The organism is Ornithinicoccus hortensis, assembly GCF_006716185.1.
In the GTDB taxonomy this organism is placed as follows: domain Bacteria; phylum Actinomycetota; class Actinomycetes; order Actinomycetales; family Dermatophilaceae; genus Ornithinicoccus; species Ornithinicoccus hortensis.
In genome coordinates, this window is record NZ_VFOP01000001.1 from 2,962,781 (window position 1) to 3,418,318 (window position 455,538).

Genomic DNA, 455,538 nt, shown 5'->3' on the forward strand with positions numbered 1-455,538 from the left:
ATCTTCCTGGGCGTGCCGTTCAACATCGCCTCCTACGCGCTCCTGACGCACATGGTCGCCCAGGTCACCGACCTGGCCGTGGGCGACTTCGTGCACACGATGGGTGACGCCCACCTCTACCTGAACCACCTGGACCAGGCCGCCGAGCAGCTGACCCGGGTCCCCGGCGCCCTCCCCACGCTCTGGCTGAACCCGGACGTCCGCGCGATCGACGCCTTCGAGCTGGAGGACATCGAGGTCCGTGACTACGTCGCCGCCCCCAGCATCAAGGCCCCGATCGCGGTATGAGGACCCGGTCGTGAGCCCGGACCGTTTCCGGGTGGTGCCGGCCGCCTACCTGGCGCTCACCCGGCCCGGCGACTCCGGCCCCGAGGTGCTGCTGCAGCTGCGGCGCGGCACGGGCTACATGGACGGGTGGTGGGCCTGCGGCGCCGCCGGCCACGTCGAGCGGGGCGAGTCCCTCGCCGAGGGCGCGGTCCGGGAGGCGGCGGAGGAGCTCGGCATCGGGCTCGCGCCGCAGGACCTGCGGTTGTTCGCCGTGCTGCACCGCACGGTCGCCCTCGAGGACCCGGTCGAGGACCGGATCGACGTCTTCCTGGAAGCCACCCGCTGGTCCGGTGACCCGCAGATTGCGGAGCCGGACAAGTCCGCCGAGCTGCGCTGGTGGCCGCTGTCCGAGCTGCCCGCACGGGTCGTGCCGCACGAGCAGCAGGCGTTGGACGCGCTGCGCGAGGGCGCCGCCCCGGCCGTCCTCACCCGCGGCTTCCGGCAGTCCCTGACCCTGGTGGCCGCGGTCGGCCGCAACCGGGTGATCGGCGACGGCGCCGGCATGCCGTGGCACCTGCCGGAGGACCTGGCGTTCTTCAAGCGGACCACCCACGGCGGCACCCTCCTGATGGGCCGCGGTACCTGGGACTCGATCGGGCGGGCGCTGCCCGGGCGCCGCACCATCGTGCTCACCCGCGACCACGGGTGGTCGGCCGAGGGTGCCGAGACGGCAGCCTCCCTGGCGGAGGCCCTGCTGATGGCCGGTGACGGGGAGATCTTCGTCGCCGGTGGTGGGCAGGTCTACGAGCAGACGATCCGGTATGCCGACCGCCTGGTGATCACCGAGGTCGCCCAGGAGCCGGAGGGCTCGGTGACCTTCCCCGAGATCGACCCCACGTCATGGCGGGAGACGAGCAGGGAGCGTCGCGACGGCTTCGACTGGGTGGAGTACCGGCGCGTCGACCGGGGGTGAGCCCCTCAGCGCGAACTATCCCGAGGCATTCGCCTCACGCGTCGTAGTCGAGGGTCACCTCGTCGGTGACCGGGTGCGACTGGCAGGCGAGAACGATGCCGGCATCCACCTCTTCGGGCTCCAGGGCGTAGTTGCGGTCCATCGTGACCTCGCCGTCGACGACCCGGGCGCGGCAGGTGCCACACACGCCGCCGGTGCAACTGAACGGGGCGTCGGGCCGCTCCCGCAGCGTGGCGTTGAGGATGGTCTCGGCCTTGGAGGGCATCGGCACCTTGGTGGTGCGGCCGTCCAGGGTGATCGTGACGACCGCCTCGGGGTCCGCCTCGAGGTCGACCTCGACCGCCTGCGGCGGGGCCCCCGCCCCGGCCTCGTCCACGTGAAAGATCTCGTGGTGCACGTGGTGGTCGTCCACGCCCAGCTCGTCCAGCAGCTCGCGGGCCGACTCGACCATGCCGAACGGGCCGCAGAGGTACCACTCGTCGACGTCGTCGACCGGCACGAAGGTGGCGACGAACCGTTCCAGCTTCTCCCGGTCGATCCGGCCGGTGAACAGCTCGACGTCCTGCACCTCGCGGGACAGCACGTTGATCAGGACGAACCGGCCGGGGAACCGGTTCTTCAGGTCCATCAGCTCCTCCAGGAACATGATGGAGTCGGTCCGGCGGTTGCCGAAGATCAGGGTGGCCCTCGACCCGGGCTCCTCCTCCAGTGCGGTGCGCAGCAACGAGATCACCGGGGTGATGCCAGAGCCGGCGGCGACCGCCACGTGGTGCCGGGCCGTGTCCGGCCGGGTCGGGCAGGTGAACCCACCCAGCGGGCTCATCACCGAGATGGTGTCCCCCGGCGCCACCTCGTCGTTGAGCCAGTTGGACATGACGCCCCCGGCGACCCGGGCACTGGCCACCCGCAGCTCGCCCGCGCCCGCCTGGGCCCGGGACAGGCAGATCGAGTAGGACCGGCGGACGTCCTCGCCGTCGATCGTCGCCCGCAGGGTCAGGTGCTGGCCGGGTTGGAACTCAAACTCCTCGGCCAGGTCCTCGGGCACGGCGAAGGTCACCGCGACGGCCTGGTCGGTGAGCCGCTCGACACGGCGGACGGTCAGGTCGTGGAAGGTCGCCCGACGCCGGGCCGGGCGGGACAGGGTCACGCTCACGGGAGGCCTTTCTGGACGCTCAGAGGGACTTGAACTCTTCGAACGGCTCGCGGCAGGACCGGCAGCGCCGCAGCGCCTTGCAGGCCGTGGAACCGAAGCGGGAGAGCTCCTCGGTGTCGGAGGAGCCACAGGTCGGGCAGTCCACCCGTCTGACCGACAGCCCGACCGTGACCGGACCGACAGCGCGCTCACCAGTCGGCGGGGCGATGCCGAAGCGGCGCAACCCCTCCCGCCCGGACTCGCTCATCCAGTCGGTGGTCCACGCCGGTGAGAGCACGGTCTCGATCTCGGCGCGCATCCCGTGCCGCCGGGCCACCCGGTCGATCGCGTCGGTGATCGCCTGCATCGCCGGGCACCCGCTGTAGGTCGGGGTGATGGTGACCCGGACCAGGGCCTCGGCTGCGCCTTCCGGGTCCTCCCGGACCTCGACCCCGCGCACGATGCCCAGGTCGTCGATGGTGATCACCGGGATCTCGGGGTCCAGCACGGCGCGCACGGCCCGCTCGACCTCGGCAGCCCGGGCCGGGGCGTTCACGGTCATCACGGTCACCAGCTCGCCCCGGGGTGGCTGCGGTGGATGTGCTGCATCTCGGCCAGCAGGTAGCCCATGGGCCGGGAGTGGATGCCCTCGCGGCCGCCACGGGACCGCCAGCGCGACTCCTCGGGCAGGTCCAGGGTGGCCTCCTGCACGACCGCGCGCACGTGGGCCACGGCGCCGTCGTGCAGCGTCGAGGGCAGCACCCCGATGCCGGCCTCCGCGGCCCAGCGGCTGGCCTCGTCGTCGTCGAACAGCTCGGCCAGGTAGGGCAGCACGGCCTCCAGCCCGGCCTGCATCCGGGCGTGGCTCTCCTCCGTGCCGTCGCCCAGGCGCAGCACCCACTGGCCGGCGTGGTCGCGGTGGTAGGCGACCTCCTTGAGCGCCTTCTCGGCGACCCCCCGCAACGTCTCGTCCGAGGTGGGCAGCTCCAGCAGCGCGGTGTAGAGCTCGCACTGGTAGCTGGCGAACCACAGCATCCGGGCCATCTCCTGGCCGAAGTCACCGCGCGGCTGCTCCACCAGGTGGACGTTGCGGAACTCCCGCTCGTCGCGCAGGTAGGCCAGGTCGTCCTCGTCGCGGCCGGCGCCCTCCACCTCCCCGGCGTGGGTGAGCAGCGTCCGGGCCTGCCCCAGCAGGTCCAGCCCCACGTTGCCCAGGGCCATGTCCTCCTCGATCTGGGGGGCGTTGGTCAGCCACTCCCCCAGCCGCTGGGCGTAGACCAGCGCGTCGTCGCCCAGACCCAGGAGGTAGGCGACGCGGGCGGGCACCGGGGTCCCGGTCGCCGAGGCGACCGAGCCGGCGGCGGCAGCGGTCTCGCTCACAGGTACTCCACGTCCTCGGGGACGTCGTAGAACGTCGGGTGCCGGTAGACCTTGTCGGCCGCGGGGTCGAAGAAGCTGTCCCGCTCGTCGGGGCTGGAGGCGGTGATGTCCTCGGAGGCCACGACCCACAGCGAGACCCCCTCCTGCCGGCGGGTGTAGAGGTCGCGCGCGTTGCGCAGCGCCATCTCGGCGTCCGGGGCGTGCAGCGACCCGGCGTGCACGTGCGACAGGCCCCGCTTGGCGCGGACGAACACCTCGTACAGGGGCCAGTTGCCCGATCCCGCGGGCGTCTGCTCGCTCACGCGACCGCCCCCGCCGCGGCACCGGCACGGGCGGCCTGCTTGTCGGCATACGCCACCGCGGCCTCCCGCACCCAGGCGCCCTCGTCGTGCGCCGCCTTGCGGTGGCTGATCCGCTCGGCGTTGCACGGTCCGTCGCCGCCGAGGACCCGCCAGAACTCGTCCCAGTCGATCGGGCCGAAGTCCCAGTGACCGGTCTCCTCGTTGTAGGTCAGGTCGGGGTCGGGCAGGGTCAGGCCGAGCTTCTGCGCCTGCGGCACGGTCATGTCGACGAACTTCTGGCGCAGGTCGTCGTTGGTGAACCGCTTGATGCCCCAGGCCATGTTCTGCGCGGTGTGGCCACCCTTGGCCTGCTCCCCAGAGTCCGGCGGGCCGAACATCATCAGCGCCGGCCACCACCAGCGGTTGGCCGCGTCCTGGGCCATCGCCTTCTGCTCCTCGGTGCCACGGGCCAGCACCCAGAGGATCTCGAAGCCCTGGCGCTGGTGGAAGCTCTCCTCCTTGCAGACCCGGATCATCGCGCGCGCGTAGGGGCCGTAGGAGCAGCGGCACAGCGGCACCTGGTTCATGATCGCGGCGCCGTCGACCAGCCAGCCGATCGCGCCCGCGTCGGCCCAGGTCAGCGTCGGGTAGTTGAAGATCGAGGAGTACTTCTGCTTGCCGGCGTGCAGCAGGTCGAGCATCTCCTCGCGGTCCATCCCGAGCGTCTCGGCCGCGGAGTAGAGGTAGAGCCCGTGCCCGGCCTCGTCCTGCACCTTGGCCATCAGGATCGCCTTGCGGCGCAGGCTCGGCGCGCGGGAGATCCAGTTGCCCTCCGGCTGCATGCCGATGATCTCGGAGTGGGCGTGCTGGGCGATCTGCCGGATCAGCGTCTTGCGGTAGCCCTCGGGCATCGCGTCCCGGGGCTCGATCCGCTTGTCGGCCGAGACCAGCCCGTCGAAGTACGCCATGTGTTCTTCGACCGCGGACGCGTAGTCCTCGGTCTCCGCCGCGTTGAGGGGACCGTCACCAGGGTCACCGAAGTCGTTGCCGTACATGTCCCCCAGTATGCCCCATCCGGCGCCACTTTGTTACATCATCGACGTCGACCGACGTCGGGAGTGTCACAAGCCGCACGGGTGCGAGACTGGACGGGTGAGCCATCCCCATACGCATTCCCCCGGGCCGTCCGCGGACGCGAGCGTGCGCACCGGCCGGACCACGGACGCACCCGCCGTGGGGTTGGTCCAGGCGACCGTCTGGACGGAGGCGTATGCCGACCTGTTGCCCCGGGAGGCGGTCGACCAGTTCGAGGGTCCCGCCTTCGCCTCCGTGTGGCGCCACTCGCTGGAGGCGCCCCCGACGCCGGTCCACCGGCTGCTCGTGGCCTGCGCCGGCGACCAGGTGGTGGGCTTCGCCGCCATCGCGCCCGCCGACGAGGCGGAGCCCGGGGTGCCCGCCGGCGCCGGGGAGCTGACCGTGATCGCGGTCCACCCGGACGCGCGCCGGCACGGCCACGGGTCCCGCCTGCTCAACGCGGTCGGGGACACGCTGCGAGCAAACGACCGGACCACCCTGGTGAGCTGGCTCCCGGCGACCGACGAGGCGACCCGGGCGTTCCTGGACACCGCCGGCCTGCACCCCGACGGCGCGTGGCGCGAGCGGGTGGTCGGCCCCGAGGGGCAGACCCTCCGGGAGATCCGGGTGCAGGCGGGCCTGTGACCGGGACGCAACGGTCCCTGCGCTCCCGGCCGGTGGTGCGCAAGGGCCTGGCAGTGGGGGTGGCCTCCGGCCTCTACGGGATCTCCTGCGGCGCCCTCGGCGTGGCGGCCGGGCTCACCGTCTGGCAGACCATGCTCACCTCGCTCCTGCTGTTCAGCGGCGGATCCCAGTTCGCCTTCTTCGGCGTGATCGGGGCCGGCGGCAGCCCGGTCGCGGCGGTCGCGACCTCGAGCATGCTCGGCATCCGCAACGGGCTCTACGGACTGGAGCTGGTCAAGCTGCTGGACGTGCGGGGCTGGCGCCGCCCGGTCGTGGCGCACCTGACCATCGACGAGTCGTCCGCCGTGGCGATCACCGAAACCGACCCGCGGGACCAGCGCCTCGGGTTCTGGGTGACGGGGCTGGCGATCTTCGTGCTGTGGAACCTCACCACGCTCGCCGGGGCCCTGCTGGGGTCGGTGATGGGTGACCCGAAGGCCTGGGGCCTGGACGCCGCTGCCGCCGCGGCCTTCGTCGGGCTGCTCTGGCCCCGGCTGCGCGGCCGGGACCCGCTGGCGGTCGCGGCCCTGGCGGTCGTCCTCACCGTCGTGGTCGCCCCGTTCACCCCGCCCGGCGTGCCGATCCTGATCGCGACCGTCGCGGCCCTCGTCGTGGGGCTGGCGGGTCGCCGTGGCCGTGAGGAGGTCCCGGCGTGACGCTCTGGATCGCGGTGCTGTCCGCCTGCCTGATCGCCTACCTGCTCAAGCTGGCCGGCTACCTGGTGCCGCACCACCTGCTCGAGACCCCGGCGGTCGCCCGGGTCACCCCGCTGCTGCCGGTCGCGCTGCTGTCCTCGCTCGTGGTGACCCAGGCCTTCCTCGACTCCGGGGGCACCCTGGTGCTGGACGCGCGGGCAGCCGGAGTGGGCGTGGCGGTCGTGGCGCTGGTCCTCCGGGCCAACTTCCTCGTCGTGGTGGTGCTGGCCGCCGCCACCGCGGCCCTGGTCCGTGCCCTCGGGGGCTGAGCTGATGGCGCCCGGACCGGCCCGGATCATCGGTGTCGACCTGGCGCGCATGCTGGCGCTGCTGGGGATGATCACCGCCCACCTGGTGGACACCTACCGCCCCGACGGCAGCGTCACCGTCTGGCACCAGATCGTCTCGGGTCGGTCCGCGGCGCTGTTCGCGGTGCTGGCCGGCCTGTCGATCGCCCTGGTGACCCGGCGCGCCGTGGACCCCCAGCGGGTATGGGGCCTGCGCGCGCAGGTCGCGGTCCGGGCCCTGGTCATCGCCTGCCTGGGCCTGGCGCTGGGGATGTTCGACTCCGGCCTGGCCGTGATCCTGACCTACTACGGGGTGCTCTTCCTGGGGGCGCTGCCGGTGCTCCGGTGGGGCGCCCGTCGGTTGGCCCTCCTGGCCATCGGCTGGGGCCTGGCCTCGCCGGTGGCGAGCATGCTGCTGCGGCCGCACCTGCCGCCCAACAGCTACGACGTGCCGGACCCGCTGTCCGTCTTCTCCCCCTGGCAGCTGGTCACCGAGCTCACGGTGACCGGCTACTACCCCGTGCTGACCTGGGCGACCTACCTGTTCGCCGGGATGGCGATCGGCCGCCTCGACCTGCGGTCCGCCGCGTGGGGGCGGCGGCTCCTGGTCTGGGGTGCCTGGGGCTCCGTCCTCGCCCTGGCGGTGGCCCGCCTGGTCACCCGCCCCGACGGCGTGCGCACCGCCCTGGTCGACAGCTACGACCGCTGGGAGCGGGTGACCGACTGGGCCGACCTGCAGGAGGTGCTGCGCAACGGGCTCTACGGCACCACCCCGACCGGCTCCTGGTGGTGGCTGGGCGTCTGGTCCCCGCACAGCGGGTCGATCGTGGACCTGGCCCACACGGTCGGCACCAGCATGCTGGTCCTCGGGCTCGCCCTGGTGCTCGCCCACGAGACCGGCCCGCGGGCGGCGGGCACCTGGCGGATCCTGTCCGGGGCGGGGACGATGACGCTCACCCTGTATGCCGTCCACGTCATGGTGGTCTCGGCGCCGGACTCCTGGCCGGGCGCGCACAACCTCCTCGTCCACCTGGTCGGAGCCGTCCTGATCGGCGCCACGTTCGCCGCCCTGCGACGGCGCGGACCGTTGGAGCAGGTCGTCGGCCAGCTGTCGACCTCCGTCGGACACCGGTGAGTCCTCCGCACCACGGGTAACACCACGGGGTATGCTAGGTGAACACCAGGTGAACAGGAGGTGTACACCATGGACCGCATTCCCGCGATCTCCCCGAGCGTCCTCGCTCCGACGCGACCGACCCTGTCCTGGGTCCCGGTGACCGGACCCGACGGGCGCATCCGCATGGAGATGCGCTGGCACGTCGGGTCGCGGCACCTCGTCGCCAAGGCCGGCGCAGCCGCCTGATCCGACCGCCGGCTCCTCCGGCATACGAGCAGTGGCCGGGCCCCCGATCGGGGGCCCGGCCACATCTCATCCGGTCAGCGGTGCCGCGCGTGGCGGCACGCTGGTCTCAGCGTTCCGGCTCAGGCGTTGTCGCCCTCGCCGGAGGGGGCGCCACCCTCGTCCGCGGACTCGCCGCCGGTGGACTCGCCACCGCCGTTGCCACGGCCGCGGCCACCACGCCGGCGCCGGTTGCGGCGGGGACGGCTGCTGCCACCCTCGCCACCGTTGTCGCCGTCGGCACCGTTGTCGCCGTCGGCACCGTTGTCGCCGGTCTCCTCGGCGCCGTCCGCGCCGGTGTCACCGGCCGCCTCGGGGGCCTCGACCGGAGCCACCGGAGCCTCGGCCTGGGGCTGCGCCGGGGCCTCGCCCTGCGGTGCAGCGGCCTGCTCGGCGCCGTCACCGGCGACCACGGCCGCCAGCGAGAGCTTGCCCCGCGGGTCGATCTCCTTCAGCTCGACCTGGACCTTCTGGCCCACGCCAAGCACGTCCTCGACGGCGTCGATGCGCTTGCCGCCGACGAGCTTGCGGATCTCGGAGATGTGCAGCAGGCCGTCCTTGCCCGGCAGCAGCGAGATGAACGCCCCGAAGGTCGTCGTCTTCACCACGGTCCCGAGGAAGCGCTCGCCGATCTCCGGCATCTGCGGGTTGGCGATCGCGTTCACGGCGGCCCGGGCGGCCTCGGCGGAGGGGCCGTCGGTCGCGCCGATGTAGACGGTGCCGTCGTCCTCGATCGAGATGTCGGCGCCGGTGTCCTCCTGGATCTGGTTGATCATCTTGCCCTTCGGGCCGATGACCTCACCGATCTTGTCGACCGGGACCTTGACGCTGATGACGCGGGGAGCGTAGGGGCTCATCTCGTCAGGGGCGTCGATAGCCTCGTTCATCACGTCCAGGATGTGCAGACGGGCCTCGCGGGCCTGGGTCAGCGCACCACCGAGCACCGAGGCGGGGATGCCGTCGAGCTTGGTGTCCAGCTGGATCGCGGTGACGAACTCGCGGGTGCCGGCGACCTTGAAGTCCATGTCACCGAACGCGTCCTCCGCGCCCAGGATGTCGGTCAGCGCCGCATACGCGGTCTCGGTCGTGCCGTCCGCGTTCTCGACGGTGTCGGAGACCAGACCCATGGCGATGCCGGCGACGGGGGCGCGCAGCGGCACGCCCGCGTTGAGCAGCGACATGGTGGAGGCGCACACCGAGCCCATCGAGGTCGACCCGTTGGAGCCGAGCGCCTCGGAGACCTGGCGGATCGCGTAGGGGAACTCCTCGCGGGTCGGCAGGACCGGCATCAGGGCACGCTCGGCGAGCGCACCGTGGCCGATCTCCCGGCGCTTGGGCGACCCGACGCGTCCGGTCTCACCGGTGCTGTAGGGCGGGAAGTTGTAGTTGTGCATGTAGCGCTTGCGGGTCACCGGCGACAGGGTGTCCAGCTGCTGCTCCATGCGCAGCATGTTGAGCGTGGTGACGCCCATGATCTGGGTCTCGCCGCGCTCGAAGATCGCCGAGCCGTGCGCCCGCGGGATGACCTCGACCTCGGCGGACAGGGCCCGGATGTCGGCCAGCCCGCGGCCGTCGATGCGCACCTTGTCCTTGAGGATGCGCTGCCGGATGAGCCGCTTCTGGACGGCCCGGTAGGCGGCGTCCAGCTCCTTGTCGCGACCGGCGAACGGTGCGTCCGGGCTCACGTCGGAGTCCCCGGCGGCGTCCCAGTGCAGCCCCAGGAGCTTGCCCTTCATGGCCGTCTTGATCTCGGAGATGCGGTCCTCGCGCTCGGCCTTGCCGGCGATCTGCAGCGCCGACTCCAGGTCGCTGGTGACCTCGGCCTCGACGGCGGCGAGGGCGTCGTCCTGGTAGTCCAGGAAGCGCGGGAACTCCTGCACCTCCTTGGCCGCGGCGGCGGCCAGCTCGGACTGCGCCTTGCACAGGGTGGCGATGAAGCCCTTGGCGGCCTCCAGGCCCTGGGCGACGATCTCCTCGGTCGGTGCCTGCTTGCTCTCCAGGTTCACCAGGTCCCAGGTGGCCTCGGTCGACTCGGCCTCGACCATCATGATGGCCACGTCGTCCTGGCCGTCCTCGGTCTGCCCGACGATCCGGCCGGCAACCACCATGTCGAAGGTGGAGCGGGCGGCGTCGCTGAAGTTCGGGAAGGCGACCCACTGGCCGTCGACCAGGGAGACGCGGACGCCACCGATCGGGCCGCTGAACGGCAGGCCGGAGATCTGGGTGGACAGCGACGCGGCGTTGATCGCCAGCACGTCGTACTGGTGGTCCGGGTTCAGGGACAGCACGGTGATGACGACCTGGACCTCGTTGCGCAGGCCGGAGACGAAGCTCGGGCGCAGCGGCCGGTCGATCAACCGGCAGGTCAGGATGGCGTCGGTCGAGGGGCGACCCTCGCGGCGGAAGAAGCTGCCCGGGATCTTGCCCGCGGCATACATCCGCTCCTCCACGTCGACGGTCAACGGGAAGAAGTCGAAGTGGTCCTTCGGGTGCTTGCCGGCCGTGGTGGTCGACAGGAGCATGGTTTCGTCATCGAGGTAGGCGGTGACGGAGCCGCCGGCCTGCTTGGCCAGGCGCCCGGTCTCGAACCGGACGGTGCGGGTGCCGTACTGGCCGTTGTCGATAACGGCCTCGGCGGAAGTGATCTCTGGACCCTCCATCGGGGCCCTCCTTTTCTCTCTTCGCTCAGCTCGGGGCATCGTCGTTGTGCCCGGCTGTTTCCAACGTGCCGGATGGGGCGGCAGGCGCCCCCCGGCATACGTAGAGGAGCGGTCCCCGGATCATCCGGGAACCGCTCCCCTACGAAACTTCAGCGGCGCAGACCAAGTCGCTTGATCAGTGCGCGGTACCGCTCGACGTCGGTCTCCTCCAGGTAGCGGAGCAGACGCTTGCGCCGGCCGACCAGCAGCAGCAGGCCGCGCCGGCTGTGGTGGTCGTGCTTGTGCTGCCGCGAGTGCTCGGTCAGGTCCTTGATGCGCTGGGTCAGCATCGCGACCTGGACCTCCGGCGAACCGGTGTCACCCTCGACGGTGGCGTACTCCTCCATGATCTGCTTCTTCACAGCAGTGTCCAGCCCCATGGGCGACTCCTTCGTGTTCGTTGCGCGGCGCGCCTGGGCAGGTCCACCAGGGCACTATGACTCCGCGGCCGGTCGTACGGCGAGTTCCAAATCTAGCAGCGGCCGGGCAGTCCGCCCTAATCGGCGCGGCCGGCGCCGCTACAGGCCCGGGGTGTTGGCCTCCTTCAGGAGCAGTGTGGCGTCCTCGGTGCCCAGGTCCACACCGTAGAAGGTCTGGTAGAAGGAGACCACCTCGGCGGGCAGGTCGATGTCGTAGGCGTCCGGGTAGAGGGACTCGGCGACCCACAGGGCGCCGAGCAGCTGGTTGACCGACGGCGGCTGGTCGACCCAGGTGTATGGAGCCTGCGGGGCGATCAGGTAACGCCCCTCCTGCTGGGCGGACAGCGTCCCGATCGTGGGGCTGCTCACCGGGTCGGTGGCCAGCGGCGAGCTGGGCATCCCCCTGACTCCGCAGTTCCGTCCGGTCTGGCCGAATCTAGCAGTAGGCGCGGCGACACTGTTGCGGGACTATTCCGCATACGCGGAGTTCCTGACAGTACCGTGCGGTGAGCGACAGAATGGGGTCATGACCGACCACGCCGAGGCCCACCCCGTCCCGTCCACCATGCGTGTCTCCCTGCTCCGGGCGCCCGGGCAGGTCGAGGTCGCCGAGCGCCCCGTCCCCGAGGCCGGGCCTGGGGAGGTGCTGGTCCGCGTCGCGTCGGTCGGCATCTGCGGCTCGGACGTCCACTACTACCGGCACGGCCGGATCGGTCCGTATATCGTGCGCGACCCCCTAGTCCTGGGTCACGAGGCCAGCGGGACCGTCGTGGCGGTCGGCCCGGACGTGCCGGCGGAGCGGGTTGGTCAGCGGGTGGCGCTCGAGCCCGGCGTGCCGTGCGGGCACTGCAGCCAGTGCCGTGCGGGCCGGTACAACCTGTGCCCGGACGTCCGCTTCTTCGCCACCCCGCCGATCGACGGCGCGTTCGCCGAGTTCGTGACGATCGCCGCGGACTTCGCGCACCCGGTCCCGGACCACGTGTCGGAGGACGCGGCGGCCCTGGTGGAGCCGCTCTCGGTCGGGGTGTGGGCCTGCCACAAGGCGGCGGTCGGCATCGGCGACAGCGTGCTGGTCACCGGCGCCGGGCCGGTGGGACTGGTCACCGTCCAAGTCGCCGCTGCCGCCGGTGCCGGCCGGATCGTGGTCACCGACCTGTCCCCCGAGCGGCTGGCGGCGGCAGAGCGCTTCGGGGCGACCGAGGTGGTCGACACCCGGGAGACGGACCTGGCGCACCTCGAGGGCCGGATCGACTCCTTCATCGACTGTTCCGGCGCCCCCGCGGCGATCTCGCAGGGCCTGCAGACCGTGCGGGGTGGCGGGCGGGTCGTGCTAGTGGGGATGGGCGCCGACGAGATCAGCCTGCCGGTCGCCCTGGTCCAGGGGCGGGAGCTGACCGTCACCGGCACCTTCCGGTATGCCAACACCTACCCGACGGCCATCGACCTGGTGGCGACGGGGCGGGTCGAGCTGGACTCCCTAGTCACCGACCGGTTCCCGCTGGCCGAGGCCGAGGCGGCGCTGCGGTCGGCCGGTGACCCGGGCACCGTGAAGGCCGTGGTGCGCCCCGGCGAGTGACCGGGCCGGACACGGCGGCCGGGGGTCAGCTGCGGCGCTGGCAGTTGCCGCACCAGAACAGGTTGCGGCCCGCCACGACCTTCGTCCGGATCCTCGCGCCACAGCGCAGGCACGGCTCGCCGGTGCGCTGGTAGACCGCGAACTCCCGCGGCACGTCGAGACCCCGGGCTTCCTGGCCTCCGTCCACCGCCGCCACGACGTCGTCCAGCACCTCGTCGAGGGTGATGATCCGGCCGGTGCGTACGCCCCAGGGCATGAGGTGGACCAGGTCCTCCCACATCGCCTGCCAGGTCGCACGCTTGATCCGGGACCCCGGGAAGGCCGGGTTCACCCGGTGCCGGAAGAGGACCTCGCAGCGGTAGATGTTGCCGACCCCGGCCAGCACCGTCTGGTCCATCAGCAGCTCGCCGATGGTGCGTCGCGCAGCGTGGATACTGGCCCAGGCCCGGTCGGGGTCGGACTCCGGGCGCAGCGGGTCGGGCCCCTGCCGGGCCACCAGTGCCTCGACCTCCGGTGGGGTGAGCACCTCGCAGGCCATCGGGCCCCGCAGGTCGGCCAGGGTGTCGCCGTCCAGCAGCCGCAGCCGCACCTGTCCCACGACCGGCGGGTCCGCCTCCCCGGTCACCCTGCTCAGCACGAACGTCCCGATCAGGCCGAGGTGGACATACAGCGTCCGTTCCCCCGCGAAGTGCAGGAACAGCAGCTTGCCCCAGGCCGCGCCCCGCTCGACCTCGCGCCCGTCCAGGAGGGCGGCCCCGTCCGCGAAGCGGCCCTGCGGGCTGGTCACCGACGGCGACCGTCCGGCATACGCATCCTGGAGCTCCCCGGCGATCCGGTGCAGCGTGTGTCCCTCTGGCATGGCCTCATCGTCACAGACCCGTGTCCGTCCCCGCGGGCGCCCCCGACCCGCGTAGAGTCCTGCCGAACACCGCACCTTCGGAAGAGGTCAGCGAGCAGATGTCGACCACGCAGGTCACCGGCAGCGACCGGCCGGTGGCCGCCGACCCCGGCGACACGCACTGGCTGCTGCGCAACCCGATCCGCACCGGCTTCCTACTCATCCTCGGGATCTCGCTGGCGGTGCGCTACAACGTCCTGCGCGACAGTTACTTCCTCACCGACGACTTCATGCTGCAGAGCCGGGCGATGGAGAGCCCGCTCGGCTGGGAGTACCTGACGCGGGTGCACACCGGGCACTTCGAGCCGATCGGGTTCGGCTTCATGTGGCTGCTCGGGCACCTGGCGCCGTGGAACTGGACCGTGGCGATGGTGTCCATGCTCGCGGCGCAGGCCTTGGTGGCGGTCCTCGTCTGGCGGATGCTGGTCGAGCTGTTCCGCCGGCGGGCGCTGATCCTGGTGCCGTTCGCGTTCTACTGCCTCACCCCGCTGACGATGCCGGCGTTCAGCTGGCTGTCGGCCGCGATCATCTGGCTCCCGCTGACCGCCGCGCTGGCCGGGGGCGTCCGCTCGCACGCCCGCTACCTGCGCACCGGACGGCGGGCCGACGCGGCATGGGCCGTCGGGTGGTACGTCGTCGGGCTCGCCAGCTTCGAGAAGATCGCGATCTACCTGCCGTTCATCGCGGTCCTCACCTTCGCGCTCTCCCCCACCTCCCGGGCGACGCTGCGTGACCTGTGGGCGCTGTTCCGGCGCACCTGGCTGGTGTGGGCGGGCTACCTGGTGGCCAGCCTCGCCTACCTGGTCGTCTACCTGGACGGGGCGGCGCGGGCGGACTCCTCGGCCGACATGATCGCGCCGACGCAGCAACAACTGGGCGACTTCGTCTACCTGAGCCTGTTCCGGACGATGATCCCCGGCGCGCTGGGCGGTCCCTGGTCCTGGTACTCCGAGGGGGCGGCGGGCGCGATCGTGAACTCGCCGCGCGCCTTCGACTGGGCCTGCTGGATCGTGGCGCTGGCCGTCGTCGCCGTCTCCCTGTCGCTGCGCCGCCGGATCGGGCGGACCTGGCTGGCGCTGCTGGTCTACGTCGCCGGCTCGCTGGCCACGCTCACCGTCGGCCGCCTGGCGCTGCTCGGACCGGCCGCGGCCCTGGAGACGCGCTACCTCGCCGATGCGGTAGTCCCGCTGGTGATCACGGTCGGCATGTGCCTGATGCCGCTCCGGTTCGAGGCTGACCCGTGGCTCCCGCAGGCCCGGCTCCTGGTCGACGCGGTCACCCCGACGGTGCTCGCCCGTGCCGGGGTCGTCGCGGGGACCGTCTGGGTGGTCCTGGCGCTGCACAGCGCGAACGGGTACGCGGTCTACAGCGCGGTGAAACCCCACCAGCAGTTCGTCGAGACGACCAGGACCTCCCTGGCCGAACTGCCCGAGGACGCCCAGATCTTCGACATGCACGTCCCGGTGAACGTGTTGCACCCGCTGTTCGGCGACTACGACTACGTCAGCCGCTTCCTCGCGCCGATCAGCACGCCCGAGCAGCGGGAGGAGATGTACACCCGCGAGTCCTACACCAACCCCTACCTGCTGACGCCCGAGGGGACCTTCGTGCCGATGGCGGTGCAGGGCTTCCCGTCCCGGGAGCCCCTGGAGGGGCTGTGCGGGTGGCAGCCCGAGGACGGCCGCGCGGCCGTGCCGCTGACCGAGGAGGCCTATGCGTGGCACTGGGCGGTGCGCGTGGGCTTCCTGTCCGGCGGCGAGACGACCGGCACCATCGTGCTGGGCGACGCGCGGCAGGAGGTGACCTTCCCCGAGGGCCTCGGTGGCGTCACGGTCTCCATGGTGGGCGGCGGGACCGAGGTCGTCATCGAGGACCTCGACCCCGACGTCAACATCTGCTTCGGCGACGCCCAGGTCGGCAACCCGGTCCCCGACCCGAACGCACCGCCCCCGGGCGACGACGGGTAGCGACGCAAGCCGCACGCCCCGGGTCGGGCGGTGCGCGCCCAGTTCAGGCAGCCTGTGACCGGTAGCCCGGGCAGGTGGGGAAACTCTTGGGGGCTATAGGCCCCAAAAGTTTCCCCACCCGGGCACGGCGACACCGAAAGCAGCGACCTCGGCCCTCACCGACGCGCACCACGGGCACGCGAGCGACAGAGGCGACAGGGCCGGCATACGACCCGTCCGCGCACATCGAGGCCGCCAGGACAACGGGGAGCACACCTGCCGTGGAAACTTTTAGGGGCTATAGGCCCCAAAAGTTTCCACACGACAGCAACCGCGCGCGCCGGAGCGACGGGCGCGCCGTCGACGCTGCTCAGCCGGTGTTGCGCAAGCCGGCAGCCACGCCGTTCACCGTGATCAGCAGGGCACGCTGCAACTCCGCCTGCTCGGCGGGGTCGGCGTCGCCGGACCCGTCGGCCTCCCGGAGCCGGCGCAGCAGCTCCACCTGCAGGTAGGAGATCGGGTCCAGGTACTGGTCACGGACCGCCAGCGAGCGCTGCAGCACCGGCTGGTCGTCCAGGAGGTCGTCCTCGCCGGTGAGTCGCCGCAGTTCGGCCACGGTCAGCTCGAACTCGACCTTGATGTCCTCGAACAGGGGACGCAGCTCCTCCGGAACCAGCGTCTGGACGTAGTGCCCCGCGATGTCCAGGTCGGTCTTGGCGACGGTCATCTCGACGTTGGAGATGACCGCGGCGAAGAACCACCACTGCTCCAGCATCTCGGTCAGGCTCTCCCCGTGCCCGGCCTCGCGGGCGGCGCGCAGGCCCGACCCCACGCCGTACCAGCCGGGCACGATCTGCCGGGTCTGCGTCCACCCGAACACCCAGGGGATCGCGCGCAGGCCGTCCAACCCCTTGCCGGTGTCGGGGCGCTTGCTCGGGCGCGAGCCGATGTTCAGGGCGCCGAGCTGGTCGACCGGGGTCGCCGCCACGAAGTAGTCCGGCAGGTCCGGGTGGTCGATCAGCGTCCGATAGCGCTCGTATGCCGCATCGCTGGCCAGGTCCATCACCTCACCCCAGCGACGGATCTGTTCGGCGGAGGACCGCGGGTCCCGGTGCAGCGTCGAGCCGCGGAGCACCGCGGCGAGGGACAGTTCCAGGTTCTCCCGGGCCAGGGCGGGCAGGGAGTACTTGTCGGAGATGACCTCGCCCTGCTCGGTGAACTTGATGACGCCCTCCAGGACGCCCGGGGGCTGGGCCAGGATCGCCTCGTACGTCGGGCCGCCGCCCCGGCCGACCGAGCCGCCGCGGCCGTGGAAGAGCCGGAGCCGGACGCCGTGCCGGGCGGCGACGTCGCGCAGGGCTCGTTGGGCCTGGTGGATCCCCCACTGGCTGGTGAGCACGCCGGCCTGCTTGTTGGAGTCGGAGTAGCCGAGCATCACTTCCTGCACGTCGCCGCGCAGCCGGACCAGTTCCCGGTAGCTCGGCTCGGAGAGCAGGGTGTCCACCAGGGTCGCCGCGCCGCGGAGCTCCTCGATGGTCTCCAGGAGCGGGGCGAAGCCGATCTGCGCGAAGGCGTCCCCCTCCCCGACGCCCCGCAGGTCGACCAGGCCGGCCTCGCGGGCGAGGACCGCCGCGGCCAGGATGTCGTCGGCGCCCTGGGTCATCGAGACGATGTAGGTCTCGATGACCTCCTGCCCGTAGGTCTCCTGGGCCCGCCGGACCTCGTCGAACACCTCCAGCGTGCGGGGGCGGGCGGCGGCCCAGTTCAGCAGCGGGCGCGGGGACGCCAGCTCGGCACCGAGGACGGCGAGCCGGTCGGCCCGCTCCAGCTCGGCATACGGGGCATCCGACCCTCCGACGGCGTCGAGCATCTGACCGACCGCGGCGTGGTGGTGCTCGGCGTGTTCCCGGACGTCGAGGGTGGCCAGGTGCAGGCCGGTCCCGGCCAGGGTCTGGATCGCCACGGCCACGCGACCGTCGGCGATGAGCTCGCCCCCGTGCCGGCGCAGCGAGTCGGCGACCACCTGCAGGTCGGCCACGATCTCGTGGGCGTCGGCGTAGTCCCGTCCCGGCTCGTGCGGCGCGCCCTGCTCTACGCGGCGGGAGGTGTTGAGCAGTTTGGCGCGCACGCAGGTCAGCTTGAGCCGGTAGGGCTCGGCGGCGTTCAGCTCCTTGACCCGGGGGTCCAGGCCGGGCAGGTGGGCCAGGTCCTGGCGCAGCGACTCCTCCAGGGCGGGCTCGACGTCCACGATGACCGTGGAGCTGGAGACCTGGGAGATGAGCACGTCGATCAGGCTCAGCGCGACCTTCACCGCGTGCTGGTGGTGCAGCTGCAGGACCTCGGCGGTCACCGCGGGCGTGACGAACGGGTTGCCGTCGCGGTCACCCCCGATCCAGGAGCCGAAGCGCACCGGCGGCCGCGTCGGGTCCGCCTCGACCCCGTGCACCCGGAGCAGGTCGCCGAGGTCGCCGAGCAGGTCGGGCACCGTCTCGGTGAGCACCTCGTCGAGGTAGTACATGGCGTTGCGCGCCTCGTCCATCGGGGTCGGCGCGACCTGGCGCAGCTCGTCGGTCTGCCAGATCAGGTCGACCAGCTCGGCCAGCCGGCGGTCCTGGCGGCGCCGGGCGATGGTGTCCGGCTCGGTGGGCACGGCCAGCTCGTCGGAGAGCCTGCGGATCTTGGTGAGCACCGACCGGCGGCTCGCCTCCGTCGGGTGCGCGGTGAAGACCGGCCGGACGTCCAGCTCGTCCACGGCCTCCGCCAGCGCCTCCGGACCGCTCCGCGCGACGATGTCCGCCACGGCGCTGACCAGCCACCCCTGGTCCTCCACCCGGTCCTGCAGGGTGCGCACCCGGTGCACCTGCTCGGCGGCGTTGGCCAGGTGGAAGTAGCCGGCGAACGCCCGCACCAGGTCGGTGGCCTGGGCCAGCGGCAGCCCGGCGAGCAGGCTGCGCACGGTCGTGCCGTCGACGTCGACCGTCTCGGTCTTGCTGTCCTTGGTCAGCAGCCGGACCTGCTCGACCAGGTCCAGCATCTCCTGGCCGTGGTGGCGCACCAGCGACTGGCCGAGGAGCGTGGACACGCGGCGCACGTCGGCGCGCAGTTCGGGGCTGATCGGGTCGTGACTCACCTGCGGGAGCCTACCGAGACCAGGTGGCCGGCACGTGTCCCACCCGTCACAGGGTCACCGCGTGGATGCCGAACTTGTCGTCGCGTCAAGAACCGTCCTCTATGACGCTGTCCGCCCTCACTCCGGGCCCGGCCCCAGCCGGAGCGATCGGTCGGGACAGATGTACCGCCGGACGGCGGACATCGCCGTCTACCCGTCGCCGCGCGCGCTTCCTAGCGTGAAACGCATGAGAAACCAGCACCAGACGCAGACCCCGACCACCCCCCTCACCCCGGTGCCGGGGACCGACCTGTCCACCGCCGGCACGGCACGACGCGGCTCGCCGACCCGGCGGGCACTCACCGTGGTGGGCGCGGCGGTGGCCGCGCTGGCCGTGTGGCTGCTCGCCGGACCCGTCCTCGGCATCGACCTCGACGTGCAGCAGACGCCGGACTCGAGCACGCTCGTGCCGGTCACCGCGAGCGCCGTGGTGATCTCCTCGGTGCTCGCCGGGCTGCTCGGCTGGGCGCTGTTGGCCTTGCTGGAGCGCTGGGGCACCCGGGGCGTCATCGTATGGCGATCGGTCGCCGGCGCGATCACGCTGCTGTCCCTCGGTGGCCCCCTCTCGTTGGCCCAGAGCACCGGCGGCGCCGTCGTGCTCGCCCTGCTGCACCTGGTCGTGGCCGGGGTGCTCCTCGTGGCGCTGCCCCGCGGCCGCAGCACCGCCCGATGAGCTCCCGGACCGGGCCGCAGAAAATGGATCCCGCAGGTCAGCGGCTCGGCGTACCGTGGACGGGAGTGGATCCGATGGACGAAGGGCCGTCAGACGCCAGCGCGTGCGCGGGCGCCTCGACACACCTCACCCGCAGCCCGCTGGCCCGGTACGGCCAGTGGCTCATCCTGGTCTGGGCGCCGCTGCTGCTGGGCGCCTACGTCCTCGCGGCCGCCTCCGACCACCAGTGGCGCGACCTGACCCTGCTGCTCGCGGCCTGCGCGGCCTTCGTGCTGTCCATCGTCAACTTCTACCGGCCGCGCAGCATCCGGCGGTTCACCGTCCCGGCCTGGCTCCCGCTGCTCGTCCTGGCAGCCGTGGTCGTCATGATCCTGTCGACGACCCGGACCGTCGCGAGCTCGGAGCTGGCCTTCGTCAGCGTGGCGCTCCTGGTCATCACGGCCGCGGTCGTCCTGCCACCGCGGATCGTGCCGGCCGTCATCGTCGCGGTGGCCGTGTGCGGTGCCGTCGCAGGGCTGCTCGCCGGATGGGGCTGGGGGCTGGTCAGCTGGCTGACGGTGACGACCGTGCTCAGCGGCATGGGTACCTTCCTGGTCCACCAGTTGGCCGCCACGATCCGCGAGCTGGACCGGACCCGCCGTCAGCTGGCCGAGGCGGCGGTCAGTGCCGAACGGGTGCGCTTCTCCCGTGACCTGCACGACCTGCTCGGCCACACCCTGTCGGTGATCGTGGTCAAGGCCGAGGCGGTGCGCCGCCTGGCCGAGGCCGACCCCGCTGCCGCGGCGGCCCACGGAGCCGAGATCGAGGCCCTGGGCCGGTCGGCCCTCACCGAGGTCCGTCAGGCGGTGGCCGGCTACCGGGAGGGTGGCCTCGAGGACGAGGTGTCCCGCGCCGCGGCCGCCCTCCGGGCCGGCGGCATCCGGCCCGTGATCGGGCACGTGCCGCCGGGCCTGGACCCCGGCGCCGAGCGCCAGCTGGCCTGGGTGGTCCGCGAGGCGACCACCAACGTGCTCCGTCACTCGGGCGCGAGCACCTGCCGGGTCCTGGTGGACCGACCCGCCGGTGGGGCCCGGGTGACCGTCGCCGACGACGGACACGGCACACCCGGCGGCCTGGCCAACGGCACCGGCCTGGTCGGTCTCCGGGAGCGTCTGGCCGGCCGCGGCGGCACAGTGACCGTCGAGCACGGGCCGGACGGGTTCACCCTGGTGGCCGAGGTCCCGCTGACGACCGGGGATACCCACGAGAGCGTGAGCGACGGGCGCGGCTCGTGGTGACCACCCGGATCCTGCTCGCCGAGGACCAGGGGATGCTCCGGTCCGCCCTGGCCTCGCTGCTCGACGTCGAGCCGGACATGGAGGTCGTGGCCCAGGTGGGCCGCGGCGACGAGATCGTCCCGGCCGCCGTGGAGCACCGGCCGGACGTCGCCCTGGTCGACATCGACCTTCCCGGCGGCAGCGGGCTCGATGCGCTCCCGGACCTGGCCCGGCAGGCCCCGGACTGCACGGCGATCATCGTCACCACCTTCGCCCGGGCCGGCTACCTCCGCCGGGCGATGTCGGCCGGCGCCCGCGGGTTCCTGGTCAAGGACGACCCGGTCGAGCAGCTGGCCGCCTCGATCCGTCGGGTCCTGGCCGGACAGGTCGTCGTCCAGCCCGACCTCGCGGTGGCGGCCCTCAGCGCGCCCGCCAACCCGCTCACCGATCGTGAGCAGGAGGTGCTCCGCGCGTCCCGGGACGGGGCGGTCGTGGCCGACATCGCCGGCCGGCTCTACCTGTCGGAGCAGACGGTGCGCAACTACCTGTCCGCCGCGATCGGCAAGACCGGGGCCCGCAACCGGGCCGAGGCGCTGGCCCGGGCCGAGGACCACGGCTGGGTCTGACGCCCGCGGCCCGCTACTCCCCCTTCGCGGCGAGCACGTCCCAGATCTCGCGGGCTGCCGGGACGGCCACGTCACCGGCGATGCCGCCCTGCTCGAAGACCACCACCACGGCATACCGCGGGTCGTCGGTCGGGCCGTAGGAGGCATACCACCCGGTCGACTTGCGGCCGAACGACTCGGCCGACCCGGTCTTGCCGGCCACCGGGTAGGCCGCCAGGTCGAAGCCGGCGAAACCCTCCGCACCGGTCCCCCGGACGTTGACCCCCTCCAGGCCCTCCCGCAGGATGTCCAGCGCCTCCGGGTCGACGTCCAGCGTGCCCGCCTCCTCGGTGGGCACGTGCTCGACGACCTCGCCGTCCCGGGTGCGGAACTCGGCGGCCGCGCGGGGCTGCACCAGGGTCCCGCCGTTGGCGACCGCGGCATACATCACAGCGATCTGCAGCGGGGTGGTCGCGATGTCGCCCTGCCCGATCGAGAAGTTCACGGCGTCGCCCGGCCGGTACTGCCAGCCATCGACGCAGTTCTCCTCGGCGAGCTGCTCGAGGAACTCCCGACGGTCCTTGTCCTTCTCCTCCGGGTAGCCGGTCTCGGCCCGCTCGCAGGTCGCCTCGCGGGTGGCCTCCCAGTAGGCCCGCTTCCACTCCCGCGACGGCAGCGTCCCGGCGCTCTCCCCCGCGAGGTCGACCCCCGTCGGCTGGCCGATCCGGAAGTCCTCCGCGGTGAGCACGTAGGGGTCCCGCAGGTCCGACTGCTGGGCCAGCCCGCCGAGGTCCTGCCAGGTGTCGTAGGCCCAGGTGTAGAACGCCGTGTCGCAGGACACCTCGATGATCCCGGGCAGGTCGAGCGCACCGTGCGCGGCGGACTCGAAGTTGGTGAAGGTGCGCCCGCCGATCTCCACGCTGCCGGGGCAGTCGTAGCTGGCCTCCGGGTCGATCCCCTGCCGCAGCGCCGCCGGGAGGGTGACCGCCTTGAACGTGGACGCGGGCGGGTAGGTCCCCGCGATCACCCGGTTGACCAGCGGCTGCCCGCCGGAGTCGTCGGTGAGCTCGTCGTACTGCGCCTGGGTGACGCCGCTGGTCCAGATGCCGGGGTCGTATGCTGGCCAGCTGGCCGCGGCGACGACCCCGCCGGTCTCGACGTCGAGCACCACGCCCGCCGCCGAGTCGGCCGGCCAGCCGTCCTCGCGGGCGGTGGCGACCCCCTCGGCGAGCACCCGCTCGACGGTCGCCTGCACCTCCGGGTCCAGGTAGGTGACCAGGTCCAGCCCCGACACGGGGTCGGTGTGCCCGACCTCCCCGGTGACCACGCCCCGCGGGTCGACCGCGACCGTGGTCCGGCCCGAGGTGCCCCGCAGCTGGGCGTCGTAGGCCTGCTCCAGGCCGGTGCGCCCCACGCGGTCCTGCGCAGCGACCGAGGCCTCGTCGTCGACCTCCTCGGCGGTCGGTCGGCCGAGGTAGCCGAGCAGGTGGGCGGCGTTGACCTCCGCCAGCGGGTAGTCCCGCACCGCGACGGCGGTGACCTCGATCCCGGGGAATGCCTCGGGGCGTTCCAGCACCCCCAGCGCGGAGACGGGGTCGACGTCGTAGGCGATCGGCACTGGCTGGTAGGGCGACCCGGAGAAGCAGGCGGGGACGGGTGGGGCGTCCGGGGTGCCGCACAGCAGGGTGCGACCCCACAGGCTCTCCACCGGCAGGTCCAGCTCGTCGGCCACCGATTCGACCAGCGCCCGCCCGGCGTCCTCGGACTCCAGCAGGACCTCGGGGTCGACGGTCACCACGGTGGACGCCGCGTTGGTGACCAGCGGGGTGCCGTCCGCGGCCAGGATGCGACCCCGCAGGGCCGGCTCGGTGACCACCCGGGTGTTGACGGCGGCGGCCTCCTCGGCCAGCACCTCGTGCTCCACGAGCTGCAGCTGGACCAGGCGACCGACCAGGATGCCGATCAGGCAGAGCACCACGACCACCAACCCCCAGAGGGCCCCGACGCCGGGCCGGCGGCGCGGCAGGACGGGGCCGGCCAGGGGCCGCGGCACCCGGATCGGGGTGCGTCCCCCGGCCCGGCTGCGGGGCACCCGGTCGCCGGTCATGTCCAGCCCCTGGCCAGCAGGGCCCGCTCGACGGCGAGCAGCACCGGGAGCAGCACGACCGCGCCGATCAGGGTCATCGCGACCGACCAGGCCAGGTCCACGGGGTGGGCCACCCCGATCCCGGCGGCGGCCGCGACCCCACGGATGCCCTGCACCAGCACGGCGGCCGCGAGCACCGCCACCAGCGGCAGCAGCCCCGACCAGGTGGCGAACCGGCGCAACCACCCGGCGAGGAGCCCGACGCCCAGGTAGGACAGGGCGCTGGCGCCCAACGGCTCGGACCCGGGTGGCACGAGGTCCAGCAACCACCCGCCGGCCAGGCCGGTCAGGGCCGCGGCCGCCGGTCCCCGCACCAGGCCGACGGCGACCACGACGAGGAGCACCAGGTCCGGCCGGGCGGGCCAGCCGCCGGGAAAGGCCGACGGCAGCAGCACCGCCCCCACCAGCGCCACCGCCCGCCACACCGGACCGGGCAGGTGCCTCACGAGGACCTCACGAAGACGACGCCGACCAGGTCGAGGGTGTCTACGTCCACGAACGGACGGACCGCGGCCGTCGCCCCCAGCTGACCGCTGTCGGGGTCCACCGAGGTGACGGTCCCGAGCGGGATGCGGGCCGCATACGGGATGTTGTCGGCGCTGCCGAGGGTGACGACCCGGTCCCCCTCCCGGATCTCGCCGGCGCCGAGCGCGGTGAGGGTCAACTCCCCGGGCGCGCGCGACGGCAGCCCGGGGGCGGCCTCGGCGCGGACCGTGCCGAGGTTGCCGCCGTGCCCGAACCGGACGCCCACGACCACCCCGGGGTCCCCGAGGATGACGACGTCGCTGCTGGTCGGCGCGACCCGGACGACCCGTCCGACGAGGCCGTCCACATTCACGACCGACTGGTCGACCTGCACCCCGTCGGTGGACCCGACGTCGAGGGTGACGGTCCGGCCCGCGACCGGCGAGCTGGCCGAGGAGAAGCCCACCACCCGGGCGGGCAGCAGGTCGTGCACCCCCCAGGAGGCCGAGGCGTGCAGCTCACCGAGCTCGGTGGACTGCTCCTGCAGGGCCTCGAGCTCGTCGACCCGGGCGGCGAGGGCGTTGCGCTCCCGGGTGAGCTCGACCAGGTCCCCGTCGGTCCAGCCGGCCAGCGCCGACTGCGCGGGCGCGGCCACGGTGGCGACGGCACGCCGGACCGGCGCGGTGAGCGAGGGGCGGGCCAGGTCCACCACGACGGCCACCAGGGTGAGCGCCACCAGCAGTCCGACCAACCACCAGGTGCGCCGCGGGGAGGAGGGCCCGGCCGGGGTCACCGGTTCACCGCCGCTGCCCGGTGCTGGTCACCAGGAGTTGTTCGAGGGCGGCGAAGTCGTCGACGCAGGCGCCGGCGCCCCGGGCCACCGCCTGCCGCGGCTCCTCGGCCACCTGGACAGGGACGCCGAGCTCCGCGCGCAACCGCTCCGGCAGGCCGCGCAGCTGGGCGCCCCCACCCGTCAGCGTCAGGCCGCTGTCGAGCACGTCACCGGACAGCTCGGGGGGACAGACGTCCAGGACCGCCCGGACGACGTCCACCACCTGGAGCACGACCGGCTCGATCATGGCGCGCACCTCGGTGGAGGTCAGGGTCACGGTGCGCGGCAGCCCGCTCGTCAGGTCCCGCCCCCGCACCCGCATGTCGAGTTCCTCAGCCAGGGGGTATGCCGAGCCGACCGTGAGCTTGATGTCCTCGGCCGTCCGCTCCCCCAGCACCAGCCCGTGACGGCTCCGCACCGCGGCGGCGATCGTCTCGTCCAGCTCGGTCCCGCCGACCCGGAGCCCGCGGGCGTTGACCACCCCGCCGAGGCTGATCACGGCGACCTCCGTCGTGCCGCCCCCGATGTCGACGACCAGGGAGGCCCGCGCCTCGTGGACCGGCAGTCCCGCGCCGATCGCCGCCGCCATGGACTCCTCCAGGACGTAGACCCGCCGGGCGCCGGCGTGCAGGGCCGCGTCCTCGAGCGCCCGGCGCTCGACCGCCGTCACCCCGCTCGGCACGCAGACGACCATCCGGGGCCGCACCAGCCGGGACGGCCGGGTCCGCTCCACGAAGTGGCGCAGCAACTGCTCGGCGACCTCCCCGTCGGTGACCACCCCGCCGACCACCGGGCGCAGCGTCAGGATGGAGGCCGGGGTCCGCCCGTGCATCTCCAGGGCCTCGGTGCCGGCGGCGACGAGCCGGCCCGAGCCGACCTCGAGGGCGACGAGCGACGGCTCGTCGAGCACGATCCCGCGGCCCTGGGCGTGCAGGAGCGTGCTGGAACTGCCGAGGTCGACGGCCACGTCCCGCCCCAGCAGCCCACGACCCCGTCCAGTGCTCACCCGCAGATGGTACGCAGCCCCGGGCCGGGGGCGGGCGTCCGCCTCGGCCGGGCACCGGGCTCAGTCGCCCGCGTCCGCCCTTCCGCCGTCATCGTCCCCGTCACCTTGAGTTGACGAGCCGGGCTTGTCAACATCGGCTGACGTATCCTCCCCGTTGGCAGGGGCCGTGCCCGGCGAGTGCACGTGCTCGAAGGCGTCGTGCAACCGGTCGGGCGTCCGGCCCAGCTCGGAATCACGGAACGGATCACCGTCGTGGTGGTGCCCGGCGTGCCGCCCCCGCTCGTGGTGCGGCAGGTCCTCGGGGACCTTCTGGCCGGGGTTGGTTTCGGGGCTCATCTCCCGTTCCTATCGGTGCCGGGGCCCGGCCGCAAGAGGGAGCGTGGCCGGCGGGGCTAACCGGTTAGCTGCTCGAGGAGGCAGACCGCGTAGCCGAGGGTGAGCGACCGCAGGACGGTGTCGGCGCCGGCGTCGAAGTCGAGGTGGTAGGCGACCGTGTCCGTGCGGTCCAGCGCGACCTGCCCCACCTCCGACCCCTCCGCGCTGACGACCGCGTACTGCGGGATCGGCCGGGCCCGGCGCTGGCCGAGACGATGGTCAGTCCCCCGAGCGGCCGGTCGTCCTGTCCGTGGAAGGCGATGTCGGCACGGGCCCGGGAGCCCGACCGTGGCACCGCCCGACCCAGCCCCCCGCGTCGGCCAGCGAGACCTCCACCGACGGGCCGCCGCGCCACGGCCGGGGCTGCTCGAGCGCGAGCACCCGGCCGTCCTCGTCGTCCAGCAGGTCCCACGACCGGGCGGCACGCTTGCGCGGGAGCAGCAGGGCGATGGCGGCCCGCCGGCCGACCCCGGCGCGATCCCGTGCCGTGCCCAGCAGTGCGCCCGACGGGTCGAGGACCCGGCAGTGCGCCGCCTGGTCGGCGGACCGTCGTCCGGTCGTGACGACGAGTCGGTCGGCGGTGAAGAGGGAGGACACGACCCCGCATCCTGCCACGCTCCGGGCCGGCCGTCAGTACAGGAACATCGGCTTGCCCCGGACGTGCCGCACCTTCGGGCGGTAGGAGGCCACGTCGTACAGCTCGTCGACGTCGACCCGCTTGACCCCCTCGCCGGTGACGGCGATCGGCACGCTGGTGTAGCTCCCGTTGCGCAGCGCCACCATCCGGCCGGTCGAGCCGTCCAGCGCCAGGTCGGCGGCCATCACCGCGTAGTTGGTGGCCACCATCAGGTCCAGGGAGTCCGGGCTGCCCGACCGCATCAGGTAGCCGACCTGCTGGTAGACGATGCCCTCGCCGGTCCGTTCCTTGATCAGCTCACCGGTCACCTGGCCGATCCCGCCGAGCTTGCGGTGGCCGTAGGCGTCGGCCTCCCCGCTCAGCATCATGTCGCCGCCCTCGATGGTGGCGCCCTCGGAGATGGTGACCATCGCGTATGACGAGGGGTTGGCCTTCTTGTCCGCGACCAACATCTCGCACACCCGGTCGATGTCGAAGGGCACCTCCGGGATCAGCGCCCGGTCCACCCCTGCCAGGTAGGCGGTGATCAGCGAGGTCTCCCCGCTGTAGCGGCCGAACAGCTCCACCACGGCGATCCGCTCGTGCGACCCGGTGGAGGTCCGCAGGTTGTGGATGAACTGCACGCCACGGGTGATCGCGGTGGAGAAGCCGATGCAGTAGTCGGTGCCGTGCACGTCGTTGTCCATCGTCTTGGGGATGGCGATCGTGGGGACGCCCTCCTGGTGCATCCGCAGCCCGTAGGACAACGTGTCGTCGCCGCCGATCGGGATGAGCACGTCGATCCCGGCCGCCTCCACGACCTTCAGCGCGTGCGCCGTCAGGTCGTGGGGGCCATCGCCGGAGACACCGCCGGCCAGGAAGTCGGGGACCTCGTCGGTCTTGACCTTGCCGGGGTTGGTCCGGGAGCTGTGCAGGAAGGTGCCGCCGCTGCGGTCCACCGTGCGCACCACCCGGGGGTCCAGGGTCACCAGGTTCTCGGCCATCGAGTCCGGGTCCTCCGGGTCGGTCCTGAGCAAGCCGCCCCAGCCGCGGCGGATGCCGACGACCTGGTGCCCCTCCTCGTGCACCCGGTTCACGACCGCCTTGATGCACGGGTTCAGCCCGGGGACGTCGCCGCCCCCGGTGAGGATGCCGATGCGCATGGGCCACTCCGCCTTCCGGTCCGGTCCGCGGACTGCCTCGACCGCGGCTGCACGGTCAGCCTAGTGGGCGGGGTGGGACGGCATACGGAGGGAGCGGCCGTCCCCGTGGGCGTGGCGGATCGGGGGCGCTAGCCCGGCACCCGGGCGAGCTGACGCGCCTGGGCGACGAGGCGTCCGGTGCTGTCCCAGACGTCCGCGTCCTCCTCCAGGAAGCCACCGGCCAGGTTGCGGCTGGAGGTGACGATCTGCAGCCAGCCGGGCGCCGGGCGGGCCCGGACGTGGGCGGTGAGCTCGACCGTCGGTGCCCAGCCGGTGACGCCTAGGTCGAAGGCGACCGGGGGCATCGCGTCCACGGCCATCAGCAGGAGGTACGGGTCCGGCTCGCGCCCGTCCGGCATACGGAGCCAGCCGCGCAACTGTCCCCTGCCGGAGGGGCGCCCCACCGCCCACCCGGCGGTCGCGGGATCGATCCGCAGGTCCAGCTGGTGCAGGATGTTGACGCCGCGGATCGCCTCCGCTGGGGCGTCCAGGGCCTTGGTGCAGTCCTCCGGCCCCGGCATCGGTGGGGGTTCGGCCGCGGTCCGGACGTCGTCCGGGAGGGAGTCCAGCGAGCCGTAGGTGGCCAGCGCCCGGACCTTCTGGACGGGTTCCCCTTCCGGTCCGTCCTGCCACAGCGAGACCTCGCCGGTGGCGACCTGGCGGCCCGTGCGCACCGTCTCGGTGTGCACCGTGACCGGCCCGGGGCTGCTCGCGGCCAGGTAGTAGGCGCTGATCACGAACGGGTCCGGGTGGCCAGTGCCGCCCAATTCGGCGGCGAGCGCCGAACCGGCCATGGCCAGGGCGACCCCGCCGTTGACGGCGTGACCGATCAGCCAGTCATCGGTGAACTCACCGGTGCGGGTGTGCGGCCCGGACTCGTGGGTGGCGATGGCCCGGTCGAACGCGCTCTGCTCCGGCACGGGGCCTCAGACCCCGGCGGGGAACCAGATGGCGATCTCGCGGGCCGCGGACTCCGGGGAGTCCGAGCCGTGCACGATGTTCTGCTGCACCTTCAGGCCCCAGTCGCGGCCGAGGTCCCCACGGATCGTGCCGGGCAGCGCGGCCGTCGGGTCGGTGGCGCCGGCGAGGGCACGGAACCCCTCGATGCAGCGCTGGCCCTCGATCACGGCGGCCGTCACCGGCCCGGAGAGCATGAACTCCAGGAGCGGCTCGTAGAACGGCTTGCCCTCGTGCTCGGCATAGTGCTCGGCCAGCTGCTCGCGGGTCGGGGTGGTCACCGCCAGGGCGACCAGGGTGTACCCCTTGGCCTCGATCCGGCGCAGCACCTCCCCGCTCAGACCACGGCGGTAGCCGTCGGGCTTGACCAGGACCAGGGATCGTTCGATCTGCTCGCTCACGCGGGTCAGCCTAATCTGCCGGGCTACCCGTCGGTTCAGCTGGCCTGCAGCACGCCGCTGCCGAGCAGCCCGAACAAGACCAGGGCCAGGACGATCCGGTAGATCACGAACGGCGTGAAGGTGTGCGTGCTGATGTAGCGCATGAACCAGGCGATGATCGCCAGGGCCACCACGAAGGCGATCCCGGTGGCCAGCGCGATCGGGCCCCACTCCGGCGCCACCGCCTCGTCGGAGATCTTGAGGACCTGGTAGAGCCCGGACCCGAGCACCGCCGGGATCGCCAGCAGGAAGCTGTAGCGCGCCGCCGTCGCCCGGGAGTACCCCATGAACAGACCAGCCGCGATGGTGCCGCCGCTGCGGGAGACGCCTGGGATGAGCGCCAGCGACTGCGCCAGGCCGTAGAGGATGCCGTCGCGCCAGGTGAGCTGGCGCAGCTCCTTCGGCTGCTTCACCCGGGCGGCGAACCGGTCCGCGGCGTAGATCACCAGGGCGAAGACCAGGAGCATCGTGGCGGTGAGCCACAGGCTGCGCAGGTCGGTCTCGATGTAGTCCTGCAGGGTGAAGCCGAGGACCCCGATCGGGACGGACCCGATGATCACGAGCCACCCCATACGGGCATCCGGGTCGTCCCGCGGGAGCTTCCCGACCAGGGACAGCGCCCAGTGGGAGATGATCCGGACGATGTCGCGCCAGAAGAAGACCAGGACCGCGGCTTCGGTGCCCAGCTGGGTGATCGCGGTGAACGCCGCCCCCGGGTCCTCGTTGCCGATGAGCTGGCCCACGATCGACAGGTGCGCGCTCGAACTGATCGGCAGGAACTCGGTGAGGCCCTGGACCAGTCCCAGGACGATCGCCTGCAGGTAGTCCATTCAGTCCTCACTCGTGGTTTGGTCGTGCGTCGTGCCGTGCTCTTCCGCCCACCGTTGCGACAGCTCCTCCATCTTGCGCCCCTGGACCAGCGAGACCACCCACAACGCGCCGAAGATCGCGACGACGCCGAGCATCGCCGGGAGCACGAGCGCGCTGGCCAGGGTCAGCAGCTGGACAAGCCAGCCCAGGGTGATCCCGAACGGGCGCCGCAACACCCCGGCCGCGACCACGCACAGCAGCGCCAGGATGGTGCCGCCGATGAGGTAGGTCCGGCCGGCGTCGGCATCGCCGTCCGTCAACGCCAGCCCGCGGGCCACCAGGGCCCCGAAGCCGATGGCCAGGGCCTGTCCGATGAGGGTCATGCCGGCGAAGCGCCGGGTGAACGTCCCCGGCACGCCGGTCAGGGGAAGTGCACGCACGGGAGGACATTCTGTCATCCCCAGCCCTCACCCCCGACCGGACGTCCCGTCGGGCGGCCCTCTACCCCCACCGGACGTCCCGTCGGGCGGCCCTCTACCTCCACAGGACGCCTGACCTGGCGGCGGGCGCCGGGTCGCCCCGCCCGCTCACGCGTCCGGTCCCAGGCAGGAGCCGTCCGCTCACGCGTCCGGTGGGGGTGAAACACCGCCCGCTCACGCGTCCGGTCGGGGGTGGGGGCGGGTTAGGAGGTGGAGGTGACGCCGAGGAGCATCCGGACCTCCGCGGCGGTGACGACGGAGCCGGTGGCCAGGACGGCACCGCTCATGCCGCCCTCGTCGGCGAGGCCGGCGGCGGTGTCCAGGGCGTCCGGGAGGTCGGGGACGACCGTGACGCGGTCCTCGCCGAAGATCTCGGCGGCCAGCTCACCGAGACGGGCCGGCCGGATGGAGCGGGGCGAGGTGTTGCGGCTGACGACGATGTGGTCCAGCACGGGCTCCAGCAGCTGGAGCATCGCCTCGGCGTCCTTGTCCTCGAGCACGGCCACCAGGCCGACCAGGCGGTGGAAGGTGAAGGAGTCGCGGACCGCCTCCACCAGCGCCGTCACGCCGGCGGGGTTGTGGGCTGCGTCGACCACGACCGTCGGGCTCCGGCGCACCACCTCCAGCCGCCCGGGCGAGGTCATCGCCTCGAAGGCGGCGCGGACCAGGTCGATGTCCAGCGGCTGCTCCCCACCCCCGACGAAGGCCTCGACGGCCGCGACCGCGAGCGCGGCGTTGTGCGCCTGGTGCTCGCCGAACAGCGGCAGGAACAGGTCGGGATAGTCACCCGCCAGGCCGCGCAGCGACAGCTGCTGACCGCCCACGGCCAGGGTCCGCTCCAGCACGCCGAAGCCGAGCCCCTCGGGGTGCACGCTCGCGTCCACCTCGTCGGCCCGGTCGAGCAAGATCTGCATCGCCTCGGACTCCTGGCTGCCGAGCACGGCGATCGCGCCCGGCTTGATGATCCCGGCTTTCTCGGTCGCGATCGACTCCAGGGAGTCACCCAGGTAGCGGGTGTGGTCGATCGCGATCGGCGTCACCACCGCCACGGCCCCGTCGGCCACGTTGGTCGCGTCCCAGCTGCCGCCCAGGCCCACCTCCAGCACGGCAATGTCGACCGGGGCATCGGCGAACGCCGCGAAGGCCACGCAGGTGAGCACCTCGAAGAAGGTCATCCGCGGGCCGCCGGCGGCGACCGACTCCTCGTCGGCCAGCTGCACGAAGGGCAGCACATCGTCGTATGCGGCGAGGAACCGCTCCGGGCTGACCGGCTCACCCGCGATCGCGATCCGCTCCCGCAGGTCGTGCAGGTGCGGGCTGGTGAACCGCCCGGTGTTCAGGCCGAGCTCGCGCAGCAGCCGCTCGATCATCCGCGAGGTCGAGGTCTTGCCGTTGGTGCCGGTCACGTGGATGACCCCGAAGCTGCGCTGCGGCTCACCCATCAGGTCCATCACCCGGGCGACGCGGTCCAGGGTGGGCTCGATCGCGGTCTCCGGCGCCCGGGCCAGGATCTCCTCGGTCACCTCGACCATCCGCGCGGCGACCGCCGGATCCGGCCCCGCCCCGCTCACCGGTCGACCCGGGTGATGAGCAGCTCGACCTTGCGTCCGCCGTCCAGCTCGCCCACCCCGCGGTATGCCGTGTCCGTCCCCTCTCCCCGGGGCCCGGGCAGCGGCGTCCCGGCGCCGGCGGCGCCGAACTGGACAGCGAGGGTCTCGGCCATCACCAGGCTCTGGTGCTCGACGGCCGCCTGCCAGGCGTCGTCGTCCCCGACCACGGTGAGGCTGATCCGGTCGGTCACCTCCAGGCCGGCCTCACGCCGGGCCTGCTGCACCGCGCGGATCAGGTCGCGGGCCAGGCCCTCCCGGGCCAGGTCCTCGGTGACCCCGGTGTCGAGCACCACGAACCCGCCGGTGGCCAGCATGCCGGTCGCGCTGGAGCTGGCCGCCGCGTCCCCGGACACCACGGTCTCCAGGGTGAACTCACCGTCGACCAGCTCGAGGCCACCGGAGGTGACGGTGCCGTCCTCGGCCACCGACCAGTCCCCGGACTTGCTGCCCTTGATCGCCTGCTGCACGTCCCGGCCCAGCCGCGGCCCCGCGGCCCGGGCGTTCACGGTCAACTTCTGCTCGATACCGAAGTTGGCGGCCCCCGCGTCGGAGGTGGCCACCAGCCGGACCTCCCGCACGTTGACCTCGTCCTTGACGATGTCGACGAACGGTGCCAGGCCGTCCGGGTCGTCTGTCACCACGGTGACCGAGGCCAGCGGCAGCCGCACCCGCAGCCCGGCGGACTTACGCAGCGCGAGGGTGGCCGAGCAGACGGCGCGGGCGGTGTCCATGCCCGCGACCAGGGCCTCGTCCTGGGGCAGGTCGGCGGCCACCGGCCAGTCGGCCAGGTGCACCGACTCCCCGCCGGTCAGCCCGCGCCATACGTCCTCGGTGACCAGCGGCAGCAGCGGGGCGAGCACCCGGCAGGTCACCTCCAGGGTGGTGTAGAGGGTGTCGAAGGCGGCCCGCACGTCCTCGGTGGCCTCGCCGTCGGTGGCCCAGAAGCGCTCCCGGGACCGGCGGATGTACCAGTTGGTGAGCACGTCGATGAACGCCCGCGCGGAGTCGGCAGCACCGGCGATGTCGTGGTGTTCCAGCTGCGCCCCGGCGTCCTCCACCAGCCCGCGCAGCTTGGCCAGCAGGTAGCGGTCCAGCGGGTTGGTCGAGGAGGTCGACCACTGCGCCTGGTAGCCGTCGCCGACGGCGTTGGCGTAGAGCCCGAAGAAGTACCAGGCGTTCCACAGCGGGATGAGCACCTGGCGCACCCCGTCGCGGATGCCCTGCTCGGTGACGATCAGGTTGCCCCCGCGCAGGATCGGGCTGGACATCAGGAACCAGCGCATCGCGTCGGCGCCGTCCCGGTCGAAGACCTCCCGGACGTCCGGATAGTTGCGCAGCGACTTGGACATCTTCTGCCCGTCGCTGCCGAGCACGATGCCGTGGCTGACGCACGCGGAGAAGGCCGGGCGGTCGAACAGCGCGGCCGCCAGGATGTGCATCGTGTAGAACCAGCCGCGGGTCTGCCCGATGTACTCCACGATGAAGTCGGCCGGGAAGTGGTGCTCGAACCACTCGGCGTTCTCGAACGGGTAGTGCACCTGGGCGAAGGTCATCGACCCGGAGTCGAACCACACGTCCAGCACGTCCTCGACCCGGCGCATCGTGGAGTTGCCGGTGGGGTCGTCCGGGTTGGGCCGGGTCAGCCGGTCCACGAACGGCCGGTGCAGGTCGACGTTGCCGTCGTCGTCGCGCGGCAGGGTGCCGAAGTCGCGCTCCAGCTCCTCGAGCGAGCCGTAGACGTCGATCCGGGGATAGGCCGGGTCGTCCGAACGCCACACCGGGATCGGGCTGCCCCAGAAGCGGTTGCGCGAGATCGACCAGTCGCGGGCGTTCTCCAGCCACTTGCCGAACTGACCGTGCTTGACGTGCTCGGGCACCCAGGTGATGTCCTCGTTGGTGCTCAGCATCGTGTCCTTGAACTTCGTCACCTCGACGAACCAAGAAGACACCGCCATGTAGATCAGCGGCTCACGGCACCGCCAGCAGTGCGGGTAGGAGTGGTCGTAGGTCTCGCGGCGCAGCAGCACGGTCCCAGGGGTGGTGGACCCGTGGTCGCCGGTGCCCCGGGTGCGGTTGCGCAGGTGCTCGGCGATGAGCCCGTTGGCCTCGAAGACGTGCATGCCGGAGTAGTCCAGCACCGGGGCGGTGAACTTGCCGTCCAGGCCGACCGGCACGACCGGGGCGATGCCCTCCCGGTCGGTCACCATCTTGTCCTCCTCACCGAAGGCGCCGGCGCTGTGCACCAACCCGGTGCCGTCAGTGGTGGTGACGAAGTCGGCCTCGACCACGCGGTGCGCCCTCGGGTGCCCGTCGTAGTAGGAGAACGGCGGGACGTAGGACAGCCCGAGCAGCTCCGCGCCCGTCAGCTCGGCCACCACGGGCGGGTCCTCCCCGAGCTCCCGGGCGTGCGCCGCGAGGCGGGCCCGCGCCACGACATACCGCTCGGTGGTGCCGGTGTAGTCGGACTCGACGACGACGTAGTCGATCTCCGGGTGCACCATCACCGCCAGGTTGGCCGGCAGCGTCCACGGCGTGGTCGTCCACACCAGCAGCAGCGCGCCCTCCAGCGCCGCGGGGGCCTCGCCGGTCACCCGCAGGCCCACCGTGACCGACGGGTCCTGTCGCATCTGGTAGACGTCCTCGTCCATCCGCAGTTCGTGGTTGGACAGCGGCGTCTGGTCGTTCCAGCAGTACGGCAGCACCCGGAAGCCCTCGTAGACCAGCCCCTTGTCGTAAAGCTGCTTGAAGGCCCAGATCACCGACTCCATGTAGTCGGGGTTGAGCGTCTTGTAGTCGTTGTCGAAGTCGACCCACCGCGCCTGCCGGGTGACGTAGTCGCGCCACTCGTCGGTGTACTTCAGCACCGAGGCCCGGCACTTGGCGTTGAACTCCTCGATGCCCAGCTCGAGGATCTCGTCCTTGGTCTTGATGCCGAGCTGGGACATCGCCTCCAGCTCCGCCGGCAGCCCGTGGGTGTCCCAGCCGAACCGGCGCTCGACCCGCCGCCCCTGCATGGTGCGGAACCGCGGGACGACGTCCTTGACGTAGCCGGTGAGCAGGTGACCGTAGTGCGGCAGGCCGTTGGCGAAGGGCGGACCGTCGTAGAAGACGTACTCGTTGTCGCCGTCCTCACCCGCGGGGCGCTGCTCGACGCTCTTGGTGAAGGTGTCGTGCTCGGCCCAGTACGCGAGCACGGCCTGCTCCAGCGTCGGGAAGTCGGGGGCCGGGGTCAGCCCCTGACCTGCGGTGTCGACCTGGGGGTAGGTCATCGTCGGTGCTCCTGCTCGTCGTCAACTCGTCCACATCCGTGCACGAGGACGACGTTGCGCCGCGGTACCACCTCGTTTGCCGCCCGCCGCTGCCGGCCGACGACCCCTCTGGTCCAGGCTGTGACGGGCCCACCCGTCCGGTTCTAGTGAGGCGCACGGCAGGTATGCCGTGGGCCCGTTCTTCCGGAAGCTCGCCGCTGATGACGGCTCAGACGCCTGGGCCCATCGTAGCGCGCTGCGGACCCCGCGCGGACCCGATTCCCACCCGCGCGGACCGGGCCGCGCCCGATGGTGTGTAGTAGGCGCCATGCCCCTGTTGCCCGAGAGTGTCCGAGCCCACCTGGTCACCGACGCCGACGTGGCCCGCACCTACGCCGTGGACTCCAGTCCCGGCGCCGGCGCGCCCGAACACTTCGAGGTGGTCCGCGCCCGGTCCAGGGAGGACGTCGTCGAGGTCCTCCGGTATGCCGAGGCGCACCGGGTCCCGGTCGTGCCGCAGGGCGCGCGCACCTCGACCACCGGCTCCTCGGTCGCGCTCGAGGGTGGCATCGTGCTCAACGTCGAGGCGCTGGACTCCATCGAGGTCGACGAGGAGGAGCGGATCGCGGTCGTCGGCCCCGGCGTGGTCAACGGCAACCTCAAGGCGCACCTGACCGACTACGGGCTGGCCTATCCCCCGGACCCGGCGAGCTCGCCCACCTGCACCATCGGCGGCAACATCGCCACCAACGCCGGGGGCCTGTGCTGCGTCAAGTACGGCGTCACCGCCGACTACGTGCGGGGCCTGGAGGTGGTGCTGCCCGGCGGCGAGGTCATGCGGACCGGACGGCGCACCGCCAAGGGGGTCGCCGGCTACGACTTGACCGGCCTGTTCGTCGGCTCCGAGGGCACCCTGGGCGTGGTCACCGAGGCGGTCCTGCGCCTCATCCCGGCCCCCGACCCCGCGCTGACCGTGCTGGCCGTCTTCGACGACCTCGACGCGATGATGGCCGGGGTCGCCGCGCTGCACGGCGACCGGCACACGCCCAGCCTGCTCGAGCTGCTCGACGGCCCCAGCCTCGCCGCGATCCAGGAGGTGGGCGACTTCGGCTTCCCCACCGACGGCGGCGGCGTGCTGCTGGTCCAGTCCGACCGGCCGGACCACACCCACGAGGACGTGCAGCGGTATGCCGAGCTGCTCCGGTCGGCGGGCGCCACGGACCTGGCCGTGGCCGACGACGCGACCGAGGCCGACCTGCTGCTCCAGGGACGCCGGGCGTTGCACGCGGCGATGGAGGCCCGCGGTCACCGGTTGATCGAGGACATCTGCGTGCCGCTGCGGCACCTGGGCGAGCTGGTCTCCCGGGTGCACACCATCGCCGGTGGCCACGGGCTGGAGGCGCTGTGCTCCGGGCACGCCGGCGACGGCAACCTGCACCCGTGCGTCTTCTTCGACGCCGCGGACCCGCAGAGCGTGGCCGCGGCCGACGCCGCCTTCGGCGACATCGTCGAGGCCGCCTGGGACCTCGGCGGAACGCTCACCGGCGAGCACGGTGTCGGCGCGCTCAAGGCCCCCTGGCTGGCCGGCGAGCTGGGTGCGGCCGAGATGGCCCGGCAGCGCGCCGTGAAGGCGCTCTTCGACCCACACGGGATCATGAACCCGGGCCGGGTCTACCCGCTGACCTGAACCGCGCGGCCAGCGCCGACCCAGCCCGGGTGGGCGATCACCGCCGGCCCAGGGCCTCCGCGGCGTCGTGGCCCTCGCCGCCGGCGCTGCCTGGGCGGACCTCATCCATCGTCGCGATCTCACCTCGCCCGTAGGCCGCGAGCTTGCCGCTCTTGCGGTCCTCCAGGAACTCCTTCATCTCCTTCTTGATGACCGGGAGCAGCATGTACACCCCGAGGATGTTCACGAAGCCACAGACGAACAGGAAGGCATCGGCGAAGCCGAGGACCTCGGTGAAGGACAGCACACAGCCGGCCACGGTGAGGCTCAGGAAGACGATCCGGTAGACCAACGTGGAGGTCTTGCTGCGGCCGAAGAAGAAAGCCCACGCCTGGTTGCCGTAGTAGGACCAGGTGATCAACGTGGAGATCGCGAACAGGGCCACCGCGAGCGCGAGCACGTACGGGAACCACCCGATGACAGACTCCATCGCGTCGGAGGTGACCGTCACCCCGCCGCCGTACTCGTAGTTCTCGTCGGCGGCCAGCGCCTCCCGCGTCTCGTTGTAGAACGCGGTGTCGGCCATGGTGATGGTCAGCGCCGTGATGGTGCAGATGATCACGGTGTCGATGAACGGCTCGAACAGGGCGACGAAGCCCTCGGAGACCGGCCGACGGGTCTTGACCGCCGAGTGGGCGATCGGTGCCGAACCGAGGCCGGCCTCGTTGGAGAAGAACGCCCGCTGCATCCCGACGATCAGCACGCCGATGAACCCGCCGGTCAGGGCGTCGGGGTTGAATGCGCCGGTCACGATGTCCAGTAGACCGCTGGGGATGCGGGAGGCGTTGCCCAGGATCACGGTGAGGCAGGCCAGCACATACATGATGCCCATGAACGGGACCAGCCGGCTGGTCACCGCACCGATCGACTGGATGCCGCCGATGATGACCAGGCCGATCAGGGCGGCCAGGACGAGGCCGAAGATCACCCCCGCGCCGGGGTTGGCCAGGAAGCTGTCCTCACCACCGGTGACGTTGACCACCTGGGCATAGGTCTGGTTGGCCTGGAACATGTTGCCGCCGCCGACGCCGAAGAACAGGATCGCGATGGCGAACAGGCCGGTCAGACCGACGGAGACTGGTTTGGGGAACTTGCGGAAGGCCACCGGCAGGTACTTGAACGGGCCGCCGGCGACGGTGCCGTCCTCGTACACGTCCCGGTACTTCACACCCAGGGTGCACTCGGCGAACTTGGTGGCCATGCCGAACAGGCCGGCCAGGATCATCCAGAAGGTGGCCCCCGCACCACCGAGGGTGACCGCGGCCCCGACGCCGGCGATATTGCCCAGGCCGACCGTCCCGGACACGGCCGACGTCAACGCCTGGAAGTGCGGGATCTCCCCCGGGTCGTCCGGGCGGGAGAACTTGCCGCGGATCGTGTCGAAGGCGGTCGGGATACCCCGTGCCTGGATGAAGCCCAGGTAGCAGGTGATGATGATGGCGCCGGCGACCATCCAGATGACCACCCAGGGCATCGGGAACCATTCCGGCGACCAGAAGATGATCTCGTTGGCCCAGTAGTTGAGGGGCTCGAAGACGGCGTTGGCCCCGTTGTCGATCTTCTCGAGGATGCCCGGTTTGTCCGCTGCGTCCGTCGCCGGCAGGAGAAGCCCTGGAAATGTCATGGGCGCTAACCAACTCCCCCTGGCGTTGCGGGGCAACCCCCTACTGCCGTCTTGACCAAATCGTAATCTTCCCAGTGGTCACCGACGGCACACGTCGGAGCACCCCCGCGCCTCTGGGACAATGCGGCTATGACGAACTCCCCCACTCCATCCCTGCGTCCGGCCCGGCTGCCGGACAAGCCGACCGTCGACGGCCTCGAGGAGAAGTGGGCGCAGGTATGGCGCGAGCAGGACACCTACGCGTTCGACCGGGAGGCGGCGCTGCAGGCCCCCCGGGAACGCATCTTCGCGGTGGACACCCCGCCGCCCACGGCCAGCGGCAGCCTCCACCTGGGCCACGTCTTCGGCTACACGCAGGCCGACTGCCTGGCCCGCTACCACCGGATGACCGGCAAGCACGTCTTCTACCCGATCGGCTGGGACGACAACGGGCTGCCGACGGAGCGTCGGGTGCAGAACTACTACGGCGTGCGCGGTGACGCGACGCTGCCGCACGACCCGGACTTCACGCCCCCGCACCGGGGCGGGGATGCCAAGTCCGCCAAGGCCGCCAACCAGGTGCCGATCGGCCGGGCCAACTTCATCGAGCTCTGTGAGGAGCTCACCGTCCTGGATGAGCAGACCTTCGAGGACACCTTCCGCCGGCTCGGGCTGAGCCTGGACTGGAACGTGCAGTACCGGACCATCGACGACCGTTCCCGGGCCGTCGCCCAGCAGGCCTTCCTGCGCAACCTGGCCCGTGGGGAGGCCTACCAGGCCGAGGCGCCCGGGCTGTGGGACATCACCTTCCAGACGGCGGTCGCCCAGGCCGAGCTGGAGGCCCGCGACTACCCGGGCCACTACCACCGGGTCGCCTTCCACCGTCCCGACGGCGAGCGGGTCTACATCGAGACCACCCGGCCGGAGCTGGTGCCCGCGGTGGTGGCGCTGATCGCCCACCCCGACGACGAGCGGTATGCCGGGTTGTTCGGCAGCACCGTACGCTCCCCCCTGTTCGGGGTCGAGATCCCGGTGCTCGCCCACCCGTTGGCGGAGATGGACAAGGGCGCCGGCATCGCGATGTGCTGCACCTTCGGTGACCTCACCGACGTGCAGTGGTGGCGCGAACTGTCGCTGCCGACCCGCTCGGTGGTCACCCGCAACGGGCGGCTGCAGGCGGAGGTGCCGCACTGGTTGGCCGACGGTCCCGGCGCGGACCTGTATGCCGAGGAGCTGGCCGGCAAGACCACGTTCAGCGCCCGCGCCGCCGTGGTCGAGGCGCTGCGGGCCTCCGGCGATCTGGACGGGGAGCCGACCGCGACCCAGCGCAAGGCCAACTTCTTCGAGAAGGGCGACAAGCCGCTGGAGATCGTCACCAGCCGGCAGTGGTACATCCGCAACGGCGGCAAGGAGGAGGACCTGCGCACCGACCTGGTGGGCCGCGGCGACCAGATCGACTTCCACCCGGCGTTCATGCGCTCGCGCTACCGCAACTGGGTCGAGGGGCTCAACGGCGACTGGCTGATCAGCCGGCAGCGCTTCTTCGGGGTGCAGTTCCCGGTCTGGTACGCCGTGGACGCCGAGGGCGAGACCGACTACGAGACGGTGCTCACCCCGCAGGAGGGGCGGCTCCCGGTCGACCCGGTGACCGACGTCCCGGACGGCTACACCGAGGACCAGCGGGACCAGCCGGGCGGCTTCACCGCCGACACCGACGTGATGGACACCTGGGCCACCTCCTCGCTGTCCCCGCAGATCGCCGCCGGCTGGCCGGTGGCCGACCACCCGGACGGCACGCTGGGCAACGACCGCGACCTGTTCGCCAAGGTCTTCCCGTACGACATGCGGCCCCAGGGCCACGACATCATCCGCACCTGGCTGTTCGCCACCGTGGTCCGGGCGCACTACGAGCACGACTCGGTGCCGTGGAGCGACGCCTACATCAACGGCTGGATCCTGGACCCGGACCGCAAGAAGATGTCCAAGTCCAAGGGCAACGCCACCACCCCGCTGGGGATGCTGGAGGAGCACGGCACGGACGCCGTCCGCTACTGGGCGGCCGCGGCCCGGCCCGGGGTCGACACCGTCGACGACCCGGCCCAGATCAAGGTCGGGCGACGGCTGGCGATCAAGGTGCTCAACGCCAGCAAGTTCGCCCTCGGCATGGGGCTGCGCGACGGCGCCGGCGACTCCGCGGCGGTGCAGCCGGAGGAGCTGGCGACCCTGGTCGGCCGGGTCACCGAGCCGCTGGACAAGGCGATGGTCACCGCCCTGGCCGAGGTCGTCGCCGCCGCCACCACGGCATACGAGGCGTTCGACTACTCCAAGGCGCTGGACGTCACCGAGGCCTTCTTCTGGAGCTTCTGCGACAACTACCTGGAGCTGGTCAAGGACCGGGCCTATGGCACGGACCCCGCCCTCGACCCCGCGGCGGTCCAGTCCGCGCGGGCGGCCCTGCAGGTCGCGCTCGACGTGCTGCTGCGGCTGCTGGCGCCGGTGCTGTCGTTCGCGACCGAGGAGGTCTGGTCGTGGTGGCACGAGGGGTCGGTGCACACCGCGCCGTGGCCCACCGTGGAGGAGCTGGCGCCGGCCACCGACGGCGACCCGGCGATGCTGCCCGCCGTCGGCGCGGCGCTGGCCGGGATCCGCAAGGCCAAGTCGGAGGCGAAGGTCAGCATGCGCACCGAGGTCTCGGCCGCCACGGTGGCCGGACCGGGCCCCGACGTCGAGCGGGTCCGCGCCGCGCTCGGCGACCTCACCGCCGCGGGCAAGGTGACCGGCAAGGTCGCCTTCGCCACGGCCGAGGTCTTCCAGGTCGACGGGGTGGAGCTGGTCACCGCATAGGGTGAAACCCATGCAGCGGGGCATCGGTAGGGCCAAGGGTGGCGCGGCGGCTGCCGTGGTCGCCCTCGGCCTGCTGATCCTGCTGTGGGGCACCGGTGAGGGCCGCGGCTTGGTCCGCCCCCCGCAGGGCGATGCGGAGCTGCCCGGCCCCGGCGAGGTCCCGACGCTGTCGCCGCCACCGGACGTGGCGGCGGTGACCACGAGCGCCTCCGAGGGCGACGGCATGCCGGCCATCGACTGGGGCCAGGTCGCCATCGCCCTGTTCCTCATCCTCGTCCTGGGAATCGTCCTGAAGTGGCTGCTCAGCCGGGACTGGGAGCAGGACCACACCGAGCTGGACGACGAACCGGTCGGTGACCGGGAACTGCTGCTGGAGGCCACCGGCGAGGCGGCCCGCGCCCGGGTCCTGGCCGAGGGCGACCCCCGCAACGCGGTGGTCGCCTGCTGGGTGGCCCTCGAGGACGCCGCCGAACGCGGCGGCATGCTGCGCGACCCCGCGGAGACCTCCGCCGAGTTCACCCGCCGGGTGCTGACGACCTGGTCGGTGGACGAGCCGACGCTCGACGAGCTGGCCGCCCTCTACCGCGAGGCCCGGTTCTCCCGGCGCGAGATCACCCCCGACCACCGGGACCGGGCCGTGGCCGCCATGGAGTCGGTGCACGACCAGTTGCGACACGCCCGCGAGGTCGGCTGATGGTCATCCCGCACCGGCAGGGCCGGGCCGTCGCCGCGCCCCGGCCGGGACGCCGCTGGCCGGCCCGGATCGCGCTGTCGGTGATCACCTGCGCGGCGCTGGGCGCCCTGGCCTGGTACGTCGGGTCCCTCGGCCACCACCCCGCCCTCAACGTCCTGGTCATCCTGGCCTGCGGCGCGGTGGCCTTCCCGCTGACCTGGACGATCGCCGACCACGGCCAGCACGCGACCATCGCGACCTGGTACGCCACCCGGCAGGAGGAGTCCGCCCCGCCGGTGTCCCTGGACTACCGGCTGCTCTGGCTGCGCCGCGACCTGCGCGACACCGTGGAACGCGCGGACCGGCCCGACACCATCCACCCGCTGCTGGTCGAGCTCGTGCGGGAGCGGTTGCGCACCAAGCACGGCATCGACCTGGACACCCAGCCAGCGGCGGCCCGGGAACTGCTGCACCCGAACCTGGTCCGCTACCTGGACCAGCCCGCGACCGCCAACCGCCGCCAGGACCGGCGCCGGTTGGAGGACATCGTCCACCGAATCGAGGAACTGTGAGCACGACCGAGCCCAGAGAACTACCGATCGCGGAGGTCTCCGCCCTGGCCGGAGCCGTCCTGGACCGGGTCGGGGAGGCCGTGGTCGGCAAGCGGGAGCCGCTGTCGATGGTGCTGGCCGCGGTGCTGGCCGGCGGCCACGTCCTGCTGGAGGACCTGCCGGGGCTGGGCAAGACGCTGGCCGCCCGGTCCTTCGCGCAGACCCTAGGGCTGGACTTCACCCGGGCCCAGTTCACCCCGGACCTGTTGCCGGCCGACCTGACCGGGGCGTTCGTCTTCGACCAGCGCACCAGCAGCTTCGAGTTTCGCAAGGGGCCGTTGTTCACCGGGCTGCTGCTGGCGGACGAGATCAACCGGACTCCCCCCAAGACCCAGTCGGCGCTCCTGGAGGCCATGCAGGAGCACCAGGTGACGGTGGAGGGCCAGACCTTCCCGCTGCCGCAGCCGTTCCACGTGCTGGCGACCGCCAACCCGGTGGAGTACGAGGGCACCTACCCGTTGCCCGAGGCCCAGCTGGACCGCTTCCTGATGAGGGTCTCCTTCGGCTACCCCACCCAGGACGAGGAGTGGGACGTCCTGCAGCGCCGGTTGCGCCGCCGGGCCGAGGACCAGCAGCTGGCCGCGGTCACCGACGCAGCCGGGCTGCTCGGCATGCAGCGGGCCATCGAGACGCTGCCGGTCGAGGAGGACATCAGCCGCTACTGCGTCGCGCTGGCCACGGCGACGCGCTCGCACCGGGCGGTGCAGGTGGGCGCCTCCCCCCGCGGCTCGCTGGCGCTGATGCTCACCGCCCGGACGTATGCCGTGGTGCAGGGGCGCGACTACGTCACCCCCGAGGACGTCAAGGCGGTCGCCCACCCGGTGCTGGACCACCGGATCACGATCAAGCCCGAGCTGTGGATGACCGACACGGGCAGCCACGAGGTGGTGCAGGCGGCCCTGGCCGAGGTCCCGGTCCCGGCCGCCCGGGAGTCCCAGGCGGCCGGGTGAGCAGGCATCCCCGGTCCGACCGCTGGTCGGTGACGCACGCCCACGTCCGGGCCCTGTTCGTGGCCGGCCTCGGCGCGGCCGCCGCCGTGCTGGGCCAGCGGTCCGACCTGTTGATCCTGGTCACCCCGGTGCTCGGGGTGCTGGTGTGGTCCTCGCTGACCCGGCCCGGCCGGACCCCGGCCCGCCGGACCCTGCTGCTGCGGGACTCGGTGCGCGAAGGCGACCGGGACGGGCTGGCCATCCAGGTGTCCCCCGTGCCCGACCTGGACCTGATCGCCACCTCGGTCGCCGAGTCGCCCTTCCTGACCCAGCGCCCCGCGCACGGGGCCCGCGTCCACCTGGTGGACGAGGAGGACCGGGAGCGGGGCGTGGTCCAGGTGGTGACCGGGGTGGACCCCCAGCGCTGGGGACGGCGCCGGGTCGGCCCCTCCCTGGTGGGCGGACTCAGCCCGTGGGGTGCCTTCCGTTGGGGCCCGGTCACCCTCGAGGAGCGGACCGTGCTGGTGCTGCCCACGCCGGAGGTCTTCGACACCTCGGCGCCGGCGCCGCACCCGCGCGGCCTGGTCGGCCAGCACCAGTCCCGCCGACCGGGCGAGGGCAGCGAGTTCGCCTCCATCCGGCCGTTCCAGTGGGGCGACCGGCTGCGGCGGATCCACTGGCCCCGGTCGTTGCGCACCGGCCAGTTGCACGTGACCTCGACCTTCGCCGACCAGGACACCCACGTCGCCCTGATCGTGGACGCCCACTACGACCTGGGCCAGTCCGGCGGCGTGCACGGGGCGGCCAGCACCCTGGACCACTCGGTCCGCTCCGCCGCCTCGATCGCCGAGCACTTCCTCCGGCAGGGCGACCGGGTCAGCCTCCAGGTGCTCTCCGAACGCACCCCGGTGCGGTTGCCCGCGGGCACCGGCCTGCGCCACTACCGGCGGCTGCTCAGCCACCTGGCCCTGGTCCAGCCCGCCCCCCAGGACGAACAGGCGATGCAGCGGCACCGGACCCGGATGGGCGAGGGGACGCTCGTGGTGATGATCTCCGCGCTGGTCTCCCCCACCGCGCTGACCCAGGCGGCGGCGCTCTCCCGCAGCGGGGTCGACGTGCTGGTGATCGACGCGCTGGTCGAGGGGGTCGAACCTCCCGGCGAGGACGACGCGCTGGCCGAACTGGCCTGGCGGATCCGGCTGCTGGAGCGCGAGCGGGAGGTCCGCCAGATCCAGCAGGCCGGCGTGCCGGTCGTCCCGTGGCGCGGCCCCGGCAGCCTCGACCAGGTGCTGCGGGCACTCGGCTCCAGGGGGCGGCGCAGTGCGTGACCTGTTCATCGACGTCTTCACCTCCAGCCGGCAGCAGGGCTTCCTGCGGGTGTGCATCGTCGGGGCGACCCTGTGCTTCGCCCTGGCGGTGCTGATGAGCGGCCACACCAGCACCTGGGCGATCGTGGTCCTGCCGGTGCTGGGGGTGCTCTGCGCGATCAACCCGCACACCGGCTTCCCCACCGCGACCATGCTCTACCTACTGGCCGTCTGGGCCGCGGGCGTGGAGACCCCCTGGACGCCGTGGAGCCTGGTCGCGGCCGTGTGCATGCTGGTCCTGCACACCTGCTGCGCGATCGCCGCCGGCACCCCCTCCCAGGCTCCGCTACCCCCGGGGTTCTGGACCGTGTATGCCGTGCGCGTCGGGATCATCGCCGCCGCCACCACCCTGTTGTGGGCCCTCGCCGCGCTCACCGAGGTCACCCGGCTGCACGGCGGCGTCGTCGCGGGCCTGGCCGCGCTCGCCGTGATCACGCTCGGCCTGGTCGTGCACTACCGCCTGGTGACCCGCAAGGAGGACGTCGGCGGCCCCGCCGACCAGTTCACCGACCGCCGCGACCACGGCTACTACGGCCTCCCGCAGGGCCCCGCCTAACGACCGGACGTCCCACCGGGCGGCGCTACAGGGCGACCAGACGCCTCAACGGGCGGCGCTACAGGGCGACCGGACGTGCCATCGGGCGGCCCTGAGCCGGCACCGGACGCGTCACCGGGCGCGCCCGGGACGAGCGGCGAGGGTCAGGCGGATTCCTTGCGGGGGGTGCGTTTGCGGGGGGTGCGGGTGGTCTCGCGGCGCACGATGGTGGGGTTGACGTTGTCCAGGACGACCTCGCGGGTGATCACGACCCGGGCGATGTCTTCCTCGGAGGGCACGTCGAACATGACCGGGTTCAGCACTTCTTCCAGGATGGCCCGCAACCCCCGGGCCCCGGTGGCCCGCAACAACGCCTGGTCGGCGATCGCGGCGATCGCCTCGTCGGTGAACTCCAGCTCCACGTTGTCGATCGCGAACATCCGCTGGTACTGCTTGACCAACGCATTGCGCGGCTCGGTCAGGATCGAGACCAACGCGGACTGGTCCAACGGGGCCACCGTCGTGATCACCGGCAACCGGCCGATGAACTCCGGGATCAACCCGAACTTCATCAGATCCTCGGGCAACACCTCACCCAACCGTTGCGCATCATCCTTGGCCGTGTGCAACCGGGCCCCGAACCCCAACCCCTGCTTCCCCGCCCGCGCCTCGATGATCTTCTCCAACCCGGCAAACGCCCCACCCACCACGAACAACACGTTCGAGGTATCGATCTGGATGAACTCCTGATGCGGATGCTTACGCCCGCCCTGCGGCGGCACCGACGCCGTCGTCCCCTCCAAAATCTTCAACAACGCCTGCTGCACCCCCTCACCGGACACATCCCGGGTAATCGACGGGTTCTCACTCTTGCGACTGATCTTGTCGATCTCATCGATATAGATGATCCCGGTCTCGGCCTTCTTCACATCGAAATCAGCCGCCTGGATCAACTTCAACAAGATGTTCTCTACGTCCTCCCCGACATACCCCGCCTCCGTCAACGCGGTCGCATCCGCGATCGCGAACGGCACATTCAACATCCGCGCCAACGTCTGCGCCAGATACGTCTTCCCACACCCCGTCGGACCAATCAACAAAATATTGCTCTTCGCGATCTCCACCGCGTCCTCGCCCTTGCCCACCGACCCCAACCCCGCCTGGATCCGCTTGTAATGGTTATACACAGCCACCGCCAACGCCCGCTTCGCCGGCTCCTGCCCCACCACATACTCACCCAAGAACCCAAAAATCTCCCGCGGCTTGGGCAACTCCCCCAACCCCAACTCCGAAGACTCCGCCAACTCCTCCTCAATGATCTCGTTGCACAGGTCGATGCACTCGTCGCAGATGTACACGCCGGGTCCGGCGATCAGCTTCTTGACCTGCTTCTGGCTCTTCCCGCAGAAGGAGCACTTCAGCAGGTCGCTGCTCTCTCCCATGCGTGCCACGAGCGCAGTCCCTTCGGTAGTCGGCAGCGTTGCGGGGGCAACGCCTCTGCCCCGACGCTACCTGCCTGCGCGGGGCGACGACAGCCTTTTGGTCCGTGTCCGCGTGTACCGGCGGGTCGTTTCGGCTGACAGCGCAACCGCCGCCCCTCGACCCACCGGACGCCGAGGCCCGCTCAGCGGGCGTCCCGGCCGAGCCGGGCGAGCACCCGCACCTGGCGGGGCTGGTCCTCACCCACCTCCACCGGGCCCGCGCAGATCCCGGGGGCATACAGCTAGGGAGCGCTGGCGGGACGGCCACCGCTCGACGACGACGGCCGCACCCTCAACCGGGTGGTGCACCTGGTCGAGTCCTGCCCGGACATCCGGACGGTGCGCGAGCTCGCGGACCGCAGCGGGGTCGGCGAGCGCACCCTGCAGCGGCTCACCGGCCGCCGCTTCGGGCTCACCCCGAAGTGGTTGATCCAGCGGCGCCGGCTGCACGAGGCCGCCGAGCACCTGGGGCTGGGTCTGCGCGGCCCCGCGGAGGTGGCGCACGACCTCGGGTATGCCGACCAGGCGCACTTCACCCGTGACTTCCGGCGGGTCACCGGGCACACCCCGGCCGCCTTCGCCCGGACCCTCGGCCTCCGGCAGGAATGACCCGCAAGCCCTCACACGGTCAACAGCCCGATCCCCGCGGCCAGCAGCCCGACGACCAGGCAGCCGGCACCGGCCCAGACGAGCACGACGAGCCGGTTGGGCGCGGCCGGGTCCTTGCCGATGACGGAGAGGAAGAAGCCGGCCGGCATCAGGATCGCAGCCAGCAGGACCAGTCCGGACAGGCTGCCGGCCCACCCCGTGAGGCCGGCCAGGTCGGCATACAGGGTGACCACCAACCCCAGGATCACCAGGACCCCGGCGTGCGCGTGTCCGGCGCGGAAGAAGGAGCGCTGCAGGTCGTTGGTCGGGACCCCGCCCCGGGTGACCCGCAGCAGGAAGGTCCCGCCGTAGGCGATGGCGATCACGGTGAGCAGCACGACCCCACCGGTGGAGGTGGCGGCCGGGCTCAGGACTGCGTCGGTGGCCATGGTGAACCTTCCCTGGAGCGAATGAACTAACCAATGACAAGTTACTCCCCTGAGTGATTTCTTGCCACTGGTAACATCCGGCCATGGCCTATCACCACGGGGACCTCCGCGAGGCGGTGCTGGCCGCGGCGGCAGCCGCCATCGAGCGGGACGGCGTCGCGGCCCTGAGCCTGCGGGCCCTGGCCCGTGACGTCGGCGTTACCCACACCGCACCGCGGCACCACTTCGGCGACAAGCGGGGCGTCGTGACCGCGCTGGCGGCGCAGGGCTACCGGCTGCTCGCGCAGGCCATCCGGGACACCGCCGGCAGCAGCTCGCTGCTGGATTCGGGGGTGACCTACACCGAGTTCGCGCGCACGCACCCGGCGCACTTCTCGGTGATGTTCCGGCCGGACCTCGTCGCGGGCGACGACCCGGACCTGCGGAACGCCCAGGAGGACCTGTATGCCGCGCTCACCGCGGCCGTGCGGGCCTTCACCTCGCGGGGGGACGGCGTGGGCGTCGCGGAGGGATCGGCCCGGGAGACCTCGATCGCCCGGGCCGCGTGGAGCATGGCGCACGGCTTCGCGACCCTGGCCCGCAGCGGCAACTTCCCGCTCGGGCCAGGACAGTCCGAGGCCGACCTGGCCCGCGAGACGCTCGGGCACCTGGGCGGCCCCTGAGGGCCCACAACGAGCGACGGCGCCCGCACCGGGATGGTGGGGGCGCCGTCGCGCGTCAGCGGACCGGGTCGGTCAGGACTCCAGGGAGGCCTTGCGCGAGGTGAGCACCTCGTCGACCAGGCCGTACTCCTTGGCCTCGGCGGCGGTGAGGATCTTGTCGCGCTCGATGTCCTTGCGGACCTGCTCGACGGACTTGCCCGAGTGCTTGGCCCAGGTCTCCTCGAGCCAGTTGCGCATCCGGAGCACCTCGTTGGCCTGGATCTCGATGTCCGAGGCCTGGCCGTAGTCGCCGCCGGCCAGGGCCGGCTGGTGGATCAGCACGCGGGCGTTCGGCAGGGCGTAGCGCTTGCCGGGGGCGCCGGCGGCCAGGAGCACCGCCGCAGCCGAGGCCGCCTGCCCGATGACGAACGTCTGCACGTCCGGGCGGACGAACTGCATCGTGTCGTAGATCGCGGCCAGCGCGGTGAACGAGCCACCGGGGCTGTTGATGTACATCACGATGTCGCGGTCGGGGTCCTGGGACTCCAGCACGATCAGCTGGGCGATGATGTCGTCGGCCGAGGCGTCGTCGACCTGCACCCCGAGGAAGATGATGCGGTCCTCGAAGAGCTTGGTGTAGGGGTCCTGCCGCCGGGTGCCGTAGGAGGTGCGCTCCTCGAACTGGGGCAGGATGTAGCGGCTGGCGGGCGCCTGACCGGCGTGGCCGCCGACATACGGGAACTGAGTCATGGGTGTGCTCTCTCTCGTCTCGTGTCCGGCGCTCAGGCCTTGGCCCCGGCCGCCGCGGAGCTCTCGTAGACGTGGTCCACGAAGCCGTACTCCTTGGCCTCCTGCGCGGTGAACCAGCGGTCCCGGTCGGAGTCCTGCTCGATCTGCTCCACCGACTGTCCGGTGTGCTCGGCGATCAGCCGCGCCATCTCGCGCTTGGTGTGCAGCATCTGCTCGGCCTGGATCTTGATGTCGCTGGCCGTGCCGCCGATGCCGCCGGACGGCTGGTGCATCATCACCTTGGCGTGCGGGGTGGCGTAGCGCTTGCCGGGCGAACCGGCCGAGAGCAGGAACTGGCCCATCGAGGCGGCCAGGCCCATCGCCACGGTCGCAACGTCGTTGGGCACCCACTGCATGGTGTCGTAGATCGCCATCCCGGCGCTCACCGACCCGCCCGGGGAGTTGATGTAGAGCCAGATGTCCTTCTCCGGGTCCTCGGCCGCCAGGAGCAGCAGCTGCGCGCAGATCGCGTTCGCGTTGTCGTCGCGCACGTCCGAACCCAGGAAGATGATCCGTTCCTTCAGGAGGCGGTTGTAGATCTGGTCGTCGAGCCCGCCGGTCTGACGATCCCCGGCCGCGACGACGCTGCGCTCGCTGTTGCTCACCTTTGCTCCATCTCCTCGCTGGTGGCCGGGTCGTGGGACCGCGGCCTTCGTCAGTGACCCTAACGTCCGCCCGGCGCCGTCCACTCCCGCAGGGGGCGCCTGTTCGCCGTGAGCGCACAGACCGCCCGCCAGCACGGGGGCTGACGGGCGGTCGGTATGCCGTGGGGCCGGTCAGGCCCGGGCGGACTCCTCGTCGTCGGACTCGGCCACGACCTCCTCGGTCGCGTCCTCGGCGTCGGCCACAGCGTCCTCGGCGTCGGCGCCCTCGGCGTCGTCTTCCTCGTTCTCGTCACCGTCGATCAGGTCCAGGTCGACCTCCTGGCCGTCGGTGTCGGTGACGGTGGCCAGCTCCAGCACGGAGGCCAGCGCCTTGCGGCGGCCGACCTCGGAGACCATCGACTCGACCTGGCCCTGCTGCTCCAGCGCCTGGGCGAACTGCTGCGGGTTCATGCCGTACTGCTGGGCGGCCGTCATCAGGTACTCGACCAGCTCCTGCTGGGTCACCTCGACCTCGTCCCGGGCCACGATGGCGTCCAGCAGGAACTGGGTCTTCATCGCCTTCTGGGTGCTCTCGGTGACCTCGGCGCGGTGCTCGTCGTCCTCGAGGCGGTTCTCGTCCTCCAGGTGCTTGTGCACCTCGGCCTCGACCAGGTTCTCCGGCAGCGGGATCTCGGTGAGCTCCAGCATGGCGTCGAGCACCTTGTCGCGGGCCGCCAGGCCCTGCTCGAAGCGGGCGCCCTGCTCGGCCTGCTTGCGGACGTCGGCCTCCAGCTCCTCCAAGGTGTCGAACTCCGAGGCGAGCTGGGCGAAGTCGTCGTCCAGCTCCGGCAGCTGGCGCTCCTTGAGCGACTGCAGCGTGACGGTGACGTCGGCGTCCTTGCCCGCGTGCTCGCCGCCGGCCAGCGGGGCGACGAACTCGACGGTCTCGCCGGCGGTCTTGCCGGTGAGCGCCTCGTCCAGGCCCGGCAGCATGGTGCCGGAGCCGATCTCGTAGGAGACCCCGGTCACCGAGTCGACCTCCTCGTCGCCGACCTTGGCGGAGAGGTCGATGGAGGTGAAGTCACCCTCCTGCGCGGCGCGCTCGACGCCGACCAGGGTGCCGAACCGGGCGCGCAGGGCGTCCATCCGGGTGGTGACGTCCTCCTCCTTGACCTCCAGCGGGTCGACCTCGACCGAGATGGTGGAGTAGTCGGGCAGCTCGAAGGTGGGGACCACGTCGACCTCGGCCTCGAACTTGAAGTCCTTGCCGTCCTCGACCGGCAGCTCGGTCATGTTGACCTCGGGCTGGCCCAGCGGACGCAGCTCGTTCTCCTGCACAGCCCGGGTGTAGTACTCCGGCAGCGCGTCGTTCAACGCCTCCTGGACCACCGCGCCGCGGCCGAACCGCTGGTCGATGATGCGGGCGGGCACCTTGCCCTTGCGGAAGCCGGGGACGTTCACCTGCTGGGCGATCGTCTTGTACGCCGCGTCCATCCGGGGCTTCAACTCGTCGGAGGCGACCTCCACGGTCAGCTTCACCCGGGTCGGGGTCAGGGTCTCAACGGCACTCTTCACTTGCAGGCACTCCAGAATCGGGTCGGGTCGGCTGGACGTCACGGGCACCCGCCGCCCCGGCAGGTGGCCGGCACGACGGCCCGGGCGGACCGTCGTGGGTCCGGCAGGCGCCCAAAGATCAGTTCATGGTAACGGTCGGGGTAGCCGGATTCGAACCGGCGGCCTTCCGCTCCCAAAGCGGACGCGCTACCAAGCTGCGCCATACCCCGTCTGCGACGCCCTCACCCTAGGGGTGATTGGGCAGTCGGTGCGGACGGGCAGTACAGTAATCCCTCGCTGCGGCACTCCGTGCCACCAGCCCGCGGGTGTAGCTCAATGGTAGAGCCCCAGTCTTCCAAACTGGCTACGCGAGTTCGATTCTCGTCACCCGCTCCAGAACCGGCGGTTCCGGCGTCTCACGCCACCAACAGCATCGACAGCGCGGCGGTGTCCGCGTCGCTCTGCGGGTCCACGCCCGACTTCGACGCCAGCCGGGTCACCGTGCCGTCCAGGTCCGCCTCGGCCCAGGCCGCCCGATGGTCCAGTCCCAGGTCGGGCACGCCCGGCAGCAAGATGCAGCCCGAGGCGGTGTCGTACTCCGGGACCGAGCTCAGCGTGCTCCCCGGCGGGTGCAGGACGGCGAGCCCGGCAGGTGTGTGGTCGGCGAACTGGCCGGGCTGCAGCGGGTGCTCCCCCAGCAGCTGCCCCTCCGCCAGGACCAGGCCGACGGCCCCCTCCGGCCCGTCCTCCGGCACCTCCTCGACGACCCGGAAGACGGTGCTCCCGCGGGGCAGCATGCCCGGGACGGCGGCCATCTGCACCGCCAGGACCAGGAAGCGTGCCCACTCCACCGGGTCCTCCGGCCAGCGGCGCAGCAACAGGAATCCCGAGAGGCACCCGCCGCCGTGTAGCGGCGCGACCTCGACCGGTGGGAGCTGACGGTGCGTCATGCCGACCTCCTGCCCGTGCCCGGTGGGCACCCTGTCCCTGCCAGGATGCCACGGCCGGGAGCGCGGGTGGATGACATTCGGGCAACGATTTCGGCCCGGCGCCCGGCCCCGCGGGTGGCGCGTGACGGCATACGATCTCGTCATGACGGACACGATCGAGGTCACCGGATCGGGCCAGGCCACCGGAAGTCCCGACCTGGTCGTGCTCGACCTGCGGATCCAGGCCGAGCGCGAGACGGTCGCCGAGGCCCTGGCCGCCGTGGCCGAGTCGACCACGGCCGTGCTGGAGGCCACCGCCGGGCACCGCTCCGGCGCCGTCCCTCCCCCACGGACCCAGGGGCTCAACCTGTTCACCCGGCACGACCGGGACGGGCAGCAGGTCATCGGCTACGCCGCAGCCCAGCAGCTGCGACTCACCCTGGCGGGCACGGACCTGGCCGGCGAGGTGCTCACCGCGGTCTCGACGGCCGCCGGCGACGCCCTCGGCATCGACAACCTGGCGCTGACCGTGGCCGACTCCACGGAGCTGTTGGTCAGCGCGCGGGAGGCCGCCTTCGCGGACGCGCGCGGCCGGGCCGAGCAGTATGCGGCGCTGGCCGGCCGGGAGCTCGGGCGGGTGAGCGGGGTGCGGGACGTCCCGGACACCGGCAGCGGGCCCGCCCCGCGGCTGGCCCGGATGGTCGCCGACGGCGCCTCGATGCCGATCCAGGGCGGCGAGCACACCGTGTCGGTGACCGTCACCGTCCGCTGGGAGCTGGTCTGAGCCGAAAAGCGGGCCTGACCACCACTGTTCGACATCGCCGGGGCGATGTGCCTACGTTGGAGGGGTCAGGCCGACCATGTCGGCGCGAACACAGGAAGGACGACTTCATGGGGTTCATGGACAAGATCACCGGCGCTGCCGAGGACAACAAGGACAAGATCGGCGACGCCGTCGAGCAGCACGGCGACAAGGTCGACCAGGGGATCGAGAAGGGGTCCGACTTCGTCGACGACAAGACCGGCGGGAAGTACTCCGACCAGATCGACCAGGGTGGGGACAAGCTCCGCGAGGGCCTGGACGGCCTCGGGGGCGGGGACGCCGCCAAGGGCGACGCCTGAGGCGCCGTCGCACCATACGTGTTGGATGAGCCCCGGTCCGCGGACCGGGGCTCATCGCCGTCCGGGACCGCCCCGGTGGGCCGGGGTCCTCGACAAGTTACCGGTCGGTGTGCAAAGTTGAGTGGACCGGGGCCGACGACGCACGTCGGCACAGCATGGGAGGAAACCTCAATGGGGTTCTTGGACAAGATCACCGGCGCTGCCGAGCAGCACAAGGACAAGCTGAGCGACGCGGTGGACCAGCACGCCGACAAGATCGACGAGGGCATCGACAAGGCCTCGGACTTCATCGACGACAAGACGGGCGGGAAGTTCTCCGACCAGCTCGAGCAGGGTGAGGACAAACTCCGCGAGGGGCTGGACAGCCTGGACGGCAAGGCCGACGACTTCGCCGCCGACAAGCCGGCACCCGAGAAGCCGGCCGCCGAGTAGGACGGGTCCGCCAGCAGTTCCCGGTCACCACCGACCGGGTCCCGATCACCAGGAAGCCCCGGGCCGTGATGGCCCGGGGCTTCCTGCTCAGGACGTCTTGGTCCTGCCGACCGGTCCGGTCTCAGGCCCGTTCCGGCAGCGTGCCGTCGGCCTCGTAGGCGGTCATCATCTCGATCCGGCGGCGGTGCCGGTCGGCTCCGGAGAACTCCGTGGTCAGGAAGGTGAGGACCATCTCCCGGGCCTCCTCCACCGAGTTCATCCGGGCACCGATCGAGAGCACCCGGGCGTCGTTGTGCTCCCGGCAGAGCCTGGCCAGCTCGGCGTTGTAGGCCAGGGCGGCCCGGATCCCCCGGACCTTGTTGGCCGCCATCTGCTCCCCGTTGCCCGACCCGCCGAGCACGATGCCCAGGGAGTCCGGGTCGGCGGCGACCGCCTCGGCTGCGCGCAGCACGAAGACCGGGTAGTCGTCCAGCTCGTCGTACTCGGTCGGTCCGTGGTCGACCACCTCGTGGCCCTGGGCGCCCAACCAAGCCACCAGGTCCCGTTGCAACTCGAAGGCGGCGTGGTCCCCGCCGATGTGGATGCGCATGTCGGGGCGCTCCTCAGCTGAAGTCCGGGCTGGCGTTGCGGGTGCGCTTCAACTCGTAGAAGCCGGGGGTCCCGGCCACCAGCACGCAGCCGTCCCACAGCTTGCCGGCCGCCTCGCCCTTGGGCGCCGGGGTGATCACCGGGCCGAAGAAGGAGACCCCGTTGACCGACACGACCGGGGTGCCGACGTCGTCGCCGACCAGGTCGATCGCCCGCTGGTGGCTGGCCCGCAGCTGCTCGTCCACCTCGTCGCTGTCGGCATACCGCGCGAGCTCGGCCGGCAGGCCGGCCTCCTCCAGCGCCTCGGCGATGATCGTGGGCAGGTCCTCGGTGCCCCGACCCTCGTTGTGCACCCGGCGGCCGATCGCGTCGTACAACGCCTTGCGGGTGCTGTTGCCGTCGTCGTCGCCGGGGTGCTGCTCGGCGGCGGCGATCACCACGCGGACCGGCGCCCACGCGCGGTCCAGGAAGCTGCGGTAGCCCTCGTCGAGGTCGCGTCCCTCGTTGAGCACCGCCAGACTCATCACCGACCAGGTGATGTCGAGGTCGCGCACCTGCGCCGCCTCGATCAGCCACCGGGAGGTCATCCAGGCCCAGGGGCAGGTGGGGTCGAACCACATCTCGGCGGTGGTCCGTGTCTGCGTCGCATCGGTCGTCATGACACCATCGTGGCATCCGACCACAAGACCGTGAACGCCAGGAGGCGCCCGCATGCCCGGAACGAACCTGACCCGCGACGAGGCCCGTCAGCGTTCGGAGCTCATCTCGGTCGACTCGTATGCCGTGTCGCTGGACCTGACCACGGGTCCCGACACCTTCGCGAGCTCGACCACCGTCCGGTTCTCCGCCACGGAGGCCGGGGTGGGTGCCGACACCTTCATCGACCTGATCGCCCGGTCCGTGGAGTCGATCGAGTTCAACGGGCAGTCCCTGGACCCAGCTCGGGTGTGGGCCGACTCGCGGATCCGACTGCCCGAACTGCAGGCCGAGAACACCCTCACCGTGGACGCCACGTGCGTCTACATGAACACCGGTGAGGGGCTGCACCGGTTCGTCGACCCCGCCGACGGCGAGGTCTACCTGTACACCCAGTTCGAGGTGCCGGACTCCCGCCGCGTGTTCACCGTCTTCGAGCAGCCCGACCTCAAGGCGACCTTCCAGTTCACGGTGACCGCACCGGCCCACTGGCAGATGATCTCCAACCAGCCCACCCCGGAGCCCTCGGCCGCCTCGGACGCCGCGAACGCCGACCAGGGGGCCGTGGCGCGCTGGACCTTCGAGCCCACGCCGCGCATCTCCTCCTACATCACCGCGCTGGTCGCCGGCCCCTACGACGTGGTCCGCGACTCGGTGCAGACCCGGGCCGGCGAGGTGCCGCTGGGGGTGTTCTGCCGCAAGTCGCTGCGGCAGTACCTGGACGCCGAGGACATCCTGGACTGCACCAAGCGCGGCTTCGCCTTCTTCGAGGAGGAGTTCGACCAGCCCTACCCGTTCGCCAAGTACGACCAGATCTTCACGCCGGAATACAACATGGGCGCGATGGAGAACGCCGGCTGCGTGACCATCGTGGAGGCCTACGTCTTCCGCGGGAAGGTCACCGACGCCATCGTCGAGCGCCGGGCGCTGACGATCCTGCACGAGCTGGCCCACATGTGGTTCGGCGACCTGGTCACCATGCAGTGGTGGGACGACCTGTGGCTCAACGAGTCGTTCGCGGAGTGGGCCTCCACCACCTGCCAGGCCGAGGCCACCGGGTGGACCGAGTCGTGGACCACCTTCGCCACCTCGGAGAAGGCGTGGGCCTACCGGCAGGACCAGCTCTCCTCCACCCACCCGATCGCGGCGGACATGGTGGACCTGGCGGCGGTCGAGGTGAACTTCGACGGGATCACCTACGCCAAGGGTGCCTCCGTGCTCAAGCAGCTGGTCGCCTACGTGGGCCGGGAGCCGTTCCGGGACGGGCTGCGCGCCTACTTCGCCAAGCACGCCTGGGGCAACACCACGCTCGCCGACCTGCTCACCGAGCTGGAGGCCACCTCCGCCCGGGACCTGCAGGCCTGGTCCCAGCTGTGGCTGGAGACGGCCGGCGTGAACACGCTGCGCCCGGTCCTGGAGGTCACCGACGGCACGATCACCGCCGCCGCCATCGAGCAGACCGCACCCGAGGAGCACCACGTGCTGCGGCCGCACCGCCTCGCGGTGGGCTGCTACACCCTGCAGGGCGAGAAACTGGTGCGCACCGAGCGCCTCGAGCTGGACGTGGACGGCGCCTCGACGCCGGTGCCCGCGCTCGTCGGCACCCGGATGCCGGACCTCCTGCTGGTCAACGACGAGGACCTCGCCTACGCCAAGGTGCGCCTGGACGAGCAGTCGCTGGCGACCGCCCTGTCCCGGCCCCGCGCGCTGACCGAGAGCCTGCCCCGCGCCCTGGTGCTCGGTGCCGCCTGGGACATGACCCGGGACGGGGAGCTGCCGGCCTCGGCATACGTGCGGCTGATCGCCGGCGTGCTGCCGGTCGAGACCGACTCCAACCTGCTCAAGGTCCAGCTCCAGCAGGTCATCACCGCCGCGCTGACCTACACGGCCCCGGCACACCGGCAGGCGGTGCTCGCCGACCTGACCGCCGCGCTGCGCTCGGCCGCCGAGGGTGCGGCGCCGGGCAGCGACGCCCAGCTCCAGCTGGTCACCTCCTGGGCCTCCACCGCCTCCTCCCCCGAGGACGTGACGGCCATCCGGGACCTGCTCGAGGGCCGCACTACCCTGGAGGGCCTCACGATCGACCAGGACATGCGGTGGACGCTGCTCACCTCGCTGGCCACCGCCGGTGCCGCCGGCGAGGAGGAGATCGAGGCCGAGCAGGAGCGGGACTTCACCGCCACCGGGCGGGAGCACGCGGCCCGCGCCCGGGCCGCCCGCCCCACCGCGGAGGCCAAGGAGCAGGCCTACCAGGAGGCTTTCCTGTCCGACGGGCTGCCCAACTCGGTGCTCGCCGCCACGGCCGCGGGCTTCGGCCGGGCCCACGACCCGGAGCTGATCCGTCCGTACGTGGAGCGGTTCCACGCCGACATCGCCGGGGTGTGGGATGCCCGCACCCACGCGATCGCCGAGGCGCTGGCGCGCGGCTTCTACCCCGCGGCGCTGGCCGACGACCAGCTGCTCACGGCCATCCAGGCCTGGTTGGACGCCCACCCGGACGCCCCGTCCGGCCTGCGCCGCACGCTCGCCGAGAACCGGGACGGCACCGCGCGGGCGGTCGCCGCGCAGCGCGCCGATGCCTGACCAGGTGACCGACTACGTCGCCACGGTCACCGGCGGCGCCGGGCCGCCGGTGCTGCTGCTGGCCGGTGGCGCCGCGAGCAGCCACGGCTTCTTTCCGGGCGTGGCCGACGCGCTGCCGGGTCACCGCATCGTCAGCCTGGACCGGCCCGGCACCGGGCGGGCGCAGGCCGCCGGCGCCGCCACCCTGCCGACGGGGTCGGCGGCGGTCGCGCGGGTCCTCACCGAGCTCGACGCCGGTCCCGCCGTGATCCTCGGGCAGAGTCTGGGGGCGCTGCTGGCCGTGCAGGTGGCGATCGATCACCCCGAACTGGTAGCCGGCCTGCTCCTGATCGACCCGACCCCCGTCGACCTGCCCGGACAGCTGCGCTCGGTCAGCCGAGTCTCCCGGGTCATCGCCCTGCCCGGCAAGCTGCCGGTGCTGGGCCCCCGGGTCGACCGGGCGCTGTTTCGGCTGATGGGTCGCCAGCTGGAGGCCACGCCGCAGACCGAGGAGGCGATCGAGGTGCTCCTCACCTCCGCCTCCCTGGATGCGACCGCCCGGGCGACCCGGACCCTCGAGGCGGACGCAGCCGCGCTCGCTCCCCGTCTGACCCGTCTGGACGGGCCGGTCGTCCTACTGACGGCCGACCGGCCGGCGGATCACCCGGTGCGTGCCTCGCACGAGCGCCTGGTCCTCGCGTTGGGCGGCCGGCTGGTGGCCCCGGCCGGTGCCATCCACGCCGAGCAGGCCCGGGACCCGGACGGGATCAACGCGTTGCTCCGGGATGTGGTGGCGCAGGCCTTCGGCGGCACCACCCACCGCTGACCGGAGCCGGCGTCAGAACCGCCGGCGCGAGACCGTGCCCGCGAGCCGTCGCGCGGACCGCCAGGTGAGCAGCTCCTCGAGCATCACCGGGCTGCCGTCGGGTCCGGCCAGCGGCACCCGCCAGTTGGGGTACTCCTCGTCGGTGCCGGGCTGGTTGATGGTGCGCTTGTCCTGCGCCAGGTCGGACACCGAGACCCCGACCAGCAGGGCGGGGGTCCAGGTCAGGAACCGGTGCAGCGCCTCGATCTGCTCGGGCACGCCCGCGCCCTCGCGCAGCAGCCCCTTCCCGCGCAGCATCGCGAGCACCTCCTCCCGGGCGGCCTCGTCCTCGGCGGTCTCCACCTCCAGGTCCCGGGTGAGCAGCCCCAGGGACTGGCGCACCCGGATGTGCTCCCCCGTGAGGTAGCCCGCCGTCGGCGGCAGGTCGTGGGTGGTCACGGTGGCCAGGCACAGCTCCCGGTAGCGCTCCGGTCCGAGCGGCCCGTGCTCGTCCCGCTCGAACCACAGGATCGAGGTGCCCAGGATCCCCCGCTCCCGCAGGTAGTCCCGCACCCACGGCTCGACGGTGCCCAGGTCCTCCCCGATGATGACGGCGCCGGCCCGGTGCGCCTCGAGCATCAGGATGCCGACCAGCGCGTCGTGGTCGAACCGGACGTAGGTGCCCTCGTCAGCCTCCAGTCCCTCCGGGATCCACCAGAGCCGGAACAGGCCGATGATGTGGTCCACCCGCAGCCCACCCGCGTCCCGCAAAGCCGCGCGCACCATCTCCCGGTACGGCGCGTAACCGACCTCGGCGAGCCGGTCCGGCCGCCAGGGCGGCTGGCTCCAGTTCTGGCCGCGCTGGTTGTACTGGTCCGGCGGCGCACCCACGGTCACGCCGCGGGCCAGCACGTCCCCGAGGGACCAGGTGTCGGCGCCGTCGGGGTGCACGCCGACCGCGAGGTCGTGGATCACGCCCAGGGCCATCCCGGTGGAGCGCAGGTCGCGCTGCACGGTGGCCAGCTGCTCGGCGAGCACCCACTGCAGCCACTGCTGGAAGCCGACCTCGTCGGCCAGCTCCTCCCGCGCGGCCAGCACGGCCTCGGAGCGGGGGTCCTGCAGCTCCTCGGGCCATTCCCGCCACACCTGGCCGTGCGTCCTGACCAGGGCTGCCCAGGTCGCGAAGTCGACCAGCCCCTGCCCCTCCCGCTCGCAGAACGCCTGGTAGGCACGCTCCCGGCGCAGCGACCGGGGCTGGCGGTAGACCATCCGCAGCGCCGGCTCCTTGCTCCCCCAGACGGCGTCCCGGTCCAGGTGGTCCAGGTCCAGGTAGCGGCGCGCGTCGTCGGCGTGCCACTCCACCAGCTGGCGCTCGGCCGCGGACAGGTAGCCCACCTCGGGCACGTCCTCCACCCGGATGTAGATCGGGTTCACGAACCGCCGGGTGGTCGGCAGGTAGGGCGAGGGCTCCATCGGCGCCGTCGGCTCGGCGGCGTGCAGCGGGTTGACCAGGATGAAGTCGGCGCCCTGCCCCGCCGCCCAGGCGCCCGCGTCGGCCAGGTCCCCGAGGTCCCCGGTGCCCCACGAGCGGCGCGAGCGCATCGCGTACAACTGGGTCATCAGCCCCCACCGCTGGGCCTCCTCGCCGGGCTCGGCCGCGGGCGGCTCCAACCGGGCCGGGGCGAGGGCGAGCGGCATCCGGTGGGTCCCGAAGGTGCCCTCGACCACGACCTCGTGCCAGCCGAGCGGCACCGACGCGGGGATCAGTAGCATCCCCTCGGTGAGGGTCCGTCCCCCGACCTCGCGGGGCGTGACATGGTGCTCGGCCAGCCCCAGCTCCATCGTCTCGCCGGTCTCCAGGTGGAGCGTGGCGGCATACCGGGCACCGTCCGGGACGTGCACGGGGACTCTCTGCTCCTGGCCCGCCGTCCGCACCAGGACGTGCGGGAGGACCTGCTCCCACTCCGTCTCCCCCCGCGCCGCGAGTGACGCGCGGACGTCGGCGTCGGTCTCGGCCGACACCCCCAGGGCGCCCAGGACGGTCCGGATCGTGTGGTCCCCGACGTCGGTGTGGACCCCCTGCCAGTCCCAGAACTCGGTGGCGACCCCGTGGGCATGGGCCAGCTCGATCAACTCGGCAGTGGGCTCGGGCACGGACGCGGCCTTTCCGGGACGGGGTGGGTGTGTCGCGGGCACAGTCTGTCAGCCGGGGGGCCGCACTGCGACAATGGCCCGTATGCCGTTCCGCACCTGGGAAGAATTCGGCGCGTGGCTGCTGGGCGCCCCGCTCCGGGTCCTGCTCATCCTCCTGATCGCCCTCCTCGTCCGTTGGCTCCTGTTCCGGGCCATCCGACAGGTCGAGGAGAGCGCCATGGAGAAGGTGGACAGCCGCCGGCTCAGCAAGGTGGACCAGGTGTGGGCCGGGGTCACCGGCACCGACCTGGAGCGGCGCAAACAGCGCACGCTGACCCTCGGGTCGCTGCTGCGCAGCATCTCCACCCTGATCATCTTCACGATCGCGCTGCTCACCATCCTCGCCGAGTTCGGGGTCCCGCTCGGCCCGATGCTGGCCTCTGCCGGCGTCGGCGGCGTCGCCCTCGGCTTCGGCGCCCAGTCGTTGGTCAAGGACTTCCTGTCCGGCATCTTCATGATCATCGAGGACCAGTACGGCGTCGGCGACGTCGTCGACACCGGGGAGGCCGTCGGCACGGTCGAGGAGGTCGGGCTGCGGATCACCCGGCTCCGGGACGCCCAGGGCGTCGTCTGGTTCATCCGCAACGGCGAGATCGTCCGGATCGGCAACCAGAGCCAGGGCTGGGCCGTCGCCACGGTCGACCTCCCGGTCGCAGCGACCACCGAACCCGCCGACGCGCTCCCCGTGCTGCGCCGGGTGGCCGAGCAGATGTATGCCGACCAGGACTGGGCCGACAAGCTCATGGAGGCCCCGTCGGTCGCGGGGGTCGAGTCCGTCACGGCCGGCACGATGACGCTGCGGATGTTCGTCAAGACCCTGCCCGGCGAGCAATGGGCCACCTCCCGGGCGCTCCGGGCCCGGGCCCTGGCCGCGCTCAAGGCCGAGGGCATCAAGGAGCCCGGCTACGGCCTCTACGGCCCGCAGCCACCGGAGGGTTAGCCCGGGCTCGGGACGTCCCGACGCGGCAGGAGCAGCATCCCCGCCAGCACGCCGACGGCGGTGCCGACGACCAGCAGCCGGTAGTCCACGAGGGCGAGCGCCGCGGCGCCGCCCAGGGTGAACAGGGTCTGTGGGAGGTTGATGGCGACATTGGTCGCCGCGGAGGTGCGGCCCTGGAGCCGGGGTGGGGTGAGCCGCTGCCGCAGCGTCACGAAGGCCACGACCGCCCAGGTGACCGCGCCCCCGCCCACGGCGAGGCCGATGACGACGGCGGTCAGGCTGCTGCCCGCGAGCGGCACCATCCCGAGCGCGAGACCGGTCATGCCGAGCGCGATCACCCGGGTCTCTCCCCACCGGTGGATCGCCCAGGCCGCGCTGAGACCGGCCACCACCGCACCGATCCCCTGGATGCTCACCAGCGGCCCCAGGGCCGAGGCGGGCAGCCCGAGCCCCTGCTCGATGACCGGGAAGACGGCGACGTTGACCAGTCCGGTGGCGCCGAAGCCGATCGCGACCACCAGGGTGAGCCGGCCCAGCGGCGAGGTGCCGGCCAGATGCCGGAAGCCGGCCGTGAGCTCCTGCCAGTAGGTGCCGCGCAGGGTGGCGTCCTCGGTCGGCGACTCAACCACTCGCACGGCCACGAGGAGGCCGGCCGCGGCCAGGAAGGACAGGGCGGTGAGGCCGACGACGGCCTCGGGCCCGAACAGCGCGTACAACGCCGTGCCCAGCAGCGGGGACACCAGCCGCAGCGACTGGTCGATGGCCGAGAGCAGCCCGTTGCCGGAGGCCAGGTCCTCGTCGGGCAGCAGGTCGCGCAGCAGGCCGGACTGGGCCGAGGCCGTGAGGTAGCCGACCGTCGCGTAGGCCAGCACCACGGCATACACCAACCACACCCGCTCGGCGGAGTCGACGAGCAGCAGCAGGCAGACCAGCACGGCGATGGCCAGGTTGGCGGTGGCCATCAGGCGGCGCCGGGAGACCCGGTCGACCAGCTGCCCGAGGAAGGGCGCGGCCAGCGAGGGCAGGCCGAGGGTGGCGAAGACCAGCGCGGCGGCGCTGTCGGACCCGGTCAGCTCCTTGACCCACACGGCGGCCATCAGGAAGAGCGCGCTGTCCGCCAGGTTCGTGAACACCCAGGCCCCGGTGAGCATCCGGAACCCCGTGTGCTGCCATGCCCGCGGCATCCGGCGCCTCGGCGGGGGCGGGGCCAGGGTCTCAGGCACCGCCCGCCCCGTCCTCGTCGCTGCCCGCCGGGTCGACGGTGACCACCCCGAACAGGCGCCCCTGCCGGGCCCCCGGGGGACGCTGCGCGGGATCACCGGACCGGCCGCCGAACCGGGCGACCAGCTCCCGCAGGTCCCGGCTGAACTCGGCCATCTCCTCGGCGGTGGCCCAGAACGAAGTCGAGGTCACCGTGGAGGCCTGCACCCAGGCGTCGTCTTCCCGGTCCAGCCGGGCCAGGCTCGCCTTGATCCGCTCGCACTCGCGCTGCACCTGCAGGGCGGCCACCTGCCCCACCGCCGGGTAGGAGGCCGGCTTGTCCGGCGCCGGCCGCAGCTCGTAGCCCGAGGCGTGGACCAGGCGCCACGGCTTTTCCCGGCCGCGCCGCTCGGCACGCTCGACGAAGCCGTACTTCTCCAGCATCCGCAGGTGGAAGGAGCAGCTGGCCACCGACTCCCCCAGGTGCGCCGCGCACTCGGTCGCGGTCGCCCGCTCCACCTCGCCGAGCCAGTCGAGCAGGTCCAGGCGCAGCGGGTGGGCCAGGGCGCGGATGCGCTCGACGTCGGAGATCGGTTCGTCGGTGTGCGGCTCGGCCATGGCCGCCATCCTACGATCCTAAAGAACTCTTGCGCAAGATATCTTTAGTATGCCGTGCATGGTCCCCTCCGCCGTTTTGAGACACTGGCCCGGTGACTGAGCAGAGCGCCCCCGAGGAGTTGACCTACTACGAGCGGGTCGGTGGACACGAGACGTTCGTCAAGCTCGTCCACGAGTTCTATCTGGGTGTGGCCGGCGATCCCCCGCTCCGGGAGATGTACCCCGAGGAGGACCTCGGGCCCGCCGAGGTGCGGCTGCGGATGTTCCTCGAGCAGTACTGGGGCGGCCCGAAGACCTACTCGGAGACCCGTGGCCACCCGCGGCTGCGGATGCGCCACTTCCCCTACCGGATCACCCCGACCCAGCGGGATCGCTGGCTGCACCACATGAACGCCGCCATCGACACGCTCGACCTCGCGCCGATGGACGAGGAGCTGATGCGCGGCTACATGGCCCACGCGGCGCACTTCATGATCAACGCCGAGGACGAGTGAGCTGGTCTTCTACGAACTGGTGGTCGAGGACTGATCCCCCGCGTCGAACCGCGCGGCGAGGCCGCGGATCAGCAGGTCGAGGCCGAAGTCGTACTCGGACTCGATCCCGGCCGACTCCTCGTCGAGCGGCCCCCCGACATACCCGCCCGAGAGGAACAGCGGGCCCGCGAAGGGCAGCCGCTCGGCCGTGATCACCTCGCCCAGCTCGGCCATCGCCTCGGGACCGAACTCCAGCTCCTCCTGGCCGGCGAGGTCCCGCTCCAGCGTCGCGAACGCCGAGATGTAGGAGCTCACCGCGAGGATGAGGGAGATCTTGTCCTGGTCGGTCAGGGGTAGCGACCGGACGGCAGCCAGTCCCTCGTCGACGATGACCACCGAGGCCGGCAGCAGCACCGAGGTCGGCCCCCGGGTGATCTCCAGGATCCACGGGTGGGCGCGGTACATCTGCCGCAGCGTGTCGGCCCAGGCGCGCAGGCCCACCCGCCAGTCCTCGTGGGCCACCGGCCGCCGCTCCGGGAGCAGCGACTCGGAGCCGATCATCAGCAGGAACAGCTCGTCCTTGTTCGCCACGTAGCGGTAGAGGGACATCGTGGTGAAGCCGAGCGACTCGGCCAGCCGTTGCATCGTGACCGCGGACAGGCCGTGCTCGTCGGCGATCTCGATCGCGCGCGCGACGATCTTCTCGTGGGTCAGCCCCCGCCGCGGCCCGCTCTGCGGCTGCACGTGGGTGCCCCACGCGATGGCCACCGCGCGGGGCAGGCCGCTGTCCGTCTTGTCCACCATGCGTCCACTGTAGGCGGCTCGGACAATACTGTGTACGTCACACTCTGTGTATGCCATACTCTGTTTATGTCATACACAGATAACCCCGTCATCGAGCTCGAGGGCGTCACCAAGCAGTACGGCGCCACCCCGGTCCTCACCGGCATCGACCTGACCCTGGCCCCCGGCGTGCACGCCCTGCTCGGCCCGAACGGCGCGGGCAAGACCACCCTGGTCAACATCCTCACCACCCTGGTCCCGCCGGACTCGGGCACGGTGTGCATCCTCGGGATGGACACCCGCACCCGGGGCGCCGACATCCGGCGCCGGATCAGCGTCACCGGGCAGTTCGCCGCCGTCGACGACGTCCTCACCGGGCAGGAGAACCTGGTGATGATGGGTCGCCTGCTCGGCCTGCCCGCCTCTCGCGCCCGGGTCCGGGCCCGGGAGCTGCTCGACCGCTTCGACCTCGCGGCCGCCGCCGGCCGGCGGGTCGCGACCTACTCCGGCGGTATGCGTCGCCGCCTCGACCTGGCGGTGAGCCTGATCTGGCCGCCGGAGGTGCTCTTCCTGGACGAGCCCACCACGGGCCTGGACACCCGCAGCCGGTTGGTGCTGTGGCAGCAGATCCGCGAACTGGCCGGCGAGGGGACGACCGTCTTCCTCACCACGCAGTACCTGGAGGAGGCCGACCAGCTCGCCCAGCAGATCGCCGTGCTGGACCAGGGGCTGATCGTGGCCCAGGGCAGCGCCAGCCACCTCAAGGGGCTGGTCGGCCGCGAGGTCGTGCGCGTCCTCGACGCCGACGGAGCAGCGGTGCGCGAGGTCCCGACCGACGGGTCGGCCGGCGACCTGGCCCGGATCAGCGCCGAGGCCGCGGCGCAGCTGCCCGGGGCCCGCGTCGAGGTGCATCGCCCCACCCTGGACGACGCCTTCCTCAAGCTCACCGGACGCCGGACGGTGCCCGACGACGACGGTGCCGCAGACCGGGGCCACGAGCTGGCCGGGGCGGGGGTGGCCCGGTGAGCACCACGATCCTCACCGTCGCGCCGGCCCCCGGGTCGGGCCCGCTGACCGCCTCCCGCGTCTTCGTGGGTCGTGCCGTGCGGCACAGCCTGCGGGACGTCGAGGCGATGCTGATGGCCGTCATCCTGCCGGTGATGCTCATGCTGATGTTCACCTACGTCTTCGGCGGCGCCATGGCACCCTCCGGGGCGTATGCCGACTACCTGGACTACATCGTGCCCGGGATCGTGCTCACCTGCGCCGGGTTCGGCGCGGCCGCCACCGCCGTCGGGGTGAGCCAGGACCTGACGACCGGGACGATCAACCGGCTGCGCACCATGCCGCTGCCCAGCGCCACGGTGCTGGTGGGGCACACCGTCGCCAGCCTGGCCCGCAACCTGCTCGCCACCGCGGTGGTGCTGCTCGTGGCCGTCGCGATCGGCTTCCGCCCGGACGCCGGCCCCGCCCAGTGGCTGGGCGCCGTCGGCCTGCTCGCCTTCTACATCCTGGCGATCACCGCGGTCTTCGCCATGCTCGGGCTGGTCGCGCACTCCCCGGAAGCGGCCAACGGCTACGGCTTCGTCCTGCTGTTCCTGCCCTACGTCTCCAGCGCGTTCGTGCCGGTCGCCGGCATGCCGGGCTGGCTGCAGGGGTTCGCCGGCCACCAGCCGATCACCCCCGTGGTCGAGGCGACGCGGGCCCTGCTGGCCGGGGCCTCCCCCGGATCCGACGCGCTCGTGGCGGTGGCCTGGTGCACCGGGATCGTCGTCCTCGCGGTGGCGCTCACGGCATACCTGTTCCCCCGACGGGTGGCCCGCTGAGCGGGCGTCCCGCGCCGATTTCGGACATCGGCCGCGCTCGCCCACAATGGTCCCCCGTGACCTCCTCGTCTTCCCCCGTCGGCACCCTCCATCCCGCCGAGCCGCACGCCGCCGCGTGGTGGCGGCACGCCGTGATCTACCAGATCTACCCCCGTTCCTGGGCCGACGGCAACGGCGACGGGGTGGGCGACCTGCCCGGGATCACCGCCCGGCTGCCCTACCTGCGGGACCTGGGCGTCGACGCCGTGTGGCTCTCCCCGTTCTACGTCTCCCCGATGGCCGACGCCGGCTACGACGTGGCGGACTACCTCGACGTGGACCCCCTCTTCGGCACCCTGGCCGACGCGGACGCGCTCATCGGCACCGCCCACGACCTGGGCATCCGCGTCATCGTCGACCTGGTGCCGAACCACACCTCGGACGCCCACGCGTGGTTCCAGGAGGCCCTGACGGCCGCCCCGGGCTCCCCGGAACGTGCCCGCTACGTCTTCCGGGACGGCCGCGGCGCCGACGGCGGGCTGCCGCCGAACAACTGGCAGTCCGTCTTCGGCGGGCCCGCCTGGACCCGGGTCACCGAGGCCGACGGCTCCCCCGGCCAGTGGTACCTGCACCTGTTCGACAGCACCCAGCCGGACCTCGACTGGGCCAACCCCGTGGTCCGCGACATGTTCCTGGACGTCCTCCGGTTCTGGCTGGACCGCGGCGTCGACGGCTTCCGGGTCGACGTCGCCCACGGCCTGGTCAAGGCCCACGGCCTGCCGGACTGGACCGAGCGCACCGGCATGCTGGGCAGCGCCGAGGGGTCACTGAGCGAGGGCGCTGACCAGGCGCCGACCCGGGCCCCGATGTGGGACCAGGACGGGGTGCACGAGATTTACCGCGGGTGGCGCCGCCTGCTCGATTCCTACAATCCGGGTGACGACCCTGCTGCGGACCGGATCCTGTGTGCCGAGGCCTGGGTAGAGCCGGTGGAGCGCGCCGTGGCCTACACCCGCCCCGACGAGATGCACCAGGCGTTCAACTTCGGCTTCCTGGAGAGTCCGTGGACCGCTGCGTCGCTGCGCACCGTGATCACCGAGTCCCTGGAGGCTGCCGACCTCGTCGGCGCCCCCAGCACCTGGGTGCTGTCCAACCACGACGTGGTGCGGCACGCCTCCCGGCTCGGCCTGCCGGTCGGGCAGCGCCGCCCGAACGGGATCGGCGAGGGCGACCCCCAGCCGAACGCGGTCATCGGGCTGCGCCGGGCGCGCGCGGCCACCACCCTGATGCTCGGCCTGCCCGGCTCGTCCTACCTCTACCAGGGCGAGGAGCTCGGGCTGCCGGACCACACGGCCCTGCCCGACGAGGTCCGCCAGGACCCGACCTTCGCGCGGTCCGGGCACGAGGAGCGCGGCCGGGACGGCTGCCGCGTGCCGGTTCCCTGGGAGGGCGGCCGCACGGCATACGGCTTCGGCGACACCTGGGACACCTGGCTGCCGCAACCGGAGATCTACGGCGCCCTCGCCGTGGACCGGCAGGCCGGGGTGGCCGGCTCCACCCTCGAGCTGTACCGGCGGCTGCTCGGACTGCGGCGCACCCTCGACCTGGGGGTGGGCGGCCTTACCTGGCTCACCGGCTACGGGGAGGACGTCGTCGCGTTCCGCAACACCGACCAGGAAGGGCGGTCGGTCACCGTACTGGCCAACCTGGGCCCCGACCCGGTCGGACTGCCGGAGGGAGTCGAGGTGCTGGTCAGCAGCGCCCCGATGGTCGACGAGACGGTGCCGACCGACGTCACCGTCTGGCTGCGCGACTGACGCCGCCCTGACGGCTGAAGGCCAACCCGGCCCCGGCGGCGTTGAGTAGGCACCAGGCGAGGACCGTGGCCTGGTCGCCGGCGGCGTCGGCCAGCACCCCACCGAGCAGGCCTCCCGCGGGCACGATCCCCATGGTGAGGGTGCGTCGGGTAGCCGAGACCCGACCCAACAGCGAGGCCGGCGTCTGCGCGGCCACCAGGCCCGCCAGGTGGACGTTGTAGGTGACCATCAGCACCCCCCACAGGAAAGCGTGGGTGAGCAGGAGGGGCGTGGCATGGCCCGGCGCCGCCAGGGCGACCAGGACGAGGGCCGCGGTCGGCGCCAGGAGCGCCAGGGAACACCTCATCAGCGGTCCGGCCCCCAGCCGGGCCCCGAGCGGGACTGCGACCAGGGATCCGAGGAGCCCGCCCAGTGCACCCGCCGAGACGATGAGCCCGAGGACCTCGGCACCGAGGCCCAAGGTACGCAGCACGACGAGCACCTCGACCGCGGACCAGATCGCCAGGCCCAGGTTGACGAGCATGGCGGCCAGGGTGAGCCGCAGCAGGACGGCGTCCCGGACCAGGGCCCGCCAGCCCTCCCCCGCCTCGCTGAACAGCCGACGCAACGCGCCCGCCGGGGTGGCCCCGTCGTCCCCGGTATCGGCACCCCCGGGTCGGGGGCGTCGGCTCATCCCGAGGACGACGACCGAGCACACCGTGACGGCGACCGCGACACCGAGCAACGGGCCCGCACCGGCGGCCGCGGCGAGGGCGCCTGCCGCAGCGGGGGCGACCAGCCCCACCACGGTCTCGGCGGACTGCATCCGGGCCACGAGCGGGCCGACCCGCTCGGGACCGACCAGCCGCGGGGCGAGGGCGGTCTGGGTCGTCTCGGTGACCACCGAGCACACGCCGGCCAGGAGCGCCACGGCATACAGGTGGAGCAGGGTGAGCCCCCCGACCCACCAGGCCAGGACCACGGTGGACAGCAGGCCCGCCCGGGTCAGCCCCGCAGCGAGCAGGGTGCGCACCGTCGGCGAGCGGTCGACCAGGACCCCGACGGGGATCCCCAGCACGAGGAAGGCCACCGTCCCCAGTGCGTTGAGCAGACCCATCTGGGTGGCGGACGCTCCGAGGACGGTGACGGCGATGATGTCGGTGCCGAGGTCCGCCGCCTGGCGCGACCCGGCATCGAGGGTGTTGGACAGCAACAGTGGGCGGGCGCGACGCAGCGACCCACCCTCAGGGAAAGAAGGCACAGGAACTCACCAGGAGGAGAAGACAGAAAACTCGACAGCCGCCTCCGGCGGCCCATGGGGGCGCGGGGCGGGACGGGACAACCGCTGGACGGGCGGGCGGCGGCGATGCCGACGCCCCCGGTGTCAGCGGGTGTTGAGGCTGCGAGCTCTGAAGAACACGGTGAGGTCTCTCGACTGCGGGAACCGGACGCGGGCGAGCCTACCCGGCCGGTGATCCCGCCGACCCACCGCCGTCCTGCGCCGGCTGCGCGGTAATCCGGATCCGGTCGATCCGCATCCCCTGCACGGCGATCACCTCCATGGTCAGCCCCTCCACCTCGACCACGTCCCCGACCTCGGCCAGCCGGCCGAGCTGCTCCAGGACCAGCCCCCCGGCGGTGTCGTAGTTGTCGTTGTGCAGCTCGGCACCGGTGAGCTCCTCGAGCTCCTCGATGTTCAGCGAGGCATCGACGACCAGGCTCTGGCCGTGCCGCAGGGTGGCGTCCTCGGGGTCGGTGCTGGCGTCGTACTCGTCGTAGATCTCCCCGACCACCTCCTCCACCAGGTCCTCCATCGTCACGATGCCGTCGGTGCCGCCGTGCTCGTCGACCACCAGCACGATCTGTTGCTTCTCCGCACGCATCCGGGCCAGCGCCGGCAGCACGTGGATGCTGCCGGGCAGCGGCAGGATCGGCCGGGTCACCGTGCGCACCCGGGTGCCGGCCCGGTCCTCCTGCGGCACCGCCATCAGGTCCCGGATGTGCACGAAGCCGAGCACGTCGTCGACGTTGCGGCCGGTCACCGGGAAGCGCGAGTGGGTCGAGTCGATCACCTGCAGGTGCGCCTCGGCGACGGTCAGGTCCCCCTCGAGGAACTCCACGTCTGGGCGGGGACGCATCACCCGGTTCAGTGCCCGGTCGCTGGCCCGGAAGACGTCGGTGAGGATCCGCCGGTGGTAGGGACGCAGCCCCTGGTGCCCCTCGATCAGGTCGCGCACCTCCTCCGGCGTCATCTCCTCCTCGGTCGCCGCCGGGTCCCCGCCGAGCAGACGGACCACGAAGTTGGTGGAGACCGACAGCAACCAGATCACCGGCCGGACCACCTGGGCGAACAGGTTCAGCGGGGGGCCGAGCACCTTGGTGAAGGCGATATTGCGCTGCATCGCCAACCGTTTGGGGACCAGCTCCCCCAGCACCAGGGACAGGTAGGCGATCAGCAGCGTCATCGCGACCAGGGCCAGGGTGTCGGCGAGGCCCTCGGGGATCCCCCACCCGCGCAGGGTCGGCACCAGGTCGGGGGCGATGGTCGACCCGCCGTATGCCGAGGAGAAGAACCCCGCGACCGTCACCCCGATCTGCACCGCGGAGAGGAACTGGTTGGGGTTGCGGACCAGCGTGCCGATCCGCTCGCCCCGCTCGCCGCTGGCCTCGATCTGACGGACCTGGCCCTCCCGGAGCGTGACGATGGCCATCTCGGTCCCGGCGAAGATCCCGCCGATCAGGACGAACAGCAGGACGAGGAGCAGGTTGACGAGGGTCTCGGAGTCCACGGGCAGACGCTACCGGGTCAGGATGTGACCGTGCGCCGTGCTCACCCGGGTCCACGGGCCGCAGCGGAACACGGTGGCGATCTCGCGGGCCCGGCCGAAGCCCAGACCGTAGGCGGCCAGGCCCACCCCGGCCGACAGGTCGGACCGGGTGGGCAGCGGGGCGGACCACACCCGCTCCCGCAGCGCGTTCACCGCATGGCTCCCGGCGCCGTCGGGCGTGCCCTCGGCGATGTCGCGGATCCCGTCCTCGGCCACGCCCAGCAGCGAGGCGACCGCCACCTCGCCGTCCGGGACCCAGCCCGAGCGCGGCGGGGTCAGCGCCGACCACGGCTCGTGCACCGTCGTCGGCGGGACCGGGAGGCGGGTGCCGACGTCACCGGTGCTGGTGCGGCGCGCCAACCGGTCGGTGACCGCGCCCAGCGGGACCGTGACGTCCAGCGGCGGGTCCACCTCGCCGGCCAGCGGCATCACCCGCAGGCCGAGCACGACGCCCTGCCCCAGCACCCCGCGGCCGGGCAGGATGCACACCCACGCGGCGAGCACCGACCCGGACGCCTGGAGCCGCACCGAGCCCTCGGACTGCAGGGTCCGCGCGCGCCCCACGTAGGTCCCCAGGTCGTGCAGGCTCTCCACGTCGGCGAAGTCCAGCACCCCCGGCGGGACGGATCCGGTCATGCCCGGCGCTCCCGCCGGTGGCTGCGCAACCGCACCGGGTCGCGCAGCAGGGCGCGCAGGGCACGGGTCTCGTGCTCCCCCAGCCGGCGCGGCCGCTGCTCGGCCAGGTCGTAGGTGACCAGGGTCGACTCGGCGTGCGCGTAGACCACGTCCCCGCCCCGCTGGCGCACGACATACGCGATGTCGAAGGAGGCGGCCTTCAGCTCCGAGCACCACATCTCGATCGCGCACGGCTGGTAGCTGAACGGCATCTGGGCCAGGTAGTCGATCTCGGTCCGCGCGACCAGCACCCCCTCCTCCAGCAGCGAGCGGTCCTGGCCGAACCACTCCTGGAAGGCGTAGACGCGGGCCTCCTCCAGGTAGCGCAGGTACTGCACGTTGTTCACGTGGCCGTAGGCGTCCATGTCGGACCACCGGATGGGGACCTCGATGACCGTGTTCGGTTCGGACATGACGGCAATCCTCTCAGGCGTCCACCTGCCGCGCAGCACCGGGAGCGACCCCGGCCCACCGGCCGACCGTCGTCCGGCGGAAGGGGCTGTCCGGGCGTCCGGACCGCTGCTACGCTCCCTCGGATCGGGTCGGCGAAGGGCCGGTTCATGGTCCAGTCGGGTGCGGGTGCGGGTGCTGGTGCGGTCGTGGTCCGGGGGCCCGGGTCTTCGACGGGGAACGGTTCCTGGACGGGACCCCCGACGTCGTGGTCGAGGACGGGCTGATCACCGCCGTCGGGCAGGATGCCGCCACCCGGGTCACCGGGACCGACGGGTCCCCGGCCAGCGGCGTCGAGGTGGTGGATGCGCCGGGGCACACGCTGACGCCGGGCTTCGTGGACGCCCACGTCCACCTGATGGTGGAGAACCTCGGCGGTCTGGACGTCATGGTCAAGCCGTTCCCGCTGCCGTTCTACGAGTCCGTCGGCTTCATGGAGCGCACCCTCGCCGTAGGCATCACCACCGTGCGGGACGCCGGGGGCGCCGACCTCGGGCTGAAGACCGCCCAGGCCAACGGACTGATCGCCGGCCCACGGCTACGGATCTCGGTCAACCTGGTGGGTCAGACCGGAGGGCACGGGGACCACCTGCTGCCGTCCGGCATCGAGATGCCGTTGTTCCCGCACCACTCCGGCTGCCCGTCCGGGGTGGCCGACGGGCCGGAGGAGGTGCGCAAGACCACCCGGAAGATGTTCCGGGCAGGCGCCGACCAGATCAAGATCTGCACCACCGGCGGCGTCCTCAGTCCCGCGGACGACCCGCGCCACTCCCAGATGACCCTCGATGAGATCCGCGCCGTGGTGGAGGAGGCGCAGGCCCACGAGTCCTACGTCTTCGCGCACGCACAGGGGACGTCCGGGATCCGCAACGCCGTCCTGGGCGGGGTCCGCTCCATCGAGCACGGGATCTTCCTGGACGACGCCACGATCCAGCTGCTGCTCGACCACGACGTCACCCTGGTGCCGACCCTGGTCGCCCCGGTCTCCGTGCTGCGCACGGCCGAGTCGGGCCGGTCGATGAACGCGGCTGTCGTGGCCAAGGCCCGTGCGGTCCTGCAGACCCACCGGGCGGCGATCACGCGGGCGGTCGCGGCCGGGGTCCGGATCGCCTTCGGCACCGACACCGGGGTCGGCACCCACGGGACCAACCTGGAGGAGTTCGCCCTGCTGGCCGAGTGCGGGATGTCCCTGGAGTCCGTGCTGTCCTCCGCCACGTCGGTCAGCGCAGACCTGGTCGCACCGGACCTGCGGGTGGGCCGGATCGCCGAGGGACACCGGGGCGACCTGGTGCTGCTCGACCGCGAGCTGCGGACCACGGCCGACCTCGACGGCATTGACCGGGCAGTGACCGCCGTCTTCCAAGACGGGCTCCGCATGCGTTGACCCACCCCGAAAGGCCGTGCCATGGACTTCCTTCCCGCTGTCGGGATCGCCTCGCTGATGTTCCTGCTGCTGGCGATCGGGGACCTGATCTCGACCCGCACGCACGCCCGGGTCCCCGCCATCCTGGTCGCGATCGTGCTCTACCTGGTCCTGGTCTGGACGGGCGTCGTGGACGGGGAGGTCGTCTCCGGGTCGGTGGTCAACCCGTTCGGGGTGATGGTTATCTCGGTGGCCCTGGTCCACCTCGGCACGATCATCCCGATCTCGGTGCTGATCGCCCAGTGGCGGGCGGTGCTGATCGCGATCTGCGGCCTGATCGTGGCCGTCGCGCCCGTCTCCCACGAGTCTCCCCACCGCCTGCTCCTCCCCCAGCGTTACCTGACGCCCTCCCTGCTGCTCGCCATGATCGCGGTGCTGGGCACCCTGGCCTTCTTCCTCGGCGAGTGGACCGGCCTCAACTACGGGATCTGGTCGCTGCTGATCGGCATCGCCTGCCAGTACTTCGGGGTGCTGCCGGCCAAGGCGCTGGACGAGGCGAACTCCTTCGGCATCGTCACGGCCGGCATCATGGTCGTCGTGCTGGCCTCGATGGGCGGGGTCACGGTGAGCCAACTCCTGGACTCGATCGGCCCGGTGCTGATGATCCTGTTCCTGGGCACGGTGGGGCTCCTCGTGGGAGGCATGCTGGCCGCCCGGCTGATCGGGTGGGACCCCAAGAAGGCGATGCCGGTGTCGCTCACCGCCCTCATCGGCTTCCCCGCGGACTACATCATCTGCGAGGAGATCGCGCACTCCCTCGGCGAGGACACCCAGCAGCGGGACGCCATCATGGACGAGATCCTGGCCCCCATGCTGGTCGGTGGATTCACCTCCGTCTCGCTCGCCTCGGTGATGATCGCCTCCACCCTCGTGGGCACCCTGTGACCGCCCCCGGTGCACTACAGTCCTGCGGGTGAACGCATCGCTGGAGGACCCGGTCGACGACCTGCTCGACGTGCTGGACCTGTCCTATGAGGGCAGCACCACCGTGCGGGTCTCCTCGACCGCCGGGGTGGTCGAGGACCTGCGCGACTCCGAGGGGGAGGTGTATGTCGGGCGCAGCCAGCCGATGCCCACCGGCCGGGTGTTCGGTGGTCAGGTCCTGGCCCAGTGCGTGGTCGCCGCGGGCCGGACGGTGGACGTCGACGACGGTGACGGCCCCCGGCTGATCCACTCGCTGCACGGCTACTTCCTGCGTCCCGGGGACGCGAACCGGCCGATCCGCTTCCTGGTCGACCGGATGCGCGACGGCGGATCGTTCTCGGCGCGCCGGGTGCACGCGGTGCAGGAAGGTCGGATCCTGCTGTCGATGATCGCCTCCTTCCAGGAGAGCGCCGACGGGCTGGACCACCAGGTGCCGATGCCACAGGTCACCGCCCCCGAGGGGCTGCCCTCGGACGCCGAGCTGCTCGCCGACGTGGACCACCCCGCCGCGCAGCACGCGGCCCGCCGGGCGGTCGAGATGCGCCACGTCGACGCCCCGCTCTACCTGGGGCCCGACCCGGACCCGCGGGTGGACCAGTCGGTCTGGCTCCGGCTGCCGCGCACCCTGCCCGACGACCCCTTGCTGCACAGCGCCGTCCTGGCCTACGCCTCGGACTACAGCCTGCTCGAGCCGGTCCTCCGGCGGCACGGCATCTCCTGGGGCGACCCCCGGCTGCGGATCGCCAGCCTCGACCATGCGATGTGGTTCCACCGCCCCGGCCGCGCCGACGAGTGGATCCTCTACACCCAGCGCACGCCCTCCGCCGAGGGCGGACGCGGCCTCGGCCAGGGGCACATGTTCGCCCGGGACGGCACCCTGCTGGCGACCGTCGGCCAGGAGGGCATGGTCCGGCTCAAGGGGTGAGCCGGACCAGACGACCTGCCCCCGTGTAGCGGATAGGGGAGACGGGACAGCCGCCCCGCCACGCTGGGCCAGGGGATCCGCGAGTTCCTCGACTCGACCGTGCAACTCGTCAAACCATGCGGGTGAGCGTTGGCCCACGCGTGAGATCGCGCGGCACGCGGAGCGCTGCTACGGTCTAACTTGTGGGGGGACAATGGTGTTCCCCCAGAATGAGAGAAAGAGTCATGAAGGTGGCAAGACGACTTGCGGCCGCGGTTCTGTCCCTTGCTCTCGTTGGTGCGACGGGTGCCCAGTCCACGGCAGAAGGGATGAACGACGGTACTCCGAACCAGTGTTCTTTGGGGGCAACAACACCCTGGGTGTCGGGCGGCACGCTGTACTGGAGAGCCACAAGCACATGCAACACCTCGCTGACAGCTTTGCTGAGTTGGTCGAGGCCAGGGCCGGACAGCACCATGAACTCGGTTGCCGCGGCGAACGCAAAGACAGTCACCGGTTCGCGTCTATGCAACTGGGGGGTACCGACAAACCGAAATCTCTACACGACTGCTCAGGCGTCCTACGGCGAGGTCACCTCGGGCACCCGCGGAGTGCACAGCGGGTCTGCTGGCTGCGGCTACGTCTGACCTGGTTTGTTCGTGTGAACAGTGACGTGCGTGTCGACGGGGTGTCCCACCGCTTCGGTTCCAGGACGGCGCTGAACGCAGTGACATTCGACCTGCGAACAGGTGCAACTGGCCTCCTCGGCCCAAACGGCGCTGGCAAGACCACACTTCTGTCGATCCTGACGACGGTGAGGCAGCCGTCGTCGGGGTCGGTAGAGGTGTTCGGCCACCGGCTGAACACCAGGGAAGGGCGGCATGCGGCCCGGGCACTGATCGGCTTCCTACCTCAGCGTTTCAGCGTCCCGGCACTTATGCAGGCACGCGACCTGGTCGCGTATTCCGCCTACTGTCATGGCGTCGAGCGTGGTGAGGTCTATCGCTGTGCCAATGATGCGCTGGAACAGGTCGGGTTGTCAGACATCGCTGGCCGGCGGATGCGAAGCCTTTCTGGTGGACAGCGCCAACGTGTGGGGATCGCAGCGACAATTGCGCACGGCCCCCGGCTCCTCGTGCTCGATGAACCCACCGTGGGTCTTGATCCAGAGGTACGCATCGAGTTTCGGAGGCTGATCTCTGAACTTGCTCGTGAGAGGCTGGTCGTCCTATCGACGCACATGGTTGAGGACGTTCAGCGGTCCTGCACCAACACCCTCGTACTCCATGAGGGCAAGGTTCTCTTCCACGGCCTTACTGCGGCCTTAGAAGTACACGAAGGTTCCTGGAACGATGAGTACTCCTCACCCTTGGAGCAGGGCTATCTTGAACGGTTGAAAGGCGCTTGAGTTCGGTGCGCGACTCCTGGTCCATCACCTGGCCAGTTCGTTGGTGGGTCGTGGTGCCCGCTTCCGTGGCCATGGCCGCCTACACCTTCCTCAGCCTTTCGTCGGTGGCCGATTGGTCATACATCGACACGGCCTACCTATCTTCCTTGCCCCGGGAGATGACGGTCCTTCTCGGACCCGCGGTTGCCTCCATCGCGTGCCTCATAGGGCGCTCTTCGTGGGCGAAAGATGCTGTCGCCACCACGGCCGCACAGCGGATGGGTCCAGGTCTTGTTGGCCGGGTCTTCCTTGTCCTGACATTGTGGCTGGTCGGTGTTCACCTAGGTGTTGCGGCCACGATGATCCATTACTACTCGCGGCAGGCCACGGCAGGTGACCCACAGTGGGTTGCTCTCGTTCCCGTGATCTGCTCGCTGGTGTTCTTCGTCGCCATCGGGCTAGGCGTTTCCTTGCTTGTTGACCACTGGAGTGCGGGTCTCGTGGCCTTGATCGTCTCCCTCACCTTGGCGCTGGTCCCGTTCCCCTTCACGAGTGAGATCGAGATCATGCGATGGCTGGCTCCGGCCGCGCCCATCACCACCTTCTCACCAGTTCCTGGGGCGACAGTTGGATGGGTCGTAGCGTACTGGCTAGTGGGGTCCGCTGCAGTCGTGCTGGTGCTCCTGGCCGTCGCGTCATGTCGGGCGACGTCGGGTTCAACGTCGGGCACACTTCGCGCGGGGGCCGCCGTCAGTGCCTGGGCAGTAGCCCTGGTAGCGATTGCGGTGATCTCCCCCGCCGTGTCCGGTCCCGAGCCGTACTCAGCTCAATGCGCGACGCGAGGTGCGGTGACCTACTGCGTCAGTGAGGAGGAGGCCCCCGTCCTGAGCGAACTTCAGGGTCAGACTGGACCGGTTCTCGCGAAGTTGGGTGGGGGCCCCGGTGAACTCCGGTGGGTTACTTCCCAAGTCGCCGCTGACGCTCTCCTCCGTGAAGGGCAATGGGATGGGGACGCGACGACTCTCGTCGCTGTAGGAGTCGGCCCCGTCTCCGGCGCCCGGTACAGCAACGAGGACCTCGCAGGAGTCCTCGCCGGGATGACCTCCTGCTCCCAAGAATCCATCGCCGCGGGCGACGAGGGCGTGGAGTGGACCTTCGCCCTCGCGTGGTGGCTTGCGCGTCCCGATGAACTGCACGAGCAGGCACGGATCGGCCTCCCCCAGCCAGCCGCGATGGAGGCTGCCACGTCAGCGGAGGTGCAGCACTGGTACAGCCTCAATCGTGCCGAACTCCAGGCTTGCGCGTACCAGGGTTCCGGTCCCTGACCAGTCACATGCCTACCGATCCCCCGCACCCGCCTGACGTGAATTCCCCGCTGGCCCTGCGCCTCAAGTCGCACTTCTTCCCTTTCGCTTGGCCCTCTGGATCCCTGGTCCTCCTCACGTGGGCAGCCATGCTGATGCTGGTGACGCAACGGGCTGAATGGACAGTCTTCATCGAAGTATCGCGCAATCTGATACCCAGGCCGATATCGCCGTATGAGTACGCCACGATTCCCGTCAGTTTGGCGGGAGCCCTCTACTTCGCACCCAAGCTGGTTGACCTCGTCGTCCTTCACACGCGACGACGTACTGCTCTCGCCCTCGCCGGGGCCTGGCTCACTGTGGCAGCTGCATCGGCTATCACGTTTGTTGGCCTAGCGACTTATCCCAGCGACGGTCGACCTCCCGTGGAGGAGCTTTACCACCTCGCCGGAAATTCGGTCACGATCGCACTGACGGCGTGGCTTTGCGTGACGACCCTGGGCGGAGGCATCGGTTCGTTCGTCTTCCTGGGTAGCTACGCCGTAGTGGTCTGGGTGCAGGCGACAATGCCGGAATATGCGCTGCTGATGCCACTGTCATCCGGCTACCTCTCCGACGGCACTCTGGACCGCAGCTTCCATTGGCCCTGGATCTTCGGTCTGGCCCTGGCCGTACATTGGCAGATCTGGAGGAGGGCCGCCCTCCCCTTGTTCAACCTGTAGCTCAGGTCCTCGACCCAGGCTCCCAGCACACCGTGGCATGCTCGGGATCACGACGGCCGACAGCGAGCGCGCTGAGAGTTTCCGTGCGGTCATGGGCCGTAGGTAGCCAGCACTCGGAGTCTTACGCACCTACATGGTCACCGAGCACGCAGAACTCGTTGCCCGAGGTGTCCCGCATGACGATCCAGGCGTGCCCCTGGGCCCAGGCCTCCTGCGCTCGCGTGGCCCCGAGGGACAGCGCGATCTCGACCAGCTCGTCCTGGGTCTGCCCGCCGGGTCCGGGGCGGACGTCCACGTGGGTGCGGTTCTGGCGCTCCTTCGGCGCCGGCTCCGGGCAGAGCTCGAGCAGCGGGCCACGCAGGCTTGGGTGGCGCAGGGTGACCGGGCCGACGCCCTCGGTGCGCACCCAGCCGGTGATCGCCTGGTAGAGGCGGCCGTCCCGTTCCGGGTCCGCGCTGTCGAGCGGGAGCGCGGCGATCGGACCGGTGTCCTGGTAGGCGGACCGTTCCTCCATCACGCAGAAGGCGTTGCCGTCCGGGTCGGCCAACACCACCCAGGGGACGTCCCCCTGACCGATGTCGACCCGCCTCGCCCCGAGCGCGAGCAACCGCTGCACCACCTCCTCCTGGGCGGCCCCTCCGAGCAGGTCCAGGTGAAGGCGCCATCCGGGGGCGGGTGGCTCGGGAACCCGATCGATGCAGATGTCCAACCAGAGGTCCTCCGCCAGCGTCATCCGCCCCTCGAACAGGTCATCGGTCACGGTGAACGGCTCCAGCCCGAGCGCCCCCGTCCAGAACTCGCCGGCGCGTTGTGGGTCCCGTGCCTGCATGTTGATGTTCTCGAGGCCCATCCCCTCACCCTACGAGCGGGCGGCCTCGGCGAGGGTATGAATAAATGCCGTCACCCGGTCCCCCGACGCCGGCGGCTCGTCCACCCCACCGGCAAAGGCTGCCACCCGGTGCACGCCCGCCGCGGCCAACAGACCGATCTGCTCGGCCGCCTGTCCGGAGGTGACGTTCTCGGCAGTCGGCAGGAACGCCACCACCTCGGGCCTCCCCTCCCGGCCGGCATCCGCCCACGCCGCCGTGACCGCCTCGATCGCCTGGGCCGCCCGCGCGGGGTCCACGACCCCACGCGGTGCGACATCATCCAGGATCACCCCGTCGGCCAACTCTCCGGCCACGGCCAAGGTCCTAGGCCCTCGCCCGCCGACAAGGACCGGCGGGACCACGTCGGGCGGGAACCGCAACCGCACGCGGTCCAGCTCGACATACCGTCCGTCCGTGGTGACCTCCGCACCGTGCAGCAGGGCGCGGACGGCGCGGACCTGTTCCCGCAGCAGGGTGACCGGCGAGGCCACCCGGGCGCCGACCTGCCCCATCCAGTCCTGCACCCCGTGCCCCATGCCCGGCAGGAACCGTCCCGGGAACATCGCACCCAGCGTCCCGATCTCCATCGCGGTCAGCGACGGGAGGCGCAGCGGCACGGGCAGCAACCCGATGCCGACCCGGAGCCGCTCGGTCGCGGACAGGATCGCCGCTGCGGGTGCAATGCCGCTGGCTGCGAAACAGTCCTCCCAGAGCCACACCTCCTCCAGTCCTGCCTCCTCCGCGGCACGTGCCGCGGCGAGCATCCGGTCCGGTGGCTGGTCGGCAGGCTGGATCAGGGCGATGACGGGCTCGGGGTGCATGCCTCACAGTCCACCATCGGCCACCGACACGGCACCATCGTTCGCACCGGCGATCGGCAGTTCGCGCCGACTGACGATGACACGCGCCTCCCCGGAGACCGGGTCGGTGAACCGCACCGCGTGCGCGAGCAGCTGCAGCGGCGTGCCGAAGTCGCCGGGGGACACGTCGCGCACCTGCGGGTAGAGCGGGTCGCCGAGGATCGGGATGCCCAGGCCTGCGAGGTGGACACGCAGCTGGTGCGTCTGCCCGGTCGTGGGCGTCAGCCGGTAGGACCCCACGAGCAGGCCCTCGTGCTCCACCGTGTCTGAAAGCTCGATGCGGGTCACCGCATTGACCGGTCCGTCCTCGACCACCGCCTGCAGCGACCCCCGCCGCTTGACCAGCCGGTTGGCGACCGTCAGCGGCAGGTCCAGGTCCGCCCGCAGCGGTGCGAGCGCCAGGTAGGTCTTGGCCAGTCCCCCGGCCTGCACCATCTGCTGGTAGGCGCCGCGGGCCTCCCGCCGGGTGGTCAGCAGCAGCACCCCGCTGGTCAGCCGGTCCAGACGGTGCACGGGCGCGATGTCGGGCAACCCCAGCTCCCGGCGTAACCGCACGACCGCGGTCTGCGCGACGTGGGATCCGCGCGGCATGGTCGCCAGGAACGGCGGCTTGTCCACCGCCAGCAGGCCGCTCTCCTCGTCGTGCAGGAGCACCGTCAGCTCGCCCGGCACGTCAGCCTCCTCGGGCAGGTCCCGATACAGGTATGCCGAGGAGCCGGGTCGGTAGGCCGTGTCGGCGACGACCGGGGTGCCGTCGGCCAGGAACACCTCGCCGGCGCGCACCCGCCGGGCGATCCCGTCCGGGTCGCCCGTGCGCTCGGCCAGGAAGGCCACGACCGTCGGCCAGGTCCCGTCGAGCGGTAGCCGGACCCGGGCGGGCCCGAGCCCGTCCCGCGGTGGGAGCGGGGGTCCCGGCGTGGCACGCCGGCGGCGACGAGCCACGGGGCCGGGTCCGTCAGTCGCGGGTGAGCCTGCGGTAGGTGACGCGGTGCGGACGGGCCGCCTCGGCACCCAGCCGCTCGACCTTGTTCTCCTCGTAGGCCCCGAAGTTGCCCTCGAACCAGTACCAGTTGGCCGGGTTCTCCTCGGTGCCCTCGTAGGCCAGGATGTGCGTGGCCACCCGGTCCAGGAACCACCGGTCGTGGCTGATCACGACGGCGCAGCCGGGGAAGTCGAGCAGCGCGTTCTCCAGCGAGCCCAGGGTCTCCACGTCGAGGTCGTTGGTCGGCTCGTCCAGCAGCAGCAGGTTGCCGCCCTGCTTGAGGGTCAGGGCCAGGTTGAGCCGATTGCGCTCACCACCGGAGAGCACCCCGGCCTTCTTCTGCTGGTCCGGCCCCTTGAAGCCGAACTGGCTGACGTAGGCGCGGGACGGGATCTCGACCTTGCCGACCTGGATGAAGTCCAACCCGTCGGACACGACCTCCCAGAGCGACTTGTCCGGGTCGATGCCGCCGCGGGCCTGGTCGACGTAGGAGATGTTGACCGTGTCGCCGACCTTGACCGTGCCGGCGTCCGGCTCCTCCAGCCCGACGATCGTCTTGAACAACGTGGTCTTGCCGACACCGTTGGGGCCGATCACCCCGACGATGCCGTTGCGCGGCAGGGTGAAGGACAGGTCGTCGATCAGGACCCGGTCGCCGAAGCCCTTGCGCAGCGAGTCGACCTCGATCACCTGCGCCCCCAGGCGCGGGCCCGGCGGGATCTGGATCTCCTCGAAGTCGAGCTTGCGCTGCTTGTCTGCCTCGGCGGCCATCTCCTCGTAGCGGGCCAGCCGGGCCTTGTTCTTGGTCTGCTTCGCCTTGGCGTTGGAGCGGACCCACTCCAGCTCCTTTTCCAGGCGCTTGGCCAGCTTGGCGTCCTTCTTGCCCTGGACGGCCAGCCGCTCCCGCTTCTTCTCCAGGTAGGTGGAGTAGTTGCCCTCGTAGGGGTAGAGCCGACCACGGTCGACCTCGGCGATCCACTCCGCCACGTTGTCCAGGAAATACCGGTCGTGGGTGACGGCCAGGACGGCGCCGGGGTAGTTGGCCAGGTGCTGCTCCAGCCACTGCACGGACTCGGCGTCCAAGTGGTTGGTGGGCTCATCGAGCAGCAGCAGGTCCGGCTTGCTCAGCAACAACTTGCACAGCGCGACCCGGCGGCGCTCACCACCGGAGAGGACCGTGACGTCGGCGTCGGGCGGCGGGCAGCGCAGGGCGTCCATCGCCTGCTCGAGCTGGGAGTCCAGGTCCCAGGCGTCGGCGTGGTCGATCGCCTCCTGCAGCTGGCCCATCTCGGCCATCAGCGCGTCGAAGTCGGCGTCCGGATCGGCCATCTCCTCGGAGATCGCGTTGTACCGGTCCACCTTGGCCTTGATCTCACCGACCCCTTCCTCGACGTTGCCGAGGACGGTCTTCTCCTCATTCAGTGGCGGCTCCTGGAGCAGGATGCCGACCGTGTAGCCCTCGCTCAGCCACGCCTCGCCGTTGGACGGCTGGTCCATCCCGGCCATGATCTTCAGGATCGTGGACTTGCCGGCACCGTTGGGCCCGACCACGCCGATCTTGGCGCCGGGGTAGAAGGACATCGTGACGTCGTCGAGGATGAGCTTGTCACCGACCGCCTTGCGGGCACGCGTCATGGTGTAGATGTATTCGGCCATGGTGGCCAGGGTAGTCGGCCAACTCGGCCGGTCCGAATCGCCCGGGCCCGGTGCCGCCGCCGGCCCGCGGCGGGGTGCGCCGGTCAGCTGGCCGCCTGCTCGGCATACCCCTGGTCGTCGGCCGGATCGTCACCGGCCGGATCCTCGCCGACCGGATAGTCACCGCCCGGATCGTGGCCGACCGCCGCGGGGTAGTCCTCCTCCGGCGGCTCCGGCACGACGTCCTGGTCCATCTCCTGCATCGCAGCCCGGACCGACTGGTCGTCCGCCGGGTCCACGCCCGGGACGGTCGGGCGCCGGACCCGGCTGAAGCTGCCCTGACCACAGTTCAGGTCCCAGCCGACGGTGGAGGCGGAGATCTCGGTGTCGATCCCGGACTTCTCCCCCTGGGTCCACTCCCGCAGGGTGAGCCGGCCGTGCACCACCACCGGGTCGCCCTTCTGCATCGACTCGCGCACGTTGAGACCGAGGTTGCCGAACGCGATGACCTTCAGGAAGTCCGTCCCCGTCTGCACCCACTGCCCGGTGTCCTTGCTGTAGTGACCCCGGTTGTGGGCCAACCGGAACGTCGTGAACGGGCGCCCCGACGCGTGGCCGAAGTGTTGTTGCGGATTGGCCGTCAGGTTGCCCGCGACCGTCACCATCATGTCCTTCATGGATCCCACCCCTTGTCTGGTGTCTGCCCGCCGGGAGCGGCGGGTCGAGCCCACCGTGGCCGAACGCCCCGGCCGGGGGAAGCGCCCGGTCGGGGCCTGTGGACGGTGGACCCCGACCGCCGTGGCTGTGGACAGGATCCGCGGATGGGACGGAACGGGCCCCGCGGCGGTCAGGACAGGACGGCGTCGAGGTGCTGGCGGGTGCGTCGGTGCCGCTCCAGGACGGCCTCGACCGGCCTGCGCACGTGCTCGGTCGCGACGCCGCGCACGGCCTCGGTGAGCCGCCCGTCGACCACGGCGCGGCGGTGCCGGGCACCGGACCGGGCCAGCACCTTGGCCAGGGCGGCCAGCACCAGCCCGAGGACCAGACCTCCGCCCAGGAGCAGCAGCGGGATCGGGACGGGTCCCCAGGTCGGGGCCTCCATCGGCACCTGCAGCCAGCCCAACACGGCCAGCAGCGCGAGCCACAGCAGACCGACGACCGCGCAGGCGGCCAGCAGCAGCTGCAGGAATCCCAGGACGGACCACCAGGCGGGGTTGCGGGCCCGCAGCGGGGTGCCCATCACCGCCTGGTCGAGGGCGTCGGCGAGGGCACCGTCGCCCGGCGTCGCCGCCTGGGCGACGGCCTCGGCCCAACGCGGGGGCAACGACGCGCCCGCGGCCTCGCCGACGCGTCGGGTCGCCAGCGCCACCCCGGAGCGCGCGGCCGGGCTCGGGGCGGGCAGCGAGGACCGGCCCAACACGGTGCGCACGTCCGAGGGGCTGATCCCGGCCCCGCCCGCCCGGTCATCACCCAACCGCAACCGGCGCAGCGGGTCCGGCCGCAGCGCGCCGATCCACCGGGTGAACGGCCACCCGGCCCGGCTGCCCGCCTGGCGCAGGTAGTCCTTGCGCACCGCCTCGAGCACGACCGGCACGCCCGCCGACCGTTTCAGCGCGTCGACCAGCGCGGCGTCCTCGTCCTTGCCCCGGGCCGGTTCCGTGTCGGCCACCCCGGCGCGCAACTCCCGCGCCGTCCCGCGCAGGTCGCCGACGAGCCGCTGCTCGGCGGCGGTGCGGGCCCCGACGACCTCCCCGATCTCCCCGCGCAGGTCGTCCAGCCCCTGCTGCAACCGGGCGGAGGTGCCGATCACCTCGAACTCTCCGGCCCCGTCCGCGGCCACCAGCCGGGCCAGGTCGGCCTTGAGCTGCTCCACCGCCTCCGGCGAGGGGATCCGGTCCACCTGGTTGAGCACCACCAGCATGACCGCCTCGTGGTCCTGCAGCGGCCGCAGGTAGTCCTCGTGCAGCCGTGCGTCGGCATACTTCTGCGGGTCGGTGACCCACACGAAGACGTCGGCCCGTCCCAGCACCCGGTCGGCCTCGACCCGGTGCGCCACCTCCCGGGAGTCGAAGTCGGGCAGGTCGATGAGCACCAGCCCGTCGAGCGGGTCGGCGGTGCCGGCCGGGGCGCCGGTCCGCACCTGGTGGCGCCGGTGTATGCCGAGCCACTCCAGCAGTTCCTCGGCCGGCTCGGGCCCCCACACGGCCGCAGTGGCGGTGGCGGTGGTGGGACGGCGCGCCCCGATGGTGGAGACCTCCTCGCCGACGAGGGCGTTGAACAGGCTGGACTTGCCCGACCCGGTGGCGCCGGCCAGCGCGACGACGGTGCGCCCGCCCTTGATCGCCCAGCGCTGGCGGACCTTGTCGACCAGGTCGGTCGCCGCGGCCACCGGCTCCGGGTCGAGCTCGGACCCACCGACGGCGAGCGCCTCCTCCAGCTGGTCGGCGCGCCAGGTCAACGGTCGCTGGCCGGTGTCGGCGCCCTTGCGCCCCAGCCTCATCGGGCGTCCTGCACGGCGCGGGCGGCCTGCTCGACGCGGCGGCCGGCCTCGCGGTCCACCGCCACCTGCTCGAGCACCCGGTCGAACCGGGAACGTTCCTGCTCATAGAGGGCCTCGACCCGGGCCAGCAAGGACGCGCGGGCCTTGGCCGCCAGCTCCCGGACCGCCTGGTCGCCGAAGACGGCCTCCAGCAGGCGCTGCGCCAGCACCGCCGAGCCGCCGGCGATGCCGACCTCGAGCCCGGTCAGCCCTGCGGTGGAGGCGAAGACGAGCAGCATCAGCAGCACGGCGAGCCCGTTGACCCCGAAGGCCAGGTAGCGGGCGGTCGCCCGCTTCTGCCCGGCCTCGTTCCGCACCAGGTCGAGCAGTTCGCCCTGCCAGTCCCGGATCAGCCGCTCCACCCGTTCGGGCAGGTCCGGGGACCCGTGGGCCAGGTCGGGGTTGGCGCGGACCAGCGGCTCCCCACCCGGGGTGCTGCGCCAGGTGCGGGCGGCCTGGCTGGCGGCCACCTGACCGTGCGAGGTCACCAGCGAGGCGGCGCCGGTCTGCAGCGCCTCTCCCAGCTGTTCGGTGCGGGCCGGCTTGCCCCGGAAGAAGCTGCTGAGCCGGTCCCGCAGTCGGCCGATCCCGACCTCCACCTGGCGCAGGAACTCACCGGTCCCGACCAGCTCCTGCCACCGGGCGAGCACCTCCCCCCGCAGCAGCGTCCCGTCCTGCATCCCCCCCTCGACCCCACGGACCGCCTCCTTGTATGCCGTCAGCGCGGCGGTGTGCAGCGCCTCGCGGCTCTCCACCTGGGACCGCGCGGCGGCCCCCAGCCCGGTCGCTCGCTCGGAGAGCGAGTCGAGGGCGCCGGAGAGGGTGCGGCGGATCACCATCGAGCGGGCACGGGCGTCACCGGCCAGCGTGTGCAACCAGCCGCGGAGCCGCTCGGTGTCCCGCGGGGGCAGCATGCCGTCCTCGTCGAGCCGGGTCTCGGTGATGGTGAAGATCGGCGACTGGTTCAGCCCCTGGTCCCGCAGCATCTGGGCCAGGTGTGTGCGGATCTCCTCCATCGCCTCCGGTGGCACGCGGTCCAGCACGATGGCCACCGAGGTGCCGCGTTCGGCGGCCTGGCGCAGCAGGTCCCACGGGACGGCGTCGGCATACCGGGCGGCCGTGGTGACGAACAGCCACAGGTCGGCCGCGGCCAGCAACTGCCGGGCCAGGTCCCGGTTCGCCTGGACCACCGAGTCGATGTCGGGGGCGTCCAGCAGGGCCAGCCCCTGCGGCAGCGCGGCGGAGGACACCAGGCGCACCGAGGTGGGGTCGTCGGAGTCGGTGGGCGACCCGGTCAGCCGGGCCAGGCCGGGCAGCACCCGGTCGTCGGTGAACCAGGCCACGTCCTCGGGGTGGTGCACGAGCACTGAGGCCCGGGTGGTGGGGCGCAGCACCCCGGTGCGCGAGACGGGTTCGCTCACCACGGAGTTGACCAGGGTGGACTTGCCGGCGCCGGTGGATCCGCCGACCACGCACAGCACGGGGGCGTCCAGCGCCCGCAGCCGGGGCAGCACGTAGTCGTCCAACTGCTGCACCAGGCCCGCCCGTGCGGCACGGGCCGGGTCGACGTCGGGCAGTTCCAGCGGCAACCGGACCCCGTCGGCGGCCGCGCGCAACTGTTCGACCGCACCGAGCAGGGCCTCGCCGGTTTCAGTCTGGGTCACGGCCCAAGACTGCCCTCCGAGCGACGTTGCGACAAACCGGACCCGCCGCGGCGCACCGATTGGTCAGCGAACAGTCCCTCCCCGACCCAGCCGCCCTCGCTCGCACCGGGTGGCACGGCGAACAGGCCGGATCCGGTGTGCTGGAGGTATTCCATCAGGGCGTCGTCGCGGGAGAGGCGGGTCTGCATCGGCACGTACCCGGTCCGGGGGTCGCGCACGTAGGCGATGAAGAACAGCCCGGCATCCAGCCGCCCCAGGGCGGTCGTGCCGTCGGCGAAGTTGTAGCCGCGGCGCAGCAGGCGCACCCCGTCGTTCTGGCTCGGGTGGGCCAGCCGGACGTGGGAGTCGACCGGGATGAGGGGCTCCCCGCCGCGCCCGGCCAGCGCGAAGTCCGGCTCGGTGAACTCCTCACCGCCGGACAGCGGCGCCCCCTCCACCCGGTCGCGCCCGATCAACGCCTCCTGCTCGCGCAGCGAGGTGCGGTCCCAGGTCTCGATGTGCATCGAGATCCGCCGCGCCACGAGATAGCTCCCACCCCGCATCCACCCGGCTGCCGGGTCGTCCCCCTCCCCGACCCAGACGTGCTCGGCGACGGCGGCCTCCTCCTCGACCTTGAGGTTGGCCGTGCCGTCCTTGAAGCCGAACAGGTTGCGCGGCGTGGCCTGGCTGGTCGACGTCGAGGAGGTGCGCCCGAAGCCGAGCTGGGACCACCGCACGGCGGCGCGGCCGAACGCGATCCGGGACAGGTTGCGCACGGCATGGACCGCCACCTGGGGGTCGTCGGCACAGGCCTGCACGCACAGGTCCCCGTCGCTTCGGGCAGGATCCAGGTTGTCAGCCGGGAAGTGCGGCAATGGCTCGAGCGCCGCCGGGCGCCGGTCGGCCAGCCCGAACCGGTCGACCCCGTCGGCCGTCTCGAACAGGCTGGGCCCGAGCCCGATGGTGATGGTCAACCGGGAGGGCGGCAGCCCCAGCGCCTCGCCCGTGTCGTCCGGCGGCGCGTCGTAGGCACCGACCGGCTCGCCCACGACCTGGCCCTGCGTCATGGCCGCGGCCGCCGCCGACCACTCCTGGAGCAGCCCGACCAGCTCCTCCCGGGAGTCGGTGCGCAGGTCGAAGGCGGCGAAGTGCATCCGGTCCTGCGCCGGGGTGACGATCCCGGCCTGGTGGGTGCCGTGGAACGGCCAGGAGTCCGGGAGCCCGCCGGCGCCGCCCGTGCCGCCCCCGGACCCGTCGGACCCGACGGCCCGGCCCACGGCATACCCACCGGCGATCCCGGCCGCGGCGCCACCCCCGACATACCCGAGGAACCGGCGGCGGGACACCCCCGGGGTGCCCGGCCGTCCCTCGGGACCGCGTGCTGCGCCCACCTACGGCACCATCCGCTTCCTGGCCGCGCGCCTCACGACAGCACCGCGGCGGTGACCTGCGAGAGCGGCTCGGACAGGGCGTTGACCGCGTCGGACAGCGCCTTGACCTCCTCGGTCGACAGGTCGGTGTAGAGCACGAAGCCCTCGCCGTCGCGCTGCTCGTCCAGCAGTGCCTGCAGCTCCTCGAACCGGGTCTCCACCTCCGCGTCCAGCTCCGGGTCCTTCTGCTGCAGCAGGGGACGCAGCCCCTCCCAGCCGACCCGAGCACCGTCGACGTTGGCCTGGAAGTCCCACAGGTCGGTGTGCGACCAGTACTCCTCCTCGCCGGTCACCTTGCCGGTCGCGACCTCGTCCAGCAGGCCCTTGGCGCCGTTGCCGATCTGGTCGGCCGTGTAGTCCTGGTCCCGGGTGCGGTCGTAGAGCTCCTGGGTGTCGGCGACCAGCTGGTCGGCCAGCGCCGTGCGCTCCTCGTCGGTCTTGGCCTCGTAGGAGCCGTCGACCGGCGGCCATAGGTCCTTCTCGATGGCGTGCCAGCCGGTCCACTCCTGGTCCGGCTCCAGGTCGGCCTCCCGCAGGTCCATCCGCGGGTCGAGGTCGCCGAACGCCTCGGCCACCGTCTCGATCCGCTCCCAGTGCACCCGGGCCTCCGGGTAGAGCGCCCGCGCCGCGTCGTCGTCGCCGGCGGTGTAGAGCTCGGCGAACTCCTGGGTCTCGGTGAGCAGCTGCTCGGTCTGGTCCTTGACGTAGGAGCCGTACTGCACGTTGGCCTGCTCGACCAGCTCGGCGTCCTCCCCCGCGACCAGGTCGGCGCCGGAGTCGCTGACCGTGAAGGCCGCGCGGATGCCCTCGCCCACCATGCCCGGCTTGCACGCCGTGAAGTAGTCACCGGGGGCGGCCTGCAGCACCAGGTCCCGGGTCAGCCCGGGCCCGATGTTCTCCACCTCGCCGATGATCCGCAGCCCGTCGTCCCCGAGCAGGTAGAACTCCGTCACCTGGCTGCCCTCGTTCTTCACCGAGAACGCGATCCGCCCGGACGGTGCCTCCGTGGTGGACACCTCGCACTGGTCGTCGGTCGAGACCACGGACAGCGGCCCGCCCGCCTCTCCGGACTCGGTGGACTCCTCGGGGCTGTTGCTCTGGCAGCCGGCGACGGTGATCGCCAGCGCGCCGACGAGGACGGTGGGCAGGACTCTGCGCATGGTGGGGTGCTCCTTGTGGTGTGCGGGTGGGTTGGTATGTCGGGGGTCAGGTCGGACGCGTCGCCGGCGCCTGGCCGGTGGGTGCCCGGTGGGGCGGTCCGGAGGGCCGGGTGGCCCGCAGGAAGATCACCATGACGGGCACGGCATACAACACCCACGTGGCGACCTCGAGGACGGTCATCGAGGGCGCGAGGTTGAGGATCCCCTTGACCACGGTGGCCAGCACGGTGCCCGGGGCGACCGTGTCAGAGAAGTCGAAGGCCAGGGTGTTGAGCCCGGGCAGCACGCCCGCCTCCTGCAGGTCGTGCACCCCGTAGGAGAGGACGCCGGCGGCGACCAGCACCAGGAAGGCGCCGGTCCAGCGGAAGAAGACCGCCAGGTTGAGCCTCACCGTGCCCCGGTAGAACAGCCAGCCCAGCACGACGGCGGTGAGGATGCCGAGGAGGGCACCGCCCAGCGGCACGAGCGTCGACTCCCCGGACACGCCGGCGGCGGCGCGGGAGGCCGCCCAGATGAACAGGGCCGTCTCCAGCCCCTCCCTGCCGACCGCGAGCATCGCCAGCACGACGACGGAGGCCTTGCCGCCCTCCGCTGCGCGGTCCAGCTGGTGGCGCAGCTCCCCGCTCATGCCACGCGCGGTGCGCGCCATCCAGAAGACCATGTAGGTCACGAAGCAGACGGCGATGATCGACAGGCTGCCCCCGATCAGCTCCTGGGCCTGGAAGGTCAGGCCCTGCGGGCCGAAGGTGAGCAGGGCGCCGAAGCCGAGGGACAGCGCGACGGCGACCCCGATCCCCGCCCAGACCGCCGGCAGCAGGTGCCGCCGGTCGCTCTTGACCAGGTAGGCGATCAGGATCGCGACGACCAGCGCCGCCTCCAGCCCTTCGCGCAGCCCGATCAGGTAGTTCCCCAGCACGACGGTGCGTCCTTTCCGCGGTGGTTCACGGAGCACCGTGGGCGTTGTCCGTGAGGTTAGCCTTGCCTATCCGAATCGGACTATACGCCTGTGGCGGGCGCTGTCGAGCCCGTGTCGCTGTCGGATCTCCCGGCCCGGACCGCGGCCCTCTGGTCCGGCTTCTTCCCCGCCCGGCGGACCCCGAGCCACCCGCTCAGGACCAGGAGGACGAGGACGACCCCGCGGGCGACCCACGGGACCGCCCAGGCAGCGGCCGACGCCTGCGCCGGCTGGGCCAGCTGGCCGGCTACCGCCTCCGGCACCACGGCGACCTCGGCCGAGACCCCGCAGCAACGGCCAGGTCCCCTCGAGCGCCACCTCCCGGGTCACCGAGCTGCCGGGCATGATCTCGTCGACGACCACCTCTGCGGACGTGCCGGCCAGCCCCCCGGGTCCGGACACCGTGACCGTCTCGTGGCCGAGCGCCCGCACGTTGCCGGTGTTGGTGGGCGTGTACCGGACCGTGGTGGTCACCGGCTCGATCGGGTTCGCCCCGAAGGGCTGGTCCACGGTCAGGTCGCTCACGGCGAGGGCGACCTGCTGCTCCCCCGACACGCGGACGTGGATCCGGGAGCCCAGCCTGCGGTCCAGCCGGACGGTCCCCGTCTCGTCGCCCGTCACGTAGGAGGTCACGATCCCCCCGGGGTGGTCTCCCGGCGCCGCGTCCTCCGGCACCGCGAGGGTGAACTCCACGGACTCGCTCTCCCCGGGCGCCAGCACCAGCTGGTCGGTGTCGGGCGTCACCCAGGCGCCCAGGTCCGTCGCCGGGGTGTCCGCTGGTTGCAGGTCCAGGTGGCCGGACGGCGTGGTGTACCCGTCCGCGGCATAGACCGCCAGCGTGAGTTCCTGCGGGCTGGCGTTGGTGACCACGAACGCGTCGGTGATCTCGGCGCCCGGGTCCAGCAGGTAGCCGTAGTTCGCCCGGTCCGTGCCGTGCTCGTTGTCCGCCGGACGGACGCTCCAGGTCAGCTCGTCACCCGTGGGCGCATCCGCCTCGCCCGCGGCCCACGCCGCGCCCGTCCCGCCCAGGGCCAGCAGGGCCGTGAGCAAGCCCGTCAGCAGGGTCGACAGCAGGGTTGCCAACACGGAGGGTGGCTTGGTCATCAGAAGGTTCCCTCTCACCGGTTTCTTCTTCTCACCGGGTTGGGTGGGCTGCTCCAGCCGTGGGCCGGGCCCCGGTCGCGCCCCGCCATATTGACATGACGTAAATAATGAGATAAGGGAGCGCCTGCGACTCAGTCGAATCCGAGCACGCGCAGGAACGCCGAGCTGGCGGGGCTGGGGTTGAAGTCGCTCCAGGCCAGGTGCTCGATGCGCTCCGGACCGTCGACCACGGGCACGGTCCGGAGTCCCGGCCTGTCCGGCACCGTGCCGGGTGGCAGCAGGGCCACCGCCAGGCCCGCGTCGACGAGGTCGAGGATGTGGTCCACCGCGGTCATCTCGAAGGCCACCTGTCGCTGCAGACCTGCCGCGGTGAAGGCCAGGTCGCTCTGGGCCCGCCCGGGGGACTCCGCGGGGAAGTCGGCGAACACCTCCTCCGCCAGGTCCGCCAGGCGCAGTCTCCGGCGCCGGCCGAGCCGGTGCCCGGACGGCACCACCGCCAGGTGGCGGCTACGGCGCAGCTCCCGGTGGGCCACCCCGCGCGGCGGCTCGGTCACCGGCAGGCCGAGCAGCGCGATGTCCAGCACCCCCTCCCGGATCTCCCGGAGGAAGTCCCGGCTGCTGCCCACCCGCAGACCCACGGGCACCTGCGGGTGGGCGTCCCGGAACCGGCGCAGGGCGTCGGGCACGTCCAGCGCGGTCACGGTGGGGATCACCCCGATGCTCAGCCGGCCGCGCACCTGCCCGGCCGCGGCCGCCGCCTCGACCACGGCCCGCTCCGCGGCCTCCAGGCAGGCCCGTGCCGCCGGCAGGAAGGCCTCCCCCGCGCTCGTCAGCTCGACCCGGCGACTCGTCCGGGCAAAGAGGGTCAACCCGAGCTCGCGCTCCAGCGACTTCACCTGGTGGCTCAGGGCCGACTGGACCACGAAGCACTGCGCCGCCGCCCGGGTGAAGTTGCCGGTCTCGGCCACCGCCAGCACGTAGCGCATCTGTTGGAGTTCCACCGATCAATCGTGGATCACGATCGGTGTCATGACAACAATGTATTGGACCGATCGATGGTCGGCGACGGACAGTGGCTGCATGAGACGCACCCTCACGACCGCCCTGGCCCCGGCCGTCTGGGGCACCACCTACCTGGTGACCACCGAGTTCCTGCCCGCCGACGGCGCGATGTTCGCCGCGCTCACCCGGGCCCTCCCCGCGGGCCTGCTCGCCGTGCTCCTGGCGCGGACCCTGCCCCACGGGGACTGGTGGTGGAAGGCGCTCGTCCTGGGCACCCTGAATATCGGCCTGTTCTTCCCCCTGCTGTTCCTCGCCGCCGAGCGGCTGCCCGGCGGGGTGGCCGCCACCCTGGGCGCCTCGCAGCCGATCATGGTCGCCGGCCTCGCAGTGGTCGTCCTCGGCGAACGGCTCTCCCGCTGGCGACTGGGCTGGGGCATCGTCGGCGTCATCGGGGTCGGCCTCATCGTCCTGGGCCCGGACGCCGCCCTCGACGCCACCGGCTTGCTCGCCGGGGTGGCGGGCGCCGCCTCGATGGCGCTGGGCGTCACCCTGACCAAGCGGTGGGGTCGCCCCGAGGGGGTCGGGTCACTGGCGTATGCCGGGTGGCTGCTCACCGCGGGTGGCCTGGTGCTGGTGGTGCCGACCGCCCTGCACGAGGGCGTCCCGACGGGGATCGACGCGGCCGCCCTGGGTGGGTACCTGTGGCTCGGCCTGGTCGGCGGGATCCTGGCCTACACGCTCTGGTTCCGGGGGCTGGGCACCCTTCCCGTGACCGCCACGGCGCTGCTCGGTCTGCTCTCCCCGCTGGTGGCGGCCGGGCTGGGCGTCCTGGTCCTGGGCGAGACGCTCACCACGCCCCAGGTGCTCGGCTTCGCCCTGGCCCTGGCCGCGCTGGTCGCCGGACAACTCGCACCCGTCCGCCGCCGACCGCCGCCGACCGGCGGCCTACTCCGCCCCGGCCACGCAGAACTCGTTGCCCTGTGGGTCGGTGAGTGTGTTCCAGCGGAAGTCCTCGGTCCCGCGGCGCTCGACCAGCCTCGCGCCGGCCGCCAGTAGCCGCTCCGTCTCCGCCTCGAGGTCGTCGGCGGTCAGGTCGAGGTGCACGCGGTTCTTGCCCGGCGTGACCTCGTCGACCTTCTGGAAGGCGAGCCTGCCCGGCACGCCACCGCCCGCCAGGATGACGAACCACCCGTCGTTGGTGTCGACGATGCGCGCACCGGTCTGCTCCGCCCACCAGGCGGCCAGGCTCTCGGCATCGGTGGTGTCGACCGTGATCATCGCGAGTTTCAGTGTCATCCCCGGAGCGTAGGACGAGCCACCGACACCGCGCGCCGGGTTCACCCGCGGGTCACCCGGCATTCGCCATACGGTGGTCCGCGTGGCCTTGGATCATCAGGCCCCGTACAGTTCCCACCGCGACAGGTTCTGCGGATCCGAAGGAGACCACCCGATGAAGGCAGCCGGCGCACTCGTGACCACCCTGATCTCCGCGGCGCTGCTGCTCACCGCGTGCAGCGAGCCCGCCGCCGACGACGGCGGCGGTGACGGCGGACCCGCCGGCGACCAGGAGGCAGGCACCGCGTCTGGTGGTGGCGAGGCGGGCGGGGGCAGCATCACCGTCTACACCTCCGAGCCGCAGGAGAAGATCGACGAGGTCGTGGCCGCCTTCAACGAGGGCAACCCGGACGTGGAGGTGCAGGTCTTCCGGGCCGGCACGGGCGACCTCAAGGCCCGGATCGCCGCCGAGCTCGAGACGGGCGAGGTCGGCGCCGACATCCTCCTCGCCGCGGACGCCCCGACGTTCGAGGCCTACAAGGCCGAGGACCTGCTGCTGGAGTACACCCCGGCCGACGCCGACGCCCTACTGGAGTCCGTCGTGGACCCGGAGGGCTACTACGTCGGGACCCGGGTGATCCCGACCGTCATCGCCTACAACACCGGCGCCGTCGACACCCCACCCACCAGCTGGGCGGAGCTGACCGACCCGGCCTACGCCGGCCAGCTGGTGATGCCCAACCCCGACGTGTCCGGTGCCGCCGCGTTCAACGCGGCCGTCTGGCTGCTGACCGACGGCCTCGGCGAGGACTGGATCCGCGCGCTCGGGGAGAACGACGTCCTCGTGGCCGAGTCCAACGGCCCCACCTCCCAGGCGATCGCCGACGGCTCCCGCCCGGTCGGCGTGGTGGTCGACTACCTGGTCCGCGACCTGGCGGCGCAGGGTTCGCCGGTGGCCGTCTCCTACCCCAGCGAGGGGGTGCCCTACATCGCCCAGCCGGCGGCGGTCTTCGCCTCCAGCGCCAACCCGGCGGGCGCCCAGGCCTTCGTCGACTTCCTGGTCTCCACCGAGGGACAGACCCTCGCCGTCGAGCAGAACTACCTGCCCGTCCGCGCCGACGTGGGCACGCCCGAGGGCGCCCCGTCGATGGATGAGCTGCACCTGCTGGAGGTGCCGCTCGAGGAGGTCAGCGCCGAACAGGGCCGCGCCGTGGACCTGTTCAAGGAGGCGGTCCTGCCGTAGTGACCCCCCTGCTGCGGCTCTCGGTCTGGGTGGCCCTGGCCGGGGTGGTGATCACCCCGCTGGTCATGGTGGTCTCCCTCGCCTTCGGGGCCAACCACCTGCCGATGCTGCTCGAGGCCGGGCTGCTGGACGCCGCCGTCAACTCGGTGGTGTCCGCCGCCGTCTCGGCACTGCTCGCCGTCGCCGGGGCCGCCTGCCTGGCGCTGTTGGTCGACCGTTCGGACCTCGGCGGACGCGGCGCGGTGCGCCTGCTGATGCTCACCCCGCTGCTCGTCCCGCCGTTCGTCGGGGCGATCGCCTGGACCGGGCTGCTCACCCGCGGCGGCCTGGTCCACACCCTCACCGGCTGGGCGCCGTGGCAGATGTATGGCGGGGGCGGGGTGATCTTCCTGCTCACCCTGCACTCCCTGCCCGTCGCCTACCTCGTGGTCTCGGCCGCACTGGCCCGGGTGCCGGACGACCTGGAGCTCGCCGCCCGCGCGGCCGGGGCGACCCCCCGGCGGGTGTTCGGCGACATCACCCTGCCGCTGGTGCGGCCCGCCCTCCTGGCGGCGTTCACCCTCGTCATGGTGAGCAACCTGGGCGACTTCGGCATCCCGATCCTGGTCGGCTCACCGGCCGGCTACGACACCCTCGCCACGATGATCTACCGGATGCTGCAGTCCGGCACGGTCGACGCCCCGCTCCAGGTGACCTCCCAGATCGGGATCGTCCTCCTCGTCCTGGGCATCGCGGGCGTGATCGTGGACCGGCTGGCCGCCCGTCGTCCCGTGGAACTGGAGGCCGCGGGCCAGGTGGGCACCCCGCTGCGCCTGGGGGCGCTGCGCGCCCCGGTTTCCGTGGTCGCCTGGGTCGTCGCCCTAGTCGTCACCCTCGGGCCGCTCCTGGCGCTGCTCACCCGGGCGATCCTGCCGGCCCCCGGCGTGCCGCTCACCTGGGAGACGGTCACCCTGGACAACCTGCGCCGCGTGGTCACGGCACCCAGTACCGTCTCCGGCGTGACCAACTCCGTGCTGCTGGCCGGGGGCGCCGCACTGCTCTGCGCGTTGCTCGGCCTGGCCGTCGGCGTCCTCACCACGCGCGCTGCCTCCCGCACGTCCGCGGGCATGCTGTTCACCGTGCTCCTGCCCCAGGCCGTCCCCGGGCTGATCATCGCGGTCGGCTGGCTCATCCTGGGCCGCTACACCGGGCTCTACAACACCGGATGGATCATCCTCGGCGCCTACGTCACGGCGTTCACCGCCATGGTCGTGCAATCGGTCCGCGGTCCCCTGGCTGCGATGTCCGGCTCCCTCGAGGAGGCCGCCCGGCTCTCCGGCGCCGGCCCGTTGCGCTCGCTGTGGGACACCAGCATCCGGCTGGCCCTGCCCGCCACCGTGAGCGGAGCCGCCCTCGTCGCGGTGACCGCCGTCCGGGAGCTCACCCTGTCCGTCCTCCTGGTCTCCCCCGGCACCCAGACCCTCGGCGTGGTGATCTTCGGCTACCAGCAGGCCGGCGACTACAACGCCTCGTCCGCGCTGTCGCTCATCTTCATGCTGGTCGGGATCGCCGCCGTGGCCCTCGTGGTCCCCCGCGGAAGCCACCGGCGGCGCCGCTGGCTGCGCGGCACCTCCTCGATGGCCCAGGGGGTGCGGGTGTGAGCCGGATCGCGATCGAGGGCCTGTCCGCCGCCTACGGCCGGGTCCCGGTCCTCCACGACATCGACCTGGAGGTTCCCGACGGAACGGTGCTGACCCTGCTCGGACCCTCCGGCTCCGGCAAGACCAGCCTGCTGCGCACCGTCGCCGGCTTCCTGGACCCGGTGTCCGGCACCGTGCGGGCCGGTGACCGGGTGCTCGTCGGCGGTGGCCAGCGCCCCGTGCCGCCGGAAGACCGCAACCTGGCGATGGTCTTCCAGCACCACGCGGTGTGGCCCCACATGACGGTCGGCCAGAACGTCGCCTACCCGCTGAAGCGCCGCAAGGTCGGCCGCGCCGAGCGCCGGGAACGGATCGAGCACGCCCTCGAGGTGGTCGGCCTGACCGCGTATGCCGACCGCCGCCCCGACACGCTCTCCGGCGGCCAGCGCCAGCGGGTCGCCCTGGCCCGCGCGATCGTCGCCCGGCCCGAGGCGCTGCTGCTGGACGAGGCCCTCTCCGCCCTCGACGAGCCGCTGCGCGCGGCCCTGCGTCTGACCCTGCGACAGCTGGTCGACACCGAAGGCCTCACCGTCATCCAAGTGACCCACGACCGGGACGAGGCGCTCGCCCTCGCCGACCGGATCGCCGTGCTCCACGACGGCCGGGTCGCCCAGGTGGGCAGCCCGAGCGAACTCGTCGACGCCCCCGCCTCGGCCTCCGTCGCGACCTTCCTGCACGACGCCGCCCTGCTCGACGGACAGGTATCCGCTGACGGGACCTTCGCCGACACCACCGGCACACTGACCGTCAGCCCAGACCGTCAGACCGCCCCGGCCGGCCCGGTGCGCGGCCCCGCGACGCTGGCGCTGCTCCCACAGGGACTGGAGGTCTGCGCCCCCGGCACCGGCGACGGACCACCTGCCGTGGTCGAGGCCGTCCTCTACGGCCGGTCCGGCAGCACCGTCGTATGCCGGTGGCTGGGCCAGCAGGTCCGCGCCCTGACGTCCACCGACCCCTCCGCGGACCACCCCGTCGCCCCCGGCCAGGACGTGGGCCTGCGGATCCGCCACGCGGCCGTCTACCCCGCCTGACAATCCCCGCCGCACCTCGGCTCTCGCCCGTCGTCCGCCTGGCAGCAGGCTCGTCTGGCGACACCTGGGCGTGCCGGTGTCCCGGGCCCCGTGTGGGGGTCCGGGTCCGGTGGTCCGGTGGGTGGGTTGGGGTCAGGCTGTTGTGGGGGCCACCCCGAGATCTCGCGGTGGACGGTACCGGGCATTCCGGGTCCACGCGTCCTTGGGTGTCCCGGGTGCCCGGAACTCCGGGATCCCGTCGTCGGGGTGGAACCTGATCACCCACCCCTGCTCATGGACCAGGTGGTGGTGGAACGCGCACAACATCACACCCTGGTCCAGGTCCGTGCGCCCTCCAGCAGCCCACGGCTGTCCTGCGTGGTGCAGCTCGCACCACCCCGGGGGACGGTCACACCCGGGCATCACACACCCCATGTCCCGCTGACCGATCGCGATCCGCTGATGCCGGGTGAACAACCGCCGCGCGACCCCGTGATCCAACGGCAACGACGACCCGTCAAAGACCTGCGGCAACACCCTTTGGTTACACGCCAACCGGCGAATCTCCCCGGCCGTCAACCGCACCCCGGTCGAGGTCGTCCCACACCCGATCCCCGAGACCAGCTTCTCCTGCGACAACGAGACCGCGACCACCGCCGCCGAACCCCCGGCCGGCGCGTACCCATCGGTCGGGGCATGCTCGATCAACGCACAGAACGCCTGACCCAACCGCTGCTGATACGACCCCTCATCCACCACACCCACCGGCCCACCGCCACCACCGGCCCCGGCGCCGCCGACACCACCAGTGCTGCCGGCGTTACCGACGGCCGGGCCGAAAGCGCCCGTGGCATTACCCGACCCGTTACCGGCCCCGTTGCTGTTCGTCGGGTTGTCGGTGCGGCGTAGGTGGTTGCGGCGGGGAGAGGCGACCGCGTCCAGCATCGTCTTCAATAGTTCTCCCGCGACGGTCGGGATGGTGAACCCGCCCTGGTACGTCCCGGCCCCGGTATCCCGCATCCAGAACTCCGTGGCAGCCCACGCCGCCCGCTCCCGCGCCCGCACGGCCTGTTCCTCGTCCCGGTCCACCTGGTCGAGGGGACGGAACGCCTCAGTGATCCGGTCCCCACGGGCCCGCAGGTCCCGCAAACTCAACCCTTGTGCCTCACCCAACAACGTGGCCTCCGCGGCCTCCCGCTCACTTTGGGTGACGTCTGCGTCCAGGCTTCCCAGGATCGACCCGATCACCTGCGCCTGCGCCCGGGTGATCTCCCCGGCAGCAAACGCCCCCTCGGTCCCAGACGCCTTCGCACGCGCCAACGTCTGTCCCAGGCGGACCAGGCCATCACCCTCACGCCGGTCCCCACCAAAGTCCCCACCCAGCAACGACCCCGTCGACGCCGCCCCCGCGGCCTTGGCCGTCCCGGCGGTCTCCAACACCCTCGCGGCGGCCATCTTGTGCGCCGACAACCGCTCGACCACCCGAGCGACCCGCCCGTACAACGACCGCACCACCGCCGGCTCCAACCCCGCCCACGCCTGCACCGGAGCCGACCCCAACGACGCCTCCAACCCCGCCACCATCAACTCCACCGGATGCTCCCGCACCACCACATGCCCCGGCGCGAGGCCGTGCTCCGGCGTCTCGTCCGCTACCAACGGTTGTATCGCCACGACCCCTCACCTCCCACGGGCAAACCCCACCTGCCACACCCGGCCCGTAACCCTTCCCCAACGGCCACGAACCGAACCTTTGTCCTAATCTAAACCCACCACTCCCACCTCGTCAATACGTTCGACGAAAATATGTACGAAATGTTTCGGGAGCCAGGCACCCAAGCACTCGGCAGCCACCGCCGCCCGGAAAACCGCTGGAGGCGGCTGCGACCCAGGACTACCTCGACGCGTGGCCCTCCACCTTGCAGCCGCCTGCATCGGCGTGCCCGACCCCGCTCCCGTCGCCCAGTTCTGGGCCGACCTGCTGGACCGGCCCCTCCTGCCCGGCCCGACCGGGTTCGACGTTCCGGGGTAGGACGGCCAACTCTCCCTACGCTGGGTCCCCGATCCAGCGCCCCCGGTAGACGCCGACCGCTGGCACCTGCACGTCACCAGCTCCAGCCACCAGGACCAGCAGGACCGGGTCGAACAGGCGCTCAGCCTGGGCGCCACCCACCTCGACGTGGGGCAGCGTCCCGAGGAGGGGCACATCGTCCTGGCCGACCCCGGCGGCGGCGCGTTCTGCGTGATCGAGCCCTACAACGCCTTCCTGGACGGGTGCGGGACGTTCGGCGAACTCGCCTGCTACGGGACCCGCGACCTCGGGTTCTTCTGGAGCGAGGCGCTGCACTGGCCCCTGGCGTGGGACCGGGACGAGGAGACCGCCGTCCAGTCCCCGTTGGGTGGGACCAAGGTGGCCTGGGGCGGGCCGCCCGTGGCCGCCAAGACCGTGCCCAACCGGCAGCGTTTCGCGCTGACCGCGGACGGGCAGGACGACCTGGCCTCCGAAGTGGACCGCCTGGTCGGGCTCGGGGCTGTCCGCCTGTCGACGGGTCCGGACGGAGCGGTGGAGATGGCCGACCTGGACGGCAACGAGTTCTGGGTGACCGCGCAGGCGGTCTGACACCCCTCGCGTCCCCGCTCGCCCCCGCGCGCCCCCGGCAGGACTCGAACCTGCAACCTACGGATTAGAAGGCCGTTGCTCTATCCATTGAGCTACGGGGGCCTGACCGGACGAAACCCTCGACCGCCGGTCGGGCGCCATTCTAGGCGTGACTACGATTCCGGCATGGACGCACCCGATGCCCCCCTGGCCGCACTGCGGGAGCAGATCGATGAGGTGGACAGCCAGATCCTCGACGCGCTGACCCGGCGGCTGGAGCTGGTGAGCCAGGTCGGCGAGGTCAAGGGCCGTTACGGCCTGCCGATCTATGCACCGGACCGGGAGCGGGCGATGATCGCGCGCCGCCGCGAGGAGGCCCAGGGTCGCGGCCTGTCGCCCGACTTCATCGAGGACGTGCTGCGCCGGTGCATGCGCGAGTCCTACACGCACGAGAAGAACATGGGCTTCACCCAGCAGGCCCCCGACCTGGGGCCGGTCGTCATCGTCGGCGGCGCGGGCCAGATGGGCGCCCTGTTCGGCCGGATGCTCACCCTGTCCGGCTACCAGGTGCGGACGCTGGAGAAGGAGGACTGGGACCGCGCCGACGAGGTGCTCGACGGCGCCGGCATGGTCCTGGTCAGCGTGCCGATCCAGCAGACCGTGGAGGTGATAGGCCGGTTGCCCGCACTCCCCCCGTACTGCCTCCTCGTCGACCTCACGTCCACCAAGGTCGCCCCACTCGAGGCGATGCTCGCGGCCCACCAGGGACCCGTCCTGGGCCTGCACCCGATGTTCGGGCCCGGCGTGGACAGCTTCGCCAAGCAGGTCGTCGCCTACGTCCCCGGACGGGACCCCGACGCCAGCGAGTGGCTGCTGGACCAGATGCGCCTCTGGGGCGCCCGGGTCCACGAGGTCGAGGCACATGACCACGACCACGCGATGGGCCTGATCCAGGCGCTGCGGCACTTCTCGACCTTCGCCTACGGCCTGCACCTGGCCAGCGAGGACCGGCCGCTGGACGAACTGCTCGCGCTCTCCTCCCCCATCTACCGGCTCGAGCTGATCATGGTCGGCCGGCTGTTCGCCCAGGACCCCGAGCTGTATGCCGACATCATCATGGCCTCCGCCGACAACGTCGCGCTGATCGAGCGCTACCACCAGCGCTTCGGCCAGGCCCTGGCACTGGTCGAGCAACAGGACCGCGCGGGATTCATCCGCGCCTTCCGCGAGATCGGCGAGTGGTTCGGGCCGTATGCCGACCGTTTCCTCACCGAGAGCACCTCACTGCTGGCGCACGCGGACACCACCCGCTGAGCGCACCGGCTCAGCGCCGGTAGGGGTCCCGTCCCGGTCCCTGCGGCATACCGTGCGGACCCGTGCCGACGGACCCGGGCGGACCGGCCGGAGGCTGCGGCATACCCTGCGGCGGCGGCATACCCGGGCCCGGCATCCCCTGCCCTGCCATCCCCTGCGGCGGCTGCTGCGGGGCGAACGCGGCGCGCCCCTGCTGGACGACCCGCAGCAGCTCCTGCTCCCGGGGGGCCCAGATCGTCGGGGAGTCACCACGCTCCAGGTGCTTGCGGGCCACCGCGAGCTCGGTGGCGTTGTCCTGGAAGGCCTCCATCGCCCGGGCCGCCTCCCGGCCGCCCGCCCCACGGGCCCAGGCACGGGCCCGGCGACGCTCCCGGGCGGAGGTGAGCATGGCTACCTCCGCCGGCGTGAACCAGCCGTTGATCCCGTAGCCGGTGAGCTGTTCGCGCATCAGCCGGGTCTCCCGGCGGCGGGCCCAGAACAGGATCGCCAGGAAGGCGATGAACAGCGGCATCTGGACCAGCACGTAGACGGTGAGGAAGCCGCGCACGTCCGAGCTGACGGCGGCGAAGTTCCACAGCGCGTGCAGGAAGACCGCCACCACGAAGCCCAGCGCCGGGATGAAGGCCGAGGACAGCCGGCGCCGGTAGGCGATGATCCCCAGCGCCAACCCGAAGCAGACGGTGAACATCGGGTGGATGAACGGGCTGACCAGGCAGCGCACGATGAACACCCCGACCAGGCCCTCGGTGCCGAACTCCTGGTAGTTGGTGCCCAGGTAGAGGATGTTCTCCACGAATGCGAAGCCGGCCCCCACGATGCCCGCGTAGACGATGCCGTCGACGATCCCGTTGAACTCGCGGCGGGCGAACAGGAAGATCAGCAGCACCCCCAGCCCCTTGAGCGTCTCCTCGACCAGGGGCGCGACGAAGACCGGTCCGGCGATCGCAGGGTCGACCTGGAGACCACCGAAGAAGGCCACGCCGAGCTCGTTGAGCACGACGGCCCCGAGGGTGGAGACCAGCGCCCCCCAGAGGAAGGCGAACCACATCAACCGCGCGGGCTCGGACTCCATCCGGTCCACCCACAGGAAGACCGGGACGACGATCCCGATGGCGATCGAGGCGCTGAGCGCCCCGAGCACCGCACCCCGCACACCGGTGTTCTCGGTGATCACCACGACGAGCAGCAGGGCGCACAACAGGAAGACGGTCGCGCTGATCCCGGTCAGCAGCAGGCGCCGCAGCCAGACCCCGCGGGACGCCTGGGTCGGTGCCTGGACCTCCGGGTGGAAGACAGGCGGGGACTGCTGGTCGGGAAGGGACATAGGCAGAAATCTACCTGGCGGGCGACATAGGGTGGAGCGCGTGACCGATGCCGCCAGCCCCCGAGCCCTGACCGACCGGATCATCTGGATCGACTGCGAGATGACCGGGCTGGACCTGGCCAACGACGCGTTGATCGAGGTCGCCACGCTCGTCACCGACTTCGAGCTCAACGTGCTCGGCGACGGGGTCGACCTGGTGATCCGCCCCTCGGACGCGGCGCTGGCCCAGATGGGCGACTTCGTGCGCCAGATGCACACCGACAGCGGCCTGCTCGACGTGCTCGCCGACGGCACGACGCTGCAGGACGCGCAGGAGCAGGTGCTGGCTTACGTGCGGGAGTGGGCACCCGAGGCCGGCAAGGCGCCGTTGGGCGGCAACACGGTGGCGACCGACCGGGCGTTCCTGGCCCGGGACATGCCCGAACTCGAGGCACACCTGCACTACCGGATCATCGACGTCTCCTCGATCAAGGAGCTGTCCCGCCGCTGGTTCCCCCGGGCCTATTTCGCCGCCCCGACCAAGACCGGCGGGCACCGGGCGCTCGGGGACATCCAGGACAGCATCAACGAGCTGCGCTACTACCGCCGGGCGGTGTTCAAGGACCTCCCCGGGCCGGACAGCGCCTCGCTGAAGGAGCTGGCCCGGGAGATCGTGCCGCCCCCGGCCGACCCCGCAGCCGACTGACGGCATACCCGGCACCCGCCGACGCTCCCCCACCGGTCCCCGGACGCACGACGACCCCCGACACCCCGGTGGGGTGACGAGGGCCGTCCGGCGTAGGTGGTCAGCCGCGGATGGCGGAGATGTCGAACTCCAGGGTGACCTTCTCGGACACCAGCACGCCGCCGGTCTCCAGGGCGGCGTTCCAGTCCAGGCCCCAGTCCTTGCGGTTGACCACGAGGGAGCCCTCGAAGCCCACGCGCAGGTTGCCGAACGGGTCGGTGGCCGAGCCGGTCGGCTCGAACGGGATGGTGACCGACTTGGTGACGTCCTTGATCGTCAGGTCACCGGTGATGACGTACTCGCCGTCCTCGCCCCGGGCCACGTCGGTGGAGACGAAGGTGATCGTCGGGTAGGTGTCCACCTCGAAGAAGTCGCTGTTGCGCAGGTGCTCGTCGCGCTGGGCCTGCGCGGTGAAGACGCTGCCGGTCTGGATGGTGACCTTGGCCCAGGACTTGCTCACGTCGGTGGTGTCGATGTGCGCGGTGCCCTCGAACTCCTGGAACTGGCCGCGCACCTTGGTCACCATCGCGTGGCGGGCCACGAAGCCCAGCCGGGTGTGGGTGACGTCGAGGGTGTAGTCACCGGCGATGTCGTCGGTGGCGCTGGAGACCGGCTCGTCGATGACGGCGGTGTTGGCCTTGTTCTTGGAGAAGATGCCCATGGTGGGTGCCTTTCGGTTGCGGGTTCGGGTCGTTCGGTCGTGTTCGTGGGTGGCACCGCACTGCTGCGGTGTTCACTGGTGACAACATAGTTGAAACATTAATGATTCCCAAGGATGTGTGGCCTTTGTCACACCCGGCCGAGGTTGCAGGGCGGTCACGATCCGGTGTGTCGCCGCACGCCGGAGCAACACTGCGGCATCCTCGACACGTCTCGTGTGTGAGGACTGGACCACAGCAGGAGGGCGGACAGGCATGGCGATCCGGACGGACCGCGCGATCTCGGGCACCCTGCGGGGGCTCTCCCTGCGCCGGCGCGACCTGCTGCGCGGCGGACTCGGCCTGGCCGTGAGCGCCACCGTGGGTGGACTCGCCGTCGACCCCGACCGGTATGCCGTGCCGCCGCCGGAGCCGGAGGAGCCGCCGGAGGACGCCGCGCCACCGGAGGAGCCTCCCGCACAGGAGCCCGAGCCCGAGGAGCCGCCGGAGGACGCAGCACCTCCCGAGGACGAGCAGCCGCCCGAGGAGGAGCCCGAGCCGACCATGTTCCGGGTCGGCGACTCCGGCGACGGGGTGCTCTCTCTCCAGCAGCAACTCGGCGACGCGGGCTACTGGTGCGGCAAGCCGGACGGAGGTTTCGGCCACCTGACCGAGCAGGCCGTCTTCGCGGTCCAGAAGGCCAATGGCCTCTACCGCGACGGCGTCGCCGGGCCGAAGACGCTGGCGGCCGTCGCCTCCGGCTTCGTGCCTGCCGCGGCGAACGGCGGCGACCTCTTCGAGGTCCACCTGGACAGCCAGCTCCTGCTCGTGGTCCGCGGCGGCGCCACCACCATGGTCTTCAACACCTCGACCGGCAATGGCGAGCCCTACACCTTCGAGGGCCGCAACTACACCGCCGTCACACCGACCGGCGACTTCGCCGTCTGGTACACCGACGGCTCCGGGTGGCGCGACGGCGAACTGGGCGAGCTCTACCGGCCGATGTTCTACTCCGGCAACTATGCGGTGCACGGCTCGAACTCGATCCCACCCTTCCCCGCCTCCCACGGCTGCTGCCGGATCTCGGTGGCGGCGATGGACATGGTCTGGGCGACCGGGCTCCTGGCGATGGGCAGCCGGGTCGTCGTCCGCTGACGGTCAGGCCGCGCGCGCGGCATACTCCCGCGGGCTGACCCCGGACCAGGCCCGGAAGGCGCGGGCGAAGCTCGCCGCACTGTCGTAGCCCACGCTGGCGGTGACCTCCGAGACCGGCGCACCGGCGAGCAGGTGCCGGGAGGCGGCCCGCATCCGGACCGCGGCCCGCCACTGGCGGAAGGTGAGCCCGGTCTCGGCCTTGAACGCCCGCTCCAGGGTGCGGGTGCTGCTGTGCACCCGCGCCGCCCACTCCAGCAACGTCCCCTGGTCGGCCGGGTCCGCCAGGATCGCCGCGGCGACGGTCCCCGCCACGCCCCCGGACGGCACCGGCAGGGCGGCCGGCTCACCGGCCCGCGCCTCCAGCAGCCGGACGACGCGCCCCTCCAGGTCGACCCTCGGGCAGATGATCGTGTGCTGGGACTGGAACAGGGTCAGCAGGTCGTGCCGGTCCTCCGCCGTGATCCTGGCCAGGGTTACGGCGGAGAGCAGCGTGCGCGTGGTCGCCGCGGGAAAGAACAGCGGGAAGATCACCGAGTCCTCCCCCACCTGCAGCGGGTGCCAGGTCCCGGCCGGCACCCAGAGCACGTCGTCCCGGGACAGCGCCACGGCGACGTCGTCGCAACGCACCGTGGAGGAGCCCCGCACCTGCCAGAGGGCCAGGTGCTCGCCCTCGTGGATCCGCCGGGGCAGCAGCACGGAGGGGACGCCGCCGCCCGTTCTGTCGGCCCGGCAGCGAGCACCTTGCCCGACCATCGGTCCACCCTTCTGCGCCACTCACCCGCAACCTGTCGCGTCGGGCACGAAACGTGTCGAGGAACTGGCCCAGGGCTACGACACCCCCGTCGGGGAGGGCGGCACCGGGCTCTCCGGCGGCCAGCGACAGCGCATCGCGCTCGCCCGGGCCCTCGCCGCCGAGCCCGAGATCCTGGTGCTGCTCGAGCCCACCACATCGGTGGACGCGGTGACCGAACAGCTGGTGGCCGCCTCCGTGCGCCGGGTCCGGGAGGGACGGACGACGCTGGTCGTGACCGGCTCCCCCGCCTTCCGGACGGTGGCGGACCGGGTGGTCACTGCCGGGGCCGCGACGGTGGGCAGCCATGAGTGAGCCGGCGCTGCTCCCGGTCGCCACCGGTCGGCAGGGCGCCGCGACCGTCTGGACCATGCTGCGCGGCCGCCGGATCCGGCTGCTGGGCGTGCTCGCCCTGTTCTGCCTGGAGGCGGCCACCACGCTCGTGGTGCCGCTGGCCATCGGCTCGGTCGTGGACGGCGTCATCGCCGCCGACGGCTCCGGGGTCCCCACCACCTTCTGGTGGCAGGTCGCGCTGCTGGTGGGCGCGGCCGTCGCCTCCGGGGTGCTGGCCTGGCTCGGCCCCCTGACCCTGGCCCGCCTGGCCGAGACGGTCATCGCCGAGTTGCGCGAGGCACACGTCACCGCGGCGCTCGGTCTGCCCCGGGCCCGCTTCGAGCAGGCCGGATCGGGAGACGTGGTGACCCGGGCCTCCGACGACATCTCCCGCCTGTCGGAGGTGCTCCCTGACGTGCTGCCCCGGCTGGCCGTGTCCGCCTTCACGATCCTGCTGGTCGGTGCCGGCCTGGGCTCCCTCGACCTGCGCTACGTCGCGGGCTTCCTGGTGGTGGTGCCGCTCTACGCATGGACGCTGCGGTGGTACGTGCGCACCGCCCCGACCGTCTACGCCGCGGAGCGCGCCGCCGGGTCCGAGCGCAGCCGGCACATCCTGGGCACCCTGGAGAACCTGCCGACCGTCACCGCCCACCGGCTCGCGGCCCGGCAGCTGCGCCTGGTCCGTGGGTCCACCTGGCAGGTCGTGCGCTGGGCGATGCGCACCCGGATCGTGCAGAACCGGTTGTTCGGCCGCCTCAACGTCATCGAGCTGATCGGCCTGGCCATCGTCCTGCTCATCGGGGTGCTGCTGGCCGCCCGGGGCAGCGGGTCGGTCGGCAGCGCCACCGCCGCCGCCCTGCTGTTCCTGCGCATCGTCGCCCCGATCGAGGCGCTGCTGCTGGTGACCCACGACCTGCAGGCCGCCCTGGCGGCCCTGGGCCGGGTCGTCGGGGTGATCCGGCTCACCGGCAGTATGCCCGCTGCCCCAGAGCCCGGCGTCACCCCGCCAGCTGGCCCCGCCCCGGCGACCGGGAGGGACCACGGCCCGCTCCTGCGGCTGCGCGACGTCCACTACGCCTACCTCCCGCACCGGCCGGTGCTGCAGGGGGTGAGCCTCGACCTCTCCCCCGGGCGGCAGGTCGCCGTGGTCGGGGCGACCGGCAGCGGCAAGAGCACCCTGGCCTCGGTCGTCGCGGGCGTGCACCGCCCGGACTCCGGGAGCCTGGACTCGGCGGTGCCCCCGGAGCGGATCGTGACCGTCACCCACGAGGTCCACGTCTTCGCCGCGACGCTGCGGGACAACCTCACCCTGGCGGCCCCGGACGCCACGGAGGAGGAGGTCTTCGCGGCACTGCGCGCCGTCGGGGCGGACGGGCTCGTCGCGGGGCTGCCCGAGGGACTGGACACCCGCGTGGGCGCGGGCGGCCACCCCCTGGGCCCGGCGCAGGCGCAACACCTGGCGCTGGCCCGCCTCGTACTCGCCGACCCGCCGCTGGCCGTGCTGGACGAGGCGACGGCGGAGGCGGACACCGCGGACGCGCACCGCCTGGAGGAGGCGGCGGCCGCCGCCCTCGAGGGGCGCGCCGCCCTGCTGGTCGCGCACCGGCTGTCCCAGGCCCGCGCGGCCGACGAGGTCCTGGTGCTGGAGGACGGGCGGGTCGTGGAGTCCGGCACCCACGGGGAACTCGTGGCCTCCGGCGGGCGCTACGCGGGGCTGTGGCGCGCCTGGTCGGCCGACCGGGTGGGGTGACGCGACCGGCTCACCGGTCGAACAGCAGGGCCTGAACGAACTCGGCCATCCAGGCCCGGGCGATCGCCGGGGTCAGCCCGGGAGCCTCCTGCGCCAGCTGGGCACCCAGCCCGTCCGCGTAGGCGGACAGCTTCAGCGCGGCCTCGGCGGGGTCGACCGGCCGCACCGTCCCGGCCTCGACGCCGCGGGCGATGACCCGGGTGCAGCAGGCCTCCCAGAACCGGACGCGCTCGGCATACGGCTCGGTCATCCCGGGCCGGCGCACCACGGCTGACCAGTAGTCGGACCAGATCCGCCAGTGCGCCTCGGCGTCCGGGGAGTCGGCGAACATCGGGTCGATGAGGGTGTCCAGGGCCACCCGGACGTCGGGTTCGGCCTCGGCGGCCTGCACGACCTCGGCGTAGAACCGCTCGGACTCCGCGACGACGACGGCGCCCAGGATCTCGTCGATCCCGGTGAAGTGGTAGGTGACGGTGCCCATCGAGACGCCCGCGGCCGCCGCGATGTCCCGCAGCGAGATGGCGGCCAGTCCCCGGTGCACGATCAGGGAGCGCGCCGCCCGGGTGATCTGCTCGCGCCGCTGCGCCGGGGGCAGCCGCCGCTGGGTCACCCGGAGGTCCTGGGGATCCGGTCGTGGAAGGTGTGCTCGAAGACGGTCTCGGACCGGCCGTCGACCTCGGCGGTGGCGTGGACGTGGTTCTCCAGGACGAAGGCGTCCTCGGTGCACCCGATCAGGGAGCGGGTCTCCACCGTCGCGGCCCAGCCGTCGTTGGCCAGGCGGAGCTGCCAGTGCGACTCCGTCCGGGGCGAGGTCGGGTCGCCCTCGCGCACCGTGTAGATCTCGCGGGTCGACTCCAGGAACTGCAACCCATCCGGGTAGCGCCGGGTGCCGCCGTAGCCCGGGTCCACCTCCAGGACGGTCTCGCCGCGGGCCACGTCGTGCCGGACGACCCGCGGCGCCACGGGCTCCGGCGCACCGTCCGGCACGCCGATCGGGATGGGGCGGACGTGTCGGCCCGGGCCGAACTCCACCGGCACCGCGTCCGGCGCGACCAGCGGCAGGGTCACCGAGCTCGCCCCGAGGTCCAGGTCGAGGGTGTCCTCGACCGGGTGCGGCCACACCCAGGGCCAGTAGTGGTTGCTCACCGCAACGCGGATCCGGTGGCCGGTCTCGAACCGGTAGCCGGCGGCCACCAGCGGGAACTCCACGTCGACGTCCTCGCCCACCGGCAGGGGCACGACGCGGTCCATCCCCTCGCGCTTGAGCAGGTTGAGCACCCCCCTGGTCACCAAGGTCGAGGAGCCGTCGGGCGCGACGTCGCAGAGCCGGACGACGACATGGCCGCGGTCGTGGGTGGAGGCCAGCCGCAGCCGGACCACCGCACGCCCGAGCAGCTCGACCGGCGCGTCACCGACCGGGTGGTCCAGGCATACCGACCGGCCGTCCTCCGCCCGCTGGTCCGGCGGCAGGTCGGCCGCGTTGCCGAACGGGAAGTAGCGTCCGGCGTCCTGGCCGGTGGCCCACGGCGAGCGGACCAGCACCCGGCCGGTGCCGAGCGGGAGGTGTTCGACGGGGGCTTCCCCCGGCCAGTCCACCCCGACCCACCGACCCGGCTGCTCGGCGACGTAGGTCTGCGGCGCGACGGGGTCGTTGACCCAGGCGCGCAGGTCGGGGTCGTCCTCCACCCCGGTCTCCTCCCCCTTCAGCCACCGGTCCCACCAGCGCAGCGTCTCGCCCAGGAAGTCGATGCTCGGGCCCGGCGCGAGTCCGCGGTCGGGGTACTGGTGCGACCACGGGCCGATGATCCCCTTGACCGGGGCGTCCAGGTTCGCCACCAGCCGCAGCACGGCGTCGCGGTAGGGGTCGGCCCAGCCTCCGACGGTGAGCACCGCGGCCCGGATGTTCCCGTAGTTCTCGTTGACGCTCCCGCGCCGCCAGTAGTCGTCCCGCTCCTCGTGCCCGAGCCACACCGACGCCAGCGGACGCTGGGCCTGCAAGCGCTCGCGCCACTGCTCGACCCACCCCTGCCCGACGACCTCGGGGCGCGGGGGCCGCGAGGCGAAGGCCAGCATGGTCCCGGCCCAGGCCGCCATGTCGACGGCGAGCACGGCGCCGCCGATGTAGTGTACGTCGTTGTCGTAGCGGTCGTCGGTCGAGCAGACCGTGACGATCGCCTTCAGCGCCTCGGGGGCCCGCTCGGCGATCTGCAGCGAGTTGAACCCGCCCCAGGAGATGCCGAACATGCCCACCGCGCCGGTCGACCAGGGTTGCGCGGCCAGCCACTGCACGACGGCGACTCCGTCGTCCAGCTCGGCGACGGAGTACTCGTCCTCGAAGATCCCCTCGGAGCTGCCGCTGCCCCGTATGTCGACCCGCACCGAGGCGTAGCCGTGCGCGGCATACCAGGGGTGTCGTTCGCTGTCCCGCACCGAGGTCCAGTCGTCCAGCCGGTAGGGCAGGTACTCCAGCAGGACCGGCACGGGCTCCCGGTCGGCCGTCGCCGGCAGCCAGGCCCGGGCCCGCAGCCGGACCCCGTCGGCCATCGGGATCCAGAAGTCCCGCACCTCGATCGCGGACGGGTCCAGGTCCACCAGGTCGGTCACGGCAGGTCTGCTCCCTCGTCGTTGCGGACCAGGTGCCCACCGCCGGCGTCGACCAGGGTGGCCGACGGGTCGAGGGTCAGCACCTTGGCATCGGCATCGCTCTCGGGCAGGTGGGTGCTGCCCGGCTCCACGACCGCCTCGAGCAACGACCGGGTGTAGGGGTGGCGCGGGCTGTCGAACAGGGCCGCGGTCGGGGCGGTCTCCGCGACGCGCCCGTCCTTCATCACCACGATCCGGTCGGCCACCCCGCGCACGACGGCCAGGTCGTGGCTGATGAACAGGCAGGACAGGGCGTGTCGGTCCCGCAGCTCGGCGAGCAGCTCCAGCACGTCGGCCTGCACCGAGACGTCCAGGGCGGTGGTGATCTCGTCGGCGATGAGCAGCGTCGGCTCGGCGGCCAGTGCCCGGGCGATCCCGACCCGCTGGCGCTGCCCGCCGGACAGTTGGGCCGGCACCCGGTCGGCGAACTCGGGCCCGAGCCCGACCTCCCCCAGCAGTCGGAGCACGGTCTCCCGGACCTCGCGCCGTCCGGAGGCCCGGCCGAAGACCACCAGCGGCCGGGCGACCGCGTCGGCGATGCTGCGTCGCGGGTTCAGGGCCAGGTCGGCGTTCTGGAAGATCATCTGCACCGACCGGCGCACCGCGACGGGTCGCTTGGCGACCGGTGCCAGCAGGTCGTGCCACTGCCCGTCCCGGGAGCGGAGCCCGGCCTCCCCGCGCTCGACCGGGGCAAGGCCGGCCAGGGCGGTGGCCACGGTGGACTTGCCGCTGCCGGACTCACCGACGATCGCGACCGTCTCGCCTCGGCGCAGCTCCAGGGCGAAGTCGCTGACCGCGAGCCGGGGCGCGCCGGGGTAGCGGATGTCCAGGTCCGCGCAGCGCAGCACGGTGTCCTCGTCCGCGTCCCGCACGGCCGGTGCGTCCGTCCCCTCGATCCGGGGTGCCGCCTCGATCAGCTCCCGGGTGTAGTCCTCCTGCGGGGACCCCAGCACCTGCATCGTCGGGCCGCTCTCGATCTCCCGGCCCTCGCGCAGCACCAGCACGTCGTCGGCCACCGCGGACACCACCCCCAGGTCGTGGCTGACGATGAGCACGGCCATGCCGAGCTCCTCGCGCAGGTCGTTGACCAGGGCCAGCACGGCCGCCTGGGTGATCACGTCGAGCGCCGTGGTGGGCTCGTCCAGGACGAGCACCTGCGGCTCGGTCGCGACCGCCATCGCGATGGCCACGCGCTGCTGCTGACCGCCGGACAGCTCGTGCGGGTAGCGCCGGCCGATCGTCTCCGGGGACGGCAGGCGGACCAGCCGGAGCAGCTCGACGACCCGGTCCTCGCCGTCCGGGAGGCCGTGGACCTGCAGCGCCTCCCGGATCTGGGCGCCGATCCGCAGCGAGGGGGTCAGCGCCTGCCCGGCGTTCTGGGCGACCACCGACACGGTGGCGCCGCGCAGCTGGCGCAGGTCGTGCCCGGAGAGGGCGAAGACGTCGTCGCCGAGCACGGTGACCCGGCCCGCGTCGATCCGGGAGCCGTCCCGCAGGTGCCCGAGCAGGGTGCGGGCGACGGTGGACTTGCCGCTGCCGGACTCCCCGACCAGGCCGAGGGTGCGCCCGGCCCGGAGGGTGAGGTCGACGTCCTCCACCACGGTCACCCGGCCGGAGCCGGCCCGGTAGGAGACGGTGAGGCCCTCGACGGTGGCCACGGTCGCGCTGCTCACTGGAGCACCCCCCGTCGGGCCCGGTCCACGCCGAGGTACTTGCCCAGCCCGTCCGCGGCCAGGTTGAGGCCGACCACGAGCACCGACAGCGTGACGATCGGGGCGAGCGTGCCGGCCGGTGCCACCGTCAGGGCGGTCCGGTTCTCCTGGATCATCAGCCCCCAGTCGGGGGTCGGCGGGTTCACCCCGAAACCGAGGAAGGACAGCGTGGACACCAGGAGCACCACCCACGAGGCGCGCATCGCGAACTCGACCAGCACGGTGTCCAGGATGTTGGGCAGCACCTCCCGGCGGATGATCGCCAGCGAGCCCTCCCCACGGGCCCGCGCGGCGGTCACGTAGCCGGCGGACAGCACCGGGAAGGTGGCGCCGCGCACCACCCGGGCCACGGCCGGGACGTAGACCACCGAGATCGCCAGCACCAGCACCCAGAGGGAGTTGCCGAAGACCGAGACGATCAGCAGCAGCGCGAGCACGGCGGGCACCGCCAGCACGGCGTCCAGCACCCGGGTGATCCCGGCGTCGACCCAGCGCCCGTAGTAGGCCGAGACGGTGCCGATCAGCGTGCCGACCACGACCGCGACGGTGGTCGCGAGCAGCGAGACCAGGAGGGCGAACCGGCCGCCCTCGAGGGTGCGGGAGAGCACGTCGCGCCCGTACTGGTCGGTGCCCAGCCAGTGGCTGGGACTGGCCCCGATCAGCGCGTTGTCGGAGTCGGTGCTGATCGGGTCGTAGGGCGAGATCCACGGCGCGATGACCGCGACCAGGATCGTCAGGCCCACCAGGACCAGCCCGATCCGGGTGCCGATGCTCAGGTCCCTCAGCCGGATCATCGGGTGGCCTCCTTCACCCGGCGCCGCGCCCGCGGCTGGTGCATGGTGCGCTGCCGCGGGTCGACGGCGAGCGCCAGCAGGTCGGCGACCAGGTTGGCCGCGACGTAGACCAGGGCGCTGAGCACCGCGATCGCCTGGAGCACCGGCAGGTCCCGGGTCGACACGGAGTCGATCATCAGTTTGCCCAGCCCCGGGTAGTTGAAGACCGACTCGACGACGACCACGCCGCCGAGCAGCCAGGCCACGTTGATCGAGATGACCGGCAGCACGGGCAGCAGCGCGGTCGGCGCCACGTGCCGCCAGAGGACGGAGCGCCGGGGCACGCCCTTGAGCGCCGCGGTGGTGGCGTACTCGGTGGTGAGCCCGTCGATGGTGGAGGACCGCATCGCCCGGATGATGTAGGCGGCCATCGAGATCACCAGGGTGACCGCCGGCAGGACGGCCGCCGGCACCAGCTCGGCGAAGGTGGCGTCCGGGCCGGCGAGCACGACGGCCGGGAAGACCGGCACCAGGATGGCCAGCAGCAGCACCAGGATGGTGGCGACCACGAACTCGGGGATGCTCATCGCGACCAGGGCCAGCACCGAGACGGTCGAGTCGGTGCGGGTGCCGCGGCGGGCGGCGGCCCACACGCCGAGCAGCAGCGACAGGGCGACCCCCACGACCATCGCGGGGATGGCGATGAGCAGGGTGTGGCTGAACGCGGTCCAGATGGTCGCGGACACCGACTCGCCGGAGACCAGCGACTCACCGAAGTCCCCGGTCACGGCGTTGCCGAGCCACTCCACGAAGCGGGCCCAGACGTTGCTGTCCAGCCCCAGCTGCTGCCGCAGCGTCTCCACCGCCTCCGGCGTGGCGTTCTGCCCCAGCAGCTGCTCGGCGACGTCCCCGGGCAGCGCCTGGACGGCGAAGAAGACGAAGAAGGCGGCCAGGAAGAGGGTGATCAGCCCGGTCGCCAGACGGCTGGCGATGAGTCGCGCCACGGATCAGCCCTCCTTCAGGCCGAGGGCCAGGTAGTCGAACTCGAAGCCGTACTCGTCGTAGTTGACGACCTCCTCGGACAGGCCGACCAGCCGGTCGCCGAAGACCGGGGTCAGGTCGGCCGAGTCCTCGATGATGAGCCGCTGCGCGTCCTGGTACTTCTGCAGCCGGCTGTCGTCGTTGGTGTCCGCCCGGGCGGCGTCCAGCAGCTTGTCGAACTCCTCGTTGGACCAGGCGGACTCGTTGTAGGAGGAGCCGCTGCGGAAGATCTGGTTGAGCAGCTGGTCGATCGGTCGCCCGGTGAACCAGTAGCTGACCATCAGCGGCTCGGCCATCCAGATCTGGGTGTAGTAGGAGTCCGCGGCCGTGTTGGTGATCTGCAGGCGGATGCCCGCCTCCTTGACCTGGCTGGCGAAGGCGGTCGCGATTGCGGTGAAGTTCGGCTCGTATGCCGAGGTGTAGATCCGCGTGGAGAAGTCCTCCCGGCCGATGCTCTTGAGCAGGGCTTTGGCCTTCTCCGGGTCGTGCTCGCGCTCCTCGTCGAGCCAGGCCTTCAGCTGCGGCGGCACCGGGTTGTCCCACCCGGGCGTCCCGGTCCCCTGCAGCGCGGTGGACAGCACCGCCCTGGGGTCGTAGGCCAGCTTCATCGCCTGCCGCATGACCGGGTCGGCGAACTCCTCGCTGGTGTAGAGCATCGGGATCGTGTACCACTGCGCGTTCTCGACCCGGGCCACCGTGGTGCCCGGGGAGTTCGCCACGACCCGGGCGGTCGGGTTGTCCAGGTTGGTCTGCGACAGCAGGTCGACCTGCCGGGCGAGCAGCGCGTTGACCCGCGCGGAGGTGTCCTGGATGGAGTAGAACTCGATCCGGTCCAGCGTCGCGCGACCGTCGAAGTAGTCCTCGTTGGCCCGCACCACCCCGGCCCCCGCGGGGGTGTAGCTCTCCAGCACGAACGGGCCCGTCCCGATGCCGGTCCGCCCGATCTCCCCGGCCGAGTCCTCCGGGATCACGTAGCACTGGTAGGCGGTCAGCAGCGAGGGGAACTCCGCGTTGGGCGTGCCCAGCCGGAACCGGACGGTCGTGGTGTCGACCGCCTCGATCTCCTCCACCAGCTCCAGCGGACCGGCCTGCGGCGAGGCCGTCTCCGGGTCCAGGATGTGCTGGAAGGTGTAGCGCACGTCCCGGGCGGTGAGCTCGCGCCCGTCGTGGAAGCGCACCCCGGGTCGGAGCGCGAAGTCCCAGGTGGTGGCGTCGGCGTTCGAGGACCACTCGGTGGCCAGGTCCGGCACGGTCTCCCCCTCGCGGTCCAGCTTGACCACGCGGTTGTAGAGGGCGCCTAGGTATTCGTAGGCCGACAGCGAGCTGGCCGGGTCCAGGGTCTCCGCCGCGCTCGCCGCGGGACGGGCGATCCGCATCGTCGCGCCGGCCCGCGCGGTCCCGGTGGCGGCCCGTTCCGGCAGCGTCAGCGCCGGTGCCCCACAGGCCGCGAGCCCCAGTGCCGTCGCCCCGCCGAGGAGTCCGCCCAGGAACTGTCGACGGTCGATCGTGGGCACCACAGGGATCTCCTCCGAACTAATCGTTCAGCCGCACGATACGTGGTCCGGGCGCCGGATGAAAGGGCACCCGCCCGCGGATCACCCCTTGGGCGGGCCGAAGACGATCACCAGTTCGGCCGGCTCGTCGGTCTCGTTGGCGACCCCGTGCCGGCTCCCCGCGGGGGTGTAGGCGGCGTCACCGGGCCCCAGCTCGGCCCGTTCACCGTCGGCGGTCACCACCACCCGACCCGACACCACGACATACAACTCGTCGGAGCTGTAGGGGGTGCAGCTGTCCTCCTCGCCCTCCAGGTGGATGTGCTCCCCCTCGGAGCTGCCCGGCGGCAGGTGGTAGAGCATCACGTTGGCCGGCAACGTGGTCTGGTCCCGGAAGTAGGACTCCACCGCCAGCCGCCCGGCACCGCCGTAGAGCTGCCAGTCGTAGGAGACTTCCCCGCGCCGTTGGATCCGCATCGCGCCCACTCCTGTTCCTCGGTCCGTCCCAGCAGTATGCCGTGGGCCGGGTCGGCCCCTGCCGACTAGGCTGAACTCCCCACCACAGGAGGGATGGAGATGGCCGACGGCGACCCGGAGGAGTTCGCGATCGAGGCCTCCGCGCCGATCGGGCCCTCGGCCGAGACGGAGGGGACCAACGCCGCCCGGTTCGCGGTCCTGGGAGCGCTCACCACCCCCGTGCCCGGCGTGCTGGGTGGGGCGATCGGACCGGTGGCCGAGGCCGACATGCTCGACCGGTTGGGCCTCGGCCGGCTCGTCGAGCCCGTCTACCAGGGGCTCCAGTCCTCCGACGACACACTCAGCATGGAGAGCTCCTTCCTCCTGGAGTACCGCGACACCTGGCAGCAGGGCGGGGCGCGGGAGGCCGCCTGGGCCGAGCTGGCCGAGGGCGGTCAGTGGCGGGCGCGGCTCATGCTCTTGGCCGCGGGGACGTGCAGCGAGCTGGAGCGCGAGTCGGTGACCGCCGCGGTGGCCCTGCACGGCGTGGTCCGGGAATCCACCGGCTGGGACGAGGACCGCCGCGCGCCGTGGGACCTGCGCCTCTTCAGCCGCTGGCGCGACTGGGACGCCGTCCTGCCGTGGGCCAACCCGCTGAGCCCCATGGGAGACGGCTTCCTGGAGGAGATGGACGCCGGGCCCCTCCCGCCGACCACCGTCCCGTGGGACGGTCCGCGATGGCGCGAGGCGTCGAACACGCTCCTGGGCGCCGCCCTGGAGGAGGACACCCCCGCATACCTGCTCACCGAGCTGGACTGGCTGGCCCTGCGAAGGATCTGGCTGGGCCTGCGCTCCCCGGACGTCGTCACGCGCGAGCTCGCGCACAGCGCCAACCTGCGGGCCGCGACGGCTGTCACGGACGCTCCGGGTGACCCCGTCGGCCCCACGGGAGACGGCACCGACACCGTGCGGCGCGGCCCGGGCGGCCCGGGCGACCCTTCGGGACCAGGCGGAGCGGGCGGCTCGGGCGGCTCCGGTCCGGCGCCCCGACCGCCGGGGATCGGCGCCGACCTGGCGACGATGATCCACGGGACGTTCGCCTGGAAGGGTGACTGGTGGTACCCATCGGGCGACTTCCACGCATACATCAAGCACCCCCACCGGCCCCGGCTCTACGACGGGGGCATGGAGTACTCGTGGTCGGGGGCCTACAGCCTGCGCCAGCGGGAGACCGCCGGCGACCGGTTCCTGCGGTGGACCCAGGGGGCATCGCCGACCGGGCTGGGGACGGTCTTCGCGCACAGTTACGGCGGGGAGGTGGCGGCGCGGGCCATCAACCGCGGGGCGAAGGTGCGCGAGCTGGTGCTGCTGAGCGCGCCGGTGAACCAGCACCACATCGCCGCCATCGCCCACGTGGACCGGGTGGTCGACATCCGGCTCGACTTCGACCTGGTGCTCTGGCTGGCGGCCGCCCACCAGCGCATGGCCACCGACCCCAAGGTGCGCACGCTCGTCATCCCCGGCGGGTTCTGGCGGCACGGGGCCACCCACGACCCCGGCCTCTGGGCGAGGAAGGGCATCGCGGCACAGGTCGACCTCTGAACTGGCAACATACACTCATATCCATTTGTACAAGTAACTACTTGTGCTACCGTCGGCGCCCTGACCCGATCTCTCCCCGAGGAGACCCCGATGACGGCACACCCGGCCCGCGACCTCGACCAGGCGCTGCGCGCGCTCGCCGACCCGAACCGCCGGGCGATCCTCGAGGCCGTCCGCTCCGGCCCGCGGCCCGTCGGGCAGATCGCGACCGAGGTCGGGTTGTCCCAGCAGACGACGTCCCACCACCTGGGGGTGCTGCGCGCCGCGGGGCTGACCAGCAGTTCCCGGGAGGGGGCCCGGCACCTCTTCGTCGTCGACACCGACGGCCTGGCCGCGGTGCGCGCCTACCTGGACACCTTCTGGCCGGCCAAACTGGCGGGGCTGAAGGCCGCGGTCGAGGCGCGCGAGGCAGACCGCCGTGGCTGACTACCGGACCTCGATCGAGATCGACGCGGCGCCGGACACGGTCTTCGACTACCTGGTCACCGACGCGGGGATGACCTCCTGGATGGGCCAGCACGCCTCGCTCGACGCCCGCCCCGGCGGACGGTTCGCGGTCGACATCGCCGGACACGCGGTCCGCGGCCGGTATGTCGTGGTCGACCGGCCCCATCGCGTGGTCTTCTCCTGGGGGATGGCCGGGAGCCCCGACCTGCCCCCCGGCGCCTCCACCGTGGAGTTCACCCTCGTGGCGACCGACCGCGGCACCCGGGTCGACCTGGTCCACTCCGACCTGCCGGACGACGGGCTCGAGGGTCACGCGGACGGCTGGTCACACTTCCTCCCCCGGCTGGGCACCGCATCCGCCGGCGGCGATCCCGGACCCGATGACTGGCGGCCGATCTCCGACCGTCTGCCCGAGGACCCCACCCGAAGGAGCACGCCATGACCACGACCACCTCCCCCACCGCCCGCGAGACGGTGCTCGACTTCCACCGGGCCTGGACCAGCGGCGACATCGAGCGCGCCACCACGCGCGCCACCACGCTGTTGAGCCAGGACGTCGTATGCCGTGCCCCCGGAGAGGACCTGGTCGGCCGGGAGGCCTACGGCGCCTTCCTCGCCGGCTTCTCCCCCAACCTCACGGGGGTGGGCAAGGTGTCCGCCCTCGCCGAGGACGACCGGGTGGCGCTGTTCTACTGCCCGCACACCGCGGTCACCAGCACCGCACCGGCGGCCGAGCACTTCACCGTCCGCGACGGACTGATCGTGGAGAACGTGCTCGTCTTCGACCGGCTCTCCTACCTCCCGCCCGAGCAGCCCGGGACGGCGCCCGGTGGTCCTGCCGGGCAGGACGGACCGCGCGGGTGACCGGGAAACAGCAGGACCTGGCGGACCGCATCCGCACGGCACTGGAGGACGAGCCGTCCACGCGGACGGTCTCCATGTTCGGCGGGCTGTCCTTCATGGTCCACGAGAAGATGGTCGTCGCGGCGCAGCGGGACGGAGCCCTGCTCGTGCGGATCGACCCCGCGCACCACGCGAGGCTGCTGGCCCTGCCGGGTGCCAGCCAGGCGGAGATGGGCACCGGCCGCCCGATGGGGCCGGGGTGGATCAGCGTGGACCCCCGGGCGATCACCGACGACGAGCAGCTCGGCTGGTGGATCGAGGTCGCGATGGAGTTCAACGCCGCCGTGCGCTCGGGCGGGTAGCCGGGGACCCACTGACGGCCCGGCACCGGGTCAGCCCCGAGACTGCTCCGAGAGGGCCTCCATCGTCGCGGCGATCCGACGCTGCCGGGTCGCATCGGTCTTGGCGGGATTCTCCTGCGACCTGTGCCTTACCGATGTGGGCCGATTTGTCGTTGAGCGAGCTTCGTGACGCGGATGGCGATGTCGTCTCGCACGAGACGCATGCGGTCCATGCCGTGGATGCCGCGGGCGGAGGGCTCGTCGGTGATCCACCGCTGCACCGGGGTGGTGCCGGTGTCCAGCTGAGCCTCGGGACCGATGATGACGACGAGGTCGGCGTCGGCAACGACTTGGGTCGACCGGTTTGGGCTGTTCGCCCTCGGTGCTGGCTCCGACCTCCTCCAGGGCACTGACCGACTCGGCGTTGAGGTGCTGGCCGGGCGCGGTGCCGGCGGACAGCACGCGCAGCGCGTCGCCGTAGTGCTGGCGAGCCAGCGCGGCCGCCATCTGGGACTTGCCGGCGTTCTTGACGCAGACGAACAGGACGGTCGGCGTGGTCATCGCCGGTCTGGTTCCGGTGCGCTGGCGGGGATCAGCTCGGTGATGAGAGCCTTGACGCGGTGGCGGATCTCGTCGCGAATCGGTCGGACTGCCTCAAGGCCTTGCCCGGCCGGGTCGTCCAGTTCCCAGTCCTCGTAGCGCTTGCCCGGGAAGATCGGGCAGGCATCGCCGCAGCCCATGGTGATCACGACGTCGGAGTCCTGGACGGCCTCGGTCGTGAGGACCTTCGGTGCGTTCGCGCTGATGTCGATGCCTTCTTCGGCCATCGCCTGGACCGCGACGGGGTTGATGGCCGCACCGGGTGCGGACCCGGCGGAGCGGACCTCGATCAGGCCGTTGCTGAGGTGGTGCAGGTAGCCGGCGGCCATCTGGGAGCGGCCGGCGTTGTGGACACAGACGAACAGGACGCTGGGTTTGTTCACGGGTCTCCTCGCGGTCACGGGTGGGTTAGAGGTTGAGGTCTCGGAGCAGGGCGCTGACTCGTTGTTGCACGTCGTCGCGGATGTCGCGGACCACCTCGACTGGTTGACCGGCGGGGTCTGCGACATCCCAGTCGAGGTAGCGCTTGCCGGGCAGGCGTCGCCGCAGCCCATGGTGACGATGACATCGGCCGCGCGGACCACGTCCCCCGACAGCGGCTTGGGGTACGCCTCAGTGAGGGAGATGCCCCGTTCGGCAAGGACTTCCACGACAGCCGGGTTGAGCTCGCCCATCGGCTGGGAGCCGGCCGAGCGCACGTGCACCCTCCCTGGGTGCCAGATGAGCAGCCAGCGCAGCCGCGAGCTGGGAGCGACCGGCATTGTGCGCACAGACGAACAGCACTTCCGGCACGGTCTTGGCGATGCGACCCTCGGCCTGCGCGGCCGCGGTGAGCCGCTCGCGGGCCAGCCTGGTCACCAGCACGGGCAAAAAGTCCGGGACCGTGGAGACGGCTGCCAACTCGCGGTGGGCGGCGTGGACTGCCTGCTCGACCTGCTTGGCGGTGAACATGCCCTCGAACGTGTAGGACAGGTCCTCCACGGCCGTGGCCAGGTGTGACGGGTCGGTAACCCTGCCGCCGGGCTCAGTGTGCTGGGGTTGGGACATGGGACTCCTCCTTGTGAGGGAAGTGGTCGCGTAGAGCGAGGGAGACGTAGACCAGGCCGACCAGGACGGGCACCTCGATGAGCGGTCCAACAACGCCGGCCAGGGCCTGGCCGGAGGTGACGCCGAAGGTGGCGATGGCCACCGCGATGGCCAACTCGAAGTTGTTGCCCGCAGCGGTGAATGCCAGGGTGGTCGTCCGCTCATATGTCATGCCCAAGCCCTTGCCCAGGGCGAAGCCCACACCCCACATGAGGGCGAAGTAGATCAGCAGGGGCACGGCGATGCGGGCGACGTCCCAGGGCCGGGAGGTGATCTGTTCGCCCTGCAGGGCGAACAGCAGCACGATGGTGAACAGCAGCCCGCGCAGCGCCCACGGGCCGATGCGGGGCAGGAAGGTCTCCTCATACCAGGTGCGGCCCCTGGCCCGCTCGCCCCAGACCCGCGAGGCCCAACCCGCCACGAGTGGGATGCCCAGGAAGATCAGCACGGACTTGGCGATCTGCCACGGGCTCACGTCCAAGGTGGCCTGGGACAGGCCGAGCCACCCGGGTAGGACCGAGAGGTAGAACCAGCCGAGCGCGGCGAACGCGAAGACCTGAAAGACCGAGTTGATGGCCACCAGCACCGCGGCGGCCTCCCGGTCACCGCAGGCCAGGTCGTTCCAGATGATCACCATCGCGATGCACCGGGCCAGGCCGATAATGATCAGGCCGGTGCGGTACTCGGGCAGGTCGGCCAGGAAGATCCAGGCCAGGGCGAACATCAGCGCTGGGCCGATGATCCAGTTCAGCAGCAGCGAACTGGTCAGCAGCCGCCGGTCCGCGGTGACGGTGCCGACGCGGTCGTAGCGGACCTTGGCCAGCACGGGGTACATCATCACCAGCAGCCCCAGAGCGATGGGCAGGGAGACCCCGTCGATCTCGACCGCGCCCAGCCAGCTCCCGAGCCCGGGGACGAGCCGGCCCAGCAGCAGACCCGCCGCCATCGCCGCACCGACCCACACCGGCAGATACTTGTCCGTCCTCGACAGTCGGACCGGCGAACGACCAACCGGACGGGTTGCCTGACTGGTCACCGAGCCGACCCCGCCACGCCGGTCAGCGTCAGCGACTCCGGACCCTGCGGGGTGCCGCAGCAGCCGCCGTCACCGGAGGCCTCCTCATCGAACAGCCCCGCCCCTCCACACACGCCGGTGTCCGGCAGGGTCAGCTCGACCGCCCGTGCGGCCTCCAGGTCGCCGGCCAGGGCGGCGGCGATGGAGCGCACCTGCTCATAGCCGGTCATCGCCAGGAACGAGGGAGCCCGGCCGTAGGACTTCATCCCCGCCAGGAAGAGGTCGCCCTCGGGCTGGGCCAGGACGTCGTGGCCGTGGGGCTGGACCGAGCCGCAGGAGTGCAGGTTCGGGTCGATGCCCGGTGCCAGGTCGACCGGGGCCTGCAACCGGGGGTCCAGGTTGAGGCGGACCTCGGACAGGAAGGACAGGTCGGGACGGAACCCGGTCGCTCCCACGACCTGGTCCAGCCCCTCGATCCGCCGTCCGTCCGTGGCCAGCAGCGCCAGTGTCGCGCCCTGCTCCTGCACCCCGGTGACCCGGAAACCGGTGACCGGCTCGATCAGCCTGGCGTCGACGGCGGCACGCACGCGGGTGCCCAACGCACCACGGGCGGGGAGCTCATCCAGCTCACCTCCGCCGAAGGCACTTTCGACCGTGCCGCGGCGCACCACCCACACCACGTGAGAGTCCGGGGTGTGCAAAGGCTTCGAGGTGAGCGCGATCAGCGCGGTCAGCGCGGAGGCGCCTGAGCCGACCACGGCAGTGGCCGCCCCCGCGAACCGATCCCGGTCCGCCTCCCCATCAGGCATCTCGTACAGGATGCGGTCGACCGCAGCGGTCTCACCGGCAGCGGGGTAGCCCTCAGCGCCCAGCGGGTTCGGGGCGCCCCAGGTGCCCGAGCAGTCCACGACCGCACGCGCCAGCAACCGCTGCATCGAGCCGTCAGCACGCTCGACGTGCAGCACGAACGGCTGGCCCTCTCGCCCGGAGTCGACCAGCAGGTCCCGCTCCGAGCGCGCGACACCGAGGACACGGTGACCCGTGCGGACGCGATCTCCCAGCACTGTGGCCAGCGGGTCGAGGTAGTCGCGGACCCAGTCCGCACCGGTCGGGTAAGCCGTCGGTTCGGGGTGGCTCCAGCCGGTCGCCTCCAACAGGGCCACGGCAGCAGGTGAGGTCACCTCAGACCAGGGCGAGAACAACCGCACGTGCCCCCACTGCCGGACGGCGGCCGCGGGCGCCTGCCCTTGCTCCAGGACAATCACCTCCTGGTCACGGCGGGTGAGCTCGGCCGCCGTCGCCAGACCAACGGGTCCGGCGCCGATGACGACCACGGGAAGAGTTGCAGGTGGCACGTGGGTGACTCCCTTGTTTCGATGACTGCCGATGCAGACATCCTTGCAACTCTTTTAGATAGTTGTCAATATAGAGGTATGTCCACCTCCGTTCGCACCGCCGATCTGACCGCTTCTGCCGCCTGTGCAGCGGGTTGCGTCCCGGCCGAGGGGCTGCCCAGAGCGCAGGCCGAGCAGTTGGCGGGCCTGCTCAAGGCACTGGCGGACCCGGTGCGACTTCGGCTGTACTCGCGGATCGCGGCCACCGCAGGAGAGACCTGCGTGTGCGATCTTGGCGACTTCGGCGTCTCCCAGCCCACGATCTCCCACCACCTCCGCAAACTGCGCGAGGCAGGACTCATCGAGAGCGAACGCCGCGGGACCTGGGTCTACTACCGCGCAGTCCCTGCGGCCCTGTCGCCGCTCACGCCCCTGCTGAACGGGTAGGCCGCCGGTGCGGCTTCCAGGTGCCGATGAGTGCCCGTGCGGCCGCGCCCAGGGGCGCCGGGCTGGGCTGGAAGTAGGCCCATCGCCCGCGTTGCTCGCGGGTGACGAGCCCTGCGTCGACGAGGAGCTTCAGGTGGTGGGAGACGGTCGGCTGCGAGAGGCCGACGAGCCCAGTGAGGTCGCACACGCACATCTCCCCGGACGCCGAGGCCGCGATCAGAGAGTAGAGCTTGACGCGCGTGGGGTCGCCGAGAGCCTTGAAGATCCGGGCGACCCGCTCGGCCTGTTGGTCCGTGAGCGGCTGTCCCGCCGGATTGCAGCAACCGTTGAGTGCCTCAGTGAGCAGCTCGGGTGTTGTCGCACTGGTCGTCATGCCACCCATTCTGCCTAACGCATTGACGTTTGTCGATGTGTCTGTCATTCTCAAACGCATCGACGTTTGTCAATACGAGGAGGATGTTGTGGAACAACCTGTCGCGGTGATCAGTGCGAGCCCGAAGCAGGTGCCGCTTGACCTGCACTTTCAGGACTATTAGCCGGTTAATAGGGACGCGCCGACCTTGCCCATGGATCCGACCATGCCGTGGTGGTTCAGCGCGCAGACGAACTTCCGGCTACGAAATTGCGATCCCCTGTCGGTGTGCAGGATGCAGCCGGCGACGTCACCGCGCCGGGCGACGGCGCTGTTGAGGGCGTTGACGGCCAGGCGTGACTTCATCCGGTCGCTGATCGAGTAGCCCACAATCCGGTTGGAGAAGACGTCCTTGATGGCGCACCGGTAGAGCTTGCCCTCGCCCGTGCGGTGCTCGGTGATGTCGGCCAGCCACAGCTGGTTGGGGCCTCGGCGGTGAAGTCGCGCTGCACCAGGTCGTCGTGGACCGGCGGTCCGGGCTTCTTGCCGTTCTTCCCGCGCTTCTTGCCGAGGCGGACCACCACCCGTTCTGGGAGCACAGCCGCCACGCGGTCCGAGGGCACACGTCCTGTCCGGCGTCGCGGGCCTCGTCGGCCAGGTACCGGTACCCGAACTCGGGGTCGTCCTGGTGTGCGTCGTACAGGGCGTTGGCGCGGTAGGCGGCCTCGAACTCGGCGTCGGTGACCGGGTTGGCCAGCCAGCGGTAGTAGGGCTGGCGAGCGACCTTGAGCACCCGGCACGTCACCGTGACGGGGATCCCGTCGCCGGCCAGCTCGCGCACGAGCGGGTACATGATTTTCCCGGCAGGTTCGCCTGGGACAGGTAGGCCGCGGCGCGGCGCAGGACCTCGTTCTCCTGCTCCAGCAGCCGGATCCGCTTCTTGGCCTCCCGCAGCTCGGCGTTCTCGGCCGCGGTCGTCCCGGGCCGGGCGCCGTCGGCGACGTCGGCCGAGCGGATCCAGTTGCGCAGGCACGACTCGGCGATGCCGAAGTCGGCTGCGATCTGCTTGATCGTCTGTCCAGGTTCACGGTTGCGGGCGACGTTAACCACGTCGTCACGAAACTCCTGGGGATAGGGCTGGGCACGGTGCACATCCTTCCAGCGACGCCTCGCAGCGTCACAGATCAGATGTCACCTACCCGTGCAGCAGTCCCCGAAGAGGCCGCGGGCGGCGTCGGCCCTGGCAATGTTCAGCGCCGCTTTGGCGTCCAGGAGGGTGTCGAACATGCCGAGGGCGACGGTCCGCCCCTCGTGGTCCATCCTGACCCGGTAGCGACCTCGGTAGGCGGAGATACCCCGAGGCAACTTCGAGGGGGCTGCCATGGTGTCCTCCCGGCCTGCTGGCGGTGTCCGGGTGGGGCTCCCAGACCCTGTGACAGCAGTGTGACAGAAATTCCGCTGTCACGTGCCCAGACGTGCTCGGCCCTGCTCAACGCGAAAGGCCCCGGATTCCGCGCAGTTGCGCGGAATCCGGGACCTGACCTGGGGTGACGTAGATCACGTGGACCCCTACCGGGTGAGTGACGGGACTTGAACCCGCGACATCCGCGACCACAACGCGGCGCTCTACCAGCTGAGCTACACCCACCATGCCGACCGGAGCGACGACATACCCGATCCGGACAACGCGGACCATCGTACCTGCTCCGGCGGGGTGCTCCGAACCAGACCGGTCAGCACCGGCACGGCCCGGGCGGGAGGCTCACCCGTTGCGCTTGCGACGCCCCGCAGTGAGCCGGATCCGACGGTTCTCGGCGAGCTGTTTGGATGCCTTGTCGGCCTTCTTCTCGGCGCCGCTGGCGTCCCGCAGCGGCAGCTGGATCTCGTCCTCCGCCGGGATGCCGGACTGCAACTGCCCCTCGCGCACCATCTCGGAGTCGAAGACCGCCCCGAACAGCAGCGCGACGTTGGTCAGCCAGAGCCACAGCAGCATGATGATGACACCGGCCAGGGCACCGTAGGTGGCGTTGTAGTTGCCGAAGTTGGCCACGTAGAAACCGAAGCCGGCGGTCGCGACACCCCAGACGACGATCGCCAGGACCGCGCCGGGGCTGAGCCAGCGGAACTTCGGGGGCCGCACGTTGGGGGTGCCCCAGTAGAGCAGCGCCACGATCAGCACGACGATGAGGAACATCACCGGCCACTTCGCCCAGTTCCACACCTGCACCGCGGTGTCCCCGAGCCCGATGACCGAGCCGACGGATTGGGCGAACCCACCGGTGAAGACCAGCGACAGCGCGACCAGGACGACCAGGAGCAGCACGACCAGGGTGATCAGCAGCATCCAGGGGCGCAGCTTCCAGACCGGCCGCCCCTCCTTGACCCCGTAGATGGTGTTCATCGCCCGGGAGAAGGCGTTGACGTAGTTGGAGGCCGCCCACAGCGCACCGGCGAGACCGATGAACAAGGCGACCCCCGCGCCCGTGGTCCCCTGCATCTGGGTGATGTAGTCGCTGATCGGCTTGAGTTGCTCCTCGGTCGCCCCCATCTCGATGAGCACGTTGAGCAGCGCATCGGTGGTGCCCTTGCCCTGACCGAAGACGCCCAACAGCGAGATCAACGCCAACAGCGCCGGGAACATCGACATCACGCTGTAGTAGGTCAGCGCGGCGGCCAGGTCGGTCGCCCCCGCGGCGGAGAACTTGCCGACGGTGCGCTTGAAGATCGACCCCCAGCTGCGCTTGGGCAGGTCCGTCGGTCCGTCCGGGCTGTCCTCGGTCCGCAACCTGGCCTCGGCCGAGTCCACCCCCTCCGGGATGTCGGTCGAGTCGGTACTGCCTTCGGTGGTGCTCACCCTGCTGAGCCTCCTGTGGCGTGGGGACGTAGCGCTGACAGTGTGCCAAAGCTTGGGCCCGATGGCCCGCCCAAGGCCGATCGGGCGCGTCGAAACCGCCCGACTCGGCATACTTGCCCATATGGGTATATGATGGTTAGATGGCACGTGCAGCGACGACGTCGGACGTTTTCAACGCGATCGCCGAGCCCCGGCGCCGGGAGATTCTGGTCCTGCTGCGGGCCGGTGAGCGGCCAGCTACCGAGGTGGCCCGGGAGCTGGGGATGACCCAATCGGGGACCTCCAAACATCTCCGGGTGCTCCGGGAAGTGGGGCTCGTGCGGGATCGCCGAGCAGGCAAGCAGCGGATGTATCGACTGGAGGCCCGCGGTCTCCGACCGGTCCATGCCTGGGCCGGGGGCTTCGAGCAATTCTGGAGCGAGAGTCTGGACCGGCTCGACGCGTATGTGCAGGAACTGCAACCAGACGAGAAGGAGTAACTGATGAACCAGACGGGACAAGCAGTGCCGGAGCAGTCCGCGACGGCCGACCGCGAGATCGTGGTCTCCCGGGTGATCGAGGCCCCACGGAGCCTGGTGTTCGAGGCGTTCACCGAGGTGCGGCACCTGTCGCGGTGGTGGGGACCGGAGGGATTCACCACGACCACCCGGGCCTTCGAGTTCCGCATCGGTGGGGAGTGGGACTTCGTGATGCACGGACCGGACGGGACGGACTATCCCGAATGGATCACCTGGACCGAGATCACCACGCCGGAGCGGATCGAATTCCTGCATGGAGAGCGCCCCGCCGACCCGGACGCCTTCGAGTCGATCCTCACTTTCCAGGACGTCGGCGCCTCGACCCGCATCGAACTGCGCACCGTGTTCCGCACCCGGGAGCAGCGCGACGAGGCGGTCGAGACCTACCACGCGGTCGAGGGCGGACGCCAGACCCTGGGCAACTTGGCTGCCTACGTCACCCAGACCCTTCGAGCCGACGGGGAACACTGACCCGGGCCTCAAGCGGGTCGCTACGACGAGATCAGGCGACAGACGTTCGAGCGGCACGGAGAAGGCCCCGTTCTCATCCCGGTCCGGGTGAGCATGGGGCCTTGTCCGCTGAGTGAGTGCGCCCACAGGGACTCGAACCCCGAACCCGCTGATTAAGAGTCAGCTGCTCTGCCAATTGAGCTATAGGCGCGCGACGCAGAACTGTAGCACCGGGAAGCCGCCGTCCTGAAATCGAGTGCCGTGCGACAGGATGGACCCATGCGCGCACTGGTCAAGAACACGGCGGCCCCGGGTCTGGAGCTGATCGACGTCCCCGAACCCACCCCCGGCCCCGGCGAGGTCAAGATCCGCGTGCTGCGCGCCGGGCTGTGCGGGACCGACCTGCACATCGAGGCCTGGGACGACTGGTCCGCCTCCATGCTCAAGCCGCCGCTGGTGGTCGGTCACGAGTTCTACGGCGAGATCGTCGAGCTCGGCGAGGGTGTCCCGCAGGGAGAGGGCAAGTACGACCTGGCCGTCGGGATGCGGGTCTCGGCCGAGGGGCACGTTATCTGCGGGGTGTGCCGCAACTGCCGGGCCGGCCGGCAGCACATGTGCGTGCAGACCTCCAACCTCGGGGTCAACCGCGACGGTGCCTTCGCCGACTACGTGACCATCCCGCATACGAATGTCTGGGTCCAGCCCGAGGACATCGACCCCGACCTCGGGGCCGTCTTCGACCCGCTGGGCAACGCCGTGCACACCGCTCTGAGTTTCCCGATGTCCGGTGATGACGTGCTGATCACCGGGGCCGGGCCGATCGGGGTGATGGCGACCGCGATCGCCCGGCACATCGGCGCCCGGTACATCGTGGTGACCGACATGTCCGACGAGCGGCTCGAGCTCGCCCTGGCCGCCGGCGCCGACCGGGTCGTCAACGTGGGGCGGGAGCGGGTGCGGCCGGTGCAGGCTGACCTGGGGATGGCCGAGGGGTTCGACGTGGGGCTGGAGATGTCCGGCTTCCCCACCGCGCTGGCCGAGATGATCGACAACGCCACCCACGGCGCGAAGATCGCGATGCTGGGCCTGCCCAAGGAGCCGTTCGCGGTCGACTGGGGCCACGTCATCACGCACATGCTGACCATCAAGGGCATCTACGGCCGGGAGATGTACGACACCTGGTACCGGATGACCTTCATGCTGCAGACCTCCGAGGTGCTGCGCGAGCGGATCCGGTCGGTGATCACCCACCGGTTCCCCGCCGAGCAGTGGGAGGACGCGTTCGCGACCGCACGGTCCGGGCGGTGCGGCAAAGTGATCATGGACTGGAGCTGAGGAGAGACACATGTATGCCGTGAAGCAGGACCTTGCCGACGAACTGGACGCGATCCGGGACGCCGGGCTGTACAAGGAGGAGCGCGAGCTGACCTCCCCGCAGTCGGCGCACGTGACCACCGGGTCCGGTGCGGCGCTCAACTTCTGCGCCAACAACTACCTCGGGCTGGCCGACCACCCCGACGTGGTCGCCGCCGCCCGCGACGCCCTGGACGACTGGGGCTTCGGGATGGCCTCGGTCCGGTTCATCTGCGGCACCCAGTCCCAGCACCGGGACCTGGAGCGGGCCATCGCCGAGTTCAGCGGCACCGAGGACGCGATCCTGTTCCCGTCCTGCTTCGACGCCAACGGCGGTGTCTTCGAGGTGCTCTTCGGCGCCGAGGACGCGATCATCTCCGACGAGCTGAACCACGCCTCGATCATCGACGGCGTCCGGCTGAGCAAGGCGAAGCGGTTCCGCTTCCGCAACCGCGACATGGCCGACCTGCGGGCCCAACTGGAGGCCGCCCGCGACGGCGGCGCCCGGCGCACGGTCGTGGTCACCGACGGCGTCTTCTCGATGGACGGCTACTACGCCCCGCTGGAGGAGATCTGCGACCTGGCCGAGGAGTTCGGCGCGATGGTGATGGTCGACGACTCCCACGCGGTCGGCTTCGTCGGCGAGCACGGCCGCGGCACCCACGAGCACTGCGGGGTGCTGGACCGGATCGACATCATCACCGGGACCCTCGGCAAGGCCCTCGGCGGCGGCAGCGGCGGCTACGTCGCGGCGCACACCGAGATCGTCGAGCTGCTCAAGCAGCGGGCCCGGCCCTACCTGTTCTCCAACGCGGTCGCCCCCTCGGTGGTCGCCGGCTCCCTGAAGGCCCTGGAGATCGCCCGCGACTCCGACGAGCCGCGGGAGGCACTGCGCCGCAACTCCGAGCTGTTCCGGTCACTGATGACCGAGGCCGGGTTCGAGCTGCTGCCGGGCTCGCACCCGATCACCCCGGTGATGTTCCCCGGCGAGGACGGCGCCCGGAAGGCCACCGAGATCGCCGACGCGATGCTCGCCCACGGCGTCTACGTGATCGCCTTCTCCTACCCGGTCGTCCCCCAGGGCAAGGCCCGGATCCGCGTCCAGCTCTCCGCCGGGCACTCCGAGGACGACGTGCGCGCCTGCGTCGCCGCCTTCGTCGCCGCCCGCGACGAGGTCGGCTGACCTACTCCTGACCGGACGCGTCGTCGGGCGGTCCCAACCCCGACCGGACGCGTCACCAGGCGGTCTGCAGGGGGCACCGGACGCGCCATCGGGCGATCGGGGTCGGTCTGCGCGCCCGTGCCCTCCGTGGAGGGGCCCACCCCGGTGGTCGCGAGGCCGCCCCTGGTGAGAACGTGTCCCCATGAGCGCTGCCCCGATCCTCCTGCGCAACGCGCGGATCGTGCCCATCGGCACCCCCGGCACAGCAGGCACCACCGCCACCGAGCCCACCGACCTGCTCCTGTCCGGCGGGCGGGTCACCGCGGTCGGCGAGGCCGCCACTGCCGACGGTGTGCCGTCAGCCACCGAGGTCCTCGACCTGGCCGGGCGGTGGGTCATCCCGGGGCTGTGGGACCAACACGTGCACATGTCCTCGTGGGCCCAAGCGCTGCAACGGATCGACGTCAGCGGCTCGGTCCGCCCGCAGGACGTGGTGGCCCGCATCGCGGCGCACCTGGAGAATCTGCCCGAGGGCGACCGGCCGTTCGCGGTGACGGGGTGGGGCTACCGGTCGGCCAACTGGGACGACCTGCCCTCGGTGGCCGAGCTCGACGCGGTGAGCCAGGGGCTGCCGGTCGTGATCTACTCCGGGGACGGGCACAGCGGGTGGCTCAACACGGCCGCCCAACGGCTCCTCGGGCTCGAGCCGACCGCGACGTCGCTGGACGAGGACGCCTGGTTCGCCGCGTTCACGAAGTTCACCGCCATCCCGGAGGTGGCCCAGGAGGGCGAGCAGGGCCTGGGTCCTGCGGCCCGCGAAGCGGCCGCACGCGGCATCGTCGGGCTGGTCGACCTGGAGTTCGACTCCTCCTTCGGGTTCTGGCCCGCCCGGGTCGCCCGGGGCGTGGACGAGCTGCAGATCCGCACGGCGGTCTACCCGGACCGGCTCGACGACCTCATCGCCCTGGGCCGGGCGACCGGCGATCCGTTCGAGGACACCGGTGACCTGGTGCGGATGGGTCCGCTGAAGGTGATCACCGACGGCTCCCTCGGCACCCGGACCGCGCACTGCTGCGACCCCTACCCCGCGACGCTGCAGGGCGACTTCCCCCACGGCAAGCAGAATGTCCCCGGCCCCGAGCTGGAGGAGCTGCTCCGCACCGCCACCGGCCACGGCCTCGACGTGGCCGTGCACGCCATCGGCGACGCGGCCATCGAGATCGCGTTGCAGGCCTACGCGGCCAGCGGCGCCCAGGGCTCGATCGAGCACGCCCAGCTGACCACCCCGGCACAGCTGTCCCGTATGGCGACACTCGGCATACGGGCGAGCGTGCAACCCGCCCACCTGCTGGACGACCGTGACCTCACCGCCCGGTGCTGGCCGGGGCGGGAGGAGCGGTGCTTCGCGTTCCGGTCGATGCTCGACGCGGGCATCCCGCTGGTGCTCGGCTCGGACGCGCCGGTCGCGCCGCTCGACCCGTGGCTGGCGATCGCCGCGGCGGTGCACCGGTCGGCCGACGAGCGCGAGGCGTGGGTGCCCGAGCAGGCGATCACCGCCGCGGAGGCCCTCGCCGCCAGCACCGACGGCGCCGGGACGGTCGCCGCCGGGCACCGCGCCGACCTAGCCGTGCTGGACCACGACCCGCTCGCGCCGGCCGAGGGCACCGCGACGGCGGGCCAGCGGTTGCGGGGGATGACGGTGGCGCTGACCGTCAACGGTGGACGGGTCACCCACTCCGCGCTCTGAGCCGGGTCTGGTCGGCGGGCGGCGCATCCCGCTACCGTGGGCCATGGTCACCGCGAGCGCCCCGCTCCCGGCCGTCGTGCGGCCCGCTGCCCTCGTCGCCGTCGTCGCCTCCGTCGTCGACCTGACCTTCCTGGCGGCCTTCCACGTCCTGCAGCCCGACGTCGACCCGCTCACCACCGCCACCAGCTCCTACGTGCACGGCACCGCCGGCCAGGCCTCGCAGGTGGCCACGCTGGCCGCGGGGGTGGGCGCACTGAGCCTCGCTGTCGCGCTGCGCACGGTGGGTCGTGGGTCCCGCTGGATGGTGGGGCTGGCGCTGCTGGTGGTCTTCGGCCTGGCCAAGGTGGTGCATGCCTTATTCCCGATCGCCCCGGACGGGGCCTCCACCGGCACGGGGGCCGTCCACAACCTCACCGGCAACCTGGCCTTCTTCGTGTTGCCCGTCGCCGCGGTGCTGCTCGGGTCGCTGGTCGCCCGCGCCACCGGCCGCCGGGTGGTCGGCGTCCTGGGGGGGGTCGTCGCGGCCACGACCGTGGGCGTCCTCGCCGGTGATGCCGTGGGCGCCTTCGGCCTGGCCCAGCGGGTCTACCTGGTGTCCGCGGCGGCCTGGGTGGCGACCTGCGCCTGGGCGGTCCTCGCCCCAGGTAGGACCCCGACGCGGGGCGGGTGAGGGAACCGAGGTCCCGGCCTAGCTGTGTCCGCCGAGGCGGACCACGGCATACCGGCCGGGGCCCACCTCGACCGGCTGGGTGGCCGCGCCGGCATTCAACAGGTCGTGGCGTCCCAGGGTGCACTCCTCACCGGATGCGCTCACGACGCGCAGTCCCTCGACGAGGGAGACCAGGAGGAGTCGGGTCCCCGAGTGGGGGTCCAGTCGCGTGGCCGTGGCGGACGAGGTCACCTGCACCTCCGACCGTGCCCCGTGGCCGGTCATCACGTTGAGCGCGAGGGACGGACCCGGCGTGACGCGGCAGGTCACGGGGTCGTCACCGCTGAACCTGTATGGCGTGTCCCGCTCGAGCGTGTGCGTCCAGTTCTCGCTGGTCAGGACCACCGGGGACCCGTCGATCAGGGTGATCACCCGGTCCAGTCCGGGGAAGGTCAAGAGCGACCCGGACCGGGTGATGTCGGCGATGCTGACCCGCCAGCCCACGTCATACGACCGAGCGTCCGGGGGTGCGCTGGCCAGCTCCCGGGTGACCCCGCCACCGTTCTTCCACGGGACCGGTGAGAGCCCGGCCCACCGGGTGACCTGCATCCCCGCGTCAGTCACGGGCACCCCTCCGCCACGGCTTGCCGCGCTCCCACCAGCCCGACGGCGACTCATCCCGGATCCAGTGGGCGGTGGACTCCACGTTCCCCAGGTTGCAGAACTTCCACAGCTCCTTTGCAGCCCTGGAGTACTGAAAGATCACCTCGTCGACCTCGAACGCATCCAGCTCCCCCGCCCGGTGTCGACGGACCGCCTCCTCGACGTGGCCGACCAGTCGGCCCAGTTCGGCCTCGTGGTAGGCCGCGACCTCCTGGCGCGCCGTCCGCCGCTCCGCCTTGCTGGACATGTCGTCGAATCTAGCCGACGGCGCCGAGGGCGGGCCGGTCCTCGGCGACCTGCTTCACACGTCCTCGACGAGACCGGTGGCGCGTCCGGTGCCCCTGGTGGACCGCCAGGTCAGGCGTCTGGTGGGGGTGAAACGCCGACCCGTCACGCGTCCGGTGCCCCTTGCGGGCCGCCCGGTGACGCGTCCGGTCGGGAGTGGGGGGGTGGGGGGTCAGAGCCAGCCGGAGCGGCGGAAGGCGCGGTAGAGGACGACGCAGACCAGCACCATGAAGGTGATCACCATCGGGTAGCCGAGGGCCCAGTGCAGCTCGGGCATGGTGTCGAAGTTCATCCCGTAGATGCCGGCCACCATCGTCGGGACGGCGGCCATCGCCACCCAGGCGGAGATCTTGCGCATGTCGGCGTTCTGTTGCACCGAGACCTGGGCCAGGTGGGCGTTGAGCACGTCGGTGAGCAGCCGGTCGTATGTCTCGATGTGGTCGGTGACCCGGATCAGGTGGTCGGCGACGTCCCGGAAGCGCAGCTTGAGCTCCGGGGACTGCATCGGGCCGGAGGCCTCGTGCAGCCAGGTGACGGGGCGGACCAGCGGCTGGGCGGCCCGCTTGAACTCCAGCACCTCCCGCTTGAGCCGGTAGATGGTGCCCGAGTCGGTGCCGCCCGCCCCGGCGAAGACCGACTCCTCGATCTGGTCCAGGTCCCGCTGGATCTCCTCGTCGACGGCCAGGTAGGTGTCCACGATCGTGTCCAGGATGGCGTGGAAGACCCCCAGCGGCCCGAACTCCACCATCGGGCCCGGGTCCTCCTCCAGCCGTTTGCGCACCCCGACCAGCTCGGCCGCCTCCCCGCGGCGGACGGTGACCACGAACCGGTCGCCGACGAAGATCATCAGCTCACCGGTCTCGATGTCGGAGGTCTCGTCCACGTACCGGATGGTGCGCAGCGCGGCGAAGATGGTGTGGCCGTAGCGTTCCAGCTTGACCCGTTGGGCGCCGGTGATGGCGTCCTCCACGGCCAACGGGTGCAGCTCGAGTGCGTCCTGGACCTGGTCGAACTCGGCGTCGGTCGGGTCCTTCAACCCGATCCAGATGAAGTCCTGCCCGTCCCGTTGCCGCACCCGGGCCAGCTCCGCCGACAGGTCGGTGCACGGCATCCGCCGCCCCTCGGCATACACCGCCTGGTCGACGATCACGGGTCAGCCCTTCCGGCCCATCACAGGTAGAGGCCGGTGCGGCCGTCCTGCACCCGCTCGGCGGCGACGGCGTGCAGGTCCTTCTCGCGCAACAGGATGTACTCCTTGGTACCGAGCTCGACCTGGGCGGGGTCCTGCGGGTCGAACAGTACGCGGTCCCCCACCTCGACCTGGCGCACGTTCTGTCCGACCGCGACCACGTGCGCCCACGACAGGCGACGGCCGACGCTCGCCGTCGCCGGGATGACGATGCCTCCCCCGGACTTGCGTTCTCCCTGTTGCCCCTCCAGCGATACCAGCACCCGGTCGTGCAACATCCGGATGGGCAGCTTGCCCGGGTCGGTCACCGCGGTGGTCAGCCCCGGTAGAAGGCGCGGCGGGCAGCGCCGAGCAGGATGGCGAGGCCGGCGACGCTCCCCAGCGCCACGGCGAGCCGGTCGAACCGCAGATCACCGTCGGGGGTGAAGGCGGCCTCGTTGACCTTCCCCTTCAGGGCCACCACCTGGCGACGCTTGACCTCGGCCGGGCTGACCCGGAACACGAGTTCGTCGACGGTGCGTGCCAACCGGTCACGGTTGGCGGCCAGCTCCGCCTCGATCTCCTTCATGGAGCGAGTCGCCTTCTTGTCCCCGGCCATGTGGCTCCCTTCCCAACGGTCGATGTCGCAGGTCCTTGCGCTGCCTGAGACGATAACGCAGAACACCCGTCGATCACCCAACGGAGGATGACTATGACCCGTCTCGAGGCCGGCGCCGCCGCCCCCGCCTGGACCCTGCCCGACGCCGAGGGCAACCAGGTGTCCCTGTCCGACTTCGCGGGACGCAAGCTGATCCTGTTCTGCTACCCCGCCGCGATGACCCCCGGGTGCACGACCGAGGCCTGCGACTTCCGGGACAACCTGGGCGTCCTCCAGGCCGCCGGGTATGCCCTGGTCGGCATCTCACCCGACGCGCCGGAGAAGCTGGCCGAGTTCACCGAGAAGGAGTCGCTGACCTACCCCCTGGTCTCCGACGAGGACAAGTCGGTGCTCACCGCCTACGGCGCCTACGGCGAGAAGAGCCTTTACGGCAAGACCGTCGTGGGCGTCATCCGGTCGACCTTCGTGATCGACGAGGAGGGCAAGATCGAGCTGGCCAGGTACAACGTGAAGGCGACCGGCCACGTCGCCTCGCTCGCCAAGGCCCTCGGGGTCGCTGCCTGATGCACCAGGTGACCCTCGGCGACGGGCTCCGGGTCAGCGCGATCGGCTTCGGCGGGATGGCGCTGAGCCGGGTCTACGGCGGCATCGCGCCCGAGGAGGCCCTGGCCACACTGCACGCCGCGGTCGACGCGGGGCTGACCTTCATCGACACCGCCGACGTCTACGGCGAGCGCCCCGAGGGGGCCACCGGACCGGCCGGCACCAACGAAGAGCTGGTCGGGCGGTTGCTGCGGGACCGGCGCGAGGAGGTCCAGCTGGCCACCAAGTTCGGCATCCTGGACGCCGCCGCCGGCCAGACGCGGGGCGATGCCGAGTACGTGCGCTCCGCCTGCGAGGCCAGCCTGCGCCGGCTCAAGATCGACACGATCGACCTGTACTACATGCACCGCCGCGAGCTGTCCCGCCCGATCGAGGAGACCGTGGCGGCGATGGCCGACCTGGTCTCCGAGGGCAAGGTGCGTCACCTGGGGCTGTCCGAGGTCACCGCGGACGAGCTGCGGGCCGCACAGGCCGTCCACCCGATCGCGGCCGTGCAGAGCGAGTGGAGCCTGTGGTCGCGCGACGTGGAGCGCCAGGTGGTGCCGACCGCGGCCGAGCTCGGGGTCGGCTTCGTGCCCTACTCCCCGCTGGGCCGGGGGTTCCTGACCGGCACGCTCACCCGGGAGGACGTCGCCGGGTCGATGCGCGAGGGGCAGGAACGGTTCACCGGTGAGGCCTTCGAGGCCAACCAGCAGGTCGTGGACGTCGCCCGCGGCGTCGCCGACGACCTCGGGGCCACCCCGGCCCAGGTGGCGCTGGCCTGGTTGCTGGCCAAGGGTGTGGAGTTCGGCCTGGGCGTCGCCCCCATCCCGGGGACGCGCAGCAGCGACCGGGTCGTGGAGAACGCAGCTGCGGCGGACCTGCGGCTCACCCCCGAGCAGGTGGCGCGGTTGGACGCGGCCGCCGACCTCGTCGTGGGCGGACGCAACCTGCACGCCGGGCGACCCGAGTGGGTGTCGGCCGGGCGGGAGTGACCGGTCCCGCGGACCCGGATCCGGACGGGTCCGCGGGGACGACATACGATCGCCCCGAAGCGCTCGTGGTGGAATTGGCAGACACGCAGGATTTAGGTTCCTGTGCCTTCGGGTGTGCGGGTTCAAGTCCCGCCGAGCGCACCCCATTGCGGGTGTCCTCGCGACCCCAAATTTCCCAGAAGGTTCAACTAGACACACCCTCCCGTCATGCCACATCATTAGCCATGGAGAGGGCCTGTCCACAGTTGTCGCACACACCTGTGTGGCGACGCCCGCTCCCTTGGACGAGGGCAACGACCCGGTTGACCACTCCAGGTTGCTCCACCTCCACACCCACCCGCGGTCTCCCGGACCCCATGCCTGGCGACCGCTCGCACAAAAGGAACACCATATGCGCCGCATTGCTACGACCATCCTCGCTGCCGCCCTCGCCGTCACCGGCCTCGTCGCCACGACGGCCCCCGCCAACGCCACCACGTTCGGCACCACGGTGGTGACCTGGGAAGGCAAGTAAGCCTTCTGCTGAGACCAGCCGCAGCCCCCGCCCCGGTCATCCGGGGCGGGGGCTGTCGTATGCCGTGAGCCCCGATTCCGCACCCCGGGGATGAGACCACCTTGAGAGGTCGATGAGACTTCGCTCAGAAACCCCCTTCTGGTTTGAGAACGACGTTTTCGCAGGTCATCATGGGTGCATGAAGCGTTCACGAATTGCCACGGGATCCCTTGCCGGTCTGCTCGCCCTGACGCTCGCCGGCTGTGGGGACAACTCCGACGAGACCACCGCGGGCGTGAGCGCCCCGGCCAGTTCCGACGCCGCCGAGGGTGAGGCCACCCCCGCCGACGAGGGTGCCGACACCACCACTCCGGACGACGGGGCCGACGACGCGGCCACCAGCAGCGATGCCGCCGCAGAGACCGGTGGCGACGACGCCTCCGCCACGACCGAGGCCGCGGCGGGCGGGGCCACCGACGCCGAGGAGCAGCTCGCCCGGCTGGAGGCCGTGATCGCGGTCGCCGAGGGCGAGGCCGGAGGCACCGCCTACGAGATCGACGACCAGGACGACGACGGCTCCTGGGAGGTCGACGTCGCGGTCGGCGACCGGAGCATCGAGGTCACGGTGAGTGCCGACGGCCAGGTCGTCGAGACCGAGGAGGACGACCTGGACGAGGACGACCGGGACGCCCTCGCGGCCGCCACGATCACCATCGTCGATGCCGCTGCCGCCGGACTGGACGAGGTCGACGGCACCCTGGACGACATCGAGCTGGACGAGGAGGACGGCACCTTCGCCTGGGAGGTGACGATCGACACCGCGGACGATGACGACGTCGAGGTCTACGTCGACGTCACCACCGGCGAGGTCATCCGGGTGGACCGCGACTGATCCAGCTCCGCCGATCCTCCGGACAGGCAGCCGCCCGGTCGGCCGCTGTGGCTGGCCGTCAGTCGCTGTGGTCTCCGGGGCGTAGTACCTTGATGTCGAGATACCACGGTTGGTCGCCACGAGGAGAAGGCATGCGCCTGCACCACGTCCAGGTCTCGATCCCCGCGGGCGGCGAGGACGCCGCTCGGTCCTTCTACGGGGGCGTCCTCGGGTTGGCCGAGGTCCCGAAACCGGAGCGGCTGGCTGCCCGCGGCGGCGTCTGGTTCCGTCAGGAGGGACTCGAGTTGCACCTGGGCGTCGAAGAGCCGTTCTCCCCCGCCGGCAAGGCACACCCGGCCTTCGCGGTGGCGGACGTAGCCGCCCTGGCGGCTGCGGTCGAGGCGGCCGGATACCCGGTCACGTGGGACGACAACATTCCCGGCGTGCTCCGCTTCCACACCCGAGACGGGCACGGCAACCGGGTCGAGCTGCAGCAGGAAACCACGGCCTGACCTGCGATGTCCCCGATACGAGGACAGGTCGGTGAGGACCTCCCCGCCAGCGGTTACCCGTGGGCCGGACCGGTCCGCAGTGGTGTGATCCGGCCCGGCGGGCTCGTCCCCGGGGGCCTGTCGGCCGCGGCCACCACCGGCCGCACGCCGGTCGTGGCCGTGGGGTCCAACGCCTCCCCCGAGGTCCTGCGCCGCAAACTGGCGGACCACCTGAGCCCCGGCATACCGATCGCACCTGCGGTGGTGGATGACCTCATGGTCGGTCACTCCGCGCACGTCAGCGCGCGCGGCTACGTCGCCGCCGCGCCCGGGCGGGTCGAGGGCGCCAGCGCCCCGGTCGCCGTCTGCTGGTTCGACGAGGAACAACTGGCCGCGCTGGACGCCACCGAGCCGAACTACCGCCGGATCGTCCTGCCCGGCGGTATGCCGTGCCGGCTGCCCGCGCCCGCCGCTACCGGGGGCGCGGCCCCGGACCCCGCCGACCGGGTGGACGGGGCGCAGGTCTACGACTCGGTCCACGGGGTGTTGGGCGAGGACGGCCGGGTGCTGCCGCTACGGGACCAGGCAGGGGTGCTGGCCTGGCTGGCCGAGCGGCTGCCGCCCGGCACCGTCCCGCAGGACCACGCGGCGCTGGCCGACGCGCGGTGTCGGGAAGCGGTCCGGGAGCAGATCGCCCTCCTCGGGCTCCGGGTGAGGCCCGCCCTGTGACCCGTCGCCGTCCCCGGCGGCCGGGCCCGACTAGGGTCGGCCCATGGAGCATGCGCAGCGCCGGGTCGGTTGGAACCGGGAGAGTTTCGAGGAGGCCGTGCGCCAGGCCGAGAAGTCGATCGGCGAGGGCGGCGTGCCGATCGGTTCGGCCCTCGACCTCGGCGGGACCCTGGTGGCCTCCGGCCACAATCTACGGGTGCAGGAGGGCGACCCGACCGCGCACGGCGAGATCAGCTGCCTGCGCAACGCCGGGCGGCAGCGCTCCTACCGGGACGCGGTGCTCTACACCACCCTCGCCCCGTGCGCGATGTGCACCGGGGCGATCCTGCTGTTCGGCATCCCGCTGGTGGTCGCCGGGGAGGACCGCACCTTCCCCGGTGAGACCGACCTGCTGCGCGAGCGGGGCGTGGAGGTCGTGGTGCTCGACGACCCGCGGTGCGTCGACCTCATGGAGCGCTTCCAGCGCGAGCACCCCGCCGTGTGGGCCGAGGATATCGGCAAGGTCTGACCAGGCCGAGGCGCTCCGACCGCCCCGGGGACACAGCCGGGTCAGACGACCCGGACACCCTCGCTGGCGACGGCCGGGCGCAACAGCTTCCACTCCCGGCCCCACGTCTTCACCTCGGCGGCGATTGTGTCGACCACGGCTCGGCGGGTGAGCACGAGCACGGTCGGGCCGGCGCCGGAGACCACGGCGGCGTGGCCCTGGGCGCGGAGCAGGTCGACGGCCGCCATCGACGTGGGGTAGGCCTCGCGGCGGTACTCCTGGTGCAGCCAGTCCTGCGTCGCGTCCAGCAGGAAGGTCGGGTCGGTGGTCAGCGCGTGGATCAGCAGGGCCGAGCGGCTCGCCTGCCGGGCGGCGTCGGCGTGCGCGATGTGCGGCGGCAGGACGGCCCGGGCGGTCCGGGTCGACAGCTTGCTGCCCACCGGCACGACGACCAGTGGTGCGACGTCCTCGTGCACCGTGAGCCGGGCCGTCCGCACCGCCTGCGGCGAGGGCATCCAGGAGACGGTCAGCCCGCCGTAGACGCTGGCCGAGGAGTTGTCCGGGTGACCCTCGAGGATGCCGGCGTGGGTGTTGACCAGGGCACGGTCCTCGCTGGTCAGCTCCCCCTGCCGGGCCAGCGCGAAGCCGAGGGCGAACCCGCCGACCCCGGCGGCCGCGGACGACCCGAGACCGGCCGACATCGGGATCTCGCAGCCGTAGGTCAGGTGCAGCCCCAGGCCGCGCTGCCGCAGCTCCTCCAGCCAGCCCAGCCCGCAGGCCTCCATCGCGGTCCGCAGGGCACGCGCCAGCAGCGAGCTGTCATCGCGCGGCAACCGTTGGGCGCCCTGCCCCTGGAGGTCCACCACCAGGCCGGGCTCGGAGGTGACGCGCACGGCATACGTGTCCCGCAGGTCCAGGCCCAGCCCGACCGAGTCGTAGCCCGGGCCGAGGTTGGCGCTGCTGGCGGGGACGGTGACAGTGACCGCGTCCGCCGCGGCGAGTTCCACCACGGGGCCGGTCACTCGGCCAGGCCCAGCGCGCGGGCGGCGGTCACCGCGTCGACCGGCACCCGGGTCGGTTCGACGTCGGACCCGTCGGCGTTCTTCAGCGCCCACTGCGGGTCCTTGAGGCCGTGCCCGGTCACGGTGCAGACGATGGTCGCGCCGCCCGGCACCTGCCCGGCGTCCGACGCCTTGAGCAGGCCGGCGACCGAGGCGGCCGAGGCCGGCTCCACGAAGACCCCCTCCCGGGAGGACAGCAGCCGGTGGGCGGCCAGGATCTCCTCGTCGGTGACGCTGTCGATCAGCCCGCCGGACTCGTCCCGGGCCGCCTCGGCGAACTCCCAGCTGGCGGGGTTGCCGATCCGGATCGCGGTGGCGATGGTCTCCGGCTCGTCTACCGGGTGCCCCAGCACGATCGGCGCCGCCCCGGCGGCCTGGAAGCCCCACATCCGGGGGCGCCGGGTGGCCGGTCCGGGCTGCTCGGCATCGCTCGTGTACTGCCGGTAACCGCGCCAGTAGGCCGTGATGTTGCCGGCGTTGCCCACGGGCAGGCAGTGGATGTCGGGGGCGTCGCCGAGCGCGTCGACCACCTCGAAGGCCGCCGTCTTCTGCCCCTCGATCCGGGCCGGGTTCACCGAGTTCACCAACTCGACCGGGTAGGCCTCGGACAGCTTGCGGGCCAGCGTCAGGCAATCGTCGAAGTTGCCGTCCACCTGCAACAACGTGGCACCGTGCGCGATCGCCTGGGACAGCTTGCCCATCGCGATCTTGCCGTCGGGCACCAGCACGCCACAGGTCATACCCGCCTTGGTCGCGTAGGCGGCGGCCGAGGCGCTGGTGTTGCCGGTCGAGGCGCAGATCACCGCCCTGGCCCCGGCCGCGGCGGCGGCCGAGATCGCGGTCGTCATGCCCCGGTCCTTGAACGACCCGGTCGGGTTGAGCCCCTCGTACTTCAGGTGCACCTGCGCCCCGACCAGCTCGGACAGGTGCTCGGCCGGGATCAGCGGCGTGCCGCCCTCGCGCAGCGTGACGACCGTCCCGCGGGTGTTCTCCGGGAGCCGCTCGGCGTACTCGGCGATGACGCCGCGCCACTGGTGTGCCATGGATGGGACCTTTCCGTATGCCGGGGGCAGGGGCGGGAGCGCCCGCTCGCCCGCCCGTGAGACTACAAGGCCCGCCCGGTGGCAGCGCGGGTGGACGCCCGCGCACCTCAGGCGTCGATCGTCGTCCGCTCCTTGCGCGCCGTGCGACGCCGCAGCAGCGACCCGATGAGCGGCGCGGAGATCGCCAGGAGGGCGACCACCATCAGCGTCCCGGACAGCGGCCGCTGGAAGACGATGAACAGGTTCCCATCGCCCATCGCCGAGGTCTGCACCAGGGCCCGCTCCAGCAACGGCCCGAGGACCAGCCCGAGGACCAGCGGGGCCGCCGGGAAGTTGAACCGCTTCATGAAGTAGCCCAGCAGGCCGGCCACGAAGACCACCCACATGGTGAAGGTGTTGTTGCCCAGCGCGAAGGCGCCGACCATGCTGACGAAGATCACCATCGGGTAGAGGTAGCTGTACGGGATCCGCAGGATCTGGGCGAAGACCGGCGCCAGCGGCAGGTTGAGCGCCAGCAGGATCAGGTTGCCGAAGAAGAAGGAGACCAGCAGGCCCCAGACGAGGTCCGGCTGCTGCTCGAAGAGCAGCGGCCCGGGCTGCAGGCCGAAGATCACGAAGGCCCCCAGCAGGATTGCCGTCGTGCCGCTGCCCGGGATGCCCAGCGCCAGGGTGGGGATGAAGCTGGCGTTCGCGGCCGCGTTGTTGGCCGCCTCGGGCCCGGCCACGCCCTCCGGCGCGCCCTTGCCGATCTCGTCCTTGTGCTTGCTGACCTGCTTCTCCACGCCGTAGGACATGAAGGTCGCCAGGGTCGCCCCGGCGCCCGGCAGGACGCCGACCAGGAAGCCCAGGCCGGTGCCGCGCAGCGCCGGGGCGGCGGACCGCCGCAGCTCCTTGCGGGTCACCAGCAGGTCCCGGAAGCCGGCCTTGATCGGGGCCTCGCCACCGCGCCGGATCTGGTGCAGCACCTCGCCGATGGCGAAGATCCCGATCATCACCGCCACGAAGGACAGGCCGCCGAGCAGGTTGATGCTGCCGAAGGTGAACCGGGCGGTGGAGAACCCGGCGGCGACCCCGACCATCGAGATGAGCAGGCCGACCGCGGCCATCGTGATGCCGCGGAGCACGTTCTCCCCGGCGAAGGACACGATGGTGGCCAGGCCCAGCATGATGATCGCCAGGTTCTCCGGTGGCCCGAAGTTGAGCGCCCAGTCCGCGATCGGCTGGGCCAGCGCCATCAGACCGATCAGCGACAGGATCGCCGCGACGAAGGAGGACAGGGCGGAGATGGCCAGCGCGGCCCCGGCTCTGCCCTTGCGGGCCATCTGGTAGCCGTCGAGGGTGAGCACCACGCTGGAGGAGTCACCGGGTGTGGAGATCAGGATGGAGCTGGTGGAGGCACCGTACTGGCTGCCGTAGTAGATCCCAGCCAGCATGATCAGCGCGGTGACCGGCTCCAGGGTGAGCGTGACCGGGAGCAGGATCGCCACACCGGTCGCCGAGCCCAGGCCGGGCATGACGCCGATCACGGTCCCGAGGACCACGCCGAGGAGGCAGAAGAGCAGGTTCTCCGGCGTGACGGCCGTCTCGAAGCCGAGTTGCAGGTTGTCGAGCATGGTCGATCCCCTCAGATGATGCCGAGCATGCCCGTGGGCAGCGGCACGCGCAGCCCCTGGACAAACACGAGGTAGAAGAAGGCGAGCGCCCCCAGCGTCGCCAGGAGCGAGGTGAGCCAGGGCCGGCGCTCGACGAAGATCAGGAGCGCCAGGGTCATCGCGCTCAGCGAGATCAGCAGACCGAGCACGGGGATCAGCAGGAGCGCGGCCAGGATGAGCGCGAAGATCTTCACCATCGCCGTGCTCCGCTGCCGCTGGGTGCGGCCGAAGGTGTCCAGCTCCTCACCCGCGGCAGCCTCCGGGGCCTCGGCGCCGGAGTACACCTCCTCGATGGCCGCCCTGGCCTCCTCCTCGACGTTCTCCACGGTCTCCATGAAGGAGCCCTCGATCGGGGAGGAACTGGCGAAGAACATCCGGATCAGCTCCAGGACGGCCGCCACCACGATGAAGCCGCCGGTCAGCACGGGCAGGAAGCCCGGGCCGACCTGGCCACCCTCCACGGTGAAGCCGTAGCCCAGGCCCATCACCACCGCGACGGCGCCGACCACGCCCAGGATGACCGTGCCGACGACGTCGGAGGTCTCCGGCCTGGGCCGGGTCGCCTGGTGCTCCGTCTCCTGTGCCGTCACCTCACTGGTCCTCGAGGATCGAGCCGACCGTCTCGTCGTTCTCCGCGAGGACGGCGGTGAAGTCGTCGCCGTATGCCGTGTTCGGCTGCATCATGTTGTCCTCGATGTAGCTGGTGTAGGCCTCGGACTCCTCGAACTCCTGCCCGATGCCGATCCAGTAGTCGCGCTCCGCGTCGGTGATCCCGCCGGGGGCCAGGACCCCACGGAACTGGGCCACGGCGATCCCCTCGATGCCCTGCTCGGCGGCGGTCTCCACGTCGGCGAGCAGGTCGTAGTCGTAGCGCTCCTCGCTGGCGGCGCACAGCGGACGGACGTCGCCCGACTCGATCTGACCGGCGACCTCACCGGGGTTGGTCGAGATGACCTCGACCTGACCGCCGAGCAGCGCGGTCAGCAGCTCGGCCCCGGACTCGAACGGCACGCGGTCGAGCTCGACGCCGGTCTCGTTCTCCAGCAGCGAGAAGACCAGGTTGTCCAGGCCGGTGGCCCCGGAGATGCCGATCACGGTGCGCTCGCTCTCGGCCTTCTCGACCAGGTCGGCGCAGGTCTGCAGCGGGGAGTCGTCCTTGACCACGAGCAGGGTGAAGTCCTGCCCGAGCATCATGATCGGGGTGAAGTCCTCGTAGGTGTACTCCACGTCCTGGGTGATCGGCACCGCGATCAGCGCGGTCTCGGTGGCCAGCAGGACGTTGGGGTTGCCATTCTCCCCGAGGAAGTTGGAGTAGCCGACGGCGCTCGAGCCGCCCTCGATGTTCTCGACCGTGATGGTGACGCCCGATGCGTCCTCGAAGCCGGCGGCCGTGGCCCGCCCGGCGATGTCGCTGCCGCCGCCGGCGGCGAACGGCACGATCATCCGCACGTTGCCCGTGGGCTCGAAGTCGCCGTCCTCGCCACCGCCGCCACCACCTCCGCCGGCGTTGGTGTTGCCGCAAGCGCTGAGCACCAGCGCGGAGCCGGCGAGCGCGACGAGGTAGGCCTTGCCGTGGGCCCGGGTGTGGTTGGTCATTGCTATCTCCCTTGATAGGTCGGGTCGTGGGTGGTGATCAGGGGTCGGTGGGGGGCGCCGCGGGGTCCTGCGCGGCGTACTGCTTCTTCAGGGACTCCAGCCAGCGCCTGGACTGCAGGGTCGCGCCGTCGAGGCGGTCGACCACGTCGAGCAGGAAGGTCTGGTGGCCGTGCTGCTCCATCTCGCGCAGCACCTCCGCCCGGCTGCCGGTCTCGATCACCCGCAGGAGCCGGCGGTGCCGCTCGACGTTGCCCTCGAGGTCCTCCAGGCTGCGCCGGGCCTTGTTGTTCATCGCCATGCACAGCTGCAGCTGCATCGCCATCGCCCGGTAGGTGTCCTCCATCCTCCGGTGGCCGGCCAGCCCGACGACGGCGATGTGGAACTCGAACCCGGCCAGCGCCATCGCGCCCTCGTCCCCGGTCGGGACGACGGCCTCCATGTCGCGGATCCGGGCGTGGCAGCGGGCGAGACGCTCCGGCTCCAGCTCCTCGCCGGTGCCGGCCAGGTCCAGGGCCATCCGCTCCAGCTCCACCCGGAGGGTGACGATCTCGTAGACGTCGTGCTGGGTCAGCGGCACGACGCGGGCCCCCCGCCGCGGCACCCGCTCGACGAGTCCGGCCACCTCGAGGCTCTTCAGCGCCTCCCGCACGGGCGGCCGGGAGATCCCCAGCTCGTCGCAGATCCGCTCCTCGACCAGCCGCTCACCGGGCAGGTAGTCCCCCGACAGGATCGCCCGCTCCAGGCGCTCCCGGGCCAGCACCGCCAGGGACGGCGGGGCCACGATCGCGGACGCGGCGTGCATCGTCGCCATGGCGGGCTACCTCCTTGGAACCGCGGCTAGACCAATATCCTGTTTCGTATACAGTGTGCGAGACCCTAACGCAGGCTTCCCCCGCACGCAATGGCGCAGGCGCATACCGAGGAGCAGAAGTGGACGACACCGCAGCCGGGCCGCTGGCCGGCATCACCGTTCTCGAGGTGGGGGTCTTCATGGCCGGCCCGTTCGGGACCATGCAGCTCGCCGACCTCGGCGCCCGGGTGCTGAAGGTCGAGACGCCCGGCAGCGGGGACCAGACCCGCGCCACCGGCCCGCACCTCGAGGGTGAGAGCTCCCCCTTCCTCCGGCTCAACCGCAACAAGGAGTCGCTCGCCCTGGACCTGAAGTCCGCGGCCGGCAAGGCCGCCTTCCTGCGGCTCGCCGAGACCGCCGACGTGCTGGTGGAGAACCTCCGGCCCGGCGCCATGTCCCGGCTCGGGCTCGGCTACGAGGACCTCGCGGCGATCAACCCGCAGCTGATCTACGCCTCCGCCTCCGGCTGGGGCCAGGACGGTCCGCTGAGCAGCCTGCCCGGCCTCGACATCATGGCCCAGGCACGCAGCGGGCTGATGAGCATCACTGGCCACCCCGGCATGCCGCCCGCCAAGGTCGGCGTCCCGATCTGCGACCTGACGGCCGGCCTCTACACCGCGCTGTCGATCACCGCCGCGCTGCACGAGCGGACCCGCTCGGGCCGCGGCCAGCGGATCGACGTCTCGCTGCTGGAGAGCGGTGTCTCGTATGCCGTGTGGGAGGCCGGCGCCTACTTCGCCGACGGCACGGTGGGCGGCCCCAACGGCTCGGCCCACCAGAACCAGGCGCCCTACCAGGCGGTCGTCTCCCGCGACGGCTACGTGACCATCGGCGCCAACACCCCGCGGAACTGGGAGGCGTTCTGCACCGCCCTGGGGCTGGACCACCTGCGGGAGGACCCCCGCTACTCGAGTTCCTGGGAACGGCTGCAGCACAAGGACACCCTGATCCCCGCCATCGAGCAGAGGACCGGGGAGCTGACCACGGCGGAGGTCGTCGAGCTGCTCAACGCCGCCGGGGTGCCGTGCGCCCCGATCAGCGACTACAGCCAGGTATTCACCGACGAGCACCTGCACGCCCGGGAGTTCTTCTGGGACAGCGAGCACGACCGGGCGGGGACGATCGAGCAGATCGGCTCGCCGATGCGGTTCTCCCGCACCCCCACCGTCCGTCGCAGCGCCGGCCCGTCCCTGGGCAGCGACACGCGCCGGGTGCTGGCCGAGGCCGGCCTGACCCCGGAGGAGCTGGACGAGGTCGCCCCCGTCCCCGCCGACGACTGACCAGGACCATCCCCGCACGACCACGACGCCAAGGAGCACGACATGGACGAACTACTGGTGGAGCAGGCCGGCCCGGTCCTGCAGGTGACCTTCAACCGGCCCGACCAGCGCAACGCGATGACCTGGAGCATGTACGAGAAGCTGGTGGCGGCCTGCGAGCTCGCGGACGCCGACGACTCGATCCGGGTCATGGTGCTGCGCGGCGCCGGCGGCAGCGCCTTCGTCGCGGGCACCGACATCGCCCAGTTCAGCACGTTCGACGGGCCCCGGGGCGTGGAGTACGAGCAGCAGATCTCCGACGTGCTGGCCCGCCTGATGGCGGTCGACGTGCCGGTCGTCGCGGCCGTCGAGGGATTCTGCATCGGTGGCGGGCTGGCGCTGGCCACCGCGGCCGACATCCGGGTGTGCACCCCGGACGCCAAGTTCGGCGTGCCCATCGCACGCACCCTGGGCAACTGCCTGTCGCTGGGCTCCATCGACGTCCTCTCCCAGCTGCTGGGCCGCTCCCGGGTCGTCGACCTGCTGCTCACCGCCCGCTTCATGGAGGCCGACGAGGCGCACACCAGCGGCTACGTCACCACCGTCACCGAGGACATGGACGGCACCCTGGAGAAGCTGACCGGCAAACTGACCGGCCACGCACCGCTGACCATGTGGGCCACCAAGGAGGCGGTCCGTCGGCTGGCCGCGGGCAACCGCGAGGACCACGACATCGTGGACCGGGTCTACGGCAGCGCCGACTTCGCCGGCGCGGTCAAGGCCTTCACCGAGAAGCGCAAGCCGGAGTGGACCGGCCGCTGACCAGACTCGCCGGCTACCCGGCCAGCAGGTGCCCGTAGGTCTCCAGCAACCCCTGGACGTAGTCCCGGTTGGTCGCGCAGACCCCGAGGCTGTCCCCGCCGTACTGCTCCATCAGCAGCGGCCCCCGGTATCCGGCGCGCAGCGCCGTCTTCACGACCGACCGGTAGTCGATGACGCCCAGCTCCAGGCTGGTCGGCGCGGTGGTCACCCGGCCGTCGGCCGTCTCGTCCCTGGTGTAGTTCTTCAGGTGCCAGTAGGTGGTGTGCGGCAGCATCAGGGCGTACTCCCGGGCCCAGTCGACCCGGGGCCGGTGCAGCCGCACCAGGTTGCCGACGTCGGGGTTGAGCCCGACGGACGGGACGTCGATGTCGGCGAGCAGCCGGAGGGCGGAGTCGGCGCTGCCCAGGTAGGTGTCCTCGTACATCTCCAGCGCGGTCGTCATCCCGAGGGAGTCCGCGTGCTGGCCAAGTTCGCGCAACCGGCTCACCGCGGTGGCCCACACCTGCGGGTCGTCCGGGTCGCGGGGGCCCGGCTCGAGCCAGAACCAGAGGGCCTCCCGCTGTGCGGGCGTGAACGGCTGGTGCAGTCCGGTCGAGAAGATGCCGATCCCCATCTCCGCGGCCGCGTCGATCGACCGGTGGGCGTAGGCCAGGTTCTCCTCCCCCTTGCCAGGCTCCACGACGCTGCTCCGGGCCACGTGCAGGGCCACCAGGGTGAGGTCCCGCGCGGCGGCCGCCTCCGCGATCTCGCGGCGCTTCCCCGGGTCCAGGTCGGCCGGCCGCAGGTGGCTGTCCGCGATCTCCAGGGCCGTGAACCCGAGCGCCCGCACCTCGGCATACACCTCGTCCCACGCCTCCACCCCGGCGTCCTGCAGCGGCGTCCCGTCCTCGGTCCTGGGGTTGATGCCGTGCATGCAGACGGCGATCGGCCCCGGCGGGGCGCTGACTCCTGACATCACTTCTCCTCGGTGCGTGCGTCGTTGGCGGCGCTGACGGATCGTGCTGCCACCTGCTGGATGTGTCGGTGCATGGCGGCGCTCGTCGCCTCCGGGTCTCCGCTGCGGGCCGCGTCCCGGACGGCCTCGTGCTCGCGCAGGGCGTCCACGACGTCGGTCTCGGTGCTGAGCACCGCCTGCCGGAGCCGGTGCGTCAGGGCGCCGAGGGAGGTCGACATCTGCTCCAGGTAGCGGTTGCCCGCGAACTCGAAGAAGACGGCGTGGAAGGCGTAGTCGCGGGTGAAGTACTCGTGCGCCGCCGTCACGTCCGGCCCGTGCTCGGTCATCGCCTCCATCAGGCGCTCCCCTGCGACCCGGTGCGCCTCGTGGGCCTGGTCCAGCCGCCCCAACAGGTCCGGGAGCGTCCCCTCGCGGCGCATCGCCATCGTGGTGGCGGTGGTCTCCAGCATCAGCCGCGCGACGAACAGCTCGGTCAGCTGCTCGGCGCCCAGCGGCGGCGCCACCCGGTAGCCGCGCAGCGCCTCCCGGGTCACCAGGCCGGTGCGCTCCAGCTGCACCAGCGCCTCGCGCACCGGGGTGGGCGAGACGGACAGCTCGCGGGCGACGGTGTCGATGGACAGGCGCCCGCCCGGCTCGACCTCGCCGCGGAGCAGCTGCTCCAGGATCCGGTCGTAGACCTCGTCGCGCAGGCCCCGTCGCTCGATCGGGTCCCGCCTGGCCGCGGTGCCGTTGCGGGAGTCACTCACCGGGCCCTCCTTCTGCGGCGATGATCTGCGCCGCCTCGTCCAGCACGTCGCGCACGGCCCGGGGGTCGTGCGCCTTCCGGCCCAGGAACAGGCCGTCCACGTCGGGGGCGACCTCGGTGAGTAGCCCCGGCCCCGCGCTCCCCCCGTAGACGACCCGGCCGGTCTCGACCACGCCGGCCGCGCCTTCCTCCCCGGGAGTCCGGAGGAGGTCGCGCAGTGCCCGGCAGACTACCCGGATGTGTGCCGCGGAGGCGGGGTTCGCGGCACCGATGGCCCACACCGGCTCGTAGGCCAGGACCACCTCGCCTGACAGTCCCTCCTCGCGGGCCTGCCGGAGCGCGGCGACGGTCTGGGCGCGGCAGGACTCGACCGCCTGCTCCGCCGGTCCCTCGTCCCGCTCCCCGATGCAGATCAGCGGCACCAGCCCGTGCCGGAGCGCGGCCGCGACCTTGGCCGCCACCACCTCGTCGGTCTCGCCGTGGTCGCGCCGTCGCTCGGCGTGCCCCACGGCGACCAGGGCGCACCCGACCTCGGCGAGCTCGGCGGCGGTGACCTCACCGGTGTGCGGGCCCGCCTCGTGCGCCGAGACGTCCTGGGCGCCGACCGCCAGCGGGGCGTCCCCGACGGCGGCCAGCGCGGCGGGGACCGCCAGGTGGGTGGGCAGCACGAAGGTCCGGACCTGGCCGGTGCGCACCGTCTCGTGGTCGCGGCAGATCTGCGCGACGTCGGTGGCCCATGCCACGGCCCGCTGCTGGGTGAGGTAGGTCTTGTGGCTGGTGCCGATCAGGAAGCGGGGACGACTCATCTGCACTCGTAGGCGACGATCTCGGCGACCTTCTCCTGCGAGGCGCTGGTCGGGTCGAACCGGTAGCCGAGCCACTCGCGCAGCAGCCGCCGCGCCAGCTCCAGGCCGACGACGCGCTGGCCCATGCAGAGCACCTGGCAGTCGTTGGACAGGATGGAGCGCTCCACGCTGTAGGAGTCGTGGGCGGTGACCGCCCGGATGCCGGACACCTTGTTGGCCGCGATCGCCACCCCGAGGCCGGTCCCGCAGATCAGGACCGCACGGTCGGCCTCGCCGGCGACGACCTTCTCGGCGGCGGCCACGGCCACGCTCGGGTAGTGGGCACCGCCGGAGGCGTCCACCCCGACGTCGATGACCTCGGAGACGCGCTCGTCCGCGAGCAGGTCCTGCTTCAGGGCTTCCTTGTAGGTCAGGCCCGCGTCGTCGGACCCGACGACCACCCGTAGCTGGTCGGTGCCGGTGTGCTCACTCATCAGTGATCTCCTGTTCGGATCGGGACGCGGGGTCCGTGCTGTCGGTCAGTCGGTCAAGGACCGTCCGGGCGACCATGCCGAACGACACCGCGCCCGGGTCGGGGGTGCCCAGGCTCTTGTCGCCGTGGCTGCGGGAGCGGCCCTTGCGGGCGGTCAGGTCGGCGGTCGCCGCCGCGGCGGCCTCGGCGGCCCCGGTCGCTTCCGCTGCGGCGGTCGACAGGTCGCCCCCGTAGCCCAGCGCCCGCTGCAGCGTCTCCGCCAGCGGGACCAGGGCGTCCACCAGGGTCTTGTCCCCGGGCTCGGCCTTACCGAAGGCGCGGACCGCGTCGCTGGCGCGCGTGACGGCCTCGCCGACCCGGGCCGCGTCCGGGGCCTCCTCGTCACCGAGCTGCTCACCGATGGTGCGCAGGATCACCCCCCAGATGGCGCCCGAGGTGCCGCCACCGGCGTCCGCCCAGGCGTCGCCGGCGCGGACCAGCACTGTGCCGGCGCCCGCCCCCAACTCGGCCGCGCGCGCACCGGCCTCGGCCGCTGCCCGGCTGCCCCGCTGCATACCGAGTCCGTGGTCGCCGTCACCGGCGACCCGGTCGAGCTCCCCGAGCCGCCCCGCCGAGGCATCCAAGGTGGCCGCCACCGCCGTCAGGGCACCGGTCACCATCGGCACCGCGGCGAGCGACCCCTCGCCCGCCGGGGGCACCGCGGCCTCGTCCGGCGCACTCGGCACCGTGGGATCCGTCGTCAGGTCGCCGGCGTCCTCGACGCGCAGGGCGTCGACCTGGCCACGGCGGTATGCCGGCGTGTCGGCCGGCGCGAGCCACAGCCGCTCCAGCTCCTCGTCCAACCACAGCAGGGTGAGCGAGGCGCCGGCCATGTCGAAGCTGGTGCAGAACTCCCCCACGTCCGGCTGCACGATGGTGAGCCCCGCCTCCTCCAGCCGCGCGTGGACCGAGCGGTAGACGACGAAGAGCTCCTCGTACTTCACGGTGCCCAGGCCGTTCAGGATCGGGACGACGCGGGCACCCTCGCGCGTGACGCCCTCGGGCACCTCCCCGAGCAGGTGCTCGACGAACAGCTCGGCCAGCCCGTCCGCGGTCGGCAGGTCCGTCTCCTCGATACCCGGCTCGCCGTGGATCCCCAGGCCCACCGCCATCCGCCCCGCGGGGACCTCGAACAGCGGCTCGTCCGCCCCCGGGAAGGTGCAGCCGGAGAAGGCCACCCCCATGCTCCGGGTCCGGTCGTTGGCGAGCCTGGCCACGCGCTCCACCTCGTCCAGCGAGGCTCCCTCCTCGGCCGCGGCACCGGCGACCTTGAAGACCACCAGGTCCCCGGCGATCCCCCGCCGCTCGTGCCGGCGCTCCGCCGGGGCGCTGAAGATGTCGTCGGTGACCGTCACGGTCCGCACGTCGGCGCCCTCGGCCCGGAGCCGTTCCTGCGCCTGGTCGAAGTTGAGCACGTCGCCGGCATAATTGCCGTAGCTGAACAGCACCCCCCGCCCCCGGTCGGCGGCCCGCGCCACATCATACGCCTGGTGCGCGGACGGCGAGGCGAACAGGTTGCCCATCACCGCACCGTGGGCCAGGCCTGGCCCGACCAGGCCGGCGAACGCCGGGTAGTGGCCCGAGCCGCCACCCACCACGAGAGCCACCGTCGGCTCGACCGACCTGGTCGACCGCACGACCCCGCCGGGCACCTGACGCACCCACCGGCCCGCCGCCGCGGCGAAGCCCTCCACCATCTCCGCCGCAAAGGCGTCCGGCTCGTTGAACAGTCGCGTCACTGGCTCACTCCGTCGTGGGTGCGGTACGGCATACTCTCACTCCAGTAATCCTATAGGATATTTGCGCGCGGGGATTCTCCCGCGAGCGCCGGGTCCAGCCGGTAGGTCCGGATCACCGTCCCGGCAAAGGCGTCGAACTGTTCCATGGCACTCCACTCCCGTGAGATCTCCAGGAACCCTCCCATGATGTCCGCGTAGCTTCCGCACAACGAATCCACCGGGAAGTTCGAGGCGAACATGATCCGGTCGACCCCGAAGGCATCCGCCAGTGTCTCAACAATGCGCCGGTTCCGGGCCACCGTCCAGGCCTCGCCGGGCAGACCGATGCCCGAGACCTTCATCAGGACGTTGGGCATCTCGGCAACCCGGCGGACGTTCGCCTCCCACGCCTGCAGCATCGCCTCGCTCCGGTCGGCGGGTAGGCCGGCGTGGTTGACGATGATCACCTGATCCGGATACCGCGTGGCGAGGTCGACTGCTTCCGGAAAGTGCCACCAGGCAACCTGCAGCTCGAAGTGCAGGTCGTAGCGGGCCAGCAGTGCGTAGCCCCTGCGCCAGTCGGGATCCAGCAACAGGGACGGGGACGTCGCCGCCGCCTCCGGCGAGGGCGCCTGCCCTGGCTTGTTGCGGACCGACCGGACCAGTGGCCACCCCGCGAGCTGCTCGAGGACCTCCTCGACCCGGGGATCCCGGAGCACGGCATGAGCGACCGCCGCGTTGGGCAGGCGGTACCGGTCAGCCAGGTCTGCGACGTACCGCATCTCACCGATCGGATCGTCCAGCTCCCACTCGGTCTCCATGTAGACGCTGCCCACCAGGTTCAACCCCGCCGCGTCGCGCCTCAGGTCGGGTGGCAGATAGCTGCGCTTGATCGCCTCGTAGGAGCCGTAGCGGAATGGGATCTGCGCCTCGGGTCGCAACCAGGGCTGACGACCGAGGTGGGGCTCCCAGAAGTGATGGTGCGCGTCGATGACCGGCCCGGTGTACCTACCCATGGTCCACCGTCTCACTCTCGAGCGACGCGGCGTTCCGCTCCCGGGTGGTCTTCCTGGCCCGGATCACCGACACCACGATGGACAGCACGGAGAGCAGACCGAGGGTCAGGGTCACCGGCTCGAGCATCCAGGTGTAGCTCCCTTCGGCCAGGATCGTCGCGCGTCGGAAGCCGGTCTCCGCGATCGGGCCGACCAGCAGACCGATCACCAGGGGGGTCGTCGGGACCCCGTTGCGGTCGAAGGCGTAGCCCAGCATCCCGGCACCGATCATGACCACGACATCGAACAGGGAGTTGCGGATCGAGTACGCACCGATGACACAGATCGCCACGATGGCCGGCCAGAGCAGCCCCGCCGGGATCCGCAGCACCTGGCTCCAGACCCGGATGCCGAGCAAGCCGACCACGAGCAGCAGGACCGCGACCAGGATGAACCCCCACAGGATGCCGTAGACCAGGTCTACCTCGCCCTCGAACAACTGGGGCCCGGGGCGCAGTCCGTGCACGGTGAGGGCACCGATCATGATCGCCGCCACCGAGTTGCCCGGGATGCCCAGGGTCAAGGTGGGGGCGAGCGTCCCGGGGACCGCCGCATTGTGCGCCGTCTCAGCGGCGCACAACCCGACCGGGTTCCCCTTGCCGAAGGACTTCCGGACCTTCGCCCAACGACGCGACTCGTTGTAGGACACGAAGGAGGCGACCTCTCCACCGGTCCCGGGGAGGACCCCGATCGCGTAGCCGATTCCGGTACCGCTGGCCCAGGTGGGGAGCAGCCGGCGGATCGTGCCCTTCGGCAGCTTGAAACTGCCCGCACCCTGCTGGGCGCCCCCGTGGTAGCGGAAGCGACGCTCGAACTGGAGTGAGCAAGGTGGGAAGGGGTGGGGGGCCGGCCGGGTCCGCCGGCGCGGTCGTCAGCCGGTCACCGGCTCAGGCCTTCGGTGAAGAGGTCGTATGCGGTCTGGTCGACTCCCGCGACGTCCTCGGGGGCGAGCAGGGTGCCCGCGGGCACGTCTCGGGCCAGCCGGGTCCGGTCCAGCAGGTAGAACGGGAGGACCCCGGGGGCGTTCGGCACGATGGCCGTGGTCACGCCCTCGATCTCGTGGTAGTGCCCGGCCACCTGCAACTCGGTGCCGGCGGACAGGTCGCGGACGGTGCGGCCGGCCAGCAGCACGGTCGACCGCGGGGCCGGGGCGGGGGCGCGGTCCACCGCGGCGTGCACCGTCAGGGGGGTCTCCACCCCCATGTAGTGGTAGGGCCAGTAGATGCAGGCGTACCGCCCGTCGGCGCTGACCACGTGCCCCTTGTCCCGCATCAGTTCCCAGGTCACCGGGTCGCCGGTGCGGACCACGGCGAACACGCCTCCGGCGAAGCTGGCCTCGCCGGGCAGCCGCAGCGAGGTGCACACGTCGACGACCCCGTCGTGCTCGATCAGGCCCCCGTGGTCGCGGAGGGCGTAGACGTCGGCCAGCTCGTCGATCCGCACGACCGGGTAGCGCAGCTCCTCGACGTCGGCCCCCAGGCCGGTCCGCTGCGCCACCACGGTCATCTCGCAGGAATCGGCGGCGGCGGCGCGCTTGAGCGCAGCCACCTGCTCCGCGCGGGCGGCGATCGTGCCGGCGACGTCGTCGCCCAGCGTGACCAGGCCGGCGAAGTCAGGGGCAGGGATGGTCTCCTCCGCCTGGGTGATAGTGCCCGCCTCGGGGTCGTAGAACAGCTCGTACTCCCCCGCCTTGCCGACCGCCACCACGTCCAGGCCAACCGCGCTGACCCAGGCCAGCAGGCGGAGCAGGTTGGCCGGCTGGTCGCCGTCGGCCGGCAGGTAGCTGAGGCCGGCCGACGCGGCCCGGGCGAACAGCGCCGGGCCGGCCACCGTGTCCACCTCCTTGCTGACCATCACCACGTGCGCGCCGTGCCCGATCGCGCCGGCGGCGTAGGCGCACCCGGGCCCCACCTTCCCGGAGGCCTCGACCAGCACGTCGAGCCGGTCCCAGGGCAGCGCGTCCTGGTCCCGGACCAGCGCGGTCCGGCCCTCGGCGACCAGCCGGTCCGCCTCCTCGGCGGTGTCGCCGACGCCCACCCGGTCGGCCGCGAAGCCGAGGTCGGTCAGCATCGCCCGGACGCCCTCCACGTCCGGGTCCACCAGGACGGCCGGACGGATCTCCGGGGTGGCCGCCAGCTGGGCGACGAGGGTTCGGCCGTACTGGCCGTTCGCCCCCGTCAGGGCGAGACAGATGGGGGTCCGGTCCCGCTCGGGGCTGGGTAGGAGAGCCAAGATTCCTCACTTCGACGGGGGGCCGTTTGCGCACGGTGGCCGCGCGCACAGGTGATGCGCTTCGTCATCTTTCCTATAGGATCTAACATTGTCAAGGATTGTCACGGATCTTCACACAGGGCACACTGAGGGCGCAGGACCGGAGCCACGACGACCGAGGAGGAACGGGTGCTGGGAGCGATTGCGGACGACTTCACCGGCGCGACCGACCTGGCCACCATGCTGCGCCGGTCGGGACACCGGGTCGCCGTCGTCAACGGTGCGGTGGACCCGTCCAACCTCGACCCCGGTGAGCTGGACGCCGTCGTGGTGGCCCTGAAGTCGCGCACGGCACCCGTCGACGTCGCCGTGGACCAGACCAGGGACGCCGTCGAGCTGCTGCGCGGGCTGGGGGCGAGCCGGTTCTACGTCAAGTACTGCTCCACCTTCGACTCCACCCCGCAGGGCAACATCGGCCCGATGCTCGACGCGGCGCGCGAGGCCGTGGGGGCGACCCGCTCCGTGGTGGTGCCCTCGCTGCCGGCCAACGGCCGCACCGTATACCTGGGTCACCTGTTCGTGGGGTCCGAGCTGCTGGAGCACTCCCCCATGCGGCACCACCCGCTCACCCCGATGACCGCCTCCCGGGTCGCCGACCTCCTCGCCCCGCAGACGCCGGAGCCGGTCACCGAGGTCCGGCTCGACCGGGTGCGGCAGGGTGTGCCGCAGCTGCGGAGCGCGCTGGAGGAGACACCGGGGACGTATGTCGTGGTGGACGCGATCGATGACGACGACCTGGCGACGATCGGGCTGGCGACGGCCGACGACGTCCTGGTCTCCGGCGGGTCCGGGCTCGCCCTGGGCATCAGCGGTCCAGGTGGGAGCAGAGCCAGTTGGTCCGCTCCCCCGGCGAAGCGCCGCGTGGTGCTCTGCGGCAGCGTGTCGGCCCGCAGCCTGGAGCAGATCGCGCACGCCGCCCGGTCCCAACCGGTGTTCACCATCGACGTCCCGGCCGCCGCCCGCGACACCGGGGCCGCCGTCGACCAGGTGGTCGCCTGGGTGCGCGACCAGGCCGAGGACTCCGCCCCCGTCGTATGCGCCGCGCGCCGGCGGGAGGAGGTGGTCGCCTCGGCCGGGGCCGGGTTCGACCCCGGGCAGGTGGTCGAGTCGGTGCTCTCCACGACCGCCCGGCGCCTCGTCGAGGAGGGCACCAGCGGCGCACTCGTCGTGGCCGGCGGGGAGACCAGTGGCGCGGTCGTCGGCGCCCTCGGCGCGAGCACCCTGCTGATCGGTCCGGAGATCGCCCCCGGTGTGTGCTGGTCGCTGGTCGAGGTCAGCGGCGAGACCGTCGCACTGGCGCTCAAGAGCGGCAACTTCGGCAACGAGGACCTGTTCACCGCGGCCTGGGACGCCCTGCGATGACCGCCTCGAGCACTCCCGCGCAGGAACTGATCCGGACCGGCCGCGAGCTGGTGGATCTGGGCCTGAGCCCCGGCGCGTCAGGCAATGTCTCCGTGCGCGACGGCGACCGGGTGCTGCTCTCCGGCACCGGCACCAGGCTCGGCCGGTTGACCGAGGAAGACCTGGCCCTGACCTCCTTGGACGGCGAGCACCTCGGGGGTGCCCGTGCCTCCAAGGAGACGCCGCTGCACCTGGGCTTCTACCGCCGCGACGAGCGGTTCCGCGCGGTGATCCACCTGCACTCCCCCTGGGCCGCGGCCTTCTCCTGCACCGCGCCGTGGGCCGGACACAGCGCCGTCCCGCCGCTGACCCCATACTTCGTGATGCGGGTGGGACAGACCCCCCTGCTGCCCTACCGCCCCCCGGGCGACCCCGCCCTCGGCACCGACCTGGAGCAGGCGGCCGGACCCTTCCGGGCCGCCCTGCTGGCCAACCACGGACCCGTGGTGGCCGGCGCCGACCTGGCCGAGGCGCTGGAGCGGTGCATCGAGGTCGAGGAGGCCTGCCGGATCGCCCTGCTCACGGCGACCGCCGACCGCCGCACACTGTCCGACGCGCAGGTCACTGAGCTGGCCACGACCTGGGGCAGCCCCTGGACCCCGGCCCCGGACGGCGGGTAGGTACCGGCATGGGCAGCGCACACGTCATACCGGAGCAGCGGCAGCACCAGATCCTGGAGCTGCTGCACCACGAGCCGGTCCTGAGCTACCACCAGCTCGCCGAGACCCTCGGCGTCAGCCACATGACCGTGCGGCGGGACGCCGCGGCGCTGGCCGAGCTCGGCCGGGTCCGGCTCACCCAGGGCGGCGTCGCGGCCGCGCACAGCATGGGCGCCGAACCGCCGCGCCGGGACAAGGCCACCGTCAACACCGACGCCAAGGAGGCCATCTCCCGGGCGGCGGCGGAGCTGGTGGAGGACTCCATGGCGATCTACCTCGACGCCGGCACCACCATCTCGGCGATGGTTCCCCTGCTCGGCAGCCGGCGGGACCTCACCGTCGTCACCAACGACCTCAGCACGGCCACCGCCCTCCTCGGCCACCCCGGGATGGACCTCATCATGGTGGGCGGCCGGGTCGATCAGCCGAACCACTCGACCGTCGGCCGGCTGGCAGCCCAGACCCTGGCCGAACTCTCCCTCGACGTCGCCTTCCTGTCGTGCAGCTCGTGGGACGCCGGGCACGGCGTCACGACGCCGGTCGAGGCCAAGATCGACCCCAAGCGCACCGCCATCGCCTCGGCGAGCCGGAGCGTGCTGATGGCCGACAGCGCCAAGTTCGGCAGCTTCGCCCGGCACCGGGTGCTGCGCCTGACCGACGTCGACCGGATCATCACCGACGACGGACTCGATCCGTCCGACGCGGAGCGGGTCGCCGCCCTCGGTGTCGACCTGGTGCGAGCCACCGTCCCCCGCCCCCGACCATCCCGACCCCGACTCTCCCGACCCTGACCATCCCGACCCTGACCACCGACCACCCGCTGCCCACCACCCCGTCCCCTCAGGAGGAACCCATGACCACCACCCAGGCCCCCCGGATCGCGCTGACCTTCGGCGACTTCTCCGGCATCGGCCCCGAGCTCGCCGTGCGGCTGCTCGCCGACCCGGAGACGCTCGCCCAGGCGCAGATCTCGGCGCTGGTGTCGGCCGATGAGCTGCAGCAGGCCGCCGACGCGGCCGGGGTCACGGTCCCCGTCGGCGAGCAGCCCGGCGTCGGGCACGTGCACCTCGTCGGCTCCCGCCTGCAGGACGTGGCGGTGCCCTCCAAGGAGGTGTCGGTGGCGGCCGGACGGCGCGTGATGAGCGACCTGGAGCAGGCCCTCGCGATGTTCGGGGAGGGCTCCGTCGACTCGATCATGTTCCTGCCGCTGAACAAGTCCGCCCTGCACGACGCCGGGATGCACGAGGAGGACGAGCTGCGCTGGTTCGCCAAGCAGCTGGACTTCGGCGGGTTCACCAGCGAGCTGAACTTCGCCCCGGGACTGACCACCGCCCGGGTGACCTCGCACATCGCCCTGTCGGAGGTGTCCCGCAACATCAGCGCCCGCGGCGTGCGCGACGCGACCAAGCTGCTGCACCAGGTCATCCAGGGCACCGGTGTCGAGACGCCGCGGATCGCCGTGGCCGCGCTGAACCCGCACGCGGGCGAGAACGGCCAGTTCGGCCGCGAGGAGATCGACCACATCGCCCCGGGTGTGGAGCTGGCCCGCGAGGTCGACGGGATCGAGGTGAGCGGCCCGTTCCCCTGCGACACGGTCTTCATCAGGGCCAAGCGCGGCGACTTCGACGGCGTCGTGACGATGTACCACGACCAGGGCCAGATCGCGATGAAGCTGATGGGCTTCGACCAGGGCGTCACCGTCCAGGGCGGCCTGCCGGTGCCCATCGCCACCCCGGCCCACGGCACGGCATACGAGATCGTCGGGCAGAACAAGGCGCTGATGGGCCCGACCCAGCGCGCCTTCGAGATCGCGGTCGGCCTCGGCCGGCAGACCGCGCAGCGGCGCGCCGCCTGACCGTCATCCCCTCGCCCGATCGACCTGGGCTACGGCCTATTCGTTCTCGGGGTATGTCAGCACGCACTCGGAGTGAGCGACAGTGTCGCAGTCCACCGTGCCCTCGTCGTCCCCCTCGAACTGAACGCTAAAGAGGGTCTTGTCGACAGCCTCCCCCTCGGGCGTATCGGGAGTTATCTGACCCGACTGCACGAGCCAGGCGGTAGTGGCTGGATGCTCCGTGTCGACGGCGATCATGTCCTGGCCGTACACATTGCTATTCCGGTCCGAAACCTGGCCTTCGTCCTCCGAGCACGTGCCGATGTCGGGCTCTACGGAGAACCACAACTTCTCCGGGAAGGGGACTTCGTTCTCATCGACCAGCTCGAACGAGACCGGAACCACGGTGTACGCCCATTCGCCGGTTGACTCCGCTGCCGGTCGATGGCGTCGGCAAGGTTCGGGAAGCGCCTCAACACCTTCGTAGGTCTGCGCGGGCAGGAGCCTCGCGGCAATCTCGATCTGCCAGCCGCCCTCGACGGTGAACTCTTGACTCAGTTCCGCGATCACGTCCTCGTCTGAACCCGAGTGCCCGGTGGTTGCGGCTTGCTCGCTCCCCGCCCCCACTTCCTGAGTCGCGCTGTCCTCTTCCTGAGCACCAGTCGAGCCGGGCACCGCCGGGCTTCCCGCGCCTGGATCTGTGTCACCGTCGGAACAGGCAGAAAGGGCAACTATCGCGCCGGCCAATCCAGCACAGATGCCCAGCCGTCCCTACCCGTTGACCATAGAAACATCCTAGGGTTCTTCGCGCCTCACGGCGAGGAAGGCGTCGAGGGCGGTGTCTCCCTGCCCGAACTCGCCACGTCAGGAAGCGGTCCCCAGCAGGCGGACGACGTCCTGCGCCAGCGCCCGGAAGGCTGCCCCGCGGTGCGAGACCGCGTGCTTCTCCTCCGGGGAGTACTCGGCCAGGGTGCGCCCGTCCGGCAGCACCAGCAGCGGGTCGTAGCCGAACCCGCCGTCGCCGCGGGGGCCACGACCCAGGACACCGCGGACGGCGCCCTCCCGCACCACCTCGGTGCCGTCGGGCAGCACGAGCGCGGCGGCGCAGACGAAGCCGGCGGCCCGGTGCTCGTCCGGCACGTCGGAGAGCTGGGCGAGCAACAGCTCGTTGTTGGCCCGGTCCTTGGCGGCACCGTCGACGGCCTCGCGGGCAGCGGGTCCGGCCCAGCGGGCGCTGAACACCCCGGGGCTCCCGCCGAGCACGTCGACGGCCAGGCCCGAGTCGTCCGCGAGCGCCGGCAGGCCGGTGGCCGAGGCGACGGCGTGCGCCTTGAGCAGCGCGTTCGCGGCGAACGTCACGCCCGACTCGACGACATCCTCCAGTTCGGGGAACTCCTGGACGCCGACCAGGTCCAGTCCGGTCCGCTCGAGCACATCGGCCAGGATGTCGCGCAGCTCACCGACCTTGTGCGCGTTGCGGGTGGCGAGCACCAGCCGGCGCCCGCCCTGGCCCGCGGCCGTGCCACTCACAGGTCGTCGGAGGCGCCGGAGGCGTGCGCGTCGGAGCCGCCCATGTCGTCGGCGCCGAGCGCCGCGGCCTGCCGGGCAGCGAGCTCGGAGCACCCCTCGGTGGCCAGGTCGAGCAGGGTGTCCAGCAGGTCCCGGTCGAAGGCCTCGCCCTCGGCCGTGCCCTGCACCTCCACGAACCGCCCGTCGCCGGTCATCACCACGTTCATGTCGGTGTCGGCGTCGACGTCCTCGGGGTAGTCGAGGTCCAGCACCGGCTCGCCCTTGACGATGCCCACGCTGACCGCGGCGACCGAGCCGGTGATCGGCTCCGCGTCGGCCGCGATGAACCCCTTGGCCCGGCCGGTCTCGATGGCGTCGACCAGCGCGACATACGCACCGGTGATCGCCGCGGTCCGGGTGCCGCCGTCGGCCTGCAGCACGTCGCAGTCCAGCTGGATGGTGTTCTCCCCCAGCGCCGACAGGTCGACCACGGCCCGCAGGCTGCGCCCGATGAGCCGGGAGATCTCGTGGGTGCGGCCACCGATCCGGCCCTTGACCGACTCGCGGTCGCTACGGGTGTGGGTAGACCGCGGGAGCATCGCATACTCGGCGGTGGTCCAGCCCAGGCCCGAGCCCTTGCGCCAGCGCGGGACACCCGGGCTGAACGAGGCGGCGCACAGCACCCGGGTGCGGCCGAACTCGACCAGCACGCTCCCCTCGGCGTGGTCCAGCCAGCCGCGGGTGATCCTGATCTCGCGCAACTGGTCGGGCAGTCGGCCGTCGTGGCGGGGTCCGCCCGGCGTGGAGTTCGTCGACGTCATGGGCCCAGGGTATGCGCGAGCGCCCGTCCGGGACGATCCGCCCAGCCGTGGGACCATGCCCGGGAGGAACCCGGGCGCAGCCTCCTGCGTCCGACGAGCATGGCTGGTCACGGACGCAGGGCGAGAGGGCGGGATCGTATGTCGAGGGGCGCGTTGACCTGGTGGGCGCGGGCGACCGCGGCAGCGGCACTCGTGGCGACCGGGCTGCTCGCGGCCCCCGGCGCGATGGCCTGCGCCTGCGGAGGCTTCGTGGGGCCCGACGGTTCGCGGCAGACCGTGCAGCAGGAGACGGCGGCCCTGCACTGGGACGGCACTGACGAGACGATCCACCTGCGCCTGACCACCCAGGGCGTCGGCGACGACGCCGGCCTGTTGCTGCCCACCCCGAACCCCGCGGCAGACGTCGCACTCGGCGACGAGGAGCTGTTCAGCGACCTGGCCGCGGCGTCGGCGCCCCGGTGGGAGGAGCGGCAGCACCTGTTCGGCCCGCCGGAGCTGTTCGGGGACGACGGTGACAGCGCGGCCGGAGGCGCTCCCGGGGACGGCGCCGTGCAGGTGCTGAGCACGCAGGACCTCGGGCCGCTGGAGACCGCCGTCCTGACGGCCGACGACCCCGGGGCCCTCGACGAGTGGCTGACCGAGCACGACTATGTGATGAACGAACGCTTCGAGTCGGTCGTCACCCCCTACGTCGAGGAGGGCTGGGCCTTCGTGGCGGTCCGGCTCACCGCGGAGGGCCAGACCATCAGCGGCGACCTGCCCCCGCTCAAGGTCACCTTCCCCAGCGACGAACTGGTCTACCCGATGCGGATGTCGCAGGCCGCGGTCGACACCCAGAGCACCCGCACCTACGTGCTCTCCGACCACCGGGTCACCCGCACCGATCCGACCGGCTCGTCCGGGCAGGCGGAGCTGCTCTTCGCCGGCGAGCTCACCGCCGACCAGGCACAGTCACCGGAGCTCGCCGCGATCGTGGCGCAGGCTCCCTACCTGACCACCCTGGAGCAGGAGTTCGTCAACCCGCAGGCCCAGATCGTCTCGGACTACGTCTTCGCCGCGGACGACACCGACGAGCCCTTCCAGCGGGTGATCTACACCGACAGCTACCTGATCCCGATCGACGTCGCGATCATCCTCGCGGTCCTGGTGCTGGGCCTCGTCGGCGGTGGCATCGCCATCGTCATGGTGGTCCGGCGGCAGCTCCGCTCGGCCCCGCGCGCCGGCTGACTCGGCCGCGCCTACCGACTTGACCGCGCCGGCTGCCTCCGCCGCGCCCCGCGCCCACCCCTTCCCACTGGTAGACGGTTAGGGGCACTGGTAGCACGTCCGGACGTGCCACCAGTGCCCCTAACCGTCTACCAGTGGCGCCCCGCAGGGTCAGGATGCCGCCCGCGGGGTCAGCAAGCCCGTCACGCGGCCCGGGTGAGGATGGAGCCATGTTCACCGGCTTCCCCGAGACCGCCCCGGACTTCTACGCCCAGTTGGAACTGGACAACACCAAGGAGTTCTGGGCGAGCCACCAGGACACCTATCGTCGCGAGGTCCGTGAGCCGATGGAGGCGCTGCTCGCCGACCTGGCCGAGGAGTTCGGCCCCGGCAAGGTGTTCCGCCCGCACCGTGACGTCCGCTTCTCGGCCGACAAGAGCCCGTACAAGACGCACCAGGGCGGTTACGTCCAGGTCGCGCCGGCCACCGGGTGGTATGCCGAGGTCTCGGCCGAGGGTTTCCGGCTCGGCGGCGGGTGCTACCAGATGGACCCCGGCACGCTTACTGCATACCGGAAGGCCGTGCACGAGGACCGGACCGGCCGGGAGCTGATCCGTGTCGTCGACGCGCTGCGTGACGCCGGCTGGGAGGTCACCGGCGACCGGCTGAAGACCGCGCCCCGCGGCTACCCGCGCGACCACCCACGAATCGAGCTGCTACGGCACCGCACGATCGCGGCGATGCGGTGGTTCAACGAGCTGGACGTGGTCAGCTCCCCCGCCCTCGTCGACCGGGTGCGCGCCGACTGGGACCAGGTGCGTCCGCTGGTGGACTGGCTACGGGCGTTGCACCGGTAGCCACCTCGGCCGCGCCCCGGCCCTGCCCCCCGCCCACTGGTAGACGGTTCGGGCGACTGGTGGCACGTCCGGACGTGCCACCAGTGCCCCTAGCCATCTACCAGTGCGTCGAGCCGCCCTGTTCGTTGCTCAGGCGGGTGCCCGGTCGAGAGTTCGACATCAACATATGTATGCGGTATGCATATGTCCGTGTCCGACCTCACCCGCCTCGACCAGCTCGACGACCTACTGAGCGGGCTGCGCCTCGCCGTGCAGCGGCCCGGGTACCGCCGACGGCTGCTGGAGGGACTCGGCGCCCCCGGCGGCGTGACCGGGCTCCGCGTGCTGCGGGCGGTGCAGGTCCTCTCCGCCGACGGCTCCCCCTCGATCAAGGACGTGGCCGCCCGGTTGGCGGTCGAGCACTCGACGGCCAGCCGGGCGGTCGACTCCGCGGTGCGCGAGGGGCTGCTGCGCAAGCAGCCGTGCACCGACGACCAGCGCCGCACCCGCCTGGAACTGACCCCGGACAGCGAGGACCTGCTCGCCCGGACCGGGGCACGGCGCACCGAGCTGCTGGCGACGATCACCCGGGGCTGGGAGCAGGCCGACCTGGACCGGTTGATCGAGCTGCTCGAGGGGCTCCAAAACGGCTACGACCGGCTGGAAGACCTCGGATGACCACACGCACTCCCCAACCCCGGGGCTCCTACGGGTTGATGGTCGACCCGCTGTTCGGACCGTTCTTCTGGGGCAAGGTGCTGAGCTCCTCGGGCATCTGGATCCACAACATCGTGGCCGCGATCGTGGCCTTCCAGCTCACCGGCTCCGCGGCCGCGGTGGGTGCCGTGAGCGCGATCCAGTTCGCCCCGCAACTCTTCCTGGCCCCGCTGAGCGGCAAGATGGCCGACCGCGGCAACCCCCAGGCGCAGATCGTCGCGGGGCGGCTGCTCACCGCACTCGGGTCCGGCGGGTTGGCGCTGTGGATGTTCCTGGCCGGCGGTGTCGACGGTATGCCGGGGGTGGCCCCCGTCCTGGCCGCCTCGCTCGTCGTGGGCCTCGGTTTCGTGGTGGGCGGACCGGCGATGCAGTCGGTCGTGCCCTCGATGATCCGTCCCGGGGAGATGGCTGCCGCGATGGCGCTGAACAGCGTCCCGATGACGATCGCCCGGGCGGCCGGTCCCGCCCTCGGGGCGCTCGTCGCGACCCAGCTCGGGCCCGCGTCGGCCTTCGCCATCGCCTGCGCGGCGAACCTCGTCTACGGCATCATCGTCCTCCTGCTCCGGATCCCGCACCCGCCAACCCCTGCCAAGGGCACGGACTTCTCGGTGCGCGCCTCGCTGCGCCACCTGCGGACCGATCCCCCGCTGCTGGTGCTCCTCGTCGGCATCGCGGCGGTGGGCATCGGCGCCGAACCCGCCGTCACCCTGGCCCCTCCCCTGGCCCACCGGCTCGGCGGTGGCGAGGCGCTCGTCGGCTGGCTCGCCTCGGCCTTCGGGGTCGGCGCCGGCGTCGGCTTCCTGCTCCTGGCCCCGCTCCTGCGACGGGTCGGCCTCGCCCGACTCGGCAGCGGTGGCCTGCTCCTGATTGCCGCCGGCGTGCTGGTGGCGGCGGCGAGCTGGACCCAGTCCGTGGCCCTCGCCGGGTTCGGCATCGCCGGCATCGGGATGACCCTGGCGTTCACCGCGATCACCACCCAGATCCAGAACCGCTCCCCCGACGTGCTGCGCGGGCGGATCATGGCGCTGTGGTTCGTCGGCTTCCTGGGCGCCCGACCGTTCGCGGCCGCGCTCGACGGGATGCTGGCCGACGCCACCTCGGTGAGCGTCGCGCTCGTCGCGACCGCCGGGATCGTCACGGTCATCGCCTACCTGTGCCGGCCCAGCCGCCTGTGCGAGCCCCCACCGCTGGGCGCCCCCGCCGTCGCGTGATTCGGACGGCGCCACACGGCGTGCAGATCGAGCAACACATGGTCGCCGGACAGCACTGGGCGACCGGTCGCGCTCCGGAATCAGCTGGCCGGACTCAGCCGACCAGAATCAGCCGGCCGAGAGCTCCTCGCGCAGCCGGTCGGCGAAGTCCGGGTAGGCGGCGGCCACCACGGACAGCTCGACCTCGGCCGGCAGCTCGTCGAGCCGCTGGTGCTCGAGCAGGTAGCCGATGGTCGCGTCCACGATGCGCTCCCCCGGCACGCCGTCCAGGCCGAACTCCTCGACCGAGCCGGGGTCCAGGGTCACCTCGACGTCGACCCGGTCACCCGCCGCGGTGCCGTGCACGAGGTACCGGCCCTCGTCCAGCTCCTCCACGCTCCAGCCGCGCGCCGCCGGCTCTGTCATGTCTTCCATCGCACGCCTCCTGTCCCTCTCGTTGTAACAGGCCGAGCAGCCCGAAGATTTCGGGGGTCGCGGGCGGCCGGGAGAGGCATTCCGCCGGAGCCGCGCGACGGCTAGGTTTTCCGGTGAGGTCCGCGCGCTGCCTCCCGGTCGCCGATTCGCACTTTCGTCGGCCATATAGCAGAATGGACATACCGCATCGTGGAACTATTAGAGGAGTGTTGAGCGATGACCGCACGCGTCACGGTTGGATCCCTCCAGGTGGCCGAGCCCCTGCATACGTTCGTCACGGAGGAGGCCCTGCCCGGCTCGGGCGTGGACGCAGACACGTTCTGGGCGGGGCTGGAGTCGGCCGTCACCGACCTGTCGCCGCGGATCAAGGAGCTGCTGGCCAAGCGCGAGGAGCTGCAGACCGCCATCGACGGCTACCATCGCGACAACCCGGGCGCCGTCGACCAGGCCAAGTACGAGGAGTTCCTGCGTTCCATCGGCTACCTGGTCGATGAGCCGGAGGACTTCTCGATCACCACCGAGAACGTGGACGAGGAGGTCAGCACCCAGTGCGGCCCCCAGCTGGTCGTCCCGCTGCTGAACGCCCGCTTCGCGATCAACGCGGCCAACGCCCGGTGGGGCTCGCTGTACGACGCCCTCTACGGCACCGACGTCATCGCCGAGGACGGCGGTATGGAGAAGGGCACCTCCTACAACCCGGCCCGCGGTGACGAGGTGATCCGCCGGGGCCGTGAGTTCCTCGACCAGTACTTCCCCCTGGCGACCGGCTCGCACGCCGACGCCACGGCATACGGCGTCGACGACGAGGGCCTGGCCGTCACACTCGGCGAGGACACCGCCCGGCTGGCCGACCCCGCACAGTTCGTCGGCTACCGCGGCGACAAGGCCTCCCCCGAGGCCCTGGTGCTGGTGCACCACGAGCTGCACGCCGAGATCCAAGTCGACCCCAGCGACACGATCGGCTCCACCGACAAGGCCGGCGTCAAGGACATCGTGCTCGAGGCCGCGGTCTCCACGATCATGGACCTGGAGGACTCCGTCGCCGCCGTCGACGCCGAGGACAAGGTGCTCGGCTACCACAACTGGCTCGGCCTGATGCGCGGCACGCTCGCCGAAGAGGTCAGCAAGGGCGGGTCGACCTTCACCCGCACCATGAACGCCGACCGCACCGCGACCACCGCCTCCGGCGGCGAGGTCACCCTGCACGGCCGCTCGCTGCTGTTCATCCGCCAGGTCGGTCACCTGATGACCACCGACGCGGTGCTCGACGCCGACGGCAACGAGATCAGCGAGGGCCTGCTGGACGCCTTCATGACCGCGCTGGGCAGCGCCCACGACCTGCGCGGCAACACCGAGCGGACCAACACCCGCACCGGCTCGATGTATGTCGTCAAGCCCAAGATGCACGGGCCCGACGAGGTGGCGCTGACCTGCGACCTGTTCGCCCGGGTCGAGGAGGCGCTGGGTCTGCCGGCGCTGACCATCAAGGTCGGCATCATGGACGAGGAGCGTCGCACCTCCGCCAACCTCAAGGCCTGCATCAAGGCCGCGAGCGACCGGCTGGCGTTCATCAACACCGGCTTCCTGGACCGCACCGGCGACGAGATGCACACCTCCATGGAGGCCGGCCCGATGGTCCGCAAGGGCGACATGAAGACCGAGTCCTGGATCCAGGCCTACGAGAACCGCAACGTCGACATCGGCCTGGCCACCGGGCTGCAGGGCCGCGCCCAGATCGGCAAGGGCATGTGGGCGGCTCCGGACAACATGCGGGAGATGCTGGAGCAGAAGTCCAACCACCCGCAGGCCGGTGCCAACACCGCCTGGGTCCCCTCCCCGACCGCGGCGACGCTGCACGCGTTGCACTACCACCAGGTGGACGTCAAGGCGCGGCAGAACGAGCTGCTCGGCGGCAACCGCTCCACCCTCACCGAGCTGCTCACCATCCCGGTCAGCGCCGACGAGAACTGGTCGGACCAGGACAAGCAGGACGAGGTGGACAACAACGTCCAGGGCGTCCTCGGGTATGTCGTCCGCTGGGTCGACCAGGGCGTCGGCTGTTCCAAGGTCCCGGACCTGGGCGGCACCGCGCTGATGGAGGACCGCGCCACCTGCCGGATCTCCTCCCAGCACCTGGCGAACTGGATGAAGCACGGCGTGGTCAGCACCGAGCAGGTCGAGGAGAGCCTGCGCCGGGTGGCCGCCATCGTGGACGAGCAGAACGCCGGCGACGCGGCATACGAGCCGATGGCCCCGTCCTTCGACGGCCAGGCGTTCAACGCCGCCCGCGACCTGATCATGGAGGGCACCACGCAGCCGGCCGGCTACACCGAGCCGATCCTGCACCGCCGCCGCGCCGCCAAGAAGGCCGAGATCGCCGGGAGCAACGCATGAGCCTCACCCTGGACACCGCCCGCACCGTCATCTCCGGCGCCCGCGCCAAGGGCCGGGAGGCGGGCCTGAAGCCGCTGACCGTCGTGGTCCTGGACGCCGGTGGCCACGTGGTCGCCGTCGAGCGGGAGGACGGGGCGTCGAACAAGCGCTTCGAGATCGCCTTCGGCAAGGCGCACGGTGCGCTGTCCCTCGGGATGGGCTCGCGGGCCCTGATGGAGCGGGCCGAGCAGCAGCCGTACTTCATCGCCGCGGTGACCAACGCCGTCGGCGGCTCGCTGGTCCCGGTCCCCGGCGGCGTCCTGGTCAAGGACGCCGAGGGCGCCCTGCTCGGGGCCGTCGGCATCACCGGCGACACCTCCGACAACGACGAGCTCGCGGCCGTCTCCGGGATCGAGGGTGCGGGCCTGGTGGCCCAGCCCGGCGCCTAAACGACGCACGACGGCCACGGCACGACCGTGGCCACGTACGACTTCACCCCCGCGGCCCCCGGCTGCGGGGGTGAAGTCGTCAGAGGCGGCCGTGGCACCCGGGTCTCCGGGTCACCCTCGCCCGGGCGGTGCCGCGATGAGGTCGGACGGGACGAGGTCCACCGGGAACGGGAGTCGGCAGTGCGCCACACCGTCCCCGGCCGCCGAGGCTCCGGTGACGTAGCGACCCTCCGCCAGGTCCAGGGCGAGCAGCGAGGGCTCCTTCGGGTCCACGATCCAGTAGGAGAGGACGCCCGCATCCTCGTACTTGGACCGTTTGAGCACCTGGTCCTTGCGGCGGGTCGACGGCGAGAGCACCTCGACGGCCAACACCAGCGGTGCCGTGACGTTCGCGATCCCCACGTCGTCCTGCCGCACCACCAGCAGGTCCGGCTGCAGCGAGGTGCGCAGGTCGGGGCGCCAGTCGACCGGAGCCATGAACACTTCCATGCCGGGCGGGCACGCGCCGCGCAGCAACAGGTAGAGGTTGCCGATCGCCCGCTGGTGCAGCAGCACCGGTGCCGGCGTCACCAGCAGCAACCCGTCGAGCAGTTCGTACTGCAGCCCGTCGTCCGGCATCCGGTCGAGGTCATCGACCGTCCACACCTGGCCCGCGCGCGGCATCACCGTCATGACACCCATCGTCCACCTCGGCCTCTCCCCTGTCACCTGGCGGGCCAGCGGTGAGTTCCGGGCGGACACACGGTCAGACTGGACGCGGACACCCAAGCACCCCGACCGAGAGGTATGCCGTGACCGAGAGCACCGTCAGCCGAGACGACCTGTGGGCGATGATCCATGCCGAGCGGGCCGCACTGGCCGAGGACCTGGCCACCCTCGACGACGCCGCGTGGGCGCACCCGACGCTCTGCGGGGAGTGGACGGTGCGCGAGGTGGTGGCGCACCTGACGGCCGCAGCGAGCACCGGCCGGCTCCGCTGGATCACCAGCATCCTGGGCGCGCGGTTCAACCCGGCCGAGCACAATCGGCGACGCCTCGAGGAGCATCTCGGTGGCTCACCGGCCGAGACGCTGGAGCGCTTCCGTGCCGCGGTCGACAACACGACGGCCGCGTCCGGGCACACCCCGGCCTGGCTGGGCGAGGTCGTCGTGCACGGCCAGGACCTTCGCCGTCCGCTGGGGATCAGCGCGGAGCCGGACACCTCGGCAGTGATGCAGGTGGCGACGTTCTTCGCCGCGCGGGACTTCACGGTCAACAGCAAGACCGCGGCCAAGGGGCTGCGGCTAGTGGCCACCGACTCCCCGTTCAGCAACGGCGACGGGCCCGTCGCGGAGGGCAGCACGCTGGCGCTGGTGATGGCGATGGCCGGCCGGTCCGCCTACTGCGACGACCTCAGGGGGCCCGGCGCCGACATCCTCCGCGAGCGGTGCCCCGACCGCTAGCAGCGCGTCGACCGAGGTCAGGGTGAGCTCAACCCCGACCCGGCCCCCGCCGTGAGCGTCCTCGGGCGGATCGATGAAGACGGTCGTCTGGCTGCCCACGAGCTCGTAACCCAGCACGTGGGCGATCCGCTTCGACGGCTCGTTGTCGAAGCGGGCCCGCCACTGCGGGACCAACCCGGCGTCGAGGGCCGCGTTGGTGCCGACCGCAGCGGCGAGCACCCCGTAGCCGCGACCGCGGGCCGGCGGGCTCGTGAGCACCCCCATGTGGGCGAGCGCCTCCGCCCACACGACATAGCCGGACCCCGCGAGCGGGGCCGGCCCATCCTCCCCGGCCACGTCACCCCCGGCGCCGTCCAGGAGGACCCAGCGGTGCGGCATACCGCCCAGTCCGACCTCGTCGACGTCCTCGTCCGGGCACGCCGCCTCCAACGCGGCGACCGCGGCTTCGTCCTGCGTCGTCGTGAGGTCGGCGTGCTCGACCCGGGTGTCGGTGTAGGAGAGTTCGGCAGCCCCGAGCGGTCGCGCGCCGTGGTCGGAGGCGAGCCGCAGCAGCACCGCGAGGCGGGACAGCTCGTCGTCGGACAGGTTCCGCGCGCGGTCCAGCGCCCACTGCGGCCCGGTGAGGACCCCCCGGCCGAAGACGCGGACGAAGGTCACGGTCTCGGCGGTGTCGTCCCACCGCAGCACGCGCGGACCGGACCCCAGCTCGTCGACGCCGAGCAACTCGGCCCACGCCCGGCGGATGGTCTGCTCGGTCACTGGTCGCACGATTCGACCCTCGTTACCCGCAGTCCGCCGCGCGCCCTGGGCATCAGCCCGTGGGTGCTTCGAGCTTGTCGGCCAGCACGTCCAGCCCGCGTCGGGCGGCGGCCTCGGCAGACTGGACCCGCCCCTGCATGGCCTGCGCCTCCTCGAGCGCGGCGATCGCGCGCTGCTCGGCGGCGCGGGACGCCTGCACGCCCTGCTCGCGTTCCTGCTGCTCCCGCGCCCGGTCGTCGTGGTAGCCCTGCACCTCACCGGCGGCCAGCTCCACCGCCCGGTCGAGCAGATACCGGTAGGAGGTGCGCAGCTTCTTCGGGGTCGTCTTGCGGACCAGGCCCTCGACCTCCTCGGTCACCCCGTCCCGCATGAAGACCAGCGGGTCGGACCGGTAGCGCGCCCGCTCCTCCTCCTCGATCGCCCGGGCCAGCTGCTCCCGCACCTCGGCGAGCTCCCGCTCGGCCTCGCGAACGGCCGAGGCAGCCGCGTCGAGGTGGGCGGCGAACCGCCCCTCCAGGGCGTAGACCAGCTGCGCCTTCTCGTCCGCGCCGAGCTGGTCGGCGGGGTCCAGCGCCCGCGGACCAGCGCCGCCGTCGTGTTGCGTCATACCTGCACCTCATCTGCACCTGCGTGAGCCCCCCACTCTCTCACCCGCAGGCGCCGGGCGGACGCTCGGCCCGACCCAGGGTGCTCAACCGGTCTGGGCCCCGACCGACCAGTCTGGCAGTTCCTGCAGCGCCCACCGGTTGCCGTCGGGGTCGGCGAAGAAGACGAACCTGCCCCACGGTTGCTCATCGACCTCGCTGGCCTCGACGCCACGCTCCAGCAGGTCCGCGCGGGCCGCGTCCGCGTCGGGGACGACCATCTGCATGTTGTCCAGCGATCCGGGCGCCATCTCGGTCAGGCCCTTGCCCAGCGCGATCGAGCACGCGGATCCCGGCGGCGTGAGCTGCACGAAGCGGACGTCCTCGCTGACGGTGTGGTCGTGGTCGGCGACGAAGCCGGCCCGCACGTAGAAGTCCTTGGCCCGGTCGACGTCGGTCACGGGCACCGCTACCAGTTCCAGTTTCATGTCCATGGACATCACGGTAGGAACCATTGCGGCCGGATCACGTCCGCAATTCGCCGTCGAACCGTCCACATCGGCACACGCGTGATCGTCGCCTCCCGTTCCCCCGTCGTGCCGGCCCCGGACGCCCATCGGGCACGATGTGGGCATGACGAACTCCCGAGCGCCGATCGCCGCCGTCGTCTTCGACATGGACGGCGTGCTGACCGACACCGAGACGATCTGGGACGACGTGCGGCGGGGGCTGGCCGCCGCGGACGGAATCCCGTGGCCCGAGGGTGCCACCGAGGCGATGATGGGTATGTCGACACCCGAGTGGTCGGACTACCTCGCCACCACCGTCGGTGTCCGGGGCACGCCGCCAGAGGTCGCCGAGCGGACCATCGAGGAGATGGCGGCCCGCTACCGCCAGCACCTGCCGACGCTGCCCGGCGCGGTCGAGGCCGTCCAGCGCCTCTCCGCGCGCTGGCCGCTCGCCGTCGCGTCCTCCTCCCCCCGCCGGCTGATCGACGCCACGCTCGACACGCTGGGGATCACCGCGAACTTCCGGACCTCCGTCTCCACCCAGGAGGTGGCCGCCGGCAAGCCGGCCCCCGACGGCTACCTGCGGGCCTGCGAGCTGCTCGGCGTCGAGCCCGGCCGCGCCGTCGCCATCGAGGACTCCAGCAACGGGCTGCGCTCGGCCGCCGCCGCGGGGCTCAAGGTGGTCGCGGTGCCGCACGAGGCGTTCCCCCCGGCCCAGGACGCCCTGGCCGGTGCCGCCGTCGTCGTGGGCGGCCTCGACGAGGTCACCGTGGAGCTGGTGGAGGGGCTGGCGGATGCCTGAGGCCCCGGCCGACGACGGCGCCGTCCGGTTCGCGCGGACCGTGCTCGGCGACACGGTCGTGCTGGACCGGCCGGCCCGCCGCAACGCCCTCACCCTGGCCATGTGGCAGGACCTCGCGACCCTGGTCCGGGAGCACGGCGTCGACACGTCGGGACCGCTCTACCTCCTGGGTGCCGACGGATACTTCTGCTCCGGTGCCGACCTCGGTGCCCTCGCCCACGCGCGGTCCGACGCCCAACGGTCCCGGACCTTCGTGCACGCCGTCGTGGAGAGCCTGCTCACCATCCACACCGTGGAGCGCGAGGTCGTGGCCGTCATCGAGCACGGCGCCGCCGGCGGCGGTGTCGAGATCATGGCCGCCTGCGACCGGCGGGTGGCCATCGGCACGCCCACCCTGGTGTTCCCGTTCGGCCACCACGGGATGACGCTGGACGACTTCACCCGGTGGGGCCTGCACCGACTGGTAGGCGACGCGGAAGCCGAGCGCCTGGTCGACGGCCGGCACGTGGTGCCCTTCGAGGAGGCCCGGGACCTGGGGCTGTTCGACGAGCAGCAGGAAAGTCTCCAGACGCTCGAACGGTCCGACACGGCCCGGTCCGGACGCACCCCCGCGGCGGGTTACCTGCGTGAGGATGAGTCGCTCGCCGAGGCGATCGAGCGGGCGGCGTCCCCCATGCTGGCCGCCTTCGTCCAGGACGGCTAGACCAGCGAAACTGACCATGGCCCCTCGGCCCGGTGCGGAGTATCGTCCGAGGATGCCGGAGGACCGCGATGCGGTTTGAGCTGAGGACCATCGCCAGCCCTGAGCAGGTCCGGCACGCACTCACCGTGTTCACCGACGAGCGGCCCCGGATCTGGGACCGGACGCTCGATCCCAGCACCTTCGAACTGCGCGACCAGGGCCCCGACTGGGCGGTCGCCAAGGAGAGCACCCCACGCTCCCCGTTCTGGGTCGTCGCCCGCTACGACTGGTCCGACCCGGACGTGGTCCGCTGGACCGTCGTGGACAGCAGCTACGGCGGGGGCGGCACCGGATCTGTGCGCATCGCCCCCGACGAGGCTGGCGGCAGCCGGGTGTCCGCAGACTGGGACGCACCCGGCGGGCGCCCCCTGCAGAAGCCGCTCCTGTTCCTGATCCACCACGGGCCGATGCCGCTCATGATCCGTCGGATGTGGAAGGCCGCGTTGGACCGGTATGCAGAGGAGCAAGCCGCCGGGTGACCCGACGGCTCGCCAATCACGACACCCCCGGACTCGTGTGGAAAGAAATGGGGGTCATAGGCCCCAAGAGTTCCCCCACAACGGTGCGCGACCACCGCGCCCACCGCCCGTAGCCGGCCATGCGCGGCCTCAGCCCAGCTCCTCCTGGGTGGACACCGGCTTCGCCGGCCAGGTCGAACCGTCGAGCAGGGTGCGCTCCCCCAGGTCCGACTGCAGCTGCACGGTGCGCTCCACCCAGGGGTTGCCCGGGCACGTGGCGCCCCCGACCACCGCCTCGCTGGTCCAGTAGACCGTGACGTCCTCGGCGGTCTCCTCGATTATCGGCTCCGCCGCCAGGAACGGCTCAGGATCCCGCGCGCTGGTGCACTCGATCTCCGAGACGAGCACCGTGATGGTGGAGCCGGTCTGCTGGTCGGCACCCTCGGGCCAGGCCAGCTGCGCCCAGCTGGACGCGCGGTCCAGCGCCAGACGTGCCCTGCAGCCGCCACCCCAGCCCTCGACCCGCCAGTGGCCCTCGTGCTGGCCGAGCTCCAGGTACTCGTCCCGGTCCAGCGAGAAGTCAGTCGTCTCCGGCGCGGCCAGCAGGAGCCCGATGCCGTCCTCCCCACTCAGGTCGCTGCCCTGCCACAGCACCAGCCACCGGACGTCCTCGGCGCTCGCGTCCAGCAACGGCCCCGGCGCATCGATCCCGGCTTCCTCCTTGACCGCGGCCAGCGCCCGGACGATGTCGTCCGCGTCCTCCTGCCCGACCTCGACCGGACCTATCCCCTCGACCACCGACGCCGGGAACGAGGGTCCGCCGTGGCAGGTGATCAGCACGTCGCCGTCGGAGGTGAGCCAGCGTCCTCCCTCGTCCCCCTCTGCGGTCGTCCCCGTCGTTGTCCCCGTGGTCGTCTCCGCCACGTCGTCCGCGGCCCCCGCACCGCCCGATCCGTCCGTCCCGCAGGCGGCCAACGGGATGGCGAATGCGAGGACCGCCACCTTCACCGCGCGTGATCTGGTCATGTCGTCTCCCTGATGCGGCCGGCGCTGGCAGTGCTTGGACGTCGGGGGCGCCCGGGCGGTTCCCGTGGAACCCGCCCCCCCTGTCAAGTCGCAGGTGAGGGGCGGTCTGCGGCGTCCGACCCGCTCTCGCGCCGGTCGCCCCGGGGTCCGCCGCACCGTCGGAAGGTGGTGGTCGAAAACCGCTGATACGTTGCCGCCGAACACACCACCGTCGATCCACCAGAATGTGGGAACCTCCATGCGTCTGTCCACCCGCAACCAGCTCACCGGCTCGGTCGTCTCGCTCGCCCCCGGCGAGGCCATGGCCGTGGTCAAGGTCCAGCTCGCCGGCACCGACATCGTGATGACCTCCGCGGTCACCGCCGAGAGCGTCGACGACCTCGGCATCGAGGTCGGCAAGGAGGTCACCCTCCTGGTGAAGTCCACCGAGGTCGCGCTCGGGGTGGAGTAAGCCAACCCCCACACGACCCGGCCCCCGGCATCCAGGGGCTGACCCACTGGGCGAGGATGAGCGGGTGCGCACGGACGGGTCGAGGGAGCGGGTCCGCATCCCCCGGGAGATCTGGATCCTGGTCGGCGCGGCCTTCGTCATCGCCATCGGCTTCGGGATCGTCTCCCCGGTACTGCCCGCCTACGCGCGGTCCTTCGACGTGGGGGTGGCGGCCGCCTCGGTCATCGTCTCCGCGTTCGCGTTCTTCCGCCTCGCGTTCGCCCCGGCCGGCGGCATGCTCGTCGCCCGGCTGGGCGAGCGCCCCGTCTACCTGATCGGGCTGGTTGTGGTCGCGGCGTCCTCGTTCGCGACCGCCTTCGCGCAGTCCTACCAGCAACTGCTGCTGTTCCGCGGCCTGGGCGGCGTCGGCTCGACGATGTTCACCATCTCCGCGATGGCCCTGCTGGTGCGCCTGGCACCACCGTCGGCCCGCGGCCGGGTCTCCTCCGCTTACGGCTCCGCCTTCCTGATCGGCGGGATGGTCGGGCCCGTCGCCGGCGGCCTGCTCGCCGGCCTGGGCATGCGCACCCCCTTCCTGGTGTATGGCGTGGCGCTGCTGATCGCTGCCGGGGTCGTCGGCGTGGGGCTGGGTGGGGCGAAACTCCGACCGTCGTCCGACGGGCCGGCCCGACCGACGATGACCCTGGCGCAGGCGTGGTCCTCGCCGGTCTACCGGTCGGTGGTGGTCTCGGCGGCCGCGAACGGGTGGACCAACTTCGGGGTCCGGATGGCGGTGCTGCCGCTGCTGGCGATCGCGGTCTGGGACGAGCCGTGGGTGCCCGGCATCGTGCTGGCGGTCGGGGCGGTGGGCACCGCCGGCACGCTCCAGGTGTCCGGCCGCCTGGCCGATCAGATCGGCCGGCGCCCCCTGGTGATCGTCGGACTGCTCGTCATGGGTTGCTCGATGGCACTGCTCGGCCTCGCCGCCCACGGGTCCGTGCCGACCTCGCTCGGTCTGGTGCTGCTGCTCGGCCTGACCGTCGTGTCCGGGGTCGGCGCCGGCCTGGTGAACCCGGCCCAGCAGGCCGCCGTGGCCGACCTGATCGGCCCGGACCGCAACGGCGGCAAGGTCCTGTCGACCTTCCAGATGTGTCAGGACGGCGGGGCGATCGTGGGTCCGATCCTGATCGGCCTGGTCGCCGACCGGCTGGGCTACGAGGCGGCCTTCCTGGTCACCGGGGTGGTGTGCCTGCTCGGCGTGCTGCCGTGGCTACGCACCCCCGAGCCGATGGACCTGCCCTCCGGAGGTCGCTGACCCCGCGCGCCGTTCAGTCGAGCTCGTCGGCCTTCTTGAAGTCGTCCCCGAAGTCCGCGGCGCGGAACTCCGCGGCCTGCACGGTCTTGTCGCCGTTGTAGACGTCGCTGTCGATCTCGTCGGTGGACTTGGCCACCAGCATCGCGACGAAGGTGTCGCCGTTGACGTTGAGGAAGGTGCGGAAGATCCCGGTGAACCAGTCGACCGCGATCAGCAGACCCACCGCCTGGAAGGGCAGCCCCAACGCGGTGGCCAGGAAGGTCGCGACGACCGGGAAGCCACCCGGCACGGTGATGGTGCCCATGTTGAGCAGGATCGCCAGGCCCATCCCCAGGATGATGTCGCCGGGTCCGAGCGCCATGTCGCCGGACTGGGCCAGGAACATGACGACGATCATGTAGTTGAGCACCGCGCCGTAGGAGCCCATGGTCAGCCCGACCGACAGGGTGAAGTTGGCGACCCGCTGGCTCACCCCGACCTTCTCCACGGTGTTCTTCAGCACGGTCGGGAAGGTGACCGCCGAGCTGGTGGTCGTCACCGCGATGACGGTCTGCTCGGCCAGGTGACCGGGCAGCCTCGTCGGGCTGAGGCCGGTGCGCACGGCCACCACGATCACGAACAGGACGAACAGGATCAGCACGCCGACCAGCGTGGTCCCGAGGTACTTCAGCGCCGTCGTCACGACCGCGAAGCCGACGTCCCCGGTGAGCGAGGCGAGCAGGGCGAACACTCCGATCGGCGCGGTGAACATGACGATCCGGATCACGATGAGCACCACGGCCTGGACCTGCTCGAGGATCTCCAGCAGCAGCCGGTTGCCGGTGGCTCCGACGTAGTGGTTCAGCGCGGCACCGAAGAGCAGCGAGAAAACGATCACGGGCACCATCGCCGCCGAGGCCATCGCATCGAAGACGTTGGTGCTGACGAACTCGACCAGGGTTGCCTGCCACCCCATCGTCTCGCCCGCTTGCTCCTCCAGCGAGGCGTCCACCTCGCCGGTGAAGGTCAGTCCGACACCCGGCTTGATCAGGATGCTCAACACCCACGCCACGACCGCCGCGACCGCCGAGAAGCCGAGCATCCAGGCGAACGTCCGCGCCACGATGCGCCCCATCCCGCTGCCGGTCATCGACCCGGTCGCCAGGATCACCGAGGCCATCACGAGAGGCACGATCGACATCTGGATCAACCGGATGAAGATGTCGCCGATGAACTTCAGGTTCGCGGCCCACTCCCCCGCGATCAGCCCGAACAGGATGCCGAGCACGGCACCGATCAGGATCTGGGTCGCCATGTGGCGCAGGATCTTCATGGGTCCTCCGGGACAGGTGATCTGATCCCTCGGAGGCTAGTCATCTTTCATGGAATGGACAAGGGATTCCATATCCTGGAGGGTTTCCAGGTTTGCCGATCGGCGGTTTCGCCCCAGGTCGATCCGCGAGTGTCAGCGGCCGGCTGACCGGCATGGTCGGCATGAGTCCCATAGTGCCCCCAGGCCGCTAATCCTGCTCGCTCAACGAGGCGGCGCGGCGCAGCAGATAGCGCTGCTCCGGGGTGCTGGCGGTCAGTTGGGCCGCCCGCCGGTAGGCCGCATGTGCTTCTTCGGCCCGACCCGTCATCTCCAGCAGGTGGGCGCGGACGGCGTGGGTGCGGTGGTGCCGCGTCATCTCGGGCACCTGCAGCAGCGGCCCGAGCACGGCCAGGCCCTGCGCGGGGCCCTGGTGCATGCCGACGGCGACCGCGAGGTTCAGGGTCACCGCGTGGCTGGTGTCCAGGTGCTGCAGCATCCGGTAGAGCACACAGATCTGGGCCCAGTCCGTCTCCTCCGCGGTCGGCGCCTCGGCGTGCACCGCGGCGATGGCGGCGCGGACCTGGAACGGCCCGGTCGGCCCAAGCGGCAGGACTTGCTCGAGGATCCGCACCCCCTCGCAGATCTGCTCCCGGTCCCACCGCGAGCGGTCCTGCTCCCCGAGCGGGATGAGGTTACCGTCCGACGTCGTGCGTGCAGCGCGCCGGGCGTCCGTGAGCAGCATCAGGGCCAGCAGGCCGGCGGCCTCGCGGTGGTCGGGCACCTGGCGGCACAGGTGTCGGGTCAGCCGGATGGCCTCGTCGGTCAGCCTCCGGTCGGTGACCCGATCACCGACGCTGGCCGCGTGCCCCTCGGTGAAGACCAGGTTGAGCACGTGCAGCACACTGCCAAGCCGGTCCGGCAGTTCTGCTTCCGGCACCTGGTCGAGCCGCGCGCCCTGCGTCCGCAGCGTCGCCTTGGCCCGGCTGATCCGCTGCGCCATCGTCGCCTCGGTGACGAAGAAGCCCGCCGCGATCTGCCGGGTCGTCAGGCCGGCGACCGCCCGCAGCGTGAGCGCCACCCGGGAGGGCACGGACACCGCCGGGTGGCAGCACAGCAGGAGCAGCCCCAGCGTGTCGTCGCCCCCGGCCGCGACCGGAATGCCGTCCTCCTCTAGCGCGCGCTGCTCCGCCGAAGGAGCCGAGACATCCACGCCCGGTACCCGCCCGGCCTCCCGCACCTCGCGCTCGGCGCGGGAACTCTCGGAGCGCCACCGGTCGATGAGCCGCCGCGAGGCGACCCGGACCAGCCAGGCCTTCGGATCGCTCGGCACGCCCTCCCGTGGCCACTGGTCGGTCGCCGCCAGGAACGCCTCCTGCGCGGCGTCCTCACAGTCCTCGAAACTCCCGAAGCGTCGCGCCAACGCGGCCAGGACGTGCGGCGCCTCCCGGCGCCACACGTCCTCGATGGCCTGCTGGGCCGGCCTCACGGCTGGCTCAGGACTCCTCACCGCCGGGCCACATCGCGGGGCGCAGCTCGATCGTCTCGCCGGGCCCGGAGAACTGCGACGCGATCTCCTCCGCGCGGGCCGGGCCCTCCACATCGATCAGGAAGAACCCGGCCAGGTGCTCCTTCGCCTCCGAGTACGGCCCGTCGGTGGCCACCGCGGTCCCGGTCTCCCAGCGGTATAACCGTGAGGACGCCGGGTCACCCAGCGCCTCACCGCCCACGAGCTCGCCCCGCTCCTGCAGCTGGCTCAACATCTGCTCGAATTCGGCGTTCATCTGCTCCCGCTGCTCGGCCGGCAGGGCCTGGTTCTCGGCGACGAAGTCGCCCGTGGGGTGCCCCCACGGCTGCGGGTTCGAGTGAATCAAGATGACGTACTTCACGACGGTCTCCTTACCTCTCCGGCGACCCCGGTGGGTCGCTCAACCCGGACGTCGGAGCCATTCCTGCGTTCTCGACATCCTGCCGCAGATCCGTCCGGTCCGAGCGCGCCAGGCTGCCCTCGGTCGTCCACCGGGCTGCGGCCCCAGCGGCCGCGCCAGCCGCACGAACTCCTGCTCCCACCACCAGAACGGCCCCATCGGCGAGGCGACCACGGACAGGTGTGCCGGGAACCGTCGCCCGGACCGGTCGGTGGCCACCAGGTCCGTCTCCTCCCACGGCGGTTCCTGTGCGGTGCCGCCCTCCGCTACCACCACCAACCGGAAGCCGGCCCGCGCGACCGCCTCGACCACGTCCCCGAATCGCAGGCCCGACGGGTCATGCTCGAGGCGTCCGACCTTCGACTTGCTCCAGCCGAGGGTCTCGGCCAGCTCTCGCTGGCTCTGGCCGTCCCGTCGCCGACCCGCGCGCGCCGCGAGGCCCACCTGCACCGCGACGGGCAGCAGCTCGCGTGACCCATCCTCCGTCGGTTCCTCCCTCGGCTCCTCCGCCGACTCCGTACCTCGTGACTCCACCCCTGCATCATCGATCGCGTGACGCCTACAGCGACCCCACCGCCACGGTCCCTGTGCACACCCCGGCTACCGCCCCGCCCTGTGGATCCACGACGCGGCTGGCTGAGGGAGGGACCGGCGAAGGGGTGTGCCGAGGGACGGGTGGCTGCCCCATGGGGTGGGGCAGCCACCCGTGTCCGCTGCCTGACTCTCGTGCGCACCAAAGCCACAATGCGCTTCTACCCCAGGAGGTAGAAGCACGTCATGGCCACCATGAACATCAAGGACCCGGCCGTCCACCGACTGGCGCACGCCCTGGCCCGCCAGCGGCAGGTGAGCGCCACACGGGCGGTGCGCGAGGCCCTTGAGGAGGCCTTGCAGCGAGACCGGGAGCAACGGTCCGGGATCGGCGACCGGCTGATGGAGATCGCGGCGCAGAGCCAGGCGGTCGAGGCAGCGATGCTGACGGACGAGGACCTCTACGACGAGGACGGCCTTCCGCGATGATCCTCGACACCTCGGCGATCGTGGCCATCCTGAACAACGAGGACGACGCCCCCGAGATCGCCGCGGCCCTTGAAGGGGCCACGGTCGTCCGCATGTCGGTAGCTACCTTGCTCGAGGCCTCCCTCGTCGCCGGGCCCGAGCGCCAGTCGCACCTGGACGAACTGCTAGATGTCGTGGGTGCCGAGATCGTGCCGGTCGATCTCGAGCAGCTCCGTGAGGCCCGTGTGGCACACCTCCGGTTCGGGCGGGGTGCCGGCAGCCCGGCGCGGCTGAACTACGGCGACTGCTTCAGCTACGCCCTCGCCAAGACCTCCGACGAACCGTCGCTATTCAAGGGAGAGGATTTCCCCCACACCGACGTCCGGTCTAGCCGCGAGATTCCCTAGCGGCCAGCTGGGCGAGACGGTCCGTCCACACGTCGTAGGCCGCCACGGTCTCGACCGCCTGGGCCGAGGTCTCGACCACGACGGGCGCACCGCGCTGGGGTTCGAACCCTGCCCCGGTCCCCAACGCCGCCAACAGGGCCGCCCCGGTGGCCGAGGCGGAGCGCAGGTCCTGGCGCAGCACGGGCAGGTCCAGCACGTCGGCGAGCAGCTGCCGGACCAGCGGCGCCCGCCCTCCCCCACCGGTCAGCACGACCGGGGCGCCGTCCCCGGCACGGTCGGCCTCGGGCAGCAGCTCGACGGCACGCCGGAGGTTGAAGACCATCCCCTCGACCGCCGCCCTGGCCAGGTCGCCCCGGGTGGCCGTGTCGGTCGCCCCGACCCACCCGGCCCCCACGGACGGGGGCACCGTGTCGCCCCGCTCCCCCTGCAGGAACGGCAGGAAGGACACACCACCGGCGCCGGCGGGCGCCTGCTCCGCGAGCGCGAAGAGGTCCGCCCAGGACAGGGCCAGCACCCGGCATACCCAGTCCAGGGCGGTCCCGGCGTTCTGCACGGCGGCCATCCGGTACCACCCGCCCCGCGCGTCGGCATACGTGTGCGTGACCGCGTGCGGGACCGGGCCGGGAGGGCCCGTCGGCAGGAGCACCTGACCGCCGGACCCCAGGTTGATCTGCAGGCCCACGCGGTCGCCCAGCGCGAGCCGCGCGGCCGGGGCGTCGGCCGCGCCGGCGACCACCGGGACGTCCCCGGTGCCCCCGACCGTCTCGCGTAACCAGTCGGTGGTCCCGACCACGGCGTCCGAGGGCACCACCGCGGGCAGCAACCGGGCGGGGATACCCAGCTGCTCCTCGACCTCGTCGACCCAGCGGTCCCCAGGGACGTCCCAGAGCAGGGTCGCCGAGGCATCGCTGCGGTCGGTGACCACCGAGGGCACCAGCAGGCTCCGGAAGGCGTCCTTGGGCAGCAGCGCCACCTCGGCTGTGGCCAGCAGTTCGGGCTGGTGCTCGTCGGTCCAGGCCAGCAACGGACCGGTCATCCCGGGGACGACCGGGTTCGCCAGTCGCGCTTGGACCGACCCGGGCAGCCGGTGCCACCGCTCCAGCACCTCGGCGGCGCGGGAGTCCGACCACAGCGCGGCCGGGGCCAGCGCGGTCCCGTGCCGGTCGGCCAGCACCAGCCCGTGCATCTGACCGTCCACCCCGATCCCGGCCACCGGGATCCGGCGCAGCGTCGGCGCCAGCTGCTGGGAGACCGACTCCAGGGCGTCCCGCCAGCGCTGCACGGGGGTCTGCGCCCAGCCAGGGGCCGGGTGCTCGACGGGATAGTCCGCCTCGGCGACCGCCTGGAGCTCGCCCTCGGGCGACCACAGCGCGGCCTTGAGGCCGCTGGTGCCCAGGTCGAGGCCGAGGTAGCTGCCGGTCATCTCAGGAGGATGCCTGCCAGAGCGGGGTCCTCGTCTCGTCCAGCAGGTGCAGGGGGGCGAGCCTGCTGGCAGCGATCCGCGCAAGGGTGCGCAGGTCATCGCCGGTGGACGCGGCGGCAACGGCCCTGCCCAGGGAGCCATCACTCGGCAGCGCACGCCGGGCGCGGTCGACCTGCTGCACGGCGGCCACCAACTCGGACCATGCTGCATCCGAGACCTGGTCGACCGTCACGAACCCCCAGGGGTGCACGGTCCGTGGGCGTGCCGGACCCGCGACCTCGGGCAACGCAACCAGGAGGCTTCGACGGTCCTTCAAGCGCTGCTCGTTGCCCTCGCCAAGCAGCGGAGGCGGAACGGACATCGAGGCGGGCGCTTCGTTCAGCGCCAGTTGCCGCGTGTGCGCACTGTAGAGCGACAGCCCGGCGCCGTTTCGTTCGTGGAGCTGGGTGCGATAGCGGGTCAGGGCCCGGCTGGCGCTGCGCAGCTCGTCGCCCGCCACCGAGAGACCCTCGCTGTCGGTGTTGACCCGGTGGTCGATTGCGGCCCTAATCTGCGCGCGGACCGCAGCGGGCTTGCTGCCTTTGTCGTGCAGGTCGAGGCTGAAGGGATCGAGGCCGATGTCGTCGAGCCGTGACTTGACCACGTCGAGCGCGGCACGCTTCTCAGCGACGAAGAGCACGCGCTTGCCCTCGGCCAGGCTGCGTGCCAGTAGGTTGGTGATCGTCTGGGACTTGCCCGTTCCCGGCGGTCCCTCGATGACGAACGTCTGGCCGCCAATCGCTGCATCGATCGCGCGCAGTTGGGAGCTGTCGGCGGGGATCGGGCACCGCGCCGCCAACTCATCCAGCTCCGGCGCAGCGGCATCGCCCGTCGGAGCTGCAGGGTCGGCGAACTCCTGCGTGGGTGTGTGCGCGAGGTGGGCCGCCAAGGGGTTGCGGAGCAGCGTCTCCCAGTGCTCGTCGAGGTCTTTCCAGAGACGGAACTTGGCAAACTGCAGGAGCGCGACGTGGGCGGTGTCCTCGACGTGGAAGGGCAGACCCTTGACTGCGAGTGTGCGGCGGACGGCGCCGAGAGCCGCGTCGAGGTCGATCCCGGAGAGGTCCTCCTTGGGCTCGGCGAGCTCGGGGATCTGGATGCCGTGCGTCGCCTTGAGCTTCTCCAGCAGGCAATAGTTGGGGGTGCTGCCTCCGGCCTCGTCCAGTCGCAGGCGATAGCTCGTGCGGTCGCCCCTACCGGTGGCGACGAGCTTGACGGGCACGAGAACGAGGGGCGAGCGGAGGTCCTTGCCGTCAAGGTGCCACACGAGGGTGCCGAGTGCGAGATAGAGGTTGTTGGCCCCGGTCTCCTCCTCGGTGGTGCGTGCCTTGTAGGCCAGTCCACGCAGCCGGGTGGCGTAGGCCGACGTCGTCACGTCCGTATAGACCGCGGCCTTCGCGGCGAACTCGTCGAGGAGGTGTTCCACCGGTAGGTCCCGTGCGGAGCGTGCGCCGCGCGCAGCAAGCACGGCATCGATGTCGTCCGAGGGCCGGAGGCGGACTGGACGCTCATCGTGGATCACGTCCTCGAGAGCTCCGAGTTGTCCCTCTGGCACGACGAGCTCGACGGCGTAGCGGTGCGTGAAGTTGATGAGGCGGTTGCGAAGGCTCAGATCCAGGAGCGCGTTCTTCCACTGTTGCACCCTTGGCGGCACAGGAGTGGCCTGGCCCGTGCCGCCCGCATCGGCCTGCGGCCGTGTGCGACCCACGAGCTGCGGGGCGGGCGCGCTGTGGCGAGCCGCGACATACTCGGTGATGTGGACCTCGCCGCTCGCCGTCCGGCGCCGCGAGGGGAGGGGGACGATGCCGCTCTGCCTGGCGACGCGCACGTCGATGACGGAGAGCACCTCGTCGGTGCGTCTGGCGCGTGCGCGGGCGGAGCGCATGGCATCGTGGGCGGTCGCCGTGCCCCCATCGGTGACCATTGTCGTCTCCAGGACACTCATCATCCCCAGATCGAGCAGGTTGACCATGGGTGACGCGTCAGACGTCGCGATCGCGTCAAGTTTGGCGAGCTCCTCGCGCCACCAGCCGACCAGAGCGTGCCCCTGCACCACCCAGAGGAGCGGATGGATGCCCGCCTGCTCCAGCGCGGCGGCGAATGTCACGGTGGTGTCCAGACACGTGCCGACCCGGCCGTCGAGCACCTCGTCGGGCGTGCGGACTTCTGCCCGTCATCGGACCAGCTGGCGGGAGGGTTGGCGTAGCGGATCTGGCGGGCGCGCATCGCGTCGAAGATCGCGGCCGCGATCAGGTCAACCCGTTCCTCACCCGCCTGGTATCCCTCGATCGAAGGGCTTCCCGTGCGCTCCTTGAGCAGCGCGGATGCCTCGGTGAGCACGGTCTCGACCACCGGGCTGTTGGGCATGACGTGGGCGGCGAGCAACTCCATCGCCAGGCCTGCCGGCCGACTAAGCCATTGGCGCCCAGCAAGGATCATGACTGGACGGGTCTCGACAGCGACCGTGCGACCATCACAGATCAGAGCCACCGACAACTCGCCCGCGCGGCGCTCCTCCAGGTCGAGGATCGCCGTGCTGTCCATCGTGAGGCCGAGCTGCTTGAGATGCACCGTCGCGCCGTGCGGCAGGTCGACAATCTCCGCCGCCTCCCTGCTGACGACGCCCTCGTCGTCGCGGACCGTGAGCACTACCTCTGCTCCGGTCAGCCCAGGGCCGGGGTTCATGAGTTCAACGTTGCGCACCGGCTGCACTCTGTTGTGCACCATGGCGAGGCTGATGACCGGCGAGGCATCGAAGGTGACGCGCACCTGTGACGTGTCGGTGGTTGACGCGTTGACCTGCGGCTCTATGGGCATTCGTGACCTCTACGTGACGAATCGTTGACGATACGGAAGAAACCTACATATAACCTCCGACAACCGCCCCGGGTACGTGGGTGAGTGGACTGCGACGGGCTCGCCCACACGGCAGCCCCGATCTATGCAAAGTGCTGGGCGAGCAAAGCCTGCGAGCTCGGACTCCAGAGAAACCGAATGCCCATGGACCGAAGGGCAAACTGCCCAGGCTCACGTGTACGAGCGACGTGGAACGCGTTGTGAAGGAACTCCTGGGGTGGGGCTGGCCAGTCCATCAGACACCAGCTTCAAGACTGACGAAGTCAACCTCTCCACCGTGCTCGACGGCAAGGTCAAAGCCATCGCCCTGTCGCGCCCTAATCACTCGCCCTCGCCGCGAGAGACTTTCCTCGAGATCGGCGAGCCTAGTCCGGAGGCGTGCGGCGGACTCCCGGTCAGAGGTCCCGCGCACCGCCACGACAAGAGCAGCACGCTCACTGACAACCGTCGGCTCTGCTGCCACCTCTTCGTGCCACGCCGATGCGGCCTCGCTCCCGACCTGAAGCTCCAGCCCCGCTCCCACTGCAACCTCCACAGTGGAGCCGTCAGGGTTGTGACGCCACGTCTGCGGGTAGCCCTCCTCGGTGGTGGTCACAAGGAGATAGTCAGTGGCTGACGTCGGGTCGATAAGCACAATCCCGTCCCGCAGAGTGTGCTGCAGTTCCTCGAGGACGGCCGAGGTCAGGGCTGTGAGCAGGGGGTGTCCGGGAGCCAGGTACTGACTCGTGCCCGCCTCGTCGGCGTCCAGTCCAGTGCGAGTCAGGTGGAGGCGGCCATAGCGGCGATCGACGCCGGGCATGTCTGCGAGACGAGCCGGCACATAGGGCACTGTCCAGGTGCTTTGGCCAACTTCATGGACTTCGGCTCCGTAGCGCCGGAGGGCATGCTGCGCGAACTCAGGCACCATCCGAGCCTGGGGGTCAAATGCCTCGGCCCACACCAGCTCGCGCTGGATCGCTTCAAGATCCGTCTGGGTGAACTCAGTCGTGCTCGCAGCCCGGCTCGCCACCTCCTCCGCGAGGCCTCGGTCGAGCCGCTCCTCGATCAGCGACATTCCCTCTCGCTGATCCTGCCCACGAACCGCGGCCGCGAGAATCCGGCTCAGCTCGGCCCCGGTCAGGACCTCGCCGAGCACGTCAAACACCCGATCGCCAAGGGCTTCTCGCTGCACCTGGAGCTTGCCCAGGATCGTCTCAAACACCGCGCCTTCTCTGGTGTCGGAGGCCACGAGATTCCACAGATGACAGGTCCGGTCCTGTCCGATCCGGTGGATGCGGCCGAACCTCTGCTCGAGTCGGTTCGGGTTCCAGGGGATGTCGTAGTTGACCATCAGGTTGGCAACCTGCAGGTTCACGCCCTCGCCAGCAGCGTCCGTGGCCAACAAGATGGAACACGCCGGGTCCCGGGTGAACTCATGCTGAGCGTGCCGGCGCTCGTGTCGCGCTGTCTGCCCGTGGATCACGGCCACGTGCTCTCCCGGCCTCAGGATCTCGCCCAGCCGATCCTCCAGGTAGTGCAGAGTGTCCCGGTGCTCGGTGAAGACGATGATCTTGCGGCGGAAGCCGCTGGCATCGGTCATGTCAGCACTGGTCAGCAGCTCCCTCAATGCCTCCCATTTGCGGTCGATGCCCTCGGCACGGACTCTGCGAGCACGCTCGACCAGTCGCTGGAGGACAAGAATCTCTGTCTGCAACTCGGCAGGTGTGCGTGCGGACGACACGTCTGACTGAAGGTCGTCATCGACTTCCTCATCGTCCTCGAACAGATCCTGCCCGGCATCCCCTCCCACGCGGATCGACGCCTCCAGGAGCCTGCCGAGATCCTGCTCGGCTTCGCGGGCACGTTCGAGCTGTCCGTGGAGCAGGTCCAGCCGTCGCTCCAGAGACCGCAGGATGGCCTCAGGTGAGGAAGCCAGCCGCCGCTGCAGCACCAACATGGCGAAGCCCACGTGTCGCCGGACAGATTCGTCCATGACCTTGTTCATCTCATCAGCGACATACTCCGTGACTGCCTCGTAGAGGCCCTGCTCGGGTCCTGCCATGGAGTAGGTCAACGTCGACGCGACCCGAGGCGGGAAGAGTCGGCTGCCATCTGCATGCACCAGTTGCTCCTTGACAAGCCGGCGCACAGGCGCCCGGTCAAGGAGAGGCATGCCTCGCTCGATCTCGACACCAAGCAACCGCATGAAGTGCGCGAAGTCTGCAGGCTTTCCGTTGTGCGGTGTGGCGGTCAGGAGGAGCAGGTGCTCTGTCCGGTCAGCAAGGTCCATGCCGAGTTCATAGCGCTTGCTCCGGATCGTCCGGTTTCCCCAGTCGCGCGCGCTCATCTTGTGCGCCTCGTCCACGACGACCAGATCGAAGCCGCTATCGAGGACCGCATTCTTCATCTCGGGGTTGCGGCTCACCTGGTCCAGCCGTGCCACAACCAATGGGCCAGCAGGGGCGACGGTGACATGGACCGGATCCGTCCTGTCAAGGTGCTCGATCCCGAGTTCGGTGAAGGACAGGCCAAAGCGGGTCCACATCTCCTCGACCCACTGCTCCACCAGGCTCCCTGGGGCCACGATGAGAACTCTCGACACGCGATGCGCGGAGAGCAACTCCTTGAGATACAACCCGGTCATGATGGTCTTTCCCGCGCCGGGATCATCAGCAAGCAGGAACCGCAGCCTGTCCTGAGGCAGCATCTCGCGATAGACGGCCTGAACCTGATGCGGCAGTGGGGTGACGTTGGAGGAGCTCACGGCCAGGAGCCGACCCTGGTGCGGTGCCGCGACGATGCCTAGCGCTTGCAGCCCGAGCCGGACGTCGGGCCACGCAGCGTGCCACGTCGGTCGACGCCGTGCCGGGCGGACCTGGCTGAGCTGTTCGCGGGACAGGAAAGCGCTGCCCCTCGCGCCCGATGCACGCTCGAAGGACACGAGTGCCGTCTCACCGGTCTGACGCACGGTCAGCACCTTCACGGATTCCCCGGCCACGACACCATCCACGAAAGCACCGGGGGCGAGTCCCAGCAGGTCAGCCACGTCGCCTCCTGTATGTTCGCACCACGCGATGACCCTATCCGGACAGGGGCAATACCATGGCCACCAAACTGCTCGTCGTCTCGGGACTGCACCTCGACAAGGCCTGGACCAGCGAACAGGTGGCAGTAGGTCATCAACTGCGTGCAGCGAGTTCCCAATTGCTCCTGGAGTTGGTGCAACGGGCACTCGATCTTGAGGTCGACGCCCTCGTGGTGCTGGGTGGCCTGTGGGATCCGGCGACAGTGCGGGGCTCCACGGTCGATGACGTTCGCACCGTCCTCGACGCGGTGCCCTTCCCGGTGGTGCTCCTTCCCGATCGTGCAGAGGCAGAGTCCGGCTTCCGACCCGAGTCGCTCGTCGAATGGCCAGCGACCGTCCATCTGGTGGAGAGCCACGCGCGGACCACGGTCGTCATTGGGGACAACCACCTCACCGCCGTGGGACCGCTGGCACCGCCTGAGCAGATCACACACGGCGTGGATGCGCTCCTCACCACCCAGTCGGGCCGCGAGTTCGGAGACATCCCTGTGGTGTGCCCTGCAAGCAGCCGCGACGCACAGTTCCACGGCACCGTCCCGGTCCCGGTGCTTATCGAAGGGTCCGGCACCGGACACCCACAAGGCATCGTGGTCATGCTGTCGCAGGGTCAGGCTCCCCAGGTCGAGGAGGTCACCTTCTCCGTGGACCTCGGGACAGAACGGACGCTCGATGTCAGCGAGCACGAGGACAGCAGCACCCTGATCTCTGCCCTCAATGACACCCTGTCTGCCTGTGCGGGATCGGATCGCCTGCGCGTCAGTGGTCGAGTCAACCCCCGCGTGCTGGTGCCGCCGGCCTTGAAGTGGACGCAGTCTCGGCCAGACGTGACGGTCGTGTGGGAGGACCTGGACTTCGTCTTTCCACCCACTCCTCCGGACCACACCGTGCAAGCAGAACTCATCCGGCGCCTTGCAGGCCCCGGCCCTGACGCGGCCAGACGTCACCAGGCCCTGGCACTCGGTCTGGATTCGCTCGAGTCCCAGGACGTGACAGCATGAGGTTCGACAGCATCCGCAGCGATGCGTTCGGTCCCTTCAAAGGAGACGAACTCGAGCTCGGGCCCCGGTTCACCATCGTTCACGGCCTCAACGAGAGCGGAAAGTCAACCTGGGCCGCGGCCCTCTATGCCAGCCTTGCCGGGCGGCGGCGCTCCCGGGGTCGTGGGTCGAGGGACGAGGCACTGTTCCGCGCCCGCCACAAGCCCTGGAGCGGGACACGCTGGCAGGTGACGGCGCGGATCACGACCGAGGACGGCACACGCCTTGCTGTCCAGCAGGACCTGCAGCAGGGGACCACGCGCATCATCGACCTCGACAGTTCGCACCGCCTCACGGCGAGCGAACTCGAGTCTCGCTTCGGCATCCCGCGCTCAGACGCGGAAGACATCGATGTCGGCCAACTCTTCGGACTGACCCGGGGGACCTTGCGCGCCACGACCTTCGTCCCTCAGGCCGAGGTTCTGCGCGTTATCGACCAGGCCGACGAACTGCAGCAGTTCCTGCAGCGCGCGGCCTCCAACCAGACTATCGACGTCACCGCGTCTGAGGTGCTCGGCGAGCTGCGGCAGGCCTACTCGACCCGCGTGGGCAGCGCCAGCGTGGGAATGCGCCCTCTTCGAGCAACGAGCCAGGCACTGTCTGAGGCGGACGAACGTGCGTATGCGTTGCGTGCCGCACGCGATGAGTTGCGCAAGGCTGCCGCCGAGGTCCGAATACAGGCGGACGAGGAGCGACGGGCCAGGGCAGCGCTTGCCGACCTCGAGGCCATGGAGAACCACGCAGAGTTTGCCAGCCTGCAGGACCGGGTGAACCGCATCCGCGACTTCGATGCCCAGCTGTGGGAACTGCGTGATGCGCCCGAGCCTGCCGATGAGGAGGTGCGCGACCGTGCGCACACCGTGCGCACGGCATACCTCTCTCTGGGAGAGCCGCCCGCAGCCCCGCAGGGGCCAGGCGTGGCCGAACTCGAGCAGCAGCTGGCCGAGTTGCCCCAACCCCCGAGCGGAGACACAAGCCCCGAGCCACACGTGCGAGCCCTCTGGGAGGAGCTCCAGCAGTCGCTATCGGCGCTCTCCTCCGTCGCAGAGCCCAGCCCTCTCGTCGACGAGGATCACCTGCCGGATCTGGCCAGTGACGAGTTGCGCGAGCTGGCCGAGCGCCTCCGGGCGCAGCCTCCGGAGTGGAGCGCCGCACTTGATGAGCAGGAAGCTCAGCTCCGCAGGGACTTCGAGAACCAACAACGCCAGCACCAGGCGGCCATCGCTGACTGGGATCAGGCCGCCGCCGTCCGGGATGCCGCGACCGCGCAGTATGCCGAGGCGCGGGCAACCTATGACGCGCAGCTTGCGAGTTACGAGACCGAGGCCCAGAAGCACCATGAGGCAGCTGCGGAGTGGGACAGAGTCCAGCAGGCGTTTTCCGAGAGTCGTGCCCGACGAAGCTCGGGCACCTGGCAGTTTGCGCTCGGCGCGCTGCTCGTCGTGGGAGGGGTGGTGGCACTGCTGCTGGAACCCGTCGTGGGCGCCGCTCTGCTCGTCACCGGACTGGCGCTTGTCGCCTGGGGCGCGATCAGTCGCCGTTCCCAGGGTTCACCGCCCGGTGTCGCCGCGACTGCCTCTGAACGGCCCAAGGCCCCCACCCCGCCGACACTCCCCCGCCCGCCCGAGATCGTTGAGCCGGGCCCACGTCCCAGCGAGCCGGCGCTGTCCCCCGTGGTGGACGACATCCGGAATCGGCGACAGCGCTGGAGCGCCCAGAGGGCGGAGTGGAGCTCGCAGCGAGAGAACCTCCTAGAGGACATGCGTTCCCGACAGTTGCCACCAGATCCCGATGAGTTGCAGGGCCTGGCTCGCCGGATCGACGAGCGAGAGGGGACGCGACGTGCGGCCGCCGAGCGCCAGGCAACGGCAGACGCCCTGCGCGCAAAGATCGACGAGAAGTCGCGTCTCCTCCTCGCGACCCTAGGCGAGCGGGGCGAGGATGTGCAGCAGTCCTCGGGCCCTGAGGCTGCCGACCTCGCCTACCGGGCCTACGAGTCCGCGTGCGAGGAACGAGCCGGCGTCGCCCAGGCTGCGGCCAGGCGCGACGACCTCCAGCGGTCGCTCAGCTCGCGGCGCTCGGAGGATGCGACGTATGCCGGGGAGATCGCCCGACGCGAGGGCGTCCGTCACGCCTTGCTGACGCTGGTGCGTGAACTGGGCAGTGAGGCGACTGACCCGGACCAGGCAGCTCAGTGGACTGAGCACTGGCTGGACGCCCAGCGTGAGGCGGAAGCATCGCGTGAGCGACGCGGCCGTCTGGCACTGTTGCGAGCGCAACTGCTCGATGGGGATGACGTGGACCGGCTCACCGCCCGGTTGGAGGAGCTTGGCTCCTCCCTGGGCGAACCCCCGGAGCAGGACTTCCCGCCAGACATCGGGCTCGCCCTGGCCGAAGCTGGGCAGCTGGTTGAGGCGGCTTCGACGCGTCGGGCGAGCAGTGAAGGTCACCTCAACACCCTTCGCGCCAACGAGGGTGACCTCGCCGCTGCTCTGGACGAGGCCGCCCAACGGCGCCGCGACGCCGAAGCCGTGGAGGAGCTCCGCGACACTCTCAGCCTCGCGATCGAGCAACTAGAGGGTGCGCAGAGCGAGGCGCACCGCAGTCTGGCTCCGGCGCTCGAGTCGGCGATGCGATCTCGCATCCCGAATGTCACCGCCGGGCGCTACGTGGACGTGCGTGTGAAGCCTGAGGACCTTGCCGTCGAGTTGCTCGAGCGCAACGGCTCGTGGCGACAGGCCTCCTATTTGTCTCAGGGGACGACCGAGCAGACCTATCTCCTCCTTCGCCTGGCGCTCGTGGAGCACCTCGACACTCAAGAGACCATGCCCCTCGTGCTCGACGATGTCACGGTCCAGTGCGACGCCGACCGGACCGTTGCGCTCCTGGAGTTGCTGGCCATCGTGGCCCGCGATCGCCAGGTCGTGCTCTTCTCGCAGGAAGCCGGGGTCCATGCCTGGGCCAGTCAGCGCCTCAGCGAGTCCGATGGCGACCGGCTCGTCTCGCTGCCCCAGGCTCACTGAGTCCCTGCCCAAGGAGCTCACTGGCGGTACGGTTCTGACCACACGGACCAACCGCCCCGCAAGGAGCATCCCCGTGGCCACGAGCAGTGACGCCGACGCCCTTGAGAAGGGCATCAAGGAGAAGCTGCCCCAGCCCTGGTCACGTTGGCCTGGAGGCTACCCGGGTGAGATTGAAATCGCCCTTCTGGACGCTGTGCGCTCCATCCGCGCCAGGTACCGAACACGAGACACGGGTGTCCGAGGGGCAACAGCACGCTACCGTGAGAGCGTCGGTGGCGGGCCGCTCGATGACCTCACCCGGCTGGCAGCCCACGACCCCGAGCATCTGGCAACGATCATCGGACGACAGGAGACATCCGGTCGCACCAAGGCAGAAGCGATCGTCGAGGCTGCATCTAACCTGTCAGCGGCGGGGGTCCGAGGTGCCGATGACCTCCAGCCTGAGAGCCACAAAGGCGCGTATACGCGTGTCCGCGGGCTGGGCAAGGTGACCTGGGAGTACTTCACGATGCTGCTTGGCAAGCCTGGCGTGAAGGCCGACACCTGGGTGACCAGGTGGGTCGCGGAGCAGATTGGCCGGCCTGTCTCGTCCGACGAGGCCGGAGCCCTCGTTCGCGAGGTAGCCGGTCGCATGGCCGACGCACCCGATGCGTCTGGCCCGCTCCTGACCAGGCTAGATCACCAGATCTGGCTCACCGCTCGTGGCCGTCAGCGCGACTGAGAGTCCGTATGGCGTGGCTGACGCGTGCGTGTCCTACGGCGCCACCGCCTGCACGGACAACGTTCTGCGCTTCGGCGGGTCCTTCCCGTGGGAGACGAGCGACCTGGACTTCACCTCGATGGGGTCGGCCGACTCCTGGCAGGTCAGCCCGGCGCTGACCACCGTCCAGCAGGCCACCGCGGAGATCGGTGACCCTGGCAAGGTCGTGCTCAACGTCTACTTCCGCCAGCCGTTCGTGCTGGATGAGGAGAGCGGGCTGCGCGATTCCGGTGCGATCGTTGCCGACTTCGGCACCAGTGACACCGCCCTGCTGGACGTCCTGTCCGGTGAGGTGTCCCCGCAGGGTCGTATGCCGTTCGCCCTCGCCGGGACGCGTGAGGCCATCGAGCAGCAGGCCAGTGACCTGCCCGGCTATGACGAGACCGACGACGGTGCGCTCTTCCCGTTCGGCTTCGGCCTGACCTATGACCAGGACGAGACCGCCCAGGTGCAGCGGATCTACGGGCGGAGCGGTATGCCACGGCAGCTGAGATCGCGGCGGAGTTCCCTGACGGTGTGGACACCGTCTATGTCGCTAACGGCACCGAGGCCGCTGAGGGTGCTGACGCCCTGGCCGCGGGTGCTGCTGGCGCCAAGGGCGCGTTGGAGTTCATCCCCGATGTCACCCCTGAGGGTGACCCGGCACCGATCCTGTTGGTCAAGGCCGACGCGATCCCCTCGACCACGGCGGCCGCCCTCGCGGCGCTGGCACCGTCCGAGATCATCGTGATCGGTGGCACCAACTCGGTCTCGACCGGGGTCGAGGACACCCTGGGTGAGTCCGCGGACGTGCGTCGCATCGCCGGCGCGAACCGGTATGAGACCGCGGCCCTGATCGCCGCCGAGTACGGCGAGGTCGACACGATCTACGTGGCGACCGGGCAGGGTGACATCAGCGGGGGCCTGGCCCTGGCTGACGCCCTGACCGCGGCCTCCGTGGCCGGGTCGCAGACCTCCCCGGTCGTGCTGACCAAGACCGACACCCTGCCCTCGGCGACGGCAGCGGTGATCACCGAGCTGGCCCCGGCCAACATCGTTCTGGTCGGTGGCACCGGCGCGGTCAGCGACGCCGTCCTGGCGCAGCTGAACGCGTTGGCCCCGACCGTCCGGGTCGCCGGCACCGACCGGTATGAGACGGCCGTCGCGCTGACGGCCGACTACGCAACAGATGGTGACATCCTCTACATCGCCTCGGGGACCAGCTTCCCCGACGCGCTGGCCGGGTCCTCCCCTGACCGGTTCCCAGGACGCGCCGCTGCTGCTGTCCAAGGCAGACCACCTCCCGTCCGCGACCGCGGCCGAGATCCTGCGTCTGTCCCCCCAGGGCATCACCATCTTCGGAGGCACCAGCGCTGTCGATGCCGACGTCGAGGCCGCCCTGCAAGAACTGCTGGACATCACCTCCACCGACTAACCCGGTGAGGTAGGCCCGGCCGGGCACCACCCGGCCGGGCACCACAGCACCACAACACCAGGCGGCCCCACCGACACACCGTCGGTGGGGGCCGCCTGGTGTGCGCATCTCCTCCACTCCGTCCCGCAGTGGCGCCGGGCAAGTCAAAGCACGAGTCAGACAAGAAGACGAGGTCGGGCGCGAAGACCTCCGGCATCAGCAGTGCCAACTGGCTAATGCGTCGACTGGTTCAGCCCGAGGCGGTCTCCGACAGACCGAACAGCCGCTCGCGTTCCGCCGCCACCACTAGTCGCGCTAGTTCGGCATCCGTGACGTCGACGGCATCTGGCGCATGCTTGGCAATCACACTTTCTCTGGCGAACTTTTCGAAGAGCTGCTTCTTCTCAACGAGGATGTCGCGGATGCGTTCGTCGACACTATTTTCAGTTAGCAGTCGATGCACTTGGACATTGCGAGTTTGTCCCATTCGATGCGCTCGAGCAATAGCCTGCGCCTCCATCGTCGGCTTGAGCTGCGGCTCGCAAATGACCACGACTGACGCAGACTGGATATTCAAGCCCACTCCGCCTGCGGTGACCTGAGCGACCAAAACAGCCCCGTGGCCTGCGGCCGAGAACCGGTCGATCAGCATCTGGCGTTCCTTCGCCGGCACTGACCCGGTTAGCGGCCCGAACACTTGGCCAGGCAAGAGTACAGCAACTTGACTGACAACTTCGCGGAAGTACGAGAATACGATCGGCCACGTCCACCGCCATCGCGGCATGTCGCCGGCGTCGACTCAGTCGCTTCACCAGCGGGATCTCTCGGGTCTCGATGAGCCGGAGGCTCTCGGCGACGGCATCGTATGCCATGGGCTCAACCTACCCAGCGACGTGCGGTTATCGTGCTCCAGGGGCGCGCGACGGGACGGTCCGCTCGGTCTCCGAAGTCTCCGGGACGGTCGGCGTGGACTCCGTGTCGGCGCCGAGCGTACGAGTTGTTGCCGTCAGGAGCCAGATTTCCGGCAACAGCGCGTCCACTCGGCGCAGTGCCGAGCCGCGGGGCGGCAAGCCGCTGCTCAGCCCTCGCCTCCACCACCGGAGAGCCGGCCGATGGCCCGGGTGACCAACTCCCAGAACCGGGCGTGGTCCAGTTTGGTCGCCACCCTGTGCCGGCAGTCGCCCGGCGCCGGCCGCCGGAAGTCGGCCACGGTCATCCCGGTCGTGTGTTCGCCGCGCAGTTCGACCGCCAGCGGCGCGGGCCGGGTGGCGACGACGTCCGGATCGATCAGGTAGGCCACGGCGCAGGCGTCGTGCACCGGTGGATCGGGGAAGCCCTGGTGCTCGCGGTAGGTCTGGCGGAAGAAGGCCATCAGCCCAACGAAGAACCGGCTCAGGTCGGTGTCCAGTGCCGCGATGCGGTCCTCGACCTCGGCCGTCGCGAGTGCCTGGTGGGTCAGGTCGAGCCCCACCATGGTCAGCGGCCACGCCTCGTCCACGACGATGGCCGCGGCCTCCGGGTCGACCCAGATGTTGAACTCTGCGACAGCGGTCCAGTTGCCCTCGTGGTAGCCGCCGCCCATGATGACGACCTCCCGGACGCGCTCGACGATCCGCGGCTCGAGCCGGGCGGCGAGCGCCAGGTTGGTCAGCGGCCCGGTCGCCACCAGGGTGACGGTCCCGGGCTCGGCAGCCAGCACCGTGTCGATGATGAACTGGACCCCGTGTCCCGGCGCAACGGGGACCGTGGGCTCGGGCAGGTCGACACCGTCCAGGCCGGACTCGCCGTGGATGTCCTCCGCCACCTCGACGGCACGCAGCAACGGACGGCTCGCACCTGCGTGGACCGGCACGTCCTCCCGACCACACATGACCAGCACGCTCTGGGCATTGCGGGTGACCTTGTCCACGGTCTGGTTGCCGCCCACGGTGGTGATCCCGAGCAGCTCGATCGCGGGGTCGCCGAGGGCGAGGATGATGGCGACGGCGTCGTCGTGCCCCGGGTCGCAGTCCAGCACGATCCGGCGTGGTCCCTCGACGGCTCCGGTCACCCTGATCCCGTTTCCATGCCAGCAACTCTCTCAGCTGCCGGCGTGTAGTGTCATGAGGCGGTAGGGCACGCGAGGAGGGGACATGTGGTCATCGATGCCACGGTGCGCCGTCGTGGTCGGCTGCTTCGGCCTGCTCACCGTCGCCGCATGCTCCGCTGAGGCGACCAGGTCGGCTGACGACACCCCAGGTGCGTCAGTCACCCGTTCCGAGGCGCCGATCGCCTCCACGCAGGATGACGCCGCCCGCACGACGAGCCGCACCGAACCCCCGGCGAGCCTCCCCACCGGGTCGCCCGGCGATCAGCAGCAAGCCGCGGAACAGGCCGCGATGACCTACCTCCAGCGACTGGACGACTTCCGGCGAGGACACACCGACCTCGATGCCGTGCGGGGGCTCACGACCTCCTTCGGCATGGAGCGATCGCTGCTGGAGGACACGTACGCCGACTCGTCGCACGAGGTCGTGGCGAGACCACTCACGAGTTGTTGTCGTCCGAACAGGTCGACAACGAAGAGTTCGCGGTGCTCATCTGCACCGACGTCTCCGAGGTCGACGTGCTGGACGAGAGCGGCAAGTCAGTAGTGCGCCCCGACCGGATGCCACGCCTGGAGGAGACCGTCACCGTTGTGTGGCACAGGGGCGGGTGGCTGGTCCACGAGACGAGCACACTCGGCGACCACGCCTGCTGACCGCCAGGTCCCACCATCCACGCGGGACCTTGCCGGCATACGGCGGAGCGGAAGGTGCGCCGGTAACGCGAGGCACCCGTTGCGCTGGTGCTGAGGCAGGATCACATGTCCTCGACCTTCGGCATGATCTCGTTCTTCAGCTGCTTGAGGTCGTCCATCGTCTTGGAGACGGGCACGTCGGCGAACGGCGGCCAGAGCATCGGCAGCGTCATCCCGGCCTCCTTGTAGCGCTTGAGCTGGTCGGTGATCTGACCGGCGCTGCCCACCAGCAGGTTGCTGAGCTTGCCCTGGTCGGACTGGTCGACGTCCTCGTCGGTGATGACGAACCAGATCATGCTGGACATCTCCAGGTCGTCGACCGTGCGGTCGGTGTCGAGCTTGTCCAGCTCCTCGGCGATGGCCGTGCGCCAGGTTCCCATCGCCTCGGGCGAGTCCTGGATGCCGATCCACCCGGACAGGTTGTACTTCGCGACCCGCTTGGCCGAGCGCGCCGGGTCCTTGAGCCCACTGAAGAAGATCGGCGGGTAGGGCTTCTGGACCGGCTTGGCGCCGAAGCCGCAGGGGTCGAAGTCGGCGAACTCACCGTGGTACTCGAAGACGTCGTTGGTCCAGATGCCCTGCATGATCTCCAGGGTCTCGCGCACGTGTGCGTGACGTCGGGGGAACAGGTGGGTGGCGCTGGCGGCCGCAAACTCCTCCGGCATCCAGCCGGATCCGACACCGACGTTGAGCCGTCCACCGGAGAGCTGGTCGATCGTGGCCAGCTCCGTGGCCAGGACCCCAGGTGCCCGGTAGGGGGTGTCGGTGATGCTCATACCGATCCGCAACTTCGAGGTCTTGGCGGCGAGCCAGGGCAGGAGCGGGAAGCCCTGCAGCCACTCGCCGCGCGCGGACACCGGCAGCTGCGTGGGGAAGCCCTCCATCATGCCGAAGGCATACTGCAGCTCACCCCTGTCGGACGCCTCGGGCACGACGATGCGGTCGAGGGTCCAGACCGAGTCGAAGTCGAGCTCCTCAGCGAGGGCGGTCAACTCCTCGAGCTCCTGGACGGTGACCTTGTCGCGGAAGTTGGGCAGGTAGAGAGCGAGCTTCATGGCACTCTTCTTTCGGGGGTTGGGTGTGGGGACGGGGGTGCTACTGGGTGGGCTCGTGCTGGGCCGCCCCCTCGGCCTCGGCCCTCAGCTGGTCGCGCAGCTCACGCTTGACGATCTTGCCGTAGTTGTTGGTGGGCAGGGAGTCCACGAAACGGAACTCCTTGGGCCGCTTGTAGCGGGCGATGCGCTCCAGGCACGACGCCGCGAGCTCGTCGGTGTCGGGCCGGTCAGCACCCTCGGCGGTCACCACGAAGGCCACCACGGCCTCGCCCCACTCGGGGTCCGGTCGACCCGTGACGGCCACCGCTCCCACCGCAGGGTGGTGCAGGAGGGCTTCCTCGACCTCGCGGGGATAGATGTTCATCCCGCCGCTGATGATCAGGTCCTTGGACCGGTCGTGCAGGGTCAGGTAGCCGTCCTCGTCGAAGGCGCCGACATCTCCCGTATGCAGCCAGCCGCCGCGCAGGGTCTCGGCCGTCGCTTCCGGGTCGTCCCAGTAGCCCGGCATCACCACGTCGCCGCGCACGAGGACCTCACCGATCTCACCGGCGGGCAGGTCCTGGTCGTCCTCGTCGACGACGCGCACCTCGACGTCGGTGCGCGGCACCCCGACGCTCTGCAGGCGGTGCTCGTGGCGCGGGTGGTCGGACTCGGCGTGCTCGGCCTTGGACAGGGCGGTGATCGTCATCGGCGTCTCGCCCTGGCCGTAGATCTGGGCGAAGCGAGGACCAAGGGTCTGCAGGGCGTGCTGCAGGTCGGCCAGGTACATCGGGGCGCCGCCGTAGATGATCGCCTTGAGGTTGGCCAGGTTGGCGCCCACCAGGTCCGGGTCATTGGCCAGCCGCCGGATCATCGTGGGCGCGGCGAAGAAGGTCATCCCGGACCAGTGGTCCAGCAGGCCCGCGATCTCGGCGCCGTCCACCCCTCCGGACTCCGGCAGCACACTGGTCGCTCCCCGCCCGATGTGCGGCAAGCCGTAGATCCCCGACCCGTGCGACAGAGGAGCGGCCTGCAGGACGCAGTCCTGGGCGGAGATGGGGTCGAGATCCGCGTAGTAGCTCAGGGAAGCCATCAGCAGGTTGCGGAAGGTGAGGGTCGCACCCTTCGGGCGTCCCGTCGTGCCGCTGGTGTAGAACAGCCAGGCTGCATCTTCCGGGTGGCGGTCGACCCGCGGGTGCGGGTGCGCCGAGAGCAGCCGCTCCCAGTCCGGCCCCGGCGCCACCACGACCGTCCGCAGCGAGGGGATCGTGCCCACAAGGGAACTCACGTCCTCGGCGTGCTCCTCATCGGTCACGACCGCCGCGGTGCCGCTGTGCCCGAGGACGTAGGCGATCTCGTCGCGGTGCAGCCGGGCGTTGACCGGCACCGCCACCAGCCCGGCCTGCCAGACCGCGAACTGTGCCTCGAGATACTCCGGCCGGTTGCGCATCACGATGGCGACCCGGTCCCCGGTGGCCAGGCCCAGGGTCTCCCGGAGTCCGCCGGTGAGGGCGGCCGACCGCTCTGCCCACTGCCGCCAGGTCGCGTGGACGCGCTCGCCCTCAGCGATGGCTGGCGCGTCTGGACGCTGCAGGGCGTGCCGGTCCAGCCACGTCGACAGATTCATCCGACCGTCCACCTTCTTTGGTGTCGCTGCTGGGGTGCAGGATCCCCGGCATGACGGCATCGTAGTGGAATGCGATTGACCGCGCGCCAGGGCCGAGAGCGGCTGGAGACCCACGATCACGGGGTGCTCAGCACGGTGCATCCCGAGCGTGGGGTGGACGCCGTGCCCGTCGTCTTCGCGGTGTCCGGGGACCTTCTCGGCATACCCGTCGACTTGGTGAAACCCAAGGCCTCCACACGGTTGAAGCGCGAGAAGAACCTGCAGGCGGACCCGCGGGCGAGCCTGCTCATCCAGCACTGGGACGCACAGGACTGGTCGCGGTTGTGGTGGGTCAGGGCACAACTGCTCTGGGCGCCCGCCGCCAGCGCCGACACCGAGTCGACGCTGGCGGAGTTCCTCGCAGCGCGCTACCCCCAGTACCGGGCCAAGCCGTTCGCCCGCGTGCTGGTCTTTGACCTCGTGGGCGTCAGCGGCTGGTCCGCGGCCGACTAGCCACGTTGCCTCGCGCTCCCCCGCCGCGGGCGTGGAGTCGCTGTCGCGGGGCCTACCAGGCCTCGTGCGCCTGCTCGGCCGGGAGGCCGCAGTCCTGCCGGATGCTGCCGGCGAGCTCCCGCACACCGGCGGCACGGTCCTCCTGACCCACCTGGTCGAAGATGTCGGACATGACGAGCATCGCGCGGAACTCCAGCTCACGCAGCCCCTCCCGACGGGCGCGGGCGAGACCCTCCTCGGCCCTGGCCAGGGCTTGACTGGGGTCGGCAGCACCCTCGACCCGGGCCAGGCCGATCAGACACACCACCCTGTCGGCTTGCTCCCGTTGCTCGATCGCCTCCTCGAGCGATTGCAGCAGCAGTTCGTGGGCCGCCTCGGCGTCCCCCTGACGGAATCTCAGCTGCCCGAGCAGCCCGCCCAGCTCACTACGCAGCACATGGTTCGAACGTTGCTCCGCGAGGGTGATCGCCTCGAGGAGCAGCGGCTCCGCCTCCTCCAGACGCCCCCGGCGCAGTTCCAGCATGACCAGGTTGCGCAGCGAGAAGGCCCGGGAGTCCGGAGAGCCGGATTCGGCGAGAAGCTCGCGGAGCACGGCTTCGGCCTGCTGGTATCGCTCGAGGAGCAGCAGGATGAGGCCGACATTGCTGCGGATCGTCCGCCCTCGTGCGGCATCGCCGGCATCCTCGCAGCGGCGGCGAGCGACCGCCAGGTGGCCCCACGAACGCAGGAACTGGCCACGAAACATGAGCAGGTTGGTGTAGTTGTTGTGGACGACGGCGAGGCGGGCCGGATCGCCGGAGGCGAGGGCCAGCGAGCGCGCCCGCTCCCACTGCTCCACCGCTTCCTCGTGGTCACCCAGCTTGCCGGTGATCCGGGCCAGCGACTGCATGGCGGTGGCCGCGGCGCCGAGGTCACCACGTCGCTCGGCGACGAGCACAGCGCTGCGGTGCAGCCGCTGCGCGAGGTCGGGCCGGCCCCGGCCGGTGAGAGCGTTGCCGCCGAGGATGTGCGACAGGCCGGTGACCTCCTCGTCCGCGGAGGGCGGTGCCTGTTCGACCTCGGCCACCAGCGGCTCGGCGGCGCTGTCCAGCCACTGATTGGCCTCACGCACGCTCTGGAACCGCGACTGCTCCCGGTCGCTACCGCCGAGAGCATCGACGGCCTCGACCTGGGCCAGGTAGTAGGCCAGCAACCGGTGCTGCATCTGCTCCCGCTCCGCCGGGCCCACGTCCTCCGCCCGCTCCCGGGCATACACCGCCAGCAGGTCGTGCTGGTCCACCCACCCATCGTGCAGCTGCGCCAGGTTGGCACGGACCAGACCTTCGACTGCTGCCCTGGTGGTGCCCACGTCGGTGTCGGTCAGCGCGGCCAGCCCACCGACGTCGACGCGGTCACCGCGGGTGACCCCCAGGGCGGTGAACAGGTGTAGCTCCCGAGGACCGAGTGCTTCCACGGACCACGAGAAGACGGTCCGGGCACTGGCCATCGGGTCGCCGAGGTCGAGCCAGTCCAGGACGTCTCCGGAGCCGCCAGCCCGGGTGGCCGGATCGAGACCGGTGGGCACGGTGTCCTGCCGGAGCCGCAGTGCGGCAACCCGCAGCGCCACCGGCAGACCGGCGCACCGGTCCGCCACCCGTCGCAGCGCATCCCGATCAGCGGCCTCGGGATCGCCCGACAGGGACCGGAGCAGGGTGACGCCGTCGTCGGGCTGGAGCGGACGCAACGCCAGGTGGTGAGCATTCTCCCGGGCGAGCACCCCACCCAGGTGGTCCCGGCTCGTGACGAGGCTGAGGCATCCCGACTCCGGCGGTAGGAGCGGGCGCACCTGCTCGGCGTCACGCGCATTGTCCAGGAGGACGAGGACCCGGCGCCCGGCGACGTAGCTGCGGTAGGTCGTGATCCGTTCCTCGGTGTCCTGCAGACCGATCACCGATCCCCCGAGGCCCCGGATGAACCGGTCCAACACGGCGTCCACCGACGCCGCCGGCGCAGGCCCGTAACCCTGGAGGTCGACGAAGAGCTGCCCGTCCGGGAAGTCCCAGCGGTGCGCGGTCGCCCAGGCGACGGCTAGCGCGCTCTTGCCGACGCCCGGCAGGCCGGTGATCACGGCGTGGCGGGCCCGGCCGGGCGCCAGCGCCCGGTCGAGGTCGGCGAGTGCCACCTCGCGACCCACCAGCGGCACCGAAGGCGGGAGTTGGGCGGGCGCCGGCCGGATCCCCTCGGGGTGCCGGCCCGCCTGGTCCGGCCCACCCAAAGGAACCGTCGACGCCCCGCCGGGGGTCACCGGACCCTGCCCGCTGAGCACAAAGTCCTGGACCCGCCGCAGGTCCTCGGACGGCTCGAGCCCCAATTCCTCCACCAGCTGCTCGCGGGTCCGCGCATAGACCGCCAACGCCTCGGCGGGACGCCCCGCCTGGTGCAGCGCCCGCATCAGGTGGACCTGCAGCGGCTCCCGCAAGGGATGTTCGGTGGCGACACGTTGGAGGTCGGCCAGGACGTCGAGGTGCCGTCCACGGCGGATCTCGGCATCAAAGAGCACTTCCGTCAGGTCCAGCCGCAGGGTGGCGAGCCGTTCCGCCTCGTCGGCCAGGAGCGGGACGTCCAGTCCGGGATAGGCCGCACCGTTCCACGGGTCGGGCCACTGGCCCAGCCCCTCCCGGGCCAGGTCCGCGCGTTGGGGCACCCCGGGATCGGTCGCGAGGGCGCGACCGGCCAGCCGCTCGAACCGGCCGGCATCCAACTCATCGGGCTCGACCCGGAGCAGGTACCCGTGGTGGTCGACGACCAGCCGGTCCGGCCGGTCCAGCGCCCGGCGAAGCCGGTGGGCGTGCAGGTGGAGTCGGGACTGGGTCCGGTCGTCCCCGCCGTCGGCGGTCCCCGGCCACATCGCTCCGGCGAGCAGGTCGAAACTCACCACCTGGCCAGCGCGGGCCAGCAGCACCCCGAGCATCCGCTGCCGAAGGGCGCCGCGGGGGTGCATCCACTCGCTGCCGCAGCGGTAGCCCACCCGACCCAGGACCTGAAACTCCATGAATCCCTTTCCGCCTGTCGACGATAGCCCTGCCGCCCGCGACGAGCGAGGGGTTTGAAAGCGACAAGAAAGCGGGGACACCCACCCTCGGGTCATGGGATTCACAAACACGGGGGTTGACCGACGTGTCCTCACCCGGTGGCAGGTCTACGGCGTGTGCCTCGTGATGTTCCTCGAGGGACTCAGCTCCTCGAGCATCAACGTCCAGGTGGCGGCGGTACGGGCGGACCTGTCGCCGGGTCCGGTGGGATTGCAGCTGGTCGCCACGACCTTCCTCATCGCGTATGCAGCACTGCTGCTCCCCGCGGGCCGGCTCGCCGACTGGCTGGACCGGCGCAAGGTCTTCCTTTGCGGCCTGGGGCTCTTTGCGGTGGGCAGCCTCGCGGGCACGCTCGCCCCGACGGTCGAGGTGCTCATCGGCGCCCGCCTGGCACAGGGCGCCGGCGCGGCCCTGACCGCACCCGCCGCGCTCGCCCTCATCACGGCTCCGTTGCCAGCCGGTGCGGAACGGAACCGCCTCGTCGCGCTCTATGGCGCGCTGGGGGCGGTGGGTTTCTCGACCGGCCTGGTCCTGCCCGGATTCCTGGTGACCCACTACGGCTGGCGCAGCAGCTTTGCCGTGCTGCTGCCGTGCGTGCTCCTGGTCGCGGCGCTGACCTGGCGGGTGCCGTCCAACCCGACCGGGCGAGGGGGCGACAGCGCCTCCCGCCCCGACCTGTGGGGCACCGTCGCCCTCTTCGGCCTCATCGGCGGGGCCACCTGGATGCTCGGTGCGCTCCGCGACCTGACCGCTCCCCTGGCGCTCAGCACCCTGGCGGTTCTGACGGTGCTGGCCACGGTCGTCGTCCGTCGGGGCCGGACGGTGCCCGACCGTCTCCTGGTGCGGGACGTGCGCCGGGCGATGGCTGCCCTGGCGGGCGCGTTCGCCGGGGTGCTGGCCTCGATCTACGTCCTGACGCTCGCGTTGCAGGACTGGCACGGGCTGACTGCCTTCACCGTGGGGCTGCTGGTGTTGCCGCAGCCGGCCTGCTTCGCCCTGCTGGCGCGCTACGGCTCCGCGTGGGTGAACCGCTCGGGGGCGGTGCTGCCGCTGCTGACCGGTCTGGCCCTGATCACCGCGGCCACCGGCTCCCTGGCGCTGCTCTCCCCGACCCATCCGTCGGTGCCCCACGTCCTGGTGGCGATGGCCGGTGTGGGGGCCGGCCTGGCGCTGGCCTACCCGGCCGCCTCGATCATGGCCGTCAATGCGGCACCGGAGAGCCTGCGGGGCAGCACGGCGGCGGTCCTGACCACGGCCCAGAATGTGGGCGGCAGCGCCGGCCTGGCACTGGTCACCGCCCTGGCCCTGGTCCCGCAACCGGACGCACCGGGCAGCCTCACCGCGCCGATGGTGGTCTGCGCCCTCATGGTCCTGGCCGGACTGGTCCTCGCCCTCCGCGCTGGGCGGTCGACGAATCCACAGTCACCCGACCCGCAGTCATCCGACCCAGGCTCAGCCGACCAGGTCGGCGTGCCGGAGCACGGGTGATGCGGGGCGCGCGGGACGAGACGTTGGTGGTCGCTGACCTGGACGGCACGCTGACCTTCGCCGGGGACCGCCCGGAGCCGGTCGTCCTCGCGGCGTGGGACGCGCTGATGGCCATGCCCGGGGTCCGTGTGGCCCTGGCCACGGCACGCTCTCCGCGCTGCATACGCGGCTGGTTCGGCCCGCGGGTCAGCCAGATCGACCTGGTCTGCTGCAACGGGGCGCTGGTCGTGCCTGCTGCGGGGAGGGTGACGTCGAGTCCCCTGCCGGTGCGGGGCCTGCACCCCGTGGTTTCCCGGCTGGAGCACCTCGGCGTGGGCTACTGCCTGGAGTACGGCGACCACTTCGTGGCCAGCACACCGCGGGCGCTTCCCTGGATGGGCACCCGGCACCGCCGCCTGCTCCCTCGAGGCCTGGCACCCCGCCTCGAGGGGGTCCTGAAGCTCAGCGTCGCCTCGGCGGAGGCGGCACACGCTGCAGTGGTCGGCGTGCCGGGCCTCACCGTCCTCCCGCACGCAACGGGCGACGGCGACGTGCTGGCTCGCGGCGTGGGCAAGGAGGTCGCGGTCGCCGACCTGCGCCGCCGTGGTGAGCGCCTGGTCGCCCTCGGCAACGACGCGAACGACCGCGGTCTGCTCGGGGCGGCCGACGCCGCATACCTGGTCGGTGGCGGCCTGCGGGACCTGGATCTGCTGCCCCACGTGCGGCGCGTCCCGGCTGTCTCAGACGCCGTGGCGCAGGTGCTCCGCACCGTGGCCGCCCACGCTGACAGGCGCCCAGTTACGGCGTGAGCGCCCGGTCCAGCCCCTCGGCGAGACGCTCCACGGCGCCGTCGACGTCGGCCCACTTGTCCAGCCCGAAGAGTCCGAGCCGGAAGGTGGAGAAGTCCTCGGGTTCGCCGCACATCAGCGGCACCCCACCGGCGGCCTGGATGCCGACCTGGACGAACTTCGCCCCGCTCTTGAAGCCGGGGTCGTCCGTGTGCACCACGACCACCGTGGGCGAGGCGAAGCCGTCGGCGGCCACCGAGGCGAACCCACGGTCGGCCAACAGCGCCCGCACCTTCTGCCCCAGGTCGACCTGGGCCTCCCGCAGGGCCGGCAGTCCCGCCTCGACGGCCTCCTGCATCACCTCGACGTTGTGCGCCAGGGCGTCGGTCGGCATGGTCGCATGGTAGGAGTGGCGACCCTCGGCATACCCCTCGGCGATGCCCAACCACTTCTTCAGGTCGGCGGAGAAGCTGGTCGAGGTGGTCTGGTTGATCGCCTCGCGCGCCGCCTCGTTGACCATCACGTATGCCGCGCCGGGCCAGCCGCTCCACCCCTTCTGGGGGGCGGTGATCAGGACGTCGACGGCGAGGTCCTTCATGTCGACCCACAGGGCGCCGGAGGCGATGCAGTCCAGCACGAACAGTCCCCCGGCCTCGTGGGTGGCGCGGGCGAGCTCGCGCACGTAGTCGTCCGGCAGCAGGATGCCGGAGGCCGTCTCCACGTGGGCGGCGAGCACCACGGCCGGTCGCTGCTCGGCGATGGCGGCCGTGACCTCCTCGATCGGCGGCGGCGCCCAGGGCGAGGGGTGGCTATCGCTCGTGGGCCGGGCGGTGAGCACCGTGGTGTCGTCGGTGATCGCGCCCATCTCCAGGATCTGCGACCAGCGGTAGGAGAAGAACCCGTTGCGCACGATGAGGCAGCGCCGGCCGGTCGCCAGCTGACGCGCGACGGCCTCCATGCCGTAACTCCCACCACCGGGCACGATCGCCACCGAGTCCGCGTGGTAGGTGGTCTTCAGCAGGTCGATGAGCTGCTGCATCACCCCCACGAAGCGCTGGGACATGTGGTTGAGCGCGCGGTCGGTGAAGACGACGGAATACTCCAGGAGCCCGTCCGGGTCGATCTCAGGGCGAGGAAGGTGCATACCTCACGCTATCGCCCACGCCCGGTCCGCCCGCCACCACCCATGGCAGCGTGTCCGGTCCCCGCGCGACCACTGGACCAACGGCATGCCGCGGGAACCGTCAGGATGGGCAGGACGTCGAAGCGGTGATCCAGCCACGGCGGCCGGCCTGGCTCGTGAGAAAGGGTATCCATGACACAGTCTTCGCAGGTCAGGAGTCGGGTGTGGCTGGCGGCGGGATGCGCGCTGATCGCGGGCGTCGCCCTCGGGGCCGGCGGCGCCCGAGCGCTCGGCGGTGACGACGGACCGGACTCAAGTGCCACCGTGACACTGCCCGAGCAGCTCGACGGGATGCGACCCGAGGCGGACGTGATCGCCGAAGTCGTCGGCGGCTCGGACAACGCCGGGGCCCAGGAGACGGTACGGAAGCGGCAGACCGTCCGCGACGAGGCCACGGTCACCCTGTCGGCCGCGTACGGCGGCGCAACGACTGCCGGTGCTGCCTACTCCGACGACGAGCTGGAGACCTCCGTGACCGTCTTCGCGGTCGCCGCGACCTCGCCGGGTCTCTGGTCCAGCCAGGACACCGAATCGGCACCGGAGATCCTCAACCTGGCGACCCCGATGGAGTGGGTCGAGGTGGACGGGGACGCCCAGTGCCTGACGCGCCCGCAGACGCCCTACCGGGAGGGCACGGACCCGGCGGACATCGAGTCCTACGTCGTGCGGTGCCAGGTTTCTGCGGAGGACCACACCGTGATCCTGGAGGTGCAGGGGTCGCAGATGCCGCCGGAGCGTGGGCTGGAGCTGGTCCAGCTGGCGGCCGACGAGGTCGAGATCGGCTGACGTCACGCCGGGCGCCCACCGTCTCGGTCGGTCGGCTCGAACTCCCACCGCCCGTCCTGCCGTACCAGCCGGGCGCTGCGCCGGCCGAACGGCTCCGGGGCGATGACGGCCGTGGCCGACCAGGCTTCCAGTGCCACCGGTCGGCAGGTGATGGCGACGTAGGTCTGGTCGGGTCCCGCCGCCCAGAACGAGCGCCACGCCGGCTTGAACGGCAGGTGTCCCTCCGTCTGCACTGTGGCTTCGCAGTCGAGCGTCACGCAGGCCCGCCGACGGTCGTCCTGGTAGACGAGGAGGCAGCGACCGGTCCGCCGGATATCCGCGACCTTGCGCGACGCAGGGTCCGTGCCGAGCCGGATCAGCCCGTCGCGGGGGGCGAACGGTTCGAGCACCCGCGCCGCCGGCCCGTCTTCCGCTGCCGTGACCATCAGGCAGTACCTGCGAGAGTTGACGAACTCCCAGGCCCACCGGGCGATGTCGGCCGGGTCCGTCAGCTGCCTCCGCCGCGCCCAGGACCGGTAGGTCAGGGCCAACCGTTCGGTGATCTCTCTGCGCACCCGATCGAACCTACCCGCCGACCCGCTCCCCCCGTCCGGGATCGAGGTCAGGTCCTCCTCGGGTCGTGCCGTCACCGCGCCGGTGCAAGACTGGATGGGCAGCGGCCGATCACCGGCCCGCACGAGCAACGGAGCACGTCATGGCACACGGCGACATCACGCACATCGACATCCCGGTCTCGGACCACGCCCGGGCCACCGAGTTCTACCAGGCGCTGTTCGGCTGGGAGATCGCCGAGGTGCCCGGCTTCGAGGGCTACCCGATGTGGCAGGCCCCGAACAAGATCAGCGGTGGCGGGCTCGCCCCGCGCGACGAGAGCTTCACCCAGCCCCGCTCCTACGTCGAGGTCGACTCCATCGACGACACCCTCGCCGTGGTGGCCGAGCAGGGCGGCACCGTCGTGCAGCCCAAGCAGCCGATCTCCGAGACCAGCTGGTGGGCCTTCTTCGAGGACCTCGACGGCAACGTCATCGGGCTCTACGAGGGCACCACGGACTCCGGCGTGGGAGACACCCCGTGAACTCGCCCTGCAGCCATGTCGAGACGACCCACGAGGTCCAGCCTTCGGGCCACGGCTGCGAGGAGTGTCTTCGCGACGGGGGCTCGTGGGTGCACCTGCGGATCTGTATGACGTGCGGTCACGTCGGGTGTTGCGACAGTTCCCCCGGCAAGCACGCGACGGCCCACTGGCAGGACCACGGCGACCACCCACTCGTGCGATCGTTCGAGCCGGGTGAGGACTGGTGGTGGTGCTACGTCGACGAGATCGCCTTCCGGGTGCCGTCGGCGCCCCCTGCGCCGTCCTACGAATAGCTGGTTCGCTTCGATCTACACCGGCGGCGCGTCGGGACGCCGTGGCCCCAGCCGCACAACGGTCCGTCGGACACGAGCAAGGCGGGACTACCCGCGCGGACCACGCCTCTCGAGGAAGGCCCGGGCGTTCACCGCGACGTCGCCGTGCAGGAACGAGGCGACCATCCCGCTCGTGAGGTCCTGCACGTCCCAGGCCTCCTGCTCCAGGAGCATGGCCTTGGTCCGCGTGACCGAGTAGGCGGACGAGGAGGCGAACGCCTTCACCATCCGGAGCAGGTGCTGGTCCAGTTCCTCGGCCGCGAGCACGTCCTCGACCACCCCGCGCCGCAGGCACTCCCGGGCGTTGAGCGCGCGCCCCTGCAGGAGCACGGACCGCGCCGTCCCGGGCCCACCGATCTGCGCCAGCCGTCGGGCCGTCACACCGTCCGGCACGACCCCGAGCGTGGCCATCGGGATCTGGAAGCTCACGTCGTCCCGGGCGACCCGTAGGTCGCAGGCCAGTGCGATCTCGGCGCCGCCACCGGCCACGTGCCGCTCGAGGACGGCCACCGTCGGGTGCGGAAACGTGACCAGGCTGAGCAGGGCGCGGGCGACCCGCTCGCAGAACCGGGTGGCCTGCTCGCGGCCCTGCGTCGCGGCCAGCACCTCGTTGAGGTCCGCGCCCGAGGAGAAGACCCCGCCGGCGCCGCGGAGGGTCACCACCCGGAGCCCGTCCCGGTCACGCAGTTCCTCCAGGATCTGCCGGAGCTGGTCCCACATCGGGCCGGTGACGGCGTTGTGCTTGCCGACGTTGTCGATCACCAGGTGGGCGACCGCACCGTCGACGGTGCAGGTGATCCGGCCCGCGGACCGGTCCGCGGCGTCAGTCACCGGCGCTCTGCGCCTCGTCCAGCAGCCGCTGACCGTCCTCGACACGTTCCGCGAAGGACTTCCAGGCGGTCTCCTTGGACAGTTCCTGCCACTGTTCGAAGGCCGCATCGTCCATCTCGACGACCTCCACGCCGGACTCCTTGAGGACGGCCGTGGCCTCCGTCTCGTCCTCGCTCGCCATCGCGTACGCCTCCGGCTGCAGCTCCTCCGACACGCTCTGCACGATGTCCTGCTGCTCCGGCGAGAGCTTGTCCCAGCTCTCGTTGCTGATGATCAGCGGGTTGGCGATGAACCAGAACGAGTTCTCGGTGGAGGCCGTGTAGCTGTCGATCTGCTCCTGCAGGTTGAAGGAGATCGTCGACGACGGCGAGGTGCTCACTCCGTCCAACACCCCGGTCTGCAGGGCCGAGTAGATCTCGTTGGAGGGCAGGCTGGTGATCCCCGCGCCGGCCGCCTCGAGCACCTCCTCGGTGGCACCGCCGGCGCCGCGCATCACCATGCCGGGGCGGATGTCGTCGGGAGTGACGATCGGGTCGCCCTTGGTCGCGAAGATCCCCGAGCCCCACATCCAGATGAGGATCTTCACGCCGTGCTCCTCGGTGATCTCCTCCACCGACTCACCGATCGTGGAGGTCCCCCACGCCTCCGCCTGCTCGTGGTTGCGGATCAGGCCGGGCATGAGCGTGATGTCGAACGCCGGCACGTGCCCCGCAGCGTAGGACAGCGGGAAGACCGAGGCGTCGACCGAGCCGTTGGTCATCGCCGAGTACTGCTCGGTCGCCTTGACCAGGCTGGCGTTGGGGTAGACCTGGACCTCGATCGAGCCGTCACTGCGCTCGCTGACCTCCTCGGCGAACCGCTGGGCGATCAGCGCCCGGTGATCCCCGTCCCCGTCGACGCCGACGTCGGGCCACTGGTGCGAGAGCCGCAGGGTCACCGCGTCCTCGGCACCGCCGCCGCCGCCGGAACCACAGGCGGTCAGAGCGAGCAGACTGACGAGCGGAAGGCATACCAGGGCTCGCCGGAGGGTGAGGGTGGGTGTCATGGGTCGTCCTTCGCTGTGCGGGGAGGTCGCGGCGCCGTGGCCACGCTGGTGGTGGGTGGTTGATCAGTGGTGGCCGAGCTGGGCGAGGACCTCCTCGGTGTGTTCGCCGAGCACCGGAGGGGGCCGCCTGACGTCGGGGAGCTCTCCATCCAACCGGATCGGCCCGCGGAGCAGTTCGACGGGCCCGAGCCCCGGGTGCTCGACCTGTGCGGTGATCCCCAGCGCCCGCACCTGGGCATCGGCGAAGACGCCCGCCATGTCGTTGATCCTCCCGGCCGGGATCCCCACCTCGGCGAACCGGCTCAACCAGTATGCCGAGGGTTGCGTACAGAGTCTCCGGTTGAGTTCCTCGGTGAGCGACCCACGGTGGCGCACGCGGGCGTCCTGGTCCCGGTAGTCGGTCGAGTGTATGAGGGCCTCCAGGCCCACCACCTCGCACAACGACTCCCACTGGGCCTGGGTGGCAGCGGCGATATTGATGCCGGTATCCGCACACTCGAAGACCCCGTAGGGCGCGATGACCGGGTGGTCGTTCCCGGCCGGTCCCGCGGACTCCCCGAGGGAGAGGAAGCGTTGCGTGTGGAAGGTCAGCACCCCGATCACGCTCTCCAGCAGCGAGACCTCGACGGATCGAACCGGTGCCTGACGGGCGTGGCCGGCAAGAGCGGCCGTGGTGCCCAGCGCCGCGAACATGCCGGTGAGCAGGTCGGCGATCGGCACCCCGGCACGGGTGGGCTGTCCGTCCGTGCCGGTCACCGACATGAAGCCACCTATGCCCTGCGCGATCTGGTCGAAGCAGGCGGCGTTCTTTAGCGGGCCGACCGGTCCGAACCCGCTGACCCTCGTCAGGACGAGCCCGGGGAAGTCCTGGCGCAGCACCTCGGGTCCAAGACCCATGTCCTCCAGCACGCCCGGGCGGAAGTTCTCGACGAGGACGTCCGCGGTGCCGAGCAGCTCGCGCAGCACGGACATCCCCTCCCCGGAACGCAGGTCCAGCACGACCGATCGCTTGTTCCGGTTGACCGAGACGTCATACAGGCTGGTGTCCCCGTCGAAAGGTCCCCAGGTCCGGATCATGTCCCCCTGTGGCGTCTCGACCTTGACCACGTCCGCGCCCAGGTCGGCCAGCAGGGTGCTGCAGAAGGGGCCGGACAGCGCCCTGCTGAGGTCGATGACGCGGATGCCGTCGAGCGGGAGCGGGGCCGAGGACATGGACCGAGGTTAGGGCGGCGGGGAGCGTGGTCACCATGTGTCGAACCACATCATCGGGACACGGTTCATGGTTCCCACCCCATGAGTTTCGGTCAGCCTTCCTGCAACCTCCTGAGCCGGAGCGCCACCTGGAGGTCGACGAGGCGTTCCGGCTCCTGCCAGTCCTGTCCGAGCAGGTCGGCCACCCGACCCAACCGCTGGGTCACCGTGTTCGGGTGCACGGTGAGCCTGGTCGCGGCCTCCCGGAGGCTGCGCCCGGACTCCAGGTAGCACTCCACGGTCTCGCGGAGCCGGCTGCCGCGGCGGGCGTCGTACTCCAGGACCGGGCCGATGCTGCGCGCGATGAACTCCGCCGGCGAGTTCCCCTCCCCCTTCCCGAGCAGCAGACCGAGGTACCCCAGGGCACCGATCGTGGCCCATCGCTGGCGACCTCCCAGCGCCTCCCGGGCGCGGAGGCAGGCGCTCGCCTCCTGGAACGCCTGTGGGAGGTCCGCCAGCCCGGTCACCGGCCGACTCGCCCCGATCGTGAAACGGTCGAGGCTCGCACCCAGCCGCTCGTCGAGGTCCGCAGCGGCCTGCTCCTCATCGGTCCCCCGGATGATGACGACCGTCTCGGCACCGGCGTGCGAGGCGAACCCGCCCCGGGAGGTCGCGAAGCCCCGGACCTCCCGGAGCGACTCCTGCCCGGCGTCGACGGTCGAGACGGCGAGGACGATGAGGTCCGTCCCGTCGACCAGGCCGACCTGGGCAGCCCGTTCCCTGCTGAGCGGGTCGGCTCCCTCGGCTGAGACGAGGGCGCGGACCAGGTCGCTGGTCATCCGGCTGCGGGCGTCGTCGACAGCCCGGGCACGGGTGGCCACGAGCGCGAACACCACGCCGGCGCGTTCCAGGGTGCGCACCTCGAGCGGCATCAGCGTGGGCGCTTCCGGTCGGGAGAGCGCGATCCCGCCCAGCACCTCCGACCCCGCCGACACCGGCACGATCCACCGGGCGCTGCCGTCTGCCCCGGCGGACTGCTGGGCGCGACCCGAACGACAGATCTGGGCCCACTCCTCGGCCCCGATCCGGAACGTCGCGTCCAGCGTCGTGGGCTCGCCTCCGGAAGGGGCACCGTCCGGGTCGAGGGCCACGCACCGGGCGCCGAGGATGTCGGCGACAGCACCGACGATCTCGTCCGGGCCCGCCCCCCGGAGAACCAGGGTGGTGAGCCGGTCGTGGGCGACGGCCGAGGACTCCAGGTCAGCCTTGCCCGCCCGCAGCGATGCGTTGGCCTGCCGCAACTCGGCCACGGCCCGTTGGTTCTCCTCGTGGAGACGGGCGCTGTTCAGGGCGAGCGCGGCGAGGCTACCGAGGGTCGACAACGTGCTGACGTGAGACATGTCCAGCTCGGTGCGTCGTCGGTAGCCCGCCATCAGGACCCCGATCACGTCCTCGTTGCGGAACAGGGGCACACCCACCATCGAGACCAGGCCCTCCGCCCGCACGGAGTCGTCGCCCAACGGGTCGTGCCGGATGAACTCGTCGGCCAGGTAGTCCTGCGTGATGTACGGGCTGCGGGAGTCGGCGACCCTGCCGGTCAGTCCGGACCCCGCGGGCGTCCGCTGTTGGCGGAAGGCCTCCGTCAGTGCACCATCGAGGGCGCGCACGGACTGATCCCCGACCGCCTCGGTCCCCTGCAGGTTGACGTGGGCCAGATCGCAGTTGAGCAAGGTCCTCGCGGTGGACAGCACGGCCTCGAGCAACTCGTCGAAGGCCTGCACCCGGAACAGTCGCTCCGCAGCGGTCAGCAGGAGGCGGAGTTGGCGAGCCTCCTCCAGGGTGCCGCCGTACGGACCTGAACCCATGCGTTCCTCACAATCCACGCGTGCACCGGGCGCACCCCACCGTAGCCGCGGCATACACCAGCGGTATGCCGTGCCCCGCCGGCCGCCCGAACGCGCACCGAGGACTGCCCTCGGCCCGGCACCCGAGGACCCCGGTGGGTGCCCTGCTGAGCCCTACCGTGATGGGATGCGTGCCGTCGACCGCGCTACGCCTCATCCGCGTGAGGGACCGAACCTGATGCGGATGGCTCCGACGGCGCGCCGCGAGGCCGAAGACCTGGCCGGACAACGGCCCGCCGGACCCGCCCGTTGGCCCCACACCGACGTCGCGCTGCTCCAGCGGAGCGCGGGCAACCGGGCCACCGTCCGGCACCTACGCCGGTTGCCCCGGGTGCTGGTGTCCCTCCAGCGGACGCCCGAGACGGATGCCTTCCGTGCCGACCCCACGCCCCGGACCAGCAGCTCCCCTGATCACCTGCTGCTCTGGAACTACCCGGTCGACGAGGCGGCGATGCACCCACAGCACCAGGCGCAGGTCGCGACCTTCCTCGACCGCGCCGGCACCGCGTGGTTGCACGCCGGGACGTCGGTCCGGGTCGTCGGGTGGGCCAGCCCCAGCGGCAGCGCCGCGCACAATGCGATCCTGTCGGCCGAGCGCGCGTCGGTAGCGGCCAGCGTGGTGCGGCGTCTGCGGCCCGGCCGCCGGGTCGACCCGCGGGGCGCAGGCATCGGCAGCCCACAACGCTCGCCCGACCCGATGGTGCAGATGGCGATGGACCGCAGCGTCGAGATCGAGATCGTCCTCCCCCGGCGTGCCGAGATCCCTGATGTGGAGCGCCACCGACGCCAGGCCACGGCATACCTCAAAGCCCAGGTGGGCGGTGTCGTCGGCGGGTCCTTCGACCAGATCTGGACCCCGACGGCGACGGGCATCGTGTACCTCATGCCGAGGAACCCGCTGGACCTCGGCGCGCCCGACCACTACGGCTCCCACGTCCCGGACGGACCGACGACGGCGCGGCCGGCGTCCACGGTGATGCCGGGACATCAGGGCACCACCTATCTGACGCTGGCCGGCATGCTGGACAGCGCCTTCCGCAGGAACGGGGTCCTGACGCCGGCCATCGTCCGGCAGACGGTCGATCGGTTCCTGGCCGAGGCGCGGGCGGCACGGGCGCGGATGCAGCAGCGCCTCCTCCAGCTCCAGGTGCAGACCAGCCAGGGCGGCGGGTCCATGGTGGCCGACGGGTTGCGCCGGTTCCGCGCCTTCGAAATGACCGGCCTAGCCGGGGACCCGTCCTGCGTGTGGCGCTACCTGGATGACTGACCCGCAGACCGCGAAGGGTGTCCGTATGCAGTGCCGCCGACGCAGGTCTTGTGGCCGGCCTACAGTCCGGTGCTCCCAACACTGTGGGCGACTGCCATCGCATCAACCCGGTGGTGCCAGCACGCTGGACCACACGCCCAGCGCCGGGCCGCACCGCTCCGGCCGGGCACCCCAGGTTCGCCGAGGAATGCGAGGAAGTCATGTACGACTACGTCATCGTTGGAGCAGGGTCGGCCGGGTGCCCCTGGCCGCCCGGTTGACCGAGGACCCAGAGGTCCGGGTGGACCTCATCGAGGCCGGCGCACCGGATACCGCGGACGAGATCCACATCCCCGCGGCCTTCGGCGCCCTGTTCAAGAGCGAGTGGGACTGGGACTACGACTCCGAGCTGCGTCATCCTCGAGGGCTACCGGCTGTCCGAGAGCTCGCCGGTCGCCTCGTTCAACCACCCGCACCGGACCCGCAAGCCCGGGACCGTCGGCTTCGCTGTGCGTGACGTGCAGATGCGCGTCGTGGACCCGGACGGCGCCGACCTGCCCGACGGGGGAGGTCGGGGAGATCCTGATCAAGGGCCCCAACGTGATGAAGGGCTACTGGGGGTTGCCCGACCTCGCGGTCCGCGACGCCGAGGGCTACTTCACCATCGTGGACCGCAAGAAGGACCTCATCATCCGCGGTGGCCTGAACGTCTACCCGCGGGAGGTCGAGGAGGTCATCTACGAGCACCCGGCGGTGGCCGAGGCCGCGGTCGTCGGCAACCGCACCCCGAGCTGGGTGAGGACATCGCCGCGGCGGTCGCGCTCAAGGCGGGGTGCACGGCCACCCCGGCGGAGATCCAGGCCTTCGTGCGGGAGCGGATCGCTCCCTACAAGTACTCGCGGGAGGTGTGGCTGCTCCCCGAGCCGCCGAAGGGACCGACCGGCAAGATCCTGCGCCGGGAGGTCCGCGCCCCGGTCGGCTGACCGCCTTCCTGGCGGTGGGTGGGGACCCGGATGGGCAGGCCGGCGGCGCAGGCCCCGCTGCCCGTTCGGGCGCCCGGGCTGCCCGTGTTGAGCGCTTGTTGAGGCCCAAGGGACACGATCGTGGTGCCAGAGAACACCATGCACGTCCCGAGGGGAAACCATGAGTGCACCAGTCACCACCTATGTTCACGGCGCGGACCCGATCTCCCAGGCCGGCGTCGTCAGCCAACTGCGCGGCAGACCCGAGGTCCGGGTCGTCGAGGAGGCGGGGCTCGACCAGGCGACCGTCGCCATCGTGGTCACCGAACAGATCGACGAGAACACCACCCGCGTGCTGCACGCCCTGCGCCGGGGCGACCTGCCGCACCTGATCGTCGTGGCGACCGCGATCGACGACGCGGGCCTGGTCACCGCCGCCGAGTCCGGCGTGGCCGGGTTACTCCGTCGCCGCGACGCCACCGGGGAGAACCTGGTCCGGGTGATCACCCGGGTGCAGGCCGGTGAGGGCGAGGTCCCCGGCGACATGCTGGGCCGCCTGATGACCCAGCTCGGCCGGCTGCAGCGCCAGGTCCTCACGCCCCGCGGGCTGACCTTCACCGGGCTCACCCCGCGGGAGGTCCAGGTGCTCCGCCTGGTCGCCGACGGCCACGACACGGCGGAGATCGCCCGGGAGCTCTGCTACAGCGAGCGCACCGTCAAGAACGTCCTCCACGACCTGACCACGCGGCTGCAGCTGCGCAACCGTTCCCACGCGGTGGCATATGCACTGCGCGAGGGTCTGATCTAACGCCCGGTCGAGAGGTCGCCGTCCAGCATCGTCTCGAGGCTGCGCACGGCGCTCTGGCACAGGACATGGAGCTGTCGGTTGGTGAGCGGGTGCCGCGCCACGCGGTGCCAGGACTCGAGTTGTGCCACGGCCTCCTGCCGCAGCTGCGCGGGCGGGGCGTCGGGGACACCCAGCCGCGCGGCGACGCCGGTCCCGGACCCGCCGAACAACCGCTGCAGCGTCGCGGACCGCTCGGCCGGCAGCTCGAGCGCCCCGGTCCGCAGCTGTCCCAGCAGGTGCAGCTCCTCCAGTTCGTGCGAGCTGGAGACCAGGTGCTCCACCTCGCCGAGCAGGTCCGCCGCGTCGGGCCAGTCGCCCCGGTGCAGCACCGAGCGCAGGCCGGCCAGCACGGACTGGGCCCGCAGCAACCTGCTGCGCTGGGTGAACTGGACGGTCAGCAGGGTGCGCAACTCCTGCAGCCCCGACCGCTGCCGCAACCCCTCGGCGAGCTCGGTCGCGGTGCCCGCCTCACCGCTGCCGACCAGGTGCACCGCCACCCGCACCCCGAACAGGCCGAACCGGCGCAGCAGGTGCTGGCGCACCTCCGGCCCGGGGTTGCGCGGTGCGGGGTTGCGGCCGAACCGGTCGGCCGTCAGCAACAACTTCCCCACCTCGTCCTGCGGACCGCCCGCGATCGCCGCGAGGGCGGCGAACTCCGTCTCGCGCAGTGTCGCCGAGGCGTGTCCCAGCAGCCCGTTCACCGGGACCACGGTCGGGCACACCCGACGCACCCGCGGGTCCTCGGCATACCGCTGGGCGACCCGGGTGGCGACCTCCATCGAGTCCAGCCGGCACGAGCCGATCTCGTCGGCCCGGGACAGTGCGCCGACGGTGTTGACCGGTGTCCCCTCGGTGACCTGCCGGTCCCGGAAGGCCTCCATGAAGTTCAGGTCGCTGGCGTGGGCGTGCCGGAGCAGGTAGAGGACCGCGTCGGCGACGGCGACCGTCCCCACGTCGCCGGTCAGCGCCTCGTGGGTGCGGGCCGACACCTCGGTCGAGAGCGAGGCGATGCCCGGGGTGTCGACCAGGGTCAGCCCCTGCAGCCGCCGGGTGGGCCAGCGCACCTCGAGGTGGTCGATCTGCTCGGGCGCGAGCCCGCCGAGGTCGATGCTGAGGGCGCCGTCGTCCCGCCGGAACGGCCGGTCGACCACCGGCCCCTGGCGGGGGTGCAGCCGGACCCGGGGCGCCGCGCCGTAGCCGTACCAGGTGACCACCCGGGTGCACTCCCCCGCGTCGGTCGGCGCCAGGTTCTCCCCGACGAGGGCGTTGAGCAGGGTGGACTTGCCCGCCTTGACCCGGCCCGCGATGGCCAGCCGCAGCGGGCCGTCCAACCGCTCGCGCAGCGCCACCAGTTCCTGGGACAGCTGCTGAGTCGGGGCGCGCTCCGCGGCACGGTCCACGGCCGCGCCGACGCGTGCCACCAGGCTCTCCGCCACGACTCCCTCCCCTCCTCAGACCCCGCCGCCGGCGGGTCCGCGGGTGAGCCGGGCCAACCGCTGGTCCCGGGCGGCCAGCTCCCGCGACCTGGTGGCCCGGTCCTCCGGGCCCAGCGCGCTGGCCTGTTGGGCCGCCCGGAGTGCGGCGGAGACCGAGGCCTCCAGCACCTCGGCGCGGGCCTGGAAGTCGTCCCGCAACTGCCGCTGGGTCTCGCGCAGGCTGTCCCGGCTCTCCTTGCTCAGCACGAAGGAGACCTCCTCGACATACTTGCGGGCCGCCGCCTTGGCCTGCTGCCGGCGACCGGCGCGCACCCGTTGGCCCTCCTCGCGCATCGCCCGCTGACCCAGCCCGGCCCCGAGCGCCGCCGCGGCCACCCCGACCAGCGGCATGGCCAGGCCGAACAGGCCGGCCACGCTGAACATCAGCATCGGGCCGAAGGTCGTCGTCCGGGTCACCATCATGATCGACTGCAGCCGGCCCGGGCGGACCGCGATCGCGGCGGAGTCCGGCATCGCCGCGGTCTCCGTCACGTCGCTCAGGCCGCGCAACCGCAGCGCGAACGCGCCACCGGCCAGCTCGAAGTCCGCCGCGAGGTCGGCGGCCAGTTCGGTCGCGCGGGACAGCAAGAGCTCACGGTTCTGCACCGCCGCGGTCGCCACCTGCCGGCGCAACCAGGCCTCGGTGTCGTCCCACGTCTCCAACGGGTCCCCGGCCTCGATGACGCCCTCGGCCTCCCGCAGCACCGAGCGGAGCCGCTGCTGCAGGTCGTGGTCCACGTCGGCGATGAGGTCCTGCACGCCGTCGGAGAGCGCCACCTTCCACCCGGCCGAGGCCGCCGCGAGCCCGGCCGCCCGCTGGTGGGTCCGGCCGAGGTCCTGGATGACCTCCTCGGACCGGACCGGTTCGGCGAGCACCGCCTTCTCCGCCCGGGTCGCGGCCGCCAGGTGCTCGGCCACGAAGTCCACCTCGGCCACGGCCTGCTCGGCCGCGCGGCCCGCCTGGCTGCTCACCACCGAGGCCAGGAAGGTCACCAGCGGGGCGAACCCGGCCTCCTCGTTCAGCGAGGGGTCGGTGGTGGCCCGCAGCCGCAGGAAGGAGGACACCGGCAGCACCGGCAGGTCGATCCCGGCCGCCCGCAGGTGGCCCCGGTTCAGCTCCACCATCCGGCGCCACTCCGGATACAGGTCCGTCTTGCTGACGACCACGGCCGCGTTCGGGCACCGGGAGGTCGCCGACCGCAGGAAGTCCACCTCCGGCTGGGTCAGCTCCTGGGAGGCGTCGGTGACGAAGAGCGCGCCGTCGGCGGTCTGCAGGGCGCCGAGCGCGAGCTGCCCGTATGCCGAGTCCAGCCCACCCACCCCGGGGGTGTCGATCAGCCGCAGACCGGCCCGCAGCATCCGGTGCGGCAGGTGCACCTCGACATACCGCTGACCGCCGTCCCCGGAGGAGTCCGCGACGAGCGCGCGGATGTCGTTGAACGAGGCCTGCACCGGACGGACCGGTCCGTCACCGTCGGGCTGCCGGTATGCCGTGACGCTCGCCTTGGCCCCGTGGCTGACCACCGTCGGCACCGCCGTCACGACGTCCGCGTCGACCGGGCACACCGCCGTCTGCAGCAGCGCGTTGACCAGCGTCGACTTGCCCTGTTTGAACTCCCCGACGACCGCTACCGTCGCGCTGCCCTGCCGGAGCCGTCCGCGGGCCTGCTCCAGGTGCTCCACCAGGTCCGGCCGGTTCTGCTCCCGGGCCAGCCGGGCGCCCTCGTCGATCGTGTCCAGCGCACGCGCCACGGGTTCCGGGGCTGCCGCACGGGGCTCGGCCTGTGGCTCCGGCGGGGGCCGGGGCGCCGGCTCGACCTCTGCTGCCGGTTCGGGTGTGGGCTTGACCTCTGGCTCGGGCGCCGGCTCGAGCTCGGGCTCGACCTCGGCTGCCGGCTCGGCCTCGACCTCGGGGGCCGGCTGTGGCGTGGGCTCCCCCGCTCCCTCCTCCTCCCACTCCAGGAAGTGGTTGCACCGGGCGCAGAAGACCGCGTCCTCCTCGTTGTGGAGGCCACAGCTGGTGCAGACGGCCACGATGCCCCCTTCTGCGGGCCTCGTCGGGAGTTCCTGTGTCGGAGCTTCCCATTATCGAGCACCCGGCCCGTCCCGTCGACCCTCGTCCCACGGAGGTGACCGTCATGAACGACGTCTGCACCGGCTGCGGGGAGCCCAACCCGCCGGGCACCCAGTTCTGCCTGTTCTGCGGCATCTACCTGGGGTGGGACGACCCAGGCGAGGGAGGCGGCGAGCCGACTGGGCCGCTGCTGGATCCGCCGACCGCCCCGCTGCCGGAGTCACCGCCCGACCAGGCCGTCGCCGCGGCTCCCGCCACCGGAGCCGCCACGAGCACGACCCCCACCAGCGAGGCCCCCTCCAGCGCGGCGTCCGTCGCGACGACCCCAGCGACGGCCACCGCCGCACTCGCGGGACCGGACCCGGGCCCACCGGTGGCGACCGCCGCGCCGGTCCCGCCACGCGGGCCGGTGTGCCCGAGCTGCGGCCGGGACGTCGTCGCGGGCCGCCGGTTCTGCGGGCACTGCGGACAGGTCCTGGGCCACGGGGCGCCGGTCCGGGCGCCCGCACCGCGGCGCCGTCGGTGGTGGCAGCGGCTGCTGCGCTCCGATACCCGGGTCGCCCGACGCGCCTACCGGCGCAGCCTGCCGCCGCTCTACCGGTGGCGCCGGGTCGGGATCGTCGTGCTGCTCGTCGGGCTCGTCGGCGGCGCCTTCGCGGTGATCGGCCGGGACCCGATCGGCTGGGGCACCGACCGGTGGTACGACCTGACCGACAAGCTCGAGGCGGTGACGGACGTGACCGTCCGGGCCGAACCCGAGGACGCCGTCGTCGGGGACCACGGCGCCACGGGGCTGATCGACCACAACCCCGAGACGGCCTGGGTCACCGAGTGGGAGCCTCCGGAGGAGCCCGCGCGGTGCGGTGCCGCGCCCGGCGGCCGGGTCGTGCTCTCCTTCCCCGAGACGCGGGTCCGCGGCCTGCGGGTGATCACCGGGGTCACCGACCCCTCGACCCGCCCGCTCCAGCAGATCCCCACGCAGCTGCACGTGATGCTCCCGGACGGGACCTGCCGCACCGTGGACCTGGACCGGTCGCCGGAGGTGCAGGACGTCGCGTTCGACTCACAGGTCCCGGTCTCCCGGCTCACCATCAGCATCGGTGCGACGTTCCGCTCCGACGACGACCGGGTGGAGGACGTGGCGGGCCTGTCCGAGCTCGGGCTCGTGGCCCGGCCGGCCCACTGACGACCGGCCACCGCTGCCCCGTCCCGTGGACGTCCGGGGCGGTCCGGGCCGCGGGTCAAATGCCTGGACACCGGCTCGCGACCGGCCCTACGATTTTTGATTGCCAGGTGGTGCCTCACAGACGGGTCCGGCGCCACTCACGAGGCGCCCTGACAGCGCGATAAGAGACCTCGTCATGACACTCCCCATCGGAACCGGAATCGGACTGGCCAAGGCGACCGGGGACGGCGCCCCCGAGCCGGTCGACTACCTTGCCGGAACGTTCGACACGCTGATCCAGCAGGCCTGGCCCTCGGTCGCTCCCAAGCTGGCGGCCCAGCTCACCCAAAGCCTCGGCGCGGCGGACCTGCTGCACCGCGGGTTCACCCTCTACGACCTCGAGATCACCATCTCGCCCCAGCTGTGGATCTCCGTCACCCGCGAGGACACCGGCACAGTCCTGCTGACCTGCACCACCGGGCGCAGCAGGATCGTGGCCAGCAGCACCCAGCCGACGGACTTCGGCAAGTGGGCCGACCCGCGGGTGTCCCTGGGATTCGGGCTGTCCTTCACCTTCCCGGTGCAGTTGCCGACGTCGGCGACCGGGGCGGTGAAGATCCTGCCGCTGCGCTCGCTGAAGGTGCTGGCACCCGACATCGACTCGATGAGCCTGGTGACCGACATCGCGTTCTTCATCGACGACGTGGTGGCCTTCTTCCGGGGCGTGCGCTTCGTCGAGCAACTCCAGCAGCTCATCGCCGGCACCGACTTCGCCGACCTGGTGAACGGCCGGTTCCTGGAGGACGCCATCGACCCGGTGAACCAGAAGCTGAAGGAGCTGGCGGACGCCGGCTACTGGTTCCTGGACTCGGTCGTCGACGTGCTCGACGGGTCCGGCACCGAGCTGCGCGGCCTGCGCCTGGACGGCGCGCCGCCGGGCGTGCTGAGCCTGGCGCTGGTGGCCCGCGGCTACGACCGGTCCGGCATCGTCGAGGGCACGATCAGCTGGCCGCGCACCCTCGGCGGCACCGAGGACCCGACCCGCGCGCGCCTGGTCGCGGGCGTGACGCCATACCTGGTGTCGACGGAGCTGACCGCCGCGGCACTCCTGATCGAGCACCCACCGGAGGCACCGACCGCCCCGGCCCCCACCCTGGAGGTCCCGCCGGAGCACGCCGGGTCGGTAGAGGTCGTGGAGCGCAGCGCTCCGGCGGTCGACCTCGACAGCGCGACGATCGCCGGGTTGACCCCGATGGGCGCGGCGGTCCGGCCGAACGCGCTGGCCGGGATCGCCGCGGGCGCCGTCGTGGAGCTGCGGACAGTGCTGGGTGACCGGGAGGTCTCGCGACGCATCATCGAGTTCGCCCGCGGCACCGACGACCTGGCGGTCACGGTGACCACCCCCATGCCCGGCGAGCCGGGGATGTTGGCCCCGCCGATGGCCGAGGTGGGCGAGCTCACCGCGCTGTGGGAGGACGACGACGAGGAGACCTGCCGCCGGCACTACCGGGTGGGCGCGGTGCCGATCGACGCTCCCCTGACGTTGCGGGTGTCGGTCGCGCCGGGCAAGCGCTGGCACGGCACCGATTTCTTCGCCCAACCCTCCGGCTGGTCCGGCACCGTGCAGGTGCACCCAGCGAAGAAGGAGGCCGTCCCCGAGCGCATCTCCCAGGTGGCGCGTAAGGGTTGGATTTCCCGTGCGGCCCTGGGTGGAATCGAGGTCAGCCTGAACCCGCAGCCGCTGCCACCCAAGGAAACCGGCACGGTCTCCGAGGTGGTGCGCGCGACCCAGGGACTGGACCTGACGGCTGCCAGGACCTCGATCGAGGGAAGCTCGGTCAGCCCGGTCGCGACCGCGGCCACCCGGACGTTCGGCAAGGCCGTCCGCGGGGTCGACCTCACGAAGACGGTCCACGAGGTCGACCTCACCGCCCCGGACTTCGCAAAACTCGTGGAGCGGTCGAACCCCACCGGGCCCGGCGTGGTCACCGGCATCGACTTCGAGCTGGTGAAGTACGTCGCGCCGGTGGTGCGCTAACCGGGCTGGCCCGCCGAGGCGGCGACCGGCTGGACCGGCGGGTCGCAGAACGGCACCAGGGCCGGCAGCGCCGCCTGCACGTCCTGACACGCCTGGGTCGCTTCCGCCGCCGAGGCAAACCCGTCGTCCATGACGACGAGCCACCCCTGCTGGGCGAACCCCAGGTCGGGGTACTCGTCGGTGGCCACGGCGAGCGCCGCCACCCCCTCGGCCCCCAGCGCGTCGACCCGCTGGTTCGCCGCGAACTCCCCCGCGCTGCCCTCCGCCGGGAAGGTCACCAGCACGGCCGCCCACTCCCCGGCCTCGAACGGCGGCCCGTCCACCGGCGGCGGGGGCGGGACCGTCGGGACGGTCGGTCCCGTGGGCTCGCCCGCGGTGGTCTCTCCCGGCTCGTCTGTCGCCGTTTCTCCGCCCGTCTCCTCCGCCGTCGGGTCGGTGGGCGGTACGTCGGTCGTGGCCTCCGGCTCGGTGGTCCCACGGCCCGGGTCCACCGACGTCTCCTCCGAGGTCTCCGAGGCCCCGTCCTCGGTCGTCGGCGCCGCGACGGCCTCTTCGGTCTGGGCGCACTGGGTCGCCGACCCCGGGGAGTTGATCTCGCCGCGCACGGCGACCAGGGAGAAGCAGTACTCCTGCTCGGGCTCGAGGTCGGCCACGGTCATCGCCCCCACGTCGGGGTCCACCGCGACCGGTTCGCCGCTGCGCACCCCTTCGGCGTCCACGGTGTACAGCTTGTAGCCCTCGATGTTCTCCACCGGCGGCCAGCTCACCCGCACGGTGTCGGGACCCTGGGCCTCCACCGTGATCTCGGGGGTGTCGGGGACCCCCAACTCCTCGAAGGTCTCCCCCGAGCCGCCCCGGAGGCTGAATCCGTATGCCGTGAGCGCGGCCACCCCGACCACGGCCAGCCCGGCGCCGATCGCGGTCCCGGTGGTCACGATGGACTTCTGGGTGAACGCACCGTCCACCGTCGCCGTGTCCGGCTCCGGCAGGGTGCCCGGCGGCAGCCCCGGCACAACGGTGGGGGCCGTCCCGGGCGCCCGGTCGGCGGGTCGGGCCCGCACTGTGAACGGCAGCCGGGTGGCGGGTCCGCGCAGCCGTGGGTGGCGGGTGCGGACCCGCAGCCGGACCGGGGCGGTGGCGCCCACCGGCAGCTCGACGGTCTCCGGCTGTACCAGGAACCCCAGCGCCCGGTCCGGGTCTTCGGCGGCGACGGTGAGCCGCACCGGGGTGTTGCCCCAGTTGGACAGTTCGACCACGTGCCGACCGTGCCAGCGGCCCTTCGAGGTCACCGGCACCACCTTGGCCTGCAGGGCGCTGACCTTGCCGACCTCCAGGTCCCCCTCGACCACGGTGCTGGTGTCGGCGTCGACGACCGAGCTGACCCGGATGGCGAACGCGCAGCGCCCGCCGGGGGCCTTGGTGCCGACCGGTGGGGAGAACACCACGACCACGCTCTGCTGCTGACCCGGATAGACCGTCACGTCCGGGGTGTCCGGCGCCCCGGCATCCCCGCCCTCGGCCGACAGCACCTCCGACCACGACGCCGGGCCGGCGACGCCGGGCCCCGCACCGGCCATATCGTCGAGCACCTCGACCCGGTACCCCTCGACGATGGTGCCCTCGTTGATCACGGTGACCACCACGCGGGTCTGGCCCCCGGGCTCGACGGCGGCCGTCGCCGGCTCCAGCTCGACCACGGGATCGGCCACCGGCCACGCCTCCTCACCAGGCTGGGGCGGGTAGCCCACGACCACCCGTCGCTCCAGCGTAGGCGTGGCCCGGGGGCACCGACAGTGCTCCGGCACAGGTACGGCATACCGGGCAGTGCCCTCTGCCTCTCGGGGCAACCGGCGGTGCCCCGAGGACGGCTCCGCGGCCGGTTCCCCACCGGGTCACCAGCGGCCAGACTGCGAGGGTGATCCACGAGGTGGACTCCGCCGTGAAGTCGCTGATCGAGCGGGAGGCGACTGGAACGAAGGACGTCGAGGTCGTCTTCGATGCCCCGACCAAGGAGTGGGCGGGGCGGCGCAGCGCGCCCACCATCGACGTCTACCTCTACGACATCCGGGAGGACCTGCGGAGACGGGCCCGGGGCATGGTCAACGAGTACTCCCCCGACCAGGTGATCATCGGCCGGCACCTGCCGGCACGACAGTTCAAGCTGTCCTACCTGATCACCGCCTGGACGGCCCGGCCCGAGGACGAGCACCGGCTGCTGTCCCACCTGCTGGAGTCCTTCCTCCGGTTCGAGCGGATGCCGGTCGAGCTGCTCACCGGGTCGCTGGCGGAGACCGACATCCCGGTGACGATCACCATCGCCCTCCCCCCGCCCGAGGACCGGTCCTTCGCCGACGTCTGGACCGCGCTCGGCGGCGAGCTCAAGCCCTCGCTGGACCTGGTCGTCACGGCCCCGCTGGAGACCGGGCAGGGCTTCGAGACCGGGCCGCCGGTGCAGGAGGCCCCCCGGGTGGCGCTCGGCGGCCTCGACGGTGGGCCACCCCGCGGGGAGCCGCAGAACGCGGCGACCCGGCGCGCCGCCCGCCCGGCGATGGCCCGCACCACCCCGCGCCGATCGAAGAAGAAGCCATGACGGCGGCGGGACCCGACCTGCAGTACCTGCGCGCCCGGCTCGCCCTGCTGGAGGACCGGGTGCGCACCCTGGTGCGGCACCGGCAGGCCGACGACCCCGAGCCGGACGACCCGTTCCGGGGGCTGTATGTCAGCGACGAGGCCGCAGCACGCCTCCTGGCCCCGGTCCCGTCCGGGCCGGATGCAGACGACGCCGGCCGGCGGGCGGTGCAGGCCCTGGGCGACGAGCTGGAGGCCGGGGGTCACCCGCTGCTGCTGCGCCGGCTGGCCGGGACCGCCGGCCTGGACGACCTGGACCTCGACCTGGTGCTGACCACCCTGCTCCCCGACCTGGACAGCCGGTTCGAGCGCCTTTACGGCTACCTCAACGACGACGTCAGTAGACGCCGGGCGACGACCGGTCTGGCCCTGGAGGTGGTCGGGGCCGCCCCGGAGGATGCCGGTGCCCGCGCCCGCCTCGGGCCGGCGAGCCCCCTGGTCCGTCTCGGCCTGCTCCGGGTGGAGGACGAGGACCGACCGTTCCTCACCCGGGCGCTGCGGGTGCCCGACCGGGTCACGGCGCACCTGCTCGGTCACCCCGACCCGGCCCCCGAACTGGTGCCCTACCTGCTCGAGGCCCATCCCTACCCGGTGCCGCTGGCCACCCGGCTGAGCCGCGCCCTGGGGTCCGGGGCCCGCCTGCTGCACCTGCGCGAGCACGCGCCCGGCACCGGGGCGTCGGTCGCCGCCGCGGGCCTGGCGGAAGCCGGTCTGGGCACCGTGGCCATCGACCTCACCCGGGTCCCCGAGCACCCGGCCCCGGTCGAGCTGCTCCGCTCGGCCCGCCGCGAAGCGCTCTTCGGGGGTGCCGGCCTGGTCGCCGGCCCGGTGGAGGTCCTGGCCGCGGCGGCGCCCGAGGCGCTGCGGGTGCTCACCACGGCCGAGGTGCCGGTGCTGCTGACCGGGCACGACTCGTGGGACCCCCGGTGGGCCGGCGGCACGCCGCTGAGCCTGACCGTCACCCCGCTCGAGCCCGCCGACCGGGCCCGGGTGTGGGCCCGCTACCTGGACTCCGACATCGGGGCGCTGGACGGCGTCGCCGAGCACCTGGCGCTGGCCCCGGCGCAGGTCGCCCGCGCGGTCGCGGCGGCCCGGACCGCCGCGGCGGCGGACGGGACACCCCTGCGCCCCGAGCACCTGCGGCTCGGCGTCCAGGCGCAGAACGCCGCCGGGCTGGAGCGATTGGCCCGCCGGATCGAGCCGGAGGTCGGGTGGGACGACCTCGTCGTGACGCCCGCGGTGGCCACCGCACTCCGGGACGTCACCGCCCGGGCCCGGCACCGGCATACCGTCCTGACGACGTGGCGGATGCGGCGCGGGGGCGGGCGGGGGGTGGGCATCACCGCGCTGTTCGCCGGCGACTCCGGGACCGGCAAGACGATGGCGGCCGAGGTGATCGCCGGCGACCTGGGGCTCGACCTCTACACGGTCAACCTGGCCACGGTCGTCGACAAGTACGTCGGGGAGACCGAGAAGAACCTGGAGCGCATCTTCACCGAGGCCGCCGGGGTCAACGCGGTGCTCTTCTTCGACGAGGCGGACGCGGTCTTCGGCAAGCGCAGCTCGGTCAAGGACGCGCACGACCGCTACGCCAACATCGAGAGCGCCTACCTGCTGCAACGGCTGGAGTCCTTCGACGGACTTGCGGTGCTGGCGACCAACCTGCGGGCCAACATCGATGAGGCGTTCACCCGCCGGCTGGACGCGATCATCGACTTCCCCGCCCCGACCGAGGAGCTGCGAAGGGAACTGTGGGCGCGCTGCCTGGCCGCACCGCTGCCGGTGGCCGACGACCTGGACCTCGGCTTCTGCGCGCGCTCCTTCGAGCTGGCGGGCGGTGACATCCGCGCGGCCTCGACGACCGCCGCCTACCTCGCGGCGGCCGCCGGCCGGCCGGTCGGCATGGGAGAGCTGGTGGCGGCCGTGCAGCAGGAGTACCGCAAGCTGGGCAGGCTCGTGCTGGAGCGCGAGTTCGGCGACTACCTGACCCTGCTCCGCTGATGGCCACGGCACGAGGGACCGGCGGAGGCTACAGCCTCGGGGTCGACCTGGGCACCACCTACACCGCGGCCGCGGTCTGGCGCGAGGGGCGAGCCGAGATCGTCCCGCTGGGCGACCACAGCCCGCAGATTCCGTCCGCCCTGTTCCGCGCCGAGGACGGGCAGTTCCTCGTCGGCGAGCCGGCGGTGCGCCGCGGTGCCGCGGACCCGGGGAGGCTGGCCACCGAGTTCAAGCGCCGGATCGGCGACGACACCAGCATCCTGGTCGGCGGGACGCCGATGTCGGCCCATGCGCTGACCGCCCAGCTGCTCTCCTGGGTCGTGGCACACGTCAGCGCCGGCCAGGGCGGTGCCCCGGGGACGGTGGTGCTCACCTGCCCGGCGAACTGGGGGCCCTACCGCCGCGAACTGATGGAGCAGGCCGGCCGTATGGCGGGGGTCGGGTCCGTCGTCATCTGCACCGAGCCGTCCGCGGCGGCGGTGCACTTCGCCTCCACCGAGCGCGACGACACCGGGGACACCCTGGCCGTCTACGACCTCGGCGGCGGCACCTTCGACGCGGCGGTCCTGCGCAAGGACGGTCCGACCGAGTTCACCCTGCACGGCACCCCGGAGGGGATCGAGCACCTCGGCGGCCTGGACTTCGACGCGGCGGTGCTCCAGCACGTCTGGGCCACCCTCGGCGACCTCGGCGGCGACGTCGACCCCGACGACGACGCGGTGCTGACCGCGCTGTCCCGGTTGCGGCGCGACTGCACCGAGGCCAAGGAGGCGCTCTCGGTCGACACCGAGGTCTCGATCCCGGTCGACCTCGCCGGTCAGCACCGGACGGTCCGGATGGGTCGGGCAGAGCTGGAGGAGCTGATCCGACCCTCCCTGGAGGAGACCGTCTCCGCGCTGGAGCGGGCCCTAGCCAGCGCCGAGCTCACCGCCGCGGACCTCGGCTCGGTGCTCCTGGTCGGCGGCTCCGCCCGCATCCCGCTGGTCACCGAGCTGTTGACCCGCCGACTGGGTCGGCCGGTCGCGGTCAGCGCCCAGCCCAAGCACGGGGTGGCGCTGGGCGCGGCGATCGTCGGCGCCCAGGTGTCCGGAGCCCTTGCCCCGCCGACCCCGACGCGACGGGGCGGGTCGACAGAGACCGCCGCGCCGGCAGGCTCCCCGGCCGCCGCCGCACCCGCCGCCCCGTCCGGCCCCGCCGGTGCCCCGGCTCCCGACACCACCGCGGCCCGGCAGGCACCCGCCGCGCCCCGTGGTCCGCTGGTCCGACACGCCCACCTGGTGGCCGGGGGCCTGGCCGCCCTGGCGGTCGTCGCCGCGATGGTCGGCCCGACGGCCGCCGACCCCGACGTCACCGCCCAGCTGGATGCCGGGCGCGAGGTAGCGACCCTCGACGGACCGGGCATCCCCGCCGGCTCAACCCTGCAGCTGACCCTCGCCGGCCAGGACCTGCCCGCCGGATCCGGCGTGGTCACCGACGCGCAGACGGTGAACCTGAGCGGGGCGCGGATCTACACCGTCGGGCCGCTGCGTGCCTCCGTCAGCTCGGCGTCCGGGGAGTCCGTGGACGTCGAGGCTCGGCTGCGCCCGCCTGAGGGAGCGCCCTGGGCACGCCTGCTCAGCCTGCCCGGTGCCGTCCTCGTGCTCGGCCTGCTGTTCGCCGCCGCGTATGCCGAGTCGCTGCTCCGCCCGGTCCTGCGCCGGAAACGTCGGGTCACCACCCGCACGGTCATCGGGCTAGGTGCGGTCGGTGCCGTCCTGGGCCTCGTCCTCCTGCTCACGGTGTGGATCCTGGGCGCCAGGTTGCTCTCCCCCGTATCGGTGGGTCTCCTGCTCGCCGGCTGCGCGCTCGCCGGGGGGCTACTGCCGCTCGGGCTGGAGGGGGACCGTGCCCGGGCTGGCACGGGCACCGCCGGCGCCCCGAGAGGGAGGCGACCATGACGTCCGACCGCGCCCTGGTCCCCACGAGCCGGGCACCCGCACGGGCTGTCCCCCAACGGTCCGGCCGACCGGCGCCGGACCGCAGACCCCGGGTGGCCCACGCCCCGACCATCAGACCGGCCGACCTCCCGTCCCTGCAGCGCGACGCGGGCAATGCGGCCTCGGCCGCATTGATCCAGGTGCAGCGGGAATGGGACCTGGCGGCATACCAGAAGACCTACCCGGCGAACTATGCGGAGCTGCTCGCGCTCTGCGGGCCCACCGGGCGGCGCACGAAGGCCAAGACCATCGAGCGGCTGACCACGTTGGCCCGCCACACCGACAGCTCCGATCAGTTGACCCGGCTACTCGGTCTCCTGACCCGCGAGGACAGGACTGCGGCCGGCACCGCGGACGCCCTCATCGGGCTGCTGACGCAGATGCCGGCGACCGAGCTCATCGCCTATCTCGGGCCCAAGAGTGAGGCGACCGCGGTGGAGGCACTGCTCGCGCCCGATAGTGGTGGCCTGCGGGGCCTGCAAGAGCGGCTCACGGGCCTGCCCCACGGGGGCAACGTCAAAGGGCTCCTGCGCCTCGACACCGACGTGGCCGCGCTGCGGCAGCTCCACGAGGTCGTGGGCGGGTTGTTCCTCTCCCTCCTGCAACACACCCCCCAGGTGCCGGGAGGACGTGCGCGGTTCATCCTGGGCACGATCGCCGATGCCGGAGGGCTGGAGCAGTTGAAGACCCTGTCGGCCCTGTCACTCGACGTGGGCGTGTTGGCCCAGATGCTGACCTATGCCACCTTCGCCGAGCTACAACCCATCGTGGTGAAGTACCCGCAGGCGCTCCGGGGGAAGGGCCTGGAACATCTACTCCCGTTCGGAAGGCCCGCCGACGCCGCCGACCTGCTGGCCCGCGAGGCCGGGCGGTCCAGCATCGCGGAGCTGAAGGTCCGCCTGTCCAGCGAGTCGCTCGCCGCCCAGTACCTCGGGCCCAAGGCGCACCCCAAGGCCATCCGATTCACCCAGGCCCACATCTCCGGCTTCGGCGAGGGATACTCGGTGAAGGACAACATCAAGAGACTCCGCGACGAGCCCACCTGGATGATCCCGGGCGGCCCGATCAGGGTCTTCGTCAAACGAAAGCAGCACGTAGCGCACGCCGGGCAGACGCCATACGGGATGTCCACCTCCAACAACCTCATCGACGGGATGACCTACACCTTGGACAACCGGCGGCTCTACGCCTACCAGCAGGCGGGCAGGGACAACATCCCCATCGCGTTCGTGGGGTGGGACGTGGCCAAACGAGAAGCGTTCAAGTTCAGCACCAAGGACGGCGGAGCCACCGCCGTGCTGGAGTGAGCAAGGAGCAACAGATGCCCTCGACGTGGGTCGACGTGCCGGCCGAGGACGCTGCCCGGCGATACGGCATACGCCTCGGCGGGCTGGCCACGGTGCACGAGGTCTCGACCCGGTCCCGGGACACCTCCGGCGACGGTCCCTGGCCGATCATCGTCAGTCGTCGGCACGGCACGGAGCCATCGGTGCTGACCCTGCACTTCGCGACGGTCGACCACGACGACCTGCGACCCGACGGCGACGCCCTCGGGACGGCCCCGAGCTACATCCTGCTCGACCAGGAGAGCCTCACCGGGCTCCGGGCACTCCTGGCCCGGTGGCGGGCCGAGCTGGCGGCGCCGCGTCGGGACACCTCGGGACTGCACCAGTTGAACGAGCAGGACCTCGCCGCCCGGGGGTGGGCCACTCAGGATCCCGGTGGGGAGCTCCGGACCCTCGTGCTGCAACCCGAGGGCGCCGTGGCGGAGGATTCCAACGCATCGCTGCTCACCTTCTCCGTCGCACCACCGTTCCCGGCCCACTGGGTGTCCCTCGGGTGCGACCGGCTCGAGAGCCCCGACACGCCTGCCTATCCGTCCCCGCGCCCCTCCGCGGTCAGCCCCCTGCAGGTGGACGGGCACGACCTGCCCGTCCTCGACGGTCTGCTGGCCGAGCAGGCGGCCCACCTCCGGTCCCCACGGGGCTGAGGACCGGCATCCCGCGAGCCCTCAGGTTCCCGCGGGGGTCCCCGTCTTCAGGATCGAACTGCCGAGCAGCACGAAGAAGGTCAGCACGGTGGCCGCCGACGCGGCGGAGGCGGGCGCCGTCGACGAGGCGACCGTGGAGACCAGGTCGACCACCGCCTCCCCGTGACCGTTCCCGCAGCGGATGCGGACGACATACTGCCCCAGCGGCACGTTGGCGACCGGCGCCCGGACGGTGAAGCTGCCGGTGCCGTCCGCGGTGGTCGTCGCGAGGACCTCCCCAGCCAGCAGGACCTCCACGGTGCTCCGCGGGGCGCAGCCGGCGCCACTGACCGCGAGGTCACCACCCGGGATCACCGACCGGCGGCCCAGGTCCACGGCGTCGATCGGCTGGGCGTCCGCCGGTGGCGGCTCGGGGGTGTCGATGGGCGGGATCGGGGTGGGTGGCGGCCCGTCGTCCTCGCCGGTGGGGCCGCCGGTGTCCGTGGCGGAGTCCGCACCGGTCTCCCCGGGCGGACCGGTGGTGCTCGGGGGGTTCGTCGTCGGTGGCCCTGTGGTCGTCGGGGAGCCGGGGGTCGTCGACGTGGTCCCGGTCGACGTGTCCGGCGGGCCCGTGGTCGTCCCGGTGGTCGACGTCGTCGGCCCCGCGGTCCAGGTCCACGTCGTCTCGTCGGTGACGTCGGTCGAGGCCAGGGTGGCGGAGGCGGTGAGCGTCTCCGTGCCGGCGACGGACCGGCTGTGCGAGTGCCTGGCCCGGCCGTCCTCGTCCGTGAGCACGTTGCTCTCCACGACGTCGGCAGCACCGGCCAGGGTGCCCCGGAAGTCGACCGGTATGCCGGGGGCCGGTTCGCCGTCCAGGGTCACCGTCGCGGTCCAGACCGCCGTGCTGCCGACCGTCCCCCCGGATGCGACGGGGGTGAGGACCAGTTCCACATCGGGGGTCCCGGGCGGCGGCAGCCAGGTGAACGATCCTGAGTCGGTGGCGGTCTGCCCGTCGGCCGTCGCCGTCACCGACAGCGCCTCCGTCCCGGGCGCTGTCCGGGTGTGCGAGTGCGTCGCCACGCCCGCGGCGTTGGTGGTCCGGGTGACGTCCTGGTCCGGCTGGCCGCCGAGCTGCCCCAGGAAGCGGACGCTGGCTCCCGGCACGGGCGTCCCACCGGTGGTCACCGTGGCCGTCCACTCCAGCGGCGACCCGACGACGCCGCTGGTCCCGCTGGTGGTCAGCTGCACGCTCAGCGGCCCGGCCGGGGCAATCCAGGTGAAGTTCCCCGAGTCCGTGGCCGTCTGGTCGTATGCCGTGACGCTCACCGTGAGCGCGTCCTGGCCGGCGGTGGCCCTCGTGTGCTGGAAGGACGCCTGGCCCGATGCGTCGGTCTGACCCTGCAACGACACGTCCGGCGCCCCGGACATGGTGGCGTGGAAGGAGACCTGCTGCTCGGCCAGTGGCTTGCCGTCGGCGGTGACGGTGGCCACCCACTGCCGGGACGTCCCGGTCTCACCGGTGCCGCTCTTCGGGGTCAGGGCGATGGCCACGTCCGGTTGGACGACGGGGAGCACGGTGACGGGCACGGCCGCCGACGGCGGGCTCTCGTACCACGGCTGCGGCCCGTCGGGGCCCCACGTCGGGAAGCGGGACAGCGTGGTGGCCACGACCGTCCGGTCACCGGGCGTGCTGAAGGTCATCGAGGCCGCCGCGGTCCCGAACGGCACATCGGCGCAGACCGTCTCGCCCGTGGATGCCCGGAAGCGCACCAGGAAGTCGCCGCCCTCGAGGTCGGGGTAGGCCTCCAGGGCCATCGGCTCCCCGACCGATACCTGGGTCCCCGGCTGGGGCAGGCCCAGGGACGGCGCCCAGAACCACGACTCCCCTCCGACGGCGGGGCAGGACACCGTGGCGTCCGGGCCCGACGTGGCCGTGTCCGCCGCGGCCGGACCACCGGTCGTCACCGCGATGACGGACCCGACCGTGGCCAGCGGGATGAGGAGGACCAGCAGGAGCACCGCCCAGTCCGCGAGGCGGCACAGCGGTGCCGGTCGCACGCGCGCGTCGGCCGGACGGTGGGGAGCCGGGTCGGTCACCCTGATCACCCGGCGGAGCCGACCGACCCCTTGATCACCCCGGCGCCGAGCAGGACGAAGAAGGTCAGGACCGCTGCGGCCGAGGCGGCCGCTGCCGGGGCCGTCGACGACGCGACGGTGGAGACCAGGTCGACCTGTGCCGCGCCGGTCCTCCCCTCGCACTCGACGTCCACGGCATACTGCCCCAGCGGCATGCTGGACACGGCGGCCCGTGCGGTGAAGTCCCCGTTCGCGTCCGCCGTCGCGGTGGCCAGGGGCTCACCGCCCAGCAGGATCTGCACGGTGCTGCCCGGTGCGCACCCGGACCCGCTGACCTCGAGGTCGCCCCCCGGCGTCGCCGAATGACTGCCCAGGGCCACGTTCGTGAGGGGCACGCTCGGAGGTGTCGTCGTGGTGGGCGTCGTCGGCGCGGTGGGCACCTCGGGCGGTGCCGCGACCGTGTCGCCGTCATCGGTCCCCGGGTCCTCGATGATGTCCACGATGTCCCCGACACTCGGGGGGTCCGCGGCCGGGGGCTGGGCCGGGACCGGCAGCGCCACGGTCACCGGTGGCACGACGGCCGGGGGCGTCGTCGCGGGCGGTGACGCGGGCGGTGTCGTGGCCGGCGGGCCCACGGGTGGCGGACCCGACGGCGGCGTGACGGGCGGTGGCGTGACGGGCGGTGGCGTGACGGGTGGCCCGGGTGGCGGTATGACGGGTGGGACCGGCGGAGCGGGCGGTTCGGCCGCGGTCGTCCAGGTCCGCTGGGCCGAGGCCGTCGCGGTGAGGTCGTCGAGCGTGGCCGTGGCGGTCACCGTCTCGGTCCCGGCGACCGTACGGGTGTGACCGTGGGCGGCCTCCCCGGAGTCATCGGTCAGGACCGCGGGGTCGAGGATGTCGGTCGTCCCGGGCAGGACGCCGAGGAACTCGACGCTGGCTCCCTCCACGGGCGCCCCGTCGAGGGTCACCGTCGCCGTCCAGGTGGTAGCGCTGCCGATCACGCCGCTGGAGGACGCCGGGGTGACCTCGACCTGGAGGACCGGCGGCGGGGCCTGCCAGGTGAAGGTGGTCGTCGCCGACACCTCCTGGCCGAGCACGACGCCCTGCACGGTGATGCTGTCCACGCCCGCGGCGGCCCTCGTGTGCGCGAAGACCGCGGTGCCGTCCGCCCCCGTCACACCCTCGACCGTCACGTCGTCGGCACCGGCCGTGGACGCGGTGAAGATGAGCGACTGGCCCGGCTGCGGGGTGCCGTCGGCGCTGACCGTCGCCACCCACTCGACCGCCTCGCCGACCGGACCGGCGGCGTCCTCGGGAGTGAGGTCGAGGTGCACAGCGGGTGGGGACTCCCAGACGAAGGACCCCGTCGCCGACACGACCTCCCCGTCCACGTCCGCGGCGACCAGGAGGCTCTCGGTCCCGGCCACCGACCGGGTGTGCGTGTGGGTCGCGATGCCCGAGGCGTCCGTGCTGATGGTGACGTCGACATCGGGTTGTCCGGCCAGTTGGCCGAGGAAGCGCACCGGGACCCCGGCCATCCCGTCGTCCCCGCTGGTGACGGTCGCGGTCCAGGTCAACGGCGTGCCGACCTGGCCGTTGCCGCTGCTCTGGGTCAGGGTGACGACAGGGACAGGCTCCTCCCAGACGAACGTGGTCTCCGCCCAGACCTCCTGGCCCAGGCCCTCCACGCCGACCCAGATGGTGTCCTCCCCCGGTTGGGTCCTGGTGTGCTCGAACCGGGCGGTGCCGTCGTCGTCGGTCAGGTCCTCCAGGTAGACGGTCTCTGCTCCCTCCATGGACGCGCTGAACGTCACCCACGTCTCCCCGAGCGGCTCGCCGTCGGCCGTGACGGTGGCGGTCCACGTCACCGGGTCACCGGTCCAGCCGGAGGCGTCTTCGGGTTCGAGCTGGATCTCCAGGAGCGGCGGTGGCTCCTCCCAGACGAAGGAGTCGGTCACGGTGACCGTCTCCTCCCCGTAGGTCGCAGCAACGGTCATCAGTTCCGTCCCTGCCGCCTCCCGGGTGTGCGTGTGGGTGGCGAGTCCGGAAGAGTCCGTGGTGACGGTCTCCTCGACGTCGGGCTCGCCCGCGAGTTGGCCGAGGAAACCCACGCTGACCCCCTCGACACCCTCCCCACCGGAGGTGATCGACACGGTCCATTCCACCAGGGTGCCGACCTCCGCGCTCCCGCCACCTGCCGACAGGGTGACCTCCAGCGGCTCCCGCCAGGTGAACGTCGTCGTGACCGCCGTGTCCTCCTCGAACAGGCGGACCTCGATGTCGTCCACCGCCGGTTCGCTCCTGCTGTGCCCGAACTGGACGGTGCCGTCTGCCGAGGTCTCGCCGAGGTACCAGATCGCCTCCAGCCCCTCACCCGTGGCGGAGAACTCGACCCACTGCCCGACGACCGGCTCACCGTCGGCGGTGACGGTCGCGGTCCAGATCACCTCCACCCCCACCGGACCGTTGGAGTCCAGCGGCACCAGGTCGAGCTCCACCACCGGCTCCCAGTCGAAGGATCCCGTGACGGACACCGTCTCCTCGCCGTAGGTCACCGTGACCAGCAACGACTCCGTCCCGGTGACATCCCGGGTATGCGTGTGCTCGACGACCCCTGACGATGAAGTGGTGAACGTCTCGGTCACGTCGGGCTCACCCTCCAGCTGCCCGAGGAACACCACCTCCGCACCGGCCACCGGGTCGTCCCCGGACTCCACGGACACCGACCACGTCTGATCCGTCCCGTGCTCACCGCTGCCGAACTCCGGCGAGAGCGTGACCCCCAGCGGCTCCCGCCAGGTGAACGTCGTCTCGACGAACTCCTCCTCGAAGACGAAGGTGTCGACCACGATGTCGTCCACCCCCGGGTCCGACCGGGTGTGCACGAAGGTGGCCACCCCGTCCTCGTCGGTCATCGCCTCCTGCCCCTCGCCGCCATCGTCGCCCTGCCGCCAGGCGTGGAAGTTGACCCACTGCTCGGCCAGGGGTTCCCCGTCGGCCGTCAGGGTCGCGGTCCAGGTCACCGGCACCTCTATCGGACCGTTGGAGTCCAACGGCACCAGGTCGAGCTCGACCACCGGTACCCAGTCGAAGGAGCCCGTGACGGACACGGTCTCCTCGCCGTAGGTCACCGTGATCAGTAACGACTCCGTCCCGACGACATCCCGGGTATGCGTGTGCTCGACCACTCCTGACGGGCCGGTGGTGAAGGTCTCGCTCACGTCGGGCTCACCGTCCAGCTGCCCTAGGAACACCACCTCCGCACCGGCGACCTCCCCCTCCTCCCCGGACATCACCGACACCGACCACGTCTGATCCGTCCCGTGCTCACCGCTGCCGAACTCCGGCGAGAGCGTGACCCCCAGCGGCTGTCGCCAGGTGAACGTCGTCTCGACGGAAACGTCCTCGAAGGCGAAGGTCTCGACCAGGATGTTGTCCACCCCCGGGACCTCTCGGGTGTGCACGAAGGTGGCCACCCCGTTCCCGTCGGTGAACTCCTCCTGGGGCACGGTGTCGTCGTCCATCGTGGCGTAGAAGTACACGGCCGCCCCGTCCACCGGCTCACCGTCGACGGTGACGGTCGCGCTCCAGGTCACATCCACCCCCACCGGACCGTTGGAGTCCAAGGGCACCAGGTCGAGCTCCACCACGGGCTCGGGGGGTGGCTCCTGCCAGACGAACGTCGTGGTGGCGGTCCCGGTCTCCTCCCCCGCCGTCACGGTCACCTGCAGGGTCTCCGTCCCGGCAACCTCCCTGGTGTGTGAGTGCATCGCCTCGCCCGTGCTCCCGACCACCCCGGTCTCCACGATGTCCGGCTGGCCGTCCATCGTCCCCCGGAACTCGATCTCGGCGTCCATCGCCGGCTCCCCGTCCACGGTCACCATCGCCATCCAGGTGACCACCGTCCCCGTGGGTCCGCTGGAATCGACCGGGTCGATGACGATCTCGGGCACCTGCGCCGGGGCGATCCCGCTGGGTGGCTCCACCTCGGGGGGCACGATCTCCGCTGGCGGCTCGGAGTCGGGAGGCAACTCGGCGTCCGGGGGCCCGACCTCCGCGGGCGGCTCCGCCTCGGGGGGCGTTCCCTCGACGGGTGCGTCCGGCGGCGTTCCCTCGGGCGGCGGCTCCGGCAGTACGACCTCGACAGGGGGCTCCACCTCCGGAGGGGCCACCTCCGCGGGCGGCTCGGTCTCGGGGGGCGCGAACTCGGGCGGCGGTTCCGGCAGCACCACCTCACCGGGTGGCACGATCACGGGCGGATCGCCGTCCCCCGACCCCGGATCTTCTCCCCCCGGGGTCTCCTCACCGGGTGCGGCGACCGGTGAGTCGGTGAGCTGCTCACTGGCCAGGACCGTCCCTGCACCGGCGAAGGCCAGGAGCAGGAGGACCAGGAGTCCGGCCAGGCCGGCCCGGAGCTGCCGGCCGCTCACCAGTCGTCCTCGGGTGTCGCTGGCTGGTCGGCCGCGGCCGGGCCCTGGTCGCCACTGGTCCACCAGTGGCCGTCGGCCCGCACGCCCGCCGACGTCGCACCGTCGGACGCGTGCTCGGCCCCGACCGACTCCAACGTGGCGGTGTCATCCTCCTCCCCGCCGTCCTGTCCCCCGTCCTCCCCGTCGTCGTCCGTGTCGTCGTCCGTGTCGCCGTGGTCGTCCGAGGCGTCCTGGTCGTCCGCCACCCCGATCGGAAGGAAGTAGCCGATCGCCATCGCGCCCGCCGCGCACAACAGCACGACGGTCGTCCAGGACCCGGCACTCGGGGCCAGCTGACGGGTCGCCGACAGGGTGAAGGTGAGCACGAAACCCAGGCCGAGGCCGGCGGGCACGAAGCGCATCGCCCGTCGCCACCGGTTCTCCGGCAGCTGGGTGCGGCGGATCGCCAACAGCAGGGTGCCCAGCAGCACGAGGGTGATGCCGAGCACCGCCATGCCGAAGACGCCGTAGACGGAGTTGGCGGAACCCCGCACGTCGGCCGGGAAGGACTGCTCCTGCAGGACATTGCGCTCGTCGTCCAGCAGCAGCAGCCGGGACGGGATGAGCCCCGTGGCCTGCCCGGACAGGTCGATCAGGTCGATGTCGATGGTCCGCGTCGTCTGGCTGTTCGGCGGCATCACGAGGTCGATGCGGGTCGTGAAGTTGTACATGGTCAGCCCCATGACCTTGCCGTCCAGGCGCACGCTCCGCACGGTCACCTCCTGCTGCGAGGTGTTGGTCAGGTCGAGGGTGAGCGTGGCGCCCTCCTGCGGGTCCAGCCGCACCGGGTCGTTGGAGTCGATCTCGGTGACCGGGCGCCCGTTGATCGCGGCCTGCCACTCCACGGACGGCGCATCCTCCTCCCCCTCCGGGGCCGCGGCCGCGGCCGGGCCCGAGACCAACAGGAGGGCGGCCAGCACCGCCAGGAGTGCCCTGCCCAGGGAGGGGGTGCCCGGCTCGTGTCGGCGACGCTGTCCGACGTCCATGCGGCGACGGTAGCCCCGCGGTCGAGCCCGCGGGGGCGGTCCGCCGCAGGTGTGCCCCGACGCCGCGGGTCGCTGCCCCAACGGGCCACCAGGGCTGCACCCGAGGGAGTCTGGAAGTTCCTCGCGCGCGGGCTGCGGACGCACCAGGCTGGGAGGCACACGCGTCCGGAGGTAACCACCATGCGCGACCACGGCCATGACGTCGAGGACACCTCGCTGCGTCCCAAGTCAGCCCGGATCGAGGAGGAGCCGACCGGCGCCGCGGCCCACGCCGCAGTGGCGGGTCGCACGGACGTGCTGTCCCCCGCCGACCTGGTCGGCCTCCAGCGGGCCGCCGGCAACGCCGGCGTCACCTCCGTGCTGGAGGAGGAGCGATCGCCCGTGCACGACGTCATCAACTCACCGGGCCGACCGCTGGAGGAACCGGTGCGGGCCGACATGGAGAGCCGGCTCGGCCACGACTTCTCCGACGTCCGGGTCCATGACGACGGGGCCGCCCACGCCTCGGCGGCGTCGGTCAACGCGCACGCCTACACGGTGGGCTCGCACGTCGTCTTCCAGCGCGATGCCTACGACCCGTCGAGCAGCGCCGGGCAGCACACCCTCGCCCACGAGCTCACCCACGTCGTCCAGCAGCGCTCCGGCCCGGTCGACGGGACGTCCGCCGGGGGCGGCATCGCGGTGAGCGACCCGGGAGACCGGTTCGAGCGGGAGGCGGCCGCGACCGCCGAGCGGGCCATGTCGGCCCCCGCGCACGAGCACACCGCAGCCGGACCGTCCTCCGTGCAGCGGGCCACCACGGAGCCGACCCTCGGCATACAGCGCCAGGAGGGCGAGGAGGAAGAGGAGCCCGTGCAGGCCATGGCGGTCCAGCGCGAGGAGGCGCCCGAAGAAGAGGCCGAAGAGCCGACCGGCTAGGGAGCTGACCGGTGGCCGAGGAACCGTGCACCGTCTGCGGCGAACGCAACCCGATCAGCACCCAGTTCTGCAACTTCTGTGGTGCCTACCTCGGATGGGACGATGAGGACGAGCCGACGCAACCCGTGCTGGTCGACGAACCGGTCAGCGGGCGCGTGCGCACCGAACGCGTCCTCGAGGAGTCGACGGGCGACCGGTACCCGGACAGCACGGCGCCACCGGAGGAGACCACCCGGATCCTGCTGCCCGCCCTGGACCCCGGCTGGGCCCTGGATGCCGAGATCCTGCAGCCCGAGGTGGTGGTGACACCGGGCTCGCCCCCCGGCACCGTGACGCTGCGGGTCAGCAACACCTCCACGACCGTGGAGGCCTACGGCCTGACGGTCGTGAACCCTCCCCCGTGGCTGCGGGTCACCCCCGGGAGGGTGCAGTTGCTGCCCGGCACGGACGAGGCCGTCCAGGTGCATCTGGCGATCCGGGCCGAGGACCTGGTCCCCGTGCAGCGGGCCCGGCTCCGGTTTCGGGTGCAAGGCGAGTCGGCGGTGTCCCTGCGCCGCGACGTCAGCGTCGACCTGGTCGTCGGCGCGGTTTCCGCCCCACTGGGCATGCGGGTCGAGCCGAGCACCCTGCGGGCACGGGACTCTACGACGGCCCTGTTCCGCGTCATCCTCGACAACCGTCGCAACAACGAGGCGGTTCGGGTGCGACTCGGCGGCAGCGACCCCGAGATGGAGGCCTCCTTCCGGTTCACCCCGCCCGAACTGGAGGTGCCGCCCGGTGCCGCCCTGGCCGCCCGGGTGCGGGTCGAGGCTCCCCTCCCTGAGCCAGGCGAAAGGCTGGCACGGACACTCACGGTGACGGCATCTGACGGGTACAGGCAGCACCACGCGACCGCCACCTTCCTACAGTCCGCAGCCGCGACCGTGGTCGACCCGCCGGTCACGGTCCGACTGGACCCCCGCACCGTCCAGGTGGTGAACACCTCGGCCGGGGCCACCTCGGTGGTGCTGGACAACCGGCGCGGTACCCGGTCGCAGCGGGTCACGCTGTCGGCCGCAGACGACGAGGGCGCGGTCCGGTTCACCATCTCTCCGACGCAACTCGAGGTGCCCGCCGGCCTGACCGCGACGGCGCGGCTCACCATGCGAGCCCCCCGGCCCGACGGCGGTTCGGAGCACGCCCGAGAAATCACGGTGACCGCGTGGAGTGGCCAGGACTCCGTCGAGGCGCGTGGCCGGTTCGTGCAGACTTCGCCTGATCGACGTCCGTTGACGCGCGCCACGCTGACCGTCCTGGGCAGCAGCGGAATCGCCGTGGGCACGGCCCTGCCATGGACGAGAAACCCCGAGAACACCGGACACCAGTGGTCGTTCACGCGGGTCAACGATCATCTCGGCATTCAGGACGACAGGCTCGTGGCGACCCTCGAGGAGGTTCGGGTCCGCGACACGGTGGATGCGGTCGTCAGCGGCGGCAGCATCGCGCTGCTGCTTGCAGTCGTGGTCCTCTTCGGACTCACCGGCCAGACCGGTCGGCTCACCCGGGTGGCAGCCTTGCTGTGTCTGGTCTTCGTCCTGTTGCTCCTGACCGCGCTCAATGTCCAGTCCAGTGCCGGAGTCGGCGTGGGGACCGTGGTCGTCCTCCTCGGGTGTGTTACGGCTTTCACGGGTGGCCTGCTCGCCAGGCGATAGCAGGTGGGCCGGCCAGGCCCATTACCGCATCACGTCGATGAACTCGATGCCCTGCTGGGCAAGCCGGTCTGTCACTCCAGACAGGATGCGGCTGTCAGACGTCAGATTGGCGTTCGTGACCGCTCTCTTGACCCGGTTCTCCTGGATAGCGGCGATCGCCCGAGCCAACACAGCACGCTCGGACGAGCCGTGAGCGTGCGCCAGGGCACCCTGCAGCTCCTCGAGCGCGGTGGCCCGATTGGCCGGAAAGTTCGTGGTAAGCGCCGAGACAGACGACACGTTGCCGCTACGGGACAGAGCCTTGTTGTCTACAAAGTAGACAAAGCCGTCCCTCATCGTGACCATGTCGATGCCGCCCTGGTTGGTCCCCAGGATGTCCGGCTTGTAGTTGAGTATCGTGTGGCCATCACGTGCCAAGGCATCCGTTGCGAGACGCTCGCCGAGGTTTCCACGTTTGAGTCGCTCGGACGTCTGGAAAGCACCTTCGTTGCGCCCGCCCGTGAAGGTCTCGTCCAGCGCTCGCCCATCCGCGTCGGTCAGTGCCTCTCGCGCAGCTGACCGTTCGGTTCTGCTCGCCGCCTTCACTTCCTTCAACCCCTTGGCTATCCCCTCCTCGCCCAGGCGGAAGGCCGCCTTCTCCGAGATCTTGATCGAGCTCCGTCCCGCCACCACACCGAGCTTCACACCATCTCCCCACGCGGGGACCATCGCGACAGCGGACAGCCCCGCATTCGGCCAGTCGCCCTCGACCGCGTAGATGGCCGCGTTGACCCCGTCGGGAACGGCACCGAGGACGGGGATGAATCCGGCGGCGTCGAGCGCGAGGTGAACGACTTCCAGTGCCGTCATGTCGTGATCCCGCTGACAACCGGCAGAGTCAGCAGCAACCGCCTCATCGAACACGAGTACGTCACCCAGCAATGGACAGTGAGGATGATCGAAGGTTCGCCAGATGGTGAGGTAATACGTCCCGGACGGCAGATTGGCGAAGGCGAACGTCCGAGGACCCCCTGTCATGGCCTCGCAGGTTCCGATCTCGTCGTCGGGCCACCAGTCGTACTCCCGGGTCAGTGTCACGCCGAAGGAGAAGTCACGCGCATTCGGCACCGATGAATCGACCGGGCTGGGTAGGACGACGATCCGCAAGCCACCGGCCGTCACTCGAAAGCGTCGTGACTCCAGGAGCCGACGGCGTATCTCGATGGTGCTTTCGAACAGCAGCCGACGCATCACGGTGACCGCGGGGCCTGAAACCACTGCCTGGCCCCGGGGACGCGCGGTCGCGACGTGGTCTCGCTGCACCATGACGGGGTCGGTCAGCAACGCGGACACCGTGGAGTTGCCCACGTGCTGCTGCAGCGCCCGTAGCGCCAGGACCCCGGGCGGAACTGGCGCCCTGTCTCGCTCCTCCCGCCGGCCAGCCGTCGACTCCCCACGGCTGTGTTGCCGGCCTCGAGCAGGCGTCTCCCAGGACATGCTCATGCTCCAGCATGACCGTCGCCCTCCGCCGCCGTCGCCGACTCCCAGGCACCGCCGCGGGCATCTGTCGTTGCGCGATGGGGCAGTCCGGGCGGGCCCCCGGGCAGCCCGGTCGCGGTACCCGTTGAGGCACCTGACCCTGCCCCCGGCTCCGTCCGCCCGGCCCTGTCCCGGACGGGGACACCGCAGCAGGCTGGCTGGCACCAACGATGAAGGAGGGCCCATGCCTACCTACCTCTCCCCAGGCGTCTATGTGGAGGAGGTGCCGGCCGGCTCCCGCCCGCTCGAGGGCGTGGGGACGGCAGTCGCCGCGTTCGTGGGCCTGGCCGCCCAGGGACCGTTCAACGAGCCGACCCTGGTGAGCAACTGGACCCAGTTCACCGCCACCTTCGGCGGGTTCATCCCCGGCTCCTACCTCGCCCCGTCCGTGCAGGGCTACTTCCTTAACGGTGGTGGCAACTGCTACGTCGTCCGGATCGGCCAGGAGAACGGGGGCGGCTCCCGTGGCTCCTCCCGCTCCAAGGCGACTCCGGAGCTCGCGCCCGGGCCGCAGGCCCAGCTGGGCCGGATCACCGTGCGCGCCCTGGACCCGGCGGCCGAGTCCGAGTCGATCACCGTCGAGATCGCCGACGCCGGGGGCGACTCGCCCAGCGACGACATGTTCAAGTTCGTCGTCAAGCAGGGCGGCAAGGTGGTCGAGGAGTACGACCGCGCGACGCTGAAGTCCGGCAAGGCCAACGTCGCCACCGTGGTCAACGCCGCGTCGAAGGTCGTCACCATCGAGGACGCCGGCAGCGGCTCCCTGGCCCGACCCGACTCGGGCGAGACCGCCCTGGCCACCCCACCGCCGCCGGCCGCGGTGCCCGCCAACATCGACGCCGACGACTACATGGGCGACGTCGCCGAACGCACCGGCTTCGCCGGGTTGGAGTCGGTCGACGAGGTCACCATGCTGTGCGTGCCGGACCTGATGAGCGCCTACCAACAGGGAGCCATCGACCTGGAGGCCGTGCAGGCCGTGCAATTGGGCATGATCGCCCACTGCGAGCTCATGGGTGACCGGATGGCGATCCTCGACCCACCGCCCGGGCTAAACTCCCAGCAGATCAAGGAATGGCGGGTGGAGGCGGCCGGCTACGACTCGCCCTACGCCACGCTCTACTGGCCCTGGATCAAGGTCCCCGACCCGATCAGCGGACAGATGACCTACATGCCGCCCTCCGGCCACCTGGCCGGCATCTGGGGCCGCAACGACGACACCCGTGGGGTCCACAAGGCACCGGCCAACGAGGTGGTCCGTGGCGCGGTCAGCCTGGAGATCCAGATCACCCGCAACGAGCACGACCTGCTGAACCCGGTGGGGATCAACTGCATCCGGTCCTTCCCCGGCCAGGGCATCCGGGTCTGGGGCGCCCGCACGCTGTCCTCGGATCCCGAGTGGCGCTACGTCAACATCCGCAGGCTGTTCAACTACCTGGAGGAGAGCATCCTGAACGGCACCAACTGGGCAGTCTTCGAGCCGAACGACCCGGCGTTGTGGGCCCGGTTGCGCCGCACGATCAGCGCCTTCCTGGTCAACGAGTGGCGCAAGGGCGCCCTGTTCGGCGCCACCCCGGACGAGGCCTTCTTCGTCAAGTGCGATGACGAGACCAACCCGGCCGAGGGGATCGACGCCGGCCAGGTGGTCTGCCTGGTCGGGGTGGCCCCGGTCAAGCCGGCCGAGTTCGTCATCTTCCGCCTGTCGCAGTTCTCCGGCGGCACCAGTCTGGTCTCCGAGTAGGGACCTTCCCCCCACCACACCCAGCCCACGACATACGAGAGGTGAGACGCCATGCCACTACCCGAGAACGACTCAGGTGTCGGCTATTCGTTCGGCCTGGAGGTCGACGGAGTCCAGATCCAGAAGATCCAGGAGATCAGCGGCCTGAAGATGGAGCAGGACGTGATCGAGCTCAAGCAGAACGACAAGGACGGGAAGTACACGGTCAAGAAGTTGCCGGGCCGCCCGAAGGCCGGGGAGCTCACGGTGACCCGTCCGCTGAGCGAGGACAACAGCTTCAAGGACTGGATCAAGGACTCCCAGTTCGGGAAGATGGGCGCCGTCCGCAAGGGCGGCTCGGTGATCATCTACGACTACGAGAACGGCCCGGTGGCCCGCTACAACTTCACCAACGCCTGGCCCAAGAGCCTGGAGATGAGCTCGCTGAAGGCCGGCGACACCTCCGTGCTCACCGAGAAGCTCGTGATCACCTACGAGACGCTCGAGGCTGAGTGATGCGCCGGTCGGCGGTCCTCCCGACTCCTGGTGACGAGCTTCCCGACACCGAGGGAGACGTCAGCGAGCGCCGTGAGGAGCGCCGAGCGGAGCCGGAGGTGCTGCGCACCGAGTTCTCCTTCGTTCTCCCGAGGGGGTATGTCGACAGTTCCGGGACGATCCACCGCGACGGCGTGATGCGGCTGGCCACGGCCCGGGACGAGTTGATCCCGCTCCGGGACGACCGGGTCCGGGACAACCCGGCCTGGCTGACCGTGGTGCTGCTGGGCCGGGTGGTGACCCGCCTCGGCACCATCGAGAACGTCCATGCCGAGATCATCCAGGACCTGTTCGCCGCCGACCTGGCGTTCCTGCAGGACCTGTACCGACGGATCAACCAGGAGGGCCACACCCGGGCCGCGGTCACCTGCCCGTCCTGCCGGGAATCCTTCGAGGTGGACATCGCCGGTGGTCGCCTGGGGGAATCGTGACGTACGCGCCCGAGCGTCTGTACGAGGAGGTCGCGTACGTCGCCTACCACTTCCACTGGTCCCTGGAGGACATCCTCGATCTCGAGCACCCCGAGCGCACCCGCTTCGTGACCGAGATCGGGAACCTGAACCGCCGGATCAGCGAAGGAGGCTGAGCCGTGGGTTGGTGGCCACGTGGCCGGCGGTCCGGCGCGGCGGGTCCGGGGACCGCATCCCCTCCGGACCCGCCAGCAGCCGCTGCCCCCGCCACTGGCCCTGCCGGTGTCGACCGGCCGCGGGCCCACGCAGACCCGGGGTGGTGGGTGCTCCCCCCGCTGCAGCGCAGCACGCACGGGGTCGAGGTGATCGCCCCGCTGGACCGGTTCGAGGCAGACCTGCGCAGTCACCAGGACCCCCGCTTCGTGGCGCCGCTCAGTCACCTGCGGAGCCCGACCGGCCCGTCCGGACGGGTCGAGGGGCTGGCCCGGTCCGGTCCGCCCGTGCACCTGACCGGCCTGCCGGAGTTCGTCGTGCGCGGCGCCTCCGAGGCCGCCCCTCAGCGTCGCCCGGGCGGCACCGTGCAACGCTTCGCCGACCCGGGCGGGTCGTCCGGCGCCCCGGTGATGGCGCCCGCTCCGGACTTTCCAGCACCGGACTTTCCCACTCCGACCGCTCCGGCCCCGGAGATTCCCGCCCCGGACTCGTCGGCGCCGGAGCAGGGAGGCGCCGAGGACGTCGCCGGTGTCGACGTGGCTACGGGCGCCGAGGAGGTGGCGGGGCAGCACGGCACGACGCCCGGCCCCACGGTGCAGCGGGCCGCGGCGCCCGACCCCACGGTGCAGCGGGACGTCGCGCCGACTCCCCTGCCCGTTCCTCCGTCGGCCCTTCCGCCCACACCACCCCCGGCGCTCCCACCGCTGTCGGTGTGGCGACTCCCCGTCGCCGCGCCGGAGCCACCCGCCAGGCTGCACGTCGACCTGCCCGAGCGGACGCCGGTCACGATGCCGGTGCTCGTCCCATCACCGACGCCCGCCCCCGAACGCCGCGAGCCACCCGGGACACCGGCCGTCACTGGGGCGATCCATGTCCCTGCTCCCCTGACACCGGCACCCGCCGATCCGCCTCCCGCACCGGTCCCGGACGCGTCGGCGGGTGCCGGGCCAGACCTTCCGCACCTTCCGCCTGCGAGCGCGCCGGAGCCCGACAGGCCTGTCTCGTCCGTCCAGCGCGCGGCACCCGTGCCCGAGCCCGACACCCTGCCCCGCCCCGTCCTCGACCAGGGCCCGACACTCGGCAGCACCACACCGGAGCAGGTCGGGACGCCGCCCGCGTCCGGATCCGTACCCGGGCCCGCCGAGCCGAGGGCCCCGAGGCACCGCCTGGCGATCGGCCTCCCCCTGGTGCAGCGTTCGACCGGGGCACCTCCCCCCGAGTCGCCTGCCGGCGAGTCGCCACTCATCGGGTCGTCCGTCGTCCGGCCGCCGGTCGCCGGGCCGTCCAGCGTCTTCGGACCCGTCGAAACGCCGCGTACCCATGTCGAAACACCGAGCCCCCACCACGGGACGACGGCAGCCCCGACAGCCGGTGACCTGACACCGCCACCCACTGCGGAAGCACAGGTCGAGGCCGGGCCGCTGCGCCCGCCGGAGCCAATGCCGGAGCCCAAAGTGAGCCGCACTGTGACGGACGACGCAACGACGACACACGACCCACCGGCGACCGACCTGCCAGGCGCCGACGCGCCGGTCGCAGACGCGCCGGTCGCAGAGGCGGAGGAAGTGCAGGAGTCGGCTCCCGATCTTTCGGCGGAGGACGTGCCGCTGACCGGCCTGGCGGAACCGCTGTCGGCAGCGCCGTCAGCGGCTGCGGGCGAGGCCCCCCGCGACGGGGCGGCCGAGGTACACCTTCCCCTGGCTGGCCCACAGGCCCCGCCGAGCGGAGGGCAGGCCCAGCAACCTCCACTCACGCTCAGCCGCCAGGTCGGGCCGGCCCCGGCACAAGGCCCCGGCGGAGAGAGTGACTCCTCCCGCGACGTCACCGAACCGGCCGTAGCGGTACCCCACCACGCTGTCGAGACACCGCCTCCCGATGCAAGCGGCCACACGCAGTCCGAGGGCACCCCGCTCAGCCCGGGCCAGCCGACGAGCTCACCGCCGAGGACGTCGTCCCTCCCGCTGAGCACCCAGCGGGTAGCGCTGCCCCAGTCCTCGGCCCCAGCGCAGTCGCCGACGCCCGGTCCGCCGGCACCAGCGGCGCCGTTGCTCGTGCCGCATCCCCCGACCTCCTCGGGAGGGTCCACCGCGCAGGCCCCGGCCGCCCCGAGGGCGTCATCGGTCGGCCCCGACCTCGTCGTCAGCCGACGGGTCGCCGACTCCACCCCGCCAGGCGGCCATAGGGAGGGCGCGGACGGCGGAGCGCAACGACCCGATACGACCCACGTCGGACCAACGCCGGACGGTCCGGCACCGATGCCCCCCGTAGGGCAGGTCGGCGACACGGTCACGGAGGCACTCCCCCCGGTCCAACGAGAGGTCGGGATGCCGCTCGTCACGGCGTCGCCCGTCGGGGAGGCGTCGCGGACCCACGAGGCACCAGAGGTCGACGACGGACCGGGGATCGACGATGCACCGCCGGCGGAGGAGGCACCACTCACCGGTGGGGCGTCACTGGCGGGTGCCGTGCTGCCGGCCGAGGAGGCTCTCCCGGCGGGCGCGTCACCGGCGACACCACCCGGACCACACAGCTCATCGCCATCGACCGGACAGTTGCCGGTGGTCGAGCGACTCGGCAAGGCACCGCCGTCCGGGGATTCCGGACCTATCGGCGGTCGCTCCCTCGACCTCGCGACCGGACGTCCCGGAGCAAGAACCTCGGCGCGTGAGGTCGTGCAGCGGCTGCCCGTGATCGAACGACCCACCCACGCACCCCTCACCGGCGAGCAGGCGCCGGTCACGGATCACACGGTGCACGCGGACCGCATACCCACGGCTGTTGAGGGGCCCCAGGGGGTAGCCGTACCGCACGCGGCCCACGTACCCCTGCCAGTCGACGCACCCCTCACCCTCGACGCACCCCATACGTTCGACTCGCCCCTCACGCTCGACGTACCGCGAACCGTTGCCGCCGAGCCGGCACCGACGGCGCACCACGACCACGCTTCCGGCAGCGGACTGCCCGTCGTGGCGCGGCTCGACCGGGCGCCGTTCGATCACGCGCCGCTCACCGGCGACGCGATTCCCCTGCCGCGGCCGGACGGCGGTCCCGGTGGGTCGTTGCGGGTCGGTCGGATGGTGTCGCCGTGGCCGCCTGCCGCAGGCGACGTCCCGCTCCAGCGCGCTCCCGCCACCTTCCCCGGGGACACCGGTCCCGCCGCAGCCCCCGCCACCGTCGAGCACGACCTGCCGACGGCACAGGCGCCCGTCCCGCTGCACCGGATGTTCTCCGGCGGCGCGGACGACGGTATTCCGGACGGGGCGGACCCCGCGGTTCCGACGGTGCAGCCCGGCGTTCCGACGTTGCCGCCAATCGAGCCCGTGCGCCGCCCGCGGTGGGGGGTCGGTGCCCCGACGGTCCAGCGCACGGCATACCCGGACGGCGGCGCGACGGGTCGTGCCGGCACACCGGCAGGGCCCGCCCTCACCGTGGGGATGCCCGTCGTCGGAGGACCCGGCGCCCCGCCCGCGTTCACCGACCTGCCGCAGGCTTCCGGCCCGGCCTCACCCTCGGGCACCTCGGGGTTCACCGAGGTGCTACTCCAGCGGTCGGCGGCGGAGCAGGACGGGGTGTCGGTCCAGACCATCCCCGCGCCGCCGCCGCGTCCGGAGCCCCCGGCGGACGTCGGCCCGGCCGCGGTGGACCAGGCCGCCAGCGCGGCGCCGGCCGACCCCGCGACCCTGCTGCCCACGGGTCGGGCACTGGACGAGCTGGTCGAGCGGATCTACGAGCCGCTCACCGCACGGCTGAGGACCGAGTTGTGGCTGGACCGGGAGCGGTCCGGCCTGATGGTCAACCTGCGACGGTGAGGAGGAGGACATGGCGGACGAGGAGCTGACGGTGACCACGTGCTGGGGCGTGGACGTCGGGGGCAAGATGCTGGGCTCCTTCATCACCTGCGAGGGGCTCGGGATGGAGCTGGTGATGGAGCAGCGCGAGGAGGGCGGCAACAACGGTTTCGTCTGGCAGCTGCCGACCCGGGTCAAGTACAGCAACGTCAAGTTGTCCCGGCCGATCTGCCAGGACACCGGGGAGGCGGTCAGCTGGCTCACCCGGATCGTGCAGAAGGCGGAGCCGGTCGGCGCCACCATCCGGGCGCTCACCGCAGACGGGCAGAACGTGGCCGTGTGGACCCTGCAGGGGGTCATCCCGGTGCGGTGGACCGGCCCCAGCATGTCCACCGACTCGGCCAAGGTCGCCACCGAGACCATCGAGCTGGCCCACCACGGCTTCACCGTCGGGAAGGGGTGAGGGTCATGTCCTCAGCGATGGCGCTGGCCGTGTCCGCGGCGGAGAAGTCGCCCCCGGTCCCCCCGGTGGCCGCGTCGGGGAAGGCCTCGTCCGCGGACAGCTCGCGGGCCCAGATGGAGCGCGCCAGGCTGGTCGTCTACGAGCTGCAGCCGGCCGCCGACGGCACCAACGCCAAGGTGGGCTCGACGCTGAGCGAGATCAGCTTCCAGTTCAACCCCAAGGAGGTGTCGATCCAGAAGCAGGCCAAGTGGGAGCGCACTCCCAGCGCCGGCGCCAAGAAGGCCGGTCCCCCGCAGTTCACTGGCGCGGACCCGTGCAAGCTCACCCTGGAGATGTTCCTGGACGCCACCGCGACGCACGACGCGAGCGTGGTCAGCACCGTCGAGAAGCTGTTCGCCTGCTGCGCGCCGACCGAGCAGAGCGCCGCCAAGGAGAAGCCCTCACCGCCGCTGGTCGCGCTGCACTGGGGCAAGGTCACCAGCTTCGCCGCGTTCATCACCTCGGTGAACGCCAAGTACACCCTGTTCAGCTCCGACGGCACCCCGATCCGCGCGCTGTGCCAGGTGTCGCTGGAGGAGATGCCGGTCGAGCCGTGGCGGCAGAACCCGACCTCCGGCGGCTTGGCGGTGCGCCGCGCCCACCAGCTGGTCGACGGCGACACGCTCGCCTCGGTGGCGTATGCCGAGTACGGCGACCCGAATCTGTGGCGCCCACTCGCCGCCTTCAACGGCATCGACGACCCGCTGCGGTTGCGCCGCGGCACGCGGCTGCTGTTGCCGACCCCGGACGAGCTGGGGGTGGTGTGACCCATGCCGATCAGCGGCAGCACCTGCCAGATCGAGGTCGACGGGCGAGCCCTCCCACAGGACATCGCCGGCCTGCTCACCGAGGCCTACGTCGACGACAGCCAACGGCTCCCGGACATGTTCGCCCTCCGGTTCCGGGACACCGGTCGCACGGTCGTGGCCAAGAGCGGGGCGAAGATCGGCGCGAAGGTGCGGATCTCGGTGCAGACGGTGGACGCGCGGTCCCCGGTGCTGCTGATGGTCGGTGAGGTGACCGCGGTCGAGGCGGAGTTCGACTCGGGCGGTTCGTTCACCGTGATCCGTGGCTACGACCCGGCGCACCGGCTCTTCCACGGGCGCCGCACCGTGGCCTACACCCAGGTCACCGCCTCCGACGTCGTGCGCACCGTGGTCCAGCGGGCTGGCCTGACCGTGGGGAAGATCACCAAGACCACCACCGTGCACGACCAGGTCTCGCAGTCCGGGCAGACCGACTGGGACTTCCTCGAGGGGCTGGCCCGCGAGGAGGGGATGGACCTGTGGGCCCGCGAGGGGAAGGTGCACTTCGACCGGCCCGAGGCCGCCTCATCCGCGCCCGCCGCCGGCGGCCCCGGCGCCCGGGTGCCGCTCGCCCTGCGGCTCGGGCAGGACCTGGTCCGGGCGCGGGTCGCCCTCAGCTCCGCCCAACAGGTCAAGGACGTCGAGGTCCGGGGCTGGGACGTGCAGACGAAGAAGGGGCTGACGGCCACCAAACCGGCGAAGACCGACAGCATCGACCTGCCGGACATGGACGCCCAGAAGCTGGCCAAGGTCTTCGGCAACGCTACCTACGTGTCGACCGACGTGCCGTTCGGGGTGCAGGCCGAGGTGGACCGGGCCGCCACGTCGCTGGCCGAGGAGGTCGCCGGGAGCTTCGCCTCGGTCGAGGGGCTGGTCCGCGGCAACCCGGCGCTGTGCGCCAACTGCGCGATCACCCTGGCCGGCCTGGGGTCGCCGTTCGACGGCAAGTACACGGTGAGTTCCACCCGGCACCGGTTCGACTCCACCGGCTACCTGACCACCTTCAGCGTGGCCGGCCGCAACGACCGCACCATGCTCGGCCTGGCGTCCTCCGGCCCGGCCGCTGTGGACGGGTCGGGGCGCCGGGGGCCGGTCGTCGGCGTGGTCAGCGACGTCAACGACCCGGACAAGATCGGCCGGGTCAGGGTGAGTATGCCGTGGCTCGACGCCGACTACGTCTCCCCCTGGGCCCGGACGGTCCACGCGGGCGCCGGCAAGGAGCGGGGCTGGTTGGTGCTGCCCGAGGTGGGCGACGAGGTGCTGGTCGACTTCGAGCGCGGTGACCCGCGCCGGCCCTACGTCCTCGGCGGTCTCTACAACGGGCTCGACGCTCCCCCCAGCAAGGGCGGGCCGGTGGTCGACGGCGGCAAGGGCGAGGTGAACCGCCGGTCGATGGTGTCCCGTCTCGGGCACCGCGTGGACCTGCTGGACCAGAAGGGCCAGTCCGACGGCGTCACCGTGCAGACCGCGGACGACAAGCTCGTCCTCACCCTCGACGCGGCCACCACCAAGATCACCCTGCACAGCGACGGGACGGTGCAGATCGAGGGCACCCAGGGGATCGTGGTCGACGCCGCCAACGCCAACCTGGACCTGAAGGGCGGCAAGGTCAACATCACCGGCCAGCAGGGAGTCGCCCTCACCAGCGACAGCGGCCAGGTCTCGGTCAAGGGCACCAACGTCTCGGTCCAGGCCAACGCCCAGCTGGCCCTCTCCGGCCTGACCAGCAAGCTCGAGGGCAGCACCATGGCGGAGGTCAAGGGGGGTGCCACCTGCGCGATCTCCGCGGCGATCGTGCGGATCAACTGACCACGGGACCCGGTTGAGCGGGCCCACGGCATACGGAAGGAGGCGGTCCCCGTGCCACCAGCAGCCAGGGTCGGCGACCCGACGGGACACCCCGGCACGGTCGGGCCCCCGGGCGTGCCCACCGTGCTGATCGGCGGGCTCCCGGCCGCGACCGTCGGCACCCAACACCTGTGCGCCTTCCCGGGCGTGCCCCCGCACCCGCCGACCGTGATCCTCCCCCCGGGCTGCCCGACCGTGCTGATCGGCGGTCTGCCGGCGGCCCGGATGGGCGACCTGTCCGCCTGTGGGGCACCGATCGTGATGGGTTGCCCGACCGTCATGATCGGAGGATGAGCAGATGAGCGGCTACCTCGACTCGGGGATCGACTTCGTGGGGGCCGGGTGGGCCTACCCGCTCGGCGTCGACGCGACCGGCCGGATCGCGCTGGTGGCCCGCGACCGGGAGATCCAGGAGTCGCTGCGGCTGATCCTGGGCACCGTCCCGGGCGAGCGCCCGATGCGGCCGGAGTTCGGCTGCCGGATCCACGAGCACGTCTTCGGCCCGGCGAACCTGACCACGGCCGGGCGGGTGGCGCACGACGTCCGCGAGGCCATCGAGCGGTGGGAGCCGCGGGTGGACCTGCTCGACGTCGGCATCAGCTTCGACTCCCGGACCGAGGGGACGATGTATGTCGACATCCATTACACGCTGCGCGGCGACAACGACCCCCGCAACCTGGTCTTCCCGTTCTACGTGATCCCCGACGTCCCCGAGGGCCTGCCGGGCCCCGCACCGGAATAGGTGGTGCCCCGTGGTACTCCCCGCCCCCGACCTGGACGACCGCCGCTTCCAGCAACTCGTCGACGACGCCAAGCGGCTGGTGCAGCAACGTTGCCCCGCATGGACCGACCACAACGTGTCCGACCCCGGCGTGACACTCATCGAGGCGTTCGCGCAGATGGTCGACCAACTGATCTACCGGTTGAACCGGGTGCCGGACCGCAACTACGTGAAGTTCCTGGAGATGATCGGGGTCGAGCTGCGGTCGGCCGCAGCGGCCCGGGGGCCGGTGACCTTCTGGTTGTCCGCCCCGCAGCCGCAACCGGTCCTCGTGCGCGCCGGCTCCGAGGTGGCCACGCCGCGCACCGACGTGCAGGAACCGCTGGTCTTCAGCACCGTGCAGGACCTGGAGATCGTGCCCTGCTCGTTCGCCGCCTCGGCGGTGCGCACGGTCGGCGGGAACCCCGCCGAGACGACCCGCGCGCTGGGCAGCGACCAGGGCTTCGCCTGCTTCTCCCGGTCGCCCGAGGTCGGCGACGAGCTGCTGGTCGGGCTCTCCGACCCGGTCCCGTCCTGCGCCGTGCTGATCCGGATGGACTGCACCGTGGCGGGGGTCGGGGTGGACCCGCGCCGGCCGCCGCTGGTGTGGGAGGCGTGGCAGGGCAGCGACTGGGTCGCCTGCCAGGTCGACAGCGACGGGACCGGTGGGCTGAACCGCCCCGGCGACATCGTGCTGCACGTCCCGGACACCCACCAGGCCTCGGTGATCGCCCGGCACCGGGCCGGCTGGCTGCGCTGCCGGTTGGTCGAGGCGGAGCCGGACCAGCCCACCTACAGCGCCTCCCCCCGGATCATGGGCATCGAGGCGGTCACCGTCGGCGGCACCACCGGCTACGTGCACGCCGAGGTCGTGGGCCAGGAGGACCTCGGCCGCTCCGACGGCACCCCGGGTCAGCGGATGCCGCTGCGGCGCCACCCGGTGGTGCCCTCCGACGACCCCGTGGTCGTCGAGGTGGTCGGTGACTCCGGGACCGAGCTGTGGGAGCAGGTCGCCCACTTCGCCGCCTCGGGGGCCGAGGACCGCCACTTCCGTCTCGACGCGTATGCCGGGGAGGTCCAGTTCGGGCCCGCGGTCCGGCAGGCTGACGGCGGGCTGCGCCACTACGGCGCGGTGCCCCCGCGGGGGGCCGCCGTGCGGGTCAGCGGCTACCGCTGCGGCGGTGGGCGGCGGGGCAACGTCGCCACCGGCCAGATCCGGGTGCTGAAGTCCAGCGTGCCCTACGTCGGGCGGGTCGAGAACCGGTCCGCCGCGGTCGGCGGGGCCGACCCGGAGACGCTGGAGGACGCCAAGGTGCGCGGCCCCATGCTGCTCCGGTCGCGCGGGCGGGCGGTGACCGCCGAGGACTTCGAGGAGCTGGCGCACGAGGTGGCCCCCGACCTGGCCCGGGTCCAGTGCGTCACCAGCCAGGAGCCCGAGGAGGCCGGCGGGGTGCGGTTGCTGGTGGTGCCGCACGTCTCCAGCGACCCGGTCGGCCGGGTCGACCGGGTCGAGCTGGACCCTCCCGAGACGATGCTGCAACGGATCAGCGAGAGCCTGGAGACCCGCCGGCTGATCGGCACCCGGGTGCTGGTCACGCCCCCGGACTACGTGTGGGTGACGGCGGTGGTGAGCGTGACGGCCCGCCCGCAACACGACCCGCAGGAGGTCCGCGACGCGGTGCTGCAGGCGCTCTACCGGCACTTCCACCCACTGCGCGGGGGCCCGGACGGCACCGGGTGGCCGTTCGGCCGGCACGTGCAGGCGCACGAGCTGCATGCCGCCCTGGCCGGGGTGCCGGGGGTCGACATGTCCGAGGAGATCAGCATCGCGCTGTTCCCGGCCGAGGCCGGCAGCGGGCGGCGGGAGAAGGCCGTGCAGCGGGTCGACCTCGGCCCCACGTCGCTGGTCTACTCCTACGAGCACCAGGTCCGGGTGCGCTGATGCGCGGCACCGTCACCGGCCTGGTCTCCCCGCACCCGCTGGGCGAGACGCTGCCGGGCCTGTATGCCGAGGACGCGTTCGCCCAGGGGCTGTGCGCCGGGCTCGACGAGGTCCTGGCGCCGGTCATCGGCACGCTGGACAACCTGCCCGCCTACCTGGACCTGGCCACCGCCCCCGACGACCTGGTGCCGTGGCTGGCGCACTGGGTCGGCATGTCGGTGCAGGCCTCGATGCCGGTGGAGCGGCAACGGGAGCTGCTGCAGTCGGCCGTCGACCTGCAGGGTTGGCTCGGCACGCCCCGGGGTGTCCAGCTGTCCCTGGAGGCGCTCTTCGGGGCCACCGCGGTCGTCGAGGAGTCCGGTGGGTCCGCGTGGTCCACCGACCCGCACGCCGCCCTCCCCGGGGAGCCGGTGCCCTCGGTGACCGTGCGGGTCAGCGGGGTCGGTCCCGGTGTGGAGAGCGACCGGGTCGAGGCGGTCGTGGCCGCGGTCACCCCGGCGCACGTGCTGCGGCACGTCGAGGTATCGCCCTAGCCGAGGCGGTCAGCGGGGCCACCACGTGCACGTTGACCAGGTCCCGCACCCGGCTGTGCTCGGTCAGCGTGACCTGGGCGGCGCTGTGGTCCCCCAGCTGCTGCTGGATCCGGGCCAGCACGAGCCAGGCGGTGTCCCGCAACGGGTCGAGCTGCACGACCCGCTGCGCCTGCCACAGCCCCAGGTCCGGTCGGCCCCGGTCCAGGCAGGCGCGGGCCGACGCGGCCAGGGCACCGGCCAGGCCCAGCCGCAGCCGGTCGCGCTCGTCCACCACCCACTCGGCCGCCCCGACCTCCGGGAGCAGGTCGCCGCGGTAGAGCCGGATCAGGGCGCCGGCCTGCTCGGCGAGCTCCGCCGGGTCGGCGGTCGCCGAGGCCCGCTCGAGGCTGGTGGTCCCCCGCTCCAGGTCCTGGACGTCGACGGTGGCCCCCGGCAGCTGCAACCGGTAGGCGTCACCGTGCCGCTGGACCACCGTCGCCGGGAGGCCGTGGTCCTCCAGCAGCCGGCGGATGCTGGACACGGCGACCTGCAGTCGGCGGGTCCCGACGCCGAGCTGCGCGTCCGGCCACAGCCCGTCGATCAGGCGCTCCCGGTGCACGTCGACGCCGTGGTTCATGGCGAGCAGCATCAGCAGCAGCCGGGCCCGCGGGCGCAGCGGCAGGAGGTCGACGTCGCTGCCGTAGCACAGCCGGAACGCCCCCAGGCAGCTCACCCGGGCCTCCGGGGCTCGCGCCCCCGGGTCCTCGGCCCGGCGCGCGGCGCTGGGCTGGACCGCCGCGCGGCAGGCCACCAGGACCGTCGCGACGTTGTCGACCGCCGCCTCGCGGGCCAGGCCGGAGACGAGCCGGTCCGGCGCGGGCACCGGGGCGCCCGCGGCGGCCGCGTCCACCGCCAGGACGAGCGCCCGCACCCACAGCTCCAGGGCCGGCGCGCCCAGCTCGGCCGCCGTCGCCGCCGCACGGTCCAGGTGGTCGCGCGCCTCGGCATACTCCTCCTGGCGCGCGAGCGCGACCGCCGTCACCGCCCGGATCACCAGCTCGCCCCAGGCGTCCTGGTCCCGCTGGCAGGCGCCGATCGCGCTGCGGCACGCGGCGATCCGCCAGGACTGGCCGGCGGTCTCCAGGACCAGGCAGGCCTGCAGCCCCTGCGCGACCCGGGCCAGCCACGGGTACCCCTCGACGTCGGCCGTCAGGCTCAGGTCCTCCAGGGTGGCGCAGCAGGACCGCCGGTGACCGGCGGCCCCGACCTCCATCAGGGCGCCGAGCAGCCCCGCGGCGATCTTGGGCCAGGTGCCGTCGGTGAGGTCGGGATAGGCCCGGTCCAGCTCCAGCCGCGCCCTGGCGACCCGCCCGGCGAGCAGGTGCCCGATGGTGGCGACCACACCCCATACCGGGTCGGCGTCCCCGTCCGGCCCTGCCGCCGGCACCGGGGGCCCGACGCTGCGGGTCAGCGCCCGCACGGCACCGAGCGGCGAGCGGGACACGTCCGCGGTGGGGGCCCGCCCGCCCAGCCAGGCGCCGGCCTGCAGCCGCTGCGCGGCGCAGTGCGCGGCCAGGTCGGGGTCGTCGGCGGCCGCCTCGACCAGGCGCAGCGCCACCAGCGCGGCCTCCATCGAGCCCTGCCGCAGCAGGCGGCGGATCCGGGCGACGGCCAGCCACGGATCGTTCTGCTCGGCCGAGTCCAGGGCTCCCGAGGACAGCGGGCCGACGTCCGGGTCGGCGACCCCGGCACGCTCCCGGACCAACCGGGCGGCGGCACCCCAGTCACCGGCCCGCTTGTAGGCCCGCAGCGCCTCGGTGTGGTGCCCGGCGCGTTCCAGCAGGGCGGCGGCGCGGGCGTGCAGCCCGGTGACCTCGGCGGGCGCCAGCTCGTCCTCGAGCACCACCTCCAGATGGTCGCGCAGCACCTGGTGGTAGCGGTAGGTGAGGCCCTCGTCGGGGGTGGTCGTGAACAGCTGCCCGGACTCCAGGCCACGCAACACGCTCCTGCTGCCGCCCCGGTCCAGGAGTGCGTCGCACAGGGCGGGGTCCAGGATCCCCAGCGGCGCGGTCCGGAGCAGGAACTCCCGGTGCTCGGGCGAGAGCCCGTCGAGCACCGTCCTGGCCAGGTAGGACCGGATCAGCCGGGACCGGCCGTTGAGCCGGACCACCTCGGCCTCGCGCTCCACGTGGGTGAGCCCGCGCACCGACAGGTGGAACAGCTGCAGCGCGGCGGCGAGACCCCCGACCCGGCGGCACAGGAGGGCGGCCGCCTCGGGGGCCAACGGCTCGTCGTAGACGCTGCGGAACAGGTCCTCGACCTCCCAGGACCGGAACCGGAGGTCGTCCCCGGAGAGCTCGACCAGGTCGCCCGAGGCCAGCATCCGGCTGGTGTTGAAGGAGGGCGGCCGCCGCGACCCGAGGAGCACCCGGACCGAGGCGGGGCGCAGCAGCAGAAAGCGTTCCAGCGCGTCCTCGGCCGCGGTGCCGGCCAGGGCGTGCACGTCGTCGACGATGAGCAGCGACCCGTCCCGGGCGGGGTCGTCACCCAGCGCCGCGAGCAGCGCGTCGACCCCCGCACCCGCCGGGAGGTCCTGCCCGTCCGGGCCCAGCAGCGCCCGGGCCAGGTAGCGGACCACCGCCGGCTCGTCGTGGTCCTCGACCCCCGCGGTGAACCAGGCCGCGCTCCCGACGGAGGCCGCCACCCGGCCCAGGAGCGTGGTCTTGCCGGCCCCCGGGGGCGCCACCACCAGGGCCGTTCCCGGGGAGTCCGGGGACAGCAGGGCGTCCTCGAGCCGGGCGCGGACCAGGCCCACCGGCTTCGGGCACCGCGTCTTGAACGGCACGGTCACCGGGACCGTCCGCACAGGCGCGGGGATCATGACGACCAGTCCGGGTCGCCGGCCGCGGCGGCCTGCTCGAATCCGTCGGTGAGTCCGTCGCCGTCGGAGTCGACGAGCAACGGGTTGCTGCCCCGGGCCACCTCCCAGGCGTCGGAGAGCCCGTCCCCGTCGGTGTCGGCCGAGGTGGGGTCGAGCCCGGTCCGGATCTCGTAGGTGTCCGACAGCCCGTCGCCGTCGGTGTCGACGAAGCCGTTGCGGATGTTCTCGGCGAACTCGCCCCGGCCCACGACGCCGGCGATCCCGGGCAGCGAGCCCGCGTCGGTGCCCTCGGCCACCTCCTGGGCGTCCCCGATCCCGTCGCCGTCGGTGTCCGCGGACAGCGGGTCGGTCCGGGAGGCGATCGCCTCGTACCCGTCGCTCAGCCCGTCGCCGTCGGTGTCCGCGACCGTCGGGTCGGTCCCCGCCAGCGCCTCGAAGGCATCGGTGAGACCGTCGCCGTCGGTGTCGACCGACTGGTCCGGCGGCAACCCGGCGTCGATGAGGTCGTAGCCGGTGCCGACCGGCGCCTCCGGCTGCGGCGCCGGCGGCGGGGCCACCACCGGGGTGGTGGGCACCGGGACGGGGTCCTCGGTCATCCCCGGGATGACGCCGGCATACCGGAACCGGTCGCCGGCCTCCAGCACGGTCACCCCGGTGCCGGGGTTCGCCTCGACGGTGCGGCCGTCCCCGAGGCTGATCGCGACGTGCGCCCCCGGGGGCCGCGACCCCCCGGTCGGTTCGTAGGGGAAGTAGAACAGCAGGGCGCCCTTGGTGTGCAGGGCGTCCTCGACCGAGATCAGCGAGCCCTGCGACTTCAGCGAGAGGTACTGCTCCTGCGAGGAGCGCGGGATGTCCACGCCCACCTGCTCGGCCGCCCACTGGGCCAGCTCGGAGCAGTCGAAGGCGGTCGGGTCCGGCCCCACCGCGGTGGCCCCGAAGACGTACTCGTCGCCGAACTGGGCCAGGGCCGCGTCGACGAATCCGTCGGCCGCGCTCGTCGCGGAGCCCCAGGTCGGGGCCGCGTCCGCCGTGGCGCCTGCACCGTCGGCGGGGTGGTACGACACGCTCGTCACCGTCGGCGCCATCGTGGACGGAGGGGGTATGCCGTCAGCCGGGGCGGCGGGTGGCTGGACGTTGAGCGGTGGCTCGGTGAGTGGCGCCTCGGGCGGCGGCGGGTCGGGCAGCGGCACCCCGTCCCCGGCGTCCTGGACGAGCGGGTCGGTGCCGAAACTCACCTCCGCCGCGTCGGTGAGCCCGTCCGCGTCGGTGTCCCGCAGCGTGGGGTCGGTGCCCAACAGGTACTCCCGGGCATCGGACAGGCCGTCGCCGTCGGTGTCGATCTTCGTCGGGTCGCTGCGCAGCACACCGACCTCGATCGCGTCCGACAGCCCGTCACCGTCGGTGTCCGCGACCGTCGGGTCCGACGCGGCCGCCTGCTCCAACGCGTCGGTGAGGCCGTCGCCGTCGGTATCGGTCTGCATACCGGCCGTCACGGCCGCCGTCACCGTCTGCTGCTGCGCCTGCTGCACCTGCTGGGACGGCGCCTGCTGGACCGGTGGGACGGGCGGCTCCGGCGCCGGGCCGGTCGGTGCGGGGGCGTTGTAGCCGGACACCCCCGACCAGTCGCCCGGCACGCCGACCACGGCCTCGACGTCGTCCAGGTAGGTCCGGTAGTCGTGGGCCGTCCCCTTGTTGAAGTCGTGCGTGGTCGTCCACGGCCGCATGTCGATCCCGCCCCGGGAGATGTCGAAGGCGGCGCGGGCGTTGACCCGCGGATCGGAGAGGTCGCCCCACTGGTTGGTCCGCACCGCGGGGTCGATGTTGACCTGCCACAGGCCCCGGGAGTCCTCGCCCTGGTCGTTGACCGCGCTGAGGTTTCCCCCCGACTCGGCAAGGGCGATGGCGGTCCAGGTGGTCGCCTGGCTCGGACTGAAGCCGGCCTCCAGCGCAACCTGGTAGATCTGTTCGATCGAATACGTCGCCATGGCATGCTCCTAGCGCAGCCCGTGGCCCTCGGTGCTTGCCTCCCATCGTAGTGCGACTCCGGCTCCACGGCTAGGGAAAATCTTGACCAACCTGTAATGAGCCAGGAACGGTGCGCCGAAACCCTCATGAGGCGACCGCGACCTCCGCCTCACCCGGCCCTTGAATCACTCGCGTGTGAACAAGTGGGGCCTATGGCACCCAAAAGTTTCCACACGGGCGAACCCGTTGCGGACCTAAAACGATTTAGATAGCCTGCTGAGGATCCCACGGAAACGGAGCCGGCATGAGGCGCGCAACGACATACATCCGCACGAAGGTCGTCCGGGGGGCGGTGATCGGCAGCGCCACCGCGCTGGTGGCGGTGGCCGCGCCGCTGGGCGCGACGGCCAACGCGACGGCCGACCCGACCGACTGCGCGGCGCCGGAGATCGTGGCGCACCGCGGGTCCGGCGGCACCAGCCCGGAGAACACCGTGGCCAGCTTCCGGGACGCGCGGACCAGCCGGGCGACCGTCGTGGAGACCGACGTGCAGCTCAGCGCCGACGGGGTGCCGTTCCTGTTCCACGACGGGACCGGGAGCCGGACGACCGACGTGGCGGAGGTGTTCCCGGAGCGGGCGGGCGACCCGATCACCAGCTTCACCTGGGCCGAGCTGCGCCAGCTCGACGCCGGCAGCTACTTCTCCCCCCGCTATGAGGGCGAGCGCATTCCGCACCTGAACGAGGCGGCCCGTCCCTTCGCCGGGTCGGACGTCACCGTCAACATCGAGCTGAAGAGCCCCGAGAACTCCCCCGGCGTCGAGGCGGTGCTGGCCCAGGAGCTCGCGACCAACCGCACCTGGCAACGGCTCATCGCGCAGGACCAGGTGGTGGTGAGTTCCTTCGACGAGGCCTCGCTGACCACCTTCCACGAGCTCGCGCCCGACATCCCGGTGCTGCAGGTCGGCACCATCCCGGAGGACGAGGAGACCCTGGAGCGGTGGGCCGGGTTCGCCGACGGTGTGGTCACCAACTACCGCACGCTCGACCCGGCCGACATCGAACGGGTCCGGGCGCACGGTCTGAGCTTCAGCGTCTACACGCTCAACTCCCCGGAGGCCGTGCAGGCCGCCGCGGACCTGTGCGTGGACCAGGTGATCAGCGACTTCCCCACCCAGATGACCCGTCTGCTGCGCGGGCACGACCCGCTCCCGATGGCCAACGGCATCGAGGTGCTGGACGTGGTCGCCGACGTCCCCGGCGACGACCTGCAGCCGGAGACCGGCGAGCACGTCGTGCTCACCAACACCTCGGGGCGGGCCATCGACGTCGGCGGCTACCTGCTGCAGGACGCCGTGGTCAACCGGCTGACCGTGGGCGAGGGCTACGTCATCCCGCCCGGTGGCGAGCTGCGCGTCTACACCGGGCCCGGCACCAACACCGCCGACCGCTACTACAACGACCTCGGCCGCAACGTGCTCAACAACGACGGGGACTCGGTGGCGGTGCTCACGCCGCAGCTCCGGTTGCTGGACCTCTATGCCTACTGACCACCGGGGGAACCGGTGAACTGGGCCCTGCTCGCGGCGGCCGTCGCCTTCGCCCTGGTCAACGGCGCCAACACCGGCGCGACGATGCTCGCCGCCACCATCACCCTGGACTCGATCGGCCACGTCCTCGGGCTGCTGCTGCTCGGGCTGGGCGTCGCCCTCGGACCGGTCCTGGTCGGCACCGGCGTGGCGGCCCGGTTCGCCGGGGAGATGGTCCCGTGGGAGGGCGAGGGATCCGAGACCGGCATGCTGGTGGCCGTGCTAGTCAGCCTGCTGGTGGTGCTCGGCCTGACCCGCCTGGGCATCCCGACCGGGCTCACCCTGGCCTTCGTCGGCGCGATCGCCGGCTACGGCGCCGCCTCGGGCACCGGCATCGCCTGGCACTCGGTCCTGATCGTGCTGGGCATGATGGCCCTCGCCCCGGTCCTGGGCGGCCTGCTCGCCGCGTTCGTGATCGCCGTCTTCGCCCGCCGGCTGCGCTCGCGCCACGTCAGCCGCAGCCTGGGCCGGGTGCACGCCCTGTCCTTCCCCGCCCTGGCCGTGGGCTACGGCGCCAGCGACGGGCAGAAGATGCTGGCGATCAGCGCGGTGGCCCTGGGCCTGACCGGGCAGGGTGCCTCCGGCTCGGTGGCGGCCCCAACCCTCCTCCTGGTCGCCCTGGGGGTGCTGTTCACCCTCGGCAGCGCGGCCGGCTACCGCAGCATGTCGCGCCGGCTCGGCCAGGGCGTGCTGCCCGTCCGCCCCGTGTATGCCGTCACCTCCGAGGTCGCCACGGCGGCGGCGCTGCTGGGGTCGGCCGGGGTCGGCACCCCGGTCGGGGTCGCGCAGACGCTGACCGGCTCGCTGATCGGCGCGGGCGCCAGCCAGGGCCTGGGCCGGGTCCGCTGGCCCCAGGTCTCCACCATCGTGGTCGCCTGGGTCGTCACGCTGCCGCTCACCTTCGGGATCGCGGCGGCCGTGGCCGGAGGCCTCCGGGCCGGGGGTGCGCTGTGAAGCTGCTCTCCCGCATCTCCCGGGCGCTGAACCGCCGTCCCGACGCCCCGCTGGTCACCCTGTTGCGGGAGCAGGTGGCCTCGGCCATCGACGGGGTGGAGGTGGCCCGGGCCGCGGTCGCGGGGTCCGCCCCGCTGGACGATGCCCGGTCCGAGATGGCCCGGGTGGAGCACGAGGGCGACCGGCGCCGCTCGGCGGCGGTCACCCGGCTCGCCTCGGCCTTCGCCAACCCGATCGACCGGGAGGACCTGTTCCGGCTGTCCCGCTCGATCGACGACATCCTGGACAACCTGCAGGACTACGTCCGCGAGCTGGCGCTCTTCGACATCTCCCCCGGTCCGGGGCAGGACGAGATGCTGGTCGCCATCGGGGAGGGCCTGTCCGACCTGGACACCGCGATCTCGGCGATCGCCCACGACCCGCTGCAGATCCGGACCCGGTCGCTGGCGGTGCGCAAGAACGAGGTGCGCCGGCTCTACCAGGAGTCCGTGGCCCGGACGCTGAGCGGCCCGATCGACGCCGCGGCGCTGAAGAACCGCGAGCTGCTGCGCCGCCTCGACGTGGTCGGGCTCCGGCTGGGCGAGGCGGCCGACGCGCTGGCCGACGGCGCGGTGAAACGCAGCCACTGACCCGATCCAGACCCAGACACGCCCACACACAGACCAGACAGCAGACGACGTTGGGAGCGACCGCATGACGACAGGCCACGGGGCCGGGACCCCACCGGAGCACCGCATGCACCCGGACCGGCCGGTGGTGCGCGCCGAGGTGCTGACCCAGGGCAACCTGGCGCCCTACCACGGGCTCTCGGCCGGGCCTCCGGAGCCGCACATCGTGCGCACCGACCTCACCGGCGGGACGCCGTCCGGGACGCCGCGCAGCCTGTGGCACGTGGCGCACCTGACCGACGTGCAGCTGATCGACGCCCAGTCCCCCTCCCGGTTGGAGGCGGTGCACGAGCTCGGCATACGGCCCGAGACGACCCTGATGCTGCCGATGCAGCGTCCCCAGGAGCTGCTCGCGGCCCACGCGACCGAGCTGCTCGTGCGGCGGCTCAACGAGCACCCGGGATCGGCCGTGACCGGCGCGCCGCTGCAGGCCGTGGTGACCACCGGCGACAACGTCGACAACATGCAGCAGAACGAGGTGCAGGCCTTCCTGCGGCTGTTCAGCGGCGGCACCGTCGACCTGGACTCCGGCGGGCCGGCCTACCAGGGCTACCAGGACGGCAGCGTCGACTGGGCCTGGGCACCGGAGGACCCGGACAACCGGTGGGGTCGGGCGCACGGCTTCCCCGTCGTGCCGGGCCTGCTGTCCCGTGCGCTGCAGCCGCTGGAGGCCAGCGGCCTGGAGATCCCCTGGCTCACCTGCTTCGGCAACCACGACGGCCTGATCCAGGGGCGGGTGCCGGCCACGCCCGAGCTGGTCGACATCACGCTCGGCCACCGCAAGGTCACCGCGGTGCGGGCCGAAGATGTCGCCGACTTCACCGGCGACCCGATGCCCGCCTTCCGGGAGCTGCGCCGCGAGGTGGACCCCGACCCACGGCGGCGCCCGGTGAGCCGGGCCGAGTACGTCGCGGCGCACTGGGACCGGGGCCTGCCCGACGGGCACGGCTTCACCGACCAGAACCTGGCCGACGGCACCGCCTACTACGCCTACCAGGGCTTCGAGGGGATCCGGCTGCTGGTGCTCGACAGCACCAACCCGGCCGGCGTCTTCGAGGGCAGCCTGGACCGGGAGCAGTTCGCCTGGCTGGGCGAGCAGCTGCGGGCGGCCACCGCGGCGGACGAGCTGGTCGTCGTCGCCTCCCACCACCCGCGCAGTTCGATGACCAACGACCTGCTGGCACCGGGGGCGGACCAGGAGACCGAGGCCCGGGTGCTCGGTGAGGAGGTCGGCGAGCTGCTGCTGGCCCACCCCCACGTCATCGCCTGGTTCAGCGGGCACATCCACCGCAACCGGATCACCGCCCACACCGGGCCCGGGGGCGGCGGCTACTGGGAGATCAGCACCTCCTCGGTGATGGACTGGCCGACGCAGGGCCGGCTGGTCGAGCTGCTCGACCACGGGGACGGGCTGCTCTCGCTCCGGCTGACCATCCTGGACCACGAGGGGCCGCTGCGCCCGTCCTCGGTGGAGACCGTCGAGGACCTGGCCGGGTGGCACCGGGCCCTGGCCGCCAACGACCCGCACGGGGTCGGCGGGTTCGAGGCTCACGGCAGCGCCGTGGACCGCAACGTCGAGCTGCTGCTGCGCGACCCGCGAGGGCGTGCCTAGTGCGGCGGTGCGGTGGAGCCGCGCACCACCAGCGTCACCGGCTGCACGTAGTCGCCGGACCGGGCGTGCGGCCGCAGCCGCTCGGTGATCGCCCGGCCCAGCGCGAACCGGTCCAGCCGCAGCGTGGTCAGGGGCGGGTCGAGCAGCGCGGAGGTGGCCAGGTCGTCGTGCCCGATGACCGAGAGCTCGGCACCCACCTGCACGCCACGGTCCCGGGCCGCCCGGTAGACCGCGTGCGCGGTGAAGTCGGAGTTGGTCACGATCGCGGTCGGGGGCTCCGGGCCGTCCAGCAGCTCGCAGGTCACCCGGTAGGCGGCATCCAGGTTGAGCGCCGTCTCGACCGGGTGCGCCACGACGCCGAGCTCCCGGCACCGCTGCTCGAAGCGCTCGAGCCGGTCGTGGTCGGCCATCACCCCGGCCGGTGCGGAGTAGAAGGTGATCCGCCGGTGGCCGAGGTCGTGCAGGTGCTCGACGGCCAGGTCGACGGCGGCCACGTTGTCCGGTCCTACCCGGGTGATGCCCTCCTGGTGCGCCACCGCGTTGACCACGACGACCGGCTTGCCCGGGCACAGCTCCTGCCACAGGTCGACCGCGTCGCCCGACCCGACGGGGGCGATGGCCAGGCCGTCCACCCGCTGCTGGGCGAGGTGGTGGACGTGCTCCCGCTCGCGCTCGACCGAGTATGCCGAGTCCACCGCGAAGACGGTGCTGTTGTGCGCCGAGGCCGCGTCCTGGGCCCCGCGGAAGACCTCCAGGAAGTAGGGGTTCTGCATGTTGCGGACCATCAGCCCGTAGCTGCCGGTCAGACCGGTCCGCAGCGCCCGCGCCGTCGGGTCCGGCCGGTAGCCGAGTTCACCGGCCACCCGCAGGATCCGCTCCTTGGTCTCCGCCGCGACGCCCGCCCGGTCGTTGAGGGCGAAGCTGGCCAGCGCCGTGGACACACCCGCCTCGCGCGCGACGTCGCGGATGCTCGGTCGTCCGGCCGCCATCGCCAGCTCCTTCGCCCTCGAATCGGAGACCACTGCCGGGAGGCAGCCTATGGGTTGACCACCTTAATCGATTTAGATAGCGTGCGTCGAGGACCGCGTCCACCGACGTGGACACACCGACATGTGAGCGTGGAGGCCTGATGTCCGAGGTGCAACTCCGCGGGGTGACCAAGTCCTTCCCGGACAGCCACGGCGGACGCACGGATGTGCTGCACGGCGTGGACATCGTCGCCCCCGAGGGACAGTTCGTCGTGCTGCTCGGCCCGTCCGGCTGCGGCAAGTCGACCTCGCTGCGGATCATCGCGGGCCTGGAGTCCGCGACCGGTGGCGACGTGCTGATCGACGGGCAGCGGGTCAACGACGTGCCGGCCGCCAAGCGGCGGATCGCGATGGTCTTCCAGAACTACGCCCTCTACCCGCACCTGAGCGTGCTGGAGAACATCGTCTTCGGCCTCCGCGTGCGCAAGGTCCCCAAGAGGCAGCGGCAGGAGCGTGGCCTGGAGGCGGCCCGCAAGGTCGGGCTCGACCCCTACCTGGACCGCAAGCCCAGCCAGCTCTCCGGCGGCCAGCGGCAGCGGGCCGCCCTGGCCCGGGCCCTGGTCTCGGACTCCAAGGTCGTGCTGATGGACGAGCCGCTGTCCAACCTGGACGCCAAGCTGCGCCACCAGATGCGGATCGAGCTGCGCAACCTGCAGCGGGACCTCGGCCTCACCGTCATCTACGTCACGCACGACCAGGTGGAGGCGATGACGATGGCCGACCACGTCGTCGTGATGCGCGAGGGGTCGGTGGCCCAGGCCGCCGCCCCGATCGACCTCTACACCGAGCCCGCCGACACCGAGGTCGCCTCGTTCATCGGGTCACCGCCGATGAACCTGCTGCCCGGCACCTCCGACGGCACGAACCTGAGGGTCGCCGGCAGCCCCTCCCCCTGGTCACTGCAGGCCCGGGTGCCGAGCGAGGTGACGGTCGGCATACGACCGGAGTCCCTGGCCGTGGACGGGTCCGGCCCGCTGGAGTTCCACGGCCGAGTGCGGACCTCGGAGATGCTCGGCGCCGAGACCCTGCTCACCCTCCTGACCGACACCGGCGAGCAGTTCGTCGCCCGGATCCCCGGCATCGTCCGGGCCACCGAGGGCGACCAGGTCCGCCTCACCACGACCCCGCAGGAACTCCGCTTCTTCGACGCAGCGACCGGCCGTGCGCTGGTCGCCCCGGCATCCGCCTAACCCCCGCAGAGAGGTACCACCATGTCCGCACGTCCCCGCACTCTCGCCCTCGCGGCCGCCCTGTCCTCCGGTGCCCTCGTGCTCGCCGCCTGCGGCGGGGACGACGGCGGCTCCGGTGACGGCACCGCCGAGCTGACCATGTACTACCCCGTCGCCGTCGGCGGCCCGCTCACCGACGTCGTCGACGACCTGATCGCCACCTGCACCGAGCAGCACGAGGGGATCACCGTCGAGGCGGTCTACAGCGGCACCTACGCCGACACGATGACCAAGGCCCAGACGGCCTCGCGCAGCGACCAGGGACCCGACCTGGCGGTCCTGCTGACCACGGATCTCTACACGCTGATCGACAACGGCCTCATCGTGCCGCTGAGCGACGTGGACGACGACCTGTCCTGGACCGAGGACCGGTTCTACCCGGCCTACCTGGCCTCCGGCGAGGCCGAGGGCGAGCTGTGGAGCCTGCCGTTCCAGCGGTCCACGATCGTGCAGTACCACAACAAGGAGATCTACGAGCAGGCCGGACTCGACCCGGAGGCACCGCCCACCACCTGGGCGGAACTCGAGGAGCAGGCCAAGACGATCCAGGACGAGGGGGCCGCCGAGTACGGCGTGGAGATCCCCTCCACCCAGTTCGGCAACTGGATGTTCCAGGCGATGGCGATCCAGAGCGGCGTGGCGGACACCGCCGGCGTCGACGGGATCGCCAGCTACCTGGACGACCCCGCCTCGGTGGAGGCCCTGGAGTGGTGGAAGGGGATGGCCGACGACGGGCTGATGCCCAGCGGCACCACCGAGTGGGCGTCCACCCCCGACGACTTCCTCGCCGGCCGCACCGGCATCATGTGGCACACCACCGGCAACCTGACCAACGTCAAGTCCAACGCGGACTTCGAGTTCGGCGTCTCGATGTTGCCGGCCAACACCCAGCCCGGCTCCCCCACCGGCGGCGGCAACCTCTACATCTTCGACCGCGGTGACGAGGGCACCCGCGAGGCGGCCTACACGATCGCCCAGTGCCTGACTGAGCCGGAGATGGCGGCCGAGTGGTCGATGGAGTCCGGTTACGTGGCCACCGGCCCGGAGGCCTGGGAGACCGACACCATGGCGCAGTATGCCGAGGAGTTCCCGCAGGCCGCGGTCGCGCGGGACCAGCTCGAGGTCGCCGTGGGCGAGACCACGACGCACGAGAACGGCCGGGTGTCGCAGGCGATCAACGACTCGATCGCCGCGGTCCTGACCGGCCAGGCCGAGCCGCAGGACGCGCTCACCCAGCTGCAGTCCGACATCGACGGCATCCTCGCGCAGTACCAGGGCTGATGACCGCAGCGATCCCCACCCCGACAACGGCGCCCCCGCCCGAGGAGCGCCGTCGCCGGGCCCCGCTGCGCGGACGGCTGGGCGACCAGGCGTTCGCGTGGGCCCTGCTGGCGCCCGCCTTCGTGGTGCTGATCGCGTTCACGCACTACCCGATCATCCGGTCCGCCTGGTCCTCGGCCCACTCCAGGCGGGGCGACCTGAGCGCGGTGCAGTACGAGACCCTGGTCAACGACCCGGTGTTCTGGCAGGTGCTGCGCAACAACCTGTGGTTCGCCCTCGGCACCGTCCCCACCTCGATGGCGCTGGCCATCCTGATGGCGGTCTGGGTCAACGGCAAGCTGCGGGGCAAGGGGTTCGTCCGGCTGGCCTACTTCACCCCGACGATCCTGCCGATGGTCGCGGTGGCCAGCATCTGGCTGTTCTTCTTCTCCCCCGGCGTCGGCCCGATCAACGGGCTGCTGGGCGCCGTCGGCCTGCCCACCCGGAACTGGCTCGGCGACCCCGACACGGTGCTGCCGGCGCTGATGGTGATGATGATCTGGAAGCAGGCCGGCTTCTTCATGATCTTCTACCTGGCGGGGCTGCAGAACATGTCGCCGGAGCTGGAGGAGGCCTCCACCCTGGAGGGAGCCTCCCGGTGGTACCACTTCCGCCGGGTCACCTTCCCGCTGCTGATGCCGACCACGCTGTTCGTCTTCGTGGTCGCGGTGACCGATGCCTTCAAGATCATCGACCACCTGTTCATCATGACTGGCGGCGGACCGAACAACGCCTCCAACCTGCTGCTGTTCTACATCTACGACACAGCGTTCACCTTCTTCGACCCGAACTACGCCGGCGCCCTGACGATGGCGCTGGTGGTGATCCTCGGCCTGGCCGCGGTCATCCAGTTCACCGTGCTGGAGAGGCGGGTGCACTACCGGTGACCACGAACGTCGAGACCCTGCCCGGGCAGGGCGGTATGCGACCCGGCCGGATCCTGGAGACCGCCGGTGCGTGGCTGCTCGGCATCCTGTGGCTGATCCCGCTCGTCTTCGCGGTGTGGGCCTCGGTGCACCACCGCGACGCGGCCACCTCCTTCGACCTCACGGCGCCGCTGACCTTCGACAACTTCGCGTCGGTCTGGTCCGGGGCACCGTTCGGCCGCTACTACCTGAACACCATCCTGCTGGTGAGCGGGATCCTGGTGGGCCAGCTGGTGCTGGGCGTGCTGGCCGCGTATGCCTTCGCCCGCTTCCGGTTCGTCGGCAGCAACATCGCCTTCGCGCTGGTCCTGGTGCAGCTGATGATCGCGCCGGACATCCTGATCTCGGAGAACTACACGACGATGGCCAGCCTGAAGCTGGTCGACACGATCCCGGCCATCGGGTTGCCCTACATCGCCAGCGCGTTCGGCATCTTCCTGCTCCGGCAGACCTTCAAGTCGATGCCGATCGAACTCGACGAGGCCGCCGAGATCGAGGGCGCCGGCCGGATGGGGCGGCTGTGGCGGGTCTACGTGCCGCTGGCCAAGCCGACGCTGGTGGCCTACGGGCTGGTCTCGGTGAGCACCCACTGGAACAACTTCCTGTGGCCGCTGGTGATCACCAACAGCGTGAACTCCCGCCCGCTCACCGTCGGCCTGGCGGTCTACAACGGCACCGAGTCCGGCATCGACTGGACCCTGCTGTCGGCCGCCACGGTGCTGGTCGTCGCCCCGCTGCTGATCGCCTTCCTGATCTTCCAGCGCCAGTTCGTGCAGAGCTTCATGCGCGCCGGGATCCGCTGATCCTGGCGTCCCCGCCCACCAGGTCCAGCAACCGGGGGCCGGGCGGGACCCCGAGCTCGGCGGACAGCAACAGCTCGTAGCGCCGGACCTGCTCCAGCGCCAGGCACCGGTTCCCCTCGGCCAGGTGGGCACGCACCAGCACCTCCTGGGCGCTCTCCCGCAACGGGTCGCAGGAGACCGCCAGCAGCCCGGTCTCGATCGCCGTGCCGTGGATGCCGTCGTCGCTCAGCCGCCGGCACAGCGACTCCAGCGCGTGCACCCGCAGCTGGGCGAACGCATACTGCTCGTCGGCCAACCAGTCCTCCGACCAGTGCGGCAGCAGCGGGTGGCGCAGCAGCGGCACCGCCACCCTGGCCGGGAAACGCCCCTGCCGGGCCAGCACCTTGCGGGCGACCCGCTCCGCCGCGACCCAGTCCACCCGGACCGCGCGCCCGAGCCGGAGCCCGTCGTCCTCGGCGACCACCACGGCGGGCACCCGCGGCAACTCCCGGAGGGTGCTGCGCAGACTGGCGTAGGCTCGTGCCCCCGTCACGTCGGGCCAGAGCGTGCCGGCCACCATGGCGCGCGGCAGCCGGCGCCCGCGGTGGGTGGCGAGCAGCACCAGCAACCGCTGCGCCCTCGGGCGCAGCCGCAACTCCCGGCCGCCCTGGCTCAGCACGCACTCCGGCAGCAGGTGCAGCCGGGTTCCACCGGTGCGGACCGGCTTGGCTGGGGAGAGCGTCAGGATCGAGGTCATGGCGGGGCTCCGAGCAGAGATCGGACACCGGGAGGAGCGCCACTGCCCCTCCCGTGATACCTGCCCACGGCACCGGGCGGGGGCGCCGGCACCGGTGTCACGCCGCGGTCACGCCCGGGTCACACCCCGCCTCCTAGCGTGCCGTCCGTGCACAGGCAAGGCGCCTGCGCCGGCCGAGCACTCGGCATACGACGACCAGCCCGTCCCGTGACGGGCACGAGGAGGCGACATGGCGACCGACGACATGGTCCCGAAGTCGACCGGGGTCAAGAAGGGCGACAGCGGTGCCGACGTGCGCCGGGTCCAGCACTACCTGACCACCTTCGGCTATCTGGAGTCGGCGACCCTGGACCGGTTCGGGGTGAGCCACGAGCTGGCGAGCCCGGCGCCGGACGAGGGGACCTTCGACGAGGCGACCGAGGAGGCGCTGACCCGGTTCCAGGAACGCTACGGACTGAACCCGACGGGCAAGGTCGACAAGGCGACCCAGGACCTGATGAAGCGTCCGCGCTGCGGGTTCCCGGACACCGCGGAGTTCGTCGCGCAGGGCAACAAGTGGAACACCACCGCGCTGCGCTACGGCTTCGTGGAGTTCACCCCGGACCTGACCCAGGCCCAGGTGCGTGCGGCGGTCTCGACCGCCTTCGGCTACTGGGCGGCGGTCACCCCGCTGACCTTCACCGAGATCCCGAACGCGAACAACCCGGAGATCCGGATCCGGTTCGTGGCCGGCGACCATGGCGACGGGAGCCCGTTCGACGGGGCCAGCGGCGTGCTGGCGCACGCGTTCTACCCGCCACCCAACGGCGGGGACATCGCGGGCGACACCCACTTCGACGAGGCCGAGACCTGGTCGGTGAACCTGCCGGCCTCGGGGACCGACCTCTACACGGTTGCGGCGCACGAGTTCGGACACGCCCTCGGGCTGGCGCACTCCACCGTCGCGAGCGCGCTGATGTACCCCTACTACGGCGGGCCGCACCGGCACCTGGACGCCGACGACATCGCCGGCATCCAGTCCATCTACGGCGCCTCGCAGTGGATGACCACAACGCTGAGCAGCGTCTACGCGACCCCGCACAGCAAGAACGCGTGGGCCTACCCGGCAGGGGTCGGCTGGCGCAAGGTGACCGGCACCTCGACCGACGGGGTGACCAACACGTTCGCGGCGCTGGTGCGCGCACGGGCTTCCGGCAAATCGGTCTACATCCACGTGACCGGCACCGACATCGACACCGTCTACCTCTGACCCGAGACCACCCGAGGAGCACCACCATGGCCACCTACAACACCACCATCGGCCGCATCTACACCACCCCGCACAGCAAGAACGCGTGGGCCTGGCTGAACGCCGCCGGTGGGTGGCGCAAGATCGACGGCACCAGCACCGACGGGCACACCAACACCCACCTGGTGCTGACCGCCGCCCGCGACAAGGGGTCGACCATCCGGGTCGACACCAACGCCGCGGACACCCTCATCGTCGCGGCCTACCTGTGAGCCGCACCGACCCGAAAGGAGGCCCACCGTGGCCGACATGACCATCACCATCTCCCTCGGCGACCTGCTCACCGGCGAGGTCGGCGCGGCTGCCGCGGCACCCGCCCCCGACCCCGCGATGGGATCAACGGACAGTATGTCGACCCTCGGCTCCGCCGGTTCGGCACCCGCCCCCGACCCGTCGATCGGCGGCGACGACGCCTCCTCGGGGGCCGCGGTCTCCGGCGACGGCCCGGCGCCGGTCGGGCTGGAGGAACTGGGCGGCGGTGACTGAGTCCACGCCCGAGGGGCGGGCGCAGGCAGTCGTCCTGCGGTCCGTCCTGACCGGCCGGCCGGTGCCGGGGAGCGACTCCCCGTGCCGGCCGGCCGACCTGTCCCTGGCCACCGACCCGGACGGCACGGTGCGGGTGCTGGCGACGGACCTGTCGCCCGAAGCCGCCGATGTGGTCCGGTCCCCCGGGACGCGTGCCCGGCTGGTCCCGGCCAACGAGGTCTCCGCGCTCCGCGCCGCGCCAGGGGTGGCCGCGGTACTCCGCCTGCGACCGCCCGAGGTCCTGCCCGGCCCGGACCGGCTCCGTCGCGTCCGGATCGCCGTGGAGGTCTGCGCGGTTCGCGAGCACGGCCTGCTGCCCCTGGACTCCCTGCTGGTCGTGCTGCGCCAGGAGGACGACGGCTGGGTCCTCGACGGGCCCCCGACCGGCCTGGCCACCTGAGCGGCCCGGCGATCCGGCAGGGTCGGGTCAGCCGGCCCGGGGCTCGGTCCGCCCCAGCTTGCGCGAGATCCGTTCGGCGGCCTGCACGGTCAGCCGGGTGAGTTCGGGCACCCGGTCGGTCGACATACGGAAGCTGGGGCCGGCCACCGAGATCGTCGCCAGGATCTCTCCGCCCGCGTCCCGGACCGGGGCGGCGACCGCGGACAGTCCCGCCTCGAGCTCCTCGTACTGCCAGGCGTGGCCGGAGCGGCGGATCTCCTCCAGCTGCCGGCGCAGCTCGGCCGGGTCGGTGACCGTGTGCTCGGTCGTGGCCTCCAGCTCTGCCCCGAGGACCCGGTCCACCTCCGCCTCGTCCAGGTGCGCCAGGAAGATCTTGCCGTTGGCGGTGTTGTGCAGCGTGGTGTGGCGGCCCAACCAGGTCACGGACAGGACGCTGTCGGAGAGGTTGACCTCGTCCACGTTGACCACCTCGCCGTCCTGGAGCAGCGAGAGGTTCACCGTCTCCCCGGTGGTCCGGCTGAGCTCCTCGGCGACCGGCCGGGCCAGGGCGACCACGTCCAGGTCCTCGGTCACCGTCCGGGCCAGCCGGACCAGCCCCACCCCGAGGCCGTACTGCACGCCGTCGGCCTGCTGCTCCACGATGCCGCGGCGCTCGAGCGTGGCCAGCAGCCGCGACACGGTCGACTTGTGGATGTCCATCCGGCGCGCCAGCTCGGACACCCCGACGGCGCCGTCCCGCCCGAGGATCTCCAGGACGGTGACGGCGCGGTCCACCGACTGCACCAGCCCGGTCTCGTGTGCCATGTCTCCGACCCTACGTTCCGTGGTGGCGGTGGCCGGCCCGACGCGCGGTCGGCCACCCGGTTGCGACGCCTCCGCTCCGGAGGTCAGTACAGCCCGACGACCTCGCCGTCGGCGTCGATGTCGACCTGCATGGCCGCGGGGTTGCGGCCCAGGCCGGGCATGGTGCGCATCTCCCCGCAGATCAGGTAGATGAACCCGGCCCCGACCGAGGCCCGGACCTCCCGGACCGGCAGCGTCCACCCGGTCGGGGCGCCCAGCAGCGAGGGGTCGGAGCTGATCGACAGGTGGGTCTTGGCGATGCAGACCGGCAGGTGGCCGAGGCCGAGCTCGGTGAACCGGTCCAGCTGCCGGGCCGCCGCCGGCGCGTACTCCACACCGCTGGCGCCGTAGACCTGGGTGGCGATCGCCGACACCTTGTCGCGCAGGCTGGCCTCGTCGGGGTAGAGCATCTGGAAGCTCGAGGGTTCGTGCGCCGCCTCGGCCACCATGGCCGCCAGCTCGACGCCTCCCTTGCCGCCGTCGGCGACGTGGGTCGAGACGGCGACCCTGGCGCCCGCCGCCTCGGCGATCTGCCGGATGGCGTCGTGCTCGCTCGCGTGGTCGCCGGGGAAGGCGTTGATCGCCACGACCGGGGAGACCCCGTGGACCCGGATGTTTTCGATCTGCTTGACCAGGTTGGCGGCGCCGGCGTGCACGTCGTCGGGGTTCTCGGCGACCATCTCCGGCGGCAGCGGCTTGCCCGCGACGACGGTAAACCGGCCCGAGTGCGCCTTGAGCGCGCGCACCGTCGCCACGATCACGGCGGCGTCCGGGGTGAGCCCGGAGGCCCGGCACTTGATGTTGAAGAAGCGCTCGGCCCCCATGTCGGCACCGAAACCCGCCTCGGTGAGCAGGAATTCGCCGCTGTGGATCCCGATCCGGTCCGCGACCACCGAGGAGTTGCCGGTCGCGATGTTGCCGAACGGGCCCGCGTGCACCAGGACCGGCGTGCCCTCCAGGGTCTGCATCAGGTTGGGCTTGATCGCCTGTTTGAGGATGACCGTCATGGCGCCGGCGGCCCGGAGGTCCTCGGCGGTGACCGGTTCCCCGTCGGGCGTGGACCCGACCACGATCCGTCCGAGCCGGGCGCGCATGTCCGGCAGCGAGTCGGCCAGGGCCAGCAGCGCCATCACCTCGGAGGCGGCGGTGATGTCGAAGCCGGTCTCCCGGACCACCCCGTCGGCCCGGCTGCCCAGCCCGATGACGATGTTGCGCAGTGCCCGGTCGTTGACGTCGATCACCCGGCGCCAGGTGACGCTGCGCGGGTCGAGCACCGGCTCGGCCCCGAAGTGCAGGTGGCTGTCGACCATCGCGGAGAGCTGGTTGTGGGCGGCGGTGACCGCGTGCATGTCGCCGGTCAGGTGCAGGTTGATCTGCTCCATCGGCACCACCTGGCTGTAGCCGCCGCCGGCCGCCCCGCCCTTGATGCCGAAGGTCGGCCCCATCGACGGCTGCCGGATCGCGACCGTGGCCCGGTGGCCCAGGTGGGCCATCGCCTGCCCGATGCCGACCGTCGTGGTCGTCTTTCCCTCCCCCAGCGGCGTGGGGGTGATCGCGGAGACGACCACGTACTTGGCCTTCGGCCGGTCCGCCAGCTCGTCGATGGCGGCCAGGTCGATCTTGGCCGCGCCCCGCCCGTACGGTTCGAGCAGGTGCGGGCCGATCCCCATGTCGGCGGCGACGTCCGTCAGCGGACGCAGCACGGCGTCGCGGGCGATGGCCAGGTTGGACGGCATACTCACTTATCCCTCTCCTTCCCCGGCCAGCAGGGCCTGCCGCCACTGCTCGGTCCGGGCGATCTCGTTGAACGTGAACAGGTGCCACCCGAGCACCCGCAGCGCGGGGTCCTCGAAGAGCGGGCGCAGCTCGGTGACCAGGTGGTCCGGGGTGTAGCCGGCGGCGGCGCGCACCGCGACCCCGGTCTGCCGCTTGAGGAAGCGCACCGAGTCGGCCAGGCCGATCCGGGTGGAGATCCGCAACAGCCGGGTGCGGTCCACCACCCCGGGTATGCCGAGGTGCACGGGCAGCATGATCCCCCGGTCCCGCACGGCCCGGACCCAGCCCACCACGGTGTCGGCGTCGTAGCAGATCTGGGAGACCAGGTAGGTCGCGTAGGGGGCCTTGTCCGCCATCGCCGAGACGGTCGCCTCGTCGGGGATGAAGGAGTGGCTCTCCGGGTAGCCGGTCACCCCGACCTCCAGGAAGGGGTGCCCGATCCGGTGCAGCTCCCGCAGCAGGTCGGCGGCGCCCTCGAAGGGACCGGCCGGGGTGGCGGCGTCTCCGGCGACCACGAAGACGTCGCGCACCCCGAGCCGGTCCAACTCCGCGACGACGCCGCGCAGCTGTGCGGTGTCCCGGACCATCCGGGCCGCCAGGTGCGGGACGGGACGGTGCCCGCGGCGGACCAGCTCGGTCACCACCGGCAGCGTCGCGTCCAGCCCGCGGGTGGGAGAGCAGGTGACCGGGACCGTGGCCCCGGGCGGCAGGTGGTCCAGCGCCTCCTCCAGGCCCCGCATCGGGACCATCTCGAAACGCGGGGACCGCAACGCGAGCAGCGCGGCATCCGGCACCGGCACAATCGGTTCCGCGCTCACGGCCCGCTCCTTTCGCCCCTGCCCCATCCTCTCCCAGGCGGCTCAGCCGGCGACCTCGGCCCCGTCCCCGGCCGTGGCGACCGGGTCGACCGGCAGCCCCTTGGGCAGGTCCTTGCCCGGGTCGATGAACGGGGAGGTGGTGACCTGCGCCGAGGCGACCCCGTGCGGGGTCCGCACCAGCAGGTCGGTGCCGAGCTCGGCATACGCCAGCGGCACCATGGCGAAGCCGATGTTGCGCTCCAACCGCGGCGAGTAGCAGGCGGAGGTGACCCGGCCGATCTCCTGGGCCTCGTCCAGCACCGGGAAGAAGTCGATCATCGCCCCGTCGTTGAACGAGCCGAGGCCCGGACCGTCGATGTGCAGGCCGACCAGCTTGCGGGAGATGCCTTCCTCCGCGACCTTCTTCAGCGCCTCCTTGCCGACGAAGTCCGCCTCCTGCTGCAGGTCGACCATCCAGGTCTGCTCGAAGCCGTAGCCGACCTCGAACGGGTTGGTGTCGTACCAGATGTCGTTGCCCCAGGACAGGATCCCGGCCTCGATCCGGCGGATGTGGCACGGGCCGATCACCTTCAGGTCGTGCGCCTGCCCGGCCTCCCATACGGCGTCCCACAACCGGCTCGCGTCGCGGCTGGCGTTGCGCAGGTAGATCTCGTAGCCCATCTCGGCGGAGAAGCCGGTCCGGGAGACGACCACGTCCATGCCGTCCAGCTCGTACTCGCGCACGTAGTAGTAGGGGATGTCGTGGATCGAGTCGCCGAACAGGTCGACCAGCACCCCGGTCGAGTTCGGTCCCTGGATCTGCATCGGGCCGACGTCCGGCTCGCTGATCTGCACATTCATCCCGTTGGCGTGGGCCAGGCCCTTGGCCCACAGCAGCACGTCGCTGTCCGCGAGGGAGAGCCAGAAGTGGTTCTCCCCGAGCCGCAGCAGCACCGGGTCGTTGATGATGCCGCCGTCGGGAGCGGTCACGAAGACGTACTTGGCCTGGCCGACCTTGCACTTGGTCAGGTCCCGGGAGACCAGCATGTTGGTGAAGTCGAAGGCGTCCGGGCCGGTGATCTCGACCTGCCGTTCCACGCCGACGTCCCACAGGGTCACCGCGTTGAGCAGGTGCCAGTACTCGGCGACCGGGTCGCCGTAGTGCCGTGGGTGGTAGGTGTGGTTGTAGACGCTGTAGAGCGCGACGCCGTGCTCGCGGGAGGAGTAGAAGTAGGGCGACTTGCGGATCCGGGGGTACTGCAGGATGCCCGGGTTGGGGTTGACGGCCATCGGAAACGGTCCTCTCTGATCGGGTGCGCCCGCTTGCTGCGCGAGGTGCTGCGCCGGCGCCCTGGTGTTGCGTTGTCAGCAACACTCCTCGCGATACGCAACAGCATGCGCCGCCCGACCCCGCCCGGTCAAGAGGTGACACGCATCGGTCGACGCCCCGGCCGGAGACGACGAAACGGACCGGTCACGATGACCGGTCCGTTTCGTGGCGGGCTCAGCTCAGGCCTGATCGTCCTCCGGCAGCGGAGGGGGTGGCGGCGTCTGGCCGGGCGGCGGTGGGATCTGCCCCAGGGGCACCTCGCGGTCGCCCTCCTGCGGCTCGGCGTGCGGGGGCGGAGGGGGCGTCGCGCCCGACTCGGCACCGGGCGGAGGAGGCGGGGGCGTCGCGCCCGGTTCGGCCCCGGGAGGGGGCGGCGGCGGGGATGCTGCAGCCGGCCCTGCTCCGGGCGGGGGCGGTGGCGGGGTTGCGGCCGGGCCCGCTCCGGGCGGTGGCGGAGGCGGCGGCGTCGCGGCGGGCCCCGCTCCGGGTGGCGGAGGCGGTGGCGCGGTCGGCTCGCCACCCGCATCGGCGTCCGGGTGGCGGTGGGTCCGCTCCCCGCCGGTGTCGCCGGCGACCTTGTCCGCGGTGTTCCGGGCGGCGTCCTGGGCCTTGCCGATCTTGTCCGAGTACTTGCCCCCGGTCCGCTCGTTGACGGCCGCGCCGGTCTTCTCGATCGCGCGGTCGATCTTGTCTCCGTGCTTGTCGGCCAGCTCGGCGGCCTGCTCCCGGGCCTTCTCGGCAGCCTTCTTGACGTTGTCCATGATGCCCACGAGGTTCCTCCTGCGGTCGGTTGGACGGAGTGTTGCTCCTAGTCTGCAACGCCGCGGCCCGCACCGCAGTTCCGGGTCAGGACTCGGAGCCGGGGGCCGCGAGCGCCTGCTCCCGGGCGGCCGCGCTGCGCCGGACGTGGCTGCGCGCGTGCTCCAGCGCCGGCGGGAAGGTGTGGAACAGGTGGCGCCGGTCCCGGAGCGAGGAGATCACCCCGACCGAGCGCATCAGCGCCATCAGCCGGTTGGGGACGCCCTTGATCAGCACGGTGACCCCCTGCTTCTCCAGCGCCCGCACGATCTCGGCCAGCGTGTTGGCACCGGTGGCGTCGAGCGTGCGCAGTTGCGAGAACGCGAGGATGACGACCTCGACGTCGCCCTCGGCGCGGACCTCGCTGCGCACCCGCTCGGAGGCGCCGAAGAACATCGACCCGGTCAGCCGGTACACCGCGATCCGATCGTCGGCGGGGTCCGGGTCGCTGCTGATCTCCTCGCGGAAGACGCCGCTGGTGCGGGCCACCGCGCGGAGGGTGAACAGCGCCGCCACGACGATGCCGAACTGGACCGCCTCGATCAGGTCGACCAGGACGGTCACCACCATGGTGAGCAGGAGGACGAAGGCGTCGGAGCGGGTGGCGCGCAGGATGGTGCGGATCTCGGCATACGGGATCATCCGTGCCGCCGTGAGCATCAGCACCGCCGCCAGCGCCGCCATCGGGATCCGGGAGACCGGGCCAGAGGCCAGGTAGATCACGCCGAGCAGGACCAGGGAGTGGGTGATCACGGACAGCCGGGTGCGGGCACCCGCGCGGACGTTCACGGCGGTGCGGGCGATCGCCCCGGTGGCCGGGATCCCGCCGAACACCCCGGAGGCGACGCAGGCCATCCCCTGGCCGACCAGCTCGCGGTCCGGGTTGTAGCGGGCGTCGCCGGACAGGTCGACGGCGACCCGGGCGGACAGCAGTGACTCGATGGCCGACAGCGCGGCGACCGCCACCGCGGCGGTGAAGACGGTCTGCACCAGGGCCGTGTCGAAGACCGGCAGCGAGGGCATCGGCAGCGAGGAGGGGATCTCACCGATCCGGGCCAGCGGCAGGTCGAGGGCCTCGACCATCAGCGTGACCAGGACGATCGCCGCCAGGGACACCGGGAACTGGGCGTTCCACAGCGGGACCACCAGCATCAGGGCGATGACGATGCCCACCGCCACCAGCGGCCACCCGACCGCGGACCAGTCCGCGTGCTGCACCGAGTGGAAGGCCGCCACCAGCGGCCGCGTGCCCACGTCGTCGGCCGCCCCCAGGACGAGGGGTACCTGTTGCAGGAAGATGATCACGCCGATCCCCGCGGTGAACCCGGCGATGACCGGCCAGGGCACCAGCCCGATCAGCTGCCCGAGCCCCAGGACGCCGGTGACCATCAGCATCAGGCCGGCCAGGATCCCCACGAGCGCCAGCGCCGCGACCCCGTGGTCGCCGACGATGGGCACCAGGACGACGGCCATCGCGCCGGTCGGGCCGGACACCTGCACGTTGGAGCCGCCGAAGACCGCCGCGACCAGCCCCGCGACGACGGCCGTGACCAGACCCGCCGCGGCACCGGCCCCGGAGCTGATGCCGAAGGCGAGCGCCAACGGCAGGGCCACGATCCCCACGGTCGCACCGGCCGCCAGGTCCGCGCGCCAGTGCAGGCGCATCTCGGCATACTCGCTCACGTCGGGCAGCAGCCCGCGTAGCGCCGGCACCCTCATCGGGCGTCCAGCAGCGCAGCCTGCGCCAACTGCTCCTGCTGCACCGTCAGCCGGTCGAGCAGGAAGGAGCGTGCGACCCGCAACAGGTCCGCGACCTGGGGGTGGGCCAGTTCGTAGGTGACCGCGTTGCCGGCCCGCGCCGAGGTCACCACGTGGTGCCGCTTGAGCACGCTCAGGTGCTGGGACAGCAGGGAGGCCTCGATGTCCAGGGCGCCGAGGATCTCGCTCACGGCGCAGGGGCCGTCGGCGTCCACCAGGATCTCCAGGACGCGGATGCGCGCGGGGTGCGCCAGCGCCTTGAAGAGGTTGGCCTTGATCTCATACAGGGGTGCGTCGGGGGCGGGGCTGCTCACGGGACCTTCATCGGGGACGGGCAAGGAGACGGGCGATTGATGACTTTAGCATTTCCTCAATCGTAGTGCCAGGTGGCCTGTCCGAGGGCAGCGTGGCGCCGATCATGGGGCGATCCGGTGACGGCTCCCACGAGGACGCCCGTCTATCCACCGACTGCACGTGTTGTGCACGCGAACGGGCGAAAAAGTGGCAACACCGCGTGCAGTCGGCGCACCCTGGCCCGTCAGGCGCCGACCGAGACCTCGACCCGGTGCCAGCCGGTCGCCCCGTCGGGGATGACGCCGACTTCCTCCGAGGTCTGGGTCTGCCCCTCCCCGTCGGTGGCGCGCACCGTGATCGTGTGCTCCCCCTGGGCCGGGTCCCAGGGCAGCTTCCACTGCCGCCAGGAGTCGACGCTCGGCTCGAGGGCCAGCTCGGCCTCCTCCCAGGGACCGTCGTCGACCTGCAGCTCGACCTTGTCGATGCCCCGGTGCTGCGCCCAGGCGACCCCGGCGATCACGGTGGGGCCGGCCGCCAGGTCCGCCCCGGCCCGGGGCACGTCGATCCGGGAGGCCGTCTTGACCGGCCCCCGCTCCCCCCACCCACGGGGCGTCCAGTAGCCCTCGTCGGCGGCGAACGTGGTGACCTTGAGGTCCACCACCCACTTGGTGGCCGAGACGTAGCCGTACAGCCCCGGCACCACCATCCGCACCGGGAAGCCGTGCCGGTCCGGCAGCGGCTCCCCGTTCATCGCCACGGCGAGCAGGGCGTTGCGGTCGTCCGTGAGCACCTCGAGCGGGGTCCCGGCGGTGAACCCGTCGGTGCTCGTGGACAGCACCATGTCGGCGCCGTCCTGCACCCCGGCCCGTTCCAGCAGCTCACGGACCGGCCACCCGGTCCACACCGCGTTGCCCACCAGGCTGCCCCCGACCGTGTTGGACACGCAGCACAGCGTGACCAGCGCCTCGACCATCGGCTGGTCGAGCAGCTCTTCCAGGTCGATCTCGACCTCGCGGTCGACCATGCCGTGCACCCGCAACCGCCAGGTGGCGGGGTCGACCTGCGGCACGGACAGCGCGGTGTCGATCCGGTAGAAGTCGTCGGTCGGTGAGAGGTAGGTCGCCTGGCCGGGGACACCCTGCTCCGCACCGGCGGGCACCGTCACCGGCCGGCGCACCGTGGGGACCCTGAAGGCCTCGCGCGCCGCCTCGACGACCTCACCGGCCCGGGCCAGGGCGCGCCCCGCGACGATGCCGACCGCGCCGAGCACCGCCAGCCCCCCGCCCCAGGCCAGGACCGACCGGCGGGTCGGCACGGTGGCGCCGGACGGCATACCCGATCGGGGTTGCGTCGCGGGCGCCACCAGCCGGGCGAGGACCCCGAGACCCGCCAGCACCCCGAGCAGCGTCGGGACCGCGTCGGCCGCGCTAGCGCCGGGGCGGGTCAGCACGGCGGCCATGCCCACGGCCCCGACCAGCGCGAACAGCAGCAGCCCCACCGTCCGCCGGCGCACCGCGACCTCACCCAGGACCGCGCACGCGATCACCAGGGTCAGCCCCATCCCGACGAAGAGCGCGACCTTGTCCGCGGTGCCGAAGACGGTGACCGCCAGGTCCTTCAGCCAGGCCGGGGTGCGGTCGACGAACGCCCCACCGACCGCCAGCAGCGGCGAGGGCGTCCCCTCGCTGCCGACCGTGCGCCCCAGGAGCGCCGCCCCCACCTCGGCCACACCGAGCGTGACTGCACCCGCCGCGACTCCCGCGACCGCTCCGTCCGCCCGGCTGCTCACCCCTGCATGATCGCACCGTCCCCTGCAGGATTCTCGGGTTACCCGAGAATCCTGCTCTTCGTAGCAGAACCTTCCCGGTCGATAGCGCCAGGTTCCGGGGTCAAGCAGGGCCGGGCGTCAGTGCTCGACGACCTTGGTCGGGGTGACCCGCACCACGAGCCGCACGACGCCCGGAGCGTCCTCGGGGAACGGCTCCCCGGTGTACTTGTGGCCCAGCTCCTGGATCAGCTCCGGCCCGCCCTCCTCGGTGAGGGTCGCGGTCCCCCGCACCTCGGCATACCGGAACGGGTTGTCCGGATCGGTCAGCATCACGCTCACCCGGGGGTCGCGACGCAGGTTGCGGGCCTTCTGCCGGGATGCGGTCGTGGAGAAGAGCACGTCGTCGCCGTCCCGGGTCACCCACATCGTGGAGGTCTGCGGGGAGCCGTCTCGGTTGACCGTGGCCAGGACCGCGTAGGTCGGGCCGTCGAGGAGTTGTTGGGCGTATGCCGTCAGTTGCGTCATACATCCGCCAACCGCGGGCGGCGCCGGGCTCTTCCCGTCAGGGACGGGCCATCGAGTGGTACTCCTCGTTGGGCACGAACCCGAGCGCGCTGGAGACCCGGTTGGTCATGTTGAACATCCCGATGACCTGCACCAGCTCCATGATCTCGTGGTCGTCCATCCCGACCTCCCGCAGCGGCGCCAGGTCCTCCGCACCGACCTGGTCCGGCGCCCGGGTGAGCAGCTCGGCGTACTCGGCGATGGCCCGCTTCCGGTCCGGCAGGTCGGCCTGGCGCCAGTTCACGGCGGCCAGGTCCGCGGTGCGCGCGTCCCCGGAGTACTCGCGCAGCGCCGCACCGTGCGAGACGGCGCAGTAGGTGCAGCCGTTGAGGCCGCTGACCACCACGGCGACCAGCTCGCGCTCGGCGTTGGTCAGGTGGCCCTCCTTGTTGAGCAACAGGTTGAAGTAGCCCCACCAGGCCAGGAACTGGTCACCGTTGACGGCCTGCGCCCGGAAGACGTTGGGCACGAACCCGAACGCCTCCTGCGACTTGTCCCAGAGGCGGGCCACGCCCTCGGGGACCTCGTCCCGCTCGGGCACGGGCAGGAAGGAGATGGGCTGGGACTCGGCGCGCTCGGTCATGACCGCACGGTAGCGCCTCGGGTCAGTGCGCCCCGCGGATGGTCATCCGGCTGACCAGGTCGCCGTCCACCTCGAAGGTGAACTGGGACATCCCGTTGGCGTGGTTGCTGCGCCAGTAGGCCAGGACCACCACCTGGTTCTCGCGCAGGTCGACCCGCTGGACCTCCATGGTGCCCTCCGCCCCGATGAACTCCTTGTCGCTCCAGGTCTTGATCTCCTGGCGGCCGAAGAACTCCCGCCCCCAGTCGTCGACCACCCCCGACCTGCCAAAACTGTTCAGGAACCCGTCCTCGTCGTGGGCGTTGACCGCCTCCACGAACTCACGCACCGGGCTGGGAAGTTCCGTCATGTTCGTCACCCTTCTGCCTCGCCGACCACTCCACCGTAGGCGACGCAGGTGAACAACGGGTATGGATCATCCACAGGCGCTCAGCCCACGCGGTAGGTGCGTCCGGGGGCGGCGACCCCCACCTCACCGGGCCAGACGGCGGTGGCCTGCGCACGGCATACGGCGGGGTCGTTCCACGGCGGCAGGTGGGTGAGCAGCAGCCGCCGCACTCCCCCGGCGCCGGCCACCGCCCGGGCCGCGCGGCTGCCGCTGAGGTGGATGCCGCGGATGGCGTCCCGCCCGTCGACGTAGGCGCAGTCGGCGAGCACCAGGTCTGCCCCGGTCATCAGGTCGGCGAGCGCGGCGCAGCTGTCCGTGTCGCCGGTGTAGGCCAGCACCGCCCCGCCCGCCTCCACGCGGAAGCCGTAGCTCTCGACCGGGTGCTCGACCGCGACCGGGGTGATCGTGAAGGGGCCGACCGTGACGCGACGGCCGTCGACCAGGTCCGTGAAGTCGAAGCTGTCGGTCAGGTCGTCCGGGCCGGTCACCCCCGAGGCCCGGCCCAGGCGTTCGGCGGCGCCCGCGGGGGCGTGGACCGGGATCCGCCCGGTCGGTGGGCCGGGACGGTGGTGCACCAGGACGTCGAGGGAGACCAGGTCGATGCAGTGGTCCGGGTGCAGGTGGGTGAGCAGCACGGCGTCCACCGCGGCAGGGTCGGTATGCCGGTGCAGGGCCCCCAGGGCACCGTTGCCCAGGTCGAGCACCAGTCGCCAGGCGCGGGTGCCGCCCCCGGGGGCCGGCCCGGGGGCGGTGACCAGGTAGCACGAGGCCGGACCGTCCGGGCCGGGCAGGGAGCCGCTGCACCCGACCACGGTGAGCTGCATCCCGGTCATCGTGGCCCGCTCAGCAGCCGGTGCCGACGGCTGCCCGGTCCCACTCCTCCGGGCGACCGACGTAGGCCCGGCCGACGTGTTCGACCTCCGGGCCCAGGAAGCGGCGGGCCAGCGGCGTGAAGCCGTGCGGGTCGCCCGTGGTGAGGAACTGGTGCGTGGGCTCGCCCTCGGACTCGGACCGGAGCAGGTCCGCGTCGGTGAGCATCCGGAACAGTTCCGCGGCCGTCGCCTCGGCGGAGGAGACCAGGGTGACCGAGTCGCCCAGGACGTAGGACAGGGCGCTCCATAGCAGCGGGTAGTGGGTGCAGCCCAGGATCAGCGTGTCGATCTCGGCCTCGATCAGCGGGTGCAGGTACTCCCGGGCGGCGGCGAGCACCTCCGGGCCGCTGGTGATCCCCGCCTCGACGAACTCCACGAAGCGCGGGCACGGCTGGCTGATGACGCGCACGCTGGGCGGCGCCGCGACGAAGGCGTCCGGGTAGGCCCGGCTCTGGTGGGTGGCCGCGGTCGAGATGACCCCGACCCGGCCGGAGTGGGTGGCGGCCATCGCGCGGCGCACGGCCGGGCGGATCACCTCGATCACCGGGACGTCGTAGCGCTCCCGGGCGTCGGCCAGCATCGCTGCCGATGCCGAGTTGCAGGCGATGACCAGGGCCTTCACGCCGTGGTCGACCAGGCGGTCCAGGCACTCCAGGGCGTACTGGCGCACCTCCGCGATCGGACGCTCGCCGTAGGGGGCGCGGGCGGTGTCGCCCAGGTAGAGCACCGACTCGTGCGGCAACTGGTCCAGCACCGCGCGGGCCACGGTCAGCCCGCCGAAACCGGAGTCGAAGATTCCGACCGGGGAATCGGTCACCGTCGCCCGGTCCTAGTCCGCGGCGACGAACAGGTTGCTCATCGAGCCGATGCCCTCGACCTCGACCTCGACCCGCTGGCCGGCCTCGACCCGCCCGACGCCGGCGGGGGTGCCGGTCAGGATGACGTCACCGGGGAGCAGGGTGAACGCCGTCGTGACGTACTCCACCAGCGCGGCGACCCCGTGCACCATGTCGGCCGTCGTGCCGTCCTGGCGGGTCTCGCCGTCCAGCCGCGAGACCACCCGCAGGTCCGAGACGTCCAGCTCGGTCTCGATCCACGGGCCCAGCGGGCAGAAGGTGTCCATCCCCTTGGCCCGGGCCCACTGGCCGTCGCTCTTCTGCAGGTCACGGGCGGTGATGTCGTTGGCCACGGTGTAGCCGAAGATCACGCTCGCGGCGTCCTCCGCGGCGACGTCCTTGCACATCCGGCCGATCACCACGGCCAGTTCGGCCTCGTAGGAGACCTCCTGGGTGACCGGCGGGATGACGACCGGGTCGCCGGGTCCGACCACGGCGGTGTTCGGGATGAAGAACATCATCGGCTGCGCGGGGACCTCGTTGCCCAGCTCCGCGGCGTGGTCGGCGTAGTTGCGCCCGATCGCGACCACCTTGCTGCGCGGGATGACCGGGGCCAGCAGCCGGACCTCCTCGAGGCGGTGGGTCTGCCCGGTGAGCTCGATCTTGGTGTAGAGGGGGTCGCCGGTGATCGCGGCGATCTTCTCACCCGCCCCGTCGACGAGGCCGAACTCAGGGTCGTCACCGGTGGTGAATCTGCAGATGCGCACGAGATGAGAGTACGGGGTCGGCCCGGCCCCCGACATACGGGATGGCCGTGAGGTTCACAACAGGATGAGGGTGATCACCAGGCCGAGCGAGACCAGCATCGCCAGCAGGGCGAGCAGGAGCAACAGCAGGACCGGACCGCGGCCGCGGCGCTCGGGGGTCCCGGCCGGCTCGTTCATCCGGCGAGTATAGGGCGGCCTACCCTGGGGCGTTGTGACGGTGCAGGCGCCCGCGGTGGCGGAGACGGAGTGGCGGCAGCGGGCAGCCGCGCACGCCGCTGCCGTCGAGGAGCTGACCGCCGGCCGCCTGGAGCGCCGGCGGGACGGGCGGCGGCACCCGGTCGAGGACTTCCTGTTCGAGTACTACGCCTTCCGGCCGGCGCAGCTGGCCCGGTGGCACCCGGGGGCCGGGGTCGAGCTCGAGGGCGCCGCGGAGCGCTCGGACTGGGCGTTCTACCGGTATGCCGGGGGGCGCGCGAGCGTCGACCTCGCCGACTTCGTGGCGCGGCGGGGCAGGGCGATCGGCTTCGTGCGCGGGCTGCTGTCCGCGACCCTGTCGCGCCCGGGCCGGTTCGGGTGCTTCGGGCTGCACGAGTGGGCGATGGTTTACCGGGCCGACGACGAGGCCATCCGGCACGCGGGGTGGCCGCTGCGGCTGGGGCGGCAGGGCACCGACGAGGTGGTGGAGGCGCACACCGTGGCCTGCTCGCACTTCGACGCTTTCCGGTTCTTCACCGACGCGGCGGTCCCGCGCAACCGCCTGCACCCCACCCGCGAGGGGCAGCTGGCGATGGAGCAGCCCGGTTGCCTGCACGCCGGGATGGACGTCTACAAGTGGTGTTTCAAGCTGACGCCGCTGGTGCCCAGCTCCCTGACGCTCGAGGCGTTCCGGCTGGCCCGTGAGATCCGCGAGCTCGACATGCGCGCCGCGCCCTACGACCTGACCGAGCTCGGCTACGAGCCGGTGCGGATCGAGACCGCCGAGGGCAAGGCGGAGTACGTCGCGGCCCAGCGCGAGTTCACCCGGCGCAGCAACGACCTGCGCCGCCGCCTGCTCGACCTGCTCCCCGACAACCCCCGACCGGACGCCTGACCTGGCGGCCCCACCACCCCACCAGACGCCCGGCCTGGCGACCCGACCTCCTGCCCTGTTCCGGGATACGCGGGTCCTCGGCCCACCTCGCAGCCCCTGACGGTCGGCGCTAGCGTCGAGACATGGCCACCTGGTTCAGCTACGAGTACTGCACCGATGTCTCCGCCACGCGGCAGTTCTACGGCGAGTTCTTGGGACTCACCCAGATCTGGGACGAGCCGGGTGACATCGCCTTCCGGCACGACTGCGTCCAGGTCTCGTTCCAGCGAGTCGACGCCCTCGACCGACCCGACACCTGGGCGTTCCAGCCAGGGTGGGGTCACGGCCAACTGCCAGAGGCGCCCCAAACTGAGCGTGTCCGGTCGATCTCGATCGCCCTGTCACCCTCGGGATTCCGCTCCGCCGTGAACCGGGTGAAGGTTGCCGGAGTCCACAGGCTGCGGCCGGAACCATTCTGGGTCGGCTACTGGTCGTTCGTCGTGCGGGACCCCGACGGCCTCACGGTGGAACTCACCGACCCGGAGTCACCCGGTCCCTGAGCTCGCCTTAGCGAGGCTTGCCCTGACCCGAGCCTCGGGCGGGGACCGCCAGACCACACGTCCGGTCATGGGTGGAGACCGCCAGACCACGCGTCCGGTCGGGGGTGGAGAGGGGTGAGGGCCCTCGGGTCAGACGAGGCGGTGCACCCAGCCGCGGGTGTCGTCGGCGCGGCCGTACTGGATGTCCAGCAGGGTGCGGCGCAGGTCGGCGGCGACCTCGCCGACGGACTCACCGTCGCCGACCGCGACCTCGCCACCGCGCCACTTCAGCGTGCCGACGGGGGTGATGACGGCGGCGGTGCCGCAGGCGAAGACCTCGACCAGGTCACCGGAGGCCGCGCCGTCGCGCCACTCGTCGATGGAGTACTTGCGCTCGATCACGTCGTGGCCGCGCTCCTTGGCCAGCTCGATCAGCGAGCCCCGGGTCACGCCCTCCAGGATGGTCCCGGTCAGCTCGGGGGTGACGATCGAGCCGTCCCGGTAGACGAAGAACAGGTTCATCCCGCCCAGTTCCTCGACCCACTTCTGCTCGATCGCGTCGAGGAAGGCCACCTGGTCACAGCCCTGCTCCAGGCCCTCGGCCATCGGGGCCAGCGAGGCCGCGTAGTTGCCGCCGCACTTGGCGCCACCGGTCCCGCCCGGGGCGGCGCGCACGTAGTCCTCGGACAGCCAGATGCTCACCGGCTTCAGCCCCCCGGGGAAGTACTCCCCCGCCGGCGAGGCGATGACGCCGAAGATCGCCTGGTTGCTCGGCCGCACGCCGAGCGCCGGCTCGGTCGCGATCATGTAGGGACGCAGGTAGAGGCTGGCCTCACCCTGGTCGGCACCGGGCACCCACGCCTGGTCCACCGTGACGAGCGAGCGGATCGCCTCCACGAACAGCTCCTCCGGCAGCTGCGGCAGCGCGAGCCGGGCCGCCGACCGGTTGAACCGCGCCGCGTTCTGGTCCGGCCGGAAGGTCCACACGGAGCCGTCGGCGTGCCGGTAGGCCTTCATCCCCTCGAAGATCTCCTGGCCGTAGTGGAAGACGGCGGCGGACGGGTCCAGCTGCAGCGGCCCGTAGGCCACGATCCGCGGGTCAACCCACCCACCGGCCCGGCTCCAGTCGACCAGCGCCATGTGGTCGGTGAACACCGCGCCGAAGGCCGGCTTGGCCAGCACCTGCGCCACCCGCTCCCCGGACGCACGGTCCGGGCGCTCGTCGACCCGGAACTGCGGGTCCGCGCTCTGGGGGGTGCTCTGGGTGCTCATGGTGCCTCCTGGTCCGGCGACGCTGCTCGTATGCCGTGAGGTTACCTCCCGCGGACCAGTCACCTCTCCCCCGGCCCGGTCCGGCCGTCGATCGACTCCCGGAGCAGGTCGGCGTGCCCGTTGTGCTGGGCGTACTCCTCGATGAGGTGCACCAGGATCCAGCGCAGCGTGACCCGCTCCTGGTCGTGGACCGTGCGGGCGGCCCGGGCGTCCAGGCCGCTCTGCCCGGCCGGACCGTCGGCGGACAAGGCCCGCGCCACGATCCGGCGGGACTGCCCGACCGAGCGGTCGAACACCTCGAACAGCTCCTCCGGGGTGTCGTCAGCCGCGCTGTGCCACTCCCAGTCGGTGTCCTCCTCCCACGGGGCCGTGTCGAACGGCGGCACGAGCGGCCCGTCCTCGAAGTGCTCGGAGAGCCACCCCGACTCCACGACCGCGAGGTGTTTGAGCAGCCCGCCCAGGGTCATCGTCGAGGGCGGGAGGGTCCGGGCCAGCTGCGCGGCATCGAGGCCCTCGCAGCGGGCACGCAGGTTGGCCCGGTTCCGCTCCAGGAACCCGATCAGCGTCGCAGCCTCGTCCCCGTCCGGGGGGACCAGGTCCCAGCTCGAGCCGGCCATGTCCCAGCGTGGCACCTGCGGGCCTCTGGCCGCTACCGGATTGCGCCGCCCGCCGGGCGGGAGCTACTCCTGCGCTCGGGGCGACGCGACGGTCAGCAGGCGGGCGGACCCCTCACCCAGGTCGGCCCAGTCGCCCTCGTGCTCCAGGACGGCGCAGGTGCTCGTGCCGAAGCCCTGCCGCAGCCTGGTGAAGGCGGCCCCGTCCGAGGCCTCCTCGTCGGCCAGGCCGGCGGCCAGCGCCGGGACACCCGGGGAGTGGGCGACCAGCACGACGGTGGAGACGGCCTCGGGGACCTCCCGGACGGCCTCCAGGAGCACCCACGGCTCGGCGTTGTAGAGCCGCCGGTCCGACCACACCTCGACCTCACCCAGACCACCGGCGTCGGCCATCCCGGCCCAGGTCTGACCGGCCCGGACCGCCGAGGAGACCAGCGCCAGCCCCGGGGCACCGACCTCCTGCACCAGCCACCTGCCGGCCGCGGCCGCCTCGCGCCGCCCCTCGGGCAGCAGCTCTCGCGCGTGGTCGCCCCCGGCGTTGCCCTGCTCGGTCCTGGCGTGCCGGACCAGCACCAACGTCCTGGTCACTGCCCGTCCCCCTCCCCGGGACCGACGGCGACCACGTTGTCCAGCCGACCGGTCTCGACATACCGCTCGATCAGCCCCCGGACGTAGGCCGCGTGCCGCGCCGGGAAGGCGGTGCTCGCCCCACCGCGGTGCGGGCTGATCAGCACGTTCGGCAGCGACCACAGCGGGTGGTCCTCGGGGAGCGGCTCGGGGTCGGTGACGTCCAGCGCCGCCCGCAGCCGGCCGGCCGAACACTCGGCGACCAGCGCGTCGGTGTCCACCAGGGGGCCCCGCCCGACGTTGAGGACCAGGGCGTCGTCGGGCAGCAGGCCCAGCCGGCGCCCGTCGAGCAGCCCGCGGGTCCGGTCGGACAGCGGCAGGGCCAGCACGAGGACGTCGGCCTCCGGGAGCAGGGCGTCCAGCTCCTCGATGCCGTGCACGACGTCGACGAGGTCGTCCCCGGCCCGGGCGCGGCTGGCCACCGCGGTGACCGGCGCCTCGCAGGCCAGCATCCGGCGGGTGATCGTGCGCCCCACGCCGCCGTACCCGAGCAGCAGCACCCGCGCGTCGGCCAGCGACCGGTTCACCGCCTGCGGCAGCCAGGTCCGGTCCGCCTGGGCCCGGACGAACGTCGGCAGGTCCCGCTGGGCCGCGAGCGCCAGGGCGAGGGCCAGCTCGGCGGTGGCGGTGTCGTGCACGCCCACGGCGTTGGACAGGGTCACCCCCGGCGGCAGGAACCGGACCATGTGGTCATAGCCGGCGGAGGAGAGCACCACGCCCCGCAGCTTCGGGTGGTCGGCCAGTTCCCGGACCCGCGGCGAGTTCCACGGGGGCACCACCATCACCTCGATGTCCTCGCGGGGCGCGGGCGCCTGCATGTCCCAGGTGACGATGTCGGCACCGGGGACCTCCCCCACGAGGTCGGCGATCTCCGGCGGCACGCTGATCACACTCACGCCGCCTACGCTAGCCGCAGCGACCCGACCCACGAGGGGGTGCCCCGATGGCCCCGCCCCGCCGCCCGACGGCATACCTCGTCCTGCCGTCGCTGGTGCTCGCCCTGACGGCCTGCTCCGCGGATCCCGGGCCGGGCCGCCCCGCCGACCCGCGGCCCACGAGCGGTGCGGGCCCGACCGTGCTGGCTACCGGCCTCGACGTGCCCTGGGGCCTGGTGCTGCTGGAGGACGGCACCGCCCTGGTCGGGGAACGGGACACCGCCACCGTATGGCGTGTGCCGCCGGGGCAGGACCCGTCGCCGCTGGTGACGGTCCCGGGGGTGCGGGCCGGCGGGGAGGGCGGGCTGCTCGGGTTGGCGGTCCCGCCGGGCGGCGGAGGGGACACGCTGCTCGCCTACCTGACCACGGCGGAGGACAACCGGGTGGTGCGGCTCGACCTGCGGGCCGGCGCGGAGGGCGGTGAGCCGGTCGTGACCGAGCTGGTCACCGGCATCCCGAGGGCCGGCAACCACAACGGTGGGCGGATCGAGTTCGGCCCGGACGGCTACCTCTACATCAGCACCGGCGACGCCTCCGACGGCGCGCTCGCCCAGGACCCCGGGTCCCTGGCCGGCAAGATCCTGCGGGTCGATGCGGGCGACGGCTCGCCCGCGCCGGACAACCCGGCCCCGGCGTCGCCGGTCTACTCGATGGGCCACCGCAACGTGCAGGGCCTCGCCTGGGACGGACAGGACCGGCTGTGGGCCAGCGAGTTCGGGCAGGACGCGCTCGACGAGCTCAACCTGATCGAGGCCGGCGGCAACTACGGCTGGCCCGAGGTGGAGGGCCCCGGCGGCGCACCGGAGTTCGTCGACCCCGTGCTGACCTGGGCCACCTCCGAGGCCTCCCCGTCGGGCCTGGCCCACGGCGGCGACGGCGCGCTCTACCTGGCCGCGCTCCGCGGGGAGTCGCTGTGGCGGGTGCCGCTCGGGGCCGACGGGGAGGTCGGCGACCCGGAGCGGCTGCTCGCCGGGGAGTACGGGCGGCTGCGCAGCGTCGTCGCCGGGCCCGACGGCCTCTGGGTGCTGACGAACAACACCTTCCGGGGTGCGCCCGCGGAGGACGACGACCGGATGCTGCACCTGTCGCTCCCCTAGCGCCCCCTCGTGCTCGGCCGGCGCTCACCGCGAGGGCGCCACCCGCGGGTAGTCCTCCACGGCATACAACCGGACCAGCGGGACCCCAGCGGCGGCCCGCAGCACCGCGCCCTCGGGCGACGGGACCGTCTCGTCCTCCAGGATCGAGCCGAGCGCGGTCGCGACCAGTCCCGGCCCGGGCACGGAGACTCCCCCGTCCTGCGCCGTCACCTCGACCCGCGGGTCCGCCCACAGTGCGAGCAGGAGCATGCCGTGCACCGGGTCGGCGGCCTCGTCGATCGCGGGCTGGAAGTAGGGCAGGTCCAGCACCCGCGCCCCGTGCCTCCCGTAGAACCGCAACCGGGCGGCGGGGTCGCCGAAGGCCTCCGAGCCGGTATGCCGATCCGGCCGTTCCACCTCGGCGACCACCAGGGTCGGCCGGTCCCGTGCGCGCACGTCGTGCAGCATCCGGGTGAACAGCGCGGACCCGATGCCGCGCCCGCGCATGTCGGCCCGGGTGGCGAAGTAGGTCAGCAGCACCACCCCCTCGCCGAGTTGCTCGCTGACGGAGGTGGCCACGGGGCCGGACGCGTCCTCGGCCACCAGCACGGCCACCCGCCCCGAGGCGACACCCTCGGTCAGCCACTCCGGCGGGACGAGCTCGGAGGGCGGGAAGGACGGGACCAGCAGCGCGGCATACACCTGCGCGAGCCCCTCGGGATCGGTGACCTCGCGGGTCGGGTGGTCGGGCGGGAGGCCGGTCACGGGTCCTCCTTCGGGGTGAGCGTGCGGCGGGACCAGCGGTAGCTGGCGTAGCCGACCAACGCCGCCAGCGCGAGCACCATGATCACCAGCACCACCGAGCCCCACTCCTCCACGGCGAAGCCGGTCTGCACCATGGCCAGCACGCCGGAGATCCCGATGCCGGTGAGCACGGCGATCATCGTGTCGATCCGCAGCTGGTTTCGGCGGGCCTGGTCCTCCTCGCGGCGTGCCCGGTCCTCCTCCCGGCGGCGCAGCCAGGTCTCGATCAGGTCGGTCACCCGGTCTGCGAGCGCCTGCCCGGCCACGTCGGTGAAGTCGGCCCGGCGGGTCCACACCAGCCGCAGGTCCAGGAAGCGGGTGATCGTGTCGCGCATCACCGGCGAGGTCACCAGGGCCGGGGAGGCGATGAACAGCAGGGTGACCCGCGCGGAGGTGAGGAACTGGCGCAGCCGCAGCTGGCTGTGCTCCAGCGCGGCCAGCGTCTTCTCGAGGTCGACCTCGGCGTCCGTCTCCAGGTCGCGCAGGTGCGGGGTCAGCCCGAGGTAGAAGGCGCTCAACTCGTCCTGCCACGCGGCGAACATCCCCTCGATACTCGCGGCGAACTCGGCGGCCTGCCCCACGGTGGAGACCATGTAGTCCGGGGAGCTGAACGAGGCGATGAGCGTGTGGTTCTCGCTGACCAGGAGGTACTCGTCGGTGAGGCCGGCGCAGTCCACCACCGTGCCCAGCGGGGCGCTGTAGCGGGCCCAGAACGCGATCGACCCGACGCCGGCGGGGATCGGGTGGCAGACGGACTGGCTGCCGAACAGCAGCGGGATCCGGCCGGCGGCATCCAGGGCCACGGCCCCCTCCTCCCGGCCGCCCGGCAGGACCGAGGCCTCCCCGATGGTGGTGACCACGTGGTACATGCCGGGGCGGAAGCTCAGCGAGACGGTCGGCATACCGGACCGCTCGAGCTCGGCGACCAGGTCCGTCAGCACCTTCTGGACCATCGCGCTCAGGCGCACCCAGCCGCCGGTGGCCGGCGGCTCCGCCTCGTCGTCCTGGTCCGGCGGGGCGAAGACGAGCCGCTGGTCGACCTCGTGCAGGTCGCCGTACTCCGGCGCCGCCATCCACACCAGGGAGGCCAGGGTATGCGGTCGCGCCCCCTCCAGCGGCAGCTCCACCCGCACGTAGTGGTTGCCGAGCTGGGAGATCGTGATGGTGGCCCGCGCCCGCACCGGCTCGCCCTCGCGCCCCACCAGGAGCAGGTCCGGGAGGTCGAGCTGGGTGCCCTCGTACCGACGCTTCAGCGGGTCGTCGCCGCGCCAGACGTCGTCGACCAGGAGCAGGCTGGTGGGGTGGTTGGCCAGCGGCACCGAGCCCAGGCTCCAGTCGGCGGCGTGCTTCTGCACCGTCGCCACGACCGCGGCCTGGTCGGCGTGCCGCAGGCCGAACGGGAAGGTCGCCACCACCGCACCCTCGTCGACCCGCAGCCAGTCCTCGTCCCGGGCCGCCACGAGCCGCTCCACCGCGACCCGGTGGGCCCGGATCTCGCTGCGGGCGGCCGCGTCGTCGACGTCGGCCTCCGCGGCCTCGAGGGTCTCCAGCGCCTCCTCCAGCGTGTCGCCGGTGCCGTCGAGGAAGTCGGCCGCGGCCCGCGCCCCCGCGTCCACGGCGTCGGCGTAGACGGCCTGCCCGGAGAGCAGGTCGACGATGTGCCGCCGCAGGGGCGAGTCGGCGCCCTGCCCGGCGGCCGCGACGTCCCCGGCGAGCAGGTCCCCGGCGGCCTGCGCCGCCCGGACGGTCGTGCGCAGATCACCGGTGCTGCAGGCGGACTCCAGCGTCAGGTCGACCCGCAGCGCCAGCATCGCCCGCACTGCGGCCGCCGCCTCCGAGCCCGGGTCCGGCGGGGTGGCGGCCCAGGCGTCCTCGGCCGCGGCCAGCACCTCGAGCAACGGACCGTGGTCCCAGGTCAGGTCCCAGGCGGCCTCGCAGACCACCCGGATGTAGAGGGCCAGGAACGGCTCCACCGGGTCGCCGGCCACCACCGGGATCACCTCCCCGACGACGGCCACCACCTCGGGGCGGTCCCCGTCCCCCTCGCTCCGGCTCCACCACACGCCCTCGATCAGTTCCCGCAGCAGCGCCCGCGCGGCCGGGCGCACCCCCAGCCGGGCCAGGTCGGCGTCCAGCAACCGACCGAGCACGTCGACCCGTTCCTCCTCCAGCGCGGGCAGCCACGCCTCGCTGGTCAGGGTGCCGCGTGCGTCGTGCATGGAGGGAGGCTACTGTCCATCAGCCCGTTTCGGCAGCACCCTCACGGCACCCGGTAGACCACGCGCACCTCGACCCCGTCGACGACGCCCGTCTCCGACCAGCACCCGGACGCGGGGAACTCCACGACCGTCGGCCACCAGGACAGCTCGTCGGTGTGCGCGTATCCGCCGTGGGAGGCCGCCGCGGCACCCTGCCCGTCCAGTCCCTCGGCTCCCACCCCGGGGTCCCCCCGCTCCTGCGTCGGCTGCCCGTCCTCGTCGAGGGTGACCCAGGCGTGCTTCAGCCGCGGCGGACCGTCATCGGTGATGAACTGCTCCGCACCGGGGACCGTGGTCCACAGCCCGTCCCGCCCTGTCCAGGCCTCGCCGGACCCGCGGAGCACCTCGGGCAGGTCCGCGGCCGCGACGGGTTCGGTCACCGCGCAGGACGGTGCGTCGTCCCCCGAACAGCCGGCCACGAGGAGCCCCAGCGCCACCGCGGCGCTCGTGAGCAGTCTGCCTGCGGGTGCCATGGGCACCGACGATAGGACCGATTCACCCGGCCCGCGACAGGAGTGGCACCCCGGGCCCGGACAGGTCGTCCACGGCGACGTGACGGCCGGTCGCGACCAGGACCAGCGAGAGCAGCGGGCCGGTCACGACCGGCCCCTGCCCGAGGACGAGGTCGGCATCGGTGGCGGTGAGCGTCACCAGGGAGCGCAGGTGCTTGCCGCCGCCGATGGCCTGCGGGGTACCCAGCTGGTGGAACAGTGCCGCCTCCAGCACCGCCTCCGGGTAGTTGCGGGTCAGGCCCAGCGGCCGCCGGATGTCCTCGCCGTGCGCCACCTCCTCGACCAACCGGCTGGGCAGCGCGGTGAGCCACCTCGGCGGCGCGGCGGTGCTGCCCGCCACGGCGCGCAGCCGGTCCAGGGTCTCCCGCGGGGTGGCCCCCCGGTGCCGGGCGACGCCCTGGTCGTTCTGCCGGTCGAAGTCGAACCAGGCCCGGGCCATCGCCAGGAGCAGGTAGCGGCCGGTGGCGTGCGCGTTGTCGACCAGGTGGGCGGCCACGTCGTGCACCGTCCAGCCGTCCGCCAGGGACGGCTGCTGCCACTGCTCGTCGGTGAGACCTTCCAGGTCCCCGATCAGCGCCGCCCGCTCGGCGTGCACCAGCGGCCAGATGTCCTCCATTGCTCGCGGCACGGGTCAGGTGAGGCGGCCCAGGATCAGCTCCCGGACCTTCGCGGCGTCGGCCTGGCCGCGCATCTCCTTCATCACCTGGCCGATGAGGGCACCGGCAGCCTGCACCTTGCCGCCGCGGATCTTCTCCACGACGTCGGGGTTGGCCTCGATCACCTTGTCGACGGCGACCTCCAGCGCGCCGTCGTCCTGGACCAGCTCCAGCCCGCGGGCGTCGGCGACCTCGGTGGGTCCGCCCTCCCCGGCGAGCACGCCCTCGAGGACCTGGCGGGCCATCGAGTCGTTGAGCCGTCCGTCGCGGACCAGGCCGTCCAGCTCGGCGATGTGCGCCGGCGTGACGCCGAGCTCGGTGACCTCGGCCCCCTCGGCGTTGGCGCGGCGGGCCAGCTCGCCGGTCCACCACTTGCGGGCGGCGGCCGGCGTCGCGCCGGCGGCGACGGTCTCCTCGATGACCTCGACGGCACCGGCGTTGAGCACGTCGCGCATCTCCAGGTCGCTGTAGCCCCAGTCGGCCTGCAACCGGCGGCGCCGCTCGGCGGGCGGCTCCGGCAGGGTCGCCCGCAGCTCCTCGACCCGCTCCCGGGTCGGGGCGACCGGCACCAGGTCGGGCTCGGGGAAGTAGCGGTAGTCGTCGGCGTCGGACTTGGGCCGGCCCGAGGTGGTCACCCCGGTGTCCTCGTGCCAGTGCCGGGTCTCCTGCAGGATCGAGCCGCCACCGTCGAGCACGGCCGCGTGCCGGCAGATCTCGTAGCGGACCGCCCGCTCGACCGAGCGCAACGAGTTGACGTTCTTGGTCTCGGTGCGGGTGCCCAGCGGCACCTGCGCCTGCTCGGCCGACGTGGGGTCGTCCCCGGCGCGGGACCGCAGCGAGACGTTGGCGTCGCAGCGCACGTTGCCCTGCTCCATCTTCACCTCGGAGACGGCCAGCGCCTTGAGCAGGTCGCGCAGCGCGCCGACGTATGCCTTGGCCACCTCCGGCGCCCGCTCCCCCGCCCCGGTGATCGGCTTGGTGACGATCTCGATCAGCGGGATCCCGGCCCGGTTGAAGTCGACCAGGGAGTACTCCGCCCCGTGGATGCGGCCCGTGGCGCCGCCCACGTGGGTGGACTTGCCGGTGTCCTCCTCCATGTGCGCGCGCTCGATCTCGACGCGGAACACCTCGCCGTCGGACAGCTCCACGTCCAGGTAGCCGTCGAACGCGATCGGTTCGTCGTACTGGCTGGTCTGGAAGTTCTTCGGCATGTCCGGGTAGAAGTAGTTCTTCCGGGCGAACCGGCACCACTCGGCGATCTGGCAGTTCAGCGCCAGCCCGATCCGGATCGCGGACTCGACCGCCGTGGCGTTGACCACCGGCAGCGCACCGGGCAGGCCCAGGCACACCGGGCAGGTCTGTGTGTTCGGCTCGGCGCCGAACCCGGTGGCGCACCCGCAGAACATCTTGGTCGCGGTGTTCAGCTCGACGTGGACCTCCAGGCCCAGCACCGGGTCGTACCGGGTCAGCGCCTCGTCGTAGCCGACCACTGCCTCTGCCGTCTGCGTGCTCACGCGGACACCTCCGTCGCCTCGACCTCGGGCGCCCGGTCCAGGACCGGCCCACCCCACTGCTCCACGAGCGCCGCCTCCAGGGCGGCACCCACGGCATACATCCGCTGGTCCTGGGTCGCCGGGGCGAGGACCTGCAGGCCGACCGGCAGCCCGTCCTCGTCGGCCACCCCGCTGGGCAGGGACAGGCCGGGGATCCCGGCCAGGTTCGCCGGGATCGTGGCGATGTCGTTGAGGTACATCGCCATCGGGTCCTCGGTCTTGTCCCCGATCTTGAACGCCGTGGTCGGCGCGGTCGGGCTGATCAGCACGTCGGCCTGCTCGAAGGCCGCCTCGAAGTCGCGGGCGATCAGCGTGCGGACCTTCTGCGCCTGGCCGTAGTAGGCGTCGTAGTAGCCCGAGGACAGCGCGTAGGTGCCCAGGATGATCCGGCGCTTGACCTCGTCGCCGAAGCCGGCGTCGCGGCTGGCCGCCATGACCTGCTCGGCGCTGGGGCTGGCCACGTCGTCCGGCCCGACCCGCAGGCCGTAACGCATCGCGTCGTAGCGGGCCAGGTTGGAACTCGCCTCCGACGGCAGGATCAGGTAGTAGGCCGCCATCGCATAGCGGAAGTGCGGGCAGGAGACCTCGACGATCTCCGCGCCGCGGGCGCGGAGCAGTTCGACGGCCTCGTCGAAGCGGGCCTGCACCCCGGCCTGGTAGCCCTCCCCGGTCAGCTCGGTGACGATGCCGACCCGGGTGCCGGCGAGGTCCCGCGTGGCGCTGGCCTCGAGGACGGCCGGGACGGGCGCCTCGATGCTTGTGGAGTCCATCGGGTCGTGCCCGCCGATCACCTCGTGCAGCAGCGCGGCGTCCTCGACGGTGCGCGCGCACGGCCCGATCTGGTCCAGGCTGGAGGCCAGCGCGATGATCCCGTAGCGGGAGACGCCGCCGTAGGTCGGCTTGGCGCCGACGGTGCCGGTCACGGCCGCGGGCTGGCGGATCGAGCCGCCGGTGTCCGAGCCGATCGCCAGCGGGGCCAGGAAGGCCGCGACCGCGGCGGAGCTGCCACCACCGGAACCGCCGGGGATCCGGTCGGTGTCCCACGGGTTGCGGGTGGGGCCGTATGCCGAGTGCTCGGTCGAGCTGCCCATCGCGAACTCGTCCATGTTGGTCTTGCCCAGGATGGGCAGGCCCGCCTCGCGCAGCCGGGTCACGATCGTGGCGTCGTAGGGCGGGACCCAGCCCTGCAGGGTGCGCGACCCGGCGGTCGTCGGCAGGCCCTCGGTGCAGGCGATGTCCTTCACCGCCACCGGCACCCCGGCCAGGCGGTGCAACTGCTCCCCGGCGGCCCGGCGGGCGTCGATGTCCCGGGCGGTCGCCAGGGCGCCCTCGGCGTCGACCAGGAGGAAGGCGTTCAGGGTCGGGTTGAGCCGGGCGATCCGGTCCAGGTGGGCCTGGGTCAGCTGCTCGGAGTTGAACTCGCCGGCGGCCAGGCCGTCGGCCATCTTCGCGGCGGTGAGCCGGGTGAGGTCGGTCGGGTTCGTCATGCTCGTCCTCACTCCTCGTCCAGGATCCGCGGGACGCCGAAACGCTGCTCCTCGGCCACGGGGGCGCCGGAGAGCGCCTGCTCGGCGGTCAGGCTCGGGCGGACCTCGTCCGGGCGGGTCACATTGGTCAGCGGCAACGGGTGGCTCATCGGCGGCACGTCGGCCGCGGCGACCTCGTTGATCTGGCCGACCCAGCCGACGATCTGGTCGAGCTGACCGGCCAACCGGTCCAGCTCCTCGTCGGTGAGCTGGATGCGGGCCAGCATGGCGACATGCGCGACATCGTCGCGGGACAGTGCGGACATGGGGCCAGTCTAGGTTCCCCCGCGCGGGCTGCTGAAACCACTCGTCCACAGGCCCCTCCGCTGGCAGGATCGGCCGTATGCCGAGCAGCTCACCCCTCCCCGTCCCCGGACCGGACGACTTCCGGGCCCTCGCGCGCTCCTCGCCCTGGCGGTTCGGCAGCCTGCACTTCACGCACCGGGCCGAGGGTGCCGACCCGGTCGAGGCGTGGCTGCGGCGACCAGGGCACCTGGAGGTCCTGGACCAGGGCGAGCGGCACGTCGAGACGGGCGTGCCCTACTCGCGGTCGGTGCTGTATTTCGAGGAGCCGCCCACCGGGATCCAGCGGTTGCTGCCCGGGCCGCTGCGCCGTCTCCCCCGGTGGGGAGCGGAGCCGGGTCTCGCACCGCCGGATGAGTCCAGCAACCCGCCGATCCGGCCACCGCAGGAGTTCGAGCCGTTGCGCCGACCCGACGGGCTGGTCCTGGAGCGTCCGTTCGAGGCGGACTACGACGACCCGATGTGGGAGAACTACCGCTGGGTGGCGATGCTCGACCCGGTGGAGCTGTCCCACGGGGTCGAGGTCAGCGAGGTGCACACCCGCGACCGACTCGGCCGGACCACGTGGACGGCCACGGTGCGGGCGCTGCCGGAGTCGGCGGAGGATGCCGGTGACGGCTATGACCCGCGCTGCTCCTGCTGTCCCCTGCTCTTCGGTGAGGTGAGTCAGGCGCTGGAGTTCGGGCCCGGCGGACGGCCAGACAGCGCCAACGAGGGAGCCGACTATCCCACGGCCTACTGGGTCAGCCTGGACGTCGAGACCGGCATCGTGGTGGATGTCGAGCCGCTCGACGGCGACCGCGCACATGCCGCGTTCACCAACCAGATCCACGAAGTCGGGCTGCTGCCCGCCCCCAACTCGTCTCAGTAGTCCTCATCCATAGTTCAGAAGAACCCGAGCTCTCCGAGCAGGCCTGTGGCTGCGGTGACGATCGCGTGAGCTTTCTCGACAGCTTCAGTTGCTTCTGTCGCGTCGGCGTCATCGCCCGGGCGTTCGGGGTACTCAAGTTCGTTGCGGCGCCGGCGGAGCGCACCGAACTGGCGAAAGCCCTGCCCGAACTGAGCCCGAACCGCCCGCTCGACGGCGTAGTGGCCACCCCTGGTTGTCGGTCGCAGCCCCTGCTGGGCGAGGAGCCCCGTGAGTGCCTGACGCGCGGCGTCGTAGGCGAGCACAAAAGCGGAGTCCGGGTCACTCTCGATCGCTGACCTGGCTGTCGCCAGCGTGGTCAATGCCTTGGTGAGCAGCAGCTGGCCGTTGGCTACCTCTCCGGAGAGTTGCTGTAGCTCACCGTCAGCCAGGAGTTTCTCGATCTCGGCCTCACCGGCCCTCCACCTGCCCATTACGCGCCCGCCATCTCATCAACGCTACTCACCGTCAGGTGAGGCGATGCCTTGATCTGCTTCACGAGGGCATCCTTGGGTTCGACCCACTGGTGCACAGAGCGTACGACGGGGTTCACCTCGATGCCTAGCCGCTCGGCTGCCCGGTCGGCCGCCTCGTACACGTCGGCACGGTCTACCGTGCCGACTACTAGCACGTCGATGTCGCGAGGCGGCGTGCCAACCTCCCCGGCATGGCGAGCCGCCCACGACCCGAAGATGACGACCCGATCCGCGCCCGGGATCGCGAACTCTTCGCCGATCACTGCACGAGGACCAAAGGTGACCTCCAGGAGGTGGGCAAGTGGCTTGGCTGCTGGGTGGTCCAGGTTGGCTCGGACCAAACGATTGCGCCCGAGCGTGCGACTGGTGATGAGGCCCGCCTCGTCGAGTCGTACAACCTCACGGTGCAGGGTCGACAGAGGCACTCCGATCCGCTGGGCGAGGTCGCTGACGCCGTACTCGGTGTGGGGATGCAGGTAGAGCCACATCAGCAACTCCGCCTGATGCTGTGACCGGAAGACCGGGAGCAACGCTGGACCATTACTACGCATAACTGAAATATATATCCCGTCTATGCGTAGCGTCAACGACGGGTGGCCGGACGCTATATCAACCTGGGCGCTCCACAACACCACCGTGAAGCATTGCTAGGCCGGCGCCGTCACAACTTCTCCCGCAGCAACTCGGCCAGGACCACGGCCTGGTTGTGTTCCTCGTCCTTGGCGCTATAGAGCAGAGCTACCCGCTTGTTGCCGCGGGCCTCCTCGAGCAACTCCTCGAAGGCGGCTGAGCCGTCGAGCTCCTTGCGGTAGCGCTCGGCAAACTCCTCGAACTTGTCCGGGTCGTGGCCGAACCACTTGCGCAGCTCTGTGGAGGGGCCGACCTCCTTGATCCAGGTGGCGGACAGATCCTCCTTGGCGATGCCCCGGGGCCAGAGCCGGTCCACCAGGATCGCGTGCCAACCGGGAGGCGCCCCGTCGTAGACGCGTCGGGTCGAGATCTCTGTCATGCCATGGCGTCCAGTCGCGCACGGACCATGCCGGGGTCGGGATTCGTGTGCGGCTCGCCGTCGATTACTACGGTCGGCACGGTCTCGTTGCCGTCGTTTACGCTGCGCACGAACTCAGCCGCCGCGTCGTCCTGCCAGATGTTCACCCAGTGGGCCTTGTCGCGCAGGCCGTCGAGCGCGGACTTCAGCTGCATGCAGTACGGGCAGCCCGGCCGCCAGTAGATGACCACCTGTCGCTCCTGCTCGGGCATGGCTTGGACCTCCTCGTGTCGCACGCTCCTCCCACCCTGCCACGGGCTGAGCCAGTAGGACAGGCCACCGCCGACCGTGACGTAGACGGCGGCCAGTGCCCACCGCCCCTCCCAGGCAGCCTCGCCCGCCAGGTAGGTGAAGAGGGCGAGCATCGGGAACCACAGCCAGCGCATGGCCCCATGATCCCGCGGCTGCGGTGACGCGTCCCGCTCTGCCGTGCCGCACGATGGTGTGATGACTCGACGCGGCGCCCTCCTCACGGTCGGGCACGGGACGGTTGAGACCGTCCTCAGGCGTGGGGCGTCGAGCCCCCGCGGCGGTCGAAGAGGTCCTTGTAGGCCACGGCCAGGGCCACCGCGATGACACCGGCGATCAGACCGAAGCCCAGCGCGGTCGCCGTGGACCAGCTGGTCGACTGCAGCGAGGCGAAGACCGCAGCGGTGATCACGGCGATCCCGATGGAGGTCCCCATCCGCTGACCGGTCTGCATGATCGCCCCGGAGCTGCCGGCATACTGCAGCGGCACCTCGGCCAGGGTGAGGGTCTGGTTCGGGCTGATCACCGTGCCCTGGGCGACCCCGATCAGAGACAGGGTCAGCAGCAGCCACCAGACACTCAGACCCACGGCGTCGTGGAGCACGACGACGGCTGCACTCAGGCCGAGCCCGGCCAGCGCGAGATACAGCCCAGCAATGACGAGTCGGCGCCCGAGGCGCAGCACCCGGTTGCCGGCCCAGTTCGCCGCCAGGGCGGACAGCACTGCCGAGGGCAGCCCCACGATGCCGGCCTCGAGCGCGGAGTGACCGGCTCCCTGCTGCATGTAGAGCGCGATGAGCACCCAGATGCTGGTCATGCCGAGGAAGTACAGCGTGACGATCAGGGTGCCATTGCTAAAGCTGCGGGTGCGGAAGATGCTCAGGTCCACCATCGGGCTGCCACCGCGCCGCTTGAACCGACGCTCCCAGCCCAGCCAGAGACCGACCAGGAGGATCCCGGCCGGGAACAACAGCCAGGTCACCGCGGAGGAGCGCGCCTCCATGAAGGGCCACAGGATCGCCAGGACGGCCACGCCCAATAGCAGGGATCCCACCGGGTCCAGCGAGCGCAGGGTGCTCAGCACCGTCCCGGCCGCGGCGCTGCGCCGGATCAGCGGCTTGGGGAACCACAGCAGGGCCAGGACAACGGTGAGAATCCCGATGGGCACGTTCACCAGGAAGGTGAGCCGCCAACCCAGGTCGTGACCTCCCGCGTCGATGAGTAGACCGCCCAGCACCGGCCCGATCGCCACGGAGACCCCCACCGTGCTGCCGAAGTAGCCGAAGGCGCGGCCGCGCTCGGCTCCCCGGAAGTACTCCTGGATCATGCCCACGCCCTGCGGGTTCAGCAGCCCGGAGCCCACCCCCTGGGCGAAGCGGGCGATGACCAGCCACTCGGCGCTCGGCGCGAAACTGGCGGCGACCGAGGAGAGGGTGAAGACCACCACGCCCACCAGGAAGATGGCTCCGCGTCCCAGCACGTCGCCCGCCCGTCCGGCGGCCACGAGCACGACGCCGAAGGTCAGCGCGTAGCCGGACAGCACCCACTGCAGCCCGGAGTCGGTGGCACCGAGGCCGTCCTGGATCGCCGGGAGGGCGACATTGACGATGCTCACCGAGATCAGCGACATGAAGATCGCGGCGAGCAGCACCAGCAGGACCCGCCAGCGTGCGGGGTCGGGGACATAGTCCACCTGGCCCGGACCGGCCTGTGCCTGCACCGACTTCTCCCCTCTCACCAACTGGGGACAACGCCAACCGGTGCCGAAGAGATTCCCCCCGGGTGCGGGTCAGTCGGGTGCGCCGGTCTCCAACAGCCGCCGGAAGCCGGCCTCGTCGAGGATCGGCACGCCCAGCTCCTCGGCCTTGTCCGCCTTGGAGCCGGCGTTCTCGCCCACGACGACGTAGTCGGTCTTCTTGGAGACCGAGCCGGCGGCCTTGCCCCCGCGGGAGACGATCGCCTCCTTGGACTCGTCCCGGCTGAAGCCCTCGAGGGACCCGGTGACCACGACGGTCAGCCCCGCCAGGGTGCGCTCCACCGTCTCGTCCCGCTCGTCCTCCATCCGGACGCCGTCGGCCGCCCAACGCTCGACGATCTCGCGGTGCCAGTCGACCTCGAACCAGGCCTTCACCGACTCGGCGATGATCCCGCCGACCCCCTCCGTGGCCGCCAACGTCTCCACGTCGGCGTCCCGGACCGCCTGCATCGAGCCGAACTCGGTGGCCAGCGCCCGGGCAGCGGTCGGACCGACGTGCCGGATCGACAGTGCCACGAGCACCCGCCACAGCGGCTGGGACTTCGCCTGCTGGAGGTTCTCGGCCAGCTTGGCCCCGTTGGCCGACAGCACCCGGCCGTCGACCACGGACTCCTCCGGGTCGGTCTTCTTCGCCGTGCGGGTGTAGAGCGGCACCCGGGCGATGTCGGTCGCGGTGAGGGAGAACAGCGTCGACTCGTCCGCGATCACGCCGGCGTCCAGCAGCGCGTTGACCCCCTCGCCGCCGAGCGCCTCGATGTCGAAGGCGCCCCGCCCCGCCAGCGAGAAGAGCCGCTCCCGCAGTTGGGCGGGACAGGTGCGGGAGTTGGGGCACCGGATGTCCTTGTCGCCCTCCTTCTCCGGGCGCAGCTCGGTGCCGCAGTTGGGGCAGTGGGTGGGCATCTGGAAGGCGACCTCGGAGCCGTCGCGCAGGTCGACGACCGGCCCGACGATCTCGGGGATGACGTCACCGGCCTTGCGCAGCACGACCGTGTCGCCGATCAGCACCCCCTTGCGCTCCACCTCGAAGCCGTTGTGCAGGGTCGCCTGCTCGACGGTGGACCCGGCCACCTTGACCGGCTCCATCACGCCGTATGGGGTGACGCGCCCGGTGCGCCCCACGTTGACCCGGATGTCGAGCAGCTTGGTGGTGACCTCCTCGGGCGGGTACTTGTAGGCGATCGCCCACCGGGGCGCCCGCGAGGTCGAGCCGAGTCGGCGCTGCACGGCGACCTCGTCGATCTTGACGACCACGCCGTCCAGCTCGTGCTCGGCCGCGTCGTGCCGGTGCTCGCCGAAGTAGTCGATGAACTCGCGCACCTGGTCCATGTCGTCCAGCACCTTGGCGTGCTCGGAGACCGGCAGCCCCCAGGCCGACAGCAGCTGGTAGGCCTCGGACTGACGGGTCATCTCGAACCCGGTCCGCGCCCCGATGCCGTGGACCAGCATCTTCAGCCGGCGGGAGGCGGTGACCCGGGGGTCCTTCTGCCGCAGCGAGCCGGCCGCCGTGTTGCGGGGGTTGGCGAACGGTGCCTTGCCCGCCTCGACCAGGGAGGCGTTGAGCTCCTCGAAGGCGGCGACCGGGAAGAAGACCTCGCCGCGGACCTCCAGGACGTCCGGGATCGGCACGGCGTCGCCGCCGTCCTGCTCGTGCGGCGGGACCAGGTGGTGCGGGATGCCGTCGATGGTGCGGACGTTGTGGGTGACGTCCTCCCCGGTGCGGCCGTCGCCACGGGTGGCGGCCCGGACCAGGCGGCCCTTCTCGTAGAGCAGGTTCACCGCGAGACCGTCGATCTTGAGCTCGCACAGGTAGTGCACCTCCGCCCCGCCGACCTCGCGCTCGACCCGGTCCGCCCAGGCGGTGAGCTCCTCGGGCGAGAAGGCGTTGTCCAGGCTCAGCATCCGCTCGAGGTGGTCGACCGCGGTGAACTCGGTCGAGAAGGTGCCGCCCACCTGCTGGGTCGGTGACTCCGGCGTGCGCAGCTCGGGCCAGTCCTCCTCGAGGGCCTCCAGTCGCCGCAGCAGGGTGTCGAACTCCCCGTCGGTGATCGTCGGGGAGTCCTTCACGTAGTAGGCGAACTGGTGGCCCCGGACCTGCTCGGCCAGGTCCTCCCACTCGTGGCGGGCTTCGTCGGGAACGGTCGTGGTCACGGGTCAATACTCCACCACGGCACCGACAGAGGCGGCGGCCACGGCATACCGGCGGTGTGACGAGGATCACGTGTCGGGTGCAACGTGGGCGCGGGTCCACCTCGTCCCACATGGTGCGGGGCGTTCCCGCCCCGCTCGATGAGGAGGGATTCGATGACACGCTCGATGACCAACCGACCTACCACGCGAGCCCTGGTGGGGATGACCCTCGCCGCGGCGCTGGGTGTTGGCCTGAGCGCCTGCGGCGACGAGGCACCCGAGTCGGGCAGCACGCCGACCGATGCCATCGACGGGGGTGACGTGCAGGACGAGCCGACCGAGGGGGACGGCACGGAGGAGACGGTCACCGAGACGGTGACCGAGACCGTGGCCCCACCTGCCGAGGAGACGGAGGCGGAGACCGAGACGGTGTCCGCCACGTCGGGGGACGATGAGGGGGCCGACGACGGGGACACCGAGGGGGACGGTGAGGGCCAGGCCCTGGTGCAGGAGTACACCGACCTGCTGCTCGCGGGGGACGCGGAGGGCGCCTACGGGATGCTGAGCGCGGAGTCCGAGGCCTACTTCGTGGAGGCGTCGGAACTGACCGAGTCCGCGGGGATGCCCGAGATGATAGAGGACCTCTCCTCCTCGGAGAACCTGCAGTGGACCTCCCGCCCGGCCTACGAGGAGACGCACAACAGCGCCCAGGCCGTCACCGCGTGGGGCAACGACGCGGACGGCGAGCCGTTCGCCTACGCGTGGGCGGCCCGCACGACCGACGATGGTGAGTGGGTCGTGGACCAGGACCGGTTCGAGGTGTCGACCGGGGCGAACCGCGTTGCCTGGCTCAACCCGGGGGCGGGCGAGGACCCGACGCTCATCAACGCCGACGAGGCGCCGCTGTTCGGCCTGACCACCGTGGAGGGCATCGAGAACGTGGCCGTCAACGCCACCGTCGACGGCGGCGACGTCTTCGTCGGTGACCTGCTGACCGAGCTGCCGACCGAGGGGGTCGTGCAGTACGAGCTGACCGGGTTCGACTACGGCACGCTCGACCCGAACTCACCCCACGCGCTGACCGTCGCCTTCGTCGCGGAGGACGAGCCGTTCGTGCACGTGCAGGCGACCGGGTTCACGCTCTCCGTGGACCACGGCTGACCGGTCCGGCTGGCGGCGGGTGCGTGCTCAGCCCGCCGCCAGTTCGGCCAGCGCCCGGGCCGCATCCACGCTGGCGGTGGTGATGGCTCGGGCGTCCGCCGGGGTCGCGCCCGCGAGTCCGCAGGCCGGGGTCACGGTGACCCGGGTCAGCGTCTGCGGGGGCAACCCGAGTCGGTGCCACCGGCTCGCCAGCCGGTCGACGACCCGGTCGTATGCCGGCGGCCGATTGGTCGTAGGCAGCGCACCGGCCCACAGCCGGGTCCCGGACTCGACGACCTCGGCGACGGTGTCCCAGCCGGGGTCCCCCAGCCGGGCCAGGTCGACCGCCACGGCATCCGCCCCGGTCCGGCGCATCAGGTCCAGCGGCGGCAGGTCGCCGCAGCAGTGGACGACGGTCGAGGTGGCGCCGGCGTCGCGGGCGGTCTCGAGGACGGACCGGAGGGTGTGCTCGACCCGGTCGGCCTCCGGAGCCGGCAGCACGCGGTAGCCGGACTCCGAGCGGACCCTGCCGAGCAGCACCGTGGGCAGCGACGGCTCGTCGATCTGCAGCACCAGCTCCGCGCCCGGCAGCAGCCGCTGCACCCACGCCAGGTGCTCGCGGAGGCCCTCGCCGAGCGACTCCGCCAGGTCGCGGGTCGCGCCGGCATCGGACAGGACCCGGTCGCCCCGGGGCAACCACACCCCGGTCGCCAGCGTCCACGGACCGGTGACCTGCAGCTTCAGCGGCCCCGACCACCCGTCGTAGGCCTCGGCGAGCTCGTCCAGGTCCTGGCGCCACAGGCTCGCGGTCCGCTCGGCGTCCAGGCCCGGGTGGTCCACCAAGCGCCACCCCTGGGGCTGCAGGTCCACCGCCAGGCCGACGAGCAGCCCGGCGCTGCGCCCGACCATGTCCGCACCCGGCCCCCGGGCGGGGAGCTCGGGCAGGTAGGGCAGACCCACCAGTTCGGGCGGGACCTCGCCAAGCAGGTCCCGGACCGCGCGCAGCGCCTCGCCGACGTCCGTGCCGGGCCAGGACCCGATGCCGGTCACGCCGACGCGGGCGCTCAGTTCGTCGCCAGCCACTGGGCCAGGAACTCCTCCGCCGACAGGGCGGACAGGTCGGTCTCCAGCTGCTCCAGCGTCGCGTCGACCGTGTCGAGGCTGGTCGGCAGCCGCAGCACCGTGACGTCGTCCCGGTCGGTGACCAGGATCTCGCCCGTCTCCGGGTAGGGCAGCAACCCGTCCCCCACGGCCCCGTTGACCAGGGTCGAGGCGACCCCCCACACCCGGTGGGCCACCCGCAGCACCGGTGAGCGCTCACGCGTGGCCAGGCGCACGGCATACTCCTCGGCGGCGGTCGGTCGGGTGAACTCGCTCATGGCGCACAGCCTACGGCGCCCCCCACCATCCACCGGACGCCTCACCTGGCGGCCCCTACCCCCGACCGGACGCGCGAGCTGTCGGCTTTCCCGGGGCACCGGACGCCTCATCTGGCGATCACGATCATGACTGGAAGGTCTGCCCTGCCGACAACCTGGGTGAAGTCGACGGGACACACCTGCATGCAGAGGGCATGCTGGACCCATGGACTTTCCGACCCCACCGCCTGACCTCGCCCGGCTGTTCAACAAGCACGGCGACCTGGTGTCGATGCCGGTGAAGAAAGATCTGCGGCTGCAGTTCCTGACGTGGATCGCCAGCACCCTCCCGAAGGGACGGGACCTGACGGAGACCGAGATCAACGCCGGGCTGCGACCGATCGACGGTGACGTGGCGACGTTGCGGCGGTACCTGGTCGAGGCAGGGTTGGTGGAGCGTCCGAGCCCCGGAACCTACCGGGTCCCCGCAGTGGCGGACTGAGCCGCGCCGCCACATCAAGCGTCCGGTCGCCCCCCGGGACCGCCAGCTCACGCGTCCGGTCGGGGGTAGGAACCGCCAGCTCATGCGTCCGGTCGCCCCGTGGGACCGCCAGACGGAGCGTCCGGTCGCGCGGGGCCGGGGTCCCGGTCAGAGGCCGTGGCGCTTGGCGGCCCGGCGCGCCGAGGCCGGGACGAGCACGACGAACCGCTCCAGCACCACCAACATGTCCTCGTGGAAGGTCTCGCCCTCGGGGGCGTTCGCGGCAAAGAACGCGCGGTGTGTGGCACGCCAGTGCTCCAGCGAGCCATCGCCCTCCCCCTCGCGGCGGGCGTGCTCGGCTCCGACCTCGCGGAACGGCACCACCGCCACGTCGGTGGTCCTGACCAGCGCCCGGGGCGTCCCGGCGCCATCGAGGATGATCGACAGCAGCCCGGGCTCGGGCAGCACGGCGTCCAGGTCGGTCCTGGTGGCGACCGCGACCGCCCCCTCACCGCCGCCCTCGTCCTCCCGCGCCGACAGGGCGGGCTCCCGGTAGTCCCAGTAGGCACTGGCGGTCGCCGTCTTGCGGCCGGCCAGCACCAGCGCCAGCAGCTCGTCGGCCTGCGCCGGGTCGTCACCGAAGGACCAGGCCGGGGGCGGGACCGTGTCCGGGATACCGGCACCGACGTAGGCCTGGGCCGGGTTCAGCCCGCCCCGGATCCGGGCATCGGCCCAGAACGCCGCGATCTGCTCCTCATTCATCCGAACTCATCCGCATCCATCCGATTCATCCTCCCGACCGCGGCTACCGCAGCAGCACGCTGACCACGGCGGCCAGGATCACCGTGTTGAACACGAAGGCGACCACCCCGTGGGCCGCCACGCTACGCCGCATCCTCGGGTGCAGCACCTGGACGTCGGAGGCGGCGAACGTCGTCGTGAGCGAGATGGAGAAGTACAGGTAGTCGGTCCAGGAGCGTGGCCCCTCCCCCGGGAAGGCCAGCATCCGGTGCCCCGACCGGGCGTCCGCGCACAGGTAGGCCACGCTGTGGGTCAGCGCGACGGTGAGCCAGGCCATCACCACCAGCGCGGCCGCCAGCACCCCCCGGGCGCCCTGCGAGAGGGTCGACCCCGGGTCACCCTCCGGGAGCCAGAACACCGCGGCCATCAGCGCCAGGACGCTCACCATCGTCGCCACACCCGCACCCGGCTTGGTCCCCAGCACGAAGTGCTGGAACCAGGTCCCCGGTTCGGAGCGGGCCGCCCACGACAGGGTGGTGCGGGTGGGCGTCAGCGCGAAGACCAGCACGGTCACCGCCAGGTAGGACATCAGGTAGGCGGCGACCGCCAGCAGGGCCATCTCGACCCCGTTGGGCTGCCAGGCCTCCGGCAGGGCGGGGCGGGCCAGCGCCCAGCCCACCATCACGACCAGCCCCAACGAGACCCCCGCGTAGGCGCGCCGTCCCTCCGCCAGCCATCGCTGCCCCGTCACCTCGGGTCCTCCCCGGTCATTGGTCCTCGCTCTGGTCGGCCCCCAGCATGCCACCCCCCCGACGACTCCCCCGGATTCCGTATGCCGTCCGCCGGGTGGGCGCTCAGGCCCTCCCCGCCTCGGCGATGGTGGCCGACCCGACGACCCGGGTGCCCTCGTAGAGCACCACCGACTGGCCGGGCGCGACCCCCTGGATCCGGCGCTCGAGACGGACCTGCACGGCGTCCCCGTCGGCCCAGGCCGTGGCAGGCACCTCCTCGCCGTGGGCCCGGACCTGGGCCCCGACCGTGACGATGCCCTCCGGCGCGGGACCGCACCAGCGGGCGTGGTCCCCGGTGATCGCGTCCACCCCGAGCAGGTCACGGGTGCCCACGACGACGGTGTTGGAGCGGGGCTCGGTCGCCACGACATACCGGGGCTGTCCGTCGGGGGCGGGGACCCGCAGCCCCAGCCCCTTGCGCTGGCCGACGGTGTAGCCGAAGGACCCCCGGTGCTCCCCCAGCACGGTGCCCTCGGTGTCCACGATGTCGCCGGGCCGCTCGCCGAGCCGCTGCTCCAGCCAGCCGCGGGTGTTGCCGTCGGCGATGAAGCAGATGTCGTGGCTGTCCGGCTTCTTGGCGACCGAGAAGCCGCGCTCGGCCGCCTCGGCGCGGATCTGCGCCTTCGTGGTGTCGCCCAGCGGGAAGAACGACCTGGCCAGCTGGTCGGCGTCCAGCACGCCGAGCACGTAGGACTGGTCCTTGGCCGGGTCGACCGCCCGGTGCAGCTCGCGGCGCACCCCGCCGTCGGCCGACGCGTCGGGCACCTCGACGATCTGGGCGTAGTGGCCGGTCGCGACCGCGTCGAAGCCCAGCGCAAGCGCCTTGTCCAGCAGCGCGGCGAACTTGATCTTCTCGTTGCAGCGCAGGCACGGGTTGGGGGTGCGCCCGGCGGCGTACTCGGCGACGAAGTCCTCGACCACGTCCTCCTTGAACCGCTGCGCCATGTCCCAGACGTAGAACGGGATGCCGAGCTTGTCCGCGACCCGGCGGGCGTCGCCGGCATCCTCGAGGGTGCAGCAGCCGCGGGCGCTCTCGCGCAGCGTGGCCGCCGACTGGGACAGCGCCAGGTGCACCCCGACGACCTCGTGGCCGGCCTCGAGCATCCGGGAGGCCGCGACCGCGGAGTCGACGCCACCGCTCATCGCCGCGACGACACGCATCAGCCGGCCCGTCCGGTGCTGGCCGCCCGGGCCCGGCGGGCCCGCTCGACGGCGGCCGGGAGCGCCGCCAGGAAGGCGTCGACGTCGGCCTCGGTCGAGGTGTGGCCCAGGGACAGTCGGAGGGCGCCGCGGGCGTCCGCCTCGTCGATGCCCATGGCCAGGAGCACGTGGCTGGGCTGCGGCACGCCCGCCTGGCAGGCCGACCCGGTGGAGCACTGCACCCCGGCCGCGTCGAGCAGGTAGAGCAGGGAGTCGCCGTCGCACCCCGGCACGCGCAGGTGGGCGTTGGCCGGCAGGCGGTGTATGCCGTCACCCGGGGTCCACGCGCCGGTCACCTCGATGCTGGGGTCGAGCGCGAGGGCGCCCTCGATGAGGCGGTCCCGCAGCGTGACGAGCCGGGTGGCCAGCTCCGCCTGGTGGGTGACCGCGTGCCGGACCGCGACCGCGAGACCGGCGATCGCCGGCGTGTCCAGCGTGCCGCTGCGGATCTGGCGCTCCTGCCCCCCGCCGTGCGACAGCGGCACCGGCTGCTGGTCCCGGCCGGCCACCAGCAGGCCCACCCCCAGCGGCCCGCCGATCTTGTGACCGGTCAGGGTGACCAGGTCGGCCGGGTGCTCGTCGAGGGCGAGCGGCACCTGACCCAAGGCCTGGACCGCGTCGGTGTGGAAGGGCACCCCGAACTCGCGGGCGACCGCGCCGATCTCGGCGACCGGCTGCACCGTCCCGACCTCGTTGTTGGCCCACATCACGCTGACCAGGGCCGCCGAGGTCGGGTCGGCCTCCAGGGCGGCGCGCACCGTGTCGGGCTGCACCACACCGTCCGTGCCGGGCTCCAGGAAGGTGACCTGGGCGTCGTGGCCCTTGACCAGGTACTCCACCGAGTCCAGCACGGCGTGGTGCTCGATGCCGCTGACCAGGATCCTGGTCCGCTGCGGGTCGGCGGTCGTGCGGGCCAGCCAGGTGCCCTTGATCGCCACGTTGTCGGACTCGGTGCCGCCGGAGGTGAAGACGATCTCCGAGGGACGGCACCCGAGGTGCTCGGCGATCGACTCCCGCGACTCCTCCACGACCCGGCGCGCGGCACGGCCGGTGGTATGCAGCGAGCTCGGGTTGCCCAGCCGCGCCATCTCCTCGGCGACCGCCGCGATCACCTCCGGGAGCACCGGGGTGGTCGCGGCGTGGTCGAGGTAGGTCAGCTGGTCAGGCACTTGAGAATTCTACGTCCTCCCCGCGCCGGGACCTCGCGACGGGGACCGCCGCGGTCAGCCCTTGCGGGACTTCACCTCGGCGGTGGCCTGCGGCAGGACCTGGAACAGGTCGCCGACGACGCCGAAGTCGACCAGCTCGAAGATCGGGGCCTCGGGGTCCTTGTTCACCGCGACGATCGTCTTGGAGGTCTGCATCCCGGCCCGGTGCTGGATCGCCCCGGAGATGCCGGCCGCGACATACAGCTGCGGGGACACCTGCACACCGGTCTGCCCGACCTGGGAGGAGTGCGGGTACCACCCGGCGTCGACCGCCGCGCGGGAGGCGCCCACCGCAGCCCCCAGGCTGTCGGCGAACTCCTCCACCGGACCGAAGTCACCGGCCGTGCCACGACCACCGGAGACCACGATCGGGGCCTCGGTCAGCTGCGGACGACCCGACTTCTCCTTCGGCTTGGTCTCGGTGATCTTCGCCGCCTTCGCCGCGTCGGACACCGACACCTCGACGGCCTCGACGGTCCCGGGCGAGGGAGCCTCGGCCACCGGCATCGAGTTCGCCTTCACCGTGATGACCGGCGACCCGTGGGTCACCAGGGAGGTCACCGTGTAGTTCCCCGCGAAGACCGACTGCGTGGTCTGCACCCCACCCTCACCAGGCGCCACGTCCACCGCATCGGTCACCAGACCGGACTCGGTCTTCACCGCCAACCGGGCCGCGATCTCCTTGCCCTCGGCGTTCGAGGGCACCAGCACCGCGGCCGGGGAGGTCTTCTCCACCAGCTGGGCCAGCACCTCGGCCACCGGGGCCACCAGGTAACCGGTCACCTCCGGGGAGTCCACCGCATACACCTTGTGCGCACCGAACCGCCCCAACAGCGGCGCGATCTTCTCCGCGCCGGCCCCGACATACACCGCCGAGGCCTCCCCCAGACGGGTCGCCGCGGTCAACATCTCCGCCGTGCTCTTACGCACCGCACCGTCGACGTGGTCGACCAGAACGAGAACTTCAGCCATGACTTGCTACTTCCTTATCCGTTCGGGGTCGACTCAGATGAACTTGCGGGAGGCCAGGAACGCGGCCAGGGCCTTGCCGCCCTCGCCCTCGTCGGTCACGACTTCACCGGCCGTGCGCGGCGGCCGCGCCTCGATCGACTGCACCTTGGACCAGGCGGCGTCCAGCCCGACTTGCCCGGCCTCGACCCCCAGGTCGGCCAGCGACCAGGTCTCCACCGGCTTCTTCTTCGCCGCCATGATGCCCTTGAACGAGGGGTAGCGCGGCTCGTTGATCTGGTCGGTCACCGACACCACCGCCGGCAGCGAGGCCTCGATCGTCTCCGACGCCGCGTCCCCGTCCCGACGGATCCGCACCGTCGACCCGTCCACCGTCAGCTCGGAGGCCACGGTCACCTGCGGCAGCCCCAACCGCTCGGCCAGCATCGCCGGCAGCACACTCATCGTCCCGTCGGTCGAGGCGAACCCGGTCAGCACCAGGTCGATCCCCTCCAGCTTCTGGATCGCCGAGGCCAGCACCAGGGAGGTCGCCAGCGCGTCCGAACCGGCCAACGCCTCGTCCAGCACGTGGACCCCACGGTCCGCCCCCATCTGCAGCGCCTTCTTCAACGCGTCGGCGGCCCGCTCCGGCCCCATCGTGAGCACGACGACCTCACCCTCGCCGTCCTCCGCGAGCTTGAGGGCCTCCTCCACCGCATACTCGTCCAGCTCGGACAACAACCCGTCGACGGCGTCCCGGTCCGTGGTGAAGTCGTCCTCGAACGACCGGTCGGACTGGGCGTCCGGCACATGCTTGACCAACACAGCGATGTTCACGTCTCACGTCCCTTTGCACAGATGGTGGCGATGTGCGGTCATCTTCGCACCCGCCACGGCCCCGACGCACATCGGGTTGCCGGGCGCAAACCGCCCCGGAACCGGTGCGGACCTACTGCAGGACCCGGATCACGGCGTCGACCGCGAGGACGAGCACTGTCAGCAACGGGAAGATGAAGGCGAAGATCCAGCCCCCGGAGGACCGGCGCGGCGCCCCGTCCCGCGGGTCGGTGATCGGGTCGGGACGGGCCAGGTCGGCACAGGTCAGCACGACCTGCAGGGTCAATGCCACCAGCCCCACGGCGCCCACCGCGAGCCAGGACGGCTCGGCGACGATGTCGCGCAAGAGCACCTGCGGCACGATGAGCGCGACCAGCACCGCGAAGGGCAGGACGAGCACCAGGGCCTGGTGCCGGACCATCCAGGCCAGCACGGGGCCCGACCGGAGCACGACCGCGGCCGTGAGCGCTAGGGCGAGCCCCGTCGCGACCAGGTCCCCGACCGTCACCTGCACCGCCGGGTCGGCCACCCAGGCGTTGACCGCGCGGGTCACCGCCACCAGGCCGATCAGGCCCAGGAGGAGGCCGACGGCGGTCCTGGGGCGGATCGAGCTGCTCGGCCCTCCCCCGTCGGCCAGCAGCGACCGGGCATAGCCGACCGGGTCCCCGAACGCGGCGTGCACGTCCTCCCCAGACTCGGCGCAGTGCGCGTCGACCGTGGCCAGGGCGTCCCCGATCCGGTCGCCCGGCACGTCCGCCAGCCGTTGCTCGAGGACGAACGCCTCCCGCCAGGATGCGTCGATGTGCGGGGTATGGACGTTGCGTTCCGGGCCGGTCTGGCCTCTCCGGGGAGTCTGGCCGGTCTGGCCGGTCTGGCCGGTCCGGGCCGTCCGGTCGTCGGTGTCGTTCATCGCGCTGGCCTCTCGCTGGTGGATGTCGGTGGGTCGATGAGCGCGAGGGTCAGGTGTGCGAATCGTCCCCAGTCGCCGGCCCGGCGGGCGGCCTCGGCGCGCCCGGCCTCGGTCAGGGCGTAGAACTTGCGTCCCGGACCTCCCTCGCCCGGGCGCCACTCCACCTCGACGTGTCCGGCCGCCTCGAGCCGGGTGAGCAGCGGGTAGAGCGTGCCGCCCTTGACCGTGCCCAGCCCCGCCCCGGCGAGCCGGGTCGCGATGGCGTAGCCGTAGGTGGCGCCGTCCTCCAGGATCCGCAGCACGCAGACCCCCAGGACCCCGCGCAGCCACTCGCTGGGCCAGGCTTCCTCGCCGCGCATGGCTACACAGTATGTCTGACTAGTCAGCGAGTCAACCTAGTTAGGTCAACGACCTAGCCCGGCCAGGTTCGGGATCGCTTCACCCCGGAACCTGGCGCTATCGACCGGGAAGGTCCCGCAACGAGGCGCAGGATTATCGGGTAACCCGATAATCCTGCGCCTGAGGTGAGGTGAGGTGAGGGGCGGTCAGCGGCCGGTGAACTCGGCCTTCCCGGGGCCGTGCTGGACGAACGAGGTCATCCCGATCGCCCGGTCCTCGGTGGCGAAGGTGCCGGCGAACTGGGCCGCCTCCATCGCCAGGCCGGTGTCGAGGTCGACCTCCATCCCGCGGTCGACGGCCTCCTTGATGCCGCGCAGCGCGAGGGCGGGGCCCCCGACGTAGCGCGCCATCCGCTCCCGGGCCGTGTCGTAGACCGCGTCGGCGGGCACGACCTCGTCGACCAGGCCGATCGCCAGCGCCTCGGCGGCGTCCACCATCCGCCCGGAGAAGAGCAGGTCCTTGGCCTTGGCCGGGCCGACCAGGCGGGGCAGCCGCTGGGTGCCGCCGGCGCCGGGGGTGACCCCCAGCAGCACCTCGGGCTGACCGAGCTTGGCGTCCTCGGCGGCGATCCGGAAGTCGCAGCACATCGCCAGCTCGCAGCCGGCACCGAGTGCATAGCCGGTGATCGCGGCGACCGTCGGCTTCGGGATCCGCGCGACGGCGGTGAACCGTTCCTGGATCTCGGTGGCGCGCTTGACCATGTCCGGGTAGGACATGTCCTGCATCTCCTTGATGTCCGCGCCGGCGGCGAAGACCTTCTCCCCGCCCCAGAAGATGACGGCGGCCACGTCGGGATCGGCGGACACCTGTGCCGCCGCCTCCCCCAGCGCGTCCTGCACCTCGATGTCGAGGGGGTTCATCTTGGGCCGGTCGATCCGCACGGTGGCGATGCCGTCGGCCACCTCGACCCGGACGAACTCGCTCATGCCGAGTCGCCCTCGTCCCGCGGCCGGACCCCCTCGGACAGCCACGGTCCGACCTGGGAGGTCTTGCCCTTCTCGTCCTGGGCGACCGGCGGCTCCTCCCCGGCCTCGAGGGCCGCCTCCCGCTCGGACTTGGACACGGCGTTCTTGTGCCACAGGGCGACCGCCTGCAGGATCAGGCCGGTCGCGATCTGCAGCTTGCCCTTGGGGTCCTCGTTCTTGGCGATCACCTGCTCGACGCTCAGCACCAGGTTGCCGGCGGCGATCCCGGCCTTGACCAGGTTCACCCCGAGGGTGACGTCGTTGCAGGCGTTGAGGCGGGTCAGCATGTCACCCGGCACGGTGTCGGCGATCTTCCACTGGCCGAAGGTGCGCATGATGTCGACCTGCCCGCCCTTGAGGCAGCGGACGAAGAGCTGCTGGTCGCGCGAGGTGAACTTCACGTCTCCCGCGCTGTCCAGGTCGGGGCTCATCTGCAGGTCCTGGAGTGCGTCCAGGACCCTGCCGCGCAGCGGGTGCTCCTCGGGCGGCGGGGGGAAGTTGGGCAGCGAAGTCGGGTCGGTCATGGGTTCAAACGTACCTACTCCCTAGGCTGATCTCCATGTCAGCCCCCCGCCGGTCCACCGATGTCCCGCCCCGGTTGGGAGTGACCCTGGACGTCGACGGCGCGTGGGTGGCCGTCTTCGCCCGGCACGCCACCGCCGTCGACCTGTGCCTCTTCGACGCGGAGGGCCGGGAGCACCGGGTCCCGCTGACCCACACCGCCTACGGCATCTGGTGGGACCACGTGCCCGGGATGGGACCGGGGCAGCGCTACGGCTACCGGGCGCACGGGCCGTGGTCCCCGACCGACGGCCACCGGCACAATCCCGCCAAGCTGCTGCTCGACCCGTATGCCGGGGCGCTGGACGGGCAGGTCCGCTGGGGGCCGGAGGTCTACGGCCACACGGTCGACGAGCAGTGGTCGGGCGACGGCGAGGTACCCGACGGACGGGACAGCTCGGCATACGTCCCGCGCTCGGTGGTGGTGGACCACTCCTTCGACTGGGGGCAGGACGTCCGGCCGGAGGTGCCCTGGTCGCAGACGGTCGTCTACGAGGCGCACGTGCGGGGGCTGACGATGCGCCACCCGGACGTGCCGGAAGAGCTGCGCGGGACCTACGCGGCGCTCGGGCACCCCGCCATCCTGGACCACCTCACCGGGCTGGGCGTGACGACGCTGGAGCTGCTGCCGGTCCACGCCTTCACCCACGAGCCGCGGCTGGTGCAGCTGGGGCTGAGCAACTACTGGGGGTACAACACCCTCGGGTTCTTCGCCCCGCACGCCCCGTATGCCGTGAGCCGGGACCCGCAGGGCGTGGTCGAGGAGGTCAAGGGTGCCGTGCGGGCGCTGCACGCCGCGGGCATCGAGGTGGTGCTCGACGTGGTCTACAACCACACCGCCGAGCAGGGCGCCGACAGCGGGGCGACGCTGAGCTGGCGCGGGCTGGACAACGCGACCTACTACCGGCTGGACGAACGGGGCCGGGACATCGACGTGACCGGCTGCGGCAACACGGTCGACCTGCGGCGTCCCATGGTGGCCAAGATGGCGCTGGACTCGTTGCGGCACTGGGTGACCGAGTACCACGTGGACGGCTTCCGGTTCGACCTGGCGCCGGCCCTGGCGCGCGGGCGGGACGACGCCTACGACCCGGACCACGCCTTCCACGTGGCGCTGCGCACCGACCCGGTGCTGTCCCGGGTCAAGCTCATCGCCGAGCCGTGGGACATCGGCGTGCACGGCTGGCGCACCGGGCAGTTCCCGCCACCGTTCGCCGAGTGGAACGACCGGTTCCGGGACACCGTGCGCACCTTCTGGCTGGCCGACTCGGCCCGCGGGGCGGCCGGTCAGACGCGGCACGGCATCGGGGAGTTGGCCACCCGGATCACCGGCTCGGAGGACATGTTCGCGCTCGAGGACCGGGGGCCGATCGCCTCGGTGAACTACGTGACCGCCCACGACGGGTTCACGCTCGCCGACACCACGGCATACGAGGAGAAGCACAACGAGGCCAACGGCGAGGACAACCGGGACGGCCACGGCGACAACCGCAGCTGGAACCACGGCGTCGAGGGGCCCACACAGGACCCGGAGGTGCTGGCGGCGCGGCGCCGGTCGGTGCGCAACCTGCTGGCCACCACCCTGTTCAGCGCCGGGGTGCCGATGCTGACCGCCGGCGACGAGATCGGCCGGACCCAGGGCGGGAACAACAACGCCTACTGCCAGGACAACGAGACGAGCTGGGTGGACTGGGAGGTGTCCGCGGAGGCGGAGGACCTGCGGGCGACCGTGGCGGCGCTGACCGCGCTACGGCGGGAGCACCGTGCGCTCCGACCGGTGGACTTCCCGCGGTTCGACCCTGAGCCGGGGCGGGCCCGCGTGCGGTGGTTCGCCCCCGAGGGCCACGTGCTCAGCCCCGCGGAGTGGGCCGACCCCGCGCGCTGCACGGTGGTGGCGCTGCTGGAGGACTCCAACGGCGAGGACGACGCGGTGCTGCTGGTGCTGCACTCCGGCGCCTCGCAGATCACCGTGCGCCTGCCCGAGGTCGAGGGGCTGACCGGCGCGCAGGTGCTCTGGGACAGCACGTGGGAGCGCCCGGGCGAGGCCGTGACGGACGACATTGAAGGCGTCGACGAGGCACCAACCGGTGAAGGGGCCAACACCTTCCTGGTGGCTCCCCGATCGACGCTGTTGCTGCGCCCGCACGGCCTGGGTGCGCCGAGTGGACCCGGTATTGCCGGTTCTGAGCTGGATTCCGTGCACAACGCGTCCATTCGGGACGATTGAGCCGGCTCGCGGGCAGGTGGCGGATCAGCTCCGTCCCGGGAAGTGACGGCGCCACTCCTCGCTGGGTCGGCCCAGCGGGATCCCCCGCTTGCGGAAGATGCGGCGCAACCGGTCGACCGTTGCCTCGGGTGACGCGTAGATGTCTCTGCTGACCAGGGTGATGATCCGCCACTCCTCATCCTCGAACTCCTCACGGCGGCCGATATCGGCCTCCCAGGCCTGCTCGCGTTCGATGTGCTGACGACCGTCGTACTCCACGGCCGTGCGCGTCGCCCGGTCACCCGCGTCGAGCCGACGCAGGAGCCTGCCATGCGCGTCGCTGAACCTGATGTCCGTCTCGAGCTCGGGCAACCCCGACAGGACCCGGAGCATCCGCGACCGGGTCTCCATCGGCGAGTCGACGCCGGCGCGGACCAGCCCGGCCGCACGCCGGGCCACGCGCACGCCGCGACCGGTGGCTCCCGCACAGTGCCGCACCAGTTCCACCGGTGTGAACCGCTCCCGCCGCACCAGGCTGTCGCCCAGGATCACTAGGTCCACCAGGTGCAGGCTCGTCGCAAGGTCGAGGAAGGTATCCAGGGGCGAGGTCACCCGCAGGGTGCGGAACGTCCACGGCGTGCGCGAAGACTCGTGCACGACGAGGTCCCGACGCCGCGCCCGGCGCGTCCCTCGACCGACCCCGACATGGAGGGCCGGGGAGTGCGGCACGACGCCGCCCCAGAGCCGGGCCGCGGTCTGGTGGGTCACAAAGGCACCGTCCCGTGCTGCCAGCAGTGCCGCCTGTGCCTCCACCCGGGCGTCTACCGTGACCGCGGCCGAGACGTAGATCCCCCGCAGGAGCATCCGGAACTCGGGCGACTCCAGCGCCCTGCGGCCGATGCCCGCCTCCCTCGCCCGGTGGTGGGTGAAGGGCGCCAGGACGAAACCGGGGCGTCGGCGCGGACCGGCCGCGGGACCCGGCAGCGACTCAGGTGTGGACACCACGACAGCCTGCCCCGGTTGGGCCCGCCAGGGTCAGCGTCGTCCACAGGAGAGTGCGTCAACCCGGCCGGCCAGGACCGGAAAGCGCCGACTGCACGCGTTATTCGCACTTTCGGCGCCAGGAGCGGCAACAACGCGTCCACTCGGCGACGTGCTCACCCGCACCGGCCGCGCACGCCGGCTGGGCGGCGTGCGGGGCGGGGTGCGGACGTGGGGGCACGGAGGAGCGCCGGGCGTGGCCGGCGCCCTTCCGACTGTGGCTACGGGTTGGCGACCAGACCCAGCTCGGCGACCGAGGACAGGAGCGGGTGGGCCGGGAGGACCCGGACGGTCCAGCCGAGGGAGCCGGTGCGGGAGAGCCGCAGATGACCGTCGAACCGGTGCCGGCCGCCCTCGTAGGACTCGGTGAACTCCAGCGCGCTGGTCTCCACGTCGGCGAGCTCGTCGTCCTCGGAGGCGCGACCGAAGGCCACCTGGACCTGCACGTCGTCAGGGGCCAGGTCGCCCAGGGCGACGTAGGCGCGGACGGTGACGGTCTCACCGAGCTGCGGGGTGTCCCCGACGCCCTCGGCCTCGACGTGGTCGACCCGCACCTTGGGCCACTCGGCCTGCAGCCGCTGGACGTAGCCGGCCAGGCTGCGGGCCCCGGCGAAGTCCTCGCGCGAGACGGCCCACCCGGCGCGGGCGGCCGGCAGGTAGAGGTCCTGGGTGTAGTCCCGGACCATCCGGTCGGCCATCACCTTCGGGCCCAGGGTGGACAGGGTGTGCGTGATCATCTCCAGCCACCGGGTCGGGACGCCTTGCTCGTCGCGCTCGTAGAAGGTCGGCACGACCGAGTTCTCCAGCAGGTCGTAGAGCGCGGAGGCCTCCAGGTCGTCGCGCCGCTCCGGGTCCTCGACGCCGTCGGCGGTGGGGATCGCCCACCCGTTCTGGCCGTCGAACCACTCGTCCCACCAGCCGTCCAGGATGGACAGGTTCAGCGCGCCGTTCAGCGCCGCCTTCATCCCGGAGGTGCCGCACGCCTCGAACGGGCGCAGCGGGTTGTTCAGCCACACGTCGCACCCCGGGTAGAGCCGCTGGGCCATCGCGATGTCGTAGTTGGGCAGGAACACGATCCGCCGGCGGAACTCCGGGTCGTCGGTGAACCGCACCATCTCCTGGATGAGCTTCTTGCCGGTGTCGTCGGCCGGGTGCGCCTTGCCCGCGATGACCAGCTGCACCGGACGGTCGGGGTCGAGCAGGATCTTGGCCAGCCGCTCGGGGTCGCGCAGCATCAGGGTCAACCGCTTGTATGTCGGCACCCGCCGGGCGAAGCCGATGGTCAGCGCGTCCGGGTCGAGCACGTCGTCCACCCACCCGAGCTCCGCGGCGGTGGAGCCGCGGTGCCGCAGCGACTTGCGCAACCGGTTCCGGGCGTTGTCCACCAGCTGCTGGCGCAGCTCGCGCTTGGTCGCCCAGATCCGGTCGGCCGGCACCTGGCCGGCCCGCGGCCACGGGTCCGGACCGAAGGCCGCGTCCCCCAGGAACTCCCGGGCCAGGGACTGGACCTTGCGGTCCACCCAGGTGCCCGCGTGCACGCCGTTGGTGATCGAGCCGATCGGCACCTCGGCGTCGTCGAAGCCCGGCCACAGGCCGTTGAACATGCCGCGGGAGACCTCGCCGTGCAGCTGGGAGACGCCATTGGCCCGCTGCCCCAGCCGCAGGCCCATCACGGCCATGTTGAAGACGCCCGGGTCCCCACCGGCATACGACTCGGCACCGAGCGCCAGCAGCCGGTCGACCGGGACGCCGGGCAACTCGGCCTGGCCGCCGAAGTGCAGCTGGATCTGGTTGACCCCGAACCGGTCGATGCCGGCCGGGACCGGGGTGTGCGTGGTGAAGACCGTGCTGGCCCGCACCGCCCGCAGCGCCTCGTCGAAGCCCAGTCCGTCGCCGACCAGCTCGCTGATCCGCTCGATCCCCTGGAAGCCGGCGTGCCCCTCGTTGGTGTGGTAGACCGACGGGACGGCGGCCCCGGAGAGCCGGGACCACAGGCGCAGCGCCCGTACCCCACCGATGCCGAGCAGCATCTCCTGCTGCAACCGCTGGTCCCCGCCACCGCCGTAGAGGCGGTCGGTCAGGTCCCGCTTGCTGGGCTCGTTGGTCTCCACGTCGGAGTCGAGCAGGAGCAGCGGCACGCGGCCGACCTGGGCCCGCCACACGTAGGCGTCCAGGTGTCCGCCGCCCGGCATGACCAGGGAGACCACGGCCGGGGTGCCGTCCTCCTCCCGGAGCATCGACAGCGGCAGGTCGTCGGGGTCCAGCACCGGGTAGGACTCCTGCTGCCACCCGTCGGCGTTGAGCCGCTGCCGGAAGTAGCCGCTCTTGTAGAACAGCCCGAGCCCGACGATCGGCACGCCGAGGTCGGAGGCCGACTTCAGGTGGTCACCGGCCAGGATGCCCAGGCCGCCGGAGTACTGCGGCAGCGCGGCGGTGATACCGAACTCCGGGGAGAAGTAGGCGATCGCCTCGGGGAAGCCCTCGGCCTGGCCCTCCTGCCCCGCCTCGCCCGCGGCCTCCGCGGCCTGGTGGTACCAGCGCGGCTCGGTCAGGTAGCGCTGCAACTCGGCACCGGCCTCCTGGACCCGGGCGACGAACCCGGCGTCGCCGGCCAACCGCTCCAGGTCCTCGGGCGCCAGCGCGCTGAGCATGGCCACCGGATCGTGCCGCACCGAGTCCCACAGCTCGGGGTCGATGCCCCGGAACAGGTCCTGCGTGGGCAGGTGCCAGCACCAGCGCAGGTTCAGGGCCAATTCGGTCAGGGGGGACAGCTCTGTCGGGAGCACGGTGCCGACATGGAGCCTACGGATCGCCTTCACGAGCCCGAGGATAGGTCAGATCCGCGCAACCTTGTGCACTGCCGTCTGGGGACCGGTAGCGTCGGCCACGTGACCGAACGCCACGCCACCGAGGCGACCCCCGCCACGCCCATCGACCGGCACTCCCTGACCCTGGTCGGACAGACCCCGATCGGCCGGATCCCGGTCCAGTCCGTCTCCCCCGCCGTCGACGGCGGCCTGCGACCCACCAAGTCCGTGGTCAACGAGCTGTTCCCGCTCACCGCGACGGTGTTCCGCGAGGGACACGACGCGGTGAACGCGACGGCGGTGCTCACCGACCCCGACGGGACCGAGCACCACGTCCGGATGCACCTGGTGAACCCGGGCCTGAACCACTGGCGCACCGAGGTGTATGCCGACCGCCCGGGGGTGTGGTCCTACCGGGTCGAGGGGTGGAGCGACCCCTACGGCACCTGGCGGCACGACGCCACGATCAAGGTCGAGGCCGGGGTCGACGTCGAGCTGATGCTCGAGGAGGGCGCCCGGGTGCTCGAGCGGGCCCGCACCGAGGTGGACCGCTCCCCCGAGCAGGACACCCTGCTGACGGACGCCGTCACCGCGCTGCGCGACACCGACCGGCCCGTCAAGGCGCGGCTGGCCGCCGGCACCGGGCCCGACGTGGTCGAGCTGTTGCAGGCCGCACCGTTGCGGGACATGGTCAGCCCGTCCGCGGACCACGCCTGGTGGGTGGAGCGGCCGCTGGCCCTCACCGGCGCCTGGTACGAGATCTTCCCCCGCTCCGAGGGCGCCACCCAGGACCCGACGACCGGGCTCTGGACCAGCGGCACCTTCACCACCGCCGCCGAGCGGCTGCCCGCGATCGCGGGGATGGGCTTCGACGTGGTCTACCTGACCCCGGTCCACCCGATCGGCCGGATCAACCGCAAGGGCCGCAACAACACCCTCGACGCCCAGGAGCACGACCCCGGGTCCCCGTATGCGATCGGCGCCGAGGAGGGCGGGCACGACGCGCTGCACCCCGAGCTCGGCGACTGGGACGACTTCGACGCCTTCGTCGCCCGGGCCGGCGAGCTGGGCCTGGAGGTGGCGCTGGACCTGGCGCTGCAGGCCGCTCCCGACCACCCGTGGGTCACCGAGCACCCGGAGTTCTTCACTACCCGCGCGGACGGCACCATCGCCTACGCGGAGAACCCCCCGAAGAAGTACCAGGACATCTACCCGCTCAACTTCGACAACGACCCCGCGGCGATCTACGCCGAGGTGCGACGAGTCGTCCAGGTGTGGATCGACCACGGCGTCAAGGTGTTCCGGGTCGACAACCCGCACACCAAGCCGGTCGAGTTCTGGCAGTGGCTGATCGCCGACGTCGCGGTGGACCACCCCGACGTGATCTGGCTGGCCGAGGCGTTCACCAAGCCGGCGATGATGCACACGCTGGCCAAGGTCGGCTTCCAGCAGTCCTACACCTACTACGCGTGGCGCAACTCGGCATACGAACTGCGCGAGTACGTCACCGAGCTGGCCGGCGACGCGGCGACCTACATGCGGCCGTCGTTCTGGCCGACCACGCACGACATCCTCACGCCTTACATGCAGTACGGCGGACCCACCGCGTTCATCCTGCGGGCCGCGCTCGCCGCGACGCTGGTGCCGACCTACGGCATCTACACCGGCTACGAGCACTGCGAGCACGTGGCCCGGCCCGGCGCCGAGGAGCACGTCGACAACGAGAAGTACGAGTTCAAGAACCGTCGGTGGGACCTGGACGGCGAGTGGGAGGGCACCGGCGAGGCCCAGGGCCGGCGCAACCTGGCGCCGTTCCTGACCCGGTTCAACCAGATCCGGCGCGAGCACCCGGCGCTGCACTGGTTGCGCAACATCCACTTCCACGCCGCGGACGACGAGAACTTCCTGGTCTTCTCCAAACGCGGCGGCGGGGCCCACGACGGGTCGGACCAGGACGTGATCATCGTGGTGGCCAACCTGGACCCGCACTCGACCCGGGACACCCACGTCCACCTGGACATGCCGGCGCTCGGGCTGGGCTGGCACGACGGCTTCGTCGCCCAGGACCTGCTCACCGGCGACCAGTGGCAGTGGAGCGCGCACAACTACGTGCGGCTCGGCGCCGAGGGTCTGCCCGTCCACATCATCCACGCACGGAGGTTCTGAATGCAGCTGCGGGGACTCAACCTGCACCAACCCGGCTTGAAGAACGACCCGGACTGGTTCAAGAAGGCGGTCTTCTACGAGGTGCTGGTGCGCGCCTTCGACGACTCGACCGGCTCGGGGTCGGGCGACTTCGGCGGGCTGATCAACCGGCTCGACTACCTGCAGTGGCTCGGCGTGGACTGCCTGTGGCTGCCGCCGTTCTACGCCTCGCCGCTGCGCGACGGCGGCTACGACGTGGCGGACTACACGGCGGTGCTGGCCGAGTTCGGCACGCTGCCGGACTTCCAGGAGCTGATCTCCCAGGCGCACGCCCGCGGCATCCGGATCATCACCGACCTGGTGATGAACCACACCTCCGACCAGCACCCGTGGTTCCAGGCCTCCCGGTCCGACCCGGAGGGACCGTTCGGCGACTTCTACGTCTGGTCCGACACCGACGACCGGTATGCCGACGCCCGGATCATCTTCGTGGACACCGAGGTCTCCAACTGGACCTTCGACCCGGTCCGCCGGCAGTTCTTCTGGCACCGCTTCTTCTCCCACCAGCCGGACCTGAACTTCGAGAACGAGGCCGTCCAGGAGGCGATGTTCGACGTCGTCCGGTTCTGGATGGACATGGGCATCGACGGGTTCCGGCTGGACGCGGTCCCCTACCTGTTCGAGGAGGAGGGCACCAACTGCGAGAACCTCCCCCGCACCCACGAGTTCCTGGCCAAGCTGCGCGCGATGGTCGACGCCGAGTACCCCGGCCGGGTGCTGCTGGCCGAGGCCAACCAGCTGCCCGCCGAGGTGGTCGACTACTTCGGCACCCCGGAGGCGCCGGAGTGCCACATGTGCTTCCACTTCCCGGTGATGCCCCGGCTCTACTACGCGCTGCGCGAGGAGAAGGCCGAGCCGATCCGCACCGTGCTGGAGGAGACCCCGGACATCCCGGAGGGCACCCAGTGGGGCACCTTCCTGCGCAACCACGACGAGCTGACCCTGGAGATGGTCACGCCCGAGGAGCGCAGCGCGATGTACGGCTGGTACGCCCCGGACCCCCGGATGCGGGCCAACATCGGCATCCGGCGGCGGCTCGCGCCGCTGCTGGACAACTCCCGCGAGGAGATCGAGCTGATCAACGCGCTGCTGTTGAGCCTGCCCGGCTCGCCCTGCCTCTACTACGGGGACGAGATCGGGATGGGCGACAACATCTGGCTGCAGGACCGGGACGCGGTCCGCACCCCGATGCAGTGGACCCCTGACCGCAACGCCGGCTTCTCCACCGCCGACCCGGGCAAGCTCTACCTGCCGGTCGTCTCCAGCCTCGTCTACCACTTCGGCGGGGTGAACGTCGAGGCCCAGATGGCCACCGGGTCCTCGCTGCTGTACTGGATGCGCGGCATGCTGCAGGTCCGGTCCCGGCACGCGGTCTTCGGGCTCGGCGAGTTCCACCTGTGCGAGTCCGACAACGAGGCGATCCTGCCGTTCGTGCGGGTGCTGCCGGCCTCGGTGAACCCCGAGGAGGTGGAGGGGCACCCCGCCGTGCTCTGCGTGCACAACCTGTCCTCCCGCCCCCAGGCCGCCCGGATCCTGCTGCCGGAGGCGCTGCGCGGGGCCGACGCGGTCGACCTGTTCGGCGGCACGGGCTTCCCTCACGTCGCCAGTGATGGGACCATCCAGCTCACCATGGGTTCCCGAGACTTCTTCTGGCTCGGCCTGACCCCTGACCAAGGAGTGTGACCCCGATGGCCACCCTGACCCCGAGCTTCGCCGAGTTCCTGCCCGCCTGGGTGGCCGGACGCCGCTGGTATGCCGGCAAGGGCCGCTCCCCGCAGCTGCGGCGGATCGGGGGGTTCCGGCTGCAGGACCCGGCGGGCGAGGTGGGCATCGACACGCACCTGGTGCTGGACGAGTCCGGTCCCGAGCCGGTCGTCTACCAGGTGCCGCTCACCTACCGCAGCACGCCCGTGGACGACATGCACACCGCGCTGGTGGCCACCGCCGAGCACTCCGAGCTCGGCACCCGCTACATCTATGACGGCACCGCCGACCCGGTCTACGTCCAGGCCCTGCTGGACCTGGTGCACTCCGGCGGCACGGCCGAGGCCGACGGGGACGGCGACACCGACGGAGAAGGCAGCCCCGGGCAGGGTGGCGCGACCGGGCAGACCGTCGGCGAGCCGGGCACGCGGCCCGTCGTGGTCCGCAGCGCCGTGCTGACCGGCGAGCAGTCCAACACCTCGATCATCGTCAGGACCGAGGGCGAGGACGCCCCGCTGATCATCAAGGTGTTCCGGGTGCTGCACCCCGGCGACAACCCGGACGTCGCGGTGCAGTCCGCCCTCGCCGCGACCGGCAGCACCCTGGTCCCCCCGCCGGTCGGCTCGGTCACCGGGACCTGGCCGGACCCGACCGGGGAGAGCGTCACCGGCCACCTGGCCTTCGTCCAGGAGTTCCTGCCCGGTGTCGAGGACGCCTGGCGCCGGGCGCTGGTCGCGGCCGGGGACGACGAGGACTTCGCCGGCCCGGCGGAGGAGCTGGGGCGGGCGACCGCCCAGGTGCACGCCGCCCTGCGGGAGGCGTTCGGGGCGACCCCGGTCGACGACGCGGCCCGCTCGCAGGTGCTGGACCGGATGGCCGCCCGCAAGGCCGCCGCCCTGACCGAGGTCCCGGCGCTCGCCGAGCACTCCGAGGCGATCGACGCGTTGTATGCCGAGGCGGGGCAGGCCCCCTGGCCGGACCTCCAGCGGGTCCACGGGGACTACCACCTGGGCCAGGTGCTCGACGTCCCCGACCGCGGCTGGGTGCTGGTCGACTTCGAGGGCGAGCCGCTGCGTGCCCTCACCGAACGCACCGCACCCGACCTGGCGCTGCGCGACGTCGCCGGCATGCTCCGCTCGTTCGGGTACGTCTCGGGCACCCTCGCCCAGGAGCGCCAGCTGGACCGGACCGGCTGGACGGCCGCGTGCCGCGAGTCCTTCCTGCGGGGATACCGGCAGGAAGCGACCGGGGAGCCGGGCGACCCCGACACCGACAGCGTGTTGCTCGACGCGCTCGAGGTGGACAAGGCGCTCTACGAAGTGGTCTACGAGGCCCGCAACCGACCGACCTGGGTCGGCATCCCGGTGGACGCCGTGGCCGACCTCCTGGCCCGACGGGCCGACACCTCCCGAGCAGCGGCAGCCGAGGCGGCCCCCTCCTCCTCGGCTGCCGCGCAGTCCGGCGCTCCCGGCCCTGCCGCGGCGGGCGCGGCGAGCGCCGCCCCGACGGCCGGTACCGAGGGCGCCGACAGCACCGACAGCACTAACAGCACCGACAACGGGTCCGCCCCCGGGCCTGCCGGGGAGACGGCGGGTGCCGAAGCCGGTGACGCCCCCGGAGCCGGCGACGCGGACCAGGACAACGGCGGCGATGGCCCGGACAGCGACGGAGTCGGCGACGGCGACGGCGCGGAGCACCGGCCCGCGGTGAAGCCGCTCTCCGGCGAGGACGTCGAACGCCTGGTCCGCAGCCTGCACAACGACCCGCACTCGGTGCTGGGTGCGCACCCCTACGACGGCGGAGTGACGGTCCGCGCGCTCCGGCCGTTGGCGGCCTCGGTGACGGTGCTGCTGCCCGGCGACGAGCGGGTGCCGATGGAGCACGAGACGCACGGCATCTGGGTGGCGGTGCTGGACCAGTCCGAGGTCACCGACTACCGGCTCGAGGTGCAGTGGGGCGACGGCGTCACCCACCTGCAGGACGAGCCCTACCGGTTCCTGCCCACGCTCGGGCAGATGGACCGGCACCTGTTCTCCGAGGGACGCCACGAGCAGTTGTGGGAGGTCCTCGGCGCCCACATCCAGGTCTACGACGGCCCGCTGGGCCAGGTGTGGGGCACCTCCTTCGCGGTGTGGGCGCCGCACGCCCGCGGGGTGCACGTGGTCGGCGACTTCAACCAGTGGGACAACTCGGCGCACCCGATGCGGATCCTGGGCAGCACCGGGGTGTGGGAGCTGTTCATCCCCGGCGTCGGCGAGGGCAACCGCTACAAGTTCGACATCACCGGCCCGGACGGGCACCGGCGGCTCAAGGCCGACCCGATGGCCCAGGCCGCCGAGGTGCCGCCCTCCTCGGCCTCCATCGTCACGCGCAGCCACCACGAGTGGAGCGAGGGCGATGCCGAGTGGTTGCGGCGGCGGGCCGAGCGCGACCCGCACAGCGGCCCGATGAGCGTCTACGAGGTGCACCTGGCCTCGTGGCGGCGCGGACTCTCCTACCGCGAGCTGGCCGACCAGCTGGTCAGCTACGTGGCCCAGATGGGGTTCACCCACGTGGAGTTCATGCCGGTGATGCAGCACCCCTACGGCCCCTCCTGGGGCTACCACGTGACCGGCTACTACGCGACCGACTCCCGGCTGGGCTCCCCCGACGACCTCCGCTACCTCATCGACCGGCTGCACCAGGCCGGGATCGGGGTAATCCTGGACTGGGTCCCCGGCCACTTCGCCACCGACCCGTGGGCGCTGGCCCGGTTCGACGGCACCCCGATCTACGAGCACCCCGACCCGCGCAAGGGCTGGCACCCGGAGTGGGGTTCCTACATCTTCGACTTCGGCCGGCCCGAGGTGCGCAACTTCCTGGTCGCCAACGCCCTGTTCTGGCTGGAGTCCTTCCACGCCGACGGGCTGCGGGTGGACGGGGTCGCCTCGATGCTCTACCTGGACTACTCCCGCGACGAGGGCCAGTGGATCCCCAACCGGTTCGGCGGACGGGAGAACCTCGAGGCGGTGGCGCTGCTCCAGGAGACCAACGCCACGGCATACAAGCGCACCCCCGGCATCGTCACGATCGCCGAGGAGTCCACCTCCTGGCCGGGCGTGACCCGACCCACCGACTACGACGGCCTCGGCTTCGGGTTCAAGTGGAACATGGGGTGGATGCACGACTCGCTCGACTACGTGGCGCGCAACCCGATCCACCGGCAGTACCACCACCACCAGCTCACCTTCTCGCTGATGTATGCCTTCAGCGAGCGCTTTGTGCTGCCGATCAGCCACGACGAGGTGGTCCACGGCAAGGGCTCGATGCTGCGCAAGATGGCCGGCGACCGCTGGCAGCAGCTGGCCAACCTGCGGGCCTACCTGGCCTTCATGTGGTCCCACCCCGGCAAGCAGCTGCTGTTCATGGGGCAGGAGTTCGCCCAGGAGTCGGAGTGGGCCGACGGCCGCAGCCTGGACTGGTGGCTGCTGGACCAACCGGCCCACGTCGGCGTGCAGCACCTGGTGCGCGACCTGAACCAGGCCTACCGGGACACCCCGGCGCTGTGGGAGCTGGACGACCACCCCTCCGGCTTCCAGTGGCTGGAGGCCGACGACGCACGGGGCAACACCTTCGCCTACATCCGCTACGGGCACCCCCTCGAGGACGGGGACCGTCCGGTGCTGGTCGCGGTCGCCAACTTCGGCGGTCAACCGCGCTCCCGGGTGCGGGTGGGCCTGCCCCGCGGCGGCACCTGGCGCGAACTGGTCAACACCGACGCCCACGACTACGGCGGCAGCGGCGTCGGCAACCTGGGCCAGGTCCACGCCCAGGAGAACGGGCACCAGGGGCAGCCGTTCTCGGTGGAGCTGAACATCCCGCCCCTCGGGGTGCTGTGGTTGGTGCCCGAGGGCCCCGTCGACGGCGAGCCCGAGAGCGGGCCCGAGGACACCCCAGACAGCGCCCCCGAGACCGACCCCGACACCACCGCCCACCAGGAGGACTAGCACCATGGCCCGACACGAGCGAGCCGGCACGACCGCGCGGGACGAGGACCTGATCGACGTCGCCCACGTCGTCACCGCCTACTACGCGCTGACGCCGGACCCGGAGCAGGTCGACCAGCAGGTGGCGTTCGGCACCTCCGGCCACCGGGGCAGCTCCCTGGACACGGCCTTCAACGAGCAGCACATCCTGGCCACGACGCAGGCGATCTGCGACTACCGCAAGGCCCAGGGCACCGACGGCCCGCTCTTCCTCGGCCGGGACACCCACGCCCTGTCCGAACCGGCCTGGGCCAGCGCGCTGGAGGTGCTCGCCGGCAACGAAGTGACGGTGCTGGTCGACAGCGCGGACCGCTACACGCCGACGCCCGCCGTCTCCCGGGCCATCCTGAAGGCCAACGGCGACGCGGCCCGGTCCGGGCCGGGCTCGGCCGACGGCATCGTGGTGACCCCCTCGCACAACCCGCCGCGGGACGGCGGGTTCAAGTACAACCCGCCGCACGGCGGTCCCGCCGACACCGACGCCACCGGGTGGATCGCGGACCGGGCCAACGCGCTGCTCCAGGCCGGCCTGGACGGGGTGCGGCGGATCCCGTTCACCCGCGCGCGGGCGCACGCGACGGCATACGACTTCATGGGCGAGTACGTCGCCGCCCTCCCCGAGGTCGTCGACCTGGACCGGGTCCGGGAGGCCGGGGTGCGGATCGGCGCCGACCCGCTGGGCGGTGCCGCGGTCGACTACTGGCAGGCGATCGCCGAGGCCCACCGGCTCGACCTGACCGTGGTCAACCCCCGGGTCGACCCGACCTGGCGGTTCATGTCGCTGGACTGGGACGGCAAGATCCGGATGGACTGCTCCTCACCGGACGCGATGGCCTCGCTGATCGAGGCCATGCAGGGCGGCTCCGACTACGACGTGGCCACCGGCAACGACGCGGACTCCGACCGGCACGGCATCGTCACCCCCGACGGCGGGCTGATGAACCCCAACCACTACCTCGCCGTCGCCATCGACTACCTCTACGGCGGCGCGCGACCCGACTGGCCCTCCGGGACCGCGATCGGCAAGACCCTGGTGTCCTCCTCGATGATCGACCGGGTCGCTGGCGCGCTCGGCGCCACCCTGGTGGAGGTCCCCGTCGGGTTCAAGTGGTTCGTCCCCGGCCTGCTGGACGGCTCGGTTGCTTTCGGCGGCGAGGAGTCCGCCGGGGCCTCGTTCCTGCGGCGCGACGGTCGGGTGTGGACCACCGACAAGGACGGGATCATCCTGGCGCTGCTGGCCAGCGAGATCCTGGCCGCGACCGACAAGTCCCCCTCGCAGCGGTATGCCGAGCTCGTTGCCGAGCACGGTGACCCCGCCTACGCACGCATCGACGCCCCCGCGGACCGTGCGGCCAAGGCCAAGCTCAAGGCACTGAGCCCCGACGCGGTCACCGCGACCGAGGTCGCCGGCGAGCCGATCACGGCGACCCTCACCGAGGCGCCCGGCAACGGCGCCGCCATCGGTGGGCTCAAGGTGGTCACCGAGAACGCCTGGTTCGCCGCCCGCCCCTCCGGCACCGAGGACGTCTACAAGATCTACGCCGAGTCCTTCCGCGGCCCCGACCACCTGGCCCAGGTACAGGCCGAGGCCCAGCAACTGGTGGACGCCGCCCTCACCACCCCCTGACCCCACCCCCCGACCGGACGCGTCACCTGGCGGCCCTACAGCCCCACCGGACGCGTGAGCTGGCGGCCCTCCGGGGCCACCGGACGCGTCACCTGGCGGCCCTCCGGGGCCACCGGACGCGCGACCTGGCGGTTCGGCCGGCTCAGAACAGCGCGCTCATCAGCGACGAGCGGGCCTTGGCGACGCGCGGATCCTGCGCGCCGACGACCTCGAAGAGCGAGAGCAGGTGCTCCCGCGCGGCGTTGCGGTCGTCGCCGGCGGTGACCCGCACCGCGTCGATCAGCCGCAGGAACGCGTCCTCGACGTGTCCCCCGACCAGGTCGAGGTCCGCCGCCGCGATCTGCGCGGACACGTCCTTGGGGTCGTCGGCCGCGGCCTTGCGGGTCGCCTCGATGTCCAGGTCCTGGGTGCGCCGCAACAGCTGCACCTGGCCCAGGCCCAGGCGGGCCTCCTCGTCGGAGGGGTTCTGCGCCAGCGCCTGCTCGTATGCCGTGACCGCCGCGTCGAGATCCCCGCGGTCGATCGCGTCGTAGGCCTCCTGGTGCAGCGGGGGCAGCTCGGCCTCGGCGCCCTCCTCACCGTCCTGGGCGGCGTCCCCGGCGAGGTCGACCCGCCCGGTGACCCCGTTGGCGACGGCGGCCTCGAGGAACTGGTCGAGCAACTGGCGCACCTGCTCCTCCGGCTGCGCGCCGAGGAAGAACGGGGCTGGCTGGCCGGACAGCAGACCGATCACGGCCGGCAGCTGACTGAGCTGCCCGAAGGCCTGCTGCAGCAGCGGAGCCAGGGCCTGGACGACGCCCGGGTTGGCGTTCATCTCCACCGAGATCACCCGGAAGCGCCCCTCGTAGGAGCGGGCCAGGGAGGCGAGCGTGTCGACATACCGGCCGGACTCGGGCATCTGCTCGGCCCACAGGACCAGCACGGCCGGCACCTTGAGGGTGTCGGTGACGATCTGGTTGAAGGTCTGGTCGGTCGCGACGACCACGGCGTCGCTGGAGCTGCCGGCGTCCCCGGCTGCAGCGCCCTGCCCGCCCGGAGCGGCGGGACCACCCTGACCGGGCTGCTGGCCGTCCTGTGCCGGACGGCGGAATGCGGACAGGTCTACCGCGCCACGCAGGGCTGCGGCGTTGAAGGGTTGCTGGGTCATGGCTCCATTGTCTCCGAACCCGGGTCCGACTCCGAATCCCGGTCCGGCAGCCACCCGCGCCCGATCACCGGCGGCCGCGGGGTGCGCCAGGAGGGCTCAGTCGCCCTCGGAGTCCACGATCTGCTCGCGGGCCGCGATCACCTCGGGCTGCCCGTCGGTCGGGATGTGCAGCGCGACGAAGGCCGAGGTGTGCAAGGTGGCCTCCTCGGTGATCGAACGGTCGCGGGTGAAGTACCAGAAGCTGTCCGGCGGCGTGAGCTCCATGCCGTCGTAGACGTCGAAGACGGAGGTGCGGTCCAGCACCGCGAAGGTCAGCGCCGAGCCGTCGGCCAGCTCCAGGGTGTGCACCTGCTGGTCGCCGAGTTCGTGCGTCTGGGTGAAGTCCGCCTGCACCGACACGTCGTTGGCCTGCTGCTGGGCCTGTTCGCGCACCGCGGGGGCGTAGCCGTTGGTCTTGATGTCCGGGCTCTCCCCCTCGTTCGGGAAGGAGAGGTATGCCGCGAGGTCGTCCAGCACTTCCTTCGGGGAGGCGACCAGGCCCTCGTCCTCATCCAGCATGAACTTCCCGGACCCGACGCTGCGGCGCTCGAACTCACCGATCGAGGTGCCGGACAGCATCTGGCCCTGCCAGACGATCCGGAACTGCTCCCGGTCCTTCTGCCGCGCGATGAGCGACAGGACGGGGTTGCCCTCCTCGGGGATGGACTGCACCAGCACGAGGCCCGGGCCGCGCTCGCCGGACTTGCTGATCGCCAGCACCTGGAAGTCGATCGGGGACTCCTCCGCGTCCCACTCGGCCGGCTTGCCGGTGACCGCCTCGAGCAGGCCGGCAGCACGCTGGGCCTCCAGCTCGGCACCCGCGAACGCCTTCTCGCGGAGCTCGGTCGCCTCCTTGCCGTCCAGCTGGGTGGACTCCATGGCCGTGGTGAGCAGGTCCTTGGCCCAGGTGTCGGCCTCGTCGATGCCGAGGGCTGCGGTCAGGGCCTCGTCGGCACCCGCGTCGTCGGTCTCCCCGGCGGCGTCCTCGGTCTCCCCGGCGGTGTCGCCGGTCTGGTCGGCCACGTCACCGGTCTCGTCCGCCGTGTCGCCGGTCTGGTCGGCGGCGTCGCCGGTGGCGTCGGCGCCGTCTCCAGAGGCACCACCGGAGGCGCCGGAGCCGTCCTCGGTGGTGCTGGTCGCGGTGTCGTCAGGCTCGTCGTCGTTGCTGCAGGCGGAGAGCACCAGCGTCGACGTCAGGGCAGCCGCGATCAGGGAATGCGAAAGCTTCATAACGAAATGGTAAACACACCCCTTGTGGTATTGCGAAATCTGGGCGCTCGCTGTTACCGCGCGCCCACCCGCGTGCCACCTTGTCATACCGTCAAGAACCTCGATCTTTTCCGTTTGAATCGCACCACGCGGTCGCACTACTGGCCCAGACTCGTGAAACACAGAAGTTCTTGCCCGATCCAGGAGGCCAGCATGACCTTGACCACTCCGCCGGTCACCCGCCCGGCCGCGACGACGACCCCGCAGCGCGAGGAGATCCTCGACTTCCACCTCGGGGGCAAGTTGCGGGTGCACTCCAGCGTGGAACTGACCACCCGGCGTGCCCTCTCCATCGCCTACTCCCCCGGGGTGGCCGAGGTGAGCGACGCGATCGCCGAGCGCGCCGAACTGGCTGGCACCTACACCTGGGCCGGACGACTGGTGGCCGTGGTCAGCGACGGCACCGCCGTGCTCGGCCTGGGCAACATCGGCCCGGCCGCGGCGATGCCGGTGATGGAGGGCAAGGCGGCCCTGTTCAAGACCTTCGCGGGGCTGGACTCGATCCCGCTGGTGCTGCCCCGGATGAGCGTCGAGGACACCGTCGAGACGCTGGTCCGGCTGCGGCACAGCTTCGGTGCGGTGAACCTCGAGGACGTCAGCGCCCCGCTCTGCTTCGAGCTGGAGGCGGCCCTCGACGAGGCGCTGGACTGTCCGGTCATGCACGACGACCAGCACGGGACCGCGGTGGTGACGCTCGCGGGGCTCCGGGGCGCCGCCACGGTCACCGGCCGCCGGCTGCAGGACCTCCGGGTCGCGGTCATCGGGGCCGGAGCCTCCGGCACCGCCTGCGCCAAGCTGTTGCGGGCCGCCGGCATCGAGGACATCACGGTGGTGGACAGCCGCGGCATCGTCGAGGCCGACCGCACCGACCTCAACCCGGCGAAGACCGAGTTGGCCGCGATCACCAACCCGCGCGGGCTCACCGGCGGGATCGACCAGGCGTTGCGCGGCGCGGACGTGCTGCTCGGCCTGTCCTGCACCACGGTGCCCGAGGAGTTGATCGCCACGATGGACCCGGACCCCATCCTGTTCGGGCTGTCCAACCCGAGGCCGGAGGTGTCGCCGGAGATCGCGGCCCGCTACGCCAGCGTCTACGCCACCGGCCGTAGCGACTACCCCAACCAGGTCAACAACGTGCTGGCCTTCCCCGGCATCTTCAAGGGGGCGCTGGACGCCGGTGCCCCGCGGATCACCGAGGCGATGAAGATGGCCGCGGTCGATGCCATCAGCGCCCTCGCGGCCGAGGACCTGACGCCGACCACGATCCTGCCCAGCCCGCTGGATGCCCGGGTCGCCCCCGCCGTGGCGGCCGCGGTCCAGGCGGCAGCGCTGCCCTCCTGAACGGAGGGTGACGGATCGGCCCGGGTGCTCGGTCGGGCCGGCCGTCAGCCGCGGCCGTGGGCGGGCTCGACCGTCCACGGCCGCGGCTGCTACGCCGTCCGCACCATCCGCTGCTCGGTCATGCCGTCGGACCGCTCGCTCGAGGCACCGTCCGCGACGAACCCGCGCCTGCGGTAGAAGGCGAGCGCCCGGTCGTTCCCCTCCGCCACCCAGAGGTAGGCCGCACGGTCCCCGAGCCCCTCGTCGACCAGCCGCTGCCCGACCCCGGTCCCCTGGTGCTCGGGCAGCACGTTGAGCGCCCACAGCTGCCAGTCGACCGGCGGCACCTCGTCACGGGGCTCGCCGGTACTGATGAACCCGACCGGCACCCCCTCGCACCGCGCCACCAGGATCTGCTCGCCACGCGGCAGGGCCCCGGTGGTGGCGAGCCGGGCAGCTCGCTCGGCCCAGTTCTGCCCGAAGCGCACCGGGTCCAACCGGGCCAGCGCTTCCGGGTCCATCAGGCCGTCGTAGGTCTCGCGCCAGATCCGGCAGTGGATCCGGCCCAGGGCCGCCGCGTCCTCGACGTGCAGGCCGACGATCTCGTATGCCGGGGAGCCGGTCCCCGGGTCCACCGCACTCAGTCGGTGGTCCCGTCGCGCAGGTGCGCCTCGACCCGGTCCACCTTGGCCTGCAACTGCCCGGTGTAGCCGGGACGCAGGTCGGCCTTGAGGACCAGGCCCACACGGGGCGAGTGCGCGGCGACGGCGTCGCAGGCGGCCTTGACCACGGCCATGCACTCGTCCCACTCCCCCTCGATGGTGGTGAACATCGAGGTGGTCTCGTTCGGCAGACCGGACTCGCGCACGATCCGGACCGCGTCGGCGACGGCCTCGCTCACCGAGCCGTCCTCGTCGGCGGCACCGGAGGGGGCGATGGAGAAGGCGAACAGCACGGCTCAGCCCTCGTCAGCCCGCGCGGGGACCCGCACGATCAGCGCGTCGCCCTGGCCACCGCCGCCGCACAGCGCCGCAGCACCGACACCGCCACCACGGCGCTTCAGCTCCAGGGCGAGGTGCAGGGCGAGCCGGGCACCCGACATGCCGATCGGGTGGCCAAGCGCGATGGCGCCGCCGTTGACGTTGACCCGCTCCGGGTCGATCCCCAGTTCCCGGGTGGAGGCGACACCGACGGCGGCGAACGCCTCGTTGATCTCGACCAGGTCCAGGTCAGTGGGCTCGATGCCCTCCTTCTTGCAGGCCAGCGCGATGGCGCGGGCCGGCTGGCTCTGCAGGGTCGAGTCGGGGCCGGCCACGACGCCCTGGGCACCGATCTCGGCGATCCAGTCCAGGCCGAGCTCCTGGGCCTTCGTCTTGCTCATCACCACGACCGCGGCCGCGCCGTCGGAGATCTGGGAGGAGGAGCCGGCCGTGACGGTGCCGTCGGGGCGGAACGCCGGGCGCAGCGCGGCGAGCGTCTCGACGGTCGTCTCCGGACGGATGCCCTCGTCGGACTTGAACTCGATCGGGTCGCCCTTGCGCTGCGGGATCGAGACGGTGATGACCTCGTCGTCGAAGGTGCCCTCCTTCCACGCCTTGGCGGCCAACTGGTGGCTGCGCGCGGAGAACGCGTCCTGGTCCTCGCGCGAGACCTCCCGGTCGCCCTCGTTGGCGGCCTCGGTGAGGTTGCCCATCCCCTGCTCGGTGAAGACGTCCCACAACCCGTCGGAGGCCATGTGGTCCTGGAGCGTCACGTCGCCGTACTTGAACCCGGCGCGGCTCTTGGGCAGCAGGTGCGGGGCGTTGGTCATCGACTCCTGGCCGCCGGCGACCACGATGTCGAACTCGCCGGCGCGGATCAGCTGGTCGGCCAGGGCGATCGCGTTGAGCCCGGACAGGCACACCTTGTTGATGGTCAGCGCGGGCACGTCCATCGGGATCCCGCCCTTGACGGCGGCCTGCCGCGCCGGGATCTGGCCGACGCCGGCGGTGAGGACCTGGCCCATGATCACGTACTCGACCTGGTCGCCGGCGACGCCGGCCTTCTCCAGGGCGCCCTTGATCGCCAGGCCGCCGAGGTCGGACCCGCTGAAGTCCTTGAGCGCGCCCGACATCCGACCCATCGGGGTGCGGGCGCCGGCGACGATCACCGAGGTGGGACGCCCGGCAGCAGCCTGTCCGGCGGTGTCCGGGGCGGTAACGGTCTCGGTCATGGTGTCCTCCAGCGACGACGACGGCGTGATGGCGGGCCTGCGCGGCCCGGCCCTGCCACTCTAGACGGCGCCGCTGACGCTCCCCGCCCCGCCCGCCTTCCGGCCCCTGACGGCGCCAGTAGGTACCCTCGGGGTATGTCGTCCCTGCCCTCCTCCGTGACCCCGCTGCTGCTCTCGATCGACCACGTCGGGATCGCGGTGCCGGACCTGGACGCCGCCATCGCCTTCCACCGGGACGTGCTGGGGCTGACCGTGGTGCACGAGGAGGTCAACGAGGAGCAGGGGGTGCGCGAGGCGATGGTGGCCGTCGGCGGCGACCCGACCGGCGCCCAGATCCAGCTGATCGCCCCCACCGGCCCGGACTCGACCATCGCCAAGTTCATCGACCGCTCCGGCCCCGGCCTGCAGCAGCTCGCCTACCGGGTCGCGGACGTGGAGCAGGTGGGCGCGGCCCTGCGGGCGGCCGGGCTGCGCCTGCTGTATGACGAGCCGCGCCGGGGCACCGCCGGTAGCCGGATCAACTTCGTGCACCCCAAGGACACCGGGGGCGTCCTCATCGAGTTGGTGCAACCCGGTGGGGAGTGAGCGCCGCCGCCCGCTCGCGCTGCTGAAGCTGCCCGCGCGGATCCGCACCGCCGTCACGGCCGACCCCGGGCCGGGCGCCGACGGCAACGCGGTCAACGGGTCCGGGTCCACCGGTCCGGACGGGCCCGGGAACACCCGTGGGCCCAACATCGTCCGCCGCTGGCGGACCTACCGCGAGCGCCAGCTGGACCTGCTGGCCGAGAGCAACCGGCTGCGTCGGGAGCAGGTCGAGGCCGCCCACCAACCCGCCCCGTCCGCCCCGACGTCACCGCCCACCCGCCAGACCGACCAGCAGCCACCGGCCGCGACGGAGGACCGGACCGGTTCGGTCGGGATCAACATCCGGTCGCCGTTCTACTTCGGCTTCGTCGCCGCGCTGGGCGTCTTCACCGCCTACCTGCTGGCGACCAACCTGGCCCGGCTCAGCTCGGTGATCACCTTCATCCTGGTCGCCTTCTTCCTGACCGTGGCCCTCAACCCGCTGGTGGAGGCGCTGACCCGGCGTGGTCTGCCCCGCCCCGGCGGGGTCTTCGTGGTCTTCCTCGGTCTCCTGGGCGGGGTGGCCCTGCTCGGCCTGCTGGTGGTGCCGCCGATCGTCAGCGAGACCGGGATCTTCTTCGAGCGGGCCCCGCGCTACATCGAGGACCTCGAGCACACCCCCTGGTTCAACGACCTGGACGACCGGTTCGACCTGACCTCCCGGTTCGGCGACGAACTTGAACGCCGGCTCTCCGACAGCGCCTTCGTCAGCACCGTCTTCGGCGGCGTGCTCGGCGCGGCCGGCTGGGTGGCGATCAGCCTGGTCGGCATCTTCACCACGCTGATCCTGACCCTGTACTTCCTGGCCGCGCTGCCCGCCGTCAAGGACGCGGCCTACCGGATGGTCCCCGCCAGCCGCCGCCCCCGGGTGATCTACCTGGCGGAGGAGATCATGCGCCGGGTGGGTGGCTATGCGTTGGGTCAGATCCTGGTCGCCACCGTCAACGGCCTCTGCTCCTGGATCATGATGGAGTTCCTCGACATCCCGTATGCCGTGGTGCTGGCCGCCCTGGTGGGCATCCTCGGTCTGATCCCGCTGATCGGGGCCACCCTCGGTGCCGCGATCGTGGCCGCGGTGGCGCTCTTCCAGGACCCCACGCTGGCGCTGATCGTGATCGCCTACTACGTGATCTACCAGCAGATCGAGAACTACGTGATCGTGCCGCGGATCATGCACCGCACCGTGTCGGTGCCCGGCGCCGTCACCGTGGTCGCGGTGCTCGCCGGCGGCACCCTGCTCGGTGTCCTCGGCGCGCTCATCGCCATCCCGGTCGCGGCCGGCCTGCTGCTCCTCTACGAAGAGCTGCTGGTCCCCCGCCAGGCCAAGCTCTGACCCGTTCCCGGGTGGGGCTGACGTCCACCCCACCCAGCCTGCGTCAGGACGTGTGACGACCTCCGAGGACGGGTGACTGCCCCACCCCATGGGGCACTCACCCGTCCCCCAGGGGTGAGTCTTCTCCCGCTGCGCCTGCACGGTCCCACCCCAAGATTCCGGCACGGCGATCTGGGATTCACTGACGGAATCCGGACCAAGACTTGGCAAAAGTGTGCTGGCACAGGCATTGACACGTCGCCGCGAGGGACGCCAGACTCTCGAGTGCGCTCAGATGACCAAATCAGTTGCACATATGAGCGCTCACGAGGCGAGGAGGGCTCGGAGATGCAACGGCAGCACAGCAACCGGAGGGGCGCGGTGGTGGCCGCCGCGGTGCTCGTCGGGGTCGGCGCGTGCGGGTCCGGCGACGGGGGTGGGGACGCGGGTGGGCCCGCCGGCGACGGCACCCTGACGATCGCGACGGTCTCCAACGCCGATGCCGAGCGGATGCAGGAGCTCTCCGAGCACTTCGCCGCCGGGCACCCCGACGTGGACCTGGAGTGGGTCACCTTCGAGGAGAACGAGCTGCGCCAGCGGGTGACCACCGACATCGCCACGGACGCCGGGCAGTTCGACGTCGTCATGCTCGGCACCTACGAGGTGCCGATCTGGGCCGAGCGCGAGTGGCTGGTGCCGCTGGACTCCTTGCCAGATGAGTACGCCGTCGACGACCTGCTCCCCTCGATCCGGGAGGCCCTCTCCTACGAGGGCACTCCGCACGCCCTCCCCTTCTACGGCGAGTCCGCTTTCACGATGTATCGCACCGACCTGTTCGACCAGGCGGGCCTGGAGATGCCCGAGGCACCCACCTGGGAGTTCCTCAAGGAGGCGGCCGCGACGCTCGGCGAGCAGGGGGACGCCGCGGGAATCTGCCTGCGCGGCAAGCCCGGCTGGGGCGAGAACGTCGCCTTCCTCACCGCCATGGCCAACTCCCACGGCGGCAGCTGGTTCGACATGGACTGGACACCACAGTTCGACACCGAGCCGTGGCAGACCACGATCGCCGACTACGTGGCGCTGGGCGAGTACGCCCCGCCCGGTGCCGAGGAGAACGGGTACGCGGAGAACCTCGAGTTGTTCGCCGCCGGCGAGTGCGCCATCTGGGTGGACTCCACCGCAGCCGCCTCCTACATCAGCGATCCGGACCAGTCCGAAGTCGCCGACAGCGTGGGTTTCGCGCTGGCACCGGATGCCGGCCAGGGCAAGCGGTCCAACTGGCTGTGGGCCTGGGCGCTGGCCGTCCCGGAGAGCTCGGCGCAGCATGAGGACGCCCTGGCGTTCGTCGCCTGGGCCACATCGTCGGAGTACACCGAACTGGTCGCCCAGGAGTATGGCTGGCTCCAGGCACCTCCCGGCACCCGGACCTCCCTCTACGAGAACCCCGACTACCAGCAGGCCGCTCCGTTCGCGGGGCTGGCGCTGGAGTCGATCGAGACGGCCGACCCGGCCAACCCAACGGACAACGAGGTGCCCTACACCGGCATCCAGTACGTCGGGATCCCGGAGTTCCAGAGCATCGGGACGGCCGTCGGTGGTCGCTTCTCGCTCGCGCTGGCCGGGGACATCACCGTCGACGAGGCCCTGACCGAGTCCCAGTGGGTGACCGACCAGGTCATCGAACGCACCCGATTCATCGAGGAATGACCCCGTATGCGACTGTCCGTCAGGAGTGAATGATGGCCAACCCCACGAGTGAGGACCTGCGGGCCACGCTGGCCGCGATGGACCCGGAGCAGCTCCCGGTCCCCAAGCACCGGCTCAAGACGAGCGGACACTTCGCCGGTTTGTACGCCGCCGAGCACGTCGCCGCCACCGAGTTCGTCTTCGGGGCGACCTTCGTGGCCCTGGGCGCCGGGATCTGGGACATCCTGGTCGGGTTGCTGATCGGCAACACCTTGGCCATCCTCAGCTTCTGGCTGATCACCACGCCGATCGCGATGCAGGCCAGGCTGAGCCTCTACACCTATCTGCACAAGATCGCCGGAGACTCCTTCTCCCGCGTCTACAACGGTGCGAACGCCGTCATCTTCGCGGTCATCGCGGCAGCCATGATCACGGTGTCCGCGACCGCGGTGCGGCGCATCTTCAACATCCCGGCCCAGGTCGACCCCTACCCCAACCACATCGGGTTCGTGATCATCGCCGTGCTGTTCAGCCTCGTCGCGGTCCTGGTGGCGGTGTTCGGGTTCAACGCACTCGCCGAGTTCGCCGGCATCTGCGGCCCCTGGCTGATGGTGATGTTCACGGTCGGCGGGATGGTGCTGCTCCCGGCGCTGACCGAGTCGATCACGGGGTACACCACCCTCAACGGATTCTCCGACTTCGTCGACGTGGCCTCCGCCTCGGTCTTCACCGGGATCAACGCCGAGGGCCAGCCCGGGATCGGCATGCTCGAGGTGGCCGGCTTCGCGTGGGCGGCCAACACCTTCGCCCACTTCGGGCTGATCGACATGGCGCTGCTGCGCTACGCCAAGAACCAGTCGGCCGGCCTGGCGACCAGCACCGGCATGATGTTCGGCCACTACGTCGCCTGGATCTCCGCCGGCCTGATGGGTGCGGCGACCGCGGTGATCCTGCAGACCAGCATCGTCTCTCTCGACCCCGGTGACGTCGCCTGGTACGCCCTCGGCATCGCCGGTTTCGTCACGGTGATCGTGGCCGGCTGGACGACGGCCAACTCCAACCTCTACCGGGCAGGCCTGGCCGCCCAGGCGGTCTTCCCCCAGTTCTCCCGGGTGAAGGTCACCCTCGTCACCGGCATCGGCGTGGCGGTCGCCAGCTGCTTCCCGTTCATCTACATCAACCTGTTGCCGTTGCTCACCTACGCCGGGGTGATCCTGGTGCCGGTCGGCGGGATCGTGCTGGCCGAACACCACCTGTTCCCCCGACTCGGGCTGACCCGCTTCTGGTACCGGTACAAGGGTGACAAGCACAACGTGCCCGCGTTGCTCAGCTGGGCGATCTCCCTGCTCGCGGCCGTCGGCATGATCCTGCTCGACTTCATGCCCTACTTCTACATCTTCCTGCCCACCTGGCTGATCTCGATCATGGCCTACACCTGGCTGGCCAAGCGGTTCGGCGCCGGGGAGTCCTACCCCGAGGGTGAGGCCCGGGAGCAGGAGTTCCAGGCCCAGGTCGCGGAGTACCACGAGAGCCTCGCCGAGGAAGAGGGTGTCGAGTCGATCAAGGACACGACCCTCCTCGGCCGGGGCATCAAGGTGGTCTACATCGCCGCGCTGGTCGTCTGCCTCGTGCAGGCGTGGCGGACCCTGTTCGACAGCCCGGACCTGTACACCTACCTGGTCAACCGGGAGACCTTCTACACGGTGGCCCTCTGCAGCACGATCGTCTACTTCGTCTTCGCCTACTGGGGCCTGCAGCGCACCAAGCGGCTGACCGCCCGCCTCAAGGAGGAGCGGCCCGGGCCGCCGAAGGACACCACGGCGCCCCGCCTCTGAGCGGGGGCAGGGCGCCTCAGGCCCAGGAACCGCCCGGCGGCCGGGTGCCCCGGGCGTTCCAGCAGGCGGTGTGCCAGTGCCGGCGGTTCTCCAGGCCCTGCATGCCCTCGCTGGGCCAGACCACGGTGTGCCCGAGCGCGGCGGAGAGCTCCTGCTGGCACCCCGGGCAGCGGAAGCTCCGCCCGGTGTCGTTGCCGCGCACCTGTCGCACCGTCCACGCCTGGCCGGCGAACTCCACCTGCGTCGTGGCGGGCAGCTGCAGCGGCCGCGGGCCGGACGGCCGGCCGGACCGTCGCGCACCCCGCCTGCCGCGGGGTCGGTTGGAGCGGGGCATCAGTCGTCGGAGGCTCCCTGGGTGAACGGCCGGTCCAGCAGCACGTGCTCGACGAGCAGCGGGGAGGGCATCAGGTGCTGGGCGAAGCCGCCGGTGCCGGAGAACAACTCCTCGGTGACCGCCAGCACCTCGTCGGCGCCGATGTGGTCGATCATCGCGAACGGCCCCATCGGGTAGCCGAGGCCGAACTGGATGGCGGTGTCGATGTCCTCGACGGTGGCGTAGCCCTCGTCCAGCATCCGGACCGCGTCGTTCAGGTAGGTCATCAGTAGGGCGTCGACCACCAGTCCGGTCCGGTCCCGGCTGACCACCGGCTCCGCGTCGAGCCCACGGATGAACCCGCGCAGCGCGGCGACCGTCGCGGCGGACGTCGTGTGGGTGGTGCCGACCTCGATGACCTGGCCGTTGCCGGTCGGTGCGTGGACCCGCAGGACCACCGTGTCCTCGGCCCGGCCGCTGATCGCGGCGAGCGCCACCGCGGAGTAGGTGTTGACCGTGGCGAGGACCGCGCCGGACCTGGCCGCCTCCCCCAGTGCGGCGAACAGCTCGTCGACGTCCCGTCCCGCGGCCCCGTCCTCGGCGGCGCTGTCCTCCTCCTGGGCCTCGATCACCAGGTCCGCCGCGGCGACGCCCGACAGGTCGCCGGAGGCGTCGGTCAGGTGCGTGACGGCATACCCGGCTCCCTCCACCCGGGCCACCAGCTCTCCGGCCACGGTCCCGTCACCGACGACGGCCACCGTCCGGATCCCCGCGCTCTCGGCGTCCTCCCCCGGCGTCAGCTCGTCGGCGACCACGTCCCGCCCGCCGGGCCCCTCGTAGCTGTAGAAGCCGCGGCCGCTCTTGCGGCCCAGCCGGCCGGAGACGACCATCCGCTCCAGCATCGAGCTCGGGGCGTGCAGCGGGCTGCGGCTGTGGCCGTAGATCACGTCGCCGATGTGGTGGCAGACGTCCAGGCCGACCAGGTCCATCAGGGTCAGCGGCCCCATCGGCAGCCCGGCACCGACGCGCATCGCGGTGTCCAGGTCCTCCCGGCTCACGTGCCCGTGCTCCACCATCGTCAGCGCCGAGTTGAGGTAACCGAACAGCAGGTAGTTGGCCACGAACCCGGCCCGGTCCCCGACCACGACCGGCCGCTTGCCCAGACCGGTGACCAGGTCGCGGACCGCGTCGGTGACCGCCTGGTCGGTACGCAGCGTGTGGATCACCTCAACCAGCTGCATGACCGGGGCGGGGTTGAAGAAGTGCACCCCGATGACCCGCTCGGGGTGCTTGGTGGGCGCGGCGATCGCGGTGATCGACAGGCTGGAGGTGTTGCTGGCCAGCACCGCGTCCTCGGCCACGATCCCGTCGAGCCTGCCGAACACCTCGTGCTTGAGCTCCAGCACCTCCGGCACCGCCTCGACGACCAGGTCGGCCGGCGCGAGGTCACCCATCTCGGTGGTGACGGTGATCCGGTCCAGGATCTCCTGGCGACCGGCCTCGTCCAGCTTCCCCCGGGAGACCGCACGGTCCATCGACCGGGTGAGGATGCCGCGCCCCCGGTCGGCGAACTCCTCGGTGCTCTCCACCCCGATCACGGTCAGGCCCCCACGGGCGAAAACCTCCACGATGCCGGCACCCATGGTGCCCAGCCCGATCACTCCGACGGTCCGGATCTGCTTAGCCATGGGCCGCATCCTCTCACCGTCCCCTCCGGCGACGCGGGTTAGGGTGACCGGCGTGCGAGTGGTGATTGCCGAGTGCAGCGTCGACTACGAGGGTGCCCTGGTGGCGCACCTGCCCCTGGCGACCCGGCTGTTGATGGTCAAGGCCGACGGCTCGGTGCTGGTGCACTCCGACGGCGGCTCCTACAAGCCGCTGAACTGGATGGCGCCGCCCTGCTCGATGACCGAGCTCGACCCGGACGAGGCCGAGCGCGAGGAGGGGGTGCAGGCGGTCTGGCTGGTGCGGCACGGCAAGCGGGAGGACACCCTCCGGATCCGGCTGTATGCCGTGCACAGCGACACCGCGCACGAACTCGGGGTGGACCCGGGGCTGGTCAAGGACGGGGTGGAGGCCCAGCTGCAGGCGCTGCTGGCCGAGCACATCACCACGCTGGGCGAGGGGTACACGTTGCTGCGGCGGGAGTACCCCACGGCGATCGGCCCGGTCGACATCCTGTGCAAGGACGCCGACAGCGGGACGGTCGCGGTGGAGATCAAGCGCCGCGGCGACATCGACGGCGTGGAGCAGCTGACCCGCTACCTGGAGCTGCTCAACCGGGACCCTGCCCTCACCGTGCGCGGCCCGGTCCAGGGGGTGTTCGCCGCCCAGCTGATCCGCCCGCAGGCCAGGACCCTGGCGGTTGACCGCGGGATCCGGTGCGTCACCCTGGACTACGAGGCGCTCCGAGGGATGGACGACGCGGAGTCGCGGCTCTTCTGACCGGCTACTCGACCTCGACCGGCGTCGCCCCGGTCATCGCCAGCAACTCGGCATACGTGGTCGCGAACAGCGCAGCGGGGTGCCCGGCCGCGGCCCAGACCACCTCGTGCCGGGCCAGCCACGGGTCGAGGTAGGTCGGCACCGGCGCCGGGTGCGCCATGGGCGACACCCCGCCGATCACTTGGCCGGTGTGCTCGCGGACGAACTCCGGGGTGGCCCGCCGCAACGAGGACACCCCGATCCGCCGGGCCACCAGCTCGGTGTTCACCCGGTGCGCTCCGGAGGTCAGCACCAGCACGGGTGCGCCGTCGGCGTCGAACAGCAGGCTGTTGGCGATCGCCCCGACCTCGCAGCCCAGTGCCTGCGCGGCCAGCGCCGCGGTGTGCACCGACTCGGGCAGCACCCGCACCTCGCCCTGCCCGCCGCGGCGGGTGAGCTCCTCGCGGAACCGGGTGACGGACTGGTGCTCGGTCGACATGTCGGCACCGTAACCGACCTCTTCGTGGCCCGCCACGCACCCTCCCCCGGCCGCCGGCCTGACAGAATCACCGTATGACCCGTCAGGCCGCCATCGCCGCCCCCAACCCGATCGCCACCCAGGCCGGCCAGGTGGCCCTGGCCGCGGGCGGCAACGCGATCGACGCGGCGATCGCGGCGATGGTGACCGCCACGGTCACCGAACCGGGCGTGGTCTCCCCGCTGGGCGGCTGCTACATCAACATCTGGCCGGCCGACGGCGACCCGGTCGTCATCGACGGCAACGTGGAGATGCCCGGTCGCGGGGCCGACCCCGAACGCTTCGGCGCCGGGCTGATCGAGTGCGTGACGACCTACGGCGGTGGCCTCACGACGTATGCCGGCCCCGGGTCGGTCGCGACGCCGGGGATGGTGGCGGCGATGGGGCTGGCCCACGAGCGGTACGGGCGGGCGCCCTGGGCCGAGCTGTTCGCCGTGGCCGAGCACAGCGCCCGCGCCGGCTTCCCGCTGAGCCAGACGGCGGCAACCTACTTCCCGCTGGTGGCCCACACCATCTTCAACTGGGACCCCACGACCCGGGCGGTCTACACCGACGACGGGACGTCCTGGCCGGCCGGTCACCTGATCGTGGACGGGTCCCTGGCCGACACCCTGGCCGAGCTGGCCGCGGAGGGTGCCGGGGCGCTCTACACCGGGGACCTGGGGCTCCGGATCGCGGCCGACATCGGCGAGCGGGGCGGGTTGCTCACCCGGGAGGACCTCACCGCCTACCAGCCGGACCTGCGGCCCGCGCTGCCCACCCGGTTGGGCCGGTGGCGCCTGGCCTGCAACCCGCCTCCCTCGATCGGGGGGCCGGTGCTCACCGCGATGCTCCGGGTGCTGGGTGAGGTCGACGGCCCGGTCACCCCGGTCCGCGCGGCCCGGGCGATGCGGCAGGTGCTGGACCTGCGGATGCAGCGGCTGGACACCGCCGAGGACCTCCGGGCCGCCGGTGAGGAGCTGTTGTCCACGATCGCCACGCTGGGCGACACGGGGCTGCCCACCTCCCCGGACACCGCGCACGTCTCGGTGGTGGACACCGACGGCTTCGCCTGCGCCCTCACCGCCTCGGCCGGCTACGGCTCGGGGATGACGGTGGCCGGCACGGGGCTGATGGCCAACAACGCCCTCGGCGAGCCCGAGCTGAACCGCCGCGGGCTGCACGCGCTGGCCCCGGGCACCCGGATGGCCTCCAACATGGCGCCGACCACCGCCCGCCACGCGGACGGGTCGGTGCTGGCCATCGGCACCCCCGGCGCCGACCGGATCACCACGGCGCTGCTGCAGGTGCTGCTGCACTTCTGCGTGCACGACGAGGAGCTGCAGCACGCGATCAACGCGCCACGGCTGCACGTGCGCCTGCTGGAGGACGGGGGCGCCCAGATCGACCTGGAGCGCGACGAGCACCTGTCGGCCGCCCTGGCGGACCAGGACCTGCCGCTGCGGGAGTACGAGCCGCAGGACATGTACTTCGGCGGCGTCGGGGCCGCCCTGCTGTCCGCCGACGGGACCCTGTCCGCGGGGGCGGACCCGCGGCGCGCCTCGGCCACCGCCGTGGGGTGAGCCGTGAGGTGAGGGACTGGCGAGGGGAAAGCCGGGGCCCGGCTCAGCGCATGACGCTGGGCGGGATGGGCGGCGGCACGATGGCCGTCGGCCGCTGGTAGCCCGACAGCGCGCTGGCGGTGTCGAGCCGGGTCAGCACCAGGTGCAACTTGGTGAGGCGGAACAGCCGCTCGAGCCGCTCGGACGCCTCGGCGATGACCAGACGGCGGCCGCTGCGGCGGGCCCGCTGGTGCAGACCCACGAGGACGCCCAGACCCGTCGCGTCCGAGATCTCGGTGTCCGCCAGGTGGAGCACGAGGTCGCCCTCGCCGGCGGCGAGCAAGCGTTGCAGCGCGGCCCGCACCTCGGGGACGGTGCGCACGCCGAGGACCCCCCGCACCGTCGCCTCCCGGCCGGGAGAATCAATGAAGACCTCGGCCGGTCCCCGCCAGACGCCTGCAGCACTCGTCATGGTGTTGCCCCTTTCGCCCTGCGCCTACCCCGCATGTCTACTGTGAATAACGCCGCCGGGTGGGGAAGGGTTGCTCACGCCACGATAACAGTTCGATAACGATGGCGCCGGGATCTCCGGGTGGACCCGCCGGGCCGGCCGGAACGGGCTCTGACAGGATCGCGGCATGGTGATCCTGAACCGCATCTATACCCGGACCGGCGACGACGGCACGACCGCGCTGGGCGACTTCAGCCGCACCGGCAAGAACGACCCCCGGCTGACCGCATACGCCGACACCGACGAGGCCAACTCCTGCATCGGGGTGGCGGTGGCCACGGGTGACCTGCGGGCGGACATGGTGCGCACCCTGACCAGGATCCAGAACGACCTCTTCGACGTCGGCGCGGACCTGTGCAACCCGCTGCGGGCCAGCTACGAGCACCCGCCGCTGCGGGTGCTCCCGGCCTGGGTGGACGAGCTGGAGGCCGACTGCGACACCTACAACGAGGAACTCACCAAGCTGCGCTCCTTCATCCTGCCCGGCGGCTCCCCCGGCGCTGCCCACCTGCACGTGGCCCGCACGGTGGTCCGCCGGGCCGAGCGCTCGGCGTGGGCCGCGATCGAGGCGTATGGCGTGGAGCCGGCGGCGGCCGAGGCCGAGCGGGGCGTGGGCGGGGTGAACCCGTTGACCGCGAAGTACCTGAACCGGCTCTCGGACCTGCTGTTCATCCTGGGCCGGGTGGCCAACCTGGACCGCGGCGGCGACGTGCTGTGGCAACCCGGGGGCGGCCGCGACCAGTAACGGTCGACCGTCCATGCAGCCGGTGTCGCGGATCAGGCGACGTTGACGTTCCAGCCCGGCGGAACCGACTCCAGCCAGGACCGCAGCGCGGTGTAGTGCTCCTCGCCCAGGGCGAGGTCGAAGGTCTGGGTGCCGTAGGTGCAGGACACCTGGATGCCGGGGATCCCGCTGGCCGACGGTGGCCACTGCTCGGCCGTGGCGGGCCGGGCGATCCCGAGGTCCAGGTGGGCCCGCTGCCAGCTGTGCAGGACGCGCGATGAGTGACCGCCCGGACCGAGGTGGTCCAGGCGGTCGTGGTCGTAGCGCAGGTATCCCTTGGTCCAGTCCTGGGCCGCGTCGCGGTACCAACACAGCACGGACTGGTGGCTGCCCGGGGAGAGCAGCCGGGAGAAGGCGAACAGGCCGATCCCGAGCAGCAGGCAGGCAGCGACGACACCCATCGCCACGAGGAGGATCGCGCCGCCGTTCACGTCAGTCCGTGGAACTCGCGCTCAGGGTCCCCTCCACCTGCTCGGTGACGATGGTGACCCGGTCGTGGTCGACCGACAGGAAGCCGGACTCGACGTGCACCGTCTCCCGGCCGTTGGAGGTGTCGATCCCTACTTCGCCGGGCACCAGGACACCCAGCACCGGGGCGTGTCCGGGCAGGATCCCGAGCACCCCGTCGGGGGTCCGGGCCTGGACGGACCGGGCCTCGCCGGACCAGACCTTGCGGTCCGCGGCGACGAGCTCAACCTGCAACGCACTCACGCGTTCTGTCCCTTCGTCGGTTCGTTCTCGAGTGTAGCCGGGTGCCGTGGTGCCGGACGCCGCGCGGGGCGTCCGGCACCGGGTACACCTGGGATCAGGAGTTCTTCTCCAGCTCCGCGGCCTGACGCTCCACGTCCTCCAGGCCACCGCACATGAAGAAGGCCTGCTCCGGGACGTGGTCGTACTCGCCGTCGGCGACCTTGGTGAAGGCTTCGATGGTGTCAGCCAGCGGCACGGTCGAGCCCTCGATGCCGGTGAACTGCTTGGCCACGTAGGTGTTCTGCGACAGGAACCGCTGGATCCGCCGGGCGCGGCCGACCAGGATCTTGTCCTCCTCGGAGAGCTCGTCGATACCGAGGATCGCGATGATGTCCTGCAGCTCCTTGTAGCGCTGCAGGATCGACTTGACCCGCACGGCGGTGTCGTAGTGCTCCCTGGTGATGTACCGCGGGTCCAGGATCCGGCTGCTCGAGGTCAGCGGGTCCACGGCCGGGTAGATACCCATCGAGGCGATCGGGCGGGACAGCTCGGTGGTGGCGTCCAGGTGGGCGAAGGTGGTCGCCGGCGCCGGGTCGGTGTAGTCGTCCGCCGGGACGTAGATCGCCTGCATCGAGGTGATCGAGTGACCACGGGTGGAGGTGATCCGCTCCTGCAGCACACCCATCTCGTCGGCCAGGTTCGGCTGGTAGCCCACGGCGGAGGGCATCCGGCCCAGCAGCGTGGAGACCTCGGAGCCGGCCTGGGTGAACCGGAAGATGTTGTCGATGAACAGCAGCACGTCCTGCTTCTGGACGTCGCGGAAGTACTCCGCCATGGTCAGCGCGGACAGCGCGACCCGCAGCCGGGTGCCCGGCGGCTCGTCCATCTGGCCGAAGACCAGGGCGGTCTGACCGAGGACGCCGGCCTCCTCCATCTCCACCATCAGGTCGTTGCCCTCACGGGTGCGCTCGCCGACCCCGGCGAACACCGACACGCCACCGTGGTCGCGGGCCACCCGGGCGATCATCTCCTGGATGAGCACGGTCTTGCCGACGCCGGCGCCGCCGAACAGGCCGATCTTGCCGCCCAGGACGTACGGTGTCAGCAGGTCGATGACCTTGATCCCGGTCTCGAACATCTGGGTCTTGGACTCCAGCTGGTCGAAGGCGGGGGCCTTGCGGTGGATGCCCCACCGCTCAGTCACCTCGAGGGTCTCGCCCTCCTCCAGGTTCAGGCAGTCACCGGTGGCGTTGAAGACCTTGCCGAGGGTGACGTCGCCGACCGGGACGGTGATCGGGCCACCGGTGTCCTGGACGGCCGAGCCACGGACCAAGCCGTCGGTCGGCTGCAGCGAGATGGCGCGGACCATGTTGTCGCCGATGTCCTGGGCGACCTCCAGGTTGACGTTCTGCAACCCTCCACCGAGGTCGACCTGGGTGGTCAGCAGGTTGTAGAGGGCCGGGATCTGACCCGGAGGGAACTCGACGTCGACCACGGGGCCGATGATGCGGGCGAGGCGACCGACGCCCCCCTCGGTCGGGGTCGGCTGCGTGGTGTCAGTGACAGTGGCAGTCATCTTCAGTGCTTCCTTCTCACTTGGCGTCGGCGAGGGCGCTGGCGCCGCCCACGATTTCGCTGATCTCTTGGGTGATCTCGGCCTGGCGGGCCTGGTTGGCCAACCGGGTGTAGGTCTTGATGAGTTCCTCGGCGTTGTCCGTCGCGGACTTCATCGCCCGCTGCCGGGCGGCCAGCTCGGAGGCGGCCGACTGCAGCAGGCAGTTGTAGATGCGGGAGGTGACGTACTGCGGGAGCAGCGCGTCCAGCACCTGCGGGCCGTTGGGCTCGAACTCGTACAGCGGGTACAGGTCCTCGGCCTCGGCCGGCGCGTCGTCGTCCACGACCTCCAGCGGCAGCAGGCGGACGACCTGCACCTCCTGGGTGACCATGTTGACGAACCGGGTGTAGATGACGTGGATCTCGTCCACCCCACCGTTCTCGGCGCCGGCGATGAAGTCGGCGGTGAGCCGCTCCCCGATCTCCTTGGCCACCTCGAAGGTCGGTGCGTCGGAGAACCCGCTCCAGGACTCGACGTACTCGCGCTGGCGGAACTTGAAGTAGCCCTCCGCCTTGCGACCGGTCAGGTACGGCTGGGCGGTCTTGCCCTCGTCCTGCAGCAGCTCCCGCAGCCGCTCGCTGGTCTTCAGCACGCTCGCCGAGTAGGCGCCGGCGAGACCGCGGTCGCTGGTGATGATGAGCACGCCGGCGTTCTTCGGCGCCTCCCGCTCCAGGGTGAGCGGGTGGTCGACGTCGGAGAAGGTCGCCACGGCCGAGACCGCGCGGGTGATCGCACGGGCATACGGGGTCGTCTCGGCGACCCGCTGGCGGGCCTTGACCACCCGCGAGGCCGCGATGAGCTCCATCGCCTTGGTGATCTTCTGGGTCGACTGGACGGACCGGCTGCGCTGGCGGTAGACCCGCTGCTGCGCTCCCATATCTCGCCTCTTTCTTCAGCCGTCGGTGGGTGGTGGGGCAGTGCTTCCGGTATGCCGGGTGGTCGCCTTCGCGGGACCACCCGGCCGCCGTGGGCGTCAGCGCTTCTGGCGCTTGATCTGCTCCTGGTTCACGTCCTCGTCCTCGAGGGACTCGATATTCTCGTCGTCCTCGGCGGTCCCCGGCGCGATGCTCCCGCCGTCACCGGCGCGGAACTGCTCCTTGAACGCCTTCATCGCGCTCTCCAGGGACGAGCGGGTGTCGTCGCCGAGCTTGCCGGTCTCCCGGATGCCCTCGAGCATCCCGCCCTGCTCGCGGCGCAGGTACTCCACGAACTCGGCCTCGAAGCGGCGCACGTCCTCGGTGGCCACCGAGTCCAGCTCGCCGGTGGTGCCGGCCCAGATGATGGCGACCTGCTCCTCCATCGGGATCGGGCTGGACTGCGGCTGCTTGAGCAGCTCGACCATTCGGGCACCGCGCTCCAGCTGGGCGCGGGAGGCCGCGTCCAGGTCGGAGGCGAACATCGCGAACGCCTCCATTTCGCGGAACTGCGCCAGGTCGACCTTCAGGCGTCCGGAGACCTCCTTCATCGCCTTCTTCTGCGCGGCACCACCCACGCGGGACACCGAGATACCCACGTCGATGGCCGGCCGCACGTTGGCGTTGAACAGGTCACCCTGCAGGTAGATCTGCCCGTCGGTGATCGAGATGACGTTGGTCGGGATGTAGGCCGAGACGTCGCCGGCCTTGGTCTCGATGATCGGCAGACCGGTCATCGACCCCGCGCCGAGGTCGTCGGACAGCTTGGCGCAACGCTCCAGCAACCGCGAGTGCAGGTAGAAGACGTCACCCGGGTAGGCCTCGCGGCCCGGCGGGCGGCGCAGCAGCAGGGACACGGCGCGGTAGGCCTCGGCCTGCTTGGACAGGTCGTCGAAGACGATCAGGACGTGCTTGCCCTGGTACATCCAGTGCTGGCCGATGGCCGAGCCGGTGTAGGGGGCGAGGTACTTGAACCCGGCCGGGTCGGACGCGGGGGCGGCCACGATGGTGGTGTACTCCAGCGCGCCGGCCTCCTCCAGGGTGCCGCGCACCGAGGCGATGGTCGAGCCCTTCTGGCCGATCGCGACGTAGATGCAGCGGACCTGCTTGTCCGGGTCGCCGGACTCCCAGTTGGCCTTCTGGTTCAGGATCGTGTCGATCGCGACGGTGGTCTTGCCCGTCTGCCGGTCGCCGATGATCAGCTGGCGCTGACCGCGGCCGATCGGGATCATCGAGTCGATCGCCTTGATGCCGGTCTGCAGCGGCTCGTGCACCGACTTGCGCTGGACCACGGTGGGGGCCTGCAGCTCCAGGGCGCGACGACCCTCCAGGTCGGTGATCTCCCCGAGCCCGTCGATCGGGGTGCCCAGCGGGTCGACCACGCGGCCGAGGTAGCCGTCGCCGACCGGGACGGAGAGGACCTCCCCGGTGCGCTTGACCTCCTGGCCCTCCTCCAGGCCGGTGAACTCGCCCAGGACGACGACACCGACCTCGTGGACGTCGAGGTTCTGGGCCAGGCCCAGCGTGCCGTCCTCGAACTGCAGCAGCTCGTTGGTCATGACCGAGGGCAGGCCCTCGACGTGGGCGATGCCGTCGCTGGCGTCGACCACGCGCCCGACCTCCTCGCGGGAGGCGGCGCCCGGCTCGTAGGACTGGACGAACTTGTCCAGTGCGTCGCGGATCTCCTCCGGACGGATCGTGAGCTCCGTCATTGTCTTCTCCTCTGCGGCCGGTCACCTCGGTGGTGGTGGGCCAAGTCCGTGTTCCTGAAGGTTCCTGAAGTGTGCTGTGGGGCGGTGGGTTCAGCTGGTCAGCCGGCGTCGGGCTTCTTCCAGCCGGCTCACCACGGTCCCGTCGATGACCTCGTCACCGATCTCGACCCGGATGCCGCCGACGACGTCGGGGTCGACGATCGCGTTGACGTGCACCGCGCGGCCGTACTGCTCGGCCAGGCTGCGCACCAGGCGCTCCTGCTGGGCCTCGGCCAACGGCACGGCCGTGGTGACGGTGGCCGTCACCTGCTCCTGCCGCTTGGACGCGATCTGCAGGTAGTCCTCGATGGCGTGGTCGAAGCGACGACCCCGGGGGGCCGACACCGCGTGGGCGGCGAGCCGCACCGTCTCCGGTGCGGACTTGCCGGCCAGGAGGGACTCCACGACCTGGGCGCGGGCCGCCGCGCTGGAGCGCTTGTCGGTGAGCGCCGCACGCAGCTCGTCGTTGCCGTCGACGATCCGGTTGAACCGGAACAGCTCGTCCTCGACGCGTCCCAACCGGCCGAAGCCCTCGGCGTGCGCCAGGAAGCACTCGACGGCGAGCGACTCGAGCGCGGTGCTCAGGTCCTCCTCGGCGGCCCAGCGCTGGGAGACCGCGGCCTCCAGCACCTTCTGGGCGGGCTCCCCGACCTTGCCGCCGAACAGTCCGGCGGCGACGGCGGCCTTGTCCTGGCCCTCCCGGCTGGGGTCGGCCAGCGCGCGGCGCAGCGTGACGTTGCCGCCGACGACACCCGAGACGGCGAGCAGCTGCTCGCCCACCTGGGCCCGGTCACCGGCCTGCGCCAGCGCCTGGGTGAGCACCTTGCGGGAGGCGCTGAGTGCGCCCCGGGAGGGACCCTGCATCAGGAACCCTGCCCCTCGGTGCCATCAGCGGCGCTGCCGACCGACTCGGGCGTGATGTTGCCGGCCTCGAGCTCGGCGAGGAACCGGTCGACGATGCCGCGCTGGCGGGTCTCGTCGTGCAGGCTCTCGCCCACGATCCGGGACGCCAGGTCGGTGGACAGCTGACCCACCTCGTTGCGCAGGGAGACCACGGCCTGCTGCCGCTCGGACTCGATCTGCTTGTGGGCGGTCTCGGAGATCCGGTTCGCCTCGACCTGCGCCTGCTCGCGCATCTCGGCGATGATCTGGGCGCCCTGCTCCTTGGCGTCCTCGCGGATCCGCGCAGCCTCGTCGCGGGCCTCGGCCAACTGGGCCTTGTACTCGCGCAGGGCGGCCTCGGCCTCTTCCTGCGCGGCCTCGGCCTGCTGCATACCGCCCTCGATGGCGGCCTGCCGGTCGGTGATCAGCTTCTCCAGCCGCGGCCACGCGAGCTTGCGGACCAGGAAGTAGATCACGCCGAACATCAACAGGCCCCAGATGAGTTCCGGGGTGTGCGGCATGATCGGCAGCCGCTCCTCGGCCTCACCCGCCTCAGCAGCGGCCAAGAGCGGCATCATGCTGGTGTACGCCACCTTGTCTCCTTCGAACGCAGAACGGGTCGGGCCCGTCGGGGGGTCAGTTACCGGTCAGGAAGAAGAGCACGAAGCCCAGGATGGCCAGGGCCTCGGCGACGGCGAAGCCGAGAATGGTGAACGGGGTCAGCAGACCACGAGCCTCCGGCTGGCGGGCCACCCCGTTGAGGTAGGCCGCGAAGATCAGACCGACGCCGATGGCCGGGCCGATCGTGGACAGGCCGTAACCGACGAGAGCGAGGGAGTCCATTGGTGTCCTCTTTCTTGTGTCCGTCCGGCCAGGTGACCGGACTCGTATGTGGTGGAGCAGTCGTTATGTAGTTGTGGCAACCGTCGAGGGATCGACGGGTGGATCAGTGTGCCTCGGCGACGCCGTCCCCGATGTAGGAGGCGGCGAGGAGGGTGAAGACGTAGGCCTGGACCGTCTGGATGAGCAACTCGAAGAAGGTCATCAGGAAGGCCATGAAGAAGGAGCCGGCGCCGGCCAGGGCCATCAGCACGCCCTGCTGCACGAGGAACCAGCCGCCGGCGACGAACAGGGTCAGGATCATGTGGCCGGCGAACATGTTGCCGAAGAGTCGCAGGGCCAGCGTGAGCGGCCGGGTGACGAAGAAGGAGAAGATCTCCAGCAGCAGCACGACCGGGGCGATCACCATCGGCACGCCGCTGGGCACCATGTGCTTGAAGTAGCCGACGAAGCCCTGCTCCTTGAAGCCGGTCACGTGGTAGACCACGTAGACCACCAGGGTCAGCGCGATCGGGACGCCGATCACGCCCGTGGGGGGCATCATCACGAAGGGGGTGATCCCCATCAGGTTGTTGAGCAGCACGAAGATGAAGATCGAGAACAGCAGCGGCACGAAGCGGTGGTAGTGCTTGCTGCCGATCAGCTCGCGGGCGATGTCGTTGCGCACGAAGCCGTAGACGGTCTCGGTGAGGAACTGGCCGGTGCCCGGGACGAGCTTGAGGTTGCGGGTGCCGCGGGTCAGCCAGAGGGCCAGGATCCCGGTCACCAGCACCAGGACGAACATCGGGCGCGTGATCGCCCACTCGCCGGAGCCGATCAGTGGCTGCCAGAAGTCGGCCGGGGACGGGCCGTGGAACTCGCTACCGGCAGCGACGACGGCTCCCATGGTCACGGGGCTCACGCAAACTCCTCTGTCTGATAGGCAGGGCCAGTGGGTGTCTGGGCCGATGAGGGGGGAACTGACGTTCCACGGGCAACGGGCGCCACGGCGACCTGGGAACACACGGACGTCATTGCTTACCGTACCTCATCCAGATGATGTAAATGGACAGGATCATGCCGACCGCGATGCCGACGGCGGGCAGCCAGGGCTGACCCCACCACCGGCCGAGCAACCAGGCGATACCGCCGAACATGATCGGTCCGGCGAGCAGGGTGGACAGCAGGCTGACGCCCAGCTGGTGGTCGGCCGCCGAGCCCGGCTTCTCCGACCGGTCGTCCGGGTGGTTCGCCCCGTGGACCCGCATCAGCGATCCCCCTCCGGGCCGGGCGGGGCCGGCGTGATCACCGGGTGCCGCGCGGCCAGGTAGCCGCTGACCATCGCGGCCTGGGTGAGCAGCACCGAGGCCAGAGCGGAGAGCGCCAACGGGGTCTCCTGCACCCAGCCCAGGGACTGCAGCACGATGGCCGCGGACAGCAGCAGGACGATGACGACGAAGAAGATCATCAGGCCGCCGGGCAGGACCAGCGCGCCGGGCTGGGTGAGCAGCCACTGGACACCCCTGGCGCCGCCGAGCATGGCGGCTCCGGCCAACCCCGCACCCAGTGCCGCCGTGGCGGCCGAGGCCCCGCGGGGCTCCCCCACCACCGCCGCGACGGCCGCGCAGAGCGGCACCCCCGCGCCGGCGACCAGGGCAGCGCGACGCACCATCAGCGACGGGGCGGGCCGGGAACTGGTCACAGGCAGGTCTCTCGTTGACGAGTGCGGGTTCGGGGTCTTGTGAAAACTATCACAAGCGCGGGGTTCGGGTCGAACGTGCAGGTCAGAGCGTTCTCCTCGAGCTTCCGGGGTGCCAGGTGAGGACGGCGGCGAGGACCAGTACGACGCCGATCACCGCCCATGTCGCGAGCGGTGGGAAGAAGGCGAAGGACACCGCCCCGACCGCGATCAGCGCCGCCCACAGGTAGAGCAGCGCCACCGCCCGCCGGTGGCTGTGCCCGATCTTGAGCATCTGGTGGTGCAGGTGGTGCGCGTCCGGTTTCCACGGCACCTGCCCGCGCCGGGTGCGCCGCACCACCGCCAACCCCATGTCCAGGATGGGCAGCGCCATGATGGCCACCGGCAGGGCCACCGCCGCCAGCGCCGAGGTCGTGGCGGCACTGGAGCTGGGGTCGACGCTGCCGGTCATCGAGATGGTCGCCGCCGCGAGCAGCAGGCCCAGGAGCAGCGCGCCGGCATCGCCCATGAACAGCCGGGCCGGGTGGAAGTTGTGCGGCAGGAAGCCCAGGCAGCAGCCCATCAGGGCGGCGGTGATGAAGGTGGCCGTGGTGAACACGTTGGGCGGGTTGAAGTCCCGGCTCACCAGGTAGGCCCAGGCGAAGAAGGCGCCGGCGGAGATGAAGACCACCCCGGCCGCGAGCCCGTCCAGCCCGTCCACGAAGTTCACCGCGTTGGTGGAGACCACGACGATGATGATGGTGATGGTGACCAGCACCGGGCCCGGTAGGACGGTGACGCCGGCGACCGGCAGCGACCACAGCTGCACCCCGAAGTAGGCCATCGCGCCGGCGGCGATCACCTGGCCGGCGAGCTTGGTCAGCCAGTCCAGCTCGCGCACGTCGTCGATCGCCCCGAGCAGCGAGATCACGGCCGCGCCGATGAGCACGCCGTAGATCTCCTGGCTGGTGGCGAACAGGTCGCCGAGGAAGGGCAGCCGGCTGCCGACCAGGACCGCCGCGGCGAAGCCGACGAACATGGCCACTCCCCCGAGGCGGGGGATCGGCACCGAGTGGACGTCCCGGGCCCGCACCGGCGTGACCGCACCGACGGCGAGGGCAAGGCGGCGGACCAGGTTCGTGGCGGCATACGTGGTGATGGCGGCCACGAGCAACACCATCAGGTATTCACGCACCGGCTACCCGTCCCGCCACGTCCTGCTCACCGACCCGTCGGGCACCCGCTCAGGGCGCCGGGTAGGCCGGGAAGGCCGTGAGCAGCTCGCCGATCGAGTCGCGGATCTCCCGGGCGACCGGGTGCTCCGGGGTGCCGTCGGTCTCGGTGACCGCGCGGGCGATCAGGTCCCCGATCTGCTCCATCTGCTCGGTGCCCATCCCCTGGGTGGTGACCGACGGGCTGCCGACCCGGATGCCGGAGGCCACGTTGGGCTTCTCCGGGTCGAACGGGATCGCGTTCTTGTTGAGCACGATCCCCGCGGCGTCGCACCGCTTCTCGGCGTCGATCCCGGTGACTCCCACGCCCTGCAGGTCGTGCAGCGAGAGGTGGGTGTCGGTGCCGCCGGTGATCGGGCGGATGCCGTGGGTACCGAGGCGGTCGGCGAGCGCGGCCGCGTTGGCGATGACCCGGGCGGCGTAGTCGCGGTACTCCTGCGTGGCGCACTCGGCGAAGTTGACCGCCTTGGCGGCCACGGCGTGCATCAGCGGGCCGCCCTGCATCATCGGGAAGACCGCGCGGTCGATCTTGCTGGCGTGCTCGGCCTTGCAGACGATCGCCCCGCCGCGCGGGCCGCGCAGCACCTTGTGCGTGGTGAAGCTGACCACGTCGGCGTGCGGCACCGGGGACGGGATGGCCTGGCCGGCCACGAGGCCGATGAAGTGGGCCGCGTCGACCCAGAAGATCGCGCCGACCTCGTCGGCGATGGCGCGGAACCGCTCGAAGTCGATGAGCCGCGGGATGGCCGAGCCGCCGGCCAGGATGATCTTCGGCCGGTGCTCCTTGGCCAGCGCCTCGACCTGGTCGTAGTCGATGTCCTCGGTGTCCTTGTTCACCCCGTAGTGCACGGCGTTGAACCACTTGCCGGAGAAGGAGACCTTGAAGCCGTGCGTCAGGTGGCCACCGTGGTCCAGGCTCATCGCCAGGATCGTGTCACCGGGCTTGGTGAACGCCCCGTACACGGCCTGGTTGGCGCTGGCCCCCGAGTGCGGCTGGACGTTGGCGTGGTCGGCGCCGAACAGCTCCTTGGCCCGCTCGATGGCCAGGTTCTCGGCCTTGTCCACCTCGGCGCAGCCGCCGTAGTAGCGGGCGCCGGGGTACCCCTCGGCGTACTTGTTGGACAGCGTCGATCCGAGGGCGGTGAGCACGGCCGGGCTGGTCTGGTTCTCGCTGGCGATCAACTGGATGCCGGTGCGCTGCCGGTCCAGCTCGCTGACCAGGATCTCGCCGATGGCCGGGTCCTGCTCCAGCAGCGCGGCGAAGCTGGGGCCGTAGTAGGTGTCCGCGGTGACCGGCGTGCTCATGGCTACTCCTGCAGTGCTGGGGTGTGGGGGTTGTCGGGCGCCCGACCGGGTGTCCGGGCGGACGGCGTGGTGCTGACGACCACTCTAGGGGGCCGGAGACCCTCCGGGTCCAGGGCTCGGGGGCCCGGCCAGGGTGCGCAGCGCCGTGGCGGGGGTCGGGACGCCACTGGGCCGCACGCTGCCGACGAGCCGGGGCCCCTGATCCGCGGCAGTGTCCGCGACCGGTGCGGGCTCCCCGTCGACCGCGTCCTGCTCCCCGGCCGGCGCCGCGTGGGCGCCACCGCCGGCCGCCGCCTCCGGGGAATCGTGCAGCGTCGTCGGGCCGAGCACCTCGCGCAACCGGTCGCCGCTGATCGCGCCGTGGCGCAGGACCACCGGCTCCTCGCCGGTGCAGTCCACGATGGTGGACGCCTCGCCGCCGGTGCGCGGGCCGCCGTCGAGGTATGCCGTGACCGACCCGCCGAGCTGGTCGAGCGCCTCCCGGGCCGTCGTGGCGGCCGGGTTGCCGCTGACGTTGGCACTGGTCACCGCCATGGGGCCGACCTCACGGAGCAGGGCCAGGGCGACCTCGTCGTCGGGCATCCGCACCGCCACGGTGCCGTTGGTATCACCGAGGTCCCAGACCAGGGACGGTTGGGCCCGGAGCACCACGGTCAAGGCGCCGGGCCAGAACTGGCGCATCAGGATCTGGGCGTACATCGGGATGGCCGTGGCCAGGCCGTCGACGGTGCGGGCGCTGGGCACGAGCACCGGCGGCGGCATCTCCCGGCCCCGGTGCTTGGCGGCCAGCACCATCGCCACCGCGACCACGTCGAAGGCGTCCGCACCCACCCCGTAGACGGTGTCGGTGGGCAGCACCACGATCCGTCCGGCCCGCACCACCTCGACCGCGCGCGCCAGGGCCTCGTCCCTCCCCGCGGGGTCGGTGCAGTCGAGGATCGCCTCGGCCGGCTCGCCCATCCACTCCTCCTGATCGCCTCATGCGGTCGCCCTGCCCCGTGCGCGCTGCGCCCGGCGGACCGGGAGACAGTCTGTCACCTGCCCCTGGCAGGATCGGCACCGTGCCGCAGCTGACCGACCGGACCCTGACCGCCACCGACCTGGACGCGCTGCACGGGGTGGCCCCGGACGACCCCGTCGAGCTGGTCCGGTGCGACCTGTCCGGGGTCCGGGCGCGGGACCTCGACCTGGACGGGGCGGTGCTCACCGACTGCGTGCTGGACGGTGCCGACCTGGCCGGCTCCCGGCTCGGCGGCGCGGTGCTGCGCGGGGGCTCGGCCCGCGGCACCCTGCTGCACCGGTGCGACCTGGTCGACGCCCGCTTCGAGCAGGTGGACCTGTCGGAGGCGGTGCTCGACCAGTGCGTGCTCACCGACGCCGAGTTCCACGGCTGCCGGATGGCCGGCCTCCGGGCCGGGGCCACCCGCGGGATGGGCTGCCTGCTGCTGGGGTGCAACGCCTACGGCGCCGAGCTGCCCGGCATCGTGCTGAGCCGGCGCACCCACACCGGGACCCGGCTCACCGAGGCCAACCTGGCCGGGGCCGACCTGCGGGAGGCGGTGCTGGAGGGGTGCGTGCTGTTGCTGGCCGACCTCACCGGCGCCGAGCTGACCGGGGCCGACCTGCGCGGCGCGGACCTCGGCCCGTGCACCAGGGACCGGATGGATGCGCTGCGCGGCGCGGTGCTCAGCCCGGAGCAGGCGATCGCGGCGCTGCAGGACCTCACGGGGGTCGTCGTCGCCGGCTGACCCGACGTCAGGGGCGCGCCCGGACCGCCCGCACCACGCGGGGACGTCCGGTCAGGTCCGGATGGTCCTCCACCGCGGCCCAGTGCCCCGTCGACCGCAGCCGCTGCACGATGTCATCCCCCTGGACGTCGGCGTGCTCCATCAGCAGCACCCCGCCCCCGACCAGCAGCTCGGCCGCGCGCGCCGCCACCTCCAGCGGGACCTGCAGCCCGTCCTCGCCCAGTCCGTAGAGCGCCGCCGCCGGGTCGTGGTCGCGCACCTCGGGGTCGACCGGCACCGAGCCCGGCGGGATGTAGGGCGGGTTGCTCAGCACCAGGTCGACGGCGCCCACCAGGTCGGGGAAGGCCTGCTGGGCGGGGCCCAGCCGCAGGTCGACCGGCAGCCCGGTGGCAGTGACGTTGGCCTGCGCCCAGGCGTGGGCGTCCTCCTCCAGTTCGACCGCGTGCACCTTCGCTGCGGGGTGCTCGGCGGCCACGGCCAACGCGATCGCGCCGCTACCGGTGCACAGGTCGACGACCACCGGTCGGGCCCGGTCGTAGGTCGCAGGCTCGGCGAGCTCGGCGAGCGCCAGGTCCACCAGCACCTCGGTCTCCGGCCGGGGCACGAAGACCCCGGGGCCGACCCGCAGGGTGAGGGTGCGGAAGTGCGCCTCCCCGGTCAGGTGCTGCAAGGGCACCCGCGCGGCGCGCTGGGCCACCAGCTGCTCGTAGGCCGCCCGCTCGCGGTCCCCGACCCCGCGCCCGAGCAGGGCCGCCCGGCGCACCTCGGCCGTCGGCATACCGAGGGCGTGGGCGAGCAGTGCCTCGGCGTCCGCCCGCGGGCTCGGCACCCCCGTCCCGGCCAGCGTCTGGGTCGCGGACCGGAGCAGGTCGCCCAGTCCCGTGCCGGCCCCGTCCCCGATCGGCGTGCCGGACCGGTCCCCCATCAGTCGGCCAGCGCGGCCAGGCGGGCCGCCTCGTCGGCGTCGACCGCCGACTGCACGACGGCGTCCAGGTCCCCGTCGAGCACGTGGTCCAGGTTGTAGGACTTGTAGCCGGTGCGGTGGTCCGCGATCCGGTTCTCCGGGAAGTTGTAGGTGCGGATCCGCTCGCTGCGGTCGACCGTGCGCACCTGGCTGCGGCGCTGGGCCGAGGCCTCGGCCTCGGCCTCCTCGACGGCGATCTGGTGCAACCGGGCACGGAGCACCCGCAGCGCCGACTCCTTGTTCTGCAGCTGGGACTTCTCGTTCTGGCAGGAGACGACCAGGCCGGTCGGCAGGTGCGTGATCCGGACCGCCGAGTCCGTGGTGTTCACCGACTGGCCGCCCGGGCCGGAGGAACGGAAGACGTCGACCTTGAGGTCGTGCGGGTCCAGCTCCACCTCCTCCGGGTCGTCCAGGTCCGGCATCACCAGGACGCCGGCGGCGGAGGTGTGGATGCGCCCCTGGCTCTCGGTGACCGGCACCCGCTGCACCCGGTGCACCCCGCCCTCGTACTTCAGCCGTGCCCACGGGGCCTGCCCCGGACCCACCGCCGACGGCGCCGACACGCTCACCCGGGCGTCCTTGTAACCACCGAGGTCGGACTCGGTGGCGTCCAGCAGCTCGGTCCGCCAGCCGCGGCGCTCGGCGTAGCGCAGGTACATCCGGACCAGGTCCGCGGCGAACAGCGCGGACTCCGCACCACCCTCCCCCGCCTTGACCTCGAGGATGACGTCGCGGTCGTCGTCGGGGTCCCGGGGCAGCAGGAGCCGCCGCAACCGCTCGGCCGCGGTGGCCTCCTGCTCCTGCAGGGCGGGCAGCTCCTCGGCGAACGCCTCGTCCTCGTCGGCCAGCTCCGCCGCGGTCTGCGCGTCGTCGCGGGCGGCCTCCCACTCCCGGTGCGCGGCCACGGTCGGTGCCAGCGCGGCATACCGCTTGTTGAGGCGCCGCAACGCGGTCGGGTCCCCGTGCACCGAGGGGTCGGCGAGCGCGCGCTCGATCTCCTCGTACTCGGCCAGCAGCGCGGCTGCGGACTCGAACATGGCGGACCTCCCGGTCGGTGACGGTAACGGTGCTGCGGCAACGACAACGCCGGCCCTGCGACGTGCTGTCGCAGGACCGGCGTGCGGGTCGTTACTTGGCGGCCTTCTTGCCGTAGCGCTCCTGGAAGCGGGCCACGCGGCCACCGGTGTCCAGGATCTTCTGCTTGCCGGTGTAGAAGGGGTGGCAGTTGGAGCACACGTCGGCGTGGATGCTGCCGGAGGTGGCCGTGCTGCGGGTGGTGAAGGTGTTGCCACAGCCGCAGGTCACCTGGGTCTCGACGTACTCCGGGTGGATGTTCTTCTTCATGCGTGGGTCTCCTCGGGATGGTGGTTCCCCCGGGTCGGCGACGCTGGTGCGGTGCCGTGAACCGGTGGGCCAAGGGGTTATTCTGCCAGATCGGCCAGCATGCTCCTAAACACGCCGCCAGCCCCCTCTATTCCGACCAGACGCGTGACCTGGCGGTCCCCGACCCCCACCGAACGCGCGAGCTGGCGGCTCCCCACCCCCACCGAACGCGTGACCTGCCGGCCCCCGACCCCCACCGAACGCGCGACCGGTCGCCGCAGGAGGTCAGTCGCCGAGCACCTCGTCCAGCCCGACCGCCGCGATCCCGGTCGCCTCGCCGACCGGCCCGTTGGCGAGCTGGCCGGCGTGGGTGTTGAGGCCGGCGGCGAGGGACCGGTCCTCCCGGCATGCCCGGACCCACCCCTTCTCCGCCAACGCCACGGCATACGGCAGGGTGGCGTTAGTCAGCGCGTAGGTCGAGGTGTGCGGCACCGCCCCGGGCATGTTGGCCACGCAGTAGAAGGTCGAGTTGTGCACCCCGAAGGTGGGGTCGGTGTGCGTCGTCGGGTGCGTGTCCTCGAAGCAGCCGCCCTGGTCCACCGAGATGTCGACCAGCACCGACCCGGGCCTCATCTGGGCGACCAGGTCGTTGCTCACCAACCGGGGAGTCCGCGCGCCCGGCAACAGCACCGCCCCGATGACGAGGTCGGCCTGCCGCACCTGTTCCTCGATCGCCAGCCGTGACGAGGCCAGGCCGTGGACCCGGTTGTCGTAGCGCCAGAAGGACATCCGCAGCTTGTCGAGGTCGGTGTCGAGCATCGTCACGTCGGCCCCCATCCCGAGGGCGATGTTCGCGGCGTTCTGCCCGGAGACCCCCGCGCCGATGACCACGACCTTGGCGTTGGCCACCCCGCCCACGCCGCCCAGCAGCACACCGCGGCCGCCGCGGGCCTTGAGCAGCTCGTGCGCCCCGACCTGCGGAGCCAGGCAGCCCGCGACCTCGGACATCGGGTACAGGAGCGGCAGCGCCCCGGACGGCAGCTGGACGGTCTCGTAGGCGATCCCGGTCACCCTGCGGTCCAGCAGCTCCCGGGTGAGGGGCTCATTGGCGGCCAGGTGCAGGTAGGTGAACAGCACCAGCCCCTCGCGCAGCAGCGGGTACTCCTCGGCGACCGGCTCCTTGACCTTGAGGACCATGTCGGCACCGGACCAGACCGACTCCGCGTCCGGCACCAGCCGGGCCCCGGCCGCGGCGTAGTCCTCGTCGGGGACCGCCGACCCCTCACCGGCCCCGGCCTGGACGAGCACCTCGTGCCCCCGGTCCACCAACTCGTGCACGCCGGTGGGAGTGATCGCCACGCGGTACTCGTGATCCTTGACCTCTTCGGGTATGCCGATCCGCATCGCCTACTCCTGTCCTGTCACCTACCGGTGACAGTACTCTCCGCGTGCGGCGCCGCCCGTGGGGCCGCCGGGGTCAGCGGCGCCCCCCGCAGGCGGGCTCAAGTGCGGGGGTTCTCCCCGCTGGACCGGTCGATGGCGTCCCGGTATCGACGCTCGGCCACGTCCGGCCCACGGCGCTCGACGACGGGGCCGTGGTGGTCGCGGTAGTCGAGACCACCCCGGATCACGATGGGCGCACCGTCCTCCTCGGGGGTGGTGCCCCCGCGCCGCAGCAGCCGTTCCCCGGCCGACCACAGCAGGCTCAGCAGACCGAGCGCCACCACCGCGACGGTGATCGCCAGCAGCACCTGCAGCCAGGTGTCCATCTCGTTGTCCATCGGTGTCCGTCCCTCCCGGCAACCCGGCGGGCCCCCGTCGACCCCGCCCGGCCACCGTACCGCGGGAGCGGGTCGTATGCCGTGACGCAGCAGCAAGGCAACGGCTCCTCCGTCCCCGGGTCAGCCGGGCACGGGGTCACCCGTGGCGGAGGGCACCGCGCCGGGGGTGCCCTCGCCGGAGATCCGCAGCGCCGCCACCAGCTCGCGGTACAACTCGTCGGTCGCGAGCAGCTGCGCGTGCGTCCCTCGTGCCCGCACCCGACCGGCCTCCATCAGCAGGATCTGGTCGGCATCGATGACGGTGGAGAGCCGGTGCGCGATGGTGACCACGGCGCCGGTGCGGGCGACCCGGTGGATGACTTCCTGGATCGCGGCCTCGGTCAGCCCGTCCAGCTGGGCGGTGGCCTCGTCCAGGAGGAGCACCTCGGGGTCGCGCACGACGGCGCGGGCCAGGGCTATCCGCTGGCGCTCACCACCGGAGAGGGTGGTGTCGCTGACCGGGCTGTCCAGACCGTCCGGCAGGCGCTGCACCGTGCCGGTCAGCCGGACCGCGTCCAACGCCGCCCAGATCTCCTCGTCGGTGGCATCCGGGTGCCGGAAGGTGAGGTTGTCGCGGACCGTCCCGGCGATCAGCGGCGTCTCCTGTTCCACGTAGCCGATCCGGCTGCGGACCGTGTCGATGCTCAGCTCCTCGAAGGGTGCCCCGTCGAGCAGGATCGTCCCTTCCTGCGGGGCGACGAAGCGCAGCACCATCGAGAACGTCGAGGTCTTGCCCGCGCCGGATGGCCCCACGATCGCCGTGTGACCGTGCCGGGGCACGACCAGGTCCAGGCCCCGGACAGCGGGCCGGTCGGCGCCGGCATACTGCAGCGTCACCCCCCGCAACTCCAGGACATGTGGCCCCGCACCGGTGTCCGCGAGGGTGCGGCCCGTCGTGACGTCCTCGACGGCGATGTCCTCGGTCTCCCGGATCCGGGCCGCGGCCGCCACTCCCGACTGCAACTGGGTGAAGGTCTGGGTGAGCGTGGTGATCGGGTCGATGATGTTGAACGCGTAGAGCAGGAACGCCACGAGCGTGGAGACGGCCAAGCCTCCCTCGTTGACCCGCCAGGCCCCGATCCCCAGGATCGCGATGATCGCCAGCTGGATGCCGCCGCCGGAGATGGTCCAGGCGACGGCCGTGACCCACACTGCTCGTATGCTGTGTCGCGCCGAGTCCTCGGCCCGCCCGGTGACGCGGGCGATCTGCCGGTCCTCCGCCCGGCTCGCCTTGACCGTGCGCAGGGCGCGCAGGCTCCCCTCCAGGACGGTGCCCAGCTCCCCGACCGATTCCTGGGCCTTGCGTTGCGCCTCCCCGATCTTCGGCATCAGCACCGCCATCAGGACGGCGATGACCACGATCGCGACCAGCGTGCTGAGCAGTAGCGGAAGGTCCAGCACAGCCATCAGGACGATGGTGCCCACGAGGGAGACCATCCCGTTGATCAGCTGCACGATGCTGGACGACGCTGCCTCACGCAGGAGCACCGTGTCCGAGGTGACCCTGGTGACCATCTCCCCCGGCGACCGCCGTTGGACATCCCCCACCGTGCCCCGGACGAAGCGGCCCACCAGGCCGGTCCGGGCGTCCAGCACGATGTGCTCGGCCAACCGGCCGAGCAGGATCCACTGGGCCATCCCCGCGATGGACCCGATGACCAGGAGCACCAGCAGGAGCACCACCGGGCCGGCCAGCGAGACGTCGGCACCGACCGAGTCGAGCACCCACTTGGTGGCCAACGGTGTGGCGAGCGCCGTGGCCGTCGTCCCCAGGCCGAGCAGCACGCCGACGGCCACCGTCAACCGGTGCGGGCGCACGTACTGCAGCAGCAGCCGGATGTTCTCCCACCGGAGCGGGACCGGGGGTGGCGGATCAGCGGTGGGTTCATTCACTCCCTAAGTGGAGCACTTGTGTCTCATGAGAGTCAATTGTGTTTCATAACGAACCTACGTTGTATTGTGCCGCCATGACGTCGGCACCAGACACGAAGGAGACCGGGACCCGCGCCCGCACCCGGCTGGCCATCCTCGAGGCGGCGGCGGGAATCCTGCCCACGCGACCCACAGCCTCGCTGACGGAGATCGCCACGGCCGCCGATGTCGGCCGGTCGACGCTGCACCGCTACTTCCCCGACCGCGCCGACCTGCTGGCGGCTCTGGCCCACCACATGCTCGAACGGTTGGAGGCCGACTTCCAGCGGGCCGAGCCGGACATCGGGGACCCGGTGGATGCGCTCCGCCGGGTGGCCGAGGCGATCATCGACCGCGGACCGGCGATGACCTATCTCTACAACGAGCCCACGCTCGCCCAGCACGAGGAGCTGTGGGGTGAGGTCGACCCGGCGGCGGATCCGGTCAGCCGGATCCTGGACCGCGCCTCGGACCGCCTGCGCGGCGACCTGTCCCGGGAGTGGATCGTGAAGTGCTTCTGGTCCCTGGTCTACGTCGGGTGGGAGTCGATGCGCGACGGGAGCATGCCGCGGGCGGTCGTCCTGGACTCGATCATCACCACGATGACCTCGGGGATCCTGAGGCACGACTGACGGGGTCGACCAACGCCCTGTGCGCGATGGGCTGTGCCGGACGGCCCCCTGTCTCCCGGTCCCCTGTATGCCGTGTGGCCCGGTCCCCCACCTGGGGAACCGGGCCGCACGGCATACAGGATCGTCAGCGCTGGACGATCAGTCCTCGTCGTCCAACTTGATCGAGGAGGTCTGCTGCACCTGGACCAGGAACTCGTAGTTGGTCTTGGTCTTGCGCAGCCGGTCCAGCAGCAGCTCGATGCCCTGCTGGGCGTCGAGCGCGGAGAGCACGCGACGCAGCTTCCACATGATCTTCAGCTCGTCCGGCGGCATCAGGATCTCCTCGCGGCGGGTGCCGGAGGGGTTGACGTCGACGGCCGGGAAGATCCGGCGGTCGGCGAGCTGGCGGGACAGCCGCAGCTCCATGTTGCCGGTGCCCTTGAACTCCTCGAAGATGACCTCGTCCATCTTGGACCCGGTCTCCACGAGCGCGGTCGCCAGGATCGTGAGGGACCCGCCGTGCTCGATGTTGCGCGCGGCACCGAAGAAGCGCTTCGGCGGGTACAGCGCGCTGGAGTCCACACCACCGGACAGGATCCGGCCGCTGGCCGGGGCGGCCAGGTTGTAGGCACGGCCCAGGCGGGTGATGGAGTCCAGCAGCACGACGACGTCGCCGCCCATCTCGACCAGACGCTTGGCCCGCTCGATCGCCAGCTCGGCGACCGTGGTGTGGTCGTCGGCCGGCCGGTCGAAGGTCGAGGCGATGACCTCACCCTTGACCGTGCGCTGCATGTCGGTGACCTCTTCCGGACGCTCGTCCACCAGGACGATCATCAGGTGCACCTCGGGGTTATTGGTGGTGATCGCGTTCGCGATCGACTGCAGCACCAGGGTCTTTCCCGCCTTCGGCGGAGAGACGATCAGGCCGCGCTGGCCCTTACCGATCGGGGCAACCAGGTCGATGATCCGGGTCGTCAGGTTCTTCTGCTCGGTCTCCAGGCGGAGCCGGTCCTGGGGGTACAGGGGGGTGAGCTTGGTGAACTCCGGACGGGCCTTAGCCTGCTCCGGGGTCTGCCCGTTGACCGTGTCGAGGCGGACGAGGGCGTTGAACTTCTGGCGGTTGTTGCCGCCGGAGTGCTGCTGCTCGCCCTGCTGGTTGGCCTTGATCGCACCGGTGACCGCGTCGCCCTTGCGCAGGCCGTTCTTCCGGACCATGCCCATCGGGACGTAGACGTCGCTCGGTCCGGGCAGGTAGCCGGTGGTGCGGATGAAGGCGTAGTTGTCCAGCACGTCCAGGACACCGGCCACGCCGACGAGGACGTCGTCCTCGCTGTAGCTCTCCTGCTCGTCCTGGTACTGGTCGCCGCCCCCGCGCTGGTTGTTGCGCCCGCGCTTGCGGTCCCGGCCGCGCTGACGGTTCCGGCGACGACCGCCGCCGCGGTTGTCGTCGTCGTAGTCGTTGCCACCCTGGTTGCGGTCGTTGCCGGACTGGTTGCGGTCGTTGCCGCCCTGCCGGTCCTGCTGACCCTGGTTGCGGTCGTTGCCGCCCTGCCGGTCCTGCTGACCCTGGTTGCGGTCATTGCCGGACTGCCGGTCGTTCTGCCGGTCGTTGCCGCCCTGCCGGTCCTGCTGACCCTGGTTCCGGTCGTTACCCGACTGGCGGTCGTTGCCGGACTTCTTCTCGGCCGCGCCGTCCCCCTGGTCGTTCTGCTGGCGGTCCTGCTGCCGGCCGGAGCGGCGCTCGCCGCCCTGGTCGCGCGAGTCGCCACCGGCGCCGTCGCCACGTCCGGCCGCGGCCGGCTCGGCGTCGGTCGACGGCTTCCCCGCGGGGGCGGAGGCCCGCCGCTCGGCGCGTCGCGAGGTCTTCTCCCCCTGCGCCGGGGCGCTGTCCTGCTCGGTGCGGTCCCCAGCGGGGGCCGGGGCGGAGCCCCCGGCGGAGCGAGCCGACCGGGTGGCGCCGTTGGTGCCCCCGCCCTGGCGCTCCTTGATGGCCTGCACAAGGTCCGCCTTGCGCATCTTCGGGCTCACAGCGATGCCCATCGATCCGGCCAGGCCCTGCAACTCGGCCAACCGCATCGCGCTCAGCGAGCCCGACTTGGTGGGTGCAGCGGTCTTGGTGGTGTCTGTCACGAAGGATTCCTTCCCCCTCGTAGGGGCCCGCCGGATATCGGTCGGGCCCGGGGTAACAGGTAAAGGACGGACGGAGTCCGTCCCGGCGAATCACCAGCACGAACAGAGTGGTTACCCAACCCCAAAGAGCGTGGGTCCACACCACGGATTGCTCGCGGTGGATGATCACTACACGCTGTCGGGAACCACGAAAAACGGGTTCAGCCGAACTGTCGCGCGAGTGCGGTTCCTACCGTACCACCTTGCGCCCCATGCCCTCGCCTCGACGCCCGTGGGGCCGTGGCTAAGGTGACCCCATGAGCAGCCACAGTCAGTCCCCCGCCCACGACGGCACCGCCTCCGGCCACCTCAGCGGTCGTCATGCCCTGGTGACCGGCGGTGGTGGTGGCCTGGGCACCGCCATCGCCCTCCGGCTGGCCAAGGACGGTGCGGCCATCACCCTCGCCGACATCGACGCGGACAAGATGGAGCCGGTCGCCGCGCAGGTCCGCGAGCTGGGCGTCCCCTGCGAGACCTGGCAGCTGGACCTGTCCGACGTCGCCGCCCAGTCCGAGCTCACGCTCGAGTTCGACATCCTGGTGAACAACGCCGGGATCCAGCACGTGGCCCCCATCCACGAGTTCCCGGTGGACCGGTGGGAGCTGATCCAGCGCCTCATGGTCACCTCGCCGTTCCTGCTCATCCGGGCGTGCCTGCCGCATATGTATGCCGGGGGTTACGGCCGGATCGTCAACATCTCCTCGGCCCACGGGTTGCGGGCCAGCGAGTTCAAGTCCGCCTACGTCGCGGCTAAGCACGGCCTGGAGGGACTGTCCAAGGTCACCGCGCTGGAGGGCGCCAACAAGGGCGTCACCAGCATGTGCATCAACCCCGGCTACGTCTGGACCCCGCTGGTGGCCGCCCAGGTCAAGGACCAGGCCGTGGCCCACAACATGAGCGAGGACGAGGTGGCCGAGAAGGTCATGCTGGCGGCGCAGCCCCTCAAGGAGTTCGCCACCCCCGAGGCGATCGCCGAGGCCGTCGCCTACTGCACGAACCCCTACAGCAGCTCGGTTACCGGGACGAACATCGTCGTGGACGGGGCCTGGACCGCGCGCTGACCCGGCGGACGGCCTCCCAGGGGCTGCAGGATTATCGGGTTACCCCGAAACCTGGCGCTATCGACCGGGAAGCTTCTCCTACGAAGCGCAGGATTATCGGGTGACCCGATAATCCTGCGCCCGGAGGAACGCCTCAGAGGGCGACGTTGATCTGCTTGATCTGGGTGAAGCCCTCGAGCATCCCCTCGAGGGAGACCTCACGGCCGATGCCGCTGGTCTTCATGCCGCCGTACGACTGGCCCGCGAGCTGGCCGCCACCCTGGTTGACCTGGACCCAGCCGGAGTCGATCCGGTGGGCGGCCCGCAGCGCGGCGCTGATGTCCTTGCTGAAGACGAACGCCGCCAGCCCGTAGTGGGTGTCGTTGGCCATCTTGATGACCTCGTCCTCGTCCTTCCACCGGATGACCGACAGGATCGGGCCGAAGATCTCCTCCTGGGCGATCCGCCAGTCGTTGGAGACCTGGGTCAGGATCATCGGCGCGTGGTAGAAGCCGGGCTCCCCGACGGTGAGCTGCTCGCGACCGTCGAAGGCGACCGCAACGTTCTCCTGCGCGAGGCCGTCGTCGATGTAGCCCTGCACCCGGTCGTACTGCTTGGCGTTGATGATGCAGCCGATGTCGGACTCCTCCTCACGGGGGTTGCCGACCTTGAGCTTGGCGGTCTTGGCCACCAGCTTCTCCAGGAACTCGTCGTGGATCTCGTCGTGCAGGAAGAGCCGCGAGCCGCTCGTGCAGCTCTGGCCCTGCCGGGCGAACCTGGTCGCGGCCAGCACCTGGTCGACGACCTCGTCGGTGCAGGAGTCGGGGTAGACGATGGAGGGCGACTTGCCGCCCAGCTCCAGGGAGGCGTGCGCCAGGCGGGCACCGGCCTTGGAGGCGACCCCGTGGCCGACGAGGCTGGACCCGGTGAAGGAGACCTTGTCGACGTCCTGGTGCACGACCAGGGCCTCACCGATCTCGGCGCCGAGGCCGGTGACCACGTTGAGCACGCCCGCCGGCAGCAGCGGGCCGATGATCTCGGCCAGCTTCAGGATCGTCAGCGGGGCGTCCTCGGCGGCCTTGAGCACGATCGTGTTGCCGGCGGCCAGGGCCGCGGGCACCTTGAACGCGGCGATCAGCAGCGGGGAGTTCCACGGCAGGATCCCGGCGACCACGCCCAGCGGCTGCCGCCGGGTGTACTGCAACTGGTTGTCCGGGGTGGGCAGCACGGTGCCCTTGACCTCACCGGCGATCCCGGCCATGTAGCGGAACAGGGACACCAGGGAGCCTGCCTCGGGGCGGGCCTGGGTGCGGATCGCGTTGCCGGTGTCCAGCGCGGTCAGGTGCGCCAGCTCCTCGACGGCCTCCTCGAGGGCGTCGGTGCACTTGTGCAGGGCCCGGGAGCGCTCCGCGAAGGTCAGGTTGGCCCAGGCCGGGAACGCCGCGCGCGCGGCGGCGACGGCCTTGTCGGCGTCGGCCTCACGGGCCCTGGGGGTCGTCGCGATGACCTTGTTGCGGTCGATCGGGGTGATCACCTCGATCGTCTCGCCGGCCTCGGCGGGGACCCACTCGCCCCCGATGTACATCAGTTCCTCGGAGATCTCGATGTCCTCGAGAGCGACTCCGGCGACGTCCTTCATTCACTTGCTCCTCTGCAGGGGATCCAGTGCTCCTCACGATACCCGCGGGCACATTCGCCCCGACCCCGGCCCTGCAGGGATCAGGAGCGTCCCGCGACGACCCGGCGCGCGGCCGCCACCACGTCGCCGAGCACCGCCGACGCCGTGGGCTCGCCCCCGGCCCCCGCACCGGCGAACCGCAGCGCCCCGGCCGAGGCGGTCTCGATCACGATCGTGTTGCCGCCCTCGCGGGTCAGCGCCAGCGGGTCGTCGCCGGCCAGACTGACCGGCCGCACGGCGACCTCGACCTTGGGTGACTCCGGGGTCCCCGAGCGCCACGCCGTGGCGACCAGCTTGATCACCTGGCCGGTCCCCCGCGCGGTGTCGAAGTGGTGGTCGGTCAACTGGCTGATCCCCTCGCGCTGCACGTCCTCCATCCGGACCGGGACCCCCCAGGCGGCCCGGGCCAGGATCACGATCTTGGCGGCGGCGTCGATGCCCTCCAGGTCCTCGGTGGGGTCGGCCTCGAGGAACCCCAGCTCGCCCGCCCGGTCCTTGGCGTCCTCGAACGACATGCCCTGCCGGGCCACCATGTCGAGGATGAAGTTGGTCGAGCCGTTGAGGATGCCGGCGATCCAGGTGATGTCGTCACCGGCCAGGGACTCCCGGACGACACGGACCACCGGCACGGCGGCGGCGACGGCGGCCTCGTAGTCCAGCCCGACCCGGCGCTCGGCGGCCAGCGCCTCCAGCTCGGCTCCCCGCTGGGCGATGAGCTGCTTGTTGGCGGTGACCACCTGCGCACCACCCTCCAGCGCCCTGGTCAGCAGGCCGTGCGCCGGCTCGATGCCCCCCATCAGCTCGACCACCACGTCGGCGCCGTCGATCAGGTCCTCGGGCCGGTCGGTGAGCAACGCCTCGGGCACCCCGGGCAGGTCGCGCGGGCGGGACAGGTCACGGACCGCGATGCCGCTGAGCTCCAGCGGCGCACCCACCCGGGAGGCGAGCAACGGGCCCCGCGCATACAGCTGCCGGGCCACCGCTGCCCCCACGGTGCCGGCGCCGAGCAGCGCCACCCGGATCGGGGACTGGGCTTGGGTCATGGGTCACTCCTGCGTCGGGTTCGTCGGTTGGGTCGGTCGGTTCGGGTCGGTCTCGTATGGGGTCGGTCTCGTCCAGCGAGGGTATGCCGGATGGTCGGGTCGGCGGGTCCCGGTCACATCCGCTCGGGCGCGGTCACGCCCAGCAGGCCGAGTCCGTTGGCCAGCACCTGCCGGGTGGCGTCGTTGAGCCAGAGCCGGGTGCGGTGCAGGTCGGTGATCTCCTCGTCGACGTCGACCGGGCGGACCCGGCACTCGACATACCAGGTGTGGAAGTGCCCGGCCAGCTCCTCCAGGTACCGGGCGACCCGGTGCGGCTCGCGGAGCCGGGCCGCCTGCGCCACGACCCGGGGGAAGTCGCCGAGGGCGGCCAGCAGCGCCGCCTCGGTGGGGTGGGCCAGCAGCGCCGGGTCGAAGCCCCCGTCGCGGTCCACCCCGTCCTCGGCGGCGAGCTTGGCCACGTTGCAGGTGCGGGCGTGGGCGTACTGCACGTAGAAGACCGGGTTGTCGTTGGACCGCTTGCGCAGCTCCTCCCCGTCCAGGTCCAGCGGGGAGTCCGCCGGGTAGCGGGCCAGCGAGTAGCGCACCGGGTCCGAGCCGATCCACTCCAGCAGGTCGGTGAGGAAGACCGCGTTGCCGCGGCGCTTGCCCATCCGCTCGCCCGAGATGTTGATCAGCTGGCCGATGAGGACCTCGATGTTGGTCGCGGGGTCGTCGCCGGCGCACGCCGCGATCGCCTTCAACCGGCCCACGTAGCCGTGGTGGTCGGCGCCGAGCATGTAGACCTTCTGCGGGAAGCCGCGGTCCTTCTTGCTCAGGTAGTAGGCGGCGTCCGAGGCGAAGTAGGTGGGCTCGCCGTTGGCCCGGATCAGGACCCGGTCGCGGTCGTCACCGAAGTCGGTGGTGCGCAGCCAGACGGCGCCCTCGGCGTCGAAGACGTGGCCCTGCTCACGCAGCCGCGCCACCGCCCGCTCGACCTCCCCGGAGTCGTGCAGCGACTTCTCCGAGAACCACACGTCGAACTCGACCCGGAACTCCTCCAGGGTGTCCTTGATCTGCTGGAGCTGCAGCTCGTAGCCCCGGGCCCGCGCCAGCGCGGTGGCCTCGGCGTCCGGCAGGTCCAGCAGGTCGGGACGCTCGGTCAGGAGCCGGGTCGCCAGGTCCTCGATCCACTCCCCCGCGTAGCCGCCCTCGGGCACCTCGGCGCCGCGCGCGCGGGCCACGATCGAGGCACCGAACTTGTCCATCTGGGAGCCGGCGTCGTTGATGTAGTGCTCGGCGGTGACCCGTGCCCCGCTGGCCTGGAGGAGCCGGCGTAGGGCGTCGCCCAGGGCCGCCCACCGGGTGTGCCCGATGTGCAGCGGCCCGGTCGGGTTGGCCGAGACGAACTCTAGGTTGATCACCTGGCCGTCGAGCGCGTCGTTGGTGCCGTATGCCGTGCCCGCCGCCACGATGGTCCGCGCCAGTTCGCCGGCGCTCCCCGCGTCGAGCCGGATGTTGAGGAAGCCGGGGCCCGCGACGTCGACGCCCGCGACCCCGTCCACCGCGTCCAGGCGGCCGGCGAGGTGGGTGGCCAGCTCTCGCGGCGGCATCCCGGCGGCCTTGGCCAGCTGCAGCGCGACGTTGGTCGTCCAGTCCCCGTGCTCCTGGCTCCGGGGTCGCTCCACGCGCACCTCGCGGGGCACCTCGACGGCGAGGTCGCCGGCGGCGACGGCCTGCTCGAGGGCGGCGGTGATGGCAGCAGCGAGTTGCTCAGGGGTCACCGGGCCGATTCTAGTGCCGCGTGCGGCCCGCTCCGGCCCACCCCGGGGCGTCGGCCCGTGCACGGAGCACCCCGTTCCGGCTGGTACTCTTTTGCGCTGTTGCCCCCGTAGCTCAGGGGATAGAGCACCGCCCTCCGGAGGCGGGAGCGCAGGTTCGAATCCTGCCGGGGGCGCAACGCGAGGCCGTCGGCCCCTCACCGGGGCCGGCGGCCTCCGCCATCCCCCTGCAGGATTATCGGGTCACCCGATAATCCTGCCCTTCGTAGCAGAACCTTCCCGGTCGATAGCGCCAGGTTCCGGGGTGAAGCCAGGACCCGGCCGCGCCAGACCGCGACCGACGTGCTCCTCGCCCGCCAGACCGCGACCAACCCACCCTCGACGCCCGCCGGAGACCCGGGGGCAGCACCGCCCGACCCGGGTGGTTGCATGGTGCCCACCCAGACCTGACGCACCCGAGCGGAGCCCCATGGAGACCACGCAGTCCTGGATCAACGGTGAGTCCGTGCCCAGCGCCGACACCTACGACAACGTCGACCCGGCCACCGGCCGGACCATCGGGTTGGTCGCGCGGGCGGGCGCCGACGAGGTCGACCGGGCGGTCGCGGCGGCCGCGGCGGCGCAGCCGGCCTGGGCGGACACCTCCCCCGAGGAGCGCTCCGAGCTGCTCGAGCGCTGGGCAGCGACCGTGGAGCGGGAGGCCGAGCAGCTGGCACGCTGGGAGTGCGAGGACACCGGCAAGCCGCTCAGCCAGGCACGCGCCGACGCCCGGACCGCGGCCCGCTACCTGCGCTACTACGCCCACGTGGTCGAGGCGTTCTACGGGATCACCATCCCCAAGGGCGCCGACCTGCACGCCTACACGCGGCGCGAGCCGTTCGGCGTGGTCGGGTCGGTCGTCGCCTGGAACTACCCGCTGCAGCTCGCCTCCCGCACCCTGGCCGCGGCCGCGGTGACCGGCAACGGCATCGTGCTCAAGCCCGCCGACGAGACCCCGCGCACGACCGTCGCCCTCGCCCGGTATGCCGTGGAGGCGGGTCTGCCCGCCGGTCTCGTCAACGTGGTGACCGGGATCGGGGCCGAGGCCGGGGCGGCGCTGACCGCGCACGAGGGCGTCTCCCAGCTGAGCTTCGTGGGGTCGACCACGATCGGCTCGCAGATCGCCCACGCCGCCGCCGAGCGGGTGGTCCCGACGGTGCTGGAACTGGGCGGCAAGTCGGCCCAGGTGGTCTTCGCCGACGCCGACCTCGAGGCCGCCGCGGAGGCGGTGGCCCGCGGCGTGCTGCAGAACGCCGGCCAGACCTGCTCGGCCGGCTCCCGGCTGCTGGTGCACGCCGACGTCCACGACGAGTTGGTCAGCAAGGTGGTCCAGCGGCTGGAGGGCACCACGATCGGTCCCGGTCTGGACGACCCCGACCTGGGCCCGCTGGTCTCGGCCAAGCAGTGGGAGCGGGTCTCCAGCTTCTTCACCGACCTGGGCCAGGGCGAGGTCCTCACCGGCGGCGGACGCCCCGCGGACGAGGCGCTCGCCGAGGGCGCCTACTTCGCCCCCACCGTCGTCGACGGTGTCGACCCGCACAGCCGGATCGCGCAGGAGGAGGTCTTCGGACCGGTCCTGGCGGCGATGACCTTCACCGACGAGGACGAGGCGGTCGCGCTGGCCAACTCCACCGAATACGGCCTGCTCGCCGCGCTGTGGACCCGCGACCTGAGCCGCGCGCACCGGTTGGCCGGCCGGGTGCGCGCCGGTCAGGTCTTCGTCAACAACTACGGCGCGGGCGGCGGCGTGGACCTGCCGTTCGGCGGGTTCGGCAAGTCGGGCTACGGCCGGGAGAAGGGCCTGGAGGCCCTCGAGTCCTTCACCCAGACCAAGACCGTCGTGATCAAGTTGTGAGTCCGGCCGGATCGACATACCTGCTGCGCCGCACCGGACGAGAATGTTCTACTGGCTGACATGACCGACGCGACCGCGCCCCCGGCGCCGCCACCGTCCGCGCCACCCGGCACCGCGATCGAGGTCGAGGGGCTGTCCAAGAAGTTCGGGGACTTCGCCGCCGTCGACGACCTCTCCTTCCGCGTCCAGCCCGGACGGATCACCGGGTTCCTCGGCCCGAACGGCGCCGGCAAGACCACGACCCTGCGGATGTTGCTGGGCCTGATCCGGCCCTCCGCCGGACGCGGGTTGATCGGGGGGCAGCGGTATGCCGACCTGCCGGCCCCGCTCTCGACCGTCGGCGCAGCGCTCGAGGCCACCAACTTCCACCCCGGGCGGACGGGTCGCAACCACCTGCGGGTGCTGGCGGCCACGCACCGCATCCCCGACGCCAGGGTCGACGAACTCCTGGAGCTGGTGGGGATCCCCGCGGCCGCGCGCAAGCGGGCCGGGGGTTACTCGATGGGTATGCGGCAGCGGCTCGGTCTCGCGGCCGCCCTCCTCGGCGACCCGGACGTGCTGATCCTGGACGAGCCGGCCAACGGCCTGGACCCCGAGGGGATCCGCTGGCTGCGGGGGCTGCTGCGGCACCTGGCCGGCGGCGGCAAGACCATCCTCGTCTCCTCGCACCTGCTCAGCGAGGTGGAGCAGACGGTCGACGACGTCGTGATCATCGCGAACGGCCAGCTGGTCCGGCAGGGCTCCATGGACGACCTGCACGGGGACCCCAACACGCTGCTGCGCACGTCCGACGCCGACCGGCTGCTGCGGATGCTGCGCGAGGGCGGGTTCACCGCCGACCACAGCCCCGAGCACGGTCCCGGGGCGCTGCGCGTGGTCGGGGACGACATGGTGCGGATCGGCGACCTCGCGCTCGCCGGGGGTGCCCCGGTCCACGAGATGCGCACGCTGCGCACCGACCTGGAGCGCCTCTACTTCGAACTCACCGAGTCCCCGCAGCACCAGAACCGCAACCGGGCCGGGGCCGGCCCGGGTCCCGAAGGGGTAGGACCGATGAACACCGTCGACGGGGAGGACCAGCGATGATCGCCCTCGTCCGTTCCGAGTTGCTGAAGTACCGCTCCACCCGGCTGTTCTGGGGGATGCTGATCGGGATGTTCCTCACCGGCGCCGCGTTCGCCGCGATCGGTGCGGCGTTCACCATCTACGGCGAGATGCCGATGGGTGGCCAGACGGTCGAGATGCGGTCCCTGGTGCCCGACGAGACGCTGGTCCGGCAGACATATACCGGCGGCATCCAGTTGGGTTACCTGCTGGCCCTGGTCATCGGGGTGCTCTCGATCGGCCAGGAGTTCCGGCACAAGACCGCCACCGGGACCTTCCTGGCCGCGCCCCGCCGCAGCCGGGTGATCGCTGCCAAGGTGATCTCGCTGATCGTGATCGGTGCCGTCAACGGCGTGGTCCACCTGGCCGGCGCGATGATCGGCGGCGGCGCGCTGCTGGCGGCCAACGGCATCCCGCTGTTCCCCGGCCCCGGCGGCCTGGTCCGCACCCTGGCGCTGGCCCTGCTGGTGCTCGGGCTCTGGGCATTGATGGGCCTGGGCATCGGGGTGCTGATCCCGAACCAGATCGCCGCGCTCCTGGTGGCGATCGCCTTCGCCTGGATCGTGGAGCCGCTGGTCGGCTTCGGCCTCAGCCTGGTGGACGGCGGGTCCGAGGTGGCCCGGTTCTTCCCCAGCCAGGCGACCTCGGCGGCCCTGGACACCTTCGGCGGGATGGACGCCTCGGCGGCCGAACAGATGGGTGCCTCCGGCGACCAACTGGCCTGGTGGGCCGGGGCCCTGGTGCTCCTCGCATACGCCGCGGTCATGACCGCGATCGGCACCTGGTTGACGCGCCGCCGCGACATCGTCTGACGCGTCTGGCGACTCGGCCGACCCGGGGGCCCACGAAGTGGCCGCGGCGGGCTAGGCTTAGCCCGCAGAAGATCGTCTGTCAACCATGTGAGGAAGAGGCGCGGACGCCGTGGCAGCACAGCCCCCCAGCAGTGACAATCCCCTGGCCGACTTCGGAGCCAACGAGTGGCTCGTGGAATCGATGTACGAGCAGTTCCAGGCCGATGAGTCCTCCGTAGCCCCCGAGTGGCGGGCGTTCTTCGCCACCTTCACCCCCGGCGACGCCGGCAGCAACGGCACGACGGCAGGTGACGGCGACCGGCCCGGCACCGGGTCCGCGACGAGCAAGGCCGCCAAGAGCGAGCCCGCCAAGACCACGGCCGCGCCGGAGAAGTCCGCCGCGCCGAAGCAGCCCGCCGCCAAGGCGGCACCGGCCAAGGCCGAGCCCGCCAAGGCCGAAACCGCCAAGAGGGACGCGACCAAGTCCGAGACATCCAAGTCCGAGTCCGCCAAGGGCGAGGGCTCCCCCACCCCCCGGGACGCCCCGGCCCGCAGGGACGCCGGGCCCCAGGAGGCGGCCCAGGTCACCCGGCTGCGCGGGGCGACCGCGCGGGTGGTCACCAACATGGAGTCCTCCCTGGAGGTCCCGACGGCGACCAGCCTGCGGGCCGTGCCGGCCAAGCTGCTGATCGACAACCGGATCGTGATCAACAACCACCTGTCCCGCAGCCGCGGCGGCAAGGTGTCCTTCACCCACCTCATCGGCTACGCCATGGTCAAGGCCCTGGCCGCGATGCCGGAGATGAACTACAGCTACGCCGAGCAGGACGGCAAGCCCGCCCTGGTCGTGCCCGCGCACGTCAACCTCGGCCTGGCCATCGACGTCCCGAAGCCGGACGGCAGCCGGCAGCTCTTGGTGCCCAGCATCAAGAGCGCCGAGCGGATGGACTTCGCCAACTTCTGGGGCGCCTACGAGGACCTGGTCCGCAAGGCCCGCGACAACAAGCTGACACTCGAGGACTTCCAGGGCACCACGGTCTCGCTGACCAACCCCGGCGGCATCGGGACGGTCTCTTCCGTGCCGCGGCTGATGCAGGGGCAGGGCGCCATCATCGGCGTCGGCTCGCTGGACTACCCGGCCGAGTGGCAGGGCTCCAGCCCCCAGCTGATCGCGAACAACGCGGTGAGCAAGGTGCTCACCCTCACCTCGACATACGACCACCGGATCATCCAGGGCGCCCAGTCCGGGGAGTTCCTGCGGGTGCTGCACCAGCTGTTGCTGGGCTCCGACGGGTTCTACGACGAGATCTTCACCTCGCTGCGGATCCCCTACGAGCCGGTCCGGTGGGCACCGGACATCACGGCCACGCACGACGACGACGTGTCCAAGGCGTCGCGGGTGCAGGAGCTGATCCACTCCTACCGGGTGCGCGGTCACCTGATGGCCGACACCGACCCGCTGGAGTACCGCCAGCGGCGGCACCACGACCTCGACATCACCAACCACGGGTTGACCCTGTGGGACCTGGAGCGGTCGTTCCCGACCGGCGGTTTCGGCGGCACACCGCGGCTGACGCTGCGCAAGATCCTGGGCATCCTGCGCGACTCCTACTGCCGCACCGTCGGCATCGAGTACATGCACATCCAGGACCCGGAGCAGCGGGCCTGGATCCAGCAGCGGGTCGAGGTCCCCTACGAGAAGACCTCGGCCGACGAGCAGCTGCGCATCCTGCGCCGGCTGAACGCCGCGGAGGCCTTCGAGACCTTCCTGCAGACCAAGTTCGTCGGGCAGAAGCGGTTCAGCCTCGAGGGCGGCGAGTCGGTCATCGCGCTGCTGGACCAGATCCTGACGATGTCCGCCGAGGAGGACCTCGACGAGGTCTGCATCGGTATGCCGCACCGCGGCCGGCTCAACGTGCTGGCCAACCTGGCCGGCAAGTCCTACGGGCAGATCTTCCGCGAGTTCGAGGGCAAGCAGGCCCCGGGCTCGGTCCAGGGCTCGGGTGACGTGAAGTACCACCTGGGCACGGAGGGCGAGTTCACCACCGAGAGCGGCAAGACCACCAAGGTCTACCTGGCCGCCAACCCCTCCCACCTGGAGGCGGTCAACCCGGTTCTCGAGGGCATCACCCGGGCCAAGCAGGACCGGCTCGACCTCGCGGGCGAAGCGTTCACCGTGCTCCCCGTGCTGCTGCACGGCGACGCCGCGTTCGCCGGCCAGGGTGTGGTCGCCGAGACCCTCAACCTGTCCCAGCTGCGCGGCTACCGCACCGGCGGCACCATCCACGTGGTCATCAACAACCAGGTCGGATTCACCACCAGCCCGAGCTCCTCCCGCTCCAGCGTCTACTGCACCGACGTGGCGCGGATGGTGCAGGCACCGATCTTCCACGTCAACGGGGACGACCCCGAGGCGTGCGTGCGGGTCGCCGAGCTGGCCTACGAGTTCCGGCAGGCGTTCCACAAGGACGTCGTGATCGACATGGTCTGCTACCGCCGCCGCGGTCACAACGAGGGCGACGACCCCTCGATGACCCAGCCGCTGATGTACGACCTGATCGAGTCCAAGCGCTCGGTCCGCAAGCTCTACACCGAGGCGCTGATCGGTCGCGGTGACATCACCGTGGACGACGCGGAGGCCGCGCTGCGCGACTACCAGCGCCAGCTGGAGCAGGTGTTCACCGAGACCAAGGCCGCGCTGCGCGGCGAGGACGGCGACTCCCGCGGTCTGGACCGCCCCCGTGCCCAGGAGGAGGACGAGGCGGCGCCGGTCACCAAGCACAAGAGCGCGATCAGCGCCGAGACCCTGCAGCGCATCGGCGACGCCTTCAGCGACACACCGGAGGGCTTCACGGTCCACCCCAAGCTCGCGCAGCTGATGCAGCGTCGCACCGAGATGACCCGCGAGGGCGGGATCGACTGGGCGATGGGCGAGCTGATCGCGATCGGGTCGCTGCTCATGGAGGGCACCCCGGTCCGGCTGGCCGGCCAGGACTCCCGCCGCGGCACCTTCGTGCAGCGGCACGCGGTCCTGACCGACAAGAAGACCGCGGATGAGTGGACGCCGTTGCTCCACCTGACCGAGGACCAGGCCAAGCTGTGGATCTACGACTCGCTGCTCAGCGAGTATGCCGCGATGGGCTTCGAGTACGGCTACTCGGTGGAGCGTCCGGACGCCCTGGTGATGTGGGAGGCCCAGTTCGGCGACTTCGTCAACGGCGCCCAGACGATCATCGACGAGTTCATCTCCTCCTCGGAGCAGAAGTGGAACCAGCGTTCCTCGGTCGTGCTGCTGCTGCCGCACGGCTACGAGGGGCAGGGACCGGACCACTCCTCCGCGCGGATCGAGCGCTTCCTACAGCTGTGCGCCGAGGAGAACATGCGGGTGGCCTACCCGTCCACGCCCGCCTCCTACTTCCACCTGCTGCGTCGGCAGGCGTTCGGTCGCCCGCGCCGGCCGCTCGTGGTGTTCACCCCGAAGGCGATGCTGCGGCTGAAGGCGGCCGCCAGCAAGCCGGAGGACTTCACCGAGGGCCGCTGGCAGCCGGTGCTCCCGCCGCGCCCGGTGGCCGACGCCTCGAAGGTCACCCGTGTCCTGCTCGCCTCGAGCAAGCTGGTGCACGACCTGGAGGACGACAGGGCCAAGCGCGAGGACGAGGGCACCGTGGTGCTGCCGGTCGAGCAGCTCTACCCGGTCCCCGGCCGGGAGATCGCCGAGGCGGTCCGGGCCTTCCCCAACGCCGAGCTGGTCTGGGTGCAGAACGAGCCGAAGAACCAGGGCGCCTGGCCGTTCATGGCGATCAACCTGCCCGAGGCCCTGGCCGAGTTCGGCGAGACCCGCCCGCTGCGGGTCGGCGCCCGCCCGGCCTCGGCGTCGCCGGCCACCGGATCGGGCAAGGCGCACGCCGCTGAGCAGCAGGTGCTGCAGGACGAGGCCTTCGCCCGCTGACCCACCTGGCCCGGCCGAGGCGTCGGTCAGCTGGGGCCCGGCACTCGTCACGGACGCACGCGAGAGGGGCACGACCACCGTGGTGGTCGTGCCCCTCTCCGGTGCGTCCTTCGGGGAGCCGGGCTATCCGCCGGTGGCGACGCCGCTGGAGTAGAGCTTCTCGGGCAGCCAGGTGATGATCTCGGGGAAGACGGAGAACAACACGAGGGCCAGCGCGAGGATTCCGACGTAGGGCAGCGCACCGATCAGGACTTCCTTGAGCGGGATGTCCGGGGCGATCCCCTTGATCACGTAGAGGTTCAGGCCGACCGGCGGGGTGATCAGGCCCATCTCCATGTTGATGGTCATCAGCACCCCGAACCAGATCGGGTCGAAGCCGAGGGTCAGGATCACCGGCAGCAACACCGGGGTGACCATCACGATGATCGACACCGGCGGCAGGAAGCAGCCCATCACCAACAGGATCACGTTGATGATCAGCATGACCACCCACTTGTTCATGTCCAGGTCGGTCACCAGGGTGGCCAGGTCCTGCGGGATCCGCAGGTAGCTCAGCACCACGGCGATCACGGCCGAGAAGCAGGTGATCAGCAGGATCATCGTGCTCTGGTTGGTGGTCTCGAGCAGGACCTTGATCAGGTCCTTGCCGCGCAGTCCCCGGTAGCCGATCCCGATCAGGGCCATCACCAGGACCACGCCGACCGCGGCGGCCTCGCTCGGGGTCGCGATGCCCCGGTAGAGGACGAACAGGACCGCGAAAACCAGCAGCGCGAAGGGCACCACCTTGGCCAGGCTGACGAACCGGTCCGGCCAGGAGTACAGCCGCGCCGTGACCTTGCGGGCACCGTGGTGCGGCAGCACGTCCGGACGGCTCGCCCGACGCTCCTCCATCCGGGTCGCGATGAAGATCCAGATGCAGAACATCGCGGTGATCACGATGCCGGGGATGATGCCGCCGGCGAAAAGCTGTCCGATCGACTGCTCCGCCGCGATGCCGTAAAGGATCAACGTCACGCTGGGCGGGATCAGGATGCCGAGGGTTCCACCGGCGGCGACGGCACCCGTGGCGATCCGGGAGGAGTAGCCCCGGGTCGCCATCTCCGGGATGGCGACCCGGCCGATCGCGGCGGCGGTGGCCGCGCTGGCACCGGTGAGCGCGGCGAAGATGGCCGAGGCCAGCACGCTGCTCATCGCCAGCCCGCCCTTGACCCGGGACAACCAGGCCTCACCGGCCTCGAAGAGCTGCTTGCTGGCCGTCGACCCGCCGAACAGGTTGCCCATCAGCACGAACAGCGGGATGGCGAGCAACCCGAAGTCGTTCATCGAGTCGAAGACCATTTTGCCGAATAGGTCGAACTGGTCCGGCCCGAGGAAGATGACGATGGACAGGATGGCCGTGATGGCCAGCGCGAAGGCGATCGGCATGCCGGTCAGGAACAGCACCATCGCCATCGCCAGGATGATGCCGCCTTGGGCGAAGGAGCTCATCGGCCGGCCTCCGTGTCGTCGTCGGTGGGTCGCGGTTCGTCCTGGGCGGCCGCCTCGGCCTCCGCTTCGGCCCCTGCCTCGGCTTCCGCCGCGGCCGCGACGCCGATCTGTTCGATCTCCTGCTCGACGACCGCCTTCTCACCGCCGTGGCCCATCAGCATGACCTCGGACATCGGGATCTTGCCGGTCAGTCCCCTGACCCCGTCGACGATCATCGCGACGTACTGCAGCGCGACCGCGCCCATCCCGACCGGCAGGATCGTGTAGACGACCGACAGCGGCGCCCGCCACGCGGTGGAGGAGGTGAAGCCGCCCTCATAGGCCTCGAGCCAGATCTTGAACGAGGTCCAGAAGACGATGAGGACCACGCCCAGGCAGAGCACCGCGGTGACCAGCCGCAGGATCAGCTGGGGGCGTGGCCCCAGCGCCTCGACGACCAGGTCGACGCCCACGTGCGCGTGGTGCTTCAACCCGTAGGCGGCCCCCACGAAGGTGACGAACATCAGCAGGTAGATGGTCAGTTCGGTCTGCCAGACCGTCGGCGCCCCGAGGAAGTAGCGGGCGGTGACCGCCTGGACGGTCACCGCCGTCGCCGCCAGCAGGGCAATGCCGCACAGGTAGCCGGTGAGCTCGGAGAGGGCGTTGGCCCACCGGAAGGTGAGGATCGACTTCATCGGTCAGTCGTGTTGTTCCTGGGCGAGCTCCAGCAACTCGGCACCACCCTCGACATCCGCGGCGTAGGCATCCCACTGCTTCTGCGCCAGCTCCAGCCACTCGTCGAAGGCGGCGTCGTCCATCTGGACGACCTCGACGCCGGCGTCCGCGAAGATCTTCTCGACCCGGGCGTCGTCCTCCTCGGAGGCGGTGTAGGCGTAGTCCTGCAGGTCCGCACCGACCTTGTCGACGGCGGCCTGCTGGTCCGAGCACAGCTTCTCGTAGGAGCCGGTGGAGATGATCAGCGGCTCGAACATGAACCAGAAGGTGTTCTCGGTCGGCGAGGTGAAGGACTTCACCTGCTCCTGCAGGTTGTAGGAGGCGAACGAGCCGGTCGAGGTGACGGCGGCGTCCAGGACCCCGGTCTGCATCGCGGTGTAGATCTCGTTGCTGGGCAGGCTGGAAATGCCCGCGCCCGCGTCCTCGAGCATGAACTCCACATAGGAGCCGGCGGCCCGCATCGTCATGCCGGGCTCGACGTCGGAGGGGCTCACGATCGGGTCGGTCTTGGACCCGATCGCGCCGGCGTTCCACACCCAGGTGAGCAGGTGGGCGCCGTTCTCCTCCATGTTGGCCACCAGCGCGTCGCCGATCGGGCTGCCCTCCCAGGACTGCGCCTGCGCGTGGTTGCGCACCAGGCCGGGCATCAGCGTGACGCTCCACTCCGGCACCCGGCCGGAGGCGTAGTCCAGCGGGAAGACCGACATGTCGATCGAGCCGTTCATCATCGCGTCGTACTGCTCGGTGGACTTGGACAGCGTGCTGTTCGGGAAGACCTGGACCTTGACCTGTCCGTCGGTCTCCTCCTCCACCCCCTCGGCGAACTTCTGGGCGATCAGGGACCGGAAGTCCCCGTCCTCACCCGTTGCCTCGGGCCACTGGTGCGACAGCCGCAGCGTCACGTCCTCGCAGTCGCCGCCAGCCGTGCTGCCGCTGTCGTCGCCACCGCCACCGCCGCATGCTGCGAGCACCAGGCTCGAGCCGAGGGCCAGGGCCACCAGGGGCGAGATTGGGTTCCTCATTGATCCGTCCTCCCTCGAGGGACTACTCCGTCCCAGGGCGCCAGTGGCCTATCCACTAGTCCTCGCTGGACAGTAGCCACGGTCACAGCGCAGGTCAAGAAACAACACACACGTATGCCGATCCGTTGCGAAGCCGTGATCCTCCGGTCACCGCCCGGTCGGCAGGCCCAACCGCCGGTACCGGGTCCGACGGTCGGCGAAACGCTGCTCGGGGTCCTGCGCGAGCACCTCGAACAGGGTGGCCCGGAGCACGGCTCCCATGCGGAGGCAGAACTGCTCGGGCTCCTCCGCGGCGTCCGGCAGCTCGGGCACGACGTGGTCCACCACGCCCTGCCGGAGCAGGTCGAGCGAGCGGACCTGCTGGGCCGCAGCCAGTTCCGGGGCGTGCGAGGTGTTGCCGTGCAGGATCACGCTGGCGCCCTCCGGCGGCAGGGGGGACAGCCACCCGTGCTGGGCGGCGATCACCCGGTCGGCGGGGATCAGCGCCAGTGCGCCACCACCGGTCCCCTGCCCGAGCAGTACCGAGATGGTGGGTGCCGGCAGCGAGCTGAGGTCGGCCAGGCACCGCGCGATCTCCATCGCCATCCCCCGCTCCTCGGCGTCCTGGCTGAGGGCTGCGCCCGGCGTGTCGATCACGGTGACCAGCGGCAGGTCCAACTCGGCCGCCAGCCGCATCCCGCGCCGCGCCTCCCGGAGCGCACCCGGGCCCATCGGCTGCTCGTCGGTCTGCCCCCGGCGGTCCTGTCCGAGCAGGACGCAGGGCGCCCCGCCGAAGGTGGCCAGGCACAGGATCACCCCCGGATCCACCTCGCCGTCGCCGGTCCCGCTGAGCGGGACCACGTTCTCGGCCGCCATCCGCAGCAGCCTGCGCACACTGGGTCGCTCCGGCCGCCGGGAGAGCTGGATGGATTCCCAGGCGGGGATGTCGGGCAGGTCGTCGCGCGGGGGCACCTCGGGCACCGGGAAACCGCGGCGCGGGGCGAGGAGCACGGTGAGGGCCGCCGCGGCCAGGTCCCGCAGCCCCTCCGGCGGCACCACACCGTCGATCAGCCCGTGCGCGAAGAGGTTCTCCGAGGTCTGCACGCCGTCCGGGAAGGGCTCGCCGTGCAGCGCCTCGTACACCTTCGGGCCGAGGAAACCGACCAGCGCCCCCGGTTGGGCCACGGTGACGTGACCCAGCCCACCCCAGGAGGCGAGCACGCCACCGGTCGTGGGGTGCCGCAGGTAGACCAGGTAGGGCAGCCCCGCCGCCTTGTGGTCGTTGAGCGCCGCGGAGATCTTCACCATCTGCAGGAACGCGGTCGTGCCCTCCTGCATCCGGGTCCCGCCGGAGGCGGTCGCCGCCAGCAGTGGCAGGCCCTCGGCGGTCGCCCGCTCGACGGCCGACACCAGCCGTTCGGCCGCGGCGACCCCGATCGACCCGGCCAGGAAGGAGAAGTCGCAGGCCATGATCGCCACCCGGCGACCCTGGAGCAGCCCCTCCCCGGAGACGACGGACTCGTCCAGGCCGGACCGCTCGGCCGCCCGGGCCAGGCTGCCGGCATACGCCTCGTCCGCGTCCACCTGGATCGGGGCCCCGTCCCAGCGGACGAAGGTGCCAGGGTCCAGCGTGGTCGTGATCAGCTCGAGGGTGGCGTTCACGACTCGGCGAGCCACTGCCGGATCGACTCCCCGTCGGCGTCCAGTGCCGGGGGTGCGGAGTGGTCGCGCTTGGTGGTCTCCACCTCGGCGCCGTCCTCCACCCGGAAGGTCCGCAACGGCGGGCCGGGCAGGCTGATGGTGCCCAGCAGCGGGTGCTCCACGTCGATCAGCAGGCCCTGCGAGCGGGTCTGGTCCCACTCGTAGACCTCCTGCAGGGTGCGCACCCGACCCGCCGGCACCCCCGCCTGGGCGAGCCGGTCGAGCAGGTCCGCACCGTCCAGGTCGGCGAAGGCGTCCTCGATCACCTCGATGAGGCGGGGCCGGTTGGCGACCCGGTCCGGGTTGGTCGCCAGGCCGTCCATGGCCGGGTCCAGGTCGAAGGCGGCGCAGAACTTCTCCCACAGCGACTGGTTGGCCACGGCCACCTGGACCGCTCCGTCCCGGCAGCGGAAGAGGCCGTACGGCGCGATGGAGGGGTGGTGGTTGCCCTGGGCCGCCGGCACCTCACCGGCGACGGTCCACCGGGTGCCCTGGAAGGCATGGACCCCGACGACGCTGGCCAGCAGCGAGGTCCGGACCACCTGGCCCTTGCCGGTGCGGGCCCGCTCGAGCAGCGCGGAGACCACGCCGTACGCGCCGTACATCCCGGCCAGCACGTCCCCGATCGGGACGCCCACCCGCTGCGGGTCGTCCGGCCCGCTCCCGGTCAGGGACATCAGGCCGGCCTCGCCCTGGGCGATCTGGTCGTAGCCCGCGCGTCCCCCCTCGGGGCCGTCGTGGCCGAAGCCGGACACGGACAGCACGACCAGGCCGGGGTTGAGCTCGGCCAGCCGGGCGGTGGAGAACCCGAGGCGGTCGAGCACGCCCGGACGGAAGTTCTCCAGCAGCACGTCCGCCCGGGTGATGAGCTCGGTCAGCACCGCCCGGTCGTCCTCCCCCTTCAGGTCCAGCGCGATGGACTCCTTGTTGCGGTTGCAGGACAGGTAATAGGTGGCGACGTCACCCTCGTCGGTCGGCATGAACGGCGGCCCCCAACCCCGCGTGTCGTCCCCCTTGCCGGGCACCTCCACCTTGATCACCCGAGCCCCCAGGTCGGCGAGCATCATCGCCGCGTGCGGGCCCGCCAGGGCACGGGTGAGGTCGACGACGAGCGTGCCGGCCAGGGGACCTGTCGAGGTCTGGTTCATGCGCCATTTCTCCTTAGACGAGCGGATTGGCCTAGCCAATAGGACAATCCGCCTGGAAGTCAATATCCTGTGCCCATGATGGCCTCACCGACGGAGGAGCCGGACTCTGCCCTGTCCCGGATGCCGCGCCAGCGGCTCTACGAGCAGATCGTCCAGCAGTTGTTGCGCCACGTCGAGACCCGGGGCCTGGCTCCCGGGGACCGGCTCCCCCCGGAGCGCGACCTGGCGGCCACGCTCGGGGTCAGCCGCGCCTCGATCTCCCAGGCTCTGGTGGCCCTGGAGGTCCTCGGTGTCGTGTCGGTGCGGCACGGCGACGGCGCCATGCTGCTGGACCGGCGCAGCGAGCACCAGGTGCTCACCGCGCTGCGCAGCCACCAGGCGAGGCTCCCGGAGGTCATCGACGCCCGCGCGGCGATGGAGGGCACGCTGGCCCGGCTGGCGGCCGTTCGGCGCACGGACGCGGACCTCGCGGCGATCGACGCCGCCCTGGACAAGATGGAGGCGGACATCGACGCCGGTGCCCGCGGGGTGGACGGGGACAAGGCCTTCCACGCGGCCATCACCGCCGCCGGGCACTCCCCGCTGCTGGCCCGGCTGATGGCCGAGATCTCCGAGCTGATCCGGGAGACCCGCCTAGAGTCACTGGCCCAGCCGGGACGCCCCCGGGAGTCGCTGGCCGCCCACCGCCGGATCACCGAGGCGATCCGCGCCGGGGACGCCGACGGCGCCCGCGTGGCGATGGAGGACCACATCGCCCTGGTATCCGACGTCGCGCTGAACCGGGAGCACGACCCCGGCCCGCACCCCGAGGAGGACTGACCGTGGCCGGCTCCCACCTGGACGCGAACCTGGAGCTGCTGGCCGGCGAGACCCGTGCCCTGGTGGACACCGTCGCCGCGCTGCGCCCGGAGGACCTGGCCGCACCGACGCTGTGCCCCGGCTGGTCGAGGGCCCACGTCATCACCCACGTCGCCCGCAACGCCGACGCCCTGGACAACCTCTTGCACTGGGCCCGGACCGGCGAGCGCCGGGACGCCTACGGCTCCGAGGAGCAACGGGCCGCGGCCATCGAGGAGGGCGCCGGACGCGGACCGTCCGAGTTGCTCGCAGACCTGACCGACAGCGCGCAGCGGTTCGCCACGCACGCGGTCGACCTGCGCGGCCCCGCCGGTCAGGCGGAGGTGCTTACCCGCACCGGCACCCCGGTCCGCGGGGACCAGGTGCCCACCATGCGGCTGCTCGAGGTGGTCGTCCACCACGTCGACCTGCTCGCCGGCTACACCTTCGCCGACAGCGACCCGGGCTTCGTGCAGCGCACCCTGCGTCGCGCCGCCCGGACGGCGGGCGCCGGCGGACTCGACCTGCGGTTGCGGACCCCCGACGGCCAGGAGCTGCCCGTGGGGGCGGGCACCGGCCCGGTGGTCACCGGCAGTCCCGCGGACCTGCTGCTGTGGCTGGTCCGCGGGCGTGCGGAACGGCTGACCCACGACATACCGCTGCCGGACCCGCCACCCTTCGCCTGAGCGCCCCGTCACCGCTCGTGGGGGCCACCCACCCGATGCGGATGCAAAAATAGCCGGCATGAGTCTCGCCGAACGCGCCGACCACCTCACCCCACCACTGCCGGACTGGTCGGCATACGAGCCGACCGACGCCGACATCGACGACCTCGTGGCGTTGCTCCGCAGACACGAGAAGGAAGCCCGCGGCTGGCCTGGCGCGGACAGCGAGATGGTGGAGGCGGAGGTCGCCGGGCGGGGCGCGGACACCCGCAACCACCTCATGGTGCGCGACCCCGAGGGCGTCGCCCGGGGCTGGGTGAGCTGCCACGACCGGGCCCGCGGCCGCGTCCTGGTCGGCGTGACCGTGGACCCGAACCTGCCCGACGACCTGGCGGACCCGGTCGCGGCATGGTGCTTCGAGCGCGCCGAGGAGCTGGCGACGGTGATCGGGGTGGACCGCGGTCTGGAGCGGACCCAGATGGACTCCGGCGCGTTCGCCGACGACGACCGGCAGCCCCGGTGGCTGACCGCGGCCGGCTTCCGGCACGTCCGCGACTGGTGGCAGATGACCCGGCCGGTGGCGCCTGAGGAGGCGACCTCCCTCCCGGAGCCCCGGGAGGGAGTCACCGTGCGTCTCGTCGCCCGCGACGGCGGCGGCCGGTTGCCGGACGAGCAGGACCTGCGCGACGTGCACATGGTGTTGGAGGCCTCGTTCGCCGACCACTTCAACTCCTACCGGGAGACCTTCGAGGAGTTCCTGCACCGGCTGCGCGCCGACCCGGGGCACCGGTGGGACCACTGGTGGCTCGCCGAGGTCGACGGTCAGCCGGCGGGGGCCCTCGTGGCGGTCGCGGTGACCGGCCGCACCACCCGGGACGGCCAGGAGCAGCCGGACGGGTCCTACGTCGAGTACATCGGGGTGCACTCGCGGGCCCGGGGCCGGGGCGTGGCCAAGTCGCTGCTCTACGCGGTGATCGCGGACGCCGCGGAGCGGGGCCGCAACCGGGTCGGGCTCGAGGTCGACGCGGACTCCCCCACCGGCGCGGACGGGCTCTACCGCTCCCTCGGCTGGGAGACCGTCTACACCACCCAGTCATGGCACCGGGATCTCGCCCTCCCGGCCGGATAGTCTGCCCCTGTGTACTTCACCGACCGGGGCATCGAGGAGCTCGCCTCACGACGGGGCGAGGAGGAGGTCAGCCTGGACTGGCTGGCCGCCCAGTTGCGCACCTTCGTGGACCTCCATCCCGAGTTCGAGACCCCGGTCGACCGGCTGGCCACCTGGCTCGCCCGGCTCGACGACGACCTCGACGACGACCTCGACGAGTGAACCGCACCCGATGAACAGGAGAGAGCATTCGTGACGTCCGGCACTGACGGCGCCCCCGTCGAGTTCACCCCCAGCGCCAACTTCCAGGTCGGCGACGGCCCACGCGACATCGGCCTGTGCTTCGCCGGCGACGGCTTCGTCGCCGGCTACGGCGACCCCAAGGCCCTGGGCTGGGTGAGCCGGGTGGTCGGCCGGACCCCGCTGCAGGAGGCCGACCTCAGCGCCTACAACCTGGGCGTGCGGGGCGACTCGAGCGCCGACGTGATGCACCGGTGGCGCACCGAGTGCCCGCCGCGCTGGAAGGACCGTGGGGAGCGGCGGCTCGTCGTGGGCGTCGGGTCCGAGGACGTGGCCCAGGAGATCACCACGGCCCGGTCCCGGCTCAACCTGGCCAACATCCTCGACGAGGCCACGACGACGGGGATCTCCACCTTCGTGGTGGGCCCGACCCCCCAGCTGGATGCCCAGGTCAACGCCAAGCTGGCCCAGTTGTCCGACGCGCAGGCCGACGTCTGCGCCCGCCGCGGCGTCCCCTTCGTGGACTGCTTCGCCCCGCTGCGCGAGCACGACCAGTGGCAGTCCGACCTCGCGGCCGGCGACACGGTCCACCCCGGGCAGGCCGGGTACGGGCTGATCGCCTGGCTGGTGCTGCACGCCGGCTGGCTGCGCTGGCTGCAGCTGGCCGCCTGAGCGCCGCGGCGGACGCTCAGGCGCGGCCCTGCAGCCGGGTGACCCAGTCCTGGGCCTCCCGGTATGCCGTGGGGCCCGCCTCGTCGGCGACCGGCTGGACGACCCCGTCGGCCCGCGGGTAGGAGCCGAGGAAGCGCACCTGGGCGCAGGTCCGTTTCAGGCCCACCAGCGCCTCGGCCAGCCGGGGTTCGGCGATGTGTCCCACCGCCTCGATGGTGAAGCAGTACTTGCCGATCCCCTGCCCCGTCGGGCGCGACTCCAGCCGGAAGAGGTCGATGTCGCGGACCGCGAACTGCTCGAGCAGCTCCAGCAGCGCACCCGGCCGGTTGTCGCGGATGAAGGCCACCATGGTGGTGGTGTCGGCCCCGGTGGGCGGTGGCGGCGGCACGTCCCCGCGGGCCAGCTCGACGAACCGGGTCACCGCGCCGCGGTGGTCGGCGATCCCGTCCTCGAGGACCACCAGCCCGTGCACCTCGGCGGCCAGCGCCGCCGAGATCGCGGCGTCGTAGACCTCCGCGCCGACCAGGGCCGCGGCGCGGGCGGTCGAGGACTCGGGGATCAGTTCGACGCCCGGGAGGTTCCGGGCGACCCACTCGCGGGTCTGCGCCATGGCGACCGGGTGGGTGGAGACCCGCCGGATATCCTCGCGGGTGGTCCCCTCCCGGACCACGAGGGCGAACTCGACGGCGATGTGCGTCTCCCGGGTGATCACCAGCGGCAGGCCGTGGATCAACTGGTCCAGGGTGGAGGACACCCCACCCTCGATGGAGTTCTCGAACGGCACCACGGCCCGGTCCACCTCCCCCGACCGCAACCCGTCGAGGGCCGCCTCGACACCCGGGGCGGCCCAGGTTTCCTCGGCGTCGGGATACAACCGGCGCAGCGCCTGCTGGGTGAAGGTCCCCGCCGGACCCAGGTAGCCGATCCGCCGCGGTGCCTGCTGCTCGCTCACACGCGAACCCTAATCGGCCCGCAACTGCGGCGAGCCACCGAGCCGACCGTAGTGGTCGGGCCGATGGCTCGCGGCCGGGCAGGGGCGCTCAGTACGCGCCGCTCTTCCGGCTGTCCAGGACCACCCGGAAGGTGCGCCAGATGATCATCAGGTCGAGCAGCGGCGTCCAGTTCTCCACGTAGTACAGGTCGAGACGGACAGCCTCTTCCCAGGCCAGTTCGGTGCGGCCACTGATCTGCCAGAGGCCGGTCATGCCCGGGTTCACCAGCAGTCGGCGACGGGTGTCCTGCTCGTACAGCTCGACCTCCTTGGGCAGCGGCGGCCGGGGGCCGACCAGGCTCATCTGCCCGAGCAGGACGTTCACCAGCTGGGGCAGCTCGTCCACGCTGTACTTGCGCAGGTACTTGCCGACCCGGGTGACCCGCGGGTCCTCCCGGATCTTGAACAGCGGTCCGGCGCCCTCGTTCTGGGCCTGCAGCTCGGCCAACCGCGCCTCGGCGTCCACGGCCATGCTGCGGAACTTGATCATCTGGAACGGGGTGCCGTTGCGGCCCACCCGCTCCTGCCGGAAGAACACGGGCCCCGGGTCGTCCATCCGCACCAGCAGCGCGACGACGAGGAACACCGGGGCCAGCAGCAGCAGCCCGAATGCGGCACCGACCCGGTCCAGGACCGACTTGACGATGGCGCGGGGACCGGTGAAGCGCGGCGCCTCGACGTGGATCAGCGGCAGCCCGTCGATCGGGCGGGTGACCACGCGCGGGCCCGCGACGTCCATGATGCCGGGAGCGACCACGAGCTCGATGGTGGTGCCCTCCAACGCCCACCCGAGCCGGCGCAGCCCCTTGGTGCCCAGACCGGCCGAGCTGGAAACGGCGATGACGTCGACCCGGTGCGCGAGCGCCTGGACCAACACGTCGGCCTCCCGGCCGAGCACCTGCGTCTTCTCGTCGAACTTGACCGCCGGGTCGTCGGTGCAGACGCCGAGCACCTTGTAGCCAGCGCCCGGGGTGCGCGCCAGCGCGGTGGACAGGCCCTGGACGTGATCGTAGTCACCGACCAGGAGCACCCGGTCCGACATCCGGCCGGCCGCGCGCTGGGTCACCAGCCACTTGCGCGCCGTCCAGCGGCCGGCCAGCAGCAGCAGGGTGGCCAGCGGGAAGGCGTACAGCACGTAGCGGTGCGCACCGTTGACCTGGTAGGCGAAGGCGGCGACGGAGAACGCGGCGAGCAGCCAGATGCTGGCCGTGACCACGTTGCGGTACTCCTGGATGCCGTGCCCGATCACCCGGGCGTCGTAGGTGTTGTGCCACTGCAGCAGGAGCATCCAGCCCACGGCCAGGCCCAGACCGAGGATGATCGTGCGCAGCTGGTCCGGTGAGGACTCCGAGGTCGGGAACAGGTTGACCTCGCCCAGTCCGACGAACTGGACCGCGACGATCGCGATAAGCACCATCGCGAGATCGAGCGCGCGGACGGCATACAGGTAGCGGGTGAGGTACCGGCGCAGGCCCACCGGCCGACGACCGGAGGCCTGGGCCCGGGTGCCGAAGTCGGGCATCACGAACAGCGGTGGCGCGTGGCGTCCGTCGGCTACACTTCCCCCGCCCATCGCTCCGAGCAGCGATTCCCCTGCCTCGGCTCGCAAATGTGCAGACATCTCATTCCTGGCGTTGTGTCGACTCAGTCGGGCTCGCCTCCGGGTCACCGAGGGCTTTTTACTGTTTCTTGACCATCAGCAGACTAGATGTTTGGCAGGCATTTGGCTAGTCCTGCCGCCGAAATCGTCCCGGAAGGTCCTTCGGTGCATCGCGGGGGAAGAGTCGCCCCCGACCGTCCTGATACATGGAGGCGCTCGGCGGACACACACCGTGGGTGCTGTTGTCCACGGGAAACTTGGTGCAGGATGACCCCACAGACCGCCCGACGGAAGGACGACCCCATGACCCGGCGAACCACCAAGAGCGCGACCCGCTCCCTGATCGCAGTGGCGGCCCTCGGGCTCGTACTCGCCTCGTGCGGGTCCGACGAGGGCGACCCCGGGGATGCCGGGGGTGGCGACAGCAGCGCCGGTGAGGAGGGCGCGGGTGGCGGCACGACGGTCGAGGCCGACGAGGAGCTGGCCGCCATGGTGCCCGAGGACATCGCCGAGGCCGGGGTGCTCCGGGTCGGCACGGACGCGTCCTACGCGCCCAACGAGTTCTTCGACGAGGACGGCTCCACCATCGTGGGCTTCGACGTCGACCTGTTCGACGCCGTCGCGGCCAAGCTCGGCCTGGAGACGCAGTGGGAGAACTCCTCCTTCGACACGATCATCGTGGGCGTCTCCAGCGACAAGTACGACGTGGGCGTCTCCAGCTTCACGATCAACGAGGACCGCAAGACGCAGGTCAACATGATCAGCTACTACAACGCGGGCACCCAGTGGGCGGTGGCGACCGGCAACCCCGACGGCGTCGACCCCGACGACGCGTGCGGGCTGATCGTCGCCGTGCAGACGGGCACCGTCCAGGAGGAGGACGACCTGCCGGTCCGGCAGGAGGCCTGCGGCGACAACCCGTTCACCGTCCAGTCCTACGAGGGCCAGGACGAGGCGACTTCCGCGCTGGTGACCGGCAAGGCACAGGCGATGCTGGCCGACTCCCCCATCATCGGCTACGCGGTCTCCCAGACAAACGGCCAGATCGAGGCGGTCGGTGAGGTCTACGACGCCGCCCCCTACGGCTATGTGGCACCGCTGGAGGACACCGACCTCGCCGATGCCCTCGCCGCGGCCCTGACCTCCCTGGAGGAGGACGGCACCTACGGCGAGATCCTCGCCGAGTGGGGTGTCGAGGACGGCGCGATCGACGACTTCGCCGTCAACCCCTGAGATGAGTCAGACCCCTGCCGGCCCCGAGGCGGGGGCCGAGGAACGACCGGGGCGGATCGACGCCGTCCCGGTCCGCCACCCCGGGCGGTGGCTCGGCGTGGCGATCATCAGCGTGCTGGTGGCGATGTTCGTCAACATGCTGATCACCAACGAGAAGTTCAACTGGCCGTTCGTCTTCGAGTCGATGTTCAAGCCGCCGGTGATCAACGGCCTGCTGATGGGCACCCTGGTGGTCACCGCCCTGGCCATGCTCATCGGCGTGACGCTGGGCGTCCTGCTGGCCGTGATGCGGTTGTCCCCCAACCCGGTGCTCTCCGGCGTGGCGTTCGCGTTCGTCTGGTTCTTCCGCGGGGTGCCCCGCCTGGTGCTGCTCACCATCATGGGCAGCCTGGGCATCCTGTTCATCGGCGGCCTGGACATCGGCATCCCGTTCGACCAGCAGATCCTCGGCCTGTTCGGGATCGATGGTGACTGGCGCTTCCTGACCCTGGACGCCAACCAGGTCTTCGTCGGGGTCGCCGGCGGCGCGATCGGCCTGGGCCTGTCCGAGGCCGCCTACATGGCCGAGATCGCCCGGGCGGGGATCCTGTCCGTCGATAGCGGCCAGACGGAGGCCGCCGAGGCGCTGGGCATGGACGGCAGCACCACCATGCGGCGGATCGTGCTCCCCCAGGCGATGCGGGTGATCGTGCCCCCGACCGGCAACGAGCTGATCTCGATGGTCAAGGACACCTCCCTGCTGATCGGCGTGCCGGTCAGCACCGAGTTGTTCTTCCAGCTCAGGTCCATCGGGTCGCGCACCTACGAGGTCTTCCCGGTGCTCGTGGCCGCCTGCATCTGGTACCTGATCATCGGCAGCATCCTGATGGTCGGTCAGTACTACCTGGAGCGCTACTTCAACCGTGGCTACGGCGCCCGCCGCGACGCCGCGCCGGTAGCGGCCAACGACACGGCGGAGGGAGTGTGATGGGTATGCAGCCACTCGTCCGCGCGGTCAACGTCACCAAGGCGTTCGGCCACAACGAGGTGCTCAAGGGGATCGACCTGTCCGTGGAGTCCGGCCAGGTCGTCACCCTGCTGGGCCCCTCGGGTTCGGGCAAGACCACCTTCCTGCGCTGCATCAACCAGTTGGAGACCATCGACGGCGGCCGGATCTGGGTCGACGGCGACCTGATGGGCTACCGGGAGGACGGCGGCAAGCTCTACCGCCTGACCGACCGGCAGATCGCCGCGCAGCGGCGCAACATCGGCATGGTCTTCCAGCGGTTCAACCTGTTCCCGCACAAGACGGTGCTGGAGAACATCTGCGAGGCACCCGTCGTGGTCCAGGGGCGCAAGCGCCGGGCCGTGGAACAGGAGGCGCTGACCCTCCTGGAGCGGGTCGGTCTGCAGGACAAACCGCGGGCCTACCCCAACCAGCTCTCCGGCGGCCAGCAGCAGCGCGTGGCGATCGCCCGGGCGCTGGCGATGTCCCCCAAGCTAATGCTCTTCGACGAGCCGACGTCCGCGCTGGACCCCGAACTCGTCGGGGACGTCCTGGCCGTGATGCGCGACCTGGCGCTGAGCGGCATGACCATGGTCGTGGTCACCCACGAGATGGCCTTCGCCCGGGACGTGAGCGACCACGTGGTCTTCATGGACGGCGGGGTCGTCGTCGAGGAAGGGCCACCGAAGGAGGTCCTGGTCAACCCGCAGCACAACCGGACCCGCAACTTCCTGCAGCGGGTCCGCGAGGAGCACGCCGACGGGGTCGAGGAGGTGCCGGACCACGTCCGGCAGCCGGGCGAGCCCGTCGACTGATGCCTCCCTGACGGGCGGCCTCCCGGTCAGCGCCCGGTGAGCGCCCGCGACAGGTGCGGGAGCAACGCGGCGACCTGGTCGCTCATCAGCTGGTAGGTGGCGGCGGACCGCATGTAGGGGTCGACGATGTCGACCGCGGCGGCCTCCCGCGGGGGACGCAGCCCCCGTTGCGCGGCCAGCGCCCCGGTGACCTCCCGGACCCACTGGGCACTGTCGTCGGTGTCCGGCAGGTCCTCCGCGGGCAGGTGCTCGGCGAGGTCGGCGAAGTCGCCGACGGTGAAGGTGTAGCGCAACGCCTTGGGATAGGTCTTCACGACGGCGGCCCGGTGCTCCCGGGTCGCGGTCAGCACCAGATCGGCCGCGGCCACCAGGTCGCGGGTGAGTTGCCGGGAGACGAAGCCGTCGGCGCTGCCGCCGAAGCCGGCCAGGCGCTCCGCGGACTGCTCGTCCATCGGATGGCCGACCATGGCCATCGTCCCAGCGCTCCGCACCGGCACGGTGCCGGCGCCCCACCGCTCGTCCACCATCCCCTGCAGCACGCGCTCGAGCAGCGGCGAGCGGCAGATGTTGCCGGTGCACACGGTCAGGATCTGTCCCTCCATGACCCGGACTCTACGGGGCGGCCGAGGTCACCTCGGCCAGGGCCTGCACGACCTCGCTCTCCGACCAGCGCTGCCCCACGGTCCGCAGGGTGGCGACCCGATAGTCCGGCAGCGCGCCGGGGTCCGGCACGGCACGTCCCGCCACCGGCGGCTCCGCCACCTCCTCGGGGTGCCGGAGCACGACCTCCAGCCGGGCCTCGGTCAGCTGCTCGACCAGGCCCTGCCCCCACTCCACGACCGTGACCGAGGACTCGACGGAGTCGTCCAGGTCCAGGTCGTCCAGCTCGGCCGCCCCGTCCAGGCGGTAGGCGTCCACGTGCACCAGGGCCGGGCCGCCGACCTCCGAGGGGTGCACCCGGGAGATGACGAAGGTCGGCGAGATGATCGGTCCCCGCACCCCGAGCCCCTCGGCGAGGCCCTGGGTCAGGGTCGTCTTGCCGGCGCCTAGCCCACCGACCAGGAGCACCAGGTCGCCGGCCCGCAGCAGCCTGCCGAGGGCGGCACCGAACCGGCGGGTCTCCTCCGCGTCGGCCAGCCGCCGGGTCAGCTGCTGCCCGGTCACGCGTCCGTGCGCCGCGGCTGCGCCCGGCGCCTCGTCGGGCGGGTGGCCCGGTCGCGGCGCTGCTTGTCCAGGTCGGTGACCCTGCGCCGGGACCCACGGGTCGCCCGCGAGGCCGCCGGCGCCGGGGTGACGGCGGCCCGCTCGGCGCGCCGGGCCAGGGCCAGGATCTGCTCGCCGACGACCTGGGGGTGCTCCAGCATGATGATGTGCCCGGCGTCGGCCACCACCACGTGGTCGGCACCCGGCAGCAGCTCCACGATCTCGTCGCTGTGCTCGGTCGAGGTCAGGATGTCCTTGTCCCCGTTGAGCACCAGCACCTCCACCCCGTCCAGGTTGGCCAGCGCCGCCCGCTTGTCGTGCCGGTTCAGGGCGGGGGTGTAGGAGGCCATCACCTCCATGGTGGTGCCGAAGATCATGTCGGCGGTGAGCCGCACCACAGACAACGGCACCGGCGAGGCGAACGAGCCCCGGTCGACCAGGAACTCCTGGAGCTGCCGCCCGCCGCGCATCACCGAGTCGACGACCTCCTGCCGGCCGGCCATGGTCGACATCGCCACCGGGCCGAGCCGGTTCACCACCCCGCCGAGCAGCTTGCCCATGCCCCAGGTGACCCGCTCCAGCCCACCGGCGCTGGTCGAGACGAGCGCCACGCCGACCACCCGCTCGCGGAACAGCTGGGGGTCCGCCTCGGCGAGGGCCATGATCGCCATCCCACCCATCGAGTGCCCCACGAGGACCAGGTCACCCTCCGGGACGACCTCGTCGACCAGCCGGTGCAGGTCGGACCCGACCTGCTCCACCGTGTTGTGCGACGGCTCGCCCGTGCCGGACGACCCGTGCCCGCGCTTGTCCCACACCACGACCCGGTAGCCGGCCTCGTGCAGCATCCGCCGCTGGTAGACCCAGCACCGCAGGTCCAGCGTGTAGCCGTGCCCGAGGACGATGGTCGGCCGGCCGGGTACCGGTTCGTCCGGCTCGTCGATCTCCACGTGCAGCGGCACGCCGTCGTCGGCGACCACCACGGCCGTGCTCGTCGGCTCCACGGTGAAGTCCTCGTCGGTGCCGAGCGCGACCGCGTGCTCCCGGTCCCGCCAGAGGCGGTCGATGGCCACCCCCGCCACCGTGGCCAGGCCGGCCGCCGCGACTCCGGCGCCGATCCCCAACAGCTTGTTGCGATCCGTCTCGATCACCCTTCCGCACCGCTCTGGACGGCCGCCGACGCGGCCGCGCTTCCGACATACACCCGGGGCACCCGGGGCCCGAACCGGGTGACGATCTCATAATTGATCGTCCCGACGGATTCTGCCCAATCCTGCGCCGTCGGCTCGCCCGCCGTGCCGGGGCCGAACAGCACCACCTCGTCCCCCGCCCGCACCGGCAGGTCCCCCACGTCCACGACGAACTGGTCCATGCACACCCGCCCGGCGATCCGCCGCCGTTCCCCCTCCACCAGCACGGACGCCCGGTTCGAGGCGTGCCGGGGCACCCCGTCGGCATAGCCGAGCGGGATGTCCACCAGCGTGGTCGGACCCGGGGTCGTGTAGGTGTGCCCGTAGGAGACCCCTTGCCCGCCGGGCACCCGCTTGACCACCGCCGCGCGGGCCACCGCGGTCATCGCCGGGACGAGGCCGAGCTGCTCGGGGGTGCCGATCTCGGGGGCCGGCGACAGGCCGTAGACGGACAGGCCGGGACGCACCAGGTCCCACGCGGACTCGGGGGTGGTCAGCGTCGCGGCCGAGTTGGACATGTGCCGCACCTCGGGAGTCAGGCCGGCCCGCTCGGCGATCGCCACCGCATCGGCGAAGGCTTCCTGCTGGTGCCGCACCGTCGGGTGGCCGGGCGCGTCGGCGTAGGCGAAGTGGGTGAAGATCCCGACCACCCGGACCGCGCCCTCGGCCTCCAGCCGCCGGGCGTGGTCGACCAGGATCTGCCAGTCGGTATGCCGTGCGCCGGCGTCCGCGAGGAAGGCACCGTTGCGGCCCAACCCGGTGTCCACCTTCAGGTGCACCCGGGCGGTCTCCCCGGTAGCGCGGGCCGCCTCCAGCACGGCATCCAGCGTCCACGGCGCGGACGCCGCGAGGTCGATGCCCGCGGTGAGCGCCGGGGCGAAGTCCATCCCCGGCGCGTGCAACCAGGACAGCACCGGTGCGGTGATCCCCGCGGCGCGCAGCGCCAGGGCCTCCTGCAGCTGGGCCACGCCGAGCCAGCCGGCACCGCCGGCGAGCGCGGCGCGGGCGCTCGGCACCAGGCCGTGGCCGTAGGCGTCGGCCTTGACCACGGCCATCAGGTCGGCGGCGCCGGCCCGGCGGCGGAGCTCTCCCACATTGGCGGCGATGGCGTCGAGGTCGATCCGGACCTCGGCGGGGTGCCGCAGGACGACCGGGTGCTCTCCGGTCTGCTGCGGCTCTGGTGTCGGCGGCGTGGCATTCATGGTGAGGGCCAGTCTGGCAGTCCGGTTGCCGTCCGGCGTGCACCTGGGCAGACTCGGGCCATGAACGACCGGCATCCCGACCTCGATCCGGCGGGCGTCGCGCTGCTCAACGCGCTCGGCGCCGTGCACTCCGAGCACCTGGACCTGCCGACGCCGTGCCGGGACTGGCCGGTCAGTGTCCTGATCGCCCACCTGGACGAGTTGACCAAGGCGTTCGCCGACAGCGCGGCCCGGGAGTTCGGCCCCTGGACCGACAACCCGCCGGCCGAGCGCGAATTCGTGCTCGCACAGGGCTGGTCGACCCGGCTGCCCCGACACGTCCAGGAACTCGTCCTGGCCTGGCACGCCCCGGGGGTCTGGGACGGGGAGACCCGGATCGGCGGGGTCGACCAACCCGCCGAACAGGTCGGCCTGGCCGCGCTCACCGAGGTGGTGCTGCACGGGTGGGACCTGTCCCGGGCGATCGGGGTGCCGTACGAGCCCGACGAGGCGACCGCCCGGGCCGTCCTGGACTACCTGGAGTCGCTCGGCGACGCGCGGGAGGGTGCCTACGGTCCGGCGGTCCCGCTGCCGGACGACCTCACCCCGGAGGCGGACACGCTGGACCGGGCACTCGCGCTCAGCGGGCGGTCCCCCGACTGGTCCTGACCGGTCACGGGTCCCTGCGCCGGGCGGGGACCGCCGTTTGGTAGGCAGGTGGGGTGACCACGTCGCCGCGCCGCGAGCGCCTCCACCTCGTCCTGATGCTGATCCTCACGTTCTCCACCGGGGTGGTCGACGCCGTCGGCTACCTCGGCTTCGACCGGGTGTTCACCGGCAACATGACCGGCAACGTCGTCATCCTCGGGATGGGCCTCGCCGGGGCCGAGGAGCTGCCGGTCCTCCGCCCGCTGCTGGCGCTCGGGCTGTTCCTGGTGGGGGCCCTGCTCGGGGGGCGGCTGTCGACCCACGAGCAGGGCTGGACCCGGCGGACCACCCTGGCGTTCGGGCTGGCCGCCCTCTCGCTGACCCTGCTCGCGGTGGTCATGGCGACCCTGGACGCGGCCGACTCCGGCCCCGTCGGCACCGTCACCACCTCCACCCTCGCCCTGACGATGGGCCTCCAGGCGGCCACGGCGAAGAGGCTGGGCGTCACGGACGTCAGCACGGTGGTGGTGACCTCCACGATCACCGGCCTTGCCGCCGACTCCCGCCTCGCCGGCGGTCAGGGCCCGCGCAGCGGCAGGCGGGCGCTGGCCGTGCTCCTGATCCTGCTGGGGGCGCTGACCGGCGCCCTGCTGCTGCGGATCGACCCGTGGGTGGGCGTGGCCCTGTCGGCGACCCTGTGCCTGGTGGTGACCTGCGCGGGCCACCGGGACTCCCGGCGGGAGGTCCCGGTGGCGGCCACGCAGCCGGCGTGAGCGCGGCGGTCCGTCAGGCGTTCGCCACGGCCGCCAGCTGGGCCATCAGGCTGTCCCCGCCCAGGAGGTCGGAGTCCACCTCGCCGAGCCGGTCCACGATCCGTTGGCCGACCACCTCGGTGGTGGCGCCCATCGCCTCGCCGGCCAGGGCCGGGAGCTCGGAGAGCACGGACGCTGCGGCGGCCTCCACCGCGGCGGCGGCCTCCCCCTCGCCGAGGGTGCCCAGGGCCAGCGCCAGGGAGAGCACCGCGCCCGCCGGGTTCGCCCACCCGCGCCCGGCGATGTCCGGCGCCGAGCCGTGGATCGGCTCGAACATGCTCGTGCCGGACCCGTCCAGGTTGAGGTTGCCGCTGGCGGCGACCCCGAGGCCACCGGCGAGCACGGCACCCAGGTCCGTGACGATGTCGCCGAACAGGTTGTCGGTGACGACCACGTCGAACCGCTCCGGCGTGGTCGGCAGGTGCATGCACATGGCGTCCACGTGGACGTAGTCGGTCTCCACGTCCGGGTACTGCGCCGACAGCTCTTCCACCACCGACAGCCACAGCCTGCCGGCCTCGACCAGCACGTTCGTCTTGTGGCACAGGGTGAGCTTCTTGCGGCGCTGCTGGGCCAGCCGGAAGGAGAAGTCCACGGCGCGGTGCGCGGCATACCAGGTGTTCACCGACTCCTGCACCGCCACCGCGGCGGGGGTGCCGCGGTGCACGGTGCTGCCGCGGCCGACATACGCGCCCTCGCTGTTCTCCCGGACCACGACCAGGTCGCACCGCTGCGGCGTGAGGCCCGCGATCGGGGTGGGCACCCCCGGGTAGAGCCGCACGGGGCGCAGGTTGACGGCCTGGGTCATCGCGGCGCGCATGGCCAGGATCACGCCGTGCTCGAGGATCCCCGGGGTCACCTTGGGGCTGCCGATGGCACCGAACAGGATCGCGTCGTTGCTGCGCAGCTCGGCCACCGCCTCGTCCGGGAGGAGCTCCCCGCTCTCCAGGTACCGGTCGGCCCCGAGGGAGACCGTGGTGCGCTCGGTGCTGAAGCCGAACCGTTGCTCGGCGGCGTCCAGCACGGCGAGTGCCGCGTCGGTGACCTCTGGCCCGATCCCGTCCCCGGGGATGACGGCCAACCGGTGATGACCCATAACGACTCCTTCGTTTGCATACAACTCTGGCGGATACAGTGTGTCCTACGTCAACCACCTCGGAAGGAGTGGCCCCGATGGGTAAGACCCTGGCTGAAAAGGTCTGGCAGTCGCACGTCGTGCGCCGAGCCGAGGGAGAACCGGACCTTCTCTACATCGACCTGCACCTGGTGCACGAGGTCACCAGCCCGCAGGCGTTCGACGGTCTGCGGTTGGCGGGCCGCGGCGTGCGCCGCCCGGACCTCACCGTGGCCACCGAGGACCACAACGTGCCGACCACCCTCGGCCCGGTGGTCGACCTGGTGAGCCGCACCCAGCTGGAGGCGCTGAAGCGCAACTGTGACGAGTTCGGCATCGTGCACCACGAGCGCGGCAAGCTGGGCCAGGGCATCGTGCACGTCATCGGCCCCGAGCTCGGGCTGACCCAGCCGGGCATGACGATCGTGTGCGGCGACTCCCACACCTCCACCCACGGCGCGTTCGGCGCGATCGCGATGGGTATCGGTACCAGCGAGGTCGAGCACGTCCTCGCCACGCAGACCCTGCCGCTGGCACCGTTCAAGACGATGGCGATCACCGTCGAGGGCGAGCTCCCGGCGGGCGTCTCGGCCAAGGACATCATCCTGGGCGTGATCAACCGGATCGGCACCGGTGGTGGGCAGGGCTACATCCTGGAGTACCGCGGCAGCGCCATCGAGTCGCTGTCCATGGAGGGCCGGATGACGATCTGCAATATGTCGATCGAGGCCGGTGCCCGGGCCGGGATGGTGGCCCCCGACGAGACCACCTTCGCCTACCTCAAGGACCGCCCGCACGCCCCGAAGGGCGCCGACTGGGACGCCGCCCTCGAGGAGTGGCGCCAGCTGCGCACCGACCCGGACGCCACCTTCGACGCCGAGGTCGTCATCGACGCCGCCGACCTGTCGCCCTACGTCACGTGGGGTACCAACCCCGGGCAGTCCGTCCCGCTGGGCTCGGCCGTGCCGGACCCGGAGACCTTCGGCGACGAGGCCGCGGCCGATGCCGGGCGCCGGGCGCTGGAGTACATGGACCTGCAGGCCGGCACCCCGATGAAGGAGATCGCGGTCGACGCCGTCTTCCTCGGGTCCTGCACCAACGGCCGGATCGAGGACCTGCGCACCGCGGCCGAGCTGTTGCGCGGCAAGCACATCGCTGACGGGGTCCGGATGCTTGTGGTCCCGGGCTCGCACGCGGTGAAGCTGCAGGCCGAGGCCGAGGGGCTGGACGAGGTGTTCACCGCGGCCGGTGGCGAGTGGCGCCTGGCCGGGTGCTCGATGTGCCTGGGCATGAACCCCGACCAGCTCTCGCCGCAGGAGCGCTGCGCGTCGACCTCCAACCGCAACTTCGAGGGACGCCAGGGCGCCCGGTCCCGCACCCACCTGGTGTCCCCCGCGGTCGCCGCGGCCACCGCGCTGCGCGGCACCCTGTCCTCCCCCGCCGACCTGTAAGGAGCGCCCCGATGGACCCCTTCACCACGCACACCGGCGTCGGCGTCCCGCTGCGCCGCAGCAACATCGACACCGACCAGATCATCCCGGCCTCCTTCCTCAAGCGGGTCTCCCGCACCGGGTTCGAGGACGGACTGTTCTCCCGCTGGCGGGAGGACCCCGACTTCGTCCTCAACCAGGAGGCCTTCCGGGACGGTTCGGTCCTGGTCGCCGGCCCCGACTTCGGCACCGGCTCCTCCCGGGAGCACGCCGTGTGGGCGCTGATGCAGTACGGCTTCCGCGTGGTCATCTCCTCCCGGTTCGGCGACATCTTCCGGGGCAACTCGGGCAAGGGCGGGCTGCTCACCGCCCAGGTCGCGCAGGGCGACGTCGAGCTCATCTGGAAGTACCTGGAGAACGAGCCCGGCGCCACCGTCACCGTCGACCTCACCGAGCGCCGCATCGTGGCCGGTGACCTCACCACCACCTTCGAGGTCAACGACTACGTCGCCTGGCGACTGCTCAACGGGCTCGACGACATCTCGCTGACGCTGGAGCACGAGGCCGACATCACGGCATACGAGGCGCAGCGTCCGTCCTACAAGCCGGTCGTCACCGGGGCGACCACGAGCTGACCCACGCGCGGCAGGTCGGGTCGGGGTCGTGGCCCCGGTGACAGCCCGACCTGCCATGGGTTAGTCTTGCCAGCGATGCACACTCTGCTTCTCCTCCGCTGCCGCAGCGAGGCCAGTTAGGTCCGGCCCCTCGTTGCGGAGTTCTTGCTGTCCCCGGACGCCTGACAGCCCCCAGCGAGGAAGAGCCACCCATGAGCATCACCACCCAGTCCGACGCTTTCACCCGTAACCCCCAGCAGCCTTCCGGCATGCCGTTCGAGCGGTACACCCCGTTCATCCCGGTCGAGTTGCCGGACCGCACCTGGCCGGGCAAGACCATCTCCGAGGCACCACGCTGGTGCGCGGTCGACCTGCGGGACGGCAACCAGGCCCTGATCGACCCGATGAGCCCGGACCGCAAGCGGCGGATGTTCGAGCTGCTGGTGCAGATGGGCTACAAGGAGATCGAGGTCGGCTTCCCCGCCGCCAGCCAGACCGACTTCGACTTCGTCCGGATGCTGATCGAGGACGACCTGATCCCCGACGACGTCGTCATCCAGGTCCTGACCCAGGCCCGGGAGGCCCTGATCGAGCGCACCTACGAGGCGATCGCCGGGGCGAAGCAGGCCATCGTGCACCTGTACAACTCGACCTCGACGCTGCAACGCCGGGTGGTCTTCAACACCGACATGGACGGCATCATCGACATCGCGGTGACCGGCGCCCGGCTGTGCAAGAAGTTCGAGGAGCAGATCCCGGAGACCACCGTCTACTACGAGTACTCCCCCGAGTCCTACACCGGCACCGAGCTGGAGTTCGCGGCCCGGATCTGCAACCGGGTGATGGAGGTCTTCGAGCCCACCGCCGAACGCCCGGTGATCATCAACCTGCCGGCGACGGTGGAGATGGCCACCCCGAACGTATACGCCGACTCGATCGAGTGGATGAACCGCAACCTGGAGCACCGCGAGCACGTGGTGTTGTCGCTGCACCCGCACAACGACCGCGGAACCGGCGTGGCTGCGGCCGAGCTGGGCTACCTGGCCGGGGCCGACCGGATCGAGGGCTGCCTGTTCGGCAACGGCGAGCGCACCGGCAACGTCTGCCTGGTGACCCTGGGGATGAACCTGTTCTCCCAGGGCATCGACCCGCAGATCAACTTCTCCGACATCGACGCCATCCGGCGCACCGTCGAGCACTGCAACCAGCTGCCGGTGCCCGAGCGCCACCCCTACGGCGGCGACCTGGTCTTCACCGCCTTCTCCGGCTCCCACCAGGACGCGATCAAGAAGGGCCTGGAGGCCATGGAGCGCGACGCCACCGAGGCCGGGACCCCGGTGGACGACTTCCGGTGGGAGGTCCCCTACCTGCCGATCGACCCCAAGGACGTCGGCCGCAACTACGAGGCGGTCATCCGGGTGAACAGCCAGTCCGGCAAGGGCGGCGTGGCCTACGTGATGAAGAGCGAGCACAAGCTGGACCTGCCGCGCCGGCTGCAGATCGAGTTCAGCCGGGTCATCCAGCAGCACACCGACGGCGAGGGCGGCGAGATGTCCCCGGCGGCGATCTGGGCGGCCTTCGAGCACGAGTACCTGAACCGCACCGAGCCCGTCCGGCTGCACACCGTCGACAGCCGCACCCAGCCCGACGGCCGGGACGTCATCACCGCGACCGTCACGACCGACGGCCAGGACAAGACCATCGAGGGCACCGGCAACGGCCCGATCGCGGCCTTCGTCCAGGCGCTGTCCGGCGAGGGACACGACGTCCGGGTGCTGGACTACTCCGAGCACGCGCTCAGCTCCGGCGACGACGCCATCGCGGCCGCCTACGTCGAGTGCGCCGTCGACGGCGAGGTGCGCTGGGGCGTGGGCATCGACCCCAACATCGTCACCGCCTCGCTGCGTGCCGTCTGCAGCGCGCTGAACCGCCCCACCGTCGGCTGACCCCGCCGGCCCGGCCTCCCCTCCTCGCGGGCGGCCGGGCCTGCAGGATTATCGGGTCACCCGATAATCCTGTGCTTCGTAGCAGAAGCTTCCCGGTCGAAAGCGCCAGGTTCCGGGGTGAAGCACCGCCCGGAGGCGGCGAAAGGCTCCGGATCAGCCCTTGCCGTCGCCCAGCACGGTCGCACCGTCCTCGGTGATCGTCCAGAACGGGTTGTGCGCGATCTCCCAGGGGTGCCCCTCGGGGTCGATGAACACCCCGGAGTAGCCGCCCCAGAAGGTCCCGGCGCCCCGACGGCCGATGGTGCCACCTGCGGCCTGCGCCTGCTCCAGGATCTCGTCGACCTCGTCGCGGCTGGCGACGTTGTGGGCCGGGGTCACCCCACCCCAACCGCCGCTGTCCTCGACGCACGAGTCCACCTCGAGGGCGGCGCGCTCCCACAGGGCGAGGACCATCCCGCCCGCCTGGAAGAAGACCACGCCCTCCGGGGACGCGGCGGGCTCCCAGCCCATCGCCCGGTAGAAGGCCGTCGCCCGATCCAGGTCTCGCACACCGAGAGTCACCACGCTCAACCGTTGCTCCATGACAGTCAGCCTAGCCCTGCTGCCCGGAGGTCCCGCGCAGCGCGGACCCGGCGCGGCGCAGGACGTCCCGCAGGGCGTCGGTCACGTCCTCGTCCGGCGCCACTCGGGCACGCTGGGCGATGTCGTATGCCCCACCCGCCTCCGCCGCGTCCGCGCCGGGACGGCCGAGCCCTAGGGGTGCTCGTCCATCAGGTAGCGCTGGAGCGTCGGGCCCAGCCAGGCCACGACCTCGTCCGGGGTCAGCTCGGTGACCGGCGGCATCCGGAGGACGTAGCGGGTCAGCGCCAGGCCGAGCACCTGGGTCCCCACCAGGGCCGCCCGCTTCTGCGCCTGCTCCGGGAAGGGCGTCAGGCTGCGCACGGTGGGCAGGATCTGGGTGGCGAAGACCTCCAGCACCCGCTCGACGCCGGCCGGGTTGGTCACCGCCACCCGCAGCAGCGCCACCAGGATGTCGTCCTCCTCCCAGCGGGTCACCAGGTGCCGAGCCAACTGGGTCCCGGGGGGCTCCGGCCCGTCCGGGTCGACCTCGGGCAACCGCACGTCGACGGTGCTCGCCGCCGCGAACAGCCCCTCCTTGTTGCCGAAGTAGCGCATCACCAGCGACGGGTCGATGTCGGCGTCCCCGGCGATCGCCCGGATCGTGGCGCGCTCGTAGCCGTCGGCGGCGAACCGGTCGCGCGCCGCAGCCAGGATCGCGGCGCGGGTGGCCTCCGATCGAGGCCCTCCGACCTGCGCGCCCCCGACGCCCTCACCACCGCGCGCACTCATGTCAACGAGTGTAGGCCAACAACTGTTGACATCGGTCGCGACACGCGCCTACCGTGGATGCCAACAGGTGTTGACATTCCGCCGATGCCGCCGAGGAGGAGTCATGAACCACGTGATCGTCGTCGGGGCGGGCCCCACCGGCCTGCTGCTCGCGGGAGACCTGGCCACGGCCGGAGTCCGGGTGACCCTGGTCGAACGCCGCCCCCGCACCGAGAGCAACCTCACCCGCGCCTTCGGGGTGCACGCCCGCACCCTGGAACTGTTCGACGCCCGCGGCCTGGCCGACGAGCTCGTCGCGACCGGTCAACCGATCACCCGGTTGAGCCTGTTCCACCGGCTGACCCTGGACCTCGGCGCGCTCCCGAGCCGGTTCCGCTTCCTGCTGATCACCCCGCAGTACCAGGTCGAGCGGCTCCTGGCACGCCGGGCCGGCGACGCCGGCGTCGCCTTCCGGCACGGGACGACGCTGACCGGCCTGGCCCAGGACGCCGACGGGGTCTCCGCCGCGGTCAGGACCCCCGACGGCCGGCACGAGACGATCAGGGCCGACTACCTGGTCGGCACGGACGGACACCACAGCACGGTGCGCGAGCTGATCGGACTCCCCTTCCCCGGCACCGCGGTGCTGCGGTCGATGGTGCTCGCGGACGTCCGGCTGGCGGACCCCCCGGCCGAGCAGCTGACCGTCAACGGGGTCGGGGACGCCTTCGCCTTCATCGCCCCGTTCGGCGACGGCTGGCACCGGATCTTCGCCTGGGACCGGGACGACCAGCAGCCGGTCGACGCCCCGCTGGAGCTCGAGGAGGTGCGGGCGATCACCCGTCGCGCGCTGGGCACCGACCACGGGATCCTCGAGGCCCGGTGGCTGTCCCGCTTCCACAGCGACGAGCGCCAGGCGCCGGCCTACCGGGTGGGCCGGGTGTTCCTGGCCGGCGACGCCGCCCACGTGCACTCACCGGCCGGCGGGCAGGGGATGAACACCGGCCTGCAGGACGCCGCCAACCTGTCCTGGAAGCTCGCCGCCGTGGAGTCCGGTCGGGCCCGCGACGGGCTCCTCGACAGCTACCAGACCGAGCGGCACCCCGTCGGCCACCAGGTGCTGCGCAGCAGCGGCGCGCTGATCCGCCTCGCGATGGCCCGCCACCCCGGGGTGCGTGCCCTCCGGGCGGTCTTCTCCGTGGTGGTCAGCACCGTCGCCCCGGTCCGTCGCCGTGCGTTGGGGATGGTGACCGGTGTGGGCATCGCCTACCGGGCCGCCCCGCGCAGCCACGGGCTCACCGGGTCCCGGGCACCGGACGTGACGCTGGCCGACGGCCGACGGCTCTACGAGGCGCTCCGGCGAGGCCGGTTCGTCCTGGTCACCCCGCCCGGCCGGAGCGGCGACCTCGCCGGCCTGGCCGACGCCGGTCTGGTGGTCACCGCCGGCCCGCAGGACCGCACCGTGCTGGTCCGCCCCGACGGTTACATCGCCTGGGCCTGCGAGGGGGTCGCGGGCGCAGACACCCTCGCCCGGGTGCTCGACACGGTCGGTCACGCACCGCTTCGGGTGGCCCGCCCGGCCTGACCGGTCCGGCGCCCAGCCGCTCAGGGCAGCGGGTAGCGCTCCGGGCCCGCGGCGGCCAGGTCGAGCAGGAACGCGCGCTGCCGCGGGTCCGCCCACGCCTGCGCGTCGTTGTCCTCCAGCGCCCAGCTGCCCTCCTCCCAGAACATGTGGTCCAGGGCCGCCGGCCACAGCTCGCGCTCGGCGGGGGTGAGCTCGACCTGCCCCAGGTATGCCGTGGCGAAGGTCTGCCACTCCGCGGCGGTGAACAGCCGCCCCGGCGCGCCGTCGCACTCGTTGTGGAACAGCACCACCGCCAGGGCCAGGTCGAACAGCCGGGGCTCGACCCCGCCGTTGTCCGGATCCACCAGCACGGGGGCGGGGTCGCCGTCCGCGGGGCCGGTGAAGACGAGGTTGTTGGCCTTGTAGTCGCTGCACACCCCGGTCCGCACCAGGTCGTCGGCGCGGTCCCGGAGCACGGGCAGCGAGTCACGCCACCAGCGTCGGCCGAGGGTGGCGACGGACCCGGCGAGCCCGGCCTCCCCCTGCTCCCCCAGCACCCGTTCCAGGGTCACCAGGTCCCCCTCCATGTCCTCCTCGGTGGAGTCCGGGAAGGCGTACTCCCGCAGCCCGAGGTCGTCCACCCGGACAGGATCGGCGTGCAGCCGACCCAACAGCTCCCCGGCGGCGGCGAGCTGGTCACGCCCACCGGCATACGGTGCGCCGGCCTCGAACGGGTAGACCACCCACCACTCCTGGCCGACCTGCTGCGGGTTCGGCGTCCCCGCGTCGTACGGTGCCACGACCGGCAGTCCGGCACCGCGCAGCCGGGTGGTCCAGCCGGCCATGGCGCGGGCCCGTCCCTCCTCGGTCGCGGTGCGCTTGACCACGACGGGGGCCCCGTCGCGGGCGGTCCCGCGGAACACCGGGGCCCAGCGGGTCAGCGGGTCCGGCTCCACGGTGGTCAGGTCGAATGCTGCGGCGAGGTCGGTCGGGTGCACGACCGACGACGCTAGCCGCGGCCACCGCGCCCCCAAAATCCGGGCGCCGTCAGGTGCTCGCGGGCCGCAGCCGGAGCCAGACCCGGTGGGCCACCACCACGACCATCGCCCACGCCAGCCCCACCGCCCACCCGCCCATCACGTCGGTCAGCCAGTGCTGTGCCAGGTAGACGCGGCTGAGGCCCACCAGCACCGGGAAGAGGGCGCACGCCACGACGCCGACCACGCGCCGGGACGAACGTGGGAGGGTCAGCAGCAGGAGGTATGCCGTCACGACCGCCAGCACGGTCGCGTTCAGGCTGTGCCCGCTCGGCCAGGCGGGCGAGGTCTCGTAGGGCGGGAGCGCGAGGACCACGGGCGGCCTGAGCCGTCCGACCAGCTCCTTGCCGAGGACGGTGAGACCGAGGGACCCGGCCAGCGCGCTAGCCACCGCCACCGGCGCCGTCCAGTCGCGGCGCCGCCAGCTGAACGCCCCGACCAGCAGGATCGCGAGGAGGGGCACCCCGACCCGACCGGCGGCGAAGGTCAGCGCCTGCGCCACGGTCGTCAGCCAGGGGTGCGCACGTCCTGGGCCAGGTCCAGCGCGGGGTGGTCGAGGGACCCGACACCGTCGCCGTCGGTGACCCCCTCATAGACCTCGAAGCCGCCCCAGGTCGCCAGCGCCACCAGCAGGCCCAGCAGGACCGCCGTCCCGACGAAGGCCACGTCGGCCCCGCGCCGCGGGGAGCCCCGGGCGGCCGGGGGTCGGGTGGTTCATGCGGGGCAGTGTGGCACGCCGTCAACGCAGCAGCAGGTGGGCGACGGTGGTCCCGAGGCCCTGTGCCACCGCCTGCGCCCGCAGCGGACCGCCGGGGTTGGCGCGGTCGGCCGCGACCCCGTGGACGAGGGCGGCCAGCGAGCCGGCGGCGATCGGGTCCAGGCCCGCGGCCAGCAGGGTCCCCGCCAGCCCGGCGAGGACGTCGCCGGCGCCGGCCGTCGCCAACCACGACGGCGCGTCGGCCTGGCTCCGGACCGGGGTGCCGCCGGGAGGGACCACCAGGGTGGTGGAGCCCTTCAGCAGGACCACGGCCCCAGTGCGCTCCGCCGCGCGCTCGGCCTGGTCGAGCGGCCGGTCGACCACGTCCTCGCGGGTCACCTCGGTCCCCTCCAGCCGGCTCAGCAACCGGGCCAGCTCGCCCGCGTGGGGCGTGAGCAGGGTCGGGGCCGACCGCGGCCGGTCCACCAGGTCCAGGGCCCCGGCGTCGACGAGGCAGGGACGGTCGCCGGCCAGGGCCGCACGGCAGGCCTCCAGCTGGGCCGCCCCCGAGGGGGTGCGGTCGTCCCCGGCGAGCCCCGGCCCGAGCACCCACGCCTGGACCCGCCCCGCCCCGGGGACCACCTCGGGGCAGGCGGCCAGCACCAGGTCCTCGGCCCGCTCCGGACCGACGTAGCGGACCATGCCGGCCCCGGCGCACACGGCGGCGGTCGTGGCGAGAAGGGCGGCACCGGGGTAGCGCTCGCTCCCGGCCACCACGCCCACGACCCCGCGGCGGTACTTGTCGTCCGCGGGACCGGGCACCGGCCAGAGGTCCCGGACGTCGTCGAAGGTCAACCGTTCCACGGCGGCCCGGTCCGGCTCGACGACCCCGATGTCGACCACGGTCAGCCGTCCGACGGCGGGCTCGGTGGCCGGCAGCAGGTGGACCGGCTTGGGCACCCCGAAGGTGACCGTCTCGTCGGCGAAGACGGCCCGCCCCAGCGGTTCCCGGCCCGCCGGGTCGGCGCCGCTGGGCAGGTCGACCGCCACCAGATAGCTGTCGTCCTCGACCGCGGCCGCCAGGGCCGCCATGGCGCCGCGCAGCCCGGCGCGTCCCCCGATGCCGAGCAGGCCGTCCACCACGAGGTCGGCCTCGGCGAGCAGCCCGGTCACCTCCGGCGGCAGCTCGTGCGCTGCGGGGTCCAGCAGGTGCGGCTGCACTCCCGCGGACCGGACCGCCTCGAGGCCTCCGGCATGGACCGCCTCCCCCACCCCGACCACGGCGACGGCGAGGCCGTGGGCGAGGTGCGCCGCGGCATACAGGGCGTCCCCGCCGTTGTCACCGGGGCCGGCGAGGACCACGACCGTCCCGGCCCGGGTGTCCTCCGCCCGGGCCGCGACGACCGCGGCCAGTCCTTCGGCGGCGCGGGCCATCAGGGCACCGTCCGGCAGGTCCGCCATGGCGTCCTGCTCGATCCGGCGGACGTCCGGGACGGCGTGCGCCCGGATCACCTCAGGACCCGCCCTCGGCCACGACGACGGCCGAGGCGATCCCGGCGTCGTGCGACAACGACAGGTGCAGCGAGGTCACCCCCAGGCTGTCGGCGCGGGCCCGCACCGTGCCGATGATGCTCAGGTGCGGGCGGCCGTCCCCGGCCCGGACGACCGTGCAGTCGGTCCAGCGCAACCCCACCGGGGCCCCGAGCGCCTTCGCCAGGGCCTCCTTGGCGGCGAACCGGGCGGCCAGCGAGTTGGTGCCCAGTCCCCGCTCGCCCTCGGTGAACAGCCGGTCGAGCAGCCGGGGGCTGCGCTCGAGCTGCTTGGCGAACCGGGCGACGTCCACGACATCGATCCCCAGACCGATGATCATCGGCTCACTCGACGGTGACCGACTTGGCCAGGTTGCGCGGCTGGTCCACGTCCAGCCCCTTGGCGGTGGACAGCTGCAGTGCGAACACCTGCAGCGGCACGGTGGTCAGCAACGGCGCAAGCAGCGGCGGGGTGGCGGGGACGCGGATCACCACGTCCGCGAACGGGACCACGGCCTCGTCGCCCTCCTCGGCGATCACCAGGGTGCGGGCCCCCCGGGCCCGGATCTCCTGGATGTTGGAGACCACCTTGCCGTGCAACCCGTGCTCGGAGTCCGGCGAGGGCACCACGATGAACACCGGTTGACCGGGCTCGATCAGCGCGATGGGCCCGTGCTTGAGCTCCCCGGCGGCGAAACCCTCGGCGTGGATGTAGGCGAGCTCCTTGAGCTTCAGCGCACCCTCCATCGCGACCGGGTAGCCGACGTGCCGCCCGAGGAAGAGCACCGAGCGGGTGTCGGACATGAAGTAGGCGATCTCCTTGACCCGCTCCATGCCGTCGAGCACGGCCTGGATCTTCTCCGGGACCTGCTGCAGTTCGCGCATCACCTCCGCGATCTGCTCGGCCGGCTCGCCGCGCAGCTGGGCCAGGTAGAGGCCGAGGACGTAGCTGGCGGTGATCTGCGCCAGGAAGGCCTTGGTGGAGGCGACCGCGATCTCCGGGCCGGCGTGGGTGTAGAGGACCGCGTCGGACTCCCGCGGGATGGTCGACCCGTGCGTGTTGCAGATGGACAGCGACTTCGCGCCCAGCTCGTTGGCGTGCCGCACCGCCATCAGCGTGTCCATCGTCTCCCCCGACTGGGAGATGGAGACCACCAGGGTGCGCTCGTCGACGACGGGGTCGCGGTAGCGGAACTCGTGCGCCAGCTCGACCTCGACCGGGATCCGGGTCCACCGCTCGATGGCGTACTTGGCCACCATGCCGGCGTAGGACGCGGTGCCGCAGGCCACGATGACGATCTTGTCGACCGCCCGGAGCTCCTCCTCCGGCAGCAGCAGCTCGTCCAGCACCAGGTGCCCGTCGGCGTCGGTCCGCCCGAGCAGGGTGTCCGCCACGGCGTGCGGCTGCTCGTTGATCTCCTTCTCCATGAAGGTGTCGAAGCCGCCCTTCTCCGCGGCGGCCGCGTCCCAGGTCACCTCGTAGGCCTTGCCGTCCGAGGGGGTGCCGTCGAAGGCGATCACCGAGTAACCCTCCGGGGTGATCGTCACGATCTGGTCCTGACCCAGCTCCAGGGCGTGCCGGGTGTAGCCGATGAAGGCGGCGACGTCCGAGCCCAGGAAGTTCTCGCCCTCCCCCAGACCGACGACGAGGGGGGAGTTGCGGCGCGCGCCCACGATCAGGTGGGGCTGGTCGGCGTGCACGGCGAGGAGGGTGAAGGCGCCCTCCAGGGTGTTCACCACCTCGCGCATCGCCTCGGTCAGGTCGCCGGTGCGGGCGAAGGCGGCGTCCACCAGGTGCGCGACGACCTCGGTGTCGGTCTCGGAGGAGAAGGTCACCCCGTCCGACTCCAGCTGCTGCTTGAGCGCGTGGAAGTTCTCGATGATGCCGTTGTGCACCAGCGCCAGCTTCCCGGCCGTCCCGCCCCGGTGCGGGTGGGCGTTGGCGTCGGTCGGACCCCCGTGCGTGGCCCAGCGGGTATGGCCGATCGCGGTGGCCGTGTCGGGCAGCGGAGCCTCCTCGAGGGCCTCGCGCAGGTTGCTCAGCTTCCCCGCGCGCTTCTGGCCCTCGACCCGCTCACCGGTCACGAGGGCGACACCGGCGGAGTCGTACCCCCGGTACTCCAACCGGCCCAGGCCCTCCATGACCACGGTGAGGGCCCGGTCGCTGCGGTCGGGCCCGACGTATCCCACGATTCCACACATGCGGCACAGCCTAACCGTGGGAGGCCGTGCACAATGTCCGCCATGGCATCCAACGGCGCCAACCAGCCCACGCCCTTCGTCGAACTCGACCGTGCCGCCTGGGCACGGTTGCGTGATCAGCACCCGATGCGGCTCGACGCGAGCGAGGTCAGGCGGCTGCAGGGACTGGGCGACCGGCTGGACATCGCGGAGGTCGAGCAGATCTACCTGCCGCTGTCCCGGCTGCTCTCCTTCTACGAGCGGGCCACCGAGGGCCTGCACCGGGTGACCGGCGACTTCCTCGGCGAGCGCCGGGCGCGCACCCCCTTCGTCATCGGGGTGGCCGGGTCGGTCGCGGTGGGCAAGTCCACCACCTCCCGCATCCTGCGCGAGCTCATCATGCGGTGGGAGTCCCGACCCACCGTCGAGCTGGTCACCACCGACGGGTTCCTCTTCCCCAACGCCGAGCTCGAGCGGCGCAACCTGATGAGCCGCAAGGGCTACCCGGAGTCCTACGACCGGCGCGCGCTGCTCCGGTTCGTCACCGCGGTCAAGGCGGGGCAGGCGGAGGTCGTGGCGCCGGTCTACTCCCACCTCACCTACGACATCCTGCCCGACGAGCAGATCGTGGTCCGGCAGCCGGACGTGCTCATCGTGGAGGGGCTCAACGTGCTCCAGGCGCCCCGGGAGCAGCCGGACGGGCGCACCGGGCTGGCGGTCAGCGACTTCTTCGACTTCTCGGTGTATGTCGATGCCAAGGACTCCGACGTGAAGACCTGGTATGTCGACCGCTTCCTCCGGCTGCGGGAGACCGCGTTCGCCCAGCCGTCCTCCTACTTCCGGCGGTATGCCTCGCTCAGCGACGACGCGGCCCAGGACATCGCGGAGAACATCTGGGACGCGATCAACGCGCCCAACCTGGTGCGCAACATCCGTCCGACCCGGGGCCGGGCCACCCTGGTGCTGCGCAAGGGGACGAACCACAAGGTGGAGCGGGTCCGGCTGCGCCGCCTCTGAGCGACCCCGCTGAGCGACCCCGCGCCGCGTGCGCGACGGGGGTGGTCCACGATGGGGGTATGAGCACCGGACAGGCCACCCGCATCGAACGCGACTCCATGGGTGAGGTGGAGGTGCCGGCAGACGCCCTGTATGCCGCCCAGACCGCCCGCGCCGTCGCCAACTTCCCGATCTCCGGCCAGGGGGTGCCGATCCCGATCGTGCACGCACTCGCCCTGGTCAAGTCCATCGCCGCCGGCGTCAACGCCGACCTGGGCGTGCTGGACGCCGACCTGGCGGCGGCCATCACCGCCGCCGCCGACGAGGTCGTCGCGGGCACCCACGACGACCACTTCCCGATCGACGTCTACCAGACCGGGTCCGGCACCTCGACGAACATGAACGTCAACGAGGTGGTCGCCACCCTGGCCAACCGCGACCGGGCCGAGGGCGCCGACCGGGTCCACCCGAACGACCACGTCAACTACGGGCAGTCCAGCAACGACACCTTCCCCACGGCACTCCGGATCGCGGTGACCCGGCAGAGCGTCGAGCAGCTCGAGCCCGCGCTGGCCCGGCTGGAGGCCTCGCTGACCGCCAAGTCCGAGGAGTTCGCCGACGTCGTCAAGGCGGGGCGCACCCACCTGATGGACGCCGTCCCGGTCACCCTGGGCCAGGAGTTCGCCGGCTATGCACGGCAGATCGCGCTGGGCCGCCGCCGACTCGCCGAGGCGGCCGCCCTCACCGCGGAGCTCCCGCTGGGCGGCACCGCCGCCGGGACCGGGCTCAACGCCCACCCGGAGTTCGCCGGGAAGGTGATCGCCGAGCTGTCCTCCCGGACCGGGATCGAGTTCACCGAGGCCGCCGACCACTTCGAGGCCCAGTCCACCCAGGACGCCCTGGTGGCCCTGGGCGGGGCGCTGAAGGTCGTCGCCGTGTCGCTGACCAAGATCTGCAACGACCTGCGCTGGATGGGTTCGGGCCCGCGCGCCGGCCTGGGCGAACTGCACCTGCCCGACCTGCAGCCGGGGTCCTCGATCATGCCGGGCAAGGTCAACCCGGTGATCCCGGAGGCCACCTTGATGGTGTGCGCCCGGGTGATCGGCAACGACGCCACGCTCACCATCGGCGGGGCCTCCGGCGCCTTCGAGCTCAACGTGATGCTGCCGGTCATGGGGCTGGCGCTCACCGAGTCCCTGACCCTGCTCTCGACCTCCTCGGTGCTGCTGGCCGAGCGCGTCGTGGACGGGCTGGAGGCCGACGCGGACCGGTGCCGGGAGCTGGCCGAGAGCTCCAGCGCCATCGTGACCCCGCTCAACAAGTACATCGGCTACGAGGCGGCCGCGGCCGTGGCCAAGCAGTCGCTGGCCGAGAAGCGCACCATCCGCGACGTCGTGATCGACCGCGGTCACGTCGCCCGGGGCGAGCTCACCGAGGAGCAGCTGGACCAGGCGCTGGACGTGCTGTCGATGACCCGTCCGCACGCCTGACGAGCCACCACGGCTCACCGACCCACCGCGCCCGACCGGCGCGTCCGGCACGACGACGAGCGGGCCGTCCGGGAGATCCCGGGCGGCCCGCTCGTGGGTGCTGCAGGTGAGGTTGGTTGGTGGCTCAGTACCAGCCGACGGCCTCGGAGTGTGCCCAGGCGCCGCAGGGCGTGCCGTAGCGGCCGGAGATGTAGCCCAGGCCCCAGCTGATCTGGGTGGCCGGGTTGGTCTGCCAGTCGGCGCCGGCGCTGGCCATCTTGTTGCCGGGCAGGGCCTGCGGGATGCCGTAGGCACCCGAGGACGGGTTCTGGGCGGTGTGGTTCCAGCCGCTCTCGCGCTGCCACAGCGACTCGAGGCAGCCCCACTGGTCCTGGCCCCAGCCGTAGCTGCCGAGCATGGACTGGGCGATGCTCTTCGGGCTGCCGGAGGGCGGCGCGGGGGCGGCCTCGACGGGCTCCTCCTCGACCGGCGCCTCCTGGACCGGCTCCTCGACGGGGGCGGCCTCGCGGACCTCCTCGCGGGAGGCGGCCTCCTCGGCGGAGCGCTCGGCGGCAGCCTGCTCAGCCGCGGCCTGCTCGGCGGCAGCCTGCTCGGCGGCAGCCTGCTCGGCGGCAGCCTGCTCGGCGGCAGCCTTCTCCTCGGCAGCCTTCTCCGCGGCCAGTTCCTCGGCGCGGGCGTTGGCGGCCTCGACGGCCTGGCTGTTCGCGGCGACGGAGCCGAGCACGGCCGCGTGGGCCTGCTCGAGACGGTCGATCCGCAGGCTGCCAGCGTCGGTCTGCTGGCGCTGCACACCCTGGCGCACGGCCGAGAAGGTGTCGGCGCTGACGGCCGGGCCGACCTTGCTCAGGCTGGCGCGCACGCCGTCGGCGGTCACGGTCTGCCCCGGGGACAGCGTCGCGTAACCGGCCAGGCCGAGGGTGCCCGCGGTGATGAACGCGGTCACCAGGGTGGCGGGACGGTGCAGGGCGCGGCGGGCGCGGTGCTTGGGCTGGGAAGCGTCGGCGGACTCGAGCAGCTCGACGGACTCGACGGGGGCGGTCGAGGATTCGGGCGTGGGGGACATGGGCACTACTACCTCCAGGACTCCTCGCGCCGGCAGGGGACCGGAGAGCCGCAGGAGCGTTATCAAATCGTAATGAACGCGTTCACCGTGCCAGCCCCCCGGGGAACTTTGCAAGTTCAACGACCCAGACGTGGGGAACCTCACACGCCCTCGACGAGGGGTGCACCGACCCGGCCAGGCTACCCCGGTGGCCCTCGGGGAGCCGACCCGGGGCGCCTGCCGGACAGGGCTCAGCCGGCGACGGCGGCCGCCAACCGGCCCAGCGAGTCCTCGAGCTGACCCTGGCTGACCAGCGGGAACCCGATCTTCTCCAGGAGCTGCGGGTCGGTCACGCCGGACCAGTCATAGGTGAGCCGCACGGTCGTCGCGTCGGTCCCCTCGGGGGTCAGCTCCCACACCCACTGCCACCCCGGGGGCTCGGTGCCGGCCGGCGCCGTCTTCCAGGCGATCAGGTGGTTGTCGTCGAAGCCGACGACGTGGTTGTCCGTCTGGTACTCCCCGCCCATGTGCGGCCCCTCCATGTTCATCGTGAACACCTGGCCGGTGCCGGTGATCCGGTCGGTGCGGTCGTCCGACCGGACGAAGCCCGAGCCGTCCAGCTCGGCGTGCCGCGCGGGGTTGGAGAGCACCGCGAAGATGTCCTGCGCGGGGGCGTCGACCACGCGGCTGACGGTGATGCTGGTGTCCTCGGTCATGGGGCTGCTCCTTCTCGACGGGGTGCTGTGGCGGCGCGGGGCCGTCCTCCCGACGGTAGGCGCACCGCAGCCCCGTCGCACGCGGGGGCGACGGGGGCGCCGGCCCAGGGGGCCGCTCAGCCCAGGGCGTTGCTGCCCTCGAGCAGGTCGGTGACCAGGGCCGCGATCGGGCTCCGTTCGCTGCGGTGCAGGGTGATGTGGGCGAACAGCGGGTGGCCCTTGAGCGACTCGATCACCGCCGCGACGCCGTCGTGCCGGCCCACCCGCAGGTTGTCCCGCTGGGCGACGTCGTGGGTCAGCACCACGCGCGAGCTCTGGCCGATCCGCGACAGCACGGTGAGCAGCACGTTGCGCTCCAGCGACTGGGCCTCGTCCACGATCACGAAGGCGTCGTGCAGCGAGCGCCCGCGGATGTGCGTCAGCGGCAGCACCTCGAGCATGTCGCGGTCCACGATCTCCTCGACGACCTCCTTGGAGACGACCGCTCCCAGGGTGTCGAAGACGGCCTGCGCCCAGGGACCCATCTTGTCGTTCTCGCTGCCGGGCAGGTAGCCGAGCTCCTGGCCCCCCACGGCATACAGCGGGCGGAACACGATCACCTTGCGGTGCTGGCGCCGCTCCATCACGGCCTCCAGGCCGGCGCACAGCGCCAACGCGCTCTTGCCGGTGCCGGCGCGGCCACCGAGGCTGACGATCCCGACGTCCGGGTCGAGCAGCAGGTCCAGCGCGATCCGCTGCTCCGCAGAGCGGCCGTGCAGGCCGAAGGCGTCACGGTCCCCCCGAACCAGCTTGATCGAACGGTCGGGGGCCACCCGCGCCAGCGCGCTGCCCGAGGGACCGAGCACGGTCAGCCCGGTGTGCACCAGCAGGTCCTCGGTGGCCCCGTGCTCGAGCCGGCCGCTGTCGTAGAGCGTGGCCATCTCGGCGTCGGAGACCTCCACCTCGGCCATCCCGGTCCAGCCGCTCTCGACCGCGAGCTCGGCACGGTACTCCTGCGCCTGCAGCCCCACCGCCGAGGCCTTGACCCGCATCGGCAGGTCCTTGCTGACCACGACCACGTCGTGCCCCTCGTTGGCCAGGTTGCGGGCGACCGCCAGGATCCGGGTGTCGTTGTCGCCGAGCCGGAAGCCGGCCGGCAGCGACTGGGGGTCGGTGTGGTTCAGCTCGACCCGCAGCGTGCCCCCGGCGTCCCCCACCGGGATCGGCGTGCTCAAGCCGTCGTGCTCGACCCGCTTGTCGTCCAGCAGCCGCAACGCCTCACGGGCGAAGTAGCCGAGCTCGGGGTGGTGCCGCTTGGCCTCCAGCTCGCTGATGACCACGACCGGGAGCACGACCTCGTGCTCGGCGAACCGGAGCATCGCCCGCGGGTCGGACAGCAGCACGGAGGTGTCGAGCACGTAGGTCCGGAGCCGGGTCGGGTCACCCGTTCCCTCCTGTGCCTCGGCCGCGGTGCGGCCCTGGACGGCGGTGGAACGGGTGCTGGTGACCATGTCGACTCCCCTGTGCGTGCGGCAGCTACGCGGTGGTGGCGGTGTGGTGACCGGGACCGGGGCCCACGACGCTCGCGGGGAGCCGGTGCCGGCCCTCCGCCCAGAGTCGTCGATCCATCTGGTGGGCCTTCCCGAACGAGGACGGGTGTCCTGCGTCATTCCGACCGTATGCCGAGGCGATGGCTGGAGGGGGATCTCGCCCGGCGTGGCGCAATCGACGGCTCGGTGAACATTGGGTGACTCGGCTCAGCCGGGCTCACCGCCGGTTGCCCGGGTGGCGGCCCGTCCGCGCCAGCGCAACAGGTCCTCGGCGTATTCCTCGGCGGCGTGGGCGGCCAGCCCCGCGGTCCGGGCCAGCACGAACAGCGCGGTGCCTGCGGTGGCGGGCAGATCGAGCGCGACGGTGGCCACCGCGAGGGCGGCGTCGATGTTCGGCTCGTAGCGCCCGCCGTCGGGCAGGCCCGCGCGCAGTTCGGCCAGCGCGGCCAGCGGGGCGGCGGCCGCGGGCACCCGACCCCACGCCGCGAGGGCGACGTCGGCACGCGGGTCCCCCTCGGCATACATGAAGTGACCGAACCCCGCCCGGACACCGTCCGGTGGCGCGACCGCACGGAGCACGGGGTGCAGCCGCTCGCTGGCACGGCCGTGCTCATGCCCGGCGAGCGCGGCGTAGCCGGCCAGGAGGCAGTCGGCGATGCCGGCGCGGGCGGACGCTGCGGCCCGGGTGGCGGTGGTCGACGCGGTGAGCCCGTGGTCGAGCAGTTGGACCAGCGTCTCGTCGACGGCCGTGCTCTCCTCCTCCGTGGCGGTTCGGCCGGTGAGGTTCGCCACGATCCGCTGGGCCAGTCGCGGAGACCGGTCGGGCCGGCCCGTGGCCGAGAGCGCGTCGACCAGCGCCGGGCAGGCGGTGGCCACCGCGGCCGCGGCCCCGGACGACGTGCGCTCCTCGCCCCACCCGCTCTCCGCCAGCCGCACGATCGCCCCAGTCAGCCGGCGGTCCAGCGGGACCTCGGTGGGCAGGGCCGTGACTCTGAGCGACGGCGGCTGCGACAGCTCGGGGCGGAACCCCAGGACCAGCTCGATGCCGTCCTCCAGCGTCTTGCCCCTGGACCACGCGCTGACCTCGTGACCGCGGTAGTACAGGGCGTCCGGCCCGGAGTGCGATACCTCTGAGGTCACGGACCGGAACCGGTGCACCCGCTGCGCGGTCCGCCGCCCCCGCCGGCCGCCCTCGGCCAGCCGGTCCACGGCGGTGCGGTCCAGCAGACTCCCCCGCCCGGCCGGGTTGCGCCGACTCACCAGCAGCCCCCGGCTGACGTAGGCGTAGACCGTCGCCGGCTTCACGCCGAGACGCTGCGCCGCCTCATCGGTGCTGATCCACTGCGTCACCTGGAAGGCCCTTCCTGTGGACTGAATCAATATTGACTGAACCGCGCCCAGACGTCCACCGTGGAGGCTTCCAGCACACGTGAGGAGACCGCCATGACCGCTTCCACACTGACCGTCCCCCGGGGACTGGCCGGGGTCATCGTGACCGACACCGAGATCGGTGACGTCCGGGGCCAGGAGGGCTACTACCACTACCGGCAGTACTCGGCGGTCGAGCTGGCCCGGACGCAGAGCCTCGAGGACGTCTGGTTCCTGATGTTCCAGGGGCGACTGCCGGACGAGGCCGAGCGCACGGCGTACCGCCAGGAGATCGGGCAGGCCCGGCTGGCACCCGAGGAGCTCCTCACCGCCCTGCCCGTCCTGTGCCCCGCCGGCAGCGCGCCACTGACCACGCTGCGCACCGCCTGGTCCTGGCTCGGCGCTCACCTGGACCTGGTGCCCATGTATGACAGCAGCCCCGAGGAGCGGGCCGCCACCGCGCTCCGGCTGGCCGCGCTGGCACCGACCGTGCTCGCCGCCGCCCACCGGATCGCCGCCGGCGAGGAGCCGGTGCCCGCGGACCCGACCCTGGGTCACGCCGAGGACTACCTGCGGATGCTCACCGGCAGCACACCCAGGGCCGAGGACGTCCGCGCGGTGGAGCAGTACCTGGTGCTCACCGTGGACCACGGCTTCAACGCCTCGACCTTCACGGCCCGCACGGTCGCCAGCACCGGCGCGGACGTCGCTGCGACGCTGGTGGCCGCGGTCGGGTCCTTCTCGGGACCGTTGCACGGGGGTGCACCGAGCCGGGCGCTGGCGGCGCTGGAGGAGATCGGCACGCCCGACCGGGTCCGCAGCTGGGTGCGCGAGCAGGTCGCCGCGGGCCAGCGGGTGATGGGATTCGGGCACGCGGTCTACCGCACCCACGACCCCCGCTCGGAGATGCTGCGCGAGGTGGCCCAGGCCCGCGGTGGCGACCTGGTGGACTTCGCCGTCCTGGTCGAGCGTGAGGTCGAGGCCGCGCTGGCCGAGCTCAAACCGGGTCGTCCGCTCTATGCCAACGTCGAGTTCTATGCCGGTGTGGTGATGGAGCAGGCCGGCATCGCGCGGGACATGTTCACCCCGACCTTCTGCGTGGCCCGGGCCATCGGCTGGGCGGCAAACGTGCTTGAGCAGGCACGGGACAGCAAGATCATCCGGCCGGCCGCCCGGTATGTCGGTCCCCCTCCGGAGGTTGCCGGGGACGGCGCAGCCTGACCCGAGGACAGCCGCGGCCCGGAAAGGGTCAGGCCCCGAACCGGCGCTCGCGCTCGGCGTAGGAGCGCAGGGCGCGCAGGAAGTCGACCTTGCGGAAGTCGGGCCAGAACGCCTCGCAGAAGTAGAACTCGCTGTGCGCGCTCTGCCAGAGCAGGAAACCTCCCAGGCGCTGCTCCCCGCTGGTGCGGATCACCAGATCCGGGTCGGGCTGTCCCTTGGTGTACAGGTGCTCGGAGATGTGCTCGACCTCCAGGGTCCGCGCCAGTTCCGCCAGCGGGGTGCCCTTGGCGGCGTGCTCGGCCAGCAGCGAGCGCACGGCGTCCGCGATCTCCTGGCGGCCGCCGTAGCCGATGGCCACGTTGACCAGCATCCCCTCGACCTCAACGGTCGAGTCGGCGGCGGTGGCCAGCGCGGCGGCGGTGCCGGACGGCAGCAGGTCACGGGCCCCCACGACGTGCAGGCGCCACCGCTTGGAGGCCGCGAGCTCGGCCACCACCTCTTCGATGATCCGCAGCAGGGGCTCCAGCTCGGTGGCCGAACGGTTCAGGTTGTCGGTGGACAGCAGCCACAGGGTGACCACCTCGACGCCGGCCTCGTCGCACCACTCCAGCAACGGCTGGATGTTGTCCGCCCCCGCTCGGTGCCCGTGCGCCGTGTCCGCCCCGCGTGCCTTGGCCCACCGACGGTTGCCGTCGAGCATCACCCCGACGTGCCGCGGCACGCGATCCGCCTGCAGCTGTTTGCTCAGGGAGCGGTTGTACGCCCGGTAGAGCAACTCGCGCAGGGAGGCCATGCGGTCAAGGTACTCGCTCCACCTGCAGCGCCGTCCGAGGGTGACGCGAGTCATAACTTACGCATTGGTAACCTACGGGCCCGTAGGTTACGCTGGTGCCATGGCACAGACCGAACCGAACAGCAGCGGCATCTCCTCGTTGGGTGATGCCGCCCGCGACGTGGCCGACAGCGCTCGTGAGATGGCCGACTCGGCGCGCGACCTCGCACACGCCCTCAAGCCCAAGTTGCGCGGGTGGCTGCACCTGGGCATGGCGCCGCTGGCGCTGGCTGCCTCGATCGTGCTGGTCTCGCTGGCGCCGACCAGCCAGGGCCGGATCGCCGCGGCGGTCTTCGGGGTCACCGCGGTCCTGCTGTTCGGGACCTCGGCGCTCTACCACCGTGGCAACTGGAGCCCGCGGACCGCGCGGCTGCTCAAGCGGTTCGACCACGCCAACATCTTCCTGATCATCGCCGGCACCTATACCCCGTTCGCGGTGCTCCTGCTCCCCGACGGCAAGAGCGCGACGCTGCTCTGGCTGGCCTGGGGCGGCGCCCTCATGGGCGTGGCGTTCCGGATGCTGTGGGTCGGCGCCCCGCGCTGGCTCTACACCCCGGTCTACGTCGCGCTGGGCTGGGTCGCGGTGTTCTACCTCCGGGAGTTCCTGGAGTTCGGCGGGCCGGCCGTGCTGACCCTCATCGCGGTCGGTGGCCTGCTCTACACGATCGGCGCGGTCGTCTACGGCACCAAGCGGCCCAACCCCTCACCGCGCTGGTTCGGCTTCCACGAGATCTTCCACGCGTTCACCGTGCTGGCGTTCATCGCCCACTACACGGCCGCCTCGCTCACCGTCTACGGCGCGACACCGGTCGGCGTCTGAGCGCCTTCCCGCGTGTTGTCGGGTCCCTGCGGGTGATCCCGGTTCAGGACCTGCTGTCGGCATCCCCCGCCGGGTCGGACCCGGCGGCATCGGACTGACCCTCGACACCGTCACCAGCGCCGTCGGCAACGCCCTCCGCCGCGTCCTGGGCGGGGCCGACCTCGCCACCCTCGGCGCCTGCCCGCTGCGCGTCGGCGGCTGCGGCCTCCGCGTCGGCGGCCCGCAACTCCTCCCGCTGCCGGGACCGGCGTAGCCGCCGGCTCAGGTCACGGCCGAGGAACCACAGCGCCAGACCCAACCCGAACAGGACCAGGAAGCCGCCCAGTCCCGCGGTGATCTCGACACCGGTGGGGTTCACGCCGAGGCCGCCGTGCCGTCGTCACCGGCGCGCTGCCCCGGCTGTCGACGGTCCCGGTCGTGGTGCCCCTCGACCTCGGTCATCTCGTCGCCGACCTCCTGGGCGTCGTACTCCGCGGCGTGGGCGGAGTACTCCTCCTCCGTGCGCTCCTGGGGCAGCGGCGCGCGGAAGACGACGACGGGTTCGCCCTCGGGGTCCCGCTCCGGCTCGCGCCGGCACAGCTGGTCGGCCTCCGTGAGGTCGGTGGGCAGCCCGGCGAACAGGTCGTCCTCGGGCAGGTCCACGCCGACCAGCGACCTGGCCAGTTCGTAGTCCTCGACCGGGTAGGCCCGCTGCTGCACCTCCAGCGGCACCCGGAACCAGTTGCCGTCCGGGTCGACCTGCGTGGCGTGGGCGCGCAGCGCGTCGTCGCGCACCCCGTAGTACTCGGCGCACTCGACGTGCGTGGTGATCGTCCGCTCCGGCCGCTTGTCGAGGTTCTGCATCCACTCGACATACGGCGATTCCTGCCCCAGCTCGAGCATCGCCTCGTGCAACGCTCGGATCCGGGCCGCGGACCACGCGCTGTAGTACACCTTCTGCGGCTGCCACGGCTCGCCCGCGTGGGGGTATGCCGTGGGGTCGCCGGCCGCGCGCCAGGCGGACATGGTCACGACGTGGGTCATGATGTGGTCCGGGTGCGGGTAGCCGCCGTTCTCGTCGTAGGTGGTGATCACGTGCGGACGGAACTCCCGGATGACCCGCACCAGGGCTTCGGTGGTGACCTCGATCGGTTCCAGGGCGAAGCAGCCTTCCGGCAGGGGCGGCAACGGGTCCCCCTCGGGGAGACCGGAGTCCACGAAACCCAACCAGGTGTGCCGGATGCCCAGGATCTTGGCGGCCCGCGCCATCTCGCGGCGCCGGACCTCGGCCAGGTCCCGGGTGATGTCCGGGTCGTCGATCAGCTTGGGGTTGAGCACGTCACCGCGTTCCCCGCCGGTGCACGAGACCACCATCACCTCGACGCCCTCCGCGACATACTTCGCGGTGGTCGCCGCCCCCTTGCTCGACTCGTCGTCGGGATGGGCATGCACTGCCATCAACCGTCGGCCCTCAGACACCTGCGCTCCTCGTCGTTCTCGCGATGGCGGACAATGGTCCGCGAGGCACCCGCTCACGCGGGCCCCCGACATCCTCTCACCGTCGTGGAACGGAGTTGACAGCGTGACCATTCCGGCGCCCGCCGCCACCGGCCGCAGCACCCGGTTCTGGTGGGTGGTCGGGACTGTCGCGGTGCTGCTGATGACCGGCCTGGCGGTCTGGTTCGGGATCGCGGGGTCGGTGGGCAAGGTGCACTGGAACAACAACGGCTTCCAGTTGCACGGCGATACCTCGGTCGACGTCCGGTTCGACCTGACCCGCGACCCGAGCCGCGCCGTGGTGTGCGAGTTGCAGGCCCTGGACGAGACCCACGCCCGGGTCGGCACCACCGAGGTCACCGTCGGACCGTCCGAGTCCTCACCCAGCCGGCACATCGAGACGGTCCGGACGACCTCGGCCGCCACGACCGGATACGTCGACGCCTGCTGGTACGCCGAGCCCTGAACCCGCTCCCCCGGTCCCGATCCGGGCGACCGTCAGGCGCCTCCGGACGTGACCGGATCGTAATCTCGCAAGGTGGAGTTTCGACCCGAACTTGTTAAACTGAGGGTTCACGACGGTCCGGGCAGGGCGATTCCGCACGCAGTGGAACGCACACCGCCCGGGCCTCCTTGTTTCGTCAGACCGGTCCGGCACCCCGCCGTACCGGCCGTCCGGACAAGTGTCACCACCAGTAGGAACATGAGGGAGTGAGCGACGTGACCGAGGCAGCAGCGACGTCGACCAATTTTCTGACCAAGGACGCCTTCGAGCGGCTCTCGGCGGAGTTGCGTCACCTGTCCGGTGAAGGACGCCAGGACATCGCGCGGCGGATCGAGTCCGCCCGCGAGGAGGGCGACCTGAAGGAGAACGGCGGCTACCACGCGGCCAAGGAGGAGCAGGGCAAGATGGAAGCCCGCATCCGCCAGCTCGAGCACCTGCTGGAGCACGCCACCGTGGGCGAGGCCCCGCCGGACGACGGCGTCGTCGAGCCCGGGATGCTCGTCGAGGTCGAGATGTTCGGGGAGACCGAGACCTTCCTGCTGGGCAGCCGCGAGATCCTCGGCGACGGCGACGACCTCGTCGTCTACAGCGAGCGCTCCCCCCTGGGTATGGGCATCCTCGGCAAGTCCGCCGGTGAGACCACCACCTACGAGGCGCCGAACGGCAAGCAGATCGAGGTCAAGATCATCAGCGCCAAGCCGTACTCCGGCTGAGCATCAGCACGCAGGAGGGCCGGACCGGGAGCGTTCCCGGTCCGGCCCTCCTGCGTTGCCGGTCAGTTCCTGCGTTGCCGGTCAGGTCTGGGAGGCCTCAGCTCACCAGGTTCCAGACGGCCATCGCCACGAGCAGGACGGCGCCCACCACGGCGGCCACGGTCCCCGCCCGGATCTTGGCCCGCCCGGCATTCGGGTCCGGCCCCCGACCCTCGACGCCGAACCCGAGCTCGGTGCCGATGTCGAGCGTCCCCGGCGGCCCGCCGAACCCGCCCTTGGTGCCGATCCGGGCCCGCGCCTCACGCCGTTCCCGACGGCCCCAGAGGTAGAGCGCGACGCCGACGACGAGCAGCACGAGCGGCAGCCCGAAGCGGGTCAGCAGCTCCGGCGTCGTCCAGTCGAGGGTCGCGGCCCGCAGCGGCACCGTCGTCAGCGCAGAAGACATGGGATGCACCGTGCCACAGGTGGGGCCCCTCCGCCAGATCGACCCGCGGCTCGGCATACCGCCGGATTCCGGCCCGTGTGACACTGGTGCCATGCGCACCCAGCCTCCCGAGATCCCCGGCACCCCGCTCCCCGGACGGGACGAGCCGCTGCCCGGGATCCCCACCACCAACGAGGTCCTGGACTCCCCGCTCCACGGGCCGTGGGGCGAGCACACCGAGGTGTTGTACATCGCGATGGGCTGCTTCTGGGGCGCCGAGCGGATCTTCTGGCGCATCCCCGGCGTGGTGAGCACCGCCGCGGGCTACATGGGCGGGGTCACCCCGAACCCCACCTACGAAGAGGTCTGCAGCGGCCGGACCGGTCACGCCGAAGCGGTCCAGGTCGTTTACGACGCCAACGAGGTCTCCCCGGAGGAGCTGCTCAAGGCGTTCTGGGAGAACCACGACCCGACCACCCAGGACCGGCAGGGCAACGACCGCGGCACGCAGTACCGGTCGGCGATCTACTGGACCACCCCCGGCCAGGAGGAGGCGGCCCGGGCCACACACGACGCCTTCCAGCAGGTGCTGACCGACAACGGCTACGGCCAGATCAGCACCGAGTTGCGCCCGGCCGTCGACGCCGGCACCTTCTACTTCGCCGAGGGCTACCACCAGCAGTACCTGCACAAGAACCCGAACGGATACTGCAACCACGGACCGAACGGGATGACCTGCCCCGTCGGGATCGTCCGCCAGGACGAGCTGCCCAGCCAGGAGTCGGTGCTCGGCCGGGAGTAGGTCGACTGGACGGGCTGTGCACGAGTGGCCGCCAGTCGGTGCCGTCGCGGTGGGACGCCACATGTCCTCCGTCCACGGGTGACTGCCCCACCCTGCGGGGCAGTCACCCGTCTACCGAATGGACCAGTTGTGCACACGAATCGGCGATCTGCCGGCAACAACGCGTCCGCTCGGCGTCCGTGCGCACCGCAGGATTTACCGACCGGCCGTCGAGAGGTGTGGCATCGGCGACACCGGGTATGTCGTCAGGAACGTCGCTGGGTCCGGGCCGTGGCCGAGGCGGTCCACGGGTCCTCCGGCCATGGGTGCTTGGGGTAGCGACCGCGCATCTCGGCGCGCACCTGCGCGTAGGCACCGGACCAGAACGAGGCCAGGTCGTCGGTGACCGCGAGCGGGCGTCCGGCCGGGGACAGCAGGTGGAACTGCACCGGCACCCCGGCCACCGCCGGGCTCTGCGCCCACCCGAAGCACTCCTGCAGCTTCACTGCGACCACCGGGCGCCCATCGGGGTCATCCACCGCCGGGTAGTCGATCCGGACCGCCCTACCGCTGGGGACCGCCAGGCGCTCGGGCGCCAGCTCTTCCAGCTGCGCCGCCTCCGGCCACGGCAACAGGCGGCGCAGCGGCGCGGTCAGGTCGATCCGGTCCGCCCGTCCACCGTCGGCCAGGCGGTCCACCTCGGGGCCGAGCCACTCCGGCCACCGGGCGGCGAGCGCGGCGTCGCCCATGTCGGGCCAGGGGTCCCCGACCTCCCGGTGCAGCAGGGCCAGGCGGCGCCGCAGTCCGTCGGCGGCTTCGGACCAGGTGAAGATGCCGAGTCCCTGCTCGGCCAGGGCGGACTCCACGGCCCGCCGCGCCTCGTCTGCTCCCGGACGCACCGCCACCGAGGACAGCTCGATGGCGTCCAGGGCGCGGACCCGGCGCGCAACGACCCTGTGGTCGCGGAAGGTCGCTGTGGTCCGTTCGACGAGCAGCCCGCCCGCCGCCATCTCGGCGGTCTCCTGGGCCAGCGGGGCCGCCGAACGGATGACCGCGCCGGTGCCGGCCGCGGCCCGGCCGTCCGCCCGGGCCACCTCGGCGACCGCGATCCACTCCTGGCCCCTCAACCCGCCGGGAGGCAGCGCGGCCCGGGTGCCGGACGCGAGCAGGTAGACCTCGCCGGTGCGCCGTGCCACCCGGTCCGGGTGGGCCAGCGCCACGACCAGCCCGACGCCATCAGCCCGCCCGCCCCGGCCCGATCCGGTCCGCCGTTCGGCCAGCTCCTCCAGGCGCCGCACCTCCCGCATCCACCGGGTCGCGCCGGGGGCGCTCCCCCGGCGCAGCGCCCCCAGCAACCCGGCCAGGTCACCGCCGTCGGGGCGGTGGTCGTCGGCCAGCGCGGCGACCACCTCGGCCGCGACCCGCGGTCCCACGAGCGCCGCGCCGTCGAGCAGCGCGCGGGCCAGGCGGGGGTCGGCAGGCACCTCGGCCAGTCGCCGTCCCAGGTCGGTGGCCTGCCCTTCCTCGTCGACCGCCCCGAGTCGCCGCAGCACCGCCTCGGCGTCCCGGACGGCTCCGGCCGGTGGCGGATCGGGCAGCGGCATCCCCTCGCCGCGCGGGGTGCCCCAGCACGCCAGCAGCAGGGCCGGCCCGACCAGGTCGGCGACCGAGATCTGCGGGGTGACGTGCGCCGGCATCGCCGCGAAGGTCGTCTCGTCGTAGCACCGCACCGCAAGACCGGTGCCCTGCCGCGCGGCCCGCCCGGCCCGTTGGACGGCGGCGTCCCGGGAGGCCGCCACGGTGACCAGGCCGGACATGTCGCGGGCCGCGTCCCTGCGCGGCTCCCGGGCCAGACCCGCGTCGACCACCAGGCGCACGCCCGGCACCGTGAGGGAGGACTCGGCCAGGGCGGTCGAGACCACGATGCGCGGCGCGTCCCCCGGGGAGGACCCGGCCGTCACCCGGTCCTGGGCACGGGCCCCGATCCGGCCATGCAGCTCCAGCACCTCGGCGCCGGGCACCAGTCGCCGCAGCCCCGCCGCGACCCGCTCCACCTCGCGGACCCCGGGCAGGAAGACCAGGGCGTCCGGAGGACCCTCCAGTCCCAGCGCTCCCGCGGCCTGCCGGTGAGCCTCGGCCGCGGTCTGGGTGACGTGGTCGAGGAAGGCGTCGGCCACTCCCCTGGCGTCGGTGCGCGGCACCGGTGCGGGCGCCCAGCGCAGCTCCAGGGGGTGCAGCGCCGAGGGGCAGTCCACCACGGGCGCGGGTCCGGCCGTGGCGGCACCGAGCAGCGTCGCGAACCGCGCCGCGTCGAGGGTCGCCGACATGGCCACGAGCACCAGGTCCTCGCGCAGCACCCGGACCTCGGCCAGCATGCCGACCAGCAGGTCCGTCTCGATGCCCCGCTCGTGCACCTCGTCCAGGACCACGGCCGCCACACCGGGCAGGGCAGGGTCGGCGAGGAGCCGCCGCAGCAGCACGCCCGGGGTGGCGAACTCCACCCGGGTCGCGCTCGACACCTGCCGCTCCCCACGCACGGTGAACCCGGCGAACTCCCCGGGGGAGGTCCCGGTCAGGTCCGCGAGGCGGCGGGCCGCGGCCCGCGCCGCGATCCGGCGGGGCTGCACGACGACGACGCGGCCGGTCAGGTCCGCGGCCAGCGCGGGTGGGGCGAGGGTGGTCTTGCCGGTGCCCGGGGGCGCCTGGACGACGGCCACGCCGCGGTCCCGGACCGCCGCCCGCAGGTCGGGGACCGCGGCCGCGAACGGCAGGCCCTCCCCGATGCGGTGGAGGTCGGTCACCCCACGGACGCTAGCAGGGCCCCGCCGTACCCTGTGCCGATGAGCCGCGTCGTTTTCATGTGCGGCCCGGCCGGGTCGGGGAAGTCGACGATCGCCCGCACCTTCGAGCAGCAGGGGATGGTGCGGCTGTCCTTCGACCAGGAGGCGTGGGCCCGGGGCCTGCGCACCATGCCGCTCCCCGACGAGGTGCACCGCGAGATCGAGTCGGTGTTGCGTGAGCGTCTGGTCGCCCTGGTCCGGCAGGGCACCGACGTGGTGCTGGACTTCTCGTTCTGGTCGCGGCGGTCGCGGCAGGACTACCGGGAGCTGCTGCGACCGCTCGGCGTCGAGCCGGAGACGGTCTACCTCGCCACGGACCGGGAGACCGCGCTGCAACGGGTGCGGTCCCGTGCCGTCGGACACGGCGATGACTTCGCCCTGCCCGAGGAGGTCGCGGCCCGCTACTTCGACGACTTCGAGCCGCCGACCCCCGAGGAAGGGCCCCTCGTGGTCGTTCCGCCGCCCTCCGGGTGAGCCGTATGCAGCGGGAGACTGTCGGCATACGGCCCGCCCGGTCCGGGTCAGCTCAGGTGGTGGACGGGCGCCAGGTTGTAGACGGGGGTGTCGATGCCCTCGTGGCGGGCCTTGAGCTGGAGCGCCAGGTAGAGGGAGTAGTGCCGTGACTGGTGCAGGTTGCCGCCGTGGAACCACAGCGCCTCCTGCTGGGTGGGCTTCCACATGTTGCGCTGCTCGCCCTCCCACGGCCCGGGGTCCTTGGTGGTGTCCGAGCCCAGGCCCCACACCTTGCCGACCGTGTCGGCGACCTCCTGGCTGATCAGGTCGGCGGCCCAGCCGTTCATCGAGCCGTACCCGGTGGCGTAGACGACCAGGTCGGCCTCGAGCTCGGTGCCGTCGGCGAGGACGACCGAGCCCTCGGTGAGGTGGTCGACCTGGCCCTGGACCAGCTTCACCTGGCCGTCGGCGACCAGGTCGGCGGCGCCGACGTCGATGTAGTAGCCCGAGCCGCGGCGCAGGTACTTCATGAACAACCCGGAGTCGTCGTCACCGAAGTCGAGCTGGAAGCCGGCCTGCTCCAGCCGCCGGTAGAAGTCGGCGTCGATCTCGCGCATCTTGTCGTAGAGCGGGATCTGGAAGGTGTGCATGATCCGGTAGGGCAGCGAGGCGAAGATCAGGTCGGCCTTCTCGGTGGTGACGCCCGCCGCGACCGCCCGCTCCGAGTAGAGGTCGCCCAGCCCGACCTCCATCAGGGTGTCGCTCTTGACGATGTGCGTGGAGGAGCGCTGCACCATCGTCACGTCGGCGCCGTGCTCCCAGAGCGCCCCGCAGATGTCGAACGCCGAGTTGTTGGAGCCGACCACCACGCACTTCTTGCCCGAGTAGGCGTCCGGACCCGGGTGCGCCGAGGAGTGGTGCTGCTCGCCGCGGAAGACGTCCTGGCCGGGCAGCACGGGCACGTTGGGCTTGCCGGACATGCCGGTGGCCAGGACCAGGTGGGTGGGCCGCAGGGTCAGCGGCGTGCCGTCCCGCTCGACCTCGACGGTCCACTCGCCCGTCTCCGCCGAGTACTGCGCGCTGGTCGCGGTGGTCGAGGACCAGTAGGGCACCTCCATCACCTTGGTGTAGCTCTCCAGCCAGTCCCCGATCTTGTCCTTGGGGGCGAACACCGGCCAGTTGTCCGGGAACTTCAGGTAGGGCAGGTGGTCGTACCAGACCGGGTCGTGCAGGCACAGCGACTTGTAGCGGCCCCGCCACTGGTCCCCCGGGCGAGCGTGCTTGTCGACCACCAGCGAGGGGACGCCGAGCTGGCGCAGCCGGGCCCCCAGCGCGATGCCGCCCTGTCCGCCCCCGACGACGAGGACATACGGCTGGGTCGTCGTGCCGAAGCCCTCGTCCTCGGCCCGGCGGCGCTCCAGCCAGGTGACCCGGTCCTTGGTGGCGCCGTGCTCCGCGCCCATCGGCCGCCGGTCGCGGCGCGGCTCCTCGTGCCCCTTGAGCTCGTAGAGCGTGGTCAGGAAGGTCCACGCCTTGGTCCGACCGTCCTCCTCGATCAGCCGCGCCAGCCCCTGCCCCCGACCGACCTCGGTCTCGAAGGTGAACCAGGCGGTGGTCACCCCGCCCTCCTCCGCCGGTGGCTCGGAGGTCGCGAAGCCGTGGGGTCCGGTGTGGCCCAGGGTGTGCTCGAGCAGGTCCCGCACCCCGTCCGGATGCTCGACGGTCGTGATGTTCCAGGAGAAGGCGATCAGGTCCCGCCAGTAGCTCTCCGTGGCGAAAAGGTCGGCCGCCGCATCCACGTCACCGGCGGTCAGCGCCGATTCGAATGCGGCGAACCAGTCGTCGGCCACCTGCTGCGGTCCGGTCGTCTGGGGTTCCATCGTCTGGGTCACGGTCGCTCCTTCGCGTTGCGGTAACGTGATCCAGGTAACACTGGCGGGAGGACCGGACGGAAGGGTTGCAGAAGGTTGCAGCCCGCCCGCACGGGGCGTCAGGCCCCCGCCGCGGAGTTCGCTGGGAGCGCCCATGGAGTCGACCGAGCTGGCCCGGCGCCGCCACCGCGAGGACCACCTGAACGGCGCGGCCGCGGGCGACGGGGTCCGCGCGGACATCATGGCGTCGTGGCGCCGCGTGCACGCCGCCGGTGTCGACCCGCACGGTGACCCCGGCATCACCCCGCTGCCCGAGGCCGAGGTGCACCGGCGCCGAACCTCCGGGGGCCTGCGGGAGTTGCTGCCGCTGCTGGAGGACTCACTCCAGGCCGTCGTCGACGCCGGGCAGCTCCTGGTCGTCACGGACGCCGAGGGCAGGGTGCTGTGGCGCCGCGGGCGGGCCCCGGTGCGCCGGATGGCGGACGACCTGGGCTTCGTCGCCGGGTCGGCCTGGACCGAGGGCAACGTCGGGACCAACGCGATCGGGACGGCGCTGGTGCTCGGCGAGCCGTTCCGGATCACCGGCAGCGAGCACTACGTGGAGTCCCACGCACGGTGGGGGTGCGCCGCGGCCCCGCTGCGCGACCCGTGGACGGGGCACCTGGTCGGGGTGGTCGACGTCAGCGGTCCCCGCACGAGCATGCACCCGGTGCTGCTGTCGACCGTCGCCCTCGCCGCCCGGCTGGCCGAGATGGAGCTGCTGGAGCGCCACCGCCGCGCCCTCGACGAGCTACGCGCCGGCTCCGCCCACCTGTTGAGCAGGGTCGCCGGTCCCGCCGCCGTGGTCGACCCGACCGGACACGTCGCGGCCTCCTCCGGCCTGGTCCACGACCGCTCGGTCGCCCTGCCGGACGACCTGGAACCCGGCCCGGCGCACCTGCCCAGCCTGGGCGAGGTGGTCGTCGAGCCGCTGCCCGGTGGCTGGCTGCTGCGTCCCTCGGGGCAGGACGTCTCCTCCTCGCGGGTGGTCCTGGACCTCACCGGGGGTCCCGTGATCGAGGTGTATGCCGAGTCGGGCCGTTGGGTGCGCCGGCTCACCCCCCGGCACGCGGAGCTGCTAGTCGCCCTGGTCCGCGCGGGGTACACCGGCCTGACCGCCGCCGAGCTGGCCGACGCGGTCTTCGCGGACCCGGACCGGCTGGTGACCGTGCGCGCCGAGATGTCCCGGCTGCGCAAGACCCTCGGCGGCCTGGTGCTCGCCCGGCCCTACCGGCTGGCCCCGTCGGTGGAGGTGCACACCCGGTGGCCGGTCGACCCCGCCGCGCTGCTCCCCGGGTCCAGCGCCCCGGTGGTGCAGCGCACCCGCGGCTGGCTGTCCAGCGCGCCGGGGACGTAGTCCCGGGTCGCTCAGTCGCCGGTCGCCAGGTGCTGCTCGATCGACCGGATCACCGCGGGCCGCAGGTCGGAGGCCGCGATCACCTCGTCGACCGACCCCACCTCGACCGCCCGGTGGATGTTGTGGATGCCGTCGAACTCCGCGGCGACCTCACTGATCTTCTCGGCCCGCAGCGACGCCCGCAGGTCGGCCAGCTCCACCTGGAGCGCGGCCCGCTCCCCGACGGGCGCGGCCGCGATCCGTTCCTCGAGCTCGAGCACCTGCGGGCTGGCCGCGGCCCGCTTGTCCACCTCACCGGCGAAAACCACGGCCGCCGCCGGGGCGCCGCCCAGGACCGAGGCATACGACCCCTCGATCGCCAGCACCGTCATCCGCGGGTTCAGCCGCTTGGAGAAGACCACGAACGCCCCGCCGTGGTAGCGGGAGATCACGCAGAAGACGATCGGGCCGTCGAAGTTGACGATGGCCCGGCCGATCTCGGCGCCGTACTCCAGCTGCAGGTGCCGCATCGAGTCCGGTGACCCGTCGAAGCCGGACAGGTTGGCCAGCACCACCAGCGGGCGGTTGCCGCTCGCGGCGTTGATCGCCCGGGCCGCCTTCTTCGAGGACCGCGGGAACAGGGTCCCCGCCGTGTAGGTGTCCGGACCGTCCGTGGGCGGGAACCCGCGCCGCGGGACGGGGCGCGACTCGATGCCGAGCAGGCACACGGCATACCCACCGACGTGCGCGTCCTGCACGACCGCGGTGTCCGCGTCCGCCATCCCGGCCCACCGTTCCAGCGTCGGGTGGTCCTGGTCGGCGAGCGCGGCCATCACGGTGCGGATGTCGAAGGCCTTCTTGCGGTCCGGGTTCTTGGTGGCCGAGAAGATGTCCCCGACCGTCTGGAAGTCCGGGGAGGCCGGGTGGTCGTGCGGGTATGCCGTGACGTCGCGTTCCGCGGGGTCGTCCGTCGGGGCGCGGCGCGGGCCTGGCTCCCCGGGTGCGACGTAGGTGTGCTCGTAGTGCGACATCAGCGTGTCGACCGCGCCGGCGAGGTCCCGCGCCCAGTACTGCGCCTGGCCGTTGGGGCCCATCACCCGGTCGTAGCCGCCGATGCCGAAGTTGTCCTCGGCCGACACCCCGCCGGAGAAGTCCAGCGACTGCTTGCCGGTGAGCACCATCGCGCTGTCCGGCGTCATCACCAGGATGCCCTTGGTGTGCATCAGCATGGTCGCCTCGGCGTTCCAGTAGGGCTGGGCACCGACGTTGATCCCGGCCACCACGATGTTGATCTCCCCGCCGGCCTGGGTGAACTCCACGATCCGTTTCAGCGCCTCCGCGACCCAGTCCATGTTCTCGGTGCCGGAGTCCATCGAGATGCGGGCGCCGGCCGACAGGGCGTACCACTCCACGGGGACCCCGAGCTGCTCGGCCAGGTCCAGCGCGGCGATCACCCGGGCGCACTCCGGCTCCGACACCGCGCCGAGCGACCGGGTCGGGTCACCGCACAGCACGACCCGGGTGATCCCCTCGGGGTGCAGGTCGGTCGGCGTGGTCACGACGGCCGCGATGACGCCGGTGCGGTTCAGCCCGGGCGCGCGGTCGACCGGGACCAGCCGCCCGGTCTCGTCGAGGTCGTGCTCGACCAGCGTCCCGGTCCGCCGCGTGATCACGTCGGTCAGCTCGTAGGGGTAGACCAGGCCGCGCCGGCGGGCGCGCAGCACCTTGCCGGCGTAGTCGTCGACCGGCTTCAGCGGCTCCGTCGGGGGCGCGTCGACCGAGGCGATCACCCCGGCCGGACCGGCGTGGAACCGGACGGCGAACCGGACCGGTCCCTCTGGCCGGGCCAGGCGGCCCTGCGCGACGACCTCCTCGATCCCGGCCCGCTCGGTGAGCGGTGTGATCTTGTGCTGCAGGGCGGTCAGGTCGGCCAGGTCCACCTCGAGCACCGGCCAGACGGTGACCCAGACGTGGTTGGTGTCCCACTTGGCGCCCTGGGCGCCGCGGGCCGTGCGGGCCCGCCGGATCGCCTCGAGGCAGCTCTCGACCGCACGCTCCCCGTGCGGCATGCCGACGACCCGGCCGTCCTCGTCGCGCACGACCGCCAGCTGCCGCACCTGGGCCAGCGCCACGAGCCTGCGGTCGCTGGGGTTGCTGCGGGCCACGCACTCGTACAGCAGCACGTCGTCCGGGGCCTCCACCCGGGTGATGTCGAACTCGCGCAGCCGCCACAGGTCCAGCCGGCGGCCCACCATCGGGTGGACCCCCCGGACCAGGGTGTCCTCGTGGATCCCGCCCTCCTCGTCCGGACGCAGCGTGATGTATTCGATCGGGCGGTCCGGCCCGGGGCAGCAGGCGATCGCGACCCGGCGGCACCGGTGCGGGAAGTCCAGGGAGTCCAGCGTCCGGGCGAGCGCGTCGCTGGCCTCCTGGACGTCCTGCGGCATGTCCGGCCAGTGCAGGTAGAGGTCGACCACCACGCCCACGTCGTCCGCGACCGCGGCCACCTGCTCGGAGAGCGCGGCGACCAGGGCCGACCCCGGCCCGGACAGCTCGGCCACGGTCCCGATGGTGGTGACCAGGCGGGTGGGCCGCTCGTCCAGCACGTAGTCGGCGGTGACCAGCTCCCGGTCGGCCGCCTCGAGGTTGCGCACGTCGTGCAGGTCGAACTCCCGGTAGTGCCGGCGGACCAGCACCTCCAGCATCGGTTCGCGCGAGGGGACCCCGCCCTCGAGCCGCGCCGCGAGCACCCCGGCGATCCGTTCCGGGATCGCCGCGAGCCGCTCGATCCGCTCGGCCCGGTCCGGCAGGTCGTCGCGCTCGGCCAGGGCCGCCACCTCGTCGCCGACGCCGGCCAACGCGCTGGTCCGGTCCTCGTCCACGCTCGGTTGGTCGAACCACCTGAACCGGACGCTGCGGGCCAGGTCACCGATCACCGGGTACCGCAGCTGGGTCGCGCGGACCAGCCGCTCCAGCACGCCACGGACCTCCAGCGCCTGCTCCTGCGGGGGCGGTGCCTCCCCGATCCAGGACTGCAGCAGGGTGGTCACCACCTGCAGGTCGCGGGTCGAGCGCTGCTGGGCCAGGAAGATCCGGAAGACAGCGTCCTCCAGGGCCTCGGTGCGCTCCAGCTCGGCCACCCCGTAGTGCTCCAGCACCGCCAGCAACCGGTTGCGGAACGAGTCGGGCAGGCCGCCCCGCTCGACGTCCAGGCTCTGCAGGTAGGTGTGGAAGTGCTCTCGGGAGCTGTGCACGCGCAGCTCGGTGTGCTGCTCGTCCTCACCGGGCCGGTTGCGGGTGAGCTCGGCGAGGTCGGCGAAGGTGGCCAGGATGTCGGCCTCCCCGTCGAGCAGGGCCGCGCGGCTGTCCGTCGCCCCCAGCTCGGCGCGGGCCGCGAGGTATGCCGTCAGCGCGTCCCGTTGGGCGCCCAGCGGGACGTCGTAGCCCAGCACCCGGGCCACGAGGGCGGTCCGGATCGCCTCCACCCGGCTCTGCGGGGACTCCTCCTCGGGGGTGGCGGGCAGGTCGAGGTCGGGCCCCTCCTGGCCGGTCCCCTGCTCGGCGTCCGCCTCCTCCTCACCGGTCGGCTCGAGCCGGATCAGCGGGGCTCCGGTCTCCACCTGGCCACCGGTGCGGACCATCACCTCCCGCACCCGTGCGGCGAACGGCGCGTGCAGCACCGTCTCCATCTTCATCGCCTCGAGCACCAGGATCTGCGCCCCGGCCGCGACCTCGTCGCCGACCGCGACCGGCGTCGCCACGACGAGGGCCGGCGACGGCGAGCGCAGCACGCCCCCCTCGTCCCGGCTGACCCGGTGGGTGACGCCGTCGACCTCGACCAGGTGGGTCGGGCCGTGGACGGCGCTGACGATCCGGTGCCGCCGGCCGTTCACCGTGAGCCGGCCGTGGAACTCGTCGATCTGCTCGACCTCGGCGTCGACCGTCGCCTCCTGGCCGTTGCCCGCCACGGTGACCCGGAACCGGCGCGGCCCCGTCTGCAGCGCGGTGACCTGCCAGGTCAGTCCCCGGAGCTTCAGGTCGACCGGGCGGCCGGTGTCGTGCTGGACCTGCGGCCGTCCGCCCCGGGCCGTCTCCAACAGCCGGGCGACCTCGAGCTGCTGCTCCTCGACATACGCGTCGATGCCCGCGGCCACCAGCGCCACCCCGGAGTGGCGGTGGTTGACCAGGCCGCCCTCGGCGCGCACCCGGTCGATCCACCCCGTGTCAGCCCACCCGGGGGACTCTGCCCCCGGGGCACCCCCCGCACTCGGCGCTCCAGGCTCCGCCCCTTCGAAGTCACCGGTCACGGCGGGTTGCTCGAGCAGCTCGAGGATGAAGCTCTTGTTGGTGGCCCCGCCCTCGATGACCACGGTCGTCTCGGCGACGGCACGGCGCAGCCGGGCGAGGGCCTCCTGCCGGTCCCGGCCGTAGGCGATGATCTTGGCGATCATCGAGTCGAAGTCGGCCGGGATGGCATCGCCCTCACCGACCCCGGTGTCCACCCGGACGCCCGGTCCGTGCGGGAGCTCCAGCAGGGTGATCCGGCCCGGGGCCGGGGCGAAGTCGCGGTCCGGGTCCTCGGCGTTGAGCCGGGCCTCGACGGCGTGCCCCTTCTCCACCGGACGGTCCCCCTCCAGCCGGCCACCGGCTGCGACGTGCAGCTGGGCGCGGACCAGGTCGACGTCGGTCGTCAGCTCGGTGATCGGGTGCTCGACCTGCAGCCGGGTATTGACCTCCAGGAAGGCGAACTGGCGGGTGCCGGGGTGGTACAGGAACTCGACCGTCCCGGCCCCGCGGTAGTCGACCGCCAGCGCCAACCGTTCCGCCGAGGCCTTCAACTCCTCGGCCTGCTCGGCGGTCAGCAGCGGGGAGGCCGACTCCTCGATGACCTTCTGGTTGCGGCGCTGCACCGAGCAGTCCCGGACCCCGATCGCCCAGGCGGTCCCCTGCCCGTCGGCGATGACCTGCACCTCGACGTGCCGGGCACCGGTGACCAGGCTCTCCAGGAAGACCACGCCGCTGCCGAAGGCACGCTCGGCCTCGTCCCGGGTCCGCTGGTAGACGTCGCGGAGCTCGTCGGCGTCGGCCACCTTCCGGATGCCGCGCCCGCCGCCGCCGGCACTGGCCTTGAGCATCAGCGGGTAGCCGATCCGGTCGGCCGCCGCGAGCGCCTCGTCCAGGCTGTCCAGGCCGCCGCGGCTCCACGGGGCCACCGGCACGCCGACCTCCTCGGCGATCAGCTTGGACCCGATCTTGTCGCCCAGCCTGCGCATCGCCTCGGCGCTGGGCCCGATGAAGGTGATGCCGAGCCGGTCGCACAGGTCGACGAACGCCGGGTCCTCGGCGACGAACCCCCAGCCGACCCACACCGCGTCCGCCCGGGTCTCGACCAGCGCCTGCTCCAGGACCGCCAGGTCCAGGTAGGGACGCGCCGAGGCGGGGCCGATCGGGTGGGCGATGTCGGCCTCGCGGACGAACATCGCGCTGCGCTCGGCGTCGGTGTAGAGGGCGATCGTCTGCAGGGGCGGGCCGCCGGCCGCATTGTGGTCACGCACCGCGTGGATGAGGCGGGTGGCGGCCTCACCGCGGTTGACGACGGCTACTCGAGAGAACATGCATCTCCAGGTGGTTCGGGCAGTGCGGTCCGGCGGGGCAAGAGGGTGCAGCACGACGGTGCCATGCCGGGGCGGTTACTGGCTAGTGCCCGCCCCGGAGTGGCGGGGAACCAGGGCCGCGCGCGGGTCGGCGCACAGGGCGGCCGCGGGCCCACCTGGCAGGCTGATCCCATGAACCACGCACCCGGTCGGCACCGGTGAGCACGCCCGCCGGCACGGTCCGCTCCCTGCTGCTCACCCGTCCGGTGGACCCCGCGCCGGCCTGGGGGCTGGTCCCGGCGGGCATGGTGGCGGCCGCCGCGGTCCTGCTCTTCGGTGTCCACGTGCGACCGCCCGGCTACCTGCTCCTCGTGGCGGGCGTGGTCCTCGGCCTCCTGCTGGACCGGCCGCTGGGACGCAGCCTGTTCCTCATCGCGCTCGGGCAGGGGATCATCAGCACCATCTCGCTGGAGGCCGACCTCAGCAACGCCGGGATGGCCCGGTTCACGGTGGCCCTGTCGCTGGCCGTGCTGGTGCCGTTCGCGGTCTCCCGCTGGGTGTTCGGCGACCGGGTCATCCGGTTCCCGCTGCGCACCGGCGAGCCGTGGTCCCGGGTGGCCTGGGGCTACCTGGTCGGTGTCGTGCTGCTGGGCTACCTGGTCCTGCCGTGGTACTTCCTCACCTCCGGCGCCTACGCCAACTGGCCGCCGGTGGCCGGCGCCCAGCAGATCGGGCGCCTCTTCGTGGGGGTCAACGCGGTCGGGATCTGGGACGAGCTGTTCTTCGTCTGCACCGTGTTCGCCCTCTACCGCCGACACTTCCCGTTGTGGCAGGCAAACCTGCTGCAGGCCGCGATCTTCGTCTCCTTCCTCTGGGAGCTGGGCTACCGCAGCTGGGGCCCGTTCCTGACCGTCCCGTTCGCGCTGGTGCAGGGGCTCACCTTCGCGCTGACCAAGTCATTGACGTATGTCGTGTGCGTGCACCTGCTCTTCGACCTGGTCGTCTTCGCGGTCCTGGTGCACGCCCACAACCCGCACCTGTTCGACGTCTTCCTCACCGGGTCGGCCCGCTAGCGGTTCGGCCGGCCCCGCCGCGGACGTCTGGAGGACCGACGGACGTCAGGCGGGTTCAACCCGGGTGCCGGCCAGCCGGTCGTGCACGGCCCGGCCCTGGCCGAGGACGACCCCGCCGACGAGCACCCCGATGATCAGGTAGCTCAGGCCCCCGGCGACGATCGTCACCGGGTCGCCGTCCTCGAATCCGCCGTAGGCCGCGCCGATGGCCACGGTGTGCCCGACCTGCCACGGGATGGTGATCTTGACCAGGTTGCGGAGCAGCGCCCGGCTCGGGCTCGGGGCTTCCTCCGTCGTCGCTCCGTCCCGCGTCCCGCCGGCGGAGCCGTCGACCACCAGCCGCAGGCGCCGCTTGCCCCAGGTGGCGCGGGCCGGGCCGGACTCCGCGCGGGCCGCCACCCCGGCGGCGAGCAGCGGCGGGACGGCGCTCAGCCCCCATACCGCCCACTGGTGCTGCCCCACCCCCGTCTGCTGCAGCACGATCCCGACCGGCAGGGTCGCTGCGGCGATCCCGAGGTAGCCCAGGCAGTCGAGCGCGTAGGCCTTCCCCCGGGGGACTGCGAGCCGATGCATGCCCGACACGCTAGCGGCAGATCCACGGTGAAGGTTCGAGGCGGGCGGCAGGGCGGGCGTGCTCCTTGGGCCCGGCACCACCAGACCCGCTACGACAGTCGGTCGAGGGCGCGGAGCAGGTGGTGGGTCCACCAGGCGAAGTCGTGTCCGCCCACCACGATGGTCAGGTCGGCCTCCGCACCGGCCGCCACGACGGCATCGCGGAAGTGCTGCGCCTGGTCGACCATGGTCCCCTCGTCGGTGCCGGCCTGGACCACGAACCGACCCCTCAGCTGCCCGAACTCGCCGGAGGCGATCCGGCGGACCAGGTCACCGGGGACCGGGTTGTCGCGGCGCGGCTCGTCTCCCCCGACATACCAGAACGATCCCGACTGGACGATGGCCTGCCCGACCAGGTCGGGACGGGTGACCGTGACGGCGGCCGCCGCGAGACCACCGAAGCTCTGCCCCGCGATGATGACGTGCTCCGGGTCGATCGGCCCAAGGTGCTCGGCCCGGCGGCGCAGGCTCGCCTCGACGAGCGCGGCGGCCCGGCCCGGCTCCGGCAGGTCCACCGCGCGCCGGCCGGGGTCGCCGCTGTCGATGAGCAGGACCTCCAGGTCCAGCCCGGCACGGTCGAGCGCATCCGCCAACCCCATCGCGGCCCACTGCTCGCCGTCGAAGAGCACCAACAGCCGGGGCCGCCGGCCACCCTGCGGCGCGCGGCCGCCGGGCGACCGGTGCCGGACCGTCCGGGGCTCACCGTCCAGGTCGCTCACCTGCCACTGCGTCCACCGGGCCTCCTGGGTGGGCGCATCGAGCCAGGCTGGGTGCTGGTAGGCCTCCGGGAGGACGAGGACACTCGACTCCGCCCCCAAGGCGTGCGGGAGCCACCGGGGGTTGCCCGGGTCCCGCCGGCCGGCCCGGTGCACCGCCAACCAGCCCTCCCTGGTCGCACCCGCGTCCCGCGGCAACCGCTCGGCCTCGACGATCCGGTAACCCCAGGTGCCCTCGGCCGGCAACCACAGCGACCGGTGCCACAGGTCGGTGTCGGGCATCCGCTGCAGCAGGGCCGGGGTGATGTCCTCCCGGTGTGCGTCGGTAATCCCGTTGAGGTGGACCATCACCTCCCGGTCGGTCTGCTCCTGGCGCCACAGGAAGGTGACCTGTCGGCACGCCCGCCCGTCGATCTCGGCGCCCTCGCCGATCACCGGTATCCGTGGCCTCCCCGCCCAGAACCGTCCGGCCGCGGCCGCCCGGTCCGGGGCGTCGGCGAGGTCCGTCAGCCATCGGGGTTCGGCCGCGACCAGGGCGGTGGGGCCGGGTGTCATCGCCCGTCCTTCCCGGTGACCCGCCGGTCACGGGGGACCACGAGGGGTCGGCCGTTCTCGGGGTCCTCCAGGACCAGGGCGTCCAGCCCGAAGGCGGACCGCAACAGCTCCGGGGTCAGCACCCGGGCGGCCGGACCCTGCGCCACGATCGCCCCCTGGCTCATCACCACGATGTGGCTGGCATACCGGGCCGCCATGTTGAGGTCGTGGAGCACCGCCACCAGGGTGCGGCCGCGGTCGTGCAGGTGGGAGCACAGGTCGAGTACGTCGATCTGGTGCACCACGTCGAGGTAGGTCGTCGGCTCGTCGAGCAGCAGGATCGGGGTGTCCTGCGCGAGGGTCATCGCGATCCACACCCGTTGGCGCTGCCCGCCGGAGAGCTCGTCGACCATCCGGTCGGCCAGGTCGAGCATGCCCACCTCGCGCAGCGCGTTCTCCACCACGTCAGCGTCCTCCGTCGACCACTGCCTGAGCAGCTGCTGGTGGGGGTAGCGTCCGCGCGCCACCAGGTCGGCCACGGTGATCGCGTCCGGGGTGACCGGCGACTGGGGCAGCAGGGCCACCCGCCGGGCGACCTCCTTGCTGCGGTACCCGCCGATCGCCTTGCCGTCCAGCAGCACCCGACCCGCGGTGGGCGACAGCATGCGACCCAGGGCGCGCAGCAGGGTGGACTTGCCGCAGGCGTTGGGACCGACGATGACGGTGAACTCACCGTCCAGCACCTCCAGGGACAGGTCACGGATCACCGCGTGCCCCGGGTAGCCGAGGTCGACGTGGGAGGCCGACAGGCCCCGAGCGGTCTGTCCGGGAAGGCCCGGGTCGGCTGCCAGGAACGAGGTCGTCATGCGTGGGTCCTTTCAGGCTCGTCGGGCGAGCAACCAGATGAGGTAGAGGCCGCCGATGACGGCCGTCACCAGGCCGACGGGGGCGGGCACCCCGAAGTCGATGCGTTGGCTGATCAGGTCGGCCAGCGACAGCAGGAGCGCGCCCATCATGAAGGAGGGCAGCACCACGACGCCCCCGCGGTGGCTCAGCCGTCGCACGATCTGTGGGGCCGCCAGGGCGATGAAGGCGATCGGGCCGGTGGCGGCGACCGCCACACCGGTGAGGGCGACCGCGAAGACCAGGGCGGCGAACCGGTAGCGCTCGACCGGGATCCCCAGCGAGTATGCGGAGTCGTCGCCCATCTCCACGTACGTCACCTGCCGAGAGCAGGCCATGATCAGCGGGACCAGGATCACCACCGCGACGGCGACGCTGA

Annotated in this window: 429 protein-coding genes, 7 tRNA genes and 6 pseudogenes (2 of these 442 only partly in view); 190 read left to right on the forward strand and 252 right to left on the reverse strand. The window is 71.8% G+C overall.

Features of this window, described 5'->3' with window-relative positions:
• Positions 1-288, forward strand: the final stretch of a protein-coding gene (locus FB467_RS13800; RefSeq protein ID WP_141785613.1) for a thymidylate synthase. 525 nt of this gene lie to the left of the window's left edge; 288 of the gene's 813 nt are visible here — the last part of the coding sequence; the start codon falls outside the window, past its left edge; it ends in the stop codon at positions 286-288.
• 10 nt (positions 289-298) lie between these two features.
• Positions 299-1,240, forward strand: a complete 942-nt coding sequence (locus tag FB467_RS13805) for a dihydrofolate reductase (protein WP_141785614.1) — start codon at positions 299-301, stop codon at positions 1,238-1,240.
• Positions 1,241-1,274: 34 nt separating this feature from the next.
• On the opposite strand, the gene paaE is transcribed toward FB467_RS13805, so the two are convergent.
• From paaE to paaA, 5 genes are read right to left on the reverse strand one after another with little or no spacing between them, the layout of a single operon-like run.
• Positions 1,275-2,393: a 1,2-phenylacetyl-CoA epoxidase subunit PaaE gene (gene paaE, locus FB467_RS13810; protein WP_141785615.1), complete on the reverse strand. Its 1,119-nt coding sequence runs from the start codon at positions 2,391-2,393 to the stop codon at positions 1,275-1,277.
• Positions 2,394-2,412: 19 nt separating this feature from the next.
• Positions 2,413-2,934 carry a 1,2-phenylacetyl-CoA epoxidase subunit PaaD gene (gene paaD / locus FB467_RS13815; RefSeq protein ID WP_141786680.1) on the reverse strand — a complete coding sequence of 174 codons (522 nt, stop codon included), beginning with the start codon at positions 2,932-2,934 and terminating at the stop codon, positions 2,413-2,415.
• A 5-nt stretch (positions 2,935-2,939) separates the two neighbouring features.
• Positions 2,940-3,752, reverse strand: a complete 813-nt coding sequence (gene paaC, locus FB467_RS13820) for a 1,2-phenylacetyl-CoA epoxidase subunit PaaC (RefSeq protein WP_228393338.1) — start codon at positions 3,750-3,752, stop codon at positions 2,940-2,942.
• Entirely contained in the window at positions 3,749-4,054 is a 306-nt protein-coding gene (paaB, locus tag FB467_RS13825; protein ID WP_141785616.1) for a 1,2-phenylacetyl-CoA epoxidase subunit PaaB, read from the reverse strand. The genes paaC and paaB overlap by 4 nt, the downstream gene beginning before the upstream one ends.
• Positions 4,051-5,088, reverse strand: coding sequence for a 1,2-phenylacetyl-CoA epoxidase subunit PaaA (gene paaA / locus FB467_RS13830; protein WP_141785617.1), 1,038 nt, complete (start codon positions 5,086-5,088; stop codon positions 4,051-4,053). The genes paaB and paaA overlap by 4 nt, the downstream gene beginning before the upstream one ends.
• A gap of 97 nt (positions 5,089-5,185) precedes the next feature.
• On the opposite strand from paaA, the gene FB467_RS13835 reads away from it, so the two are divergent.
• The 5 genes from FB467_RS13835 to FB467_RS18540 all read left to right on the forward strand — a co-directional run bounded on the left by FB467_RS13835 (position 5,186) and on the right by FB467_RS18540 (position 8,136).
• On the forward strand, positions 5,186-5,752 hold the full coding sequence (locus FB467_RS13835) for a GNAT family N-acetyltransferase (protein ID WP_228393339.1): 567 nt from the start codon (positions 5,186-5,188) through the stop codon (positions 5,750-5,752).
• Positions 5,749-6,447, forward strand: a complete 699-nt coding sequence (locus FB467_RS13840; protein WP_141785618.1) for an AzlC family ABC transporter permease — start codon at positions 5,749-5,751, stop codon at positions 6,445-6,447. The genes FB467_RS13835 and FB467_RS13840 overlap by 4 nt, the downstream gene beginning before the upstream one ends.
• A complete protein-coding gene (locus FB467_RS13845) occupies positions 6,444-6,755 on the forward strand; it encodes an AzlD domain-containing protein (RefSeq protein ID WP_141785619.1) in 312 nt (103 codons plus the stop codon). The genes FB467_RS13840 and FB467_RS13845 overlap by 4 nt, the downstream gene beginning before the upstream one ends.
• Positions 6,756-6,759: 4 nt before the next feature.
• Entirely contained in the window at positions 6,760-7,908 is a 1,149-nt protein-coding gene (locus FB467_RS13850) for a heparan-alpha-glucosaminide N-acetyltransferase domain-containing protein (RefSeq protein ID WP_141785620.1), read from the forward strand.
• Positions 7,909-7,977: 69 nt separating this feature from the next.
• Positions 7,978-8,136, forward strand: coding sequence for a hypothetical protein (locus tag FB467_RS18540; protein ID WP_153390287.1), 159 nt, complete (start codon positions 7,978-7,980; stop codon positions 8,134-8,136).
• Positions 8,137-8,255: 119 nt separating this feature from the next.
• Here FB467_RS18540 and FB467_RS13855 read toward each other — a convergent pair whose 3' ends face one another.
• The 3 genes from FB467_RS13855 to FB467_RS13865 form a co-directional block, all read right to left on the reverse strand.
• Positions 8,256-10,832 (reverse strand): polyribonucleotide nucleotidyltransferase, encoded by a 2,577-nt coding sequence (locus FB467_RS13855; protein ID WP_141785621.1) that lies wholly within the window; start codon positions 10,830-10,832, stop codon positions 8,256-8,258.
• A 149-nt stretch (positions 10,833-10,981) separates the two neighbouring features.
• Positions 10,982-11,251 carry a 30S ribosomal protein S15 gene (gene rpsO, locus FB467_RS13860; protein ID WP_141785622.1) on the reverse strand — a complete coding sequence of 90 codons (270 nt, stop codon included), beginning with the start codon at positions 11,249-11,251 and terminating at the stop codon, positions 10,982-10,984.
• A 138-nt stretch (positions 11,252-11,389) separates the two neighbouring features.
• The gene (locus tag FB467_RS13865; protein WP_141785623.1) at positions 11,390-11,689 is read right to left on the reverse strand and encodes a hypothetical protein; all 300 of its coding nucleotides are present in this window, start codon (positions 11,687-11,689) and stop codon (positions 11,390-11,392) included.
• 127 nt (positions 11,690-11,816) lie between these two features.
• Here FB467_RS13865 and FB467_RS13870 point away from each other — a divergent pair, with 127 nt between their 5' ends.
• Positions 11,817-12,866 (forward strand): NAD(P)-dependent alcohol dehydrogenase, encoded by a 1,050-nt coding sequence (locus FB467_RS13870; protein ID WP_211350613.1) that lies wholly within the window; start codon positions 11,817-11,819, stop codon positions 12,864-12,866.
• 25 nt (positions 12,867-12,891) lie between these two features.
• On the opposite strand, the gene FB467_RS13875 is transcribed toward FB467_RS13870, so the two are convergent.
• Positions 12,892-13,725: an Fpg/Nei family DNA glycosylase gene (locus FB467_RS13875; RefSeq protein WP_141785624.1), complete on the reverse strand. Its 834-nt coding sequence runs from the start codon at positions 13,723-13,725 to the stop codon at positions 12,892-12,894.
• A gap of 98 nt (positions 13,726-13,823) precedes the next feature.
• Between FB467_RS13875 and FB467_RS13880 the strand changes: the two genes are divergently transcribed.
• On the forward strand, positions 13,824-15,731 hold the full coding sequence (locus tag FB467_RS13880; RefSeq protein WP_141785625.1) for a hypothetical protein: 1,908 nt from the start codon (positions 13,824-13,826) through the stop codon (positions 15,729-15,731).
• 349 nt (positions 15,732-16,080) lie between these two features.
• On the opposite strand, the gene ppc is transcribed toward FB467_RS13880, so the two are convergent.
• On the reverse strand, positions 16,081-18,840 hold the full coding sequence (gene ppc / locus FB467_RS13885; RefSeq protein ID WP_141785626.1) for a phosphoenolpyruvate carboxylase: 2,760 nt from the start codon (positions 18,838-18,840) through the stop codon (positions 16,081-16,083).
• Positions 18,841-19,066: 226 nt separating this feature from the next.
• Between ppc and FB467_RS18545 the strand changes: the two genes are divergently transcribed.
• The 3 genes from FB467_RS18545 to FB467_RS13895 all read left to right on the forward strand — a co-directional run bounded on the left by FB467_RS18545 (position 19,067) and on the right by FB467_RS13895 (position 21,434).
• Entirely contained in the window at positions 19,067-19,552 is a 486-nt protein-coding gene (locus tag FB467_RS18545; RefSeq protein ID WP_170230732.1) for a DUF6069 family protein, read from the forward strand.
• 74 nt (positions 19,553-19,626) lie between these two features.
• Entirely contained in the window at positions 19,627-20,829 is a 1,203-nt protein-coding gene (locus FB467_RS13890; RefSeq protein WP_228393341.1) for a sensor histidine kinase, read from the forward strand.
• Positions 20,823-21,434 carry a response regulator gene (locus FB467_RS13895; RefSeq protein ID WP_141785628.1) on the forward strand — a complete coding sequence of 204 codons (612 nt, stop codon included), beginning with the start codon at positions 20,823-20,825 and terminating at the stop codon, positions 21,432-21,434. The genes FB467_RS13890 and FB467_RS13895 overlap by 7 nt, the downstream gene beginning before the upstream one ends.
• A 13-nt stretch (positions 21,435-21,447) precedes the next feature.
• Here the strand turns inward: FB467_RS13895 and mrdA are convergent, their stop codons facing one another.
• The 14 genes from mrdA to ileS form a co-directional block, all read right to left on the reverse strand.
• The gene (mrdA, locus tag FB467_RS13900) at positions 21,448-23,520 is read right to left on the reverse strand and encodes a penicillin-binding protein 2 (RefSeq protein ID WP_141785629.1); all 2,073 of its coding nucleotides are present in this window, start codon (positions 23,518-23,520) and stop codon (positions 21,448-21,450) included.
• Positions 23,517-24,005, reverse strand: a complete 489-nt coding sequence (gene mreD / locus FB467_RS13905; protein ID WP_141785630.1) for a rod shape-determining protein MreD — start codon at positions 24,003-24,005, stop codon at positions 23,517-23,519. The genes mrdA and mreD overlap by 4 nt, the downstream gene beginning before the upstream one ends.
• On the reverse strand, positions 24,002-24,817 hold the full coding sequence (gene mreC, locus FB467_RS13910) for a rod shape-determining protein MreC (RefSeq protein ID WP_141785631.1): 816 nt from the start codon (positions 24,815-24,817) through the stop codon (positions 24,002-24,004). Before mreC ends, mreD begins: the two co-directional genes overlap by 4 nt.
• A 4-nt stretch (positions 24,818-24,821) precedes the next feature.
• A complete protein-coding gene (gene mreB, locus FB467_RS13915) occupies positions 24,822-25,862 on the reverse strand; it encodes a rod shape-determining protein (RefSeq protein WP_141785632.1) in 1,041 nt (346 codons plus the stop codon).
• Between the two features lie 60 nt (positions 25,863-25,922).
• Complete coding sequence (locus FB467_RS13920; protein ID WP_141785633.1) at positions 25,923-26,198, reverse strand: hypothetical protein; 276 nt, start codon at positions 26,196-26,198, stop codon at positions 25,923-25,925.
• Between the two features lie 56 nt (positions 26,199-26,254).
• Positions 26,255-26,386 carry a hypothetical protein gene (locus FB467_RS19355; RefSeq protein WP_267128620.1) on the reverse strand — a complete coding sequence of 44 codons (132 nt, stop codon included), beginning with the start codon at positions 26,384-26,386 and terminating at the stop codon, positions 26,255-26,257.
• 70 nt (positions 26,387-26,456) lie between these two features.
• Positions 26,457-26,834 carry a hypothetical protein gene (locus FB467_RS13925; RefSeq protein WP_141785634.1) on the reverse strand — a complete coding sequence of 126 codons (378 nt, stop codon included), beginning with the start codon at positions 26,832-26,834 and terminating at the stop codon, positions 26,457-26,459.
• 33 nt (positions 26,835-26,867) lie between these two features.
• A complete protein-coding gene (locus FB467_RS13930; protein ID WP_141785635.1) occupies positions 26,868-28,016 on the reverse strand; it encodes a 6-phosphofructokinase in 1,149 nt (382 codons plus the stop codon).
• Positions 28,017-28,144: 128 nt separating this feature from the next.
• Complete coding sequence (locus FB467_RS13935) at positions 28,145-28,975, reverse strand: thioesterase family protein (RefSeq protein WP_141785636.1); 831 nt, start codon at positions 28,973-28,975, stop codon at positions 28,145-28,147.
• A gap of 6 nt (positions 28,976-28,981) precedes the next feature.
• Positions 28,982-29,413 carry a nucleoside-diphosphate kinase gene (gene ndk, locus FB467_RS13940; RefSeq protein WP_170230735.1) on the reverse strand — a complete coding sequence of 144 codons (432 nt, stop codon included), beginning with the start codon at positions 29,411-29,413 and terminating at the stop codon, positions 28,982-28,984.
• 35 nt (positions 29,414-29,448) lie between these two features.
• A complete protein-coding gene (locus tag FB467_RS13945; protein ID WP_141785637.1) occupies positions 29,449-30,282 on the reverse strand; it encodes an undecaprenyl-diphosphate phosphatase in 834 nt (277 codons plus the stop codon).
• Positions 30,283-30,702 (reverse strand): DUF4233 domain-containing protein, encoded by a 420-nt coding sequence (locus FB467_RS13950; protein WP_228393340.1) that lies wholly within the window; start codon positions 30,700-30,702, stop codon positions 30,283-30,285.
• A gap of 242 nt (positions 30,703-30,944) precedes the next feature.
• Positions 30,945-32,312, reverse strand: a complete 1,368-nt coding sequence (locus tag FB467_RS13955) for a bifunctional folylpolyglutamate synthase/dihydrofolate synthase (RefSeq protein WP_483406875.1) — start codon at positions 32,310-32,312, stop codon at positions 30,945-30,947.
• Positions 32,309-35,620: an isoleucine--tRNA ligase gene (gene ileS / locus FB467_RS13960; RefSeq protein ID WP_141785639.1), complete on the reverse strand. Its 3,312-nt coding sequence runs from the start codon at positions 35,618-35,620 to the stop codon at positions 32,309-32,311. The genes FB467_RS13955 and ileS overlap by 4 nt, the downstream gene beginning before the upstream one ends.
• A gap of 307 nt (positions 35,621-35,927) precedes the next feature.
• Between ileS and FB467_RS13965 the strand changes: the two genes are divergently transcribed.
• On the forward strand, positions 35,928-37,286 hold the full coding sequence (locus FB467_RS13965) for an FAD-binding oxidoreductase (RefSeq protein ID WP_141785640.1): 1,359 nt from the start codon (positions 35,928-35,930) through the stop codon (positions 37,284-37,286).
• A gap of 37 nt (positions 37,287-37,323) precedes the next feature.
• Here the strand turns inward: FB467_RS13965 and FB467_RS13970 are convergent, their stop codons facing one another.
• Positions 37,324-38,949: an alanine/glycine:cation symporter family protein gene (locus FB467_RS13970; protein ID WP_141785641.1), complete on the reverse strand. Its 1,626-nt coding sequence runs from the start codon at positions 38,947-38,949 to the stop codon at positions 37,324-37,326.
• Between the two features lie 129 nt (positions 38,950-39,078).
• Between FB467_RS13970 and valS the strand changes: the two genes are divergently transcribed.
• The 6 genes from valS to FB467_RS14000 are packed head-to-tail and all read left to right on the forward strand — an operon-like array spanning position 39,079 to position 45,908.
• On the forward strand, positions 39,079-41,772 hold the full coding sequence (gene valS / locus FB467_RS13975) for a valine--tRNA ligase (RefSeq protein WP_141785642.1): 2,694 nt from the start codon (positions 39,079-39,081) through the stop codon (positions 41,770-41,772).
• Between the two features lie 10 nt (positions 41,773-41,782).
• Complete coding sequence (locus FB467_RS13980; RefSeq protein WP_141785643.1) at positions 41,783-42,466, forward strand: DUF4129 domain-containing protein; 684 nt, start codon at positions 41,783-41,785, stop codon at positions 42,464-42,466.
• Positions 42,466-43,017 (forward strand): hypothetical protein, encoded by a 552-nt coding sequence (locus FB467_RS13985; protein ID WP_141785644.1) that lies wholly within the window; start codon positions 42,466-42,468, stop codon positions 43,015-43,017. The genes FB467_RS13980 and FB467_RS13985 overlap by 1 nt, the downstream gene beginning before the upstream one ends.
• Positions 43,014-44,006, forward strand: coding sequence for an AAA family ATPase (locus tag FB467_RS13990; protein WP_141785645.1), 993 nt, complete (start codon positions 43,014-43,016; stop codon positions 44,004-44,006). Before FB467_RS13985 ends, FB467_RS13990 begins: the two co-directional genes overlap by 4 nt.
• The gene (locus FB467_RS13995; RefSeq protein ID WP_141785646.1) at positions 44,003-45,313 is read left to right on the forward strand and encodes a DUF58 domain-containing protein; all 1,311 of its coding nucleotides are present in this window, start codon (positions 44,003-44,005) and stop codon (positions 45,311-45,313) included. Before FB467_RS13990 ends, FB467_RS13995 begins: the two co-directional genes overlap by 4 nt.
• Positions 45,306-45,908 (forward strand): hypothetical protein, encoded by a 603-nt coding sequence (locus FB467_RS14000; protein ID WP_141785647.1) that lies wholly within the window; start codon positions 45,306-45,308, stop codon positions 45,906-45,908. Before FB467_RS13995 ends, FB467_RS14000 begins: the two co-directional genes overlap by 8 nt.
• Before the next feature lie 143 nt (positions 45,909-46,051).
• Here the strand turns inward: FB467_RS14000 and clpX are convergent, their stop codons facing one another.
• Positions 46,052-47,338, reverse strand: coding sequence for an ATP-dependent Clp protease ATP-binding subunit ClpX (gene clpX, locus FB467_RS14005; protein ID WP_141785648.1), 1,287 nt, complete (start codon positions 47,336-47,338; stop codon positions 46,052-46,054).
• 330 nt (positions 47,339-47,668) lie between these two features.
• Here clpX and FB467_RS14010 point away from each other — a divergent pair, with 330 nt between their 5' ends.
• Positions 47,669-47,977 (forward strand): helix-turn-helix domain-containing protein, encoded by a 309-nt coding sequence (locus tag FB467_RS14010; protein WP_228393494.1) that lies wholly within the window; start codon positions 47,669-47,671, stop codon positions 47,975-47,977.
• A gap of 11 nt (positions 47,978-47,988) precedes the next feature.
• On the opposite strand, the gene FB467_RS14015 is transcribed toward FB467_RS14010, so the two are convergent.
• Entirely contained in the window at positions 47,989-48,405 is a 417-nt protein-coding gene (locus FB467_RS14015; protein WP_141785650.1) for a hypothetical protein, read from the reverse strand.
• Between the two features lie 83 nt (positions 48,406-48,488).
• Between FB467_RS14015 and FB467_RS14020 the strand changes: the two genes are divergently transcribed.
• Positions 48,489-49,067: a TetR/AcrR family transcriptional regulator gene (locus FB467_RS14020; protein WP_141785651.1), complete on the forward strand. Its 579-nt coding sequence runs from the start codon at positions 48,489-48,491 to the stop codon at positions 49,065-49,067.
• Between the two features lie 72 nt (positions 49,068-49,139).
• On the opposite strand, the gene FB467_RS14025 is transcribed toward FB467_RS14020, so the two are convergent.
• The 4 genes from FB467_RS14025 to FB467_RS14040 all read right to left on the reverse strand — a co-directional run bounded on the left by FB467_RS14025 (position 49,140) and on the right by FB467_RS14040 (position 52,203).
• The gene (locus FB467_RS14025; RefSeq protein WP_141785652.1) at positions 49,140-49,796 is read right to left on the reverse strand and encodes an ATP-dependent Clp protease proteolytic subunit; all 657 of its coding nucleotides are present in this window, start codon (positions 49,794-49,796) and stop codon (positions 49,140-49,142) included.
• Positions 49,797-49,828: 32 nt separating this feature from the next.
• Positions 49,829-50,440 (reverse strand): ATP-dependent Clp protease proteolytic subunit, encoded by a 612-nt coding sequence (locus FB467_RS14030; RefSeq protein WP_141785653.1) that lies wholly within the window; start codon positions 50,438-50,440, stop codon positions 49,829-49,831.
• Positions 50,441-50,611: 171 nt separating this feature from the next.
• Positions 50,612-51,994, reverse strand: a complete 1,383-nt coding sequence (gene tig / locus FB467_RS14035; RefSeq protein WP_141785654.1) for a trigger factor — start codon at positions 51,992-51,994, stop codon at positions 50,612-50,614.
• Between the two features lie 135 nt (positions 51,995-52,129).
• Positions 52,130-52,203, reverse strand: a tRNA-Pro gene (locus tag FB467_RS14040).
• A gap of 92 nt (positions 52,204-52,295) precedes the next feature.
• Between FB467_RS14040 and FB467_RS14045 the strand changes: the two genes are divergently transcribed.
• Positions 52,296-52,369: transfer RNA gene (locus FB467_RS14045), tRNA-Gly, on the forward strand.
• Between the two features lie 20 nt (positions 52,370-52,389).
• On the opposite strand, the gene FB467_RS18550 is transcribed toward FB467_RS14045, so the two are convergent.
• A complete protein-coding gene (locus FB467_RS18550) occupies positions 52,390-52,923 on the reverse strand; it encodes a peptidase (protein ID WP_153390433.1) in 534 nt (177 codons plus the stop codon).
• Positions 52,924-53,065: 142 nt separating this feature from the next.
• Here FB467_RS18550 and FB467_RS14055 point away from each other — a divergent pair, with 142 nt between their 5' ends.
• The 3 genes from FB467_RS14055 to FB467_RS14065 all read left to right on the forward strand — a co-directional run bounded on the left by FB467_RS14055 (position 53,066) and on the right by FB467_RS14065 (position 54,456).
• On the forward strand, positions 53,066-53,686 hold the full coding sequence (locus FB467_RS14055) for an SIMPL domain-containing protein (protein ID WP_170230737.1): 621 nt from the start codon (positions 53,066-53,068) through the stop codon (positions 53,684-53,686).
• Positions 53,687-53,793: 107 nt separating this feature from the next.
• Positions 53,794-54,024: an antitoxin gene (locus FB467_RS14060; RefSeq protein ID WP_141785656.1), complete on the forward strand. Its 231-nt coding sequence runs from the start codon at positions 53,794-53,796 to the stop codon at positions 54,022-54,024.
• Between the two features lie 171 nt (positions 54,025-54,195).
• Positions 54,196-54,456 carry an antitoxin gene (locus FB467_RS14065; RefSeq protein ID WP_141785657.1) on the forward strand — a complete coding sequence of 87 codons (261 nt, stop codon included), beginning with the start codon at positions 54,196-54,198 and terminating at the stop codon, positions 54,454-54,456.
• A gap of 121 nt (positions 54,457-54,577) precedes the next feature.
• On the opposite strand, the gene FB467_RS14070 is transcribed toward FB467_RS14065, so the two are convergent.
• Positions 54,578-55,045 (reverse strand): ribose-5-phosphate isomerase, encoded by a 468-nt coding sequence (locus FB467_RS14070; protein ID WP_141785658.1) that lies wholly within the window; start codon positions 55,043-55,045, stop codon positions 54,578-54,580.
• Positions 55,046-55,058: 13 nt separating this feature from the next.
• The gene (locus tag FB467_RS14075; RefSeq protein WP_141785659.1) at positions 55,059-55,703 is read right to left on the reverse strand and encodes a mycothiol-dependent nitroreductase Rv2466c family protein; all 645 of its coding nucleotides are present in this window, start codon (positions 55,701-55,703) and stop codon (positions 55,059-55,061) included.
• Between the two features lie 52 nt (positions 55,704-55,755).
• On the opposite strand from FB467_RS14075, the gene pepN reads away from it, so the two are divergent.
• Together pepN and FB467_RS14085 are read left to right on the forward strand one after the other, a co-directional pair.
• On the forward strand, positions 55,756-58,323 hold the full coding sequence (gene pepN / locus FB467_RS14080; RefSeq protein WP_141785660.1) for an aminopeptidase N: 2,568 nt from the start codon (positions 55,756-55,758) through the stop codon (positions 58,321-58,323).
• Entirely contained in the window at positions 58,316-59,128 is an 813-nt protein-coding gene (locus FB467_RS14085) for an alpha/beta fold hydrolase (protein WP_141785661.1), read from the forward strand. Before pepN ends, FB467_RS14085 begins: the two co-directional genes overlap by 8 nt.
• 12 nt (positions 59,129-59,140) lie before the next feature.
• On the opposite strand, the gene malQ is transcribed toward FB467_RS14085, so the two are convergent.
• Positions 59,141-61,261, reverse strand: coding sequence for a 4-alpha-glucanotransferase (gene malQ, locus FB467_RS14090; protein ID WP_141785662.1), 2,121 nt, complete (start codon positions 61,259-61,261; stop codon positions 59,141-59,143).
• An 82-nt stretch (positions 61,262-61,343) separates the two neighbouring features.
• Here malQ and FB467_RS14095 point away from each other — a divergent pair, with 82 nt between their 5' ends.
• Positions 61,344-62,240, forward strand: coding sequence for a mechanosensitive ion channel family protein (locus FB467_RS14095; RefSeq protein WP_228393387.1), 897 nt, complete (start codon positions 61,344-61,346; stop codon positions 62,238-62,240).
• Here FB467_RS14095 and FB467_RS14100 read toward each other — a convergent pair.
• Both FB467_RS14100 and FB467_RS14105 read right to left on the reverse strand, forming a co-directional pair.
• Complete coding sequence (locus FB467_RS14100) at positions 62,237-63,463, reverse strand: MFS transporter (RefSeq protein ID WP_141785664.1); 1,227 nt, start codon at positions 63,461-63,463, stop codon at positions 62,237-62,239. The genes FB467_RS14095 and FB467_RS14100 overlap by 4 nt on opposite strands.
• On the reverse strand, positions 63,456-64,058 hold the full coding sequence (locus tag FB467_RS14105) for an ArsR/SmtB family transcription factor (protein WP_170230740.1): 603 nt from the start codon (positions 64,056-64,058) through the stop codon (positions 63,456-63,458). Before FB467_RS14105 ends, FB467_RS14100 begins: the two co-directional genes overlap by 8 nt.
• Positions 64,059-64,150: 92 nt before the next feature.
• On the opposite strand from FB467_RS14105, the gene FB467_RS14110 reads away from it, so the two are divergent.
• Entirely contained in the window at positions 64,151-64,552 is a 402-nt protein-coding gene (locus tag FB467_RS14110) for a globin (RefSeq protein WP_211350615.1), read from the forward strand.
• A 9-nt stretch (positions 64,553-64,561) separates the two neighbouring features.
• On the opposite strand, the gene FB467_RS14115 is transcribed toward FB467_RS14110, so the two are convergent.
• On the reverse strand, positions 64,562-65,335 hold the full coding sequence (locus FB467_RS14115; protein WP_170230742.1) for a TetR/AcrR family transcriptional regulator: 774 nt from the start codon (positions 65,333-65,335) through the stop codon (positions 64,562-64,564).
• Between the two features lie 66 nt (positions 65,336-65,401).
• Between FB467_RS14115 and FB467_RS14120 the strand changes: the two genes are divergently transcribed.
• The 3 genes from FB467_RS14120 to FB467_RS14130 are packed head-to-tail and all read left to right on the forward strand — an operon-like array spanning position 65,402 to position 68,936.
• Complete coding sequence (locus FB467_RS14120) at positions 65,402-66,340, forward strand: ATP-binding cassette domain-containing protein (RefSeq protein ID WP_141785667.1); 939 nt, start codon at positions 65,402-65,404, stop codon at positions 66,338-66,340.
• On the forward strand, positions 66,337-67,140 hold the full coding sequence (locus FB467_RS14125; protein ID WP_228393388.1) for an ABC transporter permease: 804 nt from the start codon (positions 66,337-66,339) through the stop codon (positions 67,138-67,140). The genes FB467_RS14120 and FB467_RS14125 overlap by 4 nt, the downstream gene beginning before the upstream one ends.
• 56 nt (positions 67,141-67,196) lie before the next feature.
• The gene (locus FB467_RS14130; protein WP_141785668.1) at positions 67,197-68,936 is read left to right on the forward strand and encodes a glycoside hydrolase family 13 protein; all 1,740 of its coding nucleotides are present in this window, start codon (positions 67,197-67,199) and stop codon (positions 68,934-68,936) included.
• On the opposite strand, the gene FB467_RS14135 is transcribed toward FB467_RS14130, so the two are convergent.
• The 4 genes from FB467_RS14135 to FB467_RS14150 all read right to left on the reverse strand — a co-directional run bounded on the left by FB467_RS14135 (position 68,914) and on the right by FB467_RS14150 (position 72,831).
• Positions 68,914-70,176, reverse strand: coding sequence for an MFS transporter (locus FB467_RS14135; protein ID WP_141785669.1), 1,263 nt, complete (start codon positions 70,174-70,176; stop codon positions 68,914-68,916). The genes FB467_RS14130 and FB467_RS14135 overlap by 23 nt on opposite strands.
• A 199-nt stretch (positions 70,177-70,375) precedes the next feature.
• Complete coding sequence (locus FB467_RS14140; protein WP_141785670.1) at positions 70,376-71,704, reverse strand: hemolysin family protein; 1,329 nt, start codon at positions 71,702-71,704, stop codon at positions 70,376-70,378.
• Positions 71,705-71,713: 9 nt separating this feature from the next.
• Positions 71,714-72,379 (reverse strand): DUF8185 domain-containing protein, encoded by a 666-nt coding sequence (locus tag FB467_RS14145; RefSeq protein WP_141785671.1) that lies wholly within the window; start codon positions 72,377-72,379, stop codon positions 71,714-71,716.
• Positions 72,376-72,831, reverse strand: coding sequence for an acyl-CoA thioesterase (locus tag FB467_RS14150; RefSeq protein ID WP_141785672.1), 456 nt, complete (start codon positions 72,829-72,831; stop codon positions 72,376-72,378). Before FB467_RS14150 ends, FB467_RS14145 begins: the two co-directional genes overlap by 4 nt.
• A 245-nt stretch (positions 72,832-73,076) precedes the next feature.
• Between FB467_RS14150 and FB467_RS14155 the strand changes: the two genes are divergently transcribed.
• The 6 genes from FB467_RS14155 (at position 73,077) to FB467_RS14180 (ending at position 79,532) form a co-directional block, all read left to right on the forward strand.
• Positions 73,077-74,252, forward strand: coding sequence for a metal-dependent hydrolase family protein (locus FB467_RS14155; protein WP_228393389.1), 1,176 nt, complete (start codon positions 73,077-73,079; stop codon positions 74,250-74,252).
• A 21-nt stretch (positions 74,253-74,273) separates the two neighbouring features.
• Complete coding sequence (locus tag FB467_RS14160) at positions 74,274-75,176, forward strand: hypothetical protein (RefSeq protein ID WP_141785674.1); 903 nt, start codon at positions 74,274-74,276, stop codon at positions 75,174-75,176.
• A gap of 28 nt (positions 75,177-75,204) precedes the next feature.
• A complete protein-coding gene (locus FB467_RS14165) occupies positions 75,205-76,140 on the forward strand; it encodes an acyl-CoA thioesterase (RefSeq protein ID WP_228393390.1) in 936 nt (311 codons plus the stop codon).
• 640 nt (positions 76,141-76,780) lie between these two features.
• Positions 76,781-77,527: an ABC transporter ATP-binding protein gene (locus FB467_RS18555; RefSeq protein WP_170230744.1), complete on the forward strand. Its 747-nt coding sequence runs from the start codon at positions 76,781-76,783 to the stop codon at positions 77,525-77,527.
• A 71-nt stretch (positions 77,528-77,598) separates the two neighbouring features.
• The gene (locus FB467_RS14175; RefSeq protein ID WP_141785676.1) at positions 77,599-78,831 is read left to right on the forward strand and encodes a hypothetical protein; all 1,233 of its coding nucleotides are present in this window, start codon (positions 77,599-77,601) and stop codon (positions 78,829-78,831) included.
• Positions 78,832-78,959: 128 nt separating this feature from the next.
• On the forward strand, positions 78,960-79,532 hold the full coding sequence (locus FB467_RS14180; protein ID WP_141785677.1) for a hypothetical protein: 573 nt from the start codon (positions 78,960-78,962) through the stop codon (positions 79,530-79,532).
• A gap of 121 nt (positions 79,533-79,653) precedes the next feature.
• On the opposite strand, the gene FB467_RS14185 is transcribed toward FB467_RS14180, so the two are convergent.
• From FB467_RS14185 to FB467_RS14240, 12 genes are all read right to left on the reverse strand, one after another.
• The gene (locus FB467_RS14185) at positions 79,654-80,382 is read right to left on the reverse strand and encodes a VOC family protein (protein WP_141785678.1); all 729 of its coding nucleotides are present in this window, start codon (positions 80,380-80,382) and stop codon (positions 79,654-79,656) included.
• A 9-nt stretch (positions 80,383-80,391) separates the two neighbouring features.
• Entirely contained in the window at positions 80,392-81,222 is an 831-nt protein-coding gene (locus FB467_RS14190; protein ID WP_194288365.1) for an LLM class flavin-dependent oxidoreductase, read from the reverse strand.
• A 3-nt stretch (positions 81,223-81,225) separates the two neighbouring features.
• Positions 81,226-82,203, reverse strand: a complete 978-nt coding sequence (locus FB467_RS14195; RefSeq protein WP_141785679.1) for a pseudouridine synthase — start codon at positions 82,201-82,203, stop codon at positions 81,226-81,228.
• Between the two features lie 13 nt (positions 82,204-82,216).
• Positions 82,217-83,899 carry an energy-dependent translational throttle protein EttA gene (ettA, locus tag FB467_RS14200; protein ID WP_141785680.1) on the reverse strand — a complete coding sequence of 561 codons (1,683 nt, stop codon included), beginning with the start codon at positions 83,897-83,899 and terminating at the stop codon, positions 82,217-82,219.
• 83 nt (positions 83,900-83,982) lie between these two features.
• A complete protein-coding gene (locus FB467_RS14205; RefSeq protein ID WP_141785681.1) occupies positions 83,983-84,555 on the reverse strand; it encodes a single-stranded DNA-binding protein in 573 nt (190 codons plus the stop codon).
• Positions 84,556-84,725: 170 nt separating this feature from the next.
• Positions 84,726-86,378 (reverse strand): GTPase, encoded by a 1,653-nt coding sequence (locus FB467_RS14210; RefSeq protein ID WP_141785682.1) that lies wholly within the window; start codon positions 86,376-86,378, stop codon positions 84,726-84,728.
• Complete coding sequence (locus FB467_RS14215) at positions 86,375-88,081, reverse strand: dynamin family protein (protein ID WP_141785683.1); 1,707 nt, start codon at positions 88,079-88,081, stop codon at positions 86,375-86,377. The genes FB467_RS14210 and FB467_RS14215 overlap by 4 nt, the downstream gene beginning before the upstream one ends.
• A complete protein-coding gene (gene efeB, locus FB467_RS14220) occupies positions 88,078-89,451 on the reverse strand; it encodes an iron uptake transporter deferrochelatase/peroxidase subunit (protein WP_141785684.1) in 1,374 nt (457 codons plus the stop codon). Before efeB ends, FB467_RS14215 begins: the two co-directional genes overlap by 4 nt.
• Before the next feature lie 32 nt (positions 89,452-89,483).
• Entirely contained in the window at positions 89,484-90,650 is a 1,167-nt protein-coding gene (gene efeO, locus FB467_RS14225; RefSeq protein ID WP_141785685.1) for an iron uptake system protein EfeO, read from the reverse strand.
• A gap of 46 nt (positions 90,651-90,696) precedes the next feature.
• Positions 90,697-91,566: an iron uptake transporter permease EfeU gene (gene efeU / locus FB467_RS14230; protein WP_141785686.1), complete on the reverse strand. Its 870-nt coding sequence runs from the start codon at positions 91,564-91,566 to the stop codon at positions 90,697-90,699.
• 66 nt (positions 91,567-91,632) lie between these two features.
• Positions 91,633-92,709: a WxL protein peptidoglycan domain-containing protein gene (locus tag FB467_RS14235; protein ID WP_141785687.1), complete on the reverse strand. Its 1,077-nt coding sequence runs from the start codon at positions 92,707-92,709 to the stop codon at positions 91,633-91,635.
• Positions 92,710-92,840: 131 nt separating this feature from the next.
• Entirely contained in the window at positions 92,841-93,710 is an 870-nt protein-coding gene (locus tag FB467_RS14240) for a LysR family transcriptional regulator (RefSeq protein ID WP_141785688.1), read from the reverse strand.
• Between the two features lie 79 nt (positions 93,711-93,789).
• On the opposite strand from FB467_RS14240, the gene FB467_RS14245 reads away from it, so the two are divergent.
• Positions 93,790-94,767: an EamA family transporter gene (locus FB467_RS14245; RefSeq protein WP_211350616.1), complete on the forward strand. Its 978-nt coding sequence runs from the start codon at positions 93,790-93,792 to the stop codon at positions 94,765-94,767.
• Here FB467_RS14245 and FB467_RS14250 read toward each other — a convergent pair.
• Positions 94,657-95,007: a VOC family protein gene (locus tag FB467_RS14250; RefSeq protein ID WP_141785689.1), complete on the reverse strand. Its 351-nt coding sequence runs from the start codon at positions 95,005-95,007 to the stop codon at positions 94,657-94,659. The genes FB467_RS14245 and FB467_RS14250 overlap by 111 nt on opposite strands.
• Positions 95,008-95,161: 154 nt before the next feature.
• Between FB467_RS14250 and FB467_RS14255 the strand changes: the two genes are divergently transcribed.
• Genes FB467_RS14255 through FB467_RS14265 form a run of 3 tightly spaced genes read left to right on the forward strand, consistent with a single transcriptional unit; the run spans position 95,162 to position 98,939 of the window.
• Positions 95,162-96,229 carry an ABC transporter substrate-binding protein gene (locus FB467_RS14255; protein WP_141785690.1) on the forward strand — a complete coding sequence of 356 codons (1,068 nt, stop codon included), beginning with the start codon at positions 95,162-95,164 and terminating at the stop codon, positions 96,227-96,229.
• Positions 96,229-97,869: an ABC transporter permease gene (locus FB467_RS14260; protein ID WP_228393414.1), complete on the forward strand. Its 1,641-nt coding sequence runs from the start codon at positions 96,229-96,231 to the stop codon at positions 97,867-97,869. Before FB467_RS14255 ends, FB467_RS14260 begins: the two co-directional genes overlap by 1 nt.
• Positions 97,866-98,939, forward strand: coding sequence for an ABC transporter ATP-binding protein (locus FB467_RS14265; RefSeq protein WP_141785691.1), 1,074 nt, complete (start codon positions 97,866-97,868; stop codon positions 98,937-98,939). Before FB467_RS14260 ends, FB467_RS14265 begins: the two co-directional genes overlap by 4 nt.
• A gap of 132 nt (positions 98,940-99,071) precedes the next feature.
• Here the strand turns inward: FB467_RS14265 and FB467_RS19360 are convergent, their stop codons facing one another.
• Positions 99,072-100,592: an HNH endonuclease signature motif containing protein gene (locus FB467_RS19360; protein ID WP_141785692.1), complete on the reverse strand. Its 1,521-nt coding sequence runs from the start codon at positions 100,590-100,592 to the stop codon at positions 99,072-99,074.
• 232 nt (positions 100,593-100,824) lie between these two features.
• On the opposite strand from FB467_RS19360, the gene FB467_RS19365 reads away from it, so the two are divergent.
• From FB467_RS19365 to FB467_RS14275, 3 genes and pseudogenes are all read left to right on the forward strand, one after another.
• The gene (locus FB467_RS19365) at positions 100,825-100,950 is read left to right on the forward strand and encodes a hypothetical protein (protein ID WP_267128626.1); all 126 of its coding nucleotides are present in this window, start codon (positions 100,825-100,827) and stop codon (positions 100,948-100,950) included.
• Positions 100,951-100,971: 21 nt separating this feature from the next.
• Positions 100,972-101,154, forward strand: a pseudogene (locus FB467_RS19370) (VOC family protein); the annotation flags it as partial.
• Entirely contained in the window at positions 101,131-101,538 is a 408-nt protein-coding gene (locus FB467_RS14275; protein WP_342354733.1) for a VOC family protein, read from the forward strand. The pseudogene FB467_RS19370 and the gene FB467_RS14275, both read left to right, overlap by 24 nt.
• Before the next feature lie 29 nt (positions 101,539-101,567).
• On the opposite strand, the gene FB467_RS14280 is transcribed toward FB467_RS14275, so the two are convergent.
• Positions 101,568-101,640: transfer RNA gene (locus FB467_RS14280), tRNA-Arg, on the reverse strand.
• Between the two features lie 63 nt (positions 101,641-101,703).
• On the opposite strand from FB467_RS14280, the gene tyrA reads away from it, so the two are divergent.
• The gene (gene tyrA, locus FB467_RS14285; RefSeq protein WP_141785693.1) at positions 101,704-102,831 is read left to right on the forward strand and encodes a bifunctional chorismate mutase/prephenate dehydrogenase; all 1,128 of its coding nucleotides are present in this window, start codon (positions 101,704-101,706) and stop codon (positions 102,829-102,831) included.
• 10 nt (positions 102,832-102,841) lie between these two features.
• On the opposite strand, the gene FB467_RS14290 is transcribed toward tyrA, so the two are convergent.
• The gene (locus FB467_RS14290) at positions 102,842-104,155 is read right to left on the reverse strand and encodes a PrsW family intramembrane metalloprotease (protein WP_228393413.1); all 1,314 of its coding nucleotides are present in this window, start codon (positions 104,153-104,155) and stop codon (positions 102,842-102,844) included.
• Between the two features lie 100 nt (positions 104,156-104,255).
• On the opposite strand from FB467_RS14290, the gene orn reads away from it, so the two are divergent.
• Complete coding sequence (orn, locus tag FB467_RS14295; protein WP_244932779.1) at positions 104,256-104,840, forward strand: oligoribonuclease; 585 nt, start codon at positions 104,256-104,258, stop codon at positions 104,838-104,840.
• Between the two features lie 100 nt (positions 104,841-104,940).
• On the opposite strand, the gene FB467_RS14300 is transcribed toward orn, so the two are convergent.
• Positions 104,941-105,540, reverse strand: a complete 600-nt coding sequence (locus FB467_RS14300; RefSeq protein WP_141785696.1) for a YceI family protein — start codon at positions 105,538-105,540, stop codon at positions 104,941-104,943.
• 253 nt (positions 105,541-105,793) lie between these two features.
• Between FB467_RS14300 and FB467_RS19090 the strand changes: the two genes are divergently transcribed.
• On the forward strand, positions 105,794-106,672 hold the full coding sequence (locus FB467_RS19090) for a L,D-transpeptidase family protein (protein ID WP_228393411.1): 879 nt from the start codon (positions 105,794-105,796) through the stop codon (positions 106,670-106,672).
• Between the two features lie 3 nt (positions 106,673-106,675).
• On the opposite strand, the gene FB467_RS19095 is transcribed toward FB467_RS19090, so the two are convergent.
• Positions 106,676-107,368: an AraC family transcriptional regulator gene (locus FB467_RS19095; protein ID WP_228393410.1), complete on the reverse strand. Its 693-nt coding sequence runs from the start codon at positions 107,366-107,368 to the stop codon at positions 106,676-106,678.
• Here FB467_RS19095 and FB467_RS19375 point away from each other — a divergent pair.
• Both FB467_RS19375 and FB467_RS14325 read left to right on the forward strand, forming a co-directional pair.
• Positions 107,301-107,777: an ATP-binding cassette domain-containing protein gene (locus FB467_RS19375; RefSeq protein WP_280525445.1), complete on the forward strand. Its 477-nt coding sequence runs from the start codon at positions 107,301-107,303 to the stop codon at positions 107,775-107,777. The two genes, FB467_RS19095 and FB467_RS19375, sit on opposite strands and share 68 nt — an antisense overlap.
• Positions 107,770-109,545: an ABC transporter ATP-binding protein gene (locus FB467_RS14325; protein WP_141785701.1), complete on the forward strand. Its 1,776-nt coding sequence runs from the start codon at positions 107,770-107,772 to the stop codon at positions 109,543-109,545. The genes FB467_RS19375 and FB467_RS14325 overlap by 8 nt, the downstream gene beginning before the upstream one ends.
• 10 nt (positions 109,546-109,555) lie before the next feature.
• Here FB467_RS14325 and FB467_RS14330 read toward each other — a convergent pair whose 3' ends face one another.
• From FB467_RS14330 to FB467_RS14360, 7 genes are all read right to left on the reverse strand, one after another.
• Entirely contained in the window at positions 109,556-110,155 is a 600-nt protein-coding gene (locus tag FB467_RS14330; protein WP_141785702.1) for a TetR/AcrR family transcriptional regulator, read from the reverse strand.
• Positions 110,152-112,149, reverse strand: a complete 1,998-nt coding sequence (locus tag FB467_RS14335; RefSeq protein ID WP_228393122.1) for a CocE/NonD family hydrolase — start codon at positions 112,147-112,149, stop codon at positions 110,152-110,154. Before FB467_RS14335 ends, FB467_RS14330 begins: the two co-directional genes overlap by 4 nt.
• On the reverse strand, positions 112,146-113,861 hold the full coding sequence (locus FB467_RS14340; RefSeq protein ID WP_141785703.1) for a dipeptide ABC transporter ATP-binding protein: 1,716 nt from the start codon (positions 113,859-113,861) through the stop codon (positions 112,146-112,148). Before FB467_RS14340 ends, FB467_RS14335 begins: the two co-directional genes overlap by 4 nt.
• A complete protein-coding gene (locus FB467_RS14345; protein ID WP_141785704.1) occupies positions 113,858-114,694 on the reverse strand; it encodes an ABC transporter permease in 837 nt (278 codons plus the stop codon). The genes FB467_RS14340 and FB467_RS14345 overlap by 4 nt, the downstream gene beginning before the upstream one ends.
• A complete protein-coding gene (locus FB467_RS14350) occupies positions 114,691-115,677 on the reverse strand; it encodes an ABC transporter permease (protein WP_141785705.1) in 987 nt (328 codons plus the stop codon). Before FB467_RS14350 ends, FB467_RS14345 begins: the two co-directional genes overlap by 4 nt.
• 3 nt (positions 115,678-115,680) lie before the next feature.
• Positions 115,681-117,231: an ABC transporter substrate-binding protein gene (locus FB467_RS14355; protein ID WP_194288306.1), complete on the reverse strand. Its 1,551-nt coding sequence runs from the start codon at positions 117,229-117,231 to the stop codon at positions 115,681-115,683.
• A 78-nt stretch (positions 117,232-117,309) separates the two neighbouring features.
• Complete coding sequence (locus FB467_RS14360; RefSeq protein WP_141785706.1) at positions 117,310-117,684, reverse strand: cupin domain-containing protein; 375 nt, start codon at positions 117,682-117,684, stop codon at positions 117,310-117,312.
• A 99-nt stretch (positions 117,685-117,783) separates the two neighbouring features.
• On the opposite strand from FB467_RS14360, the gene FB467_RS14365 reads away from it, so the two are divergent.
• The 5 genes from FB467_RS14365 to FB467_RS14385 all read left to right on the forward strand — a co-directional run bounded on the left by FB467_RS14365 (position 117,784) and on the right by FB467_RS14385 (position 120,917).
• The gene (locus tag FB467_RS14365; RefSeq protein WP_141785707.1) at positions 117,784-119,265 is read left to right on the forward strand and encodes an alpha/beta hydrolase; all 1,482 of its coding nucleotides are present in this window, start codon (positions 117,784-117,786) and stop codon (positions 119,263-119,265) included.
• Positions 119,266-119,355: 90 nt separating this feature from the next.
• On the forward strand, positions 119,356-119,691 hold the full coding sequence (locus FB467_RS14370; protein ID WP_141785708.1) for an ArsR/SmtB family transcription factor: 336 nt from the start codon (positions 119,356-119,358) through the stop codon (positions 119,689-119,691).
• The gene (locus FB467_RS14375; protein ID WP_141785709.1) at positions 119,684-120,154 is read left to right on the forward strand and encodes an SRPBCC family protein; all 471 of its coding nucleotides are present in this window, start codon (positions 119,684-119,686) and stop codon (positions 120,152-120,154) included. The genes FB467_RS14370 and FB467_RS14375 overlap by 8 nt, the downstream gene beginning before the upstream one ends.
• The gene (locus FB467_RS14380; protein ID WP_141785710.1) at positions 120,151-120,576 is read left to right on the forward strand and encodes a nuclear transport factor 2 family protein; all 426 of its coding nucleotides are present in this window, start codon (positions 120,151-120,153) and stop codon (positions 120,574-120,576) included. Before FB467_RS14375 ends, FB467_RS14380 begins: the two co-directional genes overlap by 4 nt.
• Positions 120,573-120,917, forward strand: coding sequence for a TfoX/Sxy family protein (locus tag FB467_RS14385; RefSeq protein ID WP_141785711.1), 345 nt, complete (start codon positions 120,573-120,575; stop codon positions 120,915-120,917). Before FB467_RS14380 ends, FB467_RS14385 begins: the two co-directional genes overlap by 4 nt.
• A gap of 128 nt (positions 120,918-121,045) precedes the next feature.
• Here the strand turns inward: FB467_RS14385 and FB467_RS14390 are convergent.
• The 6 genes and pseudogenes from FB467_RS14390 to FB467_RS14410 all read right to left on the reverse strand — a co-directional run bounded on the left by FB467_RS14390 (position 121,046) and on the right by FB467_RS14410 (position 124,952).
• Positions 121,046-121,457: pseudogene (locus FB467_RS14390) on the reverse strand (arsenate-mycothiol transferase ArsC).
• Entirely contained in the window at positions 121,454-121,825 is a 372-nt protein-coding gene (locus FB467_RS14395) for an arsenate reductase ArsC (protein ID WP_244932780.1), read from the reverse strand. Before FB467_RS14395 ends, FB467_RS14390 begins: the two are co-directional and overlap by 4 nt.
• A gap of 79 nt (positions 121,826-121,904) precedes the next feature.
• Positions 121,905-122,300: pseudogene (locus FB467_RS14400) on the reverse strand (arsenate-mycothiol transferase ArsC).
• A 75-nt stretch (positions 122,301-122,375) separates the two neighbouring features.
• A pseudogene (locus FB467_RS19465) lies at positions 122,376-122,543 on the reverse strand (three-helix bundle dimerization domain-containing protein); the annotation flags it as partial.
• Positions 122,521-123,618: an ACR3 family arsenite efflux transporter gene (gene arsB, locus FB467_RS14405; RefSeq protein WP_211350617.1), complete on the reverse strand. Its 1,098-nt coding sequence runs from the start codon at positions 123,616-123,618 to the stop codon at positions 122,521-122,523. The pseudogene FB467_RS19465 and the gene arsB, both read right to left, overlap by 23 nt.
• A complete protein-coding gene (locus tag FB467_RS14410; RefSeq protein WP_141785713.1) occupies positions 123,615-124,952 on the reverse strand; it encodes an FAD-dependent oxidoreductase in 1,338 nt (445 codons plus the stop codon). The genes arsB and FB467_RS14410 overlap by 4 nt, the downstream gene beginning before the upstream one ends.
• A 78-nt stretch (positions 124,953-125,030) precedes the next feature.
• On the opposite strand from FB467_RS14410, the gene FB467_RS14415 reads away from it, so the two are divergent.
• Positions 125,031-125,378, forward strand: a complete 348-nt coding sequence (locus tag FB467_RS14415) for an ArsR/SmtB family transcription factor (RefSeq protein WP_141785714.1) — start codon at positions 125,031-125,033, stop codon at positions 125,376-125,378.
• On the opposite strand, the gene FB467_RS14420 is transcribed toward FB467_RS14415, so the two are convergent.
• From FB467_RS14420 to FB467_RS14450, 6 genes are all read right to left on the reverse strand, one after another.
• Positions 125,356-125,751, reverse strand: a complete 396-nt coding sequence (locus tag FB467_RS14420; RefSeq protein WP_141785715.1) for an ArsR/SmtB family transcription factor — start codon at positions 125,749-125,751, stop codon at positions 125,356-125,358. The genes FB467_RS14415 and FB467_RS14420 overlap by 23 nt on opposite strands.
• A 159-nt stretch (positions 125,752-125,910) precedes the next feature.
• Complete coding sequence (locus tag FB467_RS19555; protein ID WP_141785716.1) at positions 125,911-126,207, reverse strand: DDE-type integrase/transposase/recombinase; 297 nt, start codon at positions 126,205-126,207, stop codon at positions 125,911-125,913.
• 324 nt (positions 126,208-126,531) lie between these two features.
• On the reverse strand, positions 126,532-126,882 hold the full coding sequence (locus FB467_RS19560; protein ID WP_425325838.1) for a transposase: 351 nt from the start codon (positions 126,880-126,882) through the stop codon (positions 126,532-126,534).
• Between the two features lie 39 nt (positions 126,883-126,921).
• Positions 126,922-127,113, reverse strand: coding sequence for a hypothetical protein (locus FB467_RS14440; RefSeq protein WP_141785717.1), 192 nt, complete (start codon positions 127,111-127,113; stop codon positions 126,922-126,924).
• A 192-nt stretch (positions 127,114-127,305) separates the two neighbouring features.
• Positions 127,306-127,378: transfer RNA gene (locus FB467_RS14445), tRNA-His, on the reverse strand.
• A gap of 114 nt (positions 127,379-127,492) precedes the next feature.
• Complete coding sequence (locus FB467_RS14450; protein ID WP_170230751.1) at positions 127,493-128,584, reverse strand: YihY/virulence factor BrkB family protein; 1,092 nt, start codon at positions 128,582-128,584, stop codon at positions 127,493-127,495.
• A gap of 140 nt (positions 128,585-128,724) precedes the next feature.
• Between FB467_RS14450 and FB467_RS14455 the strand changes: the two genes are divergently transcribed.
• Both FB467_RS14455 and FB467_RS14460 read left to right on the forward strand, forming a co-directional pair.
• A complete protein-coding gene (locus FB467_RS14455; RefSeq protein WP_141785719.1) occupies positions 128,725-129,063 on the forward strand; it encodes an ArsR/SmtB family transcription factor in 339 nt (112 codons plus the stop codon).
• 3 nt (positions 129,064-129,066) lie between these two features.
• The gene (locus tag FB467_RS14460; RefSeq protein WP_141785720.1) at positions 129,067-129,573 is read left to right on the forward strand and encodes an SRPBCC family protein; all 507 of its coding nucleotides are present in this window, start codon (positions 129,067-129,069) and stop codon (positions 129,571-129,573) included.
• Positions 129,574-129,690: 117 nt separating this feature from the next.
• Here the strand turns inward: FB467_RS14460 and FB467_RS14465 are convergent.
• Positions 129,691-129,763: transfer RNA gene (locus FB467_RS14465), tRNA-Lys, on the reverse strand.
• A 68-nt stretch (positions 129,764-129,831) separates the two neighbouring features.
• Between FB467_RS14465 and tdh the strand changes: the two genes are divergently transcribed.
• The 4 genes from tdh to FB467_RS14485 all read left to right on the forward strand — a co-directional run bounded on the left by tdh (position 129,832) and on the right by FB467_RS14485 (position 134,484).
• On the forward strand, positions 129,832-130,887 hold the full coding sequence (tdh, locus tag FB467_RS14470; RefSeq protein WP_141785721.1) for an L-threonine 3-dehydrogenase: 1,056 nt from the start codon (positions 129,832-129,834) through the stop codon (positions 130,885-130,887).
• A 10-nt stretch (positions 130,888-130,897) separates the two neighbouring features.
• Complete coding sequence (locus FB467_RS14475) at positions 130,898-132,088, forward strand: glycine C-acetyltransferase (protein ID WP_141785722.1); 1,191 nt, start codon at positions 130,898-130,900, stop codon at positions 132,086-132,088.
• Positions 132,089-132,269: 181 nt separating this feature from the next.
• On the forward strand, positions 132,270-133,814 hold the full coding sequence (locus FB467_RS14480) for an amidohydrolase (RefSeq protein ID WP_141785723.1): 1,545 nt from the start codon (positions 132,270-132,272) through the stop codon (positions 133,812-133,814).
• A 43-nt stretch (positions 133,815-133,857) separates the two neighbouring features.
• A complete protein-coding gene (locus FB467_RS14485; protein ID WP_141785724.1) occupies positions 133,858-134,484 on the forward strand; it encodes a DUF998 domain-containing protein in 627 nt (208 codons plus the stop codon).
• An 18-nt stretch (positions 134,485-134,502) separates the two neighbouring features.
• Here FB467_RS14485 and FB467_RS14490 read toward each other — a convergent pair whose 3' ends face one another.
• The 5 genes from FB467_RS14490 to FB467_RS14510 all read right to left on the reverse strand — a co-directional run bounded on the left by FB467_RS14490 (position 134,503) and on the right by FB467_RS14510 (position 137,168).
• Complete coding sequence (locus tag FB467_RS14490) at positions 134,503-135,087, reverse strand: HutD/Ves family protein (protein ID WP_170230752.1); 585 nt, start codon at positions 135,085-135,087, stop codon at positions 134,503-134,505.
• A complete protein-coding gene (locus FB467_RS14495) occupies positions 135,080-135,373 on the reverse strand; it encodes a hypothetical protein (protein WP_141785726.1) in 294 nt (97 codons plus the stop codon). The genes FB467_RS14490 and FB467_RS14495 overlap by 8 nt, the downstream gene beginning before the upstream one ends.
• Positions 135,374-135,583: 210 nt before the next feature.
• The gene (corA, locus tag FB467_RS14500; protein WP_141785727.1) at positions 135,584-136,561 is read right to left on the reverse strand and encodes a magnesium/cobalt transporter CorA; all 978 of its coding nucleotides are present in this window, start codon (positions 136,559-136,561) and stop codon (positions 135,584-135,586) included.
• Positions 136,562-136,581: 20 nt separating this feature from the next.
• The gene (locus tag FB467_RS14505) at positions 136,582-136,878 is read right to left on the reverse strand and encodes a GroES family chaperonin (protein ID WP_141786695.1); all 297 of its coding nucleotides are present in this window, start codon (positions 136,876-136,878) and stop codon (positions 136,582-136,584) included.
• 38 nt (positions 136,879-136,916) lie between these two features.
• Positions 136,917-137,168 (reverse strand): DUF3618 domain-containing protein, encoded by a 252-nt coding sequence (locus FB467_RS14510; RefSeq protein ID WP_244932745.1) that lies wholly within the window; start codon positions 137,166-137,168, stop codon positions 136,917-136,919.
• Between the two features lie 123 nt (positions 137,169-137,291).
• Here FB467_RS14510 and bcp point away from each other — a divergent pair, with 123 nt between their 5' ends.
• The 8 genes from bcp (at position 137,292) to FB467_RS14545 (ending at position 141,867) form a co-directional block, all read left to right on the forward strand.
• Entirely contained in the window at positions 137,292-137,762 is a 471-nt protein-coding gene (bcp, locus tag FB467_RS14515; RefSeq protein ID WP_141785729.1) for a thioredoxin-dependent thiol peroxidase, read from the forward strand.
• A complete protein-coding gene (locus tag FB467_RS14520) occupies positions 137,762-138,775 on the forward strand; it encodes an aldo/keto reductase (RefSeq protein WP_194288307.1) in 1,014 nt (337 codons plus the stop codon). Before bcp ends, FB467_RS14520 begins: the two co-directional genes overlap by 1 nt.
• Before the next feature lie 59 nt (positions 138,776-138,834).
• A tRNA-Leu gene (locus tag FB467_RS14525) sits at positions 138,835-138,916 on the forward strand.
• A 250-nt stretch (positions 138,917-139,166) separates the two neighbouring features.
• Positions 139,167-139,289 carry a hypothetical protein gene (locus FB467_RS19380; protein WP_267128607.1) on the forward strand — a complete coding sequence of 41 codons (123 nt, stop codon included), beginning with the start codon at positions 139,167-139,169 and terminating at the stop codon, positions 139,287-139,289.
• Positions 139,290-139,467: 178 nt separating this feature from the next.
• Entirely contained in the window at positions 139,468-140,160 is a 693-nt protein-coding gene (locus FB467_RS14530) for a PepSY domain-containing protein (RefSeq protein ID WP_141785730.1), read from the forward strand.
• Between the two features lie 131 nt (positions 140,161-140,291).
• Complete coding sequence (locus tag FB467_RS14535; protein ID WP_141785731.1) at positions 140,292-140,651, forward strand: VOC family protein; 360 nt, start codon at positions 140,292-140,294, stop codon at positions 140,649-140,651.
• A 6-nt stretch (positions 140,652-140,657) separates the two neighbouring features.
• Positions 140,658-141,359, forward strand: a complete 702-nt coding sequence (locus FB467_RS14540; protein ID WP_141785732.1) for a hypothetical protein — start codon at positions 140,658-140,660, stop codon at positions 141,357-141,359.
• A gap of 43 nt (positions 141,360-141,402) precedes the next feature.
• Positions 141,403-141,867 (forward strand): nucleoside deaminase, encoded by a 465-nt coding sequence (locus tag FB467_RS14545; protein WP_141785733.1) that lies wholly within the window; start codon positions 141,403-141,405, stop codon positions 141,865-141,867.
• Between the two features lie 41 nt (positions 141,868-141,908).
• Here the strand turns inward: FB467_RS14545 and FB467_RS14550 are convergent, their stop codons facing one another.
• The 6 genes from FB467_RS14550 to FB467_RS14575 all read right to left on the reverse strand — a co-directional run bounded on the left by FB467_RS14550 (position 141,909) and on the right by FB467_RS14575 (position 148,009).
• The gene (locus FB467_RS14550) at positions 141,909-142,868 is read right to left on the reverse strand and encodes a homoserine kinase (RefSeq protein WP_228393126.1); all 960 of its coding nucleotides are present in this window, start codon (positions 142,866-142,868) and stop codon (positions 141,909-141,911) included.
• Positions 142,865-143,950, reverse strand: coding sequence for a threonine synthase (gene thrC, locus FB467_RS14555; RefSeq protein ID WP_141785734.1), 1,086 nt, complete (start codon positions 143,948-143,950; stop codon positions 142,865-142,867). Before thrC ends, FB467_RS14550 begins: the two co-directional genes overlap by 4 nt.
• A gap of 107 nt (positions 143,951-144,057) precedes the next feature.
• Positions 144,058-145,563, reverse strand: coding sequence for a tripartite tricarboxylate transporter permease (locus tag FB467_RS14560; protein ID WP_141785735.1), 1,506 nt, complete (start codon positions 145,561-145,563; stop codon positions 144,058-144,060).
• A gap of 11 nt (positions 145,564-145,574) precedes the next feature.
• Positions 145,575-146,192 carry a tripartite tricarboxylate transporter TctB family protein gene (locus FB467_RS14565; RefSeq protein ID WP_141785736.1) on the reverse strand — a complete coding sequence of 206 codons (618 nt, stop codon included), beginning with the start codon at positions 146,190-146,192 and terminating at the stop codon, positions 145,575-145,577.
• A gap of 1 nt (position 146,193) precedes the next feature.
• Complete coding sequence (locus FB467_RS14570; protein WP_141785737.1) at positions 146,194-147,198, reverse strand: tripartite tricarboxylate transporter substrate binding protein; 1,005 nt, start codon at positions 147,196-147,198, stop codon at positions 146,194-146,196.
• A 37-nt stretch (positions 147,199-147,235) separates the two neighbouring features.
• A complete protein-coding gene (locus FB467_RS14575; RefSeq protein ID WP_141785738.1) occupies positions 147,236-148,009 on the reverse strand; it encodes a GntR family transcriptional regulator in 774 nt (257 codons plus the stop codon).
• A gap of 119 nt (positions 148,010-148,128) precedes the next feature.
• Here FB467_RS14575 and FB467_RS14580 point away from each other — a divergent pair, with 119 nt between their 5' ends.
• Both FB467_RS14580 and FB467_RS14585 read left to right on the forward strand, forming a co-directional pair.
• The gene (locus tag FB467_RS14580; RefSeq protein ID WP_228393128.1) at positions 148,129-149,328 is read left to right on the forward strand and encodes a CaiB/BaiF CoA transferase family protein; all 1,200 of its coding nucleotides are present in this window, start codon (positions 148,129-148,131) and stop codon (positions 149,326-149,328) included.
• 42 nt (positions 149,329-149,370) lie between these two features.
• Positions 149,371-150,129 (forward strand): enoyl-CoA hydratase, encoded by a 759-nt coding sequence (locus FB467_RS14585; protein WP_141785739.1) that lies wholly within the window; start codon positions 149,371-149,373, stop codon positions 150,127-150,129.
• A 13-nt stretch (positions 150,130-150,142) separates the two neighbouring features.
• On the opposite strand, the gene FB467_RS14590 is transcribed toward FB467_RS14585, so the two are convergent.
• From FB467_RS14590 to FB467_RS14625, 8 genes are all read right to left on the reverse strand, one after another.
• Positions 150,143-151,084 (reverse strand): sugar phosphate isomerase/epimerase family protein, encoded by a 942-nt coding sequence (locus tag FB467_RS14590; RefSeq protein WP_141785740.1) that lies wholly within the window; start codon positions 151,082-151,084, stop codon positions 150,143-150,145.
• Complete coding sequence (locus tag FB467_RS14595) at positions 151,084-151,830, reverse strand: GntR family transcriptional regulator (protein WP_141785741.1); 747 nt, start codon at positions 151,828-151,830, stop codon at positions 151,084-151,086. Before FB467_RS14595 ends, FB467_RS14590 begins: the two co-directional genes overlap by 1 nt.
• Entirely contained in the window at positions 151,823-152,635 is an 813-nt protein-coding gene (locus FB467_RS14600) for a triose-phosphate isomerase family protein (protein WP_141785742.1), read from the reverse strand. Before FB467_RS14600 ends, FB467_RS14595 begins: the two co-directional genes overlap by 8 nt.
• Positions 152,632-153,108: a ribose-5-phosphate isomerase gene (locus FB467_RS14605; RefSeq protein ID WP_141785743.1), complete on the reverse strand. Its 477-nt coding sequence runs from the start codon at positions 153,106-153,108 to the stop codon at positions 152,632-152,634. Before FB467_RS14605 ends, FB467_RS14600 begins: the two co-directional genes overlap by 4 nt.
• Positions 153,101-154,885, reverse strand: coding sequence for a dihydroxyacetone kinase family protein (locus FB467_RS14610; RefSeq protein ID WP_141785744.1), 1,785 nt, complete (start codon positions 154,883-154,885; stop codon positions 153,101-153,103). The genes FB467_RS14605 and FB467_RS14610 overlap by 8 nt, the downstream gene beginning before the upstream one ends.
• A 50-nt stretch (positions 154,886-154,935) precedes the next feature.
• Positions 154,936-155,880: an amidohydrolase family protein gene (locus tag FB467_RS14615; RefSeq protein WP_141785745.1), complete on the reverse strand. Its 945-nt coding sequence runs from the start codon at positions 155,878-155,880 to the stop codon at positions 154,936-154,938.
• Positions 155,873-156,676: a tripartite tricarboxylate transporter permease gene (locus FB467_RS14620; protein ID WP_141785746.1), complete on the reverse strand. Its 804-nt coding sequence runs from the start codon at positions 156,674-156,676 to the stop codon at positions 155,873-155,875. Before FB467_RS14620 ends, FB467_RS14615 begins: the two co-directional genes overlap by 8 nt.
• A 122-nt stretch (positions 156,677-156,798) precedes the next feature.
• Positions 156,799-158,151, reverse strand: coding sequence for a homoserine dehydrogenase (locus FB467_RS14625; protein ID WP_141785747.1), 1,353 nt, complete (start codon positions 158,149-158,151; stop codon positions 156,799-156,801).
• A gap of 168 nt (positions 158,152-158,319) precedes the next feature.
• On the opposite strand from FB467_RS14625, the gene otnK reads away from it, so the two are divergent.
• From otnK to FB467_RS14645, 4 genes are all read left to right on the forward strand, one after another.
• The gene (gene otnK / locus FB467_RS14630; RefSeq protein ID WP_141785748.1) at positions 158,320-159,552 is read left to right on the forward strand and encodes a 3-oxo-tetronate kinase; all 1,233 of its coding nucleotides are present in this window, start codon (positions 158,320-158,322) and stop codon (positions 159,550-159,552) included.
• Positions 159,549-160,211: a class II aldolase/adducin family protein gene (locus tag FB467_RS14635; RefSeq protein ID WP_141785749.1), complete on the forward strand. Its 663-nt coding sequence runs from the start codon at positions 159,549-159,551 to the stop codon at positions 160,209-160,211. Before otnK ends, FB467_RS14635 begins: the two co-directional genes overlap by 4 nt.
• Positions 160,212-160,219: 8 nt before the next feature.
• Entirely contained in the window at positions 160,220-161,041 is an 822-nt protein-coding gene (locus tag FB467_RS14640) for a DeoR/GlpR family DNA-binding transcription regulator (RefSeq protein ID WP_141785750.1), read from the forward strand.
• Between the two features lie 62 nt (positions 161,042-161,103).
• Positions 161,104-162,105 carry a 4-hydroxythreonine-4-phosphate dehydrogenase PdxA gene (locus FB467_RS14645; RefSeq protein WP_141785751.1) on the forward strand — a complete coding sequence of 334 codons (1,002 nt, stop codon included), beginning with the start codon at positions 161,104-161,106 and terminating at the stop codon, positions 162,103-162,105.
• A gap of 36 nt (positions 162,106-162,141) precedes the next feature.
• Here the strand turns inward: FB467_RS14645 and FB467_RS14650 are convergent, their stop codons facing one another.
• From FB467_RS14650 to rph, 3 genes are all read right to left on the reverse strand, one after another.
• Positions 162,142-162,759, reverse strand: coding sequence for a hypothetical protein (locus FB467_RS14650; RefSeq protein WP_141785752.1), 618 nt, complete (start codon positions 162,757-162,759; stop codon positions 162,142-162,144).
• 189 nt (positions 162,760-162,948) lie between these two features.
• Positions 162,949-163,614, reverse strand: a complete 666-nt coding sequence (rdgB, locus tag FB467_RS14655; RefSeq protein WP_141785753.1) for an RdgB/HAM1 family non-canonical purine NTP pyrophosphatase — start codon at positions 163,612-163,614, stop codon at positions 162,949-162,951.
• A complete protein-coding gene (gene rph, locus FB467_RS14660; RefSeq protein ID WP_141785754.1) occupies positions 163,611-164,414 on the reverse strand; it encodes a ribonuclease PH in 804 nt (267 codons plus the stop codon). Before rph ends, rdgB begins: the two co-directional genes overlap by 4 nt.
• A 138-nt stretch (positions 164,415-164,552) precedes the next feature.
• On the opposite strand from rph, the gene FB467_RS14665 reads away from it, so the two are divergent.
• From FB467_RS14665 to FB467_RS14680, 4 genes are all read left to right on the forward strand, one after another.
• Positions 164,553-165,641, forward strand: coding sequence for a DUF2330 domain-containing protein (locus tag FB467_RS14665; RefSeq protein ID WP_170230756.1), 1,089 nt, complete (start codon positions 164,553-164,555; stop codon positions 165,639-165,641).
• Positions 165,642-165,850: 209 nt separating this feature from the next.
• A complete protein-coding gene (locus FB467_RS14670; RefSeq protein WP_141785756.1) occupies positions 165,851-166,477 on the forward strand; it encodes a DUF2461 domain-containing protein in 627 nt (208 codons plus the stop codon).
• 189 nt (positions 166,478-166,666) lie between these two features.
• The gene (locus FB467_RS14675; protein ID WP_170230758.1) at positions 166,667-167,134 is read left to right on the forward strand and encodes a MarR family winged helix-turn-helix transcriptional regulator; all 468 of its coding nucleotides are present in this window, start codon (positions 166,667-166,669) and stop codon (positions 167,132-167,134) included.
• Positions 167,131-168,384 (forward strand): MFS transporter, encoded by a 1,254-nt coding sequence (locus FB467_RS14680; protein WP_141785758.1) that lies wholly within the window; start codon positions 167,131-167,133, stop codon positions 168,382-168,384. The genes FB467_RS14675 and FB467_RS14680 overlap by 4 nt, the downstream gene beginning before the upstream one ends.
• 108 nt (positions 168,385-168,492) lie before the next feature.
• Here the strand turns inward: FB467_RS14680 and FB467_RS14685 are convergent, their stop codons facing one another.
• Positions 168,493-168,798, reverse strand: coding sequence for a hypothetical protein (locus FB467_RS14685; RefSeq protein WP_141785759.1), 306 nt, complete (start codon positions 168,796-168,798; stop codon positions 168,493-168,495).
• A 216-nt stretch (positions 168,799-169,014) separates the two neighbouring features.
• On the opposite strand from FB467_RS14685, the gene FB467_RS14690 reads away from it, so the two are divergent.
• Both FB467_RS14690 and FB467_RS14695 read left to right on the forward strand, forming a co-directional pair.
• Entirely contained in the window at positions 169,015-171,192 is a 2,178-nt protein-coding gene (locus tag FB467_RS14690; RefSeq protein ID WP_141785760.1) for a malate synthase G, read from the forward strand.
• Positions 171,189-171,620 carry a GlcG/HbpS family heme-binding protein gene (locus tag FB467_RS14695; protein WP_141785761.1) on the forward strand — a complete coding sequence of 144 codons (432 nt, stop codon included), beginning with the start codon at positions 171,189-171,191 and terminating at the stop codon, positions 171,618-171,620. The genes FB467_RS14690 and FB467_RS14695 overlap by 4 nt, the downstream gene beginning before the upstream one ends.
• Positions 171,621-171,731: 111 nt before the next feature.
• On the opposite strand, the gene FB467_RS14700 is transcribed toward FB467_RS14695, so the two are convergent.
• Positions 171,732-172,292, reverse strand: coding sequence for a Uma2 family endonuclease (locus FB467_RS14700; protein ID WP_211350619.1), 561 nt, complete (start codon positions 172,290-172,292; stop codon positions 171,732-171,734).
• A 119-nt stretch (positions 172,293-172,411) separates the two neighbouring features.
• On the opposite strand from FB467_RS14700, the gene FB467_RS14705 reads away from it, so the two are divergent.
• The gene (locus FB467_RS14705; protein WP_228393130.1) at positions 172,412-173,062 is read left to right on the forward strand and encodes a maleylpyruvate isomerase family mycothiol-dependent enzyme; all 651 of its coding nucleotides are present in this window, start codon (positions 172,412-172,414) and stop codon (positions 173,060-173,062) included.
• Positions 173,063-173,167: 105 nt separating this feature from the next.
• Here FB467_RS14705 and FB467_RS19385 read toward each other — a convergent pair.
• The 3 genes and pseudogenes from FB467_RS19385 to FB467_RS14720 all read right to left on the reverse strand — a co-directional run.
• A pseudogene (locus FB467_RS19385) lies at positions 173,168-173,440 on the reverse strand (GNAT family N-acetyltransferase); the annotation flags it as partial.
• A gap of 433 nt (positions 173,441-173,873) precedes the next feature.
• Positions 173,874-174,428, reverse strand: a complete 555-nt coding sequence (locus FB467_RS14715; RefSeq protein ID WP_141785764.1) for a hypothetical protein — start codon at positions 174,426-174,428, stop codon at positions 173,874-173,876.
• A gap of 84 nt (positions 174,429-174,512) precedes the next feature.
• Positions 174,513-174,899: a VOC family protein gene (locus tag FB467_RS14720; protein ID WP_141785765.1), complete on the reverse strand. Its 387-nt coding sequence runs from the start codon at positions 174,897-174,899 to the stop codon at positions 174,513-174,515.
• Positions 174,900-175,038: 139 nt separating this feature from the next.
• Between FB467_RS14720 and FB467_RS14725 the strand changes: the two genes are divergently transcribed.
• The 3 genes from FB467_RS14725 to FB467_RS14735 all read left to right on the forward strand — a co-directional run bounded on the left by FB467_RS14725 (position 175,039) and on the right by FB467_RS14735 (position 176,937).
• Positions 175,039-175,716, forward strand: coding sequence for an HAD family hydrolase (locus FB467_RS14725; RefSeq protein WP_141785766.1), 678 nt, complete (start codon positions 175,039-175,041; stop codon positions 175,714-175,716).
• Entirely contained in the window at positions 175,709-176,419 is a 711-nt protein-coding gene (locus tag FB467_RS14730) for an enoyl-CoA hydratase/isomerase family protein (RefSeq protein ID WP_141785767.1), read from the forward strand. The genes FB467_RS14725 and FB467_RS14730 overlap by 8 nt, the downstream gene beginning before the upstream one ends.
• Before the next feature lie 68 nt (positions 176,420-176,487).
• A complete protein-coding gene (locus FB467_RS14735; protein WP_141785768.1) occupies positions 176,488-176,937 on the forward strand; it encodes a hypothetical protein in 450 nt (149 codons plus the stop codon).
• 129 nt (positions 176,938-177,066) lie between these two features.
• Here the strand turns inward: FB467_RS14735 and FB467_RS14740 are convergent, their stop codons facing one another.
• The gene (locus tag FB467_RS14740; RefSeq protein WP_141785769.1) at positions 177,067-177,942 is read right to left on the reverse strand and encodes a hypothetical protein; all 876 of its coding nucleotides are present in this window, start codon (positions 177,940-177,942) and stop codon (positions 177,067-177,069) included.
• Between the two features lie 238 nt (positions 177,943-178,180).
• On the opposite strand from FB467_RS14740, the gene FB467_RS14745 reads away from it, so the two are divergent.
• Positions 178,181-178,393 (forward strand): TOBE domain-containing protein, encoded by a 213-nt coding sequence (locus FB467_RS14745; RefSeq protein WP_141785770.1) that lies wholly within the window; start codon positions 178,181-178,183, stop codon positions 178,391-178,393.
• Positions 178,394-178,457: 64 nt separating this feature from the next.
• Complete coding sequence (locus FB467_RS14750) at positions 178,458-179,687, forward strand: MFS transporter (RefSeq protein WP_141785771.1); 1,230 nt, start codon at positions 178,458-178,460, stop codon at positions 179,685-179,687.
• Positions 179,688-179,700: 13 nt separating this feature from the next.
• Here the strand turns inward: FB467_RS14750 and FB467_RS14755 are convergent, their stop codons facing one another.
• The 4 genes from FB467_RS14755 to FB467_RS14770 all read right to left on the reverse strand — a co-directional run bounded on the left by FB467_RS14755 (position 179,701) and on the right by FB467_RS14770 (position 183,437).
• A complete protein-coding gene (locus FB467_RS14755; protein ID WP_141785772.1) occupies positions 179,701-180,999 on the reverse strand; it encodes a dicarboxylate/amino acid:cation symporter in 1,299 nt (432 codons plus the stop codon).
• Positions 181,000-181,186: 187 nt separating this feature from the next.
• On the reverse strand, positions 181,187-182,464 hold the full coding sequence (locus tag FB467_RS14760; protein ID WP_228393132.1) for an RNA polymerase sigma factor: 1,278 nt from the start codon (positions 182,462-182,464) through the stop codon (positions 181,187-181,189).
• 7 nt (positions 182,465-182,471) lie between these two features.
• Positions 182,472-182,864, reverse strand: coding sequence for a YciI family protein (locus FB467_RS14765; RefSeq protein WP_141785774.1), 393 nt, complete (start codon positions 182,862-182,864; stop codon positions 182,472-182,474).
• Between the two features lie 39 nt (positions 182,865-182,903).
• Positions 182,904-183,437, reverse strand: coding sequence for a helix-turn-helix domain-containing protein (locus tag FB467_RS14770; RefSeq protein ID WP_170230760.1), 534 nt, complete (start codon positions 183,435-183,437; stop codon positions 182,904-182,906).
• Positions 183,438-183,680: 243 nt separating this feature from the next.
• Between FB467_RS14770 and FB467_RS14775 the strand changes: the two genes are divergently transcribed.
• The gene (locus FB467_RS14775; RefSeq protein ID WP_228393134.1) at positions 183,681-183,923 is read left to right on the forward strand and encodes a type II toxin-antitoxin system VapB family antitoxin; all 243 of its coding nucleotides are present in this window, start codon (positions 183,681-183,683) and stop codon (positions 183,921-183,923) included.
• Entirely contained in the window at positions 183,920-184,309 is a 390-nt protein-coding gene (locus FB467_RS14780) for a type II toxin-antitoxin system VapC family toxin (protein ID WP_141785776.1), read from the forward strand. Before FB467_RS14775 ends, FB467_RS14780 begins: the two co-directional genes overlap by 4 nt.
• Here FB467_RS14780 and FB467_RS14785 read toward each other — a convergent pair.
• The 4 genes from FB467_RS14785 to FB467_RS14800 all read right to left on the reverse strand — a co-directional run bounded on the left by FB467_RS14785 (position 184,290) and on the right by FB467_RS14800 (position 191,649).
• Positions 184,290-185,732 (reverse strand): FGGY family carbohydrate kinase, encoded by a 1,443-nt coding sequence (locus FB467_RS14785; protein ID WP_141785777.1) that lies wholly within the window; start codon positions 185,730-185,732, stop codon positions 184,290-184,292. The genes FB467_RS14780 and FB467_RS14785 overlap by 20 nt on opposite strands.
• A 1-nt stretch (position 185,733) precedes the next feature.
• Positions 185,734-187,914 carry a DUF4011 domain-containing protein gene (locus FB467_RS14790; RefSeq protein WP_170230762.1) on the reverse strand — a complete coding sequence of 727 codons (2,181 nt, stop codon included), beginning with the start codon at positions 187,912-187,914 and terminating at the stop codon, positions 185,734-185,736.
• Entirely contained in the window at positions 187,872-188,585 is a 714-nt protein-coding gene (locus FB467_RS14795; protein WP_141785779.1) for a hypothetical protein, read from the reverse strand. Before FB467_RS14795 ends, FB467_RS14790 begins: the two co-directional genes overlap by 43 nt.
• A gap of 274 nt (positions 188,586-188,859) precedes the next feature.
• Positions 188,860-191,649: a DEAD/DEAH box helicase gene (locus FB467_RS14800; protein ID WP_141785780.1), complete on the reverse strand. Its 2,790-nt coding sequence runs from the start codon at positions 191,647-191,649 to the stop codon at positions 188,860-188,862.
• 56 nt (positions 191,650-191,705) lie between these two features.
• Here FB467_RS14800 and FB467_RS14805 point away from each other — a divergent pair, with 56 nt between their 5' ends.
• From FB467_RS14805 to FB467_RS19390, 5 genes and pseudogenes are all read left to right on the forward strand, one after another.
• A complete protein-coding gene (locus FB467_RS14805; RefSeq protein WP_141785781.1) occupies positions 191,706-192,686 on the forward strand; it encodes a hypothetical protein in 981 nt (326 codons plus the stop codon).
• Positions 192,683-195,748 (forward strand): AAA family ATPase, encoded by a 3,066-nt coding sequence (locus FB467_RS14810; protein WP_141785782.1) that lies wholly within the window; start codon positions 192,683-192,685, stop codon positions 195,746-195,748. Before FB467_RS14805 ends, FB467_RS14810 begins: the two co-directional genes overlap by 4 nt.
• 73 nt (positions 195,749-195,821) lie before the next feature.
• Complete coding sequence (locus FB467_RS14815; protein WP_141785783.1) at positions 195,822-196,469, forward strand: HhH-GDP family DNA glycosylase; 648 nt, start codon at positions 195,822-195,824, stop codon at positions 196,467-196,469.
• A 118-nt stretch (positions 196,470-196,587) separates the two neighbouring features.
• Positions 196,588-196,923 (forward strand): annotated as a pseudogene (locus tag FB467_RS19565) (glycoside hydrolase family 3 protein); the annotation flags it as partial.
• A gap of 188 nt (positions 196,924-197,111) precedes the next feature.
• Positions 197,112-197,930 carry a cell wall-binding repeat-containing protein gene (locus tag FB467_RS19390; protein WP_153390203.1) on the forward strand — a complete coding sequence of 273 codons (819 nt, stop codon included), beginning with the start codon at positions 197,112-197,114 and terminating at the stop codon, positions 197,928-197,930.
• 221 nt (positions 197,931-198,151) lie between these two features.
• Here the strand turns inward: FB467_RS19390 and FB467_RS14830 are convergent, their stop codons facing one another.
• Positions 198,152-198,685, reverse strand: a complete 534-nt coding sequence (locus FB467_RS14830) for a C-terminal helicase domain-containing protein (protein WP_141785785.1) — start codon at positions 198,683-198,685, stop codon at positions 198,152-198,154.
• 294 nt (positions 198,686-198,979) lie between these two features.
• The gene (uriH, locus tag FB467_RS14835; RefSeq protein WP_141785786.1) at positions 198,980-199,951 is read right to left on the reverse strand and encodes a uridine-preferring nucleoside hydrolase UriH; all 972 of its coding nucleotides are present in this window, start codon (positions 199,949-199,951) and stop codon (positions 198,980-198,982) included.
• A gap of 486 nt (positions 199,952-200,437) precedes the next feature.
• On the opposite strand from uriH, the gene FB467_RS14840 reads away from it, so the two are divergent.
• Complete coding sequence (locus FB467_RS14840) at positions 200,438-200,641, forward strand: hypothetical protein (RefSeq protein ID WP_141785787.1); 204 nt, start codon at positions 200,438-200,440, stop codon at positions 200,639-200,641.
• A 101-nt stretch (positions 200,642-200,742) separates the two neighbouring features.
• Here FB467_RS14840 and FB467_RS14845 read toward each other — a convergent pair whose 3' ends face one another.
• Together FB467_RS14845 and FB467_RS14850 are read right to left on the reverse strand one after the other, a co-directional pair.
• Positions 200,743-201,735 carry an LLM class flavin-dependent oxidoreductase gene (locus FB467_RS14845; protein ID WP_141785788.1) on the reverse strand — a complete coding sequence of 331 codons (993 nt, stop codon included), beginning with the start codon at positions 201,733-201,735 and terminating at the stop codon, positions 200,743-200,745.
• A 40-nt stretch (positions 201,736-201,775) separates the two neighbouring features.
• Positions 201,776-203,341 (reverse strand): AMP-binding protein, encoded by a 1,566-nt coding sequence (locus FB467_RS14850; RefSeq protein WP_141785789.1) that lies wholly within the window; start codon positions 203,339-203,341, stop codon positions 201,776-201,778.
• Positions 203,342-203,410: 69 nt separating this feature from the next.
• On the opposite strand from FB467_RS14850, the gene FB467_RS14855 reads away from it, so the two are divergent.
• Positions 203,411-203,833: a PNPOx family protein gene (locus tag FB467_RS14855; protein ID WP_141785790.1), complete on the forward strand. Its 423-nt coding sequence runs from the start codon at positions 203,411-203,413 to the stop codon at positions 203,831-203,833.
• 52 nt (positions 203,834-203,885) lie between these two features.
• On the opposite strand, the gene FB467_RS14860 is transcribed toward FB467_RS14855, so the two are convergent.
• Complete coding sequence (locus tag FB467_RS14860; protein ID WP_141785791.1) at positions 203,886-206,864, reverse strand: AfsR/SARP family transcriptional regulator; 2,979 nt, start codon at positions 206,862-206,864, stop codon at positions 203,886-203,888.
• Between the two features lie 94 nt (positions 206,865-206,958).
• Between FB467_RS14860 and FB467_RS14865 the strand changes: the two genes are divergently transcribed.
• Complete coding sequence (locus tag FB467_RS14865) at positions 206,959-208,392, forward strand: MFS transporter (protein WP_141785792.1); 1,434 nt, start codon at positions 206,959-206,961, stop codon at positions 208,390-208,392.
• 26 nt (positions 208,393-208,418) lie between these two features.
• The gene (locus FB467_RS14870; protein ID WP_170230764.1) at positions 208,419-209,180 is read left to right on the forward strand and encodes an HAD family hydrolase; all 762 of its coding nucleotides are present in this window, start codon (positions 208,419-208,421) and stop codon (positions 209,178-209,180) included.
• Here the strand turns inward: FB467_RS14870 and FB467_RS14875 are convergent.
• A complete protein-coding gene (locus FB467_RS14875) occupies positions 209,170-210,303 on the reverse strand; it encodes an aminotransferase class V-fold PLP-dependent enzyme (protein WP_141785794.1) in 1,134 nt (377 codons plus the stop codon). The genes FB467_RS14870 and FB467_RS14875 overlap by 11 nt on opposite strands.
• A gap of 171 nt (positions 210,304-210,474) precedes the next feature.
• On the opposite strand from FB467_RS14875, the gene FB467_RS14880 reads away from it, so the two are divergent.
• Entirely contained in the window at positions 210,475-211,128 is a 654-nt protein-coding gene (locus tag FB467_RS14880; RefSeq protein WP_141785795.1) for a hypothetical protein, read from the forward strand.
• A 2-nt stretch (positions 211,129-211,130) separates the two neighbouring features.
• Here FB467_RS14880 and FB467_RS14885 read toward each other — a convergent pair whose 3' ends face one another.
• Positions 211,131-211,682: a pyridoxamine 5'-phosphate oxidase family protein gene (locus FB467_RS14885; RefSeq protein ID WP_141785796.1), complete on the reverse strand. Its 552-nt coding sequence runs from the start codon at positions 211,680-211,682 to the stop codon at positions 211,131-211,133.
• Positions 211,683-211,822: 140 nt separating this feature from the next.
• On the opposite strand from FB467_RS14885, the gene FB467_RS14890 reads away from it, so the two are divergent.
• Complete coding sequence (locus FB467_RS14890; protein WP_141785797.1) at positions 211,823-212,203, forward strand: VOC family protein; 381 nt, start codon at positions 211,823-211,825, stop codon at positions 212,201-212,203.
• Entirely contained in the window at positions 212,200-212,496 is a 297-nt protein-coding gene (locus FB467_RS19395) for a UBP-type zinc finger domain-containing protein (protein ID WP_141785798.1), read from the forward strand. Before FB467_RS14890 ends, FB467_RS19395 begins: the two co-directional genes overlap by 4 nt.
• A gap of 87 nt (positions 212,497-212,583) precedes the next feature.
• On the opposite strand, the gene FB467_RS14900 is transcribed toward FB467_RS19395, so the two are convergent.
• The 4 genes from FB467_RS14900 to FB467_RS14915 all read right to left on the reverse strand — a co-directional run bounded on the left by FB467_RS14900 (position 212,584) and on the right by FB467_RS14915 (position 217,467).
• The gene (locus FB467_RS14900) at positions 212,584-213,366 is read right to left on the reverse strand and encodes an enoyl-CoA hydratase/isomerase family protein (protein ID WP_170230766.1); all 783 of its coding nucleotides are present in this window, start codon (positions 213,364-213,366) and stop codon (positions 212,584-212,586) included.
• The gene (dctP, locus tag FB467_RS14905; protein WP_141785800.1) at positions 213,359-214,411 is read right to left on the reverse strand and encodes a TRAP transporter substrate-binding protein DctP; all 1,053 of its coding nucleotides are present in this window, start codon (positions 214,409-214,411) and stop codon (positions 213,359-213,361) included. The genes FB467_RS14900 and dctP (FB467_RS14905) overlap by 8 nt, the downstream gene beginning before the upstream one ends.
• A 63-nt stretch (positions 214,412-214,474) precedes the next feature.
• Complete coding sequence (locus FB467_RS14910) at positions 214,475-215,623, reverse strand: CaiB/BaiF CoA transferase family protein (RefSeq protein ID WP_141785801.1); 1,149 nt, start codon at positions 215,621-215,623, stop codon at positions 214,475-214,477.
• A gap of 92 nt (positions 215,624-215,715) precedes the next feature.
• The gene (locus FB467_RS14915) at positions 215,716-217,467 is read right to left on the reverse strand and encodes a helix-turn-helix domain-containing protein (RefSeq protein WP_170230768.1); all 1,752 of its coding nucleotides are present in this window, start codon (positions 217,465-217,467) and stop codon (positions 215,716-215,718) included.
• Positions 217,468-217,690: 223 nt separating this feature from the next.
• Between FB467_RS14915 and FB467_RS14920 the strand changes: the two genes are divergently transcribed.
• From FB467_RS14920 to FB467_RS14935, 4 genes are all read left to right on the forward strand, one after another.
• Positions 217,691-218,773, forward strand: a complete 1,083-nt coding sequence (locus tag FB467_RS14920) for an OmpA family protein (protein WP_141785803.1) — start codon at positions 217,691-217,693, stop codon at positions 218,771-218,773.
• A gap of 238 nt (positions 218,774-219,011) precedes the next feature.
• Complete coding sequence (locus FB467_RS19470; protein ID WP_342354722.1) at positions 219,012-219,269, forward strand: hypothetical protein; 258 nt, start codon at positions 219,012-219,014, stop codon at positions 219,267-219,269.
• Positions 219,187-219,735, forward strand: coding sequence for an AMP-binding enzyme (locus FB467_RS14930; protein ID WP_342354734.1), 549 nt, complete (start codon positions 219,187-219,189; stop codon positions 219,733-219,735). The genes FB467_RS19470 and FB467_RS14930 overlap by 83 nt, the downstream gene beginning before the upstream one ends.
• Before the next feature lie 160 nt (positions 219,736-219,895).
• The gene (locus tag FB467_RS14935; protein ID WP_141785804.1) at positions 219,896-220,522 is read left to right on the forward strand and encodes a response regulator transcription factor; all 627 of its coding nucleotides are present in this window, start codon (positions 219,896-219,898) and stop codon (positions 220,520-220,522) included.
• On the opposite strand, the gene FB467_RS14940 is transcribed toward FB467_RS14935, so the two are convergent.
• Both FB467_RS14940 and FB467_RS14945 read right to left on the reverse strand, forming a co-directional pair.
• The gene (locus FB467_RS14940) at positions 220,519-221,997 is read right to left on the reverse strand and encodes a dynamin family protein (protein WP_141785805.1); all 1,479 of its coding nucleotides are present in this window, start codon (positions 221,995-221,997) and stop codon (positions 220,519-220,521) included. The genes FB467_RS14935 and FB467_RS14940 overlap by 4 nt on opposite strands.
• A gap of 15 nt (positions 221,998-222,012) precedes the next feature.
• Positions 222,013-224,070, reverse strand: coding sequence for a dynamin family protein (locus FB467_RS14945; protein ID WP_141785806.1), 2,058 nt, complete (start codon positions 224,068-224,070; stop codon positions 222,013-222,015).
• Between the two features lie 104 nt (positions 224,071-224,174).
• On the opposite strand from FB467_RS14945, the gene FB467_RS14950 reads away from it, so the two are divergent.
• Positions 224,175-225,296: a hypothetical protein gene (locus tag FB467_RS14950; RefSeq protein WP_141785807.1), complete on the forward strand. Its 1,122-nt coding sequence runs from the start codon at positions 224,175-224,177 to the stop codon at positions 225,294-225,296.
• A 175-nt stretch (positions 225,297-225,471) separates the two neighbouring features.
• Positions 225,472-227,313, forward strand: a complete 1,842-nt coding sequence (locus FB467_RS14955) for a hypothetical protein (RefSeq protein ID WP_141785808.1) — start codon at positions 225,472-225,474, stop codon at positions 227,311-227,313.
• On the opposite strand, the gene FB467_RS14960 is transcribed toward FB467_RS14955, so the two are convergent.
• Entirely contained in the window at positions 227,310-229,022 is a 1,713-nt protein-coding gene (locus FB467_RS14960) for a fibronectin type III domain-containing protein (protein WP_141785809.1), read from the reverse strand. The genes FB467_RS14955 and FB467_RS14960 overlap by 4 nt on opposite strands.
• Positions 229,023-229,228: 206 nt before the next feature.
• Here FB467_RS14960 and FB467_RS14965 point away from each other — a divergent pair, with 206 nt between their 5' ends.
• Genes FB467_RS14965 through FB467_RS14985 form a run of 5 tightly spaced genes read left to right on the forward strand, consistent with a single transcriptional unit; the run spans position 229,229 to position 235,908 of the window.
• Entirely contained in the window at positions 229,229-229,903 is a 675-nt protein-coding gene (locus FB467_RS14965; protein WP_141785810.1) for a Pvc16 family protein, read from the forward strand.
• Positions 229,900-231,942, forward strand: coding sequence for an ATP-binding protein (locus FB467_RS14970; RefSeq protein ID WP_141785811.1), 2,043 nt, complete (start codon positions 229,900-229,902; stop codon positions 231,940-231,942). Before FB467_RS14965 ends, FB467_RS14970 begins: the two co-directional genes overlap by 4 nt.
• Complete coding sequence (locus FB467_RS14975) at positions 231,942-233,879, forward strand: Hsp70 family protein (protein WP_141785812.1); 1,938 nt, start codon at positions 231,942-231,944, stop codon at positions 233,877-233,879. The genes FB467_RS14970 and FB467_RS14975 overlap by 1 nt, the downstream gene beginning before the upstream one ends.
• Positions 233,876-235,225 carry a hypothetical protein gene (locus tag FB467_RS14980; RefSeq protein WP_141785813.1) on the forward strand — a complete coding sequence of 450 codons (1,350 nt, stop codon included), beginning with the start codon at positions 233,876-233,878 and terminating at the stop codon, positions 235,223-235,225. The genes FB467_RS14975 and FB467_RS14980 overlap by 4 nt, the downstream gene beginning before the upstream one ends.
• A gap of 14 nt (positions 235,226-235,239) precedes the next feature.
• Entirely contained in the window at positions 235,240-235,908 is a 669-nt protein-coding gene (locus tag FB467_RS14985) for a hypothetical protein (RefSeq protein ID WP_141785814.1), read from the forward strand.
• A 21-nt stretch (positions 235,909-235,929) separates the two neighbouring features.
• On the opposite strand, the gene FB467_RS14990 is transcribed toward FB467_RS14985, so the two are convergent.
• The 3 genes from FB467_RS14990 to FB467_RS15000 are packed head-to-tail and all read right to left on the reverse strand — an operon-like array spanning position 235,930 to position 243,418.
• Positions 235,930-237,993: a hypothetical protein gene (locus FB467_RS14990; RefSeq protein WP_141785815.1), complete on the reverse strand. Its 2,064-nt coding sequence runs from the start codon at positions 237,991-237,993 to the stop codon at positions 235,930-235,932.
• Complete coding sequence (locus FB467_RS18810) at positions 237,990-242,393, reverse strand: hypothetical protein (protein WP_141785816.1); 4,404 nt, start codon at positions 242,391-242,393, stop codon at positions 237,990-237,992. The genes FB467_RS14990 and FB467_RS18810 overlap by 4 nt, the downstream gene beginning before the upstream one ends.
• Entirely contained in the window at positions 242,390-243,418 is a 1,029-nt protein-coding gene (locus tag FB467_RS15000; protein WP_141785817.1) for a hypothetical protein, read from the reverse strand. The genes FB467_RS18810 and FB467_RS15000 overlap by 4 nt, the downstream gene beginning before the upstream one ends.
• 180 nt (positions 243,419-243,598) lie before the next feature.
• Here FB467_RS15000 and FB467_RS15005 point away from each other — a divergent pair, with 180 nt between their 5' ends.
• Positions 243,599-244,336, forward strand: a complete 738-nt coding sequence (locus FB467_RS15005; RefSeq protein ID WP_141785818.1) for an eCIS core domain-containing protein — start codon at positions 243,599-243,601, stop codon at positions 244,334-244,336.
• 11 nt (positions 244,337-244,347) lie between these two features.
• Positions 244,348-246,027 (forward strand): zinc ribbon domain-containing protein, encoded by a 1,680-nt coding sequence (locus FB467_RS15010; protein ID WP_141785819.1) that lies wholly within the window; start codon positions 244,348-244,350, stop codon positions 246,025-246,027.
• A gap of 21 nt (positions 246,028-246,048) precedes the next feature.
• On the opposite strand, the gene FB467_RS15015 is transcribed toward FB467_RS15010, so the two are convergent.
• The gene (locus FB467_RS15015; RefSeq protein WP_141785820.1) at positions 246,049-247,374 is read right to left on the reverse strand and encodes a hypothetical protein; all 1,326 of its coding nucleotides are present in this window, start codon (positions 247,372-247,374) and stop codon (positions 246,049-246,051) included.
• Positions 247,375-247,729: 355 nt separating this feature from the next.
• Here FB467_RS15015 and FB467_RS15020 point away from each other — a divergent pair, with 355 nt between their 5' ends.
• The 12 genes from FB467_RS15020 to FB467_RS15070 all read left to right on the forward strand — a co-directional run bounded on the left by FB467_RS15020 (position 247,730) and on the right by FB467_RS15070 (position 260,622).
• Positions 247,730-249,286 (forward strand): phage tail sheath family protein, encoded by a 1,557-nt coding sequence (locus tag FB467_RS15020; protein ID WP_141785821.1) that lies wholly within the window; start codon positions 247,730-247,732, stop codon positions 249,284-249,286.
• 51 nt (positions 249,287-249,337) lie between these two features.
• The gene (locus FB467_RS15025; protein WP_141785822.1) at positions 249,338-249,781 is read left to right on the forward strand and encodes a phage tail protein; all 444 of its coding nucleotides are present in this window, start codon (positions 249,338-249,340) and stop codon (positions 249,779-249,781) included.
• Positions 249,781-250,251 carry a hypothetical protein gene (locus tag FB467_RS15030; protein WP_141785823.1) on the forward strand — a complete coding sequence of 157 codons (471 nt, stop codon included), beginning with the start codon at positions 249,781-249,783 and terminating at the stop codon, positions 250,249-250,251. The genes FB467_RS15025 and FB467_RS15030 overlap by 1 nt, the downstream gene beginning before the upstream one ends.
• On the forward strand, positions 250,248-250,406 hold the full coding sequence (locus FB467_RS18570) for a DUF6760 family protein (protein ID WP_170230770.1): 159 nt from the start codon (positions 250,248-250,250) through the stop codon (positions 250,404-250,406). Before FB467_RS15030 ends, FB467_RS18570 begins: the two co-directional genes overlap by 4 nt.
• Before the next feature lie 3,003 nt (positions 250,407-253,409).
• Positions 253,410-254,252 (forward strand): hypothetical protein, encoded by an 843-nt coding sequence (locus tag FB467_RS15035; RefSeq protein WP_141785824.1) that lies wholly within the window; start codon positions 253,410-253,412, stop codon positions 254,250-254,252.
• Positions 254,253-254,262: 10 nt separating this feature from the next.
• Complete coding sequence (locus tag FB467_RS15040) at positions 254,263-254,694, forward strand: phage tail protein (protein ID WP_141785825.1); 432 nt, start codon at positions 254,263-254,265, stop codon at positions 254,692-254,694.
• 5 nt (positions 254,695-254,699) lie between these two features.
• Positions 254,700-255,500, forward strand: a complete 801-nt coding sequence (locus FB467_RS15045) for a CIS tube protein (protein WP_141785826.1) — start codon at positions 254,700-254,702, stop codon at positions 255,498-255,500.
• Between the two features lie 3 nt (positions 255,501-255,503).
• A complete protein-coding gene (locus FB467_RS15050) occupies positions 255,504-257,348 on the forward strand; it encodes a VgrG-related protein (RefSeq protein WP_141785827.1) in 1,845 nt (614 codons plus the stop codon).
• Positions 257,349-257,399: 51 nt separating this feature from the next.
• The gene (locus FB467_RS15055; protein WP_141785828.1) at positions 257,400-257,681 is read left to right on the forward strand and encodes a PAAR domain-containing protein; all 282 of its coding nucleotides are present in this window, start codon (positions 257,400-257,402) and stop codon (positions 257,679-257,681) included.
• Between the two features lie 4 nt (positions 257,682-257,685).
• On the forward strand, positions 257,686-258,129 hold the full coding sequence (locus tag FB467_RS15060) for a GPW/gp25 family protein (RefSeq protein ID WP_141785829.1): 444 nt from the start codon (positions 257,686-257,688) through the stop codon (positions 258,127-258,129).
• 10 nt (positions 258,130-258,139) lie between these two features.
• Positions 258,140-260,089 (forward strand): putative baseplate assembly protein, encoded by a 1,950-nt coding sequence (locus FB467_RS15065; protein ID WP_141785830.1) that lies wholly within the window; start codon positions 258,140-258,142, stop codon positions 260,087-260,089.
• On the forward strand, positions 260,089-260,622 hold the full coding sequence (locus FB467_RS15070; RefSeq protein WP_141785831.1) for a phage tail protein: 534 nt from the start codon (positions 260,089-260,091) through the stop codon (positions 260,620-260,622). The genes FB467_RS15065 and FB467_RS15070 overlap by 1 nt, the downstream gene beginning before the upstream one ends.
• Here FB467_RS15070 and FB467_RS19400 read toward each other — a convergent pair.
• Together FB467_RS19400 and FB467_RS15080 are read right to left on the reverse strand one after the other, a co-directional pair.
• Entirely contained in the window at positions 260,579-263,482 is a 2,904-nt protein-coding gene (locus FB467_RS19400) for an AfsR/SARP family transcriptional regulator (protein WP_170230771.1), read from the reverse strand. The two genes, FB467_RS15070 and FB467_RS19400, sit on opposite strands and share 44 nt — an antisense overlap.
• Entirely contained in the window at positions 263,479-265,467 is a 1,989-nt protein-coding gene (locus FB467_RS15080) for an NlpC/P60 family protein (RefSeq protein ID WP_141785832.1), read from the reverse strand. Before FB467_RS15080 ends, FB467_RS19400 begins: the two co-directional genes overlap by 4 nt.
• 284 nt (positions 265,468-265,751) lie before the next feature.
• Between FB467_RS15080 and FB467_RS15085 the strand changes: the two genes are divergently transcribed.
• The 4 genes from FB467_RS15085 (at position 265,752) to FB467_RS15100 (ending at position 270,269) form a co-directional block, all read left to right on the forward strand.
• Positions 265,752-266,996, forward strand: coding sequence for a glycerophosphodiester phosphodiesterase family protein (locus tag FB467_RS15085; protein ID WP_141785833.1), 1,245 nt, complete (start codon positions 265,752-265,754; stop codon positions 266,994-266,996).
• A 15-nt stretch (positions 266,997-267,011) separates the two neighbouring features.
• The gene (locus FB467_RS15090; protein WP_141785834.1) at positions 267,012-267,989 is read left to right on the forward strand and encodes an inorganic phosphate transporter; all 978 of its coding nucleotides are present in this window, start codon (positions 267,012-267,014) and stop codon (positions 267,987-267,989) included.
• Positions 267,986-268,618 (forward strand): DUF47 domain-containing protein, encoded by a 633-nt coding sequence (locus FB467_RS15095; RefSeq protein ID WP_170230773.1) that lies wholly within the window; start codon positions 267,986-267,988, stop codon positions 268,616-268,618. The genes FB467_RS15090 and FB467_RS15095 overlap by 4 nt, the downstream gene beginning before the upstream one ends.
• A 64-nt stretch (positions 268,619-268,682) precedes the next feature.
• Positions 268,683-270,269: a TIGR03767 family metallophosphoesterase gene (locus FB467_RS15100; RefSeq protein WP_141785835.1), complete on the forward strand. Its 1,587-nt coding sequence runs from the start codon at positions 268,683-268,685 to the stop codon at positions 270,267-270,269.
• Here the strand turns inward: FB467_RS15100 and FB467_RS15105 are convergent.
• Entirely contained in the window at positions 270,266-271,258 is a 993-nt protein-coding gene (locus tag FB467_RS15105) for a LacI family DNA-binding transcriptional regulator (protein ID WP_141785836.1), read from the reverse strand. The genes FB467_RS15100 and FB467_RS15105 overlap by 4 nt on opposite strands.
• Before the next feature lie 140 nt (positions 271,259-271,398).
• Between FB467_RS15105 and FB467_RS15110 the strand changes: the two genes are divergently transcribed.
• The 4 genes from FB467_RS15110 to FB467_RS15125 are packed head-to-tail and all read left to right on the forward strand — an operon-like array spanning position 271,399 to position 275,575.
• Positions 271,399-272,487 (forward strand): ABC transporter ATP-binding protein, encoded by a 1,089-nt coding sequence (locus FB467_RS15110; protein WP_141785837.1) that lies wholly within the window; start codon positions 271,399-271,401, stop codon positions 272,485-272,487.
• Positions 272,488-272,508: 21 nt separating this feature from the next.
• The gene (locus tag FB467_RS15115) at positions 272,509-273,807 is read left to right on the forward strand and encodes an ABC transporter substrate-binding protein (protein WP_141785838.1); all 1,299 of its coding nucleotides are present in this window, start codon (positions 272,509-272,511) and stop codon (positions 273,805-273,807) included.
• Positions 273,807-274,733: a carbohydrate ABC transporter permease gene (locus FB467_RS15120; protein WP_141785839.1), complete on the forward strand. Its 927-nt coding sequence runs from the start codon at positions 273,807-273,809 to the stop codon at positions 274,731-274,733. The genes FB467_RS15115 and FB467_RS15120 overlap by 1 nt, the downstream gene beginning before the upstream one ends.
• Positions 274,730-275,575, forward strand: coding sequence for a carbohydrate ABC transporter permease (locus tag FB467_RS15125; RefSeq protein ID WP_228393425.1), 846 nt, complete (start codon positions 274,730-274,732; stop codon positions 275,573-275,575). Before FB467_RS15120 ends, FB467_RS15125 begins: the two co-directional genes overlap by 4 nt.
• Here FB467_RS15125 and FB467_RS15130 read toward each other — a convergent pair.
• Entirely contained in the window at positions 275,553-276,311 is a 759-nt protein-coding gene (locus FB467_RS15130; RefSeq protein ID WP_141785840.1) for an AfsR/SARP family transcriptional regulator, read from the reverse strand. The genes FB467_RS15125 and FB467_RS15130 overlap by 23 nt on opposite strands.
• Before the next feature lie 229 nt (positions 276,312-276,540).
• Between FB467_RS15130 and FB467_RS15135 the strand changes: the two genes are divergently transcribed.
• Genes FB467_RS15135 through FB467_RS15155 form a run of 4 tightly spaced genes read left to right on the forward strand, consistent with a single transcriptional unit; the run spans position 276,541 to position 278,524 of the window.
• Positions 276,541-277,560: a matrixin family metalloprotease gene (locus FB467_RS15135; protein ID WP_211350620.1), complete on the forward strand. Its 1,020-nt coding sequence runs from the start codon at positions 276,541-276,543 to the stop codon at positions 277,558-277,560.
• 26 nt (positions 277,561-277,586) lie between these two features.
• Positions 277,587-277,811 (forward strand): peptidase M6, encoded by a 225-nt coding sequence (locus FB467_RS15145; protein WP_141785841.1) that lies wholly within the window; start codon positions 277,587-277,589, stop codon positions 277,809-277,811.
• Positions 277,812-277,839: 28 nt separating this feature from the next.
• Positions 277,840-278,085 carry a hypothetical protein gene (locus FB467_RS15150; protein ID WP_141785842.1) on the forward strand — a complete coding sequence of 82 codons (246 nt, stop codon included), beginning with the start codon at positions 277,840-277,842 and terminating at the stop codon, positions 278,083-278,085.
• On the forward strand, positions 278,078-278,524 hold the full coding sequence (locus tag FB467_RS15155) for a hypothetical protein (protein ID WP_141785843.1): 447 nt from the start codon (positions 278,078-278,080) through the stop codon (positions 278,522-278,524). Before FB467_RS15150 ends, FB467_RS15155 begins: the two co-directional genes overlap by 8 nt.
• A gap of 27 nt (positions 278,525-278,551) precedes the next feature.
• On the opposite strand, the gene FB467_RS15160 is transcribed toward FB467_RS15155, so the two are convergent.
• The 15 genes from FB467_RS15160 to FB467_RS19410 all read right to left on the reverse strand — a co-directional run bounded on the left by FB467_RS15160 (position 278,552) and on the right by FB467_RS19410 (position 292,075).
• On the reverse strand, positions 278,552-279,328 hold the full coding sequence (locus FB467_RS15160; RefSeq protein ID WP_141785844.1) for an IclR family transcriptional regulator: 777 nt from the start codon (positions 279,326-279,328) through the stop codon (positions 278,552-278,554).
• Between the two features lie 83 nt (positions 279,329-279,411).
• Positions 279,412-281,103 carry a formate--tetrahydrofolate ligase gene (locus FB467_RS15165; RefSeq protein ID WP_141786705.1) on the reverse strand — a complete coding sequence of 564 codons (1,692 nt, stop codon included), beginning with the start codon at positions 281,101-281,103 and terminating at the stop codon, positions 279,412-279,414.
• Between the two features lie 6 nt (positions 281,104-281,109).
• Positions 281,110-281,961, reverse strand: coding sequence for a methylenetetrahydrofolate reductase (locus FB467_RS15170; RefSeq protein ID WP_211350621.1), 852 nt, complete (start codon positions 281,959-281,961; stop codon positions 281,110-281,112).
• Positions 281,962-282,003: 42 nt separating this feature from the next.
• Positions 282,004-283,230 carry a glycine cleavage T C-terminal barrel domain-containing protein gene (locus tag FB467_RS15175; RefSeq protein ID WP_141785846.1) on the reverse strand — a complete coding sequence of 409 codons (1,227 nt, stop codon included), beginning with the start codon at positions 283,228-283,230 and terminating at the stop codon, positions 282,004-282,006.
• Between the two features lie 219 nt (positions 283,231-283,449).
• Positions 283,450-284,031 carry an antitoxin gene (locus tag FB467_RS19405; protein WP_280525458.1) on the reverse strand — a complete coding sequence of 194 codons (582 nt, stop codon included), beginning with the start codon at positions 284,029-284,031 and terminating at the stop codon, positions 283,450-283,452.
• A gap of 85 nt (positions 284,032-284,116) precedes the next feature.
• The gene (locus FB467_RS15185; RefSeq protein ID WP_141785848.1) at positions 284,117-285,787 is read right to left on the reverse strand and encodes a SulP family inorganic anion transporter; all 1,671 of its coding nucleotides are present in this window, start codon (positions 285,785-285,787) and stop codon (positions 284,117-284,119) included.
• Complete coding sequence (locus FB467_RS15190) at positions 285,784-286,140, reverse strand: ArsR/SmtB family transcription factor (protein ID WP_141785849.1); 357 nt, start codon at positions 286,138-286,140, stop codon at positions 285,784-285,786. Before FB467_RS15190 ends, FB467_RS15185 begins: the two co-directional genes overlap by 4 nt.
• Before the next feature lie 224 nt (positions 286,141-286,364).
• Positions 286,365-287,909: a molybdopterin-dependent oxidoreductase gene (locus FB467_RS15195; RefSeq protein ID WP_244932747.1), complete on the reverse strand. Its 1,545-nt coding sequence runs from the start codon at positions 287,907-287,909 to the stop codon at positions 286,365-286,367.
• A gap of 117 nt (positions 287,910-288,026) precedes the next feature.
• A complete protein-coding gene (locus FB467_RS15200; RefSeq protein WP_141785850.1) occupies positions 288,027-288,413 on the reverse strand; it encodes a PPOX class F420-dependent oxidoreductase in 387 nt (128 codons plus the stop codon).
• 37 nt (positions 288,414-288,450) lie between these two features.
• Positions 288,451-289,035, reverse strand: coding sequence for a peroxidase-related enzyme (locus FB467_RS15205; protein WP_141785851.1), 585 nt, complete (start codon positions 289,033-289,035; stop codon positions 288,451-288,453).
• 22 nt (positions 289,036-289,057) lie between these two features.
• Positions 289,058-289,384 (reverse strand): nuclear transport factor 2 family protein, encoded by a 327-nt coding sequence (locus FB467_RS15210; protein ID WP_141785852.1) that lies wholly within the window; start codon positions 289,382-289,384, stop codon positions 289,058-289,060.
• Positions 289,385-289,464: 80 nt separating this feature from the next.
• Positions 289,465-290,256, reverse strand: a complete 792-nt coding sequence (locus FB467_RS15215) for an MBL fold metallo-hydrolase (RefSeq protein WP_342354723.1) — start codon at positions 290,254-290,256, stop codon at positions 289,465-289,467.
• Positions 290,257-290,266: 10 nt separating this feature from the next.
• Complete coding sequence (gene murI / locus FB467_RS15220) at positions 290,267-291,112, reverse strand: glutamate racemase (protein ID WP_141785853.1); 846 nt, start codon at positions 291,110-291,112, stop codon at positions 290,267-290,269.
• A gap of 12 nt (positions 291,113-291,124) precedes the next feature.
• Positions 291,125-291,898, reverse strand: a complete 774-nt coding sequence (locus tag FB467_RS15225) for a fumarylacetoacetate hydrolase family protein (protein ID WP_141785854.1) — start codon at positions 291,896-291,898, stop codon at positions 291,125-291,127.
• Between the two features lie 54 nt (positions 291,899-291,952).
• The gene (locus FB467_RS19410) at positions 291,953-292,075 is read right to left on the reverse strand and encodes a hypothetical protein (RefSeq protein ID WP_267128631.1); all 123 of its coding nucleotides are present in this window, start codon (positions 292,073-292,075) and stop codon (positions 291,953-291,955) included.
• 40 nt (positions 292,076-292,115) lie between these two features.
• Here FB467_RS19410 and FB467_RS15230 point away from each other — a divergent pair, with 40 nt between their 5' ends.
• Together FB467_RS15230 and FB467_RS15235 are read left to right on the forward strand one after the other, a co-directional pair.
• A complete protein-coding gene (locus FB467_RS15230) occupies positions 292,116-292,988 on the forward strand; it encodes a 3-methyladenine DNA glycosylase (protein WP_141786708.1) in 873 nt (290 codons plus the stop codon).
• Between the two features lie 122 nt (positions 292,989-293,110).
• Entirely contained in the window at positions 293,111-293,527 is a 417-nt protein-coding gene (locus tag FB467_RS15235; RefSeq protein WP_141785855.1) for a VOC family protein, read from the forward strand.
• Between the two features lie 129 nt (positions 293,528-293,656).
• Here FB467_RS15235 and FB467_RS15240 read toward each other — a convergent pair whose 3' ends face one another.
• The 4 genes from FB467_RS15240 to FB467_RS15255 all read right to left on the reverse strand — a co-directional run bounded on the left by FB467_RS15240 (position 293,657) and on the right by FB467_RS15255 (position 296,915).
• The gene (locus FB467_RS15240) at positions 293,657-294,778 is read right to left on the reverse strand and encodes a branched-chain amino acid aminotransferase (RefSeq protein ID WP_141785856.1); all 1,122 of its coding nucleotides are present in this window, start codon (positions 294,776-294,778) and stop codon (positions 293,657-293,659) included.
• Between the two features lie 59 nt (positions 294,779-294,837).
• Entirely contained in the window at positions 294,838-295,395 is a 558-nt protein-coding gene (locus FB467_RS15245) for a DinB family protein (RefSeq protein ID WP_141785857.1), read from the reverse strand.
• A gap of 63 nt (positions 295,396-295,458) precedes the next feature.
• A complete protein-coding gene (locus FB467_RS15250; RefSeq protein ID WP_170230777.1) occupies positions 295,459-295,980 on the reverse strand; it encodes a SixA phosphatase family protein in 522 nt (173 codons plus the stop codon).
• Entirely contained in the window at positions 295,977-296,915 is a 939-nt protein-coding gene (locus tag FB467_RS15255; protein ID WP_170230779.1) for an NAD(P)-dependent oxidoreductase, read from the reverse strand. The genes FB467_RS15250 and FB467_RS15255 overlap by 4 nt, the downstream gene beginning before the upstream one ends.
• 47 nt (positions 296,916-296,962) lie before the next feature.
• Between FB467_RS15255 and FB467_RS15260 the strand changes: the two genes are divergently transcribed.
• Positions 296,963-298,051: a PQQ-dependent sugar dehydrogenase gene (locus FB467_RS15260; protein WP_141785860.1), complete on the forward strand. Its 1,089-nt coding sequence runs from the start codon at positions 296,963-296,965 to the stop codon at positions 298,049-298,051.
• Between the two features lie 24 nt (positions 298,052-298,075).
• Here FB467_RS15260 and FB467_RS15265 read toward each other — a convergent pair whose 3' ends face one another.
• The 7 genes from FB467_RS15265 to gatC are packed head-to-tail and all read right to left on the reverse strand — an operon-like array spanning position 298,076 to position 305,605.
• The gene (locus FB467_RS15265; protein ID WP_141785861.1) at positions 298,076-298,795 is read right to left on the reverse strand and encodes a GNAT family N-acetyltransferase; all 720 of its coding nucleotides are present in this window, start codon (positions 298,793-298,795) and stop codon (positions 298,076-298,078) included.
• Entirely contained in the window at positions 298,792-301,053 is a 2,262-nt protein-coding gene (locus FB467_RS15270; RefSeq protein WP_141785862.1) for a hypothetical protein, read from the reverse strand. Before FB467_RS15270 ends, FB467_RS15265 begins: the two co-directional genes overlap by 4 nt.
• A gap of 41 nt (positions 301,054-301,094) precedes the next feature.
• Positions 301,095-301,565, reverse strand: coding sequence for a hypothetical protein (locus FB467_RS15275; protein WP_141785863.1), 471 nt, complete (start codon positions 301,563-301,565; stop codon positions 301,095-301,097).
• A 22-nt stretch (positions 301,566-301,587) separates the two neighbouring features.
• On the reverse strand, positions 301,588-302,232 hold the full coding sequence (locus FB467_RS15280; RefSeq protein ID WP_228393440.1) for a maleylpyruvate isomerase family mycothiol-dependent enzyme: 645 nt from the start codon (positions 302,230-302,232) through the stop codon (positions 301,588-301,590).
• A 3-nt stretch (positions 302,233-302,235) separates the two neighbouring features.
• Complete coding sequence (gene gatB / locus FB467_RS15285) at positions 302,236-303,774, reverse strand: Asp-tRNA(Asn)/Glu-tRNA(Gln) amidotransferase subunit GatB (RefSeq protein ID WP_141785864.1); 1,539 nt, start codon at positions 303,772-303,774, stop codon at positions 302,236-302,238.
• Complete coding sequence (gene gatA / locus FB467_RS15290) at positions 303,771-305,300, reverse strand: Asp-tRNA(Asn)/Glu-tRNA(Gln) amidotransferase subunit GatA (RefSeq protein WP_141785865.1); 1,530 nt, start codon at positions 305,298-305,300, stop codon at positions 303,771-303,773. Before gatA ends, gatB begins: the two co-directional genes overlap by 4 nt.
• An 8-nt stretch (positions 305,301-305,308) precedes the next feature.
• Positions 305,309-305,605 (reverse strand): Asp-tRNA(Asn)/Glu-tRNA(Gln) amidotransferase subunit GatC, encoded by a 297-nt coding sequence (gatC, locus tag FB467_RS15295; RefSeq protein WP_141785866.1) that lies wholly within the window; start codon positions 305,603-305,605, stop codon positions 305,309-305,311.
• 77 nt (positions 305,606-305,682) lie between these two features.
• Here gatC and FB467_RS15300 point away from each other — a divergent pair, with 77 nt between their 5' ends.
• A complete protein-coding gene (locus FB467_RS15300) occupies positions 305,683-306,513 on the forward strand; it encodes a hypothetical protein (protein WP_141785867.1) in 831 nt (276 codons plus the stop codon).
• A 14-nt stretch (positions 306,514-306,527) separates the two neighbouring features.
• Here FB467_RS15300 and FB467_RS15305 read toward each other — a convergent pair whose 3' ends face one another.
• From FB467_RS15305 to ligA, 6 genes are all read right to left on the reverse strand, one after another.
• The gene (locus tag FB467_RS15305; protein ID WP_141785868.1) at positions 306,528-306,983 is read right to left on the reverse strand and encodes a HEPN domain-containing protein; all 456 of its coding nucleotides are present in this window, start codon (positions 306,981-306,983) and stop codon (positions 306,528-306,530) included.
• Positions 306,983-307,513, reverse strand: a complete 531-nt coding sequence (locus FB467_RS15310) for a winged helix-turn-helix domain-containing protein (RefSeq protein ID WP_211350622.1) — start codon at positions 307,511-307,513, stop codon at positions 306,983-306,985. The genes FB467_RS15305 and FB467_RS15310 overlap by 1 nt, the downstream gene beginning before the upstream one ends.
• A gap of 173 nt (positions 307,514-307,686) precedes the next feature.
• Positions 307,687-308,034: a DUF488 domain-containing protein gene (locus FB467_RS15315; RefSeq protein ID WP_141785870.1), complete on the reverse strand. Its 348-nt coding sequence runs from the start codon at positions 308,032-308,034 to the stop codon at positions 307,687-307,689.
• On the reverse strand, positions 308,031-308,459 hold the full coding sequence (locus tag FB467_RS19415) for a glutaredoxin family protein (protein WP_280525446.1): 429 nt from the start codon (positions 308,457-308,459) through the stop codon (positions 308,031-308,033). Before FB467_RS19415 ends, FB467_RS15315 begins: the two co-directional genes overlap by 4 nt.
• A gap of 116 nt (positions 308,460-308,575) precedes the next feature.
• On the reverse strand, positions 308,576-310,060 hold the full coding sequence (locus tag FB467_RS15325) for an MFS transporter (protein ID WP_228393439.1): 1,485 nt from the start codon (positions 310,058-310,060) through the stop codon (positions 308,576-308,578).
• Between the two features lie 51 nt (positions 310,061-310,111).
• Positions 310,112-312,226: an NAD-dependent DNA ligase LigA gene (ligA, locus tag FB467_RS15330; RefSeq protein ID WP_141785871.1), complete on the reverse strand. Its 2,115-nt coding sequence runs from the start codon at positions 312,224-312,226 to the stop codon at positions 310,112-310,114.
• Positions 312,227-312,391: 165 nt separating this feature from the next.
• On the opposite strand from ligA, the gene FB467_RS18580 reads away from it, so the two are divergent.
• Positions 312,392-313,366: a hypothetical protein gene (locus FB467_RS18580; RefSeq protein WP_153390376.1), complete on the forward strand. Its 975-nt coding sequence runs from the start codon at positions 312,392-312,394 to the stop codon at positions 313,364-313,366.
• 27 nt (positions 313,367-313,393) lie between these two features.
• Here the strand turns inward: FB467_RS18580 and FB467_RS15340 are convergent, their stop codons facing one another.
• Complete coding sequence (locus FB467_RS15340; protein ID WP_228393438.1) at positions 313,394-314,428, reverse strand: uroporphyrinogen decarboxylase/cobalamine-independent methonine synthase family protein; 1,035 nt, start codon at positions 314,426-314,428, stop codon at positions 313,394-313,396.
• A complete protein-coding gene (locus FB467_RS15345; protein WP_141785872.1) occupies positions 314,410-314,724 on the reverse strand; it encodes a hypothetical protein in 315 nt (104 codons plus the stop codon). The genes FB467_RS15340 and FB467_RS15345 overlap by 19 nt, the downstream gene beginning before the upstream one ends.
• Positions 314,725-314,929: 205 nt before the next feature.
• Here FB467_RS15345 and FB467_RS15350 point away from each other — a divergent pair, with 205 nt between their 5' ends.
• On the forward strand, positions 314,930-315,205 hold the full coding sequence (locus FB467_RS15350) for a DUF2087 domain-containing protein (RefSeq protein WP_141785873.1): 276 nt from the start codon (positions 314,930-314,932) through the stop codon (positions 315,203-315,205).
• A 147-nt stretch (positions 315,206-315,352) separates the two neighbouring features.
• Here the strand turns inward: FB467_RS15350 and FB467_RS15355 are convergent, their stop codons facing one another.
• From FB467_RS15355 to FB467_RS15400, 10 genes are all read right to left on the reverse strand, one after another.
• Positions 315,353-315,946 (reverse strand): ASCH domain-containing protein, encoded by a 594-nt coding sequence (locus FB467_RS15355; protein WP_141785874.1) that lies wholly within the window; start codon positions 315,944-315,946, stop codon positions 315,353-315,355.
• A 43-nt stretch (positions 315,947-315,989) separates the two neighbouring features.
• A complete protein-coding gene (locus FB467_RS15360; protein WP_141785875.1) occupies positions 315,990-316,676 on the reverse strand; it encodes a DUF1345 domain-containing protein in 687 nt (228 codons plus the stop codon).
• 103 nt (positions 316,677-316,779) lie between these two features.
• Positions 316,780-317,877 (reverse strand): tRNA 2-thiouridine(34) synthase MnmA, encoded by a 1,098-nt coding sequence (gene mnmA / locus FB467_RS15365; RefSeq protein WP_141785876.1) that lies wholly within the window; start codon positions 317,875-317,877, stop codon positions 316,780-316,782.
• Positions 317,877-319,085: a cysteine desulfurase family protein gene (locus FB467_RS15370; protein ID WP_141785877.1), complete on the reverse strand. Its 1,209-nt coding sequence runs from the start codon at positions 319,083-319,085 to the stop codon at positions 317,877-317,879. The genes mnmA and FB467_RS15370 overlap by 1 nt, the downstream gene beginning before the upstream one ends.
• Positions 319,086-319,139: 54 nt before the next feature.
• Positions 319,140-320,096 carry an electron transfer flavoprotein subunit alpha/FixB family protein gene (locus FB467_RS15375; protein WP_141785878.1) on the reverse strand — a complete coding sequence of 319 codons (957 nt, stop codon included), beginning with the start codon at positions 320,094-320,096 and terminating at the stop codon, positions 319,140-319,142.
• Between the two features lie 33 nt (positions 320,097-320,129).
• Positions 320,130-320,909, reverse strand: coding sequence for an electron transfer flavoprotein subunit beta/FixA family protein (locus FB467_RS15380; protein ID WP_141785879.1), 780 nt, complete (start codon positions 320,907-320,909; stop codon positions 320,130-320,132).
• 112 nt (positions 320,910-321,021) lie between these two features.
• A complete protein-coding gene (locus FB467_RS15385; protein ID WP_141785880.1) occupies positions 321,022-321,819 on the reverse strand; it encodes a hypothetical protein in 798 nt (265 codons plus the stop codon).
• The gene (locus FB467_RS15390) at positions 321,816-322,178 is read right to left on the reverse strand and encodes a PadR family transcriptional regulator (protein ID WP_141785881.1); all 363 of its coding nucleotides are present in this window, start codon (positions 322,176-322,178) and stop codon (positions 321,816-321,818) included. Before FB467_RS15390 ends, FB467_RS15385 begins: the two co-directional genes overlap by 4 nt.
• A gap of 186 nt (positions 322,179-322,364) precedes the next feature.
• Complete coding sequence (locus FB467_RS15395) at positions 322,365-323,144, reverse strand: enoyl-CoA hydratase/isomerase family protein (protein WP_141785882.1); 780 nt, start codon at positions 323,142-323,144, stop codon at positions 322,365-322,367.
• On the reverse strand, positions 323,141-323,707 hold the full coding sequence (locus FB467_RS15400; RefSeq protein WP_194288339.1) for a hypothetical protein: 567 nt from the start codon (positions 323,705-323,707) through the stop codon (positions 323,141-323,143). Before FB467_RS15400 ends, FB467_RS15395 begins: the two co-directional genes overlap by 4 nt.
• A 35-nt stretch (positions 323,708-323,742) precedes the next feature.
• Here FB467_RS15400 and glgX point away from each other — a divergent pair, with 35 nt between their 5' ends.
• Complete coding sequence (gene glgX, locus FB467_RS15405) at positions 323,743-325,971, forward strand: glycogen debranching protein GlgX (RefSeq protein WP_141785883.1); 2,229 nt, start codon at positions 323,743-323,745, stop codon at positions 325,969-325,971.
• A gap of 24 nt (positions 325,972-325,995) precedes the next feature.
• Here the strand turns inward: glgX and FB467_RS15410 are convergent, their stop codons facing one another.
• Together FB467_RS15410 and glgP are read right to left on the reverse strand one after the other, a co-directional pair.
• On the reverse strand, positions 325,996-326,952 hold the full coding sequence (locus tag FB467_RS15410) for a hypothetical protein (RefSeq protein WP_141785884.1): 957 nt from the start codon (positions 326,950-326,952) through the stop codon (positions 325,996-325,998).
• Between the two features lie 260 nt (positions 326,953-327,212).
• Positions 327,213-329,810, reverse strand: a complete 2,598-nt coding sequence (glgP, locus tag FB467_RS15415) for an alpha-glucan family phosphorylase (protein WP_141785885.1) — start codon at positions 329,808-329,810, stop codon at positions 327,213-327,215.
• Positions 329,811-329,879: 69 nt separating this feature from the next.
• Here glgP and FB467_RS15420 point away from each other — a divergent pair, with 69 nt between their 5' ends.
• From FB467_RS15420 to pgm, 4 genes are read left to right on the forward strand one after another with little or no spacing between them, the layout of a single operon-like run.
• On the forward strand, positions 329,880-331,964 hold the full coding sequence (locus tag FB467_RS15420; protein WP_425325839.1) for an alpha-1,4-glucan--maltose-1-phosphate maltosyltransferase: 2,085 nt from the start codon (positions 329,880-329,882) through the stop codon (positions 331,962-331,964).
• Complete coding sequence (treS, locus tag FB467_RS15425) at positions 331,965-333,686, forward strand: maltose alpha-D-glucosyltransferase (RefSeq protein ID WP_228393317.1); 1,722 nt, start codon at positions 331,965-331,967, stop codon at positions 333,684-333,686. It begins immediately after the preceding gene.
• Between the two features lie 5 nt (positions 333,687-333,691).
• Positions 333,692-337,693, forward strand: coding sequence for a 1,4-alpha-glucan branching protein GlgB (gene glgB, locus FB467_RS15430; protein ID WP_141785887.1), 4,002 nt, complete (start codon positions 333,692-333,694; stop codon positions 337,691-337,693).
• A gap of 4 nt (positions 337,694-337,697) precedes the next feature.
• Complete coding sequence (gene pgm, locus FB467_RS15435; protein WP_141785888.1) at positions 337,698-339,359, forward strand: phosphoglucomutase (alpha-D-glucose-1,6-bisphosphate-dependent); 1,662 nt, start codon at positions 337,698-337,700, stop codon at positions 339,357-339,359.
• Positions 339,360-339,501: 142 nt separating this feature from the next.
• Here pgm and FB467_RS15440 read toward each other — a convergent pair whose 3' ends face one another.
• Positions 339,502-340,506: a tetratricopeptide repeat protein gene (locus FB467_RS15440; protein WP_141785889.1), complete on the reverse strand. Its 1,005-nt coding sequence runs from the start codon at positions 340,504-340,506 to the stop codon at positions 339,502-339,504.
• 96 nt (positions 340,507-340,602) lie between these two features.
• Positions 340,603-341,775, reverse strand: coding sequence for a hypothetical protein (locus FB467_RS15445; protein WP_141785890.1), 1,173 nt, complete (start codon positions 341,773-341,775; stop codon positions 340,603-340,605).
• A 192-nt stretch (positions 341,776-341,967) separates the two neighbouring features.
• Here FB467_RS15445 and FB467_RS15450 point away from each other — a divergent pair, with 192 nt between their 5' ends.
• Complete coding sequence (locus FB467_RS15450) at positions 341,968-343,155, forward strand: NAD(P)-dependent malic enzyme (RefSeq protein WP_141785891.1); 1,188 nt, start codon at positions 341,968-341,970, stop codon at positions 343,153-343,155.
• An 89-nt stretch (positions 343,156-343,244) separates the two neighbouring features.
• Here FB467_RS15450 and FB467_RS15455 read toward each other — a convergent pair whose 3' ends face one another.
• From FB467_RS15455 to FB467_RS15465, 3 genes are read right to left on the reverse strand one after another with little or no spacing between them, the layout of a single operon-like run.
• Positions 343,245-343,769 carry a GNAT family N-acetyltransferase gene (locus tag FB467_RS15455; RefSeq protein ID WP_228393318.1) on the reverse strand — a complete coding sequence of 175 codons (525 nt, stop codon included), beginning with the start codon at positions 343,767-343,769 and terminating at the stop codon, positions 343,245-343,247.
• 5 nt (positions 343,770-343,774) lie between these two features.
• Entirely contained in the window at positions 343,775-344,089 is a 315-nt protein-coding gene (locus FB467_RS15460) for a thiamine-binding protein (RefSeq protein ID WP_141785892.1), read from the reverse strand.
• 3 nt (positions 344,090-344,092) lie between these two features.
• Positions 344,093-345,346, reverse strand: coding sequence for an acetyl-CoA C-acetyltransferase (locus tag FB467_RS15465; RefSeq protein WP_141785893.1), 1,254 nt, complete (start codon positions 345,344-345,346; stop codon positions 344,093-344,095).
• Positions 345,347-345,481: 135 nt separating this feature from the next.
• On the opposite strand from FB467_RS15465, the gene mce reads away from it, so the two are divergent.
• The 4 genes from mce (at position 345,482) to FB467_RS15485 (ending at position 350,803) form a co-directional block, all read left to right on the forward strand.
• Positions 345,482-345,931 (forward strand): methylmalonyl-CoA epimerase, encoded by a 450-nt coding sequence (gene mce / locus FB467_RS15470; RefSeq protein WP_141785894.1) that lies wholly within the window; start codon positions 345,482-345,484, stop codon positions 345,929-345,931.
• On the forward strand, positions 345,921-347,303 hold the full coding sequence (locus FB467_RS15475) for an AI-2E family transporter (RefSeq protein WP_228393319.1): 1,383 nt from the start codon (positions 345,921-345,923) through the stop codon (positions 347,301-347,303). Before mce ends, FB467_RS15475 begins: the two co-directional genes overlap by 11 nt.
• Positions 347,304-347,630: 327 nt before the next feature.
• On the forward strand, positions 347,631-348,989 hold the full coding sequence (locus tag FB467_RS15480) for an ABC transporter substrate-binding protein (RefSeq protein WP_141785896.1): 1,359 nt from the start codon (positions 347,631-347,633) through the stop codon (positions 348,987-348,989).
• 32 nt (positions 348,990-349,021) lie between these two features.
• Positions 349,022-350,803 (forward strand): purine-cytosine permease family protein, encoded by a 1,782-nt coding sequence (locus FB467_RS15485; RefSeq protein WP_141785897.1) that lies wholly within the window; start codon positions 349,022-349,024, stop codon positions 350,801-350,803.
• A 16-nt stretch (positions 350,804-350,819) separates the two neighbouring features.
• On the opposite strand, the gene FB467_RS15490 is transcribed toward FB467_RS15485, so the two are convergent.
• Both FB467_RS15490 and FB467_RS15495 read right to left on the reverse strand, forming a co-directional pair.
• Positions 350,820-351,137 carry a hypothetical protein gene (locus tag FB467_RS15490; protein ID WP_194288340.1) on the reverse strand — a complete coding sequence of 106 codons (318 nt, stop codon included), beginning with the start codon at positions 351,135-351,137 and terminating at the stop codon, positions 350,820-350,822.
• Positions 351,137-352,804: a 3-hydroxyacyl-CoA dehydrogenase family protein gene (locus FB467_RS15495; RefSeq protein ID WP_228393320.1), complete on the reverse strand. Its 1,668-nt coding sequence runs from the start codon at positions 352,802-352,804 to the stop codon at positions 351,137-351,139. Before FB467_RS15495 ends, FB467_RS15490 begins: the two co-directional genes overlap by 1 nt.
• 52 nt (positions 352,805-352,856) lie before the next feature.
• Between FB467_RS15495 and nucS the strand changes: the two genes are divergently transcribed.
• Positions 352,857-353,561: an endonuclease NucS gene (gene nucS, locus FB467_RS15500; protein ID WP_141785899.1), complete on the forward strand. Its 705-nt coding sequence runs from the start codon at positions 352,857-352,859 to the stop codon at positions 353,559-353,561.
• A gap of 4 nt (positions 353,562-353,565) precedes the next feature.
• Here nucS and FB467_RS15505 read toward each other — a convergent pair whose 3' ends face one another.
• Positions 353,566-354,039, reverse strand: a complete 474-nt coding sequence (locus tag FB467_RS15505; protein ID WP_141785900.1) for a YbaK/EbsC family protein — start codon at positions 354,037-354,039, stop codon at positions 353,566-353,568.
• Positions 354,040-354,113: 74 nt separating this feature from the next.
• Between FB467_RS15505 and FB467_RS15510 the strand changes: the two genes are divergently transcribed.
• Positions 354,114-355,640, forward strand: coding sequence for a gamma-glutamyltransferase (locus tag FB467_RS15510; protein WP_141785901.1), 1,527 nt, complete (start codon positions 354,114-354,116; stop codon positions 355,638-355,640).
• 43 nt (positions 355,641-355,683) lie between these two features.
• On the opposite strand, the gene FB467_RS15515 is transcribed toward FB467_RS15510, so the two are convergent.
• Positions 355,684-356,091, reverse strand: coding sequence for an STAS domain-containing protein (locus FB467_RS15515; protein WP_141785902.1), 408 nt, complete (start codon positions 356,089-356,091; stop codon positions 355,684-355,686).
• 166 nt (positions 356,092-356,257) lie between these two features.
• On the opposite strand from FB467_RS15515, the gene FB467_RS15520 reads away from it, so the two are divergent.
• On the forward strand, positions 356,258-356,875 hold the full coding sequence (locus tag FB467_RS15520; protein WP_141785903.1) for a cob(I)yrinic acid a,c-diamide adenosyltransferase: 618 nt from the start codon (positions 356,258-356,260) through the stop codon (positions 356,873-356,875).
• A gap of 32 nt (positions 356,876-356,907) precedes the next feature.
• Here the strand turns inward: FB467_RS15520 and FB467_RS15525 are convergent, their stop codons facing one another.
• The 14 genes from FB467_RS15525 to FB467_RS15590 form a co-directional block, all read right to left on the reverse strand.
• A complete protein-coding gene (locus FB467_RS15525) occupies positions 356,908-357,345 on the reverse strand; it encodes a DUF2550 family protein (RefSeq protein WP_141785904.1) in 438 nt (145 codons plus the stop codon).
• Between the two features lies 1 nt (position 357,346).
• Positions 357,347-357,625, reverse strand: a complete 279-nt coding sequence (locus FB467_RS15530) for a F0F1 ATP synthase subunit epsilon (RefSeq protein ID WP_141785905.1) — start codon at positions 357,623-357,625, stop codon at positions 357,347-357,349.
• 94 nt (positions 357,626-357,719) lie between these two features.
• A complete protein-coding gene (atpD, locus tag FB467_RS15535; RefSeq protein ID WP_141785906.1) occupies positions 357,720-359,180 on the reverse strand; it encodes a F0F1 ATP synthase subunit beta in 1,461 nt (486 codons plus the stop codon).
• 16 nt (positions 359,181-359,196) lie between these two features.
• Positions 359,197-360,096: a F0F1 ATP synthase subunit gamma gene (locus FB467_RS15540; RefSeq protein ID WP_141785907.1), complete on the reverse strand. Its 900-nt coding sequence runs from the start codon at positions 360,094-360,096 to the stop codon at positions 359,197-359,199.
• 96 nt (positions 360,097-360,192) lie between these two features.
• Positions 360,193-361,845 (reverse strand): F0F1 ATP synthase subunit alpha, encoded by a 1,653-nt coding sequence (atpA, locus tag FB467_RS15545; protein WP_141785908.1) that lies wholly within the window; start codon positions 361,843-361,845, stop codon positions 360,193-360,195.
• Between the two features lie 90 nt (positions 361,846-361,935).
• A complete protein-coding gene (locus tag FB467_RS15550) occupies positions 361,936-362,748 on the reverse strand; it encodes a F0F1 ATP synthase subunit delta (protein ID WP_141785909.1) in 813 nt (270 codons plus the stop codon).
• On the reverse strand, positions 362,748-363,341 hold the full coding sequence (locus FB467_RS15555) for a F0F1 ATP synthase subunit B (protein WP_141786716.1): 594 nt from the start codon (positions 363,339-363,341) through the stop codon (positions 362,748-362,750). Before FB467_RS15555 ends, FB467_RS15550 begins: the two co-directional genes overlap by 1 nt.
• A gap of 61 nt (positions 363,342-363,402) precedes the next feature.
• Positions 363,403-363,609: an ATP synthase F0 subunit C gene (locus tag FB467_RS15560; RefSeq protein ID WP_141785910.1), complete on the reverse strand. Its 207-nt coding sequence runs from the start codon at positions 363,607-363,609 to the stop codon at positions 363,403-363,405.
• Positions 363,610-363,712: 103 nt separating this feature from the next.
• On the reverse strand, positions 363,713-364,507 hold the full coding sequence (gene atpB / locus FB467_RS15565) for a F0F1 ATP synthase subunit A (RefSeq protein WP_342354724.1): 795 nt from the start codon (positions 364,505-364,507) through the stop codon (positions 363,713-363,715).
• A 109-nt stretch (positions 364,508-364,616) separates the two neighbouring features.
• Positions 364,617-364,853, reverse strand: coding sequence for a hypothetical protein (locus FB467_RS15570; RefSeq protein ID WP_141785911.1), 237 nt, complete (start codon positions 364,851-364,853; stop codon positions 364,617-364,619).
• Positions 364,853-365,287, reverse strand: coding sequence for a hypothetical protein (locus tag FB467_RS15575; RefSeq protein WP_141785912.1), 435 nt, complete (start codon positions 365,285-365,287; stop codon positions 364,853-364,855). The genes FB467_RS15570 and FB467_RS15575 overlap by 1 nt, the downstream gene beginning before the upstream one ends.
• An 82-nt stretch (positions 365,288-365,369) precedes the next feature.
• Positions 365,370-366,458 (reverse strand): glycosyltransferase family 4 protein, encoded by a 1,089-nt coding sequence (locus FB467_RS15580; RefSeq protein WP_141785913.1) that lies wholly within the window; start codon positions 366,456-366,458, stop codon positions 365,370-365,372.
• Between the two features lie 49 nt (positions 366,459-366,507).
• Positions 366,508-367,800 carry a serine hydroxymethyltransferase gene (locus FB467_RS15585; protein WP_141785914.1) on the reverse strand — a complete coding sequence of 431 codons (1,293 nt, stop codon included), beginning with the start codon at positions 367,798-367,800 and terminating at the stop codon, positions 366,508-366,510.
• A gap of 84 nt (positions 367,801-367,884) precedes the next feature.
• Positions 367,885-368,760, reverse strand: coding sequence for an L-threonylcarbamoyladenylate synthase (locus FB467_RS15590; RefSeq protein ID WP_141785915.1), 876 nt, complete (start codon positions 368,758-368,760; stop codon positions 367,885-367,887).
• Between the two features lie 101 nt (positions 368,761-368,861).
• Here FB467_RS15590 and FB467_RS15595 point away from each other — a divergent pair, with 101 nt between their 5' ends.
• Positions 368,862-369,548: a pentapeptide repeat-containing protein gene (locus FB467_RS15595; protein ID WP_170230781.1), complete on the forward strand. Its 687-nt coding sequence runs from the start codon at positions 368,862-368,864 to the stop codon at positions 369,546-369,548.
• 7 nt (positions 369,549-369,555) lie between these two features.
• On the opposite strand, the gene prmC is transcribed toward FB467_RS15595, so the two are convergent.
• The 6 genes from prmC to FB467_RS15625 form a co-directional block, all read right to left on the reverse strand.
• The gene (prmC, locus tag FB467_RS15600) at positions 369,556-370,473 is read right to left on the reverse strand and encodes a peptide chain release factor N(5)-glutamine methyltransferase (RefSeq protein WP_141785917.1); all 918 of its coding nucleotides are present in this window, start codon (positions 370,471-370,473) and stop codon (positions 369,556-369,558) included.
• Entirely contained in the window at positions 370,473-371,549 is a 1,077-nt protein-coding gene (gene prfA, locus FB467_RS15605; protein ID WP_141785918.1) for a peptide chain release factor 1, read from the reverse strand. The genes prmC and prfA overlap by 1 nt, the downstream gene beginning before the upstream one ends.
• 91 nt (positions 371,550-371,640) lie before the next feature.
• Complete coding sequence (gene rpmE, locus FB467_RS15610) at positions 371,641-371,856, reverse strand: 50S ribosomal protein L31 (RefSeq protein WP_141785919.1); 216 nt, start codon at positions 371,854-371,856, stop codon at positions 371,641-371,643.
• Between the two features lie 264 nt (positions 371,857-372,120).
• Complete coding sequence (gene ald / locus FB467_RS15615; protein WP_141785920.1) at positions 372,121-373,239, reverse strand: alanine dehydrogenase; 1,119 nt, start codon at positions 373,237-373,239, stop codon at positions 372,121-372,123.
• A gap of 98 nt (positions 373,240-373,337) precedes the next feature.
• Complete coding sequence (locus tag FB467_RS15620) at positions 373,338-373,616, reverse strand: hypothetical protein (protein ID WP_141785921.1); 279 nt, start codon at positions 373,614-373,616, stop codon at positions 373,338-373,340.
• A gap of 120 nt (positions 373,617-373,736) precedes the next feature.
• Positions 373,737-375,548: an ABC transporter ATP-binding protein gene (locus FB467_RS15625; protein WP_211350623.1), complete on the reverse strand. Its 1,812-nt coding sequence runs from the start codon at positions 375,546-375,548 to the stop codon at positions 373,737-373,739.
• A gap of 74 nt (positions 375,549-375,622) precedes the next feature.
• On the opposite strand from FB467_RS15625, the gene FB467_RS15630 reads away from it, so the two are divergent.
• Entirely contained in the window at positions 375,623-376,198 is a 576-nt protein-coding gene (locus FB467_RS15630) for a TetR/AcrR family transcriptional regulator (protein WP_141785922.1), read from the forward strand.
• Between the two features lie 138 nt (positions 376,199-376,336).
• Here the strand turns inward: FB467_RS15630 and rho are convergent, their stop codons facing one another.
• The gene (rho, locus tag FB467_RS15635; RefSeq protein WP_141785923.1) at positions 376,337-378,307 is read right to left on the reverse strand and encodes a transcription termination factor Rho; all 1,971 of its coding nucleotides are present in this window, start codon (positions 378,305-378,307) and stop codon (positions 376,337-376,339) included.
• 296 nt (positions 378,308-378,603) lie between these two features.
• Between rho and FB467_RS15640 the strand changes: the two genes are divergently transcribed.
• Complete coding sequence (locus tag FB467_RS15640; protein ID WP_141785924.1) at positions 378,604-379,407, forward strand: 3-hydroxybutyrate dehydrogenase; 804 nt, start codon at positions 378,604-378,606, stop codon at positions 379,405-379,407.
• Between the two features lie 133 nt (positions 379,408-379,540).
• On the opposite strand, the gene FB467_RS15645 is transcribed toward FB467_RS15640, so the two are convergent.
• The 3 genes from FB467_RS15645 to FB467_RS15655 form a co-directional block, all read right to left on the reverse strand.
• Positions 379,541-381,025 (reverse strand): aldehyde dehydrogenase family protein, encoded by a 1,485-nt coding sequence (locus tag FB467_RS15645; protein ID WP_141785925.1) that lies wholly within the window; start codon positions 381,023-381,025, stop codon positions 379,541-379,543.
• Positions 381,026-381,105: 80 nt separating this feature from the next.
• Positions 381,106-382,107, reverse strand: coding sequence for a homoserine dehydrogenase (locus tag FB467_RS15650; protein ID WP_141785926.1), 1,002 nt, complete (start codon positions 382,105-382,107; stop codon positions 381,106-381,108).
• A 113-nt stretch (positions 382,108-382,220) separates the two neighbouring features.
• Positions 382,221-383,867 (reverse strand): arginine--tRNA ligase, encoded by a 1,647-nt coding sequence (locus tag FB467_RS15655; RefSeq protein ID WP_141785927.1) that lies wholly within the window; start codon positions 383,865-383,867, stop codon positions 382,221-382,223.
• Positions 383,868-383,968: 101 nt separating this feature from the next.
• Here FB467_RS15655 and FB467_RS15660 point away from each other — a divergent pair.
• The 5 genes from FB467_RS15660 to FB467_RS15680 all read left to right on the forward strand — a co-directional run bounded on the left by FB467_RS15660 (position 383,969) and on the right by FB467_RS15680 (position 391,602).
• Positions 383,969-384,040: transfer RNA gene (locus tag FB467_RS15660), tRNA-Arg, on the forward strand.
• Between the two features lie 293 nt (positions 384,041-384,333).
• Complete coding sequence (locus FB467_RS15665) at positions 384,334-385,758, forward strand: aldehyde dehydrogenase family protein (protein ID WP_141785928.1); 1,425 nt, start codon at positions 384,334-384,336, stop codon at positions 385,756-385,758.
• A 60-nt stretch (positions 385,759-385,818) separates the two neighbouring features.
• Positions 385,819-386,844 carry an ABC transporter ATP-binding protein gene (locus FB467_RS15670; RefSeq protein ID WP_141785929.1) on the forward strand — a complete coding sequence of 342 codons (1,026 nt, stop codon included), beginning with the start codon at positions 385,819-385,821 and terminating at the stop codon, positions 386,842-386,844.
• Positions 386,841-387,674 carry an ABC-2 transporter permease gene (locus tag FB467_RS15675; protein WP_141785930.1) on the forward strand — a complete coding sequence of 278 codons (834 nt, stop codon included), beginning with the start codon at positions 386,841-386,843 and terminating at the stop codon, positions 387,672-387,674. Before FB467_RS15670 ends, FB467_RS15675 begins: the two co-directional genes overlap by 4 nt.
• 109 nt (positions 387,675-387,783) lie before the next feature.
• Positions 387,784-391,602, forward strand: coding sequence for a multifunctional oxoglutarate decarboxylase/oxoglutarate dehydrogenase thiamine pyrophosphate-binding subunit/dihydrolipoyllysine-residue succinyltransferase subunit (locus tag FB467_RS15680; RefSeq protein WP_141785931.1), 3,819 nt, complete (start codon positions 387,784-387,786; stop codon positions 391,600-391,602).
• Between the two features lie 123 nt (positions 391,603-391,725).
• Here the strand turns inward: FB467_RS15680 and FB467_RS15685 are convergent, their stop codons facing one another.
• From FB467_RS15685 to FB467_RS15705, 5 genes are all read right to left on the reverse strand, one after another.
• On the reverse strand, positions 391,726-393,090 hold the full coding sequence (locus FB467_RS15685) for a TRAP transporter large permease (RefSeq protein WP_141785932.1): 1,365 nt from the start codon (positions 393,088-393,090) through the stop codon (positions 391,726-391,728).
• Positions 393,087-393,764 (reverse strand): TRAP transporter small permease subunit, encoded by a 678-nt coding sequence (locus tag FB467_RS15690; protein ID WP_141785933.1) that lies wholly within the window; start codon positions 393,762-393,764, stop codon positions 393,087-393,089. Before FB467_RS15690 ends, FB467_RS15685 begins: the two co-directional genes overlap by 4 nt.
• A gap of 3 nt (positions 393,765-393,767) precedes the next feature.
• Entirely contained in the window at positions 393,768-394,826 is a 1,059-nt protein-coding gene (dctP, locus tag FB467_RS15695) for a TRAP transporter substrate-binding protein DctP (protein WP_141785934.1), read from the reverse strand.
• Positions 394,827-394,973: 147 nt separating this feature from the next.
• A complete protein-coding gene (locus tag FB467_RS15700; protein WP_141785935.1) occupies positions 394,974-396,467 on the reverse strand; it encodes a carboxyl transferase domain-containing protein in 1,494 nt (497 codons plus the stop codon).
• The gene (locus FB467_RS15705; protein WP_141785936.1) at positions 396,464-397,654 is read right to left on the reverse strand and encodes a CaiB/BaiF CoA transferase family protein; all 1,191 of its coding nucleotides are present in this window, start codon (positions 397,652-397,654) and stop codon (positions 396,464-396,466) included. Before FB467_RS15705 ends, FB467_RS15700 begins: the two co-directional genes overlap by 4 nt.
• A 78-nt stretch (positions 397,655-397,732) precedes the next feature.
• Between FB467_RS15705 and FB467_RS18585 the strand changes: the two genes are divergently transcribed.
• From FB467_RS18585 to FB467_RS15725, 5 genes are read left to right on the forward strand one after another with little or no spacing between them, the layout of a single operon-like run.
• Complete coding sequence (locus FB467_RS18585; protein ID WP_170230783.1) at positions 397,733-398,473, forward strand: FadR/GntR family transcriptional regulator; 741 nt, start codon at positions 397,733-397,735, stop codon at positions 398,471-398,473.
• Positions 398,474-398,475: 2 nt separating this feature from the next.
• A complete protein-coding gene (locus FB467_RS18590; protein WP_170230785.1) occupies positions 398,476-399,177 on the forward strand; it encodes a maleylpyruvate isomerase family mycothiol-dependent enzyme in 702 nt (233 codons plus the stop codon).
• A 58-nt stretch (positions 399,178-399,235) separates the two neighbouring features.
• Entirely contained in the window at positions 399,236-400,285 is a 1,050-nt protein-coding gene (locus FB467_RS15715; RefSeq protein WP_141785938.1) for a GNAT family N-acetyltransferase, read from the forward strand.
• Between the two features lie 9 nt (positions 400,286-400,294).
• Entirely contained in the window at positions 400,295-400,486 is a 192-nt protein-coding gene (locus tag FB467_RS15720; protein WP_141785939.1) for a DUF6104 family protein, read from the forward strand.
• A gap of 30 nt (positions 400,487-400,516) precedes the next feature.
• A complete protein-coding gene (locus FB467_RS15725; RefSeq protein ID WP_141785940.1) occupies positions 400,517-401,176 on the forward strand; it encodes a GDSL-type esterase/lipase family protein in 660 nt (219 codons plus the stop codon).
• 16 nt (positions 401,177-401,192) lie between these two features.
• Here the strand turns inward: FB467_RS15725 and pheA are convergent, their stop codons facing one another.
• Positions 401,193-402,128 carry a prephenate dehydratase gene (pheA, locus tag FB467_RS15730; protein WP_211350625.1) on the reverse strand — a complete coding sequence of 312 codons (936 nt, stop codon included), beginning with the start codon at positions 402,126-402,128 and terminating at the stop codon, positions 401,193-401,195.
• 88 nt (positions 402,129-402,216) lie between these two features.
• On the reverse strand, positions 402,217-403,689 hold the full coding sequence (locus FB467_RS15735) for a sugar transferase (protein WP_170230787.1): 1,473 nt from the start codon (positions 403,687-403,689) through the stop codon (positions 402,217-402,219).
• A gap of 381 nt (positions 403,690-404,070) precedes the next feature.
• On the opposite strand from FB467_RS15735, the gene FB467_RS15740 reads away from it, so the two are divergent.
• Genes FB467_RS15740 through FB467_RS15750 form a run of 3 tightly spaced genes read left to right on the forward strand, consistent with a single transcriptional unit; the run spans position 404,071 to position 406,800 of the window.
• Positions 404,071-405,000, forward strand: a complete 930-nt coding sequence (locus FB467_RS15740; protein WP_141785942.1) for an ABC transporter substrate-binding protein — start codon at positions 404,071-404,073, stop codon at positions 404,998-405,000.
• Between the two features lies 1 nt (position 405,001).
• Entirely contained in the window at positions 405,002-405,967 is a 966-nt protein-coding gene (locus FB467_RS15745; protein WP_141785943.1) for an amino acid ABC transporter permease, read from the forward strand.
• Entirely contained in the window at positions 405,967-406,800 is an 834-nt protein-coding gene (locus tag FB467_RS15750; RefSeq protein WP_141785944.1) for an amino acid ABC transporter ATP-binding protein, read from the forward strand. The genes FB467_RS15745 and FB467_RS15750 overlap by 1 nt, the downstream gene beginning before the upstream one ends.
• Before the next feature lie 26 nt (positions 406,801-406,826).
• Here FB467_RS15750 and FB467_RS15755 read toward each other — a convergent pair whose 3' ends face one another.
• The 4 genes from FB467_RS15755 to alr are packed head-to-tail and all read right to left on the reverse strand — an operon-like array spanning position 406,827 to position 410,395.
• On the reverse strand, positions 406,827-407,402 hold the full coding sequence (locus FB467_RS15755; RefSeq protein ID WP_141785945.1) for an arsenate reductase/protein-tyrosine-phosphatase family protein: 576 nt from the start codon (positions 407,400-407,402) through the stop codon (positions 406,827-406,829).
• Between the two features lie 10 nt (positions 407,403-407,412).
• Entirely contained in the window at positions 407,413-407,964 is a 552-nt protein-coding gene (gene tsaE / locus FB467_RS15760) for a tRNA (adenosine(37)-N6)-threonylcarbamoyltransferase complex ATPase subunit type 1 TsaE (RefSeq protein ID WP_141785946.1), read from the reverse strand.
• On the reverse strand, positions 407,961-409,154 hold the full coding sequence (locus tag FB467_RS15765) for an alpha/beta fold hydrolase (protein WP_141785947.1): 1,194 nt from the start codon (positions 409,152-409,154) through the stop codon (positions 407,961-407,963). The genes tsaE and FB467_RS15765 overlap by 4 nt, the downstream gene beginning before the upstream one ends.
• A complete protein-coding gene (gene alr / locus FB467_RS15770) occupies positions 409,151-410,395 on the reverse strand; it encodes an alanine racemase (RefSeq protein WP_141785948.1) in 1,245 nt (414 codons plus the stop codon). The genes FB467_RS15765 and alr overlap by 4 nt, the downstream gene beginning before the upstream one ends.
• Positions 410,396-410,455: 60 nt before the next feature.
• Between alr and FB467_RS15775 the strand changes: the two genes are divergently transcribed.
• Positions 410,456-411,043 carry a TIGR03086 family metal-binding protein gene (locus FB467_RS15775; RefSeq protein WP_141785949.1) on the forward strand — a complete coding sequence of 196 codons (588 nt, stop codon included), beginning with the start codon at positions 410,456-410,458 and terminating at the stop codon, positions 411,041-411,043.
• A 53-nt stretch (positions 411,044-411,096) separates the two neighbouring features.
• A complete protein-coding gene (locus tag FB467_RS15780) occupies positions 411,097-411,795 on the forward strand; it encodes a YoaK family protein (protein ID WP_228393465.1) in 699 nt (232 codons plus the stop codon).
• Between the two features lie 13 nt (positions 411,796-411,808).
• Here FB467_RS15780 and FB467_RS15785 read toward each other — a convergent pair whose 3' ends face one another.
• Complete coding sequence (locus FB467_RS15785) at positions 411,809-412,930, reverse strand: 3-isopropylmalate dehydrogenase (protein WP_141785950.1); 1,122 nt, start codon at positions 412,928-412,930, stop codon at positions 411,809-411,811.
• A gap of 77 nt (positions 412,931-413,007) precedes the next feature.
• Here FB467_RS15785 and leuC point away from each other — a divergent pair, with 77 nt between their 5' ends.
• The 3 genes from leuC (at position 413,008) to leuA (ending at position 416,938) form a co-directional block, all read left to right on the forward strand.
• Positions 413,008-414,399, forward strand: a complete 1,392-nt coding sequence (leuC, locus tag FB467_RS15790; protein WP_141785951.1) for a 3-isopropylmalate dehydratase large subunit — start codon at positions 413,008-413,010, stop codon at positions 414,397-414,399.
• 11 nt (positions 414,400-414,410) lie between these two features.
• A complete protein-coding gene (gene leuD / locus FB467_RS15795; protein WP_141785952.1) occupies positions 414,411-415,013 on the forward strand; it encodes a 3-isopropylmalate dehydratase small subunit in 603 nt (200 codons plus the stop codon).
• 191 nt (positions 415,014-415,204) lie between these two features.
• The gene (gene leuA / locus FB467_RS15800) at positions 415,205-416,938 is read left to right on the forward strand and encodes a 2-isopropylmalate synthase (protein WP_141785953.1); all 1,734 of its coding nucleotides are present in this window, start codon (positions 415,205-415,207) and stop codon (positions 416,936-416,938) included.
• Between the two features lie 153 nt (positions 416,939-417,091).
• Here the strand turns inward: leuA and FB467_RS15805 are convergent, their stop codons facing one another.
• Positions 417,092-417,520 (reverse strand): VOC family protein, encoded by a 429-nt coding sequence (locus FB467_RS15805; RefSeq protein WP_141785954.1) that lies wholly within the window; start codon positions 417,518-417,520, stop codon positions 417,092-417,094.
• 171 nt (positions 417,521-417,691) lie between these two features.
• A complete protein-coding gene (locus tag FB467_RS15810; RefSeq protein WP_141785955.1) occupies positions 417,692-418,288 on the reverse strand; it encodes a TetR/AcrR family transcriptional regulator in 597 nt (198 codons plus the stop codon).
• Between FB467_RS15810 and FB467_RS15815 the strand changes: the two genes are divergently transcribed.
• Complete coding sequence (locus FB467_RS15815) at positions 418,287-419,852, forward strand: FAD-dependent monooxygenase (RefSeq protein ID WP_141785956.1); 1,566 nt, start codon at positions 418,287-418,289, stop codon at positions 419,850-419,852. The genes FB467_RS15810 and FB467_RS15815 overlap by 2 nt on opposite strands.
• Positions 419,853-419,872: 20 nt before the next feature.
• On the opposite strand, the gene FB467_RS15820 is transcribed toward FB467_RS15815, so the two are convergent.
• From FB467_RS15820 to glmS, 6 genes are all read right to left on the reverse strand, one after another.
• Positions 419,873-420,829, reverse strand: coding sequence for a phosphotransferase enzyme family protein (locus FB467_RS15820; protein ID WP_170230789.1), 957 nt, complete (start codon positions 420,827-420,829; stop codon positions 419,873-419,875).
• 49 nt (positions 420,830-420,878) lie between these two features.
• Positions 420,879-421,370 (reverse strand): phosphatase PAP2 family protein, encoded by a 492-nt coding sequence (locus FB467_RS15825; protein ID WP_170230791.1) that lies wholly within the window; start codon positions 421,368-421,370, stop codon positions 420,879-420,881.
• Positions 421,371-421,375: 5 nt separating this feature from the next.
• Positions 421,376-421,534, reverse strand: a complete 159-nt coding sequence (locus FB467_RS18595; RefSeq protein ID WP_153390398.1) for a hypothetical protein — start codon at positions 421,532-421,534, stop codon at positions 421,376-421,378.
• A gap of 73 nt (positions 421,535-421,607) precedes the next feature.
• The gene (locus FB467_RS15830) at positions 421,608-423,077 is read right to left on the reverse strand and encodes a bifunctional ADP-dependent NAD(P)H-hydrate dehydratase/NAD(P)H-hydrate epimerase (RefSeq protein WP_141785959.1); all 1,470 of its coding nucleotides are present in this window, start codon (positions 423,075-423,077) and stop codon (positions 421,608-421,610) included.
• 1 nt (position 423,078) lies between these two features.
• On the reverse strand, positions 423,079-423,435 hold the full coding sequence (locus FB467_RS15835; protein WP_141785960.1) for a holo-ACP synthase: 357 nt from the start codon (positions 423,433-423,435) through the stop codon (positions 423,079-423,081).
• Between the two features lie 4 nt (positions 423,436-423,439).
• A complete protein-coding gene (gene glmS, locus FB467_RS15840; protein WP_141785961.1) occupies positions 423,440-425,296 on the reverse strand; it encodes a glutamine--fructose-6-phosphate transaminase (isomerizing) in 1,857 nt (618 codons plus the stop codon).
• A gap of 42 nt (positions 425,297-425,338) precedes the next feature.
• Between glmS and coaA the strand changes: the two genes are divergently transcribed.
• Both coaA and FB467_RS15850 read left to right on the forward strand, forming a co-directional pair.
• The gene (coaA, locus tag FB467_RS15845) at positions 425,339-426,292 is read left to right on the forward strand and encodes a type I pantothenate kinase (protein WP_228393434.1); all 954 of its coding nucleotides are present in this window, start codon (positions 425,339-425,341) and stop codon (positions 426,290-426,292) included.
• 59 nt (positions 426,293-426,351) lie between these two features.
• The gene (locus tag FB467_RS15850) at positions 426,352-427,761 is read left to right on the forward strand and encodes a class II fumarate hydratase (RefSeq protein ID WP_141785963.1); all 1,410 of its coding nucleotides are present in this window, start codon (positions 426,352-426,354) and stop codon (positions 427,759-427,761) included.
• Positions 427,762-427,885: 124 nt separating this feature from the next.
• On the opposite strand, the gene FB467_RS18815 is transcribed toward FB467_RS15850, so the two are convergent.
• The 4 genes from FB467_RS18815 to FB467_RS15870 all read right to left on the reverse strand — a co-directional run bounded on the left by FB467_RS18815 (position 427,886) and on the right by FB467_RS15870 (position 432,398).
• Entirely contained in the window at positions 427,886-428,824 is a 939-nt protein-coding gene (locus tag FB467_RS18815) for an aggregation-promoting factor C-terminal-like domain-containing protein (RefSeq protein ID WP_211350626.1), read from the reverse strand.
• A 230-nt stretch (positions 428,825-429,054) separates the two neighbouring features.
• Positions 429,055-429,519: an SRPBCC family protein gene (locus tag FB467_RS15860; RefSeq protein WP_141785964.1), complete on the reverse strand. Its 465-nt coding sequence runs from the start codon at positions 429,517-429,519 to the stop codon at positions 429,055-429,057.
• A gap of 116 nt (positions 429,520-429,635) precedes the next feature.
• A complete protein-coding gene (phoH2, locus tag FB467_RS15865; protein ID WP_244932785.1) occupies positions 429,636-430,877 on the reverse strand; it encodes an RNA 5'-3' helicase PhoH2 in 1,242 nt (413 codons plus the stop codon).
• Between the two features lie 378 nt (positions 430,878-431,255).
• Positions 431,256-432,398 carry a citrate synthase gene (locus tag FB467_RS15870; RefSeq protein WP_170230794.1) on the reverse strand — a complete coding sequence of 381 codons (1,143 nt, stop codon included), beginning with the start codon at positions 432,396-432,398 and terminating at the stop codon, positions 431,256-431,258.
• A gap of 93 nt (positions 432,399-432,491) precedes the next feature.
• Between FB467_RS15870 and FB467_RS15875 the strand changes: the two genes are divergently transcribed.
• A complete protein-coding gene (locus tag FB467_RS15875) occupies positions 432,492-433,637 on the forward strand; it encodes a citrate/2-methylcitrate synthase (protein WP_141785967.1) in 1,146 nt (381 codons plus the stop codon).
• 28 nt (positions 433,638-433,665) lie between these two features.
• Here FB467_RS15875 and FB467_RS15880 read toward each other — a convergent pair whose 3' ends face one another.
• Positions 433,666-434,430 (reverse strand): isoprenyl transferase, encoded by a 765-nt coding sequence (locus tag FB467_RS15880; protein WP_141785968.1) that lies wholly within the window; start codon positions 434,428-434,430, stop codon positions 433,666-433,668.
• A gap of 100 nt (positions 434,431-434,530) precedes the next feature.
• Here FB467_RS15880 and trhA point away from each other — a divergent pair, with 100 nt between their 5' ends.
• Positions 434,531-435,289, forward strand: coding sequence for a PAQR family membrane homeostasis protein TrhA (trhA, locus tag FB467_RS15885; RefSeq protein WP_425325840.1), 759 nt, complete (start codon positions 434,531-434,533; stop codon positions 435,287-435,289).
• 43 nt (positions 435,290-435,332) lie between these two features.
• Here the strand turns inward: trhA and FB467_RS18820 are convergent, their stop codons facing one another.
• Both FB467_RS18820 and mca read right to left on the reverse strand, forming a co-directional pair.
• Positions 435,333-435,647 carry a hypothetical protein gene (locus FB467_RS18820; RefSeq protein ID WP_194288379.1) on the reverse strand — a complete coding sequence of 105 codons (315 nt, stop codon included), beginning with the start codon at positions 435,645-435,647 and terminating at the stop codon, positions 435,333-435,335.
• Positions 435,644-436,726: a mycothiol conjugate amidase Mca gene (mca, locus tag FB467_RS15895; protein ID WP_141785969.1), complete on the reverse strand. Its 1,083-nt coding sequence runs from the start codon at positions 436,724-436,726 to the stop codon at positions 435,644-435,646. Before mca ends, FB467_RS18820 begins: the two co-directional genes overlap by 4 nt.
• 124 nt (positions 436,727-436,850) lie before the next feature.
• Here mca and FB467_RS15900 point away from each other — a divergent pair, with 124 nt between their 5' ends.
• Both FB467_RS15900 and greA read left to right on the forward strand, forming a co-directional pair.
• The gene (locus tag FB467_RS15900; protein WP_141785970.1) at positions 436,851-437,231 is read left to right on the forward strand and encodes a DUF4307 domain-containing protein; all 381 of its coding nucleotides are present in this window, start codon (positions 436,851-436,853) and stop codon (positions 437,229-437,231) included.
• A 245-nt stretch (positions 437,232-437,476) separates the two neighbouring features.
• Entirely contained in the window at positions 437,477-437,983 is a 507-nt protein-coding gene (gene greA / locus FB467_RS15905; RefSeq protein ID WP_425325841.1) for a transcription elongation factor GreA, read from the forward strand.
• 97 nt (positions 437,984-438,080) lie between these two features.
• On the opposite strand, the gene FB467_RS15910 is transcribed toward greA, so the two are convergent.
• A complete protein-coding gene (locus tag FB467_RS15910) occupies positions 438,081-438,428 on the reverse strand; it encodes a hypothetical protein (RefSeq protein ID WP_141785971.1) in 348 nt (115 codons plus the stop codon).
• 91 nt (positions 438,429-438,519) lie between these two features.
• Between FB467_RS15910 and msrA the strand changes: the two genes are divergently transcribed.
• Entirely contained in the window at positions 438,520-439,209 is a 690-nt protein-coding gene (gene msrA / locus FB467_RS15915) for a peptide-methionine (S)-S-oxide reductase MsrA (protein WP_141785972.1), read from the forward strand.
• A gap of 245 nt (positions 439,210-439,454) precedes the next feature.
• On the opposite strand, the gene hrpB is transcribed toward msrA, so the two are convergent.
• Positions 439,455-441,989 carry an ATP-dependent helicase HrpB gene (hrpB, locus tag FB467_RS15920; protein ID WP_211350627.1) on the reverse strand — a complete coding sequence of 845 codons (2,535 nt, stop codon included), beginning with the start codon at positions 441,987-441,989 and terminating at the stop codon, positions 439,455-439,457.
• A 39-nt stretch (positions 441,990-442,028) separates the two neighbouring features.
• Here hrpB and FB467_RS15925 point away from each other — a divergent pair, with 39 nt between their 5' ends.
• On the forward strand, positions 442,029-442,502 hold the full coding sequence (locus FB467_RS15925; protein WP_211350628.1) for a P-loop nucleotide/nucleoside kinase family protein: 474 nt from the start codon (positions 442,029-442,031) through the stop codon (positions 442,500-442,502).
• A gap of 47 nt (positions 442,503-442,549) precedes the next feature.
• On the opposite strand, the gene FB467_RS15930 is transcribed toward FB467_RS15925, so the two are convergent.
• Positions 442,550-444,361, reverse strand: a complete 1,812-nt coding sequence (locus FB467_RS15930; RefSeq protein ID WP_141786725.1) for a flavin-containing monooxygenase — start codon at positions 444,359-444,361, stop codon at positions 442,550-442,552.
• Positions 444,362-444,506: 145 nt separating this feature from the next.
• Here FB467_RS15930 and FB467_RS15935 point away from each other — a divergent pair, with 145 nt between their 5' ends.
• Positions 444,507-445,748, forward strand: coding sequence for a helix-turn-helix domain-containing protein (locus tag FB467_RS15935; RefSeq protein ID WP_141785973.1), 1,242 nt, complete (start codon positions 444,507-444,509; stop codon positions 445,746-445,748).
• Positions 445,749-445,759: 11 nt separating this feature from the next.
• On the opposite strand, the gene FB467_RS15940 is transcribed toward FB467_RS15935, so the two are convergent.
• Positions 445,760-451,342 (reverse strand): ATP-binding protein, encoded by a 5,583-nt coding sequence (locus FB467_RS15940; RefSeq protein WP_141785974.1) that lies wholly within the window; start codon positions 451,340-451,342, stop codon positions 445,760-445,762.
• Positions 451,343-451,626: 284 nt separating this feature from the next.
• On the opposite strand from FB467_RS15940, the gene FB467_RS15945 reads away from it, so the two are divergent.
• Positions 451,627-452,394 (forward strand): CPBP family glutamic-type intramembrane protease, encoded by a 768-nt coding sequence (locus tag FB467_RS15945; RefSeq protein ID WP_228393397.1) that lies wholly within the window; start codon positions 451,627-451,629, stop codon positions 452,392-452,394.
• A gap of 45 nt (positions 452,395-452,439) precedes the next feature.
• Here the strand turns inward: FB467_RS15945 and FB467_RS15950 are convergent, their stop codons facing one another.
• The 4 genes from FB467_RS15950 to FB467_RS15965 form a co-directional block, all read right to left on the reverse strand.
• A complete protein-coding gene (locus FB467_RS15950) occupies positions 452,440-452,967 on the reverse strand; it encodes an RDD family protein (protein ID WP_141785976.1) in 528 nt (175 codons plus the stop codon).
• Positions 452,968-453,056: 89 nt separating this feature from the next.
• On the reverse strand, positions 453,057-454,277 hold the full coding sequence (locus FB467_RS15955; protein WP_141785977.1) for an enterochelin esterase domain-containing protein: 1,221 nt from the start codon (positions 454,275-454,277) through the stop codon (positions 453,057-453,059).
• Positions 454,274-455,122, reverse strand: coding sequence for an ABC transporter ATP-binding protein (locus FB467_RS15960; RefSeq protein ID WP_141785978.1), 849 nt, complete (start codon positions 455,120-455,122; stop codon positions 454,274-454,276). The genes FB467_RS15955 and FB467_RS15960 overlap by 4 nt, the downstream gene beginning before the upstream one ends.
• A gap of 12 nt (positions 455,123-455,134) precedes the next feature.
• Positions 455,135-455,538, reverse strand: partial view of a FecCD family ABC transporter permease gene (locus FB467_RS15965; protein WP_228393391.1) — the 3' portion only. Its footprint extends 664 nt past the window's final position; the window shows 404 of its 1,068 coding nt (coding positions 665-1,068); the start codon falls outside the window, past its right edge — the gene reads right to left on this strand; the stop codon is at positions 455,135-455,137.

Excerpts from the sequence above, each read along its gene's own strand:
- paaD (WP_141786680.1), bottom strand. The coding sequence starts at position 2,934 with ATGACCGTGAACGCCCCGGCCCGGGCTGCCGAGGTCGAGCGGGCCGTG.
- paaA (WP_141785617.1), bottom strand. The coding sequence starts at position 5,088 with ATGTACGGCAACGACTTCGGTGACCCTGGTGACGGTCCCCTCAACGCG.
- FB467_RS13850 (WP_141785620.1), top strand. The coding sequence starts at position 6,760 with ATGGCGCCCGGACCGGCCCGGATCATCGGTGTCGACCTGGCGCGCATG.
- FB467_RS18540 (WP_153390287.1), top strand. The coding sequence starts at position 7,978 with ATGGACCGCATTCCCGCGATCTCCCCGAGCGTCCTCGCTCCGACGCGA.
- FB467_RS13855 (WP_141785621.1), bottom strand. The coding sequence starts at position 10,832 with ATGGAGGGTCCAGAGATCACTTCCGCCGAGGCCGTTATCGACAACGGC.
- rpsO (WP_141785622.1), bottom strand. The coding sequence starts at position 11,251 with ATGGGGCTGGACACTGCTGTGAAGAAGCAGATCATGGAGGAGTACGCC.
- FB467_RS13865 (WP_141785623.1), bottom strand. The coding sequence starts at position 11,689 with ATGCCCAGCTCGCCGCTGGCCACCGACCCGGTGAGCAGCCCCACGATC.
- FB467_RS13870 (WP_211350613.1), top strand. The coding sequence starts at position 11,817 with ATGACCGACCACGCCGAGGCCCACCCCGTCCCGTCCACCATGCGTGTC.
- FB467_RS13875 (WP_141785624.1), bottom strand. The coding sequence starts at position 13,725 with ATGCCAGAGGGACACACGCTGCACCGGATCGCCGGGGAGCTCCAGGAT.
- FB467_RS13880 (WP_141785625.1), top strand. The coding sequence starts at position 13,824 with ATGTCGACCACGCAGGTCACCGGCAGCGACCGGCCGGTGGCCGCCGAC.
- FB467_RS18545 (WP_170230732.1), top strand. The coding sequence starts at position 19,067 with ATGAGAAACCAGCACCAGACGCAGACCCCGACCACCCCCCTCACCCCG.
- FB467_RS13890 (WP_228393341.1), top strand. The coding sequence starts at position 19,627 with ATGGACGAAGGGCCGTCAGACGCCAGCGCGTGCGCGGGCGCCTCGACA.
- mrdA (WP_141785629.1), bottom strand. The coding sequence starts at position 23,520 with ATGACCGGCGACCGGGTGCCCCGCAGCCGGGCCGGGGGACGCACCCCG.
- FB467_RS13920 (WP_141785633.1), bottom strand. The coding sequence starts at position 26,198 with ATGAGCCCCGAAACCAACCCCGGCCAGAAGGTCCCCGAGGACCTGCCG.
- FB467_RS13930 (WP_141785635.1), bottom strand. The coding sequence starts at position 28,016 with ATGCGCATCGGCATCCTCACCGGGGGCGGCGACGTCCCCGGGCTGAAC.
- FB467_RS13945 (WP_141785637.1), bottom strand. The coding sequence starts at position 30,282 with ATGGACTACCTGCAGGCGATCGTCCTGGGACTGGTCCAGGGCCTCACC.
- ileS (WP_141785639.1), bottom strand. The coding sequence starts at position 35,620 with ATGACCTACCCCCAGGTCGACACCGCAGGTCAGGGGCTGACCCCGGCC.
- FB467_RS13965 (WP_141785640.1), top strand. The coding sequence starts at position 35,928 with ATGCCCCTGTTGCCCGAGAGTGTCCGAGCCCACCTGGTCACCGACGCC.
- FB467_RS13970 (WP_141785641.1), bottom strand. The coding sequence starts at position 38,949 with ATGACATTTCCAGGGCTTCTCCTGCCGGCGACGGACGCAGCGGACAAA.
- valS (WP_141785642.1), top strand. The coding sequence starts at position 39,079 with ATGACGAACTCCCCCACTCCATCCCTGCGTCCGGCCCGGCTGCCGGAC.
- FB467_RS13980 (WP_141785643.1), top strand. The coding sequence starts at position 41,783 with ATGCAGCGGGGCATCGGTAGGGCCAAGGGTGGCGCGGCGGCTGCCGTG.
- FB467_RS13985 (WP_141785644.1), top strand. The coding sequence starts at position 42,466 with ATGGTCATCCCGCACCGGCAGGGCCGGGCCGTCGCCGCGCCCCGGCCG.
- FB467_RS14015 (WP_141785650.1), bottom strand. The coding sequence starts at position 48,405 with ATGGCCACCGACGCAGTCCTGAGCCCGGCCGCCACCTCCACCGGTGGG.
- FB467_RS14020 (WP_141785651.1), top strand. The coding sequence starts at position 48,489 with ATGGCCTATCACCACGGGGACCTCCGCGAGGCGGTGCTGGCCGCGGCG.
- FB467_RS14025 (WP_141785652.1), bottom strand. The coding sequence starts at position 49,796 with ATGACTCAGTTCCCGTATGTCGGCGGCCACGCCGGTCAGGCGCCCGCC.
- FB467_RS18550 (WP_153390433.1), bottom strand. The coding sequence starts at position 52,923 with ATGACGCACCGTCAGCTCCCACCGGTCGAGGTCGCGCCGCTACACGGC.
- FB467_RS14055 (WP_170230737.1), top strand. The coding sequence starts at position 53,066 with ATGACGGACACGATCGAGGTCACCGGATCGGGCCAGGCCACCGGAAGT.
- FB467_RS14060 (WP_141785656.1), top strand. The coding sequence starts at position 53,794 with ATGGGGTTCATGGACAAGATCACCGGCGCTGCCGAGGACAACAAGGAC.
- FB467_RS14065 (WP_141785657.1), top strand. The coding sequence starts at position 54,196 with ATGGGGTTCTTGGACAAGATCACCGGCGCTGCCGAGCAGCACAAGGAC.
- FB467_RS14070 (WP_141785658.1), bottom strand. The coding sequence starts at position 55,045 with ATGCGCATCCACATCGGCGGGGACCACGCCGCCTTCGAGTTGCAACGG.
- FB467_RS14075 (WP_141785659.1), bottom strand. The coding sequence starts at position 55,703 with ATGACGACCGATGCGACGCAGACACGGACCACCGCCGAGATGTGGTTC.
- pepN (WP_141785660.1), top strand. The coding sequence starts at position 55,756 with ATGCCCGGAACGAACCTGACCCGCGACGAGGCCCGTCAGCGTTCGGAG.
- FB467_RS14085 (WP_141785661.1), top strand. The coding sequence starts at position 58,316 with ATGCCTGACCAGGTGACCGACTACGTCGCCACGGTCACCGGCGGCGCC.
- FB467_RS14095 (WP_228393387.1), top strand. The coding sequence starts at position 61,344 with ATGCCGTTCCGCACCTGGGAAGAATTCGGCGCGTGGCTGCTGGGCGCC.
- FB467_RS14105 (WP_170230740.1), bottom strand. The coding sequence starts at position 64,058 with ATGGCCGAGCCGCACACCGACGAACCGATCTCCGACGTCGAGCGCATC.
- FB467_RS14115 (WP_170230742.1), bottom strand. The coding sequence starts at position 65,335 with ATGGTGGACAAGACGGACAGCGGCCTGCCCCGCGCGGTGGCCATCGCG.
- FB467_RS14120 (WP_141785667.1), top strand. The coding sequence starts at position 65,402 with ATGTCATACACAGATAACCCCGTCATCGAGCTCGAGGGCGTCACCAAG.
- FB467_RS14145 (WP_141785671.1), bottom strand. The coding sequence starts at position 72,379 with ATGACCGGATCCGTCCCGCCGGGGGTGCTGGACTTCGCCGACGTGGAG.
- FB467_RS14150 (WP_141785672.1), bottom strand. The coding sequence starts at position 72,831 with ATGTCCGAACCGAACACGGTCATCGAGGTCCCCATCCGGTGGTCCGAC.
- FB467_RS14160 (WP_141785674.1), top strand. The coding sequence starts at position 74,274 with ATGGACTTCCTTCCCGCTGTCGGGATCGCCTCGCTGATGTTCCTGCTG.
- FB467_RS14175 (WP_141785676.1), top strand. The coding sequence starts at position 77,599 with ATGGCCGCCTACACCTTCCTCAGCCTTTCGTCGGTGGCCGATTGGTCA.
- FB467_RS14180 (WP_141785677.1), top strand. The coding sequence starts at position 78,960 with ATGCTGATGCTGGTGACGCAACGGGCTGAATGGACAGTCTTCATCGAA.
- FB467_RS14185 (WP_141785678.1), bottom strand. The coding sequence starts at position 80,382 with ATGGGCCTCGAGAACATCAACATGCAGGCACGGGACCCACAACGCGCC.
- FB467_RS14190 (WP_194288365.1), bottom strand. The coding sequence starts at position 81,222 with ATGCACCCCGAGCCCGTCATCGCCCTGATCCAGCCTGCCGACCAGCCA.
- ettA (WP_141785680.1), bottom strand. The coding sequence starts at position 83,899 with ATGGCCGAATACATCTACACCATGACGCGTGCCCGCAAGGCGGTCGGT.
- FB467_RS14205 (WP_141785681.1), bottom strand. The coding sequence starts at position 84,555 with ATGAAGGACATGATGGTGACGGTCGCGGGCAACCTGACGGCCAATCCG.
- FB467_RS14210 (WP_141785682.1), bottom strand. The coding sequence starts at position 86,378 with ATGAGGCTGGGGCGCAAGGGCGCCGACACCGGCCAGCGACCGTTGACC.
- efeO (WP_141785685.1), bottom strand. The coding sequence starts at position 90,650 with ATGCGCAGAGTCCTGCCCACCGTCCTCGTCGGCGCGCTGGCGATCACC.
- FB467_RS14235 (WP_141785687.1), bottom strand. The coding sequence starts at position 92,709 with ATGACCAAGCCACCCTCCGTGTTGGCAACCCTGCTGTCGACCCTGCTG.
- FB467_RS14245 (WP_211350616.1), top strand. The coding sequence starts at position 93,790 with ATGAGACGCACCCTCACGACCGCCCTGGCCCCGGCCGTCTGGGGCACC.
- FB467_RS14250 (WP_141785689.1), bottom strand. The coding sequence starts at position 95,007 with ATGACACTGAAACTCGCGATGATCACGGTCGACACCACCGATGCCGAG.
- FB467_RS14255 (WP_141785690.1), top strand. The coding sequence starts at position 95,162 with ATGAAGGCAGCCGGCGCACTCGTGACCACCCTGATCTCCGCGGCGCTG.
- tyrA (WP_141785693.1), top strand. The coding sequence starts at position 101,704 with ATGGACGCACCCGATGCCCCCCTGGCCGCACTGCGGGAGCAGATCGAT.
- FB467_RS14290 (WP_228393413.1), bottom strand. The coding sequence starts at position 104,155 with ATGTCCCTTCCCGACCAGCAGTCCCCGCCTGTCTTCCACCCGGAGGTC.
- orn (WP_244932779.1), top strand. The coding sequence starts at position 104,256 with ATGACCGGGCTGGACCTGGCCAACGACGCGTTGATCGAGGTCGCCACG.
- FB467_RS14300 (WP_141785696.1), bottom strand. The coding sequence starts at position 105,540 with ATGGGCATCTTCTCCAAGAACAAGGCCAACACCGCCGTCATCGACGAG.
- FB467_RS19090 (WP_228393411.1), top strand. The coding sequence starts at position 105,794 with ATGGCGATCCGGACGGACCGCGCGATCTCGGGCACCCTGCGGGGGCTC.
- FB467_RS14325 (WP_141785701.1), top strand. The coding sequence starts at position 107,770 with ATGAGTGAGCCGGCGCTGCTCCCGGTCGCCACCGGTCGGCAGGGCGCC.
- FB467_RS14345 (WP_141785704.1), bottom strand. The coding sequence starts at position 114,694 with ATGATCCGGCTGAGGGACCTGAGCATCGGCACCCGGATCGGGCTGGTC.
- FB467_RS14360 (WP_141785706.1), bottom strand. The coding sequence starts at position 117,684 with ATGCGGATCCAACGGCGCGGGGAAGTCTCCTACGACTGGCAGCTCTAC.
- FB467_RS14365 (WP_141785707.1), top strand. The coding sequence starts at position 117,784 with ATGGCCGACGGCGACCCGGAGGAGTTCGCGATCGAGGCCTCCGCGCCG.
- FB467_RS14370 (WP_141785708.1), top strand. The coding sequence starts at position 119,356 with ATGACGGCACACCCGGCCCGCGACCTCGACCAGGCGCTGCGCGCGCTC.
- FB467_RS14380 (WP_141785710.1), top strand. The coding sequence starts at position 120,151 with ATGACCACGACCACCTCCCCCACCGCCCGCGAGACGGTGCTCGACTTC.
- FB467_RS14395 (WP_244932780.1), bottom strand. The coding sequence starts at position 121,825 with ATGGCCGCCGGCTACCTGCACCACCTCAGCAACGGCCTGATCGAGGTC.
- FB467_RS14415 (WP_141785714.1), top strand. The coding sequence starts at position 125,031 with ATGTCCACCTCCGTTCGCACCGCCGATCTGACCGCTTCTGCCGCCTGT.
- FB467_RS14420 (WP_141785715.1), bottom strand. The coding sequence starts at position 125,751 with ATGACGACCAGTGCGACAACACCCGAGCTGCTCACTGAGGCACTCAAC.
- FB467_RS14440 (WP_141785717.1), bottom strand. The coding sequence starts at position 127,113 with ATGGCAGCCCCCTCGAAGTTGCCTCGGGGTATCTCCGCCTACCGAGGT.
- FB467_RS14455 (WP_141785719.1), top strand. The coding sequence starts at position 128,725 with ATGGCACGTGCAGCGACGACGTCGGACGTTTTCAACGCGATCGCCGAG.
- FB467_RS14460 (WP_141785720.1), top strand. The coding sequence starts at position 129,067 with ATGAACCAGACGGGACAAGCAGTGCCGGAGCAGTCCGCGACGGCCGAC.
- tdh (WP_141785721.1), top strand. The coding sequence starts at position 129,832 with ATGCGCGCACTGGTCAAGAACACGGCGGCCCCGGGTCTGGAGCTGATC.
- FB467_RS14475 (WP_141785722.1), top strand. The coding sequence starts at position 130,898 with ATGTATGCCGTGAAGCAGGACCTTGCCGACGAACTGGACGCGATCCGG.
- FB467_RS14480 (WP_141785723.1), top strand. The coding sequence starts at position 132,270 with ATGAGCGCTGCCCCGATCCTCCTGCGCAACGCGCGGATCGTGCCCATC.
- FB467_RS14485 (WP_141785724.1), top strand. The coding sequence starts at position 133,858 with ATGGTCACCGCGAGCGCCCCGCTCCCGGCCGTCGTGCGGCCCGCTGCC.
- FB467_RS14495 (WP_141785726.1), bottom strand. The coding sequence starts at position 135,373 with ATGTCCAGCAAGGCGGAGCGGCGGACGGCGCGCCAGGAGGTCGCGGCC.
- FB467_RS14505 (WP_141786695.1), bottom strand. The coding sequence starts at position 136,878 with ATGTTGCACGACCGGGTGCTGGTATCGCTGGAGGGGCAACAGGGAGAA.
- FB467_RS14510 (WP_244932745.1), bottom strand. The coding sequence starts at position 137,168 with ATGAAGGAGATCGAGGCGGAGCTGGCCGCCAACCGTGACCGGTTGGCA.
- bcp (WP_141785729.1), top strand. The coding sequence starts at position 137,292 with ATGACCCGTCTCGAGGCCGGCGCCGCCGCCCCCGCCTGGACCCTGCCC.
- FB467_RS14520 (WP_194288307.1), top strand. The coding sequence starts at position 137,762 with ATGCACCAGGTGACCCTCGGCGACGGGCTCCGGGTCAGCGCGATCGGC.
- FB467_RS19380 (WP_267128607.1), top strand. The coding sequence starts at position 139,167 with ATGCGCCGCATTGCTACGACCATCCTCGCTGCCGCCCTCGCCGTCACC.
- FB467_RS14530 (WP_141785730.1), top strand. The coding sequence starts at position 139,468 with ATGAAGCGTTCACGAATTGCCACGGGATCCCTTGCCGGTCTGCTCGCC.
- FB467_RS14535 (WP_141785731.1), top strand. The coding sequence starts at position 140,292 with ATGCGCCTGCACCACGTCCAGGTCTCGATCCCCGCGGGCGGCGAGGAC.
- FB467_RS14540 (WP_141785732.1), top strand. The coding sequence starts at position 140,658 with ATGTCCCCGATACGAGGACAGGTCGGTGAGGACCTCCCCGCCAGCGGT.
- FB467_RS14545 (WP_141785733.1), top strand. The coding sequence starts at position 141,403 with ATGGAGCATGCGCAGCGCCGGGTCGGTTGGAACCGGGAGAGTTTCGAG.
- thrC (WP_141785734.1), bottom strand. The coding sequence starts at position 143,950 with ATGGCACACCAGTGGCGCGGCGTCATCGCCGAGTACGCCGAGCGGCTC.
- FB467_RS14560 (WP_141785735.1), bottom strand. The coding sequence starts at position 145,563 with ATGCTCGACAACCTGCAACTCGGCTTCGAGACGGCCGTCACGCCGGAG.
- FB467_RS14570 (WP_141785737.1), bottom strand. The coding sequence starts at position 147,198 with ATGACCAACCACACCCGGGCCCACGGCAAGGCCTACCTCGTCGCGCTC.
- FB467_RS14575 (WP_141785738.1), bottom strand. The coding sequence starts at position 148,009 with ATGGCGACGATGCACGCCGCGTCCGCGATCGTGGCCCCGCCGTCCCTG.
- FB467_RS14585 (WP_141785739.1), top strand. The coding sequence starts at position 149,371 with ATGGACGAACTACTGGTGGAGCAGGCCGGCCCGGTCCTGCAGGTGACC.
- FB467_RS14590 (WP_141785740.1), bottom strand. The coding sequence starts at position 151,084 with ATGTCAGGAGTCAGCGCCCCGCCGGGGCCGATCGCCGTCTGCATGCAC.
- FB467_RS14600 (WP_141785742.1), bottom strand. The coding sequence starts at position 152,635 with ATGAGTCGTCCCCGCTTCCTGATCGGCACCAGCCACAAGACCTACCTC.
- FB467_RS14605 (WP_141785743.1), bottom strand. The coding sequence starts at position 153,108 with ATGAGTGAGCACACCGGCACCGACCAGCTACGGGTGGTCGTCGGGTCC.
- FB467_RS14615 (WP_141785745.1), bottom strand. The coding sequence starts at position 155,880 with ATGGGTAGGTACACCGGGCCGGTCATCGACGCGCACCATCACTTCTGG.
- FB467_RS14635 (WP_141785749.1), top strand. The coding sequence starts at position 159,549 with ATGACCGCCTCGAGCACTCCCGCGCAGGAACTGATCCGGACCGGCCGC.
- FB467_RS14640 (WP_141785750.1), top strand. The coding sequence starts at position 160,220 with ATGGGCAGCGCACACGTCATACCGGAGCAGCGGCAGCACCAGATCCTG.
- FB467_RS14645 (WP_141785751.1), top strand. The coding sequence starts at position 161,104 with ATGACCACCACCCAGGCCCCCCGGATCGCGCTGACCTTCGGCGACTTC.
- rph (WP_141785754.1), bottom strand. The coding sequence starts at position 164,414 with ATGACGTCGACGAACTCCACGCCGGGCGGACCCCGCCACGACGGCCGA.
- FB467_RS14665 (WP_170230756.1), top strand. The coding sequence starts at position 164,553 with ATGTCGAGGGGCGCGTTGACCTGGTGGGCGCGGGCGACCGCGGCAGCG.
- FB467_RS14670 (WP_141785756.1), top strand. The coding sequence starts at position 165,851 with ATGTTCACCGGCTTCCCCGAGACCGCCCCGGACTTCTACGCCCAGTTG.
- FB467_RS14680 (WP_141785758.1), top strand. The coding sequence starts at position 167,131 with ATGACCACACGCACTCCCCAACCCCGGGGCTCCTACGGGTTGATGGTC.
- FB467_RS14685 (WP_141785759.1), bottom strand. The coding sequence starts at position 168,798 with ATGGAAGACATGACAGAGCCGGCGGCGCGCGGCTGGAGCGTGGAGGAG.
- FB467_RS14690 (WP_141785760.1), top strand. The coding sequence starts at position 169,015 with ATGACCGCACGCGTCACGGTTGGATCCCTCCAGGTGGCCGAGCCCCTG.
- FB467_RS14695 (WP_141785761.1), top strand. The coding sequence starts at position 171,189 with ATGAGCCTCACCCTGGACACCGCCCGCACCGTCATCTCCGGCGCCCGC.
- FB467_RS14700 (WP_211350619.1), bottom strand. The coding sequence starts at position 172,292 with ATGACGGTGATGCCGCGCGCGGGCCAGGTGTGGACGGTCGATGACCTC.
- FB467_RS14715 (WP_141785764.1), bottom strand. The coding sequence starts at position 174,428 with ATGACGCAACACGACGGCGGCGCTGGTCCGCGGGCGCTGGACCCCGCC.
- FB467_RS14720 (WP_141785765.1), bottom strand. The coding sequence starts at position 174,899 with ATGGACATGAAACTGGAACTGGTAGCGGTGCCCGTGACCGACGTCGAC.
- FB467_RS14725 (WP_141785766.1), top strand. The coding sequence starts at position 175,039 with ATGACGAACTCCCGAGCGCCGATCGCCGCCGTCGTCTTCGACATGGAC.
- FB467_RS14730 (WP_141785767.1), top strand. The coding sequence starts at position 175,709 with ATGCCTGAGGCCCCGGCCGACGACGGCGCCGTCCGGTTCGCGCGGACC.
- FB467_RS14735 (WP_141785768.1), top strand. The coding sequence starts at position 176,488 with ATGCGGTTTGAGCTGAGGACCATCGCCAGCCCTGAGCAGGTCCGGCAC.
- FB467_RS14740 (WP_141785769.1), bottom strand. The coding sequence starts at position 177,942 with ATGACCAGATCACGCGCGGTGAAGGTGGCGGTCCTCGCATTCGCCATC.
- FB467_RS14745 (WP_141785770.1), top strand. The coding sequence starts at position 178,181 with ATGCGTCTGTCCACCCGCAACCAGCTCACCGGCTCGGTCGTCTCGCTC.
- FB467_RS14755 (WP_141785772.1), bottom strand. The coding sequence starts at position 180,999 with ATGAAGATCCTGCGCCACATGGCGACCCAGATCCTGATCGGTGCCGTG.
- FB467_RS14775 (WP_228393134.1), top strand. The coding sequence starts at position 183,681 with ATGGCCACCATGAACATCAAGGACCCGGCCGTCCACCGACTGGCGCAC.
- FB467_RS14780 (WP_141785776.1), top strand. The coding sequence starts at position 183,920 with ATGATCCTCGACACCTCGGCGATCGTGGCCATCCTGAACAACGAGGAC.
- FB467_RS14785 (WP_141785777.1), bottom strand. The coding sequence starts at position 185,732 with ATGACCGGCAGCTACCTCGGCCTCGACCTGGGCACCAGCGGCCTCAAG.
- FB467_RS14795 (WP_141785779.1), bottom strand. The coding sequence starts at position 188,585 with ATGCCCATAGAGCCGCAGGTCAACGCGTCAACCACCGACACGTCACAG.
- FB467_RS14805 (WP_141785781.1), top strand. The coding sequence starts at position 191,706 with ATGGCCACCAAACTGCTCGTCGTCTCGGGACTGCACCTCGACAAGGCC.
- FB467_RS14810 (WP_141785782.1), top strand. The coding sequence starts at position 192,683 with ATGAGGTTCGACAGCATCCGCAGCGATGCGTTCGGTCCCTTCAAAGGA.
- FB467_RS14830 (WP_141785785.1), bottom strand. The coding sequence starts at position 198,685 with ATGCCGCGATGGCGGTGGACGTGGCCGATCGTATTCTCGTACTTCCGC.
- FB467_RS14845 (WP_141785788.1), bottom strand. The coding sequence starts at position 201,735 with ATGAAGCTCGCTCTCTACCTGCCCAACTTCCGCGACAAGGTCACCGTC.
- FB467_RS14850 (WP_141785789.1), bottom strand. The coding sequence starts at position 203,341 with ATGAATCTGTCGACGTGGCTGGACCGGCACGCCCTGCAGCGTCCAGAC.
- FB467_RS14855 (WP_141785790.1), top strand. The coding sequence starts at position 203,411 with ATGCGATTGACCGCGCGCCAGGGCCGAGAGCGGCTGGAGACCCACGAT.
- FB467_RS14860 (WP_141785791.1), bottom strand. The coding sequence starts at position 206,864 with ATGGAGTTTCAGGTCCTGGGTCGGGTGGGCTACCGCTGCGGCAGCGAG.
- FB467_RS14865 (WP_141785792.1), top strand. The coding sequence starts at position 206,959 with ATGGGATTCACAAACACGGGGGTTGACCGACGTGTCCTCACCCGGTGG.
- FB467_RS14875 (WP_141785794.1), bottom strand. The coding sequence starts at position 210,303 with ATGCACCTTCCTCGCCCTGAGATCGACCCGGACGGGCTCCTGGAGTAT.
- FB467_RS14880 (WP_141785795.1), top strand. The coding sequence starts at position 210,475 with ATGACACAGTCTTCGCAGGTCAGGAGTCGGGTGTGGCTGGCGGCGGGA.
- FB467_RS14890 (WP_141785797.1), top strand. The coding sequence starts at position 211,823 with ATGGCACACGGCGACATCACGCACATCGACATCCCGGTCTCGGACCAC.
- dctP (WP_141785800.1), bottom strand. The coding sequence starts at position 214,411 with ATGACACCCACCCTCACCCTCCGGCGAGCCCTGGTATGCCTTCCGCTC.
- FB467_RS14910 (WP_141785801.1), bottom strand. The coding sequence starts at position 215,623 with ATGTCCTCGGCCCCGCTCCCGCTCGACGGCATCCGCGTCATCGACCTC.
- FB467_RS14915 (WP_170230768.1), bottom strand. The coding sequence starts at position 217,467 with ATGGGTTCAGGTCCGTACGGCGGCACCCTGGAGGAGGCTCGCCAACTC.
- FB467_RS14920 (WP_141785803.1), top strand. The coding sequence starts at position 217,691 with ATGGCTCCGACGGCGCGCCGCGAGGCCGAAGACCTGGCCGGACAACGG.
- FB467_RS14935 (WP_141785804.1), top strand. The coding sequence starts at position 219,896 with ATGAGTGCACCAGTCACCACCTATGTTCACGGCGCGGACCCGATCTCC.
- FB467_RS14950 (WP_141785807.1), top strand. The coding sequence starts at position 224,175 with ATGAACGACGTCTGCACCGGCTGCGGGGAGCCCAACCCGCCGGGCACC.
- FB467_RS14955 (WP_141785808.1), top strand. The coding sequence starts at position 225,472 with ATGACACTCCCCATCGGAACCGGAATCGGACTGGCCAAGGCGACCGGG.
- FB467_RS14970 (WP_141785811.1), top strand. The coding sequence starts at position 229,900 with ATGACGGCGGCGGGACCCGACCTGCAGTACCTGCGCGCCCGGCTCGCC.
- FB467_RS14975 (WP_141785812.1), top strand. The coding sequence starts at position 231,942 with ATGGCCACGGCACGAGGGACCGGCGGAGGCTACAGCCTCGGGGTCGAC.
- FB467_RS14980 (WP_141785813.1), top strand. The coding sequence starts at position 233,876 with ATGACGTCCGACCGCGCCCTGGTCCCCACGAGCCGGGCACCCGCACGG.
- FB467_RS14985 (WP_141785814.1), top strand. The coding sequence starts at position 235,240 with ATGCCCTCGACGTGGGTCGACGTGCCGGCCGAGGACGCTGCCCGGCGA.
- FB467_RS15000 (WP_141785817.1), bottom strand. The coding sequence starts at position 243,418 with ATGGACGTCGGACAGCGTCGCCGACACGAGCCGGGCACCCCCTCCCTG.
- FB467_RS15005 (WP_141785818.1), top strand. The coding sequence starts at position 243,599 with ATGCGCGACCACGGCCATGACGTCGAGGACACCTCGCTGCGTCCCAAG.
- FB467_RS15020 (WP_141785821.1), top strand. The coding sequence starts at position 247,730 with ATGCCTACCTACCTCTCCCCAGGCGTCTATGTGGAGGAGGTGCCGGCC.
- FB467_RS15025 (WP_141785822.1), top strand. The coding sequence starts at position 249,338 with ATGCCACTACCCGAGAACGACTCAGGTGTCGGCTATTCGTTCGGCCTG.
- FB467_RS15030 (WP_141785823.1), top strand. The coding sequence starts at position 249,781 with ATGCGCCGGTCGGCGGTCCTCCCGACTCCTGGTGACGAGCTTCCCGAC.
- FB467_RS15040 (WP_141785825.1), top strand. The coding sequence starts at position 254,263 with ATGGCGGACGAGGAGCTGACGGTGACCACGTGCTGGGGCGTGGACGTC.
- FB467_RS15045 (WP_141785826.1), top strand. The coding sequence starts at position 254,700 with ATGTCCTCAGCGATGGCGCTGGCCGTGTCCGCGGCGGAGAAGTCGCCC.
- FB467_RS15050 (WP_141785827.1), top strand. The coding sequence starts at position 255,504 with ATGCCGATCAGCGGCAGCACCTGCCAGATCGAGGTCGACGGGCGAGCC.
- FB467_RS15060 (WP_141785829.1), top strand. The coding sequence starts at position 257,686 with ATGAGCGGCTACCTCGACTCGGGGATCGACTTCGTGGGGGCCGGGTGG.
- FB467_RS15070 (WP_141785831.1), top strand. The coding sequence starts at position 260,089 with ATGCGCGGCACCGTCACCGGCCTGGTCTCCCCGCACCCGCTGGGCGAG.
- FB467_RS19400 (WP_170230771.1), bottom strand. The coding sequence starts at position 263,482 with ATGATCCCCGCGCCTGTGCGGACGGTCCCGGTGACCGTGCCGTTCAAG.
- FB467_RS15080 (WP_141785832.1), bottom strand. The coding sequence starts at position 265,467 with ATGGCGACGTATTCGATCGAACAGATCTACCAGGTTGCGCTGGAGGCC.
- FB467_RS15085 (WP_141785833.1), top strand. The coding sequence starts at position 265,752 with ATGAGGCGCGCAACGACATACATCCGCACGAAGGTCGTCCGGGGGGCG.
- FB467_RS15100 (WP_141785835.1), top strand. The coding sequence starts at position 268,683 with ATGACGACAGGCCACGGGGCCGGGACCCCACCGGAGCACCGCATGCAC.
- FB467_RS15105 (WP_141785836.1), bottom strand. The coding sequence starts at position 271,258 with ATGGCGGCCGGACGACCGAGCATCCGCGACGTCGCGCGCGAGGCGGGT.
- FB467_RS15110 (WP_141785837.1), top strand. The coding sequence starts at position 271,399 with ATGTCCGAGGTGCAACTCCGCGGGGTGACCAAGTCCTTCCCGGACAGC.
- FB467_RS15115 (WP_141785838.1), top strand. The coding sequence starts at position 272,509 with ATGTCCGCACGTCCCCGCACTCTCGCCCTCGCGGCCGCCCTGTCCTCC.
- FB467_RS15120 (WP_141785839.1), top strand. The coding sequence starts at position 273,807 with ATGACCGCAGCGATCCCCACCCCGACAACGGCGCCCCCGCCCGAGGAG.
- FB467_RS15130 (WP_141785840.1), bottom strand. The coding sequence starts at position 276,311 with ATGACCTCGATCCTGACGCTCTCCCCAGCCAAGCCGGTCCGCACCGGT.
- FB467_RS15135 (WP_211350620.1), top strand. The coding sequence starts at position 276,541 with ATGGCGACCGACGACATGGTCCCGAAGTCGACCGGGGTCAAGAAGGGC.
- FB467_RS15145 (WP_141785841.1), top strand. The coding sequence starts at position 277,587 with ATGGCCACCTACAACACCACCATCGGCCGCATCTACACCACCCCGCAC.
- FB467_RS15160 (WP_141785844.1), bottom strand. The coding sequence starts at position 279,328 with ATGGCACACGAGACCGGGCTGGTGCAGTCGGTGGACCGCGCCGTCACC.
- FB467_RS15165 (WP_141786705.1), bottom strand. The coding sequence starts at position 281,103 with ATGCCGTCCAACCTGGCCATCGCCCGCGACGCCGTGCTGCGTCCGCTG.
- FB467_RS15175 (WP_141785846.1), bottom strand. The coding sequence starts at position 283,230 with ATGGCCGTCAACCCCAACCCGGGCATCCTGCAGTACCCCCGGATCCGC.
- FB467_RS19405 (WP_280525458.1), bottom strand. The coding sequence starts at position 284,031 with ATGGACAACGTCAAGAAGGCTGCCGAGAAGGCCCGGGAGCAGGCCGCC.
- FB467_RS15185 (WP_141785848.1), bottom strand. The coding sequence starts at position 285,787 with ATGAGGGTGCCGGCGCTACGCGGGCTGCTGCCCGACGTGAGCGAGTAT.
- FB467_RS15200 (WP_141785850.1), bottom strand. The coding sequence starts at position 288,413 with ATGACGCAACTGACGGCATACGCCCAACAACTCCTCGACGGCCCGACC.
- FB467_RS15205 (WP_141785851.1), bottom strand. The coding sequence starts at position 289,035 with ATGACCGAGCGCGCCGAGTCCCAGCCCATCTCCTTCCTGCCCGTGCCC.
- FB467_RS15210 (WP_141785852.1), bottom strand. The coding sequence starts at position 289,384 with ATGACGGAACTTCCCAGCCCGGTGCGTGAGTTCGTGGAGGCGGTCAAC.
- FB467_RS15215 (WP_342354723.1), bottom strand. The coding sequence starts at position 290,256 with ATGACCGGGATGCAGCTCACCGTGGTCGGGTGCAGCGGCTCCCTGCCC.
- FB467_RS19410 (WP_267128631.1), bottom strand. The coding sequence starts at position 292,075 with ATGAACGAGCCGGCCGGGACCCCCGAGCGCCGCGGCCGCGGTCCGGTC.
- FB467_RS15235 (WP_141785855.1), top strand. The coding sequence starts at position 293,111 with ATGGCCACCTGGTTCAGCTACGAGTACTGCACCGATGTCTCCGCCACG.
- FB467_RS15240 (WP_141785856.1), bottom strand. The coding sequence starts at position 294,778 with ATGAGCACCCAGAGCACCCCCCAGAGCGCGGACCCGCAGTTCCGGGTC.
- FB467_RS15245 (WP_141785857.1), bottom strand. The coding sequence starts at position 295,395 with ATGGCCGGCTCGAGCTGGGACCTGGTCCCCCCGGACGGGGACGAGGCT.
- FB467_RS15260 (WP_141785860.1), top strand. The coding sequence starts at position 296,963 with ATGGCCCCGCCCCGCCGCCCGACGGCATACCTCGTCCTGCCGTCGCTG.
- FB467_RS15270 (WP_141785862.1), bottom strand. The coding sequence starts at position 301,053 with ATGCACGACGCACGCGGCACCCTGACCAGCGAGGCGTGGCTGCCCGCG.
- FB467_RS15275 (WP_141785863.1), bottom strand. The coding sequence starts at position 301,565 with ATGGCACCCGCAGGCAGACTGCTCACGAGCGCCGCGGTGGCGCTGGGG.
- gatA (WP_141785865.1), bottom strand. The coding sequence starts at position 305,300 with ATGACGAACCCGACCGACCTCACCCGGCTCACCGCCGCGAAGATGGCC.
- gatC (WP_141785866.1), bottom strand. The coding sequence starts at position 305,605 with ATGTCCGCACTGTCCCGCGACGATGTCGCGCATGTCGCCATGCTGGCC.
- FB467_RS15300 (WP_141785867.1), top strand. The coding sequence starts at position 305,683 with ATGCCGAGCAGCTCACCCCTCCCCGTCCCCGGACCGGACGACTTCCGG.
- FB467_RS15305 (WP_141785868.1), bottom strand. The coding sequence starts at position 306,983 with ATGGGCAGGTGGAGGGCCGGTGAGGCCGAGATCGAGAAACTCCTGGCT.
- FB467_RS15310 (WP_211350622.1), bottom strand. The coding sequence starts at position 307,513 with ATGTGGCTCTACCTGCATCCCCACACCGAGTACGGCGTCAGCGACCTC.
- FB467_RS15315 (WP_141785870.1), bottom strand. The coding sequence starts at position 308,034 with ATGACAGAGATCTCGACCCGACGCGTCTACGACGGGGCGCCTCCCGGT.
- FB467_RS19415 (WP_280525446.1), bottom strand. The coding sequence starts at position 308,459 with ATGCGCTGGCTGTGGTTCCCGATGCTCGCCCTCTTCACCTACCTGGCG.
- FB467_RS18580 (WP_153390376.1), top strand. The coding sequence starts at position 312,392 with ATGACCAACCGACCTACCACGCGAGCCCTGGTGGGGATGACCCTCGCC.
- FB467_RS15345 (WP_141785872.1), bottom strand. The coding sequence starts at position 314,724 with ATGAGCGAGTTCACCCGACCGACCGCCGCCGAGGAGTATGCCGTGCGC.
- FB467_RS15350 (WP_141785873.1), top strand. The coding sequence starts at position 314,930 with ATGGACTTTCCGACCCCACCGCCTGACCTCGCCCGGCTGTTCAACAAG.
- FB467_RS15355 (WP_141785874.1), bottom strand. The coding sequence starts at position 315,946 with ATGAATGAGGAGCAGATCGCGGCGTTCTGGGCCGATGCCCGGATCCGG.
- mnmA (WP_141785876.1), bottom strand. The coding sequence starts at position 317,877 with ATGCGTGTCGTCGCGGCGATGAGCGGTGGCGTCGACTCCGCGGTCGCG.
- FB467_RS15375 (WP_141785878.1), bottom strand. The coding sequence starts at position 320,096 with ATGGCTGAAGTTCTCGTTCTGGTCGACCACGTCGACGGTGCGGTGCGT.
- FB467_RS15385 (WP_141785880.1), bottom strand. The coding sequence starts at position 321,819 with ATGAACGACACCGACGACCGGACGGCCCGGACCGGCCAGACCGGCCAG.
- FB467_RS15390 (WP_141785881.1), bottom strand. The coding sequence starts at position 322,178 with ATGCGCGGCGAGGAAGCCTGGCCCAGCGAGTGGCTGCGCGGGGTCCTG.
- FB467_RS15395 (WP_141785882.1), bottom strand. The coding sequence starts at position 323,144 with ATGAGCGAGTTCGTCCGGGTCGAGGTGGCCGACGGCATCGCCACCGTG.
- FB467_RS15400 (WP_194288339.1), bottom strand. The coding sequence starts at position 323,707 with ATGACCGACCCGACTTCGCTGCCCAACTTCCCCCCGCCGCCCGAGGAG.
- glgX (WP_141785883.1), top strand. The coding sequence starts at position 323,743 with ATGTCAGCCCCCCGCCGGTCCACCGATGTCCCGCCCCGGTTGGGAGTG.
- treS (WP_228393317.1), top strand. The coding sequence starts at position 331,965 with ATGCAGCTGCGGGGACTCAACCTGCACCAACCCGGCTTGAAGAACGAC.
- glgB (WP_141785887.1), top strand. The coding sequence starts at position 333,692 with ATGGCCACCCTGACCCCGAGCTTCGCCGAGTTCCTGCCCGCCTGGGTG.
- pgm (WP_141785888.1), top strand. The coding sequence starts at position 337,698 with ATGGCCCGACACGAGCGAGCCGGCACGACCGCGCGGGACGAGGACCTG.
- FB467_RS15440 (WP_141785889.1), bottom strand. The coding sequence starts at position 340,506 with ATGACCCAGCAACCCTTCAACGCCGCAGCCCTGCGTGGCGCGGTAGAC.
- FB467_RS15445 (WP_141785890.1), bottom strand. The coding sequence starts at position 341,775 with ATGAAGCTTTCGCATTCCCTGATCGCGGCTGCCCTGACGTCGACGCTG.
- FB467_RS15450 (WP_141785891.1), top strand. The coding sequence starts at position 341,968 with ATGACCTTGACCACTCCGCCGGTCACCCGCCCGGCCGCGACGACGACC.
- FB467_RS15465 (WP_141785893.1), bottom strand. The coding sequence starts at position 345,346 with ATGACCGAGACCGTTACCGCCCCGGACACCGCCGGACAGGCTGCTGCC.
- mce (WP_141785894.1), top strand. The coding sequence starts at position 345,482 with ATGTCGTCCCTGCCCTCCTCCGTGACCCCGCTGCTGCTCTCGATCGAC.
- FB467_RS15480 (WP_141785896.1), top strand. The coding sequence starts at position 347,631 with ATGCAACGGCAGCACAGCAACCGGAGGGGCGCGGTGGTGGCCGCCGCG.
- FB467_RS15485 (WP_141785897.1), top strand. The coding sequence starts at position 349,022 with ATGGCCAACCCCACGAGTGAGGACCTGCGGGCCACGCTGGCCGCGATG.
- FB467_RS15490 (WP_194288340.1), bottom strand. The coding sequence starts at position 351,137 with ATGCCCCGCTCCAACCGACCCCGCGGCAGGCGGGGTGCGCGACGGTCC.
- FB467_RS15495 (WP_228393320.1), bottom strand. The coding sequence starts at position 352,804 with ATGGCTAAGCAGATCCGGACCGTCGGAGTGATCGGGCTGGGCACCATG.
- FB467_RS15505 (WP_141785900.1), bottom strand. The coding sequence starts at position 354,039 with ATGTCGACCGAGCACCAGTCCGTCACCCGGTTCCGCGAGGAGCTCACC.
- FB467_RS15510 (WP_141785901.1), top strand. The coding sequence starts at position 354,114 with ATGACCCGTCAGGCCGCCATCGCCGCCCCCAACCCGATCGCCACCCAG.
- FB467_RS15515 (WP_141785902.1), bottom strand. The coding sequence starts at position 356,091 with ATGACGAGTGCTGCAGGCGTCTGGCGGGGACCGGCCGAGGTCTTCATT.
- FB467_RS15520 (WP_141785903.1), top strand. The coding sequence starts at position 356,258 with ATGGTGATCCTGAACCGCATCTATACCCGGACCGGCGACGACGGCACG.
- atpD (WP_141785906.1), bottom strand. The coding sequence starts at position 359,180 with ATGACTGCCACTGTCACTGACACCACGCAGCCGACCCCGACCGAGGGG.
- FB467_RS15540 (WP_141785907.1), bottom strand. The coding sequence starts at position 360,096 with ATGGGAGCGCAGCAGCGGGTCTACCGCCAGCGCAGCCGGTCCGTCCAG.
- atpA (WP_141785908.1), bottom strand. The coding sequence starts at position 361,845 with ATGACGGAGCTCACGATCCGTCCGGAGGAGATCCGCGACGCACTGGAC.
- FB467_RS15550 (WP_141785909.1), bottom strand. The coding sequence starts at position 362,748 with ATGCAGGGTCCCTCCCGGGGCGCACTCAGCGCCTCCCGCAAGGTGCTC.
- FB467_RS15555 (WP_141786716.1), bottom strand. The coding sequence starts at position 363,341 with ATGCCGCTCTTGGCCGCTGCTGAGGCGGGTGAGGCCGAGGAGCGGCTG.
- FB467_RS15560 (WP_141785910.1), bottom strand. The coding sequence starts at position 363,609 with ATGGACTCCCTCGCTCTCGTCGGTTACGGCCTGTCCACGATCGGCCCG.
- FB467_RS15570 (WP_141785911.1), bottom strand. The coding sequence starts at position 364,853 with ATGCGGGTCCACGGGGCGAACCACCCGGACGACCGGTCGGAGAAGCCG.
- FB467_RS15585 (WP_141785914.1), bottom strand. The coding sequence starts at position 367,800 with ATGAGCACGCCGGTCACCGCGGACACCTACTACGGCCCCAGCTTCGCC.
- FB467_RS15590 (WP_141785915.1), bottom strand. The coding sequence starts at position 368,760 with ATGGGCGAGCCGGCCGAGGCGATCCTCGACTGCACCGACCCCGCGGGG.
- prmC (WP_141785917.1), bottom strand. The coding sequence starts at position 370,473 with ATGGGGGACCGGTCCGGCACGCCGATCGGGGACGGGGCCGGCACGGGA.
- prfA (WP_141785918.1), bottom strand. The coding sequence starts at position 371,549 with ATGTTCGAGTCCGCAGCCGCGCTGCTGGCCGAGTACGAGGAGATCGAG.
- rpmE (WP_141785919.1), bottom strand. The coding sequence starts at position 371,856 with ATGAAGAAGAACATCCACCCGGAGTACGTCGAGACCCAGGTGACCTGC.
- ald (WP_141785920.1), bottom strand. The coding sequence starts at position 373,239 with ATGCGGATCGGCATACCCGAAGAGGTCAAGGATCACGAGTACCGCGTG.
- FB467_RS15620 (WP_141785921.1), bottom strand. The coding sequence starts at position 373,616 with ATGGACAACGAGATGGACACCTGGCTGCAGGTGCTGCTGGCGATCACC.
- FB467_RS15630 (WP_141785922.1), top strand. The coding sequence starts at position 375,623 with ATGACGTCGGCACCAGACACGAAGGAGACCGGGACCCGCGCCCGCACC.
- FB467_RS15640 (WP_141785924.1), top strand. The coding sequence starts at position 378,604 with ATGAGCAGCCACAGTCAGTCCCCCGCCCACGACGGCACCGCCTCCGGC.
- FB467_RS15645 (WP_141785925.1), bottom strand. The coding sequence starts at position 381,025 with ATGAAGGACGTCGCCGGAGTCGCTCTCGAGGACATCGAGATCTCCGAG.
- FB467_RS15650 (WP_141785926.1), bottom strand. The coding sequence starts at position 382,107 with ATGACCCAAGCCCAGTCCCCGATCCGGGTGGCGCTGCTCGGCGCCGGC.
- FB467_RS15665 (WP_141785928.1), top strand. The coding sequence starts at position 384,334 with ATGGAGACCACGCAGTCCTGGATCAACGGTGAGTCCGTGCCCAGCGCC.
- FB467_RS15670 (WP_141785929.1), top strand. The coding sequence starts at position 385,819 with ATGACCGACGCGACCGCGCCCCCGGCGCCGCCACCGTCCGCGCCACCC.
- FB467_RS15675 (WP_141785930.1), top strand. The coding sequence starts at position 386,841 with ATGATCGCCCTCGTCCGTTCCGAGTTGCTGAAGTACCGCTCCACCCGG.
- FB467_RS15685 (WP_141785932.1), bottom strand. The coding sequence starts at position 393,090 with ATGAGCTCCTTCGCCCAAGGCGGCATCATCCTGGCGATGGCGATGGTG.
- FB467_RS15690 (WP_141785933.1), bottom strand. The coding sequence starts at position 393,764 with ATGAAGTCGATCCTCACCTTCCGGTGGGCCAACGCCCTCTCCGAGCTC.
- dctP (WP_141785934.1), bottom strand. The coding sequence starts at position 394,826 with ATGAGGAACCCAATCTCGCCCCTGGTGGCCCTGGCCCTCGGCTCGAGC.
- FB467_RS15705 (WP_141785936.1), bottom strand. The coding sequence starts at position 397,654 with ATGAACCAGACCTCGACAGGTCCCCTGGCCGGCACGCTCGTCGTCGAC.
- FB467_RS18585 (WP_170230783.1), top strand. The coding sequence starts at position 397,733 with ATGGCCTCACCGACGGAGGAGCCGGACTCTGCCCTGTCCCGGATGCCG.
- FB467_RS15715 (WP_141785938.1), top strand. The coding sequence starts at position 399,236 with ATGAGTCTCGCCGAACGCGCCGACCACCTCACCCCACCACTGCCGGAC.
- FB467_RS15735 (WP_170230787.1), bottom strand. The coding sequence starts at position 403,689 with ATGCCCGACTTCGGCACCCGGGCCCAGGCCTCCGGTCGTCGGCCGGTG.
- FB467_RS15740 (WP_141785942.1), top strand. The coding sequence starts at position 404,071 with ATGACCCGGCGAACCACCAAGAGCGCGACCCGCTCCCTGATCGCAGTG.
- FB467_RS15745 (WP_141785943.1), top strand. The coding sequence starts at position 405,002 with ATGAGTCAGACCCCTGCCGGCCCCGAGGCGGGGGCCGAGGAACGACCG.
- FB467_RS15750 (WP_141785944.1), top strand. The coding sequence starts at position 405,967 with ATGGGTATGCAGCCACTCGTCCGCGCGGTCAACGTCACCAAGGCGTTC.
- FB467_RS15755 (WP_141785945.1), bottom strand. The coding sequence starts at position 407,402 with ATGGAGGGACAGATCCTGACCGTGTGCACCGGCAACATCTGCCGCTCG.
- alr (WP_141785948.1), bottom strand. The coding sequence starts at position 410,395 with ATGAATGCCACGCCGCCGACACCAGAGCCGCAGCAGACCGGAGAGCAC.
- FB467_RS15775 (WP_141785949.1), top strand. The coding sequence starts at position 410,456 with ATGAACGACCGGCATCCCGACCTCGATCCGGCGGGCGTCGCGCTGCTC.
- FB467_RS15785 (WP_141785950.1), bottom strand. The coding sequence starts at position 412,930 with ATGGGTCATCACCGGTTGGCCGTCATCCCCGGGGACGGGATCGGGCCA.
- leuC (WP_141785951.1), top strand. The coding sequence starts at position 413,008 with ATGGGTAAGACCCTGGCTGAAAAGGTCTGGCAGTCGCACGTCGTGCGC.
- leuD (WP_141785952.1), top strand. The coding sequence starts at position 414,411 with ATGGACCCCTTCACCACGCACACCGGCGTCGGCGTCCCGCTGCGCCGC.
- leuA (WP_141785953.1), top strand. The coding sequence starts at position 415,205 with ATGAGCATCACCACCCAGTCCGACGCTTTCACCCGTAACCCCCAGCAG.
- FB467_RS15805 (WP_141785954.1), bottom strand. The coding sequence starts at position 417,520 with ATGGAGCAACGGTTGAGCGTGGTGACTCTCGGTGTGCGAGACCTGGAT.
- FB467_RS15815 (WP_141785956.1), top strand. The coding sequence starts at position 418,287 with ATGTCAACGAGTGTAGGCCAACAACTGTTGACATCGGTCGCGACACGC.
- FB467_RS15810 (WP_141785955.1), bottom strand. The coding sequence starts at position 418,288 with ATGAGTGCGCGCGGTGGTGAGGGCGTCGGGGGCGCGCAGGTCGGAGGG.
- FB467_RS15835 (WP_141785960.1), bottom strand. The coding sequence starts at position 423,435 with ATGATCATCGGTCTGGGGATCGATGTCGTGGACGTCGCCCGGTTCGCC.
- glmS (WP_141785961.1), bottom strand. The coding sequence starts at position 425,296 with ATGTGTGGAATCGTGGGATACGTCGGGCCCGACCGCAGCGACCGGGCC.
- coaA (WP_228393434.1), top strand. The coding sequence starts at position 425,339 with ATGGCATCCAACGGCGCCAACCAGCCCACGCCCTTCGTCGAACTCGAC.
- FB467_RS15850 (WP_141785963.1), top strand. The coding sequence starts at position 426,352 with ATGAGCACCGGACAGGCCACCCGCATCGAACGCGACTCCATGGGTGAG.
- FB467_RS18815 (WP_211350626.1), bottom strand. The coding sequence starts at position 428,824 with ATGTCCCCCACGCCCGAATCCTCGACCGCCCCCGTCGAGTCCGTCGAG.
- FB467_RS15860 (WP_141785964.1), bottom strand. The coding sequence starts at position 429,519 with ATGACCGAGGACACCAGCATCACCGTCAGCCGCGTGGTCGACGCCCCC.
- phoH2 (WP_244932785.1), bottom strand. The coding sequence starts at position 430,877 with ATGCTCCGGTTCGCCGAGCACGAGGTCGTGCTCCCGGTCGTGGTCATC.
- FB467_RS15875 (WP_141785967.1), top strand. The coding sequence starts at position 432,492 with ATGACCGCTTCCACACTGACCGTCCCCCGGGGACTGGCCGGGGTCATC.
- FB467_RS15880 (WP_141785968.1), bottom strand. The coding sequence starts at position 434,430 with ATGGCCTCCCTGCGCGAGTTGCTCTACCGGGCGTACAACCGCTCCCTG.
- trhA (WP_425325840.1), top strand. The coding sequence starts at position 434,531 with ATGGCACAGACCGAACCGAACAGCAGCGGCATCTCCTCGTTGGGTGAT.
- mca (WP_141785969.1), bottom strand. The coding sequence starts at position 436,726 with ATGGCAGTGCATGCCCATCCCGACGACGAGTCGAGCAAGGGGGCGGCG.
- FB467_RS15910 (WP_141785971.1), bottom strand. The coding sequence starts at position 438,428 with ATGTCTTCTGCGCTGACGACGGTGCCGCTGCGGGCCGCGACCCTCGAC.
- msrA (WP_141785972.1), top strand. The coding sequence starts at position 438,520 with ATGCGCACCCAGCCTCCCGAGATCCCCGGCACCCCGCTCCCCGGACGG.
- FB467_RS15925 (WP_211350628.1), top strand. The coding sequence starts at position 442,029 with ATGAGCCGCGTCGTTTTCATGTGCGGCCCGGCCGGGTCGGGGAAGTCG.
- FB467_RS15930 (WP_141786725.1), bottom strand. The coding sequence starts at position 444,361 with ATGGAACCCCAGACGACCGGACCGCAGCAGGTGGCCGACGACTGGTTC.
- FB467_RS15935 (WP_141785973.1), top strand. The coding sequence starts at position 444,507 with ATGGAGTCGACCGAGCTGGCCCGGCGCCGCCACCGCGAGGACCACCTG.
- FB467_RS15940 (WP_141785974.1), bottom strand. The coding sequence starts at position 451,342 with ATGTTCTCTCGAGTAGCCGTCGTCAACCGCGGTGAGGCCGCCACCCGC.
- FB467_RS15945 (WP_228393397.1), top strand. The coding sequence starts at position 451,627 with ATGGTGGCGGCCGCCGCGGTCCTGCTCTTCGGTGTCCACGTGCGACCG.
- FB467_RS15950 (WP_141785976.1), bottom strand. The coding sequence starts at position 452,967 with ATGCATCGGCTCGCAGTCCCCCGGGGGAAGGCCTACGCGCTCGACTGC.
- FB467_RS15955 (WP_141785977.1), bottom strand. The coding sequence starts at position 454,277 with ATGACACCCGGCCCCACCGCCCTGGTCGCGGCCGAACCCCGATGGCTG.
- FB467_RS15960 (WP_141785978.1), bottom strand. The coding sequence starts at position 455,122 with ATGACGACCTCGTTCCTGGCAGCCGACCCGGGCCTTCCCGGACAGACC.